The 456,084-nt window shown below is 63.3% G+C and carries 405 protein-coding genes, 3 tRNA genes, 17 pseudogenes and 1 riboswitch (1 of these 426 only partly in view); of the genes and pseudogenes, 212 read left to right on the top strand and 213 right to left on the bottom strand.

The window, feature by feature from the left end; all coding sequences use genetic code 11:
- Together AB4Y34_RS04805 and AB4Y34_RS04800 are read left to right on the top strand one after the other, a co-directional pair.
- Positions 1–259, top strand: the 3' portion of a protein-coding gene (locus tag AB4Y34_RS04805) for a 2-hydroxychromene-2-carboxylate isomerase (RefSeq protein WP_368715385.1). It extends 401 nt beyond the left edge of the window; the window shows 259 of its 660 coding nt (coding positions 402–660); the start codon falls outside the window, past its left edge; its stop codon occupies positions 257–259.
- 201 nt (positions 260–460) lie between these two features.
- Positions 461–1,399, top strand: coding sequence for a LysR substrate-binding domain-containing protein (locus AB4Y34_RS04800; protein WP_368594627.1), 939 nt, complete (start codon positions 461–463; stop codon positions 1,397–1,399).
- A gap of 175 nt (positions 1,400–1,574) precedes the next feature.
- Here the strand turns inward: AB4Y34_RS04800 and AB4Y34_RS04795 are convergent, their stop codons facing one another.
- Both AB4Y34_RS04795 and AB4Y34_RS04790 read right to left on the bottom strand, forming a co-directional pair.
- The gene (locus AB4Y34_RS04795; RefSeq protein WP_368715384.1) at positions 1,575–2,015 is read right to left on the bottom strand and encodes a hypothetical protein; all 441 of its coding nucleotides are present in this window, start codon (positions 2,013–2,015) and stop codon (positions 1,575–1,577) included.
- 138 nt (positions 2,016–2,153) lie between these two features.
- Positions 2,154–2,405 (bottom strand): hypothetical protein, encoded by a 252-nt coding sequence (locus AB4Y34_RS04790; protein WP_368715383.1) that lies wholly within the window; start codon positions 2,403–2,405, stop codon positions 2,154–2,156.
- Between the two features lie 314 nt (positions 2,406–2,719).
- Here AB4Y34_RS04790 and AB4Y34_RS04785 point away from each other — a divergent pair.
- Positions 2,720–2,799, top strand: a tRNA-Thr gene (locus tag AB4Y34_RS04785).
- Positions 2,800–3,209: 410 nt separating this feature from the next.
- Here the strand turns inward: AB4Y34_RS04785 and AB4Y34_RS04780 are convergent.
- Both AB4Y34_RS04780 and AB4Y34_RS04775 read right to left on the bottom strand, forming a co-directional pair.
- Complete coding sequence (locus AB4Y34_RS04780; protein ID WP_368715382.1) at positions 3,210–3,659, bottom strand: Crp/Fnr family transcriptional regulator; 450 nt, start codon at positions 3,657–3,659, stop codon at positions 3,210–3,212.
- 348 nt (positions 3,660–4,007) lie between these two features.
- Positions 4,008–4,127 (bottom strand): annotated as a pseudogene (locus AB4Y34_RS04775) (winged helix-turn-helix domain-containing protein); the annotation flags it as partial.
- 338 nt (positions 4,128–4,465) lie between these two features.
- On the opposite strand from AB4Y34_RS04775, the gene AB4Y34_RS04770 reads away from it, so the two are divergent.
- Positions 4,466–4,861, top strand: a complete 396-nt coding sequence (locus tag AB4Y34_RS04770) for a hypothetical protein (protein ID WP_368715381.1) — start codon at positions 4,466–4,468, stop codon at positions 4,859–4,861.
- 70 nt (positions 4,862–4,931) lie between these two features.
- Here AB4Y34_RS04770 and AB4Y34_RS04765 read toward each other — a convergent pair whose 3' ends face one another.
- From AB4Y34_RS04765 to AB4Y34_RS04755, 3 genes are read right to left on the bottom strand one after another with little or no spacing between them, the layout of a single operon-like run.
- Complete coding sequence (locus tag AB4Y34_RS04765; protein WP_368715380.1) at positions 4,932–6,410, bottom strand: TolC family outer membrane protein; 1,479 nt, start codon at positions 6,408–6,410, stop codon at positions 4,932–4,934.
- 1 nt (position 6,411) lies between these two features.
- Positions 6,412–7,776 carry an HlyD family type I secretion periplasmic adaptor subunit gene (locus tag AB4Y34_RS04760; protein ID WP_368715379.1) on the bottom strand — a complete coding sequence of 455 codons (1,365 nt, stop codon included), beginning with the start codon at positions 7,774–7,776 and terminating at the stop codon, positions 6,412–6,414.
- A 13-nt stretch (positions 7,777–7,789) separates the two neighbouring features.
- Positions 7,790–9,553, bottom strand: a complete 1,764-nt coding sequence (locus AB4Y34_RS04755; protein WP_368715378.1) for a type I secretion system permease/ATPase — start codon at positions 9,551–9,553, stop codon at positions 7,790–7,792.
- A 732-nt stretch (positions 9,554–10,285) separates the two neighbouring features.
- Between AB4Y34_RS04755 and AB4Y34_RS04750 the strand changes: the two genes are divergently transcribed.
- The 10 genes from AB4Y34_RS04750 to AB4Y34_RS04705 all read left to right on the top strand — a co-directional run bounded on the left by AB4Y34_RS04750 (position 10,286) and on the right by AB4Y34_RS04705 (position 22,023).
- Entirely contained in the window at positions 10,286–11,080 is a 795-nt protein-coding gene (locus tag AB4Y34_RS04750; protein WP_368715377.1) for an ABC transporter permease, read from the top strand.
- 110 nt (positions 11,081–11,190) lie between these two features.
- On the top strand, positions 11,191–12,357 hold the full coding sequence (locus tag AB4Y34_RS04745) for an ABC transporter ATP-binding protein (RefSeq protein WP_368715376.1): 1,167 nt from the start codon (positions 11,191–11,193) through the stop codon (positions 12,355–12,357).
- A complete protein-coding gene (locus AB4Y34_RS04740; RefSeq protein ID WP_368715375.1) occupies positions 12,344–12,682 on the top strand; it encodes a hypothetical protein in 339 nt (112 codons plus the stop codon). Before AB4Y34_RS04745 ends, AB4Y34_RS04740 begins: the two co-directional genes overlap by 14 nt.
- Before the next feature lies 1 nt (position 12,683).
- Complete coding sequence (locus tag AB4Y34_RS04735) at positions 12,684–15,635, top strand: glycosyltransferase (RefSeq protein ID WP_368715374.1); 2,952 nt, start codon at positions 12,684–12,686, stop codon at positions 15,633–15,635.
- Between the two features lie 9 nt (positions 15,636–15,644).
- On the top strand, positions 15,645–16,664 hold the full coding sequence (locus AB4Y34_RS04730) for a class I SAM-dependent methyltransferase (RefSeq protein WP_368715373.1): 1,020 nt from the start codon (positions 15,645–15,647) through the stop codon (positions 16,662–16,664).
- Positions 16,664–17,632, top strand: a complete 969-nt coding sequence (locus tag AB4Y34_RS04725; protein WP_368715372.1) for an acyltransferase family protein — start codon at positions 16,664–16,666, stop codon at positions 17,630–17,632. Before AB4Y34_RS04730 ends, AB4Y34_RS04725 begins: the two co-directional genes overlap by 1 nt.
- Before the next feature lie 241 nt (positions 17,633–17,873).
- On the top strand, positions 17,874–18,917 hold the full coding sequence (gene gmd / locus AB4Y34_RS04720; protein ID WP_368715371.1) for a GDP-mannose 4,6-dehydratase: 1,044 nt from the start codon (positions 17,874–17,876) through the stop codon (positions 18,915–18,917).
- Positions 18,918–19,524: 607 nt separating this feature from the next.
- On the top strand, positions 19,525–20,616 hold the full coding sequence (locus AB4Y34_RS04715) for a glycosyltransferase family 4 protein (protein WP_368715370.1): 1,092 nt from the start codon (positions 19,525–19,527) through the stop codon (positions 20,614–20,616).
- Positions 20,617–20,633: 17 nt separating this feature from the next.
- Positions 20,634–21,740, top strand: coding sequence for a glycosyltransferase family 4 protein (locus AB4Y34_RS04710; protein WP_368715369.1), 1,107 nt, complete (start codon positions 20,634–20,636; stop codon positions 21,738–21,740).
- 154 nt (positions 21,741–21,894) lie between these two features.
- Entirely contained in the window at positions 21,895–22,023 is a 129-nt protein-coding gene (locus AB4Y34_RS04705; protein ID WP_368715368.1) for a winged helix-turn-helix transcriptional regulator, read from the top strand.
- Positions 22,024–22,481: 458 nt separating this feature from the next.
- Here AB4Y34_RS04705 and AB4Y34_RS04700 read toward each other — a convergent pair whose 3' ends face one another.
- The 3 genes from AB4Y34_RS04700 to AB4Y34_RS04690 all read right to left on the bottom strand — a co-directional run bounded on the left by AB4Y34_RS04700 (position 22,482) and on the right by AB4Y34_RS04690 (position 26,933).
- Positions 22,482–22,727: a hypothetical protein gene (locus tag AB4Y34_RS04700; RefSeq protein WP_368715367.1), complete on the bottom strand. Its 246-nt coding sequence runs from the start codon at positions 22,725–22,727 to the stop codon at positions 22,482–22,484.
- Between the two features lie 47 nt (positions 22,728–22,774).
- The gene (locus AB4Y34_RS04695; protein ID WP_368715366.1) at positions 22,775–22,951 is read right to left on the bottom strand and encodes a hypothetical protein; all 177 of its coding nucleotides are present in this window, start codon (positions 22,949–22,951) and stop codon (positions 22,775–22,777) included.
- 160 nt (positions 22,952–23,111) lie between these two features.
- Entirely contained in the window at positions 23,112–26,933 is a 3,822-nt protein-coding gene (locus AB4Y34_RS04690; protein WP_368715365.1) for a beta strand repeat-containing protein, read from the bottom strand.
- Positions 26,934–27,336: 403 nt separating this feature from the next.
- Between AB4Y34_RS04690 and AB4Y34_RS04685 the strand changes: the two genes are divergently transcribed.
- The 5 genes and pseudogenes from AB4Y34_RS04685 to AB4Y34_RS04665 all read left to right on the top strand — a co-directional run bounded on the left by AB4Y34_RS04685 (position 27,337) and on the right by AB4Y34_RS04665 (position 31,327).
- Positions 27,337–28,116, top strand: a complete 780-nt coding sequence (locus tag AB4Y34_RS04685; RefSeq protein ID WP_368715364.1) for a Crp/Fnr family transcriptional regulator — start codon at positions 27,337–27,339, stop codon at positions 28,114–28,116.
- Between the two features lie 147 nt (positions 28,117–28,263).
- The gene (locus AB4Y34_RS04680; protein WP_368715363.1) at positions 28,264–28,497 is read left to right on the top strand and encodes a hypothetical protein; all 234 of its coding nucleotides are present in this window, start codon (positions 28,264–28,266) and stop codon (positions 28,495–28,497) included.
- A 357-nt stretch (positions 28,498–28,854) separates the two neighbouring features.
- A complete protein-coding gene (locus tag AB4Y34_RS04675; protein WP_368715362.1) occupies positions 28,855–29,295 on the top strand; it encodes a cyclic nucleotide-binding domain-containing protein in 441 nt (146 codons plus the stop codon).
- 72 nt (positions 29,296–29,367) lie between these two features.
- Entirely contained in the window at positions 29,368–29,634 is a 267-nt protein-coding gene (locus AB4Y34_RS04670) for a helix-turn-helix domain-containing protein (protein WP_368715361.1), read from the top strand.
- Positions 29,635–29,823: 189 nt separating this feature from the next.
- Positions 29,824–31,327 (top strand): annotated as a pseudogene (locus tag AB4Y34_RS04665) (mannose-1-phosphate guanylyltransferase/mannose-6-phosphate isomerase).
- 241 nt (positions 31,328–31,568) lie between these two features.
- Here AB4Y34_RS04665 and AB4Y34_RS04660 read toward each other — a convergent pair.
- Together AB4Y34_RS04660 and AB4Y34_RS04655 are read right to left on the bottom strand one after the other, a co-directional pair.
- Positions 31,569–31,769, bottom strand: coding sequence for a M35 family metallo-endopeptidase (locus AB4Y34_RS04660; protein ID WP_368715360.1), 201 nt, complete (start codon positions 31,767–31,769; stop codon positions 31,569–31,571).
- A gap of 570 nt (positions 31,770–32,339) precedes the next feature.
- On the bottom strand, positions 32,340–32,534 hold the full coding sequence (locus AB4Y34_RS04655) for a M35 family metallo-endopeptidase (RefSeq protein ID WP_368715359.1): 195 nt from the start codon (positions 32,532–32,534) through the stop codon (positions 32,340–32,342).
- Positions 32,535–32,625: 91 nt separating this feature from the next.
- On the opposite strand from AB4Y34_RS04655, the pseudogene AB4Y34_RS04650 reads away from it, so the two are divergent.
- A pseudogene (locus AB4Y34_RS04650) lies at positions 32,626–33,577 on the top strand (IS5 family transposase).
- 649 nt (positions 33,578–34,226) lie between these two features.
- Positions 34,227–34,685 carry a hypothetical protein gene (locus AB4Y34_RS04645; RefSeq protein ID WP_368715430.1) on the top strand — a complete coding sequence of 153 codons (459 nt, stop codon included), beginning with the start codon at positions 34,227–34,229 and terminating at the stop codon, positions 34,683–34,685.
- A gap of 787 nt (positions 34,686–35,472) precedes the next feature.
- Here the strand turns inward: AB4Y34_RS04645 and xdhC are convergent.
- The 3 genes and pseudogenes from xdhC to xdhA all read right to left on the bottom strand — a co-directional run bounded on the left by xdhC (position 35,473) and on the right by xdhA (position 40,034).
- Positions 35,473–36,084 (bottom strand): xanthine dehydrogenase accessory protein XdhC, encoded by a 612-nt coding sequence (gene xdhC / locus AB4Y34_RS04640; RefSeq protein WP_368715358.1) that lies wholly within the window; start codon positions 36,082–36,084, stop codon positions 35,473–35,475.
- A gap of 30 nt (positions 36,085–36,114) precedes the next feature.
- Positions 36,115–38,484: a xanthine dehydrogenase molybdopterin binding subunit gene (xdhB, locus tag AB4Y34_RS04635; protein WP_368715357.1), complete on the bottom strand. Its 2,370-nt coding sequence runs from the start codon at positions 38,482–38,484 to the stop codon at positions 36,115–36,117.
- Between the two features lie 33 nt (positions 38,485–38,517).
- Positions 38,518–40,034, bottom strand: a pseudogene (gene xdhA / locus AB4Y34_RS04630) (xanthine dehydrogenase small subunit).
- Positions 40,035–40,421: 387 nt separating this feature from the next.
- Here xdhA and AB4Y34_RS04625 point away from each other — a divergent pair.
- Complete coding sequence (locus tag AB4Y34_RS04625; RefSeq protein WP_368594632.1) at positions 40,422–41,633, top strand: MFS transporter; 1,212 nt, start codon at positions 40,422–40,424, stop codon at positions 41,631–41,633.
- Positions 41,634–41,652: 19 nt separating this feature from the next.
- Here the strand turns inward: AB4Y34_RS04625 and AB4Y34_RS04620 are convergent, their stop codons facing one another.
- From AB4Y34_RS04620 to AB4Y34_RS04595, 6 genes are all read right to left on the bottom strand, one after another.
- A complete protein-coding gene (locus AB4Y34_RS04620) occupies positions 41,653–42,942 on the bottom strand; it encodes an oligosaccharide flippase family protein (RefSeq protein WP_368715356.1) in 1,290 nt (429 codons plus the stop codon).
- Positions 42,943–42,966: 24 nt separating this feature from the next.
- On the bottom strand, positions 42,967–44,703 hold the full coding sequence (locus AB4Y34_RS04615; protein WP_368715355.1) for a hypothetical protein: 1,737 nt from the start codon (positions 44,701–44,703) through the stop codon (positions 42,967–42,969).
- Positions 44,704–44,760: 57 nt separating this feature from the next.
- Positions 44,761–45,678 carry a glycosyltransferase family 2 protein gene (locus tag AB4Y34_RS04610; protein WP_368594634.1) on the bottom strand — a complete coding sequence of 306 codons (918 nt, stop codon included), beginning with the start codon at positions 45,676–45,678 and terminating at the stop codon, positions 44,761–44,763.
- Between the two features lie 157 nt (positions 45,679–45,835).
- On the bottom strand, positions 45,836–47,041 hold the full coding sequence (locus AB4Y34_RS04605) for a hypothetical protein (RefSeq protein WP_368715354.1): 1,206 nt from the start codon (positions 47,039–47,041) through the stop codon (positions 45,836–45,838).
- A gap of 4 nt (positions 47,042–47,045) precedes the next feature.
- Positions 47,046–48,146: a glycosyltransferase gene (locus AB4Y34_RS04600; RefSeq protein ID WP_368715353.1), complete on the bottom strand. Its 1,101-nt coding sequence runs from the start codon at positions 48,144–48,146 to the stop codon at positions 47,046–47,048.
- A 142-nt stretch (positions 48,147–48,288) separates the two neighbouring features.
- Complete coding sequence (locus AB4Y34_RS04595) at positions 48,289–50,508, bottom strand: GNVR domain-containing protein (protein ID WP_368594637.1); 2,220 nt, start codon at positions 50,506–50,508, stop codon at positions 48,289–48,291.
- 221 nt (positions 50,509–50,729) lie between these two features.
- On the opposite strand from AB4Y34_RS04595, the gene AB4Y34_RS04590 reads away from it, so the two are divergent.
- Positions 50,730–51,113: a hypothetical protein gene (locus AB4Y34_RS04590; protein WP_368715352.1), complete on the top strand. Its 384-nt coding sequence runs from the start codon at positions 50,730–50,732 to the stop codon at positions 51,111–51,113.
- A gap of 396 nt (positions 51,114–51,509) precedes the next feature.
- Here AB4Y34_RS04590 and AB4Y34_RS04585 read toward each other — a convergent pair whose 3' ends face one another.
- The 8 genes from AB4Y34_RS04585 to aspT (AB4Y34_RS04550) form a co-directional block, all read right to left on the bottom strand.
- Entirely contained in the window at positions 51,510–52,754 is a 1,245-nt protein-coding gene (locus AB4Y34_RS04585) for a glycosyltransferase (protein WP_368594638.1), read from the bottom strand.
- A 92-nt stretch (positions 52,755–52,846) separates the two neighbouring features.
- Entirely contained in the window at positions 52,847–53,731 is an 885-nt protein-coding gene (locus tag AB4Y34_RS04580) for a polysaccharide deacetylase family protein (protein ID WP_368715429.1), read from the bottom strand.
- A 61-nt stretch (positions 53,732–53,792) separates the two neighbouring features.
- Positions 53,793–55,046, bottom strand: a complete 1,254-nt coding sequence (locus AB4Y34_RS04575; RefSeq protein ID WP_368715351.1) for an FAD-dependent oxidoreductase — start codon at positions 55,044–55,046, stop codon at positions 53,793–53,795.
- A 39-nt stretch (positions 55,047–55,085) separates the two neighbouring features.
- Positions 55,086–56,075 (bottom strand): carboxylate--amine ligase, encoded by a 990-nt coding sequence (locus AB4Y34_RS04570; protein ID WP_368715350.1) that lies wholly within the window; start codon positions 56,073–56,075, stop codon positions 55,086–55,088.
- A gap of 718 nt (positions 56,076–56,793) precedes the next feature.
- Positions 56,794–58,017: an alanine--glyoxylate aminotransferase family protein gene (locus AB4Y34_RS04565; protein WP_368594642.1), complete on the bottom strand. Its 1,224-nt coding sequence runs from the start codon at positions 58,015–58,017 to the stop codon at positions 56,794–56,796.
- A gap of 156 nt (positions 58,018–58,173) precedes the next feature.
- Positions 58,174–59,808, bottom strand: a complete 1,635-nt coding sequence (locus AB4Y34_RS04560) for a bifunctional aspartate transaminase/aspartate 4-decarboxylase (protein WP_368715349.1) — start codon at positions 59,806–59,808, stop codon at positions 58,174–58,176.
- Positions 59,809–59,929: 121 nt separating this feature from the next.
- Positions 59,930–61,612, bottom strand: a complete 1,683-nt coding sequence (aspT, locus tag AB4Y34_RS04555; RefSeq protein ID WP_368715348.1) for an aspartate-alanine antiporter — start codon at positions 61,610–61,612, stop codon at positions 59,930–59,932.
- Positions 61,613–61,746: 134 nt separating this feature from the next.
- Positions 61,747–63,429: an aspartate-alanine antiporter gene (gene aspT, locus AB4Y34_RS04550; RefSeq protein ID WP_368715347.1), complete on the bottom strand. Its 1,683-nt coding sequence runs from the start codon at positions 63,427–63,429 to the stop codon at positions 61,747–61,749.
- Between the two features lie 461 nt (positions 63,430–63,890).
- On the opposite strand from aspT (AB4Y34_RS04550), the gene AB4Y34_RS04545 reads away from it, so the two are divergent.
- The gene (locus AB4Y34_RS04545; protein ID WP_368594645.1) at positions 63,891–64,886 is read left to right on the top strand and encodes a 2-hydroxyacid dehydrogenase; all 996 of its coding nucleotides are present in this window, start codon (positions 63,891–63,893) and stop codon (positions 64,884–64,886) included.
- A gap of 44 nt (positions 64,887–64,930) precedes the next feature.
- Here the strand turns inward: AB4Y34_RS04545 and AB4Y34_RS04540 are convergent, their stop codons facing one another.
- Complete coding sequence (locus tag AB4Y34_RS04540; protein WP_368594991.1) at positions 64,931–65,509, bottom strand: hypothetical protein; 579 nt, start codon at positions 65,507–65,509, stop codon at positions 64,931–64,933.
- 142 nt (positions 65,510–65,651) lie between these two features.
- Here AB4Y34_RS04540 and AB4Y34_RS04535 point away from each other — a divergent pair, with 142 nt between their 5' ends.
- From AB4Y34_RS04535 to AB4Y34_RS04515, 5 genes are all read left to right on the top strand, one after another.
- Positions 65,652–66,485, top strand: coding sequence for a crotonase/enoyl-CoA hydratase family protein (locus tag AB4Y34_RS04535; protein WP_368715346.1), 834 nt, complete (start codon positions 65,652–65,654; stop codon positions 66,483–66,485).
- Positions 66,486–66,519: 34 nt separating this feature from the next.
- Positions 66,520–66,912 carry an SRPBCC family protein gene (locus AB4Y34_RS04530; protein ID WP_176379066.1) on the top strand — a complete coding sequence of 131 codons (393 nt, stop codon included), beginning with the start codon at positions 66,520–66,522 and terminating at the stop codon, positions 66,910–66,912.
- A 173-nt stretch (positions 66,913–67,085) separates the two neighbouring features.
- On the top strand, positions 67,086–68,243 hold the full coding sequence (locus AB4Y34_RS04525; protein ID WP_368715345.1) for an MFS transporter: 1,158 nt from the start codon (positions 67,086–67,088) through the stop codon (positions 68,241–68,243).
- 58 nt (positions 68,244–68,301) lie between these two features.
- Positions 68,302–69,462, top strand: a complete 1,161-nt coding sequence (locus AB4Y34_RS04520; protein ID WP_368715344.1) for an MFS transporter — start codon at positions 68,302–68,304, stop codon at positions 69,460–69,462.
- Between the two features lie 125 nt (positions 69,463–69,587).
- Positions 69,588–71,369 (top strand): PQQ-binding-like beta-propeller repeat protein, encoded by a 1,782-nt coding sequence (locus AB4Y34_RS04515; RefSeq protein ID WP_368715343.1) that lies wholly within the window; start codon positions 69,588–69,590, stop codon positions 71,367–71,369.
- A 107-nt stretch (positions 71,370–71,476) separates the two neighbouring features.
- Here the strand turns inward: AB4Y34_RS04515 and fahA are convergent, their stop codons facing one another.
- The 4 genes from fahA to AB4Y34_RS04495 form a co-directional block, all read right to left on the bottom strand.
- Complete coding sequence (gene fahA, locus AB4Y34_RS04510) at positions 71,477–72,775, bottom strand: fumarylacetoacetase (RefSeq protein WP_368715342.1); 1,299 nt, start codon at positions 72,773–72,775, stop codon at positions 71,477–71,479.
- Entirely contained in the window at positions 72,772–74,118 is a 1,347-nt protein-coding gene (gene hmgA / locus AB4Y34_RS04505) for a homogentisate 1,2-dioxygenase (RefSeq protein WP_368715341.1), read from the bottom strand. The genes fahA and hmgA overlap by 4 nt, the downstream gene beginning before the upstream one ends.
- A gap of 62 nt (positions 74,119–74,180) precedes the next feature.
- A complete protein-coding gene (locus AB4Y34_RS04500; RefSeq protein ID WP_368715340.1) occupies positions 74,181–75,536 on the bottom strand; it encodes an MFS transporter in 1,356 nt (451 codons plus the stop codon).
- Between the two features lie 135 nt (positions 75,537–75,671).
- Positions 75,672–75,794, bottom strand: a complete 123-nt coding sequence (locus tag AB4Y34_RS04495; RefSeq protein ID WP_368594653.1) for a hypothetical protein — start codon at positions 75,792–75,794, stop codon at positions 75,672–75,674.
- Between the two features lie 8 nt (positions 75,795–75,802).
- On the opposite strand from AB4Y34_RS04495, the gene AB4Y34_RS04490 reads away from it, so the two are divergent.
- Positions 75,803–76,636, top strand: coding sequence for a diguanylate phosphodiesterase (locus AB4Y34_RS04490; protein ID WP_368594654.1), 834 nt, complete (start codon positions 75,803–75,805; stop codon positions 76,634–76,636).
- Between the two features lie 40 nt (positions 76,637–76,676).
- Here the strand turns inward: AB4Y34_RS04490 and AB4Y34_RS04485 are convergent, their stop codons facing one another.
- Entirely contained in the window at positions 76,677–77,462 is a 786-nt protein-coding gene (locus tag AB4Y34_RS04485; protein WP_368594655.1) for an IclR family transcriptional regulator, read from the bottom strand.
- Between the two features lie 94 nt (positions 77,463–77,556).
- Between AB4Y34_RS04485 and AB4Y34_RS04480 the strand changes: the two genes are divergently transcribed.
- Complete coding sequence (locus AB4Y34_RS04480) at positions 77,557–78,747, top strand: acyl-CoA dehydrogenase (RefSeq protein ID WP_368715339.1); 1,191 nt, start codon at positions 77,557–77,559, stop codon at positions 78,745–78,747.
- Positions 78,748–78,823: 76 nt separating this feature from the next.
- On the opposite strand, the gene AB4Y34_RS04475 is transcribed toward AB4Y34_RS04480, so the two are convergent.
- Positions 78,824–79,462 (bottom strand): peroxiredoxin, encoded by a 639-nt coding sequence (locus AB4Y34_RS04475; protein WP_368715338.1) that lies wholly within the window; start codon positions 79,460–79,462, stop codon positions 78,824–78,826.
- Positions 79,463–79,802: 340 nt separating this feature from the next.
- Between AB4Y34_RS04475 and AB4Y34_RS04470 the strand changes: the two genes are divergently transcribed.
- The 3 genes from AB4Y34_RS04470 (at position 79,803) to AB4Y34_RS04460 (ending at position 81,201) form a co-directional block, all read left to right on the top strand.
- A complete protein-coding gene (locus tag AB4Y34_RS04470; protein ID WP_026227987.1) occupies positions 79,803–80,105 on the top strand; it encodes a YqjD family protein in 303 nt (100 codons plus the stop codon).
- 133 nt (positions 80,106–80,238) lie between these two features.
- Positions 80,239–80,628 (top strand): phage holin family protein, encoded by a 390-nt coding sequence (locus AB4Y34_RS04465; protein WP_176122523.1) that lies wholly within the window; start codon positions 80,239–80,241, stop codon positions 80,626–80,628.
- 57 nt (positions 80,629–80,685) lie between these two features.
- A complete protein-coding gene (locus tag AB4Y34_RS04460; RefSeq protein ID WP_176379057.1) occupies positions 80,686–81,201 on the top strand; it encodes a DUF3318 domain-containing protein in 516 nt (171 codons plus the stop codon).
- Between the two features lie 87 nt (positions 81,202–81,288).
- Here AB4Y34_RS04460 and AB4Y34_RS04455 read toward each other — a convergent pair whose 3' ends face one another.
- The 7 genes from AB4Y34_RS04455 to glyA all read right to left on the bottom strand — a co-directional run bounded on the left by AB4Y34_RS04455 (position 81,289) and on the right by glyA (position 86,107).
- Positions 81,289–81,720 (bottom strand): type IV pilin protein, encoded by a 432-nt coding sequence (locus AB4Y34_RS04455; protein WP_368594659.1) that lies wholly within the window; start codon positions 81,718–81,720, stop codon positions 81,289–81,291.
- A 22-nt stretch (positions 81,721–81,742) separates the two neighbouring features.
- Positions 81,743–82,183, bottom strand: a complete 441-nt coding sequence (locus tag AB4Y34_RS04450) for a hypothetical protein (protein ID WP_368715428.1) — start codon at positions 82,181–82,183, stop codon at positions 81,743–81,745.
- A 158-nt stretch (positions 82,184–82,341) separates the two neighbouring features.
- Positions 82,342–83,148, bottom strand: coding sequence for a PilW family protein (locus tag AB4Y34_RS04445; RefSeq protein WP_368715337.1), 807 nt, complete (start codon positions 83,146–83,148; stop codon positions 82,342–82,344).
- Entirely contained in the window at positions 83,145–83,594 is a 450-nt protein-coding gene (locus tag AB4Y34_RS04440) for a hypothetical protein (RefSeq protein ID WP_368715336.1), read from the bottom strand. The genes AB4Y34_RS04445 and AB4Y34_RS04440 overlap by 4 nt, the downstream gene beginning before the upstream one ends.
- The gene (locus AB4Y34_RS04435) at positions 83,591–84,157 is read right to left on the bottom strand and encodes a GspH/FimT family pseudopilin (protein ID WP_176122517.1); all 567 of its coding nucleotides are present in this window, start codon (positions 84,155–84,157) and stop codon (positions 83,591–83,593) included. The genes AB4Y34_RS04440 and AB4Y34_RS04435 overlap by 4 nt, the downstream gene beginning before the upstream one ends.
- A 213-nt stretch (positions 84,158–84,370) precedes the next feature.
- The gene (gene nrdR / locus AB4Y34_RS04430) at positions 84,371–84,853 is read right to left on the bottom strand and encodes a transcriptional regulator NrdR (protein WP_008919734.1); all 483 of its coding nucleotides are present in this window, start codon (positions 84,851–84,853) and stop codon (positions 84,371–84,373) included.
- Between the two features lie 6 nt (positions 84,854–84,859).
- The gene (gene glyA, locus AB4Y34_RS04425) at positions 84,860–86,107 is read right to left on the bottom strand and encodes a serine hydroxymethyltransferase (protein ID WP_176122516.1); all 1,248 of its coding nucleotides are present in this window, start codon (positions 86,105–86,107) and stop codon (positions 84,860–84,862) included.
- 178 nt (positions 86,108–86,285) lie between these two features.
- Positions 86,286–86,412, bottom strand: a riboswitch (ZMP/ZTP riboswitch).
- A gap of 247 nt (positions 86,413–86,659) precedes the next feature.
- Between glyA and ydfG the strand changes: the two genes are divergently transcribed.
- The 9 genes from ydfG to AB4Y34_RS04380 all read left to right on the top strand — a co-directional run bounded on the left by ydfG (position 86,660) and on the right by AB4Y34_RS04380 (position 93,432).
- A complete protein-coding gene (ydfG, locus tag AB4Y34_RS04420; protein ID WP_176122515.1) occupies positions 86,660–87,406 on the top strand; it encodes a bifunctional NADP-dependent 3-hydroxy acid dehydrogenase/3-hydroxypropionate dehydrogenase YdfG in 747 nt (248 codons plus the stop codon).
- 200 nt (positions 87,407–87,606) lie between these two features.
- Positions 87,607–88,071 carry a tol-pal system-associated acyl-CoA thioesterase gene (gene ybgC / locus AB4Y34_RS04415; protein WP_368715427.1) on the top strand — a complete coding sequence of 155 codons (465 nt, stop codon included), beginning with the start codon at positions 87,607–87,609 and terminating at the stop codon, positions 88,069–88,071.
- A gap of 187 nt (positions 88,072–88,258) precedes the next feature.
- Positions 88,259–88,936 carry a protein TolQ gene (gene tolQ / locus AB4Y34_RS04410; RefSeq protein ID WP_176109470.1) on the top strand — a complete coding sequence of 226 codons (678 nt, stop codon included), beginning with the start codon at positions 88,259–88,261 and terminating at the stop codon, positions 88,934–88,936.
- Between the two features lie 10 nt (positions 88,937–88,946).
- Complete coding sequence (gene tolR / locus AB4Y34_RS04405; protein WP_013088523.1) at positions 88,947–89,393, top strand: protein TolR; 447 nt, start codon at positions 88,947–88,949, stop codon at positions 89,391–89,393.
- The gene (tolA, locus tag AB4Y34_RS04400; RefSeq protein WP_368715335.1) at positions 89,390–90,430 is read left to right on the top strand and encodes a cell envelope integrity protein TolA; all 1,041 of its coding nucleotides are present in this window, start codon (positions 89,390–89,392) and stop codon (positions 90,428–90,430) included. Before tolR ends, tolA begins: the two co-directional genes overlap by 4 nt.
- 137 nt (positions 90,431–90,567) lie before the next feature.
- On the top strand, positions 90,568–91,860 hold the full coding sequence (tolB, locus tag AB4Y34_RS04395) for a Tol-Pal system beta propeller repeat protein TolB (RefSeq protein WP_176109472.1): 1,293 nt from the start codon (positions 90,568–90,570) through the stop codon (positions 91,858–91,860).
- A 32-nt stretch (positions 91,861–91,892) separates the two neighbouring features.
- Positions 91,893–92,399, top strand: coding sequence for a peptidoglycan-associated lipoprotein Pal (gene pal, locus AB4Y34_RS04390; protein WP_176379049.1), 507 nt, complete (start codon positions 91,893–91,895; stop codon positions 92,397–92,399).
- 20 nt (positions 92,400–92,419) lie between these two features.
- Positions 92,420–93,169, top strand: a complete 750-nt coding sequence (gene ybgF, locus AB4Y34_RS04385) for a tol-pal system protein YbgF (RefSeq protein ID WP_368715334.1) — start codon at positions 92,420–92,422, stop codon at positions 93,167–93,169.
- A 187-nt stretch (positions 93,170–93,356) separates the two neighbouring features.
- Positions 93,357–93,432, top strand: a tRNA-Lys gene (locus tag AB4Y34_RS04380).
- Positions 93,433–93,637: 205 nt separating this feature from the next.
- Here AB4Y34_RS04380 and AB4Y34_RS04375 read toward each other — a convergent pair.
- From AB4Y34_RS04375 to AB4Y34_RS04365, 3 genes are all read right to left on the bottom strand, one after another.
- A complete protein-coding gene (locus tag AB4Y34_RS04375; RefSeq protein ID WP_368715333.1) occupies positions 93,638–94,399 on the bottom strand; it encodes a hypothetical protein in 762 nt (253 codons plus the stop codon).
- Between the two features lie 75 nt (positions 94,400–94,474).
- Entirely contained in the window at positions 94,475–95,074 is a 600-nt protein-coding gene (locus tag AB4Y34_RS04370) for a hypothetical protein (RefSeq protein WP_368715332.1), read from the bottom strand.
- Positions 95,075–95,115: 41 nt separating this feature from the next.
- Positions 95,116–97,350 (bottom strand): LamG-like jellyroll fold domain-containing protein, encoded by a 2,235-nt coding sequence (locus tag AB4Y34_RS04365; RefSeq protein WP_176379046.1) that lies wholly within the window; start codon positions 97,348–97,350, stop codon positions 95,116–95,118.
- Positions 97,351–97,365: 15 nt separating this feature from the next.
- Here AB4Y34_RS04365 and AB4Y34_RS04360 point away from each other — a divergent pair, with 15 nt between their 5' ends.
- The gene (locus AB4Y34_RS04360; RefSeq protein WP_255208732.1) at positions 97,366–97,938 is read left to right on the top strand and encodes a TonB-dependent receptor; all 573 of its coding nucleotides are present in this window, start codon (positions 97,366–97,368) and stop codon (positions 97,936–97,938) included.
- Positions 97,939–98,189: 251 nt separating this feature from the next.
- Here the strand turns inward: AB4Y34_RS04360 and AB4Y34_RS04355 are convergent, their stop codons facing one another.
- Entirely contained in the window at positions 98,190–98,513 is a 324-nt protein-coding gene (locus AB4Y34_RS04355; RefSeq protein WP_176379044.1) for a hypothetical protein, read from the bottom strand.
- Positions 98,514–99,036: 523 nt separating this feature from the next.
- Here AB4Y34_RS04355 and AB4Y34_RS04350 point away from each other — a divergent pair.
- Positions 99,037–99,411, top strand: coding sequence for a hypothetical protein (locus tag AB4Y34_RS04350; protein ID WP_176379043.1), 375 nt, complete (start codon positions 99,037–99,039; stop codon positions 99,409–99,411).
- A gap of 192 nt (positions 99,412–99,603) precedes the next feature.
- Positions 99,604–100,422, top strand: a complete 819-nt coding sequence (locus tag AB4Y34_RS04345) for a mechanosensitive ion channel family protein (protein WP_176379042.1) — start codon at positions 99,604–99,606, stop codon at positions 100,420–100,422.
- A 122-nt stretch (positions 100,423–100,544) separates the two neighbouring features.
- Here AB4Y34_RS04345 and AB4Y34_RS04340 read toward each other — a convergent pair whose 3' ends face one another.
- On the bottom strand, positions 100,545–101,216 hold the full coding sequence (locus tag AB4Y34_RS04340) for a VTT domain-containing protein (protein WP_176379041.1): 672 nt from the start codon (positions 101,214–101,216) through the stop codon (positions 100,545–100,547).
- A gap of 194 nt (positions 101,217–101,410) precedes the next feature.
- Here AB4Y34_RS04340 and mutL point away from each other — a divergent pair, with 194 nt between their 5' ends.
- Both mutL and miaA read left to right on the top strand, forming a co-directional pair.
- Complete coding sequence (gene mutL / locus AB4Y34_RS04335) at positions 101,411–103,486, top strand: DNA mismatch repair endonuclease MutL (RefSeq protein WP_368715331.1); 2,076 nt, start codon at positions 101,411–101,413, stop codon at positions 103,484–103,486.
- A 46-nt stretch (positions 103,487–103,532) separates the two neighbouring features.
- A complete protein-coding gene (miaA, locus tag AB4Y34_RS04330; protein WP_368715330.1) occupies positions 103,533–104,513 on the top strand; it encodes a tRNA (adenosine(37)-N6)-dimethylallyltransferase MiaA in 981 nt (326 codons plus the stop codon).
- An 89-nt stretch (positions 104,514–104,602) separates the two neighbouring features.
- Here the strand turns inward: miaA and purM are convergent, their stop codons facing one another.
- Positions 104,603–105,670, bottom strand: a complete 1,068-nt coding sequence (gene purM / locus AB4Y34_RS04325) for a phosphoribosylformylglycinamidine cyclo-ligase (protein ID WP_176379038.1) — start codon at positions 105,668–105,670, stop codon at positions 104,603–104,605.
- Positions 105,671–105,947: 277 nt separating this feature from the next.
- Between purM and hda the strand changes: the two genes are divergently transcribed.
- The 6 genes from hda to panB are packed head-to-tail and all read left to right on the top strand — an operon-like array spanning position 105,948 to position 111,110.
- Entirely contained in the window at positions 105,948–106,700 is a 753-nt protein-coding gene (gene hda, locus AB4Y34_RS04320; RefSeq protein WP_176122499.1) for a DnaA regulatory inactivator Hda, read from the top strand.
- Complete coding sequence (locus AB4Y34_RS04315; RefSeq protein WP_013088509.1) at positions 106,693–107,379, top strand: HAD family phosphatase; 687 nt, start codon at positions 106,693–106,695, stop codon at positions 107,377–107,379. Before hda ends, AB4Y34_RS04315 begins: the two co-directional genes overlap by 8 nt.
- Positions 107,376–108,986, top strand: a complete 1,611-nt coding sequence (gene pcnB / locus AB4Y34_RS04310) for a polynucleotide adenylyltransferase PcnB (RefSeq protein WP_368715329.1) — start codon at positions 107,376–107,378, stop codon at positions 108,984–108,986. Before AB4Y34_RS04315 ends, pcnB begins: the two co-directional genes overlap by 4 nt.
- A gap of 51 nt (positions 108,987–109,037) precedes the next feature.
- Complete coding sequence (gene folK / locus AB4Y34_RS04305) at positions 109,038–109,580, top strand: 2-amino-4-hydroxy-6-hydroxymethyldihydropteridine diphosphokinase (protein WP_176379036.1); 543 nt, start codon at positions 109,038–109,040, stop codon at positions 109,578–109,580.
- The gene (locus AB4Y34_RS04300; RefSeq protein ID WP_368715328.1) at positions 109,577–110,257 is read left to right on the top strand and encodes a deoxynucleoside kinase; all 681 of its coding nucleotides are present in this window, start codon (positions 109,577–109,579) and stop codon (positions 110,255–110,257) included. Before folK ends, AB4Y34_RS04300 begins: the two co-directional genes overlap by 4 nt.
- 37 nt (positions 110,258–110,294) lie before the next feature.
- Positions 110,295–111,110, top strand: a complete 816-nt coding sequence (gene panB / locus AB4Y34_RS04295; RefSeq protein ID WP_368715327.1) for a 3-methyl-2-oxobutanoate hydroxymethyltransferase — start codon at positions 110,295–110,297, stop codon at positions 111,108–111,110.
- A gap of 48 nt (positions 111,111–111,158) precedes the next feature.
- Here the strand turns inward: panB and pabB are convergent, their stop codons facing one another.
- The 4 genes from pabB to grpE form a co-directional block, all read right to left on the bottom strand.
- Positions 111,159–113,045: an aminodeoxychorismate synthase component I gene (gene pabB, locus AB4Y34_RS04290; RefSeq protein ID WP_368715326.1), complete on the bottom strand. Its 1,887-nt coding sequence runs from the start codon at positions 113,043–113,045 to the stop codon at positions 111,159–111,161.
- Between the two features lie 18 nt (positions 113,046–113,063).
- Positions 113,064–114,203 carry a molecular chaperone DnaJ gene (dnaJ, locus tag AB4Y34_RS04285; protein WP_018431876.1) on the bottom strand — a complete coding sequence of 380 codons (1,140 nt, stop codon included), beginning with the start codon at positions 114,201–114,203 and terminating at the stop codon, positions 113,064–113,066.
- Between the two features lie 268 nt (positions 114,204–114,471).
- Positions 114,472–116,427 carry a molecular chaperone DnaK gene (gene dnaK / locus AB4Y34_RS04280; RefSeq protein WP_176379033.1) on the bottom strand — a complete coding sequence of 652 codons (1,956 nt, stop codon included), beginning with the start codon at positions 116,425–116,427 and terminating at the stop codon, positions 114,472–114,474.
- A 332-nt stretch (positions 116,428–116,759) separates the two neighbouring features.
- A complete protein-coding gene (gene grpE / locus AB4Y34_RS04275; RefSeq protein WP_176122491.1) occupies positions 116,760–117,347 on the bottom strand; it encodes a nucleotide exchange factor GrpE in 588 nt (195 codons plus the stop codon).
- Between the two features lie 363 nt (positions 117,348–117,710).
- Here grpE and AB4Y34_RS04270 point away from each other — a divergent pair, with 363 nt between their 5' ends.
- Positions 117,711–117,872: a hypothetical protein gene (locus tag AB4Y34_RS04270; protein ID WP_176109498.1), complete on the top strand. Its 162-nt coding sequence runs from the start codon at positions 117,711–117,713 to the stop codon at positions 117,870–117,872.
- Here AB4Y34_RS04270 and AB4Y34_RS04265 read toward each other — a convergent pair.
- The 3 genes from AB4Y34_RS04265 to hrcA all read right to left on the bottom strand — a co-directional run bounded on the left by AB4Y34_RS04265 (position 117,844) and on the right by hrcA (position 120,528).
- Positions 117,844–118,251: an RNA-binding S4 domain-containing protein gene (locus AB4Y34_RS04265; protein WP_368715426.1), complete on the bottom strand. Its 408-nt coding sequence runs from the start codon at positions 118,249–118,251 to the stop codon at positions 117,844–117,846. The two genes, AB4Y34_RS04270 and AB4Y34_RS04265, sit on opposite strands and share 29 nt — an antisense overlap.
- Positions 118,252–118,259: 8 nt before the next feature.
- Positions 118,260–119,330, bottom strand: a complete 1,071-nt coding sequence (hemH, locus tag AB4Y34_RS04260) for a ferrochelatase (RefSeq protein WP_176379031.1) — start codon at positions 119,328–119,330, stop codon at positions 118,260–118,262.
- Positions 119,331–119,508: 178 nt separating this feature from the next.
- The gene (gene hrcA, locus AB4Y34_RS04255) at positions 119,509–120,528 is read right to left on the bottom strand and encodes a heat-inducible transcriptional repressor HrcA (protein ID WP_026227992.1); all 1,020 of its coding nucleotides are present in this window, start codon (positions 120,526–120,528) and stop codon (positions 119,509–119,511) included.
- Between the two features lie 210 nt (positions 120,529–120,738).
- Here hrcA and AB4Y34_RS04250 point away from each other — a divergent pair, with 210 nt between their 5' ends.
- Entirely contained in the window at positions 120,739–121,641 is a 903-nt protein-coding gene (locus AB4Y34_RS04250; protein WP_176122489.1) for an NAD kinase, read from the top strand.
- 63 nt (positions 121,642–121,704) lie between these two features.
- The gene (recN, locus tag AB4Y34_RS04245; RefSeq protein WP_368715325.1) at positions 121,705–123,372 is read left to right on the top strand and encodes a DNA repair protein RecN; all 1,668 of its coding nucleotides are present in this window, start codon (positions 121,705–121,707) and stop codon (positions 123,370–123,372) included.
- A gap of 112 nt (positions 123,373–123,484) precedes the next feature.
- On the opposite strand, the gene glnE is transcribed toward recN, so the two are convergent.
- Entirely contained in the window at positions 123,485–126,283 is a 2,799-nt protein-coding gene (glnE, locus tag AB4Y34_RS04240; RefSeq protein WP_368715324.1) for a bifunctional [glutamate--ammonia ligase]-adenylyl-L-tyrosine phosphorylase/[glutamate--ammonia-ligase] adenylyltransferase, read from the bottom strand.
- 261 nt (positions 126,284–126,544) lie between these two features.
- Here glnE and AB4Y34_RS04235 point away from each other — a divergent pair, with 261 nt between their 5' ends.
- From AB4Y34_RS04235 to AB4Y34_RS04210, 6 genes are all read left to right on the top strand, one after another.
- Entirely contained in the window at positions 126,545–130,798 is a 4,254-nt protein-coding gene (locus AB4Y34_RS04235; protein ID WP_368715323.1) for a YhdP family protein, read from the top strand.
- 149 nt (positions 130,799–130,947) lie between these two features.
- On the top strand, positions 130,948–131,808 hold the full coding sequence (locus AB4Y34_RS04230; protein WP_368715322.1) for a carbon-nitrogen hydrolase family protein: 861 nt from the start codon (positions 130,948–130,950) through the stop codon (positions 131,806–131,808).
- An 87-nt stretch (positions 131,809–131,895) separates the two neighbouring features.
- Positions 131,896–133,362 (top strand): metalloprotease TldD, encoded by a 1,467-nt coding sequence (tldD, locus tag AB4Y34_RS04225; RefSeq protein ID WP_176379026.1) that lies wholly within the window; start codon positions 131,896–131,898, stop codon positions 133,360–133,362.
- A 340-nt stretch (positions 133,363–133,702) separates the two neighbouring features.
- A complete protein-coding gene (gene aroG / locus AB4Y34_RS04220; RefSeq protein ID WP_176109507.1) occupies positions 133,703–134,776 on the top strand; it encodes a 3-deoxy-7-phosphoheptulonate synthase AroG in 1,074 nt (357 codons plus the stop codon).
- A 201-nt stretch (positions 134,777–134,977) separates the two neighbouring features.
- Complete coding sequence (locus AB4Y34_RS04215; protein ID WP_368715321.1) at positions 134,978–135,322, top strand: type II toxin-antitoxin system RelE/ParE family toxin; 345 nt, start codon at positions 134,978–134,980, stop codon at positions 135,320–135,322.
- A complete protein-coding gene (locus tag AB4Y34_RS04210; RefSeq protein WP_176379024.1) occupies positions 135,319–135,651 on the top strand; it encodes a helix-turn-helix domain-containing protein in 333 nt (110 codons plus the stop codon). Before AB4Y34_RS04215 ends, AB4Y34_RS04210 begins: the two co-directional genes overlap by 4 nt.
- A gap of 62 nt (positions 135,652–135,713) precedes the next feature.
- Here AB4Y34_RS04210 and AB4Y34_RS04205 read toward each other — a convergent pair whose 3' ends face one another.
- Positions 135,714–136,268: a cob(I)yrinic acid a,c-diamide adenosyltransferase gene (locus tag AB4Y34_RS04205; protein WP_368715320.1), complete on the bottom strand. Its 555-nt coding sequence runs from the start codon at positions 136,266–136,268 to the stop codon at positions 135,714–135,716.
- Between the two features lie 221 nt (positions 136,269–136,489).
- Between AB4Y34_RS04205 and AB4Y34_RS04200 the strand changes: the two genes are divergently transcribed.
- The 6 genes from AB4Y34_RS04200 (at position 136,490) to proC (ending at position 143,687) form a co-directional block, all read left to right on the top strand.
- The gene (locus AB4Y34_RS04200) at positions 136,490–137,908 is read left to right on the top strand and encodes an FAD-linked oxidase C-terminal domain-containing protein (RefSeq protein WP_368715319.1); all 1,419 of its coding nucleotides are present in this window, start codon (positions 136,490–136,492) and stop codon (positions 137,906–137,908) included.
- 129 nt (positions 137,909–138,037) lie between these two features.
- On the top strand, positions 138,038–139,531 hold the full coding sequence (locus AB4Y34_RS04195) for an FAD-linked oxidase C-terminal domain-containing protein (RefSeq protein WP_368715318.1): 1,494 nt from the start codon (positions 138,038–138,040) through the stop codon (positions 139,529–139,531).
- 181 nt (positions 139,532–139,712) lie between these two features.
- On the top strand, positions 139,713–140,801 hold the full coding sequence (glcE, locus tag AB4Y34_RS04190) for a glycolate oxidase subunit GlcE (protein ID WP_018431890.1): 1,089 nt from the start codon (positions 139,713–139,715) through the stop codon (positions 140,799–140,801).
- Between the two features lie 8 nt (positions 140,802–140,809).
- The gene (gene glcF, locus AB4Y34_RS04185; protein WP_368715317.1) at positions 140,810–142,036 is read left to right on the top strand and encodes a glycolate oxidase subunit GlcF; all 1,227 of its coding nucleotides are present in this window, start codon (positions 140,810–140,812) and stop codon (positions 142,034–142,036) included.
- A 36-nt stretch (positions 142,037–142,072) separates the two neighbouring features.
- Positions 142,073–142,795: a YggS family pyridoxal phosphate-dependent enzyme gene (locus AB4Y34_RS04180; RefSeq protein WP_368715316.1), complete on the top strand. Its 723-nt coding sequence runs from the start codon at positions 142,073–142,075 to the stop codon at positions 142,793–142,795.
- 76 nt (positions 142,796–142,871) lie between these two features.
- Entirely contained in the window at positions 142,872–143,687 is an 816-nt protein-coding gene (proC, locus tag AB4Y34_RS04175) for a pyrroline-5-carboxylate reductase (RefSeq protein WP_368715315.1), read from the top strand.
- A 132-nt stretch (positions 143,688–143,819) separates the two neighbouring features.
- On the opposite strand, the gene ubiA is transcribed toward proC, so the two are convergent.
- The 6 genes from ubiA to recG all read right to left on the bottom strand — a co-directional run bounded on the left by ubiA (position 143,820) and on the right by recG (position 151,027).
- Positions 143,820–144,683, bottom strand: a complete 864-nt coding sequence (gene ubiA / locus AB4Y34_RS04170) for a 4-hydroxybenzoate octaprenyltransferase (RefSeq protein WP_368715314.1) — start codon at positions 144,681–144,683, stop codon at positions 143,820–143,822.
- Between the two features lie 234 nt (positions 144,684–144,917).
- Positions 144,918–145,415 carry a Dps family protein gene (locus tag AB4Y34_RS04165; RefSeq protein ID WP_018431894.1) on the bottom strand — a complete coding sequence of 166 codons (498 nt, stop codon included), beginning with the start codon at positions 145,413–145,415 and terminating at the stop codon, positions 144,918–144,920.
- A gap of 156 nt (positions 145,416–145,571) precedes the next feature.
- On the bottom strand, positions 145,572–145,736 hold the full coding sequence (locus AB4Y34_RS04160) for a hypothetical protein (RefSeq protein ID WP_368715313.1): 165 nt from the start codon (positions 145,734–145,736) through the stop codon (positions 145,572–145,574).
- A gap of 95 nt (positions 145,737–145,831) precedes the next feature.
- Complete coding sequence (locus AB4Y34_RS04155) at positions 145,832–147,256, bottom strand: catalase (protein WP_368715312.1); 1,425 nt, start codon at positions 147,254–147,256, stop codon at positions 145,832–145,834.
- 407 nt (positions 147,257–147,663) lie between these two features.
- Complete coding sequence (locus tag AB4Y34_RS04150; protein WP_368594694.1) at positions 147,664–148,623, bottom strand: LysR substrate-binding domain-containing protein; 960 nt, start codon at positions 148,621–148,623, stop codon at positions 147,664–147,666.
- A 103-nt stretch (positions 148,624–148,726) separates the two neighbouring features.
- Complete coding sequence (recG, locus tag AB4Y34_RS04145; RefSeq protein WP_176379018.1) at positions 148,727–151,027, bottom strand: ATP-dependent DNA helicase RecG; 2,301 nt, start codon at positions 151,025–151,027, stop codon at positions 148,727–148,729.
- Positions 151,028–151,216: 189 nt separating this feature from the next.
- Here recG and queA point away from each other — a divergent pair, with 189 nt between their 5' ends.
- From queA to secF, 5 genes are all read left to right on the top strand, one after another.
- On the top strand, positions 151,217–152,275 hold the full coding sequence (queA, locus tag AB4Y34_RS04140) for a tRNA preQ1(34) S-adenosylmethionine ribosyltransferase-isomerase QueA (RefSeq protein WP_368715311.1): 1,059 nt from the start codon (positions 151,217–151,219) through the stop codon (positions 152,273–152,275).
- A gap of 114 nt (positions 152,276–152,389) precedes the next feature.
- Complete coding sequence (gene tgt, locus AB4Y34_RS04135) at positions 152,390–153,580, top strand: tRNA guanosine(34) transglycosylase Tgt (RefSeq protein ID WP_368715310.1); 1,191 nt, start codon at positions 152,390–152,392, stop codon at positions 153,578–153,580.
- A gap of 211 nt (positions 153,581–153,791) precedes the next feature.
- Positions 153,792–154,121, top strand: a complete 330-nt coding sequence (yajC, locus tag AB4Y34_RS04130) for a preprotein translocase subunit YajC (protein ID WP_176109522.1) — start codon at positions 153,792–153,794, stop codon at positions 154,119–154,121.
- Between the two features lie 116 nt (positions 154,122–154,237).
- A complete protein-coding gene (gene secD, locus AB4Y34_RS04125; protein WP_368715309.1) occupies positions 154,238–156,328 on the top strand; it encodes a protein translocase subunit SecD in 2,091 nt (696 codons plus the stop codon).
- A gap of 18 nt (positions 156,329–156,346) precedes the next feature.
- Complete coding sequence (gene secF / locus AB4Y34_RS04120; RefSeq protein WP_176367908.1) at positions 156,347–157,297, top strand: protein translocase subunit SecF; 951 nt, start codon at positions 156,347–156,349, stop codon at positions 157,295–157,297.
- A gap of 99 nt (positions 157,298–157,396) precedes the next feature.
- Here the strand turns inward: secF and AB4Y34_RS04115 are convergent, their stop codons facing one another.
- The 4 genes and pseudogenes from AB4Y34_RS04115 to AB4Y34_RS04100 all read right to left on the bottom strand — a co-directional run bounded on the left by AB4Y34_RS04115 (position 157,397) and on the right by AB4Y34_RS04100 (position 160,765).
- Positions 157,397–158,674, bottom strand: coding sequence for an MFS transporter (locus AB4Y34_RS04115; protein WP_368715308.1), 1,278 nt, complete (start codon positions 158,672–158,674; stop codon positions 157,397–157,399).
- Positions 158,675–158,951: 277 nt separating this feature from the next.
- Positions 158,952–159,521: a YceI family protein gene (locus tag AB4Y34_RS04110; RefSeq protein ID WP_176122469.1), complete on the bottom strand. Its 570-nt coding sequence runs from the start codon at positions 159,519–159,521 to the stop codon at positions 158,952–158,954.
- 114 nt (positions 159,522–159,635) lie between these two features.
- Positions 159,636–160,196 (bottom strand): annotated as a pseudogene (locus AB4Y34_RS04105) (YceI family protein); the annotation flags it as partial.
- 8 nt (positions 160,197–160,204) lie between these two features.
- Positions 160,205–160,765, bottom strand: coding sequence for a cytochrome b (locus tag AB4Y34_RS04100; protein WP_368715307.1), 561 nt, complete (start codon positions 160,763–160,765; stop codon positions 160,205–160,207).
- Between the two features lie 345 nt (positions 160,766–161,110).
- Between AB4Y34_RS04100 and AB4Y34_RS04095 the strand changes: the two genes are divergently transcribed.
- The 7 genes from AB4Y34_RS04095 (at position 161,111) to AB4Y34_RS04065 (ending at position 167,819) form a co-directional block, all read left to right on the top strand.
- Positions 161,111–161,893 carry a paraquat-inducible protein A gene (locus tag AB4Y34_RS04095; RefSeq protein ID WP_176379011.1) on the top strand — a complete coding sequence of 261 codons (783 nt, stop codon included), beginning with the start codon at positions 161,111–161,113 and terminating at the stop codon, positions 161,891–161,893.
- Positions 161,894–161,900: 7 nt separating this feature from the next.
- Positions 161,901–162,551: a paraquat-inducible protein A gene (locus tag AB4Y34_RS04090; protein ID WP_176379010.1), complete on the top strand. Its 651-nt coding sequence runs from the start codon at positions 161,901–161,903 to the stop codon at positions 162,549–162,551.
- The gene (locus AB4Y34_RS04085) at positions 162,544–164,205 is read left to right on the top strand and encodes an intermembrane transport protein PqiB (protein ID WP_176379009.1); all 1,662 of its coding nucleotides are present in this window, start codon (positions 162,544–162,546) and stop codon (positions 164,203–164,205) included. The genes AB4Y34_RS04090 and AB4Y34_RS04085 overlap by 8 nt, the downstream gene beginning before the upstream one ends.
- Entirely contained in the window at positions 164,202–164,954 is a 753-nt protein-coding gene (locus AB4Y34_RS04080) for a PqiC family protein (protein ID WP_368715306.1), read from the top strand. Before AB4Y34_RS04085 ends, AB4Y34_RS04080 begins: the two co-directional genes overlap by 4 nt.
- Before the next feature lie 188 nt (positions 164,955–165,142).
- Complete coding sequence (locus AB4Y34_RS04075) at positions 165,143–166,429, top strand: class I SAM-dependent RNA methyltransferase (protein WP_176122462.1); 1,287 nt, start codon at positions 165,143–165,145, stop codon at positions 166,427–166,429.
- A gap of 224 nt (positions 166,430–166,653) precedes the next feature.
- Positions 166,654–167,037 (top strand): VOC family protein, encoded by a 384-nt coding sequence (locus AB4Y34_RS04070; RefSeq protein ID WP_018431914.1) that lies wholly within the window; start codon positions 166,654–166,656, stop codon positions 167,035–167,037.
- Between the two features lie 38 nt (positions 167,038–167,075).
- Positions 167,076–167,819, top strand: a complete 744-nt coding sequence (locus tag AB4Y34_RS04065) for a helix-turn-helix transcriptional regulator (RefSeq protein WP_368715305.1) — start codon at positions 167,076–167,078, stop codon at positions 167,817–167,819.
- Positions 167,820–167,871: 52 nt separating this feature from the next.
- Here the strand turns inward: AB4Y34_RS04065 and AB4Y34_RS04060 are convergent, their stop codons facing one another.
- From AB4Y34_RS04060 to AB4Y34_RS04050, 3 genes are read right to left on the bottom strand one after another with little or no spacing between them, the layout of a single operon-like run.
- Positions 167,872–169,323 (bottom strand): NAD(P)(+) transhydrogenase (Re/Si-specific) subunit beta, encoded by a 1,452-nt coding sequence (locus AB4Y34_RS04060; RefSeq protein ID WP_176122459.1) that lies wholly within the window; start codon positions 169,321–169,323, stop codon positions 167,872–167,874.
- Complete coding sequence (locus tag AB4Y34_RS04055) at positions 169,324–169,662, bottom strand: NAD(P) transhydrogenase subunit alpha (protein WP_176109536.1); 339 nt, start codon at positions 169,660–169,662, stop codon at positions 169,324–169,326.
- Positions 169,663–169,673: 11 nt separating this feature from the next.
- Positions 169,674–170,816, bottom strand: a complete 1,143-nt coding sequence (locus AB4Y34_RS04050) for a Re/Si-specific NAD(P)(+) transhydrogenase subunit alpha (RefSeq protein WP_176109537.1) — start codon at positions 170,814–170,816, stop codon at positions 169,674–169,676.
- Between the two features lie 282 nt (positions 170,817–171,098).
- Here AB4Y34_RS04050 and AB4Y34_RS04045 point away from each other — a divergent pair, with 282 nt between their 5' ends.
- The 8 genes from AB4Y34_RS04045 to AB4Y34_RS04010 all read left to right on the top strand — a co-directional run bounded on the left by AB4Y34_RS04045 (position 171,099) and on the right by AB4Y34_RS04010 (position 180,386).
- On the top strand, positions 171,099–171,578 hold the full coding sequence (locus AB4Y34_RS04045; protein WP_176367915.1) for an NUDIX hydrolase: 480 nt from the start codon (positions 171,099–171,101) through the stop codon (positions 171,576–171,578).
- A gap of 61 nt (positions 171,579–171,639) precedes the next feature.
- Positions 171,640–172,902 carry a tRNA 2-thiouridine(34) synthase MnmA gene (mnmA, locus tag AB4Y34_RS04040; RefSeq protein ID WP_368715304.1) on the top strand — a complete coding sequence of 421 codons (1,263 nt, stop codon included), beginning with the start codon at positions 171,640–171,642 and terminating at the stop codon, positions 172,900–172,902.
- Between the two features lie 263 nt (positions 172,903–173,165).
- Positions 173,166–174,776, top strand: a complete 1,611-nt coding sequence (locus AB4Y34_RS04035; RefSeq protein WP_368715303.1) for an FMN-binding glutamate synthase family protein — start codon at positions 173,166–173,168, stop codon at positions 174,774–174,776.
- A gap of 182 nt (positions 174,777–174,958) precedes the next feature.
- A complete protein-coding gene (gene glyQ, locus AB4Y34_RS04030) occupies positions 174,959–175,966 on the top strand; it encodes a glycine--tRNA ligase subunit alpha (protein WP_368715302.1) in 1,008 nt (335 codons plus the stop codon).
- 15 nt (positions 175,967–175,981) lie between these two features.
- A complete protein-coding gene (gene glyS, locus AB4Y34_RS04025; protein ID WP_368715301.1) occupies positions 175,982–178,081 on the top strand; it encodes a glycine--tRNA ligase subunit beta in 2,100 nt (699 codons plus the stop codon).
- Between the two features lie 10 nt (positions 178,082–178,091).
- The gene (gene gmhB, locus AB4Y34_RS04020; protein ID WP_176122454.1) at positions 178,092–178,646 is read left to right on the top strand and encodes a D-glycero-beta-D-manno-heptose 1,7-bisphosphate 7-phosphatase; all 555 of its coding nucleotides are present in this window, start codon (positions 178,092–178,094) and stop codon (positions 178,644–178,646) included.
- Positions 178,647–178,685: 39 nt separating this feature from the next.
- Positions 178,686–179,444 carry a 1-acyl-sn-glycerol-3-phosphate acyltransferase gene (locus tag AB4Y34_RS04015; RefSeq protein ID WP_176109543.1) on the top strand — a complete coding sequence of 253 codons (759 nt, stop codon included), beginning with the start codon at positions 178,686–178,688 and terminating at the stop codon, positions 179,442–179,444.
- A gap of 48 nt (positions 179,445–179,492) precedes the next feature.
- A complete protein-coding gene (locus AB4Y34_RS04010; RefSeq protein WP_368715300.1) occupies positions 179,493–180,386 on the top strand; it encodes a M48 family metallopeptidase in 894 nt (297 codons plus the stop codon).
- A 9-nt stretch (positions 180,387–180,395) separates the two neighbouring features.
- On the opposite strand, the gene AB4Y34_RS04005 is transcribed toward AB4Y34_RS04010, so the two are convergent.
- From AB4Y34_RS04005 to AB4Y34_RS03985, 5 genes are read right to left on the bottom strand one after another with little or no spacing between them, the layout of a single operon-like run.
- Positions 180,396–181,145 carry an IclR family transcriptional regulator gene (locus AB4Y34_RS04005; RefSeq protein ID WP_368715299.1) on the bottom strand — a complete coding sequence of 250 codons (750 nt, stop codon included), beginning with the start codon at positions 181,143–181,145 and terminating at the stop codon, positions 180,396–180,398.
- A 31-nt stretch (positions 181,146–181,176) separates the two neighbouring features.
- Positions 181,177–181,929 (bottom strand): amino acid ABC transporter ATP-binding protein, encoded by a 753-nt coding sequence (locus tag AB4Y34_RS04000; protein WP_368367190.1) that lies wholly within the window; start codon positions 181,927–181,929, stop codon positions 181,177–181,179.
- Entirely contained in the window at positions 181,926–182,570 is a 645-nt protein-coding gene (locus AB4Y34_RS03995; protein WP_176109546.1) for an amino acid ABC transporter permease, read from the bottom strand. Before AB4Y34_RS03995 ends, AB4Y34_RS04000 begins: the two co-directional genes overlap by 4 nt.
- Before the next feature lie 21 nt (positions 182,571–182,591).
- Positions 182,592–183,308: an amino acid ABC transporter permease gene (locus tag AB4Y34_RS03990; RefSeq protein WP_176379000.1), complete on the bottom strand. Its 717-nt coding sequence runs from the start codon at positions 183,306–183,308 to the stop codon at positions 182,592–182,594.
- 37 nt (positions 183,309–183,345) lie between these two features.
- Positions 183,346–184,182 carry a transporter substrate-binding domain-containing protein gene (locus AB4Y34_RS03985; protein WP_176378999.1) on the bottom strand — a complete coding sequence of 279 codons (837 nt, stop codon included), beginning with the start codon at positions 184,180–184,182 and terminating at the stop codon, positions 183,346–183,348.
- Between the two features lie 336 nt (positions 184,183–184,518).
- Between AB4Y34_RS03985 and gloA the strand changes: the two genes are divergently transcribed.
- Both gloA and AB4Y34_RS03975 read left to right on the top strand, forming a co-directional pair.
- The gene (gloA, locus tag AB4Y34_RS03980) at positions 184,519–184,914 is read left to right on the top strand and encodes a lactoylglutathione lyase (RefSeq protein WP_176122451.1); all 396 of its coding nucleotides are present in this window, start codon (positions 184,519–184,521) and stop codon (positions 184,912–184,914) included.
- A 186-nt stretch (positions 184,915–185,100) separates the two neighbouring features.
- Entirely contained in the window at positions 185,101–186,048 is a 948-nt protein-coding gene (locus AB4Y34_RS03975) for a DMT family transporter (RefSeq protein ID WP_176378998.1), read from the top strand.
- 44 nt (positions 186,049–186,092) lie between these two features.
- Here AB4Y34_RS03975 and rsmA read toward each other — a convergent pair whose 3' ends face one another.
- From rsmA to AB4Y34_RS03955, 4 genes are all read right to left on the bottom strand, one after another.
- A complete protein-coding gene (gene rsmA / locus AB4Y34_RS03970) occupies positions 186,093–186,935 on the bottom strand; it encodes a 16S rRNA (adenine(1518)-N(6)/adenine(1519)-N(6))-dimethyltransferase RsmA (protein WP_176367922.1) in 843 nt (280 codons plus the stop codon).
- A 108-nt stretch (positions 186,936–187,043) separates the two neighbouring features.
- Positions 187,044–188,054 carry a 4-hydroxythreonine-4-phosphate dehydrogenase PdxA gene (pdxA, locus tag AB4Y34_RS03965; RefSeq protein ID WP_368715298.1) on the bottom strand — a complete coding sequence of 337 codons (1,011 nt, stop codon included), beginning with the start codon at positions 188,052–188,054 and terminating at the stop codon, positions 187,044–187,046.
- A gap of 13 nt (positions 188,055–188,067) precedes the next feature.
- Positions 188,068–189,432: a peptidylprolyl isomerase gene (locus AB4Y34_RS03960; RefSeq protein ID WP_176122447.1), complete on the bottom strand. Its 1,365-nt coding sequence runs from the start codon at positions 189,430–189,432 to the stop codon at positions 188,068–188,070.
- 65 nt (positions 189,433–189,497) lie between these two features.
- Positions 189,498–191,870 carry an LPS-assembly protein LptD gene (locus AB4Y34_RS03955; protein WP_184226024.1) on the bottom strand — a complete coding sequence of 791 codons (2,373 nt, stop codon included), beginning with the start codon at positions 191,868–191,870 and terminating at the stop codon, positions 189,498–189,500.
- Positions 191,871–192,093: 223 nt separating this feature from the next.
- Here AB4Y34_RS03955 and AB4Y34_RS03950 point away from each other — a divergent pair, with 223 nt between their 5' ends.
- Both AB4Y34_RS03950 and murU read left to right on the top strand, forming a co-directional pair.
- Positions 192,094–193,161 carry an aminoglycoside phosphotransferase family protein gene (locus tag AB4Y34_RS03950; protein ID WP_368715297.1) on the top strand — a complete coding sequence of 356 codons (1,068 nt, stop codon included), beginning with the start codon at positions 192,094–192,096 and terminating at the stop codon, positions 193,159–193,161.
- A 3-nt stretch (positions 193,162–193,164) separates the two neighbouring features.
- Positions 193,165–193,878: an N-acetylmuramate alpha-1-phosphate uridylyltransferase MurU gene (gene murU / locus AB4Y34_RS03945; protein ID WP_368715296.1), complete on the top strand. Its 714-nt coding sequence runs from the start codon at positions 193,165–193,167 to the stop codon at positions 193,876–193,878.
- A gap of 3 nt (positions 193,879–193,881) precedes the next feature.
- On the opposite strand, the gene AB4Y34_RS03940 is transcribed toward murU, so the two are convergent.
- Positions 193,882–195,780 carry an ABC transporter ATP-binding protein/permease gene (locus AB4Y34_RS03940; protein WP_368715295.1) on the bottom strand — a complete coding sequence of 633 codons (1,899 nt, stop codon included), beginning with the start codon at positions 195,778–195,780 and terminating at the stop codon, positions 193,882–193,884.
- A 205-nt stretch (positions 195,781–195,985) separates the two neighbouring features.
- Between AB4Y34_RS03940 and AB4Y34_RS03935 the strand changes: the two genes are divergently transcribed.
- Together AB4Y34_RS03935 and AB4Y34_RS03930 are read left to right on the top strand one after the other, a co-directional pair.
- On the top strand, positions 195,986–196,381 hold the full coding sequence (locus AB4Y34_RS03935) for an acyl-CoA thioesterase (protein WP_176122442.1): 396 nt from the start codon (positions 195,986–195,988) through the stop codon (positions 196,379–196,381).
- A gap of 120 nt (positions 196,382–196,501) precedes the next feature.
- Positions 196,502–197,113, top strand: coding sequence for a glutathione S-transferase family protein (locus tag AB4Y34_RS03930; protein ID WP_368715294.1), 612 nt, complete (start codon positions 196,502–196,504; stop codon positions 197,111–197,113).
- A 64-nt stretch (positions 197,114–197,177) separates the two neighbouring features.
- Here the strand turns inward: AB4Y34_RS03930 and AB4Y34_RS03925 are convergent, their stop codons facing one another.
- The gene (locus AB4Y34_RS03925; protein ID WP_368715293.1) at positions 197,178–200,357 is read right to left on the bottom strand and encodes an EAL domain-containing protein; all 3,180 of its coding nucleotides are present in this window, start codon (positions 200,355–200,357) and stop codon (positions 197,178–197,180) included.
- 193 nt (positions 200,358–200,550) lie between these two features.
- Positions 200,551–201,027, bottom strand: a complete 477-nt coding sequence (locus AB4Y34_RS03920) for a nitrate reductase associated protein (RefSeq protein ID WP_013088389.1) — start codon at positions 201,025–201,027, stop codon at positions 200,551–200,553.
- A 158-nt stretch (positions 201,028–201,185) separates the two neighbouring features.
- On the opposite strand from AB4Y34_RS03920, the gene fdhD reads away from it, so the two are divergent.
- Entirely contained in the window at positions 201,186–202,070 is an 885-nt protein-coding gene (fdhD, locus tag AB4Y34_RS03915; protein WP_368715292.1) for a formate dehydrogenase accessory sulfurtransferase FdhD, read from the top strand.
- Positions 202,071–202,138: 68 nt separating this feature from the next.
- On the opposite strand, the gene AB4Y34_RS03910 is transcribed toward fdhD, so the two are convergent.
- From AB4Y34_RS03910 to AB4Y34_RS03825, 18 genes are all read right to left on the bottom strand, one after another.
- The gene (locus AB4Y34_RS03910; protein ID WP_368715291.1) at positions 202,139–202,909 is read right to left on the bottom strand and encodes an enoyl-CoA hydratase; all 771 of its coding nucleotides are present in this window, start codon (positions 202,907–202,909) and stop codon (positions 202,139–202,141) included.
- Positions 202,910–203,026: 117 nt separating this feature from the next.
- A complete protein-coding gene (locus AB4Y34_RS03905; RefSeq protein WP_368715290.1) occupies positions 203,027–204,226 on the bottom strand; it encodes an acetyl-CoA C-acyltransferase in 1,200 nt (399 codons plus the stop codon).
- Positions 204,227–204,251: 25 nt separating this feature from the next.
- A complete protein-coding gene (locus tag AB4Y34_RS03900; protein WP_368715289.1) occupies positions 204,252–206,687 on the bottom strand; it encodes a 3-hydroxyacyl-CoA dehydrogenase/enoyl-CoA hydratase family protein in 2,436 nt (811 codons plus the stop codon).
- Positions 206,688–206,810: 123 nt separating this feature from the next.
- Positions 206,811–208,598 carry an acyl-CoA dehydrogenase C-terminal domain-containing protein gene (locus AB4Y34_RS03895; RefSeq protein WP_368715288.1) on the bottom strand — a complete coding sequence of 596 codons (1,788 nt, stop codon included), beginning with the start codon at positions 208,596–208,598 and terminating at the stop codon, positions 206,811–206,813.
- Between the two features lie 97 nt (positions 208,599–208,695).
- Positions 208,696–209,295 (bottom strand): TetR/AcrR family transcriptional regulator, encoded by a 600-nt coding sequence (locus AB4Y34_RS03890; protein ID WP_368715287.1) that lies wholly within the window; start codon positions 209,293–209,295, stop codon positions 208,696–208,698.
- Positions 209,296–209,508: 213 nt separating this feature from the next.
- Positions 209,509–210,768 carry a cardiolipin synthase ClsB gene (gene clsB / locus AB4Y34_RS03885; RefSeq protein WP_368715286.1) on the bottom strand — a complete coding sequence of 420 codons (1,260 nt, stop codon included), beginning with the start codon at positions 210,766–210,768 and terminating at the stop codon, positions 209,509–209,511.
- A complete protein-coding gene (gene nudB, locus AB4Y34_RS03880; protein ID WP_176378982.1) occupies positions 210,765–211,280 on the bottom strand; it encodes a dihydroneopterin triphosphate diphosphatase in 516 nt (171 codons plus the stop codon). The genes clsB and nudB overlap by 4 nt, the downstream gene beginning before the upstream one ends.
- Positions 211,281–211,460: 180 nt before the next feature.
- A complete protein-coding gene (gene aspS, locus AB4Y34_RS03875; protein ID WP_176378981.1) occupies positions 211,461–213,260 on the bottom strand; it encodes an aspartate--tRNA ligase in 1,800 nt (599 codons plus the stop codon).
- A 75-nt stretch (positions 213,261–213,335) separates the two neighbouring features.
- Positions 213,336–213,992 (bottom strand): DUF502 domain-containing protein, encoded by a 657-nt coding sequence (locus tag AB4Y34_RS03870; protein WP_176122430.1) that lies wholly within the window; start codon positions 213,990–213,992, stop codon positions 213,336–213,338.
- A 75-nt stretch (positions 213,993–214,067) separates the two neighbouring features.
- Complete coding sequence (locus AB4Y34_RS03865) at positions 214,068–214,400, bottom strand: FmdB family zinc ribbon protein (RefSeq protein WP_368715285.1); 333 nt, start codon at positions 214,398–214,400, stop codon at positions 214,068–214,070.
- A 171-nt stretch (positions 214,401–214,571) separates the two neighbouring features.
- The gene (locus tag AB4Y34_RS03860) at positions 214,572–215,195 is read right to left on the bottom strand and encodes a methyltransferase domain-containing protein (RefSeq protein ID WP_176378978.1); all 624 of its coding nucleotides are present in this window, start codon (positions 215,193–215,195) and stop codon (positions 214,572–214,574) included.
- A 95-nt stretch (positions 215,196–215,290) separates the two neighbouring features.
- Positions 215,291–216,868 (bottom strand): ubiquinone biosynthesis regulatory protein kinase UbiB, encoded by a 1,578-nt coding sequence (gene ubiB / locus AB4Y34_RS03855; protein ID WP_176109573.1) that lies wholly within the window; start codon positions 216,866–216,868, stop codon positions 215,291–215,293.
- A 15-nt stretch (positions 216,869–216,883) separates the two neighbouring features.
- Positions 216,884–217,528, bottom strand: a complete 645-nt coding sequence (locus tag AB4Y34_RS03850) for an SCP2 domain-containing protein (protein WP_368715284.1) — start codon at positions 217,526–217,528, stop codon at positions 216,884–216,886.
- Between the two features lie 162 nt (positions 217,529–217,690).
- A complete protein-coding gene (locus AB4Y34_RS03845; protein WP_176122426.1) occupies positions 217,691–218,695 on the bottom strand; it encodes a Tim44 domain-containing protein in 1,005 nt (334 codons plus the stop codon).
- 37 nt (positions 218,696–218,732) lie between these two features.
- The gene (gene ubiE / locus AB4Y34_RS03840; protein ID WP_176122425.1) at positions 218,733–219,464 is read right to left on the bottom strand and encodes a bifunctional demethylmenaquinone methyltransferase/2-methoxy-6-polyprenyl-1,4-benzoquinol methylase UbiE; all 732 of its coding nucleotides are present in this window, start codon (positions 219,462–219,464) and stop codon (positions 218,733–218,735) included.
- A 66-nt stretch (positions 219,465–219,530) separates the two neighbouring features.
- Positions 219,531–219,944, bottom strand: coding sequence for a gamma-butyrobetaine hydroxylase-like domain-containing protein (locus tag AB4Y34_RS03835; RefSeq protein WP_013088372.1), 414 nt, complete (start codon positions 219,942–219,944; stop codon positions 219,531–219,533).
- Positions 219,945–220,042: 98 nt separating this feature from the next.
- The gene (locus tag AB4Y34_RS03830; protein ID WP_368715283.1) at positions 220,043–220,471 is read right to left on the bottom strand and encodes an HIT family protein; all 429 of its coding nucleotides are present in this window, start codon (positions 220,469–220,471) and stop codon (positions 220,043–220,045) included.
- A gap of 33 nt (positions 220,472–220,504) precedes the next feature.
- Complete coding sequence (locus tag AB4Y34_RS03825; protein WP_368715282.1) at positions 220,505–224,611, bottom strand: DUF3683 domain-containing protein; 4,107 nt, start codon at positions 224,609–224,611, stop codon at positions 220,505–220,507.
- A 523-nt stretch (positions 224,612–225,134) separates the two neighbouring features.
- On the opposite strand from AB4Y34_RS03825, the gene ilvA reads away from it, so the two are divergent.
- From ilvA to queF, 3 genes are read left to right on the top strand one after another with little or no spacing between them, the layout of a single operon-like run.
- Positions 225,135–226,679 carry a threonine ammonia-lyase, biosynthetic gene (gene ilvA, locus AB4Y34_RS03820; protein WP_368715425.1) on the top strand — a complete coding sequence of 515 codons (1,545 nt, stop codon included), beginning with the start codon at positions 225,135–225,137 and terminating at the stop codon, positions 226,677–226,679.
- Positions 226,680–226,702: 23 nt separating this feature from the next.
- Positions 226,703–227,605 carry a 5'-nucleotidase gene (locus tag AB4Y34_RS03815; protein ID WP_176382524.1) on the top strand — a complete coding sequence of 301 codons (903 nt, stop codon included), beginning with the start codon at positions 226,703–226,705 and terminating at the stop codon, positions 227,603–227,605.
- A complete protein-coding gene (gene queF, locus AB4Y34_RS03810) occupies positions 227,602–228,426 on the top strand; it encodes an NADPH-dependent 7-cyano-7-deazaguanine reductase QueF (protein ID WP_176382523.1) in 825 nt (274 codons plus the stop codon). Before AB4Y34_RS03815 ends, queF begins: the two co-directional genes overlap by 4 nt.
- 87 nt (positions 228,427–228,513) lie before the next feature.
- Here queF and AB4Y34_RS03805 read toward each other — a convergent pair whose 3' ends face one another.
- From AB4Y34_RS03805 to AB4Y34_RS03795, 3 genes are all read right to left on the bottom strand, one after another.
- The gene (locus tag AB4Y34_RS03805; RefSeq protein WP_008923846.1) at positions 228,514–228,900 is read right to left on the bottom strand and encodes a RidA family protein; all 387 of its coding nucleotides are present in this window, start codon (positions 228,898–228,900) and stop codon (positions 228,514–228,516) included.
- Between the two features lie 72 nt (positions 228,901–228,972).
- On the bottom strand, positions 228,973–230,454 hold the full coding sequence (locus tag AB4Y34_RS03800) for an amidohydrolase family protein (protein WP_176125030.1): 1,482 nt from the start codon (positions 230,452–230,454) through the stop codon (positions 228,973–228,975).
- A 3-nt stretch (positions 230,455–230,457) separates the two neighbouring features.
- Positions 230,458–231,348: a MurR/RpiR family transcriptional regulator gene (locus AB4Y34_RS03795; RefSeq protein WP_368715281.1), complete on the bottom strand. Its 891-nt coding sequence runs from the start codon at positions 231,346–231,348 to the stop codon at positions 230,458–230,460.
- Positions 231,349–231,503: 155 nt separating this feature from the next.
- Between AB4Y34_RS03795 and AB4Y34_RS03790 the strand changes: the two genes are divergently transcribed.
- Positions 231,504–232,781 (top strand): amino acid deaminase, encoded by a 1,278-nt coding sequence (locus AB4Y34_RS03790; protein WP_176382522.1) that lies wholly within the window; start codon positions 231,504–231,506, stop codon positions 232,779–232,781.
- A 110-nt stretch (positions 232,782–232,891) separates the two neighbouring features.
- Here AB4Y34_RS03790 and AB4Y34_RS03785 read toward each other — a convergent pair whose 3' ends face one another.
- Positions 232,892–233,395 carry a MarR family winged helix-turn-helix transcriptional regulator gene (locus tag AB4Y34_RS03785; protein WP_176109585.1) on the bottom strand — a complete coding sequence of 168 codons (504 nt, stop codon included), beginning with the start codon at positions 233,393–233,395 and terminating at the stop codon, positions 232,892–232,894.
- Between the two features lie 30 nt (positions 233,396–233,425).
- The gene (locus AB4Y34_RS03780) at positions 233,426–235,021 is read right to left on the bottom strand and encodes an MDR family MFS transporter (RefSeq protein WP_176382520.1); all 1,596 of its coding nucleotides are present in this window, start codon (positions 235,019–235,021) and stop codon (positions 233,426–233,428) included.
- Positions 235,022–235,158: 137 nt separating this feature from the next.
- Here AB4Y34_RS03780 and AB4Y34_RS03775 point away from each other — a divergent pair, with 137 nt between their 5' ends.
- Positions 235,159–235,998: an EcsC family protein gene (locus tag AB4Y34_RS03775; RefSeq protein WP_176109587.1), complete on the top strand. Its 840-nt coding sequence runs from the start codon at positions 235,159–235,161 to the stop codon at positions 235,996–235,998.
- Here the strand turns inward: AB4Y34_RS03775 and AB4Y34_RS03770 are convergent.
- The 3 genes from AB4Y34_RS03770 to AB4Y34_RS03760 all read right to left on the bottom strand — a co-directional run bounded on the left by AB4Y34_RS03770 (position 235,965) and on the right by AB4Y34_RS03760 (position 242,251).
- Positions 235,965–236,933: an alpha/beta hydrolase gene (locus tag AB4Y34_RS03770; protein WP_368715280.1), complete on the bottom strand. Its 969-nt coding sequence runs from the start codon at positions 236,931–236,933 to the stop codon at positions 235,965–235,967. The genes AB4Y34_RS03775 and AB4Y34_RS03770 overlap by 34 nt on opposite strands.
- Before the next feature lie 132 nt (positions 236,934–237,065).
- A complete protein-coding gene (locus AB4Y34_RS03765; protein ID WP_176109589.1) occupies positions 237,066–237,500 on the bottom strand; it encodes a CHRD domain-containing protein in 435 nt (144 codons plus the stop codon).
- A 338-nt stretch (positions 237,501–237,838) separates the two neighbouring features.
- Positions 237,839–242,251, bottom strand: coding sequence for a transporter substrate-binding domain-containing protein (locus AB4Y34_RS03760; RefSeq protein WP_368715279.1), 4,413 nt, complete (start codon positions 242,249–242,251; stop codon positions 237,839–237,841).
- On the opposite strand from AB4Y34_RS03760, the gene AB4Y34_RS03755 reads away from it, so the two are divergent.
- Positions 242,172–242,378, top strand: a complete 207-nt coding sequence (locus tag AB4Y34_RS03755; protein WP_176382518.1) for a hypothetical protein — start codon at positions 242,172–242,174, stop codon at positions 242,376–242,378. The genes AB4Y34_RS03760 and AB4Y34_RS03755 overlap by 80 nt on opposite strands.
- A gap of 40 nt (positions 242,379–242,418) precedes the next feature.
- Here the strand turns inward: AB4Y34_RS03755 and aqpZ are convergent, their stop codons facing one another.
- The 5 genes from aqpZ to AB4Y34_RS03730 all read right to left on the bottom strand — a co-directional run bounded on the left by aqpZ (position 242,419) and on the right by AB4Y34_RS03730 (position 247,255).
- Complete coding sequence (gene aqpZ / locus AB4Y34_RS03750) at positions 242,419–243,162, bottom strand: aquaporin Z (RefSeq protein ID WP_368715278.1); 744 nt, start codon at positions 243,160–243,162, stop codon at positions 242,419–242,421.
- 249 nt (positions 243,163–243,411) lie between these two features.
- A complete protein-coding gene (locus AB4Y34_RS03745; protein ID WP_368715277.1) occupies positions 243,412–244,056 on the bottom strand; it encodes a response regulator in 645 nt (214 codons plus the stop codon).
- A gap of 107 nt (positions 244,057–244,163) precedes the next feature.
- Complete coding sequence (locus tag AB4Y34_RS03740) at positions 244,164–244,853, bottom strand: response regulator (RefSeq protein WP_368715276.1); 690 nt, start codon at positions 244,851–244,853, stop codon at positions 244,164–244,166.
- Positions 244,854–244,989: 136 nt separating this feature from the next.
- Positions 244,990–245,658 (bottom strand): response regulator, encoded by a 669-nt coding sequence (locus tag AB4Y34_RS03735; RefSeq protein ID WP_368715275.1) that lies wholly within the window; start codon positions 245,656–245,658, stop codon positions 244,990–244,992.
- 265 nt (positions 245,659–245,923) lie between these two features.
- Positions 245,924–247,255, bottom strand: coding sequence for an MFS transporter (locus AB4Y34_RS03730; RefSeq protein WP_368715274.1), 1,332 nt, complete (start codon positions 247,253–247,255; stop codon positions 245,924–245,926).
- A 94-nt stretch (positions 247,256–247,349) separates the two neighbouring features.
- On the opposite strand from AB4Y34_RS03730, the gene AB4Y34_RS03725 reads away from it, so the two are divergent.
- The 7 genes from AB4Y34_RS03725 (at position 247,350) to AB4Y34_RS03695 (ending at position 254,083) form a co-directional block, all read left to right on the top strand.
- Positions 247,350–248,249, top strand: a complete 900-nt coding sequence (locus tag AB4Y34_RS03725) for a LysR family transcriptional regulator (RefSeq protein ID WP_368715273.1) — start codon at positions 247,350–247,352, stop codon at positions 248,247–248,249.
- A 552-nt stretch (positions 248,250–248,801) separates the two neighbouring features.
- Positions 248,802–249,527, top strand: coding sequence for a cytochrome c (locus AB4Y34_RS03720; RefSeq protein ID WP_368715272.1), 726 nt, complete (start codon positions 248,802–248,804; stop codon positions 249,525–249,527).
- Entirely contained in the window at positions 249,524–250,864 is a 1,341-nt protein-coding gene (locus AB4Y34_RS03715) for a cytochrome c (RefSeq protein ID WP_176382504.1), read from the top strand. The genes AB4Y34_RS03720 and AB4Y34_RS03715 overlap by 4 nt, the downstream gene beginning before the upstream one ends.
- 52 nt (positions 250,865–250,916) lie before the next feature.
- On the top strand, positions 250,917–251,093 hold the full coding sequence (locus AB4Y34_RS03710; RefSeq protein WP_176382503.1) for a hypothetical protein: 177 nt from the start codon (positions 250,917–250,919) through the stop codon (positions 251,091–251,093).
- 2 nt (positions 251,094–251,095) lie between these two features.
- Positions 251,096–251,668 (top strand): cytochrome C oxidase subunit II, encoded by a 573-nt coding sequence (locus tag AB4Y34_RS03705; protein WP_176382502.1) that lies wholly within the window; start codon positions 251,096–251,098, stop codon positions 251,666–251,668.
- The gene (locus AB4Y34_RS03700; RefSeq protein WP_368715271.1) at positions 251,655–253,280 is read left to right on the top strand and encodes a b(o/a)3-type cytochrome-c oxidase subunit 1; all 1,626 of its coding nucleotides are present in this window, start codon (positions 251,655–251,657) and stop codon (positions 253,278–253,280) included. Before AB4Y34_RS03705 ends, AB4Y34_RS03700 begins: the two co-directional genes overlap by 14 nt.
- Positions 253,277–254,083, top strand: a complete 807-nt coding sequence (locus AB4Y34_RS03695) for a cytochrome c (protein ID WP_176382500.1) — start codon at positions 253,277–253,279, stop codon at positions 254,081–254,083. Before AB4Y34_RS03700 ends, AB4Y34_RS03695 begins: the two co-directional genes overlap by 4 nt.
- A 37-nt stretch (positions 254,084–254,120) precedes the next feature.
- On the opposite strand, the gene AB4Y34_RS03690 is transcribed toward AB4Y34_RS03695, so the two are convergent.
- On the bottom strand, positions 254,121–255,767 hold the full coding sequence (locus AB4Y34_RS03690) for a methyl-accepting chemotaxis protein (protein ID WP_176382499.1): 1,647 nt from the start codon (positions 255,765–255,767) through the stop codon (positions 254,121–254,123).
- Positions 255,768–255,994: 227 nt separating this feature from the next.
- Here AB4Y34_RS03690 and AB4Y34_RS03685 point away from each other — a divergent pair, with 227 nt between their 5' ends.
- Positions 255,995–256,795 (top strand): hypothetical protein, encoded by an 801-nt coding sequence (locus AB4Y34_RS03685; protein ID WP_176109603.1) that lies wholly within the window; start codon positions 255,995–255,997, stop codon positions 256,793–256,795.
- A gap of 146 nt (positions 256,796–256,941) precedes the next feature.
- On the opposite strand, the gene AB4Y34_RS03680 is transcribed toward AB4Y34_RS03685, so the two are convergent.
- Both AB4Y34_RS03680 and AB4Y34_RS03675 read right to left on the bottom strand, forming a co-directional pair.
- Positions 256,942–257,472: a single-stranded DNA-binding protein gene (locus AB4Y34_RS03680; protein WP_176382497.1), complete on the bottom strand. Its 531-nt coding sequence runs from the start codon at positions 257,470–257,472 to the stop codon at positions 256,942–256,944.
- Between the two features lie 146 nt (positions 257,473–257,618).
- Positions 257,619–258,806, bottom strand: coding sequence for an MFS transporter (locus AB4Y34_RS03675; protein WP_368715270.1), 1,188 nt, complete (start codon positions 258,804–258,806; stop codon positions 257,619–257,621).
- Positions 258,807–259,114: 308 nt separating this feature from the next.
- Here AB4Y34_RS03675 and uvrA point away from each other — a divergent pair, with 308 nt between their 5' ends.
- The 3 genes and pseudogenes from uvrA to AB4Y34_RS03660 all read left to right on the top strand — a co-directional run.
- Positions 259,115–261,988 carry an excinuclease ABC subunit UvrA gene (uvrA, locus tag AB4Y34_RS03670; RefSeq protein ID WP_368715269.1) on the top strand — a complete coding sequence of 958 codons (2,874 nt, stop codon included), beginning with the start codon at positions 259,115–259,117 and terminating at the stop codon, positions 261,986–261,988.
- 35 nt (positions 261,989–262,023) lie between these two features.
- Complete coding sequence (locus AB4Y34_RS03665) at positions 262,024–263,109, top strand: AI-2E family transporter (RefSeq protein ID WP_176125054.1); 1,086 nt, start codon at positions 262,024–262,026, stop codon at positions 263,107–263,109.
- Between the two features lie 267 nt (positions 263,110–263,376).
- A pseudogene (locus AB4Y34_RS03660) lies at positions 263,377–263,905 on the top strand (PepSY-associated TM helix domain-containing protein); the annotation flags it as partial.
- 47 nt (positions 263,906–263,952) lie between these two features.
- Here the strand turns inward: AB4Y34_RS03660 and purU are convergent.
- The 5 genes from purU to AB4Y34_RS03635 all read right to left on the bottom strand — a co-directional run bounded on the left by purU (position 263,953) and on the right by AB4Y34_RS03635 (position 269,258).
- Positions 263,953–264,822 carry a formyltetrahydrofolate deformylase gene (gene purU / locus AB4Y34_RS03655; RefSeq protein WP_176125056.1) on the bottom strand — a complete coding sequence of 290 codons (870 nt, stop codon included), beginning with the start codon at positions 264,820–264,822 and terminating at the stop codon, positions 263,953–263,955.
- 81 nt (positions 264,823–264,903) lie between these two features.
- A complete protein-coding gene (locus AB4Y34_RS03650; protein ID WP_368715268.1) occupies positions 264,904–265,767 on the bottom strand; it encodes a DUF4743 domain-containing protein in 864 nt (287 codons plus the stop codon).
- 71 nt (positions 265,768–265,838) lie between these two features.
- A complete protein-coding gene (locus AB4Y34_RS03645) occupies positions 265,839–266,453 on the bottom strand; it encodes a LysE family translocator (RefSeq protein ID WP_368715267.1) in 615 nt (204 codons plus the stop codon).
- A gap of 159 nt (positions 266,454–266,612) precedes the next feature.
- Positions 266,613–267,179, bottom strand: coding sequence for an adenine phosphoribosyltransferase (locus tag AB4Y34_RS03640; RefSeq protein ID WP_368715266.1), 567 nt, complete (start codon positions 267,177–267,179; stop codon positions 266,613–266,615).
- 81 nt (positions 267,180–267,260) lie between these two features.
- Positions 267,261–269,258, bottom strand: coding sequence for a cation:proton antiporter (locus tag AB4Y34_RS03635; protein ID WP_368715424.1), 1,998 nt, complete (start codon positions 269,256–269,258; stop codon positions 267,261–267,263).
- Positions 269,259–269,463: 205 nt separating this feature from the next.
- Here AB4Y34_RS03635 and kdsD point away from each other — a divergent pair, with 205 nt between their 5' ends.
- The 11 genes from kdsD to AB4Y34_RS03580 all read left to right on the top strand — a co-directional run bounded on the left by kdsD (position 269,464) and on the right by AB4Y34_RS03580 (position 278,906).
- A complete protein-coding gene (kdsD, locus tag AB4Y34_RS03630; RefSeq protein ID WP_176382487.1) occupies positions 269,464–270,447 on the top strand; it encodes an arabinose 5-phosphate isomerase KdsD in 984 nt (327 codons plus the stop codon).
- Positions 270,447–271,007 carry an HAD family hydrolase gene (locus tag AB4Y34_RS03625; protein WP_176109614.1) on the top strand — a complete coding sequence of 187 codons (561 nt, stop codon included), beginning with the start codon at positions 270,447–270,449 and terminating at the stop codon, positions 271,005–271,007. The genes kdsD and AB4Y34_RS03625 overlap by 1 nt, the downstream gene beginning before the upstream one ends.
- The gene (gene lptC, locus AB4Y34_RS03620; RefSeq protein WP_176382485.1) at positions 271,004–271,591 is read left to right on the top strand and encodes an LPS export ABC transporter periplasmic protein LptC; all 588 of its coding nucleotides are present in this window, start codon (positions 271,004–271,006) and stop codon (positions 271,589–271,591) included. The genes AB4Y34_RS03625 and lptC overlap by 4 nt, the downstream gene beginning before the upstream one ends.
- Before the next feature lie 39 nt (positions 271,592–271,630).
- Positions 271,631–272,302: a lipopolysaccharide transport periplasmic protein LptA gene (gene lptA, locus AB4Y34_RS03615; protein WP_176109615.1), complete on the top strand. Its 672-nt coding sequence runs from the start codon at positions 271,631–271,633 to the stop codon at positions 272,300–272,302.
- A 17-nt stretch (positions 272,303–272,319) separates the two neighbouring features.
- On the top strand, positions 272,320–273,096 hold the full coding sequence (gene lptB, locus AB4Y34_RS03610) for an LPS export ABC transporter ATP-binding protein (RefSeq protein WP_176382530.1): 777 nt from the start codon (positions 272,320–272,322) through the stop codon (positions 273,094–273,096).
- 191 nt (positions 273,097–273,287) lie between these two features.
- Complete coding sequence (locus AB4Y34_RS03605; RefSeq protein ID WP_176110653.1) at positions 273,288–274,805, top strand: RNA polymerase factor sigma-54; 1,518 nt, start codon at positions 273,288–273,290, stop codon at positions 274,803–274,805.
- Positions 274,806–274,975: 170 nt separating this feature from the next.
- A complete protein-coding gene (gene raiA / locus AB4Y34_RS03600; protein ID WP_008921708.1) occupies positions 274,976–275,332 on the top strand; it encodes a ribosome-associated translation inhibitor RaiA in 357 nt (118 codons plus the stop codon).
- 342 nt (positions 275,333–275,674) lie between these two features.
- Positions 275,675–276,190, top strand: a complete 516-nt coding sequence (locus AB4Y34_RS03595) for a PTS sugar transporter subunit IIA (RefSeq protein WP_368715265.1) — start codon at positions 275,675–275,677, stop codon at positions 276,188–276,190.
- 80 nt (positions 276,191–276,270) lie between these two features.
- Positions 276,271–277,239, top strand: coding sequence for an HPr(Ser) kinase/phosphatase (hprK, locus tag AB4Y34_RS03590; protein ID WP_008921706.1), 969 nt, complete (start codon positions 276,271–276,273; stop codon positions 277,237–277,239).
- A gap of 98 nt (positions 277,240–277,337) precedes the next feature.
- A complete protein-coding gene (rapZ, locus tag AB4Y34_RS03585) occupies positions 277,338–278,231 on the top strand; it encodes an RNase adapter RapZ (RefSeq protein ID WP_368715264.1) in 894 nt (297 codons plus the stop codon).
- A gap of 39 nt (positions 278,232–278,270) precedes the next feature.
- Positions 278,271–278,906 carry an LON peptidase substrate-binding domain-containing protein gene (locus AB4Y34_RS03580; protein ID WP_013088324.1) on the top strand — a complete coding sequence of 212 codons (636 nt, stop codon included), beginning with the start codon at positions 278,271–278,273 and terminating at the stop codon, positions 278,904–278,906.
- 21 nt (positions 278,907–278,927) lie between these two features.
- Here the strand turns inward: AB4Y34_RS03580 and mutY are convergent, their stop codons facing one another.
- On the bottom strand, positions 278,928–280,061 hold the full coding sequence (mutY, locus tag AB4Y34_RS03575) for an A/G-specific adenine glycosylase (protein WP_368715263.1): 1,134 nt from the start codon (positions 280,059–280,061) through the stop codon (positions 278,928–278,930).
- Between the two features lie 7 nt (positions 280,062–280,068).
- Positions 280,069–280,899: a bifunctional DNA-formamidopyrimidine glycosylase/DNA-(apurinic or apyrimidinic site) lyase gene (gene mutM, locus AB4Y34_RS03570; protein WP_368715262.1), complete on the bottom strand. Its 831-nt coding sequence runs from the start codon at positions 280,897–280,899 to the stop codon at positions 280,069–280,071.
- An 87-nt stretch (positions 280,900–280,986) separates the two neighbouring features.
- On the opposite strand from mutM, the gene AB4Y34_RS03565 reads away from it, so the two are divergent.
- The 8 genes from AB4Y34_RS03565 (at position 280,987) to hisC (ending at position 288,255) form a co-directional block, all read left to right on the top strand.
- Complete coding sequence (locus AB4Y34_RS03565; RefSeq protein WP_368715261.1) at positions 280,987–282,828, top strand: tetratricopeptide repeat protein; 1,842 nt, start codon at positions 280,987–280,989, stop codon at positions 282,826–282,828.
- Positions 282,828–283,460 carry a lipoprotein insertase outer membrane protein LolB gene (lolB, locus tag AB4Y34_RS03560; protein ID WP_368715260.1) on the top strand — a complete coding sequence of 211 codons (633 nt, stop codon included), beginning with the start codon at positions 282,828–282,830 and terminating at the stop codon, positions 283,458–283,460. The genes AB4Y34_RS03565 and lolB overlap by 1 nt, the downstream gene beginning before the upstream one ends.
- An 87-nt stretch (positions 283,461–283,547) precedes the next feature.
- A complete protein-coding gene (gene ispE / locus AB4Y34_RS03555) occupies positions 283,548–284,429 on the top strand; it encodes a 4-(cytidine 5'-diphospho)-2-C-methyl-D-erythritol kinase (RefSeq protein ID WP_368715259.1) in 882 nt (293 codons plus the stop codon).
- A gap of 52 nt (positions 284,430–284,481) precedes the next feature.
- Positions 284,482–284,558 (top strand) — tRNA-Gln (locus AB4Y34_RS03550).
- Positions 284,559–284,632: 74 nt separating this feature from the next.
- Positions 284,633–285,589: a ribose-phosphate pyrophosphokinase gene (locus AB4Y34_RS03545; RefSeq protein WP_008921698.1), complete on the top strand. Its 957-nt coding sequence runs from the start codon at positions 284,633–284,635 to the stop codon at positions 285,587–285,589.
- 163 nt (positions 285,590–285,752) lie between these two features.
- Entirely contained in the window at positions 285,753–286,370 is a 618-nt protein-coding gene (locus tag AB4Y34_RS03540; RefSeq protein WP_013088318.1) for a 50S ribosomal protein L25/general stress protein Ctc, read from the top strand.
- A gap of 149 nt (positions 286,371–286,519) precedes the next feature.
- Positions 286,520–287,125 carry an aminoacyl-tRNA hydrolase gene (pth, locus tag AB4Y34_RS03535; RefSeq protein WP_176382470.1) on the top strand — a complete coding sequence of 202 codons (606 nt, stop codon included), beginning with the start codon at positions 286,520–286,522 and terminating at the stop codon, positions 287,123–287,125.
- A gap of 50 nt (positions 287,126–287,175) precedes the next feature.
- Positions 287,176–288,255: a histidinol-phosphate transaminase gene (gene hisC / locus AB4Y34_RS03530; RefSeq protein ID WP_368715258.1), complete on the top strand. Its 1,080-nt coding sequence runs from the start codon at positions 287,176–287,178 to the stop codon at positions 288,253–288,255.
- A 76-nt stretch (positions 288,256–288,331) separates the two neighbouring features.
- Here the strand turns inward: hisC and AB4Y34_RS03525 are convergent, their stop codons facing one another.
- Positions 288,332–288,589, bottom strand: coding sequence for a YfhL family 4Fe-4S dicluster ferredoxin (locus AB4Y34_RS03525; protein WP_176382466.1), 258 nt, complete (start codon positions 288,587–288,589; stop codon positions 288,332–288,334).
- A 242-nt stretch (positions 288,590–288,831) separates the two neighbouring features.
- Here AB4Y34_RS03525 and AB4Y34_RS03520 point away from each other — a divergent pair.
- Positions 288,832–289,101 (top strand): annotated as a pseudogene (locus AB4Y34_RS03520) (winged helix-turn-helix domain-containing protein); the annotation flags it as partial.
- Positions 289,102–289,158: 57 nt separating this feature from the next.
- Here AB4Y34_RS03520 and coaD read toward each other — a convergent pair.
- Both coaD and rsmD read right to left on the bottom strand, forming a co-directional pair.
- Positions 289,159–289,668, bottom strand: a complete 510-nt coding sequence (coaD, locus tag AB4Y34_RS03515) for a pantetheine-phosphate adenylyltransferase (protein ID WP_176109624.1) — start codon at positions 289,666–289,668, stop codon at positions 289,159–289,161.
- 100 nt (positions 289,669–289,768) lie between these two features.
- Positions 289,769–290,383 carry a 16S rRNA (guanine(966)-N(2))-methyltransferase RsmD gene (gene rsmD, locus AB4Y34_RS03510; protein WP_368715257.1) on the bottom strand — a complete coding sequence of 205 codons (615 nt, stop codon included), beginning with the start codon at positions 290,381–290,383 and terminating at the stop codon, positions 289,769–289,771.
- 250 nt (positions 290,384–290,633) lie between these two features.
- Between rsmD and ftsY the strand changes: the two genes are divergently transcribed.
- Positions 290,634–291,788 carry a signal recognition particle-docking protein FtsY gene (ftsY, locus tag AB4Y34_RS03505; protein WP_368715256.1) on the top strand — a complete coding sequence of 385 codons (1,155 nt, stop codon included), beginning with the start codon at positions 290,634–290,636 and terminating at the stop codon, positions 291,786–291,788.
- A gap of 121 nt (positions 291,789–291,909) precedes the next feature.
- Here ftsY and maiA read toward each other — a convergent pair whose 3' ends face one another.
- Positions 291,910–292,554 carry a maleylacetoacetate isomerase gene (gene maiA, locus AB4Y34_RS03500; RefSeq protein ID WP_176382460.1) on the bottom strand — a complete coding sequence of 215 codons (645 nt, stop codon included), beginning with the start codon at positions 292,552–292,554 and terminating at the stop codon, positions 291,910–291,912.
- A 34-nt stretch (positions 292,555–292,588) separates the two neighbouring features.
- Positions 292,589–293,287, bottom strand: a complete 699-nt coding sequence (locus AB4Y34_RS03495) for a fumarylacetoacetate hydrolase family protein (protein ID WP_368715255.1) — start codon at positions 293,285–293,287, stop codon at positions 292,589–292,591.
- A gap of 221 nt (positions 293,288–293,508) precedes the next feature.
- On the opposite strand from AB4Y34_RS03495, the gene ybiB reads away from it, so the two are divergent.
- Both ybiB and AB4Y34_RS03485 read left to right on the top strand, forming a co-directional pair.
- Positions 293,509–294,480: a DNA-binding protein YbiB gene (gene ybiB / locus AB4Y34_RS03490; protein WP_176382458.1), complete on the top strand. Its 972-nt coding sequence runs from the start codon at positions 293,509–293,511 to the stop codon at positions 294,478–294,480.
- A gap of 377 nt (positions 294,481–294,857) precedes the next feature.
- Positions 294,858–295,844, top strand: a pseudogene (locus AB4Y34_RS03485) (2-isopropylmalate synthase); the annotation flags it as partial.
- Between the two features lie 191 nt (positions 295,845–296,035).
- Here AB4Y34_RS03485 and AB4Y34_RS03480 read toward each other — a convergent pair.
- Entirely contained in the window at positions 296,036–296,419 is a 384-nt protein-coding gene (locus AB4Y34_RS03480; protein ID WP_008921685.1) for a nuclear transport factor 2 family protein, read from the bottom strand.
- A gap of 41 nt (positions 296,420–296,460) precedes the next feature.
- Positions 296,461–297,024 (bottom strand): acyloxyacyl hydrolase, encoded by a 564-nt coding sequence (locus AB4Y34_RS03475; protein ID WP_368715254.1) that lies wholly within the window; start codon positions 297,022–297,024, stop codon positions 296,461–296,463.
- A gap of 353 nt (positions 297,025–297,377) precedes the next feature.
- Here AB4Y34_RS03475 and rpoH point away from each other — a divergent pair, with 353 nt between their 5' ends.
- From rpoH to cydB, 4 genes are all read left to right on the top strand, one after another.
- Positions 297,378–298,313, top strand: a complete 936-nt coding sequence (gene rpoH, locus AB4Y34_RS03470; protein ID WP_176382453.1) for an RNA polymerase sigma factor RpoH — start codon at positions 297,378–297,380, stop codon at positions 298,311–298,313.
- 414 nt (positions 298,314–298,727) lie between these two features.
- Positions 298,728–298,988 (top strand): cytochrome oxidase putative small subunit CydP, encoded by a 261-nt coding sequence (gene cydP, locus AB4Y34_RS03465; protein WP_176382451.1) that lies wholly within the window; start codon positions 298,728–298,730, stop codon positions 298,986–298,988.
- Positions 298,978–300,570, top strand: a complete 1,593-nt coding sequence (locus tag AB4Y34_RS03460; protein ID WP_176382449.1) for a cytochrome ubiquinol oxidase subunit I — start codon at positions 298,978–298,980, stop codon at positions 300,568–300,570. Before cydP ends, AB4Y34_RS03460 begins: the two co-directional genes overlap by 11 nt.
- A gap of 34 nt (positions 300,571–300,604) precedes the next feature.
- Positions 300,605–301,741 (top strand): cytochrome d ubiquinol oxidase subunit II, encoded by a 1,137-nt coding sequence (gene cydB / locus AB4Y34_RS03455; RefSeq protein ID WP_368715253.1) that lies wholly within the window; start codon positions 300,605–300,607, stop codon positions 301,739–301,741.
- A 122-nt stretch (positions 301,742–301,863) separates the two neighbouring features.
- Here cydB and nagE read toward each other — a convergent pair whose 3' ends face one another.
- The 5 genes from nagE to AB4Y34_RS03430 all read right to left on the bottom strand — a co-directional run bounded on the left by nagE (position 301,864) and on the right by AB4Y34_RS03430 (position 309,314).
- Positions 301,864–303,663, bottom strand: a complete 1,800-nt coding sequence (gene nagE, locus AB4Y34_RS03450; protein ID WP_368715252.1) for an N-acetylglucosamine-specific PTS transporter subunit IIBC — start codon at positions 303,661–303,663, stop codon at positions 301,864–301,866.
- 131 nt (positions 303,664–303,794) lie between these two features.
- The gene (gene ptsP / locus AB4Y34_RS03445) at positions 303,795–306,362 is read right to left on the bottom strand and encodes a phosphoenolpyruvate--protein phosphotransferase (protein WP_368715251.1); all 2,568 of its coding nucleotides are present in this window, start codon (positions 306,360–306,362) and stop codon (positions 303,795–303,797) included.
- Positions 306,363–306,400: 38 nt separating this feature from the next.
- A complete protein-coding gene (locus AB4Y34_RS03440; RefSeq protein ID WP_176382441.1) occupies positions 306,401–307,417 on the bottom strand; it encodes an SIS domain-containing protein in 1,017 nt (338 codons plus the stop codon).
- Positions 307,401–308,504 carry an N-acetylglucosamine-6-phosphate deacetylase gene (gene nagA, locus AB4Y34_RS03435; protein ID WP_176382439.1) on the bottom strand — a complete coding sequence of 368 codons (1,104 nt, stop codon included), beginning with the start codon at positions 308,502–308,504 and terminating at the stop codon, positions 307,401–307,403. The genes AB4Y34_RS03440 and nagA overlap by 17 nt, the downstream gene beginning before the upstream one ends.
- Before the next feature lie 75 nt (positions 308,505–308,579).
- Positions 308,580–309,314, bottom strand: coding sequence for a GntR family transcriptional regulator (locus tag AB4Y34_RS03430; RefSeq protein ID WP_013088293.1), 735 nt, complete (start codon positions 309,312–309,314; stop codon positions 308,580–308,582).
- Between the two features lie 368 nt (positions 309,315–309,682).
- Between AB4Y34_RS03430 and AB4Y34_RS03425 the strand changes: the two genes are divergently transcribed.
- Positions 309,683–310,609 carry a GNAT family N-acetyltransferase gene (locus AB4Y34_RS03425; protein WP_368715250.1) on the top strand — a complete coding sequence of 309 codons (927 nt, stop codon included), beginning with the start codon at positions 309,683–309,685 and terminating at the stop codon, positions 310,607–310,609.
- A gap of 77 nt (positions 310,610–310,686) precedes the next feature.
- Here the strand turns inward: AB4Y34_RS03425 and AB4Y34_RS03420 are convergent, their stop codons facing one another.
- Complete coding sequence (locus AB4Y34_RS03420; protein WP_176382433.1) at positions 310,687–311,499, bottom strand: MetQ/NlpA family ABC transporter substrate-binding protein; 813 nt, start codon at positions 311,497–311,499, stop codon at positions 310,687–310,689.
- A gap of 271 nt (positions 311,500–311,770) precedes the next feature.
- Here AB4Y34_RS03420 and AB4Y34_RS03415 point away from each other — a divergent pair, with 271 nt between their 5' ends.
- On the top strand, positions 311,771–312,061 hold the full coding sequence (locus tag AB4Y34_RS03415; RefSeq protein WP_176109643.1) for a YciI family protein: 291 nt from the start codon (positions 311,771–311,773) through the stop codon (positions 312,059–312,061).
- A gap of 75 nt (positions 312,062–312,136) precedes the next feature.
- On the opposite strand, the gene AB4Y34_RS03410 is transcribed toward AB4Y34_RS03415, so the two are convergent.
- From AB4Y34_RS03410 to AB4Y34_RS03390, 5 genes are read right to left on the bottom strand one after another with little or no spacing between them, the layout of a single operon-like run.
- Positions 312,137–312,766: an SCO family protein gene (locus AB4Y34_RS03410; RefSeq protein WP_368715249.1), complete on the bottom strand. Its 630-nt coding sequence runs from the start codon at positions 312,764–312,766 to the stop codon at positions 312,137–312,139.
- 4 nt (positions 312,767–312,770) lie between these two features.
- Positions 312,771–313,676, bottom strand: coding sequence for a heme o synthase (cyoE, locus tag AB4Y34_RS03405; protein WP_176109645.1), 906 nt, complete (start codon positions 313,674–313,676; stop codon positions 312,771–312,773).
- 5 nt (positions 313,677–313,681) lie between these two features.
- Positions 313,682–314,791 (bottom strand): heme A synthase, encoded by a 1,110-nt coding sequence (locus tag AB4Y34_RS03400; protein ID WP_368715248.1) that lies wholly within the window; start codon positions 314,789–314,791, stop codon positions 313,682–313,684.
- A 22-nt stretch (positions 314,792–314,813) separates the two neighbouring features.
- The gene (locus AB4Y34_RS03395; RefSeq protein ID WP_368715247.1) at positions 314,814–315,500 is read right to left on the bottom strand and encodes an SCO family protein; all 687 of its coding nucleotides are present in this window, start codon (positions 315,498–315,500) and stop codon (positions 314,814–314,816) included.
- A gap of 51 nt (positions 315,501–315,551) precedes the next feature.
- Complete coding sequence (locus tag AB4Y34_RS03390) at positions 315,552–316,268, bottom strand: SURF1 family protein (RefSeq protein ID WP_368715246.1); 717 nt, start codon at positions 316,266–316,268, stop codon at positions 315,552–315,554.
- Positions 316,269–316,379: 111 nt separating this feature from the next.
- Between AB4Y34_RS03390 and AB4Y34_RS03385 the strand changes: the two genes are divergently transcribed.
- Positions 316,380–316,589 carry a twin transmembrane helix small protein gene (locus tag AB4Y34_RS03385; RefSeq protein ID WP_008921867.1) on the top strand — a complete coding sequence of 70 codons (210 nt, stop codon included), beginning with the start codon at positions 316,380–316,382 and terminating at the stop codon, positions 316,587–316,589.
- Positions 316,590–316,780: 191 nt separating this feature from the next.
- On the opposite strand, the gene AB4Y34_RS03380 is transcribed toward AB4Y34_RS03385, so the two are convergent.
- From AB4Y34_RS03380 to AB4Y34_RS03345, 8 genes are all read right to left on the bottom strand, one after another.
- Complete coding sequence (locus AB4Y34_RS03380; protein ID WP_176109649.1) at positions 316,781–317,638, bottom strand: cytochrome c oxidase subunit 3; 858 nt, start codon at positions 317,636–317,638, stop codon at positions 316,781–316,783.
- A gap of 125 nt (positions 317,639–317,763) precedes the next feature.
- On the bottom strand, positions 317,764–317,973 hold the full coding sequence (locus tag AB4Y34_RS03375; protein WP_368594793.1) for a DUF2970 domain-containing protein: 210 nt from the start codon (positions 317,971–317,973) through the stop codon (positions 317,764–317,766).
- A gap of 51 nt (positions 317,974–318,024) precedes the next feature.
- The gene (locus tag AB4Y34_RS03370; RefSeq protein WP_368715245.1) at positions 318,025–318,651 is read right to left on the bottom strand and encodes a cytochrome c oxidase assembly protein; all 627 of its coding nucleotides are present in this window, start codon (positions 318,649–318,651) and stop codon (positions 318,025–318,027) included.
- Between the two features lie 42 nt (positions 318,652–318,693).
- Entirely contained in the window at positions 318,694–318,828 is a 135-nt protein-coding gene (locus AB4Y34_RS03365) for a cytochrome oxidase small assembly protein (RefSeq protein ID WP_217709958.1), read from the bottom strand.
- Between the two features lie 125 nt (positions 318,829–318,953).
- Complete coding sequence (gene ctaD, locus AB4Y34_RS03360) at positions 318,954–320,567, bottom strand: cytochrome c oxidase subunit I (RefSeq protein ID WP_176382420.1); 1,614 nt, start codon at positions 320,565–320,567, stop codon at positions 318,954–318,956.
- A gap of 44 nt (positions 320,568–320,611) precedes the next feature.
- Complete coding sequence (coxB, locus tag AB4Y34_RS03355; protein ID WP_368715244.1) at positions 320,612–322,249, bottom strand: cytochrome c oxidase subunit II; 1,638 nt, start codon at positions 322,247–322,249, stop codon at positions 320,612–320,614.
- A 64-nt stretch (positions 322,250–322,313) separates the two neighbouring features.
- Positions 322,314–322,790 (bottom strand): DUF2244 domain-containing protein, encoded by a 477-nt coding sequence (locus AB4Y34_RS03350; RefSeq protein ID WP_176382416.1) that lies wholly within the window; start codon positions 322,788–322,790, stop codon positions 322,314–322,316.
- A gap of 395 nt (positions 322,791–323,185) precedes the next feature.
- Positions 323,186–324,151, bottom strand: coding sequence for a methyltransferase domain-containing protein (locus AB4Y34_RS03345; RefSeq protein WP_368715243.1), 966 nt, complete (start codon positions 324,149–324,151; stop codon positions 323,186–323,188).
- An 82-nt stretch (positions 324,152–324,233) separates the two neighbouring features.
- Here AB4Y34_RS03345 and AB4Y34_RS03340 point away from each other — a divergent pair, with 82 nt between their 5' ends.
- The gene (locus AB4Y34_RS03340; RefSeq protein WP_176109655.1) at positions 324,234–325,019 is read left to right on the top strand and encodes a ComF family protein; all 786 of its coding nucleotides are present in this window, start codon (positions 324,234–324,236) and stop codon (positions 325,017–325,019) included.
- Between the two features lie 18 nt (positions 325,020–325,037).
- Complete coding sequence (gene trmL, locus AB4Y34_RS03335; RefSeq protein WP_176382409.1) at positions 325,038–325,508, top strand: tRNA (uridine(34)/cytosine(34)/5-carboxymethylaminomethyluridine(34)-2'-O)-methyltransferase TrmL; 471 nt, start codon at positions 325,038–325,040, stop codon at positions 325,506–325,508.
- Here the strand turns inward: trmL and AB4Y34_RS03330 are convergent.
- The 5 genes from AB4Y34_RS03330 to AB4Y34_RS03310 form a co-directional block, all read right to left on the bottom strand.
- Positions 325,481–326,041, bottom strand: a complete 561-nt coding sequence (locus tag AB4Y34_RS03330) for an O-acetyl-ADP-ribose deacetylase (RefSeq protein ID WP_368715242.1) — start codon at positions 326,039–326,041, stop codon at positions 325,481–325,483. The two genes, trmL and AB4Y34_RS03330, sit on opposite strands and share 28 nt — an antisense overlap.
- 97 nt (positions 326,042–326,138) lie before the next feature.
- Positions 326,139–327,137 (bottom strand): NAD(P)H-dependent glycerol-3-phosphate dehydrogenase, encoded by a 999-nt coding sequence (locus AB4Y34_RS03325; protein WP_368715241.1) that lies wholly within the window; start codon positions 327,135–327,137, stop codon positions 326,139–326,141.
- 22 nt (positions 327,138–327,159) lie between these two features.
- Entirely contained in the window at positions 327,160–327,639 is a 480-nt protein-coding gene (gene secB, locus AB4Y34_RS03320) for a protein-export chaperone SecB (RefSeq protein WP_176109659.1), read from the bottom strand.
- Between the two features lie 149 nt (positions 327,640–327,788).
- The gene (gene grxC, locus AB4Y34_RS03315; RefSeq protein WP_062125843.1) at positions 327,789–328,049 is read right to left on the bottom strand and encodes a glutaredoxin 3; all 261 of its coding nucleotides are present in this window, start codon (positions 328,047–328,049) and stop codon (positions 327,789–327,791) included.
- A complete protein-coding gene (locus AB4Y34_RS03310; RefSeq protein WP_176382525.1) occupies positions 328,046–328,471 on the bottom strand; it encodes a rhodanese-like domain-containing protein in 426 nt (141 codons plus the stop codon). The genes grxC and AB4Y34_RS03310 overlap by 4 nt, the downstream gene beginning before the upstream one ends.
- Positions 328,472–328,608: 137 nt before the next feature.
- Between AB4Y34_RS03310 and gpmA the strand changes: the two genes are divergently transcribed.
- The 4 genes and pseudogenes from gpmA to AB4Y34_RS03290 all read left to right on the top strand — a co-directional run bounded on the left by gpmA (position 328,609) and on the right by AB4Y34_RS03290 (position 333,665).
- On the top strand, positions 328,609–329,355 hold the full coding sequence (gpmA, locus tag AB4Y34_RS03305) for a 2,3-diphosphoglycerate-dependent phosphoglycerate mutase (RefSeq protein ID WP_368715240.1): 747 nt from the start codon (positions 328,609–328,611) through the stop codon (positions 329,353–329,355).
- Between the two features lie 263 nt (positions 329,356–329,618).
- Entirely contained in the window at positions 329,619–331,196 is a 1,578-nt protein-coding gene (locus tag AB4Y34_RS03300) for a S41 family peptidase (RefSeq protein ID WP_176382401.1), read from the top strand.
- Between the two features lie 246 nt (positions 331,197–331,442).
- Positions 331,443–332,201 carry a molybdopterin-synthase adenylyltransferase MoeB gene (locus tag AB4Y34_RS03295; RefSeq protein WP_176382399.1) on the top strand — a complete coding sequence of 253 codons (759 nt, stop codon included), beginning with the start codon at positions 331,443–331,445 and terminating at the stop codon, positions 332,199–332,201.
- Between the two features lie 105 nt (positions 332,202–332,306).
- Positions 332,307–333,665 (top strand): annotated as a pseudogene (locus AB4Y34_RS03290) (IS3 family transposase).
- An 84-nt stretch (positions 333,666–333,749) separates the two neighbouring features.
- On the opposite strand, the gene ptsP (AB4Y34_RS03285) reads toward AB4Y34_RS03290, so the two are convergent.
- From ptsP (AB4Y34_RS03285) to AB4Y34_RS03255, 7 genes are all read right to left on the bottom strand, one after another.
- Positions 333,750–335,495 carry a phosphoenolpyruvate--protein phosphotransferase gene (gene ptsP / locus AB4Y34_RS03285; protein WP_368715239.1) on the bottom strand — a complete coding sequence of 582 codons (1,746 nt, stop codon included), beginning with the start codon at positions 335,493–335,495 and terminating at the stop codon, positions 333,750–333,752.
- A 386-nt stretch (positions 335,496–335,881) separates the two neighbouring features.
- Complete coding sequence (locus AB4Y34_RS03280) at positions 335,882–336,151, bottom strand: HPr family phosphocarrier protein (protein ID WP_013088266.1); 270 nt, start codon at positions 336,149–336,151, stop codon at positions 335,882–335,884.
- 127 nt (positions 336,152–336,278) lie between these two features.
- Positions 336,279–336,806, bottom strand: a complete 528-nt coding sequence (locus tag AB4Y34_RS03275; RefSeq protein ID WP_176382396.1) for a PTS sugar transporter subunit IIA — start codon at positions 336,804–336,806, stop codon at positions 336,279–336,281.
- A 227-nt stretch (positions 336,807–337,033) separates the two neighbouring features.
- Entirely contained in the window at positions 337,034–337,990 is a 957-nt protein-coding gene (gene gshB, locus AB4Y34_RS03270; protein WP_176382394.1) for a glutathione synthase, read from the bottom strand.
- 103 nt (positions 337,991–338,093) lie between these two features.
- A complete protein-coding gene (gene gshA, locus AB4Y34_RS03265) occupies positions 338,094–339,383 on the bottom strand; it encodes a glutamate--cysteine ligase (RefSeq protein ID WP_018434736.1) in 1,290 nt (429 codons plus the stop codon).
- A gap of 248 nt (positions 339,384–339,631) precedes the next feature.
- Positions 339,632–341,044, bottom strand: a complete 1,413-nt coding sequence (locus AB4Y34_RS03260; protein ID WP_368715238.1) for an ammonium transporter — start codon at positions 341,042–341,044, stop codon at positions 339,632–339,634.
- A 25-nt stretch (positions 341,045–341,069) separates the two neighbouring features.
- Positions 341,070–341,408 (bottom strand): P-II family nitrogen regulator, encoded by a 339-nt coding sequence (locus AB4Y34_RS03255; RefSeq protein WP_013094289.1) that lies wholly within the window; start codon positions 341,406–341,408, stop codon positions 341,070–341,072.
- Between the two features lie 442 nt (positions 341,409–341,850).
- Between AB4Y34_RS03255 and AB4Y34_RS03250 the strand changes: the two genes are divergently transcribed.
- Entirely contained in the window at positions 341,851–342,249 is a 399-nt protein-coding gene (locus AB4Y34_RS03250) for a VOC family protein (RefSeq protein ID WP_176383946.1), read from the top strand.
- Between the two features lie 79 nt (positions 342,250–342,328).
- On the opposite strand, the gene AB4Y34_RS03245 is transcribed toward AB4Y34_RS03250, so the two are convergent.
- Positions 342,329–343,456, bottom strand: a complete 1,128-nt coding sequence (locus AB4Y34_RS03245; RefSeq protein ID WP_368715237.1) for an alanine--glyoxylate aminotransferase family protein — start codon at positions 343,454–343,456, stop codon at positions 342,329–342,331.
- A gap of 130 nt (positions 343,457–343,586) precedes the next feature.
- Complete coding sequence (locus tag AB4Y34_RS03240; protein WP_368715236.1) at positions 343,587–344,096, bottom strand: DUF1269 domain-containing protein; 510 nt, start codon at positions 344,094–344,096, stop codon at positions 343,587–343,589.
- A gap of 236 nt (positions 344,097–344,332) precedes the next feature.
- On the opposite strand from AB4Y34_RS03240, the gene AB4Y34_RS03235 reads away from it, so the two are divergent.
- The 10 genes from AB4Y34_RS03235 to AB4Y34_RS03190 all read left to right on the top strand — a co-directional run bounded on the left by AB4Y34_RS03235 (position 344,333) and on the right by AB4Y34_RS03190 (position 350,611).
- A complete protein-coding gene (locus tag AB4Y34_RS03235) occupies positions 344,333–344,995 on the top strand; it encodes a dihydrofolate reductase family protein (RefSeq protein WP_368715235.1) in 663 nt (220 codons plus the stop codon).
- A 50-nt stretch (positions 344,996–345,045) separates the two neighbouring features.
- The gene (locus tag AB4Y34_RS03230; protein ID WP_368715234.1) at positions 345,046–345,993 is read left to right on the top strand and encodes a pseudouridine-5'-phosphate glycosidase; all 948 of its coding nucleotides are present in this window, start codon (positions 345,046–345,048) and stop codon (positions 345,991–345,993) included.
- 48 nt (positions 345,994–346,041) lie between these two features.
- Positions 346,042–346,302, top strand: coding sequence for a hypothetical protein (locus AB4Y34_RS03225; protein WP_368715233.1), 261 nt, complete (start codon positions 346,042–346,044; stop codon positions 346,300–346,302).
- Entirely contained in the window at positions 346,302–346,679 is a 378-nt protein-coding gene (locus AB4Y34_RS03220; protein WP_368715232.1) for a pyridoxal-dependent decarboxylase, read from the top strand. Before AB4Y34_RS03225 ends, AB4Y34_RS03220 begins: the two co-directional genes overlap by 1 nt.
- The gene (locus AB4Y34_RS03215; protein WP_176383936.1) at positions 346,676–347,086 is read left to right on the top strand and encodes a BON domain-containing protein; all 411 of its coding nucleotides are present in this window, start codon (positions 346,676–346,678) and stop codon (positions 347,084–347,086) included. Before AB4Y34_RS03220 ends, AB4Y34_RS03215 begins: the two co-directional genes overlap by 4 nt.
- Positions 347,087–347,542: 456 nt before the next feature.
- Positions 347,543–347,965, top strand: coding sequence for a hypothetical protein (locus tag AB4Y34_RS03210; protein WP_176383933.1), 423 nt, complete (start codon positions 347,543–347,545; stop codon positions 347,963–347,965).
- Positions 347,966–348,011: 46 nt separating this feature from the next.
- Entirely contained in the window at positions 348,012–348,716 is a 705-nt protein-coding gene (locus tag AB4Y34_RS03205) for a M35 family metallo-endopeptidase (RefSeq protein WP_368715231.1), read from the top strand.
- Positions 348,713–349,201: a hypothetical protein gene (locus tag AB4Y34_RS03200; RefSeq protein ID WP_255209006.1), complete on the top strand. Its 489-nt coding sequence runs from the start codon at positions 348,713–348,715 to the stop codon at positions 349,199–349,201. Before AB4Y34_RS03205 ends, AB4Y34_RS03200 begins: the two co-directional genes overlap by 4 nt.
- Before the next feature lie 205 nt (positions 349,202–349,406).
- Positions 349,407–350,120 (top strand): M35 family metallo-endopeptidase, encoded by a 714-nt coding sequence (locus tag AB4Y34_RS03195; RefSeq protein WP_368715230.1) that lies wholly within the window; start codon positions 349,407–349,409, stop codon positions 350,118–350,120.
- A complete protein-coding gene (locus tag AB4Y34_RS03190) occupies positions 350,117–350,611 on the top strand; it encodes a hypothetical protein (protein ID WP_176366758.1) in 495 nt (164 codons plus the stop codon). The genes AB4Y34_RS03195 and AB4Y34_RS03190 overlap by 4 nt, the downstream gene beginning before the upstream one ends.
- A gap of 137 nt (positions 350,612–350,748) precedes the next feature.
- Here AB4Y34_RS03190 and AB4Y34_RS03185 read toward each other — a convergent pair whose 3' ends face one another.
- Positions 350,749–351,027, bottom strand: coding sequence for a hypothetical protein (locus AB4Y34_RS03185; protein ID WP_368715229.1), 279 nt, complete (start codon positions 351,025–351,027; stop codon positions 350,749–350,751).
- A gap of 312 nt (positions 351,028–351,339) precedes the next feature.
- Between AB4Y34_RS03185 and AB4Y34_RS03180 the strand changes: the two genes are divergently transcribed.
- The 11 genes from AB4Y34_RS03180 to AB4Y34_RS03130 all read left to right on the top strand — a co-directional run bounded on the left by AB4Y34_RS03180 (position 351,340) and on the right by AB4Y34_RS03130 (position 363,289).
- Complete coding sequence (locus AB4Y34_RS03180) at positions 351,340–351,603, top strand: hypothetical protein (RefSeq protein ID WP_368715228.1); 264 nt, start codon at positions 351,340–351,342, stop codon at positions 351,601–351,603.
- Positions 351,593–352,414, top strand: a complete 822-nt coding sequence (locus tag AB4Y34_RS03175; RefSeq protein ID WP_368715227.1) for a DeoR/GlpR family DNA-binding transcription regulator — start codon at positions 351,593–351,595, stop codon at positions 352,412–352,414. Before AB4Y34_RS03180 ends, AB4Y34_RS03175 begins: the two co-directional genes overlap by 11 nt.
- A gap of 1 nt (position 352,415) precedes the next feature.
- Positions 352,416–353,267: an EamA family transporter gene (locus AB4Y34_RS03170; protein WP_368715226.1), complete on the top strand. Its 852-nt coding sequence runs from the start codon at positions 352,416–352,418 to the stop codon at positions 353,265–353,267.
- A 298-nt stretch (positions 353,268–353,565) separates the two neighbouring features.
- The gene (locus AB4Y34_RS03165; RefSeq protein WP_368715225.1) at positions 353,566–354,723 is read left to right on the top strand and encodes a 2-aminoethylphosphonate--pyruvate transaminase; all 1,158 of its coding nucleotides are present in this window, start codon (positions 353,566–353,568) and stop codon (positions 354,721–354,723) included.
- Positions 354,724–354,734: 11 nt separating this feature from the next.
- The gene (gene phnA / locus AB4Y34_RS03160) at positions 354,735–356,006 is read left to right on the top strand and encodes a phosphonoacetate hydrolase (protein WP_368715224.1); all 1,272 of its coding nucleotides are present in this window, start codon (positions 354,735–354,737) and stop codon (positions 356,004–356,006) included.
- An 80-nt stretch (positions 356,007–356,086) separates the two neighbouring features.
- On the top strand, positions 356,087–357,535 hold the full coding sequence (phnY, locus tag AB4Y34_RS03155; protein WP_368715223.1) for a phosphonoacetaldehyde dehydrogenase: 1,449 nt from the start codon (positions 356,087–356,089) through the stop codon (positions 357,533–357,535).
- Between the two features lie 61 nt (positions 357,536–357,596).
- On the top strand, positions 357,597–358,628 hold the full coding sequence (locus tag AB4Y34_RS03150; RefSeq protein WP_368715222.1) for a 2-aminoethylphosphonate ABC transporter substrate-binding protein: 1,032 nt from the start codon (positions 357,597–357,599) through the stop codon (positions 358,626–358,628).
- Positions 358,629–358,650: 22 nt separating this feature from the next.
- Positions 358,651–359,826 carry an ABC transporter ATP-binding protein gene (locus AB4Y34_RS03145; protein WP_368715221.1) on the top strand — a complete coding sequence of 392 codons (1,176 nt, stop codon included), beginning with the start codon at positions 358,651–358,653 and terminating at the stop codon, positions 359,824–359,826.
- Positions 359,819–360,703 carry a 2-aminoethylphosphonate ABC transporter permease subunit gene (locus AB4Y34_RS03140; protein ID WP_368715220.1) on the top strand — a complete coding sequence of 295 codons (885 nt, stop codon included), beginning with the start codon at positions 359,819–359,821 and terminating at the stop codon, positions 360,701–360,703. The genes AB4Y34_RS03145 and AB4Y34_RS03140 overlap by 8 nt, the downstream gene beginning before the upstream one ends.
- The gene (locus tag AB4Y34_RS03135; RefSeq protein ID WP_176123549.1) at positions 360,687–361,487 is read left to right on the top strand and encodes an ABC transporter permease subunit; all 801 of its coding nucleotides are present in this window, start codon (positions 360,687–360,689) and stop codon (positions 361,485–361,487) included. Before AB4Y34_RS03140 ends, AB4Y34_RS03135 begins: the two co-directional genes overlap by 17 nt.
- Before the next feature lie 158 nt (positions 361,488–361,645).
- Positions 361,646–363,289, top strand: a complete 1,644-nt coding sequence (locus tag AB4Y34_RS03130; RefSeq protein ID WP_176383919.1) for a Na/Pi cotransporter family protein — start codon at positions 361,646–361,648, stop codon at positions 363,287–363,289.
- Positions 363,290–363,319: 30 nt separating this feature from the next.
- Here AB4Y34_RS03130 and AB4Y34_RS03125 read toward each other — a convergent pair whose 3' ends face one another.
- Complete coding sequence (locus tag AB4Y34_RS03125) at positions 363,320–364,237, bottom strand: AraC family transcriptional regulator (protein WP_368715219.1); 918 nt, start codon at positions 364,235–364,237, stop codon at positions 363,320–363,322.
- 99 nt (positions 364,238–364,336) lie between these two features.
- Between AB4Y34_RS03125 and AB4Y34_RS03120 the strand changes: the two genes are divergently transcribed.
- Positions 364,337–365,086, top strand: a complete 750-nt coding sequence (locus tag AB4Y34_RS03120) for an SDR family oxidoreductase (RefSeq protein ID WP_176366768.1) — start codon at positions 364,337–364,339, stop codon at positions 365,084–365,086.
- A 38-nt stretch (positions 365,087–365,124) separates the two neighbouring features.
- Here the strand turns inward: AB4Y34_RS03120 and AB4Y34_RS03115 are convergent, their stop codons facing one another.
- Positions 365,125–365,865 (bottom strand): SDR family NAD(P)-dependent oxidoreductase, encoded by a 741-nt coding sequence (locus AB4Y34_RS03115; RefSeq protein ID WP_176383958.1) that lies wholly within the window; start codon positions 365,863–365,865, stop codon positions 365,125–365,127.
- A 121-nt stretch (positions 365,866–365,986) separates the two neighbouring features.
- On the opposite strand from AB4Y34_RS03115, the gene AB4Y34_RS03110 reads away from it, so the two are divergent.
- Positions 365,987–366,877 carry a LysR family transcriptional regulator gene (locus tag AB4Y34_RS03110; RefSeq protein ID WP_176123553.1) on the top strand — a complete coding sequence of 297 codons (891 nt, stop codon included), beginning with the start codon at positions 365,987–365,989 and terminating at the stop codon, positions 366,875–366,877.
- A 33-nt stretch (positions 366,878–366,910) separates the two neighbouring features.
- Here AB4Y34_RS03110 and AB4Y34_RS03105 read toward each other — a convergent pair whose 3' ends face one another.
- Entirely contained in the window at positions 366,911–367,801 is an 891-nt protein-coding gene (locus AB4Y34_RS03105) for a LysR substrate-binding domain-containing protein (RefSeq protein WP_368715218.1), read from the bottom strand.
- Positions 367,802–367,902: 101 nt separating this feature from the next.
- Here AB4Y34_RS03105 and AB4Y34_RS03100 point away from each other — a divergent pair, with 101 nt between their 5' ends.
- Positions 367,903–368,493: a LysE family translocator gene (locus AB4Y34_RS03100; protein WP_176111831.1), complete on the top strand. Its 591-nt coding sequence runs from the start codon at positions 367,903–367,905 to the stop codon at positions 368,491–368,493.
- Positions 368,494–368,571: 78 nt separating this feature from the next.
- On the opposite strand, the gene AB4Y34_RS03095 is transcribed toward AB4Y34_RS03100, so the two are convergent.
- The 4 genes from AB4Y34_RS03095 to AB4Y34_RS03080 form a co-directional block, all read right to left on the bottom strand.
- The gene (locus AB4Y34_RS03095) at positions 368,572–369,672 is read right to left on the bottom strand and encodes an NADH:flavin oxidoreductase/NADH oxidase (protein ID WP_176383956.1); all 1,101 of its coding nucleotides are present in this window, start codon (positions 369,670–369,672) and stop codon (positions 368,572–368,574) included.
- 254 nt (positions 369,673–369,926) lie between these two features.
- Entirely contained in the window at positions 369,927–370,124 is a 198-nt protein-coding gene (locus tag AB4Y34_RS03090; protein WP_176111829.1) for a hypothetical protein, read from the bottom strand.
- A gap of 86 nt (positions 370,125–370,210) precedes the next feature.
- Positions 370,211–371,560, bottom strand: coding sequence for an NAD(P)/FAD-dependent oxidoreductase (locus tag AB4Y34_RS03085; protein ID WP_368715217.1), 1,350 nt, complete (start codon positions 371,558–371,560; stop codon positions 370,211–370,213).
- A gap of 379 nt (positions 371,561–371,939) precedes the next feature.
- Complete coding sequence (locus tag AB4Y34_RS03080; protein WP_368597623.1) at positions 371,940–372,410, bottom strand: ribonuclease; 471 nt, start codon at positions 372,408–372,410, stop codon at positions 371,940–371,942.
- A gap of 143 nt (positions 372,411–372,553) precedes the next feature.
- Here AB4Y34_RS03080 and AB4Y34_RS03075 point away from each other — a divergent pair, with 143 nt between their 5' ends.
- The 3 genes from AB4Y34_RS03075 (at position 372,554) to AB4Y34_RS03065 (ending at position 375,683) form a co-directional block, all read left to right on the top strand.
- Entirely contained in the window at positions 372,554–373,030 is a 477-nt protein-coding gene (locus AB4Y34_RS03075; protein WP_368715216.1) for an NnrS family protein, read from the top strand.
- Positions 373,031–373,818: 788 nt separating this feature from the next.
- Complete coding sequence (phbB, locus tag AB4Y34_RS03070) at positions 373,819–374,562, top strand: acetoacetyl-CoA reductase (protein ID WP_176383911.1); 744 nt, start codon at positions 373,819–373,821, stop codon at positions 374,560–374,562.
- 701 nt (positions 374,563–375,263) lie between these two features.
- On the top strand, positions 375,264–375,683 hold the full coding sequence (locus tag AB4Y34_RS03065; protein ID WP_368715215.1) for a DUF1810 domain-containing protein: 420 nt from the start codon (positions 375,264–375,266) through the stop codon (positions 375,681–375,683).
- A gap of 72 nt (positions 375,684–375,755) precedes the next feature.
- Here AB4Y34_RS03065 and AB4Y34_RS03060 read toward each other — a convergent pair whose 3' ends face one another.
- The gene (locus AB4Y34_RS03060; protein WP_368715214.1) at positions 375,756–376,802 is read right to left on the bottom strand and encodes a lyase; all 1,047 of its coding nucleotides are present in this window, start codon (positions 376,800–376,802) and stop codon (positions 375,756–375,758) included.
- Positions 376,803–377,172: 370 nt separating this feature from the next.
- On the opposite strand from AB4Y34_RS03060, the gene AB4Y34_RS03055 reads away from it, so the two are divergent.
- On the top strand, positions 377,173–377,532 hold the full coding sequence (locus tag AB4Y34_RS03055) for a hypothetical protein (protein WP_176123559.1): 360 nt from the start codon (positions 377,173–377,175) through the stop codon (positions 377,530–377,532).
- A 192-nt stretch (positions 377,533–377,724) separates the two neighbouring features.
- Here AB4Y34_RS03055 and AB4Y34_RS03050 read toward each other — a convergent pair whose 3' ends face one another.
- Complete coding sequence (locus tag AB4Y34_RS03050; RefSeq protein WP_176383908.1) at positions 377,725–377,943, bottom strand: hypothetical protein; 219 nt, start codon at positions 377,941–377,943, stop codon at positions 377,725–377,727.
- A gap of 170 nt (positions 377,944–378,113) precedes the next feature.
- On the opposite strand from AB4Y34_RS03050, the gene AB4Y34_RS03045 reads away from it, so the two are divergent.
- A complete protein-coding gene (locus AB4Y34_RS03045) occupies positions 378,114–379,799 on the top strand; it encodes an FAD-dependent oxidoreductase (RefSeq protein WP_368715213.1) in 1,686 nt (561 codons plus the stop codon).
- A gap of 5 nt (positions 379,800–379,804) precedes the next feature.
- Positions 379,805–379,996: a DUF2783 domain-containing protein gene (locus AB4Y34_RS03040; RefSeq protein WP_013094246.1), complete on the top strand. Its 192-nt coding sequence runs from the start codon at positions 379,805–379,807 to the stop codon at positions 379,994–379,996.
- 7 nt (positions 379,997–380,003) lie between these two features.
- Here AB4Y34_RS03040 and AB4Y34_RS03035 read toward each other — a convergent pair whose 3' ends face one another.
- Both AB4Y34_RS03035 and AB4Y34_RS03030 read right to left on the bottom strand, forming a co-directional pair.
- Entirely contained in the window at positions 380,004–380,858 is an 855-nt protein-coding gene (locus AB4Y34_RS03035) for an IclR family transcriptional regulator (RefSeq protein WP_176383904.1), read from the bottom strand.
- A 5-nt stretch (positions 380,859–380,863) separates the two neighbouring features.
- Positions 380,864–381,667: an IclR family transcriptional regulator gene (locus AB4Y34_RS03030; protein WP_368715212.1), complete on the bottom strand. Its 804-nt coding sequence runs from the start codon at positions 381,665–381,667 to the stop codon at positions 380,864–380,866.
- 204 nt (positions 381,668–381,871) lie between these two features.
- Here AB4Y34_RS03030 and AB4Y34_RS03025 point away from each other — a divergent pair, with 204 nt between their 5' ends.
- The 6 genes from AB4Y34_RS03025 (at position 381,872) to AB4Y34_RS03000 (ending at position 389,161) form a co-directional block, all read left to right on the top strand.
- Entirely contained in the window at positions 381,872–382,831 is a 960-nt protein-coding gene (locus AB4Y34_RS03025; RefSeq protein WP_176383900.1) for an MBL fold metallo-hydrolase, read from the top strand.
- A 125-nt stretch (positions 382,832–382,956) separates the two neighbouring features.
- The gene (locus tag AB4Y34_RS03020; RefSeq protein WP_368715211.1) at positions 382,957–384,282 is read left to right on the top strand and encodes an MFS transporter; all 1,326 of its coding nucleotides are present in this window, start codon (positions 382,957–382,959) and stop codon (positions 384,280–384,282) included.
- Between the two features lie 331 nt (positions 384,283–384,613).
- Positions 384,614–386,443, top strand: a complete 1,830-nt coding sequence (locus AB4Y34_RS03015; RefSeq protein ID WP_368715423.1) for an extracellular solute-binding protein — start codon at positions 384,614–384,616, stop codon at positions 386,441–386,443.
- Positions 386,444–386,462: 19 nt separating this feature from the next.
- Positions 386,463–386,669: a hypothetical protein gene (locus tag AB4Y34_RS03010; protein ID WP_368715210.1), complete on the top strand. Its 207-nt coding sequence runs from the start codon at positions 386,463–386,465 to the stop codon at positions 386,667–386,669.
- Between the two features lie 128 nt (positions 386,670–386,797).
- A complete protein-coding gene (locus tag AB4Y34_RS03005; RefSeq protein ID WP_176383893.1) occupies positions 386,798–388,693 on the top strand; it encodes an FAD-binding monooxygenase in 1,896 nt (631 codons plus the stop codon).
- A gap of 27 nt (positions 388,694–388,720) precedes the next feature.
- Complete coding sequence (locus AB4Y34_RS03000; RefSeq protein WP_176123576.1) at positions 388,721–389,161, top strand: MarR family winged helix-turn-helix transcriptional regulator; 441 nt, start codon at positions 388,721–388,723, stop codon at positions 389,159–389,161.
- A gap of 40 nt (positions 389,162–389,201) precedes the next feature.
- On the opposite strand, the gene AB4Y34_RS02995 is transcribed toward AB4Y34_RS03000, so the two are convergent.
- The 3 genes and pseudogenes from AB4Y34_RS02995 to AB4Y34_RS02985 form a co-directional block, all read right to left on the bottom strand.
- A complete protein-coding gene (locus tag AB4Y34_RS02995) occupies positions 389,202–389,825 on the bottom strand; it encodes a c-type cytochrome (RefSeq protein ID WP_176383891.1) in 624 nt (207 codons plus the stop codon).
- Positions 389,818–391,111, bottom strand: a pseudogene (gene soxC / locus AB4Y34_RS02990) (sulfite dehydrogenase). The gene AB4Y34_RS02995 and the pseudogene soxC overlap by 8 nt, the downstream one beginning before the upstream one ends.
- A gap of 152 nt (positions 391,112–391,263) precedes the next feature.
- Positions 391,264–391,464, bottom strand: a complete 201-nt coding sequence (locus AB4Y34_RS02985) for a hypothetical protein (RefSeq protein WP_176111807.1) — start codon at positions 391,462–391,464, stop codon at positions 391,264–391,266.
- A 233-nt stretch (positions 391,465–391,697) separates the two neighbouring features.
- On the opposite strand from AB4Y34_RS02985, the gene AB4Y34_RS02980 reads away from it, so the two are divergent.
- Together AB4Y34_RS02980 and AB4Y34_RS02975 are read left to right on the top strand one after the other, a co-directional pair.
- A complete protein-coding gene (locus tag AB4Y34_RS02980; RefSeq protein WP_368715209.1) occupies positions 391,698–392,525 on the top strand; it encodes a MetQ/NlpA family ABC transporter substrate-binding protein in 828 nt (275 codons plus the stop codon).
- 104 nt (positions 392,526–392,629) lie between these two features.
- A complete protein-coding gene (locus AB4Y34_RS02975) occupies positions 392,630–393,595 on the top strand; it encodes a sulfonate ABC transporter substrate-binding protein (protein ID WP_368715208.1) in 966 nt (321 codons plus the stop codon).
- Between the two features lie 33 nt (positions 393,596–393,628).
- Here AB4Y34_RS02975 and AB4Y34_RS02970 read toward each other — a convergent pair whose 3' ends face one another.
- The gene (locus AB4Y34_RS02970; protein ID WP_176383883.1) at positions 393,629–395,029 is read right to left on the bottom strand and encodes an MFS transporter; all 1,401 of its coding nucleotides are present in this window, start codon (positions 395,027–395,029) and stop codon (positions 393,629–393,631) included.
- Between the two features lie 240 nt (positions 395,030–395,269).
- Here AB4Y34_RS02970 and AB4Y34_RS02965 point away from each other — a divergent pair, with 240 nt between their 5' ends.
- The 7 genes and pseudogenes from AB4Y34_RS02965 (at position 395,270) to AB4Y34_RS02935 (ending at position 401,219) form a co-directional block, all read left to right on the top strand.
- Positions 395,270–395,818: a DUF488 family protein gene (locus AB4Y34_RS02965; protein WP_368715207.1), complete on the top strand. Its 549-nt coding sequence runs from the start codon at positions 395,270–395,272 to the stop codon at positions 395,816–395,818.
- Between the two features lie 45 nt (positions 395,819–395,863).
- Entirely contained in the window at positions 395,864–396,490 is a 627-nt protein-coding gene (locus AB4Y34_RS02960; RefSeq protein WP_368715206.1) for a uracil-DNA glycosylase family protein, read from the top strand.
- A 387-nt stretch (positions 396,491–396,877) separates the two neighbouring features.
- A complete protein-coding gene (locus tag AB4Y34_RS02955) occupies positions 396,878–397,987 on the top strand; it encodes a sugar ABC transporter substrate-binding protein (protein WP_368715205.1) in 1,110 nt (369 codons plus the stop codon).
- The gene (locus tag AB4Y34_RS02950) at positions 397,987–398,997 is read left to right on the top strand and encodes an ABC transporter permease (RefSeq protein ID WP_368715204.1); all 1,011 of its coding nucleotides are present in this window, start codon (positions 397,987–397,989) and stop codon (positions 398,995–398,997) included. The genes AB4Y34_RS02955 and AB4Y34_RS02950 overlap by 1 nt, the downstream gene beginning before the upstream one ends.
- A complete protein-coding gene (locus AB4Y34_RS02945; RefSeq protein WP_368715203.1) occupies positions 398,997–399,827 on the top strand; it encodes an ATP-binding cassette domain-containing protein in 831 nt (276 codons plus the stop codon). The genes AB4Y34_RS02950 and AB4Y34_RS02945 overlap by 1 nt, the downstream gene beginning before the upstream one ends.
- A 330-nt stretch (positions 399,828–400,157) precedes the next feature.
- Positions 400,158–400,271, top strand: a pseudogene (locus tag AB4Y34_RS02940) (helix-turn-helix domain-containing protein); the annotation flags it as partial.
- A 214-nt stretch (positions 400,272–400,485) separates the two neighbouring features.
- Positions 400,486–401,219, top strand: a pseudogene (locus AB4Y34_RS02935) (IS30 family transposase).
- Between the two features lie 724 nt (positions 401,220–401,943).
- Here AB4Y34_RS02935 and AB4Y34_RS02930 read toward each other — a convergent pair.
- From AB4Y34_RS02930 to AB4Y34_RS02910, 5 genes are all read right to left on the bottom strand, one after another.
- Entirely contained in the window at positions 401,944–403,374 is a 1,431-nt protein-coding gene (locus AB4Y34_RS02930) for a mannose-1-phosphate guanylyltransferase/mannose-6-phosphate isomerase (protein WP_176383875.1), read from the bottom strand.
- 179 nt (positions 403,375–403,553) lie between these two features.
- The gene (locus AB4Y34_RS02925) at positions 403,554–405,404 is read right to left on the bottom strand and encodes an alpha/beta fold hydrolase (protein WP_368715202.1); all 1,851 of its coding nucleotides are present in this window, start codon (positions 405,402–405,404) and stop codon (positions 403,554–403,556) included.
- A gap of 577 nt (positions 405,405–405,981) precedes the next feature.
- Positions 405,982–406,986, bottom strand: coding sequence for a glycosyl hydrolase (locus tag AB4Y34_RS02920; protein WP_176383871.1), 1,005 nt, complete (start codon positions 406,984–406,986; stop codon positions 405,982–405,984).
- Positions 406,987–408,177 carry a hypothetical protein gene (locus tag AB4Y34_RS02915; protein ID WP_368715201.1) on the bottom strand — a complete coding sequence of 397 codons (1,191 nt, stop codon included), beginning with the start codon at positions 408,175–408,177 and terminating at the stop codon, positions 406,987–406,989. It abuts the gene before it with no gap.
- A 128-nt stretch (positions 408,178–408,305) separates the two neighbouring features.
- Positions 408,306–408,572 (bottom strand): hypothetical protein, encoded by a 267-nt coding sequence (locus tag AB4Y34_RS02910; protein WP_368715200.1) that lies wholly within the window; start codon positions 408,570–408,572, stop codon positions 408,306–408,308.
- A 107-nt stretch (positions 408,573–408,679) separates the two neighbouring features.
- On the opposite strand from AB4Y34_RS02910, the gene AB4Y34_RS02905 reads away from it, so the two are divergent.
- Positions 408,680–409,945 (top strand): glycosyltransferase, encoded by a 1,266-nt coding sequence (locus AB4Y34_RS02905; RefSeq protein ID WP_368715199.1) that lies wholly within the window; start codon positions 408,680–408,682, stop codon positions 409,943–409,945.
- Between the two features lie 150 nt (positions 409,946–410,095).
- On the opposite strand, the gene AB4Y34_RS02900 is transcribed toward AB4Y34_RS02905, so the two are convergent.
- The 3 genes from AB4Y34_RS02900 to AB4Y34_RS02890 form a co-directional block, all read right to left on the bottom strand.
- Positions 410,096–410,539, bottom strand: a complete 444-nt coding sequence (locus tag AB4Y34_RS02900) for a hypothetical protein (RefSeq protein WP_368715198.1) — start codon at positions 410,537–410,539, stop codon at positions 410,096–410,098.
- Positions 410,539–412,446, bottom strand: coding sequence for an RICIN domain-containing protein (locus tag AB4Y34_RS02895; RefSeq protein ID WP_368715422.1), 1,908 nt, complete (start codon positions 412,444–412,446; stop codon positions 410,539–410,541). Before AB4Y34_RS02895 ends, AB4Y34_RS02900 begins: the two co-directional genes overlap by 1 nt.
- Positions 412,447–412,522: 76 nt before the next feature.
- The gene (locus AB4Y34_RS02890) at positions 412,523–413,161 is read right to left on the bottom strand and encodes an SCO family protein (RefSeq protein WP_176383861.1); all 639 of its coding nucleotides are present in this window, start codon (positions 413,159–413,161) and stop codon (positions 412,523–412,525) included.
- A gap of 373 nt (positions 413,162–413,534) precedes the next feature.
- Here AB4Y34_RS02890 and AB4Y34_RS02885 point away from each other — a divergent pair, with 373 nt between their 5' ends.
- The 3 genes and pseudogenes from AB4Y34_RS02885 to AB4Y34_RS02875 form a co-directional block, all read left to right on the top strand.
- Entirely contained in the window at positions 413,535–413,810 is a 276-nt protein-coding gene (locus AB4Y34_RS02885; RefSeq protein WP_368715197.1) for a DUF6788 family protein, read from the top strand.
- Between the two features lie 136 nt (positions 413,811–413,946).
- Positions 413,947–414,348 carry a recombinase family protein gene (locus tag AB4Y34_RS02880; RefSeq protein ID WP_368715196.1) on the top strand — a complete coding sequence of 134 codons (402 nt, stop codon included), beginning with the start codon at positions 413,947–413,949 and terminating at the stop codon, positions 414,346–414,348.
- Positions 414,349–414,524: 176 nt separating this feature from the next.
- A pseudogene (locus AB4Y34_RS02875) lies at positions 414,525–415,293 on the top strand (transposase); the annotation flags it as partial.
- Between the two features lie 943 nt (positions 415,294–416,236).
- Here the strand turns inward: AB4Y34_RS02875 and AB4Y34_RS02870 are convergent.
- The 4 genes from AB4Y34_RS02870 to AB4Y34_RS02855 form a co-directional block, all read right to left on the bottom strand.
- The gene (locus tag AB4Y34_RS02870; RefSeq protein WP_176383856.1) at positions 416,237–418,435 is read right to left on the bottom strand and encodes a polysaccharide biosynthesis tyrosine autokinase; all 2,199 of its coding nucleotides are present in this window, start codon (positions 418,433–418,435) and stop codon (positions 416,237–416,239) included.
- A 509-nt stretch (positions 418,436–418,944) separates the two neighbouring features.
- Positions 418,945–420,405: an oligosaccharide flippase family protein gene (locus AB4Y34_RS02865; protein WP_368715195.1), complete on the bottom strand. Its 1,461-nt coding sequence runs from the start codon at positions 420,403–420,405 to the stop codon at positions 418,945–418,947.
- The gene (locus AB4Y34_RS02860) at positions 420,402–421,697 is read right to left on the bottom strand and encodes a glycosyltransferase family 4 protein (RefSeq protein WP_176383852.1); all 1,296 of its coding nucleotides are present in this window, start codon (positions 421,695–421,697) and stop codon (positions 420,402–420,404) included. Before AB4Y34_RS02860 ends, AB4Y34_RS02865 begins: the two co-directional genes overlap by 4 nt.
- Complete coding sequence (locus AB4Y34_RS02855; protein ID WP_368715194.1) at positions 421,694–422,806, bottom strand: glycosyltransferase family 4 protein; 1,113 nt, start codon at positions 422,804–422,806, stop codon at positions 421,694–421,696. Before AB4Y34_RS02855 ends, AB4Y34_RS02860 begins: the two co-directional genes overlap by 4 nt.
- 1,133 nt (positions 422,807–423,939) lie before the next feature.
- On the opposite strand from AB4Y34_RS02855, the gene AB4Y34_RS02850 reads away from it, so the two are divergent.
- Both AB4Y34_RS02850 and AB4Y34_RS02845 read left to right on the top strand, forming a co-directional pair.
- The gene (locus AB4Y34_RS02850) at positions 423,940–424,605 is read left to right on the top strand and encodes a transposase (RefSeq protein WP_368715421.1); all 666 of its coding nucleotides are present in this window, start codon (positions 423,940–423,942) and stop codon (positions 424,603–424,605) included.
- A 389-nt stretch (positions 424,606–424,994) separates the two neighbouring features.
- Positions 424,995–425,132, top strand: coding sequence for a hypothetical protein (locus AB4Y34_RS02845; protein ID WP_368597719.1), 138 nt, complete (start codon positions 424,995–424,997; stop codon positions 425,130–425,132).
- Between the two features lie 110 nt (positions 425,133–425,242).
- Here AB4Y34_RS02845 and AB4Y34_RS02840 read toward each other — a convergent pair.
- A pseudogene (locus AB4Y34_RS02840) lies at positions 425,243–425,390 on the bottom strand (IS5/IS1182 family transposase); the annotation flags it as partial.
- A gap of 42 nt (positions 425,391–425,432) precedes the next feature.
- Entirely contained in the window at positions 425,433–426,659 is a 1,227-nt protein-coding gene (locus AB4Y34_RS02835) for a glycoside hydrolase family 26 protein (protein ID WP_368715193.1), read from the bottom strand.
- A 633-nt stretch (positions 426,660–427,292) separates the two neighbouring features.
- Between AB4Y34_RS02835 and AB4Y34_RS02830 the strand changes: the two are divergent.
- Positions 427,293–428,091, top strand: a pseudogene (locus AB4Y34_RS02830) (IS5 family transposase).
- Between the two features lie 782 nt (positions 428,092–428,873).
- Here the strand turns inward: AB4Y34_RS02830 and AB4Y34_RS02825 are convergent.
- The 10 genes and pseudogenes from AB4Y34_RS02825 to AB4Y34_RS02780 form a co-directional block, all read right to left on the bottom strand.
- Positions 428,874–429,146: pseudogene (locus AB4Y34_RS02825) on the bottom strand (IS110 family transposase); the annotation flags it as partial.
- Positions 429,147–429,184: 38 nt separating this feature from the next.
- On the bottom strand, positions 429,185–430,750 hold the full coding sequence (locus AB4Y34_RS02820) for a transposase family protein (protein WP_368715192.1): 1,566 nt from the start codon (positions 430,748–430,750) through the stop codon (positions 429,185–429,187).
- Between the two features lie 596 nt (positions 430,751–431,346).
- A complete protein-coding gene (locus AB4Y34_RS02815) occupies positions 431,347–432,012 on the bottom strand; it encodes a transposase (RefSeq protein ID WP_368715420.1) in 666 nt (221 codons plus the stop codon).
- A gap of 24 nt (positions 432,013–432,036) precedes the next feature.
- A complete protein-coding gene (locus tag AB4Y34_RS02810; RefSeq protein ID WP_368715191.1) occupies positions 432,037–432,300 on the bottom strand; it encodes a hypothetical protein in 264 nt (87 codons plus the stop codon).
- Positions 432,300–432,443: a galactose oxidase-like domain-containing protein gene (locus tag AB4Y34_RS02805; protein ID WP_368367252.1), complete on the bottom strand. Its 144-nt coding sequence runs from the start codon at positions 432,441–432,443 to the stop codon at positions 432,300–432,302. The genes AB4Y34_RS02810 and AB4Y34_RS02805 overlap by 1 nt, the downstream gene beginning before the upstream one ends.
- Positions 432,440–432,790, bottom strand: a complete 351-nt coding sequence (locus AB4Y34_RS02800; RefSeq protein ID WP_368715190.1) for a hypothetical protein — start codon at positions 432,788–432,790, stop codon at positions 432,440–432,442. Before AB4Y34_RS02800 ends, AB4Y34_RS02805 begins: the two co-directional genes overlap by 4 nt.
- A 56-nt stretch (positions 432,791–432,846) precedes the next feature.
- Entirely contained in the window at positions 432,847–433,125 is a 279-nt protein-coding gene (locus AB4Y34_RS02795) for a hypothetical protein (RefSeq protein WP_368715189.1), read from the bottom strand.
- A gap of 283 nt (positions 433,126–433,408) precedes the next feature.
- A complete protein-coding gene (locus AB4Y34_RS02790) occupies positions 433,409–433,819 on the bottom strand; it encodes an RICIN domain-containing protein (RefSeq protein WP_368715188.1) in 411 nt (136 codons plus the stop codon).
- 68 nt (positions 433,820–433,887) lie between these two features.
- A complete protein-coding gene (locus AB4Y34_RS02785; RefSeq protein ID WP_368715187.1) occupies positions 433,888–434,532 on the bottom strand; it encodes an SCO family protein in 645 nt (214 codons plus the stop codon).
- Between the two features lie 611 nt (positions 434,533–435,143).
- A pseudogene (locus AB4Y34_RS02780) lies at positions 435,144–435,838 on the bottom strand (IS110 family transposase); the annotation flags it as partial.
- Between AB4Y34_RS02780 and AB4Y34_RS02775 the strand changes: the two are divergent.
- A complete protein-coding gene (locus AB4Y34_RS02775) occupies positions 435,797–436,672 on the top strand; it encodes a glycosyl hydrolase (protein ID WP_368715186.1) in 876 nt (291 codons plus the stop codon). The pseudogene AB4Y34_RS02780 and the gene AB4Y34_RS02775 overlap by 42 nt on opposite strands.
- 105 nt (positions 436,673–436,777) lie before the next feature.
- Here AB4Y34_RS02775 and AB4Y34_RS02770 read toward each other — a convergent pair whose 3' ends face one another.
- From AB4Y34_RS02770 to AB4Y34_RS02760, 3 genes are all read right to left on the bottom strand, one after another.
- Entirely contained in the window at positions 436,778–436,951 is a 174-nt protein-coding gene (locus tag AB4Y34_RS02770; protein ID WP_176380577.1) for a hypothetical protein, read from the bottom strand.
- A gap of 38 nt (positions 436,952–436,989) precedes the next feature.
- Positions 436,990–437,775 (bottom strand): hypothetical protein, encoded by a 786-nt coding sequence (locus tag AB4Y34_RS02765; RefSeq protein WP_368715185.1) that lies wholly within the window; start codon positions 437,773–437,775, stop codon positions 436,990–436,992.
- Between the two features lie 90 nt (positions 437,776–437,865).
- Positions 437,866–438,738, bottom strand: a complete 873-nt coding sequence (locus AB4Y34_RS02760; protein ID WP_176380575.1) for an endonuclease/exonuclease/phosphatase family protein — start codon at positions 438,736–438,738, stop codon at positions 437,866–437,868.
- 247 nt (positions 438,739–438,985) lie between these two features.
- On the opposite strand from AB4Y34_RS02760, the gene AB4Y34_RS02755 reads away from it, so the two are divergent.
- On the top strand, positions 438,986–439,678 hold the full coding sequence (locus tag AB4Y34_RS02755) for a phosphatase PAP2 family protein (RefSeq protein WP_176380594.1): 693 nt from the start codon (positions 438,986–438,988) through the stop codon (positions 439,676–439,678).
- On the opposite strand, the gene AB4Y34_RS02750 is transcribed toward AB4Y34_RS02755, so the two are convergent.
- Positions 439,673–440,566 (bottom strand): SDR family oxidoreductase, encoded by an 894-nt coding sequence (locus AB4Y34_RS02750; protein ID WP_176380574.1) that lies wholly within the window; start codon positions 440,564–440,566, stop codon positions 439,673–439,675. The two genes, AB4Y34_RS02755 and AB4Y34_RS02750, sit on opposite strands and share 6 nt — an antisense overlap.
- Positions 440,567–440,669: 103 nt before the next feature.
- On the opposite strand from AB4Y34_RS02750, the gene AB4Y34_RS02745 reads away from it, so the two are divergent.
- Complete coding sequence (locus tag AB4Y34_RS02745; RefSeq protein ID WP_368715184.1) at positions 440,670–441,527, top strand: helix-turn-helix transcriptional regulator; 858 nt, start codon at positions 440,670–440,672, stop codon at positions 441,525–441,527.
- Between the two features lie 87 nt (positions 441,528–441,614).
- Positions 441,615–443,531, top strand: a complete 1,917-nt coding sequence (locus AB4Y34_RS02740) for a potassium transporter Kup (protein ID WP_368715183.1) — start codon at positions 441,615–441,617, stop codon at positions 443,529–443,531.
- A 20-nt stretch (positions 443,532–443,551) separates the two neighbouring features.
- Here the strand turns inward: AB4Y34_RS02740 and AB4Y34_RS02735 are convergent, their stop codons facing one another.
- Positions 443,552–445,138, bottom strand: coding sequence for an alpha-amylase family glycosyl hydrolase (locus tag AB4Y34_RS02735; RefSeq protein WP_176380571.1), 1,587 nt, complete (start codon positions 445,136–445,138; stop codon positions 443,552–443,554).
- Positions 445,139–445,187: 49 nt separating this feature from the next.
- Between AB4Y34_RS02735 and AB4Y34_RS02730 the strand changes: the two genes are divergently transcribed.
- Positions 445,188–446,852, top strand: a complete 1,665-nt coding sequence (locus tag AB4Y34_RS02730) for an alpha-amylase family protein (protein WP_176380570.1) — start codon at positions 445,188–445,190, stop codon at positions 446,850–446,852.
- Positions 446,853–446,984: 132 nt separating this feature from the next.
- On the top strand, positions 446,985–447,998 hold the full coding sequence (locus AB4Y34_RS02725) for a Gfo/Idh/MocA family protein (protein WP_368715182.1): 1,014 nt from the start codon (positions 446,985–446,987) through the stop codon (positions 447,996–447,998).
- Positions 447,999–448,059: 61 nt separating this feature from the next.
- Here the strand turns inward: AB4Y34_RS02725 and AB4Y34_RS02720 are convergent, their stop codons facing one another.
- The 3 genes from AB4Y34_RS02720 to AB4Y34_RS02710 form a co-directional block, all read right to left on the bottom strand.
- On the bottom strand, positions 448,060–448,407 hold the full coding sequence (locus tag AB4Y34_RS02720) for a hypothetical protein (protein WP_368715419.1): 348 nt from the start codon (positions 448,405–448,407) through the stop codon (positions 448,060–448,062).
- A gap of 133 nt (positions 448,408–448,540) precedes the next feature.
- Positions 448,541–448,798 (bottom strand): hypothetical protein, encoded by a 258-nt coding sequence (locus AB4Y34_RS02715; protein WP_255208872.1) that lies wholly within the window; start codon positions 448,796–448,798, stop codon positions 448,541–448,543.
- Between the two features lie 125 nt (positions 448,799–448,923).
- Positions 448,924–449,697, bottom strand: coding sequence for a helix-turn-helix transcriptional regulator (locus tag AB4Y34_RS02710; RefSeq protein ID WP_368715181.1), 774 nt, complete (start codon positions 449,695–449,697; stop codon positions 448,924–448,926).
- 111 nt (positions 449,698–449,808) lie between these two features.
- Between AB4Y34_RS02710 and AB4Y34_RS02705 the strand changes: the two genes are divergently transcribed.
- Positions 449,809–450,888 carry a zinc-binding dehydrogenase gene (locus AB4Y34_RS02705; protein ID WP_368715180.1) on the top strand — a complete coding sequence of 360 codons (1,080 nt, stop codon included), beginning with the start codon at positions 449,809–449,811 and terminating at the stop codon, positions 450,886–450,888.
- 19 nt (positions 450,889–450,907) lie between these two features.
- Here the strand turns inward: AB4Y34_RS02705 and AB4Y34_RS02700 are convergent, their stop codons facing one another.
- The gene (locus AB4Y34_RS02700) at positions 450,908–451,612 is read right to left on the bottom strand and encodes a GntR family transcriptional regulator (protein WP_176123614.1); all 705 of its coding nucleotides are present in this window, start codon (positions 451,610–451,612) and stop codon (positions 450,908–450,910) included.
- A gap of 203 nt (positions 451,613–451,815) precedes the next feature.
- On the opposite strand from AB4Y34_RS02700, the gene AB4Y34_RS02695 reads away from it, so the two are divergent.
- The 3 genes from AB4Y34_RS02695 to AB4Y34_RS02685 all read left to right on the top strand — a co-directional run bounded on the left by AB4Y34_RS02695 (position 451,816) and on the right by AB4Y34_RS02685 (position 455,832).
- Entirely contained in the window at positions 451,816–453,090 is a 1,275-nt protein-coding gene (locus AB4Y34_RS02695) for a glucarate dehydratase family protein (protein ID WP_368715179.1), read from the top strand.
- A 72-nt stretch (positions 453,091–453,162) separates the two neighbouring features.
- Positions 453,163–454,491 carry an MFS transporter gene (locus AB4Y34_RS02690; protein ID WP_368715178.1) on the top strand — a complete coding sequence of 443 codons (1,329 nt, stop codon included), beginning with the start codon at positions 453,163–453,165 and terminating at the stop codon, positions 454,489–454,491.
- Between the two features lie 51 nt (positions 454,492–454,542).
- Positions 454,543–455,832: an MFS transporter gene (locus AB4Y34_RS02685; protein WP_176380562.1), complete on the top strand. Its 1,290-nt coding sequence runs from the start codon at positions 454,543–454,545 to the stop codon at positions 455,830–455,832.
- Positions 455,833–456,084: the final 252 nt, after the last annotated feature.

Here is a 456,084-nt window from a genome sequence, read left to right as displayed (position 1 = left end):
CGGCAAGCCGGACGGCCCCGAGCTGATCCAGGACGAAGCGGTGAAGGCGCAACTGCGGCGCAACACCGCCGATGCGATCGACCTCGGCGTCTATGGCGTGCCGACGTTTCGTCTGAACGACCAGCTTTTCTGGGGCGAGGACGCGTTGCCGATGGTGCTGTACTGCGCGCGCACGCCGAACTGGCTCGAATCGCGCGAAGTGAAGCGGATCAGTTCGTTGCCGTGGGGCCTCGCGGACGAGCCGGCACCGGCGCCATAACACGGCGGCGGCAGCGCGCCGCGCCGCGGCTGCGGCTTCCGCCCGAACGAAGCGCCGCCGGCACGCGCCGCGCTGATGCCGGCCATACCGCGCCCGCTATGCCGCCGACGCGCAAACGGGCCTAAGTTATAAGCTTTCGCACCCCACGCGCTCGCCGCGCGGCGAGCCGATCGGCTGCGCCCGCGTCACCACGCTTCGACCATGGACGACACCGCCGCCTCACTCGATATCTGGCTCGTGCGCGTGCTGCGCACGCTTCTCGTCGAGCGCAGTGTCACGCAGACCGCGATGCGGCTGAACCAGACCCAGCCCGCGATCAGCACCGCACTGCGCAAGCTGCGCGAAACGCTCGGTGATCCGATTCTGGTGCGCGGCAAGTCGGGCATGGTGCCGACCGAATACGGCGAGTCGCTGCTCGCGGCCGCCCAGCGCGTGCTGCGCGATGTCGATTTCGTCGCGACGCCGCACGGCGATTTCGACCCGGGCCGCTCACGCCGCACGTTTCGCGTCGCCGCGCCCGACTATCTGAACGACTTCTTCATGCCGACCGTGATCGCGCGATTTCGCGAAGCGGCGCCGCATGCGCGGCTGGAAATCGAATCGCTGGGGCCGCTGCTCGATCATTCGGCCGCGCTCGACGCCGGCGAACTCGATCTCGTGATCGGCAACTGGCCGAAGCCCGATCCGCGCTTCGAGCGCAGCGACCTGTTCGCCGATACCGTCGTGTGCATGATGCGCGCGGACCATCCGCTCGCGCGCGAGCCGCTCACGCGCGACGCCTATCTGGCCGCGCCGCATCTGGCGCCGACACCGTACAGCGGCACGCGCGGCGGCGCGATCGATACCGGCTTCGCGCGCGCGAAGGCGAGCCGGCGCATCGTCGCTACGCTGCCCTACTTCGGGCTCGTCGCGCAGACGCTTCTGCAATCTGATCTGATCTTCACGACCACGCGGCGCTTCGCGATGCACTACGCGAGCATGCTGCCGCTCGCGGTCGTCGATGTGCCGATCGCGTTTCCGCGCATCCGCTGCTATCAGTTGTGGCATCCGCAGCCGGATCGGCCGAGCGATATCGGCTGGCTGAGGACGTTGATGTCCGAGGTGTCGGATGAGTTGGTGGCGCGCAAGCGCCGCGCGTGAAGGGGCAATGGCGGACGCGTGACCGCTGCCGCCGCTGCGCGATGTAGAACTGAGGCGGACGGCTTCGTGCCGACCGGCGTCGGGTCCATCGGCGACGTGGCCTATGCCCAGTCGTGGTGGTGCTGATTGACTGCGTGAGCCGGCGTTGCATAGCCTCGCCGAAGCGGAGCCCCGTTCATGTGCCTACCATCTCATCTGTGAAAGTATGCCTCTCGATCAGAATGTTTTCACTGCTGATGCCGAGCTGCTGCAAATGCGCTTTCACGTTCCTGGCACGGCCTTCTTTCAACCGGTCTATATTGCGCTCGACAGTATATGCGCCAGACATTATGACAGCCTGAATCTGGACGTCGGGCCATTTTTTTGCCTCAATCACGGCATCCGCAACTGCGAGCCTGTTTGCATTAGTAAGCTCAGTCTTATTAAATGGCAACTCTATCTCCGCTTCTTCTCCGATGGTGCATGCGCCAGCAATTCCATAAAGACAAGCCGACATGGCAAGCGCTGCGACTATGAGCACCTTGACTGCCATTTCAAAACTGATCCAAAGACCGTGGACCTCGTCCTCTAATGCATCCCGAAGCACGAGTATGCGCGGATCGTTTTCAAGATTCATAAGCCCGGATTCCCTGATCGGATGTGTGTTTGCGAGAGGTCACTGCGGAGCAAACTGTGCCTTGTCGGCCTCGCCGCGAAACCGACTGGCTCTACGTAGCGTCTCAACGCGTTGGAGAAGATCACTGGGATCGACTGTTTATTCATCATGTCGCTGAAGGTCCAGTGCCAGCACCGCCGCACTCAGGTCACGAATCATCTGGCGTGCCTGCTCCGCCTCAAGCACGAAGCCATGCCGATCGGATGCGCCAGCGCTGGCCGAAATCCCGTTTGCGTTGAGACGGATGGTCACGTTCAGGCTCGTCGAATCGATGCGCCAGTGCTGTACCGTAGCGAGCGCCATATCTCCTGCATCTGCATCGTGTAACGTACTATTCTTGAGCTGCGACATACCACGGACTCCTTGAACCGTGCGTGCTCGTATTTACCATGATGCCGGTCCTGCCTCCTGCGGCAACCGTGCGTAAATCGGAATTTCTGCGAGCTCGATGTGAGCGGGGAAAAGCGCCGTTTTGAAGCCAGCGCTTCTGAAATGTACTGGCTTACGTCACTGGACTTCGGACAGGATGAACCTGCAACCCTCGTCGTGCTGGCGGCTTTCGCTAGTGCAACGCTCGGCACTGTCCAGGAAATCCAAGCGGTTCACCGACAGCGAAAGAACCGATCTGCCTGTCCGGAATTAGTTGACCACTGCAAAATGCGGGAGTAGCGCAGCTGGTAGAGCGCGGTAGAGCACTCCCTTGGTAAGGGAGAGGTCGGCAGTTCGATCCTGCCCATGGGCACCATCATTCATTTGCAACTGCGAATCAATCCGTCGGCTTCTTCACGATCAATCCCCACCCGCGTTTGTCGATGACTAAACACGTGGCTTGAGCGGCCATGGTTTTCAATCATCGACTTCCATCGACGCCTATGTCGCCGGCGCCATCGCAGTCTATCCCTATTGGCCAATGAAGATTTGATTGTGTTTGCAGTCACTGTCTCTGTTCAACAAGTGGCGCAAATACTATTTAGGCCGAAGGCTCATAAAGACCGAACACTAACGCTCGGCACTGTCCAGGAAATCCAAGCGGTTCAAAATTCGGTCAGGCGTAACCATCTAACCGTCCAACTTCTGGGGGTCAGTCCATCGAAACTGTGGACACACATCCTGCCCTTGCGACGCTTAATAATCTATGTGCGCCTAATTTCGCGCTTACTCTTTAACAACTGCTCCGCGCTGCATAAGCGATTTCATTGCACGCGAGACGGTTTCGCGACTGACGTTCGCCGCGATGGCTATGGCGGTCTGGTTCGGAAGCTCGATCAACGCCTGCGCAATGTCCGTATTTTCAGTGAGGACTGCGTTTATTACCGCGTAGACGCGCGAGTACGCGCCCGGTGGTGACAAGGTCGACTGACCGTGGACGGCTCGGTGTAATTTGGCGGAAAGAATCGCCAGAAGTGCATCCGCGACGCTCGGGTCGAGAAATAGCTCGCGTGTCCGAGCACGGCTTATTACGCCGACGACGCCGGTGGTCAAAGCAGCGAGTGATGCGAGCAGGGGCGTGTTCAGAACGATTGCGCTTTCGCCGAATGACTGCCCGGCCTTTACGTGACTGAAATAGGTCTCGTGCCCAGTTTCCGACGCGCCTGAGACTCGCAACTGCCCCGAAAATCACGAGCAACAGGTGCGAATGTGAATCGCCGTGATGCACAACGACGTCACGGGCCTTGACGCCACGATAGCGGACGTGCCGCGCGGCGCGAGCGAGAACATCATCGCCGGCCTTCTGGAAAAAGCTGTTGATCTCTTAGCTTGCTGATGAAAATTGAGGCATAACCCGCTCCGGCGAAGGCGGAGCTGAGTTTATATCATCTCGTCACATATTGCTTTCAGCATCTTCTACGGTAAATATTGCCTGTCAATGGGAGCACGGTCTGAGTGTAGCACCTGCCAATGAGCGGGAAGCACATACGGTGGCGACATGGCGAGCCTCAGTCAGTTCAATTGTTCAATCTGCTTGCGCCTCGTATCGTCGGTAGCCGAGAGCCAGAGCCAGCCTTTATTCTGCATCGATTTCAGGCGGATGTGCAGTCTCGGTGGCGAACTAAGTTCGCGCTGCGCCATCATAGGCGCAGCGCAATTCGTGCTACAGCGAAATGGAGCACGCATCGCGGCGCGCGTGACATCATCGATCCCCAGCTTGAACACGCGATTGATATTGTGACCTACGTCACATCATTTTTCCCTCTGTTCGCGGGTGATTGCCTTCCCCGCCGCCGCATTCTGCCTGTCAAAGATCGTCCTGATACGCTGAAAATGCGGCATTCACTGCAAAGCAGCGCAGGAGTGTGCCCTTCCGCACAACGTGGAGCTTCCACATGGGTTAGATTACGTCGGAGCGGTAGCGGTTGCCAAATCGCTCAGGACTGCCGCGCGCGCCGTTCCCATCTGATTGAAGGAATTCCATGACATCCGGGTCAAACGCCAAGAAAAAATCAGTACGTGGCAATAGAACTGACCCCAAGCTTCTGATTACGGAGTGGGTCATCAAGCCGGCGGCAACGCCACGTCATGTGAACGTATCCTTCGTTGTCCAGCAGGAATCGGGGGAGGGTGCCAATCGCACCTCTACGCGGCACTTCCGGCTGCAATGCGAAAACGCGGCCGCGCTGCTCAATGAACTGAGGGATTTCCTCGAGAATGCGTCCGCGACGCAATGCCTGAAAGAAGGCAGCACGTCGAAGGTAGTGGCGTTCAACGCGCCGCCGGAGCGACCATCCGCCCGCCAGAACGCTCAGGACGCCGAGTCGCTGTCTGCGCCCTTCGCGCTGGGCGCGGCGTACGGCCTTCTCGGAAACTAGCGGCAACGGCCGTCGGCCAGTGTCCACAGTCCACGGCGTGGTCGTGATGAAGCCCCACATCGCGACTTGTCTAGTGCAACGCTGGCGCCAGCGCAGCGGCTCTGGCAACGACCGGTGTGGCCTGTCCCGGAGCCACGAACCATCTGGCCGTCTCGTAAAGATCCTGCGCAGTCAGTATGCCCGCCGCGTGCCTGAGAGCCAGATTTGCAATCATGTACTGGTAGCGCGCACGTGCCAGGTCACGCTTCGCCTGATACAGCTGCTGTGTGGCGCTCAGCACGTCCAGGTTGGTCCGCGTGCCAGCCTCCACGCTTTTGTGCGTCGCTGTAATCAGCAGCGTGGCGGAATCGACCGCGCTTTGGAGGGCGCGGATCCTGCCAAGACTGCTCACGCACAGGTTGTACTGTTTGCGTAACTCGATCAGCACCTTGTTCGTCGTGTCCTGAAGTTCGAACTGCGTTCTCTGGTAGTTTGCGCTGGCCTGCTCGGAACTTGCCCTGACGAGTCCGCCCGAGTACAGCGGGATGGTGACTTCAACGCCCACTGCCTTGGTCAGGTAGCGCTGCCCGATCGTGTCAACCGTGTTTGACTGGTTTTTGCCGATGCTGGCCACGAGGTCGACGCGGGGATAAAAGCCTGCGTGCGCGACTTCGAGCTGCTGCCTGGCCGCCTCAACCGTGTGTCGTTTGGCAATCAGTTCGGCGTTGCTGTCCAGGGCGATATCGCGCCACTGCTCAAAACCAGCCGGAGAGGGCATCGAAGGCTGATACGCGTCGCTCAGCCGGTCGAGCTTTGCAACGTCGGCTGACAGGGACATACCGGTCACTGCATCGAGCGCGTGCGCAGCATTGTCAAGCGAGTCCTGCGCATCGGCAACATCGGCGTTGGCCAGTTCAAGCTTCGCGCTTGTCTCAAGGATGTCCGTGCGCGTGCCTTCTCCATTCCTGAACATCGCCTTGTTGCTCGCGAGCTGCTCGTCCAGCGTCGTTTTCTGGGCAAACGCTAGCGCAAGCTGATCGAAGGCGAACACGGTGTCCGTGTAGGCGCTCAGTACGCGCACTAGCAGATCCTCGCGTCGATCGTCAAAGATCGCGTCGCTGGCGAGCGCCTGCGCCTTGCCGTAACGATAGCGGGCGAGTCCTTCGTAGTTGATCAGCGGCTGGCGCAGCGATACCCCTTCGGAATAGGCATGGTAGACCTGATTGATTGACTGGTTTCCGTATTGCGATCCCAAATAGGTCGTGCCGGTCCAGTTACGATAGTTCGCATAGTTGGCCGACAGACTCGGCAGGAGATAGGATCGACCTATCGCGCGGTTTGCGTCGCCGGCCGCCTTTTCCTGCGCGGCTGCGGCGTAGATGGGGTCATGTCCGAGCGCGGCTTCATACGCATCGGCAAGCCCAACTGCATGCGAGGCGTGAACGGGGCCCAGCGTAAAAGCAATCAGTACGCCGATGCGAATGGCAACGCCGGGTGATCGGGACCACCCCGAGAGGGCATGGTCGAGCTCGCGCAACCTGTCGCACGCGCGTGTCATCGGAGTTTGCACGTCAATCCTCCGTGAGTGCCGTATGCGCGCGATCCATGACCGGCTTCAGGAGGTAGCTGAGCAGCGAGCGCTGCCCGGCGTTGACGAACACCTCGACCGGCATGCCCGCTTTGATGTTCAGGGGCTTTAACAGACCCATGCCATGCGGCGTAGCCATGGCGCGTACCCGGTAGTAAGGCGCACCCGTGTGGTCATTGACCAGCCGGTCGGCGGAGATGAACGTCAGGGTGCCAGGAATCCTGGGCGTGCTGTTCTCGTTGAAGGCGGTGAACATCATGTCGACCGGCATGCCCTGCCTGACCCTGTCGACCAGATTGACAGGCAGCTCGCCTTCGACTTCCAGCGGTTCCCCGCTCGGCACCACCTCCATCAGTTTCGCACCGGCTGCAACGACTCCGCCCTCGGTAAACACGTTCACGCCCACCACCGTGCCATCGACCGGCGAGCGAACCTCAGTGTTGGCGAGTTCGAAGTCACTGGCGTCGAGCCGGCTGCGCAGTGCTTCGGTATCGCGCTCAACTTCCGTGAGTTGCGTGCGCACCTCTTTCATATATTCTTCCTGCTGCTGCGCAGCGTGCAGGCGTGCTTCGGCCATCTGGCTCGCCAGCTGTCCGGTCGCGCCCGACTGCGCGGAGAGCTCGCTGTTGAGCTGCGCGTCTTCACGCTCCAGATTCTGCAGTTTCGAGCGGGGCGCATAGCCTTCTCCTACGAGCTGCCGCATCCCGTCCAACTGGCTGTTGAGCGTCTTTTGCTCGGCCATCTTGTAGGCGCGGGACTGATTCGTCGCGGCAAGTTGAGCGCCATAGCCAGAAACGGTTTCGCGCAGCGCACCAAGCGAGGCTTGCAACGCAAGCCGGCGCGTGGCCAGCAGCTGCTCCTGCAGACGCAGGTCGTCTGCGACCTGCTGGTTATGTGCCGCGGCAGCGGCCACGAGCTCCGGCGCAAAGGTAATCGCTTTCGCGTTGGTCGCTTCAGCCACGAGGCGTGCCTTCAGCGCGAGTTCCGACAGGTACTGCGCGCGCACCGTTGCTGCCTGCGCACGCGCCTGTACGTCGTTCATCCGCACGAGAACCTGGCCAGCCTTTACCTCGTCGCCCTCGCTGACCAAGATGTCCTGGATTATGCCGCCCGTAGGATGCTGGATTGCCTTGCGATTGCCGGTGACGACAACCGTCCCCTCCACCGGGACACCTTTGCTCAGTGGAGCAAATGTCGCCCAAAGCAGTGAGCCGACCACGCCCACTAGAACAATGGTCCAACCAACCTTGACGTAACGGGACTCGTCGGTGTCGGGAGCCGGCGGCAGCGAGGCACCGAGTACCTCGATAGCGGGTGTCCCCGCCTTCTTGCTAACAGGATTGAACATGGGAATCTTCGGGTCAGGCCGGCACTTCTGCGGTCTCAGGGGTGGATTCGTTTCTGCCCGCGGGTTCTGTCCTGCCGGCTGCAGCCTGCTGTGCAGGCGCGTTCTGGATTGCGGCAAGCACCTGCGCGGTCGGACCAAACAGCCTGAGCTGGCCTTCCACCAGCAGCAGCAGCTTGGTGGTTGCCGCGATGATGCTAGTCCGGTGAGTGATCAGCACTACGGTCCTGTTAGCGGCACGCAGGCTGTCGATCGCCTGTTTCAACGCGGCTTCGCCCGTCTCGTCGAGGTTGGAGTTGGGTTCGTCAAGCACGATCAGCGCTGGATTGCCATACAGTGCGCGGGCAAGACCGATACGCTGCTTCTGGCCCCCGGAGAGCCCGGCCCCACGATCACCTACCAGGGTGTCGTAGCCTTGCGGCAAACGAAGAATCATGTCGTGAACACCCGCAAGGCGGGCGGCCTCGACGATCCTCCCTGAATCGATCTGTCCAAAGCGCGCAATATTCTCGGCGATCGAACCGCCGAACAGTTCGATGTCCTGCGGCAGATAGCCGATGTGGGGCCCAAGCTGATCCTTATGCCATTGATAGATGTCCGCGCCATCCAGGCGCACGGTGCCGATCGCGGCAGGCCATACGCCAACCATCAGCCGTGCGAGCGTCGACTTGCCCGAGGCGCTCGGTCCAATCACGCCGACGATATCGCCTGGCTCGATGGCGAAGGAGAGGCCCTGCAGAACCGGGACCCGGGCGCCTGGCGGGGCAGCGCTGACCGCTTCGAGCGTCAGTCGACCCGCCGGCGCTGGCAAACTCATGCCGATGCGGCGGGGCGGATTGCCTTCGAGTAGCTCGACAAGCCGCTCATATGCGCTTTTCGCGCTGCTCCACTGTCGCCAGACTGAAATCACCATTTCGAGGGGACCGAGTGCGCGGCCCATCAGGATCGAGCCCGCGATCATCATGCCCGGCGAGATCTTGCCGTCGATGGCAAGCAACGCGCCGAGGCCAAGTACAAGAGACTGCTGCGTGAGCCGGACGAACTTGGTGATATTGCCCACCAGGGCGGCCTTTTCGCTTGCCTCTGCCTGCCGCGCGAGAAAGCCCGTGTTCAGTGTCGCCCAGCGCGACATCAGGCTCGGCAACATGCCCATCGCCTCGATGACCTCCGCATTGCGCAGATTGCTGGTGGCCAGCGAACTCGAGCGGATCGACAGTGCGGTCGCTTCGGACAGGGGGCGCCGCGAGACACGCTCGTTCACGATCGCGAGCGCGACCAGCAGCGCCGAGCCGGCCAGTGCAAAGACGCCGAGCCAGACGTTGAAAAGGAAAATAACGATCAGGTAGATCGGGAACCACGGCGCATCAAAAAACGCGAACAGTGCATTGCCCGTCACGAACTGGCGAATCGTGGTCAGGTCGTTAAGCGACTGGCCTGCATTGACGCCCTGCTGCCTGAGGTTCGTTTCAAAGGCTGCCGTATAGACGCGCGTATTCAGATGCTTGTCGAGCTTCGCGCCGACGCGGATGACGATGAAGCTGCGCACATATTCAAGCGCCGCTATCAGTGCGTACATGCCCAGCATCATCAGTGTGAGCATGCCTAGCGTGACACCATTGCGGCTTGGCAGTACCCGATCATAAACCTGCAGCATGTACAGCGATGGCACAAGCATCAACAGGTTGATGAGCATACTGAACACGCCGATCGTGCGGAACACCCGACGGTAGCCGAGCAGCGCCTGAACGATTTCGTTCGACGGGAGTTTGGTCTTTTTCATGTTTTTCAACTCGGACGCGCTTGCACATGTGCCCGCGACTCGCGACTTTCCTTCAGCAGGTCTCTTGGTGATCCGTCATAGGCTGCCGGCACCAGTTCGGTAGCGAAGGCGCCATTCTGAGGGATCTGTGCGTAACGAAATGTGACGGCCGTCACATGCATTTGATTAAAGACGGGGGATACTAGCGCCGCCTGCCGGGTGACCCGTGAAAAGACAGTCAATGATCGTTTATGCTTTCCCCGTTTTTCTGCTTATCTTCCGGCCGTGCGTCTGGTTGGTCCGGCGTTTTCGTCGTGATGTCGACGGGCCTGACACAGTGGTTTGCATGGCGGGAGCCGGACGGAACATTGTCTGGCACGGTATTGCGCATCAACGCTAGAGAGCCACGCAATCGCTGATGAGGTCAGCTCGTGGCGGCGGACCTTGAGTCATGACGATATCGCCTGTGCAAGTCCCCACACGGATGAACAGGCTGGCGCACGGCGGAACAATGGCGCGAGCCTTAACTCGCGTCGGTATCCGGACATCAGCGCACGGCAATCGAGAATGAAAAATGAAGATGACTTTCCCGTATAGGACTTTCCTCCGTATCTGTGATGCCATGTCTAGCAAGGGCCACGAAGCTGCCGGATCGCCGGTCACAGCACGGTCATGCGTGCCAGCGGTCATGACAGGTGCGGTTGACGGTCCTTTCCGCTTATCTCGGCCATTTACTGGAGCGTCCGTCGGTCAATGATCCAGAGATTGCGTTTCGCCTGGGCGTATCGCGACTTCGTCATGTCCTCGATTCTTAACGAGCAGCGTATCCGGTTTGCCGGCAGCAAGCTCGGTGGCGTGTGGATGTTATTGCATCCGTTGCTTGAGGTCTCGATGTATGCGCTCATTCTTTCATCCCTCATGGCAAGTCGCCTGAAGGGACTGAGTGGCCCTTTTTCCTATGCGATCTATCTGACTGCCGGGAGCATGGCGTGGTCCCTCTTTTCGGAAATCATCAACCGGTGTTTGAGCGTGTTCACTGCCAATGCACATCTCCTGAAAAAGATTTCCTTTCCGGCCATGTGCCTGCCCCTGATCATCTCCGGGTCTGCGTTGGTCAGCAATCTGCTTCTGCTTGCCGCTGTCACCGCGATCTTCGGACTCGTCGGGCACCTACCGAGCCTGCAGATGCTGTTCGTGCCGCTGCTGATCGTGGCGACCCTCACACTCGCATTAGGTATCGGGCTGATTCTTGGCACGCTAAACGTTTTCATGCGCGATATCGGACAGATCATGCCCGTCGTCCTGCAGTTTGCGTTCTGGTTCACGCCGATCGTGTACCCGATTGATGTCATACCGCAACCTTATCGCTGGATCTACCAGTTCAATCCGATGTTCCAGATCGTCAGTGCTTATCAGGACGTGCTGGTCTTTCATCGCATGCCTGCGCTTTCAGGCGTGCTTGTCGTCCTGCTGGTGGGAATCGTTCTGATCACGCTGGCAGTGCTCCTGTACAGCCGGGCCAAACCCGAAATCGTTGACATGCTATGAGTGTTATCCGCATCTCAAACCTCGGGAAGTCATTCCGGACATATCGCTCGGAGTTCCAGCGCGTTCGCTCGTGGTTCAATAAACGTATCCAACCGCACAGCGAGCACTGGGTGTTGCGCAACGTCGAGTTCGAAGTCGCGCGTGGCGTGTCCGTTGGCATTGTCGGGCAGAACGGCGCGGGCAAAAGTACATTGCTCAAGCTCATTACGGGAACGCTTGTCCCCAATGAAGGGCGGATTGATATTGCAGGGACAGTCGGTTCCATTCTGGAGCTTGGGATGGGATTTAATCCTGAGCTGACTGGCCGGCAGAATGCGCGGCATAGCCTGTCCCTGATGGGCCGTACTGCGAATGAAATCGACAGCGTCATTGACGATGTCGAAGCGTTTGCGGAAATCGGCGAGTATTTTGACCAGCCTGTCAGAATCTATTCAAGCGGCATGCAGATGCGGGTTGGTTTTGCCGCGGTCACCGCATTTCGCCCCGATATCCTCATCGTTGATGAGGCGTTATCAGTCGGTGATGCCTACTTTCAGCACAAGAGCTTCGACCGGATCGCCGGGTTTCGTGAGCTTGGAACCAGTCTGCTGATCGTCTCGCATGACCGCGCGGCGATCATGTGCCTGTGTGATCGCGCACTGGTTCTGCACGGGGGCAAAATCGTCAAGGACGCCGAGCCAGCCGATGCAATGGACTTTTACAATGCCATTATTGGCCATCAGGGACTGGAAACGGTGCGCTCGGAGCCTCATCAAAACGGACAGGCCCAGACCGTTTCTGGAACCGGCGAGGCTACAGTGGTCGCCCTCGAACTGCGCGATGCTCACGGCAACGCAGTTGAAATCGTCGAGGTGGGCGCCTGCGTCTGTCTGTATGCGCGCGTCGTCCTCAGGCGTCCTGTCGAACAGCTTGTACTGGGTTACCTGCTGCGAGACCGACTTGGCCAGTCCATTTACGGCACCAATACCTATCACCAGCAGCGAATCCTGCACAACCTGCAGGCGGGTGAAACGATCGAATTCCAGTTCCAGTTTGAAGCACGCCTGGGCCCGGGGTCCTATTCCCTATCCACTGCGTTGACAAGCCGGCAAGATCACCACGAAAAGAATTATGAATGGCGCGATCTCGCACTCGTATTTGAGGTGGTCAATCGCACGCATCGGCTCTTTGCCGGGTGTAACTGGCTCGAACCCAGTCTCACCATGCAGCGTGGCCAGGATGGCGCGCAGATCACTGACGTCACGCAGGAAGTAGTAGCCAGCCATGCTCATCACTAGAATCCGTAGCCATTTTCGCGCCTCAGTGCGCCATAGCCTGGTGGCGTTCAGGTTTTTTGTACTGGAGCGCCCGGGGTTGTACCGGCTTGCCCAGCACACAAGTGCGAGATTTCCCGCCCTCAAGCGCTGGGCGGTCCGTCGCATCCTGGAAGCGCAGACGATAGCCGTCATGCCGGTCGCCCCGATCGTGCAGGCCGCCCCGGTTGTGCCGCAAGCACCGGCCACGCCCGGCGGCACGCCGACAGTGCCTCACATTACCGCGGCCGAAGTGGACCACCTCAGATATCTTTTTCAGCGTGCCATGAACGCACGCCGTCGTGACTAACATGCACCTTCTCATTGATCTACTGGCCTGCCAGACGACCGGCAGTCGCGACCGCGGTATCGGTCGTTACTCTCTGGCGCTGGCCCGCGCAGTGGCCACCCAGGGGGGGCAAGCACATCGCATCAGTCTGCTTCTGAGTGACCGTTTCCCGGAAACCGTTGCGGGACTGCGACAGATGTTCACCCCGCTGGTGGGAAGCGGGAACATACATGTGATCTCCCTGCCTGCAGCCTGCAGGGAGCTCGATCCGACGCATTTTGCCCGGCGGCTTGCTGCCGAGCGCATCCGTAATCACGTCATCCGCCAACTGCAGCCGGATTGCGTTCACGTTACGAGCCTGTTCGAAGGCCTGGACGACGATTCAGTCTGTTCTGTCGAGCCGGTAACGGGCAGCGCACAGACGGTTGCCATTACTCTTTACGATCTGATTCCCTACCTGCACGCACCCGTCTATCTGGCCGACCCTAACGTCCGGCGCTGGTACCACCGTCGCCTGCAGTTCGCAAAAAACGCGCATCTTCAACTGGCCATTTCGGAAAGCTCGCGGCAGGAAGCCCTCACCGTGCTCGGCTCCGCGCCGGACCGTGTCGTGAACATCTCGTCTGCCATCGATGATCACTTCCGCCCGCTGGAATTAACGCCGGAACAACGCGCCGCCTTGCAGCAACGTTATGGTATCAGGGGTGAGTTTGTCCTCTATACCGGGGGCATTGACTATCGCAAGAATATCGAGGGCCTCATCCAGGCCTATGCGATGCTGCCTGCCGTCACCCGCGCGGCCCTGCAGCTTGTCATCGTCTGCCGCGTCCAGCCTCTGGAGCGTCAGCGGTTGCAGGCTGCCGTCCGCCGATACGGGCTCGCGGATCATGAGCTGGTTCTGACCGGCTTTGTGCCCGAAGACGAGCTGGTGCAGTTGTATAACCTTGCCAGACTGTTTGTGTTTCCTTCGCTACACGAAGGATTCGGGCTGCCCGTGCTGGAGGCGATGGCCTGCGGTACACCGGCGATTGGCTCCAGTCGGAGCAGCATCCCCGAGGTGCTGGGGCGCGAAGACGCCCTGTTCGATCCTGCGCGGCCTGCTGATATCGCAAAGGCGATGGCGCGCGCGCTGCAGGACGAGGCGTTCCTTCAAAGTCTGCGCGAACACGGACTCGCGAGGTCAAAACAGTTCTCGTGGCAGACCAGCGCCAAACGGGCCCTTGCCGCCCTCGAAGCCTCGGTGCCAGCTGCCCGGGTACACGCTGTGCCGGTGCCCGCGCCACTGCGGCGACCGCGGCTTGCCTACCTTTCGCCGCTTCCTGCACTGCGAAGCGGTATCGCCGACTACAGTGCCGGGCTCATTCCCGAACTGGCGCGACATTACGACATTGAACTGGTCACGCAGGCTGCGCAGGTCGAGCATGACTGGCTGCGCTCGAGCTTTCCGGTTCGCACCATCAGCTGGTTCCAGCAGCACGCCAGTCGCTACGACCGGGTGTTGTACCACGTCGGTAACAGCGAATTTCACACGCACATGCTGCCGCTGATCAGAACCATACCCGGCGTCGTCATGCTGCATGACTACTTCCTGAGCGGCATGCTCAACTTTGCCGAGTCCCGCGGCCAGGAGCCGCTGGCATTCCAGGCGGGGCTGCTGCGCTCGCACGGTTATGCTGCCCTGCAGCTTCTGGCACGTGGCGATACCACAGGAGCCGTGATGTCCTACCCGGCCAATCGGGCAGTACTGGACTTCGCCATGGGCGCCCTTGTGCATTCGCAGTACGCGGTCGATCTCGCGTCCAGCACCTACGGGCAAGCTTATGCTAGCCGCCTTGCGCGTGTGCCGTTTGCTCATCGCCCCGTGTTGAACGTATCGCGTGCCGATGCACGATCCAGGCTGGGATTGCCCGCCGATGCGTTCGTGGTGTGTTCTTTCGGGTTCATGGGCAACACCAAGCTTAACCTGCAACTGATCGAGGCCTGGCAGGCCTGCGCGCTCGCCACGCATCCCGATGCCTGTCTCGTATTCGTCGGCGAGGAAACTGGCGGGGAATATCGCCACAAGGTCAAGGCCGCACTTAAACGCAGTCGCAACATTTCGATTACGGGATATGCAAAGGCGGCTGACTACGCCGACTGGCTGGCCGCTGCGGATGTGGGTGTGCAACTGCGCACCCTGTCACGTGGGGAAACCTCCGCCGCGGTCTTTGACTGCCTGACCCACGGTCTTGCACTGGTATTCAACGCGCACGGGACCGCCGCAGAGTTGCCCGCTGAAGTGGGCGTGCGACTGTCCGACAGGTTCGAAACGCAGGAACTGGCATCGACACTGGAGCGACTGTTCCTGGATCCGGTCTGGCGCGCGAACGTAGCGCAACAGGGACGCGACTACGTGCGCCGCGATCATGCGCCGGAGCGAGTAGCGCGCCGCTACTTTGACGCCATCGAAGCGTTTTATCACGATTCGCCGCTCGCCCAGGAACTGCGTCTGTTTGACGACATCGCCGCGATCGACCCTGGCTCGATGCTCGCCGACACCGATATCGCGACCCTGTCAGCCTGCATGACCCGCAACCGGCGGATGAGTCGTCCTCCCTCGCTGATCGTCGACCTCACCGCTCAGAGCGCCGACCGGTTGTCCACGTGGTTGCCACAACTTGTCGAAGCGTTGCCCAGGCCGTGGCAGCTCGAGTGCGTGCGCCAGGTGGACGGTCACTGGACAACGGCACGGGCTGCCGTCTGTGAACTGCTGAGTATTCCTGCCACGCTGCCGGAAGAATCCGTGCTGTCGGGGCACGACGATGCCTGGCTCGGTTCGGGCGCAGAGGTGGCGGATACACCCGGCCTCTATGCATGGCGCACGGCCTGTCTGCCGCCGTCATCCGTTTCGTCGGGTGAGGACATTGTCCCGGCGATCGTGGCGTGGCTGAAAGACTCGGGCCAGCTGCCGGCCCCTCTTATTCCCTGCGCGTAAGGAGCTGGCATGCGTCGCATCACGACCTGGTTGAATCAGAGTTACCGGTCATTGAAGGCTTTGCCATTTCTGGCACACCGGCTGGCGCGGCTGGAGTCGGCCGCTATCGAACATGACGGTCACGTCGACCGGCTGGCGTGGCTGGAATCCGCCGTCATCGAACATAACGGGCGTTTTGACCGCATTGAGGCATTGCTTGCACTCATCGAGCGACGGCTGGACCACCTGGAAGCCGCAAGCGATGAGGCGCACCGCCAGCTGGCGAAACTCACGCCCCTTCAGCGCCTTATCCATGACGAGCCGTTGGCGTTTGCCTGGATGGCTCCTCCACCCAATTGGATTGAGCGTGCCGAGGAGCGCATCGGCCGCCCCCTCGCGACGCTGTCGCCCGAAGAACGCGAACAGGCGTTCTACTCCTATTACGCCGAGATGGGGGGAGACCATAGCCCCATCCTGCGCCAGCAGTATCAGGCTTACCTGCCCCTATTGCACAAGGCGGCTGGTGCGGGCAGCAGGGTGCTCGACATCGGCTGTGGTGCAGGAGAATTCCTCTCTTTCCTGCGCGAGGCGCAGATACCCGCTGTCGGGGTGGATCTGTCCGCGTCCGAGGTGCACCGTGCCGTCGCTGCCGGGCTCAATGCCGTGCACGCGAGCGCCGAGGACTTCCTGCGCGACACGGACGAGCAGTTTGCCGGTATCACGATGTTCCAGGTCATTGAACACCTCGCGCCCGCGCAGGTCCTGCCAACGCTCGAGGCCTGCGTGAAACGCCTGATGCCCGGCGGAGTGCTGCTGGTGGAAACCATCAACATGCGCCACCCGCAGTCCATCAACGGGTTCTACACCGACCCCACCCACCAGAAGCCGCTCTCTGACAACTATCTGGGGTTTGTCCTGCAATGGCTGGGGCTACGCGATGTGGGTGTGATCTACACGCTGCCCGAGCCTCTTGCGGGCGTGGGCACGGATGAACCGCAGCGGCTGTACGCGAACTACACAGTGTTCGGTTTTGCACCTCAGGCGCTCTGATGGGTACCCTGCGCTATCTGCTCGCGAGCCTCGTCCTGCTGAGCCATCTTGGCTACAGCGTGGCTGGCCTGAACCCCGGCGTGGTAGCCGTTGTCATCTTCTACCTGCTCGCTGGTCATGTCGTGGCAGGACTGTGGCAAAAATGGCAGTCCCACCCTGCCGCGGCGGGTCGCTTTTACGCAGACCGCCTGTGGCGCATCCTGCCTCAATATTTTTGCGCACTGCTCGCCGCCACGGTGCTGTGGCGGGCCGGCGCCCAGTCGCCCTTCCTGCTGCGCAGTCCCGGTCTTTTCGAGTGGCTGGCCAACCTCCTCGTCATCCCGTTGGGCTACTTCATGTACACCGGGTTTGACAGCTTCGTGCTCGTGCCACCAGCCTGGTCGCTGGCCGTCGAACTGCAGTTCTATCTGCTGGCCCCGTGGCTGCTGCGCCTTTCACCACGGCGTTGGGGGCTGACCATGCTGGCCAGCCTGACCGTCTTTGCTGCGGCCCAGCTACAGTGGCTTGATACGGATCATTTCGGCTATCGGCTGTTGCCAGGGGTGCTCTTTATCTTTCTGGCCGGTGGCGCAATTCGGCAGACCCGCCTGCAGTCCATCCTGCTCGCATTGTGGCTGCTGATGGCGGCTTACCTGCTGGTGCTGCTGTTACATGGACCGGCCGTCCCCTATAACCGTGAAGTGGCGCTCGGGCTTGTGCTGGGACTGCCCCTGCTGAAGATCCTGCGCGGCGTGCGCCCGACAGGCGTCTGCGAGAGCGTTGACCGGCTGCTGGCGAACCTGTCGTACGGCGTGTTTGTGTGGCATTTTCCCGTCCTGTGGTCGCTCCATGTGCAGCCTGGCGCAGTGCGTCCAGTTCAGGCTGCAGCCGTCCTTGCGCTGAGTTCCCTGCTCGCACTCGTGACCCATTACGGGCTGGAGCGGGCCGTCTGGACAAAGGTCCGGCGTTTTGAACGGCTATCAGCATGACGAGGCGAGAAGAAAATCACCCACCTGACGAGACAGTCTTTTGTCGCGAGATTGTCGTCCGTAGTGAGAAGCAGATTGCATGATCTCAAACCCGTGAAACTGGCTGCAGGTCGTGACAGTGCTGGGGTGCTTCGGTCACATCGTACCGTTGCGTCGTCCCGATATGGCAGCCGCAGATCCCCTTTGATACTACCCACCATGAAATCGTAAAGGACTGGATGCAGCGCATCCAGGAACAACCATGACAACCAAACACGCATTGATTACTGGTATCACCGGACAGGACGGCGCCTATCTCGCGCAGTTGCTGCTGCAAAAAGGCTATGAAGTGTCGGGGCTTGTGGCTCGTCGCTCCACGGACACACTGTGGCGGCTACGCGAGCTCGGCATTGACGCCGATGTCAGGCTCATCGATGGAGATCTGGTCGATTTATCCTCGCTCATCCGCAGCATGGAGACTTCCCTGGCTGATGAAGTCTATAACCTCGCCGCCCAGAGCTTTGTCGGTGCCTCGTGGAACCAGCCGCTGCTGACCGCCCAGGTGACAGGCGTAGGGGCAGCCAACCTGCTGGAAGCCGTGCGCATTGTCAATCCGCGGGCACGCTTTTATCAGGCATCGACCAGTGAAATGTTTGGCCTGATCCAGGCGGAAAGACAAAGTGAAACGACGCCTTTTTACCCGCGAAGCCCATATGGCGTTGCCAAGCTGTACGCGCACTGGCTGACCGTCAATTACCGTGAAAGCTTCGGCCTGCACGCGAGCAGCGGCATCCTTTTCAACCATGAATCGCCGTTGCGCGGAATCGAATTCGTTACCCGCAAGGTGACCGATGCCGTCGCCCGCATCAAGCTCGGCCTGGCGAGCGAGCTTCGCCTTGGCAATATCGATGCGAAGCGCGACTGGGGATTTGCCGGGGACTATGTTGAGGCAATGTGGCTGATGCTTCAGCAGGACACGCCGGACGATTATGTCATTGCGACGGGACACACCACCACGGTACGTGAAATGTGCCGGATTGCCTTCAGCCATGTGGGCCTGAACATGGAGGATCACGTCGTGATCGATCCGGCCTTCTTCCGCCCTGCCGAAGTGGACGTCCTTCTTGGGGACCCTGGGAAGGCCCGTGCGCAGATGGGCTGGGCGCCTAAAACCTCGCTCGAACAGCTGATCGCAATGATGGTCGAAGCCGATCTGCGTCGCGTCTCATATGCGCAGTCCAATACCAAAGCAGGACTGGCGCATGGGTACACCGTCCAGCGGGAAAGGCCAGAAGCCTTTGCTTGACGCCTGTATGCACCGCATGCCCGCGCTCCCGTTCGGGGCAGTCGCCGCGAGATCGGTGCGCAAAACGCCCGAGCGCGCTCCGAGAGCTCACGACGAAACGTGAGGGCTGCATGCCACGCCTTCCCGGCAAAACGGTGGTACAGACAAGCATGAGCAGATCAATGCAACCCATATTTTCCTGCGAGTTTCATCGCATGATGCGCACGCGCAAGCATCTGTCGCGTCCACTTTTGCTGCCCGGAAAGCAGGTCCCGCTTTCTACTTCCACGCGGATGGAGCCAGCTGGGCACGCGTGGGCTGTCATTCAGGACGACCAGAAATTGGTTGCCGCTGCGGAAGACTTCTATCCCCGCGACAGCCTTGTGGCGATCGGTAATGCGCGAAACAGCACATCGCAGTGGCCCCCCGCCCCCCAGTCGGATCGTTCGACTGGCCGTTTTGCGACCCTCGCCCGGGGGTGTCTGGGTCATCAATCCTCGCCACTCCTGCTGTCAGTCACGTATGCCTCGTGGGCCGGATCAATAAAACCATTCTCGCGAAAGCCGGCAGGCAGCCGGTACGTTCGGATCATGTCCAGTAACGTCCGTATCGGCCGACTGGAGCGCAGATGCTGATCGGTATTGATGGCAGGTCATTTACGGGGCATGCAGCAGGCACCGCACGGTACATAGCCGGCCTGTGCCGGGTGCTAGATGACGCGCTGCCGAAGGCGCATTTTGCCGTCTTCAGTAATGTGCCCATTACGTTGCCGGTAGACGGTCCACGATGGTCCGTCGTGGAGGACCCCAAGGGCTGGGGAGCAAAACTGTCGCCGTTCGAATGGTACATGCTGCGGGCCGGCGCGCTCGCCGGCCAGTACGGCGTGGACGTTTTCTGGGGTGGTGCAAATTTTCTTCCACTGCGGCTGCCGCGTCAGGTGCGCGCCGTGATCACCGTGCACGACGTTGTGCACCGAATCTTTCCTCGCAGCATGACGCGCAAGCACCGGCTCGCCTATCAGACATTGTTCCGCCCGTCATTGCGGCGCGCCGATGTCGTGCTCTCCAATTCGGCCGGCACATCGATGCGCCTGCGGGAATTCGGTTACCGGCCTGCGGACATGGTGGTACGGCCCGCGGCATCTGGACTATTCGTGCCGCCGGCAATGCAGGACATTGTCCGCATGCGTGAACAGCTCGGCATACCCGGCGCGTATCTCGTGTCGGTATCGACGCTCGAACCGCGCAAGAATCTGGACGGGCTGGTTGAGGCGTATCGGCAGATGTGCGAGTCCGGCGAACTTGTGGGTATTTCACTGGTCCTCGTCGGGCAGAGCGGATGGAAAAACGGGCGCCTGAACACCGCGATTGCAGCACCCAAGGATAGCGTTGCCTCCATTCACCTGACCGGGTATGTGCCTGAAGAACTGCTGCCTTCCCTGTACGCGGCAGCGGAGGCAGTCGTCATGCCGTCGATCTACGAAGGCTTCGGCATGCCGGTACTGGAGGCACGCCTGTGCGGCGCCCGTATTGTCGCGACCGATCTACCCGAAACGCGGGAAGCCGGCGGCGATCAGGTGATCTACGTGCCGCCAACGGTCGAAGGCATTCAGGCCGGCATTCGTGCGGCACGCACTGGCGCGCGCTGCAATCCACGTTGTGCGGACGTTCCGCGCTGGGAGCAGGAAGGACTCAAGCTGGCACGGGTGCTGGCCGGATAACAACTGACCGAAGAATAATGAGAATTTGTATTGATGCGACCGGCCTGGGCAGTGTCAAGACAGGGACTGCCGTTTATGTGACGGAGATCCTCAAGTGCTGGAACGCAGACTCGAGCCTGGACCACGAATTCGTGATTTTCGCCAGTCCCAAGACCGTTCCATACCTGCGCAATATTGGGCTGGACCGGCGCTTTCACTTCATCGACGCCCCGGATCGGAGGGCCATCCGCGTCTTTTGGCAACAGCTGGCGCTGCCCCGACTGCTGCGCAGGCTGCGTGCGGACGTGCATTGGGGAAGCGGCTTCATCCTGCCACTTCTCGCGAACGTGCCAACGGTTGTCACGGTCCACGATCTGAGCGCCAAGCTTTTCGCGGGCGTTCACGAGCCCGTCAAGCGCTGGTATTTTCCGAAGATGACGGGCGCGGCCGTACGCAAGGCAAAGCAGGTCATAGCAATCTCTGCATCGACCGAGCGTGATCTGCACACGCACTTTCCGGTCAGCCATGGCAAGACGGCCATCACGCTTCTGGCGGCACGCGAGCTTAGCGATGCCGGTTCCAGCGACGCCGTGCCGCCAGGCTTTGCGCCTGCACGTTATCTCGTTTGTCTCGGCACCGTTGAACCACGCAAAAACATCGCTCGCCTGCTTGAGGCGTGGCTGGGTATCGATGAGCGTCACCGGCAAGGCATCAAGCTTGCCGTCGTGGGCGTGCGTGGCTGGATGATGGATGATCTTCTCGCCCGATACCAGGGCGACACCGGGTCGATCACTTTTACCGGATTCATTGACGATTCTGCACTGAAACGCCTGATGCAGGGCGCTATCGCACTCGCGTACCCTTCCCTCTATGAAGGTTTTGGTCTGCCCGTGCTCGAGGCCATGGCTCAGGGTGTGCCGGTGCTGACCAGCGATGTGGGTGCGACGAAGGAAATTTCGGCCGATGCGGCGCTGCTTGTCAATCCGATGGACGTCAGTGATATCCGCGGTGGACTGTTGCGTCTGCTCAGTGACACGAGGCTGCGACAGCAATTGGCAGAACGTGGCAGGCAGCAGGCAGCGAAGTTTTCATGGGACCAGACCGCGCGCGAGACGCTCCGCGTGATTGAAGCCGCGGCAGCCTGAGCACGGTGAGCGCAAAAGGCCACGATCTTGGCATGACAAGCCACGGCTCTTCCCGTTGCGTCAGCACTCCGAGTTGCAGGGACGGCAACGCGGGATAAACATGGCATGCTCGACGACTTTGCCGGGAGTGCGAATGTCGAATAGAAGGTCACCCATGCGTCAAATCACGGAAATGCTGCGCCCGCGCTTTGTGAGCGAGCGCAGCCAACGCGAAATCGCGACGACGATCGGTTTGTCGAGTGCGACGGTCTGGGACTATCTGGATCGTGCCCGGCGCGCGTAATTGGACTTCGGGAAGGCGATCGCGTTGGACGAGGCGGCGCCTGCGGCACTTCAGTTCGATGCGGCGAGCACTGCGGACACTGATGCCAGCCCACCGACCACTTTTTTTTGCGTGAAAGCTGCTCTATAGCGTCAGCCAAGTGACCGGGCTGCTTCTACCGGGCGCGGGGCGCTGAGGCGATAACCCTATGCCGTCGTCACGACTGTCCCGTGGCGATATGGCAACCTCGGCAACATGGAGACACAACCGGATTGTCGCCGCTGCCAGCCTGACTAGCGCCTTCCGGTGATCCTTCTGCGTCCAGTCGCATCGCGATGTACTGGCTCGTCGAGTCAATCTGCCAGACGTGGACCGGGTACGAGCCAAGGAGCGTTCACGTCTATTTCGTTTGGCGGACAGTTCTTTGGCGCGGCATTGTGGAGATTCTCAAACCGGGTGGTCCGCAGACGAACGCCAGCTTATCCCGCACCTTCGGCGGCTCGGGCCAGGTCGGTGGTCCGCTGCAGTTCGAGCTCCCGCAGCGCCATATTCAGCTCGACGACCAGTTCCTGAGCCTGGTCGCGCGTCAGAAGGACGGTCTGTATGCTCTGTCCCATGTTACTTGCGTCCGAGAGCGCCCGGCCAATCAGGCGAATGGCGGTCTGCTCGTTCGTTGATTCGGCGTGAACCTTCCAGCGCCCCGTAGGGATGAGTACCTGCGGCATTATGCGTTCCCCGGCATGTTAGGGCCTTGGTGCTTGTAGCGTCTGATTCATATTCGTTCGAGCGCCTTCTCAATGCGGTCGAAGATGGCACGCTGCTGCAGGTCGTCCGTTGACAGACTCCCCTGAATGGTTTTCAGCGTGTCGATGAGAACCCAGTTTGTCTTCCATAGCGCCACCATGCGCGCGTCGTAGCCAAGTAACTGCCCCCGGTTGAAGCCGTGCATATCGAGGTGCAATAGGAAAAGACGACAGCGGTCGTCGCGGAAAACTTTTCTTAGTTATCCAAGCGATTCAAACGAAAAAACCCCAACCCGGGTGAGGGGCGGGGTTTGAACACCCTCGGGCGCTAGCCCGAGGGTAGTCCGAGGTCTACTTATCGGCTGATTACGAAGCCAGCACGACGTGGCCTGCGGTAACTGCACCAGCGGTGAGCGTGTGCGTACCGACCAGCTCAATCAGCGAGTCAGCTGCGACTTGCGCGCCTGCAGCCGTGTGCTCGAGCACGTACGTATTGCCACCGTACTGGAAAGAAGCCACGTTGCCTGCAACGTTGGCATCAGCGAAGGCAAGCGCAGCAGCAGCCGACAGCGTCGACGCAGCCGTAATTGCGGTTTGCTGAGCTGCCGTCAACGTCACAACCGTCTCGCCCACGATGGCACCGAAGTTGATTTGGTCGCCTGCAACTGCACCCGTGATAACCGTGTTAGCAGCTCCAGCGGCGGTCGTACCCGATGCCGAAACCACGATTGCGTCAGGACCCGTAGCAGCGGTGTGAGCGCCCAACGTGATGTTGTACGTGCCAGCACCCGTGCCGGTATGCACATCAATCAGGTTGGAACCCGTACCCACGGTGATGTTGACATTGCCGACCGTGGTCTTGTCGGTGATGAGGTTGTTGCCGTTACCGAGCGTGATGCTGTCGGTGACACCAGCAAGAGCACCACCCGTCAGCGTGAGGTTGACGTGTGCATTGTCGGTTGCACCCGACACCGTGACGCCGGTCGTTGCGCCCGTGGCAGCTGCCGCTGCAGGAGCCGGACCGCCAGGAGCGTCCGCGTTCAACGCGACATTGCCATTCAGGTTCAACGTCGTCAGGCTCGTATCGGCGTTAAACGTGCCAACAGACGCCGTACCCGTGCCAGTGTTCGCAATCGTCAGGATATGGCCCGTAACGCCTGCGAGCGTACCCACGCTGGAGTTGCCCGTACCGCTGAACGTCAGCGAACCGAGATTAGCGTCCGTGAAAGTGCCCACGGTCACTGCACCACCGCTGGTGTTGTTGATGGCAAACGAAGTCGCCTGGGTGGTTTGCTCGTTCAGCGCCGTAATCGTCAACCCATGAGCGCCGCTCACGTTGAGGTTCGCCAAGCCATTGTCGATAAGAACCGGGATTGTGTTGACAGTCGTGCCCGTAGCCGTACCGTTGCTCACCACATTCAGGGTACCAATACCGACCGCGTTAGCATCTTCCAACATCAGACCGCCTGCAGCGCCGCCAACCGAAATGCCGTTGGTTTGCGATGTACCCAAGGTCAAGTTCAGCGAGTCGGAGGCACCCGTTGCATTTGCGACTTGATAAAGAACCGCCGCAGCCGTCGCACCTTCAACTGCCGCAACCGTGCCGCCGGTGGATGCCGACGTTGCCTCGATGGTCAGCGTGGTACCACTCGCCACATTGGTGAACGAATCGCTACCGGTACCGGCCGCAATGGCCTTCAAATCAATCGCGTTGAAGCCTTTCAGCACCGCCATGTTATAGACTTCAGCGGTGGCTGCCGTGTTGCCAGACACGCCCAGCGTCGTGAAGCCCGTCACGTTCGTGACCGTCTTCGCGCCGGCACCCGTGAAGGTCGCCGCATCGCCATTCAGGACGATTTCGTTGTTGGTCGCCGAACCGCCCGTGATGGCCTTAGCAGCGTCAGCAGAAATCGTGATGATATCCTGGCCCGTCGAACCCGTGAACGACTGGGTCGCACCGTTCAGCGTGGCAGTGATGGCGCCGCTCGAGGTCGGGGCAAACGACGTGATTTGCGTACCCGAGATATCGCCGCTGAAGCCAGCGCCGCCCGTGACCGTCAGCGCCTTGACGCTGTTACCAAGCGCCGTCGTCACGTTAAGAGTCTGCGTGCCCGATACATTCAGCGTCGTCAGTGCCGTGTCGGTGATTGCGCCCAGCGTCGAAGCCGTCGCGCCACCGGTGGTCACGTTCAGCGTCTTGACATCGCCCGTGGTGTCGGTCGAAGCGATGGTCAGGCCCGTCGTATCCGTGAACCCGTTTAGATTGACGCCGAGCGTCGTGAACGGCGTGGCGCCCAGATTTTCGATGGTCAGGCCGCCCGTGCCCGAACCGGCCAGCGTGACGCTGTTCAGCACCGTGCTGTTGATGAACGAATTCGCACCGTAGTTATCGAGCGACACCGACGTGATAGTGTTCGAAGCGTTGCTAACCAATGCCCCTGCGAGGTTGGTCGTACCGACGCCACCAACTGCCACCGTGTTCGCGGTCACGGCGACGACGCCAGGCACTCCCGCCGTTGCAGGCGTTGCCGGAGTGGCAGCACCGGCCGAGAAGCCGGGGCCACCTGCCGCACCCGGCGTACCCGCCGAAGCCAATTGCGCGGCCTTCGCAGCAACAGCAGCCGTCACCGTTTGGTTAACCACCACGGACGTTGCCGTACCGCCATCAATAACCGTCACCGCACCATCTTGCGCCGACGCCAGAGCCGTTGCGTCAGCCGCCGCGCTTGCGGTCACCGTATCGTTAACGACGATGGAGGAGCCGCCCGTTGCAACAACAGCAGCACCAACGATGGTGTGCGCAGCCGCATCGGTAACATTGGTCGTGTTGTTGACCGTGACCACGCCGGTTGCACCGCCGGTCGCATTGATGGTCCCAGCTTCCACTGCCGTGGTAGCGAAGCCGGCATTTTCGGTAGCGTTGACGGTAACCGCGGCCGCGCCGGTAGCGGCGACATTGCCAAACGTGGTGCCCGTAACACCGCTCGTCTGCGCAACAGTCACGTTCACAGCGCCAGTCGGAGGCGTCGTGCCGCCGACGATGACATTTCCAATGACCACGTTGGCACCGGAGCTAGCGCCCGTCGCATTAACCGTAACGGTGGAACCACCATCAACCGTGGTATTGAGGCTGGGCGCTGCGGCTGCGCCGGTTGCCAGCGTATTGGTGACGTTCACGGCAGTCGTGCCGGCCGCCTTGATGACGTCCGCGCCGGTCGAAGCGCTGACGTTGAGGTTGTTCAGGCCAGTCCAATTGGACGTGTTGACCGATGCGGCGGTGGCAGATTGAATATTTGCCGTCTGAACACCGCTGACGTTGATAGTCGGAATAAGACCCGAGCCCGAAAGGCCTTGGTCAATAATATTCAGCGTGTTGCCAGTACCTTTAGCCGCGATACTGTCAAGGTTGTGCAGAGTGTCATTCGTACCGCCGGTCGTGCCAACCACGGCATTGATAACGGAATTGCCACCGGTTGCCTGAACGTTATTCGGACCCGTAGTGAGCGTGTACGTCGAGCCAACGAAATTGCCGCCAAACGTTGCGATAACGGCCGTGGTGGTCGGCGAACCCGACAGGAAAGTCTTTGCAGCAGTAACCGATGCGGGATCGGCCGTGACGCCGTTCAAGATAGCCTGCGATGCCACGTATGCCGGGTCCTTGGCGAGCGACGCCAGGTCATTCTGGTTCGTGGACGTCGCCATGTTCGAACCGGCACCGAGAGCCTGCGTGTAGCTCAGTGCAACGTTCGAACGGTTGGTCAGATATGCTTGACGTTGAAGTGCAGCGGTCGCCTCAGCTTGAGTGATTGTACCGGCAGTCACTTCCGCGTTGATGGCGTCGACCGACATGTTCAGCACGCCATGCACAAAATCTGCGACGACCTGCGCGCGCGATTCGCCATTGTTCAACAGGTTCGTCCAGTAAGCCAAACCTGCTGCATCGGGCGCAGTGCCACCGATATTCTGGTAAATCGCAGTGACGAACGCGGAATTGCCGTACGTGCCGTAAGTGGCAGCGAAGCTCGGATTATTAGCAAAACCCGCGGCAATATTCTCGGTCAGCGCGATGCCGGACAAGTTGGAATTCTGTGCTGCCGCTTTCCAGAACTGCAGGCCCTGCTGATCGGGGCTTCGCCCGAAGAATGCAACGTAGCATGCTGCAATGGTTTGATCGACCGAAACCGTCATGTGAATTCACCTCTAGATTTAGATAACAACGTTTTTCTTTAACCAAAAACTTTTCAGCATTGAGCAACACATCTGAGCTGTTACGGTTACAGAAGGCACACATACAGGGACGAAATTCTCAGCCATCCTTCTGTCGTGTGCAATAGATGATCAATGAGGATACGTCATATTGTTGTGATGACGATCACACGTTTTTGATTAAATATGACGCCGCTATGGTGCCGTCGTCGTTTTTGGTTTCGGCATCAGGACCAGTGCGTAAGGCACTGAACAAATTGAGCTGCAAAAAGAGTGACAACCGTCACATCTATGATTTTGTCGTTTAATGTGATCGTCATCACAACGTTTCTCGTCGGCGAAGTTTATTGTTCCGCGTGCCACAGACCAGAGCATAATCCGAGAGATGTTAAAAGAAGATAGAAACGGCAGCACGGATCAGACAAAAGCTGTCGATCTCCTTAAAAAGCAGACGCTGCTACGTAACGTCTCCGACGATGTGATAGAAGAAATCAGCCGGTCCATCCGGTATCGACGCTTTGGCAAGCGCGATACTGTTGTTCACAAAGGTGACGCCGGCTCCTCGTTGCTCATGCTGATGTCCGGGCGACTACAGGTGATTGCGCTTTCGGAAGACGGCCGGGAAGTCGGACTCAATTTTGTCGAGCCGGGCGACTATTTCGGCGAACTATCGATCATTGATGATGGTCCGCGTTCGGCGTCGATCATCGCGACGACTGAGTCGGTGGTCGGCTTTCTGGCCAAGGCGCAAGCGCAGGCGCTGTTCTACCGGAATCCGGCCGTGGTGGAAGCGCTCATGCAGCGGCTATGCCGCACGATCCGGCAGGCATCGAGCTATCGCTCGATGCTTGGTCTCTCACGAGCCTATGCCAGAGTATATTCAGTGCTCGAAGCATCGATGAAGAAGGACGCCGATTCTGGCCTCGTGACGATCGAGAACCTGCCGAGTCAGCAGGCGATTGCAATCATGGCCAACGTCAGCCGCGAAACGGTGTCGCGTGCGATCGGTTCGCTCTTGACAAACCAGGTCGTCGAGCGTGAGCGCCGACGTCTGGTCGTTCTTGATACTGCAATGCTCGCAAAGCTCGCCAAAGGTGAGGCGGAACTTCAGTTACGCGATAGGGCCGGCTCGGAGTCAAACGAGATCGTCCGGAAATTCGGCTGACAAAGTGCGCGCAGGCACCCCCGCCCCTCAAACGCCCCGATCCCGCGCTTTACCGCGACCATCATCGTCGCTGCAGCAGGTAGTGAGCAGACAAGTGCATGACCTCGCGTTAAAATTGCTCACTTCATTCGTCAGGAGTGTACTCTCATGCACCAGCCCGCCGATATTGCGGAGCATCACGCCGAATCGGACCCGCAAGACCAATCGATCTGCCCTGAAGCTCATGGGTTCCTGAACCAGTCGTACGATTCGCTCGACAGCCTGCTGCGTGACATCACGCATTCCACTCGGGAGCAACAAGTGAATCACGCCGGTTCCGCAGACGTGAGCTTGATTGGACAGCCTGAGGGCCTCACATTTTTTGGCCATCTGTTCCTCTAAAAGTGCCCCGCACTCGCGACACGAGTCCCATGAAACTTCTGGTACCTCGGTAACAGCGCTAGCAATCGTCCGCAAGCCTTCCTACCGGTATCGCACTCTCTGACGCCATCCGCTTCGGCGGCCGATCAACTCGACGCCATGCGTGTTCGCTGTATGATGATCGCCGCGGTCGGCTCAGGGTGGTGGAACGGAGGCACCGGTGCAACGGCGCTATCCGACAACCTGACAATGCCAATCCGGCAACGATTAGTCAAATTTCGTAATTGAGATGTGACGGCGGTCACAGATTCCGGCGCTCGATGCGCATATTGTCATGCGTGCCTGAATCAGCAAATTACGATTGAGATAGATGTCTAGATGTCCACCGAGGAAGAAAGGATCAATTGCAGCCCCTTAATGGCCATCGATCTCTTGAAACGACAAAAGCTGCTATGCAACGTTGACGAAGAGGTTATTGACGAGATCAGTCGCCATATTCGCTATCGCCGCTTCTCAAAGCGGGAGTTCGTCGTTTACAAGGGCGACACCGATTCGTCTCTGCTGCTGTTGATGTCCGGCCGCCTGCAGATGATCGCGCTGTCGGAAGACGGCCGCGAGGTGGGACTCGATTTCGTCGAGCCGGGCGACTATTTGGGCGAGCTGTCGATATCGACGGTGGTCCTCGCTCGGCTTCGATCATTGCGATCACGGAATCAGTGGTCGGCTTTTTGCCGAGGATTCAGGCCCAAGCGCTGTTTTTACAGCAATCCCTCAGTGAAGGAGGCGCTATTGCAACGACTTTGGCGCACGATTCACTAGGCTTCGAATTGCCGGTCGATGCTGGGTCTGACTCGCGCATACGCAAGGGTCTATTCAGTGCTCGATGCGTCCATGAAAAAGAACGCAGGCGGCCTGGTGACGATCGAGAATCTATCCAACCAACAGGCCATTGCGATTATGGCAAACGTGAGCCGCGAAACGGTGTCGCGTGCAATACGCTCGCTAATCGACAGAATGGTGATCGAACATGACTATCGACGCCTGATCGTTCGCAATGCCGCCATGCTCACCAAGCTTGCAAGAGGCGAGGCGGAGCTGCAGCTACGCGCGAAAGCCGTGGGCGAAAGCGCCACCGCCGAACAACCGCCCCTCTCCTGAAACCAAGAAGACTGTTCCTTCACCGTGCCGTGGCACCGTCTGCTTCACACGGACGGCTTTCTTTCCGACAGTAACTGATCCAACCCGGGTCCGGCACACGCATGGAGGCGCCTACAGGAGCGTCGCTTATCCGGCGTATTGCGTCGGCACTTACACCTACCGCCTCCGGGTGGTACTGAAGAAGCAATAATGGAAATGACGTCCGCCGATCTCAGCGAGACCCGACAGCGCGCCGTTGGCGATGACCGCGCCAAAGCTCATGACCAGGCGCCCGTGATTCTCCCGGTGATCCTCGCGGGCGGCTCCGGGACTCGGCTCTGGCCGCTGTCGCGCGAAGGCTTCTCGCCAACTCCGCGATGCGGCTCGATAGCCTTGCCCCCTGCCGCCAATCGAGGGCTCGTGGTCTGCGCAGAGGAACACCGCTTCCTTGTCGTCGACGAGCTGAAGTCGAGTGCGCGAGACTGGCAGCTAATAGTCGAGCCGGTTAGCTGCAATACCGCGCCCGCCCTGACTCTCGCAGCACTAAAAGCCTGCTTTGACGGCCGCGATCCAGTGCTTATCGTAACCCCCGCCGATCACGCAATTTCCGATGTGCCAGCGTTCGAGCGGGCGATCCGTGCAGCAGTGCGGCTGGCTGCAGCCGGCTAGATCGTTACATTAGGTGTTGTACCGGACCGTGCGGAATGCGGATACGGCTATATTGAGCTGGGCGAGCCCATCGCCATTGATGCGGCAAGCGGCGCGCGTGCCCTGCAGCGCTTTGTTGAAAAGCCTCATCGCGACGTGGCGGCGACCTTCGTGGAAGGCAAGCGGCACTGGTGGAACAGCGGCATTTTTGTGATGCGAGCATCGATGTGGTTACGCGCAGTCGAGTTGTTGCGGCCCGACATCGCGCGAGCCTGCAACGCTGCGTTCGGCCGCGCAAGCGCCGATCTCGAAACTGTGCGCATTCCGACAGATGCATTTGTCTCGCGTCCATCGGAGTCCATCGACTATGCGGTCATGGAACGCCTTGGCGACATTGGCGTGGGCGCTGCTGTAGTGCCGCTGAATGCAGGCTGGTCCGATGTCGGTTCGTGGGACGCAGTATGGAGCGCATTACCCCCAGGACGAATCGGGGAATGTCTTGCGCGGTGATGTGGCGCTGAAAAATTGCTCTGGCACTTACGTCCATTCCGAAGGCCGGCTGGTCGCCTGCGTTGGTGCGAGCGACCTGATTGTCGTGGAAACAGCCGACGCAGTGCTCGTTGCTGACAGGCACCACGCCTAGGATGTCAAGGCCGTCGTAGGGCAGCTCAAGGAGCGTGGCAGCAGAGAGGCAAAGCATCACATGAAGGTTCATCGGCCGTGGGGCCATTATGAATCGGTCGAACAGGGCCCACGGTTCCAGGTCAAGCGCATCGTGGTCACGCCGGGGGCTGCGCTCTCGCTGTAGCTTCACTATTACCGTGCGGAGCACTGGATCGTGGTCAGCGGCACCGCACGCGTAACCCGCGGCGAAGAGTCATTTCTGCTCGCGGAAAATGAATCGACCTTTGTGCCGATAGGCGTCAAGCATCGGCTCGAAAACGTCGGACGCCTGCCGCTCGAGATGATCGAGGTTCAGTGCGGCAGCTATCTCGGCGAGGACGACATTGTACGCTTCGACGATCACTACGGCCGCGACTACCGGGATGATAGGACAAGCCAATGAGACGATCTTGATCGCAGCGCGGCGGAGTTGTTAGAGCTTTGTCGCGGAGAATCAAAGATCGAGCGAGATCGATATGAACGGGGAGTCCGACACCGCGATACCGACAAGCCGCACAGGAATTCGACCGTGTTGCCTGCCTTCTCGAATCCGCGGCATAAATATTTCCACTGCGCGCAAATCAGATTCGCGAACAAGGTAGAACTTGTTCGCCGGCACTAACCCCTCGCTTTCAGTTTCTTGCTCATTTGATATTTCGCCCATCGAACGTTGCAACATAGCCGGTTATGTTGTCTGCATTCCTGATCGCGAGAGCCGGGTTATGCTTCGCAAAGAACATCGCTCCCGATTCGGTATCCGTATACGCCTCATCGATGGAATTGAAAGTATCCGTGAAATGGGTGCATTCGTGAATCAACGTCTTGATCTTGCACTCATGAAACAATTCGCCATGTGAAATACTGCAAAACTTCGAATAGATAGCGATAACGCCCTGTTGGAATCGGGCTTACCCATTCCGTGTCGCGCATGAAAATGCCCCGCCGAAGCGGGGCAAACCTCACGCGGACAGAATCGACTCAATCACGACATGTCGCAGGTTTAACGTAGTGTCTACTGCCCCCTACAGCACTTGTTGGGACAATCAGGCTCAAACGACATTTCGACACGCCGACCGTTTTCGACATCGTTCTTCGAGTAGACACGTGAACTTGTTTTTACCGCTCCAGCGCAAGAAATCAAATTGCTCCAACACCGCTTCACCCGCCATTAGGCGAGCTCGAGCCAATTCGGTTGGATTCTGCTCGCTTTCCTCTGCATGCCCGCTTACTAGCGTTGTCTCTTTAGATTTGTGGTGCGCGTAGGTAATCTTTTGGTCAGCTACCCAGTTGGCGAGTCGCAAGACCTCATCAACGGGGATAGCTGCACTATTTGGTGGAAAGTAGATGTCGAAATTCTCTCCAGGCATACATGCGAAAACATGTCTTGATATCAGAAGCGAAACGATGGCATAGAACTACGCATTGTAGATGACGTATCCGGCGATGCTATCAGCGTTATCGATTGCCTGTTCAGGGTTCGTCTTGCCCAACGACAGGCACTCGTCCATAAAGTATTTCCAGTCTTTGGTTCCCATGGTGTCCTGAAAGTGACTTGCCTCATGAATGAGCGTGGAAACGATCGAATCCTTGTCCCATGAGAAATCACGCATTGAACAGAAATCTAAGGACGGTCTGCAAAAGTCCTGGCGTTGAAGTCTGGTTGTCCTATCCTGGAAGAACGCGAATGAAAGGAGTTCCTCGATGACACAGCTCGGTCTTGGCCTGGATCTTTCAACGAAACGCACGCGCAAGCGGGAATTTCTCGATGAGATGAGGCGCGTTGTGCCATGGTCGAGGTTGATTGCGTTGATCGAACCGCAGTATCCGAAGGGTAAGACTGGAAGGCCGCCGTTTCCGGTTGCGACGATGCTGCAGATTCACTTCATGCAGCAGTGGTTTGGGCTTTCTTACCCGGCGATGGAAGAGGCGCTTTATGACGTGCCGCTGTACCGTGAGTTTCCGGGGCTGGACGAAGGTTGACGCGTTTGCCGGACGAAAGCACGATTCTGCGGTCCCGCCACCTTCTCGAAACGCACGGACTGGCCGCGCGGATGCTCGCCCTGGTCAATGAGATCCTGAGTGAAAAAGGCTTGATGTTGAAGGCGGGGTCAGCGGTCGATGCGACCTTGATTAGCGCACCGAGTTCGACAAGGAACGGCTCTGGCAAACGGGACCCGGAGATGCATCAGACGAAGAAAGGAAATCAATGGTACTTCGGTATGAAAGCGCACATCGGCGTGGACGCAGAGTCGGGTCTGGTCCACACCGTCGTTGGTACGGCGGCCAACGAGCACGACATCAATGCGGCCGAAGCGTTGTTGTACGGCCAGGAAAAGGATGTGTATGCTGACGCCGGATATCAGGGTATTGAAAAGCGATGTCAGGCTAACCCGGTACGCTGGCATGTCGCGATGCGACCGGGCAAGCGTCGACAACTGGACCTGACCAATCGTCTGGACGCGATATACAACCAGATTGAGCGCCTGAAGGCTGGCGTGCACGCCAAGGTTGAACATCCGTTTCGCGTGCTCAAGCAGCAGTTTGGTTACACGAAGACCCGCTACCGAGGATGGTGAAGAATACCGCGCAGATCACGACACCGTTTGCGCTGGGCAACCTCTGGATGGCGCGCAAGGCTTTAAGCAAAGCGTGAAACGCCCGGCGCATCAGGCCGTGAGTCTCGGCACACGAAGGTAATCATGGTCCAAAAGCTGGACGACCAACCTGCTAGCAGACTCTGCGGCCGATACGCTCAACGTGAAAAAGATCGGCGCTCTGAAAACATGTTGTGCAGATTCCCTAAGTGAATAGCGATCGTGTGCGTTTTGGTGTCCGGCACGCATACTTCGGCGACCACGCCGGATCTTACGGGGTTGGGTACGCATCCCAGCTATCTTGTCGTACCAGGTTCCCATCGGACGAAATTGTCACCGGTCAGCCCTCCCAACACGCGACTAATTGATGTTAAGCCACTCGCGAGCAGGCTTCTTACCGACTCGTCGCAATAGCCAAACCATGCTAGTACCCGTTCCTGATCTGACGCAGACCAGCGTGCCACATCCTTTAAGCGTGTCTCTACGAATCCTACGGCACGATCCCTGCACTTCCAAACCATCTCGCGAAAGTCTTTGTTTGACATGTTCGGGCATATCTTGTCGGTGTTGATTACGACATCTTCCATTGACGCCGGGTTTGTATTAGTGACTGCGCCAGAATGAACCAAGAACCACTCTTCATTTTCCTTTACCTGAAAACTGTATGGCCTTATCTCGATTTAAAGCGGTTGACCGTGGTCCGTGTTGATGGTCAATTATCGTGGTATTGCCAAACAACTCTTGAGTTCAATGGAACAGCAGAGGCAGGAAAACAAAGGGACGGACTGGACAGTTGAGGAAGTGTGCGCACTTTGCCGCATTACCTATTCGATTTATTCCAAGTTCCCGCCGTTGCCGTCGGCACCAGCCTTGAATGCCGAAACCGGCGAGTTTTTTCCGTTTGAGAGGGTTCGTAAGCTGAAATCCGGTTATGCCATGGCCGAAACCTTGGGCTACGAATGGGCGTGCAACTGTCGCGGACGCCCGCAGAAGCGTTTCGATGAAAAATTCAGGCTGAAGGACCGCAACGGGCGCGCGCTCGCAAACGTCCGTTACCGGATCGACACACGCGGAGGCAAGTTTATTACCGGCACAACCGACGCGGTAGGAAGGACTCTGCGTGTACGGAGCTACGTTGCATCGGATCTGAAAATTTACACTTCATGAGCAATCGGAAATGAATGATTTTGGCGAAAAGAATAAATACCGTTTTGACAAAACATGACGATGATGTCGCACATCTCAATTTCTATTGCATATTCTTGCTGGCGCTGGATGAAAGAAATGGCAATGACCCGCCGGGATTTATTGTGGAAACTGATGTCGGTTAGTGGCTGTGCCTATTCGATGTACGTTTGCACTGAACAACAGGACGACTTAACTTCGTACTGCTCGGCTTTGGCACGGTCACGGCCTATTCAGGCCAGATGTGGGGAGCGACAATCCAACGGCACCGGCGATCCCGGATATTCGCTCGCATAAGGCTGGCTTGCCGGTCCCGGGTTCCGCGTTGCGCGCCTATCGAACGGTGGACGTTCGATGAAAGGACGACTTCGGCGCATTGCTTGCATGCTCGCGTATATCGCTGCATCGCTTATCGGCGGTTGGTTCCTCGGGGCGTGTATCTCTCACACGTCGCTTTGGATTCGAGAATGGCTATGGAACGCGATGCGCGCCGCCGTTCGGGCAAGTGGCATCGTCGCTATCTACAACGAAGACGACGCTGAAACGCATGGTCTCTTGCTCTAACAATCGCGTCCTGAGTGCTGGTCGCGCTTGCGTTGGACGTCGCATGGTTTGCTGTTACCCGTATCCTTCGAAAGCGGCTGGCATAACAACGCGTTGAGCGAGACAAGGCCGTGCAGAGATGTGAACTGCCTCTTCTAAAAGAGAGGGGCCGGCGCATGAGCCCCGCGCCCTCGAACACTCGCGCAAGCCCTTCGCGCCGTGCGGCCTAAACCGTGATCTGCTCCGTTGCGCGGGCAAGGCTCGCGGCCTGCCGCGTCCTCACCCGCAGCAGTTGCGCGCACACCGCGATCGCGATCGCCGCGGGCGCCTTGTCGACGATGCCTTCGACGCCGATCGGACAGGTCATCTCCGCGAGCCGCTCCAGCTCCACGCCTCGTACGAGCAAACGCCGCTCGAACTTCACGCGCTTCGTCTTCGAGCCGATCATGCCGAAGTAGCTGAAATCGCGCCGTCGCATGATGCGCGCGGCGAGCGAAAAATCGAGCGCATGGTTGTGCGTCATCACCAGAAACCACGCGCCGGGCGGCGCCGCGTCGACGATCGCATCGGGTGTGTCGGTCGCTTCAACCTGCACGTTGGGCGGCGTTTCGTCAGGGAACAGCTCGTCGCGTTCGTCGACCCACTGGACCACGCACGGCAGGCCGCCGAGCAAATGCACGAGCGCATGGCCGACATGCCCCGCGCCGAACAGCACGATATGCATCGGCGCGGGCCGCGCTGCCAGTTCGGACGCGACGCTACGCCGGCCGATCCGCACCGGTGCGGCATCGTCTATGGCGCCGGTGCCGTTCAGATAATTGTTCAGGCGTGTTTCCATATCGCGCTCCCGCTCGTCCGCCATTCGCCATCACGCCTGCCGAGCGGCCGCGGTCGCGGCGCGCACCGCTCCGACCGCCTTGAGGATTTCCTCGCTGGTCGCGGGCGCATTGAGCGGCGGATTGACCCGGTGGCCGCCCACCGCCGACACCGCGTCGCGCACCGCGAAGAACACCGAGAACGGCAGCAGCAGCGGCGGCTCGCCGGTCGCCTTCGAACGATGGATGCTGTCCTCCACGTTGCGGTTCTTGAACAGCTTCACGTTGAAGACCGGCGGCACGTCGTTGACGGTCGGGATCTTGTACGTCGACGGCGCGTGCGTCATCAGCTTGCCGCCCGCGTTCCACCACAGTTCCTCGGTGGTGAGCCAGCCCATGCCCTGAATGAACGCGCCTTCCACCTGGCCGACGTCGAGCGCCGGATTCAGCGAGGCGCCCACGTCGTGCAGCGCATCGGCGCGCAGCACGCGCATTTCGCCGGTCAGCGTGTCGATCACGACTTCCGACACCGCCGCGCCGTACGAGTAGTAATAGAACGGCCGGCCTTGCAGCTTCGACTGATCCCAGTAGAGCTTCGGTGTCGCGTAGAAACCGTCGGACCATAGCTGGATACGCGCGAGATAAGCCTTCGCGATCACTTCCTCGAACGGCACGGCGAGCTCGCCGACCACCACGCGATCATGCGCGAAGCGCACGTCGCGCGCGGTCACGCTGCCCGCGCCGTAGCGCTCGGCCGCGAAAGCGGCGAGCCGCTCGCGCAACTGGCGCGCCGCGTCCTGCGCGGCTTTGCCGTTCAGATCGGAGCCGGTCGAAGCAGCCGTCGCGGACGTATTGGCGACCTTGCTCGTATCGGTCGCGGTCACGCGAATGCGCTTGAAGCCGACGCCGAGTTCATGCGCGACGACCTGCGCGACCTTCGTGTTCAGCCCCTGGCCCATTTCGGTGCCGCCGTGATTCACGAGCACCGAGCCGTCGGTGTAGATATGGACGAGCGCGCCGGCCTGGTTGAAGTGCGTGACGTTGAACGCGATGCCGAACTTGACCGGCGTCAGCGCGAGGCCCTTCTTGAGGATCTCGTTGTTCGCGTTGAATGCGTCGATCTCCTTGCGGCGCGCGCGATAGTCGCTGGTCGCTTCCAGTTCGTCGATCAGCTCGTGAATCACGTTGTCGTCGACCACCTGGCCGTACGGCGTTTCGTTGCGCTCGGTCTTGCCGTACAGATTGCGGCGCCGCACGTCGAGCGCATCGATGCCGCACGAGCGCGCGACGTTGTCGAGGATGTACTCGATCGCGAATGCGCCTTGCGGACCGCCGAAGCCGCGAAACGCCGTGTTCGACTGCGTGTTGGTCTTGCCGCAGAAGCCGTCGATCGATACATCCGACAGCCAGTACGCGTTGTCGAAGTGGCACAGCGCGCGCGTCATCACTGGGCCCGACAGGTCCGCGGAAAAGCCGCAGCGCGAGGTCATGTCGACCGCGACGCCTTCGATCACGCCGTCTTCGTCGTAACCGACTTCGTACGTGTAGTGGAAATCGTGGCGCTTGCCGGTCACCATCATGTCGTCGTCGCGATTGGGGCGCAGCTTGACCGGGCACAGCAGCTTCCATGCGGCGAGCGCGGCGCAGCAGGCGAACAGCGCCGACTGCGATTCCTTGCCGCCGAACCCGCCGCCCATGCGCCGGCATGCGATCAACACGTTATGCGATGCAACGCCCAACGTGTGCGCGACGAGGTGCTGCATTTCGCTCGGATGCTGGGTCGAGCAGTAGACGTGCATGCCGTCGTCATCCTTCGGCACCGCGTACGAGATCTGCCCTTCCAGATAGAACTGCTCCTGGCCGCCGAGCAGCATCTCGCCGGCCTCGCGATGCGCGGCGCGCGCGATCTTAGTGCCGGCATCGCCGCGCGCGAGCTTCATCGGCGGCAGCACGAACTGGTTCGCGGCGCGCGCCTGCTGCGCGGTCAGTACCGCCGGCAGTTCCTCGTAGACCACCTCGGCGCGTCGCGCGCCGAGCCGCGCGGCCTCATGCGAGCTGGCGACCACGATGAACATCGGCTGGCCGACGTATTGCACGACGCCGTCGGCGAGGATCGGATCGTCGCCATGAACGATCGGGCCGACGTCGTTGGCGCCGGGGATGTCGTCGGCGGTGAAGACCGCGACCACGCCGGGCGTCGCGCGCACTCGGTCGAATGCGATCGACACGATCTTCGCGTGCGCCTTCGCCGACAGCCCCAGCGCCGCGTGTAGCGTGCCGGCCACTTCGGGGATGTCGTCGGTGTAGGTCGCGCGGCCGCTCACGTGCAGATGCGCGGACTCGTGCGGACGCGACACGTGCACCTGGGTGAACTCGTCGAGATCCTGAAGCTCTTTCAGGAACGGTTCGGCTTGCTGGTTCATTGTTGGGTCTCCGTATCCGTGGACGCGCGGCGCTCAAACGCTCGCGCCGGCCGGCGCGACCGCGCGCACATCGAGCGCGCTCTTCGGCAGCGGCTCCCGCGCGCGCGTTTCGAGCCAGAAGCGGTACAGCGTGTTCTTCGCCGCTTCGAGGCGGTAGTCGCTGGTCGCGCGCACGTCGGTGAGCGGCGCGTAGTCGTTGCCGAGCGCGAGCATTGCGGCCTGCGCGGTCGCCTCGTGCCAAGCGGCGTCGCGCAGCACGGCTTCGGCATTGAGCGCGCGCTTCGGCGTCGCGGCCATACCGCCGAACGCGATGCGCGGCTCGCGGATCACGTCGCCGTCGGCGATGAACGAAAACGCCGCGCACACGGCCGAGATATCCGAATCGAAGCGCTTCGACAGCTTGTAGGTGCGAAAGCGCAGATTCTTGCGCGCGCCGCCGCGCGCGGGCACCTTCAGGCCGACGACGAACTCGTGCTCGGCCATGTCCTTCTTCTGATATGCGAGGTACAGGTCTTCGAGCGGCATCTCGCGCTCGATGTCGCCGCCGCGCACGATCACGCGCGCGCCGAGCGCGATCAGCCCCGGCATCGAATCGCCGATCGGCGAGCCGTTCGCGATGTTGCCGCCGAGCGTGCCGGCGTTGCGGATCGGCAGCGACGCGAAGCGCTGCCACATTTCGGTCAGCTCCGGATACTGCTTCGCGATCTCGGCATACGCTCTTTCGACGCTGACGCCGGCGCCGATTTCGATCCAGTCGTCATTGGTTTCGAGCTTTTGCAGCTCGGCGATCTGCCCGACGTAGACGAGGTTGCCGAGTTCGCGCATCTGCTTGGTGACCCACAGGCCGATATCGGTGCTGCCCGCGAGGATGCGCGCGGCCGGTTCCCGCTCCTTGAGCTGCGCGAGCGCCGCGACCGTGCGCGGCGCGGCGAAGCGCTGGCCCGCGTGCTGGTACTGGAACGTGTCGTCGCGTTCGAGCGTCGCGAGCGTGTCGGCGAGCGCCTTCACGTCGAGCGGCGCTTGCGGGGCGGGCGCGTCGAACATGCGCTCGGCCGCATCGACGATTGGCCGGTAGCCGGTGCAGCGGCACAGGTTGCCGGTCAGCGCGTGCCGATCGCCTCGCGCGACGGCACCGTGCGATTCGCGCAGCCATGCTCGTGGCCGTGCTTCTCGTAGAGCGCCCACATTGACATGATGAAGCCCGGCGTGCAGAAGCCGCACTGCGAGCCGTGGCAATCGACCATCGCCTGCTGCACCGGATGGAGCGATCCGTCCGGCTGGCGCAGGTCTTCGACCGTGAAGAGCGCGCGGCCGTCGAGCGTCGGCACGAACTGGATGCAGGCGTTGACCGCCTTGAAGTCGACGCCGCCCGCCGCATTGCGCTCGCCGATCACGACGGTGCAGGCGCCGCAGTCGCCTTCGGCGCAGCCTTCCTTGGTGCCGGTGCAATGCGCGTCTTCGCGCAGATACTGCAGCACCGTACGGGTGACGGGCGCGTCCTGGATTTCGCGGATCGCGTTGCGGTGATAGAAGCGAATCGGCTCGGTCATGTCTCGGTGCTCTCGTGTGTTCGGTGTTCGCGCGGACGCGCCGCGTCGATGGTTTGAAAGCTATCACCGTCAATAAACGCAACCCATAGCCTGAATCACATGGGGGACATATTCGTGGCGCGATATAGAACTGGATTTGCGCGCGGCAACGCTTATGTTGCTCTTGTGATTTTTCCGTATTTTTATAGTTTTTGCGGACGAAATGACATGCTCTAGCGCGGTAAGCCAGCCGTCTCGCCAGAAAATCACGCGGCCAACGCGCGAAAACGGACCTTTACCGAGTCGCGACCCGCCATTCGCTCGTCCCGTTTTTAGGCAAGCCCTGCAAAGGAATCGGTTCCATGGGACAATCACGCCTCCTCGCCGATTTCAAGTCTCGTTTTCCCGATGTCCACCGACTCCGCGCCCGCCCGCAGCGAATTTGCGACGACCCTACAAATCATTCCAGTCGTCTTTTTCACCTTTCTTTGCTACCTCGCGATCGGAATCCCGCTCGCGGTGCTGCCCGGCTACGTGCACGGCGACCTCGGCTACAGCGCGGTGCTGGCCGGCGCGGCGATCAGCGTGCAGTACCTCGCGACGCTCGCGTCTCGGCCGCTCGCGGGCCGCTCCGCCGATACGCTCGGGCCGAAGCGCACGGTATCGATCGGTCTGCTCGGCTGCGGCGCGAGTGGCGTGCTGCTGCTGCTCGCCGCGCTGGCCGGTTCCTGGCCGGTGCTGAGCCTCGCGCTGCTGGTGTGCAGCCGCCTCGTGCTCGGTTTCGGCGAGAGTCTGTGCGGCACCGGCGCGATCCTGTGGGGGATCGGCCGGGTCGGCACGTCGAACAACGCCCGGGTCATTTCGTGGAACGGCATCGCAACCTACGGCGCGCTCGCAATCGGCGCGCCGCTCGGCGTGATGATCTCGCGCTCGATCGGCTTCACCGCGCTCGGCATCCTGGTGATCGCGCTGGCAGGGCTCGGCTATTACCTCGCGCGTCTGATCGCGCCGGTGCCGGTCGTGCACGGCGAGCGGATGTCGTATCGCAGCGTGTTGACGCGCGTGCTGCCGCACGGCATGGGTCTCGCGCTCGGCTCGGCCGGCTTCGGCTCGATCGCGACCTTCATCACGCTGTTCTATGCGGCGAAGCACTGGCCGAACGCGGCGCTGTCGCTGACGCTGTTCGGCACGCTGTTCATCGGCGCGCGCCTGCTGTTCGCGAACACGATCAAGACCTACGGCGGCTTTCGCGTCGCGATCGCATCGTTCTCGTTCGAATGCGCGGGTCTGTTGATGCTGTGGCTCGCGCCCGAGCCGCATATCGCGCTCGCGGGCGCCGCGCTGACCGGCTTCGGCTTCGCGCTGGTATTTCCGGCGCTCGGCGTCGAGGCGGTCGGGCTGGTGCCGCCGGCGAGCCGCGGCGCGGCACTGTCCGCGTACTCGGTGTTTCTCGATCTGTCGCTCGGCATCACCGGGCCGCTGGCGGGGTATATCGCCGGGGAGTTCGGTTATGGCTCCGTGTTCCTGTTCGCCGCGCTCGCGGCTGCCGCGGCGGTCGTGCTGTCGACGGTGCTGTATCTGCGCAACGCGAAAGTGACCAATCTGTCCACCGCGCAGTGAACACCGTCCGTCTCGGCGGCTAATCCCTCTCCGCGGCCATCTCCTGCTTGATCGCCGTCTGCGAGCGCACCGCGATCTGGCCGTGATTGATCCGGCTCGACAAGTTGTACACGCCGATCAGCATGAACAGCTCGGTCGCGGCCACCGAGCACGCGGTGCCGACGCCGCCCCAGAAGTAGATGCTGATCGGCGCCTGCACCAGATGGAACAGCGCGCCGTAGAGATAGATCCGCTTCAGCAACGACTGATTGCCCGACGCGATCACCGTCAACATGACCTGGGTCGTCGTCATGCCGACGATTGCCGGCACGAACACGAGGACGCGCAAAATGCGGAACGTCTCGCCGAACGCCTCGCCGAGAAAACGTCCGACGAACCATTCGCCGAGCACCGTAAAGCCGACCAGGATCAGCACCGCCGACGCCGCGAACGCGAGCATGAAGCCGCGGTTGACCTTGTGGATATAGCCGAAGTCGTTGCGCTCGTACGCGACGCAGATCTTCGGAAAGAACGCCTGGATGGCCGGCGCCGTGCACGCGCGCAGCGCGTTGGTGAGTCGCTCGGCCGCCACGTAATAGCCGACCGCACCCGGGCCGCTGATCATGCGCAGCATGATCACGTTCGCGTACATGTACACGGACGTCAGCGCCGAGCCGAGAAAGATGTGATACGCCTCTTTCGCCTCGGCCATCACGTCGGCCCAACCGACCCGCACGGTCAGCAGGATCTCGCGCTTCCAGATCAGCGCGCCCATCAGGATCAAGCCGCACACGAAGGTCGGCGCATATTGCAGCGCGGCCGCGAGCATCACGTCGTCGCGAGTCTTCACGAACAGAAACAGCGGAATCAGCAGACCCACGCGTGTGGCGAGCAGCGTGCCCGCGAGCACCGGCAGGCGCTGCGTGCCTTCGTAGAAGCAGCCGGGCGTCAGCACGCCGCCCCAGATCACGAGCGAGCCGAGCAGCGTCGCACCGCGCTCCTGCGGCGACATGTGAGCGGCGAATGCCCAGATGACCAGCACCAGCGAGCACAGCAACGCGAGAATCGCGCGGCCGATCGTAGTCGACCAGTAGATGCGGTTCACGACTTGCGGATTGCCAATGTGCACCGCCACCTTGCGTGCGCTCGACAGACCGAAGCCGAAGTCGACGATGACGAGAAGAATCTGCGAAATCGATTGCGCGTAACCGATCACACCCAACCCGGCCGGCCCAAGTACGTGCGACAGATACGGCAACGTAACGAGCGGCAGCACGTAGTTCAGCGCATACACCGAATACAGCGCGATGATGACGTTTCTCGTCGACACAATCGTCCTGTTTGCAGTTAAATCTCAAGTCGAAAAAACAGAATACGACACGAAAGCAGGTTCACTTAGTGCGACATCGATCTTGTTGTAGCGATCGTCTTCACTATTTGCGTTCAATACCGCGCTCTTCACCGCATTGCCGATCAGATTGCTCACGACGGTCTTGTAGTTGGCGTCGCTTGCGTCGGTTGCGAACAGGATTTCGGCGAGTAGAGCATGGCCGCGTGTGGCCGCACGCAGCACCACGCGGCCCGAGGTCGAGCGCAGCACGTTGATCGAGATGCGCGTCGTCTCCTGCGAGACCGTCTGGTTGCCGCAATGCAGTGCTGCCGCGACGCCGCCGCGTTCGTAGCCGACGCCGAGATTCAGCGCATGCACGAGGCTCGCGTCCTTGCCGCCCGCGATCGCGCCGCCGCCCGGATACGCCTTCGCGTAACCGACGATCGAATCGCCGGCGCGATCGCCGAAATTGCCCTGAATCGTGATGCCGTCGAGCGGCGTGCTGCCCGGCGCGGTCGAACTGCCGTACACGAACTGCGGGCCGTCGCAGCCGGCGTTCTCGTCGTCCTGGCCGGCACGATAGCGATTGCCGACGATCGTCGCGCCCTGCTGGTAGTCGATCTGGATGTGGCAGCTCTGACCGGGCGGCACATCGAGGTACGACGGATGGCCGCGCGTCGAGAACTTCCAGCGGCCGATCTTGCCGTCGCCGCCGCAACCGTTGCGCGAGAAGTAGTTGCCGTTCACCACCTTGCCCCAGTTGCCGCTCTTCATATAGACGCCGGCAAAGCCATTGCGATCGAACACCGCGCCGACGATCAGCGACTCCGCGCCGAGAATCACGCCGTGACGCGCATTCCATTCCCAGCGTCCGCCGATCACCTGCCAGAAGTTGTCGACGATATCCGCGCCGGCCGTATGGCAGAACATGCCGATGCAGTTGATCAGCGAGCCGTCGGTGTGCTCGGTCGCGTAGAAGCCGCGCTCGCACATGTACGCATAGCAGCGCTCGAGCGTCGACGTGACGCCAAGCTCGTAGCCCGCGCGCGAAAAACCGATCGCGGTGCAACGACTCGCTCCGGCCGACGTGCCGAAGTGAATGCCGATCGCCGTGTTGCCGGTGTGCGCCGGATAGTTGGCGAGGTAGTAGATGACCTTGTCGTAATGCGCGGGCCGCACCTGCACATGCTCGACGAACGCCGAGTCGCCGAGCTTCAGCGCCGCCGACGTCGGGCCGCCCGCGTCCTGTCTCTCCAGCACGGTCGCCCCCATCGCGATGTCGGTGATCACCACGTATTCGCCGCCGCCGTCGCCGCGCAGTCTCGAACCGTTCGCGGTGGTCAAGTCGCCCGTGTAACGCCAGATGCCGCGCGGCAGATACAGCCCGCGCGCGCCGCTTGCGAACGCCTCCCGGAGTTCGGCGCCGACATCGTAGCCGGACGCGCCGCGCTGGATCGCCGCCAGCCTGCGCGGATCGACGAAGCGCGCGACGCTGACCTCGAGTCCCGCGACGATGTCGCTGACCGTCTTCAAGTAGCTCGGCGCGACCGGTTCCGATGCGGCACGCTCGGGCACGGACGCGGCGACGCGCAGGATGCCGCCTGCGCCGTCGGCCGCGCCGTTCCCCGCGGTCGCGAACGCGACGGGCGCGCGCGGCGCGTGCCCGGTCGCGCGCGCGATGCCCAGATCGGCTGCGCTTGCACTGGCCCCGGCCAGGCCGCCGAGCAGGAACGTCTTGAGCGCCTGTCGCCGGGTTTTCATCTACCCCTCCCCCATTGCGTTACTCCTGCTTTTTTCACGTCGATACGGCGCGAGGCGTCACTCGACCGTGATGCTTTGCGCCTGCTCGGCGGCCGCCGCACGCGCGCTCACGGCGGCCATCGGGACCGGCAGCGCACGCGCCTTCGCGCCGCGCATCAGGCCCTGCACGCCTGGCGGCCTGAACAGCGGCACACGATACTTGCGGCTGAAGCGCCACAAGCTGTTCATATGCCGGCGTCCCGCCTTGCTGAGGAAGCCCGCTGCCGACGCGCGCTGATGCTCGTGCGTGAGCCGCGCGCCCGGCACGCACAGCACGCGGTAGCCCGCCTGCCAGATGCGCGCGCAAAAATCGACATCCTCCATATAGAGGAAGAAGTGCTCGTCCATGCCGCCTAGTTCGCCGAACAATGCGCGCCGCACGATAAAGCCCGTGCCCAGCACCCACTCGGCTTCGAACGGCGTGCCCGCGGCCCACGCTTCGCGCATCATGTGGATGTCGATGCGGCGCTTGAACACGCCGAGCCGCCCGAGCGGCGAGCGCCGGCCGAGTATGTCGAGCACCGAATAGAAGCGCCGCGCGGAAAACTGCCGCTCGCCATCCGGATAGACCAGATCGAGACCGACGAGGCCGACATCCTTCTCCGTCTCGAACAACTGCACCGCGTTTTCGAGCGATGTATCGACGAAATAGGTGTCCGGGTTCAGCACGAGCACGAGTTCGCGCAGACAACCGACCATGCCGAAATTGACGCCGGCTCCGAAGCCGCGATTGATCGACGTTTTGACGAGTCTCACTCCTGTCGGAAGCGTCTCCCTCAGATAGGAAAACGAATTGTCAGGTGAAGCGTTGTCCACTACGACGATGTCCTCCTTATCCGCAATCGAAAGTTCCAGCACGGAGCGCACGCAATTTCCGACCAGTTTCGGCGTGTTGTAATTGACGATCACCACACTGATCATTCCCTTCAGGTTCATCCCCACCTCCTGCTTTGCATCAGGTGTTCGTGGAATTACCCCCAAACACGGCTTTCCAGTTCGTTCACCATGCTTCGCGCTCGTCGCGCGCACTATCGACTACCCACTGCTCGTCCGCGCGATGCGGACGATCTGGCATGCACTGCCTTGCGGTTCGCTACGCGCTGTTTCGACGCGGTCCGTCCACGTAATCGAACACCGGCAATGTCATCAGGATGAAGACAAACGGAATCACTTCGATCGATTGATAGAAGAGCGTTTGAAATAAAGCGGCCCATACACACAACGCAATCCGGCTTGCGCTGCTCACGAGTTTCGTCACCGATATCAGCACGCCGTAATAGAAGATCGCGCCCATCAGGCCGATATTCAGAATCTGCTGCAGCACGCTCGATTCGACGACGCCGTACTCCTGTTTCACCGGTTCTGGCGCCGAGTTCGTGACGAGCCCGAAGTACGTGCCAGCGATCGCGTTGACCGGCAATCCGAGCGACTTGGCCTTTTCCCATGCTTCGGTGCGGCCGTCGTTGCCGTCCGATTGCAGGTCGGTCGCGCCGATCATCCGTTCGGTGCCGACGTTGACGACACTATCGTTCTGACTGCTCACCGCGACGCCGAAGATCATGATCGCCATCGTCGCAAACACGGTGGCGACGATCAGCTTCGCGTTTCTCGTGATGAACTCGATCGGTCCTTGCACGAACGCGAGCCCGAATGTGCCGAGAACGATCAGCATGCCGCTGCGCGACAGTGCCGAGAAAATCGCGAAACTTAGCACCACGCATGCGATGCCCGACAGCACGTTCTTGCGCACCAGATAGTCGACGCCGCACAGCGACGCGGCAATCGCGACGAATAGCGGGTAATGCAGATAGCTGCCGGTCAGCGACGGCGCGCGCAGATTGTCGAAACCGTAAGTCGCGCCGGGCAGATCGATAGGGAACACGTTCTGCTGCTGCGCGAGCGCGACGCCCGCCTCGATCAGCGCGATCAGCACGAGCCCGACATAGGCGACGCGGGGCCGCACGAAGCGCCTTTGATAGTTCGAGATCGCGTAGAAATAGATGAACAGCGTGAAGATGAAGACGAACAGATAGGACAGCCCGAGCTGATCGGTGAGCGCGAGGGTCGCGACGATCGACAGCCCGATCGAGAACAGCATGCCCACGAGCAAGCCGAACGAGAGGCGTCCCTGGTCGCGGAAGTAAGCGGCGATCGCCGTCGGCGAGATGTACCACACGAGCAGCCCGACGATGCCGCCGACCTGGATCAGATAGGCGGCGTCCTTGCCGATCAGATACTCGAGCACGCCGCGCGATGCGCACAGCACGACGGCCAGCAGATAGGCAATGGTGGCGATCATGGCGTCACGCCTGATACGCCACGGAGGCGTTGAGGTTGACCGGTTCCCCGCGGTAGATGCGCTCGATCACGTGCTGGAACTCATCGATCTCGCAGACGTTGAGCAAGGTGCCGTCATGCTCGACGCCTTCCGCGCCGAGCGGCGTCGACACGACCGGCAGTTTCGCCGCGAGCATTTCGAGCGTCTTGAGCTTGACGCCGGCGCCCGAGAGCAGCGGCACCACGCCAATAGCGGCGGCCTCGAAGTACTTGCCCGGATTTTCGACGAAGCCGGTCACGCAGATATCGTCGCTATTGAGGCGCTTCACGCGCTCGCTCGGATCGGAACCGACCACGAACAGCTTCAGTTGCAGACCGCGCCGGCGCAGCGGCAGAAAAATCGTGTCGATGAAATTGAGCAGCGCCTCTTCGTTTTCGCGGCGTTGCATCGCGCCCCAGAACAGGATGTTGCCTTTCTCGACCGTGTCTTTCGAGCGCCGCACTTCCTTCAGAAACGCCGGCAGCGAGATCGGCACGACCTGCACCGTGCCGACCCCGGGGTACAGGCCGTTGATCAGCTGCGCGTCCTTGCTCGACAGCACGAGCACCTTGTCGGCCAGCTTCAGCAGACGCTGTTCGAGCATGAAGGTCTGCCGTGTAAACAGCCATCCTTCGATGGACTTGATGCGCAGCATGACCTGGATCTGCACGTCATGCGCGCACATCACGATCTTCACGCCGTCGTGGAAACGCTTGCGCAGATTCTGCGCATACGTGAAGCATTGCGAGAATTCGAGCCGCACCGTGTCGTAACGGTGCCTGTCGACGAGCTCGCAAAGGAACTTGCCGATCGCGGGCTTATAGCGCGAGAACAGGCGCGGTGAAAACGCCAGCGGGTTCGCGAGGAACGACGGAATCAGGTCGAACCGGCTCACGTACTGAATGTAGACGTTGCGCACGTTCGCGCGAAACTCGATGTCTTTTTCGTCGACCGGCACGCGCGACACGATCAGCACGTCGAGCTCCGATTCCGCGCTCAGTTTGATCAGGTAGTCGTAGGCCAACCGGTGGCCAGCTTGCGGCGCGTTTTTCTGAGGCAGAAAAGGCGTGACAAATAGCTGTTTCATCCGAGTAGTCCCTTGCCTGTACGGTGTGCGCTCGGCAAGCGCGGCCGTAAGATCCCTTCGCATTGCTATGTTGGTTTTCTGATCGGTCCATTCGGGCGCTACGCCCCGCACCGCGGGAGCGTCACGAACCACGCGCCCGGGTTTATCGGTCGTACGGTTTGTAGATGTAGGCCGCGTAGCGATAGCGTCCGTAACCGTAGCTGTAGCGTCCCGGCCGCATCTTCAGTCCGTTCATGATCACGCCGCGCACCGGCAGGCCGACCTTCTGCATCTGGCGGACCGACTCACGCAGCTCGCCGATACCCGTCACTCCCTGACGCGCGACGAAGAACGTCGTACCTGCCACGCACGCGAGCCGCACCGCATCCGCGGCGAGCAGCACCGGCGGTCCGTCGAGCAGCACGACGTCGTAGCCGGTCGCGACCTGGCGCAGCACCGACTCGAGCCGGGTGTTCGACAGCACGTCGCTCGGGCTCGCCACCTGGCGGCCGCTCGCGATGAAATCGACACCTTGGAAACGGGTCGCGCGAATCAGCTCTTCGGGGCGGTACGCGCCCTGGATCAGATCGGACAGGCCGGGACCGCGATCGCCGCCGAGATGCCGATGCAGGAAGCCGCGGCGCAGGTCACCGTCGACCAGCAGCACGCGCTTGCCGGTCGCACCGATGACCGCGGCGAGATTCAGCGACACGAACGACTTGCCGATGCCCGGCGTCGGGCCCGTGATCAGCACGATATGGTTGCGCGCCTTGGTCATCGTGAATTCGAGCGCGGTGCGAAAGCCACGCAGACTTTCGATCGCCGGATCGATCACCGCTTCACCCGCGAGCACGAGCGCCTTCGATTCCGGACGGCGACGGCTATGCGCGAAGCGCTCTTCCTGACGGCTGAACGGCACGCTCGCGTAGACCGGCAGCCCAGTGCGCAGCTCGACTTCGTACGGATCGTCGATCGCATCGAACAGACGCTGACGCACCAGCGCGATCACCGAGCCGACGAACACGCCGATCATCATCGCGCCGATGATGATCAGGAGCGGCTTGGGCCGGACCGGCGTATCGGGCGCGACGGCGCCGTCGACGATGCGCACGTTGCCGGCCTTGCCCGCCTTGATCAGCTTCAGTTGTTCGAGCGTATTGCGCAACGACGTGTCGAGTTCGGTGCCGACCTGCACGTCGCGCTGCAGGCGCAGCACGTTCTGTTCGAGCGGCGGCAGCGACTGCGTCCGGCTCGCGAGATCTTTCGCTTCCTGTTGCGCCGCGCGCAACTGCGCGTTGACCGACTGCACGGCCGGATGCTGGTCGGTGAAGCGCGACAGCAGTTCATTGCGCTTCTGCTGGAGTTCCGCGAGCCGCGTCTGCGCCTGAACCGACAGCTGCAGCAGGTTGGTCGCTTCCTCGCCGAGATCGACGGTGCCATGCTTCGCGCGGAAGTCGTTGAAGCGCGTTTCCGAATCGGAAAGCTGCTGGCGCATCTCCGGAAGCTGCATTTCGAGGAAACGGATCGAACGCTCCGCTTCCTCGGATTTGCGCTTCAGGTTCTGGCTCACGTATTCGCCCGCGATGGTCCCGAGAATCGCGCTGATCTTATTCGGATCGCTGCCTTCGAGCGACACGCCGAGGATGTCGGACTCCTTGCCTTTTTCGGAGATCGTCAATTCCTTGCGCAGCTTTTCGGTCGTCGTCAGCGCGGACTGGCGCCGCACCTCGAAGGTCGCACCGGGCTTCGCGTCGATCCGGTCGACGACGAGCGTAAGCGGCCCGTAGTTGGTCGTCGCGTTCAGCGCCTGGCCGACCGTGCCTTCGAGCTTCAGCTTGCCGTATTGCAGTTCGTAGCTCGATCCCTCGCCCATCCTCAGCACGAACGGACGATCGAACAGCTCTTCCGGCACATCGAATTTCGACACTTTGATGCGCTCGTTGCCGTACACGTAGCCGTGCGGTCCCGGCGTCGACAGATGATCGGAATGACGGGCGAGCCAGCGGCCGAACAGCGGGAAGTAGCGCGGTGCCGCTTCGATGTCGAGATTGAGCTTGTCGACCGCGCGGCCCACCACCATGCGCGAGCCGATCACCTGGGCCTCGCCGGACGTCGCGGTCTTCACGTCGAACATCGCGGACACGTCGCCGATCACGCTCTTGGACGAGGTACCTGCGTTCTCCTCGACCTGCACCAGGATGTCAGCGCGATAGACGGGTTCGGAGAACACCGAATAACCGATGCCGAGCGCGACCGCGATGGCCGTCGTGAGGGCAATCAGCTTGCGGTTGTCATACAGCGCATCCAGATAGTTCGCGAAGCCTGCCGGCGGATGTTCGCTGTTGTTGTTCCGGCTATCGAATGGTGCACTGCTTTGGTTCATGCGAGTTCTCCCAAAGTCCCGACGGTTTCCCACTTCTTCCCGGCGCCCGAACCGGCACGTCGCCGCATCCAGTCACGCCCGTGTCCGATCGAGCCGACCGCCTCGATCGGACGGGGGTAGCCGATTTACGCCACATCGGCTACCTTTGTGTGTAACAGCACCTATGCGAGCTCGGCTCTTTTCCCTAACATCGCACCACTCGCGTTCTTACGGAGACCGAAATGAAAAAACTTCTTGCCGCCGTATTACCGGTATTACTGACTGCCCAGGTGGGCTACGCCCAGAGCATCGTGTCCGCCTCCTCTTCCGCTTATGCCCCGCGTTATGTCGCCAAGCACTCGCAACTCGACGCGATGACGCCTCATGCGGCCAGTTCACCGACGCTCTACGGCTCTCCGTCGGATCTCGCGTACGCAAAAAAGAACCGCTATGTCGCGCCCAACGTGTACACCCAAACTAAAAACAGCCTTCCGAAGCAGAAACGTACAAGCGTTGCACAGCCTGTCCGCGGCAAGAACTCAGCGGACCCCTACGGCAGCGATTTGTGGAATTCAGACCAGACCTACGCGTCTCCCGAGACCTCCGAGCCCTACAGCGTGCGCTGAGCTGTAGCGCATCACCGTCTGGATCCCCCGTATCGCCGATGTGGCCGCTTGCGGCCACATTCCTGTTTGGGTTGAGCTGACTGCCGGGCCCGGTAGAGATGTATCCCCGATTAGCCGCGTCTCGTCCGCCGTCTTTCCACGCAAACGCTCACGACATGCACATGCTCTTGTTTTGATGAGTCGGCCGTTTCGTCGGCGCGCTACAACGCTCGATAAAAAGCCTTTCTTGGCAATCATAATATTCAGAGAGCCCGTCCTTACAACGTTCGGCAGCGCACACAAAGCCGATTGCTACAGGATTGCTTCAGACAAATCACGCAATAAAAAACGCATGTTTAAAGCGACGATAACCGTGTGGATATACACGCCGTTCGCCACAATCAGCGCCGACTATTTTCAGGGCGCCGGACGCGGATTATCTGCATAACGCGCGCGCCGGCGCGACGGCGCGTTGGGCGCCGAGCTTTCGCCGATGTGCATGATTTCGGCCAGACGCCGCGCGTAATGCTCGGGCAGATATTCTCCGACGTCGTACTTTCTGTGCTCATCGGCCAGATGAACGGCCAACTCGCCGAGCGCCTGTTTCAGACTGCCCGGATCGAACTTGAACTTGATCTTGTTGCCGACCGATTCCGCGGTCACCGCCATGCTGCCGCCATCGCGAATCAGCACCGGCAGGCCGAGCATCGCCGCCTCGACGACGACGAGGGGCGCGTTCTCCGCGCCCACCGACGGCACGACCACCGCATCGGCGAACTCGCGCATCGCGGGAAACAACTGCTGCTGCGGCATCGTGCCGAACAGGATCAGCTTGCGCTCGGCGATCAGCGACGCGTAGCGTTCTTCGATCGCCGCGCGATCCGGCCCGTCGCCATACACGCCGATGCTATTGATGCGTTCGAAGCCCGCCGCCTCGCAGAGCGTCAGAAATTGCATCAGGCCTTTCTCGGGCGAGATCCGTCCGACGAACGCGATGTTGAAGCGTTCCTTGCCACGCACCGTGACGATCGGCATCGCGCTCGGTACCGCCGACGGATTGTGCACGATCACCGTGTTCTCGATGCCCACGCGATGCAGCGCCTGCTGCATGAACAGGCTCGGGCACAAGATCCTGTCGAACACGCGCGCGGGCTGATAGGCCGCGCGTACCGCATGCCACCATGCCTTCGTCATCAGATCGTGCATGAGGCCCTTCGGCGTCGGCCGCAACGTGAGGACCGCGCGGGTGCGCAGCACGTCGAGCGGCAGAATGATCGGCCGCTTGTCCTTGTCGAAGTACTGCAGCGACGGGTTGTAGTAGACGAGGTGATAGTCGTGGCAGGTGTGATACGCGCGGTAACCGAACTGACGCTGGTTGTGCGCGATCACGCTGAGAATCGAAGGCGACAGCACGTTGTGGTAGTTGTGCACCATCAGCCGATGCGGCCGGAAACGGTGCAGCGTCTTTTCGAGCGCGCGCGCGGCGGTCGTGTTCCAGGAGCGCGTCAGCATCGTCGAGCGGCCGGAAAACTGGCTATCGTCGAAACGCTCGACCTCGACGCCGCGCAGCGTGCCCAATAGCTCGGCCGATTGTTGATAGACCACTTCCGCGCCGCCCATGTGCGCGTAATCGTTGATCACCAGTACCCTGCAGCGCTGCATGTTCCCCTCCTGTTGTCTGCCTCTCGTGCCGTCTCGCGAAGAACCCGGACGGCTTGCCCGGACCAATCGCCTGGTCCGGGCGCTCCCCCTGTTCAAAACTGCGGAAACTTGCCGCGCCAGCTGCCCCCCTCGCGCAGATAGCGCAGAAACAGCGCAATGCCACTCAATTGCGCCGCGAAGCGCAGCGTCGACGCCGCATCGTCGATGATGATCGTGCGCAATCGGTACGGATCGGTGTGCTGATCGTTCCAGCCGATGTCGCAAGTCCGCGCGGTTTTGAAGCCCGCCGCGCGCACGAACTCCACTTCGCGCTCGCCATAATTGCCGTTCGGATACGCGAAGTGCTCGCACGGCCGTTGCAGCAGCGCCGCGATTTCACGGCGGCTGTCGCTGATTTCGGCCTCGCTTTCAGCGTCGCTGCAATGCGTGAGGATCGGATGGAAGCGCGTATGCGCCTGGAAGTCGACGTGCTCGCGCATCGCCTGCATCTGTTCGATCGACAGGCCGGTCGGCCGGTCGTCGCCGTCCTGCTGGTAGCCTTGAGCCGCGAGCGCGGCGAGGCGCTCTTCGTTCGTCATGCGCTTCAGACGTTCATGGCCGACGCGCAGCGAACCCGGATGCAGCCACCAGTGACTGCGCGGCCGTCCGACGATGCGGCTGCACAGAAAGATCGTCGGGCGCACCTTGTGCTTGATGAACACCGGCAATAGCTTCGCGTTGCCCACGTGGCCGTCGTCGAGCGTGATCGCCACGCGCGGCCGGCCGCGGCCGGGCGCGCTGACGTCGGTCAATGGCACGAACTCGCACAGCTTGCTCAGATAAGTCAGATGACGGTCGAGCGTGTGCGGATCGGGATCGTGATAAAGCAGCACGGCTACGCGATCGCGCCACAGCAGCTTGCGCGTGCACCACGCGAGCCCTGACATCAACACGAAGCCCGCGAGCATCTCCTTCACGAGCGCTTTGTAGCGCTTCATGCGGGGCCCGCGGTAGTGATCGGACAGGCGCGAGCGCACAGACGCGCCCGTTGTTTGGGTCTTATTCACCTGAGCGCTCCGGCATGGGTGCATGGGCGACGGGCCACGCGCGTTGCCGCGAGCCCGCTTTCAACGAGCCGACAAGATGCCGCGCCACGGTCGGCGACGCGTGCTTGGTTCCATAGACGAAGCGCATCACGGGCCCGAAGCTATGCGCGGATGCGGGTCCGATCACATAGAGGCCGCGCACGCGCGTTTCGTAGTGCGAGTTCAGGTCGGGCATGCCGCCTTCATTCGAAATCGCGTCGGCCAGATCTTTCGACAGGAACGCGTGCTGGCGCATGTCGGTTTTGAAGCCGGTCGCGGCGATCACGTGATCGGCGCTCACGCGTGCTTCCTTGCCGTCGGTCAGCACGTTCAGAACGACGCGGTCGTTTTCGATCGCCGCGGAGCGCACCACGGTGCGATGCGATATCTGTACCTTGCCGACCACGCGATCGTGCAGCCACCACGCGCCAGACGCGCCATACGTGTGCTCCATGATCAGCTTGCGGCGTCGCGGGTCGAGCATGTGGAACACGCCGGGAAACTCGGACAGGAACAGCGACCGCCAGCCGCGCCCGAGCCCCGCGTCGGGCCCCTTGATGCGCGACAGGATGTTGCGCCCGCCGTGCGGCCGCTCGTGCCACACCACGCTGCTCTCGCGCATCAGCACGTGCGCGCGTGCGCCGAGCTCATTGAGCAACGCGGACAGCCCGAGCGCCGACTGCCCGCCGCCGACGATCGCAATGTCCTTGCCGCGCGCCCATTCGAGGTTGCCGTACAGCTCCGAATGCGACGCATACTGCGGCGGCAAGCCCTGCAGCGCCGGCGGAGTTTGCGCGAAGCCCTTCAGGCCGAGCGCGATCACGACCCGGCGTGCGGCGACCGAGCGGCCGTCGCTCAGCGATAGCTGGAACTGATCGCCGACGCGGCGCAATGCGAGCACATCGACCGGCTGGATTTCGCCGACCAGATTCGACTGGAACCACAGCCCGTACTCGACGAAGGTCTCGAGCGGCAGCGCCATGCCGAGCGGCCGGTAAGGCAGGCCTTTCAGGCGGCAGAAGTCTTCGACGGTAAAGCCGCTGCGCGGCGCATGCATGCTCGACGCGAAAGCTTCGGAGCGCAGCAGCATGCCGGGCGGCATGTAGTTTCGCCACGCTCCCATCGGTTCCCCGAGGATCTGGTGATCCACGCCGGCGGCCTTCAGATGCGCGGCAAGAGATGACCCGTACGGCCCCGCGCCAATGATGATGGTATCGGTCCAAGACATTGCTGGTCTCCAGGGGGAACGGCTTTTTTGTCGTTAGCGTCAGGCTTTCGCCTGACGCGACTCGGGCGCCCTGATCGCTTTTTTCCAGCTGCGCTTCATGCGTCGGAGCGGATTCATCACGACATAGTGCTGCAGCGCTGGCAACGGATCGTTCCAGCGGAAATAGCCATCGAAGATTTTGGTGCGTTCGCTCAGCAGTTCGGGCGGCGGCCGGTCGGAAAACGTCGCGCGCCACGCAACCGGTAGCCGGCTCAGGCGCTCGGCTGGCAACGGCAGGCCGAGTTCATGGCGGTACGCGGCAAGCGGAATGTTGACGCCGCACAGCGTCGCGATCTCCTCCTGCCAGTCCGTGCGGCCGACCGTCGGCTCGACCATCACGAACTCGTTGTAGTTATCGTCCCACTTGTACTCGATGCTGCCCATGCCGTCGAAACCGGCCGCCTCGGCGAAGCGCCGCGTCAGCGGTTCGAGCGTCCCGCGCGCTTCGGGCGCGGCCACGCAGATCGCGGTGTTGCCGATGCCCGGCGGCGAGCTCAACACCTTGCGGCCGGTGAACATGCTGACCATGTTGCCGTCCGCGCCGCGATAGAACAGCGTGAAGTGGATGTTGCTGTCGGGACCTTCGATCCACTCCTGCGCGATGATTCCGCCTGGCGTCGCCAGCATCGCGATCGCGCGACCGCGTGCATGCTGCAGCGTGTCGACGCGCACCGCGCGTTCTTTCTCGCCACGCAGCACATTGCGCTTGTCGTCTGGTTTCAGCACGCACGGGTAGCGCAATTCGGCCAGCCGTTCGATGTCGGCAAGCTTTTCGAGCACGACCGAGCGCGGCACCGGAAAGCCGTGGCTCTGTGCGAATTCGTGAAAGCGCGCCTTGCTCGACAACATCTTGACGGTGTCGTCGGCGGGCAAACGGAATCGATACCAGTGCGACAAAGCCAGCCGATTTTCCGACACCGCATGCACCGCGTCTTCGTCGGTCAGAATCAGAACCGGCAGACGATCGAACCGCTTGCCGAGTTCGATCATTTCGTCGACGAATATTTTCCCAACAAAACTTTTTATCTGATGCGCATGAACGTGTCGGCACCACGTCGCCGCGTGGCTCCTCGTATCGACTGCGACAACCGGAACGCGGGCCTGCGCGAGCGATCGCGCCACCCCCAGTCCGTTCAACTCTGCTCCAACAATAACCCCTGCCGATTGACCTGAGTCGTATGCGCTCGCCATAGTGTCGATTTCCTTGCTTCGTACGTGCATGGTCCCTCGAAGACATGCTTCGAGCTCCACGCGATCGAACAATCGAATCGGATAGAAATCCTTTTTTATCGCCCCGCGGGGGCGCCCGGGCGTTAAAGCCATGTTTCGGCGGAAAGCATGCATGAGCGCGGCAGGCGCGTCCTGGCACGCGCCGTGTGTCGAATCATGGTCTTGCGATTTACCGCAGCGAGCGCATTGCGCTGCTCTCGCCGTGACCTACTTTACGTTTCCGCCTGATCTCGATACGTGCGCCGGCGCACAGAGGACACTAGAAAGTAAGAACAGAAAAAAGCCCTTTCGAAAGGCGCAGAGCCTTATTCCGTAAGGCTTTCAGCGATGCTGCAATTGTTATGTAAAAAGGTTGCGAAGCATTAATTTATTGCAACGCGATAACGGCGGAAAAAAGCTTTCTAATGGGACTATAAAGTGCTGGATCGCACAAAAAATATGCGCTACGAATGCTATTCGTAGCGCGTCGTCAAATGCCTTATTTACCTTCGCTCAATCCGCGCTCGAGCGCCGCGACACCCGCCGGCAGATCGACCTTGACGCCGAGATCGACCATCGTGCGGCCGAGCGCGTGCACGGTGCGAAACAGGTTGTGCTCGCGGCACTGCTCGCCCATCTGGCCGATCCGCACGATCGGCAAACCGAACGAGCCAGCGATTTCCACCTGATGCTGTCGCGAGATATGCGCGCAGACGTCGGCGGGACTCAGGCCGTCAGGCACCTCGATGCCGATCACCGAGTTGAGCCGGCAATTCTCCGGCGCATACAGTTGCAGGCCCATCGCGGTGACGCCCTGCTGCAACGCGAGCGAGCATTTCAGATGGCGCGCGAAGCGCTTCTCCAGCGTTTCAGCGCAGACGAGCCGCAGCGCCTCATGCAAAGCGAGTACGCCCGACACCGGTGCCGTGTAGTGATAGCCGGCGTTGTGCCAGAAGTTTTCCGCCAGCGACGCATCCAGGCACCAGTGCGTGTTGGGCACCGTGCGGCCTTTGACGCGCGCCCACGCCGCGTCTGAGAACGCGATCAGCGACACACCCGGGATCGACGACAAGCCCTTCTGGCCGCCGGTAATCACCGCGTCGATGCCCCAGTTGTCCATTTCGAGCGGCATCGTGCTCAGCGTGCAGACGGCGTCAACGATCACGAGCGCGCCGGCTTCCTTCGCGAGCGCGACGATGTCTTTCAGATGATGGTTCCACACGGTGTTCGAAGTCTCGCCCTGCACGACCGTGACGACCTCGGGACGCTCGCGGCGCAGCGCGTCGGCGACCAGATCGAGACTCGCGACCGTGCGGTCCGCGACTTCGAGCGTGGTCACCTTCGCGCCGACGCGCCGGCCCATTTCGCCCATGCGGTCGCTGAAGAAGCCGTTCTTGATGCACAGCATGCGCGTGCCTTCCCACGCGAGATTGCAGATCGCCATCTCCATCGCGCCCGATCCCGGTCCTGCCACGCCGAGCACCCACTTCGACTGCGTCTGGAACACGTAGCGCGCCATCGTCTTCACCTGGTTCACCACCTTCGCCATCGTGCCGCCCAGATGGTTGATCACGATCGCATTGGCCTTCGCGACCGCGGCGGGAATCGGCACCGGGCCGGCGCCCATCATCAGCAGCGGTTCTTCGGGAAGGATGGCGTCGAGCGATTCGACAACCGGACAGGGGACGGACGAAGCAACGGTAGTAGAGGTTGAAGTCGGCATGATCGGTGTGTGAATGTGAAGCGCAAAGGAACGAACGGCCTCGCCGCAGATACGCTGCTCGAGGCCGTTCGTCCGATCATTCACCGAACCGCGCGATTGCGCAAGTTTTTTGGCCAGGGTCGCGGGCCGCAGGCGCGACCGATACACCCTCGCCAATCACTTCATCACCTTGCTCTTGTCGAGCTTGCTGCCGGTCGCCGCGTTGTAGCGCTCGACATACTCCTCGATCAGCCTGCGCATCGCCCGACCGATCTTGCGATAGTCGGACTCGTTCAGATTGGCGAGCGACACGCGCCCCGACGGGTGCTGGGTGCCGAAGCCGCGGCCTGGCAGCAGCACCACGCGCGCCTCGCGCGCGAGCCGGAACAGCAGCTCGGACGGCTCGGTGTTCTTCAGCAGCCAGTCGACGAACTCGCGCCCGTAGGCTCTTTCACCGAGGACCTGGTTCGGGTCGTCGTCCTCGAATGCGATGCCCACTTCCTCGTACAGCGCCTGCTTGCGCTTGCGGATCAGGCGCTTCAGCGCGTTCTTGTACGCGTCGGGCGTGTCCATCAAGGAGAACAGCGAGAACAGCACCATCTGCACCTGCTGCGGCGTCGACAACCCGGCCGTGTGATTGAGCGCGACGGTGCGGCTGTCGGCCACGAGCCGGTCGATGAACTTCAGCTTGTCGGGCTCGGTCGTGATCGACTCGTAGCGACGATGCAGCTCCTTCTTCACGTCGGCCGGCAGTTTGCCGATCAGCTTGTCGAGCACGTTGTCGCGATGCGTGGCCACCGCGCCGAGACGCCAGCCGGTCGCGCCGAAATACTTCGAGTACGAGTAGACGAGGATCGTGTTCTTCGGCGCGAGCGCGAACAGCGACACGAAGTTGTCGGCGAACGTGCCGTATACGTCGTCGGTCAGCAGGATCAGATCGGGCCGTTCCTTGACGATGTCCGCGACGTGCTCGAGGCTCGCGTCGTCGATCTTCACCGACGGCGGATTGCTCGGATTGACGAGGAAGAACGCCTTCACTTTCGGATCGCGCAGCTTGTCGAGCTCCTGCTTCGAGTACTGCCAGCCGTGCGCGACGTCGGCATTGATATGCACGACTTTCAGCTGATAGTCGTTCAGCGCCGGGATCTCGATGTAGGGCGTAAAGATCGGCATGCCGAGCGCGATCGAGTCGCCCGCCTTGATCAGATGGTTCTCGCGCATCGTGTTGAAGATGTAGGTCATCGCCGCGGTGCCGCCTTCTACAGCGAAGATGTCGAACTCGCCGATGAACGGATGCTTGCCGATCATCTCGCGGCGCAGATACTGGCCGACGATGATTTCCGACAGCTTCAGCATGCGGTCGGGCACCGGGTAGTTCGACGCGAGAATGCCCTCGCACATCTCATACAGAAAGTCGGTCCCGGACAGCCCGAGCTGATCGCGCACGTACGACACCGCGCCGCGCAGAAAGTCGATGCCGGGCACGCCGCGGTTCTCGCGTATGAACAGGTCGAAGCGCTCCGCGAGTCCGTCGCGGCGCGGAAAACCGCCGACGCCTTCGGGCATGTACGCGAACGAGCGCTCGGACTCGCGCATCGCGAACAGGCCGAGCTGCCAGAAGCCGTGGCGAGGGATCGTCGCGAGAAAGTTCGGATTGCCACGGCCGGCGTTGAGCATCGCGATGTTGGCGGCCCGCTCGACCGCGCCGCCGCCGGCGGCCTTGATCAGTTCGTCCTTCAGTTCGAACGGGCTCAGCGCGGCAAGACCCGCGTCGACGCCCGAGCGTTTCTTATCGCCCTTCTCTTTAGCCATGATGCGTTCTCCGGTGAAGAGGTGAAACACGCCGGCGTGGCGAGGGGTCCCGGTTGCGGCCGGCTACAGGGATCGATACGCAACGGCTTTCGATAACCGTGCGATCAACGACGGGTGAGCGCTACACGAGCCCGACCACCAGCGGCCCGAGCAGTGTCAGCGCGACGTTCGCGATCGCATAGGTGATCGCGAACGGCACGGTCGGCACCGCGCTTTCGGCCTTATCGAGCACGCCGCCGAACGCCGGGTTGGCGCTGCGCGAACCGGACAGCGCGCCGGCCAGAATCGCCGCGTTGTTGTAGCGCAGCACGTAACGGCCGAACAGCATCGTCAGCAGCAGCGGAAACAGCGTGACGAACACGCCGAGCAGGAAGATGGTCACGCCGCTTTGCTTGACCGTGACGACCGCCTGCAGGCCCGAGTTCAGACCGACCACCGCGACGAACGCGGCGAGCCCGAAGTCCTTCAGCAATTGCGAGGCGGCCGATGGCATCACGCCGTACATCGGATGCTTGCCGCGCATCCAGCCGAACAGCAGGCCCGCCAGCAGGCAGCCGCCGCCCGAGCCGAGCGTGAGCGGCACGCCGCCCACGTTGACGACGATCAGCCCGATCAGCAGACCGATCACGAGGCCGACGCCCATGTAGATGAAATCGGTCTTGTTGCTGTACGGCAGCTCGTAGCCGGCAGCTTCGACCGCGCGCTTGGTATCTTTTGGCGAGCCGTAGAAGGTGATCACGTCGCCGTGCTGCAGCTCGGTTTCGGGCAACACCGGCAGCGGCTGCCCGACGCGCGTGATGCCCTGAACGTAGACGCCGTGCCGCATGTCGCGATCGATCATCTGGCGCGCGGCCGCGATCGTCGTGTGATTCATGCCCTTGCGCGTGAACACGCCTTCGCGCGTCTGCATCACGACGCCGATGTCCTCGGCGTCGCCGACCTCGTTGCCTTTCGCGCCGAACGCGACGACCGCCTCCCGGCGGCCCACGACGAGCACGATGTCGTCCGGTTGCAGCACGAAGTCGGGCTTCGGCTCGATCTGCTGGTTACCGCGCTTGACGCGCTCGATCGTCAGACCTTCGCCGTGCAGCGACTCGACCGCCTGCACGCTCTTGCCGGCGCTGAAGTCGATCCGGTATGCGCGCCCGACCAGTTCAGGCAGCGCCGCCACCTGCCCCGGTCCGCGCGTCGGCGCGCCCGACGACAGTTCGCGCTCCGCCTCGATCGACGCTTCGCGCAAGCCCTGGCCCATGAACTTCGGCAGGATGTTCACGCACACGATGATCGCGCCGAGCGAACCGAACACGTAGGTGACCGCGTACGCGATCGCGACGTCCGATTGCAGTGATCTAACCTGATCGGCGGGCAGGCCGAGCCGCGCGATCGCGTCGCCCGCGGTGCCGATGATCGCCGACTGCGTGAGCGCGCCGCCCGCGAGTCCGGCCGCGAGCCCCTTGTTCAGATGGAACAGCTTCGCGCACACGACCACCGTGATCAGCGCGGTGACCGCGAGAAACACGGCCATCGCGATCTCGCGCAGCGTCTTGCGGTTCAGCGAGTTGAAGAAGCCGGGCCCGGAGTCGTAGCCGACCGCGTAGATGAACACCGCGAACATCACCGCCTTCACGCCGTTGTCGACCGTCACGCCCGCCTGGCTGATCGCGACCGCCGCGAGCAGCGAGCCGCCCACGCCGCCGAGCTGGAACTTGCCGAAGTTGATCTGCCCGATGAAATAGCCGACCGCGAGTGACAGGAACAGCGCCATCTCCGGTGACTTGTGAAAGATGTTGTGTAGCCAGTCCATCGCGCCCTCGCTGAGTAGTTGTCGGGTTCGTTGGCGATACCCGGCACGGGTACGGCGCGCACCTGTGCGGCGCGAGCGCCTGATTTGCCGCGAACTGCGAAACGCCGCGCGGCATGCGGCTTCGGCAAGTCCGGCTAGCCGAGCTTGCCGGCGAGGCCCACCACCACGGGCCCCATCAAAGGCAACAGGATGTTGGAGAGCGCATAGGTGATCGTGTAGCCGATCACCGGCGTCGAATTGCCGGCCACGCCGACGAGCGCGCTGATGGCCGGCGTACTGCACTGCTGGCCCGCGATCGCGCCGAGCAGCATCGGCGCTTCGAGCTTCAACAGCGCATGGCCGACCCATAGCGACAGCACGCCCGGCACCAACACCATCAGGATGCCGGCGAGCGGCAGCGCGAGCCCGTACTCGCGCACGAGCTTGATCGCGTCGGGACCGGCCGACAGCCCGACCGCGGCGATGAACGTCGCGAGTCCGAAGTCCTTGAGGATCTGCGCGGCCGCCGACGGCAGCGAGCCGACCAGCGGATGGCGCGAGCGGACCCAGCCGAACAGCAGCCCCGACAGCAGACAGCCGCCGCCTGTGCCGAGCGCGAGCGTCACGCCGCCGATCGTGCCGCGGAGCCGCCCGATCGCCATACCGACCAGCACGCCGAGGCCGAGATAGACGAAGTCGGTCTTTTCGGTCGGCGGCAATACATAGCCGAGCCGCTTCGCGCCGCGTTCGACGTCGGCTTTCGCGCCGACCAGCGTCAGCACGTCGCCGCGATGCAGATCGGTGCCGGGCAGCGCGGGAATCGTCGATTCGAGCCGCGTGATCGCGGCGATATAAACGCCGCGCGCGTTTTCCGGCTTGGCCTGCGCGCGCAGTTGCGCGACCGTCATCCCATCGACGTCGGGCCGCGTCAGCACCACGTTGAGCCGTTGCGCGAACACCTGGCCGAAATCGGCGCCCAGCACCTCTTCACCGAGGCCAGCCGACGCCGCGACGACCGCCGCGCGCCGTCCGGCGACGAGCACGACATCGCCGGCCGCGAGCCGCGTCTCCATGGCGACCGGCAGGTCCCCGCCGTGGCGCTCGATCTGCTCGACGGTCAGGTTGTAGCCGTATTGCTCCTCGAGCGCGCGCACCGTGATGCCGGCGGCTTTGCCGATTCGAAACGCGCGGCCGACGAGCGCCGGCGCGGCCGCGCTCTGTCCTTCGCTGAACGCGCCCTCGCCGCCGAGCTTGCGCCACACGCGCTCGGCTTCTTCGCGCAGATTGACGCGCAGCAGCAGCGGCGCGAACTGACTCGTAAACAACACGATCGTGACCAGGCCGAACAGGTAGCTGACGCTGTAAGCGGTCACGATATTGGCCTGCAGACGCTGGGTTGCCGCGTCGCCGAGACCGAGCTTCGCGATCGCCTCGGACGCGGTGCCGATCACCGCCGACTCGGTCGCCGCGCCCGCGAGCAGTCCAGACGCGGTGCCGACGTCGAGCCGCAGCACGCTGACCGCGATCATGATCAGCACCAGCACCGAGACGATTTCGATCAGCGACAGCAGCCCATAGCGCCAGCCGCGCCCGATGTTCGCGAAGAACTGCGGCCCGCCGGTGAAGCCGAGCGCGAAGATGAACAGCGCAAACGCGATGTTCTTCAGGTCGGGCGCGATGCGCGCACCGCTCTGCCCGAGCACGAGCGCGACGATCAGCGTGCCGCACACGCCGCCGAGCTGAATCGGTCCGATATGAAACGAGCCAATGAAATAGCCAATGGCGAGACATGCGAATAGTGCGATTTCGGGTTGCGATCTCAGCAATTCACCGATCATGTTGGCTCGCCGATTTACAGTTGATTAACGAAAAACGGAACACCAACCGTTTGAAAACCGAATCAAACCGTCTGACAAAGGTGACGCGATGGTGACGTCGCGCGGGCAACGGGCGCGATGCACGACACCTCAAAGAACGCTGCGACGACAGGAGAACCACGCAATGGATGCCGCAAGCGCCGCACAGCGGGCACCGGCGCGCCTGGACGAACGCACCGCCTGGCAATGCCGGCGGTGAAACGATTTCCCGAACGCCCGACAGTTACTCTTTCATCGCGAAGTCGCCTAACATCGTGAAAAGATAATCTGCTGTTTGGCCAGTTTCTTGCCGCATGTTTGTACATGCTTTGTTCGGAATGCTGGTTATTTGATATTGCAGTTCGCCAGCCCTGTCAACGTTATTTTTTACGAATAACCGACTTCGCAAATCACGTCTAAAGCACGCTTCTTCGGAGCCTCATATGCGCACGATCCTGTTCAGCAGTCGTCAATACGACGTCGATACTTTCACCGAAGCCAATGCCGCGCATGGCTATGAACTGCATTTCCAGGAATCCCCACTCGACAGCGAGACCGCGATCCTCGCGCATGGCTACGACGTGGTCTGCCCGTTCGTCAACGACAACGTCGACGCCGCCACGCTCGAACGGCTTCATGCGGGCGGCACGCGCATGATCGCGCTGCGCTCGGCGGGCTTCAATCACGTCGACCTCGCGGCGGCCGAGCGGCTCGGCCTGCCGGTCGCGCGCGTGCCGGCCTATTCGCCGTATGCGGTCGCCGAGCACGCGGTCGGGCTGATTCTCGCGCTGAACCGGCGCCTGCCACGCGCTGTCGCGCGCACGCGCGAAGGCGACTTCTCGCTGCATGGGCTGCTCGGCTTCGACCTGCACGGCAAGACGGTCGGCGTGATCGGCACCGGCATCATCGGCCGGGTATTCGGGCGCATCATGGCGGGTTTCGGCATGCAGGTGCTCGCCTACGACCCGGGGCCGCACGCCGACGAACTGATCGCGCTCGGCGCGCGCTACGTGCCGCTCGATACCTTGCTCGCCGAATCGGACATCGTCAGTCTGCATTGCCCGCTGCTGCCCGACACCTATCATCTGATCAACCGCGCCGCGCTCGCGAAGATGAAACGCGGCGCGATGCTGATCAACACCGGGCGCGGCGGGCTCGTCGAGGCGAACGCCCTGATCGGCGCGTTGAAGGACGGCCAGCTAGGCCATCTCGGGCTCGATGTGTACGAGGAAGAAGGCGGCATCTTCTTCGAGGATCATTCGAATCTGCCGCTGCAAGATGACGTGCTCGCGCGTCTGTTGATGTTCCCGAACGTGATCGTCACCGCGCATCAGGCGTTCTTCACGCGCGAGGCGATGACCGAGATCGCGCAGACCACGCTCGCGAACATCGCGGCGTGGCAGGCGGGCACGCCGCGCAACGTCGTGCAGGCGGGGTAGCGGTGATAACCGGGGCCTATGCGAGTTGCCGAGGACCGCGAAAGTCAGACGTCGCTGTCGCCCAGTTGGGTCGCGCGAATCTCGGTGCGGGCATCATCGGCCGCGCCGCACAGCTCACGCAGCAATGCCGCCTCGCGCTCGTGCACTTCGACCGGACACCAGCGCGCGCCCGCCTCGGCCAGATAGCGCGCGCGATGCTGGCCGTTGCGAAACGCCACCACCCCCTCGCGCTCGATGCCGATCCAGCCGAGCAGTCCCGGCGCGCGTCGGGTGGAGATCGTCACGTAAGGCATCTGCGGAATGCGCGCGCTGTCGGGATCGAGAAACTCACGAATGCCGCGGACCTTGCCCGCGTGCCATTCGGCGACCGGCTTCAGCACGTAATCGGTGTTGTCGCGATTCGCACACACGAGCAGCTTGCGCAGATCGACGAGCACCACCTGATGACGCGTGCCGTCAGTCACGAAGACGCGCTTCAGACGCACATGGTCGTACCACGAATGCTCGCGCAACGGCACGATCCAGACCGTTTCGGCGCTGGTCGGTGCGGAGGCCGGGGATGAATTGGGCAAAGGCAGGGACAAAGGCACACTCGGCAAGCTGGCGGCAGGACGCCAGCGCATTAATAGAGCGCTCACGCTACGAGCCGGATGTGACGAAAACATGACGGCCTACCGGATTAATTGCGCTGCATGAGCGGTTGGCAACACCGCCCGATCAGGAGGCGAATACGGCGCTTCAGATACCCTTCAGGTACACATAACGATGATAGCCACCGAACATTTCAATAGCCACGTGCGAATCGAGTCGCATGACGTCAACGGCGTCGCGACGATCGTGCTGGACAGGCCCGCGCGGCGCAACGCGGTCGACCGGCAGGTGGCCGACGCATTGAGCGCCGCGTTCAGCCGCTTCGAGGCCGCGCCCGCATGGCGCGCGGCCGTGCTGTTCGGGGCGGGCGGCACGTTTTGCGCGGGCGCCGACCTGAGCGCGCTCACCGACGACACGCGCCGCAACGAACTGCACGCCGACGGCAGCGGCCCGGGTCCGATGGGACCGACACGCACACGCTTCAGCAAGCCGGTGATCGCCGCGATCGCCGGCTACGCGGTCGCGGGTGGACTCGAGCTTGCCGCGATGTGCGATCTGCGCGTCGTCGAGGAAGACGCGGTGCTTGGGGTGTTCTGCCGGCGCGTCGGCATTCCGCTGATCGACGGCGGCACGATCCGGCTGCCGCGGCTGATCGGTTTGTCGCGCGCGCTCGATCTGATCCTGACCGGCCGCGCGGTCGATGCGCGCGAGGCCCTCGCGTTCGGGCTCGCCAATCGCGTGGTGCCGAAGGGCCAAGCGCGCGCGGCCGCCGAGCAACTGGCCGCGGAGCTCGCGGCGTTTCCGCAGGCGGCGCTGCTCGCCGATCGCCGCTCCGTGCTCGAGAACAGCACGCTTGAAGATCTCGCCGAGGCGTTGCGGCGCGAAGGCGCGGGCGGCTACGCGGCGGTCTTCGCCGAGGGCGTGGCGGGCGCGGCGCGCTTTGCGTCGGGCGCGGGCCGTCATGGCGACAGGTTCGACGCGGATCAGCCGGCGCCGCCCAATCGTTGAGACATGCTTACCTGAATCGAAGAGAGGAACTGCGATGGCTACGATCTACCGGGAAATCGCCGTGGAAACCGCCGCGGCCGATGCATGGGCCGCGCTGCGCGATCCCGCCGACGTCGCCCGCGCGTTCGCGGGCGTGCTGACCGAGGCGCGCATGGAAGGCGAGCTGCGCTGGGTCACGTTCGCCGACGGCACCGTGGTCGAGGAACGCGTGATCGCCGTCGACGATGCGCACCTGCGGCTCGCCTACTCGGTGGGCGGCGGACGCTTCGAGCATCATCACTCGACGTTGCAGGTCGTCGCCGAGACGCCCACGCGTTGCCGCGTGATCTGGATCAGCGACTTCAAGCCCGACGAGCGCGCAACCGTGGTCGAAATGCTGGTAGATGCGGGCTGCGCGGCGCTGCAGCGCAACCTGGCGCGACACTGAGCGCCGCTTTCCATAAAAACAACAGCCGCCCTGACGGCCTGCAAGGCAGATTTGACTTAGGTAGAATCCCCTACTGTTTTCCCCTATCCGGCGACAGCGTTTCCGCCTTCCGAAACGCCCGCCCGGCGCCTGTTTTTCGCGCCGCTTCGCGCGCCACACCCCCCATCATCGCCATGCCTTTGCCTCTGCTTGCCCTTGCCGTTGCCGCGTTTGGAATCGGTACCACCGAGTTCGTCATCATGGGGCTGTTGCCCGACGTCGCGCGCGATCTGTCCGTGTCGATTCCGGCGGCAGGCATGCTGGTGTCCGCGTATGCGCTCGGCGTGACGATCGGCGCGCCGATCGTCGCGATCGCGGTCGCCAACATGCCGCGCAAGAAGGCGCTGATGAGCCTGATCGGGGTGTTCATCGTCGGCAATCTGCTGTGCGCGATCGCGCCGGGTTACGCGGTGTTGATGGCCGCGCGCATCGTCACCGCGTTCTGCCACGGCGCGTTTTTCGGCATCGGCTCGGTGGTCGCGGCCGGCCTCGTCGCGCCGAATCGCCGCGCGCAGGCGATCGCGCTGATGTTCACCGGCCTCACGCTCGCCAATGTGCTCGGCGTGCCGCTCGGCACCGCGCTCGGCCAGGCGGTCGGCTGGCGCGCCACATTCTGGGCCGTGACCGGCATCGGCGTGCTGGCGGCGGCCGCGCTCGCGGTGTGCCTGCCCGCGAAGATCGAGATGCACAAGGCGAGCCTCGTGCGCGAGTTCAGCGTGCTGAAGAACCCACAGGTGCTGATGGTGCTCGGCATCAGCGTGCTTGCGTCGGCGAGCCTGTTTTCGACCTTTACCTACATCACGCCGATTCTCGAGGACGTGACCGGCTTCACGCCGCACGCGGTCACGCTGGTGCTGCTGCTGTTCGGCCTCGGTCTGACGGTCGGCAGCACGCTCGGCGGCAAGCTCGCGGACTGGCGGCTGATGCCGTCGCTGGTCGCGTTCCTGATGGGGATCGTCGTGATTCTGTGCGTGTTCGCGGGCACGATGCACGCGCGCATTCCGGCGATGCTGACCGTATTCGTGTGGGGTGTGCTCGCATTCGCGATCGTGCCGCCGCTGCAGATGCTGATCGTCGATCGCGCGAGTCATGCGCCGAATCTTGCATCGACGCTGAATCAGGGCGCGTTCAACCTCGGCAACGCGACCGGCGCGTGGCTCGGCGGCATGGCGATCGGCGCGGGCGCGCCACTGACGACGCTGCCGTGGGTCGGTGTCGCGACCGCGCTGGGTGCGCTGTTGCTGACGTTGTGGTCGGTGTCGATCGAGCGGCGGGTGGCGGTGGCGGGGTAATGCCGGTTCAGGCGCCGCGAGGTGCCTAACGTTCCCGCCCGTAGTAGCATCCCCGCCGATGAAAGTCATCCTCACCCGCGATTTCCTCGCGCTCATCCTGAGCGTCGCCGTCGTCGGACTCGGCAGCGGCGCCACCCTTCCCCTCACCGCCCTCGCGCTCGCTCAAGCCGGTTACGGCACCGACGTGGTCGGCCTGTTGACCGCCGCGCAGGCGGGCGGCGGTCTCGCCGTGGTGCCGCTCGCCGGCTGGATCGCGGCGCGCTTCGGCGGCCGTCAGGTGATCGTCGGCGCGGTGCTGGTGGTGGCCTGCGCGACCGCGCTGATGCAGCTCACCGCGAACCTGTGGCTATGGGCGCTGCTGCGCGTGCTGTGCGGCGCGGCGCTGATGCTGCTGTTCACGATCGGCGAAGCGTGGGTCAACCAGCTCGCCGACGATGCGTCGCGCGGCCGCGTGATCGCGATCTACGCGACCAACTTCACGCTGTTCCAGATGTCGGGGCCGGTGCTGGTGAGCCAGATCGCGGGCTTCACGCAGGGACGCTTTCTGCTGTGCGGCGCGATCTTCCTGCTCGCGCTGCCGCTGCTCGCGGCGATCCGCGCCACGCCGCATGCATCGAGCGAAGAACACGCCGAGCATGGCGGCTGGCGTCGCGTACTGCCGCGCATGCCCGCGCTCGTGATCGGCACCGGCTTCTTCGCTATGTTCGACACGATCGCGCTATCGCTGCTGCCGCTGTTCGCGATGTCGCATGGCATTTCGAGCGAAGTGGCCGTGCTGTTCGCGTCCGCGCTGCTGCTCGGGGACACGACGATGCAGTTTCCGATCGGCTGGCTCGCCGACCGGCTCGGTCGCGAACGGGTGCATATCGGCTGCGGCATCGTGGTCGTCGCGTTGTTGCCGCTGCTGCCGTGGGCAGTCGGCTCGCCGTGGCTGCGCTGGCCGCTGTTGTACGTGCTCGGCGCGGCCGCGGGCGCGATCTACACGCTGTCGCTGGTGGCCTGCGGCGAACGCTTTCGCGGTGTCGCGCTGGTGTCGGCGAGTTCGCTGGTCGGCGCGTCGTGGAGCGCGGCGAGCTTCGGCGGCCCGCTCGTCGCCGGCGCGTTGATGAAAACGGTCGGCCACGATGCGGTGATCGGCGTGCTGTTGTGCGCGGCGCTCGCGTTTCTGGTGACGGCGTGGTGGGAGCGTCGGCGGATCACGCTGCGGGCGGCGAGTTGACGATTAGACGCTAGTTGCTGGCTTTTACGATCTATACGCCGGGTGATAATCTTCAACCCACGTTGCGCGGGCACTCGACACGGCCCATATTTGGTGGTGCCACCGCAAGCAACGGGGAGTCCGCCATGGTCTCGATGCGCTTGTTGCTCCGTGCCAGCCTGTTGGGCACGGCGATCGCGGTAGCCGCGATCGTCGCCACAAACTGTGGAGGCGGCGGAGGCGGAAACAGCACTGCCCCGACGGGCACGAGCGCCGGCGGCAGCGCCTCATCCGGCGCATCGACCCCAGCCGCGGCAAGCGGCGGCAGCAGCACCACCACCGGTGGCACCACGAGCGGCGGCACCGGCACCTCGGGCAGCGGCTCGGGCACGTCGATGGGCGGTACATCGACGGCAGCCGTGCAGGACGTGCTCACATATCACAACGACATTGCGCGCACCGGCCAGAACCTCGGCGAAACCACGCTGACACCCGCCAACGTGACGGCCGCGAAGTTCGGCAAGGTCGGCTTCTTTAGTGTCGACGGCAAGGTCGACGCGCAGCCGCTATTCGTCGCTTCGCTGGCGATCGCAGGCGGCACGCACAACGTGCTGTACGTCGCGACCGAGAACGACACCGTGTACGCATTCGATGCCGACACCGGCGCGACCCTGTGGCAGGTGCGCACACTCGGCAGCGGCGAAACTCCGAGCGACGATCTCGGCTGCGGCCAGATCGTGAACACGATCGGCATCACCTCGACACCGGTGATCGACCGTTCGCGCGGCACGCACGGCACGATCTATGTCGTCGCGATGTCGAAGGGCGCGGCCGGCGGCTACCATCATCGCATTCACGCGCTCGACCTCGCGACCGGCGCCGAACTGCTGAACGGTCCCACCGAAGTCGCCGTCGCCTCTTACCCGGGCACTGGCGCGGGCAATACGAACGGCGTCCTGCCGTTCACCACGTCGTTGTACGCGGAGCGCGCGGGGCTGCTATTGCTCGGCAGCACGCTTTACACGTCATGGACCTCGCACTGCGACCACGGCGGCTATACCGGCTGGATCATGGGCTACGGCGCCGACACGTTGCAGCAGACCACCGTGCTCAACGTGACGCCTAACGGCATCGGCGGCGCGATCTGGATGAGTGGCGCGGGACCGGCGTCGGACGGCTCGTCGATCTATCTGCTCGATGCGAACGGCACCTTCGAAACGACGATGACCTCGAGCGGCTTTCCGGCCAACAACGACTTCGGCAATACGTTCCTGAAGCTAGGCACGTCGGGCGGCCTGTCGGTCGCGGACTACTTCGCGATGACGAACCTCGTGCAGGAGTCCAACGACGACATCGACCTCGGCTCCGGCGGCGCACTGGTGCTGCCGGACCTGACCGACGCGAACGGCGTCGTGCAGCATCTGACGCTCGGCGCGGGCAAGGACAGCACCATCTACGTGCTGAATCGCGATTCGATGGGCAAGTTCAACCCGACGACCGACAACATCTATCAGGAGATTCCCGCGCAACTGGCCGGAGGCGAGTTCGGCATGCCCGCCTATTTCAACGGGCGCGTGTATTTCGGCTCGGTCGGCGATCATCTGAAGGCATTCACCGTGACCAATGCGAAGCTGTCGATCACCCCAACCGCGCAAAGCGCGATGACGTTCGCCTATCCCGGCACGACGCCGAGCATCTCGGCGAATGGCACGACGAATGGCATCGTATGGGCCGCCGAAAACGGCAACGTCGCGGCACTGCATGCGTTCGACCCGGTCACGCTCAACGAGCTTTACAACAGCAACCAGATGGGCACGCGCGATCAATTCGGCACCGGCAACAAGTTCATCACACCGATGATCGCGAACGGCAAGGTGTATGTCGGCACGACGAACGGCGTGGCCGTGTTCGGCTTGCTGGGTGGGTGAAGCGGACGACGCGCCGAGTCATTGCGACATGGCGCGCCCACGGTCTCGCACAAACGACGAGGGCCGGCATTCGTTGCCGGCCCTCGTTCTTCGTGACTGCCGCGCGCTCACTCTCGCGCCGGCAGAATCTCTCCGGCACACGCGCCGAACCCGACGCGATACCCGTCGCCCTGGCACCAGCCGACCAGCGTCAATTCATCGCCGTCCTCGATGAACGTGCGCGTACCGCCCTCCTGCAGCTCCAGCGGCTTCTTGCCGTTCCACGTCAGTTCGAGCAGGCTGCCGTACGAATCCTCGGTCGGCCCGCTGATCGTCCCCGAGCCCATCAGGTCGCCCACCCGCGTATTGCAGCCTGCCACCGTGTGATGCGCGAGCTGCTGCGCCATCGTCCAGTACATGAATTTGAAGTTGGTCCGCGCGATCGTGCTCGCTTGCCGCGCGCGTGGCGCGCGCAAGCTCACTTCGAGGTGAATGTCGAACGCATGCTTTCCTCGATGCCGCAGGTACGCGAGCGGCTCCGGCTCCTGCACCGGCTGCGCGACGCGGAATGGTTCGAGCGCATCGAGCGTGACGACCCACGGCGAAATCGTCGTCGCGAAGGTCTTCGCGTTGAACGGACCGAGCGGCACGTATTCCCATTGCTGGATGTCGCGCGCGCTCCAGTCGTTGAGCAGCACCATGCCGAAGATGTGCGCTTCCGCGTCCTCGCACGCGATCGGCTCGCCCAGCGCATTGCCGCCGCCGATAATGAAACCCGTCTCCAGTTCGATATCGAGTTTGCGGCACGCGCCGAACACCGGCCGCTCCTGATCCGGCAGCTTGAGCTGACCATTCGGACGACGCACCGGCGTGCCGCTCACGACCACCGACGACGCCCGTCCGTTGTAGCCGATCGGCATCTCCGACCAGTTCGGCAGCAGCGCATTCTTCGGATCGCGGAACATCGAGCCGACATTGGTCGCGTGTTCCTTCGATGAATAGAAATCCGTGTAGCCCGGAATCTGCACCGGCAGATGCAGACGCGCATCGGCCTGACTCACCAGCACCTTCGCGCGCAACGCGGTATCGTCGCGCAGCGTCGCGGTGTCGCGCGCGAGCAGTTGGCTCAGCTGGATTCGAACGCTGCGCCATGCGTCGCGGCCAAGCGCGATGAAATCGTTCAGCGCATCGCGCGCGAACACGTTCTGCGCCGGCACGCTCAGCAGACCCGCTGCCTGCAGCGCGCCGAGATCGACGATCTGATCGCCGATCGCGACGCCCACGCGCCGCGCGTCGTTGCCACGATCGCTGAAAATGCCGAACGGCAGATTCTGGATCGGGAAGTCGCTAGCCGGATCGTTGGCCGACTCGATCCAGCTCTTGCGCGACGCATCGAGCGTCGCCTTGAGATCGTTCACCGCGTTCATCGTTGCTCCGGATTGAAGTGTTTCTCGAGGCCTTGCCAGCACTCGTAGTAATGCGCCTGCAGTTGCGCGGTTTCGAGCGCGAAGCGCGTCGGCTTGATCAGCGTACGTGTCTCGAACATGAAGGCCATCGTGTCGTCGACCTTCTTCGGCACCGAGGTATCGATATGCGACGCCTTCTCGAACGTGTCCGCGTCCGGGCCGTGGCCCGTCATGCAGTTGTGCAGGCTCGCGCCGCCGGGCAAGAAGCCCTCGGCCTTCGCGTCGTAGACGCCATGCACGAGCCCCATGAACTCGCTCGCGACGTTGCGATGGAACCAGGGTGGGCGGAACGTATCTTCGGCGGCAAGCCAACGCGGCGGGAAGATCACGAAGTCGATCGTATCGACGCCCGGCGTGTCGCTTTGCGATTGCAGCACGAGGAAGATCGACGGGTCCGGATGGTCGAAGCTGATCGAGCCGATCGTGTTGAAGCGGCGCAGGTCGTATTTGTACGGCGCGTAGTTGCCGTGCCAGGCCACGACGTCGAGCGGCGAATGGCCGATGTCCGCGCGCCACAGATTGCCGTTCATCTTCGCGACGAGTTCGAACGCGCCTTCGCGGTCTTCGTACGCGGCGTGCGGCGTCAGGAAATCGCGCGGATTCGCGAGACCGTTGGAGCCGATCGGCCCCAGTTCCGGCAGACGCAGCAGCGCGCCGAAGTTCTCGCAGATATAGCCGCGCGCGCTGCCATCCGGCAGGCTTACCGCGAAGCGCACGCCGCGCGGAATCACCGCGATCTCGAACGGTTCGACAGCGACGCGGCCCATTTCGGTCGCGATATGCAGGCGGCCTTGTTGCGGCACGATCAGCAGTTCGCCGTCGGCGTCGTAGAAGAAACGGTCGTGCATCGAACGGTTGGCTGCGTATAGATGGATCGCGCAACCGTTCATCGCTTCGGCCGAGCCGTTGCCCGCCATCGTCACCCAGCCGTCGATGAAATCGGTCGGCTCGCCCGGCATCGGCAACGGGTCCCAGCGCAGCTGGTTCGGCGGCGTCGGCGGCACCTCAGCGAAGTTCGCGACGAGCCGCTCCGACGGCATCATCGTGAACGGCTTGTGCATCGCCGCCGGGCGAATCCGGTACAGCCACGAACGACGGTTGTGACCGCGTGGCGCCGTAAACGCCGTGCCCGACATCTGCTCGGCATACAAACCATAGGCCGCGCGCTGCGGCGAGTTGCGGCCGGTCGGCAGCGCGCCCGGCAACGCCTCGGTCGCGAATTCGTTGGCGAAACCGGTCTGATAGCCGGGCTCGATTTCAGGTCGCAGGCGTTGGTCGGCCGGCGTACGTGTCGAGGTATCCATACAAGGTTCTCCGCGAGTTGCTCGATTCTTTCCCGGGTGCTACGTGATCTTTGCAGTCAGGCTCAGGCGGGCTCCGCTTCGGACGCGCGCCTGGGTTGCCGCGTTGCGCCCGCGAGCACGACCACCAGCAGCGCCGAGCACAGCACCGGCACCGCCGCCGCATGAAACAGCGCGGCATTCGACCAGTTCAGCGCGATCAGCTGTCCGCCGACGAGCGGCCCGATCACCGAACCGATCCGGCCGATGCCGAGACTCCAGCCGATGCCGGTCGAGCGCAGCGCGGTCGGATAGAAATGCCCGGCGAGCGCATTGACCGCCGGCTGTCCGCCGACCACGCAAAAGCCGCCCGCGAACACGACGACGAGCAGCCACGGCAGCAGATGCGCGACCGCGCCGATCGTGCCGACCGCGACCGTGGCAACCGCGAAGCACGCGAACAGCACGCGCACGAAACCCATGCGCTCGATGAACCAGCCGAGCAGCAGCGTGCCGATCACGCCACCCGTCTGCAGCACCGTGCCGACGATCACCGCCGTGCCCGGCGTGTAGCCGGCTTCGCGCATCACGGTGGGCAGCCAGTTGGACAGGAAGTACAGCACGATCAGGTTCATGAAGCTGATCGCCCACAGGATCAGCGTGACCGGACCGCGTCCCGCGCGGAACAGCTCCGCGACCGGCGCGCCGTCGTTGCGCTTTTCGCTGACGACGAGGCGCGTGTTCGCGTTGATCGGCAAGGCCGGGTCGAACTTCGCCAGCCAGCTCGCTGCGCGCGCACCGCGCCCTTTCAGCACCAGAAACTGCAGCGACTCCGGCAGCCTCGTCAGCATCGCGAACCCGAGCAGCAACGGCACCGCGCCGCCGACCCAGAACACCGCGCGCCAGCCGTAGGCCGGAATCAGCGCGGCGCTGACGAAGCCGCCGAGCGCCGCGCCGAGCGTGAAGCCGCACGACACCAACATCATGCGCTTGACCCGATGCGCGGGCGTCGAGAATTCGCCGACCAGCGCCATCGCGTTCGGCATGATGCAGCCGAGCCCGAGACCGGTGATGAAGCGCAGCGTGATCAGCGCGGGAATCGTCGCGACGAACGGCGTGGCGAGCATCGACAGCGAGAAGAAGAACGTCGCGCCGATCAGCACCGGCCGGCGGCCGATGTGGTCGGCCAGTACCGACAGGCCGAGCGCGCCCAGCAGCATGCCGAACAGGCTCGCGCTAAAGACGGGGCCGAGCGCGGTTTTCGCGACGTGCCATTCGGCGATCACGCTGGGCCCGACATAGCCCATCGCCTGCGCGTCGAAGCCGTCGATTAGCAGACACAGCCCGCACAGCGCGAGCAGCATCGCCTGAAAAGTCGGGCGATGCGTTCCGGCAAGCCCGCGCTCGACTTCGATCATATTGGCGGCGGGTTGGTCAATCATTGGGGCATCCCTCGGACTGGGTGAAATTGCGCTTTACGCATAGTAAAACTAATTACGAATAGTGAAACTAACGTATACCCTTGGAAACGTGCGTGCCAATCTTGTGATTGCGCGCTGAGGCCCGGCCAATAAGCCTTAGGCCAATAACGTTATGAGCATTTTGTTAATCTGCGCAGGGCGCGTACTGCTACCATCAATGGATGCGGCCATCGCGTCGCGCAGCCACGCGCCCGGTGCGCGTTCATCGTCGCCTTTCATTCGCCTTCATGATTTCGCCGACCATCCCCGATCTGATCGCCCGCGCCGCTCATCACCCGTTTCTCGGCGAGCATCTGGCGATGGGACAAGGCGCGCACGCCGGCATCGCGCTCGCGCATTTCGACGGCATCGAGCTCACGAGCGCCTACGAGCCGATCTTCGACATCAGCGTGCACGGGCTCGCGCAGTCGCTGTCATGCGGCGCGGAAGGGGTCGACCGCTTCGGTGACGAGCTCGGCTTTCAGGCGGTCACGCACCGGCTTGGCGCACCGCCGTTCGACGTGTTCGATCCGTTCGACAACATCGCCGACGATCAGCAGCTGGTCGCGCTGGATCGCATGTCGCGCGCGCTGCACGCAATCAACTTCTTCGGGCCGCAGCGGCATGGGCTGCTGTTTCTACGCGTGCACGAGAGGCTGTTGAAGAGCGTGAAGTACGACCACGGCCGGCATTTTTCGAGCGTGCTGACGTCGTTCGATCTGAGTCCGACGCGCATCGTCATCGAGCTGCCGGCGGCGGCGGTCGCACACAAGACGTTTCTGGGCTATCTGACGCGCAGCTATCAGCACTACGGCTTCAAGGTGGCGGGCAATCTGTCGAACGCGGGGCAGATCCTGTCGGTATCGGAAACCGCGCGGCTCGATTTCATCAAGATGGATGCGACGGCCGCATTGCGCGACGCGACCGTGAAGCCGCTCGTCGGCTACGCAGGCCGGCTGCGGGTGCCGCTGATTTTCAATCGCGTGATGGACGAGACGCAGTTCTCCGCGCTACAACAGTACGACGTGCGGTTCGTGCAAGGGCCATTGTTCAACGCGCATTATCACGACCGGGCGGCGTGACACGGCGTGGGCCGGTTGACCCGGGCGCCCCGGCCTTCCCTCAGCCCGGCTCCCCTAGCCGCGCCGCGAGCGCCTTCAGGCGCGGCGCGACGTTCTCGCGAAACACCTCCTCCCCCATCGATGATGCCGGCCCGCTGCAGCTGAGCACGAGCCAGCGGTTTTCGCGCGGCTCGCGAAACGGCACCGCGACCGCGTTCACGTCGTCATGCCACGCGCGAAACGAGTAGCAGCAGCGCTCCGTCGCGAACGCGGCGATCTCCTGTTCGGCTTCGGCGACCAGCATCGCCCCTGCCCTGCCTGCCGCTTTTTTCAGTTCCGCGAGTAACGCGGTACGCGCGTCGAGCGGCTGCACGGCGAGATACGCGCGGCCCATCGAACTCGTCAGCATCGACAGTTTCGAGCCGGATGCGAGGCCGAGCGTCAACGCGGTCTCGCTGCGAATCGTCTCCAGATACACCATGTCGAGCCCATCCCGGCAGCCGAGCGAAACCGCCGCGCCGACCTCGCGCGCGAGGCTGCGCAGGTGCGGGCGCGCGAGTTCGAGCATGTCGCTGCCCGATAGCAGCGCGAAGCCGAGCGACAGCACGCCCGCGTCGAGCGCATATTTGCCGTGTCTTTCGTCGAGCCGCAGATAGCCGAGCACGGTCAGGGTGTAGGCGAGCCGGTTCACGGTTGCCTTCGGCAAACCCGTACGTTCGACGAAATCACGGTTGCCGAGCAACGTATCGCCCGGCTGGAACGCGCGCAACAGGTCCAGCCCGCGGGCGAGGGCGACGACGAATTTGCGTTCGTCGAGCGGAGCGGAGAAAGTGGATGGCAGCGTCATAGGGTGCTACACTCGGGCGTCGTTTGCAAAACATTGTTTCGCAACGCGGAACCCAAGTCAAGCTTGTTCTGAGCGTCAAATCAGGAGATACGTCATGGCCGTAGCCGCGCAGTTTCACTGGGAAGATCCGTTGCTGCTGGATCAGCAGTTGACCGAAGACGAACGCATGGTGCGCGACGCCGCCGCGGCCTACTCGCAGGACAAGCTGCTGCCGCGCGTGCTCGAAGCGTTCCGCCATGAAAAGACCGATGTCGGGATCTTTCGCGAAATGGGCGAACTCGGCCTGCTCGGCCCGACGATTCCCGAACAGTACGGCGGCCCCGGTCTGAACTATGTCGCGTATGGGCTGATCGCGCGTGAAGTCGAACGTGTCGACTCCGGCTATCGCTCGATGATGTCGGTGCAGTCGTCGCTGGTGATGGTGCCGATTTACGAGTTCGGCTCGGACGCGCAGAAGGAAAAATATCTGCCGAAGCTCGCGCGCGGCGAGTGGATCGGCTGCTTCGGCCTGACCGAGCCGAACCACGGCTCCGATCCGGGCAGCATGGTCACGCGCGCGAAGAAGGTCAATGGCGGCTATTCGCTGTCGGGCTCGAAGATGTGGATCACCAATTCGCCGATCGCCGACGTGTTCGTCGTGTGGGCGAAGCTCGAGGAAAACGGCAAGGACCACATCCGCGGCTTTATTCTCGAGAAGGGCTGGAAGGGTCTGTCGGCGCCGGCGATCCACGGCAAGATCGGGCTGCGCGCGTCGATCACCGGTGAAATCGTGCTCGACGATGTGTTCGTGCCGGAAGAGAACATCATGCCGGGCGTCAGCGGCCTGCGCGGTCCGTTCACGTGTCTGAACTCGGCGCGCTACGGCATCGCTTGGGGCGCGCTCGGCGCGGCGGAAGCATGCTGGCACATCGCGCGGCAGTACGTGCTCGATCGCAAGCAGTTCGGCCGGCCGCTTGCCGCGAACCAGTTGATCCAGAAGAAGCTCGCCGATATGCAAACCGAAATCACGCTCGGGCTGCAAGGCGTGCTGCGCCTCGGCCGCATGAAGGACGAAGGCACGGCCGCCACCGAAATCACGTCGATCATGAAGCGCAATTCGTGCGGCAAAGCGCTCGACATCGCCCGCCTCGCGCGCGACATGCTCGGTGGCAACGGTATTTCGGACGAGTTCGGCGTTGCCCGCCATCTGGTGAACCTCGAGGTCGTCAACACCTACGAAGGCACCCACGACGTTCATGCGCTGATCCTCGGCCGTGCGCAGACAGGTATTCAGGCGTTCTTCTGATGCCGATGCTGGCGTTCCGATGGTGCAAAAAAAGCCGGTTCATTCGATCCGGCTTTTCTGTTCGATGCTGCGCACCTTACTGGTTCGGCTGCGGCGTCATGCGCAGGTACGGACGCAGTGCCTTGTAGCCCTTCGGGAATTTCTGCTTGATCAGTTCTTCGTCCTTCAGCGACGGCACGATCACGACGTCATCGCCCTGCTTCCAGTTGCCCGGCGTCGCGACCGAGTGGCTGTCGGTCAGTTGCAGCGAATCGATCACGCGCAGCACTTCGTCGAAATTGCGGCCGGTACTCGCCGGATACGTGATGATCAAACGCACCTTCTTATTCGGATCGGTGACGAACAGCGAACGCACGGTGAACGTTTCGTTCGCGTTCGGATGAATCATGTCGTAAAGCTGGGAGACCTTGCGATCGCCGTCCGCGAGAATCGGAAAACCGACGTTGGCGGCCTGCGTCTCGTTGATGTCCTTGATCCACTCCTTGTGCGACTCCGCGCTGTCTACCGACAACGCGATCGTCTTCACGTTGCGCTTTTCGAACTCGCTTGCAAGCTTCGCGGTCAGGCCCAGCTCGGTCGTGCAGACCGGCGTGAAGTCGGCAGGATGCGAGAACAGCACGCCCCAGCTATTGCCGAGCCAGTCATGAAAACTGATACGGCCAATGCTCGACTCCTGTTCGAAATCCGGCGCAATGTCGCCAAGACGTAGACTCATAGTGCATCTCCTGTGGGTATTCGGAACGTATCCAGATAAGGTCGCGGGCGTGTGCGCGCGACGGCCCGTCAAGATAAAGCATAAGGCCGCGGCGGTACATGGCGAACCAAGATCGCGTCAGTACTTTATGCGTTTTTGTAATTTTCTCCCGTTTGATGGAAACTTTGCGGGACAGATCAACTCAATCCGATACTGGTCTGGAGCAAAGTGCCGTACCTGGTGTCGCCACGCGCTGCCGGGAACGGATCGTGCGTCGGCGGCCTGCAACCGGCACTAGGCTCGCCAGCGACCGTTTCTTTGGTTACGATTTACGCGTAGCGTGAGACAAAGGGAGCTGTCAATGTCGGAAGTCAACAAGGAGAGATTGATGTCGGATATCAAAACCGTCCTCGCGGACGCTGAAGACCTGCTGAAACAGGCCGCGAGCGCTACCGGCGAACGCGCATCCGAACTGCGCGAGACCGCGCTGACGCGCCTGAAGCAGGCGAAAGAAAAAGCAGCCGACGTTCAGGTCGTGGTCGTCGAAAAAGGGAAGAAGGCTGCCCGCGCTACCGACGACTACGTGCACGAACATCCGTGGGCGTCCATCGGCATCGCCGCCGGCATCGGCATGGTGGTCGGTCTGCTGATCAATCGCAAGTAAAGGCCGGTGAGTCCGCCGGAGCAGGCATATCCGGCGCACCGGCGATACGGGCGGACCGGCGCGAGCCTCGCCGGTCCCCTTCTGCTGGCGCGCGTGCGCGCTGGCCAGGCCCTCACGCGCAACGCCCACAGCCATGACGACCGAAACACACTCGCAGCGTGCAGAACACAGCCCGTTGCGCCGTATTCTCAGTTCCGTGTTTGCGATTCTGCAGACGCGGCTCGAACTGGTGGGCATCGAACTCGCCGAGGAAAAAGACCGCCTGCTCGGCGTGCTGTTTCTCGGCCTTGCCGCGATGATGCTCGCCACGATGGCCTTGATCGCGTTGACCGCACTCGTCGCCATTGCCTTCTGGGACACCTACCGATGGCAGGCGCTTGCCGGCATCACCGCGGTCTACGCGATTGCTGGGCTCGCCTGTGCGCTGAAGGCGCGCAGCGGTTTGCGCAATGCGCCGCTGGTATTCGAAGCGACCCTCGCCGAGTTCGAAAAGGATCGCGAAGCGTTTCGCAGCCGCAACTGATGGGCAAGTTTGTCTGCATCCGATCCATCGCCTCACCTCCACTCCCGCCGACACGCCATGAGCCCATCCCGTCCCGATACAGCCTTTCGTAACAAGCGCCATCCGTCGAAGGATCTGAGCGCCCCGCATCTGCGGGCGCTGCGCAAGGAATTGCTGCTCGTGCGCGCGGATGTCGAACGCGTCGAGCTCGCGCAGGCCACCTTCGAACTGCGCCAGGCCGTCACGCATTTCAGCTGGCTCAGGTTCGTGATCCCCGGCTTCGGCGGCGTGCGTGTCGGCAAAGGGGCCAAGGCAAGCGTGCTCAACGCGGGGACGATCGGCGCATTGCTCAAGCAGTACCCGTTCATCAGTTCGGTCGTTTCGCTGCTGCTCGCCAAACCGCTGCGCGCGACGGTCGTCAGGAGCGCGAGGCCCGCGCTCAAGTGGGGCAGCCTTGCGCTCGGCGCGTGGGAAGCGTTCCGGATCTGGCAACAGATGAAGAACGAGTCGGCGGCGGCGCGGGCTGCCGCGGCGGCTTCCGCTACGGCGCAGTCGGCGGCAGAGCAGGCCGATTCGACGAGAAGCGGCTATTGAGGTCCTGGCCGCGGCGAGTGGCTGCGATCTGCGAACTATCGGATGTCTCGCTCGCAAGGCTGCGCGCGTCGGTTTTCAATTCACCCGCTAACCCGTATTCCAGCATTCGCTGCTCGTGGGCGTCGCGCCGCTCGTGTCGTTTCTATTGCCTCGCTGACCTGTCGCGTCCAGCGTGAACGTGCCGCACGGGTCATCGCGCATCGGGCCCGCTTCCGCTGGACCCGCTTCGATCGAATAGCCGCCGTTCGTATCGTCGGCGGGCAGCACGCGCACGCGATACACCGGCGCGCCGAACTGCGGCGCCTGATCGATGCCCGGTGGCAAGGCCGGCACGCCATCGCTCGCCGCGGCCTCGACGAATTGCGCCGCCCGATATAACGCCGACGCCGCGTCGATGCGATGGGTGCGCGCGATGTGGCTTCGATACGAAGGGATCGCAAACGCGGCGAGCGTGGCGGCAATCGCGAGCGCGATCACTAGTTCGAGCAGCGTGAATGCGGATGTGTTGGGCCTTTTCATACGTGTCCAGTGGGTGCGTTCCTCAGAATAGTCTCGCGGCAACGCGCCGCCAATGACGCTCGATCGCGCCATCCTCGGTCACCAGCTCCATCTGCAACCAGACCTGTGACTCGCCGCTCTGCCCGAAGCCGCGCGCGGTGAGCAGATAAGCGCTCGCGTTCGGTCGAGTCGAGAGACGCCAAGGCTCGATCAGGCATTGCGGCGCACGCGATGATCCCGGCCATTGCGGCACAGGCGTGATGGCGCCTGCGTCGAACGCGGCTTCAAGCCTCCATTGAGCCGGCTCGCCGGATGAGAGCGGCCCATTGGGCGCGTCGCCAGGTGCCGATTGCATGTTGCGCGCGCACAAGCTCAGCGCCGAATCGGCCGCGTGGAAAGCCTGCAGATAGTCGCGCGTATTGGTCGCCGCGCGAGCGGCCGCGAGCGATGTTTCGAACCAGATCGCGGACGTGGCGAGCATCATGGCCGAGATCAACAGCACGATAGCTAGCACGACACCGCGTTGATGTGTGCGTCGGACACCGTCCCGACAACTTAGCCTACCTAAGCGTTTCGCTTTTCCACTTGCCCCGCCGCATATGTCGTAGGCGCGGCAGCGTTGCGTTGCTGAGTCACGGTTTGTCACGACGACACCTCCGCGCGATTGCGCAGCGCCACCCTGCGCGAAAACGCCTGTCGAGGCCGCAAGTCGCTGCCGAGCGTACTCACGCCATCGCAGTCGACGTACTTAGAGCGCCGTCCTTGCGGCGCGCCGCGCACCAGCACGCAGACATCCACCGCGACGACGTTCGTCCATTGATCCGCCGCGACGGCCGACGCATTCACAGCATTGGCCGCCCCGCCCAGCCAGTAACGCAACCGCACGCGCTCGACGCCTTCGACCAGCGGCTGCGCGGACCCCGCATTGCCGCTGCCGACGCAGTAAAGCTCCGGCTCGCCGGTCGAGCCGCTGAGGTTGGCGAAGTACCGATTGACCACCGGCGCGCCCTGATCGCCAAGGACTGCATCGCTGCTCTTGACGGCCTGGCCGACACAGTCGGTGATCTGCCCGCTCGACGATGGCCACGTCGATACGACGTCTGCGACGTAACGGATCGCGACGCCATCGGAGCCGGTACTCAACGTGGTGCAAGCGAGGTTGTCGTCGGCGCCGGTCGGGCGACCGCCCGAGCAGCCGAACAGCGCAGGCGCCGCGTTATAGCCAACGACGTCGGCAGGGACGAAGCCGGCCATCTGCAATTGCTGGCCGATCAGCGTCAGCGCGGTCAAGCCGGCTTCGCGAATCCGGGTCGCGTCGCTCGCCTGCACGAACGCGTTGCGCTGCGCCGTGTAAAGAGACACGGCGCCCGCGGTCACGATCAGCCCGAGCGCCATCGCGATCAGGAATTCGACCAGCGTGTGACCGCGTGGGCGATGCGGCCGCTTCATTTCGCGAACGCCAACGCGACACACGACGATCCGGCCGGTGCATCGATGTCGCCGCAAGGCTCCGCCGGCGGCCCGATCCCATCGCCCGCAATGGGCCGATCCCGCACGGACGCCCACGTCACGCGCGCCGACGCGACCGCGCCGCTCTCGCCGATCGATGCGTCGCCTTGCGGCAGTAGAACACTCGCCCACCCGCTTGATTGATCGAGTGCGGCATTGCCCACGGAAGGCGTGCGCGTCGCTTCGGCGATCGAGTCGGCTATCCACGTGGCGCTCTCGCGCAGCGACATCGCGTGCGCTTCACGTGCGGTCCACACCTGAGCCGCGATCAACCCCAGCGCGCTCACCGCGACCAACGCGACCGCCAGCATCACCTCGATCAACGAACTGCCGCCACATGCCGACGCTTGCGCACGCAAACGGATGTGGAATGTGGGCCGTCTCATGACGTCGCTCCGCAAGCGCCTTCTGAGATCCGCGCGCGACCTCCTGCCGCGACACTGATGCAGCGCCGCCACGGGTTTCCCTGCATCGACTTCGATGGGCTGCGCGGCGCGATATCGAAACTTCGAAACGCGCCGATCAGTTGCCCTGCAGGCGGCGTGAACGTCATATCCGTCTGCACGCCGGCGATGCTCACCGCCGCGAGCGCCGGCTGCGCGCGCAACAACGCCGGCTTGCCGCCGCGTTCGGCGAATACGGCCCAACCACAGGCCCAGTCGGCGACGCCGTCGGCGCAGGGTTGGCCCGACGCAAGACAGACGCGCGCGGCATCGACGCGACACACCGTGATGCGCGCGCCGCGCCGCAGCGCCTCGCTGCGCGCGTAGGCGAAGGTGGACAGCAGCGCCTTCGAGCGCGCGTCGACCTGATCTCGCATATGCCATGCGGCGAACGACGGCATCGCCATCACCGCCATCAGCATCACCAGCGCTATCACCGCCAGCGTCTCGACGAGCGTGAAACCGGCGCGCGATGGCCGGCGAGTTCCCTTGATTTTCATCTGCATCCCTGAGCGTTTCGAACGGATGCAGCCAATCTAGCGATTTGCGAGCGCGCCGACCATCGTCCGAATGGCCAGGTGGCATTCAGACGTCAGCGCACGCAACAATGCACGTGACGATCGATCACGAAGGCGGGAGAAGCGATGCGTGAAGAAAAGCGCGAAATGCGCGAGGCGATGGATGCGAATGACCGCAGCTCAGCTGCGGCACGCGCGCGCTCAGCGCTTGCGGGAAGGCTTGGGCGGGGAAGAGGCGCGGCGAAATTCCTCGATCACGTCCTCGAATTCGGAGACGTCTTCGAAGCGCCGGTATACGGAGGCGAAGCGGACGTAAGCGATTGTGTCGAGCGCGCGCAACTCGTTCATCACGAGTTCGCCGAGGCGCTCGCTACGCACCTCGCGCTCGCCGCTGCCGAGCAGCTGATACTCGATGCGGGCGACCGCCGCTTCAATCGCATCCACCGCAACTGGGCGCTTGCGCAGCGCCAGTTGCATGCTCGCGACGATCTTGCGGCGATCGAATTCCGTGCGCGTGCCATCCTTCTTGACGACCGACGGCAACGCCAGCTCGACCCGCTCATACGTCGTGAAACGCTTGTCGCAGGCCGGGCAGCGGCGGCGCCGGCGAATCGTCGCGCCGTCTTCGGATACGCGCGAGTCGACGACCTGCGTATCGGCGTGGCGGCAGAAGGGGCAATGCATGACGGCTTAGCCGTAAACCGGGAAGCGCTGGGTCAGCTCGGCGACTTGCGCGCGCACGCGCTCGATCGTCGCGGCGTCTTCCGGGTTGTCCAGCACGTCGGCGATCAGGTTGCCGACCTGCTCGGCTTCCTTCACGCCGAAGCCGCGCGTGGTCATCGCCGGCGAACCGAGGCGGATGCCCGAGGTCACGAAGGGCTTTTCCGGATCGTTCGGGATCGCGTTCTTGTTGACCGTGATGTGCGCCGCGCCGAGTGCCGCTTCCGCAGCCTTGCCGGTGATCTTCTTCGCACGCAGGTCGACCAGCATCACGTGGCTCTCCGTGCGGCCCGACACGATGCGCAGACCGCGCTTGACCAGCGTTTCAGCGAGCACGCGCGCGTTCTCGACGACCTGCTGCTGATAAGCCTTGAATTCCGGCGACAGCGCTTCCTTGAACGCGACGGCCTTCGCGGCGATCACGTGCATCAGCGGACCGCCCTGTATGCCTGGGAAAATCGCCGAGTTGATCGGCTTCTCGAACTCGGCCTTCATCAGGATCACGCCGCCGCGCGGGCCGCGCAGGCTCTTGTGCGTGGTGGTGGTAACGAAGTCGGCGTGCGGCACGGGGTTCGGATAAACGCCCGCGGCGACGAGACCGGCGTAGTGCGCCATGTCGACCATGAAGTAGGCGCCAACCGACTTCGCGATCTTCGACATGCGTTCGAAATCGATGCGCAGCGCAAACGCGGATGCGCCCGCCACGATCAGCTTCGGCTTGTGTTCCTGGGCGAGCTTTTCAGCAGCGTCGTAGTCGATGTCTTCGGCTTCATTCAGACCGTAGCTGACCACGTTGAACCACTTGCCCGACATGTTGACCGGCGAGCCGTGCGTGAGGTGGCCGCCGTGCGCGAGGCTCATGCCCATGATCGTGTCGCCCGGCTTGAGCATTGCGAAGAACACGCCCTGGTTGGCCTGCGAGCCCGAGTTCGGCTGCACGTTCGCGGCTTCGGCGCCGAACAGCTGCTTCACGCGGTCGATCGCCAGCTGCTCGGCGACGTCGACGTACTCGCAGCCGCCGTAGTAGCGCTTGCCGGGATAGCCTTCGGCGTACTTGTTCGTGAGTTGCGAGCCTTGCGCGGCCATCACGGCCGGGCTCGTGTAGTTTTCCGACGCGATCAGTTCGATGTGCTCTTCCTGACGGCGGTTTTCCTGCTCGATGACCTTCCAGAGTTCAGGATCGACGTTGGCGATGGTGCTTTGGGCTCTGTCAAACATACGGGTTCCGTTGAGTGTTTTCAGGTTGACCGGATCGTGCGCCGAATCCTGCGTAGAGGGTACACAGCGGGGTACGCAGCGCTGTGGGCGGCGAGGCTTGCCCTGACTTGGCGAGTGGAGAGTCGCCGCATACGCGAGGCAGGCCAGCCACCGTCAGCGCAGATTAATGCGCGCGGTTCACGGCTGCCCAGGCGAACGGCAAAACGGCACCCTGCGCTTCACGGTGGGTTGTTCCACCTTGAACCCGATTGGTTGAATCGGCTGAGTCGGACGACTCGGTTCTATCGCCAGTCACGCAGGGTCGAGCGCGTTAGTGTATTGGAAGAGGCCCGAATAGGCAACCGACTTGCGGGCGCTCCGGCGGCTGCTGGCGGGCCCTGCGGACGGTCTGGCGACCCCGCTGCGCAACCATCTGACGAAAGCACCCCGACCGCGCCGCGCACCCGCTGCGCGCCGCCACGGCAGCCGCCGATCCGGCTCGTGCATCCTTGCCGCAGCGCGGCATTGGAAGTAGGCTTGGGGCCTTTGTCTCTTACCGACCAGGGAACTGCAATGATCGTGTTTGTCACAGGAGCGTCGGCCGGCTTCGGCGCTGCCATCGCCCGCTCGTTCGTCAAGGGCGGCCATCGTGTCGTCGCCACTGCACGCCGCAAGGACCGTCTCCAGGCACTCGCCGACGAACTCGGCGACGCGCTGCTGCCGTACGAGCTCGACGTGCGCGACCGCGCCGCCGTCGAAGCCGTGCCGGCCTCGTTGCCGGCCGACTTCGCCGCAATCGACGTGCTCGTCAACAACGCCGGCCTCGCCCTCGGCACCGAGCCGGCGCACAAGGCGAGCCTCGACGAATGGAACACCATGATCGAGACCAATTGCACGGGCCTCGTGCAGGTCACGCATGCGCTGCTGCCCGGCATGGTCGAGCGCAATCGCGGACATATCTTCAATCTTGGTTCGGTGGCGGGCCGCTGGCCGTACGCAGGCGGCAACGTGTATGGCGCGACCAAGGCGTTCGTGCGCCAGTTCAGCCTGAACCTGCGCGCCGACCTCGCCGGCACCGCGCTGCGCGTGACCGACATCGAGCCGGGTCTGTGCGGCGGCACCGAATTCTCGAACGTGCGCTATCGCGGCGACGACGACAAGGCCGCCAAGGTCTACGAAAACGTGCAGCCGCTGACGGCCGAAGACATCGCCGATTCAATCTACTGGATCGCCACGCGCCCGGCTCACGTCAACATCAACACGATCGAGCTGATGCCGGTCGCACAGTCGTTCGCGGGTCTGTCCGTGCATCGTGGCTGAGTTTGAAGGCGGGCGGCGACAGCCGCCCCTTCCATTGGTCGCGCCGCCGCCCGTCACCGTGCTGGCTTTTTCTCGCGGCGCGCCGATATCCCGCTCCCCCAGTCCCGGCGCGGCCGGCCAAGCCGGCCCCCATCGCCGCCGACACCCGCCACGCGCAACTCACACTTCGAAACAGACCCCGGAGTTTGCGTTCCGGTAGAATGCGCCGCATGAATATGTCGACCAGCCAGCCAGGCACGGAAATCGGCTATACGTGGTCCATCCGCGTGTATTACGAGGATACCGACGCCGGCGGCATCGTGTTTTACGCCAATTACCTGAAATTTTTCGAACGGGCTCGCACCGAATGGCTGCGCGCGTGCGGCGTCGACCAGCATCGGCTTGCGGAAGAAAACGACGCGATTTTCATCGTGCGCAGTACCGCGGTCGATTACCGGGCTCCGGCCCGGCTCGACGATCTCGTGAAAATTATCAGCCGTATCGAGCGTCTTGGCCGAGCTTCGGTAGACTTCGTGCAGGAAGCTTGGCGCGAAGGCACGTTGCTTGCCAGCGGGTCGGTCCGGATTGGCTGTGTGGACCGCGCGACGCTGCGGCCAGCCGCGATCCCGCCTTCGGTTCTTGCCGCGCTGCGGCACGGACCGGGCGTCGGCGAGGGCGCGGACTGAACCACGGCGGCATGTCAACGGACGATACCTGCGCCTCGTTGTTACGGGGCCAGTGAACTCATACCGGTCAGGTTGCACAAAGCATGGTTCGGCTTCGATATCGCCGAAGCTTCCGTTTTGCTCACGGCAAGCTTGAAGCGGCTTTGCAGCCGGACGCCCCCTTCCCGGGACGTTAAAACGAACCTTTATGAACACTACACAAGATCTGTCGATCGTTTCACTCGTACTCAACGCGAGCCTGCTGGCCCAGGCCGTCATGGCTCTGCTGCTGTTGCTGTCGCTACTCTCCTGGACTTTCATCTTCCGCAAGTGGTTTGCGATTCGCCGGGCGCGCGCGCAAACTGAACGCTTCGAGCGTGATTTCTGGTCGGGCGGCGACCTGCAGGCGCTGTATCAGAGTGCCGCGAACAACCGCCACAGGATCGGCGCGCTCGAGCGGATTTTCGAGTCCGGCATGCGCGAATTCCTGAAAGGCAAAGAGAAACGCCTGAACGATGCCGGCGCGATCCTCGACGGCGCCCGGCGCGCGATGCGCGCATCGTTCCAGCGCGAAATGGACGTGCTCGAAGCGAACCTCGCGTTCCTCGCGTCGGTCGGTTCGGTCAGCCCGTATATCGGTCTGTTCGGCACGGTGTGGGGGATCATGAATGCGTTCCGCGGCCTCGCCAACGTGCAGCAGGCCACGCTCGCGAACGTCGCGCCGGGCATCGCCGAGGCGCTGACCGCCACCGCGATCGGCCTGTTCGCGGCGATTCCGGCAGTGGTCGCCTACAACCGCTACGCGCACGACATCGACCGTCTGGCGATCCGTTTCGAAACCTTCATCGAAGAGTTCTCGAACATCCTGCAGCGTCAGGCACACTAAGGAGGCCCCGATGGCAGGCTCCCGCTCCTCCAGCATGCGCGGCTCGCGCTCGCGTCGCGCGATGGCCGACATCAACGTCGTGCCGTACATCGACGTGATGCTCGTGCTGCTCGTGATCTTCATGGTCACGGCGCCGCTCGTCGCACCGTCGATCGTCAATCTGCCGACCGTCGGCGGCGCCGCGCCACAGCAGCAGACGCCGCCCGTGATCGTCAACATCCGCGCGGACGGCAACATGAGCGTCAAGTACAAGGACGACTCCGGCACGCAGCAGCAGGAAGACATGACGAAAGCTGGCCTCAAAGGTTTCATCGCCGATCGGGCACAATCGCACCCGGATCAGCCCGTCGTGATCGCCGCCGACAAAACAGTGAAGTACGAAGTCGTGATGAATGTGATGTCCGAGTTGAAGGCTCAGGGCGTCAAGCGCGTTGGATTGCTTGTCAAATCGCAATGATCCGCAAGAACACCGAATATCCGCTTCAGCCACCGCGTGAACGCGGTACCGGGCGAGCTTTTCTGTTCGCGCTGGTGATGCATGCGCTGCTCGGATTCTTTCTTTATCACGGCATCCAGTGGCAAAACAGCACGCCCGAGGGCGAGCAGGCGGAACTGTGGACCGAGGTGCCGGATTCCGCGATCCCGCATCCCGTCGTCACGCCGCCGCCCGCGCCGGTCGCCCCTGCCCCGCCCGTGCGCGACGAGCAGGCCGACATCGCGCTGCAGGAAAAGAAGCGTCAGCAGCAGGAAGCGGCTCGCGCCGCGCAATTGGCCGAACAGCAGCGCCAGTTGAAGCTGAAAGAGCAGCAGGAAGCGGAAGCGAAGCGTCAGCAGCAATTGGCGGCCGAACAGGTGGCCCAACTCGCGGCGCAGAAAGCCGCCAAGCTCAAGCAGCAACAGGCGCAACAGCAACAACAGCAACAGCAGCAGGCCGAGAAGCTCAAGCAGCAGCTCGCCGAGCAGCAGAAGCAGCAGCAACTGAAGGAACAGCAGGAGCAGCAGCAAAAGCAGGCTCAGGCGGAAGCGCAAAAGAAGGCTGAGGCCGAGAAGGCGGCGAAGGCGAAGGCGCAAGCCGAAGCGGCGGCACAAGCGAAGAAGCAGCTCGATGCGGACCGTCGCGCGCGGCTGGCGCAAATGCAGGGTCTGGCTGGCGGCGTCGGCGGCAGCAGTTCGAGCAGCAACGGACTGGGCAAGAGCGGAACGGGTAGCGGCTCCGGGGGCACGGCGGCATCGCCGGGTTACGCGGACAAGGTGCGCCGGCTGGTGCTTCAGCATGTGAACTGGGGTGGCGAAACGGAAGGTCTGGAGACCGTGATCGCCGTGCGCTGTTCGCCGGACGGCAATCAGCTGAGCGCAAACATTACCCACAGCAGCGGCAACGCCGCGTGGGACGCCGCCGCGTTGCGGGCGGTGAAAGCCTCGGATCCGATGCCGCGGGACGTGAATGGCAAGACGCCGGACTACTTCACTATCACGCTGCGGCCGGCGGCTTGATGTGCAGGCTGACAGCCGACTGACATCCAACGCCGCGCCCCACCAGGCCGGCGTTGCGCGGGAACGAAATAGCCGTTTACCGGTCTGTCTGCTGTCTTCGAGTATTAAGTAAAACCGTTTTGAGGAACCCATACAGCATGAGTTTGATGACCAAGCTAGGCCTGCGAACACTCGTGGCAACGTGCCTGATCGCCGTCGGCGGCGCCGCCAACGCACAACTCAACGTCCTCGTGACGGGCGTCGGATCCACCCAGTTTCCGATCGCAACGGCGAATTTCGCCAATGAAGCGAACTCCCCGCAGCAGGTCAGCACGATCGTGCGTCAGGACCTGCAACGCAGCGGCAAATTCACGAATATCGACGCAGGCTCGACGCCGGTGTCAGAGACCGATTCCGTCGACCTCGGCGCATGGAAGGCGAAGGGCGCCAACGCGTTCGTCGCGGGCAGCGTGAACCGCCTGCCGAACGGCCAGTACGAAGTGCGCTTCAAGCTCTACGACACGGTCAAGGGCGAAAGCCTCGGCGGCCTCGTGCTGGTGAGCCCGGAGAGCGGTCTGCGCATGAGCGCGCACAAGGTCGCGGACTACATTTACGCCAAGCTGATGGGCAACCGCGGCGTGTTCGCGACGCGCCTGTCGTATGTGATCAAGTCGGGCAACCGCTACCAGCTGCAGATCTCGGATTCGGACGGCCAGGACGCGCATATCGCGCTGTCGAGCCCCGAGCCGATCATTTCGCCGGCCTGGTCGCCGGACGGCACCAAGGTCGCGTACGTGTCGTTCGAGAAGAAAAAGCCGATCGTCTACATCCACGACCTGCCCACCGGCCGGCGCATCGTCGTATCGGACCAGAAGGGCAACAACAGCGCGCCGGCGTGGTCGCCGGATGGCCGCACGCTCGCCGTCGCGCTGTCGCGTACCGGCAATACGCAGATTTTCGCGGTCAACGCGGACGGCAGCGGACTGCGTCGTCTGACGCAGGGCAGCTCGATCGACACCGAGCCGACCTACTCTCCTGACGGTCAGTGGATCTATTTCACGAGCGACCGCGGCGGCGCTCCGCAGATCTACAAGATGCCGGCGCAAGGTGAAAGCGCGGGCAACGCGCAACGCGTCACGTTTACGGGCAGCTACAACACCAGCCCGCGTGTGAGTCCTGACGGCAAGGAGCTTGCCTACATCTCGCGCGTCGGCGGTGCATTCAAGCTGTACATCCAGGACCTGCAAGGCGGAACTGCCACGGGCCTGACGGACACCTCACATGACGAATCGCCGAGCTTCGCGGCGAATGGTCAGTACATTCTTTACGCCACTCAGGTGAACGGCCGTGGCGTGTTGGCCGCAGTATCGACCGATGGTCGCACTCGGCAGGTCCTGTCCGTTCAGGGGGGCAGCGTACGCGAGCCATCCTGGGGCCCGTTTATGCAATAACGTTGATGCAATAACACAAGGAGAGTAATCAAATGATGTCCAAACTTCGTTTCGCATTCGCCGTCGTGATGGTCGGTGCATTGGCCGCATGTCACTCTGGCGTCAAGCTCGACGAAAACGCCGGCAAGGGCGCAGGCTCGGCTCAACCGAATCCGAACGACGTCGCGACGGTCAACGTCGACCCGCTGAACGATCCGAACAGCCCGCTCGCAAAGCGCAGCATCTACTTCGACTTCGACAGCTACTCGGTGAAGGACGACTATCAAGCGCTGCTGCAACAACACGCGCAATATCTGAAGGGTCACCCGCAGCGTCACGTGCTGATCCAGGGCAACACCGACGAGCGCGGTACGAGCGAATACAACCTCGCGCTCGGCCAGAAGCGTGCTGAAGCCGTGCGTCGTTCGCTGTCGCTGATGGGCGTGTCGGATTCGCAAATGGAAGCCGTGAGCCTCGGTAAGGAAAAGCCGCTGGCAACGGGTCATGACGAAGCGTCGTGGGCACAGAACCGCCGCGCCGACCTCGTGTATCAACAGTAAGTCAACGGGTGATAAGCCGAATGACGCATCGTTTCTCCTGGCTGCGGGTTGCCGCAGCGGCCTGCGTCGCAGGCACGGCCCTCGCGGCCGTGCCCGCCCATGCGGGCATGTTCGACGACGATCAGGCCCGCCAGGCCATTCTCGATCTGCGCTCGAAGACCGATAGTCTGTCGAGCCAGCTGTCGGCGGCGCAGCGCACGATCCTCGATCAGTCCAACCGTCTCGACCAGCTGAACCAGCAGGTCGCGACTCTGCGCGGACAGAACGAGGACATGGCGAACCAGCTCACGACGCTGCAAAAGCAGCAGAAGGACTACTACACCGATCTCGACACGCGCCTGAAGAAATTCGAGCCGCAGCGGCAGACGGTTGATGGTGTCCAGGGCGAGGTCCAGCCGGGTGAAACCGATGCGTTCAACACGGCTTCACAGCAGTTCCGCAGCGGAGACTTCAAGACCGCCGCAGCATCGTTCCGCAGCTTCATCTCCAAATATCCGACCAGCCCCTATCAGCCGACCGCGCAATACTGGCTCGGCAACGCGCTGTATGCACTGCGCGACTACAAGGGTTCGACGGCGGTCTGGCAAGGTATCGTGGCAAAGTACCCGCAGCATCCGCGCGCGCCGGAAGCGCTGCTCGCGATCGCGAACAATCAGCTCGAACAAGGCCAGAAGGCCGCGGCGAAAAAGACGCTCGAGCAGATCGTCGCGCAATACGCCGGCTCGGACGTCGCGCAGTCGGCGCAGAGCAAGCTGTCGCAGATCAAGTAGTTCGTGGTGGCGGATTGATCACGTTTTGAAGTAGTTGTCGGCAGTAACGCGCAGTGTCCGAAGTGATAGCCACGCGCGCCTCTCGCTGGAAAGCCCGGGTAGTGATGCCCGGGCTTTTCACATTGGCCTGATGGCCTCGTAGTGTTGACAGGTCATCGGTTCGCCGATATAATTTCGCTTCTCTTTTGGGTCGTTAGCTCAGCTGGTAGAGCAGCGGACTTTTAATCCGTTGGTCACAGGTTCGAATCCCGTACGGCCTACCAAAAGATTCGAGGGCTTACATACATTCGTATGTAAGCCCTTTTCTTTTTGCTGAACCGAGTAGGCGTTTCGGAGCAAATTGAATCCATTTCGATCCTCGCGCCTATCGGCAAAACGCTGGCAAAACGCTGGCAAAGTGCTGTCACCCGCACGGCAGCATAAAAGTGCGTCCGCCGGGAAGCGTCACTCGCTTACCCGCACCGCGCGTCAAAGTCTCGAGTCGCGACTCAACGCCTCGAAGCTCGTCATAGCGTGATCGATTACACGCAGCATGTACTGGCGATGGCGCTCTTCGCCGCTCTTGTTGCGCCAGTGAGGAACCGGATATCGCGGCTGCTGTGCGGACAATTCCGGCGCCTGATCATCCTCGGCGCGCTGCCTCCATTCCTGAAGTACCTGATCGAGTTGCGCGTCATCGTTCTGGTACCACGCCTGCACGACGGTATCGCCCAGTATGCTTCGCCGCAAGCGGTCGCGCTGCTGACACCAGACCGCAACGCGTTCTATGTCAACCGCCGATGCATGCGTCGCGCCGGCGAGATGTTGAGCGGCGAGCAACTCGTCGTGCGCTCTCATGTACGCCTGGTAACGTTCGACGATCCTCTCCGCTTCGCCGTACGCCGGCGACGGCAGTTCGCTTTTCAGATAGATCCGCAACTGATCGGCCCGATCGTCGTCCGTCTTCCGCAGCAGGAAAGAATTGATCAGGTCGAGCAGCGCGGCATTCACGATCAGCTCGTGGTTTTCCGCGACGATAAGCCCGGGATCGTCACGCCCGACGCTCGGCTCGGAGCCGGACGAGCTAGACGAGCCGGCCGGGCGCGCCTCGCTCGTCGGACTCGCGACGGCAGGTTCCGGATCGGCCTGCAGAATCCGCAGCACGCCCACCGTCACGCAGACCACCGCGACCGCAATGATGCACAGGTGCCGCATGTAACGGCGTTGTTCGATGTGGCTATCAATCTGCATGGATATCCCGTTTCCCCCATGCGCACGGACCGCTGACGGCTTCCGTCGGATGGGGCGCGCAGCGGATTGGCGGTTTCAGAAAGCGCAGTTCGGCAGGCTTCCCGTCGTCGTGAAGCTCGATGTGGTCACGCCGGTTCCGGACGGTGTGACGTTCGAGTTATACAAGCCGACATTCGCATACTGGTCGCCGCTTTGCGCGGTCGCATCCAGGCTGACGTTGGCCAGCCAGGCGTGGACCGGATAGCTCGCATTGCGCCCGTCGATCTTCGTGTAGGCGCCCGACAGCGATTGGGTCGCATACGCGCCGTTCACGACGATGTTCGACAGCGACGGGCTGCCGCCTGCCGTGGATACGCCCGACGCGGTGAAGCCGTTGCCGCCTTCCACGTACAGATTCGGATGCGCATCGTTGGAGCCCGATGGCGCAAGCACCACGCTTCGGCCGGTTCCCGCACACTGATTCAGTGCATCCTGAAGGCGGCTCGTGTCGTCGGTGGCCGGAGGCGACGAGCGCTGCGAACTGGAGAAATTCGCGTACAGCGTCTGGCAGACGCCGGGATAGGCCGGTTCGCTGACCGACCGGCTATCGCCGGTCGCCAGCGATTGCGCGCCCACTGAGCCCGCGCTCAGGAAGATGGCGGCGATGAAGAGGCTGGCGTTGTGGTTCATTTTCATTGAAACGGTCATCCTTTTGACGAACAAGTTCACGCTGACAATCAACCCTGCGCGAGCGTCGCGATCCGATCCGGCGGTAACGCGCCGCGATAGATGCGAAACTCGTCGATCGCTCCGTTGAAGTACGGGTCCGCCGCGTACTGAGAACGTCCGATCCAGTTCTGCGCGCTCGGACCGAGATGCCACGGCGCGAACGCCACGCCCGTCGTCTGGCCGGTCTGGCTGCCGTTGACGTACAGCGTGAGCGTCGTGCCCGAGAGCGTCACGGCCACATGGGTCCATTGGCCGCTCGGCAGCGGCGCGTTGCCATTGACCTGACGCTCGTTGTGAGACCCGTTGAGCGTGATCGAAAAGCGCACCGTGCCACCACTGCTGTCGGGGGTGAGCATCATGTAACGGCCGGTGCCCGTGCCGAAATCGAACACGCGCTCCCATTGCTTCGTGCTGTTTGAATTGCGGAACACCCACGTCGCGATCGTGAAATCCGAGACGTCCCCGACGATGTCGTTGGGCAGGCTGACGTAGCCGCTCGAGCCGTCGAGCAGCACCGCGTTGCCGGACTTGCCAGCGGTGCGCGACGCGCCGCCGACTAGCGTGCCCGTATGGCCGTTGCCGGTCGCGTCGGCGGCGGTTGTGCCGCTCGACTCGTCGAAGCTCAGCCAGGTATGTAACTGCACGGCCGTCACCGCGGCGACCTCGTTCGAGTTCGCGCTCTCGCCCGCTGCCGTCGTCGCGCTGACGACGTAGTACCACACGCCGGCCTGCGGGCTGTCGGTATAGGTCAGCACGTCGGTGATGCCGCTCGCGACGGTCGTGTACGGGCCGCCCGAATTCGCGGCGCGCTTGACGTTGTAGCTCGTGCCATTCGCCACGCCCCACCACGACAGCACCACCTGCCCGGCCGCCGGCCAGGCGGTCACGCCGCTCGGCGCGGCGGCCGGCGTCACCGGATCGCGCGTGTAGGCGAGCGTGCCGTAGCCGAGCTGGTCGTAGCCGCCGCTGGTCGTACCGTAGTTGCCGCCGCCGCCTTCCGGCTGGATCGCGAGCGCGAACTTCTCGGACCACGGCGCGGCCAGCCCCTTGCGATTGACATAGTGGTTGTAGACGAGCGCCCAGATTGGACGGATATTGCCTTGCGAGGCCGTCGAAAACCCGGGCTGCACTACGTCGACATTCGCATAGCTCTCGTACGGCACCGTGAGGTAGGTTCCGTCGGCTTGAATGAGATTCGCCTTCGCCACGTACTCCGCGCCGGCGAGGAAGCGGTTGTTGTCGTAGCCGTAGAGATCGATGCCCTGGTTCCAGGCCATCTCGCAGATGGCGCCGCACAGCCCGATGCCGAGGTTGTTGTGCCCCTGGTCGCGCCCGCTCTCCTGCCACTGTCCGAGGTAGCCCGGGTGCAGGTAGTAGACCGCCTGCGCGATCGCACCGTTGCCAAGCCCGCTCAGGTAGTAGTTGACCGCTTCGTCGAACATCGCGCGGTCGTCACAGAGCACGCCGATCGCCATGATCGACGCCATGCTGCACAGGTCCCAGTTGGCCCAGTAGTGCGTGTAGTCGGTGTTGTTGTGGCGGTTCAGGAAGTCGATGTTGATCGGATAGAAGATGTTGGACATCATCGACTGGAACGCCATGAGGTCCGCTGCGGCGAGGCCAGGGTAGCTGCGCATGATCTCGCCGACGATCGCGAACTCGTAGCCATAGATGCCGGCGGCCAGATCGACGTTGCTGTCGCCGCCGAGACTCTGCAGCGTCGAGGACCACGCGTTCATGATCTGCACCGCCTTGTCGGCGTATGCCGTGTCGCCAGTGACTTTCCAGTACAGCGCGCAAGCGTAGGCGGCGGCGATGTCGCCATAGAGCTGCGGATAGTTCTGCGGACCGGTGCCGCCACGATTGATCTGCGCGGCCGGCCGGGGCGACCAGGACAGTCGCGTGTGGCCGTTGGCGGTCAGCACCTGAAAGCCGGCGTACCAGGGCTGCGCCTGCGCGGCGACCTTCTGCGCCATGCGGTCGAAGTCGGTCTGCGTGTGCAGGAGCCCCGGATGCACGAACGCGCCGCTCGTCGCAACGGCGGCCTCGCCGGTTGCCGCTCGTGCGAGCACCAGGCTGGCCGTGTTGATGCTCGCCGCGCTGGCAACGGCCGAACGGCTCACGGCCGCTTCGCCGACGCTGCCGCCCCCGCCGCATCCGCTCAGCGCCAACGCGCCGAGGCTGTGCAAAAAGGTGCGGCGCGACACTGCCAAGGTGAAACTGTTTGTTTTGGTTCGATCCATATCGCGATTCCGTTTATGAGGCCGTGGCTGGAAAAACTGATCCGATGGGGGTGCCCTGCTAGCAAACGTTTGCGTCGGTGGACGGCGAACTGGTGCAGCAGAGACACATCCTTCCGTGTTATCGACACAAACTGCTGTTTGCTGACCGTGGAATCGTGTAGGGATTGCCTGAAACCTGGCGCGGGAAAATCCTATGGACCGAGCAGGAACGCCCGCGACAACTCCAATGCCGATGCGTCGCTGAACTTCGCGTTCATTTCGCAGAACTTCACGATGAACGACACGATGCTGACATTCCAGCCGTATCTGCAATGCGCCTGGCAACTGCAGAACGGTTCGACGATTACGCCGGGACTCAAGTACGTGTCGTTCCACCGCAGCATCGATACGCCGATGAACCAGAAGACCGGTGAGCCGCTCGATTTCCGCCACACGTGGGACAAGATTCTGCCGTCATTGATTCTGCATCAGCAGATCACGCCGCAATGGAGCGCGTATGCGCAGTACGCGCAGGGCTTTCTCGCGCCGAGCCTGCCATCGATCCGGCCAGCGAGCGTCTGTTTTCGGTTTGCGCCAATCACCGCATGATGATCGTCGATGCGACGTCGGGCCGTCGCGTGGCCGAGGTGTTGATAAGGGGCCGCCGTGATGCTGCGGCTTCCGATCCGTCCTTGAAGTTCGCGCCCAGTTCGAACGGCGCGGACCGCGCGCTAACGATCGTGCATGAAGACGATGCGGACCACTACACGGTTGCGCAGAACATGCCAACGCGGGAAGGCGCAAAAACGATGGCGCTCGATGAGGGCAGCCTCGCCGCCGCGTGTGAAACACCGGCCCGCCTACATGAGGCCGTGCGCGATGCCGCTCGGCCTCTCCCGACGCTCCCGGTCGTTCGACACACCGAAATCGGTGGCCTGCAGTGAAACAGTGGCCGAACTGGCCAGCGAACGCTTGGCGCTGGCACGCGCGAGGATGCGCTGCTCGTGCACATAGAACAATTCGAGTTGGCGCGCGTCGGACGCTTTTCGTTCGAGCCCGAATACGTCTTCGAGCACCCGCCGCGACACGTGAAAACGCTGAAGCCCGCGGCCAAGCTGGATCTGAAAGACAACACCGTCGCTGTTATGCGGCACCGCTGCCCAGATAAGCGGAATGCTACTCATGGAGCCCCCGTGAGTCTGGATCTTCGTATCAGGAATACGATGATCTGATCCTCGCACGTATAAACGCACGGCGCGACGTTTCAAAATACAAACAAGTTCGATTTGGCATTTTCACCACAGTGGCGGAGTGTTGCGACGCAACGCGTCATTCATTGACGACGCACCGTCGCCGGCCTTTCCCGGCGAGCGCGATGACCTGCCTCGGCATCGGCTATGGCTTGAGGTCTCGCCTTTTCGATGGTATCCGACGCTGCAACTCGGCATTTCTTGTCGCTTCTGACGCGCAGCAATCGGAGTCCGTCGCAGTACTATAAATTTGCAAAGAACTTTTCACATTCCGATTGCGCATAAAAACGCTCGAAAGAAAGCGCGAGACGGCTATCGCTTTTTCTGGTTATTTATCGAGATGAAAAGATATGCAATGATCGCCGCCGAATCAGCGGAGCATGTCTGAACCTCGCGTGAGCATCCGTTCCGGCAACCCCACAACCCCACGGCGCATTGCTTTTTCATTGAACCGATAATGACCGACTTTCTGTTCGATCTGCTATCGAACCTCGCCTTGCTCGCCATCGTATCGATGGCCTGCCGACTGTATAACCGGTTCGGGTCGGGTGCCGCGTTGAGCGGCCCGGCGATTTTCATCGTGCTCGCGCTGCTCGCGTGCGTGCTCGACGGCTTGTTGACTTTTGTCGTGTTCGCCGACGCGCAGAGTCGCTATGGACAATTCGTCCGGCCGACTCTATTTCTTCGGCGTGCTGGCGCATATGCGCTCGCAATCGTGATCGCGTTCTCATGGCATCGCGTGTCGAAGCGCAGGCGAGCCGTGAAAAGCGACCAGGACAACGCGGTTGTCATCTGCACGTCACCGTATTCCGAATCGCGATTGCGCATGTAGGGGCGGCGCGCTCGAGCGGCTTCTCACATACGCCCCGCCATTTTTCGTCTCTCAATTGCCGCCCGCGAGCAGGCCAGGAACGGTCCTTGCGCATGCGGGCGCCGTCGGCTATAACTCCCGAAGACCGCGCGTTGTGGGTCATGGCACCACCGTCGTTCAATCCGTTGATGGCAACTTATAACGAGGAACATCTTGGATATCGAAACCGCACGTGCATTCATCATGACCCGGGGCATCGACATCGGCACCAAGGTGCTCGGCGCCATCGTGCTGTGGATCGTCGGCCGCTGGGTCATCGGGCTGATCTCCAACCTGTTGCGCAAGGTGCTCGCTCGCAACGGCAAGGTCGATCCGACGCTCGCCCACTACCTCGCGTCGATTCTCGGCGCGTTGCTGAACCTGCTGCTCATCCTCGCAATCCTGCAAATCTTCGGTGTGCAGACAACGTCGTTCGCCGCATTGCTCGCCGGTCTTGGCCTCGCGATCGGTACTGCGTGGGGCGGCCTGCTCGCGCACTTCGCGGCCGGCGTGTTCATGCAGGTGCTGCGACCGTTCAAGGTCGGCGATTTCGTTACGGCCGCGGGCGTCACCGGCACCGTCACCGAGTTGGGCCTGTTCGGCACGACGATCGTCACGCCGGACAACGTGATGACCATCGTCGGCAACAACAAGATCTTTTCCGACACGATCTCGAACTACAGCGTGTTGCCGTTCCGGCGCGTCGAGCTGACCGCGAAGATCGCCAACGGCGTCGATCCAACCGATGCGATCGCGCGTCTGAAAGCCGCCGTCGCAAAGATTCCGAACGTGTCCGAAAACCCCGCGCCGGACATCGAGGTCTTGAGCTTCACGCCGGAAGGACCGCTGCTGTGCGTGCGTCCTTATTCGTCGAACCAGAACTACTGGCAGGTCTACTTCGACACCAATCGCGCGATCGTGCAGACCTTCAAGGAAGCCGGCTATCCGACGCCGGAAACGCCGCTCGCGCCGCGCGCGATCACGCGCGATTGATGTGACCTAACGTGCGCGCGAAGCCGGCACGGGTCGCCGGCACCGGGGCATGAAAAAAGGCGTCGCGAGATTCGCGACGCCTTCTGATCATCAAGGTCCGAACTACAGCCGGCTACAGCTCGTCAACGCGTACTCGCGTTCGCGCCATTCTTGCGCAGCATCTTCCACAACGCGGCGAGCACGACCGGCACAATTGCCGCGCCGATACCGACCAGCACGATCACGTTCAGATACTGACGGATGAACGGAATGTTGCCGAAGAAATAGCCGAGCAGCACGAGCAGGAGCACCCACGACAGCGCGCCGACGACGTTGAACATCTGGAAGCGGCTCCAGGTCATCGACGACGCACCGGCGACGAACGGCGCAAAGGTCCGCACGACCGGGATGAAACGCGCGAGCACGATCGTCTTGCCGCCGTGTTTCTCATAGAAATCGTGAGTCCTCTGCAGCGCGGCACGATCGAGAAAGCGCTCGAGCACCGGAATATGCGTATTGAACACACGCGGTCCGATCGCACGGCCGATCAGATAGTTGGTCGTATTGCCGCCGATCGCCGCCACCAGCAGCAACAGGATCAGCAGCCCGAGATGCATCTGCCCGGCCGCGCAGAACGCGCCGCCGATGAACAGCAGCGAGTCGCCCGGCAGAAACGGCAGAACCACGAGTCCGGTTTCTGCGAACACGATTGCGAATAGCACCGCGTAAACCCAGGTGCCATACACCTGGATGAAGTCCCCGAGGAACTTGTCGATGTGTAGGACAAGGTTGGCGAAATGGAGCAACGTATCCAAGGAATGTCCTTATAAACCGATGATTGCGTAGAGGAAAAACGGCCGTCGCGCGACCCGATAACAGGGGCAGCAAGCGGCGGGCCGACCGCTGCGAATTGACCGCGACATGATACAGAAAGTGCCTCGGGTCGATTAAAAAACTGCGGGTCGGGCAGCGGCACGGGCGACGTACGCCGAGTCGCTATAATTTCGCCATGTCCGAATTCTCCGAAACGCCTGCGGGCACCGCGGCCGCGGCCGCACCCTCCGACGGCTCCCGCGCGGCGCCCGCGCCGCGTCCGCTGCGCGCGATCCAGCCGCTCCCCGATCAACTGATCAGCCAGATCGCCGCCGGCGAAGTGGTCGAGCGGCCGGCGTCGGTGGTCAAGGAACTGCTCGAGAATGCGCTCGACGCGGGCGCGCAGACGCTGCGCATCCTGCTCGACGAAGGCGGCGTCAAACGCATCTCGATCACCGACGACGGCTGTGGCATCCCCGAGAACGAACTCGTACTCGCACTGACGCGCCATGCGACCAGCAAGATCCGCTCGCTTGCCGAGCTCGAGGCGGTCGCGACGCTCGGGTTCCGCGGCGAAGCGCTGGCGTCGATTGCGTCGGTCGCGCAGATGAGCATCACGAGCCGCACCGCCGACGTGCCGCACGCGGTGCGCATCGATGCGGAAACCGGCGTGCTGAGTCCCGCCGCCGGCACGCAAGGCACGACGATCGAAGTCCGCGAGCTGTACTTCAACACGCCCGCGCGCCGCAAATTCCTGAAAAGCGAACAGACCGAACTCGGCCACTGTCTCGAACAGATCCGCCGCGCCGCCCTCGCGCGGCCGGACGTGGCGATCTCGGTGCTGCACAACGGCAAGGCCGTCGAACACTGGAACGCGAGCGAGCCGCCCGCGCGCGTCGCGAAGATTCTCGGCGACACGTTCGCGACCGCCCATCTGCCGCTCGACGAATCCGCCGGTCCGCTCGCAATCTACGGCTGCGCCGGTCTGCCGACCGCAAGCCGCGGCCGCGCCGATCAACAGTATTTCTTCGTCAACGGCCGCTTCGTGCGGGACAAGCTGCTCACGCACGCAGTGCGCGCCGCGTATGAAGACGTGCTGCACGGTGAGCGTTATCCGTCGTACGTGCTGTTCCTCGATCTGCCGCCCGAGGGCGTCGACGTGAACGTGCATCCGTCGAAAATCGAGGTGCGTTTCCGCGATTCGCGCTCGATTCACCAGTTCGTGTTCCATGCGGTGCAGCGCGCGCTCGCGCGGCACGCGGGCGCGTCGCCGGAAACGACGGCTGGCGGGCATGCGGCGCACCTGGAACCGTCGGCCGGTGAACCGGCTTCGTTTGGTTCGACGCCGCTGGGCGGCGCAAGCGGCGCGGGCGCCGGTGTTTCGAGCGCCGCGGGCTTCGCCGCCGGAAGCCGTGGCAGCTTTGGCGGCGGAGGCTTCGGCAGCTTCGGGGCCTCGCAGCCCGGCAACACGTGGATGCGCCAGGCGCGCATGACGCAAGGCACGCTGCCGGTCGCGCAACCGCTCGCCGGTTACGACGCGCTGTTCGGCCGCAAGGATCCGCTCGCGGGCCGGGTCGAAGGCGCGTCGCTGTTCGAAGCGCGCGACTCGGCGAGCGAAACGACGTCGCCATACGACGCGGCACCGTTCGCGTCGCGCCCGGCTGCCCCCGCATTCGACGCCACCGACGATCAGCCGCTCGGCTTCGCGCTCGGCCAGATCCACGGCATCTACGTGCTTGCGCAAAACCGCCACGGGCTCGTGATCGTCGACATGCATGCGGCGCACGAGCGCATCCTGTACGAGCAGTTCAAGAACGCGCTCGCCGACCGAGCAATCGCCGTACAGCCGCTGCTGATTCCGCAGACGATGCAGGCCGATCCGGTCGAAATCGGCACGGTCGAGGAAGAACGCGATACGCTCGATGCGCTCGGCTTCGACCTCGCGGTGCTGTCGCCGACCACGCTCGCGATCCGCGCGGTCCCCGCGCTGTTAAAGGACGCCGATCTGCAAGCGCTCGCGCGCGCGGTGCTGTCCGACCTGCACGCGTTCGGCGGCTCGCGCGTGCTGACCGAGCGTCAGCACGAACTGCTTGGCACGCTCGCGTGCCATCACGCGGTGCGCGCGAACCGGCGTCTGACGCTCGACGAAATGAACGCGCTGTTGCGCCAGATGGAAGCGACCGAGCGCGCTGACCAGTGCAACCACGGGCGTCCGACCTGGTATCAGCTGACGCTGGCCGATCTCGATCGGCTGTTCATGCGCGGCCAGTAACGCGCCGCGTTCGATCACACCGCCCGCGCCTCACGCCCGCTTGCCCATGACGTCACGCCCTACCCTGATCCCGTGCCTGCTCGGCCCGACCGCGTCCGGCAAGACCGCCGCGGCGCTCGCGCTCGCCGCGCGGCGGCCGGTCGAAATCATCAGCGTCGACTCGGCGCTCGTCTATCGCGAGATGGACATCGGCACCGCGAAGCCGACTGCGGAAGAACGCGCGGTCGCGCCGCATCATCTGATCGATATCGTCGATCCGGCCGACTCGTACTCGGCTGCGCAGTTTCGCGCCGACACGCTGCGGCTCGTCGGTGAAATTCATGCGCGCGGTCGGCTGCCGCTGCTGGTCGGCGGCACGATGCTGTACTACAAGGCGCTCACGCAGGGGCTCAACGACCTGCCCGGCGCCGATGCCGAACTACGCGCGACGCTCGACGCCGACGCCGCCCGCGACGGCTGGCCGGCGCTTCACGCACGCCTCGCCGCGCTCGATCCGGTCATGGCCGCGCGTCTCGCACCGAACGATTCGCAGCGCATCCAGCGCGCGCTGGAAGTGTTCATGCTGACCGGCCAGCCGATGTCGGCGCTGCTCGCCGCGCCCGCGCGCACGGACGACGCCGCGTCGGCATGGCGCTTCGTGCCGGTCGCGCTGGAGCCGTCCGAGCGTGGCTTGCTGCACGCGCGCATCGAGCAGCGCTTCGATGCGATGCTCGCGCACGGTTTCGTCGATGAAGTGGTCAAGCTGCGCGCGCGCGGCGACCTGCTGCCGGAGATGTCGTCGATGCGCTGCGTCGGCTATCGGCAGGTGTGGGAATACCTCGATGGCGCGGTCGATTATCGGACCATGCGCGACAAGGGCATCTTCGCGACGCGGCAACTCTGCAAGCGGCAGCTCACGTGGCTGCGCAGCATGCCGGAGAGACAGGTGGTGGATTGCTGCGATCCGCACGCGACGGCGCGGGTGGTGGAGCTGATCGAGACGCTCGTTGGAGACGCCGATCGAAGTGAGGGAATTAGAGGGACCTAAAGCGGGGACCTAAAGCGGGGATTCGAAGCGGGGATTTGAAGCCCGCGCGGCGCGCCGTTGCGGCACGCCACGCGAACCCTCGTCAATCGTTAGACCACGACCGTCTGCGCTTCACCCGCCGCGCTTTCGCGGACCGTGCCGATCTTCCAGACCTGCTCGCCCGCCGCGGACAGCAGACCGATCGCCGCCTGAGCATCCGCGGCCGACACGATCACCGCCATACCGATACCGCAGTTGAACACGCGGTGCATTTCCGCATCGGCGACGCCGCCGTGCTTCTGCAGCCACGAGAACAGCGGCGGCAGCGGCCACGCGCGATGATCTAGCTCGGCCGTGAGACCCTCGCGCAGCACGCGCGGAATGTTCTCGACCAATCCGCCGCCGGTGATGTGCGCCATGCCCTTCACCTCGAGCTGCTGCATTAACGCGAGCAGCGGCTTCACGTAGATGCGCGTCGGCGCCATCAGCGCGACGGCGAGCGGGCGGCCGTCGAAGTCCGCGTTCAGATCGGGATTGGCGCGCTCGATGATCTTGCGCACCAGCGAAAAGCCGTTCGAATGGATGCCGCTCGACGCGAGCCCGAGCACCACGTCGCCAGGAGCGATCTTGCTGCCGTCGATGATCTTGCTCTTTTCCACCGCGCCGACTGCGAAACCGGCCAGATCGTATTCGCCGTCCGGATACATGCCCGGCATTTCCGCGGTTTCACCGCCGATCAGTGCGCAGCCCGACAGCTCGCAGCCCTGCGCGATGCCCTTCACGACGGTCGCCGCCGTGCCGACGTCGAGCTTGCCGCAGGCGAAATAGTCGAGGAAGAACAGCGGCTCGGCGCCCTGCACGAGGATGTCGTTGACGCTCATCGCGACCAGATCCTGGCCGACCGTGTCGTGCTTGTTCAGCTGGAACGCGAGACGCAGCTTGGTGCCGACGCCGTCGGTGCCGGACACGAGCACCGGTTCCTTGTACTTCTTCGGCACTTCGAACAGCGCGCCGAATCCACCGATGCCGCCCAGCACGCCGTCGCGCAGGGTCTTCTTGGCAAAGGGCTTGATCGCGTCGACGAGGGCATCGCCCGCATCGATGTCCACGCCGGCGTCGCGATACGACAAACCTTGGGCCGAATCGGGTGAAGGCTGGGCGGATTTCGGTTGATTCATGGGGAAGAGCAAGAAGGTCGGTAAAATGCGATTTTACCCGATGCTGGCCGCGTGGCTGGAATTCGCGCGTTCCGACGAGATCCTGGAAACGACCTTTGCAACACGATACCCCGATTCCGGCGCCGCCGCCCCGCGCATTTCCGTCCGTCGCGCTTCGCGATCTGCGGCCTCACGACCCGGCGAGCACGCTTCACGACAACTGAGCGCCTGGCAACGTTCCAGGCCCCGCGGTCCGGGCCACTCGCGGCCCGAGCCTCATTTTCGGCATTAACCTACTGTGCTTCGTCAACTGACGCTCGATCTCGGCACCCCGCCGCCATCGACATTCGACAATTTCTTCGCCGGCGCGAACGCCGAGCTGGTCACGCGCCTGCGTGAGCTCGACGACGCGCTCGCCTCCGGACCGGTCGCCGATCGCACCTTCTACATCTGGGGCGAAGCCGGCAGCGGCCGCACGCATCTGCTGCAGGCGCTCGTGCACGAAGCGCCGCCCGGACACGCGCGCTTCGCCGGTCCGCAAAGCAGCCTCGCCGCCTTCGGCTTCGATCCGCGCGTCGCGCTCTATGCGATCGACGACTGCGACGCACTGTCGGCCGCGCAGCAGATCGCCGTGTTCAACCTGTTCAACGAAGTGCGGGCGCATCCGACCAGCGCGCTCGTCGCCGCGGGCAACGCGGCGCCGATCGGCATGACGGTGCGCGAGGATTTGCGCACGCGCCTCGGCTGGGGTCTCGTGTTTCACCTCGCGCCGCTGCCCGACGACGCGAAGGCCGCGGTGTTGAAACGCGCGGCGCGCGAGCGCGGCATCATGCTCGCCGACGACGTGCCGGCCTATCTGCTCACGCACTTTCGCCGCGACATGCCGAGCCTGATGGCGCTGCTCGACGCGCTCGACCGCTTCTCGCTCGAACAGAAACGCGCGGTCACGCTGCCGCTGTTGCGCACGATGCTGGCGTCGCCCGATCCCGCCACCGCGCCGGGTTCACACGCCGTTCTTCCGGCTTCAAGTAAAATGGGCCCCCATGGCTAACCTTGCACTCTTCGATCTCGATCACACGCTCATTCCCACCGACAGCGACCACGAATGGGGCCGCTTCATGGTGAAAAAAGGCATGGTCGACGCCGAAAATTTCGCCCGTGAAAACGACCGCTTCTACGCCGACTACAAGGCCGGCAAGCTCGACATTCACGCTTATCTGATCGCCATGCTGACGCCGCTCGCGAAGTACACGCGCGCGCAGCTCGCGGACTTTCACGCGCAGTACATGCACGAGGTCATCACGCCGGCCATCCAGCCGGTGGCGATCGAGCTCGTGAAGCAGCATCGCGAAGCGGGCGACCTGTGCTGCGTCGTCACCGCGACCAACGAATTCATCACGCGTCCCATCGCCCAGGCGTTCGGCGTCGACACGCTGATCGCGTGCGAGGCGGAGACCGTCGGCGGCGATCCGCACGGCGCCTACACCGGCCGCCCGACCGGCACGCCGAGCTACAAGGAAGGCAAGATCGTGCGCACCGAAATGTGGCTCGCGTCGCTCGGCAAGACGTGGAGCGACTTCGAGCACAGCTATTTCTATAGCGATTCGCACAACGACATCCCGCTGCTCGAAAAAGTCACCGATCCCATCGCGACCAATCCGGACGACACGTTGCGCGCCCATGCGCAGGCCAAAGGCTGGCGCATCCTCGAACTCTTCCAACCCTCGTGATCAAGAAACTCATCCGCAAGCTATTCGGCCAGGACGCGGCGAGCGCTGACGACACGCTCTCCGCCGCCAGCGTCGACGGCAACGCCAATGACAAGCCGCCGGCGCGCGGCAAGTCCGCTTCCGGCACGACCGTATCCGGCGCGGCCGCGCGGCCGCGTCGCAAATCCACCGCCGCTGCCGCCGCACAAGCGCCGCGCGAACCGGACGTCCCCGTCATCATTCCGCACGACGTGCATGGCATCGACCCCACGCTGATCTCGCGCAACGCAATCCGCGTGACCGAGGGCCTGCAACAGGCGGGCTTTCGCGCGTTCATCGTCGGCGGCGCGGTGCGCGACCTGCTGCTCGGCGTGAAGCCGAAAGACTTCGACGTCGCGACCGACGCGACGCCCGAACAGGTGCAGAAGCTGTTCCGCCGCGCGCGCATCATCGGCCGGCGCTTCCAGATCGTGCACGTCCAGTTCGGCCAGGAAATCATCGAGACCTCGACGTTCCGCGCGCTGGTCGATCCGCCCGCGGCCGACGCGCCGCCGCCGAAGCGTCTGAAGCGCGACGAGCTCGACCGCCGCACCCACGCGGTCGACGCGAGCGGCCGCGTGCTGCGCGACAACGTGTGGGGCGAGCAGCACGAGGACGCCACGCGCCGCGACTTCACGATCAACGCGATGTACTACGATCCGGCCACGCAAACCGTGCTGGATTACCATAACGGCATGGCCGACATGCGCACGCGCCTGCTGCGCATGATCGGCGACCCGGCCACGCGCTATCGCGAGGACCCGGTGCGCATGCTGCGCGTCGTGCGCTTCGCCGCCAAGCTCGACTTCGACATCGACGACGCCACGCGCGCGCCGATCGAAAAGATGGCCGATCTGATCAACAACGTGCCCGCCGCGCGTCTGTTCGACGAAATGCTGAAGCTGATGCTGTCGGGTCACGCGCTCGCGTGCCTGAAGCGGCTGCGCCAGGAAGGCCTGCATCACGGGCTGCTGCCGCTGCTCGACGTGGTGCTCGAGCAGCCGACCGGCGAGAAATTCATTTCTCTGGCACTCTCTAATACAGATGCACGCGTGCTCGCGGGCAAACCGGTGTCGCCGGGCTTCCTGTTCGCGACGCTGTTGTGGCACGACGTGCAGCAGCGCTGGCAGAAGTTCGAGGCCGAAGGCGAGTATCCGGTGCCCGCGCTGCATCGCGCGATGGACGAAGTGCTCGACATGCAGACCGAAAAGCTCGCGATCCACAAGCGCTTCTCGGCCGACATGCGCGAGATCTGGGGTCTGCAGCTGCGCCTCGAAAAGCGCTCGGGCCGCAGCGCGCTGAAGCTGCTGGAACACCAAAGATTTAGAGCGGGGTATGATTTCCTCCTGTTGCGCTGCGCATCGGGCGAACTCGACGAGTCGGTCGGTACGTGGTGGACGGAGTTCATCGAAGGAGACGCCGCCGCGCGCGAGGCATTGCTCACGCAAGGCGGGAAGGACCGGAGCCCCAGAAAACGACGGCGGCGCGGTGGCGCCAGAAACCGCAAATCAGGTGACGGGGTGGAGGACGGCTCGTCCGCCGAACGCACGGACAACGACGCGAGCCGCGAAGGCTCGCACGAAGACTGACGCGGCGTTCGCGGAAGAGCCGTCGAAACGATAGCTGCAGGAAGTTATGCCATGACGGTTGCTTATCTTGGCCTCGGCGCGAATCTCGGGGACGCGCGCCAGACCCTGAAAGACGCGGTGGTGTGCCTCGCACAACAGCACACCATCACCGTGCTCGCCAAATCGAGCCTATATCGCACCGCCCCGATCGACGCGGGCGGCGACGACTATTTCAATTGCGTCGTGAAGCTGGAGACGACGCTCCCCGTGCGGCATCTGCTCGCGCTGTGTCACAAGATCGAGCATCATTTCGGCCGTGAGCGGCCGTTCCGCAATGCGCCGCGCACGCTCGATCTCGACATCCTGCTGTACGGCGATCAATCGATCGACGAAGCCGATCTGATCGTGCCGCATCCACGCCTCGTCGAGCGCGCGTTTGCGCTGGTGCCGCTGGTCGAGATCGACGCGGCGATCGTGATTCCGCAACATGGCCGGGCCGCCGCGCTGCTCGATAGCGTCAGCGATCAGCGCATCGAGAAGGTGAAGGGCCCCTGCCAGTGTCCGATGCTCAATGCACTCACCGGTAATTCCGCCGAGAAGGGCCGCTGCGAATGAGTTCGCCGCCGCTCACGGTCACCGCGCCGCAGCTGCGCCCGCCGTTCGGCTATATCGCGATCGAGGGGCCGATCGGCGTCGGCAAGACCTCACTCGCGCGGCGCCTCGCGCAACGCTGGTCGATGCACGAACTGTTCGAGCGCCCGCAGGACAATCCGTTTCTTGAACGCTTCTATCGCGACACCGCGCGCTATGCGCTGCCTGTGCAGTTGCACTTCGCGCTGCAACGCGCGCAGCAGGCGCAGGAAGTGGGCGCCGCGCGGGCGAGCGGAACACCGCTGATCGCCGACTTCATCACGCAGCGAAACGACATCTTCGCGCGTCTGACCTTGCAGGAAGACGAGTGGCAGCTGTACCGCGCGCTTGCCGCGCGGCTCGACGTCAGCGCGCCGGAGCCGGACTTCGTCGTTTATCTGCAGGCGAGTCCCGAGGTGCTGTTCGCGCGCATCCAGAAGCGCGCGGTGCCGATGGAGCTGCAGATTTCCGATGCGTATCTGCGCGCGCTATGCGACGCGTACAACGAATTCTTCTACCACTACGACCGCACGCCCGTGCTGACGGTCAACGCCGAACACCTGAATCCGCTCGACTCCGACGCGGACCTTGCGCTGCTCGCCGAACGCATCGAGACGATGCGCGGCCGCAAGGAATTCTTTGTCAAAGCCACGTCGCTGTGAGCGGCGCGGCTAGTTCATTTTTCTCACTGGATTGACCATGACTTATTTGCAGGAAGCGAGCCGGAGCGCGATCACCGTGCCGAAACTGCAGGCAATGCGCGACGCCGGCGAAAAGATCGCGATGCTCACCTGCTACGACGCGAGCTTCGCCGCGCTGCTCGATCGCGCGGGCGTCGACGTGCTGCTGATCGGCGACTCGCTCGGCAACGTACTGCAAGGCCAGGCGACCACGCTGCCCGTGACGCTGGCGGACATCGCGTATCACACGGCGAGCGTCTCGCGCGCGCGGCCGTCGGCGCTGATCATGGCGGACCTGCCGTTCGGCACGTACGGCACGCGCGAAGACGCGTTCAGGAGTTCGGTCGAACTGATGCGCGCGGGCGCGCAGATGGTCAAGCTCGAAGGCGGAGAATGGCTCGCGGATACGGTGCGGTTTCTGGTCGAGCGCTCGATTCCGGTGTGCGCGCACGTGGGTCTGACGCCGCAGTCGGTGCATGCATTCGGCGGCTTCAAGGTGCAGGGCAAGACCGAAGCGGGCGCGAGCCAGCTGCTGCGCGATTCACTCGCGATGCAGGCCGCCGGCGCGCAATCACTGTTGATGGAAGCGATCCCGGCTCAACTCGCGGGCGAGGTCACGAGGCAACTGCGCGTTCCGACGATCGGCATCGGCGCGGGTCTCGACTGCTCGGGTCAGGTGCTCGTGCTGCACGACATGCTCGGGATTTTCCCCGGCAAGCGGCCGCGCTTCGTGAAAGATTTCATGCAGGGACAGCCGAACATTCAGGCGGCCGTCGAGGCGTATGTGCGGACGGTGAAGGACGGCACGTTCCCAGGCGCCGAGCACACGTTCTGATGTATGTTTGCCGCGCGGGCGCGCGGCATTCCGGTTTGTCTCAGCGCTCTATGCAACAACCCGTGCGGGTATCGCGCCGCGCAACGCGTTGCACACGAGCAGCGCTTCGGCGTTCAGCACGTCCTGCTGCGTCAGCACTTTTTCACCCGCCTGCAGGTCCGAGGCCCCGTCGAGCAATACGCTTCGCATCACGCCAGGCAGCACGCCCGACGCGAGCGGCGGAGTCCACCATCGTCCTGCGAGCTTCACGAACACGTTCGATCTGCCGCCTTCGGTCAGTTCGCCCCGTTCGTTGAAGAACAGCGTATCGAAGGCGCCCTTCGCCTCGGCTTCGCGCCAGCCGCGGTCGTAGTCGGCGCGGCGCGTGGTCTTGTGGCGCAGCAGCGGATCGGCGGCCTGGGTCGGCGCGAACTGCGCTTCGGGGCCGAGCAGAACCCCAACGACCGCATCCGCCAACGGCGTAAGTATCGCGGCGGTGATCTGCGTCACACCGCTTTTGCTCAACGCGAGCCGCATACGATGCGGCGTCTGCGCCGGCAGCGTGGCGCACCGCGCTGAAATCTCCTCGCGAATGCGCGCTTCGTCGAACCCGAAGCCAAGGGTCGCGGCGCTCGACGACAAGCGCCGCAAATGCCGCTCGACATGCCGCACGCCGTCTTCCCGCGTTGCGTACATCGTTTCGAACAGTTCGAAGCCGGGCTCGGCGCCGGTCAGAAAACGTGCTTTCAATCGACACTCCTCGTGCTCGTCGGCGGCCACGCTGTCGAGCACGATGCCCGCGCCGATGCCCATGCTGCCGCGCAGACTGTCCGTGCCGCTCGCTTGCGCCGTCGACGCGGTCAATGTCAGCGTGCGGATCGCGACCGACATGCAGAACTCGCCACAATCCTGATCATCGTCCGGCGCATCGAGCCAGCCGATCGCGCCGGTATAAAGTCCGCGCGGCGTGCTTTCCAGTTCGTCGATCAGCTGCATCGTGCGATGCTTCGGCGCACCGGTAATCGAACCGCAGGGAAAGAGCGCGCGCAGGATCGTCGCGAACGAGGTGCCGTCGAGCAACGTCGCCTCCACTGTCGACGTCATCTGCCACACCGACGCGTACGGCTCGACCGAAAACAGCGCCGGCACATTGACCGAACCGATCCGCGCAACCCGCGACAGATCGTTGCGCAGTAGATCGACGATCATCACGTTCTCGGCGCGGTTCTTCAGATCGGTGGCGAGGAACTCGGCGTTGCCGCGGTCGATGGCGGGATCTTGCGAGCGCGGCGCCGTGCCCTTCATCGGCCGCGCGCGCAACGTCGGGCCGTGCTTCTCGACGAACAATTCGGGCGAACACGACAGCACCCACGCATCGTCGGGCAACGCGATCAGCGCGCCGAACGACACCGGCTGGCGCGCGCGCAAACGCCGATAGAACGCAAGCGGCGAGCCGAACACGTCGAAGCCGAGGCGGTACGTGTAGTTGACCTGATAGGAATCGCCCGCGCGCAGCGCAGCGTGAATCGCGTCGATCGACGCATCGAATTCGGCGCGATCGACGCTCTCGCGCACGTTCGCCGTGCCCGCGACCGACGGCTCCGGAGCACCGTTGTCACGCGTCATCAGCCACGCGTCGACCTCGTCGCGCGCAAGCTTCGCACAGCGTTCGAACAATAAAAAACGCAGCGTGGCATTGCCACGCTGCGTTTCAGTGGACCGAAGCTTGTCGATACCGACGAGCCCACGACCAAATTCATAGTCGGCCAGCACGACGGCGTGCAGGCCATTGCGGGTATCGGCCGCGACGCTGTCGCACACCGCTTCGAGCTGCGCCGCCGCGGTGCAGACCCGCTCGCGCACGAAGCCCGTGTACAAGCGGCTCGACGGACGCGCCGCCGTTGCACCGCAATCGTCAAGCAGCGCGAACACCGCGCCGCGCCTGTCCACCGTCATGCTGACCGCCAAATCAGATCAATCGAAAAAGCTCTTCACCCGATCGAACCAGCTCTTGCTCTGCGGACTATGCCGCGCACCGCCTTCCACGAGCGCCTTTTCGAACTGCTTGAGCAGGTCGCGCTGCGCTTCGGTGAGCTTGACCGGCGTTTCGACCTGCACATGCACGTAGAGATCACCGGCGATGCTCGAACGCAGCCCCTTGATGCCCTTGCCGCGCAAACGGAACGTCTTGCCCGACTGCGTGCCTTCCGGCACGGTGAAGGTCGCGCGACCGGCCAGCGTCGGCACTTCGATATCGCCGCCAAGCGCCGCGGTGGTGAACGGGATCGGCATCTGGCAATGCAGATCGTCGCCGTCGCGCTCGAACACCGAGTGCTGCTTGATATGAATTTCGACGTAGAGATCGCCCGACGGACCGCCGTTGATGCCCGGCTCGCCGTTGCCGGCCGAGCGGATGCGCATGCCGTCGTCGATACCGGCCGGAATCTTCACTTCGAGCGTCTTGGTTTCCTTCACCTTGCCCGCGCCGTGGCAGTGATTGCACGGGTCGGGGATGTAGGTGCCGCTGCCGTGGCACTTCGGGCAAGTCTGCTGGATGCTGAAGAAGCCCTGCGACATGCGCACCGAACCCGAGCCGCTACAGGTCGGGCAGGTTTCCGGTTTGGTGCCCGGCTTCGCGCCCGAGCCATGACAGACTTCGCACGAAACCCAGCTCGGCACGCGGATCTGCGTGTCGTAGCCGTGTGCGGCCTGCTCGAGCGTGATTTCCATGCTGTAGCGCAGATCCGCGCCGCGATACACCTGCGGACCCGCGCGGCCGCCTCCGCGTGCGCCGGCGCCGGCCGCCTGGCCGAAGATGTCGCCGAAGATGTCGCCGAATGCATCGGCAAAGCCGCCGAAACCTTGCGCACCGGCCCCACCCATGTTCGGATCGACGCCCGCGTGACCGTACTGATCGTACGCGGCGCGCTTTTGCGAATCCGACAGCATTTCATAGGCTTCCTTCACCTCCTTGAAATGCTCTTCCGCATCCTTGTTGCCCGGATTGCGGTCGGGGTGGTGCTTCATCGCGAGCTTGCGATAAGCCTTCTTGATTTCGTCGTCGCTCGCGTTCTTTGCGACGCCCAGAACCTCGTAGTAATCCCGTTTCGCCATATCGGTTCAACGCCGCCGCGCAAAGCGACGCGGTAGCTCCTTGTGAATGCTGTGGAGTCTCACGACTCGTCCGGCCGCTGTCTGCGCCGCGTCTCGACACGGTTCAAAACAACGCCCTCCATAAAACGAACGTGCCCGGAGAGCCCAAAAGGCTCGCCAGGCGCGAAAAACCGCTCTTGCACTCAAGGCGCCCAAAGGGCGCCGATCTCGTGCAGCCGGGCCGCGCACATCGCTGTGCACGGCTTTACGGTCGGATGCCGACCTGGCTTTAGTCCTTCTTCACTTCCTTGAACTCAGCGTCGACCACGTCGTCGGCCTGCTGGCTCGCGCCCGCCGATGCACCGGCACCCGCACCGCCCGCCGCGCCCGCTGCCGCTTCGGCACCTTGCGCAGCCTGCATGTCGGCGTACATCTTCTCGCCCATCTTCTGCGAGGCCGTGGCCACCGCTTCGATCTTCGCTTCGATCGCGGCCTTGTCGCTCGAGCTGCTCTTCAGCGTGTCTTCGAGTTCCTTCAACGCGGCTTCGATCTTGTCCTTCTCACCCGCTTCGAGCTTGTCGCCGTACTCGGTCAGCGCCTTCTTCGTGCTATGGACGAGTGCGTCACCCTGGTTGCGGGCGTCGGCCAGCTCACGCAGCTTGTGATCTTCTTCAGCGTTCGCTTCGGCATCCTTCACCATCTTCTCGATTTCGGCTTCGGACAGACCCGAGTTCGCCTTGATCGTGATGCGGTTTTCCTTGCCGGTCGCCTTGTCCTTCGCGCCGACGTGCAGAATGCCGTTCGCGTCGATGTCGAAGCTCACTTCGATCTGCGGCACGCCGCGCGGTGCCGGCGGAATGCCTTCGAGGTTGAACTCGCCGAGCAGCTTGTTGCCCGCTGCCATTTCGCGTTCACCCTGGAACACCTTGATCGTCACGGCGCTCTGGTTGTCGTCAGCCGTCGAGTAGACCTGTGCGTGCTTGGTCGGGATCGTGGTGTTCTTGTTGATCATCTTCGTCATCACGCCGCCGAGCGTTTCGATGCCGAGCGACAGCGGGGTCACGTCGAGCAGCAGCACGTCCTTGCGGTCGCCCGACAGCACCTGGCCCTGGATCGCGGCACCAACGGCCACGGCTTCGTCCGGGTTCACGTCACGGCGCGGGTCCTTGCCGAAGAACTCCTTCACCTTTTCCTGCACCTTCGGCATACGGGTCATACCGCCGACCAGGATCACGTCGTCAATCTCGCCGACCTTCACGCCCGCGTCCTTGATGGCCACGCGGCACGGCTCGATGGTGCGCTCGATCAGTTCTTCAACCAGCGCTTCCAACTTCGCACGCGTAATTTTCAGGTTCAAGTGCTTCGGACCCGACGCGTCGGCCGTGATGTACGGCAGGTTGATTTCGGTCTGCTGGCTCGACGACAGCTCGATCTTGGCCTTTTCAGCCGATTCCTTCAGGCGCTGCAGCGCGAGCACGTCTTTCGACAGATCGACGCCCTGTTCCTTCTTGAACTCGCCGATGATGTAGTCGATGATGCGCTGGTCGAAGTCTTCACCGCCGAGGAACGTATCGCCGTTCGTGGACAGCACTTCGAACTGCATTTCACCGTCGACGTCTGCGATTTCGATGATCGAGATGTCGAACGTGCCGCCGCCGAGGTCGAACACGGCGATCTTGCGGTCGCCCTTTTCAGCCTTGTCCAGACCGAATGCCAATGCGGCTGCGGTCGGTTCGTTGATGATCCGCTTCACTTCCAGACCGGCGATGCGGCCTGCATCTTTGGTCGCCTGACGCTGGCTGTCGTTGAAGTACGCCGGCACCGTGATCACGGCTTCCGTGACGGTCTCGCCGAGGTAGTCCTCAGCGGTCTTCTTCATCTTGCGCAGCACTTCGGCCGAGATTTGCGGCGGCGCGAGCTTCTGGTCGCGCACTTCGATCCATGCGTCACCGTTGTCGGCCTTGATGATCTTGTAGGGCATCAGGCCGATGTCCTTCTGCACTTCCTTCTCTTCGAAGCGGCGGCCGATCAGGCGCTTGACCGCGAACAGTGTGTTCTTTGGGTTCGTGACCGACTGACGCTTGGCCGGCGCGCCGACCAGGATCTCGCTGTCTTCCATGTAAGCGATGATCGACGGCGTGGTGCGCGCGCCTTCCGAGTTCTCGATGACCTTGACCGAGTTGCCTTCCATGATCGCCACGCACGAGTTGGTCGTGCCGAGGTCGATGCCGATGATTTTGCCCATTTTTACAAATCTCCTGACTTTGATCGCTGCGGAAAGCGCCCGGTTGGCCCATCTGGCGGCGGGACGATCCGCTCTCAATTCCTACCTGCACTCAAAATAAGTGCGGCCACATCGTTTTCAAGACCTCTATTGCGATGCGGTCTTTAATTTTTTTCAATCAAGGGGCGGGCTCGTGAATCCTTGCTGCGAGCCCGCTCCGCCAGCCTGCACGGCGCCCCCGGCGGGGTTCGCCGGAAGTGCCTGAATCGACTGGATGTTTTGCGGCGCGCGGCGATGCGAAGCGACGAGGCAGACGCCGCCGGCGCAGACGCCCGGGATGCGCGTCGACGTGCTTACTTCGGCGCCGCGACGGTCACGAGCGCGGGACGCAGCACGCGATCCGCGATCACGAAGCCCTTCTGCAGCACCGCGACGACGGTGTTCGGCTCCTGGTCGGCCGGCACCATCGAAATGGCCTGATGGCGATGCGGATCGAACTTCTCGCCGACCGGATTGATGGCCACGACGCGGCCCTTCTCGAGCGCGCCGCTCAACTGGCGCAGCGTGAGCTCGACGCCTTCGCGGACCTTCTGCAGGTCGTCGGACGAATGGGCGACGGCCGCCTCGAGGCTGTCGACGACCGGCAGCAGATGCTCGGCGAAGTTCTCGATCGCGAACTTGTGCGCCTTGGCGACGTCTTCCTGAGCGCGACGGCGCACGTTTTCGGTTTCGGCCTTCGCGCGCAGGAAGTCTTCCTGCAACTCGGCGATCTTCGCCTGAGCGTCGGCCAGCGCCTGCTCGGCGGCAGCCTGGGCGGATTCAGTGGTGGCGCCGGTGTCCTGCTGTTGAGTGGCGGCCTCAGCCGCCTCGGCGGCCTGGCGCGCGGCTTCGTCGGCGGGCGTGGGATTCTGGCTCGTCGGGTTCTCTTGCGTGTTTTCCATGTCGCTGAAAGTCGTTAAAAAGTAAAAGCAAAGACGGAAAAAGCCGTTCCGACACAGTACGATTCGTGCTTTGCAAAATCGCGACAGGTGTCTTCGCGCCGATCCGCCAGACCGGACCCCAGATGGGGCCTGAAATAGCCGTTTCAAGCGGCTCCGAGGTTTTTTCGCACCACCGTCGTGCAGGCGAAATGCGCCGTAACAGGCATTCACGTGGCGCAATCAGATAGGGATTGAGTGCGGCCCGCAACTGACCTATTCTCCAGTCATGGAGCGGCAACGCACGTTAACCCTAATTTGACGTAAGCCTTACCGACACCTGACAGTCGTTCCGATAGCCCGTTTCAGCCCATCGAGGGGAGTACCGTGAAACTGACCGTTGCAATCGGGGTGGTCGCACTGGTACTGATCGCGGGCACCACGACCATCTGCATGTCCGGCGCGGTTAACGACCACACCACCGAGTACGGTGGCGCACACGCCACGGTCGAGCAGTTTTTTAGTTCCCACCCGAAAATCTGTCGATAGTGCGCCGGTCGCGTTTCGTCGGTCGCCTGTGCAGCGCGGCGGCCGGCTCGTGATACACCTTGCGCCGTTCCTGCTCGACCTGCCGCTTCTCCTTGCTCTGCGCGGTTTCAACGTAAAGCGTCTGCGCCACGCTCGCCGGGCCGCGCACGTCGCACACGCCCAGCACCTCGACCTGCCACACGTAGCGCTCGATCTCGATTTCGACCAGATCGCCGACACGCACGTCCTTGGCCGGCTTCACGGCCGCGCCGCCGATGCGCACCCGCCCCTTGTCGACCGCATCCGCGGCCAGCGAACGCGTCTTGAAGAAGCGCGCGGCCCACAGCCATTTGTCGATGCGCAGTTTCGCGCCCGGTTCGGTTGAAATGCGGTAGTTCATCTGCGTATTCAAGCCCCTGTCGTGTGCGGCACCGGCACCGCCTGCACCGGCCAGCCCTGCAGGTGCTGCGCGACGATTTCGCCGAGCGCGGCAACCCACGGCTGAGACGCATTCAGACAGGGGATCCGGTGAAACTCCTTGCCACCCGCCTGCAGAAATTCGTCGCGCACTTCCATGCCGATTTCCTCGATCGTTTCGAGGCAGTCGGCGGTGAAACCCGGACAAAACACGTCAGCACGCCGCACGCCTGCCGCACCGAGTTCCTTCAACGTCGGCGCCGTGTAGGGCTGCAGCCATTCGGCCTTGCCAAAGCGCGACTGGAACGTGATGCGGCATTCGACCGGCGTCAATTCGAGCGCCTGCATCAGCAGCGCGCCGGTCTGCTGGCATTGCTCGTGATAGGGGTCGCCGAGGTCGAGTGTGCGCTTGGGCACGCCGTGGAAACTCAGCACGAGCTTGTCGCCCGCCGCGAAATCGGGGCGGCCGTGCAGATGCCAGTGATGACGCACCTGCGCAGCGAGCGCCGCGATATACGCCGGGTGATCGGCGTACTGGCGAACCGTGCGGATTTCCGGCTGGTTGCGCATGCGCTTGAGCGCGGAAAAGGCTTCGTCGAACGCGGTCGCGGTGGTCGACGCCGAATACTGCGGATACATCGGCATCAGCAGCACGCGCTCGGTGCCGGCGAGCTTCAGCTGGTTCAGCATTGCCGGAATGCCGGGCGTGCCGTAGCGCATCGCGTAGTCGACCAGCACCGTGTAGTCGTTGACTTGCAGCAGATGGCGCAAACCCTCGACCTGCTTTTCGGTGTGCACGCGCAGCGGCGAGCCCTCAGGCATCCACACCGCCGCGTACTTCCTGGCGGAGCTGCGGCCGCGAAACGGCAAGATCAGCAGACGCAGAATCAGCTGCCACAGCAGCGCGGGAATTTCGACCACGCGAGGATCGGACAAAAACTGCGCGAGATAGCGGCGCACCGCGCGCGGCGTCGGCGCGTCGGGCGTACCGAGATTGATCAGCAACACGGCGACGCGATGCGACGTGGCGTTCTGTGATGGCCGCTCGAGGTCGAAGCGCATAGGCAGCAGAAGTCACCGCTTCACGCGGCGAGTCGATTCAATGGAGATTCATTATAGCGGCGCGGGTTCGGCCGGGCGTCGCCGGACCCTGGCCATTCGGACGATTGGCAGAGGCCGCCCGTTCGCGCATCATGGCCGGCACGGGCTGCGATGACGGCGGCGCCGCGGAGCGCGATGACTACTGCTGGCTGAGCGTCATGGACAACAGCCGCGCGGTGATGTCCACGATCGGAATCACGCGGTTGTAGGCCATGCGGGTCGGACCGATAACACCGAGCGTGCCGACGATCTTGCCGTTGACCTCGTACGGCGCGGTGACGACGCTCATTTCCTCGATCGGCACCAGTGTCGATTCGCCGCCAATGAAAATTTGCACACCCGCCGCGTGACTCGACACGTCGAGCAACTGAAGGAGGCTGGTCTTCTGGTCGAACACATCGAACAGCTTGCGCAGGCGCGCCATGTCCGACGAAAGATCGGCGACTTCGAGCAGATTGCGCTCGCCGGAGATAAGCACAGTCTCGCCGGTATCGGATTCGTCGGTGCTCGCGGTGACGGCCGCATGCATCAACGAGGTCATGTCGCCGCGCAGCTCGTCGATTTCCTCGCGCAGGCGGCGGCGCACTTCGTCAAACGAGAGGCCCGCGAAGTGCGCGTTGATGTAATTGGAGGCTTCCACCAGCTGCGAAGGCGAAAAGTCGCGCTGGGTGGCGAGAATGCGGTTCTGCACGTCGCCTTCGGGCGTCACGATGATCAGCAGAATGCGCTTGTCGGACAGGCGCATGAATTCGATCTGCTTGAATACGTGGCTGCGGCGCGGTGTGAGCACCACACCGGCGAACTGCGACAGGTTGGACAGCACGCTCGCCGCCGCGGCGACGATCTTCTGCGGCTCGCCCACCTGCAGCGTGGTTTTGACCGCGCGCATCACCGCTTCTTCGTCGGCGGCGGACTCGACCGTCAACATTGTATCGACGAACAGACGGTAGCCGCGTGGCGTCGGAATGCGCCCCGCCGACGTGTGCGGACTGATCACGAGCCCCAGATCCTCGAGGTCCGACATCACGTTGCGGATCGTGGCCGGGCTCAGCTCGAGGCCCGAGTAACGTGACAGCGTGCGCGAGCCGACCGGCTGACCTTCGGCGATGTAGCGCTCGATCAGCGTTTTGAGGAGGGTTTGTGCGCGAGGATCTAGCATGACGAAAAATTTTAGCTCAATGGCATCGCAGCCGCGAGCGCCCGCGGCGCCCGCTCCCGGCCAATGCGGCGCCGTCAGCGGGCGCGCATGTCATCGGGTCTTCACCATTCTAACGATAATCGCGACATGCGCAGACGCCCCGCGTGCGCCGGCCCGCTACCGGGTTGGCCTGCGGTTCTTTTCAGGCCCTACCTATGGTGTAATGCCGGCATGCAAGTGACCAGCCAGTTCAAGACCGTCGCGCTCGTCGGGCGCAGCAATACGCCAGGCATCGGCGAGCCGCTGACCGCGCTCGCCGCGTGCATCGCGAAGCTCGGCCTCGAAGTCGTGTTCGAAGCCGACACCGCCGCCGAAATCGGCGTAACCGACTATCCGGCGCTGCGTCCCGCCGAGATCGGCGCGCGCGCCGACGTCGCCGTGGTGCTCGGCGGCGACGGCACGATGCTCGGCATCGGTCGCCAGCTCGCGCCATATCGCACGCCCTTGATCGGCATCAACCACGGACGGCTCGGCTTCATCACCGACATTCCGATCTCCGACATGCGCGAGATCGTGCCGCAAATGCTGTCCGGCAATTTCGAGCGCGAGGAGCGCGTGCTGCTCGAAGCGCGCATCGTGCGCGACGGCACGTCGATCTATCACGCGCTCGCGTTCAACGACGTGGTGGTCAACCGTAGCGGTTTTTCGGGCATGGCGGAGCTGCGCGTGTCGGTCGACGGCCGCTTCATGTACAACCAGCGCTCGGACGGCCTGATCGTCGCGACGCCGACCGGCTCGACCGCGTACGCGCTGTCGTCGCAGGGGCCGATCCTGCATCCGCAATTGCAGGGCTTCGTGCTCGTGCCGATCGCGCCGCACGCGCTGTCGAACCGGCCAATCGTGCTGCCGGACGACTCGAAGGTCAGCATCCAGATCGTTTCCGGGCGCGAAGTGAACGTCAATTTCGACATGCAGTCGTTCACGTCGCTGGAGCTCGGCGACACGATCGAGGTGCGCCGTTCGCGTCACACGGTGCCAATGCTGCATCCGGTCGGCTACAGCTATTACGCGACGCTGCGCAAGAAGCTGCACTGGCACGAGTACCCGTCGCACGAAGAAGACCCGAGGCCGTAAGCGGCGCTTTCTAGCCCACGCCGCCGCGGCCGCCACCCGAATCCAAGCTACCCGACGACCTCCATGCTTCGCCACCTCTCGATACGCGACTTCGTCATCGTCGCCGCGCTCGACCTCGAATTCGACAGCGGCTTTACCGTTTTCTCGGGCGAAACCGGCGCCGGCAAATCGATCCTGATCGACGCGCTCGCGCTCGCGCTAGGCGCGCGCGCCGAGGCGAGCGTCGTGCGCACCGGCGAGAGCCGCGCCGATATCACCGCGGAGTTCGAAACGCACGCGCAGGTCGATCAATGGCTCGACGCGCAGGCGCTCGGCGCGGCCGACGACGGCCAGCACGGCGGCACCGTGATGCTGCGGCGGGTGGTCGACGCGAACGGCCGCTCACGCGCGTTCATCAATGGCACGGCCGCGACGCTCGCGCAGCTGCGCGAGGTCGGCGAAATGCTCGTCGATATTCACGGCCAGCATGCGCACCAGTTGCTGATGCGCCCGGACGCGCAGCGCGAGCTGTTCGACACGCACGCGGGCCTGTCGGACTTGGCCGCCGCGGTGACACGCGCGTGGCGCACGTGGCGCGACAAGGCGCAGGCGGTCGAGCACGCGCAAACGCGCGATCGCGAGCTGCAACTCGAACGCGAGCGACTCGCGTGGCAACTCACCGAACTCGATAAGCTCGCGCCGCAGCCGGGCGAATGGGAAGAGGTCAACACCGAGCATCGGCGGCTGTCGCATTCCGCGAATCTGATCGACGGCGTGCAGGGTGCGCTCGGCGCGCTGTCCGAATCGGACGACGCGATGATCACGCATCTCGGCTCGATCGTGTCGAAGGTGCGCGACCTCGCGGAGATCGACCCGGCGCTGAACGACGTGCTCGCCGCGCTCGAACCCGCCGAGATCCAGTTGCAGGAAGCCGCGTATTCGCTGAGCCACTACGCGCAGAAGCTCGAGCTCGATCCGGAGCGCCTCGCGCAGGTCGAAAAGCGCCTCGACGCGCTGCACTCGGCTGCGCGCAAATTCCGCCTGCAACCCGAGACGCTGCCGGAAGAACACGAAGCGCGCCGCAAGCAATTGGCCGCGCTCGACGCCGCCGCCGACCTCGACGGCCTGCGCGCCGCCGAGGCGCAAGCGAAGGACGCGTTCGTCGCCGAGGCTAAAAAACTGTCGAAGGCACGGGCCAAAGCAGGCAAGGCGCTCGGCGAGGCGGTCACGACCGGCATGCAGGAACTGTCGATGAAAGGCGGCAGCTTCGAAGTCGCGCTGGTGCCGTTGCCCGAAGGCGGTGGGCATGGGCTCGAGCAGATCGAGTTCCGGGTGGCGGGTCACGCCGGCGTGCGGCTGCGGCCGCTCGCGAAAGTCGCGTCGGGCGGCGAACTCGCGCGTATCAGTCTCGCGCTCGCAGTGATCGCGAGCGCGGCCAGCCCGACACCGACGCTGATCTTCGACGAAGTGGATACGGGCATCGGCGGCGGCGTGGCCGAAGTGGTCGGGCGGCTATTGCATCAACTCGGCGAGGCGCGCCAGGTGTTGTGCGTGACCCATCTGCCGCAGGTCGCGGCGCGCGGCGATCATCATTTCCAGGTCGCAAAGATGAGCAACGGCACCGGCGGCACGCTCAGCAGCGTGACCTCGCTCGACAAGGCGAGCCGCATCGAGGAAGTCGCGCGCATGCTCGGCGGCCTCGAAATCACGGCGACCACGCGCAAGCACGCGAAGGAAATGCTGGCCGCCTGAGATTGCGCCGTGCGCGGCTCACCGCACACGGCCTGAGTCGGGTTGGCCGGGACGTCACACCGATCCCGGCCGCGCATGATGCGCTGGCGCTACGCGAAATGCGCAAGCGCCTTTACCCAAACACCCTCTTCCACAACGCCAGCACCGCCTCGCGCTCGGCCGCGACCAGCGCCGGATCGACCCGCGCCTTCTCCATCCCATCGAGCCGCAGCGTGTGCTGCAGCTTGCGATAGCGCCGATAGGCAGCGCCGACCGTCTCGGCTTCCGCTTCGCTCATTAGCCCGAAACGCGACACTTCACGCAGCAGCGCGATATTGCCGGTATTGCGGATCAGCTCGGGATCGCGCGCCGCATGCAGCAGCACCCAGTACTGCACGGTGAACTCGATATCGACCATGCCGCCGCGGTCGTGCTTCAGGTCGAATAGAGTCGGCGTCTGGTTCGGGTGACCCGCTTCGACGCGCGCGCGCATCTCGACGATCTCTTTCGCGAGCGGCGGCGCTTCGCGCGGTGTCGTCAGCACCTGTTCGCGGATCGCCTCGAACTTCGCGCCGATCTCCGGATCGCCCGCACAGAAGCGTGCCCGCGTCAGCGCCTGATGCTCCCACACCCAGGCGGTGTTCGCCGCGTCGCCCTCGCGCAGCTGATAGCGGCGGAACGCGTCGAGATCGGTGACGAGCAGGCCTGACTCGCCATTGGGCCGCAGCCGCAGATCGATGTCGAACAAGGTGCCGGCGCCGGTCGCGGTGGTCAGCCACGTGATCAGGCGCCGCGTGAAGGTGGCGTAGACGTCGGCCGCGGCATCGTCGGGATCGTCATACAGGAAGATCAGGTCGAGGTCCGACGCGTAGCCGAGCTCCTTGCCGCCGAGCTTGCCATAGGCGATCACCGCGAAGCGCGGCGCGTCGCGGTGACGTTTGGGCAACTGATTCCACACGGCTTCGATCGTCACGTCGAGCACCGCGTCGGCGAGCTCGGACAGCCGATCGCTGACGTGCTCGACGGACAGCTTGCCGGCAAGATCGATCAGCAGAATGCGAAACACCTCGGCCTGATGCGCGTGGCGCAGCAGATCCATCTGCTGCTCGACGCCGTCGGCGGCGGCGAGCCGCAAACGCAACGTACGCTTGAATTCGGGCCAGTCGAACGGGCTGTTGATCGCCTCGCCGTCGAGCAGTTCGTCGAGCAGCTGCGGATGGCGGATCAGATAGCCGGCCGCCCAGCGCGAGCCGCCCAGCACCGACAGCACCTGGTGCAGCGCCTGCGGATACTCGGTCAAGAGCGCCAGATACGCGCCGCGCCGGCTCACCGCTTCGAGCAGATCGAACAGGCGCGCGACCGTATCGCCGCGCCGGCCGGCCGGCTCCAGCGTGCGCGCGGCTTCGAGCGCGCGCTGCGCGACGATGTCGAAGCGCTGCCGGCTGCGCTCGTTCAGGCCCGTGTAGCGCGACGAGCGCCACACCGCCTGCAGCCGCGCGAGCAACTCGCCGGGTTCGGCCACACCGAGTTCGATGAGGCGCGCGCGCAGCGCGTCGTCGGCGCTATCGTCGGCGAGCGCACTGCTCCACACCCACGCGGCCGCGCCGTCCTCGGGCGCGCCGCAGCCGTCGCGGCCGCCCACCTTGTCGGCGAAAATCTGGTCGAACTGCTGTTCGACGAACTCGCGATGCGCGTTGAGCTTAGTCATCAATTCCGGGTAGTCGTCGCAGCCCATCGCGCGCGCGAGCGCCGCGCGGTCTTCGGCATCGACGGGCATCGCGTGAGTCTGCGCGTCGTTGCGATATTGCAAGCGATGTTCGAGCTCGCGCAGAAAGCGATAAGCCTGCGACAGCTTCAGGCACACCGACGGGTCCATCAACCCATGCGTGGCCGCATGGCGCAGCACGGCGAGCGTCGGCCGCACGCGAAAGCCGGCGTCCTGGCCGCCGCGGATCAGCTGAAACACCTGCGCGCTAAACTCGATTTCACGGATGCCGCCTCGGCCGAGCTTGATGTCGTCGGCCTTGTCGGGGCGCATCGACGCGCGGCGCTGCGCCTCCTGGCGGATCTGCAGATGCAGCGCGCGGATCGCGCTGATCACGCCGAAATCCAGATAGCGTCGATAGACGAACGGCGTGACGATCGCATCGAGCTGCTTCTGCAGCCGCTGCGCCGCGGCGCTTGCGCCCTCGGACACGAGCCGGCCCTTGATCCACGCGTAGCGCTCCCACTCGCGGCCCTGCACGTAGAAATACTCTTCGAGCATGCCGAGGCTGCACACGAGCGGGCCCGAATCGCCGTTCGGCCGCAGACGCATATCGACACGAAACACGTAGCCGTCGGCGGTGACTTCCGCGAGCGCGCCGATCAGCCGCTTGCCGAGCCGCGTGAAGAACTCCTGGGTCGCGAGCGGCGAGCGCTGGCCGCCGGTCGTCTCGCCATCGTCCTCGTAGACGAAGATCAGATCGATATCCGACGACACGTTCAGCTCGCGCCCGCCGAGCTTGCCCATGCCGACCACGCCGAGCGTGAGCCGCTCGCCCTGCTGGTCGCGCGGCTCGCCATACAGCGCTTCCAGTTCGGCGCTCAGCACCGTCAGCGCGCGCTGGATCGTCGTTTCCGCGAGATCGGTCATCGCGCCGGTGACTTCGGCGATATCGGCTTCGCCGGCCAGGTCGCGCTCCATCACCGCGCAGAATACTTCGGTGCGCAACTGGCGCAGCGCGCGTTTCAGCGCATCTTCGTTGACCGGCGCACCGGCGGGGCCAGCCGCCTCGGCGCACAGTGCGTCGAGACGCGCGTCGATGCGCTCGCGCGTCAGCGGCTCGTCGGCCAGCGCGCTGACATGCGCGACCAGTTGCGGGCGGGCCGCGGCGGCGCGCGCGGCATAGTGCGAATAGCTGGAACTCAGGAGGGTTGCATCAGTCATCAAAAATCTGGCTCGCTCGTTGCTTGATCGAATTTGTCCGGCGGTATTCTGACGATGTAGGGGTGTCGTTTCGGGGTCGCTGTCATATCGTTCTATTGTGCAACCGGCACGCGGCGGCAAGCATGCCGAAGCCCGTGCCGAACGGCCTCGCGAATCCCCGTCACGGGCTTTCGGACAGGGTTTGCAGGAAGTCCGCCGACACTTTCCCGTGTGTTACATTTCGTCGTTAACACGCAAAACTACCATACGCCCAGCCGCCGCAGCATGTCCGAGCGAAACGAATCCGCCGACCCGCAAGCCCCATCGCAGGTCCGGCATGTGAGCGGAAGCGACCACATCGTGTTGCGTCGGACGTTGCGCGTGCTCGCCACGCTCGCACTCGTCCTCTATTTCATCGCGGGCGGAGTGTTTCTGGGTTTGCGCTACGTGGTGCTGCCGCGAGTCGACACGTTCCGGCCGCGCATCGAAGCCGCAGTCTCCGACAAGCTGCACACCCAATTCACGATCGGCCGGCTCGCGCCGCACTGGAGCGGCTTCCAGCCTGGGCTCGACGTCACCAACCTCGTCATCCGCGATCACGACGGCGAACCCGCGCTGACGATTCCGCACGCCACCGCGACGGTATCCTGGCGCTCGCTATGGGAGTTTCATCCGGCGCTGTCGAGCCTGATCGTCGATCAGCCGGACGTGCTGGTGTCGCGCAGCGACGACGGCGTGCTGTCGGTCGCGGGCGTGCCGGTACCGACGCGCCACAGCGGCAACGACGCGCTGTCCACCTGGTTGTTGCGTCAGCAGGCGATCGTCGTGCGCGGCGGCGTGCTGCGCTGGCGCGACGCGACCCGCCACGAGCCCGAGCTGGCGCTGCGCGATATCCGCATCGCGATCCTCAATGACGGCCGCGACCACCGCATGGCGCTGCAGGCGCCGCCCGACGGCAGCGTGCTGAAAGGCCCGCTCGACTTCCGCACGCACTTTCGCCACGCGCCACTCTCCGCGATCGGCAAGCCGATCAACTGGAGCGGCCAGGTGTATATGTCGACGGGCCCGGTCGATCTGCCGACCCTCGCGCGCTACGTCGAATTCCCGATCGAGACGTTCGCCGGCCGCATCGACAATGCCATCTGGATCGACTTCAGCGAAGGCCGCATGAACCAGGCGACCGGCCAGCTGAACGGCAACGACGTCGCGATGCGGGTGCGCCCGACCCAGCCAAAGCTGCTCGTGCCGATTGCCCACTTTCTGTGGCGCGTCGAGGCAGGCGACGGCGAGTACCGGCTGCAGTTGTCGGACCTGCGTGCCGAGCTCGGCCAGCCGCCGCTCGAAGACGGCACGCCGCTCACGCGCATCCTGCGCTTCCGGACCCTCGACAGCCGCTACCGGACCGCGTCGCAGCAGCACGGGCAGCTTTTGAGCATCAGCGGCGATCGCGTCGATCTCGGCATCCTCGCCGAATTCAGCCGCGCGCTGCCGTTGCCGCGGCACTTTCTGAACGAACTCGTGCGCATCAATCCGCGCGGGCTGGTCGCGAACTACGTGATCGAGGTCGAGCGCGACAAACCGGAATCCGGAGAAGTGGGCAGCGACCATCGGCCGACGGGTGCGGAGCCGATCGAGCGTTATCGCTTCAAGGGCGATCTGCAGGGCATCAGCTTCGCCGCCCAGGAGCCGGGGCCGGGCCTGACGCCGCGCGGCCATCCGCGCGCCGGCATTCCCGGCATCGAGAACCTGTGGGGCACCGTCGACGCCGACGAAAAAGGCGGCCGCGCAAACCTCGATACGTCCAACGTGGCGATCACGCTGCCGGGCGTGTTCGACGATCCGCGTCTGACGCTCGCGCGTCTGCGCGGCCGCGCCGAGTGGACGATGGGCAAGAAGGCACCGGGCGACACGCGTCCCGCGTTCGCGGTCAAGCTCAACGATTTCAGCGTATCGAACCCCGACGTCGAGGCAAGCGCGACCGCGAGCTACAGCAATCCCGGCCACGGCCGCGGCTCGCTCGACCTCAAAGCCGACTTCCAGCGCGCGCAGGTGACCCGTATCGCCCGCTATCTGCCGACCGCGGTCAGCGAAAAGCTGCGTATTTACCTGGACCACGGCCTGCAGGCTGGCGTGTCGCGCGGCGGCACGATCGAAGTGCACGGCGACCTGACCAAGTTCCCCTACGCACGCGACCCCGACGCCGGCCTCTTCCACATCGTCGCGCCGTTCACCGGCGGCAAGTTCGATCCGACGCCGTTCCCGCCGCGCAACATGCGCAACGGCACGCCAAACGTTTGGCCCCCGCTCGACGGCATCGACGGCGTGTTCGAGCTCAAGCAGAACGTGCTGCGCTTCGACATCGACCGCGGCCGTTACAAGCGCGTCGCGCTGACCGGCGTGAACGGCCGCATCGACGACCTCGGCACCAAAGGCTCGAACCTCACCATCCAGGGCAACGGCCGGGGCCCGCTCGCCGACATGCTCGACTATGTGAACCGCAGCTCACTCGGCATCATGGCGCGGCATCAGACCGAAAAGATTCGCGCGGAAGGGCCTGCGTCCCTCGCGCTGAAGCTGACGATCCCGCGTACGCCGAAGCCGCATGTCGGCGTCGAAGGCGCGCTAGGCTTCCTGAACAATCGCCTGAGCGTGAGCAATGCGCCGCCGCTGTCGCGGCTGAACGGCCGGGTGCGCTTCACCGAACGAACGGCCGAGGTCGAGCGGCTCTCCGGACAGTTCCTTGGCGGCGACGTGCATGCGAACGGCGGCTTGCGGCAAGACGGCACATACGCGCTCGCGCTCAACGGCCACATCGCCGTCGATGCCGCGCGCGAGCTGCATCCGCCTGGCGCGGCCGCGCAGGTGCTAACGCATATGAGCGGCAGCGCGCCTTATGCGTTGCGCGTCGCCGGCGCGAGGGGCCGCCTGCCGCAGGTCAGCGCCAACTCGGATCTGAGCGGCCTCGCGCTCGATTTTCCAGCGCCGTTCGAGAAGCAGGCCGGCACACCGATGCCGCTGCATTTCGCGGTCAATCCGTCGACGGTGCCGGGCGAAGCCGGCCTCGAACGCGCCGACCTGACGCTGGGGCCGGTCGCCGCCGCGTATCTGCTGCGTTATCGGCCGAGCGCGCAGCCGCGTACGCCACCGACCGTCGTGCGCGGCGCGATCGGCGTGAACCGGGCGGTCGAGCTGCCGTCCGAGGGCGTGGTCGCCGCGGTGGACATCAAGGAGTTCAACGCGGATGCCTGGCGCGCGCTCGCCGCGCAGTTGCGCGCGGGCGCGGCCGGCGCGAATGGCGTGAACGGCGGCGCGAACGGCGGCAATAGCGCAACCAACGCCAGCAGCGCGACCACCCCCGCCGCCGCGCCGAATCCGATGCTCACGCAGTTCCTGCCGAACCGCTTCGCGCTGCACATCGACACGCTGACGCTTCTCAAGCGTCACTGGGACAACGTGATCGTCGGCGCGTCGCATATGGATCGCACGTGGCAAGCGAACATCGCGTCGAATCAGGTGTCCGGCCACGTGTCGTGGCTGCCGGGCGTGACCCGCGAATCGCCGGGAGAACTGCAGGCGCGCTTCGCACGCGTCGTGATTCCATCGGTCGCGGACAAGGACCTGCTCGGCCCGGCGATGTCGGCGCCCGCGCTGAACATGCCGTCGATCGATCTGGTCGTGAACGAGCTGATCGTGCACGACCGCAACGTCGGCCGGCTCGAGGTCGACGCGCACAACTACGACGAGAACGGCGTGCCGGTGTGGCAGCTCGACAAGCTCGACGTGACGAACCCTACCGCGACGCTCACCGCGACCGCGAACTGGCGCACCTCGACCGAACTGCCCATCTCGGCCGACGAAGCCACGCCGCGGCGCACCGTGTTCGATTTCAAGCTCGACATCAAGGACGCTGGCGCGATGCTCGAGCGCTTCGGTCTGCCGAGAACGCTCAAGGGCGGCATCGGCTCTATCCAGGGCAAGGCCGTGTGGCAGGGCGGCCCGACCACGATCGACTATTCGACGCTGAACGGCAACCTCGCGCTCGATCTGCGCCACGGCCAGATCCTGAAGGTCGATCCAGGCGTCGCAACGCTGCTCGGCGTGCTGAGCCTGCAAAGCCTCGCGCGTATCGCCACGCTCGATTTCCGCGACGTGCTCGGCGAGGGCCTGCCGTTCTCGAGCGTGACCGGTACCGCGCAGATTCATGACGGCATCGCCCGCACCGACAACTTCAGGATGGTGACCGCGCCGGCCCGCGCCGAAATGGTGGGCTCCGTCGACATCGCGCAGAGAACCCAGAACCTGCACCTGCACGTGATACCGACCGTCAGCGCCGGCTCCGCGGTGATCGCCGCGACGATCATCAATCCGCTGATCGGCCTCGGCGCGCTGGTCGCCGATATCGCCTTCACACATGGGGTGTCGCACGTGTTCGCGCGCGACTACGCGATCACCGGTTCGTGGTCCAAACCGCAGGTTCAGCGGGTGACGGGCGAACGGGGTAAGATTGACGCTCCGGCTTCGACCGTGGAAGCGCACTGAGCTTCGGTTTCCCTGGCGCCGCTGTCTCGTTCCACGCGGCCGCTCGTGCCGCTCTGCCGACTCGATGCGCCAACGGGGCCGAGCCAGCCCAGAACCATGCGGTGCCCGCGCTTCATACCGCCGCCCGCCGGGAGTCTTTCGACACGCTCATGAGCGAAACACACGTCACATCATCCGCATCCGCCGCAACGTCCGGCTCTGTCGCCAGCCCCTTTCGGGTCGCCGCGCTGCAGATGGTCAGCACGCCGGATCGCGATCGCAATCTCGCCGAAGCAGAGCGCCTGATCACCGAAGCCGCCGCCGACGGCGCGCAGCTCGTGCTGCTCCCCGAGTATTTCTGTTTCATGGGCTTCAAGGACACCGACAAGCTCGCCGTGCGCGAGCCGCATCGGGATGGCCCGATCCAGCGCTTTCTGGCCGACGCCGCGCGCCGCCACCGGCTCTGGGTGATCGGCGGCACCCTGCCGCTGAACGCGCCGGAGGCGTCGCGCGTGCTGAACACGACGCTGGTGTTCGACCCGCTCGGCAACGAAGCCGCGCGCTACGACAAGATCCATCTGTTCAACTTCGAAAAAGGCGATGAATCGTTCGACGAAGCTCGCACGATCCGGCCCGGCACCTCGGTGCAAAGCTTCGAGGCGCCATTCGGCCGGGTCGGCCTGTCGGTCTGCTACGATCTGCGCTTTCCCGAGCTGTACCGGCGCATGGGCGACTGCGCGCTGATCGTGGTGCCGTCCGCGTTTACCTACACGACCGGCCGCGCGCATTGGGAGCTGCTGCTGCGCACCCGCGCGATCGAAAACCAGTGCTACGTGCTCGCCGCGGCGCAGGGCGGCAAACATGAAAACGGCCGCCGCACCTGGGGCCACAGCATGCTGATCGACCCGTGGGGCGAGATCGTCGCGGTGCGCGACGAGGGCGCCGGCGTGGTCGCGGGCAACCTCGAACGCGCGCGCATCGACGAAGTGCGGCAGAGCCTGCCGGCATGGCGTCATCGCGTGCTGACCTGAAACCGACATTGAAACTGCCGCGCCTGCCACGCATATACCGACGCAGGCGCTCCCCGACCCCTTCGTATCGAGCAGAACATACTTCGCATGAACATCATCGAACCCGGTATCCGTAATCTCGCCGCCGCCAAGGACATCCTTCTCACGCCCTATGGCCTCGACGAGTCGCTGCTTACGCGCACGCTCGCCGAAATCTTCACGCACCGCGTCGACTACGCGGACCTGTACTTCCAGACCACCCGCAGCGAAGCGTGGAGTCTCGAGGAAGGCATCGTGAAATCGGGCAGCTTCAGCATCGACCAGGGCGTCGGCGTGCGCGCCGTGTCGGGCGACCGTACCGCGTTCGCCTACTCGGACGACCTGTCGCCCGAAGCGATCCGCCAGGCGGCCATCGCCACGCGCGCAATCGCCAAGTCGGGCGGCGGCAAGCAGAAGATCAAGGTGGCGTCGTCGCTGACCGGCATCGCCGGACGCGATCTGTACCTGCCGTCCGACCCGCTACATTCGCTCGACGCCACCGCGAAGGTCAAGCTGCTCGAGCGCATCGAACAGATGGCGCGCGGCCGCGATCCGCGCATCCAGCAGGTGATGGCGGGCTTGGCCGGCGAATACGACGTGGTGCTGGTCGCACGCAGCGACGGCGGCTTCGCGGCCGACATCCGGCCGCTCGTGCGCGTGTCGGTCACCGTGATCGCCGAGCAGAACGGCCGCCGCGAAATCGGCAGCGGCGGCGGCGGCGGACGTTTCGACTACGGCTATTTCACCGATGAAGTGCTGTCGCGCTATGTCGACGATGCGGTGCACGCGGCCCTCGTCAATCTCGACGCGCGTCCGGCGCCGGCCGGCGCAATGACCGTCGTGCTCGGCCCGGGCTGGCCCGGCGTGCTGCTGCACGAAGCGATCGGTCACGGGCTCGAGGGCGACTTCAACCGCAAGGGCTCGTCGGCGTTCGCCGGACGCATCGGCGAGCAGGTCGCCGCGAAGGGCGTCACCGTAGTCGACGACGGCACGCTGCCGAACCGCCGCGGCTCGCTCAATATCGACGACGAAGGCAATCCGACCCAGTGCACGACGCTGATCGAGGACGGCATCCTGAAGGGTTACATCCAGGACACGTTGAACGCGCGCCTGATGAAGATGCCGGTCACCGGCAACGCGCGGCGCGAATCGTACGCGGCGCTGCCAATGCCCCGCATGACCAACACGTACATGCTCAACGGCGACAAGGACCCGCAGGAAATCCTCGCGTCCGTGAAGAACGGCCTGTATGCGGTGAACTTCGGCGGCGGTCAGGTGGACATCACGAACGGCAAGTTCGTGTTCTCGGCCTCCGAGGCGTACATGATCGAGAACGGCAAGATCACGTATCCGGTCAAGGGCGCGACGCTGATCGGCAGCGGCCCGGAATCGCTGAAGTACATCACGATGATCGGCAACGACATGAAGCTCGATTCGGGCGTCGGCGTGTGCGGCAAGGAAGGCCAGAGCGTGCCGGTGGGCGTCGGTCAGCCGACGCTGCGCATCGAGAAGATGACGGTCGGCGGTACGGCCTGATTACTCGGTGGATGCACGCTTCGCGCACGCAAAACGCGAAGCGTGCGGCTTTTCCGCATTTTTCGACGTCCCGGCTTGTCAGCCGAGCCTGTACCGGGTTATAAAGTCACTCACCCTTTTTTGACCAGCGACGCATTCACTTCGCCATGTCCGCCAAGTTTTATTTTTACTTTTTTTGGTATCTCAGACCGCTGGCGGATCGAGAGGGGTGTTAGTACACGCAGGACACCGAGAATTCCCGAAAAACCGCCAGCTAGCCTGGCGGTTTTTTTTCGCCTCACGCTTTTCGATACCTATTTGACCTACGCGAACACGCTGCGAACCGATTCAGGAGAACCACATGCCCCCGCACAATACCGACGATGTCCGCATCCGCGAATTGAAGGAACTCACGCCGCCCGCTCACCTGATCCGCGAGTTTGCTTGCGACGAGACGGTGTCCAACGTGATCTACGAATCGCGCACCGCGATGCATCGCATTCTGCACGGCATGGACGACCGTCTGATCGTCGTGATCGGCCCGTGCTCGATTCACGATCCGAAGGCCGCCATCGAATACGCGGGACGTCTGATCGAGCAGCGCAAGCGCTTTGCCGGCGAGCTCGAAGTCGTGATGCGCGTGTACTTCGAAAAGCCGCGCACGACGGTGGGCTGGAAGGGTCTCATCAACGACCCGCACATGGACAACAGCTTCAAGATCAACGAAGGTCTGCGCACCGCGCGCGAGCTGCTGCTGCGGATCAACGAACTCGGTCTGCCCGCCGGCACCGAGTACCTCGACATGATCAGCCCGCAGTACATCGCGGATCTGATCTCGTGGGGGGCGATCGGCGCGCGCACGACCGAATCGCAGGTGCATCGCGAGCTGGCTTCGGGACTGTCGTGCCCGGTCGGCTTCAAGAACGGCACGGACGGCAACGTGAAGATCGCCGTCGACGCAATCAAGGCCGCCTCGCAGCCGCACCACTTCCTGTCGGTCACCAAGGGCGGACACTCGGCGATCGTATCGACCGCGGGCAATGAGGACTGCCACGTCATTCTGCGCGGCGGCAAAACGCCGAACTACGACGCCGACAGCGTCAATGCGGCCTGCGCGGATATCGGCAAGGCGGGTCTCGCCGCGCGTCTGATGATCGATGCGAGCCATGCGAACAGCTCGAAAAAGCACGAAAACCAGATTCCGGTGTGCGCGGACGTCGGCCGTCAGATCGCCGCGGGTGACGAGCGCATCGTTGGCGTGATGGTGGAGTCGCACCTCGTCGCGGGTCGCCAGGATCTGAAGGAAGGCTGCCAGCTCACGTACGGCCAGAGCATTACCGATGCATGCATCGGCTGGGACGAAAGCGTCGCCGTGCTCGAAGGCCTTGCCGAAGCGGTCAAGCAACGCCGCGTCGCGCGCGGCAGCGGCAACTGAAGGCCTGCCCCGCCGCCATCGCGGGGGCTTGTCGGTAGTCCGTAGAAAACCCGGTTCAATTTCGAACCGGGTTTTTTATTGGCCATTCGGACGAATGGTACTGAGCCGGCCGCCTCGCTATCGTCATAGCTCGTTGCCTGGTTGCTTGCACGACTTGACTGGGCTGGAGAGTGCGTATAAGATTTTGTACATGAGGTGGCGATGGAGCAGGAAAAAGAAATTCGCTGGTTAGGCTCCAGCTACCGTGATTTGCTTGCTTTTCCCAACGAAGCGCGTCGTCTCGCCGGGTTTCAGCTTCACAAGATTCAGTCAGGACTCGACCCTGACGACTGGAAACCGTTCGAGTCTATCGGCGCGGGAACTCGCGAAATTCGCATCAGAGACGAGGACGGTATTTTTCGCGTGATGTACGTGACCAAATATGCCGAAGCGCTGTACGTGCTGCATTGCTTTCAGAAGAAAACGCAGAAGCTCGGACCGCGCGACAGAAAAATTGCCGAAACGCGCTATCGCGCCATCACTCATTACAGGACCACCCAGCCATGACGATCGACACCCACATTCGTCACGTAACGCGAGCCGGCGCGAACGTGTTCCTCGAACTCGGTTTTTCCGCCGAGGAAGCGAAGCGCCTTCACGCGGCGTCGCAAAAGCAGATCAACGATACGCGGCTGCTCAAGGAACAATTGATGACGGAGCTGTCCACGTGGATCGAACAGCATCATCTGAAGCAGGCCGAGGCGGCCGAAATTCTGATGGTGTCGCGTCCGCGCGTGTCAGACGTCGTCAACAAGAAAACCACCAAGTTCACGATCGACACGCTCGTTGAAATGCTGAGCCGCATCGGCAAGCCGGTTACGCTCGCCGTCGGTTGAGCGGTTGAGCGTCGGCTCGTGCGAAGCTCAGTACCTATCTATATGCGCATGGGCGTCGCCGCTCAAGGCGTGCCGCGATCGTGCTGCCATAGCACGTCGGTGCCGCCGTCCGCGCGATTGAGCACGCGCGCCAGCACGAACAGCAGATCGGACAGCCGGTTCACGTACTGACGCGGCGCCGCGTTCAGCGTCTCGTGTTCGCCAAGCGCGACGATCGCGCGCTCCGCTCGGCGGCAAACGGTACGGCACACATGCGCAAGCGCAGCCGCGCGCGAACCTCCCGGCAGAATGAATTCCTTCAGTGGCGGCAGCGTGGCGTTGTAGTCGGCGAGCCAGCCGTCGAGCTGCGCGAGATGCCGCTCGGTGATCATCGTGTGACCGGGAATGCACAGCTCGCCGCCCAGATCGAACAGATCGTGCTGGATTTCGACCAGCGCCGCGCGTACGTTCTCGGGCAGGTTCTCGCACAACAGCACGCCGAGGTTCGAATTGAGTTCGTCGACATCACCGATCGCGGCGATTCGCGCGCTGTCCTTGCGCACACGGCGGCCGTCGCCGAGACCGGTGGTGCCGTCGTCGCCGGTGCGAGTGGCGATCTTGCTGAGCCGATTGCCCATGATGCTCCCCTGTATTCAGTGACGATGCGGCCACCACGTTTGTCCATATTGCACGCATCGCGAAATCGCCGCCATTATATGAGCGGAAGCCGGCGCAGCGCCGTCCGGCGGGCGAACGGCGTAAAATGAAACGGCTGCTGCAAACAGGCTGTTATCTAAAGAAACTTTCATCGGACCGGAGTAAGCGTTGAAGCGCCAACTCCGCTCGACAGGAGACATGCGTGAACCATCCCGTACCGCCGGCGCCGCTTCGCCGGCCGTTTCCGGCCGAATTGCTGAACCAGCTCAAAGCCGCTTTCGGCGATCGGGTCTCCGTTGCCGAAGCCGTGCGTGCGCACCACGGCCGCGACGAATCGCCGTTCGATCCGCAATTGCCTGACGCTGTCGTCTTCGCGCGCACAAGCGAAGACGTGCAAACCGCCGTCAAGCTGTGCGGCCAGTTCGACGTGCCGATCATTCCGTACGGCAATGGCTCGTCGCTCGAAGGACATCTGCTTGCCGTGCAAGGCGGCGTGTCGATCGATCTGTCGGAGATGAACCGGGTGTTGTCGATCAACGCCGAAGACCTGACCGTCACCGTCGAGCCCGGCATCTCGCGCAAGCAGCTGAACGAAGCGCTGCGCGACACGGGCCTGTTCTTCCCGATCGACCCGGGCGCGGACGCGAGCATCGGCGGCATGTCGGCGACCCGCGCGTCCGGTACCAACGCCGTGCGCTACGGCACGATGCGCGAGAACGTGCTCGGCCTGACGGTCGTGCTCGCCGATGGCCGCGTGATCAAGACCGGCTCGCGCGCGCGCAAATCGTCGGCGGGGTACGACCTCACGCGCCTGTTCGTCGGCTCGGAAGGCACGCTCGGCGTGATTACCGAAATCACGCTGCGCCTCTATCCGCAGCCGGAGGCGGTGTCGGCCGCGGTGTGCACGTTCCCGTCGATGGGCGATGCGGTGCGCGCGGTCATCGAGACGATCCAGATCGGCGTGCCGATCGCGCGTGTCGAGTTCGTCGATTCGCTGGCGATCCGCTCGATCAATCGCCACTCGAATCTGTCGCTGCGCGAAGCGCCCACCTTGTTCTTCGAATTTCACGGCACCGAGGCCGGCGTCAAGGAACAGGCCGAACTCGTGCAGGAAATCGCCGCGCAAAATGCCGGCGAAGGCTTCGAATGGGCGACGCGCCCCGAAGACCGCAGCCGCCTGTGGAACGCGCGTCACAACGCCTATTTCGCGATGCTGCAACTGAAACCCGGCTCACGCGCGGTGACTACCGACGTCTGCGTACCGATCTCGCGTCTGGCGGAGTGTGTGGTCGAAACGGAGCAGGATCTGTTGGCGTCGCCGCTGCCCTGCCCGATCGTCGGCCATGTCGGCGACGGCAATTTCCACGTCGCAATCCTGATCGATCCGGACAAGCCCGAAGAGCTCGAAGAAGCCGAACGCCTGAACCATCGCATCGTGCAGCGCGCGCTGCGCATGGACGGCACCTGCACCGGCGAGCATGGCGTCGGTCTGCACAAAATGGGTTTTCTGCTCGAGGAGCACGGCGACGTCGCGGTCGACACGATGCGCTCCATCAAGTACGCGCTCGACCCGCGCAATCTGATGAACCCGGGCAAGATTTTCGCCTGGGCGGCGGCCTGATCTACGTTGCGAAGGCCGGCCGCGATAAGCCGCCGGCCGGAACACGCAAGTGACGCGAAGCAGGCCGCCCGAAACAGCCGGCTCGAACCTGGAAGCCGGACCGGCGCAAGCCACGAGGAGACAACTCACATGAACGCACCCGCTGAACTGTCGGCCGAAGTCCTCGCGCAGCGTCAGCGCGAAGTCGTGCAGGCGCTGATGGCCGTGTTGCCGAGCCACTGTCTGCTCTATCGCGAGGAAGATACCGTCGCGTACGACTGCGACGGCCTCGCCGCGTACCGGCGTCTGCCGCTCGCGGTCGCGTTGCCGGAAACCGAATCGCAAGTGCAACGCATCGTGCAGATCTGTCATCGTCTCGATGTGCCCATCGTGCCGCGCGGCGCGGGCACCGGGCTGTCCGGTGGCGCAATGCCGATTCGGCATGGCGTCGTGGTGTCGCTCGCGCGCTTTCGCAAGATCGTCGAGGTCGACCCGTATGCGCGCATCGCGACCGTGCAGCCGGGCGTGCGCAACCTCGCGATCTCCGAAGCCGCGGCACCGTATGGCCTCTACTACGCGCCGGATCCGTCGTCGCAAATTGCCTGCACGATTGGCGGCAACGTGTCCGAGAATTCGGGCGGCGTGCATTGCCTGAAGTACGGCCTCACCGTGCACAACGTGCTGCGCGTGCGCGCGGTGACGATGGACGGCGAGATCGTCGAATTCGGCTCGCTCGCGCCTGACGCGCCGGGGCTCGATCTGCTCGCGGTGCTGATCGGCAGCGAGGGCATGTTCGCGATCGTCACCGAGGTCACCGTCAAGCTGATCCCGAAGCCGCAAACGGCGCAGGTCATCATGGCGAGCTTCGACGATGTCGTCAAAGGCGGCGACGCCGTTGCCGGCATCATTGCGGCGGGCATCATCCCGGCCGGCCTCGAGATGATGGACAAGCCCGCCACGCGCGCGGTCGAGGAGTTCGTCAACGCGGGCTACGACCTCGACGCGGCGGCGATCCTGCTGTGCGAATCGGACGGCACGCCCGAGGAAGTCGCGGCCGAGATCGTGCGCATGACCGCGGTGCTGCGCGAGCACGGCGCGACCCGTATCCAGATTTCGCGCACGGAGGCCGAGCGCCTGCGCTTCTGGTCCGGGCGCAAGAACGCGTTTCCGGCCGCCGGCCGCATCTCGCCGGACTACTACTGCATGGACGGCACCGTGCCGCGCCGAAGTATCGGGCCGCTGCTCGCGCGCATCGAGGAGATGGAGAAAACCTACCAGCTGCGCTGCATCAACGTGTTCCATGCCGGCGACGGCAATATGCATCCGCTGATCCTGTTCAACGGCAACGACCAGGACGAGTGGCATCGCGCCGAGTTGTTCGGTTCCGACATCCTCGAAGCTTGCGTCGAGCTGGGCGGCACGGTGACGGGCGAGCATGGCGTCGGCATCGAGAAGATCAATTCGATGTGCGTGCAGTTCTCGCCCGAGGAGCGCGACACGTTCCACGCGGTCAAGCGAGCATTCGACGCGCCCGGTCTGTTGAATCCCGACAAGGGCATTCCGACGCGGGCGCGCTGTGCCGAATACGGCAAGATGCACGTGCGCGGCGGACTGCTGCCACATCCCGATCTGCCGCGCTTCTAGCGGCTGGCGTCCGCATCGCGCAGCCACCGTTTGCCGCGCCCGCGCCGATGCGGGCGCGGCCTGCACGGCGATTTGCGCCGCCCCTTCAGACCGATGCCGCGCCCCGTCATGCGGGTGCGCTCCGGCTTGCCAGCGAGCCGCCGCCCGGTACAATCAAACGAAACACAACGAGCAGGACACCATGGAAGAGGACGACATCGTCGCCGTATGGTCCGAACGCGTGCGCTCGGCCAGCGCCGAGGGACGCGCGGTGCGCATCCGTGGCGGCGGCACCAAGGACTGGTATGGCCAGACGCTGGAAGGTGAGATCCTCGACACGCGCGCTTATCGCGGCATCATAGCGTACGATCCGGCCGAGCTCGTGATCACCGCCCGCGCGGGAACACCGCTGCTGGAAATCGAAGCCGCGCTCGCCGAGCACGACCAGATGCTGGCGTTCGAGCCGCCGCACTTCGGTCCGCAGGCCACCTTCGGCGGCTGCATCGCCGCGGGCATTTCCGGGCCGCGCCGGCCGGCCGTCGGCGCCGCGCGCGACTTCGTGCTCGGCGCCGTCGTGATGAATGGCCAGGGCCAGGTGCTGCACTTCGGCGGCCAGGTCGTCAAGAACGTCGCGGGTTATGACGTGTCGCGGCTGCTCGCGGGCTCGCTCGGCACGCTCGGGCTGATCCTCGAGCTGTCGGTCAAAGTGCTGCCGCGCCCGCAGGCCGAAGCCACGCTGAAATTCGACATGAATGGCACCGACGCGGTACGCAAGCTCAACGAATGGGGCGGCCGGCCGCTGCCCATCACCGCGAGCGCATGGCGCAACGGCACGCTCGCGGTGCGCCTGGGCGGCGCGGAGGCCGCGGTCAAGGCCGCGCGCACCGGGCTCGGCGGCGAAGTCGTCGATGCGGTCGAAGCCGAGCGCTTCTGGGGCGGCCTGCGCGAACAGACCGACTCGTTCTTTGCAAGCATTCCGCCGAAGGCCGCGCTGTGGCGTCTCGCGTTGCCGTCGATCACCGAGCCGCTGCAGCTGCCCGGCGCGCAACTGATGGAATGGGGCGGCGGCCAGCGCTGGTGGATCACCGACACCGACGCGCAAACCGTGCGCATCAGCGCGAAGCAGGCCGGCGGCCACGCAACCATTTTCCGCAGCGGCCACGGCTACGACCGCAGCGCCGGCGTATTCACACCGCTGCCCGCGCCGTTGATGAAAATCCATCGCGGCCTCAAACATGCATTCGACCCGGCCCGCATCTTCAACCGCGGCCGTCTCTACCCCGACTTCTGAGCGACGCGATGCAAACCAACCTCGCGGACTTCATTCGCAATACCCCCGATGGCAACGAAGCGGACGCCATCCTGCGCAAATGCGTGCATTGCGGTTTCTGCACGGCCACCTGTCCGACCTATCAACTGCTCGGCGACGAGCTCGACGGTCCGCGCGGGCGCATCTATCTGATCAAGCAGATGGTCGAAGGCGCGCCGGTCACGCGCAGCACCCAGGTACACCTGGACCGCTGCCTGACCTGCCGCAACTGCGAAACGACGTGCCCGTCCGGCGTGCAATACGGGCGGCTCGTCGAAATCGGCCGCAAGCTCACCGAAGAGAAGGTCACGCGTCCGCTCAGTCAGCGGCTGATGCGACGGCTGCTCGCGAGCGTGCTGCCGAACAGCGCGATCTTCACGCCCGCGATGCGGCTGGGCCAGCATGTGCGCGGCCTGCTGCCGAAGAAGCTGCGCGACAAGGTCCCTGCGCGTCAACGCCCGCTCGAATGGCCGAGCGGGACACACGAACGCAAGGTGCTGATGCTCGCGGGCTGCGTGCAACCGTCGATGATGCCGAACGTCAACATCGCGACCGCGCGCGTGTTCGACGCGCTCGGTATCGAAACGCTGATCGCGCCTGAAGCCGGCTGCTGCGGCGCGATCCGCCTGCACCTCGGCTACAACGAAGAAGCACTCGACGACGTGCGCGCGAACATCGACGCATGGTGGCCCTACGTCGAACAGGGCGTTGAAGCGATCGTAATGAACGCGTCGGGCTGCGGTGCGACGGTCAAGGAATACGCGCACCTGCTGCGCCTCGATCCCGAGTATGCGGAGAAGGCGCGCCGCATCGTCGAGTTGACGCGCGACGTCTCCGAAATCCTGCCCGAGTTCGAAGAACGGCTCGTCGCGATCACGCGCCGCCGCTCGGTGCACACGGTCGCGTTTCATCCGCCCTGCACGCTGCAGCATGGCCAGCAGATCCACGGCAAAGTCGAGCAACTGCTCAGCGCGCTCGGCCTCGAAGTGCGCCTCCCCACCGACAGCCATCTGTGCTGCGGCTCGGCCGGCACCTACTCGCTGCTGCAGCCGCGCCTGTCGTACGCGCTGCGCGACCAGAAACTCGAGCGTTTGCAGGCGCAGGAGCCGCAGGTGATCGTGTCGGCGAACGTCGGTTGCATCGCGCATCTGCAAAGCGGCACGTCGACGCCGGTCGCGCACTGGATCGAATTGGTCGAGCACATGCTGTCCGTATAATCGGGGCATCGTCTTCGCTGAACACCGATTCGTTCCATGTCCGATCTGCCTCACCGTTTCGCCGACTACTTCGCTCAGAGTCTCGCCGACGTGCACGAGCGCATCGCCCGCGCCGCGCAAGCGGCCGGCCGCGATGCGCAGTCCGTGATGCTGCTCGCGGTCTCCAAGACGTTTCCCGCCGATGCCGTGCGCGCCGCTCATGCGGCCGGTCAGCACGCATTCGGCGAGAACTACGTGCAGGAAGCGCTCGACAAGATCCAGACGCTCGCCGATCTGCGCGCATCGCTCGAATGGCATTTCATCGGGCCGCTGCAATCGAACAAGACGCGCCCCGTTGCCGAGCATTTCGACTGGGTGCATTCGGTCGATCGGCTGAAGATCGCACAGCGGCTGTCGGAGCAGCGCCCCGACAACCTGCCGCCGCTCAACGTCTGCGTCCAGGTCAACGTCAGCGGCGAGGCGTCGAAGAGCGGCGTTGCGCCCGACGAGGCGGCCGCCATCGCGCACCAGATCGCCGCACTGCCAAAGCTGAAGCTGCGCGGACTGATGTCGATTCCGGACCCGGGCGGCGATCTTGAAGAACAGCGCGCGCCGCATCGCAAATTGCGCGAGCTGTTCGAGCGCTTGTGTAACGACGGGCTCGAGCTCGATACGTTGTCGATGGGCATGTCGGCCGATCTCGAAGCAGCCGTGCTCGAAGGCGCAACGATCGTGCGCGTCGGCACCGCGATCTTCGGCGCGCGCGATTACTCGCACTGAGCTTTTCCACGGGCCTTGCGCGGACCTGGCTGCGCGAAGCCCTCACCGCATCTCATCTGAAGCTATCCGGACCATCATGAAAATTGCGTTTATCGGCGGCGGCAACATGGCCGCGGCGTTGATCGGCGGCCTCATCAAGCGGGGCGCCGCCCCCGCTGACCTATATGCGATCGATCCGAACGAAGGCGCGCGCAAGCGCAACGAGGAGCAATTCGGCATCCGCACCGGCGCGGCCGCCGACGGCACGCTCGCCGACTACGACGCGGTCGTGCTCGCGGTGAAGCCGCAGATCCTGAAGAGCGTCGCCGAGACGCTGGCGGTGCATCTGCGCGCGTCGCAACTGATCGTCAGCATCGTCGCGGGCATTCGCATCGGCGACATGTCGCGCTGGCTGAATGGCCATAGCCGCATCGTGCGCGTGATGCCGAATACGCCGGCGCTGATCGGCATGGGCGTGACGGGTCTCGTCGCGAGCGGCAGCGTCGACGAAGCAGGCCGCGTGCTCGCGTCGCAGGTGCTCGGCGCGGTCGGCGAAACCGTCTGGTTCGACGACGAAGCGAAGATCGACGCGGTCACCGCGATCTCGGGCAGCGGGCCGGCCTACGTGTTCTATTTCATCGAAGCGCTGCAGGAAGCAGCGCGCCAGCTCGGTATGGACGAAGCGCAGGGCCGCGCGCTCGCGGTCGCGACGTTCACGGGCGCCGCGCAACTCGCGGCCAATTCCGACGAACCGCCGAGCGTGCTGCGCGAGCGCGTGACCTCGAAGGGCGGCACGACCGCGGCAGCGCTCGCCTCGTTCGACGCGAGCGGCATCAAGGACGCGATCGTGCGGGGCGCACTGGCCGCCGATGCACGGGCGCGCGAGATGGGCGACGAGTTCGGCAAGCAGTGACGCGAACCGGCGTCGAAAAGAATCAGCGGAAACTAACACGCCGTAGCACGCCTGCCTTTTCTAATTAAGGGCACGCGCGCTACGGCGTGTAGAAACACCAGCGTTTTGAAGCCAGAAAAGCGCGGACGCGAATTAAAACGAGGTCACCGCGTAATGCGCGGCAATCCCCGCGAACAACGCGCCGCCGAGCCAGTTGTTGTGACGGAACGCGGCAAAGCACGGCATGCGCTCGCGATTGCGGATCAGCGTGTAGTGATAGATCGCGCAACCCACCGCGACCGCCCAGCCGAGCCAGTACAGCAGACCAAACCCGAGCGTCAGGCCGATGCCGACGTAAATCCCCAGCGTCACCGCGTAACACATCATGACCGCAGCCACGTCGAAGCGACCAAAAGTCAGCGCCGACGTTCGGATGCCGATCTTGATGTCGTCGTCGCGATCCACCATCGCGTATTCGGTGTCGTACGCAACGGCCCAGAAGATGTTCGCGACCAGCATCACCCATGCGAGCAGCGGCACGTGATCCAGCACCGCGGCGAACGCCATCGGAATGCCGAAGCCGAACGCGATGCCCAGATACGCCTGCGGAATCGCGAAGAAGCGCTTCATGAACGGATACGTGCCGGCGACGAACAGCGCGACCACCGACAACTCCTTGGTCAACGCATTGAGCGGCTGGATCAGCAGAAAAGCGATCAGCGACAGCACGGTGGCCAGCACGACCGCCTCCCACGCATTGATCTTGCCGGACGTGATCGGCCGGTTCTCGGTGCGCTTCACGTGGCGGTCGAAATCGCGGTCCGCGTAGTCGTTGATCGCGCAGCCGGCTGAGCGCATCAGCACCGTGCCGAGCGTGAAGATCACCAGCAATTGCCACGACGGATGACCGCCGGAAGCGATCCACAGTGCGTTGAGCGTCGGCCACAGCAGCAGCAGGCTGCCGATCGGCTTGTCCATGCGCACGAGGCGCAGATACAGGGGAAGTCGGGCGAACATGGGACGAATTCGGTGAAGTGCGAACACGGTGCGCCTATTTTACGGGAAGCGCACGGCGGCTCTGAATTCATCTGGCCGCGTATCGAAGTGCCTCGCGCTCGCGCCCCTGCATCACGCGGCGGCGGCGCAAAAAACAAAGCCTCCCGTGCAGGGAGGCTTGTGCGTTTCTGGCACGGCGCGGGTGTTGCCCGCACCTGCATTCGAACGTGACTCCGCCGGCTTAGCCGCGTCGAATCACGCGAGCAGCGAGCGCAGCATCCACGCGGTCTTTTCGTGCGTCTGCATGCGTTGCGTGAGCAGGTCGGCGGTCGGCTCGTCGTTGGCGGCTTCCGTCGCCGGGAAGATCGCGCGCGCGGTGCGCACCACCGCTTCCTGGCCTTCGACCAGTTGGCGGATCATGTCTTCCGCGGCCGGCACGCCGTCCGCTTCGGGGATCGACGACAGCTTCGCGAAATCCTTGTAGGTGCCCGGCGCATGCACGCCCAATGCGCGGATGCGTTCGGCGATCGAGTCGACCGCGAGCGCCAGTTCGTTGTACTGCGTTTCGAACATCAGGTGCAGCGTGTTGAACATCGGACCCGTGACGTTCCAGTGGAAGTTGTGGGTCTTCAGGTACAGCGTGTAGGTGTCGGCGAGCAAACGCGACAACCCTTCGGCGATCTTCTTGCGATCCTTGTCGCTGATCCCGATGTTGACGTGCTGTACGGCTGCTGCGGCTTCTTTCTTGGCCATGATGACTCCTTCGAAGAGTGATACGAACCGGTCGGCAGATGACGGTCTGCGGAAACACGAATAAAACTGTTCGACAGTGTAGCGTGAAATGCCGCAAGCTTCGCTCAAGACGTGCTCCGGAGGCCTTGCTGCGCCGCCATCCCGGCGCTACTGCGCTTAGCCGCCCAGCGCGTGCTGCAACGCCTGCGCGGCGATTACCGCAAAGCCGCTCGCGACGATCGCAGCGCCCATCGCCTTGCGCAGCATCAACACCTGCCGTTGCACCTGCATGCCCGGCATGGCGGTCGAACCGCCGATGCTTGCCATCATCATCTGAATCATGATCGTACTCCCGGTTCGTCTCGTGACGGCCGCAGCAACGCGCTGCGCCGTCGATTACTGTGCTACTGCGTTGCCATGCGCCGCGTACTGGACGCCTAGCGGTTTCTGCGTTCCTGCAACGCGGCGAGCGCCGCGATCACACCTTCCGCGTAAGCCGGATCGGCGCGGCGGAAATGCTCGATCTGACGCGCGACGATGTCCTGCGGCACACCGTCGATATGTCGCGCGATATTGCCGAACAGACGCTGACGCTGCGCGTCGTCGAACAGCGCGAACAGCATGCGCGGCTGCGTGTAGTAGTCGTCGTCCTCGCGATGTTCGTAACGCGCGACCGCGCCCGCTGCGAGCGGTCGCTCCGATGCGTTCGCGTCCTGCGCGAAGTCGCTGAAGCGATTCGGCTCGTAATTCACGTTGCCGCCGAGATTGCCGTCGGTGCGCATCGCGCCGTCGCGATGGAACGAATGCGGGTTCGGCACGCGCGGCGCATTCACCGGAATCTGGTGATGATTGATGCCGAGCCGGTAACGCTGCGTATCGCCGTACGAGAACAGACGCCCCTGCAACAGACGGTCCGGCGAAAAGCCGATGCCCGGAATCACGTTGGCCGGCGTGAACGCCGCCTGCTCGACGTCCGCGAAATAGTTCGCCGCGTTGCGGTTCAGCTCGATCGTGCCGACATCGATCAACGGATAGTCCTTCTGCGACCACACCTTCGTGATGTCGAACGGGTTGAAGCGGTAGTTCGCCGCATCCGCTTCGGGCATCACCTGAATCGCGAAGCGCCACTTCGGGAAGTTGCCCGCGTCGATGCTGTTCACCAGATCGCGCTGCGCGGCTTCGGCGTCGGTGAAGTTCTCGATGCCCTGCTGCGACTTGAAGTGGAACTTGACCCAGAAACGCTCGTCGTTCGCGTTGATGAACGAGTACGTGTGCGAGCCGAAGCCGTGCATCTGCCGGTAGTTCTTCGGAATCCCTCGATCGCTCATCAGAATCGTCACCTGATGCAGCGACTCCGGATGACGCGACCAGAAATCCCACGCCGCGACGTTGTTACGCAGGTTCGTGTACGGATCACGCTTCTGCGTATGAATGAAGTCCGGAAACTTCAGCGGATCGCGGATGAAGAACACCGGTGTGTTGTTGCCGACCACGTCCCAGTTGCCTTCTTCGGTGTAGAACTTGATCGAGAAGCCGCGCACGTCTCGCTCGGCATCGGCCGCGCCACGCTCGCCGGCCACCGTCGAAAAGCGCATGAAAAGCGGTGTTTCCTTGCCGACCTGCGCGAACACCTTCGCCTTCGTGTAGCGCGAGATGTCGTGCGTGACCGTCAGCGTGCCGAACGCACCCGAACCCTTCGCGTGAACGCGACGCTCGGGAATCACTTCGCGATCGAAGTGCGCGAGCTTTTCGAGCAGCCAGACATCCTGCAGCACCACCGGGCCGCGCGGGCCGGCGGTCATCGAGTTCTGGTTATCGGCGACGGGCGCGCCGGCGGCATTGGTGAGCCTACGTTCGGACATGAGCACTCCTGCGTGGTTTTGTTGGATCAGAGGAAATCGCGCGGCATCCGTGCGGGACGGACGCCGTCATGGGTAGGCGCGTCAGGCGGCCAGCACCCGGTCGACCAGCAACGACATCGCGACCGCGCGGATACTCGGCGCGGCGGCCGTCATGGTCGGTTGGGCGGGAAAAGCGTGGATGGGCTGTGAAACTGCTTGCATGATGTTTTCCTCCTGGCTTGTCTGACGCCCCGAATGGGAAGTCGGGGGAGCCTTATCGAATCAGGGGATCGGGCGATCCATGGAGGAAACTATAGCAATTGCTATCGAACATTCGTATTTGATTAATTTAATCTATTCGATAGGGCTCGCGCCCTTTTTGGCGGCAGGCCGCGCCGTGATCCGGCGCGGCTGGGGGTGATGGCGCGTCAGTTGACGGCAGCGGGCAGATCGAGTTTTTTGACGCCCGGCAGATCGCAGGCGGCGATTGCCTCGCAGATCGCATCGATCGCGGGCATGCGCGTGAAGCTCTTGCGCCACGCCAGCACGACGCGGCGATCGGGCACCGGCTCGTCGAACGCGACGTAGCTGAGCAGGCCCGCGTCGATACCGCCCGCATGCGGCTTGACCTCGTGCACCGACATGCGCGGCAGCACCGTAATGCCGACGCCGCTCGCGACCATATGACGAATCGTTTCGAGCGACGAACCTTCGAAGGTCTTCTGGATCCCGTCCGCATTCTGCGAAAAGCGCATCAGCTCGGGGCATACGCCGAGCACATGATCGCGGAAGCAGTGGCCGCTGCCGAGCAGCAGCATGGTTTCCTGCTTCAGATCGTCAGGGTCGATCTTCGAGCGGCCTTCCCACGCGTGCCCGGACGGCAGCGCGACGACGAACGGCTCGTCGTACAGTGGGCGCAGCATCAAACCGGTTTCGGGAAACGGCAGCGCCATGATCGCGACGTCGATTTCCCCCTGCTTGAGCAGTTCGATCAGCTTCAGCGTGTAATTTTCCTGCAGCATCAGCGGCATCTGCGGCACGCGCTGGATCATCTGCTTGACGAGGGTGGGCAGCAGGTACGGCCCGATCGTGTAGATCACGCCGAGGCGGAGAGGACCGACCAGCGGGTCCTTGCCCTGCTTGGCGATTTCCTTGATCGCGAGCGTCTGCTCGAGCACGCGTTGCGCCTGCGTGACGATCTGTTCGCCGATCGGCGTGACGCTGACCTCGCTGGTGCCGCGCTCGAAAATCTGCACGTTCAGCTCGTCTTCGAGCTTCTTGATGGCGACGGACAGCGTGGGCTGGCTGACGAAACACGCTTCGGCGGCCCGGCCGAAGTGCCGCTCGCGGGCCACCGCCACGATGTATTTCAATTCGGTGAGCGTCATTCGGGGATCAATCAGTGCGATAGATTCGATAGGTTCTAGTTATACACCTATAGGGTCGGTTCGCCAACCTTTTAGCCGTTCCGTTCGTGGCGAAGGGTTGCACTCAGGCTTTCAGATATTGCTCGCGCGCGCCGAGCCAGCGCGCCAGATGCTGGATGACCACGTCCGGATACTGGTCCAGCAGTGTGGCGGCGGCTTCGCGCGCTGGCTCGATCAGGTGCTGATCGTTTTGCAGGTCGGCGAAACGCAGCATCGCCGCGCCCGACTGCCGCGCGCCGAGGAACTCGCCGGGTCCGCGGATTTCGAGGTCGCGGCGGGCGATCTCGAAGCCGTCGGTGGTTTCGCGCATCGTTTGCAGGCGCGCGCGGGCGGTCATCGACAGCGGTCCGGTGTACAGCAGCACGCAGACCGACGCGGCGCTGCCGCGCCCCACCCGTCCGCGCAGCTGATGCAGCTGCGCGAGACCGAAGCGCTCCGCGTGCTCGATCACCATCAACGACGCGTTCGGCACGTCGACGCCCACCTCGATCACCGTGGTCGCGACCAGCAGCTGGATCTCGTTGCGCGTGAACGCGTCCATCACCGTAGCCTTTTCGGCGGGCGCGAGGCGCCCGTGCACGAGCCCGACCTTCAGCTCGGGCAGCGCGGCCACGAGCGTCTCGTAAGTCTCGACCGCGGTTTGCAGTTGCAGCGTCTCGCTTTCCTCGATCAGCGGACACACCCAGTACACCTGGCGCCCCGTCAGCGCCGCCTCGCGCACGCGGCCGATCACCTCTTCGCGGCGCGCGTCGGACACGAGCTTCGTGAGGATCGGGGTGCGGCCCGGCGGCAGTTCGTCGATCGTGGAGACGTCGAGGTCCGCGTAGTAGGTCATCGCGAGCGTGCGCGGAATCGGCGTCGCGGACATCATCAATTGATGCGGCTGGAAGTCGGACGCGCCGTCGGCGGCGCCCCGCGCCTTTGCGCGCAACGCGAGCCGTTGCGCGACGCCGAAGCGATGCTGCTCATCGACGATCACGAGCCCGAGGCGCGCGAAGTCGACCGCGTCCTGGATGATCGCGTGCGTGCCGATCACCAGCTGCGCGGTGCCGAGCGCGGCCGCTTCGATCGCGGCGCGCTTCTCCTTCGTCTTCAGACTGCCCGCGAGCCACGCGACATTCACGCCGAGCGGCTCGAGCCAGCCGCGCAACTTGCGCGCGTGCTGCTCGGCGAGGATTTCGGTCGGCGCCATGAGCGCGGCCTGGTAGCCGGCGTCGATCGCCTGCGCGGCGGCGAGCGCCGCGACGATCGTCTTGCCACTGCCGACGTCGCCCTGCAACAGGCGCTGCATCGGATGCGGCTGCGTCAGATCGAGCGCGATCTCGCCGCCGACGCGCTGCTGCGCAGCCGTCAGCGAAAACGGCAGCGCCTTCAACAGACGCGCGACCAGCGCGGATTCGTCACCGAGCTTGCGGCGCGGCATCGCCGGCGCGGCGCGGTTGCGCCGCTCGTCGTGCGCGCGCTTGAGCGACATCTGCTGCGCGAGCAGCTCCTCGAACTTGATGCGCACCCACGCTGGATGCGTGCCGTCGATCAACGCCGTTTCGTCCGACTGCGCGCCCGGATGATGCAGCGTGCGCACCGCGTCCATCAGCGCCGGCACGCCGAGCGGTTCGAGAAACGCGCGTGCGACCGGCGCGGGCAGCAGCTCCGGCAGCGACGTGCGCGCGAGCGCGTTGTCGATCGCCTTGCGCAGATACGCCTGCGACACGCCCGCGGTGCTCGGATAGACCGGCGTCAGCGCCTGCGGCAGCGGCGTGTCTTCATCGACGACGCGGACGGTCGGATGCACCATCTCCATGCCGAAGAAGCCGCCGCGCACGTCGCCACGCACGCGCAGGCGCGCGCCGAGCGCCATCTGCTTGACCTGCGAGCCATAGAAATTCAGAAAGCGCAGCACCAGCTCGTCGCCGTCGGCGTCGCGCAGCTTCACGAGCAGCTGCCGGCGCGGGCGATAGGCGATCTCGTTGTCGAACACCACGCCTTCGGTCTGCGCGACGCCGCCGGGCAGCAGGTGACCGATCGGCGTCAGCGAGGTTTCGTCTTCGTAGCGCATCGGCAGATGCAGCACGAGGTCGATGTCGCGTGTGAGGCCGAGTTTGGCGAGCTTGTCGGCGGTTTTGACAGGGGCTTTGGCTGCGGGTTTGGCGGCGGACTTCGCCGTGGCTTTGGTTTTGGCGGCGGGCTTGTCACCGTTCGCGGGGTCGCCGTCGCGCCCGGCATCCTGGCCCGCGGCGATCATGCCGCCTTGCGCGCCAGCTTCTGCCGCGTCCCGTTCGCTCGCCTCCGCTCGCGCACCGCGGCGCCGCGGCTCGGCGCCCGCTTCGAGGGTGGCAACGGACGATCGGCGGTCGGACAAAGGCATGGGCTGCTTCGCAAGTACAATATCGGCTGCTGTCGAAAAAAACGTGCCGCTCTGCGCGCATCCAGCGTGGGCAAGCTGCGGCTCAACGCGCACGCGGGCCGCTTCGGCGTCCCGCCATCATAGCCGCCCGGCTCCGGCTTCGGCTCAATTCAGTCCCAAATCAGTACCAATCCGCTTCCAGTCGTTCGCATGTTTACGCTTTCCGATTTCGATTTCGATCTGCCGCCCGAGCTGATCGCGCAAGTCGCGCTGCCCGAGCGCAGCGCAAGCCGTCTACTCGACGTGGACGCCGCGGGCGCCGCCGACGGCGCCGCGCGCCTGATCGATCGCCGCTTTACCGAATTGCCCGAGTGCCTCGCGCCGGGCGATCTGCTGGTCTTCAACGATACCAAAGTGCTGAAGGCGCGCTTCTTCGGCCAGAAGGCGAGCGGCGGCAAGATCGAAGTGCTGGTCGAGCGCCTGACCGGCGAGCGCAGCGCGCTTGCGCAGATCCGCGCGAGCAAGAGCCCGCAGGCGGGCACGACGATCCGTCTCGCCGATGCGTTCGACGTCACCGTCGGCGAGCGCGTCGATCAGTTCTACACACTGCACTTCCCCGACGACTGCCTGACGCTGATCGAGCAATACGGCCGTCTGCCGCTGCCGCCGTACATCGAGCACGATCCCGACGCGACCGACGAAACCCGCTATCAGACCGTGTACGCGCAGAACCCGGGCGCGGTCGCCGCGCCGACCGCCGGCCTGCACTTCGACGACGCGCTGCTCGCGAGGCTCGACGCCCTCGGCATCGAACGCGCGACGCTGACGCTGCACGTCGGCGCGGGCACGTTCCAGCCCGTGCGGGTCGAGAACATCGCTGAGCACAAGATGCACAGCGAGTGGTATCACCTGCCGCAAGCGCTGGCGGACAAGATCGCTGCGACCAAAGCGCGCGGCAACCGCGTGATCGCAGTCGGCACGACCTCGATGCGCGCGCTCGAAGCCGCCGCGCGCGACGCCGAAGCGGCCGGCCATCCGCTCGCCGCGGCGAGCGCCGAAACCGACATCTTCATCACGCCGGGCTACCGCTTCCGCGTGGTCGACCGGCTGGTCACGAACTTCCATTTGCCGAAGTCGACGCTGCTGATGCTGGTGTCGGCGTTCGCCGGTGTCGAGACGATTCGCGCCGCGTATCGTCACGCGATCGACGAGCGTTATCGCTTTTTCAGCTACGGTGACGCGATGCTGCTGACGCGGCGCGATGCCTAAAACGGTTCGAGCACTGCTTCAGCGTATTGGCAGTTTTCCTAGCCGCCGCGATCCTTCGTGGCGGTTTTCATTGATTGCGCCGGACTGTTTTCCGGTAGCCCAGGAGTGATCCCCATGACCCTTGGTCATCCCTCGCAGCATCCTGCCCACGAGCGTTCGGAGAATGGCCTCAAATTCGAACTGCTCGGCACCGACGGCCTCGCGCGCCGCGGCCGCGTCACGCTCAACCACGGCGTGGTCGAGACGCCGATCTTCATGCCGGTCGGCACCTACGGCACGGTGAAGGCAGTCCAGCCGCGCGAGCTCGACGAAATGCACGCGCAGATCATCCTCGGCAATACGTTTCATCTGTGGCTGCGCCCCGGCCTCGAAACGATCGAGGCGCACGGCGGCCTGCACGGCTTCATGGGGTGGAAGAAGCCGATCCTGACCGACTCGGGCGGCTTCCAGGTGTTCTCGCTCGGCGATCTTCGCAAGATCACCGAGGACGGCGTCACGTTCGCGTCGCCGATCAACGGCGACCGGCTGTTCCTGTCGCCGGAAGTGTCGATGCAGATCCAGAAGGTGCTGAACTCGGACATCGTGATGCAGTTCGACGAATGCACGCCGTACGCGACCAACAACATCCCGACCTCGCACAAGGAAGCCGCTGAATCGATGCGCATGTCGATGCGCTGGGCCCAGCGCTCGATCGACGAATTCCAGCGCCTCGGCAATCCGAATGCGCTGTTCGGCATCGTGCAGGGCGGCATGTTCGAGGACTTGCGCGACGAGTCGCTCGCCGGTCTCGCCGAGAAGAACTTCCACGGCCTCGCGATCGGCGGTCTGTCGGTCGGCGAGCCGAAGGAAGACATGATGCGGATCCTGAACCATATCGGCCCGAAGCTGCCGGCCAACAAGCCGCACTACCTGATGGGCGTCGGCACGCCGGAAGACCTGGTGGCCGGCGTCGCTGCCGGCGTCGATATGTTCGACTGCGTGATGCCGACGCGCAACGCGCGCAACGGCTGGCTGTTCACGCGCTTCGGCGACATCAAGATCCGCAACGCGACGCACCGGAACTCGCTGCGCCCGCTCGACGAGCAATGCGGCTGCTACACCTGCCGCAACTTCACGCGCGGCTATCTGCACCACCTGCATCGCGTCGGCGAAATCCTTGGCGCGCAGCTGAACACGATCCACAACCTGCACTACTACCTCGAACTGATGCAGGAAATGCGCGATGCGATCGAGGCGAAGCTGTTCGACGCGTTCCGCAAGCGCTTCCACGAAGACCGGGCGCGCGGCGTCGAACCGTCATCCTGACGGCCCGGTAGGCGAATGCCACTGAAGACTGCCCATGCCGCACGCGGACAACTTACAATTTTCTTTCGCCGACCGCTGAATTTGCCCCGCATCGGACCTTTAAACGGTTGATCGCAAAGCCGATTCGCCCGTGCCGGCGTGCGTGTGGCCGGTGGTAGAATAATCGGCTGATTTTTTGTTCGTTTGTTTGACCAATAACGGAGAGACCAACGTGTCGTTCATTTCCAATGCCTTCGCCCAAGGCGCTGCAGCAGGTGGTGTCGAATCGAACCTGATGAGCTTCCTGCCGCTGATCCTGATGTTCGGCGTGCTGTACTTCATCATGATTCGCCCGCAAATGAAGCGTCAGAAGGAACATCGCAACATGCTCGCAGCGATGGCCAAGGGCGATGAAGTCGTGACGAACGGCGGTATCGTCGGCAAGGTGACGAAGGTGGGCGAAGCCTACGTCGGCATCGAAATCTCGGAAGGCACGGAAATCACCGTGCAGAAGGCGTCGGTCACGACAATTCTCCCGAAGGGCACGATCAAGTCGCTGTAAGGCCTGCACTCCTCGCGTCCGGCGCGGCCTCGCCGGCGGTTCAGGCACTTCGCTGAACGGCCCGCGCTCATCGCCGGACGCATCGCATCCAAGCCAACCTTCCCGTTGGACCACTCATGAATCGCTACCCCCTCTGGAAATACGCCGTGATGCTGGTGGCTCTGGTCATCGGCCTCGTGTACACGCTGCCCAATCTGTACGGCGAAGCGCCGGCGGTGCAGGTGTCGAGCGGCAAGGCCACGGTCAGGCTCGACGCCACCACGCTCGCGGCGGTCGAAGCCGCGCTCGCGGGCAATCAGATCAAGCCGACCGCGGTCACGTTCGACAACTCGCAGACCAACGCCAACATCCGCGTGCGCCTGACGGACACGGACACGCAGCTGCGCGTGAAAGACCTGCTGCAGAAGTCGCTCAATAGCGATCCGAACGATCCGCAATACATCGTCGCACTGAACCTGCAAAGCGCATCGCCGACCTGGATGACCGCGCTGCGCGCACTGCCGATGTATCTCGGTCTGGACCTGCGCGGCGGCGTGCACTTCCTGCTGCAGGTCGACATGGCCGGCGCACTGAACAAGAAGCTCGATTCTGACGCCTCGGACGTGCGCACGCTGCTGCGCGACAACAACGTCCGCGACGGCGGCGTGAATCGCGTGAACCAGTCGGTGGTGGTGAATCTGGCCGATCAGGCCACGGCGGACGCGGCGCTCAAGCTGCTCGGCCGCGGCGTCAGCGAACTCCAGTGGACCTCGCAGCCGAACGCCGGCGCGGACGGCGGCGTGCAGCTGGTCGGCACTTTCACGCCGGCCGTGCAGCGCGCGGTGCAGGACGCTGCGCTCAAGCAGAACATCACGACGCTGCATAACCGCGTGAACGAACTCGGCGTGGCCGAGCCGGTGATCCAGCAGCAGGGCGCGGACCGCATCGTGGTCGAGTTGCCGGGCGTGCAGGACACCGCTAAGGCGAAGGACATCATCGGCCGCACGGCGACGCTCGAAGCGCGCCTCGCCGACCCGGTCAACACGCATCCGAATCCGAACGACCCGGTGCCGCCGGGCGACGAACTCTTCACGCAAGGCAACCAGGTGCCGGTGCTGCTGCGCAAGCAGGTGATCTTCACCGGCGACCGCATCATCGACGCATCGGCGGGCTTCGACGAGCATCAGCGCCCGTCGGTCAACATCCGTCTCGACTCGGCCGGCGGCCGCGCGGTGCGCGCGGTGTCGCGCGACAACATCGGCAAGCCGATGGCGATGGTGCTGTTCGAGCGCGGCAAGGGCGAAGTGCTGACGGTCGCGACCATCCAGTCGGAACTGGGCGACCGCTTCCAGATCACCGGCCAGCCGACCCCGCAAGCGGCCGCCGACCTCGCGCTGCTGCTGCGCGCCGGTTCGCTCGCCGCGCCAATGGAAATCATCGAGGAACGCACGATCGGCCCGAGCCTCGGCGCCGACAACATCAAGAAGGGCTTCCACTCGGTCGTGTGGGGCTTCGCGGCGATCGCCGTGTTCATGATCGCGTACTACATGCTGTTCGGCGTGATCTCGATGATCGGCCTGTCCGTGAACCTGCTGTTGCTGGTGGCGGTGCTGTCGATGCTGCAGGCCACGCTCACGCTGCCGGGTATCGCCGCTATCGCGCTCGCGCTCGGTATGGCGATCGACGCGAACGTGCTGATCAACGAGCGCGTGCGTGAAGAACTGCGCCACGGCGCGCCGCCGCAACTGGCCATCCAGAACGGCTACGCGCACGCATGGGCGACGATTCTCGACTCGAACGTCACCACGCTGATCGCCGGCCTCGCGCTGCTCGCGTTCGGCTCGGGTCCGGTGCGCGGTTTCGCGATCGTCCACTGTATCGGCATTCTGACGTCGATGTTCTCGGCGGTCTTCTTCTCGCGCGGCCTCGTCAACTTCTGGTACGGCGGCAAGAAGAAGCTGAAGTCGCTGTCGATCGGCCAGGTGTGGCGTCCGCAAGCGGCAGCCGCCGGCTCGGCTGCTTACGCCGGCGGCCTCGGCAGCAGCGACGCCGCGACCGACACCGCGCAGGCCATCGCCACGGCGAAGGCGAGCGCGAAGGCAAGCTCGAAGGCACCGGCCGCAGCCGGCGCGCAGGGTCGCACGAAGCCGACCGTTCGCCGCCGCAATGCGCCGGGCACGCCGACGTCGAATGGCTCGACGCCGCAGAAACCGGGTTCATCCCGCTGAGTCCCGGAGAACAAGACCATGGAATTTTTCCGTTTCCGCAAAGACATCCCGTTCATGCAGCGCGCGTTGATCTTCAACGCGATCTCGCTGATCACTTTCCTCGCCGCGGTGTTCTTCCTCGTGCATCGCGGGCTGCATCTGTCGGTGGAATTCACCGGCGGTACGGTGATCGAGGTTCAGTATCCGGGCGCGGTGCCGCTCGACCCGGTGCGTGCCACGCTCGGCAAGCTCGGCTATGCCGACGCGCAGGTGCAGAACTTCGGCACCGCGCGCGACGTGCTGATCCGTCTGCCGCTGAAGCCGGGCCTCACGTCCGCACAGCAGAGCGAGCAGGTGATGAGCGCGCTGAAGGCCGACACGCCCGAGGTGCAGTTGCAGCGCGTCGAGTTCGTCGGTCCGCAGGTCGGCAAGGAACTCGCTACCGACGGTCTGCTCGCGCTCGCGTGCGTGGTGGTCGGTATCGTCATCTATCTATCGTTCCGCTTCGAATGGAAGTACGCGGTCGCCGGCGTGATCGCAAACTTGCACGACGTCGTGATCATTCTCGGCTTCTTCGCGTTCTTCCAGTGGGAGTTCTCGCTGTCGGTGCTGGCCGCGGTGCTCGCGGTGCTCGGCTATTCGGTCAACGAGTCGGTGGTTATCTTCGACCGGATTCGCGAAACCTTCCGCCGCGAACGCAAGATGAGCGTGATCGAAGTGATCAACCACGCAATCACCAGCACGATGTCGCGTACCATCATCACGCACGGCTGCACGCAGATGATGGTGCTGTCGATGTTCCTGTTCGGCGGGCCGACTCTGCACTACTTCGCGCTCGCGCTGACGGTGGGTATTCTGTTTGGTATCTACTCGTCGGTATTCGTCGCCGCGGCGCTCGCGATGTGGCTCGGCGTCAAGCGCGAAGACCTGATCAAGGAAAAGAAAGAAAGCCACAATCCGGACGATCCGAACGCTGGCGCGCAGGTTTGATGCACACGTAGTCGCTGAGGATTGCGCGAATAAAAAAGGCCGGTTCTGTCGAATCGGCCTTTTGCGTTTACGCCGTGCGCGGTCGCCACCGCCTCGAACTTAGCGGAACCCCAGCTTGCGCCGCGCGCCAATCAGCGCCGCGATGCTCAGCAGCGCGGCGAACATCATGTAGTAGCTCGGCGCTGCCTTCGATCCGGTCACGCTGATCAGCCACGCGATGATGAACGGCCCGAAGCCGCCGAAAATCGTCACCGCGATGTTATACGCGAGCGACATGCCGGTCGTGCGCGTCTGCACCGGGAAGATCTCCGACAACAGGCCCGGCGTCGCGCCGAAGTAGCCGCTGACGAGAAAGCCGAACACGATCTGCCACACGATCAGCGTGCCGAAGCTCGGATGCGCGATCAGGAACGCGAACGCCGGATAGACGAGCACGAACAGCAGCACGGCCGCGCCGAGCATGATGCGCGTGCGTCCGTGCAGATCCGACCAATGCCCGGCCACCGGCGAGAACACCATCTGGATCAGACCCGTCACCGCGATCGCCGCGAACGCGACCGACGGCGCGAGCCCCAGTTGCCGCACGCCATAAGTCGGCATGAACAGCATCAGATAGGAGGACACCGTCCCGAGGATCACCACGCCCATCGCGATCACGAGCCGCAGCTTCTGCGTCGCGAGGGTGTCGCGTAGCGGCGTCTGTGTCGTTTCGGCGGCGAGGAATTCGGGCGTCTCGTCGAGCCTCGCGCGGATGTAGAACGCGACCGGCCCGATCAGCAGACCGAAGAAGAACGGCACGCGCCAGCCCCACGACGTCAACTGCTCCGGCGACAACCCGCCCGTCAGCAACGCGCCGAAGCCGGCCGCAAGCAGCGTCGTCAGGCCCTGGCTCGCCATCTGCCAGCTCGCGTAGAAGCCGCGCCGCCCCGGCACGTGCTCGGCGAGAAACGCGGTTGCGCTGCCGAACTCGCCGCCGGCCGAGAAACCTTGCATCAGCCGCGCGAGCACGAGGATCAGCGGCGCGGCGAGACCGATGCTCTGATAGGTCGGCAGAATCGCGATGATCAGCGTGCCGCTCATCATCAGCAGGATGGAAAGCGTGAGCGCCGCCTTGCGCCCGGCGCGGTCCGAGTACGCGCCGATCACGATCGCGCCAAGCGGTCGCATGAAGAACGACACGCCGAACGTGCCGAGCGTCAGTAGCAGCGACACGGTGTCGTTGCCGGCCGGAAAAAACAGTTTGGAGATGGTCACGGCGAAAAAGCCGTAGACCACGAGGTCGAACCATTCGAGCGCGTTGCCGATCGAGGCGGCCGCCACCGCGCGCCACGAATTCTGCCGGCTTCCCGCGACGCTTGCTGCTGTCGTTGCATTCATCCAGATCTCCTGTGCTGCGCGAAATATTTATTCGAAGCAACGCGTGACGTCCGCGCTGGCCATCCCGGCAACGCGCACCACCGGCATGACTGCGTGCGCTCTATTTAACTGAAAAAATAAAGGTGAAGCGAGCGACAAATGCCCGATGCGGGTGGATGCGGGCCGATACGCGCCACGCAGGGCCGCGTCGTTCGCTGCGGGCGATAAAAAACCGCTTCGTCGGAGAACGACCGAAGCGGTTTTCGTGTTGCGGTGCAGCGCGAAGATGCCGTCGCGCTTACTGCTGCTTGATGCCTTCCGACTGGATATGCAGGCGCGTCTGCATGCTGAAGCCGTACTTCGCGCCGAAATCCATGCCGTAATCGGCGCGATTGAATTCGGTGCTCGCCTCGACGCCGCACACTTCGCGCTTGAGCACCGGATGCTGCATGCACTTGAACGAATCGACCTTCAGATTCACCGGCTTCGTAATGCCGCGAATCGTCAGATTGCCGATCACCTCGACCGGCTTATCGCCGTCGAACTTGATCTCGGTGCCCTTGTAGGTCACGGTCGGATACTTCGCGACGTCGAAGAACTCGTCGGATTTCAGGTGATCGTCGAGTTTCGGGTTGCCGGTCTGCACCGAAGCGGGATCGACGCTCACGTCGAGAGTGCCGGTCTTCGCCGCGCGATCGAGCGTGACCGTGCCCGTGGTCTTCGTGAATTTGCCGCGCCAGATCGACAGACCGCCGAAGTGGTCGGCCTCGAAGCTCGGAAATGTATGCATCGGATCAAGCATATAGGTATCGGCGGCGAAGGCGCCGAGCGACAGCGACGAAGCCAGCGCGCCAACAGCGATCAACATGGACGTTTTCAATTCGTGCTCCTGTTTTGCGTTGAAAATCGCGGTGCAACCTGCGGTGGGAAAAGGGCCGCGCCGCACGTGGCGCGGCGCACATCGCGAACGCCGCGCGCGGTACTTGTGCGCGGCGACGATATGAAACTTGATCACGACCTCGTCGGCGACGACCGACGTATCCTTCCATTCGCCGGTGCCGACGTCGAACTGCGAGCGCTTGATCGGCAGCGCGCCGTCGAAGGTCTGCGTCGCGCCCTGCTGGCTCACCGTGGCCGGCACCACGACCGTCTGCGACTTGCCCTTGATGGTCAGCTTGCCGGTCACCTTGAACTGATTGCCGCCGGCCGGCGCGATCTCGCTCGACACGAACGTCGCGCGCGGAAAAGTCTTCGCATCGAACCATTCCTTGCCCCGCACCTGCTCGTTATAGCTCTCGTCGCCGAGATCGAAGCTGGCGACGTCGATGTCGATCTGCGCGCTGCCGGCCGTCGGCTTCGCCGGATCGAAGCTGACCTGCGCGGTGAACTTGTTGAACTTGCCTTCGACCGGCACGTTCATCTGCTTCGAGGTGGCCGTCACCGAGCTCTTCGCGACGTCGACCTGCGCGAGCGCCGCGCCCGCGGCGCTCAGCGACGCCGCCGCGAATGCGGCCAGCATGTAGCGATAAAACGAAACCTTCATGGTTATCCTTATTTGAGGAAGGGGATCATGCGCGACAGCAGGCCGTCGCGATCGAGCCATTGATGCTTGAGCGCCGCCGCGACGTGCAGCGCGACCAGCACGAGCAACGTGTAATTCAATGCGATATGCAGGTTCTTCAGCAGTTCTTTCAGGTGCGGGTCGGGCGCGATGATTCGCGGCAGCGCAATCAGCCCGAGGTAGACGACCGGCACGTTCGCCGCCGAGCTATACAGATAGCCGGACAGCGGGATCACGATCATCAGCGCGTACAGCAGCAGATGCGTCAGATGCGCGGCGGCGCGCTGCCAGCTCGGCATGCGGCGCGGCATCGGCGGTCCGGCATGGGTCGCGCGCCACAGGATGCGCACGATCGCGAGCGCGAACACGGTCACGCCGATCCATTTGTGCCACGAGAAATAGCGCAGCTTGGTGGGCGTGAAGCCCGGGATGTCGGTCATCACCCAGCCGAGCGCAAAGCCGCAGACGATCAGCAATGCGATCAGCCAGTGAAACGCGATGGCGGTCCGCGTGTACGACTCCCGGGTACCGAACGATGGATTGAGTGTCATGACAGATCAACGCAGGCGGTTAGAAGTTAACGGCGCGCCGCGGCCGGCTATTCCGCGATCCCTGCCGCGCACCGGCACGGCGCGCGCCGCCGATGCGGCCGGCATCATCGCCAGAGAAGGCCGCTGGGGATGCCACGGGCGCCATGCTACCCCAAGCGCGCAAAGCTGGCTGCAACCCGTCGGCTGAACGGGCCCGAATTTTGCAATGCAGCACGCCGGAGCCGCCGCGCGCGCTTCGCATCGGTCGCAAGGCCGCGTTTGGTACTATTGCTGCTCACTGCCGCCCCTTCCCTCGTAAAGAGCAGGCCTTGCACGCCGCCACTACGTCGTTAGCCCATCTACCGCATGGAACATGACAATCTGATCGCGTGCCATGAATGCGATACGCTGTTCCGCAAGCCGCGGCTTGTCGGGCGCGTGGCCGCGCGTTGTCCGCGCTGCCGCGCGACGCTCTTTCGCGGCGTATCGCGCAAGCTCGACGCGATCTGCGCACTGACGCTCGCCGCGCTGATCACGTTCGTGATCGCGCAGGGCTTTCCGATTGTCGAACTCGAAACCAACGGCATCACCTCTCAGACTACGCTGTTCGGCGCGCTCGTCGCGCTGTGGGGCGAGGACATGGAGATCGTCGCCGTGATGGTGTTCTGCTCGACGATCCTCTTTCCGCTCACCGAACTCGTCGCGCTGCTGTACGTGCTGGTGCCGCTGCGCTCCGGCTACGTGCCCCCGCATTTCAATCGCGTGCTGCGCGCGATCCAGTTCGTGCGGCCGTGGGGCATGATCGAAGTGTTCATGCTCGGCGTGCTGATCACGATCGTGAAGATGGTCAGTCTCGCGCGCGTGATCCCCGAGGCGGCGCTGTTCGCGTTCGGCGCGCTGACGCTGATGTTCGCGGTCGTCGTGACGTTCGATCCGCGTGTGCTGTGGGATGTCGCCGACGAGATCGACGCGAGCGGCGATCGGCCGTTGCCGCGCACGTCGGCCGACAGCGCGGCCCTCGCGCTCGGCTCGCTCGCCGGTCCGCCGGCGCCGTCCGCGCACGTCGCGGGCTCGACCCGTGGCAGCGCTGACGGTGCCGCCGGCAGCGCCCCTCCGCCCGGCTTGCCGCCGGCGCCGCGCGAAGGATAAGCCCGCGATGAAATACGTCACCGCGAAACGCGCGGGCCTCGTGTCCTGTCACGCGTGCGGGCGCGTCGAACCGCGCATCCGTTCGATCACGCCGCAGCACTGCAGCCGCTGCGGCGCGCATCTGCATTCGCGCAACCCCGACAGCCTGATGCGCACGTGGGCGCTGCTGATCGCCGCGGCGCTGCTGTATATTCCGGCGAATCTGCTGCCGGTGATGCACACGTCATCGCTGCTCGGCTCCGAGGACGACACCATCATGAGCGGCGTCGTCTATTTCTGGACTTCGGGCGACTGGCCGCTCGCGGTGATCGTGTTCATCGCCAGCATCATGGTGCCGATGCTGAAGCTCTCGGTGCTCGTGCTGCTGACCATCACCGCGCAGCGCCGCTCGCGCTGGCGTCCGCAACAACGCGCGACGCTGTACCGGATGGTCGAGCGCATCGGCCGCTGGTCGATGCTCGACGTGTTCGTCGTCACGCTGACCGTGGCGCTCGTGCGTTTCAAATCGCTGGCCGTGATCACGGCCGGGCCCGGCGCGATTGCGTTCGGCTCGGTCGTGATCCTGACGATGCTGGCTTCCATGCAATTCGATCCACGCCTCATCTGGGACCCCGTGGAAAGCAGTACCCCAACACCTCAGGATCTCGACCATGACTAGCCCGCAAGGACCGACGCCCGCTTCAGGTGACGCGCCGCGCAACGATTCGAACGGACCAGGACTGCCACCCCAACTGCCCGACCCCGACATCGAACCACGCAGCCGCTGGCTGCCATCGCTCGTCTGGGTGATTCCGCTGATCGCCGCGCTGATCGGCATCGCGCTCGTGGTCAGGTCGGTGACCGAGCGCGGGCCCGTGATCACGATCAGCTTCATCAGCGCGGAAGGGCTCGAGCCGGGCAAGACCCAGGTCAAGTACAAGGACGTCGCCATCGGTTCAGTGAAGACCATCACGCTGGCGCCCGATCTGTCGCACGTGCTCGTGCAGGTGCAGCTCACTAAGGAAGGCGGCAAGTTCGCGGTCAAGGACTCGCGTTTCTGGGTGGTGCGTCCGCGCGTCGGCGCGAGCGGCGTGTCGGGTCTGACCACGCTGCTGTCGGGCGCGTATATCGGCGCCGACGCGGGCCGCTCGAGCGACAGCGAGAGCGACTTTGTCGGCCTCGAAACGCCGCCGCCCATCACCGGCGACCAGAAAGGCCATCAGTACACGCTGCATGGCGAGTCGCTCGGCTCGATCGACATCGGCTCGCCGATCTTCTACCGGCGCGTGCAGGTCGGCCAGGTGGTGGGCTTCTCGCTCGACAAGAGCGGCACCGGCGTGACGATGCAGGTATTCGTGTCGGCGCCGTTCGACCAGTACGTTGGCACCAACACCCGCTGGTGGCATGCGAGCGGCGTCGATCTGCGGCTCGATTCGAGCGGTTTCAAGCTGAACACGCAGTCGCTCGCGACGGTGATCGTCGGCGGTCTGTCGTTCCAGTCGCCGCCCGGCCAGAACATGGGCCCGCAGGCGCCGAACAACCAGACGTTCCGCCTCGCTTCGGACGAAGCGGACGCGATGCGGGAACCGGACGGCGTCCCGCTGCGTGTCGTGATGAACTTCAACCAGTCGCTGCGCGGGCTGTCGATCGGCGCGCCGGTCGACTTCCGCGGCATTGTGCTCGGCCAGGTGACCAATATCGGCATCGACTACGATCCGAAAACGCAGAGCTTCACGATGCCGGTCACGATGAACCTGTACCCGGACCGACTCGGCAAGCGCTTCCGCGAGAGCGCGCCGCAGCCGGGCACGCTCGCTGGCGAGAACATGCTGCAGGAGCTCGTCGGGCACGGCCTGCGCGGCCAGCTGCGCACCGGCAACCTGATCACGAGCCAGCTATATGTGGCGCTCGATATCTTCCCGAAAGCGGCGCCGGCCAAGGTCGACGTGACGAAGGATCCGCTCGAGCTGCCGACCATTCCGAACACGCTCGACGAATTGCAGCTGCAGGTCGCCGACATCGCGAAGAAGCTCGACAAGGTGCCGTTCGACCAGATCGGCGCGAACCTGAACACCGCGCTGAAGAACGCCGATCAGCTGTTCTCGCGTCTCGACAAGGAAGTCGTGCCGCAGGCGCGCGATACGCTGAGCGCCGCGAAGCAGACTTTCAATTCGGCCCAGGCAACCTTGCAGCAGGATTCGCCGATGCAGTCCGACGTTCATCAGGCGTTGCAGGAACTGACGCGCACCTTGCAGTCGCTGAATGCGCTGTCGGATTACCTCGAGCGTCATCCCGAATCGTTGTTGCGCGGTAAATCAGGAGATAAACCATGATGTTTGCCCGGCTCCCCCGTCCGCGGCGCGCGCTCGTGCGCGGTGCCGTACGCGGCGTCGTCGTGTATGGCGCCGCACTGGCCGCGGCGCTCGCGATCGCGGCGTGCTCGTCGCCGTCGAGCCGTTTCTATACGCTGGGCGGCGCGGATAGCGCGGGCGCCGCCGCGCGCACGGGCGCCGCGCCCGCGTGGCTGATCGAAGTCGCGCCGGTCAACGTGCCGCCGCAGGTGGCGAGAAACCAGCTGGTCGTGCAGACCGGGCCGACTCAGGTGCAGCTGCTCGAACAGGAACGCTGGGCCTCGCTGCCCGGCGATGAGATCCGCCGCGCGCTGTCGACGAATCTGACGCAGCAGCTCGGCACCATCGATACGTTCGGCACCGCGCACCCCGATGACGCGGCCGTCTACCGGATCGCGATGAACGTGCAGCGCTTCGAGTCGTGGCCCGGCTCGCATGCGTTGATCGATGCGGTGTGGAGCGTGCGGGCCGTGCGCAGCAATGCGGTGATGACGTGTCGCAGCGTGGTCAGCGAGACGGTCGGAGGCGGGTACGACGCGCTCGTCGACGGACATCGGCGCGCGCTCGCGCAAGTGTCGACGCAGATCGCGACGGGCGTGCGCGCGATGGCGGCAGCGGCCGCCACTACCACGAGCACGACGGGCCGGACTTCGTCTTCGTCCAGGGCGGCCGCGGCGCCGGTCGTGCCGCCCTGCCCTTCCGCGCGAACGGCCGCGGAAGCCGGCGCCTGACAGGCCCGGCGGCGCAACCAGCTCAACGGCGTCCGCATGCCTGTGGGCATCGCCGGGTCGGGCGGTCCGCGAGGCGAGATCACGCAACGACAAGCGACACAAACGACGGCCCGGCGCGCCAATCGCGCCGGCCCGCCGAGCCCGACCGCGTACAATAGCGCCTTATCCAACGCCTTGCGGCAACCTCAATGTCCTTCGATTTCTTCCTTCCTTGCCCGCGCGGGCTCGAAGCTCCGCTCGCGGCCGAACTCGCCGAAATTGCCGCCAAACATCTAAACGGCGCCCCGTTCACGGCCGGCGCCCAGGTGCCGGGCGGCGTGCATTTTCGCGGCGGCTGGGCCGCCGGCATGGCTGCCAATCTGCACTCGCGTCTGGCGAGCCGCGTGCTGCTGAAAATCGCGCAGCGGCCCTATCGCAGCGAGCAGGATATCTACGCGCTCGCGCTCGAGCAGCGCTGGGAGCAGTGGTTCTCCGCGCACGAGACGCTGCGCGTCGACGTCACCGCGATCAAGTCGCCGCTGCGCAGTCTCGAGTTCACCACGCTGCGCGTGAAGGACGCGATCTGCGATCGTCTGCGCGAAAAAAGTGGCGCGCGACCGAGCATCGATACCGCGATGCCCGACGTGCGCGTGTTCGCATTCCTGACCGCGACCGACTGCACGCTGTACCTCGACACGTCCGGCGATCCGCTGTTCAAGCGCGGCTGGCGTCTCGACAAGGGCGCGGCGCCGCTGCGCGAGAACCTTGCGGCGGGCATTCTGCGTCTGACCGGCTGGCAGGCCGGCACGCCGCTCTACGATCCGATGTGCGGCAGCGGCACGTTCCTCGCGGAAGCGGCGCAGGTCGCGCTGGACATCGCGCCGGGCGTGCAGCGGCGCTTCGGCTTCGAAAAGCTCATCCAGTTCGATACGCGGACCTGGCAAACGCTGCGGGGCGCCGCGCTCGAAGCGAAGAACGCGGCGCGCGGCTCGCGCGGCGCGGATCTGCAGATCTTCGGCAGCGACATCTCCGGCGACATGCTCGAAAAAGCGCGCGCGAACTTCGAGCGCGCCGGCTTGCCGGCCATTGCGCTCAAGCAGCTCGACGCGCGCGACATGACGCCGCCTACCTCGGCGCCGGGCATCCTCGTCGCGAATCCGCCGTATGGCGAGCGGATCGAAGTGCGCGGCCGCAATGCGCGCGGCGAGCTTCGCGAAGGCCGCGGCAATCGCGACGACGACGGCTTCCGCCGCATTCAGGAAGAAGCGCCGGACAGTGAGTTTTTCCAGTTGCTCGGCAATGCGTTGAAGCAGCGCTTTGCCGGATGGCACGCGTTCATCCTGACGTCGGATCGCAAGCTGCCGGGGCAACTGCGGCTGCGCGAATCGACGAAGACGCCGCTCTTCAATGGCGCACTCGAATGCCGGCTGTTCCGCTTCGACCTGATCGCCGGCAGCGTGCGGCAGCGCCCGCAGGGCGATACGCAGGCGGGTTGAGACTGCGTCGGTCGGGCAAGTCGACATCGAAACCGCGGACCTCGTGCCGCGGTTTTTTTTTTGCGCCACGTCACGCTGCTTCCCTTCCTCCGCAAGCGCGCGCCCGAAGAGCAGGCTACCCGTTCCCCACCCTACTGCCACCACGCTGTCAGCAGCACCCCCGCACACTCCTTCTCACGCCATCCGGCGCTTGAACGGCCTACTGCCAATCGAAGGAGAGTGTCATGTCCGCATTGCCCAAAGTGGTTGCCTGGTTCGAAATCCCGTCCGTCGATTTCGATCGCGCGGTGCGCTTTTACGAAGCCGCGCTCGACGCCCCGCTGAACCGTCAGGAGATCGGCGGCCAGCCGATTGCCGTGTTCAGCTACGAGGAGCCCGCGACCGGCGGCGCGATCGTCCATAGTCCGTCGATGACGCCGGCCGCCGACGGCGTCACCGTCTACCTGAACGCGCAGCCCACCGTCGACGCCGCGCTCGAGCGCATCGAACGGGCGGGCGGCAAGACCGACGGCCCGGTAATCAAGTTGCCGCAGGACATCGGCTATATCGCGTTCTTCACCGATACCGAAGGCAACCGCCTCGGGCTGCATTCGCGCACCAACGGCTAAGCGCATCCGCAGCCACCGCGCCCCAACCGAAGGCCGCCATGCGGCGCTATCATCGCGGGACCGTCCCCTTCCTCCTCTACCCGACGCCCACGATGACGCGCCGCGCCGACCGCCTGTTCCAGATCGCCGAACTGCTGCGCGGCCGGCGCCTGACCACCGCGCAGCAACTGGCCGACTGGCTGAACATCTCGCTGCGCACCGTCTATCGCGACGTGCGCGATCTGCAATTGTCGGGGGTGCCGATCGAAGGCGAAGCAGGCATCGGTTATCGGCTGTCGCGCTCGGCGAGTCTGCCGCCGCTCACCTTCACCGCCGACGAACTCGCCGCGTTAGCCGCCGGCGCGCGCATGCTCGAATCGTGGGGCGGCGCGGGCTTCGCGAGCGGCGCGCGCGGCGCGCTAGCCAAGATCGCATCGGCGATGCCCGCCGACAAGCGCGCAGCGCTCGAACGGCTCGCGATCTTCGCGCCGTCGTTTCACATCAAGGGGGACTTTTCGACACAGCTCGACACGCTGCATCGCGCGATCGACACGCGCCAAGTGGTGCGCTTCGCGTACACCGACGCGAACGGCGCCGACACCGAGCGTCGCGTGTGGCCGCTCGCGCTCGCGTACTGGGGCGCGCGCTGGACGCTCGGCGCATGGTGCGAGCTGCGCAGCGATTTCCGCAACTTCGGACTGGAGAAGATGCGCGATCTCACCGTGCTCGAGACGTATCCGGATCAGGAAGGCAGGCGGCTCGCGGATTTGCTGCGGCATGTGAACGCGAGGCCGAACAGATGAAAAGGATCGCGGCGATGCACCGCAATCCTGACGGCTGCTCACCACAGACGATCTAGTCGACCGCCTTCACCATATCCTCGATCACCTTCTTCGCGTCGCCGAACACCATCATCGTCTTGTCCATGTAGAACAGGTCGTTGTCGAGCCCGGCGTAGCCCGCCGCCATCGAGCGCTTGTTCACGATCACGGTGCGCGCCTTGTACGCCTCGATGATCGGCATGCCCGCGATCGGCGACTTCGGATCGTTCTTCGCGGCCGGATTCACCACGTCGTTCGCGCCGAGCACGAGCACCACGTCGACCTGGCCGAACTCGCCGTTGATATCGTCCATCTCGTAGACCATGTCGTACGGCACTTCAGCTTCGGCGAGCAGCACGTTCATGTGACCCGGCATGCGGCCGGCCACCGGGTGAATCGCATACTTCACTTCGATGCCCTTCTCGACCAGCTTGTCGGTCAGCTCCTTCAGCGCATGCTGTGCGCGCGCCACGGCGAGCCCGTAGCCCGGCACGATCACGACGGTCTCGGCATTGCCCATCATGAACGACGCGTCATCGGCCGAACCCGATTTCACCGGACGCTGCTCCGCCGCGCCGCCCGCGGCCGCGCCCGGCTCGTTGCCGAAGCCGCCGAGGATCACGTTGAAGAACGAGCGGTTCATCGCGCGGCACATGATGTACGACAGGATCGCACCCGACGAGCCGACCAGCGAGCCGGCGATGATCAGCATCGGATTGTTCAGCGAAAAGCCGATGCCCGCCGCCGCCCAGCCCGAGTACGAGTTCAGCATCGACACCACCACCGGCATGTCCGCGCCGCCGATCGGAATGATGATCAGCACGCCGAGCACGAACGCGATGATCGTCATGATGATGAACGGTAGCCACGACTGCGTGAGGAAGAACAGCACGCCGAAGCCGAGCATGGCGAGCGCGAGCATCAGGTTGATCAGATGCTGGCCGCCGTAGACGACCGGCGCACCCTGAAACAGCCGGAACTTGTACTTGCCCGACAGCTTGCCGAAGGCGATTACCGAGCCGCTAAACGTAATCGCGCCGACGAAGGTGCCGATGAACAGCTCGATGCGGTTGCCGTACGGCAGGAAGCCCTCGATCGGCACCTCGGGATCGACGAGCCCGAACGCGGCCGGCTCCGACACGACCCCGTACGCGATGCACACGGCCGCGAGACCGATCAGCGAGTGCATCGCCGCGACCAGTTCGGGCATCTTGGTCATCTCGACGCGCGCGGCGACGAACGCGCCGATCGCGCCGCCGATCACGAGCCCGAACAGCAGCAGGCCGAGCCCGAGACCGAGATTGGAGCCGAGTACTTCGGCCTGCCGCGAGATCAGCGCAATGGTGGTCAGAATCGCGATCGCCATACCGACCATGCCGAAGGTATTGCCAGCGCGCGCGCTCTTCGGATTCGACAGCCCCTTGAGCGCCTGGATGAAGCAGACCGACGCGACCAGATACAGCAATGTGACGACGTTCAGGCTCATTTACGCACCCTCCCTGCCACCAGCCTGGTGTTTGGATTCCAGCTTCTTCGGCTCTTTTTTCTTGAACATCTCCAGCATTCGCCGCGTGACCAGAAAGCCGCCGAACACGTTGACGGCCGCGAGCGCCACCGCGATCGTGCCGAAGAACTTGCCCGCACTGCCCACCGTGAGACCCGCCGCGAGCATCGCGCCGACGATCACGATCGCCGAGATCGCGTTGGTCACCGCCATCAGAGGCGTATGCAGCGCGGGCGTGACGTTCCAGACCACGTGGTAGCCGACGTAGATCGCCAGCACGAAGATGATCAGGTTGATCACCGTGTGATTGAGGACTTCCATCTTCGGTCTCCCTATGCTTTGCGTGTGACCTGGCCATCGCGGGCCAGCAGCGTGGCCGCGACGATATCGTCCGCGAGATCGATGTTTAGCAGGCCTTCCTTCGTGACGATCAGCTTCAGGAAGTCGAGCAGGTTGCGCGCGTATAGCGACGATGCGTCGGCGGGCACCATCGCGGCGAGATTCGTATAGCCGACGATCTGCACGCCATAGCGCACCACCACCTGGTCCGTTTCGGTCAGCGGACAATTGCCGCCGCGCCGGCCGTCGATTTCGGGGCCGCGTCCTGCCGCGAGGTCGACGAGCACGGAGCCCGGTTTCATCGCCTGCACGGTTTCGACCGACAGCAGCGTCGGCGCGGGGCGGCCCGGAATCAGCGCGGTGGAGATCACCACGTCGGCCTGCTTCGCGCGCTCGTGGACCAAAGCCGACTGGCGCGCGAGCCACGACGGCGGCATCGGTCTCGCATAGCCGCCGACACCCTGTGCGGCCTCGCGCTCCTCGTCGGTTTCGTAGGGCACGTCGAGAAATTTCGCGCCGAGCGATTCGATCTGCTCCTTGACGGCCGGGCGCACGTCGGAAGCTTCGATCACCGCGCCAAGGCGCTTCGCGGTCGCGATCGCCTGCAGGCCGGCCACGCCCGCGCCGAGAATCAGCACGCGCGCCGCCTTCACGGTGCCGGCCGCGGTCATCAGCATCGGCATGAAGCGCGGATACAGCGTCGCCGCGAGCAGTACCGCCTTGTAACCGGCGATATTCGCCTGCGACGACAGCACGTCGAGGCTCTGCGCGCGCGTGGTGCGCGGCGCGGCTTCGAGCGCGAACGCGGTGACGCCGGCCGCGGCGAGTTTGCCCGCGTTCTCGGCGTTGAACGGGTCGAGCATGCCGACGAGCGTCGCGCCGCGCTTGAGCAGCGGTAGTTCGGAATCGGTGGGGGACTGGACTTTGAGGACGAGATCGGCGCCGAACGCGGTGGCGGCATCGACGATTTCCGCGCCCACTGCCGTATAGGCGTCATCGGGAAAGCTCGCGCCGGCACCGGCGCCGCTTTGAAGCGTGACCCGGTGGCCTTGCGCCACGTATTTCTTGACCGTTTCGGGCGTCGCGGCAACGCGGGTTTCATGCGCGCGCGTTTCGGCTGGCACTCCGATGTGCATCGTTGTTCCTCCTCGACTTCCTGTTTGACGACAGATCTGCCGACGAGGCTCGCCGGCTTGCACATGCAACGGCTAACGCAGGCCCCACTTTAACCGAAACCGTCACGCCGCCAAAATCGGGGTCGATGCGAATGCGCGGCAGACCGCCAAACTGTTGCGAATCGGTCGCGAACGTGCTGCGAACCCGCCGCGAACCGGCCGTCAGCTTACGCCGGCCGTTGCCCGGCAGGGGTCGGTGCGGCGCCCGGCAGCCGGCGCGCATAACCGGTAAAATGCGCACCCATGAAACCGGAAACCTGGCTGCCGCACGTGACCGTCGCGGCGATCGTCGAGCGTGACGGGCGCTTCCTGCTGGTCGAGGAACACACCGCCGCCGGCCTGCGCCTGAACCAGCCCGCCGGCCATCTCGAGGCGGGCGAAACGCTGCTGGAAGCGGTGGTCCGCGAAACGTTCGAGGAAACCGCCCATCCGTTTGCACCCGAGGCGCTCGTCGGCATGTACATGACCCACTTCGAGCGGCCGGACCGGGCGGGCACCACGTACCTGCGTTTCACCTATTGCGGCGCGGGCGGCGAGCCGGACCCGGCGAGTTCGCTCGATCCCGACATCGTCCGCACGCTGTGGATGAGCGCCGATGAGTTGCGCGAATGCCCCGAGCGGCATCGCACCCCGCTCGTGATGCGGTGCATCGACGATTACCTGGCCGGCCGGCGTTTCCCGCTCGACTTCGTCCATACCCATTCGGTCGGGCCGAAGCGATAAGGCCGTCACGAGCGGCCCCCCAAAAGATCCATGCAGTCATGCAGCACCCAGTGAGTACCTTATGAGCAAGCGGAAAGTCGTAGTAGGCATGTCGGGCGGCGTCGATTCGTCGGTTACCGCGTGGCTGCTGAAGGAACAGGGCTACGACGTGGTCGGCCTGTTCATGAAGAACTGGGAAGACGACGACGACAGCGAATACTGCTCGACGCGCCAGGACTGGATCGACGTGGTGTCGGTCGCGGACCTGATCGGCATCGACGTCGAGGCGGTCAACTTCGCGGCCGAATATAAAGACCGTGTGTTCGCCGAATTCCTGCGCGAATATTCGGCCGGCCGCACGCCGAACCCGGACGTGCTGTGCAACGCCGAAATCAAGTTCAAGGCCTTTCTCGATCACGCGATGTCGCTCGGCGCGGAAACCATCGCGACCGGCCACTATGCGCGCGTGCGCCAGAACCACGAGCGCGACGGCCGCTTCGAGCTGCTGAAGGCGCTCGATCATACGAAGGACCAGTCGTACTTCCTGCATCGGCTGAACCAGGCGCAGTTGTCGAAGACGCTGTTCCCGCTCGGCGAAATTCCCAAGACCAAAGTGCGCGAGATCGCCGCGCAGATCGGCTTGCCGAATGCGAAAAAGAAAGATTCGACCGGCATCTGCTTCATCGGCGAGCGGCCGTTCCGCGACTTCCTGAACCGCTATCTGCCGACCAGGCCGGGTCCGATGAAGACCACCGACGGCAAGCTCGTCGGCGAGCACATCGGCCTCGCGTTCTACACGTTCGGCCAGCGCAAGGGCATCGGTCTCGGCGGCAGCAAGGACGGCAGCGGCGAGCCGTGGTTCGCCGCGGGCAAGGATATTCCGAGCAATACGCTGTACGTCGCGCAGGGGCACGATCATCCGTGGCTGCTGTGCCATACGCTCTCGGCGGGCAACACGAGCTGGGTCGCGGGCGAGCCGCCGGCCGACGGCTTCGCGTGCGGCGCGAAGACGCGCTACCGGCAGGCCGATGCGGCATGCACGTTCAACGCCGCGGCGGCAGGCGGTTCGAGCGAAGGCCTGTTCGAGCTGACCTTCGACGCCGCGCAATGGGCCGTCACGCCGGGACAATCGGCGGTGCTGTACGACGGCGACGTGTGCCTCGGCGGCGGCATCATCGAACGCGCGATGACCGGGCAACCGGCCGAGCTGCCGCCGGATCAGACGCCGAAGCAAACTCGCGCGCAGCGTCGCAAGCAGGCGCATAAGCCGAAGCAGCCGCAACGCGCATCGCAGGACGAGCCGCAGACCCCGCGGCAAAAAGCGGCGTTGCTCGGCGCGCGTTGAGCGATGTATAACGGCGCGCGCGGTGGGTCACACCACTCCGACACACTCGCGCCGTTCATCTTGTTCCCCCCGCCTGGCGCGGTCACACTCGCTTCACCTTCGCGTGCGACGCCTGGCTTCCATTCGCAGGCCTCATCTTCGGGCTTCGACCGTCCACGCCGCGCCGTGACCCGCAGCCGCCAGTTTTCCTTCGCGGCGGGTACCGCCCGCGCCCCTCGCGCGGACGATCCCGCCGCAATGATCTTCACTGCACTGGAGTCCCCATGTTTTCTCGACGCTATCTGGCCATCTGGTGCGCAATCGCGCTCGCCGCGGTATGTGCCGCGCTCGCCACGACGCATCGCCTGTCGTGGTTCTGGATCATCGTGCCGGCCGCGCTCGTCGCGCTCGGCGTGTTCGACCTGACGCAACAGCGCCACGCGATCCTCCGCAACTACCCGCTGTGGGGCCACCTGCGCTTCATTTTCGAATTCATCCGGCCGGAGATCCGCCAGTATTTCGTCGAAGACGATACCGACGAAAAGCCGTTCTCGCGCGCGCAACGCAGCATCGTCTACCAGCGCGCGAAGAACGATGTGGATAGCCGCCCGTACGGCACCGAGCTCGACGTGAAGGCGGTCGCGCACGAATGGATCAGCCACTCGCTCGCGCCGACCAGGCTCGATGGTCACGACTTTCGCATCGTCGTCGGCCCCGATCGCGCGCAGCCGTATTCGATGTCGATCTTCAACGTATCGGCGATGAGCTTCGGCTCACTGTCGGCCAACGCGATCATGGCGCTGAACCTCGGCGCGAAGAAAGGCAACTTCGCGCACGACACCGGCGAAGGCTCGATGTCGAAATATCACCGCGAACATGGCGGCGACATCATCTGGGAAATCGCATCCGGTTATTTTGGGTGTCGTAACGACGACGGCACCTTCAACGCCGAAAAATTCGCGAAGCAGGCCGCCGAGCCGCAGGTGAAGATGATCGAAGTGAAGCTGTCGCAAGGCGCGAAGCCGGGTCACGGCGGCGTGCTGCCGGCCGCGAAGATCACGCCCGAAATCGCCGAGACGCGCGGCGTGCCGATGGGCCGCGACTGCATCTCGCCGGCGACGCACTCCGAGTTCTCGACGCCGCGCGAGCTGCTCGAATTCGTCGAGCGCCTGCGCACGCTGTCGGGCGGCAAGCCGACCGGCTTCAAGCTGTGCATCGGGCATCCGTGGGAATTCTTCGGGATCGCGAAGGCGATGCTGGAAACGGGCATCCTGCCGGACTTCATCGTCGTCGATGGCGCGGAAGGCGGCACCGGCGCGGCGCCGCTCGAATTCACCGATCACGTCGGCGTGCCGTTGCAGGAAGGGCTGCTGCTCGTGCACAACACGCTGGTCGGCATCGGCCTGCGGCAGCGCATCCGCATCGGCGCGAGCGGCAAGATGATCACCGCGTTCGATATCGCGAAGACGCTCGCGATCGGCGCCGACTGGGTCAACGCGGCGCGCGGCTTCATGTTCGCGGTCGGCTGCATCCAGGCGCAGACCTGCCATACCGGCCGCTGCCCGACCGGCGTCGCGACCCAGGACCCGGTGCGCCAGCGCGCGTTGGTGGTGCCGGACAAGGCCGATCGCGTGTTCAACTTCCACCACAACACGCTACATGCGTTGCGGGAAATCATCCAGGCCGCCGGGCTGCGGCATCCGGCGGAGCTGCGCGCGCATCACATCGTGCGGCGCGTGTCGTCGCATGAGGTGCGGTTGATGTCGGAGCTCCTCAAGTACCTCGAACCGAATGACCTGCTGAATGGCAACTTTCGCTATACGCTGTTCGAGAAGTACTGGCCGATCGCGCAAAGCGATTCGTTCTCGCCGAAGGCGGAGCTGGCGGCTTGCTGAGTGCGCGCGGACCCTTGCCACGCCGCCTGTCGCCCAAAAGCCGCATCGCGGCCCGTCCGCCCTCGTAAAACGGGCCGCCCCCCTTCCTTTCCGTTAAAATCTCGGGTTTAGCACTTTGCTCCACGGCCCGCTCGCGCGCTTAGGCGCACGCGGCACGGCCCCCCATGCCCGAAAGGCACTTCATGCTCACGTTTCAGCAAATCATCCTGACCTTGCAGTCCTACTGGGACAAGCAGGGCTGCGCGTTGCTCCAGCCGATCGACATGGAAGTCGGCGCGGGCACGTCCCACGTCCATACGTTTCTGCGCGCGATCGGCCCCGAGCCGTGGCGCGCCGCCTACGTGCAACCGTCGCGCCGCCCGAAAGACGGCCGCTACGGCGAGAACCCGAACCGTCTGCAGCACTACTACCAGTACCAGGTGGTGCTCAAGCCCGCGCCGGAAAACATTCTCGACCTGTACCTCGGCTCGCTCGAAGCGCTCGGCTTCGACCTGAAGCAGAACGACGTGCGTTTCGTCGAGGACGACTGGGAAAATCCGACGCTCGGCGCGTGGGGTCTCGGCTGGGAAGTGTGGCTGAACGGCATGGAAGTGACGCAGTTCACGTACTTCCAGCAGGTCGGCGGTCTCGACTGCAAGCCGGTGCTCGGCGAAATCACCTACGGTCTCGAACGCCTCGCGATGTATCTGCAGAAGGTCGAGAACGTCTACGACCTCGTCTGGACCGAGTGGGAAGAGCAAGGCCCGAACGGCCCCGAACTGCGCCGCCTGACCTATGGCGACGTGTATCACCAGAACGAGGTCGAGCAGTCCACCTACAACTTCGAGCACGCGAACGTCGATCTGCTGTTCACGTTCTTCAACAGCTACGAAGCGGAAGCGAAGCGCATGATCGATGCGCAGATCGCGCTGCCCGCCTATGAACTCGTGCTGAAGGCCGGCCACACGTTCAACCTGCTCGACGCGCGCGGCGCGATTTCGGTCACGGAGCGCGCGGCGTACATCGGCAGGATTCGCGCGCTGTCGCGTCTGGTCGCGCAGGCCTACTACGACTCGCGCGAAAAGCTGGGCTTCCCGATGCTCGGCAATCCGGTGCATGGCGTGCCCGGCCTCACCACCGACGAGCAGGACGCCGCGATGCCCGCGTGGGTGCCGCCGCTGAAAGTCGAACGCAAGATCGACCAGGACTGACGAGAACTTCAACCAATGACTCAATCTCAACACGCTACCCTGCTCGTCGAGCTGCTTACCGAAGAACTGCCGCCGAAGGCGCTCGCGCGTCTCGGCGACGCCTTCGCCGAGGGCATTGCGCAGCGCCTCGCGGCGCGCGACCTGATCGAAGGCGAACCGTCGTTCGAACGCTTTGCCACGCCGCGCCGTCTCGCGGTGACGATTCACAACGTGCGCGCGGTCGCGCCGGAAAAACACGTGCGCGAAAAAGTGCTGCCGGTTTCCGTCGCGCTCGATAAAGACGGCCAGCCCACCGCGCCGCTCGCGAAGAAGCTCGCCGCGCTCGGCTTCCCCGACTTCACGGTGAACGACCTCGAACGCGCACAGGACGGTAAAGCCGAAGCGTTCTTCCTGCGCTACGCCGCGCCGGGCGCGACGCTCGCCGACGGCCTGCAAGCCGCGCTCGACGAAACGCTCGGCAAGCTGCCGATTCCGAAGGTGATGACCTATCAGCGCCCGGACGGGTCGAGCGTGCAGTTCGTGCGCCCGGTGCATCGTCTAACCGTGCTGCATGGCGAAGAAATCGTGCCGATCAGCGCGCTCGGCATCGACGCCGACGACACCACCCTCGGCCACCGCTTCCTGTCCGAAGGCTTCGTGCAGATCCAGCACGCGCAGGCCTATGCCGAAACGCTCGAACACCGGGGCCGCGTAATCGCGAGCTTCGCCAGGCGCAAGGAAGCGATCCGCTCGCAACTGCTCGCGCATGCCGGCGAAGACAAGGTCGTGATGCCCGAGGCGCTGCTCGACGAAGTGACGTCGCTGGTCGAATGGCCGGTCGTCTATGAGTGCCGCTTCGAGGACGAATTCCTGCAGGTACCGCAGGAATGCCTGATCCTGACGATGCAGACCAACCAGAAATACTTCGCCCTGACCGATGCGAACGGCAAGCTGCGCTCGCGCTTCCTGATCGTGTCGAACATCGAGACGGCGACGCCGGTCGAGATCGTCGAAGGCAATGAGCGCGTGGTGCGTCCGCGTCTCGCCGACGCGAAGTTCTTCTTCACGCAGGACATGAAGAAGCCGCTCGTGGATCGCGTGCCGCTGCTCGCGAACGTCGTTTATCACAACAAGCTCGGCTCGGCGCTGCAACGCGTGGAGCGGCTCGAAGGGCTGGCCGGCGCGATCGCCGCAATGACCGGCGCCGACGTCGCGCGCGCGACCCGCGCCGCGCGCCTCGCGAAGGCCGACTTGATCACCGACATGGTCGGTGAATTCCCCGAGCTGCAAGGCACGATGGGCACGTACTACGCGCGCCACGATGGCGAGGCGGAAGAAGTCGCGCTCGCATGCTCGGAACACTATCAGCCGCGCTTCTCGGGCGACGCGTTGCCAAGCACCGCGACCGGCACCGTCGTCGCGCTCGCCGACAAGCTCGAAACGCTGGTCGGCATCTGGGGCATCGGCTTGCAGCCCACCGGCGAGAAAGACCCGTTCGCGCTGCGCCGTCATGCGCTCGGCGTGCTGCGCATCCTGATCGAGAAGCAGTTGAACGTCGACTTCGGCGATCTGCTGCGCATCACTTATGCGCAATTCGCCGGCATGCCGAACGTCGCCGATTCCACCGAAGCGATCTACGAGTTCAGCATGGACCGCCTGCGCGGGCTGCTGCGCGAACGCGGCTACGCGGCCGGCGAAATCGACGCGGTGCTCGCGCTGAACCCGACGCGGCTCGACGACGTCGTCGCGCGCCTCGACGCGGTGCGCGAATTCGCGTCGCTGGCCGAAGCGGCGTCGCTGGCGGCGGCCAACAAGCGGATCTCGAACATCCTGAAGAAGTCGGAAGGCGTGACGAACGGCGGCGTGCAGCCCGGCTTGCTCACCGAAGCAGCGGAGAAGGCGCTCAACGAGCAGCTCGAACAGGTGACGCCGCGCGTGCAATCGCAACTGGCCGTGCGCGACTACACCGGCGCGCTGACGGCACTGGCCGCGCTGCGCGAGCCGGTCGACACGTTCTTCAACGACGTGATGGTCAACGCGGAAGACCCGGCGTTGCGCGCGAACCGTCTGGCTCTGCTCGGCGCGCTGCATCAGCAGATGAACTGCGTCGCCGATATTTCCCGACTCGCCGCCTGAGCACCGCGCCATGCCGATCAAGAAAGTGGTGATCCTCGACCGCGACGGCGTGATCAACGTAGACTCCGACGCGTTCATCAAGTCGCCGGACGAATGGGTTGCGCTGCCCGGCGCGCTGGAAGCGATCGCACGTCTGAACCAGGCGGGCTATCGCGTCGCGATCGCGACGAACCAGTCGGGCATCGGCCGCGGTCTGTTCGACATGGACGCGTTGAACGCGATGCATCTGAAGATGCACCGCATGGCGGCAGCGGTCGGCGCCCGCATCGAAGCGGTGTTCTTCTGCCCGCATACGGCGGAAGATCACTGCGAATGCCGCAAGCCGAAGCCCGGCATGCTGAAGATGATCGCCGAGCGTTTCGAGGTCGATCCGGCGCATACGCCGACGGTCGGCGATTCGCTGCGCGATCTGCAAGCGGGCGCGGCGCTCGGTCACCCGATCCACCTCGTGCTGACCGGCAAGGGCCGCAAGACCCTCGCCGCGGGCGGCTTGCCCGAAGGCACGATCGTGCACGACGACCTGCGCGCGTTCGCGCTCGACTTTCTCGCCGACGCGCAGGAATAAACGCGCACCGCGCGCTCCCAACCCTCACCGACCACGCCGATGCGCTTTATCCGTTCCCTGCTGCTGCTGATTTATTTCGTTGTGGTCACGGTGCCGTACGCGACCGCGTGCATCATCGCGTTTCCGTTCCTGCGCGCGGAAAACCGCTACTGGATGGCGGCCGGCTGGTGTCGCCTGACGCTGTGGGCGGTGCGCTACCTGAACGGCATTCGCTACCGCATCGAAGGCTTCGAGAACCTGCCCAACGGCCCGGCCGTGCTGCTGTCCAAGCATCAGTCGGCGTGGGAAACAATCGCGTTTCCGGCGATCATGCCGCGACCGCTGTGCTACGTGTTCAAGCGCGAGCTGTTGTATGTGCCGTTCTTCGGCTGGGCGCTCGGCATGCTGAAGATGGTTCACATCAACCGCAAGGAAGGCAAGTACGCGTTCGAATCGGTCACGAACCAAGGCAAGGCGCGCATGGCCGAAGGCGCATGGGTCATCATGTTTCCGGAAGGCACGCGCACGCCGACCGGCAAGCAGGGCAAGTACAAGACCGGCGGCGCGCGCTTCGCAATCGCGACCGGCGCGCCGGTCGTACCGATCGCGCACAATGCGGGTCGCGTGTGGCCGCGCAACTCGTTTACGAAATATCCGGGTATAGTCACGGTGTCGATCGGCAAGCCGATCGAAACGACGGGGCTCACGCCCGACGAAGTGAACACGCGCGTCGAACAGTGGATCGAAGCCGAAATGCGCCGCATCGATCCGACTGCCTACAGCGCGGCGGCTAACGACTCCGCCGCCGCTCCCATCTGACGCGCCACGCCCTCGAAGCCCGCGGGCGTATTGCGCGAAGCGAAGCCGATGCAGAAGTCTCCCACGCCGCAGCCCGCCGCGGCGCTCGAAAACCGGCAGCTCGATCTCCCGCTCTTCGCCGAGCCGGGGTCGACGTCGTCGACCCCTTCACCTTCCACGCCGGGTTCATCCGGCACAGCGCCGGCCAGGCCGCCCGTCGCGCCGCTCGCGCCGGATGGCAGCAAGCTGCGCAGCCTCACCATCGGTTCACGCACGCTGCATTACGCGCTCAAGCGTTCCGCGCGCCGCTCGATCGGCTTTGCGATCGACGGCACCGGCCTCACGATCACCGCGCCGCGTTGGGTCACGCTCGCCGATATCGAAACCGCGATCACCGAAAAGCAGCGCTGGATTTTTACGAAGCTGATCGAATGGCAAACGCGCGTCGAACAGCGTGCGCTGCCGAAGATCGATTGGAAAGATGGCGCCGAGGTGCCCTACCTCGGTCAGCCGGTGCGGGTGACGCTCGGCGCGCCGCAAGGCATGCTCGGGTTCAGCGCCGAGCACGGCGCGCTGCAATTGCCGCTGCCGTTGCAAGCCGATCCGCAGCAGATCAAGGATCGCGTGCAGGGCTGGCTGCAAGGCGAAGCGAAGCGGCTGTTCGGCGAACGTCTCGAGATCTACGCGCAGATGCTCGGCGTCAACTATCGCTCGTATGCGCTGTCTTCGGCGGCGACGCGCTGGGGCAGTTGTTCGAGCGACGGCAAGATCCGCCTGAACTGGCGGCTCATCCACTTTCCGCTGTCCATCATCGATTACGTCGTCGCCCATGAGTTGGCGCATCTGCGCGAGATGAATCACAGTCCGCGCTTCTGGCAGACGGTCGAATCGATTTTTCCGGAATTCCGCGAGGCGCGGCAGACACTGAAGTCGCATCCGCCGGAGTTGTTGCCGACGCTCTGAGGCCGGGCGCTATCTCTGCGACAGCGCTTTCGCGGACTGCAACAGATCGTCGAGCATCACGCCGCGCCTGTCCGGGCTCGTGTCGCGGCCAGTCATGAAACACAGCGCTGCAATCGGCAGTCCCGCACGATCGCGAATCGGCGCTGCCATACACAGCCTGAACGCGTTCGAAAGTCCTTCGGTGCAGCAGTAGCCTCGTTCTTTTGCGGCCTGCACGTCCTTCAGGAATGCGTCGAAATCGATGCTCGCCCCATTGTCGAGGATGAAATCTTCCGCCGGAATCAGCGCGCGAATCTCGTCGGCGCTCAGGTGACCCAGCAGCAGACGTCCCGTAGCGGTCCAAGGTATCGGCACTCTCACGCCGATGTCCGAACTGATGTTGAAGGGCCGCGCACTGTGCTCGGACAACACGACCGTGTACTTGTTGCCTTCCAGCATGCACAGCTGCGTGGTCTCGTCGTACTTCCTCACCAGTCCCAGGATGGATTGATGCGCACGGCTGATCAGATCGTTGTGCGTGGCATAGTCGGACCCGTAGTAGTGCATCTCGCGCCCAAAGAACACGCTGCCATCCGCGGCCGTCTCGAGCCAGCCCACTTCCGTGAGAATCGCGACCAGCTCGTAAATGCTCGAACGCGGCGCACCGGTTGCATCGATCAGTTCGCGCATCGTCAGCGGGCGTTGGGCGATATGCAATTGCCGGAAGATCGCGATCACGCGGTCCACGCCTCTCGCCCGAGACGATTCTGTAACAGCCATGCGTTCACTCCGTAATGCGTTGATCCGACCGTCAATGGTCGAGAATTCGATGCAGGAACTGCCGGGTGCGTTCGTTCGAGGGATTGACGAAGATCTGCTCCGGATCGCCCTGCTCGGCGATGACGCCCTTGTCCATGAAGACGACGCGGTCAGCGGTCTTGCGAGCGAAGCCCATTTCATGCGTGACGACGACCATCGTCATGCCGTCGCGCGCGAGCCCGCGCATCACCTCGGTGACCTCGCCGACCAGCTCCGGGTCGAGCGCGGACGTCGCCTCGTCGAAAAACATGATGCCGGGCTCGACCGCGAGCGCGCGCGCAATCGCCACGCGTTGCTGCTGACCGCCCGAAAGCTGGCTGGGATAGTGTTCCGCGCGGTCCGCGAGCCCGACGCGATCGAGTGTCTCCATCGCGCGCTTGCGCGCGTCGGCCGGACTCATGCGGCGCGCCTTGATCAGCGCGAGCGTGACATTGCCGAGCGCGGTCTTGTGAGGAAACAGATTGAACTGCTGGAAGACCATGCCGACGTGGCCACGAATCTCCCGTGCTCGACGCGGATCATGCAAGGGCACCTCGTTGACCCAGACCTCGCCGGAATCGGTGGTCTCCAATCCGGCCATGATTCGCAGGACCGTGCTCTTGCCCGAGCCGGACGCGCCGATCAGCACCAGCACTTCACCCGAGCGGACCTCGAGATTGATTTCGTTCAACACTCTCGTCGAACCGAATGCTTTGCTGACGCCCGTCAGTGAAATGATCGGCCTGGTTTGGCTTTGGTTACTCACGACAATCTCCTGCGGTCATGGTGGCGCACCCATTGCGAAAGCGGGAAGCACACGGCGAAGTAAATGAGTGCGACGAGTCCATAGATTTCCACCGGCTTGCCGATCCGGTCGACGATCGCCTGGCCACCGTGCATCAACTCGGACATGCCGATCATGCTGACGATCGACGTGTCCTTGATGAGCGACAGATACTGTCCGACGAGAGGCGGCAACACGATCTTTCCGGTCTGAGGCAGCACGACGAACGAGAACGCCTGAGCCCGCGTGAGGCCGAGGATCTGCGATACCTCCCATTGACCTTTGGGTACTGCCTCGATCCCTGAGCGGAAAATTTCGGCGATATAGGCGCCCTGATAGACGCTCAAGCCAATGACGCCGGCTGCGAACACGTCGATCGCATAACCGAAGTACGACACGCCGAAATAGATCAACATCAGCGTGATGAGCACCGGCGTGCCGCGAAACAGCTCCGTATAGAGTCTGGCGATGCGGTCGGTGCCCCACGGGCCGAACGATCGCAAGACCGCGGCGAACAGGCCGATCAACGTGCTGCCCACAATGGACGCGATGGAGAGCAACAGCGTCGTCACCAGACCCTGCAGCAGGATCGATAGACTGGTTTTCAGCAATTCGACTGACATGATCCAACTCCAATCCGGGAATCAGGCCCGCTTCGTCCGGCGCATAAAGCCTGTCCCGAAACCGCTGCGCGCCGGCATGGCGAGGGGAGGATGAAAGATCCGCGCGCCGAGCTGGCCCGCAAGCCAGGACAGTACGTTACTGAGCACGAGATACGCGACGAGCGTCACGCTGAACGTCTGAAGGTAGAGAAGCGTTCGCGAGTTGATCACGGTCGCCGTGCCGGTCAACTCCGGCAATGCAATGGCGGACAGCAGCGACGTGCCGAGCAGCAACTGGATCAGGTAGTTGACGATGGCCGGATAGACCGCGCGCGTCGCCTGCGGCAAGACGACCTCGACGAAGATCTGCGCGCGTTCGAGGCCGAGAATGCCGGCAGCCTCGAGTTGGCCGCGCGGCACCGACTGTATGCCGGCGCGGAACACTTCCGACAGGTAAGCACCGACGTTGAGGCCGAGCGCAATGACGCCCGCCCAGTATGCGTCGAGCGAAATACCCGCCGACGGCAGACCGAAGAACACGATGAAAATCTGCAGGAGGACAGGCGTATTGCGGATGACTTCAACGTAGCCACGGGCGATCCACCGAAGCAGCGCGAGCGGAGAAGCGCCGGCCAGCGCGGTCAACAACCCCAGGACTAGCGCCAGTACGAAGGCCAGCACGGTCACCTGCAACGTCAGCCAGCTCGCGCTCAAAAACTCGGGCACGTAGCCCCACAAAGTCAGCCACTCGTAACTCATCTCATGCTCCCCATAGTGCGGGTTTCACTGCCGCGCTTCAAAACTGCGGATTGAGCGGATAGCGCGGATCGGTGCCGAACCACTTGTTGTAGAGCTGCGCGTTGAGCTTCGACGCATTGACGTTGAAGAGGAACAGATTCAGATAGTTGAGCCATTCCTGATCACCGGCCTTGACGCCGAACGCGTTGTATTCGAGCGGCACCAGCGCTTCGTTCGTGACGGCAAGTTCAGGATCGAGCTTGGCCTGATACGCGAGGAAGTTGTTGTCCTCGATCATCGCGTCGGCCTGCCCCTGCTTGACGGCAAGTATCGCGGCCTGCGAGCTGTCGTATTCCTGGATCTTCACCGGGATATTCAGCGAGCGCACTTCATCGCCATTGGTCGAGCCCTTGACCGTCGCGATCGTGCGACCGCCCATGTCCTTGATCGACTGAATACCGCTGTTTTTTCTGACCAGCAGCGCTTCGCTGGCAACCACGTAAGGGGCCGTGAATTCGATCACTTTTGCGCGCTCCAGATTGCGCGTGAAGTTGCAGAACACGACGTCCACCTTGCTGGTCTGCAGATTCGGAATCCGGTTCGCGCTCGTCGTATTCACGACCTCGAGCTTCACGCCCATCTGCTTCGCGAGTTCCTTCGCGAGGTCCACGTCATAGCCGTCCGGTTGGCCGTCTTTGTTGTAGAACCCGAATGGCGCGAACGTCAGGCAGTCCCCGACGCGCAGCGTGCCCCGCTGCAACACGCCCTGAAGCGTCGACGGAGCTGCCGCCGCGCCCTGCTCCGGCGTGGCCACCTTGGTGCAGCCAGTGATGGCGAGCAATCCAGCAACAGCGAACAGAAAGGCGGCTCTGGCGCCTCGATTGGCAAGCTTCATGGGCAGGGTCCTATGCGGAGAAGAGGGTTCCGGGGCAGACGTACCGGCTTCGGCGCCTTTCGGCATGCATGAATATTCGCCGGCTCACGCATCGATTGTCCGATATATCAGACTGCTATCTGAGGAACCGGATTGATACTGAGTGTTGGGCACTAATATCGAACCCGCAACCGGACACAAACCCTGATTGCCCACACTTTTTTGTTGGAATAAGTCCGAGCGGATTCCATGAGGCGCATCCAGTCCGGGCTGGCCACGCCGCTTCGCCCTACCAGGCAATCATTTACAATTCCCGCAGGTCAATGCATTTATCGACAAACTGTCAAAGGAGGACTCATGCGAATCCTGCATACCATGCTTCGAGTCGGTGATCTGGACGCCTCGATCCGTTTCTACACCGAAGTTCTCGGCATGCGCCTGCTTCGAAAGAACGACTACCCGGACGGGAAGTTCACCCTCGCATTCGTCGGTTACGAAGACGAATCCGAAGGCGCAGCAATCGAACTCACCTACAACTGGGACACGAGCAAGTACGACCTCGGAACCGGCTACGGTCACATCGCCCTCGAAGTCGACGACGCCTATGCGGCGTGCGAACAGGTGAAGAAACGCGGCGGCGTCGTTACGCGCGAAGCGGGACCCATGAAACACGGCACGACGGTCATCGCCTTCGTCGCCGATCCGGACGGCTACAAAATCGAGCTGATACAGAAGAAGGGACGAGTCGACTGACTCGAGTTCAACCGTTCACGCTGGACACTTCCCGAAACGCATGCGCCCGCTGCCCAGATTCGGGCGAGGCGCCAGAATGACCATAAAGCCCGGCTTCACGTTGTACCCGGGGATGTGCTGCCGGGCGTATTCGCCCGGCAATCCTGTCTCGCGCCGGCACTATCAAAAAAAAGCCGACTATTCACGATGAGCACGACCACCGCCCTGCCCGCGCGCCGCGCCCCGGATAGCTTCGCGATCCTGTTGATGATCGGCCTATGCGCAATCTGGGGGCTACAGCAAGTCGCGATCAAGACCACCAATGCGGCTGTGCCGCCGGTCTTTCAAGCGGGGCTGCGCTCGACGATCGCGGCACTGCTCGTGTGGGCATGGGCGCGCTCGCGCGGCACGCCGCTCTTTCGTGACGACGGCACGCTCGGTGCGGGTCTGCTCGCAGGGGTGCTGTTCGCGGCCGAGTTCGTTTGCATCTTTTTCGGCCTGACGCTGACGAGTGCGTCGCGCATGGCGGTCTTTCTGTACACGGCGCCGTGTTTCACGGCACTCGGCCTGCACTGGTTCGTCGATGGGGAACGCATGCGGCGCATCCAGTGGCTAGGCATCGGCGTCGCGTTCGCGGGGATAGCGCTCGCGTTCGCCGATGGCTTCCTGCACCCGAACGCCGGCGCGGCTGCAAGCGTAGCCCACGGCTCGACGCTCGTGGGCGCGGCCGGCGATGCGCTCGGCGTGCTCGCCGGCATCGCATGGGCCGCGACCACGGTGGTCGTGCGCGGCTCGCGGCTCGCGCAGACGAGCGCAAGCAAGACGCTGTTCTATCAGTTGACGGTGTCGGCGGCGGTGCTGCTCGCGCTGGCGCTCACGCTCGGTGAAGTGCGCGTGGAAAGCGTGACGCCGCTCGCGTTCGCGAGTCTCGCCTATCAGGCCGTGATCGTCGCGTTCGTCAGCTATCTGTTGTGGTTCTGGCTGTTGACGCGTTACATCGCATCGCGGCTGTCGGTGTTTTCGTTTCTGACGCCGATGTTCGGCGTGACCTTCGGCGTGCTGCTGCTCGGCGAGTCGTTCAGCGCGCGCTTTCTGATCGCCGCGCTGCTGGTGCTGACCGGCATCGCGCTCGTCAACGCGCCGGCGAAACGATAAGCGGCTCGACGGCGGCGCGCCGTCGTCGTCGTCAAACGTTGAGACTACTCCGGCGCAGCGGCCGAGCGCGCCGCCACCGCCTGCGCCACGCTCACGTATTCGGCGACCGGCACGTCCTCCGCGCGGCGTTGCAGATCGAAGCCGAGCGCGTCGAAATCGACGGTATCGCGCAGCGCGGCAAGCGTGTTGCGCAGCATCTTGCGACGCTGCGAGAACGCCGCCGTCACCACCTCGCCCAGCACGTTTTCATCGACTACCGGCATTTCGTGCCGCTCGTACGGGATCATCCGCACGATCGCCGAATCGACCTTCGGCGGCGGCTGGAACGACTCGGGCGGCACGTCGAGCTGCTTGTCGATCACGTAGCGGTATTGCAGCATCACCGACAGGCGACTGAACGCCTTCGTACCCGGTTCCGCGACCATCCGCTCGACCACCTCGTTCTGCAGCATGAAGTGCTGATCGATCACGCGGTCCGCGAAGGTTGCCAGATGAAACAGCAGCGGGCTCGAAATGTTGTACGGCAGATTACCGACGATGCGCAGCGACGCCTTGTCGCCCGGTGCCGCGAGCGAGCCGAAGTCGAACTCGAGCGCGTCGCCCGAATGGAGTTCGAGCAGATCGCCGAACTTCGTCTTCAGACGGCCGATCAGATCGCGGTCGAGTTCGACCGCGTGCAGCGGCGACTCGGGCGTCGCGAGCCGCTCGATCAGCGGTTCGGTCAGCGCGCCGAGGCCCGGACCGATCTCGACCATGCGCTCGCCGCGCTGCGGCCGGATCACGTCGACGATCGAATCGATCACGCCCATGTCGACCAGAAAGTTCTGACCGAAACGCTTGCGCGCGAGATGGCCCTGGTGCCGGCCTTGCTGTCTGCTGGTGGACATCGGAGAAACGCTAGAAAGAAAACTGCTTGAGAATGAAAGACGTCACGGTGGAAATACGACGCCACGCGGCGCGTCACGCGCACCGCAACCGCTCAGGTCACCTGTGCGTCAGCCCGCGCGACGATGCTGCGCCATCGAAACAGCCGTGTCGATCGCGGCCATCAGGCTGCCCGCGTCGGCGCGTCCGGTGCCGGCCAGATCGAGCGCGGTGCCGTGATCGACCGAGGTGCGGATGATCGGCAGGCCGAGCGTCACGTTGATCCCTTCGCCGAACGTCGCGAATTTCAGCACCGGCAGGCCCTGGTCGTGGAACATCGCGAGCACGCAGTCGGCTTCGTCGAGATAACGCGGCTGGAACAGCGTGTCGGCCGGATACGGACCGCGCGCGTCGATGCCCTCGCCGTTCACCTGCTGCAACGCCGGCGTGATCACGTCGATTTCCTCGCGGCCCAGGTAGCCGTTTTCGCCCGCGTGCGGATTGAGCCCCGTCACGAGAATGCGCGGCGCGGGCAAACCGAAGTGATGACGCAGGTCGTGATCGATGATGCGCAGCGTCGCGACGAGGCTTTCGATCGTCAAGGCCGCCGACACGTCCTTCAACGGCAGATGCGTGGTCGCGAGCGCGACGCGCAGCGGCCGCTTGCCGGTGCCCGCGAGCATCATCACGACGCGCGGCGTATGGGTGCGCTCGGCCAGATATTCGGTGTGGCCGGTGAACGGCACACCGGCGTCGTTGACCGTGCTTTTTTGCAGCGGCGCGGTGACGATCGCGTCGAACCTGCCCGCCACCGCACCGTCGATCGCCGCATCGAGCAGATCGAGCACGTAGCGGCCGTTCGCGGCGTCGAGCTTGCCTGCCTGCGCGGGCGCGCCGAGCGGGTGAGGTTCGAGCCGCACGCGCGGGCCCTGCGCGAGCAGCGCGGCCCAATCGACACCGACCGCGCGCGCCCGCTCAGCGAGCAATTGCGCATCGCCGAGCACGGTGAACTGCGCGTGAGGCCAGTGCGCCGCCGCACCCGCCAGCGCCTGCGCGGTCAGCTCGGGACCGACGCCGGCGGGCTCGCCGGTCGTGATCGCGATCTGCAGCGGGCGGTGGGTGGGCTGAGCAGCGCTCGTCATGGCATGGGCTCCGTTACTGCACGTTCGCCGTGGTCGGCTTCACTTCGACGTACGCGGTATCGCGCAACTCGCGCAGCCAGTCGGCGTACGCCTGTTCCGCCTTGCGCTGGCCGATGGCCTGACGCGCGAGATCCATCTGCTGCGCAATCGAGCCTTCCGCATCGCGGCGGCCGAGCACCTGAATCAGGTGGTAGCCGTATTCGCTGCGCACCGGCTCGCTGATCTGGCCGTCCTGCAGCGCGTTCATCGCGCGCTCGAACTCGGGCACCGTCTCGCCCGGGCTGATCCAGCCGAGGTCGCCGCCTTGCGACGACGAGCCGTCCTGCGAGTAGGTGTGCGCGAACTTCGCGAAGTCGCCGCCCGCGGCGATCTGATTGCGGATGTCGATCAGCTTCTGGCGTGCCTGCGGTTCGGACTGGCCGTCGCCGACGCGCAGCAGAATGTGGCGCACGTGCGTCTGCACGAGCTTCGGCGCATCCGCGCTGCTGCCTTGGCCGGCACGGCGCTCGACCAGACGCACGATTTCGAAGCCGTCGTTGGTGCGGATCAGATCCGGATTGATCTCACCCGGACGCAGTGCCGACGCGGCCTTTACGAACTCGGGCGGCAGCTTCGACGGTGCGAGGAAGCCGAGATCGCCGCTGTTCTGCGACGCGTCGGGCGCTTGCGAATTAGCCTTCGCGAGCTTTCCGAAATCCGCCCCGCCCTTCGCTTCGGCGAGCAGCCCCTGGGCCTTCTTCTGCGCCGCCTCGATGTCGGTCTCCGGCGCGTTCAGCGGCGCACTCACGAAAATGTGCTGCATGTGCAGGTCGCTCGTCTGGCCGGCGCCCGGGCCGCGCTGGCTGGCGATGTAGTTCGCGACCTCGGCGTCCGTCACCGTGATCTTGCTGTCCACTTCCTTCTCGCGCAGACGCGACAGCGTCAGCTCGGTGCGCGCGTCGTTCGAGAAGGTGGCCCAGGGCACGCCTTGCGCCTCGATGCGCGCGCGGTACATTGCGAGCGGCATGTTGTTCGCCTGCGCGAGACGCTCGAGCGTGCGCTGCACGGCTGCGTCGTCGATGTTGATGCCGTCTTCCTTGGCCTTCTGCAGCTGGATGCGCTCGAGCACCATCTGCGTGAGCACCTGCTGGCGCAACTGGTCCGTCGGCGGCACCGGAGCGTTCTGCTGGTTCAGCCGGTGCGCGATCAGACCGACCCGCTCGTCGAGCTCGCGCTGCGTGATGACACCGTTGTTGACCACCGCGGCGATGGTGTCGACCGTCTGGCCGCTATTGCCGCCCAATGCCTGCGCCTGTACCGACGCGACTGGAACGAAGGACGCCGCGGCGACGAGACCCGCCGCGAGTATTGCCAAGCGAAGCTGTTTCATGATTGCCACAGATACTCCAATGATGTCGGGCGCTTCGCCCGTCTTTTCGCAAGCCGTGAATGACCGGGCGACCGTCATTCGTAGTTGGTGAACCGCGACTCCGGCGGCGGCGGCGGCGGCAACGGCGTGTAGCCGGCCACACTGGTGCGGAACGCGGTCATCAGCCCATTGTCGACGCTCGACAAGCCCTTGAACGTCAACTGCGCCAGAAACCGCGTGCTCGACTGATTCTGTCCCGACGAGTTCAGGCCGTTCGCGTAGCGCTGGATGCCGGCGCCGAGCGTCCAGCAATCCGCGTCGTATTGCAGGCCGACGAGGCCGTCGACGATACGGTGGCCACCAAGGTCGTAGTTGAACCGGCCGACACCGTACATCCGATGCGACAGCGGCCATTGGCCCGAAATCAGCACCTGATTGATCGGCTGGTTGTCGAGCGTGGTGTTGGCGCGGGTGTAGCGGTACGCCACGTTGAGGACCTTGCCGGTCTCCGGACTGAACCCGAAACCGACGCTCGTCTTCGTGAGCTGGTTATTGTCGGCATTATATTGGAACGCCGTTTCCGAAGCGAAACCGGCACCCAGCTTGATCGACGCGCCCGCGATCAGGTCCGAATGCGTGGCCTGCGCGCTCGTCTGCGAAGGCTGCAACGTGACACGCTGATCCCGGAAATAGTACTGCTGCGCGATCACGAAGCGCGCGCGTTCGTCGCCGGTGGCCGGGTTGATGAAGCGCGTGGTGAGACCCGCGGTCAGGCGGTTCGCGTCGGCGATCCGGTCGTTACCGACGAACGTGTTCGGCGTGAAGATTTCCGCGAGGCCGAAATCGGACTCGGCGGTATCGAACAGCGGCGCGTTGTTCTGGTTGCGGTACGGCGTGTAGACGTAGTACAGCCTCGGCTCCAGCGTCTGGATGAAATCCTGGCCGAACAGGCGCACCGAGCGCTCGAACGTCAGCCCCGTATCGAACGTGAAGGTCGGGATCGACTCGGTGAAATTCTTCTGCGCGTTCGGCACCCCGTTCAGATCGGTGCCAATGTTGTTCAGGTTGTACGACGCGAAGTGCCACTGCACCTTCGGCGTGACGAAGTAGCCCGGCCCCACCACCGAATAGGACACGTACGGGTTGAACAGCACCCGCTGGCCTTCGGTCAGGTCCGCGGTGGTGATGCGGAAGTTCGTGTAGTCGGCTTCGGCGCCGAAGTCGAAGCCGCCGACGTTGTACTTCGCGTACTTCACGTTCAACTGCGGCTCGCGGCCGTACGGCGCGACCGACTCCTGCAGCGTCTGCCAGTGCTGCTCGCGCGCGAGCACGGACCACGGCCCGTTGTTGTAGGTCACCCCGGCTTCCTGCTGATACAGGAGCTGGAGGCCGTTCATGAACTGGTTGACCGACGACGACAGGTCTTGCGGATAGGTGTTGTCCGAGACCTTGTTGTAGTAGATGTACCCGCCGAAGCCGTTACCGAAATTCTGGTTATGCTGGATGTACAGCGCGTAGCGGTTGGTCTTCGTCAGGCGATCGTCAGGCAGAAATTCACCGGTGATCGAACCGGAATACGTCGGCGACAGATAGCGGAACGTGCTCTGCAACTGCACACCGCGCTTCGAGATCACACGCGGCGTGACCGTCAGATCGCGATTCGGCGCGATGTTGAAGTAATACGGCACCGACAGCTCGAAGCCGTTCGACGAGCTGAGCGAGAACGTGGGCGGCAACAGGCCGCTGCGCCGCTCGCCCGACAACGGGAACGACAGCCACGGCGACGCGAACACCGGCACGCCCTGGAAGAACAGCACGCTGTTGTAGGCGACGCCTTCGTCGGCGCCGGTGTCGAAATCGAACTCGCTGCCCTTGATGTACCAGGCCGGATCGTCCGTGCACGCGCACGCGGTGTAGGTGGCCTTCGTGAACACCGAGCGCTCGGCGTCGAGCAGGTCGACGCGCTGCGCGCTGCCCGAGCCGCCCGTCAACGTGAAGTGATACTTCGGCGCGGTCATGAAGCCTTCGGTCGAATCGACGCGCAGATGCGCTTCGGGCCCGATGAAGGTATTGCCGGTATTGATCACGTGGACATTGCCGTACGCATCGGCCATGTCCGTGTCCTGGTCGTAGTGCAGGCCGTCGGCCTTGATCACGGACGTGTTGTGGCGCACTTCGGCCGAGCCCTTCGCGGCCAGGTCCTGGTCGATCGTGCCGCTCGCGTGGTCGCCGAGCACGAAGGTGGCCGGCCGCTGGCCCGTTTGCAACGGGTGCTCCTCGAGCTGCGGCGCGAGCTGCATGCCCCACGGCGGGTAGACCGCTTGCGGTTGCGCAGCTTCCCCCACCAGCTGGGCGTGCGCAAGCGCGGGCATCAGGCCCGGAACGGCGACGAGCGCCGCGACGAGCCGCCTTTTGCGCGGCACTACTGCACAGGAAGGAGTGGTATCGGAAAGCTGTCTGGGCGGCATGTATCGTTTGGCGAGTCGACCCGTGTGCAAGCTTCCGCCGTCACGATCCACCGCCTGCACACCGCGACCGTGAGAGTCGGCTGCACGTCTGGATTCCCAATTGCCGAGTGATAAGGCGGGCGGTAAAACGGAGCACGCGAAAGCTGGCGTGTGAGTCGCGTCAAAAAAGTCGTGGGGTATTATATGGCAAGACGTTGTCCCCAAGAATTTGCCGCCGCTTTTCATGACGCTGCCTTCCACCCAAGACTTCACCGACACCCGCCTCTCCCTGCTCAAGGCCTGGCTGCAAGGCCACGCGGCGCGTCATGCGCTGGAGCTCGACACGATCGTTCCGGCCTCGTCCGACGCCAGTTTCCGTCGTTATTTCCGGCTCGCCGGTAAGGCGCCGCAAGGCAACGGCGCGGCCACGCTGATCGCCGTCGACGCGCCGCCGCCCGAAAAATGCCGCGAATTCGCGCAGGTCGCGCAATTGCTCGACGCCGCCGGCGTGCACGTGCCGCGCGTGCTTGAGGTCGACTTCGACTCGGGCTTCATGCTCGTCACCGATCTCGGCACCGCGTCCTACCTCGGCGCGCTGACCGACGCGCAGGCCGCGGGGGACACCCGCGCGGCCCGCACGCTGATGCGCGACGCGCTCGACGCGCTGATCCGCTGGCAGCTCGGCTCGCGCGAAGACGTGCTACCGCCGTTCGACGAAGCGTTCCTGCATCGCGAAATGGAGCTGATGCCCGAGTGGTTCATCGGCCGGCACCTTTGCCGTGAAGTCGATGCCGCAACGCGCGCGCAGCTCGATCGCACGTTCGCGCTGCTGATCGCGAGCGCGCGCGCTCAGCCGCAAAGCTTCATGCTGCGCGATTTCATGCCGCGCAATCTGATGATCGCCGAGCCGAACCCCGGCGTACTCGACTTCCAGGACGCGGTGTACGGGCCGATCACGTACGACGTCGTGTCGCTGCTGCGCGATGCGTTCCTCAGCTGGGACGAGGAGTTCGAGCTCGACTGCTTCGTGTACTACTGGGAGCGCGCGAAAAAAGCCGGCCTGCCGGTCGATGCCGATTTCGGCGAGTTCTACCGCCAGCTCGAATGGATGGGGCTGCAGCGGCACATCAAGGTGCTGGGCCTCTTCTGCCGCATCAACTACCGCGACGGCAAGGCGCATTACATGAAAGACCTGCCGCGCTTCATCGGCTATGCGCGCAAGGTGGCCGAGCGTTACGCGCCGCTGCGCGGGTTCGCGAAGCTGCTCGACGACCTCGAAGGCCGCGCGCAGGAAATCGGCTACACCTTCTGACCGATGACGATGTCCGTGAAGAAAGCGATGATTTTTGCCGCGGGTCGCGGCGAGCGCATGCGTCCGCTGACCGACGCGTGCCCGAAGCCTTTGCTCGAAGCGGGCGGCAAGCCGCTGATCGTGTGGCAGATCGAACGGCTCGCGCGGGCCGGCATCCGTAGCATCGTGATCAATCATGCGTGGCTCGGCGCGCAGCTCGAAGCCGCGCTCGGCGACGGTTCGCGCTGGCAGGTCGAACTGCGCTACTCGCCCGAGCAAGAGGCGCTGGAGACCGCGGGCGGCATCGCGCAGGCGCTGCCGCTTCTGACCGACGACGGCGCGGATCACGTGTTCGTCGCGGTGGCCGGCGACGTGTACACCGATTACGACTACGCCGGACTGCACGTGCACGCCGGCGCTCTGCAGGCGCTGCCCGAGCCCGGCATGCATCTGGTGATGGTGCCGAATCCGCCGTTTCACCCGAACGGCGACTTTGGTCTCGTCGACGGCGTGCTGTCGCTCGACACGCAGCCGCGCCTCACGTTCGCCAGTTTCGGGCTGTACGACACGCGCATGTTCCGCGATCTGCCGCGCGGCACGCGGCGCGCGCTGAGCCCGTATTACCGCGCGACGATCGCGCGTGGGCTCGCGAGCGGCGAGCTGTACGAAGGCGTGTGGGAGAACGTCGGCACGCAGGCGCAGCTGGAAGCGCTCGACCGGCTGCTGCGCACGCGCTGAGCTCTATTTCGCCGCGCCCTCGCCGGCCCCGACCGCTTCCGCCCTTTCCACCGCGTCCGTGGTCTGCGCGGCGCGCTGCTGCAGCGCCCACATCTGCGCGAACAGGCCGTTCGCGCGCAATAGCTCGGCGTGCGTGCCGCGCTCGACGATGCGCCCCTTGTCCATCACGATGATCTGCTGCGCGTGCACGACCGTCGATAGCCGGTGCGCGATGATCAGCGTCGTGCGTTCGCGCGCGATCAGGTCGAGCTCGTGCTGGATCGCGCGCTCGGAGCGCGAATCGAGCGCAGACGTCGCTTCGTCGAACAGCAGAATCGGCGGATTCTTCAGGATGGTCCGCGCGATCGCCACGCGCTGCTTTTCGCCGCCGGACAGCTTGAGCCCGCGCTCGCCGACCGGCGTGTCATAGCCCTTCGGCAGACTCTCGATGAACTCGTGGATATGCGCGGCGCGCGCCGCCGCGATCACTTCATCGCGCGTCGCCGACGGCCTCCCGTACGCGATGTTGTAGTAGATCGAGTCGTTGAACAGCACCGTGTCCTGCGGCACGATGCCGATCGACGCGCGCAGCGAATCCTGCGTGACATCGCGAATATCCTGCCCGTCGATCCGGATCGCGCCGCCCGTCGCGCGGTCGAGATCGTAGAAGCGGAACAGGAGCCGCGCGAGCGTCGACTTGCCCGAGCCGCTGTGGCCGACCACCGCGGTCGTCGTGCCGGCCGCGATCGTGAAGCTCACGTCGTGCAGAATCGGTCGCGAAGACTCGTACGCGAAGCTCACGTTGTCGAAACGAACCTGCGCACCGCTCACCCGCAAGGCCACCGCATTGGGCGCATCGGGCACCTCCTGCGGCGCGCCGAGCAGCGTGAACATGCGGTCCATGTCGGTCAGGCTTTGCTTCAGCTCACGATAGACCACGCCGAGAAAATTCAGCGGGATATACAGCTGCAGCATGAACGTGTTGATCAGCACCAGGTCGCCGAGCGTCAGGCGCCCGGCCATCACGCCCTGGGTCGCGCGCCACAGGATGAACACGAGCCCCGTGCCGATGATCGCCTGTTGCCCGAAGTTCAGCGCCGACAGCGAACGCTGCGACTTGATCGCCGCCGCGCGATAGCGCTTCAGGTTCTCGTCGTAACGGCTCGCCTCCCACTCCTCGTTGCCGAAGTACTTGACGGTCTCGTAGTTGAGCAGCGAGTCGATCGCGCGCGAATTCGCCTTCGAATCGAGCTCGTTCATCGTGCGGCGAAAGTGCGTGCGCCACTCGGTGACCTTCACCGTGAACGCGATGTACGCCGCGAGCGCGATGAACGTGACGATCGCGTAATAGGCCTCGTATTTGACGACGAAAAAGCCGAGCACGAGACCGACTTCGACGAGCGTCGGCAGGATGCTGTACAGCGAATAGGAAATCAGCTGCGTGATGCCGCGCGTGCCGCGTTCGATATCGCGCGACATGCCGCCCGTCTGCCGCTCCAGATGAAAGCGCAGCGACAGCCCGTGCAGATGACGAAACACTTTCAGCGCAAGCTGGCGCACCGCGCTTTCCGTCACTTTCGAAAACAGTATTTCCCGCAGCTCGGTGAAGAACGACGTGGACAGCCGCACCACTGCATACGCGACCACCAGCAAGCCGACGCCGCCGAGCAGCACGATGCCGGGCGCGTCCTGCGCGCGGCCGAGCGCGGTCAGATGGCGGATCGACGCGAGACTGTCGACGATGTGCTTCATCACGATCGGCACGCCGAGGTTCGCGACCTTCGCGCCGATCAGGCAGCCGAGCGCGATGCCGACTCGCCATTTGTAGGTTGCAAGGTATGGCAGCAGCGACAGGATGGTTTGCCAGTCGTTGCGGGGTCCGGTGGAAATCGGCGAGGGTTCTGACGAAGGAGCGCGGCGCATAAATCGTGGGGAGAGTGTGGAACTGCCGGAGTTCGCAGCGGCGCGGCTCGCGCGCCTGGCTGGGCGCTTTCCCGTACAATTCCTGATCCCCGTATTGTCGCAGAAGCCAGCTGGCGGCGCTTTCCGCGGCCTGTGGCCGGGCTGGCCCCAGCCGTTCGGGCCGTGCGCGTCAATACACTCGAACACGTTTCCCAAGGATGTCCCGATGACCGATCTTCTTCAACTTCCTTCCAAGCCTTGCGCGCTGCGCGTGATGCCGCAGCCGTCGGACGCGAACATTCACGGCGACGTGTTCGGCGGCTGGATCATGGCGCAGGTCGACATCGCCGGCTCGATTCCGGCAAGCCGTCGCGCGAATGGACGGGTCGCGACGATCGCGGTCAATTCGTTCCTGTTCAAGCAGCCGGTGTTCGTCGGCGACCTGCTGAGCTTTTACGCGGATATCGTGAAGACCGGCAATACGTCGGTGACGGTGTCGGTCGAGGTCTACGCGCAGCGGATGCGCCTGTCGCAGGAAGTCGTCAAGGTCACGGAAGCGATCCTCACCTACGTCGCCACCGACAGCGACCGCCGTCCGCGCGCGCTGCCCGCGCTGGACTGAGCCAGCAAGGATGCTTAAGCTAGCGGTTCCATGCGTCACGCGCCGCGCCACCCGCTAGCCGTTTCAGCCGATCAGCGCACGAGGCCGGGCGCCCGATAGTCGCTCTCTAATGGATACGTGATGAAACTGATCGGAATGCTCGACTCGCCGTACGTGCGGCGCGTCGCCATCTGCATGAAGCTGCTCGCGCTCGACTTCGAACACGAGTCGATTTCGGTATTCCGCACCTACGAGCAGTTCGCGAAGATCAATCCGGTCGTCAAGGCGCCGACGCTCGTCGCCGACAACGGCGCGGTCGTGATGGATTCGACGGTGATCCTGCAGTATCTGGCGACGCTCGCCGGCCCCACCCCGCTGTTCCCGACGCAAGCCGACGCGGCGTTGCGCGCCGCGCGTCTGACGGGTCTCGCGCTCGCCGCGTGCGAAAAGAGCGTGCAGATCGTCTACGAGCGCAATCTGCGGCCGCAGGAGAAGCAGCATGAAGCGTGGGTGGAGCGCGTGCGAGCGCAACTGCTCGCCGCCTATGCCGAACTCGAACGCGAGTTGGGCGAAGGGCCGCTGCCGGACACGCAGCAGCAGTTCAGCGCGGCGGACGTGGCCGTCGCCGTCGCGTGGCAGTTCACGCACATGATGCTGCCGGAGGCGGTCAGCAAGGCAGATCATCCGCGGCTCGAGAAATTTTCCGCGTTCGCGGAAAGCCTGCCGGTATTCAAAGACACGCCAGCGGAGTGACCGGCGTTTGACGCGACACGCGGTGACACGCGGCGACCCCTGGGCGCCGCGCGTCACGCTCCCTTCACGCCGGCTCCGGCTCCGGCACCAACCCGCCGTGCAGCAGTTCGGAGATCCCTTCCGTCGATAGCGGCTTCGCGAAATAGAAGCCCTGCATCTCGTCGCACGCGCGTTCCCTCAGGAAGTCGAGTTGCGCGGACGTTTCCACGCCCTCGGCGATCACCTGCAGCTTCAGCGAATGCGCGAGCGCGATGATCGCCGACGTGATCGTCTCGTCGTCGCCCGACACGCCGATATCCGACACGAACGAGCGGTCGATCTTCAGGCGGTCCACCGGAAAGCGCTTCAGATAGCTGAGGCTCGAATAGCCGGTGCCGAAGTCGTCGATCGCGAGACCGATGCCGAGCGCGTGCAGCTCGTTGAGCATCAACACCGCTTCTTCCGCATTGCGCATGATCGTGCTTTCGGTCAGCTCGAGTTCGAGATACTTCGGTTCGAGCCCGGTCTCGGCGAGCACCTGCATCACGAGCTTCGCGATGTCGCGCTGCTGGAACACCCGCGCCGACAGATTCACCGACACGCGCGCCGGCGGCAAGCCCTGATCCTGCCACGCCTTGTTCTGGCGGCACGCCTCGCGCAGCACCCACTCCGACAGCGGCCCGATCAGCCCGCTTTCCTCGGCAAGCGGAATGAACGACGACGGCGGCACGAGGCCGGCCTCCGGATCGCGCCAGCGCACCAGCGCCTCGATGCCGACGATCTGGCCGCTGACGATATCGACCTGCGGCTGATAGTGCAGCAGGAACTCGTTGTCGCGCAGCGCGCGGCGCAGGCGTCGTTCGAGATTCAGGCGCGCGCCCGCGCTCGCGTTCATCTCCGGCTGATAGAACTGGAACGTGTTGCGGCCCATGTCCTTCGCGCGGTACATCGCGACGTCGGCCTTCTTCATCAGCGTTTCGGCGTCCTCGCCGTCCTGCGGGAACAGGCTCGCGCCCATGCTGCAGCCGACGTACAGCTCGGTGCCGTCGAGCCACACCGGCTCGGCGATCGACGCGCGCACGCGCTCCATCCACGTGATCAGCGATTGCTCGTCGACGGTGTCGGTCATCACGATCACGAACTCGTCGCCGCCGTGGCGCGCAACCGTGTCGCTGGTGCGCGAGCAGCGCGCGAGCCGTTCGGCGACCACGCTGAGCAGCCGGTCACCGACGCTGTGGCCGAGGCTGTCGTTGACGTTCTTGAAGCCGTCGAGATCGAGGAACACGACTGCCACGCCCGTGTGATGCCGCTGCGCGACGACGAGCGCATGTTCGAGCCTGTCGCGCAGCAGGTTGCGGTTCGGCAGCCGCGTGAGGCCGTCGTAGTTGGCCTGGTATTCGAGCTGCTCCTGGTAGCGGATCAGCTCGGTCACGTCGTTGATGACGCCGATATGATGGGTGATCACGCCTTCCGCGTTCGGCACCGGCGCGATGAACAGCTGATTCCAGAACAGCGCACCGTCCTTGCGATAGTTGCGCACCACGGCGCTGACCTCCCGATTCGCCGCGAGCGCCTCGCGAATCAATGCGACGCCCTCCTGGTCACGGTCGTCGCGTTGCAGCACGCGGCAGTCGTGACCGATCACCTCATCGAGATCGTAGCCGGTGATACGCATGAACGCCGGATTCACGTATTCGATCAGATTGCCCGACGGCGACGGCGCGGTGATCAGGATCGCGTTGACACTCGCGTCTAGCGCACGGCTTTGCAGACGCAGCGCGAGATCGGCGCGCTTTTGCTCGGTGATGTCGGTGTACGAGCCGAGCACGCCGATCACCTGGCCGTCGCCGTCGGTGAACGGCAGCTTGCTCGTGACCCTCGTGCGATGCACGCCGTCGATCACGAAGTCGACCTCGAAGTTCATCTTCGGCACGCCGGTGCTCGCGACTTCGCGATCGTGCTCGTTCAGCAGATCGGCGAACGCGCGCCACGGCAAATCGGTGTCGCTCTTGCCGATCACCTGCTCGGGATACGCGAGCCCCGCGTCGCGCGCGAACGCCATGTTGCAGCCCAGATAGCGCGAGTTCAGATCCTTCCAGAAAATCCGCTGCGGAATGTTGTCGATCACCGCTTCGAGCATCTGATTCGAGCGCAGCGCTTCGGCTTCGGCGTTGATCTGATCGGTCACGTCGTCCGCCAGCACGAACGACGCGTCGCGGCCCATGAAGCTGAGCGCGTGATACGACACGTTGACGCTGATGATCGAGCCGTCGTTGCGCCGATGCCGCCAGATGCCCGCCATCGTGTGGCTCTGGCGCAAGTCCGCGCTGCGCGCCAGATGCTTCTCGAGGCGCGCAACTTCGGAATCAGGGTGAATCGCGCGGATCGTCATGCCCAGAAACTTGCTTTCCGTGTAGCCGTATTGCTCGATCGCGGCAGCGTTGACGGCGAGAAAGCGCAGCGTATCGCGATCGAAGATGTACATCGGCACTCTGTGGTCGTCGAACAGGCTGCGAAAACGCTCGTCGTTGCGCGCCAGCGCGCGGGCGCTGCGCAGCTTTTCACGCGCGCTGTTCTCGCGCACGCCGAACGTGAGCATCAGCAGCACGCTGCCGCAGAGCATCGTCACGAGCAGTACGAACATCGCGCGCTGGCTGTCGCTCGCCGATGCCGCGAGCGCGATCTGCAACGAACGGTTTTCGTCGCTGCGCAACGAGGCGAGCGCGGCTTCGACTCGCTCTAGCGAGGGGGCAAGCTGCGGGTCGGACGGCGCGGAGTCGACGGATGCGTCGAATCGCGCGTCGTCGTGGGCCGAGATCGGTGCTTCGGTCGATGCCGCGCCAGACGTCGCGCTGGCCGCGCCGGGTAAGTCGCTCGCGTGCTTGCGCAGCGTGTCCTCGAGATCGTGCTGCAGCGCGTGCCGCGCCGCGCTCAGGCTGGCGAGCGCCGCCGACATGGACGGTTCGCTCGCGAGTTCGTCGCGCAGTGCATCCTCGCGGCTCGCGAGTGTGTTCGTCATCGAAGCGGCCGCGTCCGGCGGGACCGGATCGCCCGACTCCTTCAGGCGGTGCACCGCGGCGAGCGCTTTACCGAGCGCGGCGTGATAGGCATCGAGGTTCTGGCGCACGCTGGTCGAGCGCGCGAGGCGCGCATCGGCGTCTCGCTGCCCGCGAATCTGCGTGTACGCGACGAACGCGTTTGCACCGACCGCGACGACCACGACCGCAATATTGATAAGCAGTCGCTTCGACAAAAAAGGATTCATGGGTTCCGAACGTCAATCGTTCCGAGGGCGGGAAAGCGCGCTCGCTACCGGTGCGTCGGGCCGCATCGATGCAAATCTTTTACGCGCCAACCTTTGGATATCGGCAGCGATCGGAAGCGGGTTGAGGGTCGGCGTGAAAAAAAATCTGAGGATTGGGGGAGTTGCGGAGCCGGCCGCGTCTAGCCGGCCGCGCCTAGCCGGCCGCGCCAAATTCCTTCATCGCCGGGACGAAATCGTGGTTCGCCTCGGGCTTGCGCGACAGCTTCGCGAGCACGTAACGTTTGAATGGATCGAGCTCCGCCCAGCGCGCGACGCTCGGCGCGGCGAGTCCGGCGAGCCCCGCCTGATGCGCGACGCCGTCGGGCACGCTGTCGGTTTGTCGCCAGGCCGGCGACTCCTCCGGCGTGAACCACTCCGGTTCGATGTTCGCGTGCGTGCGCAGCATCTCGAACAGCGCGTGATCGAAATTCGGTTCGATCTGCGTGTCTTCTTCGACCGGGAAACGCGCGAGCAGCTTGCGGTCTTCGAGCGGCAGTTGCTGCCACTGCGCGAGCGTGATGCGCAGCCCGAACCGGTCGAGATTGAAGCGCACCGACATCGGGATATAAGTGAAATTCTCCGAAGACGCGACTTCGAAGTCGAACAGAAGCGGTGCTTCGTTGAGTCCCATGTCAGTGCTCCTTGTCGGTGGCGGACAGCGTACGGGCGTCGCTTGAGGTATTTTAGAACCTTATTCGCGCGACGGCGGCCCGCGCGGCGGCGGCCGCGAAGCATACGGCGAGCCGGGCGGGCACTTGAATGCGCGGCATGCTACAGGAGTGAAGCAGCTTGAACGGACAGGAAAACGGACGTGCAACCGAGGCGGCAAACGGCCAGCCCCACGACCTCGACAGCGACGAACAACCCGGCGCGGTGCAACTCGAGGTGCGCCGCCATCGGGGCACGGCGATCGAAACCGCGACCGATCACGTCGGCCAGGAGTGGCCGGTCGCGCTGGTGTTCAACGGCATCTCGCACGCGGTGATGATGTGCACACCGCGCGATCTCGAAGCGTTCGCGGTCGGCTTCGCGATTTCCGAGGGGATCGTCGAGCGCGGCAGCGATATTCAGGACATCGAGGTCGAACTGCACGGGCACGGCGAACTTCCGCATGCCGAGGTGCAATTGCAGGTCGTGCAGCAGGCGTTCGCCGGTTTGAAGGAAAAGCGCCGCGCGCTCGCCGGGCGCACCGGCTGCGGCGTATGCGGCATCGAAAGCATCGATCTGCTCGATCTGAAACCGCAGCGTGTAGCAGATACCGGCTTTCTGCAGCGGCTCGCGCCCGATGCGATCGCGCGCGCCGCGCGCGCGCTGCCCGAGCACCAGGCGCTCACGCGTTTGACGGGCGGCCTGCACGCGGCCGCGTGGTGTGATGCGCAAGGCGCGATCCGCTATGCGTTCGAGGATGTCGGCCGCCACAACGCACTCGACAAGCTGATCGGCCAGCTCGTGCTCGATCGCACTGATACGCGCGACGGTTTCGTGTTTCTGTCGAGCCGCGCGAGCTACGAACTGGTGCGCAAGGCTGCGCGCGTCGACGTGCCGATGGTCGCGACGATCTCGGCGCCGTCGTCGCTCGCGATTGCGATTGCGCGCGAGGCGGGCGTGCGGCTCGTGAGCTTCTGCCGCGAAGGCAGCTACGTCGATTACGACACGTGGCAGCCGCGGGTTTGAGCGATTGGAGCGCCGCAGCGGCGACTCACGGCTAACCCGCCCCGAAGCACGGCTGCGCCGTACGTCCGTCAGTCGAACTGCCGGAAATCCGGCCTGCGCTTCTCGAAGAACGCCTTGAAAGCCTCGCGCGCCTCGGGCGCGAGCAGCATCTTGCCGAAGTGCACGAACTCCTCGGTCATCTGCGTCTGCACTTCCTGTTGGCTCGCGCGTTTCATCAGGCTCTTCGTCACGCGCAGCGACGACGCCGGCAGCGCCGCCAGCTTCGCAGCCTGCGACGCCGCGAACGCGTCGACTTCGCCCGCCGGCAGCACGCGATTCACCAGGCCCATCCGGAGCGCTTCCGCCGCGTCGAACGCCTCGCCGAGCAGCAGTTTTTCCGCCGCCGCCTGATAGCCGGCTACGCGTTGCAGCAGCAAGCTCGACGCCGCCTCCGGGCACAGCCCGAGTTGCGTGAACGGCAGCGAAAAGCTCGCGGTGTCGGCCGCGTAGACCAGATCGCAATGCAGCAGCAGCGTCGTGCCGACGCCCACCGCCGGCCCCGCGACCGCCGCCACGAGCGGCTTCTCCGCCGCGCTGATTGCGCGCAGGAACTGGATCACCGGGGGGTTGCCGCCGACCTGCGGCGTCTTCATGAAGTCTTCGAGGTCGTTGCCCGCGCTGAAAATGCCCGCGCTGCCGCGAATCAGGATCGCGCGCACCGACGCGTCGCCCTGCGCTTCTACGAGCGTGTCGGCCATCGTCTGATACATCGCGGCCGTGATCGCATTTTTCCTGCCGGGCCGGTTGAAGCTGATGGTCAGCACCGCATCGGCGCGCTCGATCAGAATATCCGTCGTCATCCCGCTCATCTCCTTGTGCTCCTGCTGAATGTAAAAACGGTTCGCAAGCCGGGCGGCCTGCGAACCGTTGCGCGGTCCTCACTGGATCACCGAAGGATCCCCGGTGAGATCAGCGGCTCACAGACGCTCGATGATGCCCGCCGCGCCCATGCCGGTACCGACGCACATCGTCACCATGCCGTACTTGTAGTTGCGGCGGCGCAGGCCGTGCACCACGGTCGCTGCACGAATCGCGCCCGTCGCGCCGAGCGGATGGCCCAGTGCGATCGCGCCGCCGAGCGGGTTGATCTTCGATGCATCGAGGCCGAGGTCCTGGATCACCGCGAGCGACTGCGCGGCGAACGCCTCGTTCAGCTCGATCCAGTCGAGGTCGTCCTGCTTCAGCCCCGCAGCCTTCAGCGCGGCCGGAATCGCTTCCTTCGGGCCGATGCCCATGATTTCCGGCGGCACGCCGCGCACCGCGAAGCTGACGAAACGCGCGAGCGGCGTCAGGTTGAACTGCTTGAGGATCTTTTCAGACACGACGATCAACGCGCCCGCGCCGTCCGAGGTCTGCGAGCTGTTGCCGGCCGTGACCGAGCCCTTGTTCGCGAACACCGCGCGCAGCTTCGCCAGGCCCTCCATCGACGTGTCCGCGCGCGGGCCTTCGTCGAGCTTCACCTCGCGCGTTTTCACGTTGATCTCGCCGGTCGCGAGATCGGGCACGCGGTCGATGATCGTGTACGCGGCGATTTCGTCGTTGAATTCGCCGGCTTGCTGTGCGGCGATCGCGCGGCGGTGCGATTCGACCGAAAACGCGTCCTGAGCTTCGCGGCTGATCTTCCAGCGCTCGGCGACTTTCTCCGCGGTCAAGCCCATGCCGTACGCGATGCCAACGTCTTCGTTGCGATCGAAGATATGCGGCGACAGCGACGGCTTGTTGCCCATCATCGGCACCATGCTCATTGATTCGCAGCCGCCCGCGATCATCGCGTCGGCCTCGCCGACGCGGATGCGGTCCGCGGCCATCGCGAGCGCGGTCAGCCCCGACGCGCAGAAGCGGTTCACCGTGACACCGCCGACCGTGTTCGGCAGACCGGCGAGCAGCGCGCCGATCCGCGCGACGTTCAGGCCCTGCTCCGCTTCCGGAATCGCGCAGCCGACGATCGCGTCTTCGATCACGCCGGTGTCGAGGCCGGGCACCTGAGCGACGGCCGACTTGATCGCGTGCACCAGCAGTTCATCCGGGCGCGTGTTCCTGAACATGCCGCGCGGCGCCTTGCCGATCGGCGTGCGGCTCGCGGCGACGATATATGCGTCTTGCAATTGCTTGGTCATTTCGAGTTCCTCTTCAGTCGCCCGCTTAGTTGCGCACCGGCTTGCCGGTCTGCAGCATGCCCATGATCCGTTCCTGCGTCTTCTGCGTGCCGAGCAGCTCGACGAACGCACGACGCTCGAGTTGCAGCAGCCATTCTTCGTCGACGAGGCTGCCCGCTTCGACGTCGCCGCCGCACACCGCTTCCGCGATGCGGCTCGCGATGAGGAAATCGTGATCGCTGATGAAGCGGCCGTCGCGCATGTTGACGAGCGACGCCTTGATCGTCGAGATCGCCGAGCGGCCCGCGACCGGCACCTGCGTCGCGCGCAGCGGCGCACGATAGCCCGCAGCAGCAAGCGCGCGCGCTTCCTTCTTCGCGACGTCGAGCAGTTCGAACACGTTGAAGACGATCGTGTCGGACGGCTTCAGGTAGCCCATCGCGCGAGCATCGAGCGCGGAGGACGACACCTTGGCCATCGCCGCGTTCTCGAACGACTTCTGCAGGAACTTCAGCAGATCGTTGGTCGCACCGACCTGGCTTGCCGCTTCGGCCGCACGCAGCGCCGCTTCCTTCAGACCGCCGCCCGCCGGCACCAGACCCACGCCGACTTCGACGAGACCCAGATAGCTCTCGATGTGCGCGACGCGCTTCGCGCTATGCAGCGCGAGCTCGCAGCCGCCGCCGAGCGCGATGCCCGAGATCGCCGCAACCACCGGCACGTTCGCGTACTTCACGCGCAGCATGCCCTGCTGGAAACTCTTCACGAACGGCTCGATGCCCTTCGCGCCGCCCATCATGAACGCGGGCATCGCTTCTTCGAGGTTCGCGCCCGCCGAGAACGGACCGCCCGGCGTGCCCAGCTTCAGCGACGTGGGCTGCCACACGACGAGGCCCTTGTAGTCCTTCTCGGCCAGTTCGATCGCCTGCGTCAGACCCTCGATCACCGCCGGTCCGATCGTGTTCATCTTGCTCTTGAACGACACGATCAGCACGTCGTCCTCGCCCGCGCGATCGTCGACCCATGCGCGCACCGCATCGGTCTCGAACAGCGTCTTGCCGTAGGTCTTCGGATCGGCGCCGGTTTCGCCGACGAGCGGCGCGCGGAACACCTGCTTCTTGTACACGTCGAGCGACGAGCGCGGCACGAAGCTCTGCGTAGCCGGCGACCAGGAACCTTCGGCCGTGTGCACGCCGCCCTTGTCGGCGACCGCGCCTTCGAGCACCCACGACGGCAGCGGCACGTCGGCGAGCGCCTTGCCCGCCGCGATGTCTTGCTGCACCCACTCGGCGACCTGCTTCCAGCCGGCCGTCTGCCAGCCTTCGAACGGGCCTTCGTTCCAGCCGAAGCCCCAGCGGATCGCGAGATCGACGTCGCGCGCGTTGTCGGCGATCGACTCCAGATGCACGGCGATGTAGTGATAGACATCGCGGAAGATCGACCACAGGAACTGCGCCTGTGGATGCTGCGTTTCGCGCAACAGCTTCAGGCGTTCGGCAGCCGGACGCTTCAGGATGCGGCCGACGATTTCGTCCGCCTTGCCGCCGCCGTCGACGTAGTTGCCGGTCTTCGGATCGAGCACCTTGATCGCCTTGCCTTCCTTGCGGTAGAAGCCGGCACCGCTCTTCTGGCCGAGCGCGCCCTTCTTCACCAGTTCAGCTAGCACGGCCGGCGTTTCGTAGACCGGCAAGAACGGATCGTCCGGCAGTGTGTCCTGCATCGTCTTGATCACATGCGCCATCGTGTCGAGACCGACCACGTCGGCGGTGCGGAACGTCGCCGACTTCGCGCGGCCGAGGCGCGCGCCGGTCAGGTCGTCCACCTCGTCGAAACGCAGGCCGAACTTCTCGGCTTCGGCGACAACCGCGAGGATCGAGAAAACGCCGACGCGATTCGCGATGAAGTTCGGCGTGTCCTTCGCGCGCACGACGCCTTTGCCGACCACGCTGGTCAGGAAGGTTTCGAGCTGATCGAGAATTTCCGGACGCGTCGTCGCGGTCGGGATCAGTTCGACCAGATGCATGTAGCGCGGCGGATTGAAGAAGTGCACCCCGCAGAAGCGCGCCTTCAGTTCGTCCGAGAAACCTTCGGACAATGCGGTGATCGACAGCCCCGACGTATTGGTCGCGAAGATCGCGTTCGGACCGATGTGCGGCGCGACCTTCTTGTACAGGTCGTGCTTCCAGTCCATGCGTTCGGCGATCGCTTCGATCACGAGGTCGCACTCGGCGAGCTTTTCGATGTCGTCGTCGTAGTTCGCGGGCTGGATGTATTGCGCGTCGTCCTTCACGCCGAACGGCGCCGGCGACAGCTTCTTCAGATTCTCGATCGCCTTCAGCGCGATGCCGTTTTTCGGGCCTTCCTTGGCGGGCAAATCGAACAGCAGCACGGGCACCTTGGCGTTGATCAGGTGCGCGGCGATCTGCGCGCCCATCACGCCGGCGCCGAGCACGGCTACCTTGCGAATGATCAGATTGCTCACGTCGTTTCTCCGGAGAGTTGTGCGGTGGCGCGAAGCGTCAGCCATGCTTCGCGCGAGGTGTGTGGTCTGGAGCGAGGCAGCGCGGGTTCGCTGCGCGCGGGCGCCTCGCTCTATCTGTGAGCGTTAGAACAACGCTTCTTCGATGTCCATCATCGGCTTGGAACCGGCCCGCGCCTGGCGGATCGTCATCGCCGTCTCGGGCAGGAGCTTCGCGAAGTAGAACCGCGCGGTCGCGAGCTTCGCCTTGTAGAACGGATCGCCCGATGCCTCTTTGTCCAGCGCGATACGTGCCATGCGCGCCCAGAAGTACGAGAACACCAGATGGCCGACCGTGCGCAGATACGGCACGGCCGCGGCGCCGACTTCGTCCGGGTTCTGCATCGCCTTCATGCCGATTTCCATCGTCAGCTTCTGCACCTTTTCACCGATGTCGGCGAGCGGGTTCACGAACTCCTGCATTTCCGGCTTGATGCCTTCGGCTTCGACGAACTCGGCGACGAGCTTGCCGAACTTCTTCAGCTTCGCGCCCATGTCGCCGAGTACCTTGCGGCCGAGCAGATCGAGCGACTGGATGCCGTTGGTGCCTTCGTAGATCATATTGATGCGCGCGTCGCGCACGTACTGCTCCATGCCCCATTCGGCGATGAAGCCGTGGCCGCCGTAGATCTGCATCGCGTGATTGGTGCCTTCGAACGCGTTGTCCGACAAGAACGCCTTCAGGATCGGCGTGAGCAATGCGACGAGGTCGGCGGCTTCCTTGCGCTCGGCTTCGTCGGCGTGCGACAGCTCCTTGTCGATCTGCAGCGCCGACCAGTACGAGAACGCGCGGCCGGCTTCGGCGTAGGCCTTTTGCGTGAGCAGCATGCGGCGCACGTCCGGATGCACGATGATCGGATCGGCGGCCTTCTCCGGCGCCTTCGGACCGGTCAGCGAACGCATTTGCAGACGCTCTTTCGCATACGTGAGCGAGTTCTGATAGGCGACTTCGGTGAGGCCGAGGCTCTGCATGCCGACGCCGAGACGCGCGGCATTCATCATCACGAACATCGCATTCAGGCCTTTGTTCGGCTCGCCGACCATCCAGCCCTTCGCGTTGTCGAGATTGATCACGCAGGTCGCGTTGCCGTGAATGCCCATCTTGTGCTCGATCGAGCCGCACTTGACGCCATTGCGCTCGCCGGGCTCGCCCGCTTCGTTCGGCACGAACTTCGGCAAGATGAAGAGCGATATGCCCTTGGTGCCCTTCGGCGCATCCGGCAGACGCGCGAGCACGAGGTGAACGATGTTCTCCGCCAGATCGTGTTCACCGCTCGAGATGAAGATCTTCGTGCCGCTGATCGAGTACGAGCCGTCGCCATTCGGCTCCGCCTTGGTGCGCAGAATGCCGAGGTCGGTGCCGCAATGCGGCTCGGTCAGACACATCGTGCCGGTCCAGACGCCTGCGACGAGCTTCGGCAGATAGCGCTGCTGCAGTTCCGGCGTGCCATGCGCGTGCAGGCATTCGTACGCGCCGTGCGACAGGCCCGGATACATCGTCCACGCCTGATTCGCCGAGTTCAGCATTTCATAGAGCGCGTTGTTGACGAACGCGGGCAACCCCTGACCGCCGAATTCCGGGTCGCAGCCAAGCGCCGGCCAGCCGGCTTCGACGTATTGCTGATAGGCTTCCTTGAAGCCCTTCGGCGTGGTCACGACGCCGTCGCCGGCATACGTGCAGCCTTCCTGATCGCCGCTGTGGTTGAGCGGGAACAGCACTTCGGAGCAGAACTTGCCGGCTTCCTCGAGCACCGCGTTGATCGTGTCGGCATCGAGATCGGCGTGCTTCGGCATGTGCCGAAGTTCGGCTTCGACGTTGAGCAGTTCGTGCAACACGAATTGCATGTCGCGCAGCGGCGCGGCGTACTGTCCCATGACTTCCTCTCCCTGGATTGACAAAAAGCCAGGCCGTTGGCCGGGTCCGTGTAGGACCTTGTGCGCCGCGCGTTTCCGGTAAGTTCCGGCGACGCAGCTAACGGCTTTCGCTCTGATACGAATTAATCAGTTTTTCCAGCGCGGCCCACGTAAGGCGCACCGCATCCGGCAAATGCAGGAAGCGCGCGTCGTGATGCAGGCCGAGCGTGACGCTATACAGTTCGAACAGCATCAGCTGCGGGTCGGTATCGGCGCGCAGATGCCCTTCTTCCATCGCTTGCGAAATCGCGCGCGTGAGCGCCGCACGCCACGTCGTCACGCTCGCCACCAGTTGCTCGCGCACCTGGCTGTCCGCGCGATCGTCGTATTCGACGGCGCCGCTGATGTAGATGCATCCGGTCGTGACTTCCTGAATGCGCTTCTCGAACCAGCGGGAAATCATCGCGCGCAAGCGCGGCAGACCACGCGGCTCGCGCAGGCTCGGGAAAAACACCTCGTCTTCGAAACGGCGGTGATACTCGCGCACGACCTCGACCTGCAGATCCTCGCGCGACCCAAAATGCGCGAACACGCCGCTCTTGCTCATCTGCATGCGCTCGGCGAGCAGGCCAATCGTCAGACCTTCCAGTCCGTCTCGGCCTGCCAGATCGAGTGCTGCGTCGAGAATCGCGGCTCGGGTTTGTTCGCCTTTTCGCATAGCTGTTCTACCGTTCTAACGTGACCGAATCAAAAATCGAACGGCCGTACTATTATTGAGTGCTTGCCGTCCTAGAAACAAGGACTTTATTAGAAACCGGTTTCTAACCGGCCTCTAATTTTGCGGCTTTCGACCATCAGATCAATCAGATTTTTTAGAGGCGTTTGCCTTGTATTGACGGTTGCCGACGAGTGCGCGCGTGTTCTCTTGGTGTCAATCGTAGCCGCCCACCGTCAGCAGTTTCATCGCGACCCGGTAGCTCGTGTACGCGATCCAGCTCAGCGCGCGCAAGCGCGCCGGTCGCGATTCGTAGTGCGCTTCATCGATCCGGCGTGCGTCCGTAAACGCATCGAGAATCGCCTCGCGAAGTTTCGCGATCGACGGATCGTTGACGAGCACGACGTTCGCTTCGTTGTTGAGCATCAGGCTGAGCGCATCGAGATTCGACGAACCGACCGTGCCCCAGTTCGAATCGACCACCGCGACCTTGCCGTGCAGCAGCGTCTTCTCGTATTCGGCGACCTGCACGCCCGCGCGCAGCAGTGCGTGGTACAGGAACGGCACCGCGTAATCGAGCGCCTTGAACTCCTTGCGCCCGATGATCAGCTTCACGACCACGCCGCGCCGCGCCGCGAACACCAGCGCGCGGCGCAGCTTGCGCCCCGGCATGAAGTACGGATTCGCCAGCAGAATTTCATGGCGTGCCTGGCCGATCGCGGCCAGATAGGCCTTTTCGATCGCACGGCGGTTGATCAGGTTATCGCGCGCGACGAACGCGACGCACGGCTCGCCGCCGGCCCACAGCTCCTCGTTGCGGCGCCGCCGGCGCCGGCGCAGACTGCCGAGCGAGTTGGCGTCCTGCGACGACACGTCTGGCCCGATCGAATCGAGCGGCCGATGGCCGAGGCGAATCCGCCGCCACTGCACCTCGATCGCGTCGCGCACGTCAGCGACCACCGGCCCGCGCAGTTCGACCGCGAAGTCCCAGCGGTGGTAGGGCAGCTTCTCGCCGTTGTTCTCGTAGTCATCGACGATATTGATGCCGCCGCAATACGCGATCCGATCGTCGATCACCGCCAGTTTGCGGTGCGTGCGCGAAAAGCCGAAGCGGCCGAACAGATGCGGGTTGTAGATGCGATGCTCGATGCCGCCCGCCGGCCATTGCTCGAACATTTTCAGGCGCGCGGTGCCGATTCCGTCGGTGATGACGCGCACCCTGACGCCGCGCGCGGCCGCGCGCAGCAACGCCTCGCTGACCGCGTGGCCGGCTTCGTCGTCGCAGAAGATGTAGGTTTCGAGCGCGACGCTGTGCTCTGCAGCATCGATGCGCTCAATCAGCGCGTCGAAGAAGTCGTCGCCGGAGCGCAGGAGCTCGACCTGGTTGTTGCCGGTGAAGCGGTAGCGCTGAAAGTAACGACGGCCGAGCAACGTATGCCGCAGACGCGCGAGACGGCCCGAACCGCCTGCGCTCACTGGCCACGCTCCCCGGCCAGCTGGCCGGATTGGGGGTCGATCGGGCGCGCGGCGAGGCGGTGCGGCAACTGCAGGATCGCATCGGCATTCGACGACGAAAAGCAGCGCGATGCGGCCTCTTCATACGGCAGCCACATATAGGCGGTGTGTTCACGCGGCGCGAGCGACACGTCGATACGCTCGGGTACCTGCAGGCTGAACCAGTGCTCGGTGTTGTAGAGCACGCCCGCTTCGTAGCGGTAACGAAATTCCGGGTAGATCTCGTAGTCGATCGAGTACTGCCAGTCGAACAACGCGCTGCGCGGCACCAGCGCGCCGCCGATCATGATGCCGGTTTCCTCGCCGACTTCACGCACCGCCGTGTCGGCGAGCGGTTCGTCGAGCCGGTCTTTCGAACCCGTTACCGACTGCCAGAACGCGGCATGGTCGGCGCGTTCGAGCAGCAGCACGTCGAGCGCGGGCGTATGAATGATGACGAGGACGGACTGCGGAATTTTCGGCGGTTTCGGCATGGCTCAAAACTGGGCGCGACGCGACGCGCGGTACATGTCGGATGACGGTCGAAAGGGTCGGGAAAGCGGTGGCTTCACTGTAACGCAAAAAATGAAAAAGGCGCTGAGGTGGAGAACACCTCAGCGCCTTTTCGTTTCGCTCGTGTGGCTTTTTCGCGGCCGCGCGAAGCGGCCACGGTTTTACACCTTCGGTTCCGGCGAACGCAGACGGATGTGTAGCTCGCGCAGCTGGCGCTCGTCGACTTCGCTCGGCGCCTGCGTGAGCAGATCCTGCGCGCGTTGCGTCTTCGGGAACGCGATCACGTCGCGGATCGAGTCGGCGCCGGCCATCATCGTGACGATGCGGTCCAGACCGAACGCGATACCGCCGTGCGGCGGCGCGCCGTATTGCAGCGCGTCGAGCAGGAAGCCGAACTTGGCCTGCGCTTCTTCCGCGTTGATCTTCAGCGCGCGGAACACCTTGCTCTGCACTTCCTCACGATAGATACGCACCGAGCCGCCGCCGATTTCCCAGCCGTTCAGCACCATGTCGTAGGCCTTCGCGAGGCAGCGCGCCGGGTCTGTTTCGAGGTACTCGAGGTGCTCGTCCTTCGGGCTCGTGAACGGGTGATGCGCGGCGACGTAGCGGTTGTCTTCCTCGTCGTATTCGAACATCGGGAAGTCGACGACCCACAGCGGCTTCCAGCCGGACTCGACTAGACCGTTGGCCTTGCCGAACTCCGAATGACCGATCTTCAGGCGCAGTGCGCCGAGGCTGTCGTTGACGACCTTTGCGCGATCAGCCGCGAAGAAAATGATGTCGCCGTCTTGCGCGCCGGTGCGCTCGATGATCGCCTTCAGCGCTTCGTCGTGCAGGTTCTTGACGATCGGGCTTTGCAGACCGTCACGGCCCTTCGCCGCTTCGTTGACCTTGATCCACGCGAGGCCCTTCGCGCCGTAGATGCGCACGAATTCCGTGTAGCTGTCGATGTCGCCACGCGACAGCTCGCCGCCCTTCGGCACGCGCAGCGCCGCGACGCGGCCGTCCTTCGTGTTGGCCGGCGTGCTGAACACCTTGAAGTCGACGTCGCGCATCGCGTCGGTCAGCTCGGTGAACTCGAGCTTCACGCGCAGGTCCGGCTTGTCCGAACCGAAGCGGCGCATCGCTTCCGCGTATTCCATGACCGGGAATTTCTCGTCGAGCGCAACGCCGATCGTCGTCTTGAACACGTGACGGATCATCGCCTCGAACAGATCGCGAATTTCCTGCTCCGACAGGAACGAGGTTTCGCAGTCGATCTGCGTGAATTCCGGCTGACGGTCGGCGCGCAGGTCTTCGTCGCGGAAGCACTTGGTGATCTGGTAGTAACGGTCGAAGTTCGCGACCATCAGCAACTGCTTGAACAGCTGCGGCGACTGCGGCAGCGCGAAGAACTGGCCCGGGTTCGTACGCGACGGCACGAGGTAGTCGCGCGCGCCTTCCGGCGTGCTCTTCGTCAGCATCGGCGTTTCGATGTCGATGAAGCCTTGCTCGTCGAGGTACTTGCGCACTTCGATCGCGACGCGATAGCGCAGACGCAGGTTGTGCTGCATCTGCGGACGGCGCAGGTCGAGCACGCGATGCGTGAGACGCGTGGTTTCCGACAGGTTGTCGTCGTCGAGCTGGAACGGCGGTGTGACCGACGCGTTCAGCACGATCAGCTCGTGGCACAGCACTTCGATCTTGCCGCTCTTCAGCGACGCGTTGGTCGTGCCTTCCGGACGACCGCGCACGACGCCCTTGATCTGCACGCAGAACTCGTTGCGCACGCCTTCGGCAATCTTGAACATGTCCGCGCGATCCGGATCGCAGACGACCTGAACGAGCCCTTCGCGATCGCGCAGGTCGATGAAGATGACGCCGCCATGGTCGCGGCGGCGGCTTACCCAGCCGCACAGCGAGACGGATTGGCCCAGCAGTTCTTCGGTCACCAGACCGCAGTATTCAGATCTCATCGACATGATGTTTGTCTTTCGTTTTGCATTGGTTGAACGGCGCGCCGCAGACGATCCTGCATGAAGCGTTGCGCGCCGGCATTACAGCGGAGGCTCGACGGTGGTGCGGCGCACCGGCGCCGGCGGTGGCGCGGACGGCGCCACGACGCCCATCGAGACGATGTACTTGAGCGCAGCGTCGACCGTCATGTCGAGCTCGATCACTTCGCTTTTCGGCACCATCAGGAAGAAGCCGGACGTCGGGTTCGGCGTGGTCGGCACGTACACGCTGACGTAATCTTCCTTCAGATGGTTGGCCACGTCGCCGCCCGGGATGCCGGTCAGAAACGCGATCGTATAGGAACCGCGGCGCGGGTACTCGATCAGCAGCGCCTTGCGGAATGCATTGCCGCTGCTCGACAGCAGCGTGTCGGACACCTGCTTGACGCTGGTATAGAGCGGGCCGACCACCGGAATGTGCGCGACCAGCAGTTCCCACCACTGCACGAGCTTCTGCCCAATAAAGTTCTGCGTCAACAGCCCGACGACGAAGATGAACGCGAGCGTGAGCACCGCGCCGAGGCCCGGCAAGCGATAGCCGATCGCGCGTTCCGGCTGCCACGAAGTAGGCAGCAGCAACAGCGTCTGGTCCATCGTGCCGATGATCAGACCGAGCACCCACAGTGTGATAGCCAGAGGCACCAGCACCAGCAGGCCGGTCAGAAACACCGATTTGAGCGTGAATTTCTTCGTCGTCATGTGTACCGCCAAAAAGCTGCGCAGGCCGAAGCCCATGCGCGGTAGATACGCCGCCCGCGCGGGGCGGCGGTCCCACTAGGCGCTGCCGGAACCGCTCGCGCTCGCGGCGGCGGGCGCTGCGGCGGGGGCCGCGGGCGCGGCCGGGGCAGCCTGTTCAGCCGAGGCAGCGGCCGCGGACGGCTCGGACTTCGCTTCCGACGCGGCCGGCGCGCTCGTCCCGCCGCTGCCACCGCGAAAATCGGTCACGTACCATCCGGAGCCTTTCAACTGGAAGCCGGCGGCGGTGAGTTGCTTGCTAAAGGTGTCTTTTCCGCACTCGGGGCACTGCGTCAACTGGGGGTCGCTCATCTTCTGGAGCACGTCCTTCCCAAAGCCGCATGACCCGCAACGATAAGCGTAGATCGGCATGATCCTTTCCTACTCCAAATCCCTACTGAAATCTTGTAAACGCTTGCAAAGCCTTGAATTATAGCCGCAAACGATGTCCGTTCCCCGGATTTCGGGAAGCGGACGCGTGACGCGCCCGCCACCGCGCCAGATGGGGGCATCCCGCGGATCTCTTAAGAGCGGCGCGTGGCGTTAGCCGCGACGCCGCCAGGTGAGCCAGCGCTCGTGTCCGGCAAAAACGGCGATCGAGTCGTCGACCGCTTCGTCTTCGATAAGCTCGAAGTGTGGCGTGAACAGCGCGTCGAGCTCATCGCGTTCGATGCCGAACGGCGGCCCCTTCGGCGTCGCGCCGATAAAAAAGTACCCCGCGAGTAACCCGCCGGACGGCAGCAGTTCGACCATGCGTTGCGCATAGTCGGCGCGGCGCGTCGGCGGCAGCGCGCAGAAGAACGCGCGCTCATAGATCCATGCCGGCGTGAACGGCGGCGCATAGCTGAAAAAGTCCGCCTGCTCGACCAGCGATGCGTGCTGCGCGCCGAGTTGCTCGCGTGCCGCCGCGACGGCGGCGGCGGAGAAGTCAATCGCGCGCACCGGGTTGCCCCGACGCGCGAGCCATGCCGCTTCGTGGGCACTGCCGCAGCCTGGAATCAGCACGGCGGCGTCGCGGTGCCGGTCAGCGAATGCGCGAAACGCGGACGGCACGCCCGCCTGGTCCCACGGCGTGTAACGGCGCTCGAAACGTTCGTCCCAGAATTCGGGCGAGTTGGGGTCGCGGTTCGCGAAATCGGGCATGGGGGGTTGGGTCGGATCGCTCATCGGATGCCTCGTTCAGGTTTGCCCCTGTCGTCACCGCAAGCCGCGGCTGACACCGCCGCTGAAACACAGCGCGGCCAATGGGCCGTCAGCCGCACTCAACCGCCATATGCGAGCGCCAGGAACGCCCGCGCCAGCATCGCGCCGACGCCGACCGCCACGCCGAACAGCAGCAGGCCTTGCAGCAGACGGTTGGTGCGCTTCTGCTCGAGCAGGATCTGGCGGATCACGTCGTCGTTCGCGCCGCCCACTGGATGATGGCGCTCGGCCAGCATGTTGTGGACGAGACGCGGCAACTGCGGCAGCGTCTTGCTCCACTGCGGCGCCTCGATCTTCAAACGCTCGTACCAGCCGCGCAAGCCGATCTGCTCGTTCATCCAGCGCTCGAGGTAAGGCTTCGCGGTCTTCCAGAGATCCAGTTCGGGATCGAGCGAACGGCCGAGGCCTTCCACGTTCAGCATCGTCTTTTGCAGCAACACGAGCTGCGGCTGGATCTCGACGTTAAAGCGGCGCGACGTCGAGAACAGACGCATCAGCACCTGGCCGAGCGAAATGTCCTTCAGCGCGCGATCGAAGTACGGTTCGCAGACCGCGCGGATCGCGCTTTCGAGCTCCTCGACACGCGTGGTCGGCGGCACCCAGCCCGACTCCAGATGCAGCGTCGCGACGCGATGGTAGTCGCGCTTGAAGAACGCGAGGAAGTTTTGCGCGAGGTAGTTTTTATCGAAGTCCGACAGCGCGCCGATGATGCCGAAGTCGAGCGCGATATAGCGGCCGAAGTGCGCGGGATCGAGGCTCACCTGGATGTTGCCGGGGTGCATGTCGGCGTGGAAAAAGCCGTCGCGGAACACCTGCGTGAAGAAAATCTCGACGCCCTCGCGCGCGAGCTTCGGGATATCGACGCCCGCCGCGCGCAATGTGTCGACCTGGCTGATCGGCACACCGACCATGCGCTCCATCACGAGCACCGTGGGCGTGCAGAATTCCCAGTACATCTCGGGTACGAGCAGCAGGTCGAGCCCCTGGAAATTGCGCCGCAACTGGCTACCGTTGGCAGCCTCGCGCATCAGGTCGAGTTCGTCGTGCAGATACTTGTCGAATTCGGCGACCACTTCGCGCGGCTTCAGGCGTTTGCCGTCGGCCCACAGACGCTCGGCCCACACGGCGATGTCGCGCAACAGCGCGAGGTCGGAATCGATCACCGGCAGCATGTTGGGGCGCAGCACCTTCACCGCGACCGCCTTGCCTGCGTGCTGGCCGGCCTTCACCGTCGCGAAGTGAACCTGCGCGATCGACGCGCTCGCGACCGGCACCCGCTCGAAATCGTCGAACAACACGTCGACCGGCGCGCCGAGCGACTTCTCGACGAGCGCGATCGCGACCGCGGAATCGAACGGGGGCACCTGGTCCTGCAGCTTCGCGAGTTCGTTGGCGATGTCGACCGGCAGCAGATCGCGACGGGTCGACAGCACCTGGCCGAACTTGACGAAGATAGGCCCTAGGCTTTCGAGTGCGAGCCGCAGACGCACACCTGGAGGCGCATCGAACTTGCGGCCGAGCGTCGTGATACGCAACAGCAGACGCACGCGCCGATCATTGATGCGGCTCAACATCATTTCGTCGAGGCCGAAGCGGATGACCGTGAAAAATATCTTGAGAAAACGCAGAAAACGCATGGCTGGGCCCGTTGACTAGCGCGTGCCGCGCGACGTGGCGGCGCCGCCCGACGCTTGCGCGCCGCGGGCTTCGACCTTCTGTTCGAGACGCTCGATGCGCTTTTCGACGCGCGCGAGCGAATCACGCGCGCGCGCCAGTTCGACGTTGAAGTCCGCGAGCGCGGTGCGGCGCACCAGTTGCGGATTCTCGTCGAGCAGATACTCGGCTGCCGTGTCGAGCAGGTTGCGGCCGGTGCGTTGCACATGCTCGCCGACCGAACGCACGAGCGACGTGATGCGCCACGCGGGCCCATCACCGATCAGCTTCGCGAGATCTTCCTCCGGCTCCCAGCGCAGATGCTCGGCGAGCTTCGCAATCACGGTCGCGAACTCGGCGTCGCCCTCGATCTTCACGTGCTTCATCACTGCGGCCTGGCCACCTTGCAGGAAGGCCGGCAGTGCGTCGGACGGCACCGAGACGGTTACGTCGAACTGATGCGCATCGGCTTCGTCGAGCGTGCCGAGATAGCCGTCGGGCTGCACGAGCAGTGCAAGCACAACCGGTGGACATGACAGGCGTGCGGTCTTGCCCGCGTACGGGGCGAGGCGCTCGCGGGCCCACGATTCGCGGGCGAGCAGATGATTGACAGCAGCAGCGAAGGGCTTGGCGGCGAGGGTCATCGAAGGTGGCAAGAAAAAACCCGCGCGAGCGAGGTGCTTGCGCGGGCTCCCATTGTAACGTCCGTTCGCTTCGCGGCCTGCTATGCCGAACGGCCTAAGCGATGCGCGAGGCGAGGAATCGCCGTGCCGTGGCCGGCTTTTTTCGATCGATGCTTCGGCATCTCAGTGTTGCTCGACCTGCTGGATGCCGGCAAGCAGCCATCCTTCGCCAGGGCGGTTCGCCTTCGTCAGATTCCAGACTTCGACGAACGGCTCGGCCGCCGCGCCCGGCGCCTCGCGGATCAAACCGGAGAAGCGCACGCTCGCGAAGTATTCGGTCGCGCGCTCCTCGACGCCGAGCAGCTCGGCGTTCAACTGCACGACGTCGGTCTGGTTCGGCTGCGTGCCGCGCGCGGTGAGATCGACGCGCACTTCGGCGAACATTTCCGGCGTCGTGAATTCGCGGATGTCATCGACATTGCCGACGTCCCACGCGGCCTGCAGGCGCACGAAGTACACCTTCGCGTTACGCAGAAACGCTTCCGAATCGAACCCGGCCGGCACCGACGGCGTCGCGCCGAGCGATGGCGTCGTCAACGGGTTGCCTTGCGGTTCGAGATACGAGCCGGTCGGCGGCGCGGTGTAACGCGGCTCCTGAATATAGTCGGTGCCTTTGGTGTTCAGCGACGGCGCCGTGCCCGCATAAGCCGGTTGCGCCGCATCGCGCTTGCGGCCGGTAAAGCGGCGGATGAGCCAGATCACGACCATCGCGATCAGCGCAATCACGATCACGTTGGCGAACATGCCGGCGAACGCCTCGCCGAGCCCGAAATGTGACAGCAACGCGGCGATGCCCAGACCGGCCGCGAGACCGGCGATCGGCCCGAGCCAGCGATTGCGGTTCGGCGCGGCGGGCGGCGTGGGCTTGGTTGCAGGAGCCGCCGGTTGCGCGCTCTGCTGCGTGGCCTGATTGTTCTGCGCCGGCTGGGACGGCGGCGGCGTCTGACGCTGCTGCTGCAGACTGTTCGATTGACGGCCGAAGCTACGGCCTCCGCCCATGCGGCGTGCTTCGGCGTCGAGAGAGGCAAGTGTGCCGGCCGTCAGCAGACCGACCATCGCGATCAGTCCGATTCTTCTCGCCAGCGACCCCTTAACCTTACGAGCAGATAACAAATTCGAATCGGACATTTCGCACTTTCCTTTAAAAATCGATGGGTTAGGGACCCTAGTATTTGGTCCCCACATGCAACGCTACCACGCCAGCTGACAAATTGTAATATTTGACGCCGTCGAGACCAGCTTGTTCCATCATAGTTTTCAAAGTTTCCTGGTCAGGATGCATGCGGATCGATTCCGCTAGGTACTGGTAGCTTTCCGCGTCCTTGGCGAAGCGCTCGCCGAGCCACGGCAACACCTTGAACGAATACAGATCGTAGACCTTCTTCAGCGGGTCCCATACCTTCGAGAACTCGAGCACGAGCAGCCGCCCGGCCGGTTTCAGCACACGGCGCATCTCGGCGAGCGCGATGTCTTTATGCGTCATGTTGCGCAAGCCGAATGCGACCGTCACGACGTCGAAATAGTTATCCGGAAACGGGATTTTTTCGGCATCGCAAAGCAGCGTCGGCGTAATGATGCCCTTGTCGAGCAGCCGGTCGCGGCCGACGCGCAGCATCGATTCATTGATGTCGGTATGCCAGACCTCGCCCGTCTCGCCCGCCTGTTTGGCGAACGCCTTCGACAGATCGCCCGTGCCGCCCGCGATGTCGAGCACCTTGTAGCCCGGCCGCACGTTCGCCTGGGCGATCGTGAACACCTTCCACGCCCGGTGCAATCCGCCCGACATCAGGTCGTTCATCAGGTCGTAGTTGGCGGCCACCGAGTGGAACACCCCCGCCACTTTCTGCGCCTTGTCCTGTTCGTCGACCGATTGAAAGCCGAAGTGGGTTTTGCTCATCGCGCTCGTCCTTTCGCGTGTTCTTGAATGTTGCGCCGCTCGAGCGGCGTTCGGGGGCGAATCGTATCAGTGACAGTGCCCGTGCGCAGCAGCGGCGGGCACCATCGGCGTGTCGCGATCGATGCCGGCCGCTGCCAGTTTGGCGAGATACGCGCGCCAGAGTTCATCCTGACGTACGGCCATGTCGTACAGCAGGTCCCACGAATAGATACCGGTGGAGTGGCCATCGGAGAAAGTCGGCTGCAGCGCGTAATTGCCGACGCCTTCGATCATCGTGATCGTCACGTCGCGCTTGCCCGTCTGCAGCGTTTCCTGGCCGGGCCCGTGGCCCTGCACTTCCGCCGACGGCGAATACACGCGCAGCAGCTCGAACGGCAGCCGGTACGCTTCGCCGTTCGCGTACTGCAGTTCGAGCACGCGCGACTTCGAATGCACGACCACGCCGGTCGGCACCGGCGTCTCGGGAGTCAATCCGCTCATGTTGGCCTCATCAGATAACGGCGGGGTGATAACGACGGCTCGGCCGCCCCGCGCACCGACCGGAGCCCGGCGGTGCGCGGCGGCGGACTCAGCGATGCTCAGCCCAGCGCCTGTTCGATTTCCTGCCGCACGGCTTCGCGCAGCAACGTGGCGTGCGCGCGACGCGACGACAGCATCGCTTCGGACACCGTGCGCTGGCGCGGCGCCCAGATCGGCAGGGGAAAATGCGCGTCGTTCGAGAAACGCGGAATCACGTGCCAGTGCACGTGCGGCACCTGGTTGCCGAGGCTCGCGAGATTGACCTTCGCGGGCTGCATCACGCGCCGCTGCGCACGCTCGATCGCGTAGACGGCCTTCATCACGTGATCGCGGTCGTCGGCGGAAAGATCCGAAAACTCGGCTACGTGAGCGTTCCAGATGACCCGGCAAAAGCCCGGGTAGTCGTGTTCGTCGGCGAGGACGACTCGCAACGCGTCGTCCTGCCATAGCACATCGCCGCCGTCTTCACGGCAAAAAACGCAGTCCATCGTCGTCCTCGGCAAATATCGTCGGTCGTGCCATTAAACCAGCACGCGCTCGATTCCGCCATTGTTCGCCCGCTGTACGTAGTCCGCCATCCAGTTTTCGCCGAGCACGTGACGTGCCATCTCGACCACGATGTAATCCGCCTCGGTACCCGCGTCTTCGTTGTAGCGCGACAGCCCTTGCAGGCACGACGGGCAGCTCGTGAGGATCTTGACGTCGGTCGAACCCGCGTTGCCGTTACCCGGCTGCGGACCGTCGCCGGCCTTCAGCACGGAACCGTTCGGCGCACCGGCGGATCCGGCCGATGCATTGGCCGGATTGATCGCGTTCGCGCCCGCTTCGGCGACGAGCGGTATCCCGCGCAACTTCGCCGCACCCTTGCGAATTTCTTCTTCCTTGCGGAAGCGCACCTGGGTCGAGATGTCGGGACGCGTGACCGCGAGCGTGCCCGATTCGCCGCAGCAGCGGTCGTTCTTCTCGATCTTGTAGCCGTCCTGCTCCGAACCCATCAGCTGGTTGACGAGCTTGACCGGGTCCATCGTCTTGATCGGCGAATGGCACGGGTCGTGGTACATGTAGCGCACGCCGTTCACGCCATCGAGCTTGATGCCTTTTTCCAGCAGGTACTCGTGGATGTCGATGATCCGGCAACCCGGGAAGATCTTTTCGAATTCGTAACCGGCGAGCTGGTCGTAGCACGTGCCGCACGACACCACCACCGTCTTGATGTCAAGGTAGTTCAGCGTATTGGCGACGCGGTGGAACAGCACGCGGTTGTCGGTGACGATCTGCTCGGCCTTGTCGTACTGGCCCGAGCCGCGCTGCGGATAGCCGCAGCACAGGTAGCCCGGCGGCAGCACGGTCTGCACGCCCGCCTCCCACAGCATTGCCTGGGTCGCGAGCCCCACCTGCGAGAACAGCCGCTCGGAGCCGCAGCCCGGGAAGTAGAACACCGCTTCGGTATCGGCGGTGGTCGTCTTCGGATTGCGGATGATCGGGACGATCTTGTTGTCCTCGATATCGAGCAAAGCACGCGCGGTCTTCTTCGGCAGGTTGCCAGGCATCTTCTTGTTCATGAAGTGGATCACCTGCTGCGTGATCACCGGCTTGCCGACCGTGGCGGGCGGATGCGCGGTCTGCTTCTTCGTGAACTTCTTCAGCACCTCGTTGCCGAGACGTTGCGCCTTGTAGCCGACGCCCATCATCGCGGTGCGCGCGAGGTTGATGGTCTGCGGATTCGTCGCGTTCAGGAAGAACATGCCCGCCGCGTTGCCCGGATTGAACTTCTTCTTGCCCATCTTGCGCAACAGGTTGCGCATGTTCATCGACACGTCGCCGAAGTCGATCTTCACCGGGCACGGCGTCACGCACTTGTGGCAGACGGTGCAGTGATCGGCGACGTCGTTGAACTCGTCCCAGTGCTTGATCGACACGCCGCGGCGCGTCTGCTCTTCGTACAGGAATGCCTCGACCAGCAGGGAGGTGGCGAGAATCTTGTTGCGCGGGCTGTACAGCAGGTTCGCGCGCGGCACGTGCGTCGCGCAGACCGGCTTGCACTTGCCGCAGCGCAGACAGTCCTTGATCGACTCGGAAATCGCGCCGATATCGGACTGCTGCATGATCAGCGATTCGTAGCCCATCAGCCCGAAGCTCGGCGTGTACGCGTTGCGCAGGTCCGCGCCTTCGAGCAGCTTGCCCGCGTTGAAGCGGCCATGCGGATCGACGCGCTGCTTGTACTTGCGGAATTCGCCGATCTCGTCGTCGGTCAGGAACTCGAGCTTCGTGATGCCGATGCCGTGCTCGCCGGAGATCACACCGTCGAGCGAACGCGCGAGCTTCATGATGCGCGCGACCGCCGTATGCGCGTCCTGCAGCATCTCGTAGTTGTCGGAGTTGACCGGGATGTTGGTGTGCACGTTGCCGTCGCCCGCGTGCATGTGCAGCGCGACGAACACGCGGCCGCGCAGCACCTGCTTGTGGATCGCCTGGGCTTCGTCGAGGATCGGCTTGAACTCGCCGCCATTGAAAATCTGCCGCAATTCGGCACGGATTTCCTGCTTCCACGACACGCGGATCGTGCGGTCTTGGGCGAGGTGGAATACGGTTGCTTCCGGTTGCGCGTCGACGCGATCGGCAAACTTCTCCGCGAGCGATTCATAGCCGAGGCCGACCAGATAGTGCTGCGCCTCGCGCAGCGACAGATCGAGCTTGTCGCGCACGAACTCCCAGCGCGTGCGCACCCGCGCGAGCAGATCGAGCGCCTGCTGCACGCGGTCTTCGAGCAGCTCGGCGCTCGGGATTTCGTTCGCGTCGTCGCTCTTGCCGAGCGGCAGCTTGCCGCCCTTGAAGAACGCTTCGAGCGCGTCGACCAGTTGCAGCTTGTTCTTCAGCGACAGCTCGATGTTGATGCGCTCGATGCCGTCCGTGTACTCGCCCATGCGGTCGAGCGGAATCACGACGTCTTCGTTGATCTTGAACGCGTTGGTGTGCTTCGCGATCGCGGCGGTGCGGCTGCGGTCGAGCCAGAAACGCTTGCGGGCCTCGGCGCTGACCGCGACGAAACCTTCGCCGCTCTTGCCGTTAGCCATGCGCACGACTTCCGAGGTGGCCTGCGCGACCGCGTCCGCATCGTTGCCGACGATATCGCCGATCAGCACCATCTTCGGAAACGCGTTGCGCTTGCTCTTGGTGGCATAGCCGACCGCGCGCAGATAGCGCTCGTCGAGATGCTCGAGGCCCGCGAGAATCGCGCCGCCCTGGCGCGACGTCTCGAACAGGTAGTCCTTGATTTCGACGATGCTCGGAATAGCCTCGCGCGCCTGGCCGAAGAACTCGAGACAGACGGTACGCGTATGCGCGGGCATCTTGTGGAGCACCCAGCGCGCGGACGTGATGAGGCCGTCGCAGCCTTCCTTCTGCACGCCCGGCAGACCGGCGAGGAATTTGTCGGTGACGTCCTTGCCGAGGCCTTCCTTGCGGAACACGCGACCCTTGATGTCCAACGCTTCGGTGCGAAGCAGCTTCTCGCCCGGCGCGCAGTTGCCGTCGAACCACTTGAGCTCGAAACGCGCGACTTCGATGTCGTGGATCTTGCCCATGTTGTGCTCGAGACGCGTGACTTCGAGCCAGTTCCCTTCCGGGTCGACCATGCGCCACCACGCGAGGTTATCGAGCGCCGTGCCCCATAGCACCGCCTTCTTGCCGCCCGCGTTCATCGCGACGTTGCCGCCGACGCAGGACGCGTCGAGCGAGGTCGGGTCGACCGCGAACACGAAGCCGGCCTGCTCGGCCGCTTCGGTCACGCGGCGCGTGACGACGCCCGCACCCGAGAAGATCGTCGCGACCTTGCGATCGACGCCCGGCAGTTGGGTCATTTCGACCGGGCCGAGCTGTTCGAGCTTTTCGGTGTTGATGACGGCCGAGAACGGCGTGAGCGGCACCGCGCCGCCCGTGTAGCCGGTGCCGCCGCCGCGCGGAATCACGGTCAGGCCGAGTTCGAAGCAGGCCTTGATCATGCCGGCGATTTCGGCTTCCGAGTCCGGCGTCAGCACGACGAATGGGTATTCGACGCGCCAGTCGGTCGCGTCGGTCACGTGCGAGACGCGCGACAGGCCGTCGAACTTGATGTTGTCCTTCTGCGTGACCTTGCCGAGCACGCGGGTGGTGCGGCGGCGCAGGTCGTAGGTCTGCTGGAATTCGCTGGCGAATTGGTCGATCGCGCGGCGCGCGGCCTGCACCAGCTTTTCGACGCGCGCGGCGCGATCGACGCCGGCTTCGTCGCCGTGTTGGCTCAGATCGGCGCGGCGGCGCTTCTCGATTTCGGCGAGGCGGTGATTGAGCGCCTCGATCAGCAGCGCGCGGCGCTTCGGATTGTCGAGCAGGTCATCCTGCAGATACGGATTGCGGCGCACGACCCAGATATCGCCGAGCACTTCATACAGCATGCGCGCCGAGCGGCCAGTGCGGCGTTCGGCGCGAAGTTCGGCGAGCGCGTCCCAGGCGTCGTTGCCGAGCAGGCGGATGACGATTTCGCGGTCGGAGAACGACGTGTAGTTGTAGGGAATTTCGCGCAGACGCGCTTCGGGATCGGCGGCCACCGCAGCGGCGGCGCCGTGCGGATCGAAAACTTGAGGTGCGTTCATGTTTGGACGACTCGGTAGGTCGGCCTGGCGCGCTCGTCACGAGGCGTCGGCCGACAATGCGCGTGGGGCGCAATGCTTGAAATCTTCTAGGGCTTCCAGGGGAGCGAACGCGACCGGCGGCCAACTCACGGCGGTCGCTTCGCGGCACTCAGGGACAGCTACACGATCGCGCGTGGCGGGCATGCCGCTCCGCCGCGGGGCAGGATTCGCGCGGAACGGGCATCAAATGGGCGATCCGAGGCTGCCAGTGCATCTTCCGGTCCTTATTCCAAAATGGAATTCTACCGCATCATCCCGCCACGCGTTGACGGCAGGAACCTGGGCGGTGACGGCGCTTCGGGGGATTTGGCGGCAAGTCCAGCGGCGTTTCGCGTGCGCCCCCATTGACCGGCCGGACGGTTTGGCAAACTTCGCTCCACGGTGCCGAAACGGCCCGGCCAGCGGCGTGCCACCCTTCTCCGCCGCGCGCGGAACGGCCAGAGCAGGCACCGTTGGCGCTATCATTGACGTTTTCCCGTCTCACATAGCGCACCGCGCGACCCGCATGGCTTCCCACGACTACCTGAAAAAGACCCTGACCGCGCGCGTCTACGACGTGGCGCGCGAGACCGAACTCGAACGCGCGCCGAACCTGTCGGCGCGGCTGCGCAATCCGGTCTATCTGAAGCGCGAGGACAACCAGCCGGTGTTCTCGTTCAAGCTGCGCGGCGCGTACAACAAGATGGCGCATATTCCGGCCGAAGCGCTCAGTCGCGGCGTGATCACCGCGTCGGCCGGCAATCATGCGCAGGGCGTCGCGTTGTCGGCCGCACGCATGGGCGTGAAGGCGATCATCGTCGTGCCGGTGACGACCCCGCAGGTCAAGGTCGACGCGATCCGCACGCACGGCGGGCCGACCGTCGAGGTCGTGCAGTTCGGCGAATCGTATAGCGATGCCTACGGTCACGCGGTCAAGCTGCAGGAAGAACGCGGCCTGACCTTCGTGCATCCGTTCGATGATCCGTATGTGATCGCCGGCCAGGGCACGGTGGCGATGGAAATCCTCAGCCAGCACCAGGGGCCGATTCACGCGATCTTCGTGCCGATCGGCGGCGGCGGTCTCGCGGCCGGTGTCGCCGCATACGTGAAATCGGTGCGCCCGGAGATCAAGGTGATCGGCGTGCAGACCGATGATTCTTGCGCGATGGCCGCGTCGCTGAAGGCGGGCGAGCGCGTGACGCTGAACGAAGTGGGGCTGTTCTCGGACGGCACCGCGGTGAAGCTCGTCGGCGAGGAAACCTTCCGCCTGTGCAGCGAATATCTCGACGAAGTGCTGCTCGTGAACACCGATGCTTTGTGCGCGGCGATCAAGGACGTGTTCCAGGACACGCGCAGCGTGCTCGAACCGGCGGGCTCGCTCGCGGTGGCGGGCGCCAAGCAGTACGCCGAACGGGAAGGCATCGAGAACCAGACGCTGATCGCGATCACGTCGGGCGCGAACATGAACTTTGACCGCATGCGCTTCGTCGCCGAACGCGCCGAAGTGGGCGAAGCCCGCGAGGCGGTTTTCGCGGTGACGATCCCCGAAGAGCGCGGCAGCTTCAGGCGCTTCTGCGAACTGGTCGGCACGCGCAGCGTCACCGAATTCAACTACCGGATCGCCGACGCGAACTCGGCGCATATCTTCGTCGGCGTGCAGATCCGCAACCGCAGCGAACCGGCGCAGATCGCCGGCGCATTCGAAGCGCACGGCTTCGCGACCGTCGATCTGACCTTCGACGAACTGTCAAAGCAGCACATCCGCTACATGGTCGGTGGCCGCTCGCCGCTCGCGCGCGACGAACGACTGTTCCGCTTCGAGTTTCCCGAGCGTCCGGGCGCGCTGATGAAATTCCTGTCGTCGATGGCGCCGAACTGGAACATCAGCCTGTTCCACTATCGCAACCAGGGCGCGGACTACAGTTCGATTCTGGTCGGCATTCAGGTGCCTGAAAGCGACCACGCGGCGTTCGAGCGCTTCATCGAAACGCTCGGCTATCCGTGCTGGGAAGAAACGAAAAACCCGGTCTACTGCCTCTTCCTCGCCTGATCTCTTCGGACCGGAACTCACCGATGGCGCTTTCGCTTGTCGACAAACTGGTGGTCGCAATCTCGTCGCGCGCGCTGTTCGACTTCGAGGAAGAGAACCGCGTTTACGAGGCCGGCGACCTGAAGGCTTACGAAGCGTTGCAGCGCGAGCGCCTGAACGTGCCCGCGAAACCGGGCGTCGCGTTTCCGCTGATCCGCAAATTGCTTGCGCTGAACGCCGTCGGTCATCGCGTCGAAGTGGTGATCCTGTCGCGCAGCGATCCGATCAGCGGCCTGCGCGCGTTTCATTCGTGCCGCGAACACGGACTCGCGATCGAGCGCGGGGTGTTTACGCGCGGCCGCGCGCCGTTCTGTTATCTGAAGCCGCTGAACGCGTCGCTGTTTCTGTCGGCGAATCAGCAGGACGTGCGCGATGCGCTCGCGGCTGGCTTCCCTGCCGCACGCGTGTTGCCGGAATCGGCGAAAATGGCGAGCAAGTACCCGGACGAAATCCGCATTGCGTTCGACGGCGACGCGGTCTTGTTTTCCGACGAAGCGGAACGCATCTTCCAGAAAGACGGCCTGCGCGCGTTCGTCGGTCACGAGATCGACAACAAGCATCTGCCGCTCGCGGACGGTCCGCTCAAGCCGCTGCTCGAAGCGCTGCACCGGCTCCAAAAACTGGCGGACGAGGCCGCGCCGATGCGCATTCGCACGGCACTGGTAACAGCACGCTCCGCCCCCGCGCATGAGCGTGCGATCCGCACCCTGATGGCGTGGAACATCGAAATCGACGAAGCGATGTTCCTCGGCGGCCTCGACAAGAGCGCATTTTTGCGCGAGTTCGAGCCCGACTTTTTCTTCGACGACCAGATCGGCCACTGCGAATCGGCCCGCGTCGTAACGGCGACCGGGCACGTGCTGAGTGGCATCGTGAACGCATCATGACACCCGAACAATCCCCGCTCGGCAAGTCCTCGACTTACACCGAACAATACGATCCGACGCTACTGTTTCCGATTGCGCGCAGCCATGCGCGCGAGGCGATCGGCATTACCGCGCGACTGCCGTTTTTCGGCACCGATATCTGGAACGCCTACGAGCTGTCGTGGCTGAATACACGCGGCAAACCGCAGATCGCGGTCGCGACGTTCTTCGTGCCGGCCGATTCGCCGAACATCGTCGAATCTAAGTCGTTCAAGCTGTATCTCGGCTCGTTCGCGCAGACCGCCTTCGAATCGGCCGAGAGCGTGCGCGACACGATCAAGCGCGACGTGTCCGCGTCGTGCGGCGCGACGGTGTCGGTGCATCTGCACACGCCGCACGAATTCGGCAAGCTGAAAATGGAAGAATTCGACGGCTTGTCGCTCGATCGGCTCGAACTGGAGGCGAGCGTGTATCAGCCGGACGCATCGCTCCTGAGCGCGGCGCACGACGAGGCACCGGTCGAGGAAACGCTGTTCTCGAACCTGCTGAAGTCGAACTGCCCGGTGACCGGCCAGCCGGACTGGGGCAGCGTGCAGATCCACTATGCCGGGCCACAAATCGATCACGCGGGCCTGTTGCGCTACATCATCTCCTACCGCAATCACACCGGCTTTCACGAGCAATGCGTCGAGCGGATCTTCGTCGACATCATGAAGATGTGCAAACCGCTGAAGCTCGCGGTGTATGCGCGCTACACGCGCCGCGGCGGGCTCGACATCAACCCGTTCCGCACCAACTACAACCTGCCAATGCCGGACAACATGCGGCTCGCGCGGCAGTAACGGTAAAGCACGGCGGCAAACACGACGAGGGCGCCGCAGGCCATCACAGCCTGCGGCGCCCTCGTCACATGAAAGTCGTCAAAGCGCTCAGGCCGCCGGCTTCTTATAAGCGACGCAATCCACCTCGACCTTGCAGTCGATCACCATCGACGACACCACGCACGCGCGCGCCGGCGGATTCTCGCCAAAATACTCGCGAAACACTTTATTGAACGATGCGAAGTCGCGCGGATCGTCGAGCCACACACCGCAACGCACGACGTGCTCGGCGCCGTAGCCCGCTTCCTTCAGGATCGCGAACACGTTCTGGATCGCCTTGTGCGATTGCTCGACGATGCCGCCGTTGATCACTTCGCCGTTTTCCATCGGCGTCTGGCCCGACACGAACAGCCAGCCGTCCGCTTCGACCGCGCGCGCGAACGGCATCACCTGACCGCCCGTTCCCTTTCCGCCTTCCACGCCATATCGCTTCATCGTCACACTCCTTAAAAAGTCGGGCACGTGCGCGGCGCCCTCGCCGCGCGTGCCGCCATCAATCGATAAAAATCAGAACGCGCCCTGCGCATCGCCCTTCGACGGTGCGCCGCGCGTGACGAACCGGCCAGCCCTCTCGCCCGTCACCGCGCCGTCGCGATACGACAGCACGCCGTTGACCCACACCGCGTCGATGCCGGCAGCGGGCTGCTGCGGCTTGTCGAAAGTCGCCAGGTCGAGCACTTTCGACGGATCGAACAGCACCAGGTCGGCGTGATAGCCGATGTGCACTTCGCCGCGCTGCGCGAGACCGAAGCGGCGCGCGGACAGGCTCGTCATTTTGCGCACCGCCTCTTCAAGCGGCAGCAGCGCGGCATCACGCGCATAGTGGCCGAGCACGCGCGGAAACGCGCCCCACAGTCGCGGATGCGGCAGCGGATCGTTCGGCAGGCCGTCCGAGCCGACCATCGTCGCCGGATGCGACAGGATGCGCCGCACGTCGTCTTCGGACATGTTGTGATAGACCGCGCCCGCCGGCTGCAGGCGCTTGCCCGCTTCCTGCTGCGAGACACCCCACTCCGCCGCGACTTCGCTGATCAGCTTGCCGGCCATCTCCGGATGCGGTTCGGACCACGTGATCGTGATGTCGATGTCGCCCGTCACCTGCTTCAGATCGAGCGTCGACGAGCTGCGGTTGTACGGATAGCAGTCGCAACCGACCGGCTGCCCGCCGCGCGCGCCTTCGAGCGACTTCAGCACTTCGACGCTGCGTCCCCAGTTCGACGGCCCTGCGCACTTCAGATGCGAGATCACGACCGGCACGCGCGCATGCCGGCCGACGCGGTAAGCCTCGTCCATCGCGTCGAGAATCGCGTCGAACTCGGTGCGCATGTGGGTCGTATAGAGCGCGCCCGCGGCGGCGAGCGGCTCGGCGAGCGCCATCACTTCCTCGGTCGGCGCGGCGAACGCCGAACCGTACGCGAGCCCCGAGCTCAAGCCCAGTGCGCCGTGCGCGAGCGCTTCCTCGAGCTGCGCGCACATGCGCTCGATTTCCTCGCCAGTCGCCGCGCGATCGAGCCGGTCCATCTGGTTATTGCGCAACGCCGTGTGGCCGATCAGCGCGCCGACGTTCACCGCCGGCCGCGCGGCGTTTACCGCGCTCACGTAGTCGGCGAAGGTCGGGTACTGGAACGCATCGCGCTCGCCGAGCAGATTCATCGGATCGGGCGGATCGCCCTTCAGCGACACCGGCGACGCGCTGATGCCGCAATTGCCGACGATCACCGTCGTCACGCCCTGGGTGATCTTCGGCAGCATCTGCGGCGAGCGGATCACGTGCGTGTCGTCGTGCGTGTGCACGTCGATGAAGCCCGGCGCGAGCGCGCGCCCCTCGGCCTCGATCACCTCTTCGGCAAGCCAGTTCGACAGATTGCCGATCGCGGCGATGCGCCCGTCGCGGATCGCCACATCGCGCTCGACGGGCGGTGCACCGGTGCCGTCATACAGTTGCGCGCCGACGATCAGCGTGTCGGCGGCTTCGGGATGCGAATGCATGGATCAATCTCCTAACGGTTGTCGATCGCCGCCGCCGCGGTGCGCGTCGAGCGCGTGCTTCATGCGGCGCAGCAATTCGCGGCTCTCGTCGCCCTGGCTGACGGCAAGTTCGGTGACGAGCACATCGAGCGCCATCATCATCGCGTAACGGGAAGACGACGGCTTGTAAATGAAATCGGTTTCGAACGCGACGATCGGGATCAGCCAGTCGGCGAGCTTCGCCAGTGGCGACGTGGGCGCGGTCACCGCGATCACGGTCGCGCCGTAGCTGCGCGCGATCTTGCAGTTCTCGAGCATCTCGGGCACGCGGCCCGTGGTGGACAGCGCGATCACCACGCAGTCGCGCGACACCGTGCTCGCCACCATGCGCTGCAACAGTCCGTCCTGATAGGTCGCGACCGGGCGGCCGAGGCGCACGAGCCTGAAACGCATTTCGTCGGCGAGCGCAGTGGAGCCGCCGCCCATGCCGAACACGTAGATCATGCGCGCATTGCGCAGCGCGGCCGCCGCTTCGGCGAGCGGCGCCTGGCGCAGCAGTTGATGATTGTGCGCGAGCGCGGTTTGCAGTTCGTCGAACACGCGCGTGGCGATCGGCTCCGGTGCGTCGCTTGCTGCGTCGCGCTCGAGAAAACGCTGACCGACCGCGGCCGCCTGCGCGAGCCGCAGCTTCAGCTCGCGCACGTCGCGGCAGCCAACCGCCTTCGCGAAGCGCGTGACGGTCGCGATGCTGACCTCGGCCTGCTGCGCGAGCGCGCCGATGCTCGCGCGCGACGCGCCGGTCAGATCGTCGAGGATCAGCGCGGCGACCTTGCGTTCGGCCGAGCGCAATTCCGGCGCGCATTCGGCGATGCGCGCGACGATGTCGAAAGCGAGCGGTTCGGCGCTACTGTTCATGGCGGGCGGCGGGGTTCGCGGCACGGCTTTCGCGACCCTTTCCGGCGGCCGTCGAAACCCGTGGTACTAAATAACATTTTTCCGGACATCGTACTTTCGGTAACATGATAAAGTCAAATCTGATTCAATTTAACCGGACGATGGAGCACGGAGACATGAAAGTTACAAACTATCAGGGCGCGACGATTGATCCTTATAGCAAGGGCTTGGGCATGGTTCCGGGCACGAGCGTCCAGCTGAAGGACGCCGCGCGCCTCGAGTGGAACCTGCTTGCCGAGGACGTGAGCCTGCCGGCCGCCGTGCTGTACGAGGACCGCGTCGAGCACAACCTGAAGTGGATGCAGGCGTTCGTCGCCGAATACGGCGTCAAGCTCGCGCCGCACGGTAAGACCACGATGGCGCCGCAACTGTTTCGCCGTCAGCTCGAAACCGGCGCGTGGGGTATTACGCTAGCCACCGCCCATCAGGTGCGCGCGGCGTATCACGGCGGCGTGTCGCGCGTCCTGATGGCGAATCAGCTGGTCGGCCGCCACAACATGATGATGATCGCCGAGTTGCTCACCGATCCAGATTTCGAATTCTTCTGCCTCGTCGATTCGGCCGAAGGGGTCGAGCAACTCGGCGAATTCTTCACCTCGGTGAAGAAGCCGCTGCAGGTACTGCTCGAACTCGGCGTGCCGGGCGGGCGCACCGGCGTGCGCGATGAAGCGCAGCGCAATGCGGTGCTGGACGCGATCGCGCGCTATCCGGATGTGCTGAAGCTCGCGGGCGTCGAACTGTACGAAGGCGTGCTGAAGGAAGAAGCCGAAGTGCGCGCGTTCCTGCAAGGTGCGGTTGCAGTTACGCGCGAGCTAGTCGAGCAAGGACGTTTCGCGCGTTCGCCGGCGGTGTTATCCGGCGCAGGATCGGCGTGGTACGACGTGGTCGCCGAAGAATTCGCGCAGGCGACAAAAACCGGCAAGGTCGAGGTCGTGCTGCGACCCGGCTGCTACCTGACGCATGACGTCGGCATCTATCGCAAGGCGCAGACCGACATCTTCAAGCGCAATCCGGTCGCGAAGAAAATGGGCGAAGGCTTGCTGCCGGCGCTGCAATTGTGGGCGTACGTGCAGTCGATTCCCGAGCCGGATCGCGCGATCATCGGCCTCGGCAAACGCGACTCCGCGTTCGACGCGGGCATGCCGGAGCCGGCGCGCCACTATCGTCCGGGCAACGAGGCGCCGCGCGACATCGCCGCGAGCGAAGGCTGGGAAATCTTCGGTCTGATGGATCAGCACGCGTATCTGCGCATTCCCGCCGGCGCCGATCTGAAAGTGGGTGACATGATCGCGTTCGACATCTCGCATCCGTGCCTGACGTTCGACAAGTGGAAGCAGGTGCTGGTCCTCGATCCGCAGTATCGCGTGAAGGAAGTGATCGAGACGTTTTTCTGATTGGATTGGAGTGGATTGCGCCGCGCTGAAGCGCGGGCTTTCCGACGATAGAAAAAAGGCTGTGAGCCCAAGAGCGCACAGCCTTTTTGTCGTCGCAAGCGGAAAAAAGATCACACGCGTTGGGCCGCCTCGTCGCCGGCGGTTTCCTGGGCTGCTCCAGCGGCGCCGGCCGCTGCGCCCGCATTGGCCGCCACTTCGCCGATGCGCGTCTCCAGCATTTTCAGCGCGCTCGACAACGCCGCGAGCGCCTCATCCGGCAACCCGGCCATCGTGTCGTGCAAGAACGCCTGGCGACGCGGCAGGCTCGCTTCGGTCGCGTCGCGACCTGCTTCGGTCAGGCGCACGTTGGTCACGCGGTTATCGCGCGCATCCATGCTGCGGGCGATCCAGCCCAGGCTTTCGAGCGCCTTCAACTGCCGCGTCAGCGCGCCCGGATCGACGCGCAGCCGCTCGACGAGCCGCTTCTGCGACGACTCGCCGGCCTGCTCGTGCAGCGCGAGCAGAATGCGCCAGCGTGGCAGCGGATGACCCACCTGGGTCTCGAATGCCGACATGAATGCCCGATACGTGCGACCAAATTGCTGCATGACGGCGACGCGGTCCTGTTCTTCCATAATCTGCCTGTCCAACACCAAGTCAAAAAATCAGTCTGCGTGAATCACCGGCTCGAGCTTGCGCTGCAGCTTGACCGGCGGCACGCGGCGGCTTTGCCACACCGACACGACGGCGATCAGCGCGGCCATCGCGAGACCCAGATGAATCGCGCCAACCAGCGACTCGCGCGCGCTTTCGAGCAGCATCGCGCCGTTGTGGCCCGCGTGCGTCAGCTGGTAGACGAGCGTAGTCTGCGCATCGCGGTTGATCAGGATCTGGGGATCGCCCAAATCGCCGAACCAGTGCGACGCGCCCGCGCCTTCGAGCGCGCTGCGCACGCCGCTCTTGTACATATGGGTCACGAGCGTGCCGGTCAGCGCGGTGCCGATCATGCCGCCGATCATCCGCAGCGACTGCAGCAGCGCGGTCGCGATGCCGAGGTGTTCGCGGCCCGCGGTCTGCTGCGCGAAGATCGTCAGGTTCGGCATCACGAAACCGAGCCCGAGGCCGCCGACGACCATGAACGACATCAGCACCCATTGCTGCATCGATCGGGTCGCGACGACGATGCCAAGGCATGACAGCGCGACCATCGCAAAGCCGATGTACAGCATCAGGTTCGGATTCCGGATCCGCGACACGACGCGCCCGTTCGTGATGCTGCCGATCGTGATGAACACGACGAGCGGCGTGATCACTAGGCCCGCCTCTTTCGGCGACATGCCGAAGCCACCCTGGAACAGCAGCGGTGCGTAAAACAGCAGCGAGAACATCGTGAAGCCGCCGAGCACGGCCAGCGTGAACAGCGCGGCAAGACTACGGTTGCGGAACATGTCGACGGGCAGAATCGCGGTGGGGCAACGCTTTTCCCATTTCCACAGCGTGATGGCCGACACGACGCTCAGCCCGAGCAGTGCGAACGCGCTCAGCGTGATGCCGTGCTTGGGCAGCAACTCGACGAACAGTTGCAGGGAGCCGAGCGCGATCGCGATCAACAGCGCGCCGGGCCAGTCGAGCCGCATCTTGCCTTCATGCTCGACGTGCCGCAGATGCGGCAGGAAACGCCAGACGAAAAACAGCGACAGGAGGCCAACCGGCAGATTCACGTAGAACACCGAACGCCAGCCGTAGTACTGCGTCAGAAAACCGCCGAGCGACGGCCCGACTGCATTGGCAATGCCGAACGCCGAGCTCATCAGCACCTGCCAGCGCAAGCGCACGACGGAATCGGGGAACAGATCGGGAATGCACGCGAACGCGGTGCCGACCAGCATGCCGCCGCCAATGCCCTGCAAGCCGCGCGCGAGCACGAGAAACAGCATGTCGTTGGCCGCGCCGCACAGCACCGAGGCGCCGGTAAACACGACGATCGACGCGATCACGAACGGCTTGCGCCCGTAGTAATCGCCGAGCCGGCCGAAGATCGGCACGGTGATCACCGAGCTCAGCAGATACGAGGTGGCGACCCACGCGTACAGCTCGAAGCCTCGGAGCTCGGACACGATGGTGGGCAGCGCGGTGCCGACCACGGTCTGGTCGAGCGCGACCAGCATCGTGACGAAGGAGATGCCGAGCATGGCCAGCAGGGATTCGCGGAATGGTAAGACTTGCCCACTCGAATGGTGGGCGGCGGTATGGACAGCCATTTTTGATGCAGCAAAAGTTGACGTGTCAAAAGATTGCAAATCATATCACGCTGCAACGCTCCACGCGGGACGGAACACGTCTTGCAACGCGGTAGACTCACTTGCAGTACCCACGCCATGACATGCCAGGGAGGCTCATGCAGCCGAGTTCGCTCGCAGCACCATCCTTATCGGAGCAGGACCTCGCCGCGCTGCGGCGCGCCAAACATCAGCTCGAAAGCCCCGCGCTCGCAATGAAACTCGCAAGCGTCGTCGGCGCGCCGATCGAAAAGCTGCTGTCGCGCATTCCGGCGTTCGCCAACGAAAAAGTGTCCGATGCGACGCAGGCCGCGTTGCGCAAATGTCTGTCGATCGCGCTGCGCACGCTCGGCCGGCGCGACGACGCCAGGCTGCTCGCACCCGACAAGCCGAACAACCTGCTGCACAAGTTCGCGGTCGCGACGACCGGTGCGGCCGGCGGCGCGTTTGGATTGCTCGCGCTGCCGGTCGAGCTGCCCGTCACGACCACGCTGATGTTTCGCTCCATCTGCGACATCGCGCGCAGCGAGGGCGAGGACCTGACCTCGGTCGACACGCAGCTGCAATGCCTGACCGTGCTCGGCATGGGCGGCACCTCGAGCGAGGACGACGACGCCGACCTCGGCTACTTCTTCATGCGCGGCGCGCTCGCGCAGGCGGTGTCGAAGGCGTCGTCCGAGGTGGCCAGCAAGGGCTTCACGGCCCACGGCTCGGCGGCTCTGTTGCGGCTCATCAACGCGATCGCCGCGCGCTTTTCGGTGCAGGTCAGCGAGCAGATCGCGGCCAAATCGATTCCGGCGATCGGCGCGGTGCTCGGCGCGATGGTCAATACCGTGTTTATCGATCATTTCCAGCAGGTCGCGCACGGACACTTCACCGTGCGGCGGCTCGAGCGGCAATACGGCCAGCAAACGATCGAAGCCGTCTATCGGACGCTCGACATCACGCTCGACGCCTGAGCCCTGTTCGCGGCGCGGCTCGTCGCGCGTCGCACGAAGGCGGCCGCGCGATCGAGCGCTCGGTTCGCCTCCGGCATGAACGGCGCGAACAGCGGCCACACGTGCGGCAGGTTTTTCCACACCTCGCATTCGCAATCGACGCCTGCCGCGTGCGCGTTGTCGGCGACGCGGCGCGTGTCGTCGAGCAACACCTCGGTGCTGCCCGCCTGCAGGAATAGCGGCGGCAGACCGTGCAGGTCCGCATAGACCGGCGACGCGTACGGATGGGTGGGCGACGCGTCGCCCAGATAGACCTTGGCCGCGCGCTCGATCGAGGCGCCGCAGAACATCGGATCGACGCTGTCGTTGGTGCGCAGGCTAGCGCCGGTGGTCGCCAGATCGGTCCACGGCGAGAACAGCAGACCGCCCGCGGGCATCGGCGCGCCCGCGTCGCGCAGCGCGACCAGCGTGGCGAGCGCGAGACCGCCGCCGGCCGAGTCGCCGGCGATCACGATCGAGCTGGGTGCGATGCCCATCGCGAGCAACTGGCGATAGGCGGCGGTGGCGTCGTCGAGCGCGGCCGGAAAGCGATGCTCAGGCGCGAGACGGTAGTCGAGGGAGAAGAGCCGCGCATCCGCGCGGGTCGCGAGAGCGAACGTTAGCGACCGGTGCGTGCGCGGCGAGCAGAAGTAGTAGCCGCCGCCATGGCAATACAGCACCGTAGGCTCCGCGCCGCCGGCCGTGCCGCCGTCCACGCGCTCCAGCCATTCGCCGACGAGCGGCGCGTCGCCTGCGCGATAGGTTTCGCGCAGATGCCAGCCGCGCGGCACGCGTGGCGACCACACGCGCTTCGAGGTCAGCGCGCGCGCCCGTTCGACGTTGATAAACGGTTTGAGGGTTTCGGGCCGGAACTGCCGGCGCAAATACCAGCACGCGAGCGCGCTTTGCCAGCTCATCGGGACATGCTCCTTCGTTTGAAGTCCCGTCAGGGTACGTGGGTTGGCAGGGAACCGTGGTTTGGCGGGTTCCAGGCGCGTCACGGTGATCGTGGCCGCGGCACGCGCGCCCAGCCGCCGCGAGTCCCACGCCTAGTTCGCCGGCAACACCTGCCCGCGAATTTCGCCCGTCGGATTCTGCGCAGTATGAACGTTGAAGTACCACTGCCCCGCCATCAGATCCGTGACCTGCTGCTCGGTCAGCTTCGCCGTGCCTTTGATCGGACTCGCGAGCCCATTCTTCTCGATCGGCACCTGGACCTTCGCATTCTGGCCGACCGGCGCGGGACCGTGGAAATGCGCGGCGGTGACCGGACCGCTCAAGCCCTCGTAAGTAACAGTCCACTGCAGCGATTGGGTGGACGTGTCGAAAGTCGCATTCAGCATGCCGTGCCCGTGACTCACGCGCGGCGGCACTTCGCTCGACGGCTGGAGATTCGCCTTCAGCGCAACCGTATCCGCAAATGCAGCGCTCGATGCAAGCGCCCACAACACTACGGCCAGATTAAATTTTCGCTGCGAAATCATGGTCTTCTCCGGACATTGACGCGCCGCCGCGGCGCCGTGTCGGCCGTGCGGAGTTTCCACATACTAGTGCAAATCATATGGAGTCGACCGGAATGATGGCCTGCAAAGACGTAGTGCGAAATGGCTTTAGTCGATTTAATCGAAAATATAATTGCGCGTTTTGTAATAAATAAACGATGTCAATCCTGGTATGCTTCGACTCGCGAGAAGTGACTCCTTCATCGAAGGACGTCTCCAAACCTTTAACGCGGCTTCGGCCGCGTTTTTTTTCGTCCTGATTTGGGTTGCCGCCGATTGAATCGCCCGTGCATTTGCGCGAGGTTACGGCGCGCCGCTCGCTACACGAGCAATCCGGCCTGCCGTTCGATCCCATCGAGCATCGCCTCGCATTGTCGAATTAGCGCATACCCCTCTTCACGCACCTGCTGCGGCGACTTCGCGGCAATGACGCGGCGATAGGCTTCGAGCGCCTGTACGAGCGGCGGATACTGCAGCACGCTCGCCGCCCCCATCACCCGGTGCTGCCACTCGTGCACCCGCTCCATGTCCGCGCGTTCGAGTAACGTCGCCAGCGCGTTGATGTCGTCGCGCATCGACAAGACGAATGAATCTAGCAACGCCTTGACCGTCGACTCGCTTCCCCATAACTGCGTCATGCGTGCGAGGTCGACGGGCACGAACGGTTCAGCACCGACAGGTTGTGTGGCCTGCCGCTCGCCGGCCGACGCAGTCGAGACGCGATCGGAAGTTTCCGCCGGCGCGGGGGGCCACTCGGCGTGAGTGCCAAACCAGCGGCTCAGGTGGTCGCGCAGCGTGGCGAGCCGGGTCGGCTTGATCAGACTGTCGTCCATGCCGGCTTCGCGGCACAGACTCAGGTCATCGGGCGCGGTATTGGCCGTGATGCCGAGTATCGGCAGATGCTGCGCGCCGCCGTGCAGTGCCTCCGCTTCGCGGATGCGACGGGTCAGTTCATAGCCGGACAGGTTTGGCATGTGGCAGTCCGTGATCAGGCAGCCATAGCTCGTGCATTCCAGCGCGGCGAGCGCTTCGGCGCCGTCGTTGGTGACGTCGCACGCGAACCCCAGCAGGGTGAGCTGATGACGGATCAACTCCTGATTGACTGGATGATCTTCCGCGACAAGAATCAGCCGCCCATTCGCGAGCGCGCGTTCGCGATCAGGCGGCGGCGCGATGCCATCGGTCGTGAACGGCGCGCCCACCACGCGCGACGGCATCGGGGCCATCGACGGCAGCCCCGTCGTCGCGGCCGCACATGCGGCGCCGAGGCCGCGCCACGAAATCGGATTGATGCTGACGTGCACCTTGTCGTCGAGGATGCGGTAACCGCTCGGTTTCGGTTTTTCGGTCAGCGTGACGATGCGCGCATTCATGCCGATATGTGCCGGCAACGTGACGTCCTCGGCGACGAACAGCAGATCCGCGCGGCTCAGCACGTCGCTTTTGCCCAACGTCGCTGCATCGGCCGAGAGGCTGCGCAGTTCGAGCCCGAGCGCCTTGGCGAAGTGTGCGAGGGCCCGGCCGATGCGTCGATCTCGCGTGACCACTACGCCGAGTTTGCCGCGCAGACCGTTGATCGGATAGCACTGTTCGACGATCGGCATCGTCAGCCGCACGATCATGCTCGTGCCGTGGCCGGGTTCGCTGTGCAGCGTGAACGTGCCGTTCATCAGGTCAATCAGCTTGCGGCAGATCGTCAGCCCCAGGCCCGTGCCGCCGAAGCGCCGCGTGGTGGACGACTCAGCCTGCACGAACGGCTCGAATAGCCCCGCCTGCACATCGGGTGCGATGCCGATGCCGGTGTCCCGAACGGTCAGCTCCAACGTCTGCGAATCCGCGCAATCTTCGACGACCGCTACGCTGACATCCACCTCGCCCTTCGGCGTGAACTTGATTGCATTGCCGAGCAGGTTGAACAGGATCTGGCGCAGACGCACGCTGTCGCCACGGAGCGTCGCAGCGGCGTCGCTCGCGATGTCGACGCGCACTTTCAGCCCTTTTTCGTGAGCGCGCCCGGCGAGCAGGCCCACCGCGTTATCGACGAGCTCGCGGAGATCGATCGGCTCGGCTTCGAGCGTGAGCCGACCCGCCTCGATCTTCGAATAGTCGAGCAAATCATCGAGAATCTGCAGCAGCGCACCCGCCGACTCGTGGATCATGCCGAGCATTTCGCTCTGGTCGGTACTGAGCGGCGTGCGTTCGAGCACTTCGACGAGACCGAGCACGCCGTTCATCGGGGTGCGGATTTCGTGGCTCATCATCGCGAAGAAGTTGTCCTTCGCGCGCGAGGCCGCCTCGGCCAGATCGCGAGCTCGCGCGAGTTCCTCCGAACGCGCGCGCTCGACGCTCGCGTCGACCCAATAGCCGCTCCACAGGACACCGCCATCGGCATCGCGCCGCGGCACCAGCTCGGCCCGCACCCACTTGAGTTGACCGGCGCTTTCGACGCGGAACTCCATACGCACCGGAGCGGTACAGATCGCAGAACGCTCGAGCTCGGCGAGAACGAGCGGCCGATCCAGCTCCGATATGCGCTGGAAGTCGACTCGTGCCCCGCCCTGCGAATCGCTGTCGCCGAGCAGATGTCGCGCGTCCCCGCCGATGTACGGGAAGGAATAGGCACCGGCCGGCGAGCGCCGCATCTGGAACACGACGGCCGGCAACGAGCGCGTGACGTCGAACAGGCGCCGTTCGGTTTCGCGCGCGCGCATTTCGGCGCGCCGGATGTCCGTGATATCGACCATCGTGCCGAGCACGTACGCCGGCTGCCCATCGTCGCCTTCACAGACGCTCGTCCAGAAAATCCCATGCCGCGCCTCGCCAGCACGGTCCTCGAACTGCAGTTCGACTTTAGCGATGCCGCCGCCGCGCAGGACCTCGCGCGTCATGTCGTCGAGCACGCGGCTATTGGCGTCGCCCCATGTGCCGACCTCGGCCGTCGTACGCCCGAGCACGTCCTTCCGCTCCAGCCCACACGCTTTCTCATAAGCCTCGTTGATCGCGATGTACCGTCCGTCCAGGCCTTTCGCGATGAGCGGATACGGCACCGTCTTCATCATCGTTTCCTGGAAGTTCAATTGCAGTGCGAGTTCGCGCTCGGTCTGCTTGCGCAGGCGGACTTCGCGTTGCAGCAGCACATACGCGCGCAACGTGACCAGCAGCACGACGCCGATGCCGATCAGCACCGGCAGCAACCGCACCGCAGTCACACTCCACATCGCGTTGTCCGGCGCGGCGGGGCCCACCCACTTGCGCCGGATGCGTTGCTTTTCGGCTGCCGGCATGGCCTGCAACGCGCGATCGATCAGCTTGACGAGCGGACTCAGATCCTCGCGCACGGCAAAATACAACGAGTCGGATTGACCGAGCGAGTCGAGCACTCTGAGAGCGCCGGCGAAGTGCTGCCGGAGTTGCACGTTGATCGCGGCAGCGTTGCCGACCAGCACGTCGGCCTCGCCACTCGCGACCATGCGCATCGCCTCGCCCAGGCTCGCCGCGACGACGATGTGATCGACCGGCACCGCCTCCAACGCGAGCGGCACCGATCCGGCCACGTGCGGCGACATTACGACGCGGCACGACGTGATTTCGCTGAACCAGCATGAAGTGGGCACGCCGCTGCGTCCGACGATCACCAGCGGATCGCTCTCGTACACGCGGCTATGGTCGGCGCCCACGAGAAGCGCACCGCGACTCGATGTGGAGGACAGCATCGCGAGCTCGCCGCGCTGGAACGCGTCGACGGTAGCGGCCCAGTCGGCCGTGCGCGCGCGGTTGAACACGACACCGAGCGTGCCGCTCAGGTACGCGAGGTAATCGGCGGTCAGACCGACGGGGCGACCGGCGGCGTCAACATAGCTGAACGGGGCCCAGTCGTCGTCGAAGCCGATCTGCAGCGGCGGCAGCGAACTCAGCCAGTTCTCTTCTTCCGGCGTTAGCGCGAAGCGTGCTGCACCCGTCGCGGGCGCCGCGTTGAAGTTGCCGGACAGCCAGAGCGCGCGTATCGCGGCAGCCTCGGCGGGATTCATCGACACGAGCGCGCGGTTCAGTTGATCGCGCAAGGCAAGCTGGCGGGGCGATACCGCAAAGCGCAGGTCGAGCGCTTTGCCGCCTTGCTCGAACGCTACGCGCAGATTGCGATACGCGTCGGTCGCCAGTTCGTATTGCACGACCGGCGTGAAGCCGAAATAGGCGTCGGCATCGCCATGCAGTACCGCGTTCAGTGCTTCGTGCGTGCTCGAGAACGAGACGATCTTCGCGCGAGGAAAACCGGCGCGCAACAAACGCTCACGCGCAAAACCGCGCTCGATCGCAATACGCGCGCCGGCGAGGTCGGTGGGTTTCATATGCCGGGCATCGTCGCGACGCACGACAGCCGACGCGAACGAGTGGAAGTAGGGAGCCGTAAAGCCGAGGCAGCGCTCGCGCTGCGGCGTGCGCGCTATGCTCGTCAGCAGGTCGACCTCGCCGGCGCAAGCCGCGGCGACCAGTTTGGCCATGTCGGGAAAGCTCTTCGTCTCGATGACGACGTTCGGCCCCACGAGCGCGCGCAACAGGTCGCCGCTGACGCCAGCGAGCTGACCACCCCGCGGGATGTCGAACGGCGGCCAGCCACCTTCGAGTATGCCCACGGTCAGTTTGGAAGGAAATGCAATGGGTGACGAAGCGGAAGCATCGGCTCGTACTGTGGAGATGACGGGTGACTCTGACGCAGCGCCGGCAGGCGCGGCCATGCAGACCGCATGCGAAGCCGCCAACAGACATAACGCCAGCCAACGCATCATTGAGTGGCGCGGCGAGCGCTGCCACAGACACCGCAACAAACGCCGCAGCCCCAACGTCAGCGTCACCTCGCCTTGAGAACTCGCATCGATCGGAAGTGGTGAGTAGCGTCCCCCGCTCACGAAACGTCACCCTGTCCGTCCAATGACACCGCGGACGAATCAACTCGACCGTCCAGAAACGAAAACAGCACGCCAGCCGCGATTGCGCCGGCCAACGGCGCGGCCCAGAACAGCCACAACTGGTCCAGCGCCCAGTTGCCGACGAACACTGCCTGCGCTGTCGAACGGGCGGGATTGACCGCTCCATTGGTGACCGGAATGGACACCAGGTAGACGAGCATCAGACATGAGCCGGTGATCAACGGCGCAACCGTTGCCAACTCTTTTCGAACGACGACCAGCAGGCAGGTCCCGACAAACGCGAACGACAGCACGACTTCCACGACGAGCGCCGAATGCAATGGATAGTCAGCGGGCGAATGAGCGCCGAAGCCGTTCGCCGCGAATTCACTCGCGGCGAGTTCGAAACCTGGCCGGCCACTGACGAGGTAGGCGAGAAGCGCCGCGGCGACTATCGCGCCGCCGATTTGCGCCGCGATATAGGGCAACAGGTCACGCACCGGAAAGCGCTGCGCGACGGTCAGACCGATGGTGACGGCAGGATTGAAATGCGCGCCGGAGATCTTGCCGAAAGCATAGCTGCCAGTAGCGAGTGCAAGCCCGAACGCCAACGACATCTGCAGCGCGCCACTAGCCTGCGATATGCCCGTGGTGTCCAACACCGTACTGCCGCAGCCGACGAACACGAGCCATGCCGTACCCACTCCCTCGCTCCACAATCGCTTGCCTAGCGCAACCATCTCTACCCCATCCGTCAAGTACGAGGCACAGACTCCGAACGATCGCGCGAAGATGTCTGCACCGGATTTCCTTGATCCATTGCTAATCGGATCACGAACTAGCCATAGCGGCAGTTGCGGCGCAAGGCGCGCAATGACCGGCGGCGGCCAGGATTATTAGGGGCTCCCGCAAGCCATGCCAATCAGATAAGTCTGATAAGGACTACATCAAAGCCGTCGCAAGCAAGAAAATGTGACCATCGCGCCGCCTCATATCAGCCCAATCTGAGTGGCGTAGTTGATCAGGTCAGCTTCTGTTTCCAGTCCGAGCTTGCGCATCGCGCTGCGTTTTTGCGTGCTGATGGTTTTGTCGCTACGTCGCAGACGTGTGGCGATCTCGTGCACCGCGAGGCCTCGCACATAAAGTTGAAACACCTCCCACTCGCGTGCGCTCATCGCACCGCCGCGCCGCGGCGAAGTAGGCTCCGCGGCCGCGAGTGCGGCACGAACCTGTTCCGATAGATGGGTGCCTCCGGCGGCAACGGCTTCGATCGCGTCGGTCAATGCGTCCACGGCGTCGCGCTTGTCGACGATTCCCGTCACACCGATATTGCGCAACCCGGCCAACACATGCGCGCGCCCAATCATGGTCAGCACGACCACATGAGGATGCGGCGTGCGCCGAAGCAGCCGACGCAATAGCGGCACCGCGCTGGTATCTCCGTCGAGTCCCGGCATGCCGATGTCCGACACGACGACGTCGCACGCGCAGGCTTCGAGCAGCTTCGCGAGACCACGGGTGTCGGCAGCTTCGCCGACAATCTCGATATTCGGCTTGTCGCGCAGCAGCGATCGGACGCCCGCGCGAATGGAGTCGTGATCGTCCGCCACGACGACGTGAATCTTGTTTGTCATTCTGTTCCGTGACTTTTTATGGTGTCGATCGGCATACCGCACGAAATGTGTCTCCCCGGTTATGCCGATCTATTCGCCGCGCCCATGCGCGGCAGGTTGCCGCCCGGTTAGCGGACCTGACCAAGCCGGTCTGGCACTACTCCGTACTCGACTGCGAAGCGAAACAGTTCGGCGTCGCTATTCAGCGACAGCTTGCGCATGGCCATGCACTTCTGCGCGCTGATCGTCTTCACACTACGTCCCAACCGCAGGGCGATTTCAGTGACGCAGAGCCCTGACGCGTACTGCGCAAATACCTCGAACTCGCGGCGAGACAGGGTGGCGCGCACGAAGTCGAGACGTTGCGTCAGGGTTACGTCGGCCAGCATGGCGCGCACCGCCGGACCGACATAACATTCGCGCGCCAGCGCCATGACCAGCGCCACATGGATCAGATCGATACGATCACGCTTGCTCAGCAGCCCATCCACGCCCAGCGACATCACCTTGCGCAGCGTCGCCGCTTCCGTTTCCATTGTCAGGATGACGAGCGCCACGTTGGGATAGCGCGCCTTCAACTGCCTGACGATGTCGAACCGGTTTTCGTTGTTCCCTCCTGGCATGTAAAGATCCATCAGCACGAGATCGCAAGGACAGCGATCGACTTCGATCAATAGTTCGGCGACATCCGCCGCACGGCCAACCACCTTCAGGTTGGGATAGTTGCCAATCAGATTTTCTATAGCCAATAGAACCAGCGGATGATCGTCCGCAATGATCGTTCGAACAGGCGTGCCTGATGCAGCCATGAGGTTCATCTTCTGGCGCTCCTCGATACTTTCATTTCTCGACACCCTGTTATGTGTGACCGGCGCTCACGCAATGGTCGAGCATTTCTTTTGCGACAAACATCAGAGCGCTCTGAAATGGACCGAACGACGGCGTGCCCGATGCTTAGTTTTCTGGTTCGAGGAGGAGCGAGCCGCAGGCGCGCACACAGGAAAAGAGCGCGGGGTCGTCGGTCACGCCCAATCGCGCCATCGCTTCACGTTTTTGCCGACTCACCGTGCGGCGATGGCAGCCGAGCGCCGCCGCGATCTGCACGATGGACTCGCCGCTCACGAGCCTGCGCACGATGTCGGTCTGCCGCTTCGACAACAGCAGGGCCGACACGAACCGACCGTTGTCCGGCTGCGAACGCTCGAGCGTTTCGACCACCGAGCGGCCCAGGCAGCGCGCGCCGCGCACACTGTCGCAGACGGCTCGCGGCAGTTCCTCGAGCGAATCGGCTTTGCCGACCACGCTGACTGCGGCATCGGCGGCGACGACGCGCAACATCGCGGCATTCGTCTGCCCGGTCACGACGACGACGCGCAATGACGGCCACTCGCCACGAATGCGCTGGATCAGGCCGAGTCCGTCGCCAATCTCGCCGGCGGGCTCCGGCATGGAAAGATCGACGACGAGCACCTCGCACGGTGTGCGTTGCAGCAACGCGATCAACGCGGTGGGCGTCTGCGCCTGACCGACGACAGTCAGACCTTCGTGCGCCTCCAGCGTCGATTTCAGGCCAAGCAGGACGAACGGATGATCGTCCGCCAGAATGATTCGAAGATTTGTCACGATTAGTCTCGCTCGTTATCGGAATGGTCGGAATGCGTGTGGGGGTGGCTGTGCAGGCGTCAGGCGTCGACCTTCGCCGCGTCAATCAAGCGACGTGCCGGAAAAGCCATCTCATCACCCTCGCAAATTCACGACAATCGGAGCGTTCCTAATCCGGTTAAATGATCGGGATAATTTATAGCTCCACCGAGCAAAATGCGCACCGTTATTCGAATCGAATCAAATCCAATTCGGAAACGCAAAGCCCGCGCTGTTCACATGTGTCTCACGCCGCATCACAGGCACGCGTCGCGCGCATCGCACGCGTCGGCGCGGCGCGCGGAAACACCGGCAACGCCAGCAACGCGCACGCGCTCGCCACGCTCCATACCAGCGGCCATGCTCCGATGGACAGCAGCGCCGGAATCGCGAGCGGCGTCACGAACAGCGTGAGGAACACGCAGGTGTTGCCCATCGCGAGCGCGGTGCCCGCTCGGCGCGTACCGGCGAGCGACGCGAGTTCGGTGAACGCGACGCCGTGCCACGCCGACGCGCTAACTCCGCCGAACACGATCATCAGCGCGAACAGCGCGACCGTCCCGGCGCGATGCATGCCGACGAGCCCGGTCGCGAGCGCGAGCAGCACGAACAGCACGGCGGTCAGCAGACTGCAGGCCCGCATATACGCGCGACGGTTGCCGCGCCGGTCGGTCCACGCGCCGCTCCAGACCCGCGCGACCGCGGCGCCGGTCTGCACCGCGGCCATCGTCACGCTGATCGCGAACACGCCGGCACGCCCGAAGTCGTGCAGGAACACCGTGCCGAACGTGATCACGGCAATCTGCGGCACGCACAGCGCGCCCGCGCCGAGCGCGACGCGCCAGATTGCGAAGTCGCGCAGTGGCGAACGCATCGCCAGCGGCGCGCCGACGTTCGAAGCGTCTACGCCGTGCCCGCTGGCCGCCGCTGCGCCGGCCGTCGCAGTCGCCTGCGCGGGCTCGTGAAGCCAGCGCCACGCGAACCACGCGGTGATCGCGCACGCCAACGCCAGCACCGCATAAGCGCTCGCAAAACCGAAGTGCGAGGCGAGCACCGGCAGCACCAACGCACCGAGTCCACCGCCCGCCGGCACGGCGGTTTGCCGGATGCTCATCGCGAGACCGCGCTCGCCTTCGCGAAACCACGCCATCACGGCTCGGCCGCTCGATCCGTTGACGCTGCCGCCCAGCAGTCCGACCAGCAGCAGCCCGAGCGCGAGCGCAACGATGCCGGGCACCTGCGCGTCGCCCGGCGCCACGAACAGCGCGAGACCGGCGAGCGCGGCCGCGGTCGACAGCAAGCCGAGCAGCAGCACGCGACGATCGCCCCAACGGTCGGTCAGCAGTCCCCACGGCAATTCGCTGACCGCAATGCCGAGCCCGAGCATGCCGAGCACGAGGCCGAGCCCGTGGTTGCCGAGGTGGTAGTCCGAGCGCAGGAACACTGCCGTGGTCGGAATTCCCGAAAATGCCGCCGAAAAGCTCGCATTCGCGGCAAAGCCCACGCCCAGCACCTTCCAGCGATGCCGCGCGCCGCGCTCGCCGGTGCCGCGCGACGCTGTCATAGATCCGTTTTCCATCACACCCTCCGCATGTATTCGCGGGTATGCTACGGCTGGGCATTCCATCGGAAAAGCCGGAAATTCAGATCATTGCCATCGGAAAAACCGAATCATGAGCCAGCGTGGTTTCGACCTTGCGCAGTTGCGGACCTTCGTCGCCGTCGCCGAATCGGGCGGAGTGTCGGCGGGCGCCGAGCGCGTGTTCCTGTCACAGTCGTCGGTAAGCGAGCAGCTGAAAAAGCTCGAGGAGCGCGCCGGCCAGCCGCTCCTCGTGCGCGGCCGCCAGGGTGTGAATCCGACGCCCGCTGGCGGGCGTCTGCTCGAGCACGCGCGCCGCATCATCGCGATGAGCGAAGCGGCCTTCGACGACCTGCAAGGCCGCTCGCTTGACGGCGAGCTGCGCATCGCAATCACCGATTACTACCGCCCGCACCACATCGCGCGCATCCTCAAGACGTTTTCGGAACAGCATCCGCGGCTGAAGCTGCACGTGACGGTGCTGCCGAGCGCGGTGATCGACAGCGGCGCGGACGATCACGCGTCGTTCGACATCGGTTTGTCGGCGCGGCTCGTCGTCGGTCAGCCGCGCGCACGCGGTGCCGGTGCCGGTGCCGGTGCCGGTGCCGCGAGCATCGTCGTGCGGCGCGAAAAGCTGCTATGGGCCAGTTGCGCCGATGCCCCCACCCGCCCCGCCACACCGTATCAACTAGTGCTGCTGCCGACGACCTGTCAGCTGCAGCGCTTCGTCGTCAAGCTGCTCGACGAACACAAGGTAGCGTATGTGGTGTCGCATTCGGCGTCGGGCGTCGCGGGGCTGCAGCTCGCTTTGAAGGCGGGGCTGGGGATTTCCTGTCTGAACGAGTCGTCGCTAGGAGGCGGCGTGGTCGCGTGCGCCGCGAACATCGGCTTGCCGCCGCTGCCCGCCATCGAGTTTCATCTGTTGCCGCGGCGTCCGGGCGAAAGCGAACTGGTCGGCAATGCACGTGATGCGCTCGTGCGACTCTTCGCATGAAGCCACGGCCGTTTGCGCAAAACGTGAAACCACACAAACGAGACTAGACCCCGGCACAAATAAAATTCACAGCAACATTTATGGATCGACATCAGCTAATCACATTAACCTGATGCATTGACATCGATAAGCCGAGGCGCAACAAAATCCACCGCGCCAAGCCGTACATCCAAGCCGGTCCGCATTATCGGAACGCCTGTTTACCTTTGTATTCTCTATTGACGCATCCAACAAATTGTTGCACGCTGCTACTGGATATCACACGCTTTTCAGCGCCTCATGCGTCGCTCATTGGAGCCCGAAAGCCGCCGTCCCAGGCGCATCCAGCGCAGATCATTGTCGCAGATCAAAGTTTTTGCCGGACAATTGCATCATCATTGCGCTTCTGTAGTTCGCGTTCCCGAACAAGCCCGTTCCGAATAGCGGTTAATAGCAAGTCAATTAAAAGCAGCTAGTCCCGAGATGCGCCGTTTCCGGATTCATGAGTCAATCCGCACACCCGCGCCGGGTATATAAATCGAGCGATAAGAACGTTCCAAAACGAGGCCCGGTGTGTATCGCAAAACTATCGGCTCTGCGGTCCTGTTCGTGCTGTGCGCGCTTCAAGCGCTATGGAGCGGCGCGGCGTTAGCGGCCACCGACGCGGCCGGCGCGATGCCGCCATCGATGGACCAGCGCATACGCGCTTGCACGTCGTGTCACGGCGAGCAGGGCCAGGGACGCAAAAACGACTACTTCCCGCGCATCGCCGGCAAGCCGGCCGAGTACCTGTTCAACCAGCTGATCGCGTTTCGCGACGGCGGCCGCACCTATCCGCCGATGGGCTATCTGCTCGCGTTCCTGCCCGACGACTACCTGCGTCAGATCAGCGAGTACTTCGCGGCCCTGCAGCCGCCCTATCCCGAATCCGAGCGCGCCGCCCTGTCGCCGAAGCTGCTTGCCGCCGGTGAAAAGCTCGTGACGCATGGCGACCCGGCGCGCGGCATCCCGGCGTGCATCGCCTGTCACGGCGCCCGCATGACCGGCACGCAGCCGGGCATTCCGGGCCTGCTCGGCTTGCACGCGAGCTATATCGCCGGACAGATGGGCACATGGCGCTCGGGCACCCGCCACGCGCTCGCCCCGGACTGCATGCGCACGATCGCGCTCAAGCTGAACGACAACGACATCGCCGCGGTATCGAACTGGCTCGCGCGCCAGCCGCGTCCCCCCGATCCCCGGCCCGCACCGGCATCCGCCGAGCGGCTGCCCCTCGCTTGCGGGAGCCAACCGCAATGAAGCCGACACTCCGCCCGTCCGGTTGGCTGCGCCCGGCAAGCATGGCTAGCGTCCTTGCAACCGGCAGCTTCGCGCTCGCGTTAATGGTCCATGGACCACTCGCGACGCCGGCGCATGCCGCGACCGCCGCGCCCCAAGGCGCGGAAGCAACTGCCACGGCTGGAACCAGTTCCGACACTCGCCCCGAGATCGTCAGACGCGGCGAATACCTTGCGCGCGCGGGCGACTGCATCGCGTGCCACACCGCGCCGCGCGGCCGGCTGTTCGCCGGCGGGCTCGCGATGGAAACGCCGTTCGGCACGCTGTACTCGCCGAACATCACGCCGGACCCGCAGTACGGCATCGGCACGTGGAGCGAGGAAGCGTTCTTCAAGATGATGCGCACCGGCCGCAAGCCGGACGGCGCGCCGATCTATCCGGCAATGCCGGTCGCCCAGTACACGAAGGTCACGCGCGAGGACTCGGACGCGATCTTCGCGTTCCTGAAGACCGTCGAGCCGGTGCGTCAGCCGAATCACCCGCACACGCTACGCTTCCCGTTCAATCAGCGCGATCTGCTGTACGGCTGGCGCACGCTGTATTTCCACGAGGGTGAGTTCAAGCCCGACCCGACCAAATCGGTCGAATGGAATCGTGGCGCGTATCTGGTCGAGGGGCTCGGGCACTGCACGATGTGCCACACGCGCATCAACATGCTGGGCGGTTCGTCGCCGCGCGAGCAGTTCGCGGGCGGGCTGATTCCGGTGCAGAACTGGTACGCGCCGTCGCTCACTTCGGACAAGGACGGCGGCCTCGGCGACTGGAGCATCCAGGACATCGTCGATCTGCTGCAGGCGGGCATCTCCAATCGCGGCGCAGTCTACGGCCCGATGGCCGAGGTCACCTATCACAGCCTGCAGCATCTGAGCGAGGAAGACATCCGCGCGATGGCCGTCTATCTGAAGTCGCTGCCCGACCAGGGCGGCCGCAAGACCGGTCCGAGCGCGACGCCGAACCCGAAGGTGTTCGCGCTCGGCAAGCAGATCTATGCTGACAAGTGCGCGATCTGCCACGGCGACAACGGCGAAGGACAGCTGCCGCACTACCCGCCGCTCGCGGGCAACCAGTCGATCGAAATGGACTCAGCGGTCAATCCGATCCGCATCGTGCTGAACGGCGGGTTCCCGCCGGGCACCAAACGCAATCCGCAGCCGTTCGGCATGCCGCCGTTCGGCCAGGAGCTGAACGACGCCGAAGCGGCCGCCGTCGTCACGTTCATCCGCACCGCGTGGGGCAATCACGGGCTGCCGGTGACGGCCCGCGAGGTCAACGAGCTGCGCAAGGCACCGCTGCATTGAGTTGCCGTCCCGAAAGGGCCACACCGAAGCGCCGCATAGGAGAACCATCGACATGAAAGCGAACGCTCCCCCCAGCGCCGCTCCCCCGACCGACGACGAAGTCGAACACGTCGTCGCGTCCGGTCCGCGCGGCGCGATCGCGCTGGCCGGCGTCGCCGCCGTCATCGTGATGCTGATCTGGTTCGCCTTCTACTTTTTCGCGTTTCTGCCGCGCGGCATCATCCACTGACCATGTCGACCGACTCCTCTCATCAACCCGGTAGCGGCCATGCGGTCGCATTGCGCGCCGAGCGGCGCTGGGCGATCTTCGCGGTCGCGCTGATCGTGCTGATGCTCGCCGTGATCGTGTTCGTGGGCGTGCATTGGTCGATGATGCCGCCGTCGCGCGTCGAGACGATCGATCCGTCGCGCCTGCAGCTATCCGGCGAATTCGCCGAAGACAACCTCGGCAGCGCGGTGCAGCCGGACGGCTCGGTGATCGTGCGCTTCGTCGCGCAGCAGTACTCGTTCACGCCGCAATGTCTGCTGGTGCCCGCCGATACGCCGATCACGATCCGCACCACCAGCGCCGACGTCGTGCACGGCCTGCTCGTCACCGACACCAACATCAACACGATGGTCGTGCCCGGCTACGTCGCGACGCTGAACACGCAGTTCGACCATCCCGCCGATCACGCGATGCCGTGCCACGAGTTCTGCGGCTTCGGCCATCAGACCATGTGGGCGCACGTGAAGGTGATCGACAAAGCCGCCTTCTTGGAGCAGGCACGACAATCACGGAGACTGAGCTGTGTTCCACGCTAAGCGACTCGTACTCGCGCATTTCTGGCTCGCCTTCATCACGTTCGCGATCGCGCTATGTCTCGGCGCATGGCAGATGCTGGTGCGCAGTCCCCTGTTGCCGTGGATCGGCGATCCTGAGCTGTACTACCGTTCGGTCACCGCGCACGGCACCGTGATGGCCTACGTGATGCCGACGCTGGTCGCGATGGCCTTCGGCTACGCGATCGTCGAACTCTCGCTCGGGCAGCGCCTCGTCGGCCTCAAATGGGCGTGGGCCGCGCTCATCATGCTGCTGGTCGGCGCGGTGATGGCGATGGTGCCGGTCGCGCTCGGCCGCGCCTCGGTGCTCTACACGTTCTATCCGCCGATGGTCGGCAGTCCGTTCTACTACCTCGGCGTCGTGCTCGTAGTGGTCGGCTCGTGGATCTGGGTCGCGCTGATGCACGTGAACCTGCGCATCTGGAAGCGTGCGAACCCAGGCAAGCCCGTGCCGCTCGCGATGTTCGCGAACGTCGCGGGCGCGTACCTGTGGGCCTGGACCGCGGTCGGCGCGGCGCTCGAGATCCTGTTCCAGATCCTGCCGGTCGCGCTAGGCTTCGCCCATACGATCGACGCCGGCCTCGCCCGCGTGCTGTTCTCGTGGACGCTGCACGCGATCGTGTACTTCTGGCTGTTTCCGGCTTACATCGCGTTCTACACGCTGGTGCCACGCTCGATCGGCGGACGGCTCTACAGCGACTCGATGGCGCGGGTGTCGTTCATCCTGTTCCTCGTGTTCGCGATGCCGATCGGCATCCATCACCTGTTCGTCGATCCGCAAGTCGGCGCTGGCTTCAAGTTCGTGCATGCGGTGTTCACCGGCATGGTGTCGGTGCCGACGCTGCTGACCGTGTTCACGATCTGCGCGTCGGTGGAAATCGCCGGCCGGCTGCGCGGCGGCAAGGGCGCGCTCGGCTGGCTGACCGCGTTGCCGTGGAGCAACCCGATCATGCTGGCAGTCGCGTTCTCGTTCGTGATGCTCGGCTTCGGCGGCGCGGGCGGCCTCATCAACATGAGCTATCAGCTGAACTCGACCGTGCACAACACGCAGTGGGTGACCGGCCACTTCCACCTGATTTTCGGCGGCGCGATCGTCATCATGTACTTCGTGATCGCGTACGAACTGTGGCCGCAACTGACCGGCCGCGCGATCGTGTCGGTGAAACTGATGCGTACGCAATTGTGGCTGTGGTTCATCGGCATGATGGTGGTCACGATACCGTGGCATTGGGTCGGCCTGCTCGGCGCGCCGCGCCGCATGGCCTATTACGACTACGCGATGCCCGGCGTGCAGGGACAGGGCGTGTGGGTCGTCATGTCGGCGGTGGGCGGCCTGATCCTGCTGGTGTCCGGCCTGCAGTTCGTTTATATCCTCGCGAAATCGCAGCTCGGCCCCGTGGAAGAACCGCCGGCGTTCCGCTTCGCGGTCGCGGCGCACCCGGTCGAGCGCGTGCCGGTCGCGCTCAACGGCTTCGGCCTGTGGGTCGCGCTGATGATCGGGCTCACGGCCGTCAACTACAGCTTCCCGATCGTCCAGTTGCTCAGACTGCCGCAGACTTCGGTGCCGGCAGTCGTCGTCGGAGCGCCGCGATGAATGAAGAACGCCTGTTCACCCTGCGCAATCCGTGGTTCGTGTGGAGCGTCGGCGGCACGGTTGCGATCGCGATCGTCGCGATCCTGATCGGCTTCGTATGGCTGCCGTCGGCTAGCAGCGCATTCGGCGACCTAAGCCTGTGGGCGAGGATTTGCGGCGCCGCCGGCGTGCCGTCGAGCTGGTACAGCGGCAACGAGAAGAGCCAAGTGCCGAGCGACGTCGTCGTATTGCCGCCTTCAGGCGCGAACCACCCGTTGGCGGATTCGATCGGCCGCGGCGCGACGCTTGCTAATCAGCACTGCTCGATGTGCCACGGCGTGCTCGCTACCGTGCAGGTCACCGCGCCGCCGCTAGCCGGACAGTACGCCGACGCGATCTACAAGGAACTGCGCGACTTTCAGAGCGGCCAGCGGCCAAGCGCGGTGATGCAGGAGATCATCGCGGGACGCAGCGACCAGGATCTGCACGATCTGGCCGCCTACTACGCGTCGCTCCCGCTCGCTCCGGCGGCCGAGAAAACCCGGGCCGGCGAAGGACCCGATCCGATTGCTGTCAGGCTCGTGATGCAGGGCGATCCGCAACGCAATATCGCGCCGTGCGCGGCGTGTCATGGACAGCTAGACCGCAAAGGCGCGGCACCGTGGCTCGGCGGACTGTCGGCGGCCTATCTGACCGCGCAGTTGCAAGCGTTCGCTTCGGGCGCTCGGCACAACGACATCAACGAGCAGATGCGCCATGTCGCGCGGCAGATGACGCCCGAGGAAATGGACGCCGTGTCGAGGTATTACGCGGCCATGCAGTAGTGGGAAGGTGCGCGGTGACGCAGCGCAACGGCTCGCGTCACGCCGCCACAAACTCGCTATCCAGGCTCCGCGCGCCGACACCGCCCGCGCGCTTCGTGCCCGGCGCCGCAACACCGCCGCGCGACTCGCTGCCGGTCCGGAACACCGCCACTGCCGCCGACAGGCGCCGTGCCTGATCTTCCAGCGAACTCGCCGCCGCGGCCGCCTGCTCGACGAGCGCCGCGTTCTGCTGGGTGACCTCGTCCATCTGACCGACCGCGCGATTGACCTGATCGATGCCGGTGCTCTGTTCGAGCGCTGCCGCCGCGATCTCGTTCATGATCGAACTGACGCGCGCGATCGCGCCGACGATGTCGTTCATCGTCGTGCCCGAGCGTTCGACGAGCTGCGAGCCCTGCTCCACGCGCGCGGTCGACGCATCGATCAAGCCCTTGATCTCCTTGGCCGCCGCCGCGCTGCGCTGGGCGAGCGAGCGCACTTCGCTCGCGACGACCGCGAAGCCGCGTCCCTGCTCGCCGGCGCGCGCCGCCTCGACCGCGGCGTTCAGCGCGAGGATGTTGGTCTGGAACGCGATCCCCTCGATCACACCGACGATATCGGCAATCCGCCGCGAATCGTCGACGATGCCGTGCATCGTGCCGACCACCTGCTCGGTCAACTCGCCGCCCTGCGCGGCCAGCGTCGAGGCGCCCTGCGCGAGCGTGCTCGCCTGCTTCGCGTTGTCGGCCGTCTGCTTGACCGTCGAGGTCAGCTCTTCGATGCTGGCGGCCGTTTCCTCGAGCGCCGCGGCCTGCTCCTCGGTACGTTGCGACAGATCGGCGTTGCCCGCTGCGATCTCGCTGACGCCGGTATCGATCGATTCGGTGCCTTGACGAACCGCGTTGACGGTCGCGATCAGCGACTCCTGCATCTTGCGCAGCGCGGCCGCGAGACGACCCATTTCGTTGCCGCCGAGCACTTCGACGCGGCCGCTCAGGTCGCCGTTGGCGATGCGCTGGAACTGCGCGATCGTCGCATCGACCGGCGCGACGATCGCGCGCACGAGCACGAAGCGGGCGAGCAAGCCGCCGACCAGCGACAGCGCAATGCCGATCGCCACCGCGGTGCAGATCGCGTAGAACAGCTCCTGCGCATCCTTATAGCGCTGTGCGCCATGATCGAGCTGCAACTGCTCGAGTGCGAGCATGGCCTTCTCGTACGCGCTGTACAGCGACGGCAGCTTATGCGCCTGCAATTGCTGGAAGGCGTTGGTGTCGGCCGACTTCAGCGCGGCGAGCGTCGGATCGACGCCATCGCGCAGAAACGCGTCGCGCTTTTGCTGCATGTCGGCGATCAGATGCTGCTCATCGGCATCCGTGCCCGCATGGCTCAAATAGTGGGCAAGCCGCTCGTCGGAGGCTTTGCGGTACTGATCGAAGCGCTTGAGCACCGCGCTCGCGCCGTCCTGGTCGTTGAGCGCGACGAGCGACGCGTAGGTCGCAAGCGCCAGACGCAGGCGCAGCAGCTGGCCGGAGCTGCCTTCGAGGTCCGCGACGGCGGGCGTGTCGACCGTGTACATCTGCTGCAGCGACGCGTTCGACGAGCGCAGCGACAACAATCCCGCAGCCGCGCCGAGCAGCAGCACGATGCCGAAGAACACGATCATCAGAGTGAGGCTGGTGCGAATCGACAGCTTTTTCAACATCGGACTGGTCTCCTTGGGCTGCCCGGCCGATGGTTCCGTATCGTTGACGATAGCTGCATGGCCACGCAGGCTGCGCCCACGCCGTTCGGCCCGGTCCGCAACTTGTCTGAAAATTAAGCAAACAGCACATTGAGGACAACGGCGTATCGGTCGAAAACTTTATGGTTGATCGCTCGCCCCGCTTGCGTTACATCAATGAAGTCTCGAAGCCCGTCCGGAGCGCGCCCATGTCGGAAATCGGTTCGGCCGTACTCGTGTTCGCGCTGCTGCTGATCGCCACCGGCCTCGGCGTCGGGGTGCGGCCGCTGCTGCCGGAGGAGCACAAGGCGCACGAGACCGTACAGCTCGTGCAGCTCGTGATCGGCATGCTGGTGACGTTCGCCGCGCTGGTGCTGGGTTTGATGACGGCATCGGCGAAATCGAGCTTCGATACGGCGTCGAACGATATGCGCACCTATGCGGCCGAGCTGATCGAATTCGACACGACGCTGCGTGAGCTCGGCAGCGCGGCCGACGAGTCGCGGCGCCTGTTGCGCCAGTACACAGCGGCGGCGATCGCGTCGACGTGGCCGCGCGAGCCCGCGCCGAGCGGCGACTACCCGCGCGATCTCGGTTCACCCGACAATTCGCAGCAACTCGAAAACGTCCGTCTGGGCGACATGCTGACCACGGTGGGGAGGCAATTGCGACAACTGCGCACGCAGGATGCGTTGCAGCAACGCGCGCTCGATGACGCGTTGATTCAGTACCGGCGCGTCATCGACGCGCGCTGGAAGATCATCGAGGAAGCGCACAGCTCGATTTCGCAGCCGTTCTTCTGGACGCTGACGTTCTGGCTAGGCGTGATTTTTCTGAGCTTCGGGTTGATCGCGCCGCGCAATGCGTTGGCGCTGGTGACGATCACGCTGGGAGCGGTGTCGATTGCTTCGGCGGTTTATGTGATCGTGGATCTGGATACGCCGTTCACCGGGCCGATCGTGATTTCGAGTCTGCCGTTGCGGGACACGTTGGAGCATTTGAGCAGGTGACTTTCGGCGGGCAGGCAGGCTCCGTGCGCGCGTGTAACGTAAAAAATGCCGGCAAACAGAAGGCCCCCTTTCTTAACAGAAAGCGGGCCTTTCTCGTTGTGTCGATCAGCGGGGACGCTGGTCGGGTCGGCATTGAGCCGGAACGATCAGAACGGGATATCGTCGTCCATCTCGTCGAAGCCGCCGCCAGCCGGCGCGCTCGGACGGCTCGCGCCGCCACCGCCACTGCCGCCACGCGAGCCGCCGCCCGACGACATGCCGCGACCACCACCGCCGCCGCTACGCTCCGACGACTCGCCACGGCTATAACCGCCTTCGTCGCCGCCACCCATCGAAGCGCCGCCTCGGCCGCCGAGCATTTGCATTTGTTCCGCGACGATCTCGGTCGAGTAACGATCGGTGCCGTCCTGGGCTTGCCACTTGCGCGTGCGGATGCGCCCTTCAAGGTACACCGACGAGCCCTTCTTCAGATATTCCGCCACGATTTCCGCCAGGCGGCCGAAGAACGCGACGCGGTGCCACTCGGTGGCTTCCTTCATCTCGCCCGACGCTTTGTCCTTGTAGCGGTCCGTCGTCGCAAGGCGGATGTTCGCCACTGCGTCGCCGCTCGGAAGATAGCGGACCTCCGGATCGGCGCCGAGGTTGCCGACCAGAATGACCTTGTTCACGGATGCCATGAATTTCTCCTGTTGATTCCTGTTGCAGGCGGCGCGGCACTACGCGGTTCACGTCTCATGGCCGGCGGGCCCGAGACCAGAAGAGCGCCTCTGCCCGCCGCCGGGTGAGTTCTGGATGATTCGGGAAGTGCCCCGAGTACGCTGCGTTATGCCTTGCGCGGCGGCTGTTTCATCTTTGCGGCGATTATAAGCCAGCAAAATACCAGCCCGGAGCAGGCGAAGAAAACCGCGCTCTGGCCGTTCATCTTCAGCAGCCAGCCGCCGACCATCCCGCCCAGCGCAAGACCGATCGACTGCGTGGTGTTGTACACGCCGGCCGCGGCTCCCTTGCGGGTACCGGGCGCTAGCTTCGACACCAGCGAAGGCTGCGACGCTTCGAGAATATTGAAGCCGAGAAAGTACACGAACAGGATCGCCGCCACACTCAGAATCGTATGCGGAGCAACGCCCAATAACAACTGGCCGATCAGGATAAGGGCGATCGCCGACAACAGTACGATCTTCATCTTGCCGCGCTTCTCGGCGGCGATGATCGCCGGCACCATCATCACGAACGACAGCCCCATTACCGGCAGATACACCTTCCAGTGCGACGCGACCGGCAGCCCGCCCGCTTCGAGAATGCGCGGCACGACGAGGAACAGCGCGGTTTGCGTCGCGTGCAGCACGAGCACGCCGAAATTCAAGCGCAGCAGCTCGACGTTGTGCAGCACTTCGGCGAACGGCGCGCGCACGTGCACCGGCTTCGGCGCATCGGGCACGACCCACACCACCACACCGATCGCGAGGATCGCGAACACGCCGACCAGCGTGAAGAGCCCGCTCATGCCGAGCCAGTGGAACACGATCGGTGCGCCCACGATCGCGACCGCGAACGACACGCCGATGCTGCCGCCGACCATCGCCATCGCCTTCGTGCGATGCTCCTCCGCGGTCAGATCGGCGATGAACGCGATCACCGCCGACGACACCGCCCCCATCCCCTGAATCACCCGGCCGACGATGATCCACGTCATGTCGTGCGCGCCCGCCGCGACGAAGCTGCCGATCGCGAAGATCAGCAGGCCCGTTGCGATCACCGGCTTGCGGCCGACCTTGTCGGAGATCCAGCCGTAGAAAATGTAGAGCATCGACTGCGTGACGCCGTACGCGCCGAGCGCGATGCCGACGAGCAGCACGTTCTCGCCACCGGGGATAGTCTTCGCGTAGATCGAGAACACCGGCATGATCATGAAGAGACCCAGCATGCGCAGCGCGAAGATGGCGGCAAGCGACACGGTCGCGCGCAATTCGGGCGCGCTCATGCGTGTGGAGATGGCGGACGGATTGGACATCGAAGCGTTGTTTGAATGAACCGGGCGGCGAGCCCGTGGGGACAGCCTTGAGCGCCGGCACAGTGGAGCAGGACGAACAGGCGGGCGGCTAGCCCCGGCATATCGGCAGGTCCGCGCCGAAGAGACATCGCAATGCGCAAAGCCCGTGCCCTACCGTCCCGCCGACGCTCGCGGCATCTTGTACTCACGGAAAACGGCCCCAGCTACGCCTCTTTCCCGCTGTCAGCACGCCGTAACGGCGGTCTGGAAAAGTCGTTATAGTAGCAGGTTTGGCCTCTTTCCCTTTCCGCAGTTCATGGAATAAATCCGTGGAACAAATCCGTATTCGTGGGGCTCGCACCCACAACCTGAAGAACGTCAATCTCGACCTACCGCGTCACAAGCTCGTCGTTATCACGGGGCTTTCGGGCTCCGGGAAATCGTCGCTGGCGTTCGATACGCTGTATGCGGAAGGACAGCGGCGCTACGTCGAAAGTCTGTCCGCCTATGCACGGCAGTTCCTGCAACTGATGGAAAAGCCCGACGTCGACCTGATCGAAGGGTTGTCGCCGGCTATCTCGATCGAACAGAAGGCGACCTCGCACAATCCGCGTTCGACGGTCGGCACCGTCACCGAAATCCACGATTATCTGCGTCTGCTGTTCGCCCGCGTCGGCACGCCCTACTGCCCCGATCACGAGATTCCGCTCGAAGCGCAAAGCGTGTCTCAGATGGTCGACGCGGCGCTCGCGCTGCCTGAAGAAACGCGCGTGATGATCCTCGCGCCAGTCGTCAGCGATCGCAAGGGCGAGCACACGGATCTGTTCGAGGACATGCAGGCGCAAGGCTTCGTGCGCTTTCGCGTGCGCTCGGGAGGCGGCACCGCCAACGAAGGCACCGCGAAAATCTACGAAGTCGACTCGCTGCCGAAGCTGAAGAAAAACGACAAGCACACAATCGACGTCGTGATCGACCGTCTGCGCGTGCGTCCCGACATGAAGCAGCGTCTCGCCGAATCGTTCGAAACGGCACTGCGTCTCGCCGACGGCCGCGCGATCGCGCTCGAAATGGATACGGACAAGGAGCATCTGTTCAGCTCGAAGTTCGCCTGCCCGATCTGCTCGTATTCGCTGCAGGAACTCGAGCCGCGCCTGTTCTCGTTCAACAACCCGATGGGTGCGTGCCCCGAATGCGACGGCCTCGGCCAGATCACGTTCTTCGATCCGAAACGGGTGGTCGCGCATCCGTCGCTGTCCCTCGCGGCGGGCGCGGTGAAGGGCTGGGACCGCCGCAACCAGTTCTACTTCCAGATGCTGCAGAGCCTCGCGGCGTTCTACGACTTCGACATCGACACCGCGTTCGAGGACCTGCCGGAGAAAGTCCGCAAGATCCTGCTGTACGGTTCGGGCAAGCAGGAGATTCCGTTCTCGTACATCAACGAGCGCGGCCGCACGTCGGTGCGCGAGCACGTGTTCGAAGGGATCATCCCGAATCTGGAGCGGCGCTACCGCGAAACCGATTCGTCCGCGGTACGCGAAGAGCTCGCCAAGTATCAGAACAACCAGCCGTGCCCGGCGTGCGCGGGCACGCGGTTGCGCCGCGAGGCGCGCTTCGTGCGCATCGGCGCCGACAGCGACGCGCGCGGCATCTTCGAGATCAGCGGCTGGCCGTTGCGCGATGCGCTCGGCTACTTCCAGACGCTGCGCCTCGAGGGCTCGAAGCGCGAGATCGCCGACAAGGTCGTGAAGGAAATCGTCGCGCGTCTGATGTTCCTGAACAACGTCGGGCTCGATTATCTGTCGCTCGAACGCAGCGCGGAAACGCTGTCGGGCGGCGAAGCGCAGCGTATTCGCCTCGCCTCGCAAATCGGCTCGGGGCTGACCGGCGTAATGTACGTGCTCGATGAACCGTCGATCGGCCTGCATCAGCGCGACAACGACCGCCTGATCTCGACGCTCAAGCATCTGCGCGATCTCGGCAACTCGGTGATCGTCGTCGAGCACGACGAGGACATGATCCGCATGGCCGACTACGTGGTCGACATGGGCCCGGGCGCCGGCGAACACGGCGGCATGGTTATCGCGGAGGGCACGCCCAAAGAGATACAGAAGAACGCGGCGTCGCTGACGGGCCAGTACATGTCGGGCGCGCGCACGATCGAGTACCCGGACGAGCGCAAGGAACCCGACGAACGGCATCTGCGCATCGTCGAGGCGCGCGGCAACAATCTGCACAACGTGACGCTCGATCTGCCGGTAGGTCTGCTGACTTGCGTGACCGGCGTGTCCGGCTCGGGCAAGTCGACGCTGATCAACGACACGCTGTACCAGGCGGTCGCGCATCATCTGTACGGTTCGGCCACGGAGCCGGCGCCGTACGAGTCGATCGAGGGCCTCGAACATTTCGACAAGGTGATCAACGTCGATCAGTCGCCGATCGGCCGCACGCCGCGCTCGAACCCGGCCACCTACACAGGCCTTTTCACGCCGATCCGCGAGTTGTTCGCGGGTGTGCCGGCCGCCAAGGAGCGCGGCTACGATCCGGGCCGCTTCTCGTTCAACGTCAAGGGCGGGCGCTGCGAATCGTGCCAGGGCGACGGTGTGCTGAAGGTCGAAATGCACTTCCTGCCCGATGTGTACGTGCCGTGCGACGTGTGCCACGGCAAGCGCTACAACCGCGAAACACTCGACATCCAGTACAAAGGCAGCAACATCAGCGAAGTGCTCGACATGACGGTCGAGCACGCGTATGAGTTCTTCAAGGCCGTGCCGGTCGTCGCGCGCAAGCTGAAAACCTTGCTGGACGTGGGTCTAGGCTATATCCGCCTGGGTCAGTCGGCGACCACGCTATCGGGCGGCGAGGCGCAGCGTGTGAAACTATCGCTGGAACTGAGCAAGCGCGATACCGGTCGCACGCTATACATTCTTGACGAACCAACCACCGGCCTGCACTTTCACGATATCGCGCTGTTGCTGGAAGTCATACACCGGTTACGTGACCAGGGTAATACCGTCGTGATCATCGAACATAATCTCGATGTAATCAAAACCGCGGACTGGGTCATCGATCTTGGCCCCGAAGGCGGCGCCGGCGGCGGGCAGATCATCGCCCAGGGCACGCCTGAGCAGATCGCGAAGTCGAAGGCCAGTTTTACCGGACAATATCTGGCGCCGCTGCTCAAGCGCGCCGCCAGCACAAAATAACGCTGCACTATCGAGGTTTGGAGACGGGATAAGCCATGACCAAGCGTAATCAGGCGCGCGAAGAAGATCGGGTGCAGGACCTGCGCCCGCGCCCGGTCAGGCTGACCAGCGACATGAGTCTGCCGAAGCTGTCGGCGGTCGAGATTGGCAGCTACGTCGTGATGCTGTTCGGCATGTGGGCGGTCATCGAACTGAAGCTGCTCGGCGCGCTGCTCGCCGGGCTGCTGGTGTTTCAGCTCGTGCAAATGATCGCGCCGCGCATCGAGCGCCACATGTCGAGCAGGCGGGCACGCTGGCTCGCGGTGGTGCTCCTGTCGACGGTGATCGTCGGCGCGCTGACGGGGCTCACGCTCGGCATCATCTCGCATTTCGAGAACGACGTGCCCAGCGTGCAGACGCTGCTCGATCAGGCCATGCAACTGATCGACCAGGCGCGCGGCAGGATTCCGCAGTTCGTCGCGAACTATCTGCCGGTCGACACCGAACAAATGAAGACCAAGGCCGCGGAACTGATGCACACGCACGCGAACATGCTGCAGCAAGGCGGCACGACCGCCGCGCGCGCGTTCACTCACGTGCTGATCGGCATGATCATCGGCGCGATCATCGCGGTCGGCGCGCAGAAGCATATGCAGCGGCTGCCGCTGTCCACGGCGTTTGTCACGCGCGTCACGCGTTTTGCCGAAGCGTTTCGCCGCATCGTGTTCGCGCAGGTGAAGATTTCCGCGCTCAATGCGGTATTCACGGCGATCTTCCTGCTCGTGATCCTGCCGACCTTCCACGACCGGCTGCCGCTGTCGAAGACGCTCGTCCTCGTCACGTTCATCGTGGGTCTGCTGCCGGTGATCGGCAATCTGATCTCGAACACGATCATCGTCGCGGTCGCGCTGTCGGTCAGTTTTCCGGCGGCGATCATGTCGCTCGTATTCCTGATCCTGATTCACAAGCTCGAGTACTTCCTGAACGCGCGGATCGTCGGCGGTCAAATCGAGGCGCGCGCGTGGGAACTGCTGATCGCGATGCTGGTGATGGAAGCAGCGTTCGGTATCGCGGGGGTCATTGCGGCGCCGATTTTTTATGCGTACATCAAGCGTGAGCTGATTTATTTGCGGTTGGTGTGAGCGGGGCTGGGTTGGGCTTCAAAGTCAGCGCTCACTAGCGCTCATCGGCCTGCACGCCCGGCAGTCCACGCAGGCGACGGAAGCGAAAGCGGCAGTTCGGCGCCGCTTTTTTTATGCTTCCCGCGACGCGGCACCGTCGTCGGCTGCTGACAGGAAACTTGCGGCCGAACGCGCCAACCCCAAAGATGCGAGCAATTCCTATTTACGCCCAGTCCGCATCGTGAGGTTTCAGCCGATTCGCCGCCCGCGATTCCGTCTGGCTCGCGCATGAGACGCCAGCTTGTCCGCCTGCACCGCTGGTTCGGGGTCGCGACTGCACTGTTTCTGTTCGTCGCTTACCGGTGCGATCATCGCGTGGGACCACGCGCAGGATGCCGCGCTGAATCCGTCGTTCTACCCGGCTCGCACGGCTGGGCCGACGCTGCCCGGCCTCGAACTGGCGAATCGCGTCGAAGCCGCCGATCCGCGTCTTCGGGTGACCTATCTGCCGCTCGAGGTCGAACCGGGTCACGCGCTGCAAATGATGGTGCAGCCGCGCACCGACTCGGCAACGAAGCAGCCCCTATCCGCTCGACTTCAACCAGATTGCCGTCGATCCCGTCACCGGCGAGATCCAGGGACGCCGCGAATGGGGCGCCGTGTCGCTCGCGCGGCTGAACCTGATTCCCTTCATCTACAAGCTGCACTACACGCTGCAACTGCCGCTCACCGGCGGCGTTGACATCGGCACGTGGTTGATGGGGATCGTCGGCATGGTGTGGCTTTCGATAGCGTGATTGCACTGTGCCTGTCGTTTTCGAGACCGCGCCGGCCTCGACCGGCGCGGTGTTAGCGGTGCAATTTTTAGCGGAACACCACCGTCTTGCTGCCGTTCAGCACGACACGATGCTCGACGTGCCACTTCACCGCACGCGCGAGCGTCACGCACTCGACGTCGCGACCGATCGCCGTCAGTTGTTCCGGCGTCATGCTGTGGTCCACACGCTCGACTTCCTGCTCGATGATCGGACCTTCGTCGAGATCAGTCGTCACATAGTGAGCCGTCGCGCCGATCAGCTTCACGCCGCGGTCGAACGCCTGGTAGTACGGCTTCGCGCCCTTGAAGCTCGGCAGGAACGAGTGATGGATGTTGATCGCGCGTCCGGCGAGCGCCTCGCACAGGTTCGGCGACAGGATCTGCATGTAGCGCGCGAGCACCACGAGGTCAGCCTGATGCTCGCTGATCACTTCGAGCACGCGCGCTTCCTGCGCGTTTTTCGCTTCGGGCGTGCCGCCGAGCAGCGGGAAGTGATGGAACGGGATGTCGTAACTCGCGGCGAGCTGGTAGAACTCCTTGTGGTTCGAGATGATCGCCGGGATGTCGATATTCAGCTGACCGGTGCGGTAGCGAAACAGCAGATCGTTCAGGCAGTGGCCGATCTTCGACACCATGATCACGACGCGCGGCTTCACGTTCGCGTCGTGCAGCTCCCAGCTCATGCCGAACTGCTCGGCAAGCGCCACGAACGACGCGCGCAGCGCGTCGAGCCCCGGATCGCCGCCCACCTGTTGAAAATGCACGCGCATGAAGAACTCGCCGGTGCGGCTGTCGCCGAACTGCGCGGAGTCGAGAATATTGCTGCCGCGCTCGAACAAAAAGCCCGACACGGCGTGAACGATGCCGGGCCGGTCGGCGCACGACAGTTTGAGGATAAAGCTGTGATCGGTCGACATGACCTCGGTGACTCCCTTCTTCAATGCGTGGTTTGTTTCAGTGGTACTGGCTGCGGGGCGGGCCCGACCGATGAGCCTCGGTTAGCCCAGCGGCGGCGGCGCGAACAGCGCGTCGATGCCCTCGCACGCGTCCTCGTCGATCCAGCGGCGGCGCAGCAGGCAATCGAGCGTCGCGAGGCTGGCGTCGACGGTTAGCGCGCCTTCCTCGATCCAGCGTGCGACTTCGTCGACGCGCGCGAGCCGGTGTTCGCCCACTTCGCCGTCCTCGTTGCGCGGCGCGAAGTCGGCGGGCAGCGCGAGGTCGTAGATGAAGATCTGCTCGGCCTGCGTGCCTTCCGGCAGCGATTGCAGCACGTGCGCGGTGCGGCCCGCGACCGCGCTCGCCGCGATCTCCGCTGGGATGCCCGCTTCTTCCCAGCACTCCTTGACGATCGTTTCGGCGATACCGAAGCCCCAGCCGATCCCGCCCGCGACGACATTGTCGAGCATGCCGGGGTCGGTGGCCTTCGTGTCGCTGCGGCGCGCGATCCACAATTGCGGCGCGCCACGGGGCGCGCCGCCATCCGCATATTCTACGACGCCGTTCAGATGCACCGCGTACGTCATTGTGCCGAAGAAGCGCGATGCCGCGCGCTCGATATACGCGAGCGGCGGCGCGTCGAACGCATTGCGGATCGCGTAGGTCTCGTTGCGCCAGCCGGGGATGCGGCCATCGGCGGCGAGCGCGCCGATCACGGAAGCGAGCGCTACGCTGCGCAGATGGACGCTATCGAAGGTGGCGGAGAGCGTCACGCCGTCGTTCGCGATCTCGAACACGTCGGGCCAGCGCGCGAGCAGCGGCACGTCGCGCTCGCGAATCCAGCCGACCTGTTCGGCGCCGATCAGAAACGGCCGATGCGCGTTCGCGTCGAAGCGGCGCGCGGCGGTGATGCAAGGCAAAGTCATCGAAAACTCCAAAACGTCCGCCGTCGTGGCGAACCTGGCAAAGCGGAAGCGGACGGGTTGCGTGACGCGCGTCAGTCGCGCAGTGCGACGCGAATCCCGATCGCGATGAACGTCGCGCCGGCCACGCGATCGAGCCACAGGCCGACACGCGGCCGCCGTCTGAGCCAGCTGCCGATGATCCCCGCGCACACGCCGAACAGCGAAAACACCACGACGGTCTGCAGCATGAACAGCGCGCCGAGCTCGAGCATCTGCCCGGTCACGCTCTGCGCGCCGCCGGGCTGCACGAACTGCGGCAGAAACACGACGAAGAACAGCGTGACCTTCGGATTCATCAGATTGCCGAGCACGCTCTGGCGAAAGACAGCCGAAAGCGGCTGCGGCGCACGCTCGTGCGCGGTCGCGAGCCCCTGACTGCGCAGCGCCTTAATGCCGATCCACACCAGATACGCGGCGCCGGCGAGCTTGATCGCTTCGAACGCGAGCGGCGACGAACGCAGCAGCGCGGCGACGCCGAGCGCCGCAAGCGTCGTATGAAACGTGATGCCGGCGGCAAAGCCGAGCGCGGCGACGAGGCCGGCCGCGCGGCCCTGCGAGATGCCGCGCGCGAGCACCTGCAGATTGTCCGGGCCGGGCGCCACGGTGATCGCAATCGAAGTGGCGAGAAACAGCAGGAAATTGGGCATCGTGGTGGCCTTCTGGGTTGGGCGGCTGGTGAGCCCTGGCGGCAAGCCATGTCGTTGAACCCGGTTGGCCTTGTGCGGCCAACGGAGCCTGTGCGACTTTAACTGCTGGTACGGCGAGAAACCCGACCGTCACGGCGCACGCGGTAACGGCCTCCGGGTTCAGTGACCGCCGAAACTCGTCACTGTATAGAGCGCAAGACCGCCCTCGCACAGCAGCTTCGAACCGCCCAGGTCCGGCAGATCGACGATCGCCGCACCTTCCACGACGACCGCGCCGAGCCGCTCGAGCAGCAGCTTGCCGGCCATCATCGTGCCGCCGGTCGCGATCAGGTCGTCGATGATCACGACGCGATCGCCCGGCTCGCACGCATCCTCGTGAATCTCGACAGTCGCGGTGCCGTATTCCAGTTCATACGATTGCGAGATCCGCTTGTACGGCAGCTTGCCCGCCTTGCGAATCGGGATGAAGCCGATGCTCAGCTCGTGCGCGACGATCGGCCCGATGATGAAGCCGCGCGCATCGAGCCCGGCGATGTAATCGAGCTTCGCATCGATATAGCGCTGCACGAACAGGTCGATCAGCACGCGCAGCGACTTCGGCTCGCGCAGGAGCGGCGTGATGTCGCGGAACTGCACGCCCGGCTGCGGCCAGTCGGGCACCGTGCGAATGTGACTTCTGAGGTACTCGGCCGCATCGAGCGGCGCGCTCGCGAGCGCGTTGGACATGATGTCTCCGGATGGACCTCGACAGGTCCGGTGAAATGCTTGAATCAGGGCCGCCCGCCAGAACGGGCCAGGTTCACGGGTTCAGGCCGCGGCGGCGCGGCGGTGCTTCGACAGCCGCTCCTCGGCCTGCGCCAGTTGCTCGGGCAGACCGCGCAGCACCACGATGTCGCTCGCGCGCAGTTTCGTCGACGGGTCCGGTTCGACGCCGCGGATGCCGTGCCGGCGGATCGCGGTCACTTCGACACCGAGTTCGTACAGGCCCACCTCGGCGAGCGTACGGCCCACCGCGTCGGAGCTCTCGTCGACCGGCACCGATTGTAGCCGCACCTGCTCGTGACCGTCGTCGTCGTCGATGTCGTCGGCGCCGTGGAAATAGCCGCGCAACAGCGAGTAGCGTTCGTCGCGCATCTCCTCGACGCGCCGCACCACGCGCCGCATCGGCACGCCCATCACGACGAGCGTGTGCGACGCGAGCATCAGGCTGCCCTCGACGATCTCCGGAATCACCTCGGTCGCCCCGGCGGCGAGCAGTTTCTCCAGATCGGCGTCGTCGACGGTACGCACGATGACCGGCAGCGTCGGCTCCATCTCGTGAATGTTGTGCAGCACGCGCAGTGCCGACGGCGTGTTCGCGTAGGTGATCGCGATCGCGGCCGCGCGATGCAGGCCCGCGGCCAGCAGCGACTCGCGCCGCCCCGCGTCGCCGAACACGACCGATTCACCGGCCGCCGCGGCCGCCGCGACACGGTCGGGATCGAGGTCGAGCGCGACATACGAGAGCCCTTCATGCTCGAGCATGCGCGCGAGGTTCTGCCCGGCGCGCCCATAGCCGCAGATGATCACGTGGCCGCTCTGCTTCAGGCTCTGGGTCGCGATGCGTGTCATCTGCAACGACTGCATCATCCATTCGGTCGAAGACAGCCGCAGCACGACGCGGTCCGCGTTCTGGATCATGAACGGCGCGGCGAGCATCGACAGCAGCATCGCGGCGAGAATCGTCTGCAACAGCGTCGCGTCGACCAGATGCCGGTCGAGGATCAGGTTCAGCAGCACGAAGCCGAACTCGCCCGCCTGCGCGAGACCGATACCGGTGCGCATCGCGACGCCCGGCGTCGCGCCGAAAAGCCGCGCAAGGCCGGTAATCATGACCATCTTCAGCAGCACCGGGCCGATGAAAAACGCCAGCACGACGAGCGGATGCTCCCAGATCACGCGCGGATTGAGCAGCATGCCGGTAGTCACGAAGAAGAGCCCGAGCAGCACGTCGCGAAACGGCTTGATGTCCTCTTCCACCTGATGCCGGTACGGCGTCTCGGCGATCAGCATGCCGGCAATGAATGCGCCGAGCGCGAGCGACAGCCCGAATTTGTCGGTGATGAACGCGGCGCCGAGCGTCACCAGCAGCAGATTGAGGATGAACAGCTCCTGCGAGCGGCGCCGCGCGACCACGTTGAACCAGCGCGTCATGAAGCGCTGGCCGACGATCAGCAGCAGCGCGAGGGCCACGATGATCTTGATCGCCGCGATGCCGAGCGCGCTGGCCAGATTCTCCGAGCGGCCACCGAGCGCCGAAATGATGATCAAAAGCGGCACCACCGCGAGATCCTGGAACAGCAGCACGCCGAAGATATTGCGGCCGTGCTCGGTTTCGATCTCGAGCCGCTCCGCCAGCATCTTGCTGACGATCGCGGTCGACGACATCGCCAGCGCGCCGCCCAGCGCGACGCACGCCTGCCACGTGATATGCACCCAGCGCTCCAGCACGAAGCCGAGCGACACCGCCACCCCGACCGTGCCGATCACCTGCAGCAAGCCGAGTCCGAACACGAGCCGGCGCATCGTGCGCAACTTGGCCAGCGAAAACTCCAGCCCGATCGAGAACATCAGGAACACGACGCCGAATTCCGCGAGGTTCTGCGCACCCGCCGAATCGGGAATCAGCCCGAACGCATGCGGGCCGACGACGATGCCGACCGTCAGATAGCCGAGCATCGGCGGCAGATTCAGGAAACGAAAGACCACCACGCCCGCCACCGATGCCAGCAGCAGAAACAGCGTCATCTCGAGCGGGGAAATCATCGGCAAAAACGCATGGGTGAAGCGTCCTCGTTCGTCAGCGGAACCGCGCACGAGAACGCCGTGCGACATGATGGATAGGGCCGGCAAAAAGCTGCTAAAGAGCGGCAAAGCAGCTGCAAATGAGACTATCGACAGGCCGACGAAGACAGCGGCCCGGCACAGCAGGCCCGGCGCGGCGAACAGGCGCCTTTGCTATACTCCGCGCATGATAGCGAAAATCAATGGCGACAGGGCACTCACGCTTGCTCGCGACGTACTCGACATCGAAGCGGACGCCGTGCGCGCGCTTCGCGACCAGCTCGACGGCAGTTTTGTCGGCGCGGTCGATTTCATCCTGGGTTGCCGTGGGCGCGTGGTCGTCTCCGGCATCGGCAAATCAGGCCACATAGCCCGCAAGCTGGCGGCCACGCTGGCAAGCACCGGCACACCCGCGTTCTTCGTGCATCCGGCGGAAGCCAGTCACGGCGACCTCGGCATGGTCACCGCCGACGACGTCTTCCTCGCGCTGTCCAATTCTGGCGAAACCGAAGAGTTGATGGCAATCCTGCCGCTCATCAAGCGGATCGGCGCGAAGCTGATCGCGATGACGGGCCGCCCCGGCTCCAGCCTCGCGCAGCTCGCGGACGTGCATCTGAATTCCGGCGTCGCGAAGGAAGCCTGTCCGATGAATCTCGCGCCCACCGCCAGTACCACCGCCGCGCTCGCGCTCGGCGACGCGCTGGCGGTCGCGGTGCTCGACGCGCGCGGCTTCGGCCGCGACGACTTTGCGCGCTCGCATCCGGGCGGCGCGCTCGGCCGACGCTTGCTCACCTACGTGCGCGACGTCATGCGCACCGGCGACCAGTTGCCGCAGGTCACACCCGAGGCCACCGTCAGCGATGCCCTCTTCCAGCTGACCGCGAAACGCATGGGCATGACCTCGGTTGTCGACCATGAAGGCCGTGTGACGGGCATCTTCACGGATGGCGACCTGCGCCGCGTGCTCGAACGCGACGGCGATTTTCGCCAGTTGCCGATCGGTTCGGTGATGACCGCGAGCCCGCGCACGATCGGGCCGGATCAACTCGCGGTCGAAGCCGTGGAACTGATGGAGCGCTATCGCATCAATCAGATGCTGGTCGTCGACGAATCGGGCAAGCTAATCGGCGCGCTCAACATGCACGACCTGTTTTCGAAGAAGGTGATCTGATGGCAGTTGCTCCCCCTACCGCTACCGAACGCGCAAGCCGCGTGAAGCTGATGATTTTCGACGTCGACGGCGTACTGACCGACGGCGGCCTGCTGTTCACGGCGGAAGGCGACACGATGAAAGGCTTCAACTCGATGGACGGTCACGGCATGAAGCTGCTGCGCCAGGCCGGCATCGAAACGGCCATCATCACCGGGCGCCAGTCCGGCATCGTGGCGGCGCGGGTGAAAGAATTGAACATCACGCACGTCTACCAGGGCGTGCAGGACAAGCCGCAGGCGTTCGCCGACCTGCTGCGGCAAACCGGCCTCACCGCCGAGGAATGCGGCTACATGGGCGACGACTGGGTCGATCTCGCGGTAATGCTGCGCGTCGGCTTCGCGGCTGCGCCGGCCAATTCGCATCCCGAAGTGATCGCGCGTGCGCACTGGGTCAGCGAGGCGCGCGGCGGCCACGGCGCGGCACGCGAAGTGGTCGATACGCTGCTGCGCGCGCAGCACAAATATGAAGCACTGCTTGCGGCGGCGTGCAGCGGCGAGCAACGGGGCCTCGTGGGATGAACCAGTTTCGCCTGACTTCGCTGATCCCGCTCATCGCGATGGCGGCGCTCGCCGGCATCACGTGGTGGCTGCTGCAAGCCACGTTGCCGAGCAAGACCGACAACGAGGTGCGCCCGAAAGAGCACACGCCGGACTACTTCGCGGACAACTTCTCGGTGTCCGAGCTCGACCAGTCTGGCGCGACGCAGTACCGGCTGACCGCGCAGTCGCTGGTCCATTACGAGGACGACGAAATGAGCGACCTCGTCAAACCGGCGATGCGCGCGTTCCAGCCCGGCAAACCGATCGTCACCGCGACCGGCGATACCGGCACGGTCAACGCGGATGCGTCGATCGTCAATCTGTACCAGAACGCCCGCATCCTGCGCGCGCCCGGCGGCGGCGATCCGCAGATGCAGGCTGATTCCGAGCATTTCAGGGTCCTCGTCAACGACGATGTGATCGAGACTGAAAAGCCAGTTAAACTTCAGCGCGGCATGTCGGTGATGACTGCCAGCGGCATGAAATACAACAATGTCACCCGGTTTATGCAATTGTTCGGCAATGTAAGAGGCGCAATCGCCGCGTCCGATTCCGGCCACTAAGCCAACGCATACCGGGTAATCCATTCCAGGCGTGACTGCATGAACGAATCGCTCCCCCGTTTTGATACCGGCCGTTCGCGCGCGCTGTCCGCGTGCCGCGCCGCACTCGCTGCGCTCGTCGTCGCGTTGCCGCTCGTCGGCTTCGCGCCGCTCGCGCACGCGGACCGCGCCGACAAGGACAAGCCGCTGAACATCGAAGCTGACAACATGACTTACGACGACCTGCGGCAGGTCAGCATCTTTACCGGCCACGTGGTGGCGACCAAAGGGACGATCCTGATCAAGGCCGATCGCGTCGAAGTGTCGCAAGATCCGCAGGGCTACCAGTTCGCGACCGGCACCTCGAGCGGCAACAATCTGTCGTATTTCCGCCAGAAGCGCGAAGGGCTCGATGAATACATCGAGGGTACGGCCATCCGTATCGATTACGACGGCAAGCAGGATCTGACCACGCTGACCACCAACGCGACGGTGCGCCGCCTGCAGAGCATGACGACGCTGCTCGACCAGGTGCACGGCAGCGTGATCACCTACGACGGCCAGAACGACTTCTACACCGCCAAGGCGGGCAAGGACGTCGCCGGTCCGGGCAATCCCACCGGCCGCGTGCGCGCGATGCTGTCGCCGCGCAATGCGGGCGCCGCGCCGCTGACCGGCGCGTCGGCCACGCTCACGCCGTCCAACTCGATCCAGGGAGCGCCGAACCAGTGAGCACCATCAGCAGCACCATCGCGCCCCTCCCCCATCGCAAGCCGGCCGGCACCAGTAGTTCGCTGGCCGTGCGCAATCTGAAGAAGCGCTATGGCTCGCGCACGGTCGTCAAGGACGTGTCGCTCGACGTGAAAAGCGGCGAAGTGGTCGGCCTGCTCGGCCCCAACGGTGCCGGCAAGACCACGTCGTTCTACATGATCGTCGGCCTCGTGCCGCTCGACGCCGGCGAAATCGATCTGGATGGCAAGTCGATCAGCCTTCTGCCCATTCACAAGCGCGCTTCGCTCGGCCTGTCGTATCTGCCGCAGGAAGCGTCGGTGTTCCGCAAGTTGACCGTCGAGCAGAATATTCGCGCGGTGCTGGAACTGCAGCATGACGAAAACGGCAAGCGCCTCGGCAAAGACGCGATCACGTCGCGCACCGAAGCGCTGCTCGACGAGCTTCAGATCGCGCATCTGCGTGAAAATCCGGCGCTGTCGCTGTCGGGCGGCGAGCGTCGTCGGGTTGAAATTGCGCGCGCGCTGGCAACCAATCCGAGCTTCATCCTGCTCGACGAACCGTTCGCCGGCGTCGACCCGATCGCGGTGCTGGAAATCCAGAAAATCGTCAAGTTCTTGAAGCAGCGCAATATCGGCGTCCTGATTACCGACCACAACGTACGCGAAACGCTAGGTATCTGCGATCACGCGTACATCATCAGCGACGGCAGCGTGCTGGCCGCCGGCGCGCCTAGCGACATCATCGAAAACGAAAGCGTGCGGCGCGTCTATCTGGGCGAGCACTTCCGCATGTAAGCACACACGGCGTCCCCGGCCACGCGAGCGCGCGCGGCCGGCCGCGGCGCCAATTTTGCGGCACCGCACATTCGTTGTCAGACGGCGCAGGCTGGCGCCGGGCGGCGCGCCATTTCGGCGTACCCAAAAATTGCGTGTGCCGCAAGGTATCGCGGTCGTGGCAAACTCTCTACAATGAATCTCAACTTGCCATGAAAGCCAGCCTCCAACTCCGCCTATCGCAGCATCTTGCGCTGACGCCGCAACTGCAACAGTCCATCCGGTTGCTGCAGTTGTCGACGCTCGAATTGCAGCAGGAAGTCGCCATGGCGATCTCGCAGAATCCACTCCTCGAAAACGAAGACGAGTGGATTGCGAGCCCGTTGCGGGTTGCGGCCGACGGTTCCGTGATCGCCCAGACACCGGGCTCCTCAGCGCCGGCCGACCCGATGGCCGGAAACGGTTCGGCATCGTCCGAGGGCAGCGGCGAGCGAGCCGAAAGCGGCGAACCGCAGGGTGTCGATGAATACAACGGCCTTTCGGGCGACGGCGGCGGCGACACGTCACAGTGGAACCTCGACGACTACGGCCGCTCCGGCAACGCGTCGGACGACGACGACCTGCCTCCGCTGCAAATCCACGAATCGAGCACATCGCTGCGCGACCACCTGATGGCGCAACTACGTGTCACCCAGGCGAGCCAGCGCGACCGCGCGCTCATCACGTTCCTGATCGAATCGCTCGACGACGACGGCTATCTCGCCGCCACGCTCGAAGAAGTGCTGGCCGACCTGCCCGAAGAACTCGAAGTCGATGTCGACGAACTGAACGCCGCGCTTGCGCTGCTGCATAGCTTCGACCCTCCCGGCGTCGGCGCGCGGTCCGCGTCCGAATGTCTGAAGCTGCAGTTGCTGCGGCTCGAGCCATCGCCCACGCGCACGCTTGCGCTAGACATTGTCGGCCACTACCTGGAGTTGCTCGCCGCGCGCGATTTCACGCGGCTGCGCAAGCACCTGAAGGCCAGCGACGACGATCTGCGCGACGCGCATGTGCTGATCCGCTCGCTCGAACCATTTCCGGGCGCCGCCTACGGCAAGGCCGAAGCGGACTACGTTGTGCCCGACATCATGGTGCGCAAAACGGCACAGGGCTGGCAGGCGGAGCTGAATCCCGAGGTGGTGCCGAAGCTGCGGATTAACCATCTGTACGCCAATATTCTGCGCAATAACCGCGGCGATCCGGGCAGCGGTTCGTTGCGCCAGCAACTGCAGGAAGCACGCTGGCTGATCAAAAATATCCAGCAGCGTTTCGAGACGATCCTGCGAGTCGCGCAGGCAATTGTCGAGCGTCAAAAGAGCTTTTTTGTGCACGGCGAAATCGCCATGCGCCCCTTGGTTTTGCGGGAAATAGCTGATACGCTGGGCCTACACGAGTCGACTGTCTCGCGTGTGACAACCGGTAAATACATGCTTACCCCTTTCGGGACGCTGGAATTCAAGTACTTTTTCGGCTCGCACGTTTCGACGGACACCGGCGGCGCGGCCTCCTCCACGGCCATTCGCGCGCTGATCAAACAACTGATAGGAGCGGAAAACCCGAAATCGCCACTTTCAGACAGTCGCATAGCCGAACTGCTGGCGGAACAGGGCTTCGTGGTCGCACGTCGTACCGTTGCGAAATACCGTGAGGCGCTCAAAATCCCGGCAGTCAACCTGCGCAAGTCTCTGTAGCTCGCCGCGTTTTGCAGCGGGCATTTACCGGCCGCTCCGCACCTGGCGGACAGGCCGGCCGCTGCGACCTGCCAGATGTCCGTCACCGGGGGGCGACATAGGCAAGCCGTCAGATCGACCGGACCTTTGTCATTGTGCGGACCAAGCGGCCATTAGCTTGGAGAAGCACTATGAATCTCAAGATCAGTGGACACCACCTCGAAGTAACGCCTGCGTTGCGCGAATACGTGATCACCAAACTGGACAGGGTGCTAAGACATTTCGATCAGGTCATCGACGGCAGTGTGGTCCTCTCGGTCGACAACCATAAGGAAAAGGAGAAGCGTCAAAAGGTGGAAATCAACCTCCACCTGAAGGGCAAGGATATTTTCGTCGAGAGTTGTGACAGTGATTTGTACGCTGCGATCGATCTGATGATCGACAAGCTCGACAGACAGGTGATACGCCACAAGGATCGTCTGCAAGGCCATCAGCACGAAGCGATCAAGTATCAGCCGGCGCCGCAACTGGACGTGCCGCCGCAATAGGACAAACTCGAGGGAATTGCTGATTTCTCTGGGACTCGTCAAGCCGCCCGCAACTGGGCGGTTTTTCGTTTCAGCGCCCGGCGCGCGCTCTGCGCCGGTGCGCCCTCGCCGAGGCCAAGCTCAATCATTCGCGCAGACGTTTGCGCAGCGCGACATATTCCGCGCCGCAAGCGGTGAAAAACCTGATATGCATAGATGGCGCGCCGCACCATCGGCTGTCACCCTGTTCTATAATGTTCCGGTTACCATCGGGGTCGAGCCAGTTCTGATGAAGTACGGCCGGTCGAAATCTCACGCTTTCCCGATCGACTCTCACCGTCCGTCTTCGCCAGCATCGAACGAATGGAACGTCACTCAACCGCCCCGGTGGGGAGAACTCAGGCCACGTTTTCGCCTGTCAACATGAATCGTTTAGCCAAATTTCTTCCCCTCGAGAACGTCGTCATCGGACTATCGGTCACCAGCAAGAAACGCGTGTTCGAGCAAGCGGGCCTGATCTTCGAGAACCAGAACGGCATCGCCCGCAGTACCGTCACAGACAATCTTTTTGCGCGAGAACGACTCGGCTCGACCGGGCTCGGCGAAGGCGTCGCGATTCCGCATGGGCGGATCAAGGGCCTCAAGCAGCCGCTCGCCGCATTCGTCAGACTCGCGGAACCCATCCCCTTCGAAGCGCCGGACGGCCAGCCGGTCTCGCTGCTGATCTTCCTGCTCGTCCCCGAGCAGGCCACTCAACAGCACCTCGAAATTCTTTCCGAGAACGCGCAATTGCTGTCCGATCGCGACGCCCGCGAGCGGCTGCACACTGAAGAAGACCGCGAATCGTTGCATCGCCTGCTTACTCAGTGGCAACCTTGAGGCAATGGCGGCGGTAGTACATACGCGCGCGCACACGCAGGTAAGGCCCGGCAAGCGGCTAACACTGGAGTCACTGACTCATGGATACGTCCAGCATCAACGCCCAGAGCATTTTCGACGACAACGCCGCCATGCTGAAGCTCAGCTGGCTCACGGGGCATGAAGGCTGGGAGCGCGGCTTCTCTTCGGAATCGGTCGCCAATGCCACGTCGAGCGCCGACCTCGTCGGCCACCTGAACCTGATCCACCCGAACCGGATCCAGGTGCTCGGCGATGCGGAAATCGACTACTACAAACGTCAGACCGATGAAGACCGCTCGCGCCACATGGCCGAACTGATCGCGCTCGAGCCACCGTTTCTCGTCGTGGCGGGCGGCGTCGCGGCGCCGCCTGAGCTCGTGCTGCGCTGCACGCGCTCGTCGACGCCGCTGTTCACGACGCCGACCTCGGCGGCGGCGGTGATCGATAGTCTGCGTCTTTACATGTCGCGGATTCTCGCGCCGCGCGCGACGCTGCACGGCGTTTTTCTCGACATCCTCGGCATGGGTGTGCTGCTGACCGGCGACTCGGGTCTCGGCAAGAGCGAGCTCGGCCTCGAACTGATCAGCCGCGGCCATGGTCTCGTCGCCGACGACGCGGTCGACTTCGTGCGCCTCGGCCCCGACTTCGTCGAAGGACGCTGCCCGCCGCTGCTGCAGAACCTGCTGGAAGTGCGCGGCCTCGGTCTGCTCGACATCAAGACGATCTTCGGCGAAACGGCGGTGCGCCGGAAAATGAAACTGAAGCTGATCGTGCAACTGGTGCGCCGCCCCGACGGCGAATTCCAGCGACTGCCACTGGAAAGCCAGACCGTCGACGTGCTCGGCCTGCCGATCAGCAAGGTGACGATCCAGGTGGCCGCGGGCCGCAACCTCGCGGTGCTGGTCGAAGCGGCCGTGCGCAATACGATCCTGCAGTTGCGCGGTATCGACACGCTGCGCGATTTCATGGATCGGCAACGTCTCGCCATGCAGGATCCCGATAGCCAGTTTCCCGGCAAGCTGATCTGAAGCCGATCACAGCGCCATGAAGCGCCCACAGAAGGCAGGACGCGGGCACGGGCATCGAGGCCAGATGCTATGATGAAATCTACGCTTTCGACGACTCCATGCGCATAATCCTGATCACCGGTATCTCCGGCTCCGGCAAATCGGTTGCCCTGAACGCGCTCGAAGACGCGGGTTATTACTGCGTCGACAATCTGCCGCCGCGTTTTCTGCAGCAACTCGCCACCTACCTCGCCGCTGACGGCCAGGACCGTCTCGCGGTCGCGATCGACGCGCGCTCCGGTTCGTCGCTCGACGAAATGCCCGCGATGATCCGCGACCTCAAGCGCTCGCACGACGTGCGCGTGCTGTTCCTGAGCGCGAGCACGCAGTCGCTGATTCAACGCTTTTCCGAAACGCGCCGCCGCCATCCATTGTCTGGCTCGCCCGCGCACGACGCGGACGTTGGCCTGCTCACGTCGCTCGCCGAAGCGATCGAACGCGAGCGCGAACTGGTCGCGGGACTTGCCGAATTCGGCCATCAGATCGACACGAGCAATCTGCGCGCGAACGTGCTGCGCGCATGGGTCAAACGCTTCATCGAGCAAGAGGACGCGGGGCTCGTGCTGATGTTCGAGTCGTTCGGTTTCAAGCGCGGCGTACCGCTCGACGCGGATTTCGTATTCGACGTACGCACGCTGCCGAACCCATACTACGATCATGAATTGAGGCCGCTCACCGGGCTCGATAAACCGGTGATGGATTTTCTCGATGCGCAGCCGGTCGTCCACGAGATGATCAACGACATCGAGAAGTATCTGTCCAAGTGGCTGCCGCATTTCCGCGACGACAATCGCAGTTATCTGACCGTCGCAATCGGTTGCACGGGCGGCCAGCACCGCTCGGTATTCATCGCGGAGACGCTTGCCGCGCGTCTCGCGACATCGGCGAATGTGATCGTGCGGCACCGTGATGCGCCGGTCGACGTCGGCGAATCATCGAAGCTGGTGGCTTAACCGGCCGCATCGCGCGGCCTTAACCCGAAGCGTTGCGCCATGTCCTCTACGCCTACTGTGTACGCCGATTTGCCGCTGTTTCCGCTGCATACGGTGCTATTTCCCGATGGCTTGCTGCCGCTAAAAATCTTCGAAGCGCGCTACCTCGACATGGCGCGTGACTGCCTGCGGGAAAAAACACCGTTCGGCGTGTGCATGCTGAAAAGCGGCGCCGAAGTCGCGCGTGAGGAAGAACCTTCGGTGCCCGAAACGATCGGCTGTCTCGCCGAAATCGACGAGTGCGACGTCGAGGCATTCGGCATGTTGCTGATTCGCGCACGCGGCACGAAGCGCTTTCGTCTGTTGTCGCATCGCGTCGAAGCGAGCGGCCTGCTGGTTGGCATGGCCGAGCCGCTCGCCGACGACCTGCCGCTCGAAGGCAACGAGCTATTGGCCAAATTCGGCGCGTGCGCGGAAGTGCTCGAACGGATCATCGCGACGATCCGCGAACGCGATCCGGACAGCCTGCCGTTCGCGGAGCCTTTCCGGCTCGACGATCCGTCGTGGGTGTCCAACCGTCTCGCCGAGGTGCTGCCAATCGCGTTGCGCGCGCGGCAAAAGCTTATGGAACTGACCGATGCCGGCGCGCGCATCGACGTCGTGCATCACTACATGCAGCAGCATCAGTTGCTGTGAAATCCTGAAGTCGTCCTTCCGCTAGATCAACGAACCATGCAGGCTGGCGAGCAGCTTGCGCACCGGGGCCGGCACGCCGAACGAATCCAGATCTCTGAGCGCAACCCAGGCGGTGTCCGCATCGTTGAGCGCGGCCAGAGCACCGACACCGCGATCGAGTTCGGCAAGCCGCGGTTCGATGTCGAGCTTGAAATGCGTGAACACGTGGGAGAACGACGCAAGCGCCGACACCTCACCGTCGCTGCCGAACGCGCGTGCCCGCTCGGCGAGCTTCGCTTCGTCGGCGGCTTCGGGCAGACTCCACAGACCGCCCCAGATGCCCGACGGCGGACGCCGCTCGAGCATCACCGCGTTGCCGTCGCGCAGCACCAGCATCCACGTGCGGCGCGTCGGCACCGCTTTTTTCGGGCGCGCGGTCGGCAATTCGCGCTGACGTCCGGTGACGTTGGCGACGCAGTCCGGCGCGAACGGACAGCGCGTGCAGTCGGGTTTGCCGCGCACGCACAAGGTCGCGCCGAGATCCATCAAGCCCTGCGTGTAGGCGCTGACCTCCGCCTTCGACGCATTCGACGGCAATAGTGATTCCGCGAGCGTCCACATTGCGTTCTCGACTTTCTTCTCGCCCGGAAAACCTTCGACGCCGAACACGCGCGCGAGCACGCGCTTTACGTTGCCATCGAGAATCGTCGCGCGCGCACCGAACGCGAACGACGCGATCGCCGCGGCCGTCGAGCGGCCAATGCCGGGCAACTCGGCGAGTTCATCAACCGACGCGGGAAACGCGCCGCCATGCTGCTCGACGACGACCTGCGCGCAGCGATGCAGATTGCGCGCGCGCGTGTAGTAGCCGAGGCCGGCCCACAGTGCCATCACGTCATCGGATGTCGCCGCGCCGAGCGCGGCGACATCCGGGAAACGCGCGAGGAATTTCGCGTAGTACGGAATCACCGTCGAGACCTGGGTCTGCTGCAGCATGATTTCGGACAGCCAGATTCGATACGGGTCCCGCGTGTTCTGCCACGGCAGATCGTGGCGGCCATGCTGACGCTGCCAGGCGATGAGGCGCGCGGAAAAATCGGGCATCGGCGTGAATGCGGGCGTGGTGTCGGACGCGCTGGAGCGCGCGGCGGTCGTTGGAGTCAGGCGGGAAGGCATTAAGAATCTAGCGCTGGCAAGTGGGACAGAAGTACGTGGAGCGTTGTCCCTGCACGATCTGTTTGATTGGCGTTGCACACACACGGCATGGCAGGCCCGCGCGATCATAGACGAAGTAGTCGAACTGGAAATAGCCGCTTTCGCCGTTGCTGCCGACGAAATCGCGCAGCGTGCTGCCGCCCTTGTCGATCGCGGCGGCGAGCGTCACGCGCACGGCATCGGCCAGCAGTTCATAACGCACGAGCGACACGCGGCCGGCCGCGGTGGTCGGCCGGATACCCGCGCGAAAGAGACTTTCCGACGCGTAGATGTTGCCCACGCCGACCACGATGTCGCCTGCCAGCAAAGCCTGCTTCACCGACACCTTGCGCCCGCGCGTCAACCGATGCATCAGCGCGCCCGAAAACGCCGGCGAGAAAGGCTCGACGCCAAGGCTCGCGAGCAGCGGATGCCCGAGGATGTCGCCTTCCTCGCGCGGATGCCACAGCACCGCGCCGAAGCGGCGCGGATCGCGATAGCGCAGGATGAAGTCGTCGAAGATCCAGTCGACATGATCATGCTTCGCCGCGGCAGGCGGATGCGGCACATGACGCAAAACGCGCAACGTGCCCGTCATGCCGAGGTGCACGATGAACCACCCTGCGTCGATTTCGAACAGCAGATACTTGCCGCGTCGCTCGACTTTGCGCACCACATGGCCACGCAAGGTTTTCGCAAGGTCGGCCGGAATCGGCCAGCGCAGCGCGGCCGTCCGCACGTCGACGCGCTCAACCTTGCGCCCGGACACATACGGTTCGATCCCTCGTCGGGTAACCTCGACTTCTGGCAACTCTGGCATGGCTGATTGGTCTGCTACTTGCGTGAGTGGTTGTGCGCGTATTGTAGCGAGCGCGTTACAATCGACTGAAACATTGAACGGATTTCCATGAACGTGTCCTTCGTGAAGCTGCTTTCAAAGCGCCGCGCGCGTGTGTCCAACGTGCCGCTCGCCGTGTCCGCTCGCCGGATGCTTGGTGCGGGTGCGCTCGCATTGTGGGCGCTCGCCGCCGTGCCCGCGCATGCGCAGGACCCGTCGCCAGATTCCGACGACACGTCGGTCACGATGCCGGACCCGCTGGGTCCGTCAACCCCTCAAGACGAAAAGTCTTTGCCCGGGGTGCCTCTGTCGAGCCAGATCGTCTTCCAGGTGCTGGCCGCCGAGATCGCGCTGCAGCGCGATCAGCCAGCACCGGCCTATCAGACCTACCTCGCGCTCGCGCGCGACACGCACGACCCGCGCATGGCGCAACGCGCCACCGAAATCGCGCTCGCCGCGCAGAGCCCATCAGACGCGCTCGCCGCCGCGCAATTGTGGCAACAGTACGCGCCCGGTTCGGAACGCGCCGCGCAACTCGATGCGTCGCTGCTCGTGCTGTCCGGCAAGCCCGACGACGCGTCGCCGATCCTGTCGCAGGAACTCGCGAAGGTACCTGAGGAAAATCGCGGCAGCGCAATCCTCGCGCTGCAATTGCTGTTGTCGCGCGGCCCGAACCGCGTCGGTGGCCTGCACGTGTTGCAGGACCTGCTGAAGAACGACATGAACCGACCGGAAGCGCAACTGGCCGTCGCACGCCAGCAGTTGCTGGCCGACGACGCGCCGGGTGCGCGCAAGTCGCTCGAGCAGGCGCTCACGATCAAGCCCGACTATCTGCCCGCGGCGTTGGTGCTGTCGCAGATGGGCCCAGAGGAGCGCAAGGAAGGCATCGCGTCGCTCCAAAAGTACGTGCAGCAGAATCCGAAATCGCATGACGCGCGGCTCGCACTCGCGCAGATGTATCTCGCGAGCGACCGTCTCGACGACGCGCAGAAGCAGTTCGAGATCATGCGCAAGGCAAACGCCAACGACCTGACGCCGTTGATGGCGCTCGCGCTGATCAAGATCCAGCAGAAGAAACTCCCCGAAGCGCAGACCTATCTGATTCAATACGCGCAGCAGGCCGAGAAGACGCCGGGCGCCGATGCGGGCCAGGCCTACATCTATCTCGCGCAGCTAGCGCTCGAACAGAAGAATGAGGCGGCCGCGAGCGACTGGCTGAACAAGATCTCGCCGGCGAGTCAGCAATACCTGGCCGCGCAGATCACGCGCGCGCAACTGCTCGCGAAGCAGGGCAAGACCGAGGAGGCGCGCCAGTTGCTCGCCAACTTGCAGACCTCGGATCCGCGTGACGTGGCGCTGATCGCGCGCACCGATGCAGCGGTCCTATTCGACGCGAAGCGCTACCCGGAGGCCGAAGCGCGTCTGCAGCAAGCCACGGCGAACTTTCCCGACGACCCCGACCTCACCTACGACTACGCGATGGCCGCCGAGAAAACCGGCCATTACGACGTCATGGAAGCGCAGTTGCGCAAGCTGATCGAGACGCAGCCGGACAATCCGCAGGCGTATAACGCGCTCGGCTATTCGCTCGCCGATCGCAATCAGCGCCTGCCGGAAGCGGACAAGCTGGTCGAGAAGGCCTCAGCCCTTGCACCGAACGATGCGTTCATCATGGACAGCGTCGGCTGGGTCAAGTACCGGATGGGTAACACGGCCGATGCGATCAAGCTGCTGCGCAAGGCATACAGCCTCCAGCCGAACGCCGAGATCGGCGCGCACCTCGGCGAGGTGCTGTGGAAGGCCGGCGAACAGGAACAGGCGCGCGCCGCGTTCCGCGAGGCGCGCAAGCTCGAACCCAACAACGAGACTCTCGTCAAAACGTTGCAACGTCTTCAGGTAAACGATCTTTGATGCGTCTTTTCCGTTTGATTTCTTTTTCCATGGCACCGCGCGGCATCGCGCTTGGTTGCGCGGCGGCAGCGGTTGTCGCGTTGGCCGGCTGCGCATCGGTGAAGCCGCAGGGGCCGTCCACGTCGAACGCCGCGACCGAGGTTACCGCGCAAACCAGCCGCTCGTATCAGGGCCGCTTCGCGATCCAGTACAACGATCAGAACGGCCAGCAGCGCAACGCCTACGGCAATTTCTCGTGGCAGGAAACGGGCGACACTGTCACGCTGCAATTGCGCAATCCGCTCGGCCAGACGCTGGCCATCGTGACCTCGTCACCGGCTTCGGCGACGCTCGAGTTGCCGAACCGCCAGCCGCTCACCGCTGATAATGTGTCGACGCTGATGCAAAACGCGCTCGGCTTCACGCTGCCGGTCGAAGGGTTACGCTACTGGCTGCAGCCATCGCCGGCGCCGACCTCGCGCGCGCAGACCGAGAAGGATCCGGAGCAACCGTCGCGCCTGAAGCAGATCACCCAGGATGGCTGGACGATCGACTATGTCGCCTATGCCGATGCGCCGGCCACCGGCGTGAAGCGCGTCAATCTGAGTCGCTCGGAGCCGCCGCTCGACATCAAGCTCGTGCTCGATCAGTGAATCGTCGTTGCTGCTGTTTGTCCCGGCATCCGCTCACGTAACCTTGCCACCCGTATGGCGCCACCGTGGCGCATGTAGTCTTCACTCATGATCGAAACAACCGATTCGCTGCGCGACTGTCTCGCGCCAGCGAAACTCAATCTCTTCCTGCACATCACCGGCCGTCGGCCGGATGGTTATCACACGCTGCAAACGGTCTTCCAGTTGCTCGACTGGGGCGACACGCTGCACTTCACGCGACGCGATGACGGTCTCATCACGCGCCGCACCGAAATCGCCGACGTGCCGCCCGAGCATGACCTGACCGTACGGGCCGCGACTTTGCTGAAGTCGCATACGGGCTGTCGCGAAGGCGTCGATATCGAAATCGACAAGCGCCTGCCGATGGGCGCGGGCCTCGGCGGCGGCAGCTCCGACGCCGCGACGACGCTGCTCGCGCTCAATCGCCTGTGGAAGCTCGATCTGCCGCGTCAGGAGTTGCAGGACCTTGCGTTGAAGCTCGGCGCGGACGTGCCTTTCTTTGTATTTGGAAAAAATGCGTTTGCAGAGGGTGTCGGAGAATCATTAGACGTTGTACAATTGCCGCCGCGTCACTTTCTGGTAGTGACGCCGAGGGTCCAGGTTCCAACTGCAGCGATTTTTTCCGAAAAAGCGTTGACAAGAGATACAAAGCCCCTCATAATTACGGACTTTCCTGCAGAACATAGCTGCAACACTGAATGGCCAGAAAGCTTCGGCCGGAATGACATGCAGGAGGTTGTAGTAGGAAAGTACGCGGAAGTAGCGCAAGTGTTGCGATGGTTTGAGAGCATCGCACCAGCGCGGATGTCCGGATCGGGTGCCAGTGTTTTTGCAGCGTTCCGTAGCAAAGCTGAAGCAGAAGCGGCGCAAGCCAAGCTGCCCGGCGAATGGAGCAGCGCAGTAGCCGCGGGCTTGGATCAGCATCCACTCTTTGCTTTCGCGTCATAAGTTTTGCATCGTCGAACGAAACTCCACGTTCGGCGGAGCTCAAAGTTAGTGTAGGGGAGTCGCCAAGCTGGTTAAGGCACCGGATTTTGATTCCGGCATGCAAAGGTTCGAATCCTTTCTCCCCTGCCAAAAATTCTCGTAGTTCGCTGTAGTTCGCCGCAGTAATTCACATTCTCCCGCCCCCAGCCTGAAGTAGGTGCATGATGAGCAGCCATGACGGCCTGATGGTTTTTACTGGCAACGCAAATCCCGCGCTTGCACAGGAAGTCGTCAAAAACCTCGGTATTCCCCTCGGCAAAGCAATGGTTAGCCGTTTCTCGGACGGTGAAATCCAGGTCGAGATTCAGGAAAATGTGCGCGGCAAGGATGTCTTCGTCCTGCAATCCACGTGCGCGCCGACTAACGACAATCTGATGGAACTGATGATCATGGTCGATGCGCTCAAGCGCGCATCCGCTGGCCGGATCACCGCAGCCATCCCTTACTTCGGTTATGCCCGTCAGGATCGTCGCCCGCGTTCGGCGCGTGTCGCCATCTCGGCGAAGGTCGTGGCGAACATGCTGGAAATCGCCGGCGTCGAGCGGATCATCACGATGGATCTGCACGCCGACCAGATTCAAGGCTTCTTCGACATCCCGGTCGACAACATCTACGCAACACCCGTGCTGCTCGGCGATCTGCGCAAGCAGAACTACGACAACCTGATGGTTGTTTCGCCGGACGTCGGCGGTGTGGTCCGCGCCCGTGCATTGGCGAAGCAACTCAATTGCGACCTCGCGATCATCGACAAGCGTCGTCCGAAGGCGAACGTCGCCGAAGTGATGAACATCATCGGTGAAGTCGAAGGCCGCACCTGCGTGATCATGGACGACATGGTCGACACCGCAGGCACGCTGTGCAAGGCCGCGCAAGTTCTGAAGGAACGCGGCGCGAAGCAGGTATTCGCGTACGCCACCCACCCGGTTCTGTCGGGCGGCGCGGGCGAGCGTATCGCCGCCTCCGCACTCGACGAACTCGTAGTCACGGACACGATTCCGCTCGGCGAAGAAGCCCGTTCGTGTGCGAAGATCCGTTCGCTGACGAGCGCCGGCTTGCTGGCCGAAACGTTCTCGCGTATCCGCCGCGGCGATTCGGTGATGTCGCTGTTCGCTGAAAGTTGAGCATTTGCGAAGACGCCGCGTACCGCTTGATGCGACACGCGGCGTTTTTGCACAATCGGCATGAACGAACGAAGGTTCTTGCCGCGATCCCGGGCCTCAGCCATTACGGCTTCGAGGCCCTATTTTTACTGCCTGGTCGCGGGCAGTGCATTGGAGATTCAACATGAAAGTAGTCGCTTTCGAGCGTTCCCAGCAAGGTACGGGTGCGAGCCGCCGCCTGCGTAACTCGGGCAAGACCCCGGGTATCGTTTATGGCGCTGGTGCTGACACGCAATTGATCGAACTCGATCACAACGCCCTGTGGCACGCGCTGAAGAAAGAAGTTTTCCACTCGTCGATCCTCGATCTGGAAGTGGCAGGCAAGTCGCAACAGGTTCTGCTGCGCGACGTGCAATACCACCCGTTCCGTCAGCTCGTGCTGCACGTGGACTTCCAGCGCGTCGACGCGTCGAAGAAGCTGCACACCAAGGTGCCGCTGCACTTCCTGAACCAGGAAACCAACCCGGCAGTGAAGCTGTCGAGCGCGGTGATCTCGCACGTCATCAACGAAATCGAAATCGAGTGCCTGCCGTCGGCACTGCCGGAATTCATCGAAGTTGACCTCGCGAAGATCGAAGCTGGTCAATCGGTTCACGCGAAGGACATCCCTCTGCCGGCAGGTGTGGCGCTCGTCGCCCACGTCGACGCGGAGAACCCGGTGGTCGCTGCTGCAACGATCCCGGCTGGCGCAATCGCTGAAGACGCTGCTGCTGCTGAAGGCGGCGAAACGCCGGCTGCTTAAGAGCCTTCCGGTTCGAAGCAAGCAATCCTCTCGATCCGTTTCCGATGAAACGGTCGATGTGACCCGCCGAGGTTCGCCCTGGCGGGTTTTTTTTCGGCTTTTTTTAGTCCGGTTCATTTCACTTCCGGACCTGGTGGACTCACGCAATCATGATCAAGCTGATCGTCGGGCTCGGCAATCCGGGCGCCGAATACACCGCGACGCGTCACAACGCCGGCTGCTGGCTGGTCGATCAACTCGCACGCGAGGCTGGCACGACGCTGCGCGACGAGCGGCGCTTTCACGGCTTTTACGCGAAGGCGCGGTTGCATGGCGAGGAAGTGCATCTGCTCGAGCCGCAGACCTACATGAACCGTTCTGGTCAGTCGGTCGTCGCGCTTGCGCAATTCTTCAAGATTCTTCCCGACGAGATCCTCGTCGCGCACGACGAGCTCGACATGCCGCCCGGCAGCGTCAAGCTGAAGCTCGGCGGCGGCAGCGGCGGGCATAATGGCCTGAAGGACATCAGCGGGCATTTGTCGTCGCAGCAATACTGGCGGCTGCGGATCGGCATCGGTCATCCGCGTGATCTGATTCCCGAAAGCGCGCGCGCTGGCGCGAAACCGGACGTCGCGAACTATGTGCTGAAGCCGCCGCGGCGAGAAGAGCAAGAGGTCATCGACGCGTCGATCGAGCGCGCGCTCGCGGTGATGCCGCAGATCATCAAGGGCGAGCTCGAACGCGCAATGATGCAACTGCATCGCAATAACAGCTGACGCGCGCCACATCCTTCGAAACCCGCAATCGACCCCGCGAGGAGAATCGCTTGAGCCGCTACTGGAGCGACATCGTTCACCGTCTGACGCCGTACGTGCCGGGCGAGCAGCCCGCGCTCGCGCATCCGGTGAAGCTGAACACCAATGAGAATCCGTATCCGCCGTCGCCGCGCGTGCTCGACGCGATCCGCCGCGAGCTCGGCGACACGGCCGACGCACTGCGCCGCTATCCCGATCCGAGCGCACGCAAGCTGCGCGAAACGGTCGCCGCGTATCACGGCATCCGCGCCGACCAGGTATTCGCGGGCAACGGCTCGGACGAAGTGCTCGCGCTGACATTCCAGGCCTTGCTGAAGCACGACAAGCCGCTGCTGTTTCCCGATATCACGTACAGCTTCTATCCGACCTACGCGAAGCTGTTCGAGGTCGACTACCGCACCGTCCGGCTCGACGGGGGTTTCGCGATCAACGTCGACGACTACGCGGTGCCCAATGGCGCCATCCTGTTTCCGAATCCGAACGCGCCGACCGGCCGGCCGCTGGCGCTGGCGGAAATCGAACGCCTCGTCGCCAGCCATCCTGATTCGGTCGTGGTGATCGACGAAGCCTATGTCGACTTCGGCGCCGAGTCGGCGATTGCGTTGATCGACCGCTATCCGAATCTGCTCGTCGTGCAGACCGTGTCGAAGTCACGTTCGCTCGCCGGCATGCGCGTCGGCTTCGCGTTCGGCGATGCGGCGCTGATCGATGCGCTCAATCGCGTGAAGGACAGCTTCAATTCGTACCCGCTCGACCGTCTAGCGCAAGCCGCTGCCACCGCCGCGTACGAAGACGACGCGTGGTTTCGCGAATGCTGCGCGAAGGTGATCGCGAGCCGTGAACGGCTCGCGGCGGAATTGACGGCGCTCGGCTTCGAGGTGGTGCCGTCGGCCGCGAATCTGCTGTTCGCGCGGCATCCAGGGTACGACGCGGCGACGCTCGCGTCGCGGCTGCGGGAAAAGGAAATTTTCGTGCGGCACTTCAATGCACCGCGGATTGACCAGCATCTGCGGATCTCGGTCGGCACCGACGCCGAGTGCGACATCCTGCTCGACGCGTTGCGGGGTATTTTCAGCGCTTACGTCGGATAACGGAAACGCCGCCGCAAAAAAAACGGCGAAGGCCCGCTGGCCTTCGCCTTTTTCTTTTGCGCGTCACCCGCGCACGTCAGGTGCCTTTGGCGGCCTGCAACGCGTGATATTTCGCGATCAAACCCTCAGGCGTTTCGAGGTAGTTCGGGTCACGCGGAATGCACTCGACCGGGCACACCTGGATGCACTGCGGCTCGTCGAAATGACCGACGCACTCGGTGCACTTCTTCGGATCGATCACATAGATTTCCGGGCCCATCGAAATCGCGTCGTTCGGGCACTCAGGCTCGCAGACGTCGCAGTTGATGCACTCGTCGGTAATCATCAGGGCCATGCTGCCACCAACTTTGCTAGATAAAACAACACATTATAGCTTTTTCGCCCCCGCGCGGTCGTGCAATCCCGCGCCGGCACCGTGGACGACTGCGCTTCCTGGTTAGGTAGATTTCGTTGCGAACTGGTTGGCGTATGCGCTGTTCAACGCCAACTGAATGCTCAACATGCCATTCGACATGCGGGAATTGCCGGGCTGTTTCGGTGACAAGGCCTTTGTGCCGGGCTCGACAAGAATGTAGAGTCGATCCGCTCGAAGAAAAGATCCTGGAGTTCGTTGCTCGCATGAGGCAAAAAAACGAACGCCTGTCGGTTCGGGACATGATCGCCCAAAGTGCGCTCGGGTCTCCGGCCACCTTGCATGCCCGGATCACGTCAATGCGCGAAAAAGGCTGGCTCCTGCTCCACAACACCGAAGATGCTCGCCGCAAACAGGTCGAGCTAACGCCCGCCGCCCTCCGACACTTCGACAAACTTGCCGAGGCATTCGCCAAGGCCGCGAAGGGTAGCTGACATTGCACTGCGTCGCATAAATGATCCGTCAAAACCGGCCATTCGCGCGACTCAGGCTCACGTCCCCTGGGCACCGCCCTGCGGATCCAGCGAAGCGACCTTCTCCTTCAGCCATTTTTCGACTGACGGGAACACGAACTTGCTGACGTCGCCGCCCAACTGCGCGATCTCCCGCACGATCGTACCTGAGATGAACTGGTACTGATCGGACGGCGTCATGAACATCGTCTCGACGTCGGGAAGCAGATAGCGGTTCATGCCCGCCATCTGGAACTCGTACTCGAAGTCCGACACCGCGCGCAGACCCCTGACGATCACCCGCGCGTTGTTGCTCCGCACGAAGTCCTTCAGCAGTCCCTTGAAGCTCATCACCTGGACGTTCGGATAGTGGCCGAGCACCTCGTGCGCAATCGCGAGGCGCTCCTGGAGAGTGAAAAACGGCTTCTTGGCACGGCTGTCGGCCACACCGACCACCAGCGTGTCGAAAATGCTCGACGCGCGCCGAACGAGGTCTTCGTGACCGCGCGTCAGCGGATCGAACGTGCCCGGGTACACGGCGACTACCATGAGACTTCTCCTCTTTTCAGACAAAAGGGCACGTCCAAGCGACGCATTTCGCACCGGCGCGGATGACGATAAACCGCCCGGCCCTTTTTTGGAACGCGCATTATTCCTTATTTTCGCGCTGCAGCAAATGAAAGTGCACTGCGCCCGCCTTGCCGTGCCGCACGACCTCCCAGTCCGCAAGCGACTGATGAGCGGTCGGTTCGAGCGCTTCGCCGGCCTCGACATAAAGATAGCCGTCGGGGCGCACGAGCGGCACGGCCACCGCGAGCGCCTTGCCGAGCAAGTCGGCATCGAACGGTGGATCGAGGAACACTACGTCGAACGAGCCCGGGGCGAGGCTCGCCGCAAGACGCAAGCCGTCCGCCTCGGCGATTTCGATCATGCGTGCATCGAGCCGCTGCTGGTTCGCGCGCAACTGGCCGGCGGCGCGCGCATGACGTTCCACCATCAGCACGCGCGCCGCGCCGCGCGACGCAGCTTCGAAGCCGAGCGCGCCGCTACCTGCGAACAGATCGAGACAGTGCTGGCCGTCCAGACGCTGGCCGAGCCAGTTGAACAGCGTTTCGCGGACGCGGTCGGGCGTCGGGCGCAGGCCGTCCAGATCGAGCACGGGCAGCGGCGAGCGTTTCCAGTCGCCGCCGATGATGCGAATGGCATGCGGCTTGCCGCCTTTGGACGAAGCGCCAGCGGCGCGTGAAGGTGCTAAACGAGGCATGCAGTATCGTGCAGTTTCAGCTAGGTGTTGAATACGCCCGCAACGCCGGTGCGCGCGGGCCCGAGCGCCCACGTTACCACAGGGGCGGCGCGCGTCCAGCTTGCCCGGGCGGCCAATACGACGCACCGCGGCACGCCTGATAAAATGTGCGGCTGCCAGCGCCCCGCCTTTTCGCATCCCGGCGCTGCCCACCGCTTCGCCGGTCCCGTGCCGGCTGCGCGCATCGGCGCGCTCTCCCATACGTCAGATCATGTTCAGCTTTTTCAAACGATTCAAGGGTTCGAAAGAGTCCGATACCGCCACAGACGAATCGCTGGCGGCGCAAGACGGCGCGACGCCCGAGGCCGAGGCCGTCGAGCCGGTTCCGCCCGCCAAATCCGTCGAGCCCACGCCGGCCGCCGTTCCGCCTGTGGTCACGACCATCATCGAGCCGCAGCCCGAGCCGCAAGACGCCGCGCTCGACAGCGTGGAAATCGTCCCGCCGCCCTTGCAGGACGCCGGCGAAAAACGCTCGTGGCTCACGCGCCTGAAGAGCGGCCTCGCGAAAACCAGTTCGAACCTGACCGGCATCTTCGTCGGCACGAAGATCGACGAGGACCTGTACGAGGAACTCGAAACCGCGCTGCTGATGTCGGACGCCGGCGTCGAGGCGACCGAATTCCTGCTCGAATCGCTGCGCGAGAAAGTGCGCACCGAGCGCCTGACGGACCCGCAGCAGGTCAAAACCGCATTGCGCACGCTGCTCGTCGAGTTGCTGAAGCCGCTCGAAAAATCGCTGATGCTCGGCCGCGCGCAGCCGCTCGTAATGATGATCGCCGGCGTCAACGGCGCGGGCAAAACCACCAGCATCGGCAAGCTCGCGAAGCATCTGCAGAGCTTTCACCAGTCGGTGCTGCTCGCTGCCGGCGACACGTTCCGCGCCGCCGCGCGCGAACAGCTTGCCGTCTGGGGCCAGCGCAACAACGTGACCGTGGTCGCGCAGGAAAGCGGCGATCCGGCTGCGGTGATCTTCGACGCGGTCGGCGCCGCGCGCGCGCGAAAGATCGACGTGATGATGGCCGACACGGCTGGCCGCCTGCCCACGCAGTTGCATTTGATGGAAGAACTGCGCAAGGTGAAGCGCGTGATCGGCAAGGCGCAAGACGGCGCGCCGCACGAAGTGCTGCTCGTGATCGACGCTAACACCGGCCAGAACGCGCTCACGCAGGTCAAGGCGTTCGACGACGCGCTCGGCCTCACCGGCCTGATCGTCACCAAGCTCGACGGCACCGCGAAGGGCGGCATCCTCGCGGCGATCGCGCGGCAGCGGCCGATTCCGGTGTACTTCATCGGCGTCGGCGAAAGGGTCGAGGATCTGCAGCCGTTCAGCGCGGAGGAGTTTTCGGACGCGCTGCTGGGCGGCTGATCCCGCAATCGCTTGACCGCCGCGGCGCTCGCCGCTCGCGGCGCGCAAAAAGGAAAAGGGCACTCCGCGGGGTGCCCTTCTTCGTTTCGAGCCGCCGTCAACGCTTCAAGCGATCCCGCGATCACTCCGCGTCCGGCTGTGCGCCCGGCGCAGCGCGGGCGAACGCATCGAGTTGCATCGCGTGGTCGTAGATGCGCTGGATCGTCGGAAACTTTGCGGTGTCGACCTTGAAGCGCTGTGCGTTGAAAACCTGCGGAATCAGGCACGCGTCGGCAAGTGTCGGTGTGTCGCCGAAACACAGTTTGCCGGTGCGCGCGTCGCCGGCGAGACGCGCTTCCAGCGTCGCGAAGCCCGCGTCGATCCAGTGCCGGTACCACGCGTCCTTCGCGTCGTCGTCGACTCGCAGCGTGTGCTTTAGATAGCGCAGCACGCGCAGATTGTTCAGCGGATGAATCTCGCACGCGACCTGCAGCGCAACCGAGCGCACGTAGGCGCGATCGAGCGGCGCCTTCGGCAGCAGCGGCGGCTCCGGATGCGTCTCCTCGAGATACTCGATGATCGCGAGCGACTGCGGCAGCAAATGATTGCCGTCGGCGAGCGTCGGCACGATGCAGTCCGCGTTGATCTTGCGATACTCGGGCTTTAGTTGCTCGCCGCCTTCGCGCACCAGGTGCACAGGCACGTACTCGTACGTCAGGTTCTTCACGTTCAGCGCGATGCGCACGCGATACGACGCCGAGCTACGAAAATAGCTGTAGAGCTTCATGTTCTCTGCCTCCTCCACCTGCCCGCAAGCCGTCTCAAACGACGCGTACGCTGAATTCGCCGAGTCCGTCCACGCCGCCCCTCATCAGGTCACCCTTCATGACCGCGCCGACGCCTTCCGGCGTGCCGGTGAAAATCAGGTCGCCGGGCTGCAGTTCGAACAGCGTCGACAGATACGCGATCGTCTCCGCCACCGACCAGATCAGCTGCGACACGTCCGCGCGCTGCTTGTCCTCGCCGTTCACCGACAGCCAGATCGCGCCCTTGCCGATGTGACCAACTGCCGAAGCCGGGTGGATCGGGCCGAGCGGCGCCGAGTGATCGAAGCCCTTGGCGGTGTCCCACGGACGACCCATCTTCTTCGCTTCGCCTTGCAGGTCGCGGCGCGTCATGTCGAGACCGAGCGCGTAGCCGTAGACGTGGTCGAGCGCGCGCTCGACGGGGATGTCTTTGCCGCCCTCGCCGATCGCCGCGACCATTTCCATTTCGAAATGGACGTTCTTCGTCTGCGACGGATATGGGAATTCGCCGGTGGTGCCCGGCGCGACGTAGACGACCGCATCGGCCGGCTTCGAGAAGAAGAACGGCGGTTCGCGGTCCGGGTCGTGGCCCATTTCGCGCGCATGCGCTTCGTAGTTGCGCCCCACGCAGTAGATGCGGCGCACCGCGAACTGCTCGCTCGACCCCACGACCGGCACCGCGACCTGCGGTGCGGGTGCAAACACGTAACTCATCCCGTTCTCCGTTTTTCGATGGGCGCCGCCGAGGCGGCGAGAAACATCGAGTGTAACGCGCGGCACGGCGCGGGTGCATGTCAGGCGGGCCGTCGCGCGTCACCGCGTGCCCGCTTCGCCGCTGTTCGCCCGTTCGCCATAGATGCGATACTCACACCGAATAGCTTCCCGAATGCCGTAGCCGACGCCCAAGCGCGGCACGCCACCGCCTCTTGCGCACGATGACCGACTCGACCAATACGACTTCTCCCTTCCCCTGCGCCCGCTTCATCAAGGAAATCGGCCGCGGTCCGAACGGCGCCCGCGCGCTGACCGCCGACGACACCCGCGCGCTCTACACCGCGATGCTCGACGGCCGCGTCGACGATCTCGAGCTCGGCGCGGTGCTGCTCGCGTATCGCGTGAAAGGCGAAACCGCCGACGAACTCGCCGCGATGCTGGCCGCCGCGCATACGTCGTTCGAGCCGGTGCGGCTGCCCCACGGCGCGTTTCGGCCCGTTTCGATTCCGTCGTACAACGGCGCACGCAAGCAGCCGAACCTCGTGCCGCTGCTCGCACTGCTGCTCGCGCGCGAAGGCGTGCCGGTGCTCGTGCACGGCGTCACCGAAGATCCGGGTCGCGTGACGAGCGCGGAAATTTTCACGCAGCTGCGCATCGCCCAGGCGCAGTCGCACGCGCAGATCGAAGCGGGTCTCGCCGAGCGTCGCGTCGCGTTCGCGTCGATCGACGTACTCGCGCCCAAGCTCGCGCGCCTGCTCGCGCTGCGCCGGCGCATGGGCGTGCGCAACTCGACGCATACGCTCGTGAAGCTGCTGCAGCCATTCGCGCCCGCGGGGCTGCGGCTCGTGAATTACACGCATCCGCCGTATCGCGACAGTCTCACGCAACTGTTCATCACGCATCCCGATGCGGCCGTCGGCGGTGCGCTGCTCGCGCGCGGCACCGAAGGCGAGGCGGTCGCCGATACGCGCCGCCAGGTGCAAGTCGACTGGCTGCATGACGGCATCTGCGAGACGCGGCTGCCGCACGAGCGCTCTTCGCCCGATGCGCCCGAAGTCGAGCTGCCCGAAGCGCGCGACGCGGCGACCACGGCCGCCTGGATCGACGCCGTGCTGCGCGGCGAAGCACCGGTGCCGGGCGCGATCGAACGGCAGGTCGAGCTGATCGTCGATATCGCGAAGACGGCGGCCTGACGGTCGCGGCTTGACAGGCCAGCGCACGCCGTCATACATTTGGCCCCATGCGTTCCCTCCCGAACACCCTCCGAATTATCTCCGGCCGCCTAGCGCGGCCCCTATCGCTACGCCTGGCGTAAGTCACGCGTAGTGCCGCGCGCTGGCAGTTCCGGTTGCCGTCGGCGGTCCTCCCGGTAGTTCCCGCAGTCTCGCTTCACCCCCGTCGTAGTTCTCCACAATCTGTCGTCGTTTGCATTCGTCCGTTTACCGCGCGGGCGAAGCGAGAGGATCAAATGCACGTTGCCTCGGGCATCCGCATCGTGCATGCGTGACAGTCGGCCAACCGCTCGACGTCCCACCCTCCGCCGACGACACCACGAATGAGGCACCTCACCATGTTGCGCAATCCCGCTGAAAAGTACCGCCCCTTTCCCGCCGTGCGGCTGACCGGCCGCAAATGGCCGAGTCGGACGATCGACGCCGCGCCCGTCTGGATGAGCACCGACCTGCGCGACGGCAACCAGGCGCTGATCGAACCGATGGACACCGCGCAAAAGCTCGAGTACTTCGAGATGCTGGTCGCGATCGGTTTCAGGGAAATCGAAGTGGGCTTTCCGTCGGCCTCGCAGACCGATTTCGACTTCGTGCGCAAGCTGATCGACGAGCGGCGCATTCCCGACGACGTCACGGTCGAAGTCTTCGTACCGTCGCGCGCGGAGTTGATCGCACGCACGTTCGAAGCGCTCGAAGGCGCGCCGCGCGCGATCGTGCATCTGTATAACGCGATCTGCCCGTCGTTCCGCCGCATCGTGTTCCAGCAATCGAAGGACGAGATCAAGGCGCTCGCAGTCGAAGGCACGCGTGTCATCAAGGAACATGCGCAGGCGCGGCCGGGAACGCACTGGACCTTCCAGTACTCACCCGAGACCTTCAACACGACCGAGCTGCCGTTCGCGCGCGAGGTATGCGACGCGGTCGCGCAAACGTGGCGGCCGACGCGCAATCACAAGATGATCGTCAACCTGCCGGCGAGCGTCGAAGCGGCCACGCCGAACGTATTCGCCGACCAGATCGAATGGATGCACCGCAACCTCGGCTACCGCGACAGCATCGTGCTGTCGGTGCATCCGCACAACGATCGCGGCACCGCCACGGCCGCGGCGCAGCTCGCGCTGCTGGCGGGCGCGGATCGCATCGAAGGCTGTCTGTTCGGCAATGGCGAGCGCACCGGCAACGTCGATCTCGTCACGCTCGCGATGGACCTCGACGCGATGGGTATCGACAGCGGTCTGGATTTCTCGGATCTCGCGGCGATCCGGCGCGTGGCGGAGCGCTGCACGCGGCTTCCAGTGGCCGCGCGGCATCCGTATGCGGGAGAAGTGGCGATGCGCGGCTCACGCGCGGCGCGCGACGCGGATGCCGAGCGCGATGAATACGGCGCAAACAGCCGCGATAAAGCTGAGGATTGCGCAACCGCGTAAATCGGACTTGAGCTTGCGGCGGCGGAGTGCGCACCCCGCATTCGGCTGCCGGGACGGGCGCGCTCACGAGGCGCGCCCGCGCGATGAAAATCTCACTCCAGCGCGCAACGCGTCGCCTGCCATGCGATCAGCCGCCACTGGCCGTCTTCGTGTGTGTGAATCGCGGTGTAGGCAATCGGGAACAGCAGCGCGCCGTTGTTCGCTTCCATCTCGATCAGCGCGCGGCCCGTGACCACGTAGGTCTCGCGCCCGGCCGGCAGGACGTCTTGCGACTGCACCTCGATTTGCCGATAACGACGGCGCCCCGCGGTGATCCCGTCGATGAACTGTCGCTTCGTCTCGCGCTTGCCGTTCGTATGAACGTAGCTCACGTTGTCAGCGAGCAGCGTGTCGAGCGACTGCCCATCGCCGTCGACCATCGCGCGAAATCGCTCTCGCTCGAGCCCGCGAATCGCTTCGATCATCTTTGCCGCCATTGCAGAGCCCCTCGAACACCGCGAGCCGCAAGGGGCCACGGTCAGAAGTGATATTGCAAATATAGCTGGCTGAAATTTATACCAGGATTCGGCTCTTTGATACCGCCATTGGAAACATGCTGGAAGCGGTAGCCGGCGACATACTGCCGATGAGCGCCGAACTGCAGCCCGACGCCCGCCATCTCGGAGAACTGGAACGCGGTGCCCAACGTGAAGTCGGAAGAAATGCGCGGGCTGGTCAGCAACCCGACACCGGCACCCACCTCGATGAATGGCCGCACCAAGCCCGACGACTTGGCGAAGCGGATCACCGGCGTCACACCGATCTCGCCGATGTTGTCGTGAACGTTTCCTTCATTGGTGTGCCACCACGCGACGTGCGCCTCGCCGATCAGCGCGAAATTCCAGTCGCCGATCTGCCACCAGGTGAGGTTCGGGTCCCAGACCACGCCGAGATCGAGCCTCTTGACGTGACGATCACCGACGCCGGCGGCCACCAGCACGCCGAACTGGTCGGCCCGGGACGCGCCCGCCGCACCCAGCAGCAGAACGGCCAACGCACTTTTTAGAGTAAGTCCACGGACCACAAGATTCTTGTCGTTCATTCAGCCCCCATTCTGGTGACTATTAAGCGAGCGCCCCCTTTGTTCCAAGCACGATTTAGGGGCAAGTATCTTCCAGATAATGCGCCCAAACAGCAATTATTCACTTTAGAACAGAATGATGTCAGTCGATCATGAGGCTGCAGCCGCCTCGAACGGTAATTTGTACAGGTTCAACGCACAATGCAAATAGAGCGTATGATAACTATCAGAAATCAACGCTCAATAGGATTTTCCGGAACTTGGATACCCCTGCGACATCTAAGTATTAGCACTCGGCAGATCTGAGTGCTAACATCCATCGCTGGAGTCGTTTACTGAGTACGCAATTGTCTGATTCCAAAGGAGCTTCACACGTGAGCCATGCAATGACCCTTCCGAGTACTTTGAGCCCGTCGTCGGCTAAGGCCGCTCCGGCAGGTGCACTGGCGCTCTCGCATTCCTCGCTGCTGTCCGGTCAACTGGGCAACATCGACGCCTATATTCAGGCGGTCAACCGGATTCCGATGCTGACGCCGGCGGAAGAACGCCAGTTCGCCATTGAATTGCGCGAACATGACAATCTGGAGGCGGCGCGCCGCCTCGTGCTGTCGCACCTGCGACTCGTCGTGTCGATCGCGCGTAACTATCTCGGTTACGGGTTGCCGCACGCCGACCTGATCCAGGAAGGCAACATCGGCTTGATGAAAGCGGTCAAGCGCTTCGATCCCGAGCAAAACGTGCGCCTCGTGTCGTACGCGATGCACTGGATCAAGGCCGAGATCCACGAATACATCCTGCGCAACTGGCGCATGGTGAAGGTCGCCACCACGAAGGCGCAGCGCAAGTTGTTCTTCAACCTGCGCAGCCACAAGCAGGGCCTCGGCGCGTTCACGCCGGACGAGATCGATGGTCTCGCGAAGGAACTGAACGTGAAGCGCGAAGAGGTCGCGGAGATGGAAACGCGTCTGTCGGGCGGCGATATCGCGCTGGAAGGTCAGGTCGAAGACGGTGAAGAGTCGTACGCGCCGATCGCCTATCTGGCCGACTCGCATAGCGAGCCGACCGCCGTGCTGGCTTCGCGTCAGCGCGACCGGCTGCAAAGCGACGGCATCGCAAGCGCGCTCGACGCGCTCGATCCGCGCAGCCGCCGCATCATCGAAGCGCGCTGGCTGAAGGTGGCCGACGACGGCTCGGGCGGCTCCACGTTGCACGAGCTGGCCGACGAGTTCGGCGTGTCGGCCGAACGTATCCGCCAGATCGAAGCCAGCGCGATGAAGAAGATGCGCGGCGCACTGACCGAGTACGCGTAAGCGTCGAAGCCATGCGCGCGTCAATTGTGTCCCGCCCACGACGTGGGTAACAGCGACACACGGTAACCGGTCGCGTACTATTTAGCGACCATCGCGCTCAAGCCCCGCCCTCGCAAGACGGCGGGGCTTTTTCATTCCTTTCGTCCATTCGTGCGTCTCCCGGCCGCAGCGCATTCGCGTAGGCCTGTCCCCAAGCCGGCCTGTCGAGCCCGGTAAGCCTTTCTTGACGTATCGCGAGTCCGGTAGCAATACTGGACAGACGCGGCAAGTTTCGCGACGTGATGCCGCATGGCTAACCCTCAGAGCACGAGGTTTCCCCTCCTACAATCGGCATGCATTCGCCAGACTGCCTGACGGCAAGGGCGGTCTGGATCCGGCCGGACTCTCCGGCGTGAAGTCGTCTTTCGACCGATCATGACCCTAGCCCTCAATCGCAGCAGCACTGTCCGGTCGCGCTTGCGCGGCGGGTTCAGCAGGTGGGTGCGCGGTCCAACGCTGGCGCGCGATATCGCCATCATTCTCGCCATCAAGTTCGCCCTACTGATGGCGCTCAAGTTCACATTCTTCAATCATCCGCAGGCGGAGCACATGATGCTGCCGCCTCAGCAGGTCGCGCAGGCGCTACTGTCGGTGCCCGCCCCGCATCCGTCCGGAGGTGATCAACATGCCCGTTAGCGAAGTCGTAGAACTGTCGCGGTTCCAGTTCGCCATCACGGCGCTTTATCACTTTCTGTTCGTGCCGCTCACGCTCGGCCTCGCCTGGTTGCTCGTCATCATGGAGTCGGTCTACGTGATGACCGGCAAGCAGATCTACAAGGACATGACGCAGTTCTGGGGCAAGCTGTTCGGCATCAACTTCGCAATGGGCGTCGCGACCGGCCTCACGCTCGAGTTTCAGTTCGGCACCAACTGGGCCTATTACTCCCATTACGTCGGCGACATATTCGGCGTGCCGCTCGCCGTCGAAGGACTGATGGCGTTCTTCCTCGAATCGACGTTCGTCGGTCTGTTCTTCTTCGGCTGGAACAGATTGTCAAAGGTCCAGCATCTGATCGTCACGTTCTGTGTCGCGCTCGGATCGAACCTGTCGGCGCTGTGGATTCTGATCGCCAACGGTTGGATGAACAATCCGGTCGGCGCGACGTTCAACTACCAGACGATGCGCATGGAGCTCGACAACATCGGCTCGGTGATCTTCAACCCGGTCGCACAGGTGAAGTTCGTGCACACGGTGTCGGCCGGTTACGTGACCGCGGCGATGTTCGTGCTCGGGGTGTCGTCGTGGTACCTGTTAAAGCGCCGCGACACCGAATTCGCGCTGCGCTCGTTCGCGATCGCCGCCGGTTTCGGCCTCGCGTCGGCGCTGTGCGTAATCGTGCTTGGCGACGAATCCGGCTATCGGACCGGTGAAGTCCAGCAGGTCAAGCTCGCCGCGATCGAATCCGAATGGGAGACCGCGCCCGCGCCCGCGCCGTTCACGGTATTCGGTATTCCCAATCAAAAAGAGCAGCGCACCGACTACGCGATCCGCGTGCCGTACGCGCTCGGCATCATTGCGACCCGCTCGCTGAGCGAACCCGTGGTCGGCCTGCGCGACCTGATCGCTGAAAACGAGGGGCGCATCAAGAACGGCATGCTCGCCTTCGCGGCGCTGCAAAAGTTGAAAGGCGGCGACTCGAGCGACGAAGCGCACGCCGCGTTCGACAAGTACAAGGACGATCTCGGCTACGGCCTGCTGCTCAAGCGGTTCGCGCCGAACGTCACCGATGCGACGCCAGAGCAGATCGCGGCCGCGGCAAAAAGCACGATTCCGCCAGTGCTGCCGCTGTTCTTCTCGTTCCGCATGATGGTCGGCCTCGGCCTGCTGTTCCTCGCGACCTTCGTGCTCGCGTTCTGGTTCTGCGCGCAGCGCACGCTGCTGCTCGAAAAGCGTCGCTGGTTTCTGCGCTGGGCGGTCCTCGCGATTCCGCTGCCGTGGATCGCCGCCGAGCTAGGCTGGATCGTCGCCGAAATGGGCCGCCAGCCGTGGAGCATCGCGGGCATTCTGCCGACCAACCTGGCCGCATCGACACTGACGCCGCGCGATCTGTATCTGAGCATCGGCGGCTTCGTGCTGTTCTACACGGGGCTGTTCGTCATCGAGATCATGCTGATGCTCAAGTACGCACGGCTCGGCCCTTCGTCGCTGCATACCGGCCGCTATCATCACGAGAACGACCAGCAGGTGACTCAGCCGCTGTCGAACACGGCCGCGTGACGCGCCGCCACACCGCTTCAGAGGAATAAGCCATATGGACTACGCAGCTCTCAGACTGATCTGGTGGGTATTGATAGGTGTACTGCTGATCGGCTTCGCGCTCACCGACGGCTTCGACATGGGCGCGGCGATCCTGCTGCCGTTCATCGCCAGGACGGACTCCGAGCGCCGCATCGTCGTGAACACGGTCGGCGCGACGTGGGAAGGCAACCAGGTCTGGTTCGTGACCGCGGGCGGCGCGATGTTCGCGGCGTGGCCGCTCGCCTACGCGGCATCGTTCTCGGGCTTCTACTTCGCGATGCTGCTGGTGCTGTTCGCGCTGTTCTTCCGTCCGGTCGGCTTCGACTATCGCGGCAAGCGCGAGGATCCGCGTTGGCGCAACGCGTGGGACTGGGGTCTTTTCATCGGCGGCTTCGTACCGGCGCTGGTGTTCGGCATCGCGTTCGGCAATCTGCTGCAAGGCGTGCCGTTCTCGTTCGATACCGACCTGCGCGTCACCTATCACGGCAGTTTCTTCGGCCTGCTCAATCCGTTCGCGCTTCTGACGGGTCTCGTCAGCGTGTCGATGCTGGCCGCGCACGGCGCGGCGTTCGTCAAGTGGAAGACCGATGGCGAGGTTCACGAGCGCGCGTCGAAGGCGCTGCAGCTCTCGGCGCTATGCGCGGTGGTGCTGTTTCTCATCGCGGGCGCGCTCGTCGCGACGATGATCGGCGGCTATCAGATCGTCGACATGCCACCGCTCGACGCGGTCTCCAATCCTTTGATGAAAACCGTGATCGGCGCGCCGGGTTTGTGGCTGAACAACTACGCGCTCTATCCGTGGACTGCGATCGCGCCGCTCGCGGGTTTGGTCGGCGGAGTGCTCGCGGTGCTGCTCGCACGCTCGCGCTTCGAGGCGACGGCATTTCTGTCGACGTCGCTGATGGTCGTCGGCGTGATCCTGACCGCGGGCTTCTCGATGTTCCCGTTCATCATGCCTTCGTCACTCGACGGCCGCAGCAGCCTGACCATGTGGGATTCGACGTCGAGCCAGATGACGCTCGAAATCATGCTGTTCGCGGTGATCCTGTTCCTGCCGATCATCCTCCTCTATACCGGCTGGGTTTATCGCGTGATGCGCGGCAAGGTGACCGCCGCTGCGATCAAGGAAAACCACCATTCGATGTATTGAGCGGGACCATAAGCGGGTGGCTCGCCAGGCGGCACGCTTTGGTCGTAGACGCGAAAGCGGCACCTTGGGATGGGACAAGGTGCCGCTTTTTCTCTCAACAGTGCCCGACAGCCATCAGCCGATCAAGCCGGCACCGGCGCCGCGCCCGCGCCACCGCCTTGCGACGACAGCCGCTCGGCCAGCTTCTGCGCATAGCGCTGCGCGGCCTCGCCGACGACGATATGGAACGTGTCGGTCGACACCCACGCGGTATCGAGCGACGCGAGGCGCTGACGATCGATCGCCGCCGCATCGCGCACGACCACGCGCAGACGCGTCGCCGCGACCGCATCGAGCGACACCACGTTGCCCGCGCCGCCGAACACGGCGAGCCAGCGCAGCGGATCGGGGTCGAGCGGGCCGCTTTGCGCGTCGTCGGCGTGCCCGGCGTTTCGCGCGGCCGGCGCGGCAGCGGTAGCCGGCGCCGACACGGCAGCACTCGCCACCTTCACTGCGTCGCCCTGACCCTGCGCGATCGCCGTACGCATCTCATCGGCAATGATGTCCGCTTCCGGTCCGATGATCACCTGCACGTTGTTCGCGCCGCGCTTGAGCACGCCACGCGCGCCGATCGACTTCAGTTCGCTTTCAGAGACCTTGTCCGCATCGACGACCGACAGGCGCAGACGCGTCGTGCATGCATCCACGACCGACAGGTTCGCTGCCCCACCGAGCGCCGCGATATAACGCTGCGCACGCGGCACGGCCGCACCGGCCGCCGGCGCAACGAAACCACCCGCCGCGAACGACTCGACCTGCTCTTCCGCAGCGGCCGGCTCACGGCCCGGCGTCGCCATGTTGAACTTGCGGATGAAGAAGCGGAACAGACCGTAGTACACGACCGAGTACACGATACCGAGCGGAATCGCCCACCAGCCCTTCGTCGACAGACCGAAGTTCAGCACATAGTCGATGAAGCCCGCCGAGAAGGTAAAGCCGAGGTGAATGCCGAGCGCCGAGCAGATCGCAAGCGACAGCCCCGTCAGCAGCGCGTGGATCGCATACAGCACCGGCGCAAGGAACATGAAGCTGAACTCGATCGGCTCGGTCACGCCGGTCAGGAACGACGTGAGCGCCATCGAGAACAGCAGGCCGCCGGCCACTGCGCGACGCTCCTTCGGCACCTCGTGGAACATCGCGAGACACGCGGCCGGCAGGCCGAACATCATCACCGGGAAGAAGCCGGTCATGAAAGTGCCCGCGGTCGGGTCGCCGGCGAAGAAGCGGTGCAGGTCGCCCGTGACCGCCGCGCCGCCGGCCGGCGTGAAGCTGCCGAACACGAACCACGTCAGCGAGTTCAGGATGTGATGCAGGCCCGTGACGAGCAGCAAGCGGTTCAGCACGCCGAACACGAATGCGCCGAGCGCGCCGGCCGTCGTGAGCCAGTGGCCGGCCAGATCGATCGCGCTCTGCACCGGCGCCCACACGTGGCCGAATATGATGCCTAGCACCACGCAGACCACGCCTGTCACGATCGGCACGAAGCGTTTGCCGCCGAAGAACGCCAGGTAGTCGGGCAGCTTGATGTCCTTGTAGCGGTTGTACAGCAGCCCCGCGACGATCCCCGCGATGATCCCCGACAGCACGCCCATGTTGAGCTTGTCGTTGATGTCCTTCATCACCGCGGTCTGCACCAGATAGCCGATCGCGCCAGCCAGACCCGCGACGCCGTTATTGTCTTTGGCGAAGCCGACCGCCACGCCGATCGCGAACAGCAACGGCAGGTTGTCGAAGATCGCGCCGCCCGCATCGGCGATCATCTTGATGTTGAACACGTCGGGCTGGCCGAGCCGCAGCAGCAGGCCGGCGACCGGTAGCACCGCGATCGGCAGCATCAGCGCGCGTCCCAGGCGCTGTATCTTCAGAAACGGATTTGCATCCATCGGTATCTCCAATTTTGTCTCGTGGGGTACGTCTTCGGTGAGTAGTGCAGCGATGCGGAGAATCGCGCCGCGCGTGAAGGCAGCCGTACTGCCGGACGCACGGCGTGCGAGTTCTCCATTTGATTAATCTTTCAATCGAGCGGCCACGTCGCGCGGCTTGCGGCTCGAACCGCCTGCGCCGAGTCGAGCGCGAGCGCCTCGCGAGCGCGCTGGCGGCACAACTGATAGTCGAGCGTGCGCACGCGTGCCTTGATGCCGGGCACCGAGACCGGATCGACCGATAGCTCGGTCACACCCAGGCCCACCAGCAGCGGCATCGCGAGCGGGTCGCCGGCGAGCGCGCCGCACACGCCGACCCATTTGCCATGCTTCGCGGCACCTTCGACGGTCGCCGCGATCAGCCGCAGCACCGCCGGATGCAGGCCGTCCGCCTGCGCCGCGAGATCGGGCTGGCAGCGGTCCATCGCGAGCGTGTATTGAGTCAGGTCGTTGGTGCCGATCGACAGGAAATCGGCGTGCTGGGCGAGCTGATCGGCGAGCAATGCGGCCGACGGCACCTCGATCATCACACCCACTTCGACCGGCTCGGTACTGCCCGCTTCGCGTGCGAGTTCGTCGATACGCTTGCGGATGCGGATCAGTTCGCCCGCATCGGTGACCATCGGCAGCAGGATGCGCACGGCGCCGATCGGACGCACCGCAAGCAGGCCACGCAGCTGGTCGTCGAGCAGATCGGGGCGCACCTGCGCGAGGCGCACGCCGCGCAGGCCGAGCGCGGGATTCGGCTCGGGCGGCAGCGTCAGATAGTCGACTTCCTTGTCCGCGCCGACGTCGAGCGTGCGGATGATCGCGCTGCGGCCGCGCAACGCATCGACGATCGCCTGATAGCTGTGGCGATGCTCGTCCGCGCTCGGCGCGGCCGGGCGGTGGATGAACAGCAGCTCGGTGCGCAACAGGCCGACCGAGTCGGCGCCGTTGTCGACGGCGGCCTTCGCATCGTCGAGCGTGGCGATGTTGGCGGCCACTTCGATCGCGCGGCCGTCGGAGGTCACCGCTGACTGCTGCGACGTGCGCCGATTCGCTTCGCGCACATCGGCGAGGCGGCCGCGTTCTTGTCGCGCGCGTTCGACGTCGAGTTCGGTCGGCGCGAATTCGAGCCGGCCGTTGCTCGCGTTCACCACCACCTGCGCGCCATCGGGAACCGCATGCAACGCGTCGCCGACCGCGACCAGCGCCGGGATGCCCGCCTGACGCGCGAGAATCGCCGCGTGCGAGGTCGCGCCGCCGCGTGCCATCACGAGCGCGGTCACACGCGTGCGGTCGAGCGACGACAGATCCGACGGCGTGAATTCGTCGGCCGCGAGCACCGCCTCGTCGGGCAGCGCGCGGGCCGCGCTGCTCGTGTAGCCGAGCGCGCGCTGCACGCGCTTTTCGATGTCGCGCAGATCGGCGGCCCGCTCGGCGAGCAGTGCGTCCTCCACATTACTCAGGATGTCTATTTGCGCGCGGATCGCCTCGCGCCACGCAAAACCCGCGCTCTTGCCGAGGCTGATCAGATCGCGCGCGGCGTCGAGCAGCGTCGGATCTTCGAGCAGCACGCGATGCACCGCGAAAATCCCCGCCTCGCCGACCGAGCCGCGTTGCGACGCATCGCGCACGATCGTGTCGAGATCCGCATCGACGGTCGCGATCGCCTTGTCCAGCAGACGGCTCTCCGCCGCCGACGTGCCGCTCGCCTGCTCGGGCGGATCGACATCCGCGTCGTCCCAGCGCACAAGCTTACCGACGGCGACGCCCGGCGCCGCGCATACACCCGCGAGCGTATTCGGCGCGAGCGGCTCGCCCGCGGCGGGCGTGGCAACCACGGTCGTCGGTGCTGTCGCCGGTCGCGCGGGCTTGTGTTCCACCTCACCGTGCGCTTCGCGCGTCAGTTCATCGGCGACAGCATCGACCGCCGCCTGCGCGTGCGGACCGACGCCGAGCAACTCGACGCTCGCGCCTTCGCCGGCACCGAGTCCCAGCAGACCCACCACGCTTTCGATCGGCGCCTTGCGTCCGTCGTAGCGCACCTCGACGCGCGCGTCGAAGCCGCGCGCCGCTTCGCGCGCTCGCGCCGCGGGCCGTGCATGCAGACCGCCCGCGTGCGTCAGCGTGATCTGCCGGCGCGCTTCGTCCATCACCTGCGCGGCGCACGCCTCGCGCGCCGCGTCATGGCTGACGCCTTCGCGCGCGCGCAGCACCAGCAGCGGCGTTGCGCCGGCCTTGACGTGACCGTCCGGCGCCCGCTCGATGATCTCGAACGCATCCGAATTCGCGATTGCGACCACCGACACGAGGCTCGGCGCGTTCAGCGCGACCTGATCCTGATCGAACTCGATCAGCACGTCACCGGCGCGCACCTTGGCGCCCTGCGCGACCATCGGCGCAAAACCCTTGCCGTTCAGCCCGACCGTGTCGATACCGATATGCAGCAGAATCTGCGCGCCTTCGGCGCTCTCGAGCGTCACCGCGTGGCCGGTGCGCGCGAGATGCGTGACGACGCCGTCGCACGGCGCGACGAGCCGCCCCTCGAGCGGATCGACGCCGATGCCGTCGCCGAACATGCCGCCCGAAAATACCGGGTCCGGCACCTTCGCGAGCGGCACCACCGGACCGGTCAGCGGTGCAAGCAAAACAATGTGATCTTCGGAATGGCTCATCAGGTTGGACTTCTCGACACGTCGCATCGTCGTTCTCGTCAGTGAGTTTCGGTGACTTTGTTCAGATGGCGTGGCGCGTCGGGATTGCGCCCGCGCGCGGCGGCAAGATCCGCGGCCATCACGTAAAAGGACAGGATGGCGGCGATCGGATCGAGCGCCGCGTGTGCGGTGGCGACGAGCGGCAGCGAAGCTTCCGCGACGTCATCGGGTGCCGCGAGCAGCACGCGCGCGCCGCGCGCGCGCATGTCTTGCGCGAGTTGCAGCAGACCCGCCTGCTCCGGCCCGCGCGGTGCGAACACGAGCAGCGGATAGTCGCGGTCTATCAGCTCCATCGGACCATGACGCACTTCCGCGCTCGAAAATGCTTCGGCCTGGATGCCGGAAGTTTCCTTCAGCTTGAGCGCGGCTTCCTGCGCGATCGCGAGGCCAAGGCCGCGGCCGATCACGATCATCCGCTCGATGCCGCGCAAGTCGTTGACGGCCATCGACCAGTCGAGGCGGCCCGCGCGTTCCAGCGCGTCGGGCAGCGTATTCAGTCCAGCGAGCAACTCGGCGTCGTTCTGCCAATGCGCAATCAGTTGCGCGGAGATCGACAGCATCGCGATGTAGCTCTTGGTCGCGGCAACGCTCAGCTCGGGACCGGCGACGAGCGGCAGATGCCACTCGCACGCGTCGGCGAGCGGTGAGCTCGGGGCGTTGACGGCGGCGACCGTCAGCGCGCCGGCTGCTCGCAACGCGTTCATCGTGCCGACGAGGTCGGGGCTCTTGCCCGATTGCGAAAACGCGAGCGCAAGCTGATCGCGCACCTGCAGCGGCGCCTGCTGCAGCGTCGCGACCGACATCGGCAGCGACGCGACCGGCACGCCCAGGCGGCTCATCGTCAGAGAGGCAAAGTAACTGGCGGCGTGGTCCGAGCTGCCGCGCGCGACGGTCAGCGCGACGTGGCGCGGCTGTTGCGCGAGCTTCGCGGCGAGCGTCGCGACGCGCGAGGAGTCCTTGAGCTGCTCGGCGACCGTTGCGGGGGACGCGAGCGCTTCTTTAAGCATATTCGACAATGGCTTCTCCTTCGACGTAGGTTGCGCTAAGCGCCAGCTCGCGGTCGAAGACGACCACGTCGGCCCACGCACCGCGCGCGATGCGGCCGCGGTCCTCGATGCCGAGATAGTCGGCGGCGTAGCGCGACAAACGGTGGGATACATCGGCGATCGGCAGGCCGATCGAGACAAGATTGCGCAGCGCCTGATCCATCGTCAGCGTGCTGCCCGCGAGCGTTCCGTCGGCCAACCGTACGCCGCCCAGACACTTGGTCACGTGCTGGCTGCCGAGGCGGTACTCGCCGTCGGGCATGCCGGTGGCCGACGTGCTGTCCGTCACCACGTACAGGCGCGGAATCGCGCGCAGCGCGGTGCGGATCGCACCCGGATGCACGTGCAGCAGGTCGGGAATGATTTCGGCGTATTCGGCGTGCGCGAGCGCCGCGCCGACGAGGCCAGGGTTGCGGTGATGCAGCGGCGACATCGCGTTGAACAGATGCGTGAAGCCGCACGCGCCGTGCTTGAGCGCGGCGACCGCGTCGTCGTAGGTGCCGAGCGAATGGCCGAGCTGCACGCGCACGCCACGCGCCGTCATCTCGGAGATGATCTCCATGTGGCCGGCGATCTCGGGCGCCAGCGTGACGACGCGGATCGGCGCGATCGACAGATACTTGAGCACCTCGTCCATCACCGCCGACACCGCCGCGTCGGGCTGCGCGCCGAGCTTGCCGGGGTTGATGTACGGCCCTTCCAGATGCACGCCGAGCACCCGCGCGCAGCCCGGCGTGCGCACCCGCGTGACGGTGCCGAGCCCGGCGACGACGTTCATCAGTTCGTCGCGCGGCGCGGTCATCGTCGTTGCGAGCAGGCTCGTGGTGCCGTAGCGCGCATGCGTGCGGGTGATCGTTTCGATCGCGTCGCCGGCTTCCATGACGTCGGCGCCGCCGCCGCCATGCACGTGCAGATCGATGAAGCCGGGCAGGATGTACGGTGCGTCGTTCGTCGACGGATCGACGCGCTCGCCTGACAGCGCCGTGATGCGGCCGTTTTCGTATTCGAGCGTGCCGTGGATCCACCCTTCGGTGGTGAGTATGTTTCCGGTCAGCATGGGTCTCTCTGGTGCGTGATACGTATGCGGCAAAAGTGCGTTCGCCGGACTTGCGGCCTATGCGGCCCGCGCAGTTCAGGTACGCAATTCAGCGACGAAGTCGTAGTAGTCGTCGCGGCAATAGGTGTCGGTCAGCTCGATCGCGCGCTGATCCGCGCTATAGCCGATACGGGTAATGACCAGCAGTGCGGTGCGCGGTTCGATGTCCATCAGCGCGGCGATTTCGCTCGACGCGTTGACCGCGCGGAAGTGCTGCAACGCGCGTACGACAGCCGCGCCGCGTTGCTCGAGATAGCTGTACAGCGAGTCACCGATCACGAGCGGATCGGGCACGATCGCGACCGGCAGCGCCGAATGCTCGACCGCCATCACGATGCCGTCCGCGCGCCGCAGCCGCCGCAGGCTCGCGACGGCCGCCCCCGGCGACAGGCCGAGGTGCAGAAGCTCGTCGCGATTGGCAGCGCGCACATCGCGTTCGAGCCATACCGAATCCGGGCGGAACCCGCGCTGCTGCATCTTCTTCGTGAAACCGGTGAGACGCGACAGCGGGTCTTCGACGCGCGGCGTGATGAAACTGCCGGCGCCGCGCGAGCGTCGGATCAGTCCCTGCTCGACCAGCAGCTCGATCGCCTTGCGCGCGGTGATGCGCGATACGCCGATCGCGTCGGACAGCGTGCGCTCGGAGGGCAGAGCCTCGCCGGCCGACCAGACGCCGCAATGGATCGCCGTCGCCAGGTTGCGCGCGAGCTGTAGGTAGAGCGGCGTGACGTTGCGCACGTCAGGCATCAATGCGGACCAGCGAGTTTCCATGGGACTCCAGGGACGCCGCGAGCAGCACGGCCTCGAAAAATGAGAGCCCATTATATAACCAACATAATACCAGTCAACGGACTGGTTCCATGTTGGTCAGGACGGCCAGAAAGCCTTACCAGGTAAGGTTAAGATGCGAATTTAAGCGCTGTTGCGAAAGGGATTCGCGGACCAGGACTTTCCCGAATCGGACCAATTGACGATACCAGCAAGCTGCGACCGGGCTTTAGTGGTATCAAAACACCCTCGATGATCAATACCTGTTTAATACCAATTGGCGCCAGGCTGCGATGGACCGGCTTTGTAAATAAGGGGCGTGCCGATATAGTGCGCTGTACCGACCACAAAAAGTTTCGGGGGAGCCGTCCTTGACTGATTCCGAGGCGCTGCGGCGCGCTCAGGCCGTCCGCCATTTCAATCGCTTCTATACCCAGTGCGTCGGCGCCCTGCACGAGCATCTGGCGCGAAGCGAGTTCTCGCTGACGGAAGTGCGCGTGCTGCACGAGCTATCGCGTGCCCGTGCGCAGACAGCATCGGTGCTCGGGCGCGCGCTCGGCCTCGATAGTGGCTATCTGAGCCGCTTGCTGACCAGTTTCGAGCGACGCAACCTGATCTCGCGCCGCCCGTCCGACACCGACGCGCGCCAGTCGCTGATCGCGCTCACCGAGCACGGCCACGCCACCTACGCACCGCTCGAGGCCGCCGCCATCCACGAAGCACTCGGCCTGCTCGATAAACTCAGCGCGCTATCGCAGGAGCATTTGATCGCCGCGATGAAGCTGATCGAGCGGCTGCTCGGCGACAAGCCGAAGCATGAGCTCGTGGTGCTGCGTCAGCCGCGCGCCGGCGAATGCGGCTGGCTCGTGCATCGGCAGGCGCAGTGGTTCGCCGCGCAATACGGTTGGGATCACACGTTCGAGGGCTTGCTCGCGCGCGTCGTCGCCGAGTACGCGCAGCGCAACGACCCAGTGCGCGAGAAGTGCTGGATCGCCGAACAGGAAGGTCTGGTGGTCGGCTCGGTTTGCCTCGTGGGGGTTTCGACGACGGTCGCGGGCATACGCCTGCTGTGGGTCGAACCGGACGTGCGGCGGCTCGGCATCGGCACGCAGCTGATCAGCGAATGTGTGCGCTTCGCGCGGCGCGCGGGCTACACGAAGCTGACGCTGACCACCGCGAGCGCATTGGCGGAGCCGCGGCGGCTTTGTGAGCGCGCTGGATTCAAGCTGGCCGACAGCGCGACGCAGCGCCGCTTCGGCCACGATCTGATGATCGAAAGATGGGAGTTGGAGCTATAAAAAAAGCACGCGCCTGTGCGGCGCGTGCTTTTTGCGATGCCATGCGGCTGCGCGTGTGATCGCGCTGAACGCGTCGCTTAGAACGACGGCACCATCGAACCCTTGAACTGCGTCTTGATGAACTGGCGCACGTCTTCCGACTGATACGCGGCGACCAGCTTCTTCACCCACGGCTGATCCTTGTCCTTCGTGCGCACGGCGATCAGGTTCGCGTACGGGCTGTGGATGTCTTCGAGCGCGATCGCGTCCTTGGTCGGCTGCAGGCCGGCGGCCAGCGCGAAGTTCGTGTTGATGACGGCAGCATCGACGTCGGCGAGCGAACGTGGCAGTTGCGCAGCGTCGAGCTCGACGAACTTGATCTTCTTCGGATTGTCGACGACGTCGAGCGGCGTCGCGTTGTTGCCGCCCGTGGCCGCGCCGTCCTTCAGCTTGATCAGGCCTTGCGCCTGCAGCAACAGCAGCGCGCGATTTTCGTTCGACGGATCGTTCGGCACCGCGACCTTCGCGCCTTGCGGCAGATCCTTCAGCGACTTCAGCTTCTTCGAGTACGCGCCTAGCGGCGAGATGTACGTGAGGCCCGCGTTGACGAGCTTGTAGCCGCGCTGCTTGGTCTGGCTATCAAGGTACGGCTGGTGCTGGAAGCTGTTGGCGTCGAGGTCGCCGGCATCGAGCGCGGCGTTCGGCTGGATGTAGTCGTTGAACTCGACGACCTTCACGTTCAAGCCTTCGCGCTTCGCAACCTTGGTGACGACTTCCCAGATCTGCGCGTCCGGGCCGCCGATCGTGCCGACCTTGATGACCTTGTCGTCGGCGTACGCGCCGAAGCTGGTCAGGATCGCCGCACCGGCGACGACTGCGGTGAGGGCTTTGAGGATATTTCTGCGCTGCATGTGTTTCTCGCTGTTGCGGTTCGACTTTTTGAGTCGATGGCTCCGATGGATGCCGGAGTCGGATGAAAATGGGCGGCGCTCCGGTTCGTGCTGGCGCGCCGTCGGCCAAGCCCTAAATTGTTTCATACGGGCGGCAAGTTGGAAAATACCCTTAGCGCATATGGATATGCAGAGCGCGAGCGTGCTGACTAGCGCGACGCAAAACCGCAGCTAACCGATAATTCGGAGCCGTGGCCTCGCAAGGCCCACTCAACCGCCACTGAGGACGACCATGTATGTGATCAACCTGATCTACACCGCCCCGCTCGATCGTATCGACGACGCGCTCGACGCGCATCGCGCGTTTCTCGCCAAGCAGTTCGACGCGGGCATCTTCGTCGCGGCCGGGCCGAAAGTGCCGCGCGACGGCGGCATCATCCTCGCGGTGCGTATCGAGCGCGACAGGCTGGATCGCATTCTCGCGAGCGATCCGTTCGCCGAGCAACAGCTCGCGCGCTACGAGGTGACGGAGTTCAAGACAACGCGTATCGCGCCGGGGCTGAATCTGCCGACCCCGGTTTGAGCGCGAGTTGCGAAGAGGAGATCGATGCGGGGACGCGTAAGCGGCGGCGCGACAAAAAGCCGCCTGCGATACGCGTCAATCGAGCAAAAGCTTGAAGTCGTGCACCCACGGCGTCGCGCCCTGACCATCGCGCGCGAACAGACGCAGCTTGCCGTCCGTGTCGAACACATAGCTCGCGGCCGTGTGGTCCATCGTGTAGCTGTCGGGCGTTTCGCCCGGCACCTTCGCGTAGTAGACGCGGAAGTCTTTCGCGAGCTTCGCGAGTTGCTCTTCGCTGGCAGGACGCAAGCCCACGAAGCTCGGATTGAACGCCGGCACGTATTGCGCGAGCAACTGCGGGGTGTCGCGCTCGGGGTCGAGTGTGACGAACAGCACCTGCACACGCTTCGCGTCTTCCGGGCCGAGTTGCTGCAATGCCTGTGACAGCTCGGCCATCGTCGTCGGGCAGACGTCCGGGCAATGCGTATAGCCGAAGAACAGCACGACGACCTTGCCTTTGTAGTCGGCAAGCGTGCGAATCTTGCCGGACGTGTCGGGCAACGAGAAATCGCTGGCGAATTGTGTATTGCCGGTGATGTCGAGATTCGTAAAAGCCGGCGGCTGCTTGCCGCAACCGGTCATCAGCAGTGTGCCGCCCAGCGCCGCGCCGAGCGCGCATGCGATCACAGCGGCGCGCGCGACGCGCGCAAAGCGGTTGTTGAGCATGGTGTTACGCGCCGATTACGACGCGCGCATAGTGGTCGATCAGCAGCGCGGCAAACAGCAGCGACAGATAGACGATCGAATAACGGAAGGTTTTGCGCGCGAGCTCGTCCGAATACTCCCGGTAGATCTTCCACGCATACGCGAGAAACACGGCGCCCAGTAGCACCGCCGCCGCGAGATACACGACGCCGCTCATGCCGGAGATGAAGGGCATCAGCGTGACCGCGAACAGAATGACCGTGTAGAGCAGGATATGCAGGCGCGTGTACTTTTCGCCGTGCGTGTTCGGCAGCATCGGCAGGCCGGCGTTTTCGTAGTCCTTGCGGCGATACAGAGCGAGCGCCCAGAAATGCGGCGGTGTCCATACGAAGATGATCAACACCAGGATCCATGCGTCGCCGGGCACGTGGCCGGTGACCGCTGCCCAGCCGAGCGCCGGCGGCATCGCGCCCGACGCGCCGCCGATCACGATGTTCTGCGGCGTGGCCGGCTTCAGCAGCAGCGTATAGATGACCGCATAGCCGACGAACGTGGCGAGCGTCAGCCACATGGTCAGCGGATTGGCGAACGTGTACAGCGTCCACATGCCGAGGCCGCCGAGCACGGCCGAGAACAGCAGGATTTGCCGGGTAGTAATTTCGCCGCGCGCCGACGGACGCCACGACGTGCGGCGCATTTTCGCGTCGATCTGCTGCTCGACGAGGCAATTGATCGCGAACGCAGCACCGGCCAACAGCCAGATGCCGACGGTGCCGCCGATCAGGACGGTCCACGGCACCATGCCCGGCGTCGACAGGAACATACCGATGACCGCGCAAAACACCGCGAGCTGCGTAACACGCGGCTTGGTCAGTGCGAGATATTGGGAGACCCGGCTGCCGGGCGATTGGGAGAGTGTTGTGCTGTCCATGTGAGTCACGCTGGCGCGGCTTCGCGCGCAGAGATCGCAGCGCGGCCGGGACGGCTATAAGCGATCCGAAAGTTTAACATAACGAGCAGTAGCAGCAGGATCGCGGCCCCGCCGTTATGGGCGACCGCGATCGGCAACGGCCATTGCAGCACGATGTTCGACAAGCCGGTGATGAACTGGATGAGCACCACCAGCAGCACGCCGTTGGCGGGTCGCCGCAGCGACTCGAAACGGCGCATCTTCACGGCGAACCACACCAGATAGGCGATCACGGCGAATGCGAACGTGCGATGCGTCCAGTGAATCGCGACCAGCGCATCCTGCGTGATCACGTCGCCGTCGCCGGTCATGCCGAGCGCGCGCCACAGGTGAAAGCCGTGCGCGAAGTCCATCGGCGGAATCCATTGGCCGTTGCAGGTCGGGAAGTCGGTGCACGCGAGCACCGCGTAGTTCGTGCTGACCCAGCCGCCGAGCGCGATCTGCAGTGCCAGCAGTCCTAGACCCGCGAGCGCCGCCGAACGCCAGCGCGCGGCTTCCGGCTCGTAGGCGGGCAGCGGCGTCAAGCGCGCCCCGAGCCAGCCGAGGGTGCCGAGCAGCGCGAGGCCGAGCAGCAGATGCGTGGTCACGATGATCGGCTGCAGCTTCATCGTCACGGTCCACGCGCCGAACGCGCCCTGCACGACGATCAGGAGCAGCAGCGAAGTCGGCCACCACGGTGACACGTGCAGCGGACGACGCTTGATGCGCGCCGTCCACGCAATGATCGTCTGCGCGATGATCAGCACGCCTATCGCCATCGCGAAGTAGCGGTGGATCATTTCGATCCACGCCTTCGTCATGCTGACGGGACCGCTCGGCATCGCCTGATAGGCGGCGGAGATCGCCGCGTGCGCGATGAACGGCGACGACGTGCCGTAGCAACCGGGCCAGTCCGGGCAGCCGAGGCCCGAATCGGTGAGGCGCGTGAAGCCGCCGAACATCACGAGATCGAGCGTGAGGAAGGTGGTGAGCCAGACCAGCTTGCGGAATTTGTTGTCGTCGGCCTTGACCCATACGTAGGACAGCGGCAGCAACGCGATACACAAGCCGATCAGGCCCAGTTGCAATACGAACATCTCATTTACCCAGGTTGCGGCATCAGCCGATGGTCGACCACTTGAGCAGCTTGGTCAGGTCGCCTTTGATCTTGCTCGGGTTCGCGTCTTTCGGAAAACGCATCATCAGATTGCCGTTCGGATCGACCAGGTAGATGTGGTCGGTGATCCGCGTGCCGGTGTCGGCGGGCAGCCACGCGGCAACCTGCGCCGGATCGGCGATCAGCATGTCGGTGTTGGGGTAGGCGCTTTGTATCACATCGGCGACCTTGTCCGCATCGGTGCGCAGCCACACCTCCATGACGCGCTCGCGTTCCGGGCCTTGCGCTGCGCGGATTTGTCGCATGAAGTACAGCTTTGTCACGCAGGCTTTGTCGCACGCGCTGTTGTCGACCGAGATCATCAGCCAGCGGCCGTGCAGCGACGCGAGCTTCAGCGGCTTACCGTCCTCGCCGGTGACCACGAGCGAGTCGGGGATCGGCCGTTGCGGGTCGATCAGCGCGCCGTAGTTCGTGCTGCCGCCGGTCGGCTTGATGACGTAGTACATGAAGTACGAGATCGCGATCGGCGCCGCACAGATCACCGCGAGCAGCAGCAGCACCCAGCGGCCGCGCCGCCACGAGCCCGGGCCGTTCGGTTGGCCGGGCATCGGCCTGGCCGCGGCGGGTTTGCCGGCGGCTTTGCCAGCGGCTTTGCCAACTTCCGGCGAACGGGGAGTATGAGTCGACACTACAGAACCTCTTTCAATGTTTGGACGGCGGCGAGCCGTGCCTTGCGTTCCTCACGCGCCCGGCGCGTGTTCTTTTTTGCCCGCGCGGCGCGCCGCATACAGACCGAACGCGAGCGCCGCGGCGGCCATGCCCCACCACTGCAGCATGTAGCCGTAGTTGCGCTCGACGCCGGTGGTCGGCGCGGGCCAGTCGCGCACCAGACCGTCGTGCGCGTCGCCGACCTGCTGGATCACGAACGATTGCAGCGGCAATCCGGTCTCCGCCGCGTACGCGGCGACATCGAGATTCTGCCGGATCAGGTGATGCGCGGCCGATCCGCCCTCGCCGAGCTCGAACGCGCGTGACGCGTCGGCTCGCGCAATCCCTTCGATCTCGACCTCGCCCGACGGCGTCGTGTACGGCGCGATGGTCTCGCGATTGCTCACGTTGCGCGGCAGCCAGCCGCGATTGACGAGCACGTAGCCGCCGTCGGCGAGTTTAAAAGGCATCACGACGTAAAAGCCCGGCTGATCGTTATACGGACGATTATCGAGGTACACGACCTTGTCCGCGACGAAACTTCCGCGCGCTTTCACCCGGTGAAACTCCACGTCTTTCAGGGCGAGCGGCGCCGCGCTGACCGGCAGCGCAGGCGCGTTTTCGAACTGCGTGATGCGCGCCTCGAGCGCTTCCTTCTGATGCGCACGATCGCGCTGCCAGAAACCGAGCCGCACCGTCACGACGACGACCAGCAGGATCAGCAGCACGGGAATCAGGCGAAACTTCATTGCAGGTACTCCGTCATCGCGAGCAGGGCCGCCGGGAACCTGCGGCAGACGCCCGCGCGCGGTGCGATAATGAGTGTCTTGCCACTGCGCTTTCCGGTTTCAGTTGGTTCCATGCACATTATCGTTCCCATCGCCTTTGCTCTGATCATCGCCAGCATGGTGTCGGCGCTGTATTTCATGATGCACGACAAAGGCAAGACCAAGCGGATGGTCTGGTCGCTCGCTACGCGCGTGGGCCTGTCGATCTCGCTGTTCCTGTTCATCCTGTTCGCACACTGGATGGGCTGGATTCAGTCGACCGGGATTCCGTACGGGCGCTGACGCTCGCGGATAGGTCGCCGGCGCAAAGCGTCGGCGGCAAAATTTTCACGCCACCAAACAAAACGCCGCCCTGACAGGTCGAGGGCGGCGCTGCATTCATCCTTGCATACTGCTCGTGCGCGCCGCCTGACAGGTGTTGCGCGCACGTCCCGCGCCTGCGCCGACGAGCGGCGCGCGCGGGTCTGACTGCATTACAGCCAGTATACGACGACGTACAGACCGAGCCACACGACGTCGACGAAGTGCCAGTACCAGGCCGCGCCTTCGAATGCGAAATGATGTTCCGGCGTGAAGTGGCCACGAATCAGGCGCGCCAGCACGACGGCGAGCATCGTGCCGCCGAGGAACACGTGAAAGCCGTGGAAGCCGGTCAGCAGGAAGAACGTCGAACCGTAGATGCCCGAAGCCAGCGTCAGGTTCAGCTCGTGGTATGCATGGAAGTATTCGAAACCCTGCAGGAACAGGAAGCACACGCCCAGCACGAGGGTCGCCGCGAGCCACGCGATCGCCTTCTTGCGATGGTTGTCGCGCAGCGCGTGGTGCGACACCGTCAGCGTCGCACCCGACGACAGCAGCAGCGCCGTGTTGATGGTCGGCACCGGCCACGGCTGCATCGACTTGTAGGTACCCACGAGCTCGGCCGGGCCGTTGTTCGGCCACACTGCCGTGAAGTCCGGCCAGATCAGCTTGTAGTCGAGGCTGCCCAATTGATGCATTGCGATTTCGCGAGCATAGAACAGCGCGCCGAAGAATGCGCCGAAGAACATCACTTCGGAGAAGATGAACCAGCTCATGCTCCAGCGGTACGAGCGGTCGACGTTCTTGCCGTACATGCCGCCTTCCGACTCGGCGATCGCGTCGCCGAACCAGTGCCACAGCGTAAAGAGCAGCCACAGCAGACCGATGAGCACGCCGAGCGGCGCCCACGTGTGGTCATTGATCCAGGCCGCAAGCGATCCGAGCATGACCAGCAACCCGGTAGCGGCGCTGATCGGATGCCGCGACGGATGCGGTACGAAATAGTACGGGCTCTCGTTTTGACCGCTCATTCTTGATTCTCCACTTCAGTCCAGTTGTTCCGGAATTTCCGGCTGTATCTTCGGCGGCGCGTCGATACCGCACCGCTTCTCTCTAATTCGTGGGCTCTTCTGTGCTGCTGTGCCCTGCTACTGCCTCAACCGACCACGAGGCGCACGACCAGAATCAGCACCCCGATCAGGACCGCCGCGCCGATCAGCGCCGCCACGATCACATGCAGCGGGTTCAGCTGCGTCGCGTCCGCCTCGAGATCGCGGCGCTTGCGCACGCCGAAAAACGACCAGAACACCGCGCGCATCGACTGAGCGAAACTGCTCTTGCGCGGACTGCCGCCGTTATCGTTCATCTCGCTTCGTCTTCCTTCGTTCGTCCGTGGCTCGCGCCGTCAAATCTGCTTTCAGGCCGGCTTCGCGGGAGTGGCTGTCGCGTCGTTCACTGCATTTGCCTTCGGCGTCGCGTCATCCGCGCTGGCCGCCGCCGGTGTGTTCAACTCGAAAAACGTGTACGACAGCGTGATCGTCTTCACGTCCTTCGGCAACTTCGGATCGACCACGAACACCACCGGCATCCGCTTCGTCTCGTTCGCGTTCAACGTCTGCTGCGTGAAACAGAAACACTCGATCTTCCTGAAGTACTCGGTCGCCTGCTTCGGCGCGTAGCTCGGGATCGCCTGCGCACGGATCGTGCGCGACTGCCCGTTGCTGACGTCGTACATGACGGTCGTCACTTCGCCCGGATGCACGTCGAGACTGCGCTGCTCCGGCTTGAAACCCAACAGGCCGCGCGCGTTCGCATCGAATTCAATCGAAATCGTGCGGCTCATGTCGACCTGCGTATTCTTCGCCTCGCGCGCCGAAACGTCGCGCTGCACGAGGTTGTTCACGCCGGTGATCTGGCAGATCGCGCGATACATCGGCACCAGCGCGAAACCGAAACCGAACATCATCAAAGCGACGACGAACAGCTTGATCAGCATCGAACGGTTGAAAGAGCGGTCGGCCTCGGCCGGCGGTTGCGTCGACATCTGAATCCTCAACAAACCTGCATACGGACTGCGACTGCGGCGTTAGCTGAACCAACACTGCTTCACAATGACGCTCGCGAAAAACACCGCGGCGATCGCGAACATCACCAACCCTATCCGCCTGTTGCCCGCGCGAATCTGCTCCGGCGTACGTCTTTCCTGTGGATTGCGCGTCATGCTCGACTTTGTGAATACGGTTCTTGACTGGTGAGACCGCCCGACTGCGGCCGCCTCGCAAAGCGCCCGGTTCCGGTAGCGGCATGTGTCGCGCCGCCGGAACCCGGCACTTCGCCGGGACAGGCTTACTCGACGGTAGGCGGATGCTCGAACGTGTGGAACGGAGCCGGGCTCGGCACGGTCCACTCGAGGCCCGTTGCGCCGTCCCACGGCTTGTCGCCCGCCTCTACGAGCTCACCGCCACCACGGTACGCCGGCAGCGCCACCGCGAACAGGAAGTAGACCTGTGACAGACCGAAGCCGAATGCGCCGATCGAGATGACCTGGTTCCAGTCGGTGAACTGTGCCGGGTAGTCCGCATAGCGACGCGGCATGCCCGCGAGACCGACGAAGTGCATCGGCAGGAACGCGAGGTTGAAGAAGAACATCGACGCCCAGAAGTGGATCTTGCCGCGGGTTTCGTTGTACATCCAGCCGGTCCACTTCGGTGCCCAGTAGTACCACCCGGAGAACAGCGCGAACAGTGACCCCGCCACCAGCACGTAGTGGAAATGCGCGACCACGAAATAAGTGCCGTGATACTGAATGTCGAGCGGCGCCATCGCGAGCATCAGACCCGACAGGCCGCCGAACGTGAACACGATCAGGAAGCCCACCGCGAACAGCATCGGCGTTTCGAACGACAGCGCGCCGCGCCACATCGTCGCGACCCAGTTGAACACCTTCACGCCGGTCGGCACGGCGATCAGCATCGTCGCGTACATGAAGAACAGCTGGCCAGTCACCGGCATGCCGGTCACGAACATGTGGTGCGCCCAGACCATGAACGACAGAATCGCAATCGACGCCGTTGCGTACACCATCGAGCTATAGCCGAACAGCGGCTTGCGCGAGAACGCCGGAATCACCTGCGAGACGATCCCGAACGCCGGCAAGATCATGATGTACACCTCGGGGTGCCCGAAGAACCAGAAGATGTGCTGGTACATGACCGGGTCGCCGCCGCCTGCCGCATTGAAGAACGACGTGCCGAAGTGACGGTCGAACAGCACCATCGTGATCGCGCCCGCGAGAACCGGCATCACGGCGATCAGCAGGTACGCGGTGATCAGCCACGTCCAGACGAACATCGGCATCTTCATCAGCGTGAGGCCGGGTGCGCGCATGTTCAGGATCGTTACGACGATGTTGATACCGCCCATGATCGACGACGCACCCATCAGGTGGACCGCGAAAATCGCGAAGTCCATGCCCGGGCCCATCTGCGTGGACAGCGGTGCGTACAGCGTCCAGCCCGCGGCGGTCGCGCCGCCCGGTGAGAAGAACGAGCCGACCAGCAGAACGGCCGCGACTGGCAGCAGCCAGAAGCTGAAGTTGTTCATCCGCGCGAAAGCCATGTCCGATGCACCGATCTGCAACGGCACCATCCAGTTTGCGAAGCCGACGAACGCCGGCATGATCGCGCCGAACACCATGATCAGCCCGTGCATGGTGGTCAACTGGTTGAAGAACTCCGGACGCATGATCTGCAGGCCCGGCTCGAACAGTTCGGCACGGATCATCAGCGCCATCACGCCCCCGGACAGGAACATGGTGAACGAGAAGATCAGGTACAGCGTCCCGATGTCCTTGTGGTTGGTGGCGAACAGCCAACGGCGCCAGCCTTGCGGCGTTTCGTGGGCATGGTCGCCGTGCACGTGCTCGTGGCCCGCGACTACATCGTGTCCGATGCTAGACATGAATATCTCCTAAAGCGAATTCTGCGGTGCTGACCATGAACACGTCAGGCTGCGGGGCTGATCTGAACGCGCCGGGCTTCCTTCGCGTCGGTGCCGCCGGTGATCGTTTCCGGCTTCTTCAAAATAATATGGTCTTCGGCAATGCCGGCTGCTTTCAGTGCGTCGCGAACGGCCTCGGCACGACTCTTCGCGAGCTTCGCGTTGACGTCGGCGGAGCCGGTTGCGTCGGTGAAGCCCGACAGCGTGAATTTCGCGTCCGGATGCGCTTTCGCGTAGGCCGCGGCCGCGTCGACCGCCGCTTTCGCGTCGGCCGGCAGCGTGCTCTTGCCGGTCTCGAAGTAGATGCTAGCCGGCAGCGTGGCCTCTGCGCTATTCGCAGCAGCCGCGCCAGCGTCATTGCCCGATGCAGCCGCCGGTGCGGAAGCCGATTCTGCACCCGATGCCGCAGCGGCGCCGCTTGCCGCGGCACCCGCTTCGGCCAGATGGTCGCCGCCTTCCGGCAGCTTACCGTTGCGCGCTTCGGTGACCTGCTTCGGCTGCAGGATGTCGCCCGTGTGGTTGCCCCACGAGTTACGTTCGTACGTAACCACCGAGGCGATTTCGACGTCGTTCAGCGTCGGCGCCCACGAAGGCATCGCATTCTTGCCCTTCAGCACGAGGCTCACGTGCTGACCGATCGGACCGTTGGCGATCTTGCTGCCGTCGAGCGCCGGGAATGCGCCCGCGCCCTTGCCGGTCGGCTGGTGGCAGACCGCGCAGTTCGCCGCGTAGACCTTGCCGCCGCGCTCCATCAGCTCGGCCATCGTGTAGGTCTTGTTCGGATCGTCCTGGCCGGCGGCCATTTTCTTCTTCTCCGTGTCGACCCACCTGGCGTAGTCGTCGTCGGACAGCACTTCGACGACGACCGGCATGAACGCGTGTTCCTTGCCGCACAGCTCGGTACAGAAGCCGCGGAACGTGCCGGTGCGGTTAGCCTTGAACCACGTGTCGCGCACGAAGCCGGGGATCGCGTCCTGCTTCACGCCGAAGGCCGGCACGTACCAGGAGTGGACCACGTCGTTGGCGGTGGTGATGATGCGGATTTTCTTGTTGACCGGCACCACGAGCGGGTTGTCGACCTCCTGCAGATACAGCGTGGAGATCGGCTCGCGGCCTTCGGTTTGCGCGCGCGGCGTGGCGAGTGTGGACAGGAAGCCGATGCCCTCGCCCGGACCCTTCACGTAGTCGTAGCCCCACTTCCACTGGTAGCCGGTGACCTTGATCGTGAGGTCGGCGTTCGAGGTGTCCTTCATCGCGACGACGGCCTTGGTAGCGGGCAGCGCCATCAACACGACGATGATGAACGGCACGATCGTCCAGATGATTTCGACGGTGGTGCTCTCGTGGAAATTGGCTGCCTGGTGACCCTTCGATTTGCGGTGCGCGAAGACCGAATAGAACATCACACCGAATACACCGACGAAGATCACGGTGCAAAGGAGCAGCATGAACATGTGGAGGTCGAACAGCTCCTGAGCGATTCGCGATGCAGGCGGCTGGAGATTGATCGCATTGACGGCAGGGCCGCCCGGAGCATCGCCCACTGCCAGGGCGGCACCGGCGAAAAGCAGTCCGCTAGTCGCCAGCACGCTCATGAGCGCTCGCTTGATTGTTTTCATAGCTTCCTTACCCAAATTTTCCATTCAAACCCCTCGACCCCGCTGGCAGCGTGCCGCGCCCCCTTGAACGCCGCGCGTCCGGCACCATCTAACAGCGTGCCAGCCACATACGCAGCTCGCCTGCGAACTGCGCGCGCCGATTTTGCGCGAGATGTTGCCCGATCATGATCGTCTGCCCGCGCGAGACCAGCTTGATCTGATCGCGCGGCGTTGCGCCCGGCTCTATCCGCACCCAGCGCGGATTGAATTCGAACTGCGTAATCTGCTCGGCGCTGACCTGCTCGATCACGAGCCGGTTCGGAAACAACCGGATGCGCTCGTAATCGACAGCATGACGCGCATATATTGCAAACGCGATACCTACCGCCAGCAATTCGATTGCGGTGAACGGCAACACCAGCCAGGCGCCGATCAGAACCAGCATGAATGCAATTGCCAACGAGAACAACGCAAGCGACGCGTAGAGACAGACGAACTGCCGCGGCGATATCGAACAGTTGCGCTTCATGGTCCAGTCCCTGAGGACCGGTTCTGAATCCGCCAGCAGATGATCTGATGCGCCCATCGCTGCCTCCTGCGAATCGTCGCGTCCGGCCTGCCTTCTTTTACTTCCGGATGCATCTCGCGGCCGCCGCTCGTATCACTGTGTACAGCATCACTCGCGACCGCGCCAACCCCTACCGCATCACTTCATTTTGCAGCCCTGCGCCTCAGGCTTGCCACCCCAAATGTGGGAACGTCGGGCGACAAACTGACGCATTATAGGCGCGATCCATAGCATCGACAAGCAAGCCCCGATCGGCCCACAAGCCCGGCGCGACAAGCCTTCGCGCCATTTTGCCCGGCATTTTGCGGCTCTTTCGGAGGGCAAATCCCAGGCATAACGGATGTCCTCTTTACCGCTTTTGCAACACGTCAACCGCACCGTCGGCAAGCAGTTGATGACCGCACCGCAATCTGCTACCCACCCTTGCCCGGACCTCGTCCGATGTCCTCGAGCCGCACGATGCCATGTCCTTCGGCCGTGGTGCGCGGCACGGCTTTCCATGCGTGTCCGTAGATCACCTCGAAGGTCAGCGCGATCGTGCCGTCGGCGCGCCGGCGCGCTTCGAGCGCGGCGAGCAGGGCTTTGTGCAACCGACGCGCAAGCGCGCCGTCATGCGCATCGCGCTCGAACGGGTATGCGCCCCAGCGGCGCACGTCCGCGAGCAGCGACTCGGGCGACTTGTAGGTGATCGTCAGCGTCTCCTGGTCCATCACCGGGATCTCGAAGCCGGCCTCGACGAGCATGTCGCCGAGATCATGCATGTCGACGAAGTCGATCACATGCTTGCGCGACGCGACGCCGTGCGCGGCCTCGATCTCGGCGTAGGCGCCGCGCAATTCCTTCAGCGTATCGGGGCCGAGCGTACTGAACATCAGCAGGCCGTTGACCTTCAACACCCGCTGCCATTCGGGAAAGACCAGATCGGGCCGCGAGTGCCAGTGCAGCGCAAGGTTGGACCAGATGAATTCGAATGCGCCGGCCGTGAATGGCAGCGCGGAGAAATCGGCTTGCGCGAAGCGCGGGCCACGCGCTCCGAGCGCCTTGCCGAGCGAGGCGGGAAGAAAGCGTCGCCAACTGGTGTCGCCGGCATCGTGACGCAGCGCGCGGCACAGCATGCCATGCGACAGATCGGCGCCGAACACCGGCGCCTCGGGAAAGCGCGCGCGCAATGCGGGGATGTCTTCGCCCGCACCGCATCCGGCGTCGAGCACGCTCGAGGGCGCCACCTTGATGTAATCGAGACGCTCGCGCATGCGCTGCGCAATCTCGCGCGGCAGGAATGCAACCTCGTCGAAGGTAGCGGCGCGACGGTCGAAAATACGCCTGAGGCGCCGTGAATCGTAGGCCGGACGGCCAGATTGAGCGGATGTTGGGGACATGTGTGTCGTGCTGGCGTGAGCTCGAAGTATACTCGTTCGTTCCCCTCCATTCAGCGTGAACGGCATTCAGCGGCAGTCACCCGTGCGATTCCAGTCATTTTCTTCGTCGTGTCGAAATCAGGCCGCGCGTTTTGTGCGTGGCCTGCATTCGGCATGGCCGCGGGCTTTGAACGTCGCGTTGCCGAACCTGTGCGCGTTGTGCGGCAATATGTCGCATAAGACGCTGTGCGACGGTTGCGACGCGGCCTACTGGAACGAGAGCCGCCTGCGCTGCACCGTTTGCGCGGTGCCGTTGCCGGCGTCACGCTGGGTCGCTCAGGCGCAATATCGCTGCGCGGATTGCGTGGCCGAGCCGCCGCCGTTCGACGCGAGCTTCGCGCTCGCCGACTATCGCGCGCCGCTGGATACCCTCGCGGTCGGCCTGAAATTCCGCGCCCGGCTGATGCTTGCGCGCGATTTCGCGCAACGTCTCGCGTGGCTTGCTCAGGACAACTGGCACGACGCGGCCGAGCGGCCCGACGTGATTGCGCCAGTGCCGCTCGCCGGTCGCCGTCTGGTCGAGCGCGGCTACAACCAGGCCTGGCAGATCGCGAGGCCGCTTGCCCGGGCGCTCGACGTGCGCAGCGACGCGACGCTGCTCGAACGAACGCAAAACACCGCGCCGCAATCGCGCCTCGATCTCGATGCGCGCCGGCACAACGTCGGCCGCGCGTTTCGCGTCGCGCGCCCGGTGCGCGGCCTGCACGTCGGCATCGTCGACGACGTAATGACGAGCGGCGCGACGCTCGAAGCGCTCGCGCATACGCTGAAGGCGGCCGGCGCGCGACGGGTCACGAACTTCGTCGCGTTGCGCACTCCGAAAAACTAGCTTTTACGTGGTCCCCTTATGTTCAACGTCGTTCTCGTAGAGCCGGAAATTCCGCCCAACACCGGCAACGTGATTCGCCTGTGCGCGAATACCGGCGCCCGGCTGCACCTGATCGAGCCGCTCGGCTTCCCTCTCGACGACACCAAGATGCGGCGCGCCGGTCTCGACTATCACGAGTACGCGGAAATGAACGTGCACGCCGATTGGGACGCGTTCATCGCGAAAGAAACGCCCGACCCGTCGCGCATGTTCGCGTTCACCACACGCGGCTCGGGGCGCTTTCACGATCACGCTTTTCGACCGGGCGACTGGTTCGTGTTCGGCGCCGAAACGCGCGGTCTGCCCGATACGGTGCTCGAGCGCTTTGCGAACGAACAGCGCGTGCGTCTGCCGATGCGTCCTGGCAATCGCAGTCTGAATCTGTCGAACACGGTGGCGGTCGTGGTGTTCGAAGCGTGGCGTCAGGCCGGCTTCGAGGGCGGCGCCTGACGGCGTTCGAGTTCGGCCTCGTAGCGCGCGAACATCGCGTCGTCGAAGCACGCGAACGTCACGTGCTTCATGTGGGGTGTGCGCGGCAACGTGTCGAGCACGGTTCCGACCGCGATGCTCACCGCATAGTCGGCGGGGAAGCGGTAGATGCCGCAACTGATTGCGGGAAACGCAATGCTCGTGCAATGAGTCTCGCGCGCGACTTCGAGCGAGCGCTGATAGCACGATGCGAGCAGGTCGGCTTCGCCGTGCGCGCCGCCGCGCCACACTGGACCGACAGCATGGATCACATGCTTCGCGGGCAGCCGATAACCGGCGGTGATCTTGGCGTCGCCGGTCGCGCAGCCGCCTAGCGTTTTGCATTCGCGCAGCAACTCCTTGCCGGCCGCGCGATGAATCGCGCCATCCACACCGCCGCCGCCGAGCAGCGAAGTATTCGCGGCATTGACGATCGCATCGACGGCGAGCGTCGTGATATCGACCACGCGCGCTTCGAGCGTGCACGTGCCGTGACTGAGATTGAAGGTGGGCATGAAAACCTCGCTGACCTGAGTCTCGCTCAAGAAGTGGACAGCCAGGTGAGGCAGCCGTTCAACGCGAATTTGCGCTAAACGGCTGAAAGAAAAGACTTTATTCGGCCTTCGAATCGCGCCGCAGCAGCGCGCTGACCGCATCGCGCGGCGCCACGCTGTCGAACAGCACCGCGCAGACCGCTTGGGTGATCGGCATTTCGATTGCATGGGCGCGTGCGATCGAAAGGACCGCCTTCGCGCAGCGCACGCCTTCGGCCACGTGACCGAGGCCGCCGAGGATGTCGTCGAGTGTGCGGCCGGTGGCGAGTTGCAAGCCCACGGTGCGGTTGCGCGATAGATCGCCGGTCGCGGTCAGGATCAGATCGCCGAGGCCGGTCAGCCCGGTAAAGGTTTCCGCGCGCCCACCGAGCGTGACGCCAAGACGCGACATTTCGGCGAGCCCGCGGGTGATCAGCGCCGCGCGTGCATTGAGGCCGAGGCCGAGGCCATCGGCGATGCCCGTCGCGATGGCGAGCACGTTTTTCACCGCGCCGCCCACTTCGACGCCGACGACGTCGTCGCCGGTATAGATGCGCATCGCACCGTGATGGAACGCCGCGACCGTGCGTTCGCGGCACACCGCCGACGAACTCGCGATCGTCAACGCAACCGGCAGTCCCTGTCCGACTTCGCGCGCGAAGCTCGGCCCGGACAACACGCCGTTGCTCGCATGCTCGGGCAATTCCGCCGCGACCGCCTGATGCGGCAACAACTGCGAATCCGCCTCGAAACCCTTGCACAGCCACACGATATGCGCGGGCACCCTGCCGGCATCGCGCATCGCTTGCAACAGACCGCGCAGGCCAGCCACTGGAGTCGCGACCACGCACAGCGCAGCGTCGGCGAGCGCGTGATCGAGCGCCGCGCCGAGATCCGCTTCGTAGCGAAGCGCAGGCGGCAATGCGACGCCCGCCAGATAGCGGGCGTTTTCGTGCGAAGTGGAAAGCTCGGTGATGAGCGCGGACTCGCGCGCCCACAACACCGTGTCGTGCCTGACGGCCAGATGGCCGGCGAGGGCGGTGCCCCACGCGCCAGCGCCGAGAACGGCGACCTTCATAGCCGGCACTGCCCGCGGCGCCTTAATGCGTGACGCCGCTTTGCGCCGCGCCGTCGCCCTGCTGGGCCGCGCTCATTTGCGCGAGTCGCTGCTCGTACAGCGCCTGGAAGTTGATCTCGGCGAGGTGGATCGGCGGGAAACCGGCGCGGGTGATCGCGTCGGCGATGTTCGAGCGCAGGTACGGGAACAGGATGGTCGGGCAGGCGATGCCAACGAGCGGGTCGATCTGCTCGGCAGGAATGTTGCGAATGTCAAAAATGCCGGCCTGTTTCGCTTCGATCAGGAACGCGACCTTGTCCGACACCTTGGCCGTCACCGTGCCCGTCACGAGGATTTCGAACACGGATTCTGCGAGGCGCTCGGCCTTCACGTCGACTTCGACTTCGACCGACGGCATTTCCTGCTCGAGGAAGATTGCCGGCGAATTCGGCTGCTCGAGCGACATGTCCTTCAGATAGATGCGCTGGATGTTGAAGAACGGCTGGTTATTCTCGTCGGACATGATGGTGATTCCTGATAGGTATGCGTGGCGGCGGCCGATGCATGCATGGGCCGCCAGATTATTGCGCCGGCACGCCGGCTCCACGAGGAGCGCGCACGCGCCGGCTTATCGAGTGGTCCGCCCGCTCGCGCGGCGCGAAACGCGCGAACTCAGGCTGCTTCGAGCAGCGGCGTCAGACCGCCCGCGCGATCGAGCGCGGAAAGGTCATCATAGCCGCCGACATGCGTCTCGCCGATGAACACCTGCGGCACCGTGCGACGCCCGGTCCGGGTCATCATCTCCTCACGACGGGCCGGGTCTTTATCGATCAGTACTTTTTCAACCTGCTCGACGCCGCGCGACTTTAAAAGACGTTCGGCCATCTGGCAATACGGGCACACCTGGGTGCTGTACATGATCACTTTGTTCACTTGGCTACTCCTTGTTTCACAACCGGCATACCGGCTTTCTGCCAGGCGTCGACGCCGCCCTCGAGAACATGGACTTCCGCGTATCCCGCTTCCTGCACGATACGCGCAGCCTTGTTCGACTGCTGGCCGGTCTGGCATACCAGCAGCACCGGGTTGCTCTTGTTCTTCGCGAGTTGCGCGACTTTCGCCTGCAACTCCGCGAATTCGAAATGCCGTGCCGAGGGCAGGTGCCCCTTGGCGTAATCGGCGGACGGCCGCAGATCGATGACCGCCGCGTTGCGCCGGTTGATCAGTTGGGTGGCTTCGGCGGCCGACAGGCCGCCACGTCCACGCCGACTGATGGTCGGCCACAGCAGCAACCCACCAGAGATAAGGACGATTGCGATCAGGACAAGGTTTGTGTATTCGGTGAAAAACTTCACGGAAGATCCGCCGGAAAGAGAGAAATCGAAAAGGTCAACCCGAGCATTATAAAATAACCGTTTGACGCGATGGCGATGCGCCGCCGAAGGCGCCGCACAGCGCGAGACCGCTTCCTCACTACCGACCGGCAACTCTTATGTACAAACTCGTTCTCATCCGCCACGGCGAATCGACGTGGAACAAGGAAAACCGCTTCACCGGCTGGATCGACGTCGACCTCACCGAGCAGGGCAGCATCGAGGCGCAGCAGGCGGGCGTGCTGCTCAAGGAGTCGGGCTATACGTTCGACATCGCCTATACGTCGGTGCTCAAGCGCGCGATCCGCACGCTGTGGCACGTGCAGGACAAGATGGATCTGATGTACCTGCCCGTCGTGCATTCATGGCGCCTGAACGAACGCCACTACGGCGCGCTGTCGGGTCTGAACAAGGCCGAAACGGCAGCCCAATTCGGCGACGAGCAGGTGCTGGTCTGGCGCCGCAGCTACGACACGCCGCCGCCCGCGCTCGAGCCGACCGACGAGCGCGCGCCGTACACCGATCCGCGCTACGCCAAGGTGCCGCGCGAGCAACTGCCGCTGACCGAGTGCCTGAAAGACACGGTCGCGCGCGTGCTGCCGCTGTGGAACGAGTCGATTGCGCCGGCCATCAAGTCTGGGCGCAGCATCCTGATCGCCGCGCACGGCAACTCGATCCGCGCGCTGGTCAAGTACCTCGACAACATCTCGGACAGCGACATCGTCGGCCTGAACATCCCGAACGGCGTGCCGCTCGTCTATGAACTCGACGAAGATCTGAAGCCGATCAAGCACTACTATCTCGGCGACCAGGACGCGATCGCAAAGGCGCAAGCCGCGGTCGCGAGCCAAGGCAAGGCGGGCTGATCGCGCGTTTCCGGCCGCGGCCCCTCGCCACGGGAAGGCCCGGGGCCGCACGGAGACAACCGGCCCGGCAGGAAAAACTGTATTGCGCCGCGCGACGTATCGCACGGACTGCCAGCCGCGGGCCGGTTCGCAAGAACCAGGACCTTCCCGTACTGTCGAAGCACGATTGCCTGCACCGCGCCCTGAGCAGGCGGGTGTGCAGTTATACTTGTCCGTCCAATCTTTATCGACGCTGCCACGCGCTTCCGACCGCAACAGACTCTATGCGAAAGAACCTGAAAAATATCGGCCTGATTGCCGCGGGCCTTGCTACCGGTGTCCTTGCCACCCTGCAATTTTCCGCCTCGGCCCAGCAACCCGCTAGCGCCGCGGTCGCCCCGCTGCCGCTAGACCAGCTCAGGCTCTTCGCCGAAGTGTTCGGGCAGATCAAGCACGAATACGTCGAACCGGTCGACGACAAGAAGCTTCTCACTTCCGCGATCAAGGGCATGGTGTCGAGCCTCGACCCGCACTCGTCGTACCTCGACAAGACCGATTACGAAGAGCTGCAGGAGCAGACCAAGGGCCGCTTCGCGGGCCTCGGCATCGAAATTTCGTCGGAAGACGGCCTGATCAAGGTGATTTCGCCTATCGAAGACACGCCCGCGTTCCGCGCCGGCATCCGTCCGGGCGACCTGATCACGCGCATCAACGACAAGCCCGTGCGCGGCATGACGCTCGACCAGGCGGTCAAGCAGATGCGCGGCGAGCCGGGCACCAAGGTCACGCTGACCATCTTCCGCAAGACCGACGACCGCACGTTCCCGCTGACCGTCACGCGCGCGATCATCAAGGTGCAGTCGGTGAAGGGCAAGATCGTTGCGCCGGGCTTCGCGTACGTGCGCATCACGAGCTTCCAGGAACGCACCACGCCTGACCTCGCGGCCAAGCTGCAGGATCTGGCGCGCCAGGAGCCGAACCTGAAGGGCCTCATCCTCGACCTGCGCAACAACGGCGGCGGTTTGCTGCAAAGCGCGGTCGGCGTCGCGGGCGCGTTCCTGCCGCCGAATTCGGTGGTGGTGTCGACCAACGGCCAGATTCCGGATTCGAAGCAGATCTATCGCGACACCTACGATAACTACCGTCTGCAATCGTTCGACAGCGATCCGCTGAAAGACGTCCCGGCCATCTTCAAGACCGTGCCGATGATCGTGCTGACCAACGCCTACTCGGCGTCGGCATCGGAAATCGTCGCGGGCGCGCTGCAGGATCAGCACCGCGCGCTGATTCTCGGCAAGACCACGTTCGGCAAGGGTTCGGTGCAAACCGTACGCCCCATGACGGCGGACACCGCGCTGCGCCTGACCACCGCGTATTACTACACGCCGAGCGGTCGTTCGATCCAGAACAAGGGCATCCGCCCCGACCTTCCGGTCGATCAATACGCGGACGGCGATCCGGACGACGCGCTCGTCACTCGCGAAGTCGACTACTCGAATCACCTTGCGAACACGCAGGACCCGAACGAGAAGAAGGAAGCCGAGCAGCGCGAGTCGGAGCGCATGGAGCAGTTGCGTCAGCTCGAAGAGCAGAACGACAAGAAGACGCCGGAGCAGCGCCAGAAGGAACGCGAACGCAAGCCGGTCGAGTTCGGTTCGAACGACGACTTCATGATGCAACAGGCGGTCGGCAAGCTCGAAGGCAAGCCGGTTCAGGAATCCAAGTCGCTGATGGAACGCCGTCTCGCGCAGAACAAGCCGGGCACGTCGGCCTCCGCGCCGGTCGCGGTGAAGCCGACGCAACCGGTGCCGGGCGCATCGGGACCGGCGCCGGCTTCGGCACCGGCTCCCGCTGGAAAGTAAGCCGGCAAATAAGCTGGCCAATAAGCAGCGAACCCGCGCGTGTCTTCGCAGCACGATAGTCTGCGAAGACACGCCGCAGCAGTTTCAGCACAGGCCGCCGCTTAACCGGCGGCATCTCACGGCAAGCCGCAGCAGCCACCCTCCCCGCGCGATTAAAATAACAGCCACGAATGCGCGCCGCGGCCCTTCGGCCTGCCTCTCCTTGCGCGACACCGCGACATAGCGACACACCCCACGCGCCCCGCCATGAATGACGATCAACTCCTTCGCTACTCCCGCCATATCCTCGTCGACGAAATCGGCATCGAGGCGCAGCAGCGTTTTATCGACGCCCACGCGATCGTCGTCGGCGTGGGCGGGCTCGGTTCGCCGGCCGCAATGTATCTCGCGGCGGCGGGCGTCGGCCGTCTGACGCTCGTCGATGCCGATACCGTCGACCTGACCAATCTGCAGCGCCAGATCCTGCACGTCACCGCGTCGGTTGGACGCAGCAAGGTCGAGTCCGGGCGCGACACGCTCGCGCAGATCAATCCCGAGGTCGTCGTCAGCGCGGTCGCCGAGCGCGTCGACGATGCATGGCTCGATCGCGAGGTGCCGCACGCGAGTGTCGTGCTCGATTGCACCGACAACTTCGCGACGCGTCACGCAATCAACCGCGCGTGCGTCAAGCATCGCGTGCCGCTCGTGTCGGGCGCGGCGCTGCGCTTCGACGGCCAGATCAGCACCTTCGATTTCCGCGACGAAGCGTCGCCATGCTACGCGTGCGTGTTTCCCGAAGACCAGCCGTTCGAGGAAGTCGCCTGCTCGACGATGGGTGTGTTCGCGCCGACGGTCGGCATCATCGGTTCGATGCAGGCTGCCGAAGCGCTGAAGGTGATCGGCGCAATCGGCACGCCGCTCGTGGGCCGCCTGACGATGCTCGATTCGCTGCGAATGGAATGGAACACGATGCGCATCGGACGCCAGCCGGATTGCCCGGTGTGCGGCCACGCGCACGGCTCTTGAGGCGGTTCCCCCACTACCCGTCCGAACGACGCCGAAATTGAAAAACGCCGCATCTGAACTGCACCCCAAAAGTTGGACACCGATCCAACCTTTGGGGTGTTTTTCATGACGAAGTACGATGAGCGGTTAAAGCTCAAGCTGGTTAAGCAATACTTGGATAACGTTGCCGGAACCAGGTCGCTTGCAAAGCAGCACGGTGTGAGCCGCACCGTATTGCGTCGCTGGGTGGCGGCCTATGAGCGGCATGGCCGTGAGGGATTACGCAAGAAGTGCAGTCACTACGATGAGCACTTCAAGATGTCGGTTTTGTCCCAAATGTGGAAGAAGGAGCTGTCGCGTCAGCAGGTGGCTGCTTTCTTCGACATCCGCAGCCCAGGATGTATAGGGAAGTGGGAACGCCAGTATCATGATGGCGGTATGGATGCTCTGGCGCCCCGTCCACGAGGGCGCCCCAATGCCCCGCCCAGAACACGAAAAACCAGCCGAAGAAAATGCGCCGGATGAGCGCACGCGTGAGCAGTTGCTCAAGGAAAACGAGTATCTGCGCGCGGAGGTAGCCTACCTAAAAAAGCTCGATGCCCTGCTTCAGGCGAAGAAGCAGGGTGCGCAAAAGAAAAAGCGCAAATAGTGCTGGAACTGCGGCATCAACACCGGCTGCCAGTGCTGCTCAAGGCAGCAGCACTGGCGCGCAGCACCTTCTACTATCAGGTGAAGGTGCTGGACGCTGGCGAGCGGCACGGGGAACTCAAAACCAGGATCAAGGCTGAGTATGAACGCCACAAGGGCCGCTATGGCTATCGGCGCATCACCGCAGCGATCCGGCAGGCAGGCCAGAGCGTGAACCACAAGACGGTACAGCGTCTGATGGCACAGCTGAAACTGAAGTCGCTGGTGCGCGTGAAGAAATACCGCTCATGGCGCGGCGAAGTCGGGCGTATCGCACCGAACCTGCTCAATCGTGAGTTCAGTGCGCCGCAGCCGCACCAGAAGTGGGTGACGGATGTGACCGAGTTCAACGTGCTGGGGCAGAAACTGTATCTCTCGCCTGTGCTCGATCTGTACAACGGTGAGATCGTGGCCTATCAGATGAACACGCGCCCTGTGTTTGAGCTGGTCAGCGGCATGCTGCGCAAGGCGCTGACCAGACTGGGCAACACGGATAGGCCGCTGCTGCATTCAGATCAGGGCTGGCAATACCAGATGCCCGCGTACCGGCATCTGTTGGCTCGACACGGCCTGACACAGAGCATGTCGCGCAGGGCAAACTGCTACGACAATGCAGCGATGGAAAGCTTCTTTGGAACGCTCAAGTCAGAGTTCTTCCGCCTGAATCGCTTCGAGAGCATCGACGCCCTGAAAGCCGGTATCAGACAATATATTCACTACTACAACCACAAACGCATCAAGCTGAAGTTAAACGGGCTGAGTCCTGTGATGTACAGAACCCAGTCCTCGCGGCCCTAGCCAAAAACTGTCCAACTTTCCGGGGTCGGTTCAATCATGTGCGGCGTTTTTTCGTTCAACGAGGCGCGATCGAGCGCGTCAGATTCACACCAGCGCGACCCGCTTGAGCGCCGCCTGCACCTCTTCCGGCTCGAACGAAGCCAGCACTTCGGCCACGGGCTTTTCGAGCGTTTTCAGATGCGAGCGCAGCACCTCCTGCTTGACCTCGAGCAGTTGGCTCGGATGCATCGAAAACTCGGTCAGGCCCATGCCGAGCAACAGACGCGTCAACGCCGGATCACCCGCCATCTCACCGCACACCGATACCGGCACGCCCGCACGCTTGGCCTCGCGCAGCGTGAACGCGATCAGATGGAGCACCGCCGGATGCAGCGGGTCGTACAGATGCGCGACCGAGTTATCCGCGCGATCGATCGCGAGCGTGTACTGGATCAGATCGTTGGTGCCGATCGACAGGAAATCGAGCCGCTTCAGAAACAGCGGCAACGCGATCGCGGCGGCCGGAATCTCGATCATCGCGCCGACCTGCACGTTCGGATCATAAGCAATGCCCGCGTCGTCGAGTTGGCGCTTGGCTTCGCGGATCAGATCGAGCGTCTGGTCGATTTCCTGCGCGTGCGCGAGCATCGGGATCAGGATCTTCACCTTGCCGAACGCCGACGCGCGCAGGATCGCGCGCAGCTGCGTGAGGAACATCTGCGGCTCGGACAGGCTCCAGCGAATTGCGCGCAAGCCGAGCGCCGGATTCACGGCGGTCTCGTAGCCGTCGCCGCCGGCCATCGAATCGAGCGGTTTGTCGGCGCCGACGTCGATCGTGCGGATCGTGACCGGCAAGCCGTTCATCAGTTCGACCGCGCGACGATACGCGCTGAACTGCTCCTCCTCTTCGGCCATCCGGTCCTTGTGATTCATGAACAGGAACTCGGTGCGAAACAGACCCACGCCGGTCGCGCCCGATTCGATCGCCGCGCGCGCGTCGTCCGGCAACTCGATGTTCGCGCACAGTTCGATGCGCGTGCCGCACAGCGTTTGCGTCGGCGAGAACTTGAGCCGTTGCAGCTTGCGCTGCTCGAGCTCCTTCTCGCTTTGCCGATACGAGTATTCCTCGAGCACGATCGGCGCGGGATCGACGATCACGATGCCGTGGTCGCCATCGACGATGATCAGATCGTCCTGGCGGATCAGCGCGCTCGCATGCTGCACGCCGACCGCGGCCGGAATGCCGAGGCTGCGCGCGACGATCGCGGTATGCGACGTGCGCCCGCCGAGATCGGTGACGAAGCCCTGGAACGTCTGCGTCTTGAACTGCATCATGTCGGCCGGCGCGATGTCGTGCGCGACGACGATCATTTCATCGCACGCGCCATGCACGTTGTCGACGATGCCCGGCGCACCCGCGAGCGCCTTCAGCACACGTTCGACGACCTGTTCGATGTCGGCTTTGCGTTCGCGCAGGTATTCGTCTTCGATATCGTCGAAATGGCGCGAGAGTCTTTCGAGCTGTTCGGTCAGCGCCCACTCGACGTTGTAGCGGCGCGTGCGGATCAGGTCGATGGTTTCCTGAACCAGCATCACGTCGTTCAGGATCATCGTGTGAACGTCGATGAACGCGCCCATTTCACTGGGGGCATCCGCGGCGAGATCGGCGCGCAGCACGTTGAGTTCTTCATGCACGCGTTGCTGAGCCGCGCGAAAGCGCCCGACCTCCCCTTCGATCTGGGCGGGTTCGATCAGATAGTGGTCTACGTCGAGTGCTGCCGGGGCGATCAGATAGGCCCGCCCGATGGCGATACCGCGTGACACGGGAATTCCATGCAGCGTGAATGACACGCGCACCTCCTCTAGTTGTGTAATGCCGCGGCAAACCGCTGCAATGCTCTCAGACTGTACCTGGCATTATAAATTCCGCGCCTTTTTGAAGTATGTCGGCGGTGTGTGCAGCGCAGCACGAGTTATCGCAATCAGGTGTCCTCGTACACCGCGAAGCTGCGCTTTATACGCGTCACACAAAATATATGGTTTAAACATTGAAAACGCGTGTCGCCCTACGCGCATGTCGCCTTACGCACTCTTCCCCGCGGCTTTCGCGCCGCTTCTATAAGCCTTAATGTCGATTCGCAGCGGGCCTCTTCTGATATTCAAATGTCGGCGGCGAAAAAAAAGCCGCGGACTGAGCCGCGGCATTTTCGGGTTTGTCGAACACAAAGCGCGCGGCGTTATTGACCTTCGCCAAATTTATCGGCGATCAGTTTCAACAGCGCGTCCATCGCTTCCTGTTCGTCGGTACCTTCCGTTTCGATCAGCACGGTACTGCCGATGCCCGCGGCCAGCATCATCACGCCCATGATGCTCTTTGCGTTGATACGACGGCCATTGCGGCTCATCCAGATTTCCGCCTGGTAGTTGCCCGCGAGTTGCGTCAACTTGGCCGACGCGCGCGCGTGCAGCCCCAGCTTGTTCACAATTGTCGTTTCTTGTTGCAGCATGTGATGGTCCGAAGCGCGGGTGAATGAAATGGTGAAAAGTCAAACTGCAAAGCGGCTGCAATGCGCTTGGCGCCGTTGCGAAACCGCTTGAATCCGTCGAAGCTGCCTGCCTGCGAACCAGCCCGATTTACAGGCCGGGCGCGTCCGGCTTCTGTGTCAGATCGGCATCGGCCGGCAACGCGGGAACACAGTCGGCGGGCGCCGCGTCAGCCGGCAGCGCCGGCAGGCCATCGGCCGGGCAGGCTGACGCCGCGACCGGTTCCGGCGTCGCCGGTCCGATCGCGTGCACGCCCTTGGTCGCGCCGGCGAGCGCCTTGTCGACGAGCGTGTCGAGCGGCGTCGCCCGATAGCAGACCGCACGCACCAGCATCGGCAGATTGACGCCGCACAGCACGCGCACATCCGGCTCGGTGGCGAGCCGGCCCGCGATGTTGGCCGGCGTCGCGCCGAACATATCGGTCAGCACGAGCGCGCCGTTCTCTTCCTTCAACCGCGCGACTTCCGAATTCGCGAACGCGACGACCTGCGCGGGATCACAATCCGGCGACACATCGATCACGCCGATACGCGCCGGCAAACCGCCATAGATGTGGGAAATGCAATCGCGCAACGCGGTGGCGAATGGAGCGTGCGCAATGATCAGAATGCCTGCCATGTCAGCCTTACTGCGATAGAACGGCCCCAAAACCGTGGACCGGGACTCGAGCCCGGTTCGCCATCGCCCCGGACCGGCCGTGGGTCGCGAGGGCGGAAATGCATCGTCGGACGAGCGGGCATTGTAGCAGCCTCATTTTCGCGCCAATCCCGACGGCGCGCCTGATGCGGATTTACTACACAGATTGGGGGTGCGGCCGGGCAATCAAGGCCGCTAGAGTCGGCGCGTCAGCCGACCGCGCGCTCAAGCGCGTCGACGAACATCGCGGCGACGTCGAAGCCGGTCTGATCCATGATCTCGCGGAAACACGTCGGGCTCGTGACGTTGACTTCGGTGAGCCAGTCGCCGATCGCATCAAGTCCGACCAGCAGCAAGCCGCGCGCCGCCAGCGCCGGCGCGAGCGTATCGGCGATCTTGCGGTCCTGCTCGCTGAGCGGCCGCGCGACACCCAGTCCACCGGCCGCCAGGTTGCCGCGCACCTCATTACCCTGAGGAATGCGCGCGAGCGAGTATGGCACCGCTTCGCCGCCGATCAGCAGGATGCGCTTGTCACCCTCCTTGATCTCGGGGATGAATTTCTGCGCCATCACCGAGCGTGCGCCGTCGTGGCTCAGCATTTCGACGATCGAGCCGAGGTTCATACCGTCCGCCTTCACGCGGAACACGCCCATGCCGCCCATGCCGTCGAGCGGCTTCAGGATCACGTCGCCATGCTGTTCGTGGAACGCGCGCAGACGCGCCGGGTCGCGCGTGACCAGCGTCGGCGCGACGAACTGCGCGAACTCGCCGATCGCGAGCTTCTCCGAATGATCGCGGATCGCCTGCGGCTTGTTGAAGACGCGCGCGCCGCCACGCTCGGCCAGTTCGAGCAGCCACGTCGACGTCACGTATTCCATGTCGAACGGCGGGTCTTTGCGCATCACAACCGCGCCGAAGCTCGCAAGCGCGCGCGGCGCGGCGGCATCGGCGACGAACCAGACGTCACGATGCAGATCGGCGGTATCGCCGGTGATCGCAATGCGCTGCACGTTCGCTTCGACATCGCCGCCCGTCCACGCCAGATGCTTCGGCTCGCAGGTGTACACCGTGTGGCCGCGGCGCGCCGCTTCGGCCATCATCGCGTAGGTCGAGTCTTTGTAAATCTTGAAATGGCTGAGCGGATCGGCGATGAAAAGAATGTCCATGAAAGTCCCGGTGCGCCCTGACGGGCGTGACATTGTTCGTCAATATAGTCTTTGAAGACGGCGATGGCGGCACGCATGCCGCCATCCTGCCGCGCGAGATGGCTTAGACCTGGATCGCTTCGGGATCGGTCTTTTCGAGTTCGACCGATGCGGCCAGCAACCCGAGCCGCGCCACGACGCCATACATATAGAAGCGGTTCGGCGGCGCCGCGCCGGGCTTCGCGTGCGCATCGGGCAGCGCCGTATGCTCGAAGCCGAGCGGCACGAAGTGCATGCCCGGCGCGTTCAGGTTCTGGTCGCGCTCGCGGCTGCCGTGCACGCGATAGAAGCCGCCCACCACATAGCGGTCGATCATGTAGACGACCGGCTCGGCGACTTCCTCGCCGATGCGCTCGAACGTGTACACGCCCTCCTGCACGATGACGTCGTGCACTTCGAGGCCGTCCTTGGTCGCCGCCATGCGCGTGCGTTCGCGCTTCGTCAGCGCGGCGACTTCCGACGCGTCGTGCACGGTCATCACGCCCATGCCGTAAGTACCCGCATCCGACTTGATCACGACATACGGTTTTTCGGAGATGCCGTACTCGCGATACTTGCGCGCGATCTTCTTCAGCACGCCGTCGATCGCATCGGCCAGCGCTTCCTCGCCGGTGCGCTGCTGAAAGTCGACGCCCTCGACGTGCGCGAAATACGGATTGATCATCCACGGATCGATCTCGACCATCTTCGCGAACTTCTTCGCGACGTCGTCATAACACGAGAAATGCGTCGACTTGCGGCGTACTGCCCAGCCCGCATGCAGCGGCGGCAGCAGGTACTGCTCGTGCAGATTTTCGAGCACAGGCGGAATGCCGCCGGACAGGTCGTTGTTCAGCAGAATCGAGCACGGGTCGAAGTTCTTCAGCCCCAAGCGCCGCTGCGAGCGCTCGAGCGGTTCGAGCACGAGCTTCTGGCCGTCGGACAGCGCGATCGTGACCGGGCCGTTGATGGTTTCGTCGAGCGTGCCGAAGCGTACGTTGAGGCCCGCCTGACGCATGATCGACGCAAGCCGGGCGACGTTTTCGAGGTAGAACGCGTTGCGCGTGTGGCGCTCCGGAATCACGAGGAGATTCTTCGCGTCCGGGCAGATCTTTTCGATCGACGCCATCGCGGCCTGCACCGCGAGCGGCAGCACTTCCTGCGGCAAATTGTTGAATGCGCCGGGAAACAGGTTGGTGTCGACCGGCGCGAGCTTGAAGCCCGCGTTGCGCAGATCGACGGAGCAATAGAACGGCGGCGTGTGCTCCTGCCATTCAAGCCGGAACCAGCGTTCGATAGCGGGCGTGGCGTCGAGGATCTTCCGCTCGAGGTCGAGCAGCGGGCCGTTTAACGCCGTAACTAGGTGCGGAACCATTGATCACTCGCAGACTGGAGAAAAAAGATTGTAGAGCAAATGCTTTGTCCATTTGGGGACGGTTTCTCCATTCGCAAGCAGACCCGAATGCATTCTCCCTATCTCGATGATAGGCGCGGAAAATTGCCGTTCGCAACCCGATCAGCAAGAAAAAAGCCCGCCATGAAGGCGGGCGAACTTTGCTGCGCTCAGCTTTTTCCTGACTGGCGGGCCCAGGAGCGCGGGCCCGCAGCACAACAGGTTCTTCGTTATTCGACTTTCTCGCCGTGCAGGCTCACGTCGAGGCCTTCGCGCTCCTGCTCTTCGGTTACGCGGATGCCGATCACCATGTCGATGATCTTCAGCAGCACGAAGCTCACCACGCCGCTGTAGATCAGCGTCGTCAGCACGCCCTTCGCCTGCAGGATCACGTTGCCGTCGAAGCCGCTGATGTCCTTGACCGCGAACACGCCTGTGAGGATCGCGCCGATGATCCCGCCGATGCAGTGCACGCCGAACGCGTCGAGCGAATCGTCGTAGCCGAGCTTGTGCTTGAGCCACGTGGCCGACCAGAAGCAGACCACGCCCGCGACGATGCCGATCACCAGCGCGCCTACCGTGCCGACGAAGCCCGACGCCGGCGTCACCGCCACCAGACCCGCGACCGCGCCCGACACGATACCGAGCACCGACGGCTTACCCTTGGCCGCCCATTCGGCGAACATCCACGCGAGCGCTGCCGCGGCGGTCGCCACCTGGGTCGCGAACATCGCGAAGCCGGCACGGCCGTCCGCCGCTACCGCCGAACCCGCGTTGAAGCCGAACCAGCCGACCCACAGCATCGCGCCACCGATCAGCGTCAGCGTCAGGTTGTGCGGCGCCATCGACTCCTTGCCGTAGCCGACGCGCTTGCCGAGCACCAGACAGCAGACCAGACCCGCGATACCCGCGTTGATGTGCACCACCGTGCCGCCCGCGAAGTCGAGGATGCCCGCGGTCGCCAGCCAGCCGCTCGGTTCCCACACCATGTGCGCGATCGGCGAGTAGACGAGGATCGACCACAGCGTCATGAACACCAGCATCGCCGAGAACTTCATGCGGTCCGCGAACGCACCGGTGATCAGCGCCGGCGTGATGATCGCGAAAGTCATCTGGTAGACGAAGTAGACCGTCTCGGGGATCGTCGGCGCGAGATGGCTGACGGTCAGCGTCGTGGCCTTGTCGCCCTTGATGTAGTTCATGCCCGTCATGAACACGCGCGAGAAGCCGCCGATGAACGAGTTGCCCGGCGTGAACGCGAGGCTGTAGCCGACCACGGTCCAGACGATCGTCACCAGACAGGTGATCGCGAAGCTTTGCATCAGCGTCGCGAGCACGTTCTTCTTGCGGACCATGCCGCCGTAGAACAGTGCGAGGCCCGGAATCGTCATGAACAGCACCAGCGCGGTGGAAGTCAACATCCACGCGGTGTCACCGGAGTTGATCTTCGACGAATCGACCGAGAACGGTGCGGTCGGCGCGGCCGGCGCCGATGCAGCGGCATCCGCCGCGGGAGCCGCGGACGCTTGCGCGACCGGCACGGAGGCGGCCGCGGGTGCCGACGCGTCCTGCGCGAATGCGGGGCTCAGCCCGCCCGCGAGCAACGAGCCCGCCATCAACAAAGTCATCAACAGTTTGCGCATCTCTCTTTCCTCTTGTCCTGTGTCTTTATAGGGCGTCGGCGCCGGTCTCGCCGGTGCGGATCCGGATCACCTGCTCGATCGGTGTCACGAAGATCTTGCCGTCACCAATCTTTCCAGTGCGCGCCGCACGCTCGATCGCTTCGATAGCCTGATCGACGATGTCATCCGGTACGGCGACTTCGATCTTCACTTTCGGCAGGAAATCGACGACGTACTCCGCGCCCCGATACATCTCCGTATGGCCCTTCTGACGCCCAAAGCCCTTGACCTCCGTTACCGTGATTCCAGAGACGCCAAGCGACGACAAGGCTTCACGAGCCTCATCTAGCTTGAATGGCTTGATGACCGCACTTATTAGTTTCAATTTGCCTCTCCGTTGATCGCCCATCCCGATACTGGCCGCCGTTGACGGTGGCTCAGCGCGCGGGGACGTTCAAAGCAACTGTCATGCCATTCGCACGAACGGTATTGGAGCGGGAGAGTGATCGGAGGAGCCGCGCGTTGGTTTTCGGCGATCAGATGGATGCAGTGAGAGACGGAGCGGGATTGAATGGCGGGACTGTCAGCAGGCTTCTTCGCGGTATGCGGCATGTACCTAGGCACCATGCGCGAGCGCGCTTTCCTGTTGTCCGTCCAACATGGGGCATGCGTGCACGGTTCTGTCGCTTGCTATTACAGATTCATTAATCGAAGCTTCCAGGTTTTCCACTCGCAGGCGCGGCACTCGCGGACGCCTGATTGGTCGAGCGCAACTGCGCGTGCTAACGTGAACAGACATCGCGACTCTCGAACAGGAACGTAGCAGGATGATTTCGCATGTATTCGTTGGGGTGAATGACTTTGACCGCGCGTTGAAGTTCTATTCGGCTGTCATGAGCGAGTTGGGACATCAACTGAAGTTTTGCGAGCCAGATAGACCGTGGGCTGGTTGGATGGCTGTGGGTATGCCGCGTCCGCTTTTCCTTATCGGCAGGCCATATGATGGCAACCCCGCAGAACACGGGAACGGCCAGATGGTGGCATTGCTTGCGCCTGATCGTCGTTCAGTCGACAACGCACACGCTACCGCGCTGGCAAATTCAGGTTCTTGCGAAGGCCCTCCCGGTTTGCGCGCGCACTATCACCCGAACTATTACGGGGCGTATTTTCGCGACCCAGAGGGAAACAAGATTTGCGTGTGTTGTCACGATCCAGAGTGCGCATAGCTATTCCGGCAGGCTCCGGAGTCCTCCCGCCGATGCGGCTGCGAATGCGAGCCATGCGCACATGCTTCGGAAAGACGCTCTAGACAATACGGTCCAGCGCCTTGGCGAACCTGGCGACCGAACCCTCGACGTCATGCAGTTTGTCCAGGCCGAATAATCCGACGCGGAAGGTTTTGAAATCTTCGGGCTCGTCGCATTGAAGAGGAACGCCGGCCGCGATCTGCAAACCGGCATCGGCGAATTTCTTGCCGGATCGTATGCCGTCATCGTCCGTATAGCAGACCACGACGCCCGGAGCCTGAAAACCTTCGGCCGCCACGCTTTTAAAGCCTTTGTCACTCAGCAGTGAGCGAATGCGCTTGCCGAGTTCAAGCTGCTCGGCTCTCACTTTGTCCAAGCCATATGCTTCGGTTTCCTTCATGACGTCGCGCAGCGTCGCGAGACTGTCCGTCGGCATCGTGGCGTGGTACGCGAACCCGCCGTTCTCGTAGGCTTCCATGATCTGCAGCCACTTGCGAAGATCACAGGCGAAGCTGGTGCTGGTCGTCGCGTCGATTCGTTCGCGGGCGAGCGGGCTGAGCATGACCATGGCGCAGCAAGGTGACGCGCTCCATCCTTTTTGCGGTGCGCTGATCAGCACGTCGATGCCACTGGCCTCCATGTCCACCCAGATCGTGCCGGAGGCGATGCAGTCGAGAACGAACATGCCGCCGACCGCATGCACGGCGTCGGACACCGCGCGCATATAGGCATCGGGCAGCATCATTCCGGATGCGGTTTCCACATGCGGCGCGAACACCAGATCCGGCTTGTGCTCCTTGATCGCGGCGACCACTTCTTCGATCGGAGCGGGTGCATAGGCGGCCTGCCTTTCCTGGCCGACCGGACGCGCCTTCAACACGATCGATTCGGACGGAATGCCGCCCATGTCGAAAATCTGCGACCAGCGGTAGCTGAACCAGCCATTGCGGATGACCAGACACTTGCTGTTCGTCGCGAACTGCCGGGCGACGGCTTCCATGCCGAACGTGCCGCTGCCCGGGACGATTACGGCCGACTTCGCGTTGTAGACTTTTTTCAGGGCGCCGGAAATATCGCGTACGACGCCTTGAAAGAGCTCCGACATGTGATTGATCGATCGGTCGGTGTACACGACCGAATATTCGAGGAGTCCCTCGGGGTCGACATCGGGAAGTAAACCTGGCACGTTCGCCTCCAGTAATTGACGAGTAAAAGAATCGAAAACAAATTCTAACGAAAGCTGCCCGCAGCGGCATCGCCGGAGACGCCTTCGTTACCCATCCGGCCGACGCCGATGGCCTCGTCTCAGCCGCTGCTCACGGGAAGATCGGTGTGGTGGGTTCCGCGCCCTCCAGATCGGCCTTCGGTACATGCTGCGCGACCATCTGCTCGATCTCCTCTTCTCGTGATCCAGGCACGTCGGCCATGATCAGGAACTGGCCGTCGCGTATGGCGCCGCGAAAACGCTCGAGTTGTGCGTTCGGTTCGCCGACGCCGATCATTGCGGCCGTCCAGGCCCCGAAGCCGGCTCCCGCCAACGTCAATGCGACGACGGCTCCGCCCGCAATGGCGAGCTCCGCGGGAGGAAACGCCAGCGCCACGAGGCCAACGAGCGCTCCAGTCGCACCGCCGAGCGCCACGCCGCGTTCGAGGGAGTGCACGACGTCGCTGCTTTGCAGCAAAGTTGCCTCGGGTAACTCTTCGAGTGCGACGCAGTGGTTCGCGAGAACATGGATATGCCGCCATGTGATCCGCGACCGCAGCAAGTCGTCTACGATCGCCTTCGCCGTCGTCGTGTCGGGTGCGAGGAAATAAAGGCGTCTCATCTCGATCCTCCATCAATCAAGCCGCCCGCCAACGGGACGATGCTGTTTATCGTACGCCTGCCGCAGGCAATACTGTGGGCGGACGATCACTGCTGTATGCCAGCTTGCAAATTCAGGAAATTCTCCTAAACACGTATGGTTAAGCATAAATCTGCTGCCCGAAAATTTCGCGTAGTTCCGGCAACCATGCAGATTTGCAGTCCACATTACGTTAGGCGTCCAATCGGAGGGAATCGATGACACGCGTTCGCGTTCAGGGCTTCACCATCTCGCTCGACGGATATGGTGCAGGCTCGAATCAGGACATTGACAATCCGCTCGGCGTTGGCGGGACGGAATTGCATCAGTGGCTAGTCCCAACCCGCACGTTCCAGCGGGCCTTGTTCGGCAACGACCGCGGTACGACCGGCGTTAACGATGATTTCGCCGCCCGTGGCTTTGAGAATGTCGGGGCCTGGATTCTTGGGAGGAACATGTTCGGCCCCATTCGTGGGGAGTGGCCGGACACCAACTGGAAAGGCTGGTGGGGAGACAGTCCGCCATATCACGTCCCGGTCTTCGTCCTGACCCATCATCCGCGTGCCCCGATCGAGATGAAAGGCGGCACGACGTTCCACTTCATCACAGGGGGCATTCGCGAGGCGCTCGACCGCGCCCGCGAGGCCGCTGCCGGAATGGACGTGCGGATCGGCGGTGGGCCGCAGACAATCCGGCAGTATCTCCGCGAGGGCCTCATCGACGAACTGCACATTGCCATCGCGCCGGTCCTGCTCGGCCGGGGAGAATCGCTGTTCGAAGGGATCGACTTGCGGGCTCTGGGGTACGAATGCGTTGAATTCGTAGCGTCGGACAAAGCCACGCATGTCGTTTTAAGGCGCCAGGGACACACGGACGCCTAACCCGGTCTCGTACCGCATACTTCGGTGAATCGCCCCCCGAAAGGATCGACATGGTTGCCAAGCTTGCACGCTCCTGGTTGACCTGGAGCGCGCCTGCGGCCGCTGCGCAAGCCGCCGGTCGCCCGCTCGTGGCGCTGGAATCGACCATCATCGCGCATGGCATGCCCTACCCGGAGAACGTTCGCACCGCGCGCGAAGTGGAGGCGTTGATCCGTGACGCGGGCGCCGAGCCGGCGACGATCGCGCTGATCGGCGGGCGAATCCACATCGGCCTTTCGGATGACGAACTGGAAATGATCGGCCGTTCCGACCACGTGCATAAGGTCAGCCGCCGCGACCTGCCGGCGGTGCTGGCCGGCGGCGGCCTGGGCGCCACGACCGTGGCTGGCACGATGATCTGCGCGGCGTTGGCCGGCATCGAGGTCTTCGTCACCGGCGGCATTGGCGGCGTACACCGAGGCGCCCAGCACAGCTTCGACATCTCGGCCGATCTGCAGGAACTGGCGAAGACCTCGGTCGCGGTGATCTGCGCCGGTGCGAAGTCCATCCTGGACATCGGGCTCACCCTGGAATACCTGGAAACCCACGGCGTGCCGGTGCTCAGTTGCGAACAGGACAATTTTGCGGCGTTCTACACGCGTGACAGCGGCTTTCGCGCGGACTTCAGGCTGGACGACGCGGCGGAGCAGGCACGCTTCATCCGCACCAAGTGGGACCTCGGCCTCGACGGCGGTGTGGTGTTGAGCACGCCAGTGCCGGAAGCGGCAGCGATGTCGGCCGAAGAGATCGACGCGCTGACTCGGCGGGCGCTCGACGAGGCCGCTGCGCAAGGAATCACCGGTAAGGCCGTCACGCCGTTCCTGCTGGCGCGCATCAAGGCGTTGACAGGCGGGCGCAGTCTGGCGACAAACATCGCGCTCGTAAAACACAATGCCGAGGTCGGCGCAAGGCTGGCGCTGGCGTTGGCACGCTCGAAGCGCGGGTCGGGCGCGGTGTAACCGCGTGCTATCTTTTACGGATTCGAAACCTTCCTGTCAGGACGGCTCGTGGACGTCGCCGTATGGCTGCACAGCCTCGGAATGGAGCGGTATGAACCGGTGTTTCGCGAAAACGCCATCTATCACGAGCTTGGCGACAATTCGATGCCCTATCCACTGGGCAACATACATCCTCGCTTCTGGTCCTGGTATATGGGCGCAAGCAACTTCACCGGGGCACTGGGAGACTTCCTGGCGGCCATTCAGGGTTCTAACCTGGGTGGCGGCAATCATGCGGCGGCTTTGATGGATCAGCAGGTCGTCGACTGATGCCAATCGCCCTCGATCCTCACAAGTGGTTGCACGCCCCGTTCGAGGTCGGCTGCGCGCTCGTTCGCGACGCCGCTGCGCATCGAGGCGCATTCGCGCTGACTCCGGAATATCTGCAACCGACACCGCGTGGAATCGCTTCGGCTCCCTGGTTATACGAGTATGGATTGCAGACGTCCAGAGGTTTCCGCGCGCTCAAAGTCTGGATGGCTCTGAAACAGCATGGCGTCGAGAAGTTCGGCCGTCTGATCGATCAAAACATCGCGCAGGATCGCTACCTCAGTGTTGGTATGCTTAACGCTACGAACGGCGGAGCCGCGCCCCATCTTTCTGTCTTGGACCGCAAGGTTGACGGAACCCAACGGAGGGCAGCATGAATAAAAGCAATGCGAGCAGAATAATCGGCGCAACGTTAGTCGCGGCCATCGCGAGTGGCTCGGCCTATGCGAACGGGCAACCCGGTCTTAGCGCGACGACCGACGTGATTGCACAAAAGGTGGCGGCCTCGAGCTCACCGCCTCGACCCAAGCCGGATACTTCGATAGTTCGCGACGTTCGCCGTGCCCTCAGGCGCGTACCCGATATGGATGATTCAAAGATTCATATCAGGGCGAGCCACGGCGTCGTTACGCTCACCGGGACGGTGCCGGAAAGCTGGCAGATCTCGCGCGCCGCCAATGCGGCGAGATCAGTGCTCGGTGTCAAGTCGGTGAGGAACAGATTGACCGTGCGAGAGAGCGACGAAGCAGCCATTGAGCACCGTCCCGCGACATCGGCCGGATAAGTAGTTGATGCTCGACAGATCGGACCGGATTGCACCTTTCGTGTGGGCCGGTCGCCAGCGTTTGCTGTCGCCCTACGTTGTACTCCACCCCAAACTGAATATCGAAGAGGTCAGGGTCGAAGGCCGCTCGACGCCAACGGACTCCCCCTAGCGTCAACTGAAACCGGAGGACGTGGCAGCGATTCTCGCTGACGCTATGGAAGGCGTGAACGCGAAGCTGGCGGCGATAGACGCCTCATGGACGCAGCACTAACCATTTCGATCCCTGACGATAAAGGCGGCTTAATGCCGCCTTTTTTAATCCTGCACTAGCAGGAATATGCAATAGAAATCGAGATGTCCGACACAATCGTAAATAGCTGTCAAAACGGGCTTATCCCGAATTAAAGCGATTGACCGTGTTCCGTTTCGATGATTAATTCGCGAGGTATCGCCTGAAAACTCTTGAGGAGTGTAATGGAGCAACTGAAACAGCGAAGCAGCGGGACGGATTGGACAGTCGAGGAAGAATGCGATCTTTGCCGTATCACCTATTCGATCTACTCAAACTTCCCGCCGATGCCTCACGCGCAGGCCCTGAACGCCGAAACCGGCGAGTTCTTTCCGTTTGACAGGGTTCGTGAGTTGAAATCCGGCTACGCGATGGCCGAAGCGCTGGGTTACGCATGGGCGTGCAATTGTCGCGGGCGTGCCCCCAAACGGTTCAATGAGCAGTTCGAGCTAAGAGACTCCACCGGCAAGCGACAGGCGGGGGTGCGTTACAGGATTCGCGTCGGTTCGAGGGTCATCGCGAAAGGTGTCACCGATTTCCAAGGGCGAACCCAGCGTGTTTCGACAGATAACGCAAAGCAGGTTTCCATCGAAGTTGCCGGGCAATAGGGGTGGAAAGCAGGTGAGTCTTCCATCACTGGTGAACACATGACGAATGAAATTTTTGAAAAAGAATAGCCAATATTTAAATACCGACGAGCATGAAGAATGGACCGAGGTCGGCACAGCCATTACCAATATCACTCCTGGGTCAATATCCAATGTCGTGATCAATACCACCCGTATCTGCCCCAACATGAGTAATAACGAGTTTAGAAAAGAGGTCATGCGGGCGCGCGATGCTGGTGCATCTTTAATCAAGGAGCGCATTGCTGCAGTAGCACGCTGGGACGCCAAAGAGCAGGACCGTGCCAAAATTTATTTCGCCCGCGCGGACGAAGAAATCCGAAGCACTCTGGCTGCTGGCCTGCCGCGCTTACTCGCCGCGATGCAAGAACTCGTGCCAGAAAAAATTGTGCGATGGGATAGCGAACTGAACAGGAGCCTTACATGCTCACCCAAACCGGACCACGGTGACAACGCGGCTGCTGTTTGCAAGCCCGACTCGCAGAACCGCGTTATTGCCATATATTCGAAGTTTTGTAGCTTCAAATTCGGCGCATTGTGGCGAGAATGTAAGATCAAAACGCTAATCCACGAATGTACTCACTTTACCGACACTTTTGACTCCCTTGACCGCGTGTATGCTGACACTGAAGCTGGACTCAAGACATATGCGAAGAATCATCCCGACGAAGCGATTCGCAACGCGGACAACATCACCGGTTATATCGCAACATTCGACAGGGAAGTGACATGAGTACTATGCCAGGTTTCAGCCGCCGTATTGCTGCCGTGTCCATCATATCCATGTGTCTTTATGGATCAGCTAGTGCATGCTCGATCTCAAAGGTAGCGGGACTCCAGTTACCATTCAGCACCACGGATCTTTCAAATGCAAATAGGCTGACGATTGCAGACGCAGTGATTACCGCAAGGCAATGGCCTGAAGTGCAAATTCAGGCAGTTGTAATTGCCGGTGCCTATATTAGCGAAGGCAATTTGGAACAGCTAAAAAAAGATCGTGCCGAGAACGTGAAAGCGTATTTGAAACAACTTGGTATCAGGAGTGAAAATATCATAATCGAGCCCAAGACTTTTACGGATCAAATGGTAGCAAAGCGCCCGGACGGCACATTGGACATTGAGCAGATCGTCGTGGAACTAACCCCGATCTGTAGCGGCGGCTGTGAACGACTATGCGACGATCCGCGCGTAGTGCCGACGAGCAAGGCTATCAGATAGAAATTCGCCCCGCTTAGGCGGGGGCTTTTACCTTGGGCGCTTCGGCGTTGCAGATCGCGCGTCGTGTCACGCAACGACCGAACATGTCACCGATTTCCAAGGGCGTACCCAGCGTGTTTCGACAGATAACGCAAAGCAGGTTTTCATCGAAGTTGCCGGTCAATAGCGATGGACAGCAGGTGAGTCTTCCATCACTGGTGAACACATGACGAATGAATTTTTGAAAAAGAATAGCCAATATTTCAAGACCGACGAGCATGAAGAATGGACCGAGGTCGGCACAGCCATTACCAATACAACTCCCGGGTCAATATCCAATGTCGTGATCAATACGACGCCTATCTGTCCAAACATGAGTAACAAGGAATTCAGACAGGAGGTCATGCGGGCACGTGATATCGGTGCGGAGTTAATCAAGAGACGCATTGAGGGTCTTGCGCGTTGGGACTTGAAAGAGCAGGACCGTGTGAAATTCTACTTTGCACGTGCGGATGAATCTACAAGAACCGTGCTCAGCCATGGTTTGCCGCGATTGCTCACAGCAATGCGGGAGTTAGTACCAGAAAAGATTGTGCGATTTGACAGCGAAACAAACAGGAAGCTGTCCTGTGCAGTCAGGCCAGATACGGGAGACAATCAGGCCGTAGTCTGCAAACCTGATTCGGAAAAGCGTGTCATCGCTGTCTATTCCAAATTTTGCAGCAGTCCATTTGGTCAGTTGTGGAGCACGTGTAAGATAAAAACAATAATTCACGAATGCACTCACTTCACCGACACTTTTAATTCAGAAGACTGGGTTTACACCGATAAGGCATCGGGCGCACGGATATTCGCCGAAAATCATCCGGATCAGGCTATCCGAAACGCAGACAACATAACCGGCTATATCGCAACATTTGACGGAGTAAATCTCACATGAGTAGAAGGCTGAATTACAGGGCTGGCGCCGTGGCCGCACTGCTCGCCATCTCGCTCTGCTTTTTTGGATCAGTTCGTGCATGCACGATAGGAGAGAACGTAGCGCTTGAGTTGCCCTTCAACGCTACCGCGCTTTCGACGGCGGATCGACGTGCGATTGCGGGAGCCGTAGGTGAGGCAAAGAAGTGGCCCAACGTGCAGATTCAGGCGATTGTTATGGCTGGCGCGTATATTGGTGAGCGCAATCTGGAAGAGTTGCAAGACCGCCGTGGTCAGGTTGTGAAAGCGTATTTGAGGAAGCTTGGCATCAGGAGCGAGTACATCATGATCGATCCCACAACTCTTACTGAGGGATATGTTGTGAAGCGCCGCGACGGTAGCCCGACTGTTCGTCAGATCGAAATCGAGTTGACTCCGATCTGTAAAGGTAGCTGCGCGTGGATGTGCGACGATCCCCGAGTCACGCCCCGTAGCAGAGTGATCAACCCGTAAGAACCCGAACAGGCTCCCGCTTCGGCGGGCTCCGCAAAGTCGTGAGTCTTGCAGGCAAGCGGCACCACTATGATTCGGCATAGCCCACGTTCGCGCGTAGTGCCGCGAGTGAGTATGGAAATTGCGCACGCGCTTCGTCATGCGAACGTGCGCCACCCAACGATATCCGGCGAAGCAGTCTTTCTCGCCGACGAGCAGCCCGTCGAACTGCCCATGCTGTCGCGATAGACGATCACCTCTGGAGCCGGCCCGTCCATCACTGCGAGTGCCGCCGCCACGACGCTCTCAGCCGCGTTGGTCACGCTGCGGCAACCGGGCGTGTCCAGGTGCTGAATGATCGGCACACCCGAGAAGAAGCCCACCAGCGCGAAGCCACATGGCTTTCCGTGGACATCGGGCGACCTCGCTTTTTGCAAGTGTGTGGCAATGTGTGGAAAATGCTGTGGCCATGGACTGCAACAAAAAAACGCAAAAAACGACATGAACCGGAAGTTGCCGGGAGGTTGCTGAGAGCGCGGACAGGTGAAGATTCGCCGCAAATCCTTGGGGTAATGGGGCTTTGAGGCATGTCCGGAATCCGCGAGACACTTACCCACCTCGCCTTTTTCGAGCGGAGGCCGCAGGCATCGAACCGCAATAAAAATCGCGAACGGCGAGGAAACATGTGTTATTTTGTGGCATTGTGACGGCCGAAACCCGACACGCCATGCGTAGCTCGCAGGTGCGCGATGAACGCCGACGAGATCGACGTGCTGGTCACCGATGCGCCGCTCGACGCGCACTATGCGCAGATCTTCGCCGCGGCACGCGTCGAGGTGCGTTATCCGGGCAGCGCGGCCGCGCCGATAACTGCTGCCCTCGCAGAAGAGACGGAAGGACCGGGCGAGGCAGCGCATCGATCGCCCCTGCGCGGTCTGCCCGACGCAACTTGCCAGGCAACCAGCGACGCCACCGCCGACGATACGCACGGAGAGCCACACCATGCTCGATAACCGCTCAGCGGGGCCCGTGCCCGCTTCATTGAACCCGAACCGCCGACTCGCGATCGAGCGCATCGACTACATCGTGCAAAGCCTCGAGGCGAGCGGCTCGGTCAGCGTCGTGAACCTGTCGGCGACGCTCGGCGTGTCGCGCGAAACGATCCGCCGCGACCTGAAGATTCTCGCGGAACAGGGCCGCGCGAATCTCGTGCACGGCGGCGCGGCGAAGCGGCCCGTCGCGGAACCGTCGCTGGCAAGCCGCGAGGCGGTCAACGCGCTGGGCAAGGCGGCCATTGGTGCCGCGGCCGCACGACTCGTCGCGGATCGCATGGTCGTGCTGATCGACTCGGGCTCGACTACGCTGGGCCTCGCCGAGGCGCTGCAGCATCATCGCGACCTGACCGTGATCACCAACAGCCTGCCGATCGCGCTGATGCTGTGCCGCGCGCCCGGCGTGAAGGTCGTCGTGCTCGGCGGCGACATCGACCCGAACGACGAAGCCGCTTTCGGCGTCGAGACGATGACCGCGCTCAGCCATTTCCGCGCCGATCTCGTGTTTGTCGGCGTGGGCGGCATCTCGCCCGAAGGCGAATTCACCGACTACTCGCGACTCGCCGCCGAGCAACGTCATCTGATGATGAAGTCGGGCAAAAAGGTTTACGTGCTCGCGGACCACAGCAAGTTTGAACAGCAGACGCCTGTGCTGATCGCGCCTGTGCCGCATATCGCCGGACTGATCGTCGACGCCGAGCCGCCCGCCGGCATCGTCCGCGCCTGCGCCGAACAGCGCTGGGAAATCATCATCGCCAATCGCCACAGCTAGCATGACGATGACGCTTCCCGTGTTTTTCGCCGTGCTGTCGGCCGCGCTTTTGCATGCGGGCTGGAACGCGGTGATCAAGGTGCGCCTCGATCCTTTTCTGGCGATGACCCTGCTGTGCATCGCGTGCGGTCTGATCGCGCTGCCGTCGCTCGCGTTCACCGGATTCGCTCGGCCTGCTGCGTGGCCCTGGGTGGCGGGATCGGTGGCGCTTCATTTCGGCTACTACGTGTGTCTGAGCGAGGCATACCGTCGTGCCGACATGAGCCAGATCTATCCGATCGCGCGCGGCTCCGCGCCGCTGATCACCGCGCTCGTCTCCGTCACGATCCTGCACGAGACGATGAGCGCGGGCGCCATCGCGGGAGTCGTGCTGCTCGGCAGCGGCGTGTTGCTGCTGTCGCTGCGCGGCCGCCATCACTCCGCATCTGAAAACCGTGTCGCGCTCGGCTTCGCGCTGCTCACGGCGGTGACGATCGCGGGCTACACGGTCGTCGACGGCGTAGGCGCACGCGTCGCCGGCAATCCGAACTCCTACGCGGCGACGCTATTCGTGTTCGATGCATTACCGATGCTGACGCTTTGCCTGTATCGCTACGGGCCGGCCGGCATGGCGCCGATGCGGCGATTCCTGCTGCCGGGGTTCGCGGGCGGCGCGATGTCGCTCGCGGCGTACTGGATCGTGATCTGGGCGATGACCGTCGCTCCCATCGCCCTCGTTGCGGCAGTGCGCGAGACGAGCGTGGTGTTCGCCGGCATCATCGCCGTGTATGTGCTCAAGGAGCCGTTCAGCCGCGTGCGTACCGCGGCCGCTACGTTGACGTTGGCTGGCCTCGCGCTGATGCGGCTGTTCTGATTCCGAGCGTGGGTTTCGGCGCTGACGGCAGGCCACTGGCCTTCTGACCGGTGCCGCAACCGGCCGCGCGATGCGCTCGATCAACCCCGGTCACCCCCTCCGGCCTCCCCATGCGGGTTTGTCCCGAGCGGAGGCCGTTTTCCCATATCCATCACGGACTTCGCCAACTTCCAGGCGGCGTTTCGCGTGTCCGAGCGGAATGTGGCATTTTTTGGCATCTTGACTGTTTTTGTTGCAGCCCCTAGAGTGGGTCTCACGCACCTGCGCAGTACCCAAATCGACCCACAAGGAGACATCGATGACCGGTTCCACGTATGCATCGCCGGCTTGTTCCGAAACTGGCGATCCGCTGTTGCTGACCCCCGGACCACTGACCACGTCACGCACCGTCAAGGCCGCGATGGTTCACGACTGGGGCTCGCGCGACGCCAACTTCATCGAGATCAACCGCTCGGTGCTCGCGCGCCTTGCCGCGATCGCCAATGGCGCGCGCGACTGGGTGACGGTGCCGATGCAGGGCTCGGGCACCTTCGCCGTCGAGGCGATGCTCACCACTTTCGTGCCGCCCGGCGGCGAGGTGCTGGTGCTGATCAACGGCGCGTATGGCAAGCGCGCGAAGCGCATCCTCGAAATCGCCGGCCGCAAAGCCGTCGTGCACGAAACGGCGGAGGACACGCCGCCCGATCTCGCCGAGATCGACAAGGTGCTGGCCGCCTCGCCGTCGATCACGCATGTGTTCGCGGTCCACTGCGAGACCACCGCGGGCATTCTCAATCCGATCGCGCAGATCGGCGCGCTCGCGGCCCGCTACGGCAAGGGCTATCTGGTCGATTCGATGAGCGCGTTCGGCGCGTTGCCGCTCGACGTGCAGACGATGCATATCGATGCGGTCGCCGCGTCGTCGAACAAGTGCATCGAGGGCGTGCCCGGTCTCGGCTTCGTGATCTGCCGACGTGAAGCGCTCTCCCGCACGCGGGGCAACGCGACCACGCTCGTGCTCGATCTGCACGAGCAGTGGACCAACCTCGAAAAGACCAGCCAGTACCGCTTCACGCCGCCCACGCACGTGATCGTCGCGTTCCATCAAGCGCTGGAGGAATTCGATGCCGAAGGCGGCGTCGCGGGGCGCGGCGCGCGTTATCGCAACAACTGCCGGATTCTCGTCGAGGGCATGCGCGCGCTCGGCTTCAAGCCGCTGCTGGCTGAAGCGCTGCAGGCTCCGATCATCGTGACTTTCCATATGCCCGAGGACCCGCGCTTCGAATTCCAGCGCTTCTACGACAGCCTGAAGGCGCGTGGCTATGTGATCTATCCGGGCAAGCTGACCGTCGCGGACTCGTTTCGCATCGGCTGCATCGGCCGGCTCGGCGAGCGCGAGATGCGCGCGGCGCTCGGTGCGATCAGTGAGGTGCTCGATGAAATGGGTATCAACGCGCCAGTCGCGAAAACGGCATGAAGGGGGACATCATGAGTACGCTGCAAGACACCGTGCTGAGCATCAATGGCCGCGACTATCGCTTTCCGGCGGAGCCGGTCGTCGTGATCTGCCTCGACGGTTCGGAGCCCGCCTATATAGAAGAAGCCGCGAAGGCCGGGCACGCGCCGCATCTCGCGAAGCTGCTGCGCACGGGCACGAGCCGCATCGCCCAATGCGTGATTCCGAGCTTCACGAATCCGAACAATCTGTCGATCGTGACGGGCCGTCCGCCGAAGGTGCACGGCATCGCGGGCAACTACTTCTACGACCGCGCGAGCGGCGAAGAAGTGATGATGAACGACGCCCGCTTCCTGCGCGCGCCGACGATCTTCGCCACGTTCCACGACGCCGGCGCGAAAGTCGCCGTGATCACCGCGAAGGACAAGCTGCGCACGCTGCTCGGCAAGGGACTCGACTACACGAGCGGCCGCGCAATCGCCTTTTCGGCTGAAAAGGCCAACGAGGCTACCCGCGCCCAGAACGGCCTCGGCGACGTGCTCGCCTACGTCGGCAAGCCGCTGCCGGATGTGTATTCGGCCGACCTGTCCGAGTTCGTGTTCGCGGCAGGCGTCAAGCTGCTCGACACGTTCCGGCCCGACCTGATGTACCTGTCGACGACCGACTACGTGCAGCACAAGGCGGCGCCGGGCTCGCCCAAGGCCAACGAGTTCTACGCGATGTTCGACCGCTACGTCGGCGCACTCGATGCGGCAGGCTGCGTGCTGGCGATCACCGCCGATCACGGCATGAACGGCAAGCATCGCGCGGATGGCGCGCCCGACGTGCTGTACCTGCAAGACCTGTTCGACGAATGGACCGGCGCAGGCCGCTCCCGCGTGATCCTGCCCATCACCGATCCGTACGTCGCGCATCACGGGGCGCTTGGCTCTTTCGCCACCGTCTATCTGCCCGAGGGGCTCGCAGCGGCTGAAGCAGCGGCGCTGCTCGAACGGCTGCGCCAGACCGAAGGCATCCAGCTCGCGCTGACGAGCGCCGAGGCCTGCGAACGCTTCGAGCTGCCGCCCGACCGTATCGGCGACGTCGTCGTGGTCGGCACACGCGCCAAGGTATTCGGCACCAGCGCCGCGCGTCACGACCTGTCGGGACTGACCGAGCCGTTGCGTTCGCATGGCGGGCTAACGGAGGAGAACGTGCCGCTGATCGTCAACCGCAAGACCGACTGGCCGGCGGACCGCGCGCTGCGCAACTTCGACATCTTCGATGTCGCGCTGAACCACGTATCGCAGTCCGCCGCGGCATAACGCGTCGATCACAACAACCCGCGCGTCCCGCATCTCGCGGCGGCCTGCGGGCTCCACCGGATCATTGAACGAGGTATTCGATGAACGTCATGACCAAACCCGCCTTCAGGCAGGAATCGATGCGCATCGCCGGCCAACACACGAGCACCGACGAGCTGATCGAAGTCTTCAACCCGTACACGAACGAGGTCGTCGGTACCGTGCCCGCGGGTCGTCCCGAACACGTGCAACAGGCGTTCGCAAAAGCGCACGCATTCAAGCCGCGGCTCACGCGCTTCGAGCGTCAGCGCATCCTGCAGCGCACGGCCGAGATCCTGAGCGAGCGCAAGGAAGACTTCGCGCGCCTGATCACCGCGGAGTCGGGGCTGTGCTGGAAGGATGGGCTTTACGAGGCGAGCCGCGCCTACGACGTGTGGTCGTTCGCGGCGCAGCTCACGATCAAGGACGACGGCGAGGTCTATTCCTGCGATATCAGCCCGAACGGCAAGAACCGCAAGATTTTCACCACGCGGCTGCCGCTGCTCGGCGTGATTTCGGCGATCACGCCGTTCAATCATCCGCTGAACATGGTGAGCCACAAGCTGGCGCCCGCGATCGCGACCAACAACCGCGTGGTGCTGAAGCCCACCGAGCTCACGCCGCTCACCGCGCTCGCGCTTGCCGACGTGCTCTATGAAGCGGGCCTGCCGCCCGAGATGCTGAGTGTCGTCACCGGCAATCCGCGCACGATGGGCGATGCGATGATCACCGATCCGCACTGTGATCTCGTCACGTTCACAGGCTCTGTGCGGGTCGGCAAATATATCGCGCAGCACGCCGGCTATCGCCGCACGGTGCTGGAACTTGGCGGCAACGATCCGCTGATCGTGATGGAGGACGCCGATCTCGACAAGGCCGCGCAGCTCGCGGTAACCGGTGCGACGAAAAATTCGGGGCAGCGCTGCACGGCGGTCAAGCGGATTCTTGTGGTGCAAAGCGTGGCCGACGCGTTCGTCGAGCGCGTGCTTGTGCATGCGAAAAAGCTCAAGTGCGGCGATCCGATGGACCCGTCCGTCGACGTGGGCACCGTCATCAACGAGGCCTCCGCGCAACTGTTCGAGCGACGCGTGGCAGACGCGCAGGCCCACGGTGCCCGGGTGCTTTACGGCGCGCCGCGCGAGGGCGCGCTGTTCCATCCGACCGTCGTCGATCACGTGCCGTACGACTGTGAGCTCGTGCGCGAAGAGACTTTCGGCCCGGTGATTCCGATCATCCGCGTGCCCGATGCGATCGAGGAAGTGATCCGGGTTTCGAACTCGACCGCGTATGGCCTTTCGTCGGGCGTCTGCACGAACCGGCTCGACTACATCACGCGCTTCGTCAGGGAGTTGGAAGTCGGCACCGTGAACGTCTGGGAGGTGCCCGGCTATCGCACGGAGATGTCGCCGTTCGGCGGCATCAAGGATTCAGGCAATGGTTACAAGGAGGGCATGGTCGAGGCAATGAAGAGCTACTCGAATGTGCGGACCTGGTCGCTGCCCTGGGAGTGACCGGCCGCGCGACCAAGTGAAATGCTGACCTCATCCGAACTCAACGCAAGGAAGGATGGATATGAAAACTCGTCTGATGGCTCTCGCCGTCTGCGCGCTCGCCATGGCAACGCCCCCCCTTTACGCACAGTCCGACGTCGTGACCATCTATGCCGCGGATGGTTTGCACGACGGTTCGCCGAGCTGGTTCGGCAATCAGTTCGAAGCCTTCACGAAGGCGACCGGCATCAAGGTGCAGTACATCGAGGCCGGCTCGAGCGGCGTGGTGGACCGGCTGAGCAAGGAGAAGTCGAACACCCAGGCGGACGTGCTCGTGACGCTGCCGCCCTTCATGCAGAAAGCCGCGGCTGACGGCCTGTTGCAGTCCTATTCGCCGGCGGGCGCCGACAAGATCGAGACGCGCGACAAGGACCCGAAAGGCCTGTACTACGCGATGGTCGGCAACTACCCGAGCTTCATCTACAACTCGGCGGTGCTGAAGAGCCCGCCCAAGACCTACGCGGACCTGCTCGCGCCGCAGTTCAAGCAGAAGATCCAGTACTCGACGCCGGGCCAGGCTGGCGACGGCACCGCGCTGATGCTGCAGACCTTCCACGCGTTCGGTGGCAAGCCGGCCGGCTTCGACTATTTGCGCAAGCTGCAGACCAACAACCTCGGGCCTTCCGCATCGACCGGCAAGCTCACGGCGCTCGTCAACAAAGGCGAGCTCTTCGTGGCCAACGGCGATATGCAGATGAACCTCGCGCAGATGCACGACAACCCGAACGTCGCGATGTTCTTCCCGGCCGGTCCCGACGGCCGCCGCACGACCTTTGCGTTGCCCTACTACGTCGGCCTCGTGGCGAACGCGCCGCATGCCGGCAACGGCAAAAAGCTGATCGATTTCCTGTTGAGCGCGCCGGCGCAGCAGGAGGTCAGCAAGGTCGCGTACGGCTTCCCGGTGCGCACCGATGTGCATCCGTCGGACAGCAACTTCCAGACGTTGAACACGTTGCTGAAGGGCGTCGACATCTGGCAACCCGATTGGAACCAGGTGCTCCAGGAGCTGCGTCCCGACGTGGCCGCCTACAACCAGGCGATTTCCATCGACTAACCCAGCTACCGACGAGCGACTAATGGCAAACACCATGACCATGGAACGGGGGCCGCAGCGGCGCGCCTCCGCTGCGCCGACCGTCATCGCGCACGGAGCGAGCGGTATCGGTTTCGAAGGCGTGTCGGTGGCTTACGGCAGCCAGACCATTCTGGAGGCTCTGACGCTGACCGTGAAGCCCGGCGAGATCGTCGCGCTGATCGGCCCGTCCGGCTCCGGCAAGACGACCGCATTGCGCGCCGTCGCCGGCTTCGTGCAGCCGAGCGCCGGGCGTATCACCATCGGCGATCGCGACGTGACCCGGCTGCCGCCGTACGCACGCAACATCGGCATGGTGGTGCAGAACTACGCGCTGTTTCCGCATATGCGCGTCGAGGACAACGTCGCCTTCGGGCTGCGCGCCCGCGGCGCGGATGCCGAGGTGATACGCGAACGGGTGCCCGAGTGCCTCGGGCTCGTCGGTATGGCGAAGTATGCGAAGCGCTATCCGCGCGAGCTGTCGGGCGGCCAGCAGCAGCGCGTGGCGATCGCCCGCGCGCTCGCGATCCGTCCGCAGGTGCTGCTGCTCGACGAGCCGCTGTCCGCGCTCGACGCGCAGATCCGCCGCTCGATGCTCGACGAACTCGCGAAGCTGCACCGCACGCTGCCGTCGCTCACTGTGCTATACGTGACGCACGATCAGACCGAAGCGCTGACCCTCGCGAACCACATCGGCATCATGCGCGACGGCCACCTGGTCGCTTACGGCGACGCGCAAGGGCTCTATCGTCATCCGCCGAACCGCTTCGCCGCCGAGTTCCTCGGCCGCGCGAACGTGCTGCCGGCGCAGCAGCTCGAACCGATGCCCGACGGGCGCGCCCGCGTGCGCTTTCATGGCCGGCCGCTCGAAGGCTGCAACCATCACGGACTCGCGGCCGGCTCCGCCTGCTTCGTGTGCGTGCGGCCGCATCATCTGCAGTCCGTTGCGGGTGGCAGCACGCCAGGCGCCGATGGGCAACGCATGAACCAGATGACGGGGGCCGTCGTCAGCGTGCAGTGGCTCGGCGAAATGCACAGCATCGTGCTCGACGTCGAAGGCGAGCTGCTGCGGCTCACCTGCGCGCCGCTCGCGGAACCGCCGGAGCCGGGCACTGCGCTCAGCGTACGTTTCGATCCCGCGGATGTCACGCTCGTACCGGAGGCTGAACGTCATGGCTGATATCGTCATCGCGCCGCCGGCCCCCGCGCGAGCGCCCGGCGCGGGGCTGGGCGGCCTGTGGATCGCGCCGCCGCTCGCGGTGCTCGCCGCGCTGTTCTTCTACCCGTTCGGGCTGATCGTCGTGCAGGCGTTGGGCGGCGACCAGCATGTGCTGTCGTTCGCGAACTTCGAGCACGTGCTGCGCTCACGCCAGTTCCTGAGCGGGCTGTATCACACGATCGCGATCGCGGTATCGGCCTCGTCGGGATGCCTCGTGCTCGGCTTCGTGTTCTCGCTCGTGATCGCGTTCGTGCCGTTCCCGGGTGCGCGTTTCGTGGGCCGGCTCATCGATACGTTCATCGCGCTGCCCACCTTCCTCGTCGCGCTCGCGTTCACGTTCGTGTACGGTTCGGCCGGACTGCTGAACCAGTCGCTGATGCAGATGTTCCATCTGCCGCTGCCGCCGCTCAACTTCCTGTACACGCAATGGGGTGTCGTGCTGTCGGAGATCACGGTCTATACGCCGTTCATCATGCGTCCGCTGCTCGCGTGCTTCTCGCAGATCGACAGTGCGCAGATCGAGATGGCGGGCAGCCTCGGCGCGCGGCCGCTGCGCATCATCCGGCAGCTCATCCTGCCCGCCGCGTTGCCGGCGCTGCTGGCGGGCGGCAGCCTGTGTCTGCTGTTGACCGTCAACGAGTTCGGCATCGTGCTTTTCATCGGCGCGAAAGACGTGATCACGTTGCCGCTGCTGATCTACGACAAAGCGATCCAGGAATTCGACTACACCACCGCGTGTGTGATCGCCGTCGTCAATATCGCGCTGTCGCTCGGGCTTTATGCCTGCTACCGGGCCGTCGTGTCACTTTGCGGAGGTCGCCGTGCTGCTCTGGGCTAAATGGGGTAAATGGCTGACGTGGGGCGGCACGGCGTTGCTGTTCTGCGCGGTCTACGGGCTGCCGGTCGCGATGATCGCGCTCGCCAGCATCAGCGGACAGTGGAACGGCATCCTGCCGAGCCACCTGACACTCGAACACTACGCGCGGGTGCTGCATACCGATTCGGCGAGCCAACTGCGAGTGAGCGTACTGACCGGCGTGGTCGCAAGCGTCGCGGCGCTCGTCAGCGGCACGTGGGCCGCGCTCGCGCTGCGCCGCATCAAAGGCCTGCCGCGCCGCGTGCTCGACGTGATCTTCTTCGTGCCGAGCGCGGTGCCGTCGGTTTCGATCGGGCTCGGGTTGCTGGTCGCGTTCAGCCGGCCGCCGGTGTTGCTCAACGGCACGGCGACGATCGTCTTCATCGCGCACTTCCTGCTGATCTCGGCGTTCACCTACGGCAACGTGGCGGCCGGGCTTGCGCGGGTCGCGCCCGAATACGGCGAGGTGGCCCAGAGTCTCGGCGCCCGGCCGCTTTACCAGCTCTCGCGCGTGACGCTGCCGCTCGTCGCGCCGTACCTGCTCGCATCGTTCAGCCTGAGCTTCGCGCTGTCGATGGGCGAGCTCGGTGCGACGCTGATGATCTATCCGCCGGGCTGGGTCACGCTGCCGGTGGGCATCTTCGCGCTGTCGGACCGTGGTGCGATCTTCGACGCCGCGACGCTCACGATGATCCTCGGTATCGGCACGCTCGCGGTGTTGATGGGGCTCTCGCGCATCTCGAACCGCGCAATGGTGCGTGGATGACGGTGTCGCTGACCCTCAGGGAAAGAGCCGCGAGCTGACGCTCACCGTCACAGCTGAGCAGATGCCGGAGGCGCCGCGCATTCTCGGGGAGGCAATCGCGGCGGGCGCTGAGCGGGCCTGAAAGATGCGCACGACAAAAACATAAAGGGAGGTGCCGGATGATCATGATCGTGCTTCATCTCGCGGGTGGGGTCGCGCTGCTGACGTGGGGCCTTCATATGGTCGAGTCCGGCCTGATGCGCGCGTTCGGCGCGTCGCTCAAGCGCTTCATGGCGAAGAGTCTCGGCAACCGGCTGAACGCGTTCTGCGCCGGGCTCGCGATCACCGGCGCGCTGCAGAGCAGCACGGCGACCGGCATGATCGCGTCGTCGTTCGCGGCGCGCGGTTTGATGCGGCCTGTTACCGGACTCGCGATCATGCTGGGCGCCAACGTGGGCTCGACGCTGATCGTGCAGGCGTTCTCGCTCGATCTGAGCTGGATCTCGCCGGTGTGTCTGCTGGTTGGCATGACGCTGTTCGAGAAGGGCAAAGGCTCGCGCAATCGTGATCTCGGCCGCGCGTCGATCGGGCTCGGCCTGATGTTGCTTGCGCTCACGCTACTCGTCTCGACCGTGCAGCCCGCCGAGACCGCCCCTGCCCTGCGCACGGTGCTCGGCGCGCTGGCAGGCGAGCCCGTGCTGAATGCGGCGCTCGCGTGCGTGCTCACTTGGGCCGCGCATTCGAGCATTCCGGTCGTACTGTTCGTGATGTCGCTCGCCAACCTGCATACCGTGCCGATGGACACGGCGATCGCGATGGTGCTCGGCGCGAACATCGGCAGCGCGCTCAACCCGTACTTCGAGGCAGCGAAAGGCGCCGACCGCAGCCGCCGGCGCCTGCCGGCCGGCAACCTCGTGCTGCGCGGCGGCGTGTGTCTGCTGTTGCTCGCCGCGTGCGCGCCGCTCGCAACGTTGCTCCAGCAGGTCTACGGCAGCCCCGCCCGTGCAATCGCCGACTTCCACACGGGCGTGAACGTGGCGATCGCCGTGTTCTTCATCGGGCTGCTCGCCCCTGTCGCGCGCCTTCTCGAACGGCTGCTGCCGGCGCCGGGCGCCCCCGACAACGGCGACGCGCCGCGCTACCTCGACGAAGCCGCGCTGCGGGTGCCCTCGCAGGCGCTCGCATGCGCGACCCGCGAATTGATTCGGATGGGCGATATCGTCGAAGCGATGCTGTGCGCGAGCGTGCCGGTGCTGATCGCAAACGACCGGCGCGCGGTGCACGAGATCGCGGCGCGCGACGATGCGGTGGATATGCTGCACGATGCGATCAAAAGCTACGTGACCGAGGTGACGCGCGAGTCGCTCGACGACGAAGACCGGCGCTGGGCCTCGGCGATCATGACCTCCGTGATAAACCTCGAACATATCGGCGATATCGTGGACAAGAATCTGATGGAGCTGGCGCAGAAAAAGATCAAGGCACAGGTGAGCTTTTCCGCTGAAGGCGCCGAGGACTTGCGCGCGCTGCACCAGTTGGTGATCGACAGTTTTCACCGGGCTCAGGCGCTGCTCGTGTCGGGAAGAACGCAGACCGCGGAGCAACTGCTCGAGGACAAACAGGCGCTGCGGCGCCTTGAACGCGCCGCGCGGGATGCTCATCTCGACCGCCTGCGCGAGGGCAAGCCCGACAGCATCGCGTCGAGCTCATTGCATCTCGACGTGCTGCGCGATCTCGTGCGGATTCAGTCGCACATCTGCGCGCTCGCTTATCCGCTGCTCGAGCGCGAGGCAGCTAACGATGGCGATGCGCAGGTTGCATGAGGCGAGACACGGCGCTTGCGCTACGAAGCTTCATCGAGCGACGACGACATTCGCCGCGTCTCGAGCATACTGCGTCGGCGGCAGTCCGACATGACGCGTGAACGCGACGCTGAATGCGCTTGCCGAGCTGTAGCCGACACGTTCCGCGACCGCCGCGATGCTGACTTCGTTCGAGCGCAGCAGATTCTTGGCGATAGCCATGCGCCACGACAGCAGATACTCCATCGGTGCGACGCCGACCGCGCGGCTGAATCGATCGAAGAAAGCGGACCTTGAAAGCGCGGCGGCTTTTGCGAGTTGCGCGATCGTCCAGGGCTGGTGTGGGCTTTCGTGCATATGACGGATCGCGAGCGCGAGACGGGGGTCGGCGAGGCCGCGGACGAGTCCGGGCGATGCCCCGGTTCCCGTGGCTCGCAACGCTTCGATGAACAGCACCTCGAGCAGTCGCGCCAGCACGACCTCGCGCGCGGGCCGCTGCGCGCGGGATTCCTCCCTCACGAGCTTGACGAGTGTCGCGAGCCTGCGTTCACCGCGCACGTGCACGAGCTTGGGCAACAGCGAGACCAGCAAGGCCGCGTCCGGCGAACCGAACGCGCAGAGGCCCGCAAGCCATTGGGCTTCTGGCGCGACCGATGCATCGCCGAAACGAAAACTGCCGTCGGGCAGCGCCGCGGGCGCGCTATTGGAGACGCCGTCGTCGTCTGGCGGATCGCTGCTCGTCAGCGTGAAGCTGAACACCTCGGGCACGAGCACGAAGTCATCGGCCTGAAGAATCAGCGGCTCGCAACCATTGACGGATAGACGCAGCGATCCTTCGAGCACCACGCAGTAGAACGGCTGGCCGACTTCCGTGCGGCTCGCGCGCCAGCGCCCGGCGCCGCTGAGCACTTTCGAGAACGTGGGTGTCGGCTTGAGCAGTGTGACGATTTCGGCGAGCGGGTCGATCATGATCGGACGATTTCGAATGAAACCTGGACGCTCGATTGTAGCGAGTCCTCGCGGTCAGGACTTATTGTGTCGGGACCGTCACCAACCACAGGATTCGACATGAAGACCGTCTTGATTACCGGTTGCTCGTCCGGCTTTGGCCTCGAAATCGCGCGTTATTTTCTGGATCGCGACTGGCGCGTGATCGCGACGATGCGCACGCCACGTGAAGACGTGTTGCCGCGCTCCGATCGTCTTTCGATTCTCGCCCTCGACGTGAAGGACCCGCAAAGCATTCGCGCGGTCATCGATGCGGCCGGGCGGATTGACGTGCTCGTCAACAATGCGGGTATCGGCTTTCTGAATGCGCTCGAAGGAACGCCGATGGACACCGTGCGCGATATCTTCGAGACCAATACGCTCGGCACCATCGCGATGGCGCAGGCCGTGTTGCCGCAGTTGCGCGAGCGCCGCGAAGGGGTGATCGTCAATGTGACGTCGACCGTCACGTGCAGACCGCTGCATCTGCTGTCGGTCTACACCGCGAGCAAGTCCGCGGTCAACGCGTTCAGCGAATCGCTCGCACTCGAACTGGAGCAGTTCAATGTGCGCGTGCGTGTCGTGCTGCCGGGACGCGCGCCTTCCACCCGCTTCGGCGAAAACGCTCGGGCGCGCATGAAAGACGGATTTCCCGAGCCGTACGACGCGCTCGCGCAGCAGGTTTTCGCAAGGTGGGAGAAAGAAACGGCCGTCACGCATGCATCGGATGTCGCCGAAGCGGTTTGGCTCGCCGCGACCGATTCATCGAGCCCATTCAACATCCCCGCCGGCGAGGACGCTGTCGAGTGGTACCACGCGCGCGTCAGATAGCACACGCCGGGCAAACATCGCCGCGGCTTTTTCGACCGTCACACCTGGCCGATGCCACCGTCATTCATCAAATCGGCACCCGTCATATAGGAACTCTGTTCTGAGGCGAGAAAGAGCGCCGCGCTGGCCATCTCCTCGGCGCGGGCGAGTCGGCCGATCGGAACCATGCTCTTGTACATGCTCACCAGATCCTCGCGTGTCGCCGACTGGGAATCGAGTATCGGGGTGTCGGTGACACCAGGGCTCAGCATGTTGACGCGAATGCCGCGATCCTTGAATTCGGCAGCCCACGTGCGGGCATAGGAACGCAACGCGGCCTTCGTCGCCGCGTAGGCGGTGTGTCCTGGGATGCCCATCACGTGCATGGCCGACGAAACCAGAATGATCGACCCACCACCCGTCATCATCGGCAGCAGCTTCTGCACCAGAAAGACCGGGCCGCGCGCCATCAGGTTGAATGCCTTGTCGAAATGCTCAGGCGTGATGGTGTCGATCGAAGCCTGCTCGGTATAACCCGCGTTCGACACGATGATATCGACGACACCCTTTTCTTCCCTGACAACCGCAGCAACACGATCGAGGTCATCGAGATTCGCGGCGTCGGCCTGAATCGCGGTAACGTTGCGTCCGATCAGTTTGACGGCCCCATCGAGCTGGCCTTGCCGACGGCCGAAGATAAAGACGTGAGCGCCTTCGGCGACGAACCGCTGGGCGATCGCCAAGCCGATACCGGTCGTTCCGCCGCTAATGACGGCGACCTTGCCTGCGAGAGTATTCATTGAAACTTCCGTCCGATGTTGAATGGAAGTCCCATCGTAATGGCGGCCCCCACGAATGATAATCGGCGGATTTATCATAAGATCCATTCACCGAAAGAATAGGTCCCACGAGAGGAATGCAATGGATCGGTTTCACGAATTGAACGCCTTCTTCGCCGTTGTCGAAGCGGGCGGCTTTTCCGCCGCGGCGCGCAGAACCGGCGAGTCACAGTCCTCTATCAGCAAGTCGATCGGCGCGCTGGAAAAGCGCCTCGGAGTACTGCTATTCAACCGCAGCACACGCAGCGTGACCTTGACCGATCAAGGGCAGAAATACTACGAGCGGACCAAGCCGTTGCTCGACGAGATCGAGGTGGCCGACAGCGAACTGACCAGCAGCACGCTGGATGTCTCGGGCCTCGTGCGGATCGCCTGCGCTTCTACATTCGGCCGCCTGCACGTTCTTCCGCTGATTCCCGAGCTGCTGTCGCGCCATCCCGGTCTTCGGGTCGATCTTGTGTTGTCGGATTTCGTGCGCGATATGGTGGAGGATCGAATCGATCTCGCGATTCGAGTGGGCTCCGTCAACGATCCGGATTCGGTTGTGAAGCGAATTGCCAGCACGCCGCTGGTCTGTGTCGGATCGCGTCGCTATTTCGAGCAACACGGAGTACCGAGGGAACCTGCGGAACTCGCCAATCACAATTGCCTGCTCTACGGTGGTCTGCTGGAATCGGCGAACTGGCCTTTTCATGGGCCACGAGGCCGGTTCAGCGTGCCGGTGCGAGGCAACCTGTCGTCGAATAGTGTCGAGACGATCCGATCGGCCGTGCTCGGGGGCGTGGGAATCGGCCTCTTCGCGAAGCTCTCGCTTGCCGATGAACTCAAGCATCCGGACATCGTGACCGTGCTCGACGATTTCATTCGGGACGCCCGTGATGTGAGCATCATCTGGCCGCGGCGCCGTTTCGTGCCTGCGCGCGTGCGCCGGGTCACTGATTTTTTCGCGGCGGCGCTGCCGCAGCGCTTGTAGAAATGCTCCAGAACGCACTTCAAACGCAGTACGTCACGCGATGTTCGCTAGCGGCGCGCGGCGCGTGCTTGCGTCGCTCGACATCGACTCGCGTACATGGCGCGCGAATTCCTGCGCCGCTGGCTGAACCGTCGCGGGCAAGCACAGACATATCGCGAATGGAGGCAGTGCAGGCAAGCCGCTTACGCGAGGCGTGAGCGTCTCCAGATCGGCCGGCACCGTGGAGGCGAGCCAACTCGTGACCGCGAGGCCCGCGCGCACCGTTGCGGCGGTCGCCTCGATGTTTCCGCTCTCGAACACCGTTCGCCACGCGATGCCCTCGTCCGCGAGCGCACCGAGCACCACTGAACGGAAAGCACAACGCTCGTCTACCATCGACAGCGGCAACGGCCGCTTCTGCCACACCTCACTGCCGCGCCCCTTGACCCACACCAACGGCTCGATGCAGACCACTTCACCTTCGGCTTCGCTCGCGACATATTCGACCAAGGACACGTCCACGCGACCGCTAGTCACCGCCTCGCTCAGTTCTGGCGACGCCGCGCACATCAAGGTTATTTCGACGTGCGGATGCGCGTCGGCGAATGCCTTCATCGCGGGCGCAAGCCGCGTCACGAGATCGGGAGGCACGCCCACACGCAAGGCGCCGCGCAACGGCTGCGCGGTCATGTCGGCCCAGATTTCATCGTTCAACTGAAGCAGCTTGCGCGCCTTCACGAGAAACTGCTCGCCCTGGCGCGACAGTTCCAGCCGGCGCGTCTTGCGAACGAACAGAAGGCAATCCAGCACATCTTCGAGGCGCTTAATCTGCTGGCTCACCGCACCTTGCGTCATGTGCAGCAAATTCGCAGCGATCGTCATGCTGCCGCTATCGGCGACGGCAACGAAGGTGCGGATCAGATCGAGGTCGAGATTTCGGCTCATCGATGCATTATGTCGCGTAATGTACCGCATCAATATTATTAGCTTTTACGATGCTTTGACGATCCGTACAGTGCAAATTCCTTGATTTCGGATCTGCACCGATGACCTCGATACTCCCGCTTCTGCTCTTCGTCGCCGTCGCGACCGCGACGCCCGGTGGCGCGACGACGCTCGCCACCGCCTCGGGCGCACGTTTCGGTTTCGTACGCTCGATACCGCTGATGCTCGGCATCGCTCTGGGCCTTGCGTTGCTCGCTGCGCTCGCCGCGCTCGGGCTGGGCGGTCTGCTTCTGGCGCTGCCGTCGCTGCAAACGGCGGTGAAAGCGCTCGGCTCCGCCTATCTGCTATGGCTCGCCTGGCGCATAGCGCGCAGCGGGCCGCCAAACGCGGGCAACGGCCCCGCGCGTCCGGTTACGCTCGTCAACGGTTTCCTGCTGCTCTGGCTCAATCCGAAAGGGTGGGCGATGACAGTCGGCGCGGCGGCGTCGTTCGCGCTGCTCGCAAACAACCCGAACCGCCTCGCGATGCTGCTCGGGGGAGCGTTCGGGGTGGCTGCCTGCGCTTCGCTCGCGCTATGGTGCGCGCTCGGCGTGCTACTCGCGCGGCTCTTTCGGACGCCACGCCACTGGCGCCTTCTCAATCTCGCGATGGGCGTGCTGCTCGCCGCATCCGTCATTCCGACCTGGCGATAAGCCTGAAGCCGCGTTCGTCGATGTGTCGGATAGTTTGGTCGCCGCCCTGGTCGCCGCCCCGTTATCGACGAGGCCGATTCAAACGAACACCTTACGCAGCCGACCAGGCTGAGAGCGAAGATACTGGTTCGGCGCCTTGACTTGAGTCCCAAAGTGACCGGCAGCGTGCCAGGGCCAGCGAGGGTCAAAGAGCACGGCCCGAGCGAGCGCGATCAGATCGGCGTCTCCGGTGCTGAGAATGGATTCGGCTTGTTCGAACTCGGTGATCATGCCGACGGCGATGACAGGGAGCGTCGTCGCCTGCTTCACTGCCCGCGCGAAGGGAACCTGATAGCCAGGCCCGATCGGAATTTGCGCGGCTGGGTTCGAACCGCCACTTGAGACATTGATTGCGGCGCAGCCTCTAGCCTCCAACGCGTGGACAAAAGCGATCGCATCCTGCACGGACCACCCGCCGTCCACCCAGTCGGTAGCGGATACCCGCATCGTCACGGGGCGATCATGCGAAAACGCTTCTCGCACGGCTTCGAAAACTTCAAGTGGAAAGCGCATCCGGTTTTCCAATGAACCGCCGTATTCGTCGTCCCTGTGATTTGACAGAGGCGACAGGAATTGATGCAGCAGATAGCCGTGCCCGCCAAGAATCTGAATGAAATCCAACCCGAGCCGGGAGGCGCGCTGCGCTGCGGCCGAGAACGCGTCGCGAATGGCGGCCAGGCCATCGCGGTCCAAGGCGGTGGGTGGTGTCTCTCCGGCGGCAAAAGCGACCGGAGACGGGCCGTAGGTGTGCCAACCATTCGCGTGATCATAGGGAATCTGTGCGCCGCCGTCCCATAGTTTCTGTCGAGACCCCTTTCGGCCAGCATGGTTGAGCTGGATTCCAATCGGCGTGTCAGACCATCGCCGAATGCCGCCCAGCACTCGTGCCATGGAGGCTTCGCACTCGTCCGAATAGAGCCCGACGTCACCGTAGCTGGTGCGTCCGTCGGGGGTGACCGCCGTCCCCTCGATCGTGAGTGCCGCCGCGCCTGAAAGCGCCAGGTGGCCGAGGTGAATCAGGTGCCAATCGTTCATCTGGCCGTGTTCGGCGGAGTACTGGGCCATCGGGGCGATCACGATCCGGTTGGCCAATTTAAGGTTGCCGACTTGTATCGGCGTGAATAGCGTTGGCTGATTCATATCGACTCCTCGACTCAACGCCACCGCAAACCAGGCTGACTCCGCGAATCTCGATGACCTCGACTATTGACGGCGATTTTGCCTGCGAGAGAGAGGCATGGAGATCTTCTGTCTGGTGATGGATGAAAGCCAGATCGTAGTTGCAAGATCGGGGAGTGATAATGCGCAGATTCTTCATAAGGCCAATTCCTGACGAGAATAGCCGTGAGCTCCGGCTCAATCGGTGAGTTGGCCGTTTGATGAGCCGAAGCGTGTCAGTTGTAGCCAAGAACAGCGGCAGAAGACACGTCCGGCCTCTCAGGCACATTCGAGGCGATCGTCGATACCGTCGATGCAAGAAACGATCGGTACACGGAGCGCGATCGGTTTTCAGAGCCATCCTTGCCGTTTCGAGCGCGTGTGGCGCCACTGCTCGAGTCGACGCTGAAAGGCGATTGGTCGAAGCTGTTCATGGTTTCTCTCCGTCTTGCTGGTGTTTGGAATCGGTTGATTTATTCGTCACGGCCAGACCCTTCGGCCATTTACAACGAACTGTTGCTCAGTGCAGTTTGACGTGCGGCGCCGTGCTTCGACGGAGCCGATGCGCGAGGGTATTGACGATCATGCGTGCATAGCCATGCAGCGCCGCAACGTGCATCCGATACAGCGACAGGTACATGAAGCGGGCAAGCAGTCCGTCCACGAGCATGCTGCCGCCGATAAGGCCTCCCATCAGACTCCCCACCGCATTTGCATGCCCGAGCGACACTAGCGAGCCGAGATCGCGATAGGCAAACTCCGGAAGCTTTTGTCCCTCGATGCGTCGCCCGAGTGCCTTGACTAAAAACGATGCCTGCTGATGAGCCGCCTGGGCGCGCGGTGGCACATTGCGCTCGAAGCCCAACCATGGACACGCCGCGCAATCGCCGAATGCGAAGACATGGTCGTCCAGCTCGGTTTGAAGCGTGCGACGCACACTGAGTTGCCCCAGATGATTGACTGTCAGGCCATCGAGAGTTGAAAGCACCGTGGGCGCCTTGATGCCGGCGGCCCACACAGTGAGATCCGCACGTATGGTCTTGCCGTTTTTCGTGCGGATAAGTCCGGGCGTGACCTCCGCGACCCGCTCGTCGACCATCAACTTGACATTGAGCTTGCCCAGCAATCTTGCAGCCGCGGTGGACACCCGCTCTTTCAACGCTGGCAGAATCCGCGGCCCTGCTTCAATCAGCACGATCCCGACGTCGTGTGTGGGGTCGAGCCGATGCAAGCCGTACGATGACAGTACCTTCGCGGTATTGCGCAATTCCGCGGACAATTCCACGCCCGTAGCGCCACCACCAACGATCGCGACCTGAACACGAGGCGCGCGTTCGCCAGGCACTCCGCCAGCATCCCGCTCACCTGCGTTTTGTGTTTGTTCGGCGCGAATGCAAGCTGCAATCAGGCGCTTTCTGAAGCGTTCCGCTTGAGCGACGTTGTCAAGCGCGAGCGAGTTCTCGGCCGCGCCCGGCACGCCGAAGTAGTGCGTTGTACTACCGATGGCCAGAATCAACGAGTCGTACTCGATTCGGCGCGGCGGAATCAGTTCGGTTCCGTCGTCGTCGAGCAGTGGCGAAAGCAGGACGTGTCTAGAGCCACGATCCAGTCCGACGAGTTCGCCCTGGATGAACTGGAAGCCGTGCCACTGTGCTTGCGCGGCATACGCCAGTTCCTGTGCGAATGGATCGAGACTTCCCGCTGCGACCTCGTGCAATAGGGGCTTCCAGATATGCGTCGGGTTGCGGTCGATCAACGTAATGGACGCACGTTGCGCCCCGCCTCTTCGTCGACCGCCATAACGATCGCCTAGCCTCGTTGCGAGTTCAATGCCACCCGCCCCTCCTCCCACGATCACAAAACGATGCATGAAGATTCTCCCTGGTCGACGACGCGCGGTACGGTAATCCAACACAACGGTTGAGAACCACTATCGCAGATGCCCGATGGCAGGAAAATCTCATAGTTTTGATGGTTGCCTTCAGCTTTTCTGATTGGCGGATCGCGCCGTCTGAAAACCGCTTGAGATCGTCTGCTGGGAGATAAGGATCGTTGTCAACGCAGACCCATGGGACAACTTCGGTCAGCGCCAATGGGATGCGGTCGCGGCGGCCATCGCGTTATCCATTGCTCGAACACGACGACGCCATCATCGCCGGCGCGATCGGCATCGATCGCTAGCGGATGGTCAGGAGCGCGGGATTGATACGGTCGTCAGCGGTGCAGCGCTCGCGCAGTTGATTCCGTCTTTATTCTGCAATGCGCTTAAAGCTGGCGTAGTAATCGTCAGTGTAATAGCACTCGCCGATATGCTTGCGCGGCCCGCCACAGACTATCCGGCGTTGCCCGCGATCCGTCGCGCCCGGTGTGCGAACCGTATAGGTGTGGTAGTAGCCGCGCGGATGTTTCGGCAGCAAGCCCGCGGTGTTACGAAACAGGACGCCGTCGTCGCTAAACGGGAAAGGGCCGCCTGCTTTGATCAGGCGCAGCGTTTCGGCAGCCTCCGCCGGCAACTGCGCCTTGGTGACAGTGACCAGCGCCACCGTGCCTTGCGCGCCCGAGGCGGCGGCCGCTTCGCTCGCGCTTTGTGCAGGTTGAACCGGCGCCGAGCTCGCAGATGCCCCCGATGCCTCAGTGGCGTTTTGCGGTCCCTGCTTGCCGCATCCGCCGAAGATCACGCTCAACGCGACGATGCAGGAGAAAGCTGACGCTCTCTTCACGAAACGGTTCTCCCTTCGTTGACCAGCGCCCGACGACCAGGATAGATGTAAAGGTATCGCTAATGACGGGGCGAATCAACGTTCGATCGGAGATTGGCACTTTTCCATGACAACCAGGCCGATGGGTTCCACCGCACCTGACGATGCGGTTAAGTGAGGCTTCGTCTGGGGAGCGCCATCGGGCGGCCAGATGGCTCCGCCGGCGCGAACATTCGTCGCATGTGGCGAAAAGGCATCTAGTCGCCGTTTGGAGCAGTCATGAAGCGGACCGTCAGGATCGCATCAGGTCAAGTCGACACACCACCCCGCATCGCTCTGTGGGCGCTCGGATTCATACCTTCACGGTGGGAGTCATTGGAACCGCGATGATCGCGATGATCACGCGGACCGCACGCGGACACACCGGACGCGAACTCGTGGCCGGTAAGGTCGAGGTCGCCAGCTGCGGGCTGTTCATTCTGGCGACCTTGGTTCGGGTGCTCGGCCCCTGGCTCGCGCCGCAGTTCACGATGACCTGGATATACGCATCCGGTCTATGCTGGGCGGCCGCGCTGGTTCTCTATTGCGTCCGATACGCAGCGTGGCTTGTCCTCGCCCGTGTCGATGGCAAGCCGGGTTGAAGAACGCGTCCTCCTCGAAGCGGCTAGCGAGCGAGATCCGTCGTAGCCGCTTCGAACGCCTTCACTTCGCCCCGACGCCCGCTCGCTCGCGGCATTGCCATCGAACCCGTCGAAACAGAGTCTCCTTCCCTGGCGGCAAGCATCGGCGCCGACGCTTCGGTGACTGAGTGCGGGCCCGCGCCGTCGATATAACCGATCCGCTTTTGTGGTCGGACGACCGGACGCGCGAACGATCGTTCGCACTGACTTCAGGAATGCGTGGGCAATAGTCAGTAGGCCAACAATGTACGAAAACTACATTTCTTTCGTTGCGAAGATGTAGTTTTTCTACTACTATCGCCTCGTCGGTCGAATTTCCGGCCGTTGCGATACCTAGCCGACACGGTGCGCCTATCGCAATCGAAGGACATCAGACGGCTTCTCTCCACCTTCGGTTGTTACCGGTAACATCAAGAGCAAGGTAAGCGCACGCGAGGCACGTCTACTTGTGCAATCAGGTCTTTGTCGCATCCCCTTCGCGGTTTCATCTGATTAATTAGTCCTGCCAATGACGTCATCAGAAGCGAAGTGCTCGCCCGACCTGGTCAGCAAACGAATGCGTGCGCAGCCCGCGAGGCAGGCCGTGCCATTTGTCCGCGACAGAGACAGAGGACCGATTCATTTTCGCCGGACGACCTGACGCAATTCAGGTCGCGGCAATACGTTGTGCCAAAGCAATGGCGGGTTGTGCGAGACGGCCATTGGGTTATTCACGTTCCTCGCAGATATGACGATCACGGATGGAAAGAATGACGAAACGAATTGCTGTAGTGACTGGCGGTATGGGCGGTCTGGGAGAAGCGATCAGTACGAAACTGCACGATGCAGGTTATGCAGTGGTAGTCACGTACTCGCCGAACAACACCGGCGCAGCGGCATGGCTCGCGAACATGGAAGCTCAAGGCAGGAACTTTCGCGCGTATCCGGTCGATGTGGCCGACTACGATTCATGCCAGCACTGCGCAGCCAAAATTCAGTTTGAAGTCGGCCCGGTCGACATTCTGGTGAACAACGCCGGAATCACCGAGGACATGACGCTCCGGAAGATGAACAAGGTCAACTGGGACGCAGTCATCCGCACCAACCTGGACTCGGTGTTCAACATGACGAAGCCGCTGTGCGAGGAGATGGTCGCGCGGGGTTGGGGACGCATCGTCAACGTTTCGTCCGTCAACGGCTCGAAAGGCTCGATCGGCCAGACCAACTACGCCGCGGCCAAGGCCGGCATGCACGGCTTCACGAAATCGCTGGCGTTGGAAGTGGCGCGTAAGGGCGTTACCGTCAACACGGTTTCGCCGGGATACCTGGCCACTAAGATGGTCACGGCGATCCCTCAGGAGATCCTCGATACGAAGATCCTGCCGCACGTTCCTGTGGGGCGTCTGGGCAAGCCCGAGGAAGTGGCGGCGCTCGTGCTTTACCTCTGCTCGGACGACGCCGGCTTCGTGACCGGCGCCAATGTTGCGATCAACGGCGGCCAGCACATGCAGTAACAGTCGCGCGACGCCCGCGCCAGCCGGTTCGTGCAGAGACACCGCACGAACCGGCCCGAACCGCTTACGCAACACACCTATGCTTTCCAGAGAGGAACGTGTGATGAGTGAAACCTGGATGGGCCTGGTGATCGGAGGCACTGCCCTTGGTATCGCAATGTTCATGGTCGTTAGCCACTATCGACGCGAGCGCATGCGGGCACGAATGCTGCGGGAACTGAATCGTCACGACTTGTGGCATCAAACGCGCGCACGAAAGTGATTGCACGCCGTACATGGATATCCACAAGCGCATATGTATTGCCTGAAAGAAGCAGGCTCACCTGACGCCTGACGTACAGACCGGATTCAGTCGGTCACCACATTGAGAGAAGTGGATGAAAACTACAAGCAGAAAACCGTCTGGAGACAGAGCGAGCCCCTATTCGCCTCAGACTGCCGAGGATGCGATTTCCCATCTCGAACGGGTCCTGTCGGCGGGTGCCGCGGAATCCCTGTTCACCGGCGTCTACTGGCGCGCGCGGGTTCAGCAACTGAGCGCTACGCGAGGGCTGACTCCGTTGCAGCGAGCAAGGCTCGTGAGACTACTCAAGTCTCTTCCATTGCCGGTACGGGGCGAAGACCGATCGTAGACCTGTACGATCATGCGCGCGAGAATCGTGATTCAACGATAGGTTTCCACGTTTGCAGCGGAGTACGAAATGGACGATCCCCACGACCTTCAACGCTTCCTCGATGCACAGGACCCGGTCTACGCCCAGGTATGCGATGAACTGAAGCATGGACGTAAGCGAAGCCACTGGATGTGGTTCGTGTTTCCTCAAATCGAGGGGCTCGGCACCAGCGCAATGGCTCAGCGATTCGCGCTTTCGTCGCTGGCCGAAGCGCAAGCGTACCTGCGCCACCCGATACTTGGCGCACGGCTGCGCGAAACCACGCAACTGGTCAACCTCGTCAGCGACCGCTCCATCGAAGAAATTTTCGGCTATCCGGATCACCTCAAGTTTCGCTCGTCGGTGACCCTGTTCGCACGTGCCACGAACGACAACGATGTATTTGTCGAAGCTTTGCGCAAATATTTCGGCGGCGAGGCCGATCCGCGAACCCTCCAACTGCTCTAGCCATTTTGGTAGCGGGCCCGCGCACGTGGGGCGCGGCGGACTGCGCAATTCCGTTCTCGGGGAAGTGTGGCGTCACTGCCGGCCCGCACCGGCTGCACGGGACCGGTAAAGCAGCAGATGATCGGTCGCGGATTCGGACAGCCAGACCTCGCCTGGACGGCCCATCATCTGACGCACGTTCGCGTGGTCACGCGGCAGTGGCAAGACGTCGAACCGCTCGGTACGCGGATCGAAGCGCACTAGCGCATTAGCGCTCCATTCACTGAGCCAGACGGTGTCCTGGTCGTCGACGAATATTGCGTACGCGTGCGGACCGTTGCCGGGCAGCCGCCATTCGCGCCATTGATGGGTCGCGGGATCGAATACGCCGACTTTGCCGGCGTTCCACTCGCTGATCCAGACGCGCCCGCTGGAATCGGCCCAGACGCGGCGCGCGCCCTGATTCGCCGTTGGCGGCTCGATGATCTGTGCCGTGCCCGTCGTCCGGTCGATGCGACCGAGGTAGCTTCCCGCCAGCGAAGCGAAATACAGATCCCCAGTGCGCGTCACGCAGATACCGTAGGGCCCCGCGCCGCGTGGAGCATCGAAAACCCGCATGCGTCCGCTTTGCGGATCGAGCTCGCCGTAGACACCACTTTGCCCGGTAAACCACAGATGCCCCTGTTTATCGAACACGGCGGTATTTAGATTGGCGTCTGACCGGTCCTTGGGCAGCGGAAAACGCGTGACGGCGAGCGTCTTCGGATCGACGCGCACGATTGCATTCTGGCCGCCGTCAGTGACCCACGCCGCACCATCGGGACCGACGATCACGCCATGTGGCGCCGATCCGGTGCCGAGCGCGATCGTGTCGATTTTGCCGCTGCGCGGGTCCAGCCGCCCGAGCGCTCCCCGCGCCTGGGCGGTGTACCACACGGTGCCGTCATGCGCCGGTGCGACGTCATGCGGTGCGCTGCCGGCCGGCACGACGAAGCTTTCGAACGACGATGGCCGCTGTGCTTGCGCCTGCGCGAGGCCAAGGTTGCCCGTGCTCACCGCGCAAGCGCTGGCGCAGATCGTCGAGGCAATCACAAACCGGGCGGTCGATCGCGGGGCACAGTTCATGAGATGAATCAGCATCTGCGGTCTCCGTCGCTGTCTGTGTCAGCTAACGTATCACGAATACCACTTGCCGAGCTCGACCCGACGCTTCAGTGCCTGGTAGCGCTTTACGCATCTGCTTTCAGCCGATCAGCGGCGACCCCGCCAGGTCGGGCACTAAATTCAGCCCCGCCAATAGAGGGTTTACCCTGGCAAATCTCACTGAAAGCCATTTGAAATGAATGTGACGTTCGTTAGAATGGGTCCTGTGCTGAGACAAATCCGAAAGAGTCCATCAGCGCCTCGCTGTACCGGAGGCAACCGCAGTCGGCTGACAACCTCACATCACTTATGACTAAGAAGGCAGTCGTCATTATTCAGTAGACCTCAATTGAACGGAGAGTAAATCATGAGCCGCCTTACCAACCGAATCGCCACAACGCTCGTCGTGCTCGGCCTGATGACTTCGGGCGCAGCTATCGCGCAGCAGCCAACCACGACGGCGCCCCCGGTCGCAGAGGTTGCTACCGTACCGGCGACTACCCACAATGACCCTATCGTTCAGAAGCGAAACGAGATTCGCGAGGCCAACCGCGAACAACGCGCCCGGACCGCGGAAGCCAGAAAGGCATTCAGGGCCGAAGCTCGCGATGCCCGGCAAGAACGCAACCGGGCGGCGAGCGAGTCCCGCGACCGCGCACGCGCGGCCTTGGCTGAATCGGCACAACCTGGCACGACTCAGGCCGGCGCGGCGCATACCACCCAATGAGTCATAAACGCTACGGGGTTTGTTCAGGAAGAGCGGGGGCCGGTCCTCAGCGGGGAAGAATCCAATCGAAGATGATCAGTCGGCACCCGACCCTTCCTAACAGCGGAGCCCTCGCATGTGCGAGCGGCTCCGCAATTTTTTGTATGGCAGTTTTTAGCAACTTCACCGTAGCAAGCCGGCCGGCCACCTCACTCAAAACCTGATCTGTGCAACGCAGTCAACGAGGTTTGCAGCCTGTTGCCTCAAGCTCTCCGCCGCCGAAGCCCTTTCGTCGACGCGCGCTACGTTTTGCTGCGTTGTTTCGTCCATCTGACTGACCGTTTCACCGACTTGCCCGACGCCGACGCTCTGCTGCGCACCAGCGTTGCTGATTTCCGCGACGAGAATACTTACTCGCTGAATCGTCTCCACGACCTGCGAGTCAGCGATTTCGTTGCAAGGTCAGCACATGCGGGAGCAAACCGCACCAGGGTAAATACAGATTCGATCGCTCGAAAAGCTTTATAAAATGAGCAGCATTAGCAAGGAGCAATAGTGCTTGCTATAGATTAATCTAAGATATCCGCAGAACCGGAGACGCCATGCAGATCGACTACCAAACGATGCGCTTCGACTACGAGCGAGCCGCCGACCACGATGCCGGTGCCCCGCTCGCCTATCCGGTCGTCGTGATCGGCGCTGGCCCGGTCGGGTTGTCCGCGGCCATCGATCTGGCCCAGCAGGGCGTTCGCACCGTGCTGCTCGACAACGACGACACGCTGTCGAGCGGTTCGCGCGCAATCTGTTTTGCGAAGCGCACGCTGGAAATTTTCGACCGTCTCGGCTGCGGCAAGCAGATGGTCGACAAAGGCGTGAGCTGGAACGTCGGCAAGGTGTTCCTGCAGGACGAACTGATCTATACCTTCAACCTGCTGCCCGAAACAGGCCACGCGCGACCTGCGTTCATCAACCTGCAGCAGTACTACGTCGAGGGCTATCTGGCGGACCAGGCGAAGCAGACCGCGAATCTGCAAATGCGCTGGAAAAGCAATGTGATCGGGGTGACGCAGCAAGACGACCATGTCGAGTTGCAGGTCGAAACGCCCGACGGCATTTATCCGATGCGCGCTCAATACGTGGTCGCCGCCGACGGCGCACGCAGCGCGGTGCGCAAGGCGCTCGGTCTCGACAGCCACGGTCGAACCTTCAAAGACCGCTTCCTGATCGCGGATGTGAAAATGAAGGCGCCGTTTCCGACTGAACGCTGGTTCTGGTTCGATCCGCCCTTCCATCGCAATCAATCGGTACTGCTGCACAGGCAACCCGACAACGTCTGGCGCATCGATTTCCAGCTCGGCTGGGACGCCGATCCGGTCGCGGAGAAACAGCCTGAAAAAGTGATACCGCGCGTCAAAGCGCTGCTCGGCGACGATGCCGAGTTCGAGCTCGAATGGGTCAGCGTCTACACGTTCTCGTGTTTGCGGATGGACAGCTTCCGGCATGGCCGCGTGCTGTTCGCGGGCGATTCGGCGCACGGTGTCTCGCCGTTCGGCGCGCGCGGCGCGAATAGCGGCGTGCAGGATGCCGACAATCTCGCCTGGAAGCTGCGGCTCGTCGTCAACGGCGACGCGCCGCCAGCGCTGCTCGATACCTATGCATCGGAGCGCGAATATGCGGCGGACGAAAACATTCTGAACTCATCGCGCGCCACCGACTTCATCACGCCGAAAAGCGCGGTCTCGCGGATGTTCCGCGACGCCACGCTGAAGCTCGCGAAGGAGTGTCCGTTCGCGCGGCGCATGGTCAACAGCGGCCGTCTGTCGGTGCCGGCGATTCTGCGCGACTCGCCGCTGAACACACCCGACGCCGACGTGTTCACCGGTGGGATGGTGCCCGGTGCCGCAAGCACCGACGCGCCCGTCAAGGTGGCTGGCGAAAACGCCTGGTTCCTGAATCAGACCGGACATGGCGGCTTCACGGGTGTGCACTTCTGCGGCCAGGGAGACGACCTGACGAAATGCGCCGAACAGCTTCGCGCGCTCGCAGGTCTCGCGGTGCCGGTCCACTCGTTGATCGTCGTGCCGCGCGGCGCGCCCGTGACCGCTTTGCCGGACATGCCTCACGTCACGGTGATCGAAGACGTAGAAGGCATCGTCACGCATCGCTTCGATGCGCGGCCCGGCACGTTTTATCTGCTGCGTCCGGACCAGCACGTCTGCGCGCGCTGGCGCGCTCTCGACACCGCATCGGTCACCAAGGCCGTGGATCGCGCAACCTGCAACGGATAACCATCATGACCAAGCTGAACATCGAAACGAACATGGCCGATCCCGATGCGTTCTATGAAAAACTCATCGACGCGCACAACGGACTGACCGACGAGCAAAGCCACTTCATGAACGCGAAGCTCGTGCTGCTGCTCGCCAACCACATCGGCGATGCCGACGTGCTGCTCGAAGCGCTTGCGCTGGCTCGCGCGGATTGAACCACGTTCAGCGCCCAATCCAGCCGAACCGCCACGACAGCCGTCGTGTCGTGGCGAGCAGCCTCTGCGCGGTCGCGCCGCCCAGGCTGAAGTCAGAGCCGCCCGACGGACCGATCACCGCGACCACCAGACTGACGCTGCCTGTGTGATCGAACACGGGCGCGGCCAACGCGCCGATGCCCGGCACCGGCGCATCGAGTGCGTCATCGATACCGTCGTTGCGGACTTTCGCGCGCCGTGCCAGATACGTCGGGACCAATGACGGCGCGCCCTTTTTCGACGACACGAACACCTCCGCGGCCGGCGCGCCAGCAAGTCTGATCGATTCCTGCGATAACAGCCCGACCAATACGTCGTCCGCGAGATGCGCGGCGAACACGCGCCCTATCGCCGTGTTGACGAGCGACATCACGGTGCCCACGCGCAGGCTCACGTGTTGCGGTCGCGCCGATTCCTCGAAGCGGATAACGGTAGGTCCCAAAGGACCAAGTATCGCCACTGCGACGCTCATGCCGGACTCCGCCGCGAGCGTGACGATCTCCGGTTCGGCATCGCGAATCGGCGACATGCGCTGCAACGCGATCAGGCCGAGCTCCATGCCGAGCGGTCCCGCGCTGAAAAGACCCGCGTCGTCGCGGCTCAGCAAGCCCACCTTGAGCAGACTCACCAGATGCGGAAACGCCTTGGCGGCGGGCATATCGGCGGCGGCGGCCAGATCGCGCAGCGACAGCGGGCGGCCGGCGGCAACGAGTGCCAGCAGGAGATCACCGGTGTTGTCGAGCGCGCTGATGCCGCGCTGAGCTTTCGTATCGCTGAGTGGGGGCGTGTTCGCGTCGGACGCGTCCGGGGTTTCGATCTGCATGATTCTCAGGTGGGTGTGACCAGCGCTTCGGTGATGCGTCGGGAAGTTTCGAGCAGCTGACGTGCGACCGCGCCATCCCACGCTACGTCGATCGAGCCCGACGAGCCGATCGCCGTCAACGCGAGCTGCATCCGTTGGTCGCCATCGAACACCGGCACGCTCAGACTGCTGATGCCAGGACTCGGCGCATCGATACCGCGCTCGATGCCGCGTGCGCGGATCTCATCGAAGCGCTTTCGCCATTCGGCGCTAGCCGACCCTTTGGCAGCGCGGCCGCGCGCCGGCGTCGGCTGCGCCGACTGCGCCTGGCTTCGCGCCATTTCCGCGACCTGCTCGGGTGGGCAAAACGCGCAGAAGACGCGGCCCGTCGATGTCGCTTCGAGCGACATCACCGTGCCGATGTGCAGATTGACATGCAGTGGCGCACCGCTGCGCTCGTACCGGACGATGGTCGGTCCCTGCACGCCCGCCACGCAGATCGCGACGCAAAGACTGATCCGCTCCGCGAGCGCAGCCGCATGGGGCGCCGCGATGCGATAGACGGTCTGCTGTTCGATATGCATGAGGCCAAGCCGCAACGATAGCGGCCCCGGCTCGTAGTTTCCGGTTAGCGCGTCGCGCTTGACGAGACCGAGGCGTGTCAGGCTCACCAGATACGTATGCGCCTGCGCCGACGACAACTGCGCCTCGCCGGCCAGTTCGGTCAGCCCGAGCGGCTCGCGCTGTCGCGCCAGCGCCTGCAGCAGCCGTCCGCCGACCTCGACGCTTTGAATGCCCCGCTGTTTCTTTTCGCTTGTCGTATCAGCCATCGTGTTGTCCGACCTTGCCTCGAAGGAGATTCGGCCCGTTCGGTGTCGCCCGTGGAAGGCCTAGATGGTACCCGATCGGACCGTGCCGACCAACCAACGGAGTTTACCCTAGCTTAGTTAATGACAAGGTATTTTGTCATTGACAAATATCCGTGCGACGACGACTATTAGTCATCCCCAACGAGTCGCGAGACGGAGACAGACATGGCGAAGGCTTTCGCATCCCAGGCCGACCTGGAAGAAAAGAAGATCACGTGGACCCAATTGTCGGAAAACGCGTATGCGTACACGGCCGAGGGCGACCCTAACTCGGGCGTGATCGTCGGCGACGACGGCGTGCTGATCGTCGACACCACCGCCACGCCGGCCATGGCGCAAGACCTGATCGCGAAGATTCGCAGCGTCACCGACAAGCCGATCAAATACGTCGTGCTGTCGCACTATCATGCGGTGCGCGTGCTGGGCGCGTCGGCGTACTTCAAGGAAGGCGCGCAGCAGGTGATCGCCAGCCGCGGCACTTACGAAATGATCGTCGAGCGCGGCGAAGCCGATATGAAGTCGGAGATCGAACGCTTCCCGCGCCTTTTTGCAGGCGTCGAAACGGTGCCCGGCCTGACGTGGCCGACGCTGGTGTTCGAAAAGGAAATGACGCTCTTTCTTGGCAAGCTCGAAGTGCGCATCGCGCATCTCGGCTCGGGCCACACGAAGGGCGACACGATCGTCTGGCTGCCATCGCAGAAGGTGTTGTTCTCCGGCGACCTGGTCGAGTACGACGCGGCCTGTTACTGCGGCGACGCGCAACTCGAACAATGGCCGGCAACGCTCGAAGCATTGCGCGCGCTGAATGCGGAGAAGCTGGTGCCGGGCCGCGGCCCCGCGCTGCTGTCGCCGGCGGAAGTGAACAAGGGCCTCGACTACACGAAAGACTTCGTGACCACGCTATTGCAGGCGGGCCGTGACGCATTCCGGGACAAGCTCGATCTGAAGGGTGCGATGGCGCTGACGCGCAAGGCGATGGACCCGAAGTTCGGCAACGTCTTCATCTATGAGCATTGCCTGCCGTTCGACGTCTCGCGAGCCTACGACGAAGCGAGCGGCATCAGCCATCCGCGCATCTGGACCGCGCAGCGCGACAAGGAGATGTGGGACGCGCTGCAAAGCTGATCGCCCCACGCACTCCGGGAAAGACCGTCCGGTCTTTCCTTTTCCCCGTTCAAACCGTGAAGGCGCGCTAGACGCCTCGGGCGCGCTCGTCTTCGCACAGGCGCGCTCCGCACCTGGAGCGAGACATGCAGCATTCCCTCGATGGCAACGCCATTGGCCACGCCGCGTCCGTCGCGAGCGACGATTCGATGTTCAGAAAGGTCGCGTGGCGCATCGTGCCGTTTCTGTTTCTTTGCTACGTCGTGTCGTTTCTGGACCGGATCAACATCGGCTTCGCGCAATTGCAGATGAAGCATGATCTCGGCTTCAGCGACGCGATGTATGGACTCGGCGCAGCCGTGTTCTATGTCGGCTATGTTTTGTGCGAGGTGCCGAGCAACATCCTGTTGGCCAAATATGGCGCGCGTAAAACCTTCATGCGGATCATGCTGCTGTGGGGCATCGCGTCGATGTGCATGATGTTCGTGTCGAAGCCTGCGCACTTTTACGTTCTGCGCTTCATGCTGGGCGTGTTCGAGGCGGGCTTTTTCCCGGGCATCGTGCTGTATCTGACATACTGGTTTCCGGCCAGCCGGCGCGCCGCCGTGATCTCGGTGTTTTTCGCGGGCGTGGCGGTCGCGGGCGTGCTCGGCGGACTTTTCTCCGGCTGGATCATGCGCGACATGGGCGGCGTGCTGAAGCTGTTCGGATGGCAGTGGATGTTTGCGATCGAAGGCGCACCGGCTGTAATTCTCGGACTCCTGTCGTGGCGCTTTCTGCTTGACAAGCCGCACGACGCGATCTGGCTCACGCAGGCTGAAAAGGATCGGCTCGTCACGCTGTGCGCGCAAGGCCAGGCGAAACACAGCGGGCATGACGGTCGCAGCTTCGCTGAGGCGTTGCTCAATCCGCGCGTCTATCTGTTCGCGTTCATCTATTTTTCGCTGACCTGTGCATCGCTGACGCTCAACTTCTGGATGCCGTTGATGATTCGTGATTTCGGCGTTCAGGATGTGGTCGCGGTGAGTCTTTATACGGTGGTGCCGAATGCGATCGGCGCAGTGGGTCTGATTTTGATTGCGCGCCGCTCGGACCGAACTGGGGAACGGCGCAGGCATTTTGCTTTCTGCACGGTGGGCGGGGGGCTCGCGCTTGCGGCGCTTACGCTGCACCTGAGCAGCTTTGCTGCGATGCTGGCAATTTTGTCGCTGGCCTCTGTGTTGATCTTCGCGGCGTTGCCGATCTTCTGGGCGGTTCCTACCAGCTATCTGTCTGGCAAAGCGGCTGCGTCTGGCATTGCGTTCATTAGCAGCATTGGCATCACCAGCGGCATCATCAGCCCGTGGGTGATCGGGCAGATACGCACGGCGACGGGCAGTATGGATCTCGCCGTTTATATTCTTGCTGGGCTGCTTGCGCTTAGCGGGGGCGCGTTGATGGCGGGCGTCAAAGGCGATGTGATGCGACGGTGACGCGTGATTGACTGGTTGCCGCTGGCGTCGCAGAGTCAGGTTGCGCGCCGCGAAACGAGTGTTCGCGGCGCAATCGCAATAGACGATCCATTCAGGCACGGCTAATGCAGATCACGATGGCACCGGCTCCAGCATCGAAAGGAAAAGCCATGTCCACCACGCCATCCGCCATCAGACATCCGGCCGGACATCCGTCGTATCGTGATGTCGTGACGGGCGCGAGCGGCTGATGCGCGCCGCTCGATCGTCTGCCGTGTGGATGCACCCGTGCGGATACCGGGACGCAGTTTTGACTGGTCCAACGAACCGCTCGTCCAACAGCTGGCGCTTGCTGGTCGCGCTCGTGCTGAGCGGATCGGCGCTATGGAGTGCCGATCCCGCTTGCGCGGTGTACGCGATCGCGCAATACGGCGAGCCCAAATATCCCGCCGATTTCAAGCACTTCGACTACGTCAATCCCGACGCCCCCCGCGACGGCGCGCTCGTGCTCGCGAATCCGAACCGGCTGACCAGCTTCGACAAATTCAACCCATTTACACTGCGAGGCAATCCCGCACCGGGACTCGGACTGATGTTCGAAAGCCTGACGACCGGCAGTGCCGACGAAGTGGCGAGCGCGTACTGCCTGCTCGCCGACGACATCGACGTCGCCAGGGACGGCCTGTCGACAACCTTCCACATCAATCCGAAAGCGCGCTTCTCGAACGGCGATCCGGTCACCGCAGCGGACGTGAAGTTCTCGTTCGACACGCTGAAAAGTCCGCAGGCGCTGCCGCAGTTCGCGGTGTACTTCGGGCAGATCGCGCGCGCGGTGGTCGTCGACCGGCTCACGATTCGCTTCGATTTCAAGGTCGCGACACGCGAAATGCCGCTGCTCGCGGGCGGAATTCCGGTGTTTTCGCACAAGTGGGGCATGCGGCCGGACGGCACGCGCATTCCTTTCGACCAACTCGCGTTCGAGAAGCCGATCGCAAGCGGCGACTATCTGATCGACCGATACGACAACGGCCGAACCATCAGCTACGAGCGCAACCCGAACTACTGGGGTGCGTCGCTGCCCGTCCGCGTGGGCACGCACAACTTCGCGCGCATCGACTACAAGCTGTATGCGGACGCGGTCGCGCAACTCGAAGCGTTCAAGGCGGGCGAGTACGACGTGCTAGTCGAACACACCGCACAGAGCTGGGTGCGGCGTGATGTCGGCAAACGTTTCGACAGTGGCGAGCTGATCAAGCGCGAGTTTCCTCATCACAACGGCGTGGGCATGCAGGGCTTTTTCATCAACCTGCGGCGGCCGCTCTTTCAGGACGTGCGCGTGCGCGAGGCGCTCGATCTCGCGTTCGACTTCGAGTGGCTCAACCGGCAGCTTTTCTACGATCAGTACAAGCGCACCGACAGCTTCTTCGTCAACACGGACCTGCAGGCCAAGGGCAAACCCAGCGAAGGCGAACTCTCGATTCTGGGGCCGTTGCGCAATAAACTCGATCCCGCCGTGTTCGGCGAGATGCCGCAACAGCCCAACACCGATCCACCGGGATCGCTGCGCGCCAACCTGATCAAGGCGCGCGAGCTGCTGGCCCAAGCGGGCTGGACGTATCGCGACGGCGCGCTGCGCAACGCGAACGGTCAGCCATTCGTCTTCGAGCTGCTCGGCGACACGGGCGGCGGCGTGTCGATGGAGCCGGTCGCCGCTGCGTTCGGCCGCAATCTGCAGAAGCTCGGCATCACAATGAACTTTCGCACCGCCGATTTCGCACTGATTCAAAAGCGCATCGACGCGTTCGACTTCGACATGACGACCGTGCGCCTGCCTGATGTGCAGGTGCCAGGCACCGAGCAGCTATCGCGTTTCGGCAGCCAGTATGCGGACGAGCCCGGCTCCGACAATCTCGCCGGCGTGAAGTCGCCGGCCATCGACGCGATCCTGCGCAAGGTGCTGGGCGCGCAAACGGATGAGCAGCTCGTCGATGCGACCCACGCGCTCGACCGGGTGTTGATGAACGGCTACTACGTGATCCCGCACTGGTATTCCGCGGTTCATCGCATCGCGTACCGAAACAGCCTCGCCTATCCGGCGAAGCTGCCGCTTTATTTCTCCGCCGACGAATGGGTTCTGTCGACGTGGTGGCAGAAGGCTGGACCGAATCTTGCACGCCCTTGATGATTGGAGGACAACGATCATGAGCAGACTACTCGTTGCAATCATCGTATCGGTCGGCCTCGCGGGCTGCGTCGTCGCACCGCCGCCCAGCTATGGCTATGGGTATGAGCCAGCACCCGCTTATGGCTATGCGCCCGGGTACTACGTCGCACCGCCGTCCGTGAGCCTCGGCATCGGCATTGGCGGCTACTGGGGTGGCCATGGAGGCCATTGGCACGGCCATTGAATCAGACGATCCGAGAGGGCTCTTCCAAACCAGGGTAAACATCCATCCTCGCACGAAGTACTTCAAAATGGTTTGGGTACGGAGTATATTCGAGTTCAGCAGATATTTACTGAACGGAGGAGGACGTTATGCAATTTCATCTCAACGGTTTCCGGGTCGGCGATCCGACAATCGAGCCAGCCATCGGCAACGCACATGCTGCGCAGATGCCGGAGAAGGTCGACGTGCTGATCGTCGGCAGCGGCCCTGCCGGAGTCGTGCTGGCGGCGCAACTGTCGCAATTCCCGTCGATCAACACGCGCATCGTCGAGCGTCGCGACGGACCGTTGCAGATGGGACAGGCCGATGGCGTAGCGTGCCGTACCGTCGAGATGTTCAATGCGTTCGGCCTCGCGGATCGCCTGCTGCAAGAAGCCTATTGGGTCAATGAAACGGTATTCTGGCGACCCGATGCAAATGACCGCGGCGCGATCAGTCGTACCGGCCGGGTTCAGGATACCGAAACGGGTCTTTCGGAATTTCCGCACGTCATCGTCAATCAGGCGCGTATCCAGGAGTATCTGCTCGACGTGATGCGTCGCTCCGCGCGCCGGATCGAACCCGACTACGGCCTCGAACTGGTCGACGTTCAGCGCGACGATACGAATGAATACCCGGTGCTGGTCACGCTGCGGCGCACCGATCCCGCACGGCTCGACGAGACCGTGACCGTGCGCGCGCGCTATGTCGTCGGTTGCGACGGCGCGCGTAGCCGGGTACGCACCGCCATCGGACAAACGCTGCGCGGTGACGCGGCCAACCATGCGTGGGGCGTGATGGACGCGCTGGCCGTTACCGACTTCCCGGACATCCGGCTGAAAGCGGCGATTCAATCCGCGAGCAAGGGCAACCTGCTGATCATTCCGCGTGAAGGCGGATATCTGGTCCGCTTCTATGTCGACCTCGGCGACGTCACCCCGGAGAATCGCGACAACCTCAAGCAGATCACGGTCGATCGCATCATCGAGACGGCGCAAAGCATCCTCCATCCCTATACGCTCGACGTCAAGGAAGTCGCGTGGTTCTCGGTCTATGAGGTCGGTCAGCGTCTCACCGACCGCTTCGACGACGCGATCGCCGCCGACGGCACTTCGCGCGAACCGCGCGTGTTCATCGCGGGCGACGCCTGCCATACGCATAGCGCCAAAGCGGGCCAAGGCATGAACGTGTCGATGCAGGACGGCTTCAATCTCGGCTGGAAGCTCGGCGCGGTGCTGGAAGGCCGCAGCGACGCCGATCTGCTGCGCACGTATTCAGACGAGCGCCAACCCATCGCGCAGGAGCTGATCGATTTCGACAAGGAATGGTCGGCAATGATGGCCGCTCCGCCGAAGGACCCCAACCGGCCCGAAGCAGGCGGTGTCGATCCTGCGGAGCTTCAGGCGTACTTCGTTCGCGCTGGCCGCTACACGGCAGGCGTCGCGACGCGTTACCGGCCGGCCACCCTGACCGGTGAAGCGACGCATCAGGCGCTCGCCAAAGGCTTTACGATCGGCACGCGTTTTCACTCGTCGCCTGTGGTTCGCCTCGCTGATGCAAAACCGTTCCATCTCGGGCATGCGGCGCAAGCCGACGGCCGTTGGCGTCTGTACGCTTTTGCGGACGCGTCGGGTCGTGCGCTGAATGCGTTGTGCGAGTATCTCGACAAATCGCCGGAATCCGTTTTGCGGCTCTTCACGCCGCAGGACGCCGACGTGGACAGCGTTCTCGATCTGCGCGCGGTCTTGCAACAGCCGCATCGCGAAGTCCGTCTCCAGGACATCCCTGCTCTGCTGCTGCCGCGCAAGGGTCGCCACGGTCTGATCGACTACGAAAAGGCATTTACGAGCGACGCGACGACTGATATCTTCGACGAGCGCGGCATCGATCGCGAACAAGGTGCACTCGTGGTGGTACGTCCCGACCAATACGTGGCCCATGTTCTCCCATTGAATGCGTACGCGGAGTTGAATGCCTTCTTCCGGCCCATCTTTCGCGTGCGTTAAGCCATAACTAAATCCTACACTCCGAAATTGCCGATCAAACCTGAAGACGCCGGCGCGCTCCCCAAATTTACTGGCAGTCTGGTGCGCCGTGCCCAACAGCGCCACGCAGCGGTCTGGCTGAGCGAGGTTTCCGCCGAGATCACGAGCGTGCAGTACGCGGCGCTCGAGGTCTTGCACGAGACACCAGGCGTCAGTCAGCGGCAACTCGGAGACAAGCTCGATGTGGATCGTTCGACGATCGCCGATCTCGTTGCACGCATGGTGCGCAATGGCCAGATCGAGCGCGCCGACGATCCTGTCGACAAGCGCAGTTATGTGCTGTATCTCACCGCTGCCGGTAAGAAGCAGCTTGCGGCCTTGCGTCCGCGCGTCGAGCAGGTCGAGCGCATTCTCACTGAACGGCTGACGGCAAGCGAATTGGCGCAGTTGCGCCGGCTGCTTGCGGCACTGTTGCCGCCGCAGGATTAATTCCTTTACTGCTCCAATAAGCCCGCCGGCCGAACGCCTGTCAAAGCTTGCCCGGTCGAGGGTCGGGCACGAAGCCATCCCGGTTCGGCATGCGGATAGCGGCGAGCGAATGCGCGTCGAGACGCGCATCGTCCGGCACGATGCCGTTGCGGTTCAAGATCCACGCGCTGAGCGCATACACCTCGTCCGCGCTCAGCGACTGCGGCGCGTTATACGGCATCGCCCGGTTTATATAGTCGAATAGCGTCGTCGCATACGGCCAGTAGCTGCCAACGGTGCGCTTCGGATTCGCGGTCGCGAGCGTGCCCGCTCCACCGATCAGCTGATCGCCGATCAGCCCCTCGCCTTTCGCGCCATGACAGGCCGCGCATTTCGCCGCGAAAATGCGGCCACCCGTGGCGACGTCGCCGCTGCCGTTCGGCAGGCCGTGGCCGTCCGGCGCGACATCGATATTCCATGCGCTCAAATCGGATTCGCTGACAGGCTTGCCGATCGCGTCGACGGAAGCGCGCCAGCGCGCCTGCGCAGCAGCGGCGGACTGCGCGCCGCGCGTTGCATCGAATGAAGAGGAGCAGCCAGCGAGCAGACTGCTAGCCGTGACCCATGCCAGCAGAGCGCGCATCGTTTTCGATTTCGAAGCACCGAACCGCACAGGCTCACGCATTTTTAACGCTCCCATCGGCTTCGATGCGCCACTGCTGAATGCCGTTGTAGTGATAGTTCGAGTTCAGACCACGCGCTGCGACGAGCGCCTCGCGCGTCGGTTGAACGTAGCCGGTAGAATCCGTCGCGCGCGACAGGATGGCGGTCGGCGCACCGTTCCACACGAAGCCGGCCTGGAAGCGGGTCAATGCGCGATCGCGCGCGGGCTCGTCGAGCACTGCGGCCTGCCATGTCGCGCCACCGTCGGTCGATACCTCGACCTTGCGGATCGCTCCGCGCCCTGACCACGCGAGTCCGACGATCGGATAGAAGCCCTGCACCGTGAGCCGCTGTCCCGCGGACGGCCGCGTGATCACCGACTTCGCGTCCATCTCGAACACGAATTGACGCGCGCGGCCGTCGGGCAGGATGCCCGCCCGTGTATTTCGACGTTTCTTCGCGCGTCTGCAGCGGCGCATCGACGACTTTCAGCCGCCGCAGCCATTTCACGTTCGTATTGCCCTCGAAGCCCGGCACGAACAGACGCAGCGGATAGCCGTTCTCCGGCCGCAGGCGCTCGCCGTTTTGCGCATAGACGACGAGCGCGCGGTCGAGAATGCGATCGAGCGGCAGGCTGCGCGTCATCGCCGCTGCGTCCCCGCCTTCGGCGAGCAGCCATTGCGGCGTCCCGCCGTCGCTCGCCGCCGTGCGTCCGCCGACGGCTTCGAGCAGCGTCGAGAGCCTGACGCCGGTCCACTCGCAGCACGACAGTAAGCCATGCGTGATCTGCACAGGCAGCCCGCTCGGTCCTTTCCATTCGCTCGCCGTGTTGCCCGAACACTCGAGAAAATGAATGCGCGACTCCGAAGGCAGGCGCAGCAGATCGTCCATCGTGAAGAGCTTCGGCTCGCGCACGAGACCATGAATCACGAGCCGGTGCGTGTCTGGATCGATATCGGGCACCCCGGCATGATGCCGCTCATAGACGAGCCCATTCGGCGTGATCGAGCCATGCAGATCCGCGAGCGGCGTCAGCGACGATGCGGCGCCCGGCATCGGCCACGCCCGCGCGGCACGACGAATCACGTTCGACTCGCGCGGCGACGGCAGCCCGTACGGATGCTCGAGAATCGGCGCGCCGGGAGTTTGTGTCCACGGATCGACGCCCAGCGGCTTCAGCAGCGTCGCCGCCTTCAGGTTCGGCGCGGCCAACGCGGACAGCGCGAGACCGCCCAACAGCCGCCGACGCGGCGACGTTGGTTTCGACGCATCATGCGCGTCGCTAGTGATACGTGGAGGTCGCGACATGCTCGTGCCGGCGAGGCGGCCTAGGTTGATCGACAAGCGCACGAGTATAGGTAGTGTGCGCGCGCCGATCAAAGCCAATTGCGACTAAGGTTATGACGGCCAGCGATATGCCGAGCGCGCACAAGCACGCGCACAACTCACCGATGACACCGTCAATCCGGTGCGATTTCCGCGATCACGCTAAACGATTCGAGCGTATAGCCCATATTGAAGTATCCCGCGCGCGCGTAAGTCGCAATGCGCTCGAGTCGCTCGGGATCGTCGCGCGGCTGGTCGCGATGGACCCGCTGCCGCACGGCTTCGAAGGCAGCGGACACGGCCCGGCGATAGAACGATGCGAGATTCAATGACATCGTGCGCCCTCCTGCTGATGGCATGCATCGAAATCTAGTCAGCAGCGCGTGCTTGTGCAAACAAGCATTTGTGCAATGCTTTGCGCCGCCGATGCAATGTCGGTCTGGCGGTGCCGACGAAACGGGTTGTCCGCTTACGCTCAACCGCGATAACGATAGCGCTCGATATTATTTGTGCGGTAACGAGCGCCTCTCTACGATCTCCGGACCTTCACTTCGATCGCATTCCAGACATGACCACGACCAAAGCACTCAGGGCCGCACTCCTCTCGGTTCTCGTTACATGCGGCATCGTCAGCGCGCAACCGGCGCTTGCGGCAGGACAAACCGTGCGAGTCGGCATCATGTCCGGCGAGGACGAAGACGTGTGGCGTGCGGTCGCCGCCAATGCGGCCAGGCAGGGCATCACCGTCAAGATCACGACCTTCTCCGACTATACGCAGCCGAATGAAGCGCTCGCCGAACACGACCTCGATGCGAACTCGTTCCAGCACAAGCCGTATCTCGATGCGCAGATCGCCGCGCGCCACTATCAGATCGTGCCCGTCGGCTACACCTACGTGCAGCCGATCGGTCTCTACTCGCGCAAGGTGAAATCGATCGCGGCGCTGCCGCAGAATGCGACGATCGGCGTGCCGAACGATCCGAGCAACGAAGGCCGCGCGCTGCTTCTGCTGCAGGCGAACGGGCTGATCAAGCTGCGCCCCGACGTCGGCCTGCTGCCGACCGCGCGCGACATCTCCGACAATCCGAAGCACATCCAGATCAAGGAGCTCGACGCGGGCATCGTCGGCCGTGCGATCGGCGACCTCGACGCCGCCGTCGTCAATACCGACTGGGCGATCAAGGCGGGCATCAAGATTCCGCAGGAACGCATCGCGCAGGAGAAGGTACCGGGCAATCCTTATCGCAACTTCATCGCGGTCAACGCGAAAGACGCGAACGCTGCGTGGGTGAAGACGATCGTCGACAGCTACCAGCAGGCCAACGTCGCCTCGGCGATCCTGACCGTCTATCACGGCGCCACGCTGCCCGCATGGGATGGCGCGCCCCAGCACTGATCCGACACGCGAATCACGCACGAATCACTCGCGACTCGAGCGGCGGCGCTTCGGCCTCCGCGCATCCTGCCTTCTTCATTGCCCTCTCGATCGTATTGCCCGTCATGTCAATTACCAGAACGCTTCACGACCGCCGCACCTTCCTGAAACTTTCGCTCGGCGCCGCGGCGGCCGCGGCAGCACCGCTTTCGTTCGCGCAAGGCAATGCGCGCACGCTGCGCGTCGGCAACCAGAAGGGTTATCTGAATCTGCTGAAGGGCCGGGGTACGCTCGAGAAACGGCTCGCGCCGCTGAACGTATCCGTCACATGGACCGAGTTCGCGGCGGGCCCCGTGCAACTGGAAGCACTGAACGTCGGCTCGATCGATTTCGGCGACGTCGGCGAGGCACCGCCGATCTTCGCGCAGGCCGCCGGCGCACCGTTGGCCTATGTCGCGGCGACCGACAAGCGACCGCAGTCGGAAGGGGTACTGGTGCCGCCGCAATCGACGATCCGCTCGGTCGCGGACCTGAAGGGCAAACGGATCGCGCTCAACAAAGGCAGCAATGTCCACTACTTTCTCGTCAAGCTGCTGCGTCAGCATGGCCTGCAATACGGCGACGTAAAGCTCGTGTTCCTCGCGCCCGCCGATGCGCGCGCGGCGTTCGAGCGCGCGTCGATCGACGCGTGGGTCATCTGGGATCCGTTCTTCGCCGCGGCGGAGCATTCGCTCGGCGCTCGCGTGATCGCCGATGCGAGCGGCGTAGTCGGCAATCGCGCGTTCTACTTCTCTTCGCAGAGTTATGCGGCGAACAATCCCGACGTGATCCGCATCGTGATCGAAGAGCTCGACAAGGTCGATGAGTGGGGCAAGCAGAACAAGGATCAGCTCGCGAGCGAACTCGCGCAGTTGTGGGGTCTGCCGAAGCAGGTCGTGGACGCTGCGGTGCAGCGTCAGCAGTTCGGCACGCAGCCGATTACCCGCGCGATTCTCGGCGAGCAGCAACAGATCGCCGATACGTTCCTCGATCTCGGCCTGATTCCGAAGCACGTCGACGTGCTGAAGGCGGCGCCTTCGAATCTCGCGTAAACGCACCCGCGGTGCAACGACGCCGCCCCCCCGTCAACGCTCGGAGACCGGCCGCGTTGGTGTAGCCTGTGATTCCTGCGGGGCGTCGCTGTACTCCGTCATGCGCCGCACCGAACTCACGCAGGCCGCGATCAACGCGAGCGCCGCACCAATGCCCGCAATCAGCGTCAGGTGCCGGCCGTGCACGAGCCCGAACACGATCGACACCGCCACCGCGCCGCTCGACTGGCCGAGCAGACGTCCCATCGCCTGCAGGCCGGAGGCGCCGCCGCTGCGATGCCGCGGCGCACTGCCGATGATTACGCGATTGTTCGGCGACTGAAAGATGCCGAAGCCGAGGCCGCAGACCGCGAGCCGCCACACGATGTCGAAACGCGTCGCCGTGTCGCCGAGCTGGCAGAGCATCGCGAGTCCGCAGCCGAACACGACGAGCCCGACGCTGCTGATGCGTCCCGGAGCCCACCGGTCGGACAGCCGGCCCGCAACCGGCGCGATCAACGCGGTCACGAGCGGCCACGGTGTCATCAGAAAGCCGGTTTGGGTTTCCGATAGCTTCAGCGTCTGCTCGAAATAGAACGGCAGCACGATGTACGCCATCGTCTGTGCCGCGAACGAGCAGATCGACGTCGCCATCGACAATGAAAACACCGGCATGCGCAGCAGGTCGATGGGCAGCATCGGCTTCGCGAGCCGGCTTTCGCGCCGCACGAACAGCACACCGGCCACCAGTGCGAGCGCGACCATCGCGGCGCCGCGCTGCGTCGCCCCCGGCTGCTTGAAAGCGGCGAGACCCGAGATCAGCAGGCCGAAGGTGAGCGCGTTGAGCAGGACGCTCAGGCCGCTCAGGCGAGCGCCCGATTCCGGTGTCACCGGCAAAGTGCGCGCGCCGATCGACAGCGCCAGCACGCCGAGCGGCACGTTGACGAGGAAAAGCCACTGCCAGTGCGCGACCGACAGAATCGCCGACGCGATGCTCGGCCCCGCCGCCGACGAAACGGCCACCACCAGCGACGATAAACCGACACCGACACCAAGCCGTGCCTTCGGAAAAACGAAGCGCACCAGCGCGATACTCACGCTCATGATGCCGCCCGCGCCGAAGCCCTGAAACACGCGCGCGACCGCCAGCACCAGCAGCGTGTGCGCATTCGCGCAGGCGAACGACGCCAGCGTGAAGAGCACGAGTCCGTAGCAGTAGACACGCTTGTAGCCGAGGCCGTCGCCGAGCACCGCGAGCGGCAGCAAGGACACCGTGATCGCCAGCTGATACGCGTTGACGACCCAGATCGCATTCGCCGGCGATACGGCCAGGTCGTTGCTGATGGTGGGCAGCGCGACGTTGACGATCGAGGTGTCGAGCACCGACATCGTCATCGCGATGGCGATCGCGAGGTACGCAAACGCGCGTTGGGGATTGGGCAGGCCGTCGGTCATGATGCAAGCGGGTCGAAAGAAAAGACGCGGGCGACGGCGTGCCGCGCGGCGGCCATCGCGGGTGCATTGTTGCAACTCCGACTCGCGGGAGCAAGATTGCACCGGATACCGGGATGATGGCCACCCGGCTCGTCAGGCATGGCACGTGCGGCGCCTGAATCGGGACGCAGTTGACCTTACTGCGCCAAAGGTTGTAACCGTGTAGGAATCGTCGCCGCGATCGACGTCGGCGAGGCACGCATGAAAACAAAACGCCCTTTTTACACGATCGGCCATTCGACGCGTCCGTTGCAGGAATTCGTCGACTTACTGAAAGGCGAGCAGATCGCGTTGCTGGTCGACGTGCGCAGCATCCCGCGCTCGCGGACCAACCCGCAGTTCAATCGCGACACGCTGCCCGCCTCGCTCGCAGCGGAGCATATCGACTACGTGCATCTCGCCGCACTCGGCGGGCGCCGCAGCAGGCGCAAGGACGACGCGCCTTCGCCGAATGCGTACTGGACGCATCCGGCCTTTCGCAACTATGCCGACTATGCAATGAGCGACGCGTTCCGCGAGGGACTGGCGCAACTGCTGACGCTCGGTCATCGGCAGCGCTGCGCGATCATGTGCTCGGAAGCGGTCTGGTGGCGTTGCCACCGGCGTATCATTACGGACTATCTGCTGATGCACGATGAAACCGTGCTGCACATCATGGACGCGCATCACACGAACGCCGCCACGATGACGCCTGGCGCCGAGCCCCAGGCCGACGGCACGCTGATCTATCCGGCTGAGGCGCAGAACTGAGCCGACTCACGACACGACTGCACGCCAGTCACCCCGCACCGCTTTATGGCCGTTACCACCAAACGCACGTCGAAACACGACACGTCGCTCGACACGCTGCTTCGCGATATCCGCGCCTGCACGCTGTGCGCGCCCATGCTGCCGCACGCGCCCCGACCCGTGCTTGCGGCGTCCGCGAGCGCGCGTATTCTGGTCATCGGGCAAGCGCCGGGCGCGCGCGTGCATGCGTCCGGGGTGCCTTGGAGCGACGCGAGCGGCGCACGCCTGCGCACGTGGCTCGGCGTCGACGACACGACGTTCTACGACACGTCCAGGTTCGCCATCGTGCCGATGGGCTTCTGTTTTCCGGGCCGCGGCGCGAGCGGCGACCTGCCGCCTCGTCCCGAGTGCGCGAGCCGCTGGCATGGCCAATTGCTCGCGCGGATGCGCTCGGTGAAATTGACGCTGCTGATCGGACAATACGCGCAGCGCTTTGGCCTCGGCGACGCGTTTGGCCCGACTTCGACCGATACGCTCGTCAGATGGGCCGAGTTTGGACCCCATGTGATGCCGCTGCCGCATCCGTCGCCGCGCAATGTCGCGTGGTTCAAGCGCAATCCGTGGTTCGAAGGCGAAGTGTTGCCGACGTTGCGTGCGCATGTGGCGACGGTGTTGGCGGGCGAAACGCTTTGAGCGCCGCGTACCACGAAGCGGCGGCCGCGGGCGCGTCCTGTGTGCTGCGGTGCGCCGCCCGGTGCCGCGCCGCGCTTTCGCCAGTCCGCCGACAGCGGCGCAGACCATCCATTGCACCCCGTCGGGCGCCACTATCCACAACTTCGTAACCCCGCCGTCCCACTCTTCGGAATGGTGCGGGTATACATGGATTAGGCGGTGCAACCGCACTGCACTAACATTTTTGCGGTACCGCACGGCGCGTATCGAGCGCCTCGAATCGGGGTTGCACGTCGCCACGCCAAAGTCTCGCGCTGCCCAGCGCACTCCCGGTGCCTTCCAGCATCTGCACACGATCGACGCAACGTCGAGCGCATCGACCAACGAAGAGAAGAATCGGAGGATGAGATGGCACAGCAACGGGATGACAACCAGCAACAAGGCAACAACTCTTTCAGTCCGACTCGGCGCGGGCTGATGCAGGGCGCCGGACTCGGCGCGGCGCTTTCGCTGATGGGTGCGCTAGGCGGCGCGGGCGGGCTGATCGGCAGCGCGCAAGCAGCGGAGTCGGCGTTTCCGTCGCACAAGAAGTGGAAGATCGTGTTCGTCAATCACGTCACCACCAACCCGTTCTTCGTGCCGACGCAATACGGCATTCAGGATGCCTGCTCGCTGCTCAACATGGATTATCAGTGGACCGGCTCGGCCACCTCCGACGCCGGCGAAATGGTCCGCGCCGTGAATTCGGCGATCGCCGCGAAGGCCGACGCCATCGCGGTGCCGATCGTCGATCCGAGCGCTTTCGACAAGCCAATCCAGGCCGCGCTCGACGCCGGCATTCCGGTGTTCGCCTATAACGCCGACGCGCCGCGCGGCAAGAAGAATCCGCGCCTCGCGTATATCGGCCAGGACTTGTATCTGTCCGGCTACCAGATGGGCGAGCGCATCGTGAGCCTGATCGACAGCGGCATGGTCGCGCTGTTCATTGCGACGCCGGGGCAGCTCAACATCCAGCCGCGCATGGACGGGGCGAGCGACGCGATCAAGAAGTCCGGCAAGAAGATCGACATCCAGACCGTGGCCACGGGCGCGACCGTCAACGAGGAACTGTCGAAGATCAAGGCGTTCTATCTGGGACACCAGGACCTGAAGGGCATGTTCGCCGTGGATGCGGGCAGCACGCAGGGCGTCGCGCAGGTGATGAAGGAATCGAACCTGCCCGCGAAGGGCGTGCACGGCGGCGGCTTCGACCTGCTGCCGACCACGATCCAGCTGATCCACGAAGGCTACCTCGACTTCACCATCGACCAGCAGCCGTACGTTCAAGGTTTCTATACGGTGATGCAGGCGTTCGTGTTCCTCAGCTCGGGCGGCCTCGTCGGACCGGCCGAAATCAACACCGGCCTGAAGTTCGTGACCAAGGAGAACGTCGAGCCGTACCTCAATACCTCGACCCGCTTCGAAGGCAAGACCGATAAGCAGCAAATCGTCCCGCGGTCCGGCGCAATCAAGTCCTGATGAATACAGTGAACGAAACCAGCAACACCGAAGCAGTCCGCGCGCCCCGGCGCGCGGGCGTTTCATTCGCGTCTCAATGGGCGGCCGAGCTGCGCATCCTGCTCGTGGCCGTGCTGCTGGCCGCCTACTTCGAATTCGCGAACCACGATTTCCTGCTCACCAACGCGAGCCTCGTCAACCTGTCGCAGTTCATCGCGCCGGTGGCGATCATCGCGTTCGGCGAAATCATGTTGATGATCGGCGGCGACATCGATCTGTCGGCGGGCATGGTGTTCGCGTTCGCGCCATTCATGATGGTGTTCGCGAATGACGCGGGCGCGCCGATGTGGCTCGCCGTGATCGCGGGGCTCGTGGTGGCGGGCGCGGTCGGCTTCGTGAACGGAGCGGTGACGGTGTGGCTGCGGCTGCCCTCGTTCGTCACGACGCTCGGTACGCTCTTTCTGATCAACGGCATCACGCTCACGATCTCGCGCGGCACGCCCGCCCCCACGCCCGGCTCGCCCGCGTTCGCCGCGGTCATGGGCGCGTGGGGCTACAGCGAGATCATCTGGACTCTCGTGATCGCGTTCGCGATGCACGTGCTGTTGCGGCATACACGCTGGGGCCTGCACACGCAGGCCGCGGGTGCGAATCCGCTCGGCGCGAGCGAGGCCGGCATTCATGTGAAGCGGCTGCGCCTCGGCAACTTCGTCCTCGCCGCGGTGCTGGCGGGCTTCACCGGCATGCTCGAAGCCTTTCGCATTACCTCGATCGACCCGCAGGCGGGCGGCAACCAGATCATGTTCCTTGCGGTGGCCGCCGCCGTGATCGGCGGCACCCCGCTGACGGGCGGCTCGGGCACCATCGTGGGCGGTCTCATCGGCGCGGCGGTGCTCGGCATTCTCAACGACGGCTTTACGCTGATCGGCATCAACGCGTTTACGTTCAACATCATTCTTGGCGCCGCGATTCTGGCGGCGATGATCTTCAACATCCACGTTGGGCGCATTCGCCGCAAGGGTGGACGCTGATGGACCAATCGCAAACCTCCTCGGCGGGCGCGAACGCCACCTCCGCTGCGCCCGGCGGCGCGAACACGCCGCTCGCGTTGCAAGGCGACAACCTCGTCAAACGCTTCGGCGCGGTGACGGCGCTCGACGGCGTCTCGCTCACGCTCGGCAAGGGCGAGATCCTCGGCATCCTCGGCGACAACGGCGCGGGCAAGTCCACGCTCGTGAAGATCCTCACGGGCTTTCATCAGCAAACGAGCGGCATGCTCCACATCGACGGCGAGGAGACGCTGTTGCGCTCGGTCGATCATGCGCGCTCTCTCGGCATCGAATGCGTGTATCAGGATCTCGCGCTCGCGAATTCGCTGAGCATCTACCACAACATGTTCCTGAATCGCGAAATCGTGCGGCGCGGACCGTTCAGGCTGCTCGATCACAAGCAGATGCGCGAGCGCGCGGCGCAATGTCTCGACGATATCGGCGTGCACGTGCCTTCGGTGGATTTGCCCGTGGAACGTCTGTCGGGCGGCCAGCGCCAGGCGATCGCCGTGGCGCGCGCGGTGCATTCGAACGCGAAGATCCTGTTACTCGACGAGCCGCTCGCCGCGATGGGCGCGCGCGAGGCGGGGCTTATCATCGACCTGCTGATGCGCTTGAAGGAAAAAGGCGGCCTGTCGATCATCATGATCATGCACAACTATGCGCAGACGCTCGATATCGCGGATCGCATCATGTTGATGCAGCGAGGCCGCGTGACCTACGAGCAACAGAGCGCGCTGACTTCGGTGGCGGAACTGATGGACATCGTGCAGCGGGAATACCGGGCCATGCGCGCCGGCGGCGCGCAGTGAGCCCGTTGCTCGTAATCAGAAATCGATCTTCGCGTTCACGCTGACCATGCGCGGATCGCCCGGCGCGATGTAGTCCGTGTACTGGAACAGGCGGATTCAACCGGTCGATGCAACACAATGAACGTCGCATGAGCGGCGGGAGTGTTGCAAATGAAACAGAGGCGCCGGATCTATTACAGCGAAAGCCAGAAGGCGTTGATGTGGGAACGCTGGCGTAAAGGCGAGTCGCTGTAGCACATCGCCCAGCTATTTAACCGCAATCATTCGTCGGTACAGAGAATTCTGGCGCAAACTGGAGGAATCCAGCCTGCACCACGCCGGCGATCGAAGTTGGCGCTGACGCTTGCCGAGCGCGAGGAGATTTCCCGAGGCCTCGTCGCGGGCGATTCGATTCAGTCAATCGCCCGGCGACTGTCGCGATCACCGTCCACGATCTGTCGCGAGATCAAGCGTAATAGTGGGCAGGCCGGCTATCGGGCCAGCCAGGTCGACCAGCTTGCATGGGATCGGTCGCTGCGCCCCAAGGTCTGCAAACTGATCGAGCATCGGATGCTGGCTCATATCGTGGCCAACAAGCTCCAGTTGCAGTGGTCGCCTCAGCAGATCGCTGGATGGCTCAAACGCGCCTGGCCGGGCAACGAGGACTATCACGTGTCGCATGGGACCAATCTACCGCAGTCTATTCATTCAGGCACGGGGCGCCCTGAAGAAAGAGTTGCTGGAGAATTTACGGCGCACCCGTGCCATGCGTCGGTCGCGCCATCACACGCAGAAAACGGACGATCATGGCCGGATCCGCGACGCGGTATCTATCAGTGAGCGTCCCGCCACAGTGGAAGACCGTGCGGTGCCGGGACACTGGGAGGGAGATCTCCTGTGTGGCAGTGCCGGCAGCCAGATCGCAACATTGGTCGAGCGCCAGACACGCTATGTCATGCTGGTGAAGATCGCGAGCAGGACAGCGAGTCGGTTGTCAACGCACTCATCAAACACGCTGGCAAGCTGCCGCAGGAACTCTATAAATCACTGACCTGGGATCGGGGAACAGAGATGGCCGACCATAAACGGTTCACCATCGCCACCGACATTGCCGTGTATTTCTGCGATCCGAAACACCCGTGGCAACGCGGCTCGAACGAAAATACCAACGGCCTGTTGAGACAGTACTTCCCGAAAGGCATCGACCTGTCGGTCTACTCAAAGGCCAGGCTTAACGCCGTGGCACGAAGGCTGAACGAGCGCCCGAGGAAGACGCTGGACTTCGCGGTGATTTGTGATGCCCGATGCACGGTTGACACAATCCGGAACCCCGCAATTTGTCCGGGCCCGTTCTGCGAACGCAGCGGGAATGCACACATCGAGGGGCAAGGAATGCGGAGTTTCGCGACATGATGATGGTGCGACGACGGCAAAGCACGAGTCGGTTCGCGTTGGCCGCATGGAACGACCAACGTGCTGCGGGCCTCTGCTGATGCAGCTCAGTGTCCATCGCCGGGATTAGATGCTATGTGGGAGGGCAGCGGCAGGATGCCAGGCACACCGCCTTCAATACGGAGCAAGTGGCCTTCCCTCACACGTGGCAATCGCGCGGTGACCTGCCGGTGAGCCGCTGGTAGCGGTCGCGGTAGTCTTCCGCGACGGCGGGTGATGCAGCGGCGGGCGCAATACCATTAAGTTGAGCGATGCGAACGTTGCGCGGGTAAGATGGCGGGCTTTTGGCAAGTGCAGGCAAGCGCAGTGGAAGGGCTGTTGACGGGGCTGCGGGAGTTGGTGGAATCTGTCGAGGACGTCGAGCGTAAGATCGGGACTTTTCCGTTCAAGGTGGCGCTCAGTCTTGAGGAACGTGGGCAGCCAAAGCCTCCAACCGCGTTGGGGCACTCCGCGGTTTCTTCCATCGGGCCTATTCGACGCCTGCCGACACGCGCAAAGGCATGCACATTCCTGCGGCCGATGGCAGGCATCGAATAAAACTTAACGCTCTCGGTCGGATGCTCGCCGGGCAACGGTGGCCATCTCTACCCGACCCTTAGCCTCGACTTTTCCGCCTTTAACCCACATGCTCGGTAAGCCGCATTACCCATTCGATTTTCGAAATAGCCGCTAAACGCCCGACCCCTTAAACCTTCGCCACACGCCCATACGTATCCTCGAACCGCACGATGTCGTCCTCGCCGAGATACGCGCCCGACTGCACCTCGATCAACTCGAGCGGAATCTTGCCGGGGTTCAGCAGCCGGTGCGTGATGCCGAGCGGAATATAGGTCGACTCGTTCTCGGTCAGCATGATTTCCTTGTCGCCGTTCGTCACGAGCGCGGTGCCCTTCACGACGATCCAGTGCTCCGCGCGATGATGATGCATCTGCAGGCTCAGCTGCGCGCCCGGATTGACGACGATGCGTTTGACCTGGAAGCGCTCGCCGCTATCGATGCCTTCATACGAACCCCACGGCCGCACCACGCGACGATGCGTGACCGACTCGTGACGTCCCATCGCATTGAGCTGCGCGACGATCTTCTTCACGTCCTGCGCCTGATCCCGATGCGCGACCAGCACCGCGTCCGCGGTCTCGACGATCACGACGTTCTCGAGCCCGATCGCCGCCACGAGCCGATGCTCGGCGCGAATGTACGAGTCGCTGACCGCGTCGGTCAGCACGTCACCGATCAGCGCGTTGTTCTGCGCATCGCGCTCCGCGATGTCAGCGAGCGCAGTCCACGAACCGATATCGTTCCAGCCGAGATCGGCCACCGCGACCACGGCCGCGCTCTGGGTCTTCTCCATCACCGCGTGGTCGACGGAAATGTTCGGGCAGGCGGCGAACGCGTCGGCATCGAGCCACACAAAATCGAAATTCCGTTGCGCGCTTTGCAGCGACAGCTCGGCCTGACGCGCGATCTCCGGTTCGTAGCGGCGCAGCTCGTCCATATACGTCGACGCCTTCAGCATGAACATGCCGCTATTCCAGTAGTAGCGGCCTTCGTCGATGAAGCGCTGAGCGGTCGCGGCATCCGGCTTTTCGACGAACGAATCGACGGCGAAGCTCTGCGTGCCGTCGATCAGCGGCGCGCCCGCGCAAATGTAACCGTAGCCGGTATGCGGCTCGGTCGGTGTGATGCCGAATGTGACCAGACGCCCATCCTTCGCGATCTGCGCCGCCGCTTCGACTGCCTTGACGAAGGCGGCCTCGCCCGCGATCACATGATCGGACGGCAGCACGAGCAGCAACGCGTCGGGCGTGTCGCGCAATGCGAGCAGCGCGGCCACCGCGATGGCCGGCGCCGTGTTGCGGCTTGCCGGTTCCAGCACGATGCTTGCCGACCCGACGTCGACCTGGCGCAGTTGCTCGGCAACGAGAAAACGCTGCTCGTTGTTCGTGACGACGATCGGCGCGGTCACACCATCGATGCCACGCAGGCGCAACGCGGTTTGCTGGACCAGCGTATGTTCGCCGGTTAGTGCCAGGTACTGCTTCGGGTAGCCGCCGCGCGACATCGGCCACAGTCGCGTGCCGCTGCCGCCGCAAAGAACTACGGGATGAATGTGCATTTTTTCAGGTCCTCGCTCGTGTGTATCTGTTCTGCACTTGTTTGCACGCCGACGGCTGTTCGCGCGTCGGCGTGCAACGCTCAACCGATCGTCGTGCCAGGCAACTGCATGACGGTCCCGGATGGCTCGCGTTCGCACCGCAGACGAGGCCGCCCTTCCCTTGAGACGTCCCGCCAGCCTTATTCGCGAGCGAATGCCTGATTGAAAAACGTCTCGCACAATGCCGCAATCCGCTGCCGCGCCGCAGGATTCAACACTTCGTGGTCCATGTTCGGGATGACCATCGCGCTCGCGTGCAACAGCTTGTTGAGCCGCCGACCACCCCGGCCGAAGTGCATCCGCAGCTCATCCAGCCCGCGATCCAACGGGCTGAATAATAGCCGGACATGCACTCCCCGCGCATCGAGATCTTTCATCCGCTGACGGGCGCGAGTGCCTTTATTCATCGCACTGCGGTTCGAATCGCCGGCCCACGCGGCGGCGTTACTCACGACGGCGTCAACGGCATAGCGAGACAGCGTCCGCAATACAGGCCGCAGGCCCACCTCGCCACGCAGAACTTGGGACCATTTCTTTGTGAGAAACATCGCCCGAAAAATGGCGCGCGTCGAGCGCGCATCGACCTTGGTCGCATCGCACATCCTGAAGTCCGCCGGAAAGTCGAATTTCTGAAGATTGACCAGCAGTAGCGCCGTTACGGAAGGATTTTTCGTGGCTGCGTGAAGCGCGAGATACGCACCCGAGCAGATGCCAAACACGGCAACCCGCGGATGCCCTCTGGCGAGGGCCCAATCGACCGCCAGCGACGTATCGGCAGCAAGTTGCTCGTAACTGAGCAAGGAAGGGTCTTCGACCATCCAGGCACCGCGGCTATCGCCAATGCCGTGCGCGTCGACTCGCAAGGACGCGATGCCCGCTCGTGCCAGCGAGCGGGCGAGCTCCACATTGAATCGACCGTCGCCGACATGGTGTGTCGCCGCCGTGTTGGCGATGACTACGAGCGGCGCACGCTCCGGACAGTCTTCCGGTTCGCATAGGATGCCGAACAAACGTCCATTAGCCAGATCCACCGGCGTCTCGACAGCGCCGCTCCAACCGCCTGACCGTCGGGGCGCAACGGGGGCCGCCGCGTCGGATACTGCGGACCGAAGCGGTGCGGATGACGGTGCAAACTCGCGCGCGAACCATCCTTCGACGGAACCTAGTGTCGCCTGAGGCAACGTTGCCACCCACGACGGCTGCATCGCCTCCGGGTATTCGGGAAACGGCAGCGAATCGACCTGTGCGCCCAGCGCACTATACGAGTCCGCGAGCTCGTGGCTGGGTCCCTGATTGCTGGGGTGAACGATCAACAGCTTGCTTGCCGGTGGCGACGTCATCAGGCGCAGATCACATTGCGTTATTGCGTCGATGGCGGCGCGGCTGAAGCGATGCCCGAGCACGTCGAACGCGCCGGTTGGCGCTGCATCATTGCGAATGTGGTGGCTGGCCTGGTCCAGCCACGTCCGCTGTAGCGCGTTCATTTCCCGCACGAACTGCCGGCCAGCGACGACCGGCGCGACAAGCGCCACGGTATCGACCCGCGCCGCACGTGCAGCCTGCGCGGCAACCATTGCGCCAAAGCGGAATCCGATCAGCGCGACACGTTCGACACCAGTCGTGCGCCTCATAAAATCCACGGCCTCGGCGGCCTCGTCGACCCATCTGCCTGGTTCGACAAGCTCACCCAGATCGATTGAGTCGCCGGTGCCGGCATAGTCGAATCTCAGTGCAGCGAATCCCCGGCCCGCGAGGCGGTCGGTGAGCGACCGCATGGTCTGATGCAGCCATAAAGCCTCATGTCCGAGGGGACCGCAAAGCACAATGCCTGCTTTGCCATTTTCGTTAGATTGCGGCCGCGGCTCATAAAGCCAACCAAAATGCCCGCCGAAATAGACGGGATGCATTTTGAAGTCCACTTTATTCGTCTCGCTATCGTCGCGGTCAATATCGATAGTGGCCGCGGAAAGCTCTTCCAATACCTTGGTCATAGCAAGTTTTTCAGAGGCGGAGTTTGTGTGGAGTTTGGCTGTATTACGCAATATGACCATTTCGGGTGTCTGTGCGCTTGCGCACATGATGGATTGGTGAAGCTCGCCCGCGGCACCATGAGTTTAGCCCCAACTTGAGCACGCGGCGCGCGCAAGTCTTCGATTTGGCGCGGTTACGCGTGCCGGGGGGAGTCAGTTACTGGGTACAGGCGGGGTAAATGTTTAACAGGCGGAAGGCCTTTTCCTGAACGGGTGTGGGCCGCGTAGTCATCACGATCTTTGAGCTTGCCCCCGAAAATCGAACCCCTTGCTGAGCAGGTAAACTCAAGCAAGGAGAAGAACGATGACAAGCAAGGCAAAGCGAGCGCGGTGCTAACCAGGCACACACAATACCCTGCCGCGCGCCTTGTGGTCCCGGACTGATTTGCCTTTAAGCTGACACCGCAGATCCCGCCGGCCATCAAATCGGCGCCTTCTCCGCAAACGCAGTTGTTGGTATCACCGAGAATATTGATCGTCGGGATGCGGCGAGTTCGCCCATCGGTTGCAAACGATTCTCCATTCGGTATGCTAAAAACTATCGCTTACCGCCAAAAAGCTCCCGATATTTGTTGGCCGCTAGTGGAACGCGGCCCGATTGATCGCCGTAAATCACAGCGTTGGGACCGCCCAAGTGTGTGTTCCAGTATGATTGATACAGCACGTTCGGGGCACCGCTTTCGATCCAGCCATGGAAGTGTTCGATGAATTCCGGGTCGTCGCCATAGCCCTCAGGCCTCGTCGAGCAACCCCACTCCGGATAAGCCTCCGGTTTGCCGTGCGCCCGAGCAAACGCCCGAAACGATCTCAGTCCGGTCCGGGCGTTCAGCATATCGCCCCAGCCCTCGTGATACTCGTCGTAGACGTCCATCGACATGATGTCTACGACGTCATCCCCTGGGTAGGCGCTCTGCCAGTTGAAGTTGCTGTGGCTCTGGAAGTCGGTGGTCCAGTCGAAGCGCAAGCCAGGGGCGATCTTTCGCATCACGTGTACAACGTGGCGATAAGCAGCCCTGTACCCTTCGGGATCCTTGATCGCGCTCCATCGGTACCAGTTACCGTTGTGCTCCCATCCAAGCCGGATGATGACCTGCTCAGGACGGCCAATCGCCTTAATGTTCCGCGCAAGACTTGCGAATGCGTAGTCGACTTTGCCACTCGTCACCGTCGCGAAGCCATGATCCGAAGCAAGAAGCAACGGGACGGACATCACCTCGACACGACGCGGGTCGCTATTGATCCAGCGTTGCGTTGTTGCGAGGTAATACGGCTCGGCGACATCTTGCCACTTTTCACGCGCGGTGAAGACGATGCGGTACTGCACCGGCTCGCCAAGCCATGCGCCGAACGAATCGTATTGGGCCGTGTACATGTCGCCTTCAGAATGCAGGCCTATCGCCGCGACTCCCGGTGATGCCGTCGAGTCGGACGCCGCATGCGTGATGACTGGCAACGCAGCTCCGAGCATCGCTAACGCGATGAGCGCGCGTTTAAGCCGAGGACGTCCGATCACCGCCGGTCTGGAGCGCACGGAAAGCACCACTTAGCCGCCCGCCAGGTCGACGTGTCCGGCCTCTGACGTCGTTTGGGGCAGACCGCCGCTCGATTGCACGGCAAAGAAGTAGAAAAGCGTGAAGACGGAGATCGGCTGCAGGAGGGCGCCCGAGAGGAAGAACTGCATACAGAAGAGCCCGACCGCAATCGGCAGGCTTTCAATGCCCGTGAAGATTCGAACCATGATCAACAGCAGCAGCGGAATGCCCCCGATCAGACCGTACTCGATGATCGCCTTCGGGATCGCTGGGAAGTTCGCGACTCTGTCGTCTACTCTGATGCGGTCCGCATTACCCGCACCATAGCCTATGAGCATGCTGGATGCGTCTTCAAACGCCAGTTCGCGCATGCGCTCATAAGGCGTGGAGAAGCGAATAGAAGCGCTGCTGCCCTGATCGTTGATTTCGCCCGAACGCTTGAGCACGGCCGGGTTCGACGCGACGGTGCCAACGATAGCCACCACCGCAAGTCCCGCCAGGATTGCGGCCCGCCGATTGTGCAGGTTCGCGATGATGGCGAACGGGAGCGTAATTGCGATGAACAGCAGACCCGTTCCAGAAAAGGTCGTGGCGAGCGCGACAATCTGCATAGCAATCGCCGTGACGCGCCGGAACATCATGACCTCGATCAGCAGTGCGAGTGCCAGGAACTGTGAGAGAAACGACGGTTCGAGGAACACGTACGCGTTCGACTTGTAGATCTCCGATCCGTACTGGATCGGATAGCTCACTTCATAGTTGGACATCGTGAACTCTTTCGGCAAGCCGCCGAGAGGGTCGCTATATGGGATATGCAGGAACGCCTGACTGCCGTATTGATACAGCGCGACGGCTGCAAAGACGCACATCATGTTGGAGAACCACCGGTAGCCGTCGGCTGTGGTGGAATGCAAGGGCGCCCCGTCCGGTGCGACGAAGGAGAAAGGCAGGTAGAGCACAAGCAGGTAAATCAGCGAATTCGCCGAAAACTCCCTGCCCGTGCAGATAGACGTGCCGATCAGTATGCACCCCACGCAGAGGACGCTCAGCAAGAGGCCCCGCCGGACGACCACTTCTCTGCGCACACAGACCAGCAGCGCGGCGCCAGCATAGATTGCCAACGCAACGGGAACAGGGTTCGTGCCAGGGATGAGCGACAGGCGTTGCGTGACGATGGCTAGAAAGAAGAGCCAAAAAGTCATCTTTTGTGGTCGCGGAGTATGCATTGCGGTCTCGGCTCGTATATGGCGCGCTGGGTTGCACGCCCCCGACGGTCATCGGACTGTAGCGGGCGCACCTATTGCGGTCGATGCTTCCCGCCTATCCGGGTTCAAAGCTGCGGTTTGCGTCCGGCGAACCCACCACCCTGGCGCAGATATCGAAGATAGTAAGCGAAATGATGGCGGGTGCGACCGAGCATCTCCTCGATCTCCTTTTTCGATCCGAGTAGTTCTTCCCTGCACTCAGCGTCGTCGCAACGCGTCGGAATCGGATGAAAGCGGATATGCGATTCGAAATCGACGTAATGGCGCATCGCCTGAACCTGCTCCGCGCTCAGTCCGCTGGCCCGGCTTTCTTCAGCAGCGGCGTGCTGCATGAAGCCAGCCGATTGCAGTCTGTGATGTATTGGGTTTATACCAGTCGCTGCCGCAGTGCACCGTACGGTTTCGCACAGAGGTCGATTTTCACTCGGATTACGCTGCGTTGGCGACAGGCCGGTTTTATAAGTTCGCGCCATATTCAAGCTGGACATCGTTCGGGGCGACGTGTCTCGACGGAACATCGAGGAACAAAATGCAGCGCTCAAGAATCCTGGTCATTAACGATTACCATGAGCTCGGTGGCGCGGAAATCATCTATCAGCTTTCCGTGGACGTTCTCAAGGCGACGCCGTGTGTCGACGTCGAATGCTTCGACCTGCAGAAAGCGTCCTTGCGCGGATCTGTTTTGACTAAGACGTGGAATTTCCCCGCCGCCGTGGCGCTTGCGAAAACGATCGAGGCGTTCCGGCCTGACCGCGTGCTGGTTCACAACTATCACAACGCGCTCTCTTCGTCCGTGCTGTGGGTGCTTCGCCGCTACAAGCGGAAATACGGCTTCCTCGCGTACATGACGTGTCATGACTTCTATCTCGTCTATTACAATGCCGCGCTTATGCACTACGTCGACGGCAAGAGCAAGCCGCTCGATCTCAACATCCTGCGAACACGACGCGCGCTGCTTGCGCGCAGCAGTGCGAGCGGGCCCGTGTACGACACGTTCAAGAAGATGCACTGGCACGTCGCCCGAATGCTCGGCAACCCGACGCGTCTGTTCGACATGTTCCTGTGCCCGAGTCCTTTTATGCAGGAAGCGTTGCACAAGGCCGGAATTCCGAATACCGCAACTCTTTTTAATCCTTCGGTCATGAGCGAGCCACTGTCACAGCCGAAGGTTTGCTCACGCGACAAGATCGTCCTCGCATTCGTCGGCCGCGTGGCGCCGGAGAAAGGTCTCAGCCAGCTCATCGGGCTCGCGCGGGCGACGAGTTTTGCCTACATCGATCACATCGCGGTCTACGGAGACGGACCGGGCCTGCCCTCGATAAGAGAATCGCATACGGACCTCATCGAGTCCGGGCAACTGGTCATGCATGGGGCGCTTCCGCGCGACAAACTCTTTGCCGAACTGCGGCGTTCGGCCGACGCGCTGATCCTGCCGTCGGTAGGTGCGGAAAACGCACCGCTCGTCGTCGTTGAAGCGGCTCAGATGGGCCTGCCCATGCTGGTCCACGATATCGGCAGCCTGTCGACTTTCGGCGAAGAGATCGGCAACAAGATTAAGTACTCGTTCCATCCGACGAGCTTTGTCAAGGCACTCGGAGAGGTCGTTGCGCACCTCTCCGATAAAAACCGGAAATACGATGTGAGTGCGTATTCGCTGCCCGCCTATGCGGTGCGGCTGGCGTCGCTGATGGACGTTGGTGAGTGAGTTCGTAGCGATAAGCGACCGAGGATAGGCGGCAGCTCAAAGTCCGGACAAGCGATGACATCATTCGCTTGCCGACACCGTCTTGGCGTGGCTCGTTTGAAGTTGCGCCGCGCCGGCATGCAATGGTCGACGCGCGGTATGCAAACACCGCTAACGATTCGTTAGATACTCCCAAAGCGCCTCGCATTCACTATCGGATAGCTGATACTGAGGCATCGCCTTGCGCAGCAACACGTTGGCTGGGTCGATCCCATGCCTGACCGCGCGACAGAAGCCCCCCGGCTGGTAGCTGCTGGCTGGGCCGCCTCGACGACTCTTTGCGTCGAGCAGAAGCGCCGCAGTCAGCGGCGGCGCGAAGGTGCCGGATTTATCGGTTCCAGCGTGGCAGTTCACGCACCGCGTCGTCCACGGCGGCAGCGGACGATCGTCGTCGCGCAGGTGCGCTGCGACCGCATGTTGGCCGTTGTAGATCGCACACCCCAAATCACCCGATTTACACAGCTGCTGCTCGGCATGCGCCAGGCGCACAACGGCGGCCAGCCCCAGGCAGACCGCTACGCGCGCCGCCGGGCGCCGGAATGGTAATGCCGCCATCAGTGAAGGCGCAGCGTGCGCGACACGCTCGGCACACCGTTCGCGTTCAGTGCGAAAAGCATGTAGTAGCCCGGTACCGCGACGCCAGGATCGGCCGGAATGTTCAGCAGGTACTCGCCGCCCGTGCCCACCGAGAACGTTACCGGCACGCGTCGCTGCTCATTATTGACCGTATGCGTTGCTGACGACAGGCGCATCAGTGCGAACGACTTAACACCGCTACTCGCTGCAACGGCGATGACCGTGCCTAGCGTGGCGTCGGTCGGTGCCGAACTCATGGTCGGACGCGTTGCTGCCGTTCCATCCGCGTTGAGCAGATAGGGCGGTGTCAGTATTTCGACGTCCGGGTGGTTGGTCGCGCAGCCGCCGCACAGCCCGCCGCCGCTGCTCAGGACGCGGCCGTCTGGAAGCAGCAGCGCAACGCTGTGGTAGACGCGCGGCACGGCTTGGGGAGCGAGTTGCCTGAAGACCTTCGTCGTCGGATCCCACAGTTCCGGCGTCAGCACGGCGGTATCGTCCGAAAACGGTTGCGCGAAGGCTTGACCGCCCACCACGACAACCTGCCCGTTCGGCAATACGACGCTGTTGCTGAATGCCCGCGCATAGCTCATCGGCGGTAGTGCGGTCGCGGTCGCAGTGCCGGTGCTGATATCGATGAGCGTGGCATTGGAAGTAGCGTTGGCTTGCTCGTAACTCGGCGCGCCGCCGACGGCAAGAATCTTGCCGATGTCGTACATGACGGCGTTGCCGTTCATCGCATCGGTGTCGTTTGCTCTATTGCCAGCATCAGTTACAGTGCCGTTGCCGGCCGTGTCAAACCAGTGCATCGCCACGCTTGGCCCAGCATGGAAAACCCGGCCGTTGGACACTGCAAACATCCACGCATGGTTATCGGCGCGATAGATGCCCGCCGCGTCATTGGTGAGGATATAGTCGGCGAGCAGCGACCAGTTCACCATCCAGCCAGAACCGGACGTCCAGGTTTCACCGGTCTTGTTGCCCCAGCCTCCATTCCACGAGCCACCGATCACAAACACGCTGCCATTGCTCAACGTGACGCTGCTGTGATAGGCACGCCCGATGTTCATCTGGGCGCCGGACGACCACGCGCCGCTCGACTGCGAATAGAGGCTGGTCATGGCGCTGTCGGACCCCCCGGTCACAAACACACTACCGTCAGGGAGATTGGCGATGCCCGGGCAAAACATATCGTGTCCAGTATTGCTGACTAGCGCCTGTTTACTGGTCAAGGTCTTCGGATTAAAGATTGCCGTGTACGTCCTGCCTGGCGTTACTTCGCCAGAGCTGAAGGAATTCGTGTAATCAGCCGACCAGAGCAATATGTTCCCGTTGGGCAAATTGGACGCCGCTGCCGGAACGATAGGAAGCGCGATCGGCGCAGTCCACTTCGAAGGCAGCGCTGTCACATTGATGCCGCTTACCGCCCAAGTCTGCGTGGCGTCGCCCCCGCAGCTCTGCTGCAGGATCTGCGGGCCCTGTGCGGTCGTGTTCTCCGCGGCCAGGCACAATCCGCTGTGCGACGGGACGATCGCGTAACCGCTGCCTTGCGGCGTCAAATTGAAAGTCTGGTTCGCTTGGCCGTTGCAGGTCCACTGAATCACGGGCGCGCCGGCTGTCACGCTTGCGCCCGACACGTCCATGCAAAGACCGCTGTGCTGATTGACGAATACGTACCCGGCGCCGGAAGGCGTGGCCTTCCAAGTCTGATTCGTTTCGTTGTTGCAGCTCCACGTGATCACCGCGGTGCCTGGCGTGACCTCGTCGTTGAAATCGTCAGCACATAGAGTCGTGCCGCTCAGGGTTATTGTGCCCGTCGTCTGTGCCTGAGCGAGTCCAGGATGCGCGAAGAAGGACGACGCGAATGCCAACCCAATCAACGCATTCATACATCTTGCAAGCGATTGAGAGAACATCATGGCGAAACGGATTCGTGGCATGGTCTTATTCTCCGTTGAGGTCGAATTACACACGTCCCAGCGCAGCAAGCACATCACAGACATCTTCCAAGCGCGGAAGCTCGGCACTACGCCAGCGCAGCTTTGCGCTCGCATCGAAGCAATAGATTTGCGTCGAATGACCGGCGAGATTGCCAAGGGCAAGCGGACTACCGGATAGCGCGATTCGCATCCGGTCGACGTTTTCCAAAGAGGGCGTAGCGGCATTCCATGCGGGGCCTGCATCAAAACGCAAAAGCCAGTCGCGTAAAGCGGATGGCGAATCTGAAAGCGGGTCAATTCCGATTGAGAGCAACTGAACAGGGTAGCGGGCGCGGATTTTTGGCAAATGTTCCTGAACAGCGCTGAACAGCGCTCCCTGTAAAGGGCATACCGAACTACATCCGGTATAGATCGTCTGCACCGCTGTGACGCCTTGAAGAAGAACAGCGTTAAGACGTCGCCTTTTAGCTGTCTGGTCGATCACCCAGAAATCGTCGAGACGAGCCGGCGGGCTGACAAGCCCCAGGTTTCCATGCTGAGCATATGAAGGACGGCAGATAGCGGCCATCGCAGCCAAGGCCATATTGGATAGCAAGGCGCGTCGACTCAGCTTTCGAGCCAGAAAATCGTGCTCGCGGCGCGCGCGAGTTATTTGATGGAGCATTGGCACCTTTCTCCGCAAATGTCTGATGAACAGCCGACTACACGCGGTTAGTAATGCTTCCGGCGCGACAGTCGTCGAACAAGGCGCGCAACCCTTCGCAACGGCTGCTTCTTCTCACTCTCGTACCAATGATTCAACCACCCCGACAAGCGTAGCACGAGGGCTCCGGGTCGAGGTCGATTCTTAGGTGCACTATTTACTTTGGTTTGTGCGGTTGACCATACTCGGATATTCTGGGTTCCCTTAGCGATGGCTACTGGAAAGCAGTTTGAAAACTTTATTGTTTGTTATCTTTGATAAGAGTCAAGTAAGGACGCATTGATCAACAAGCTCCTCGCGCGTGTTCTCATCGCAGTCACAATTGCTGAAATAAATGCCAGCGTTAGAGACGCTCTTGCGCGGCTCGCTCATCGAGCGCTACAAGCGCTGCGGCAAACCGGGCTGCCGGTGCGCAGACGGCCCCGGCCATGGTCCCAAGTACTACCTGTCCGTGAGCTTTCCCGGCCGCCGTCCGCAAATGGACTACGTGCCGCAAGCCGATTACACCGACGTCGCCGAGCACCTGGCGAACTATCACCGCGTTCGCGAGATCATCGAGGAGATCTGCCAGATCAACCGCGAACTATTGCGCCGCCGGGAGGCGCACTGAGGGGCGCCGGTGAGCCAGTCGTCGCTGTCGCTCGCCAACTTCATCGATCCGCAATCGGCCGGCGTACTCGTCGCCAACATGCTCGAGGCTTGGCTCACTGCTGAGCCTGCGCTGGAGCTGACCGAAGAGGCCTTCGATGAACACCAGGATCACCCCCCAACATCAAAGCAAGCCGGCGTACATAGACATCCGCCAGTCGACGCTGGCCCAGGTGCGACACCATCAGGAGAGCACAGAGCGTCAATACGCGTTACGCGACAAAGCGCTGGCACTGGGTTGGCCGGAGACGGCGATCCGGGTCCTGGACCGCGACCTTGGTCAATCGGGGGCCCAGATGACGGGGCGCGCAGACTTCAAGACCCTCGTAGCGGACGTCTCGATGGGGAACTTGGGTGCCGTATTCGCACTGGAGGTTTCCCGCCTGGCACGCTCGAATCGGGGACTGGCATCGCCCGCTCGAGTTGTGCGCGCTCACCCATACGCTCGTGATCGACGCCGATGGCTGCTACAACGCGGGGGGACTTCAACGACGGCCTGATACCTGGTCTCAAAGGTACGATGGCACAGGCCGAACTGCACTTCTTGCGCCGCCGCCTCCGGGGCGGCAAACTCAACAAGGCGAAGAAGGGTGAGTTGCGCTTTCCACTGCCAGTCGGCTTGTGCTGCGGCGACGACGGCCGCATCGTTCTGATCCCGATGACGAGGTACGCGGTGCCGATTCCGGTGAAGGTGCCGAAGGTTCGCGATCGCTCAGGCTCAGGGTGAAGTTCAATTCATCGATCGTGCCGCCGTATGTGCGAAAATCGCCGCGCGTGAGTGCGGCGCTGCCGTGGCTGTATCTGAAAGGTATTTCGACCGGCGACATGAGCGATGCGCTGAGTGTGCTGCTGGGCGAGGACGCCAAAGGCCTGTCGGCGAACATGGTAAGTCGTTTGAAGGCGCAATGGGCCGATGAGCATGTCAACTGGAGCCGACGTGATCTGTCGAAGTCGCGCTACGTGTACTGGTGGGTCGATGGCATTCACACCGGGCTGCGCAGCGAGAACTCGGATGGTCAATGCCTGCCGGTGATAATCGGCGTGAGGCCGGATGGGCGCAAGGCGCGTGTGGCGATCGGCGACGGGTATTGCGAGTCGAAGGCGTCGTGGCGGGAGCTGCTGCTCGATCTGAAATCGCGTGTCCCGCAGGCCGGTCCGTTGCTCGCAGTCGGCGACGGAGCAATGGGTTTCTGGGCCGCACCGGAGGAGGTGTTTCCCGCCACGCGCGGCCAGCGCTGCTAGTTCCACAAGATGGGCAACGTCCTGAACGCGCTGCCGAAGTCACTGCAAGGCAAAGCCAAAGCAGATCTGCAGGCGAGGCGGAGAAGACCTGGCGCCGCATCAACGGCCCGGAAAAGATCACGCTGTTGCTCGAAGGTATCCCCTTCAAGGACGGCGAACCGGTGCAAGACGATCGACCGGTTCATCAGAGACTCGCCGCTTGAAATCGACCGTCACAATGCTGCCCATAAGTGGGTAGCTACGTTCCCTCCCGGAAACGCGGCCCCCGAAGAACGCAACATGCGACTTTCACCGCACTGCGCTCGAGCACAGCATTAAGCGTCGCGCTGACGCCGGTCTCGCCACTTGCACGAGCCCTTCGCAAGCGTCACATTGTTGATTCGCCTCATCGCTGAGGTGAAGGGTGCTGAACCGCAGTGATACCGGTCTCTCACAAGCTTCCCCTCAAAGAATCTCAAACGTGGACCTGCGACAACTGCACCACGCGGAAGTCTGCGCCCTTTCAGGCCGAGGCAAATCTTGAACCCTATGCGAGCCATTACCGCCCGCCATTCGCTTTATCCGCGTTCTCATATCCACCTGCCCAACAGCTTCCCTCGCGGGTCACCTGCCATAGCCTGACTTTCGGCGTGGGCGGACAATTGGACTTACCACGTTCCCGTCCTTGCCGACCCAAATCTTCCCGGGCCTATCCGTTTAGCGCCTGCCTTTCCCCCGACGGCTCTTGTGACGACGTGCTTCCAATAGTGACGGAAACAACCGGCTGCATACCTTTTGGTCTGGGCCTTTCAGCCGCTTTGGTCCAATCGTCATAACGAGGGTTACAACAGTTCACTTATGTTGCGCATGCGGAACTTGCCCTGCACCTCACACCGCACGGCGGCTGGCAGTGTCGGTCCCTTCCCTGTCACCGGGGTGAACCGTCAATCGAGAGGCACGTTGTCTCCAGAGCTTCACACCCACCCGTTACCGGGTACGCATGTCCAGATAGGCAACTACTGGTCGTACAGCAGGTCACGGCACCGCGACCAATCTTACTATCGCCGCGCGTGACAAGGCAAAAACGAGCTTTACCGCCTACTACATGCCGGATGACGCGCGGCTGACGGCGACACGTGTCGCATCACCACTCTTGACGTTAGCTCCTTACGCGATACCATGCAGTCCAGCATAGCCATACTCGCCGAGATGCAGCTTGGCACCATTAAGGATCACGCCGGTAATACGCACGCCGCTACGATCCATGCGCTTCGCACACTCTTCAAGTTCAGCCAGCTTCGTGACTTCCGACATCGCGACCACAAATACAGTCCCTGCGTTCTGCGCAAGCACCGCCGCATCCGACACCGTTAGAATCGGCGGAGCATCGACGATGACGAGATCGTACTCCTGCGCGCAATCATCGAGCATCTGATTGAGGCGCGGCGAAAGCAGAAGTTCGCCAGGTTCCGCTGGCTGCAGTCCGGTCGCAACGAAGTCCAAATTCGACGCCGCGTCATGCTGAATGACCGCGCTAAGGCCTGCGCGCCCTTCGAGAAAATCGACGAGGCCCTGCTTATGCCCAGCGGTGAAGTACTTGCGCAGATGGCCATTTCTCAAATCTGCATCGATCAGCAGCACGCGCTTGCCCGAGGAGGCCACCACACGAGCGAAGTTGGCCGACACGAACGATTTGCCCACGCCTGGCGTCGCCCCGGTAACCAACACGATCTTGTTGGAAATGCCGTCCTTGCCGTGATTCAGCGTCATGCGAAGCGCGCGAAGGCCTTCAACTGCCGGATCTGCCTTGGATGCTTCCGCCAGCAAGGTCGCGTTCCCCTCCTTGCGCTCCGACTTCAGCATCACTCGCTGACGCCTGCTGTAAGGAATCGTCGCATAGACGTTAATGCCGAGCGCACGCTCGATTTCGCTGGGGGTCTTTACACCGCACAGGACCGTACTGCGTACGAACGCATATGCGAGGCCGCTCAGCAAGCCGAACAGCGAAAACAGCACGACGACGATCGACTTTTTCGGAAACACAGGATCTTCGGGAACCGCAGGCGTATCGATCAGGCGCACGGTCCCGACCTTCCCCGCCTTCACCAGTTCCAGCTGCTGCGCATTGTTAAGCAGCGCGGTGTACAAAGCGGAATCCACTTTGACCTGCATTTCCGAGCGAGCAACCTCCTGTTGCAAGTCAGGAAAGCGCGCCATTTGCTGCGCATAGAGGCTGATTTGCTCTTCAAGCCCTTTAATTTGCCTGTCGACCGACACGACAGACAGATAACTCGGCGCGAAGCGTGTGGCCAGGTCCCGGCGCTGCTGTTGCAGTGCAAGAAGCTGTGCCTTGGCCGCGCTCATTTGCGCGATCGCCTGCTTCGCCTCTTCCGGCAAGTCGACGACACCCGCCCTACGATGCAACTCCGTGTCGGCCTGCTGTGACTTCTCCAGTTGCGTCTTCAAAACGGGCAGTTGCCGTTTCAGAAAATCGAGCGAATTTGACGCTTCTAGCGACTTCCTCTCCATGTTCTGCAAGATGAACTGCCTGGCAATCTCCTTCAGCGTATCGCTGACGATCACCGGATCCTTTCCGCGCAGTTTCGCAACCAAAATGCCCGAATCCTTTACCTTTTCCTGAATGCTGAGCTGGCTCTGGATACGTTCGATCGTCTTCAGGCGCGAATTGCGATACAGGTCGAACGTGACTCCTGGCTGCCCGCTAGCGCCAGTCACCAGGAGTTGGATCGGGCCACGCGTTGTCGAGAACGACTGAAGCTTTCCAATTTCGCCTATGACGGGCGCATCAAGTGCGGGTCCGGACAGCGTGAAGCGGTGATTGGGCTCCAGAGTAAGCCGGAATTGCTTTCCCTCCAACTTCGCGGGCACGTCGAACTTGTCGATCGAAAGCGACTCCCTGCCCCACGCAAACCCCCCGACACCGAAGATGCCCGGCGTCATGTCGCTTTCGAGGTATCGTGCGACCAGCGAGCCGATGACCGGAAATCGCCGGGGCTTCGCGTCGATGAAGAGCGCTTGCTTGTCGACCGCGCGGGTGACGATTGCGCGCGACGAAAGGATCTGACTTTCGGCTGCGGTCGTCGACTTGTTATCGTTGATGCTCGACACCGCATCCAGCATGCTTCGGTCAGACGTCGGGTCCGCACGAGTGTCGACCTGAATCATAATGTCGCTTTCATACACGGGCGGTGCAACCATCGCATAGACTGCGCCGAGCAGGGCGAAGGCAGCGGTACATGCCGCAATGCGCCAGCGGTTTTGTCGCAGCACGACAAGTATGCCGGGGAGGTCCATATCAGTGTTTGTGATGTGGACATCCTTAAAAGAAAGTTGCGCAGGATTCATGGTTGCCTTTTCTCGCCAAATAAAGCTGGTGGTCCCATTTGCATGTTGAATGACTAGTGGTCCGACGATACAGCCGGACTTCGACCGATGCCCGATGGAGGCGAAACCGATGATCCCAAAGCCGCAACATCGAACCCTCCGGTCCCAAGCGATGCAGTCTCCTCGCTGCAACGCTTCGGCCAAGATAAAATCAACGTGCAACGCGCCGCGTTGGAGTCGAGGTATGACGATTGACACCCCTGAACCATCTTTCCAGCGCCTCAGCCAACACTCGAAGAATACAAGCACTGGGAATCAATGATGTGCGTTAGCTCACCTTTCCAGGCCTTAAAGACGGATAAAATGCGTGACGCGCAAAATTTGCAGACACCGATAGTCGCGAGGTTCACGAGGACGCCCGTTGACTCGTCGTCAGGCATTCGCCGCGCAGGGCCGATCTGCGCGCATGGTCAACGTCGCAGGTCATATGAAAACCTCGGTTCTATACGACGCTGTTGCATTGCCCCTTGTCAACGCTGCCTCAGTCCACTGCCCGATGCGCCGTGCACAATCATCAGAGCAGAATTCCGCTCGCGGAGCGAAAAGACCGCGACGGCTCCAACAAAAATTGCCGCGCCCACGATTTCAAAGACGTTAGGAAGTAAAAGACTTCGCAACGCCCATATGATAGCGGCTGCGAGCGCGTAATAGAAAAGCACAGGAGACAAAATTCGCCGGAACACTTGCGCGGTCGTGAGCCCCGCCTCCTCGCGAAAAAACCACAAATGGTAGGACAATGCCATCGCCGCGTATGAAACCGACGCCCAAGAGAGCATCTTCTCCAGGCCGAGCGAAATCGTCGCCCACATCACCGCGAGCTGGACGATGACCTGAATCGACATCCAAGCAAGTGCCTTGAACGGCGAGCCGGTACTTTGCTGATAAGCGGACATCGTCGCGCCGGCAAAGGTCTGGAACGACCAAAGCACCGCGAACTGGATCAGCATGTCCGCATGCACCAGGAAACGCGGGCCGAGAACAGATTGTGTGACAAGTCGCGAGCCAATCGCCAGCGTGAGGAAGAAGGTGATATAGGCGGCGTTAGACCACACGAATACCGAAATTGTCTTATCCGCGCGGGGGCGATCGGACAGGCGGTCGCGCGAAAAATATGGCATCGTGAACCGGCGAATGAGCAACGAAGCGAACGACGTCCCTTGAACGACGAGTTGTTTGATCGAGGCGTAAATGCCAAATATCTCAAGCGACATCGTGGAAGCCACAATCAATTCGTCTGCCTTGCCGCCGAGAATGTTAAACAACTGCCCCGTCAGCTGGGTTCCCATATAGTAGTAAAGCCGCGTGGCACGCGCCCGTCGCGTCACGCTCACGAGGATCACCTTCAGCGTGTCCAACTGAAACGATGACATCAAGACAAATTTCGCTCCAATGGTGCAAATGAACCCTATCACCACGCAATTGAGCGAATCGAAATACCACGCGGTTCCGACCGTCACGGCGACGCCGACCAGCTTGCTAAAGACTTCCGAAATGGCAAGCCGTTCGATATCCAGCGCGCGCACGGCGAAGCCTTGCAGAGCTCCGACCAGAACGACGAACGGCAGCGCGGGCGCGACCAATAGCAGGGTCACCCACGCAGCTTCTGCAACACCCAGTTTTCTAAGGGCGAGCGCGATCAGGAGATCGACCACCGCCGCGAAACAAATCATTCTCGGCAACGCCGAGCCGAGAATGAGAGCGACACGCCGGCGAGTTCCGCGCTCCTGGATGATGAACCCTTCCCATCCGAAGTCGCAGAACGTCGTGAAAATCGATACGACGAGAAGCTGAGTGGAGACGATACCCAACTGCCGATAGCCAAAATGGCGCGACAAAAAAGCGATTTGCGCCAAGGTCAAGACGCCCATCATTCCTGCCGCCAGTAACTGTACTACGCCCTTGCGGGCCAACTGCAAAACGCCAAAATTCACTGTGCGCCTCCTAATACTGGAGCCGTCTTGGCGACCGGTGCAGCCAGGCAAGTTCTCAAGATATCCAGATACCGGTTTCGGTTGATGTCGAAATTGAACTGTTCAGACGCAAATCTAGCCGAGGCCTTGCTCAGGAGCCTGTACAGATTTGCATCACGCGCGAGGTCCACGCATCGTAGCGCGATCTCGTTGGCATCGGCGCAGATGAACAGTTCGCGGCCCGACTCGACGGACATCCCGATCACGCCATCCGCGGTTGTGATCGTCGGAATGCCCCTGGCAAGCGATTCGAGGATCTTCGTCTTTATTCCAGTGCCGCCAAACATCGGTGCAATATGGATGTGCATGCTGTCGAAAAGATCATCGGGATTGTCGAGGAAACCGGTGAAAAAAACGTCGGGGCGCTGGTAGCGCGCAATGAGCTCCGGCGGGCAACGACCGATCGCATGGAAGCGATAGTCGACGCCAAGATGAGTCAATGCGGGCAACACGCTTTCGAGCACGTAGCGCAGCGACTGTCGGTTCGCCGTCGTATGCATGTTCCCGAAGAACATCAAATTGATCCTGTCAGTTGGACTGGGAAGCAGGCGATCCGGTGCCTTCCGAATCTTGGTCGTCGGCGGAACTGCATAGACGTTATCCGCACCCGTCATCTGTTTGAAGAGAGCTGCTTCCGCGTGCGATACGAACACCACGGCGTTGTGCCTGGTCGCGCTGTTGCGCTCCATCCGGCTGATAGCCCACCGCTCGTATCTCAAAACGGTTCTAGAGAACCGGTTCGCGATCTTGGCGGCGAAGGCAGGCATGCGGTCCTCGTACGTACCGAGCAAACGATTGCCGACACTCGCGCGGATATTGTGGAGATAGCGCACCGAAAGCAGATCGTCCAGTTCCACGACTGAAATGCAGTCCTTGGTCTGGAATAGCATCGAAGTCCGCAGCATATCCGCAATAACCAGCTTGCATTTCTGATCGTCGATGATGGAACGAATAAGTCGCTTCCCACTGCGAGACAGATACATTGCTACCTGCAAAGGCAGCGGGCGTGCGGTAATGATCCATTCAAGGATCCAATTGGGGGCCGTCGGCAAGTCAAGCAGATGAAATCTAAATTTAGGAAAGCGCGCATAATACCGCTGCAGGTCAACCAACTCGTTCTTCCCTTTGAAAATGACAACGCTTACTTTATGCTGGTTCTCGAGGAATTGGAGAGACTGGAAGATCATGTTTTCTCGTCCGCCAGCGGCCGGAATAAACGGTCGCGAAGCGATATACAAAATGGGAACACTCATTTACATTTCTCCAAAAATGATTTGAATTTGTCAAATGAAGAGTTCCGATCGAATATGTCCGAGTTTTCGGCAAGCACTGCCTTCCGGTCCAGTTGTGCCAGACGGTTTCGGTCATTCAAAAGCGCAATCCATTCGCTTGCCGAGTCGCTGACGATCACTGACGGGTCCTTGACCAACGGTATCCCCCGGACACCTTTGGACGTGCTGATTACCGATCTCCTGTTGTAAATTGATTCGGCGACTTTCACGTTCATTCCCGCGCCCGACACAATGGGCGAGAGAAAGACATTGGATTTTTTCCAAATCTCGGAAGACTGATCGACGAATCCATGTCCGATGACGTTTTTGCGTTGATAACGATCAGCTTCGGAGCCGGCACCCATCAAATGGAAAATAACTTTATTTTCGTCGATGTGTGGAATGATTCTGGAAAGTAGCCATTCGACAGCATCCCTATTCGGCCACCACTCCATGTTGCCAAGAAACGCGAGATGAATTGGCTTATCGGTTGCCGACGGCGCTATTCTTTCCGCTGGCATGTAATCGAAGGCCGGCAACATGCAAAAGCGATTGCCAAACGGCTCAAGGGCCGCGCCTTTGGCCAACTCGTCCGGGGAGATAAATACATGATTGCGGATCAGCGCGTTTGCGCGCTCCTGAAAGCGCCGCAATTTGAGGCACTCGAACTTCAGCATGGCTGAGGTGATCGGGTTGCTAATCTTCTTCAAGCGATCTTCATAAAGCGTCGCCTCATCGTTATGCTGTATCAGAATCGAATTCGCGCCGATCTGGTTGCGAAGATACACGACTGTTTCCAAATGGTCGAAAACGACTATGTCCGGTGTTACGCTTGCCGTTAGCCTCGACAACGCGCGGTGAGCGCTCGGTCGATCGAAATATAAAACCTTCGCCGGCAATGGACCGAACAACGACCGCAAAAACGAAAACGCGATTCTGAGTTTTCTCCACTTCGGCAAATCGTCGTACACGTAGAGGACATCAACTCGAGCGCATACTCTCCGCAATTGCGAAAGAATCTGATTCGAGTAGACCATACCGCCATTCGATGACTTCGCATCACGCACATGCGACAAGAACAAGGCATTCATCTGTAGAATCCTATAATATGTCCAGATCGCACAACCATTGCAGAGGAAATACGCGGTCCCGGCACCCTTACGTCACATAGCAACGACCACCGTATTAACCGAAAAATCTGAGTCACCGTTTGCAGTTACTTTGGATTCCTATTTGTATACCGCATGACATGTCGCGTTAGTGTATTTCAGCAATGATCGCCGTTTATAGTCACTTCAGATTTTACGCCTTGGTCTTAAATGGCAGGCGATGTCATATGCGCAAGAGCATGCAATCGGAAGCCAATTCGCCTCTGTTAGCAAGCGCACATATCATATGTGAATCCAGACCACTTAAAACGCAAGGTGCGAAGTATTCCTCACAATTTACGGCAACGAAAACGGTACTGAATTCTCACCTAGGAAATCGCTTTGTTTTAACCGACCAAATATCACTGCCGGACCCCGAAAAAAACGCAATGAAAAGTCTGACATAATGTTACTGAAAAAATCTCGCCTCGCGAATCAAGCGCGAATTGAGCAGTTCTGGCTCGTGCTCGTCGAAGCGGAGCGCTAGCACAGCTTCGCCGTGCAAAAGAAAGTTCGCGTAACGAGATCCCTTAAATAAAATATCTTTTCGATAATTGTTTCATGGCACCGAGAGGGAATGCGAACGACCTGGCATGACGATAAGATCCTAAAATTGAACGCTCTGTGCGAAATAACACATTGCACGGCAGCTTTTGACGGCAATGGAAAATGACAGGCTTAGTTAATATTATTACCTGACCAGACACATTCCAATTTAAGTGTCCCGGCAAATCTTTTCGGATTTCGCTAACCTGCCGCCGTAATGATGCTAGGGTAGCGGATGATGTGTGGTAGAGCTGAGTGAAGCCGAGGAAATGACGTTGCAGCAGCTGTCAATCGATCACATACATGGGGACACGCGCACGCGAGCGGCGGTCCTTTTGCTGCTTGGGCGGGGGTGGGGGGGGGGCCCTATGTCGTTCGTCAAGCATTAGGGGCGGATTTTGGTTGATAGAAGGTGCCGTCGCGCAGCATTGCGAACAACATGTCGCAGCGTCGTCTGGCAAGGGCAATGAGCGCTTGATTGTGGCGCTTGGGCAATGTCAACTTGAAGGCGGGCTGGATAGAATGGCGAAATTAAAAAGAGCACCTCGCCGTATCACGGTTTCCGTTTCCCATCCGCGGTCATCAGCTGCGCGGTACGCTGGTACCATCGCTTCAATCTGAGCCTGCGCGACATCGAGGAATTGCTGCCCGAACGTGGTGTGGTGGTCACATATGAGTCGATGCGCAACCGGTGCGACCGGTTTGGTGCGACGTTCGCCTGCCGGGCCAAAGCAGTCCGGCCGCGATCGGGCACGACGTGGCATTTGGATGAGGTGTTCGTGAAACTGCGCGGGGAGCCATACGTGCTGTGGCGCGCGGTGGACGAACATGGGACCGAACTGGACCACCCGGTGCCCCGGAAGGTCGTCACCGACCAGTTGCGCAGCTACCCGGCGGCAAAGGCCGAGGTGCCACAGCTGGCGAATGTGAAACACGTGTTCGTGAAGGCTTCGGCCCGGGTGAACGACCGGGCGGAAAACAGCCACCAGCCGACGCGCCGGCGTGAGCGCCAGATGCAGGGTTTCCGTGATCCACGACGCACGCAGCGCTTTCTGCCGAGCTTCGGACCGATCCGGCAACACTTCGCCTTACCCCGTCAACGCATGGACGCTGCTACTCACCGTGCCCATCTGAAGCAACGTGTCGACGGCTGGTATGGCTGGAGCGCAGCCGACCTGGTCAAGCACACCCGGTAATCAGAAGGAATCCTCCGGACTGCCAATTCGTACGGTCATCTTCCTTCAATTTGACAAAGCCTCCAGCACGGCACGACGGAGAGGTTCGCGACGCCCACGACCGGACGTCCTGCTTGACGCTCTCCACACACTGCCCACAAAGGCCCCCTCGCTGGCTCAGGTAGTGTTATGGAGTGCCAGCCTCGGCGGCTATCTCGAATCGCAAGCATGATCGTCCCTCTCGACCAACGTCATATGGTGTGGCTTCCTTTCGCTGCGCGAGATTACTGAGATGTACCGGATATTTCGGCAAAACGAATGAACCTCGCAACGCTAAAGAAGTGGCTAACCCTCAGCTTGTGGGGCGAGAGTGACCATCTTTCTTCCGGACACCTCCGATACCCGAGAACTTGTCGCGCGAACATGCGCTCGCCGTCGTTGAAGTCATTGAGGCTCTGCGCGCGCGCATCGCACTGCATGACCTGCTGCACGAGCGGCATGCGCCTACCGACGATCCTCGCCTCAACCACAGCGGCGATCGCATTTGACGGGGAGTGGCTATCCCGACCGTCAACGGCGCTACTTCGTTGACGGTCCAGGTCAACCATGTGCCAATGACTTTCCACTTTGGGAACTGGTCTACCAGACGGTGCACCCGCCGCACGATCCAGCGCAGCGTGTTGAACATCTCGCGCAGTTCGTAGCGGCGCTGCGGTGCGGTCCTAGTTCATCAAGGTCAGGTACGAAGCAGCGAAGTATCACTCTTCATCCGATACATCCGTTGGGTATGGCCTGCGCTTTTTCATCGTGACAGGATACTTGGTCCGACAAAGGGCGCCTAACACCTTCTAGCGAGAGAACAAGGCTTTATATTGTGTTGCCGCCAACGGTACGTTCCCAGAGAGAGGCCCTTGAATAGCAGCATTGGGCCCACCCAGGTTCGTGTTCCAGTACGAATGGTAAAGGACATTGCTACCACCTGCCATCAACCAGTTGTACATGTTTGTGATGAAGGTGGGATTATCACCATGGCCACTCGCGTCGATTGAACAGGACCATTCAGGATAGGCTTCCTTCTTGCCGTGGGCAGCAGCAAAGGCGCGAAGCTGTGTGATATTTGCTGCTCCGCTAGTGATGTCGCTCCAGCCATTGGGATTCCACTCGTCGTAGACATCCATCGACACGATATCCACACTGGCGTCGCCAGGATAGGCCGTCTGCCAGTTGAAAGTGTCGTAGGCCTGGAAGTCGGTACACCAGTCGAATCGGAGACCGGGCGCGATGGCCTTCATCAGCTGCGCGACGTGCGCGAAAGCCGCCGCGTAGCCATTAGGATCACTACGGGAATTCCATGCATACCAGTTGCCGTTATGTTCCCAGCCAAGCCGGATAATCACCTGGGCCGGATTCCCAATGGACTTGATGTTGTTGGCCAGTGCCTGCCATGTCGCATCCTGTGCCCCCCCTGCGATGCTTGCAAATGTATCCGATCCCAGCAGCAGCGGAACGGACATAACTTCATAGCGACCAGGCTGTGCAATCCATGTCTGTGTGGCAGACAGGAAATACGGTGTGGCTACGTCTGACCATGAATCGCGGGCGGTGAACGTCAGCCGATACAGGTCCGGCTTGCCAAGCCATGCACTGAATGCGGCATAAAGCGAAACATCGTTGTCGCCTTCACAATGTACGCCGATCGCAGGTCCCGTGGATGATGCGACGCGGGGGTCCGAGGAAGTGTTCCACGTACTGCCCGACCACACCCACCAGCTTCCATAGGCAGATTGGTAGATGTTGCCGCCGTACAGCAGCAGTAGGGTGACGTTCTGTGAGAACCCCGCCTTCGCGCTTCCCTTGTATATCACGCCGTTCTTTACCGTCCACGTATTGCCGGAGGCGTCGATGATCGACGAGGCGGGCGGAATGGTCGTGCCATCGGGTGACGGTCGCTGTGCGGCATTGGCTAATGCTTCTGGCGAAGCGGCTCCAGAGTCGGTTCCGCCCCCGCATGCCGTCAAGATATAGCTACCAACAACTGCTGTGGCACCAGTAAGAAATTGGCGACGTTTTAGCATATGAATAATCCTTTATGTAAATGCCATTAGTAGTCCAAATTACAAGCAAGATAAATTCGCCTGAGGCATCGGACCGGTCCGATGGCGCGATTGTCTAAAATTTCAGGGGGAGAAGCGCAGGCAACCGGCGCAGTGAAAACGTTCGCACCAAGATGAGTACTTGACCTCGGGACAAGCCTTCGCGGCGCGCGCTGCGGTCAGGGAAAAGAGAGCTGGTGCTCTTGTGCGGCATTGGCTAATACTTCTGCGAAGCGGCTCCAGAGTCGGTCCCGCCCCCGCAACGACGACGTTTTAGCATATGGATAATCCTTTTATGTAAGTTCCGTTAGTAGTCCAAATTAGGACCCGCCAGAACAGTAGATTCAAAATAAGTCCGACTACGTTTGACTTCACCGCCGCTGGATCGAAATCACTAAGCCCATGGAACCAGAATAGGCGAGCAACCCCGCGAAAACTATTTTACGAAAGTTGGCTGCGTCCCTACCCGAACATAAATGCGCTTACACGCTCGATAATCGGGAAATCCAGAAGGCTCGTTGACCGGGTACCTGCGAAGAAATCGCGACGTCATACAGCGGAAGTCGGTTCTAGACGGTGTTATGACCTTTCGGCCAGACCTGGTATCCTGGCCGGATGAAAAAATGCAGACCCTACCCAACGGATATGTCGGATGAAGAATGGTACTTCGCTGCTCCGTACCTGGCCGTTGATGAGCAAGGACGCGCCACAGCGCAGATACGAATTGCGCGAAATGTTCAACGCTTTGCGCTGGATTGTCCGCGCGGGTGCGCCGTGGCGTCTGCTGCCCAATGCCTTTCCGACTTGGAAGACGGTCTACCAGCAGACGCAACGCTGGATTCAGGCGGACTGTTTTGAAGCCATGGTCCATGACCTGCGCTCGATCATCCGGGTGGCGCAGGATCGTCGAGGTCAGCCCAGTGCAGTGATCCTTGATGGCCGGACGCTGCAATCGAGCGGACCGCGTGCAGGCTATGACGGGTACAAACGCAAGAAAGGCAGCAAGGTGCACATCGCGGTTGATACCTTGGGGCAACTGCTCGCAGTGCATGTGACGCCGGCCAACGAACAGGAGCGTGCACAGGTTGGAGAACTGGCGCGGCAGGTCCAGCAGGTTACGGGTCAGACTGTCAAGGTAGCATTCGCGGATCAGGCGTACACCAGCGAAGCGCCCGCGCAGGCGGCACTCGACGAGGGCATTGAGCTTCAGGTCATCAAGCTGTCCGAGGCGAAAAAGGGCTTTGTACTGTTGCCACGTCGCTGGGTGGTTGAGCGCAGCTTTGGCTGGCTTAACCGCTTCCGCCGATTGGCCAGGGATTACGAGCGATTGCCGGAAACCCTGGCTGGCTTGCACTTTGTCGTGTTTTCCGTGCTTATTCTTGGTCACTTTGCATCCCTTACCAAAAGTGCATAACACCGTCTAGACAGCGGTGATCCGTCTATTCCAAAGGAGTCGCCAACTAGGGGCCGTCGTCTTTCTGGGCTGCGCTTTGGAGTCCGCCTTACCGGCACGAACGGTAGGTAGATATCAAAGACCCGAGGCGACGCCAATACGTTAGGCGGAAGTACAAGGTTATTTTGCTTGCATTACGGAGTGCAAAATGAACTCCGTGTTGTCCCAAAAAAACCTTGCGCCGCTCAGCAAGCTACTCGCCTTGACTTCGCGATTTAGGGGTAAATCCTACCTTCAACATCGGCGCAGGGAAAGACTGCAACAGTCTTTTTCGGCCAAAAAGCAGAATTTCTCTCTAATCTCCCGGTCCGATCGCAAAACATTTGGACTTTTTGTGGCGTTATGCGGGTGGGACGCCCCATCTCCAGGGCTTCGACTCAAGTAGGCCTCGTTTACGCGACGCTATCAACTGAAGATTCGGCGATGAAATAGTGATATCCGTATCTAGAGCGCAGTCTTCGTAATTGAAGCGTGCCGCACCTTCCGACGCCAGCAGGCGATTCGCAACGCGCGCAAGTGAATCTACTCGGGGCGGCGCAGCTGTAGTGTCGACGGTAGATCCGGCTGATATCCGTGGGTTGGTTACCACATTACAGGGTTCCGTCTTGTGAACGTGCCGCGCTCTATGATCGAGAGTCTGCCCCGTGGGGTGTCTCGTAGAATCTTCGCGGATTGTTCACGGACCGTGCTGCGCCGTCCTCAGCAGACTCTTCTTCCTCCGTTGAATGCGCAATGTGCTGCGATCAGTGCGTGTACGGTTGCGGCTCAGGCGCGGGTGGGGTCATTCGCGCGAATGCGGCCAGCTCCCGGGCGATGGCGATTACGGCAACGTTGCGATGCTTGCCACGCGCAACCAGTCTTCGATATCGCTTGCACAGCCGCAGTTGTGCGTCCCGCGCGCGATCGATGATCGCCTTGGGTAAACCGTCGTGGCGTTGCTGGATGGCGGGGCTCACCTTGGCGAGGTGACGGTATGACCAGGCTGCTGCGACCAGCAGGTGACGCGTGTGGCGTGACAATCTGGATGAGAGACGTGTTGCCTCACGGGATGATGTTACTCCCGGGTAATTGTCGCTCTCCGATTGTTTTGCGATGAAGGCTGGTGCTGCGTAGCAGCGCCAGCCTTCATCGCGTCGGCGTCGCCGAGTATCCTGATCACCAGTTCCCTCGCGCGATTCGATCTCCATGCCTTTACGCGGCGCTGCAGTGTACGCAGTTGGGCACCAGAATACATTGCCGGTGCCATGGCGACTAGACGCTCATGTAGCTTCTTCGCCGGGATGCCGGGCTCTCCTTCAAGCCATTGCTGTACTGTCGGCCAAGTGTGCTCGAACGGATCTTCCCGGCTGCGCCAGTCATGTGGCACCCGCGCTTTTCGATGATGCGTCGGTCTTACCTCGCCGTCCTGCCACGCTGTCCCAAGACTCGCCAGGAAATCCGTGAGGGAAACGCGTCCAGGTTTTTTTGCCTCCTTCGGCGCAGTGCCTAATTCGCTGCATTGCGCGACATGCTGCTGCGCTTCGCGCATTCGGCTCAGGAGGTCCAGCGGGTCGAGTGCCCGAAACTGAGCACGTAGTTTGCGTTTGGTTGCTTTGGGCACCGATGCCGAGCGCAGGACGCGCTCAAGTGGCGTCAAGGGCGCTTCATATCGCTTCGTGAACCTCGCGCCATGACGTGTCTTGGATTTCAGCTTGAATGAAGGCTGGAAGAAGTTAATGTACAGACGCGACACCTGGTAAAGGGATGCAAGGGTTTCCGTGGCTGCAAGTCCACGCAACCTGCCATACCCGACGAGGCGGCGCACGACTGATCCATTCTTTTGCTCGACCCACGCCTGGTCATTTTTCTTGTAGGCACGTGAGCGTGTCAGCTCGATACCAGTCGCCTTGCAGAAGTCGAACATGGCCTCGTTCATGAAGGCTGTATCGTTATCGCAATCCAGACCGCGAAGCGGAAACAAGACTCGGCTAACCCGTTCGATATGCTCGAGAACGAGCGCACCGCTTCGATAGGGCATTGCCAGGGATTCGGTCCAGCCGGTCGCGATATCGGTCATCACGAGACTGTGCACGAAGTCGCCGTCGATCTTGGTGCCACCGCAATGCTCGACGAAATCAACCTCAAGATAGCCGGGTAGCGGATTATTCCAGTCAGAGAAGGTCCGGATAGGCACCGCACGGCGTATCGCATTGCCGATTCCGCCAGCGCGCCGGCGTTGACCCGCGAAAGCCTGTTCGCGCACGTCACGCAGCAGCCGGTCAATGGTGGCGGCGCTGATCTGGTTCAGCCGCAGGCGAACCTCCTTCGAGAGCGACAGGTGACCATGCCTTGTCATCGCGTCGATCACCGTTGGGATGAGCGCCTTGAGCCGTTTGCCGCAGATCCTGTCGGCAGCCTCCCACAGCGTGATCAGCGCGGCCCGCACCTCATCGTCATAGCGTCGCTGGGGGCCGGGCTTCTTCCTCGAAGCCGCAGGCTCGCGACACAGCACACGGATAGCGTGCTTGCGGTGATACCCAGTCACCTGAACAAACTCGTCCAGTATCTCGCGCTTATCGTTCCGGTCAGAACGGCGGTACCGCTCACCGACTGCCTCAGTCAATTCCCGTCGTGTTGTCATGCTGAGCCGCCTCGTCATAAGTCGTCCCCGCCAGCATTCTGACGGGTAGCAAAATGGAAAGGACGCCTCCCCCCCCGCAAGGGCCGACGGATATATGGGCGATGAGGCGGCGAGGTGGGCGGTTTTCGCAGCCGACGACACCAAATGTGTGAAAGTGCCAGTTCTGAAACCACCACTCAAGCTCAGGAGAACACGAATGGAATTTACCGCTGTCGGCGTCGACGTTGCTAAACGAGTGTTCCAGTTGCACTAGGTCGAGCCGAAGACCGCGGAGATACGCTCGACGCCTCGCAGGCCTGCAAGGGCGCTCCCTGGGTCATCAAGGCTGCCGATCTGCAGCACCCTGAGGTACAGAGGGGTTCGTTCGGGACGTCGCGGCGCCCGCTACCAGAAGACCCGCAGCAAATTCCCCTTGAACTTCAGTAACGTGGTGAGCTGAGCACTATGTCGCGTACTCGGTTGGCCCCATGAGAATCAGGTTGGCGCCGTTGCGCAGCCAGCCGTCGCCAGCGCAAAGTGCCGAGACGTGCTCGCGGGCTTTGTCAAATTGAAGGAAGATGACCGTACGAATTGGCAGTCCGGAGGATTCCTTCTGATTACCGGGTGTGCTTGACCAGGTCGGCTGCGCTCCAGCCATACCAGCCGTCGAGACGTTGCTTCAGATGGGCACGGTGAGTAGCAGCTTCCATGCGGTGACGGGGTAAGGCGAAGTGTTGTCGGATCGGTCCGAAGCTCGACAGAAAGCGCTGCGTGCGTCGTGGATCACGGAAACCCTGCATCTGGCGCTCACGCCGGCGCGTCGGCTGGTGGCTGTTTTCCGCCCGGTCGTTCACCCGGGCCGAAGCCTTCACGAACACGTGTTTCACATTCGCCAGCTGTGGCACCTCGGCCTTTGCCGCCGGGTAGCTGCGCAACTGGTCGGTGACGACCTTCCGGGGCACCGGGTGGTCCAGTTCAGTCCCATGTTCGTCCATCGCGCGCCACAGCACGTATGGCTCCCCGCGCAGTTTCACGAACACCTCATCCAAATGCCACGTCGTGCCCGATCGCGGCCGGACTGCTTTGGCCCGGCAGGCGAACGTCGCACCAAACCGGTCGCACCGGTTGCGCATCGACTCATATGTGACCACCACACCACGTTCGGGCAGCAATTCCTCGATGTCGCGCAGGCTCAGATTGAAGCGATGGTACCAGCGTACCGCGCAGCTGATGACCGCGGATGGGAAACGGAAACCGTGATACGGCGAGGTGCTCTTTTTAATTTCGCCATTCTACCCAGCCCGCCTTCAAGTTGACATTGCCGTCAACGGTGGTGCGAATGCGTCGGCCGCGCCGGTTTGCGAATGGCAGTTCGCGCAACGGGTAGTCGAGCCGGGCAGCAAATGATCGTCGTCGCGCAATTGCGCCGCGATCGAATGCTGCGCGTTGAAGATCGCGCACCCGAGATCCTTTGGCCCGCAAAGCGGCGCGGCGTGCGCAACATACATGATGCTCGCCAACCCGAGCATTAGCGCCACACGCGCCGCGGTCCGCCCTGACAGTATCGCCATCACTGGATCTGCACCGTACGCGAAACGCTCGGCACGCCTTTCGCGTTCAGGCCAAACAGCATGTAGTAGCCGGGCACGACTATTCCCGGATCGGAAGGAATATTGATCAGATATTCACCCGCCGTTCCTACCGTGAAAGTCACGGGTACCCGCCGCGCTCGTTGTTGACCGCGTGGGTCGACGAAGACAAGCGCATCAACGCAAAGGCCGTGATGCCACTGCTGCCCGTCACGGCGATCGATGTCCCGAGCTGTGCTGTGGTCGGCGCGGCTGTGAGGGTCGGTCGGGTTGCCGGCGAGCCGTCCGCGTTCAGCAGGTACGGCGGCGTCAGTATTTCGAGGTTCGTATGATTTGTCGAGCAACTTCCGCACAGTCCACCGCCGCCGCTCAATACGCGACCGTCCGGCAACAGCAGTCCGATGCTGTGATAGTTACGCGGCACGGCTTGCGGCGGGAGCACCGAAAAAGTCTTCGTGGTAGGGTCCCACAACTCTGGCGCCAGCACGGCGGTGTCGTCCGAAAACGTTATCGGGTACGCCTCTCCACCTAAGACCACCACCTGGCCGTCGGCAAGACCACGCTGGTGTGAAAGGCGCGGCGGTAATTCATCGGCGTAAGCGCTCGCGTCACCGCGGTGCCGCTACTGATGTCGATTAGCGTGGCGTCCGCAGTCGCGTTGGCATACTCGTAGTTCGTCGCACCGCATGCAGCCAGGATCTTGCCGATATCGTACATAACGGCGTTGCCGTTCATCGCATCGGTATCGCTGCCCCGGTTGCCGGCAGGCGTCACGTTGCCCCCGCCGGCGGTATCGAACCAGTGCATGGCAACGCTCGGACCGGCGTGGAAGACTCGCCCATTTGCCACCGCAAACAGCCATGCATGATTGTCGGAGCGGAAAATGCCAGCGCGTCATTCGTGAGGATGTAGTCGGCGAGAATCGCGCTGTTGACCTGCCAACCCGTACTCGGTGACCAGGTCTCGCAGGTCTTGCCGCCTTCGCCTCCGTTCCACGAACCACCCACCAGGAATACGTTGCCATTGCTCAGCGTTACGCTGATGTCTGCAGCGCGCCGCCGCTGCAAGGCTGCTGCGTGATCTGCGCGCCCTATGCCGTGAGACTCGCAACCGCCAGACACAAGTTGCTCTGCGACGCGACGATCGCAAAGCCGCCACCTTGCGGTATGAGCTGAAAGCTTTGATTCGCCTGGCCATTGCAGGTCCACTGGTCCGCTCCAGCGCCGGCGTCCGTGCTTACACCGTAGATGTCGAGGCAAAGATTGCTGTTTACGTTGACGAACTGATAAACCCCGTTGTTCTGGGTCAGTGTCCAAAGCTCGTTATTCTGCCCATGGAAGGTCCACTGGATGACCGCGGCGCCAGGCGTTGTCGATTGGGCGTCCACATCGGCGCACAAGCTGGTGCCGTTAACGGTGATCGTGCTCGATGTCTGCGCTTGCGCAGTCGTGGAGTACATTGAAAGCACCGGCAAGAATGCAATTAACAGCAATGCTCTCACGCACCTGTCGAATCACTGCGACATGAACCTAAGCGATTTTTTTCGTGACATGTTCTCAGTCCAATAGGTTACACACGCCCTAATGCGCCCAGTACCTCGCAAACTTGATTCGCGCGGGGCAGGTCATCGCTTCGCCAGCGCAACATTGCGTTAGCGTCGAAGCAGTAGATTTGGGTCGAGTGATCGGCAATGTTGCCGAGCGGCAAGGTGCTGCCCGAAAGCGCTGTGCGCATCCGGTCGACGTCCTGCAACGTCGGCGTGGCCGCCCACCATTCGGGTCCGGCCTGGAAGCGCTTGAGCCATGCGTGCAACGCAGGCGGCGAGTCGGAAAGCGGATCGATTCCGATCGACACCAACTGAACGGGATAGCGATGCTGCAACTGCGATATCCGTTGCTGAACGGTGCTGAACAGCGCACCTTGCAAAGGACAAACTGAACTGCATCCTGTGTAAATCGTCTGCAACGCAGTCACTTTTCGATGCAACAGGTCGGTTAGAAGCTGCTTCTGGCCGCTTTGATCGATCACCCAGTAGTCGTCGAGACGAATAGGCGGCGTGACGAGTCCCACGCTTGCGTGCTGCGCATATAGCGGAAAGGAAATGCCGGCTAACGCCGCCGCCGATACTCCACGCAACAGCGCACGGCGACTCGGGCTTCGTACCGGCGCGCGCGCGCGCAACGCCGCGCGACCCGGCGCGTGTTGATGAAACATGAATGTAATCTCCCGCAAGGTGTAACGATCTTCAGAACTATTCGTCGCCATCTCTCACTGCTGTTACCCGCGCGCCAAATGTGCAGACGTCGCGCGACGGCTAACGGTCGCTCTCTCACTGGTGAGCGTAACAGGGAACCTTCCGGAAAATGACAGCGTCTGGCCCGCGACTTGCTGCGTTTTGTGAGGTCGGCCACATAACCGTGAACCTCCAGGAACTGGCCGTTTCGAAGGCCCGACCAAAGCTCTTTTTTGACTTGCAGCTCTCGAGTTGCGCACTGAATTAGTGAATGCGGGGAGTGGAGAAGCGTTTCGCGCCGATCTTTTATTTTCAAAAGTACTAAATCGAAGCGTCGCGAGATCCGCATTTCGCGATTTATTTATTTCGAAGTGGGGCAGTCCCACCGAAGGCCTCGACGGATGCCTCTCTTACTGAAAATCATACTAACGAATTCAACCAAGTTTTCAGCCATCCCTTACCGACACGCCTCCATCTCACAGATTTCGTTGTTACGCTTGGTTACGACCAGCGGGGTAACTTTGCAATTTTCAACGAATCACCGAATCGTGCTTTTTGAATGCTTCAACGTGTTTTCGGTGCATCGCATTTAGCCCGTCTGCTTCGGCACGATACCAACCCATGCGGCGAACTCCCGGCCGGACCTGAATGCCTTCGGGTCGCCCATCGTCGCCACCGATGCCGTAGCCGTCAGCAACCCGACGCCGGGAATCTCACTGACCTTCTTCACGGACGGATCCTCCTTCCACTCGCGCATGCGACGCTCGATCTGCGCGACCTGTTGATCCAGCTCCGCCAACCCGTTCCATTGCTCGCGCAACGTGTCGATTACCACTGCGGGCAGACGTTGAGCGATCCGCTCGAGCACCGCCGGTATCTCCTTGTCCAGCTTGGCCCGCCCTTTGCCCATCACTTCACCGTATTCCGCGAGCAGTCCGCGCAGACCGTTAACCTGCATGGTGCGAAACTTCACCAACTGCTCGCGCATTCGATGTAGTGCTAGCATCGCCTGCTGCATTTCCGTCTTCACCGCCACCGGCTTGCTGGGTTGCTGGACCGCAAACCAGATTGCGCGTGCGTCGCCAGGATCTTTCTTGTTTCCGATGTTGAATGCCTTCACGGACTCGCCCGGCAAGAGCTTCACCTCGTGCCCCATTTTTGCGAGTTGCCTCGCCAATAGTGCGCGCCACCGCATGCCTCCATTCCGATCAAACAAGGTCCACGGTTATTCTTTTCCAGGTGGGCATGTATGCACCGTCTAGCGCATACCAATGCTCGGCCGCCCAGAATCCGCCGAGCGGATCGTCGCCGCGACTCGACTTCTGCGACGCGACGTTCACGAAGTATCTCGGCTCGCTGATGGACGTCGTTCTGCCCTTCACGGCTGACATCGAATTGTTCAATGAGACCAACTGGTCGTTCTCCGCTTCGGACCCGTCTTACGGCGATCCGAACGGTATTTCCGGCTACATTCTGAATCGCAGCAAGACGCTCTATTCGGAAGCCAGGCAGGTCCTGAACACGAAGAGCCAGTCGGGCTACAAAACGGTTCTGCACACTCAGGACATCTCGTGCTTCTACAACTCGGCGTATCCGAATAACGGCTGGCTACCGCCCGCAGGCAGCCAACTGATCCAGGCGACCGACTACATCAATGCCATGGGCAACAACACGAAGAGTGCTTCCAGCCCGTTGAACAACACGATCGACGTCGTTGACGTTCACCCGTACTTCGGCAGCGCCGAGTACAGCACGCTGGTGCAGGCATTCATGACTACAGTATCGAACCTCGTCAGCAGCGGTACGAAGCCGATCTGGCTGACCGAGACCAACAATGGCACCAACGGTACGGACGCCGGACAAACGGCCTCGTTCAATCAGTTGAAGATTCTGATGAACAACGGTTCGGTGGCAAAGGCGTTCTGGTATGTCGTGCGTAACGGCGATCCGAGCAATGGCGAGGGTGACGGCTACTCGATCTACGACTACAACCGTAACCTGATTCCCCCGCAGCTTGCAGCCGCGATTCAGGCCTACACGGCAACCATTCCCAGTTCGGAACGTTTCCTGTCGGGTTCTTATCTGACTCCGATCAGTAAGCCTTCCCGCTGTAACCCATGAACGAAGGGAGCGCCGACTATGGCGCTCCCTTCTTTTTTGCCGTTTGGATACACCCTGCGTGCGATCGCTCACGCAAGGCGGCAAACTCGTCCGACAGCGGACGAGTCAACTCAGCGCCGTGCCTTTCTTCTTTTCTTCGGCTTCGGTGGCGTGAGTGCGGCGCTCCAGAACGCGGAGGCCGCGCGTTTGGCCGCCGCCGTCGTTCGTACTCGCGCCGAGTTGGCGACGGTATTGGCGCCGCTTAACCACATGCTCAGGAACGGGTTCTTCCTGGTCCATGGATTTTTCATGTCGGCCTCGATTGAACGGATTGTCAACTACCGCATCGCTCGCCCAGCAGGACGCTGCGGCAAAAAAATCACGCACAGGGCCATGAACGAAACCAGAATCACCGATGCATAGAGTCGGCTGATCTCGAGCCCACCTTGAGATACGGGTTTGTCGAGCAGATCCCCTAAGGTCGCGCCGAGCGGACGCGTCAGAATGAACGCCGCCCAGAAAATGGCGGTCCGCGACAGCCGCGACCAGTAATACAGCGCGCCGACGATCAGCAGACCCGCACCGAAGATCAAAGCGCCGTTCTCATAGCCGAGCCCCAATCCGCCTTCGTCCGATCCCGCCACCCAATCGCCCAACGCCGTACCCAGTGTCTGCGAAAAGAGGATCGTCACCCAATAGAACCACTCGGCTCTCGGCGTGGTTACGCTCTGCACTGACACCGTACCTTCCGATTTGTACCAGATCCCCAGGCTCGCAAGCAGAAGCGCGAAGACGATCATGACACCGCCAGGATAGCCAACTCCCACGGATCGATCGAAGAAGTCGGCCAGCGTGGTACCGAGCGTGGTCGTTGCGACGATGGTCGCCCAATAAAGTGTGGCATTGAACCGCTCCGCCCTGATCTGCCCTGCGACCAGCGCAATAAAAATAACTGCAAAGATCCCGGTGCCGATCAGATAACCCAATTTGAGCGACATGGTCACCCAATCGCCGCCCGTTTCACCAAGTGTCGTGGCAGCGATTTTGATGATCCAGAAGCCCAGCGTGATCTGAGGGACTTTGCTGACTGCATGCGCGCGAATCTCCGATCGGCTGCTATTCATGTGAGGTGCTCACTATTCTGGTAGCTTGAACATAGGCTCAACCATCGCAGAACAACTCTTAACAGAGCCTTAAGCATTCCCGCAGAAGTTTCAACGCAGTTCCAGCCACATCGGCTGATGATCGGACGAGCGGCTGTGCGGATCGACATCGCATGACGCAATGCGTGTGCCCAGGTCTTGCGTGACGAAAACGAAATCGCATGCGAATGGCCCGTCGGGCCATTGCTCGTGATCGTATAGGCCGACCGTCGCAGCCCGCGGCTCGCCGGGGTGCGCGCGGGCCCACGCATCGACGAAGGTCGGCGCGTCGGCGATCGGTTCGAGCATCCGGCAAAACGCGGTGTCTTCGAACGCGCTGTTGAAGTCCCCGCAGACAACCGCGCTGAGCGGACGCGTCGTATCGGCAAACGGGCTGTCCGGCTTTTCACCACGCGCGGGAAAGTGCGCGTGGTTGCATGCTTCCTGATGCAACTCGCGCAGTCTCGCCACTTGCGCGAGCCGCTGTTTCTCCGAATAGAACTCGAGGTGCGTGCTGATGACACGAATCGGACCGACGTCGGCTTCGAGCACCGCTTCGAGCGCGACGCGCAGCATCGACGGCTTGGCGGGATCGGCAGGCCACGGCAGCGAATGGCGCAGCACCTGACGAACCGGTAAGCGGGTCACGATGGCATTACCGAACTGCCGCCGATGACGGCTCGCGCCCAGCGAAGGCAGGTCGGAGCCGATCGCATCGAGCACGGTCATTTCCGGAAGCAGAGCGGCAAGTTCGGCGAACTGATCGGACGACGGCGCGCCTTTCAATCCGCCTGCAGCCGGTGCTTCATTGAAGCCGCGCGTGACTTCCTGCAGACACAGCACGTCGAAGTCGCACAACGCGCGTGCTTCCCGCACGATCCGGCCGAGGTCGACGCGGCCGTCGACACCGCAGCCCCACTGAATATTCCAGTCGACCAGTTTCATGATGGCCTCCTTGAAAGATCCGACTATCGGTCATCGCTGCGCCTGGCGCTGTTACGGAAAACAACTTCCGACAGAGCGAATTCAACCCGTATTTCGCATTGTGATGAGCGATCGCGGGGTCACCGAAAGTTAGCAATGAAATTGCCCAGTAAAAATTGTCAGTGAAAGTAAGCGCCAAAAAATCCCCCTGCGCGCGATGAATTATGCTGATACTCATCCGGCGACCGGCTCAATTTCTTTAGAAAATATGAATAGCTTCGATTTATCCATCGAAACATATCTATCCAACGTACATTTCAGTCATTTCGCGACGCTATCCATACAAGCCATCGACAACCTGTACACCTTCAAAGGTCTCGTGCTCGTTCCCGTGCTGTGGTGGATGTGGTTTCAGCAAGACGAATGCCGCGAATGGCGGCGAGAAATGGTTCTCGCGACGGTTGTCAGCGGCCTCGCGGCGCTCTTCGTCGGAAGAGTGCTGACTCACTGGTTGCCGTTCAGGGTGCGCCCCGTCTATGACCCCGAACTGCATCTGAGCTTCGCCAGCGGCGATATCAAGGACGCAGTGCTGACCAACTGGAGTTCATTCCCGAGCGATCACGCGATGCTATGGATGGCGGTCGCCACCGGGATTTTCCTCGTGTGGCGGGGCATCGGTGTGCTGGCGCTTCTCTATACCGCGCTGTTCATTTGTCTTCCGCGCGCCTATCTCGGCTTTCACTATCCGACCGATTTGCTGGTGGGCGCCGCGGTGGGGATCACGATCACCTTGATCATGACGCGCGACGCGATCCGCACGCGCTACGCGACGCCGGTGCTGCGATGGATGGACCGCCACCCGGGGCCCGCTGCGACGCTAGCCTTTATTCTGTGCCTCCAACTCGTCACACAGTTCGACGAACTGCGCAGACTCGCGAGCGGCATATTGAAACATCTATGATGGAACGTAGCGCGCTTCGTTCAGATCCGACAGTAGCGTGGGACCGGTCGGTCGCCAGCCCAAACGCGCCTGCGTCTGCGCGCTCGATGCCGGCATATCGAGCGCGGCGAAAATCGCCATCCATCCGAAGTACGCCTGCGCTTCGCCGCGCGCGATCGAGACGACCGGCAACTTCAGGCCGCGCCCCAGCGCTTCGGCGATCTCTCGTGCACTAACACCCTCTTCGCCGACCGCGTGATAGCGCGCACCGCGTTCGCCCTTCTCGATCGCAAGCCGGTACAGCCGCACCACATCCGAAAGATGCCCGGCCGGCCAGCGATTAAGTCCTTCCTCCACATATGCGCACACGCCTTTGTCCCGAGCGATCTGGATGAGCGGCGTGATGAGGCCTTGCCTGTATGGGTTATGCACTTGCGGCAAGCGCATCACCGACACGTTGACGCCGTCCTCCAGTAGCGCGTTGCCGGCCATCTCGGAGCCGATGCGCGGGTTCGGGTGGCTGGTGTTGAACACGTCCTCGGCGGCCGGCTGCCCGTTATCCCGGCTGCCGACGCCCGTGCCTGATGTGATCAGAAGCGGCCGATCCGAGCCCACCAGCGCCGAGCCAAGTGCTGCGATCGCACGTTTGTCCTTCTCGCAGTTCTCCACGAAGTGCGAGAAGTCGTGATCGAAAGCAAGGTGTATGACGGCGTCGGCCTTCGCGGCGCCGCTGCGCAGGCTGTCGGTATCTTCGAGCGTGCCCCGATGCACCTCCGCGCCCGCTGCGACGAGCGCCTGCGCGCCCTGATCGGAGCGGGTCATGCCGATCACGTGATGTCTGGCTTCGATAAGTTCGGCCACCAAAGCCGAGCCGATAAACCCGGTTGCGCCTGTCAGAAAGATTCGCATGCTCAAGTCTCCAGAATAGCCACCGACGCACTATGCGATCATTCGCTATGCTATTGAAGTAGTGAGCTTATCCCGGTAAAGCGACTAACAGGTTAATCGTCCAGTGAACACCGCCCAATCCCTCGGAGACTTTCTGCGCAGCCGCCGCACGCGGCTCGACCCGGCCAGCTTCGGCTTCTCGGGCCGCAGGCGTACGCCCGGCTTGCGCCGGGAAGAAGTCGCGCAGCGCGCGAATATCAGTTCGACCTGGTACACCTGGCTCGAGCAGGGCCGCGGCGGCGCGCCGTCCGCCGCGGTGCTGGAGCGCATCTGCGCGGCGCTGATGCTGACCAACGCGGAACGCGAACATCTGTTCATGCTGGGCCTCGGGCGCCCCCCGGAAGTGCGTTACCGCTCCACCGACGCAGTGGACCCGCGCTTGCAGCGCGTGCTCAATTCGCTCGAGGCGAGCCCGTCGATCATCAAGACCGCGACGTGGGACGTGGTCGCATGGAATCGCGCGGCAGCCGTCGTGCTGACCGACTACAGCGCGCTGCCGCCGGGCCAGCGCAACATCCTGCGCTTCCTGTTCGGCGATCCCGACGCCCGCGCAAAACAGCATGACTGGGAGAGCGTCGCCCGCTCCGTCGTAGGGACGTTCCGCGCGGACGTTGCACGCGCGGGGATCGCTTCGGAGGTGGGCGATCTGGTCGACGATCTGTGTCGCGCGAGCCCCGACTTCGAACGCATGTGGCGCGAAAACCAGGTATTCGGCCACGGCGAAGCCCAGCACGTTAAGCGCCTGCTGCATCCTGCGTTCGGAACCGTCGAAATGGAATATTCGCTGTTCGCCGTCGATGGCCGGCCAGAGCTGAGCATGCTCGTCTACACCCCGCTCGACGCGCGAATTGCCGCGCGCATCCGTAGCGCCGTTTCGGCGATGGACGAGACTGACAGCGCCGCGCCCCTGAGCACTGCGTGATCGGCTTCGACGGTCGAGCGCGGCCGACGGATCGCGCTTCGGCCCACAAATTGCTCGTACGGCATCGCACAACCTTCGTGTAAAAAAATGCCTGAGCAAAAGAGGGAGCAAAGCGACGATTCGTCGTCTCGCCGCCAGCGCGGCGGCGGCACGCTCGTGCTAGGCGCACTGGGTGTCGTATTCGGCGACATCGGCACGAGTCCCATCTACGCATTGCGCCAAGCCGCCATCGAAACCGGTTCGATCGACGTGCAGGTCGTGATGGGCACGCTGTCGATGATCGTGTGGGCCGTCGTCATCGTCGTCATACTCAAGTACGCGTGGTACGTGATGGCCGCCGACAATGAAGGCGAAGGCGGCATCATCGCACTGACGGCGCTGGTCCGATCGGGCTATGAGGACGAAGGGCGCGGGGTGCCGCGTGCGCTGCTGCTCGCGGGACTCTTCGGCGCCGCGATGTTCTATGGCGATTCGATGGTAACGCCGGCCGTATCCGTGCTGTCGGCCGTCGAGGGACTGAGCGAGATCAGTCCATCTTTCGATCCATGGGTCGTGCCGATCGCGGCAGCCATCCTGATCGCGCTCTTTTCGTTTCAGCGACGTGGCAGCTCGGTGGTCGGGCGCGCATTCGGTCCCGTGATGGCCGTGTGGTTTCTGTATCTTGCCTCGGTCGGGCTGTATCGGGTCGCGCAACATCCCGTCGTGTTGCATGCGCTATCGCCGCGATGGGCCGTATCGCTGATGGTCGGCCATCCCCGCATCGCATTCACGATTCTCGCCGCCGTGATTCTCGCGCTGACCGGAGCGGAGGCCCTGTATGCCGACATCGGTCACTTCGGACGCCGCGCGATCCGTATTGCGCTCTTCGCCATCGTGTTTCCGTCGATCATCATCGGCTACTTCGGGCAGGCAGCAACCCTGTTGTTCGTGCCCGGCTCTTTTCACCAGCCGTTCTTCCACGCTGCGCCGTCGTGGGCGCTCGTGCCGAGCGTCATCATCGCGATGCTCGCGACGATCATCGCTTCGCAAGCGGTGATTTCAGGCGCATTTTCAATGACGAGTCAGGCGATCGAACTGGGCTTTCTGCCGCGCCTGCGGGTCGTCGAAACGTCAACAGCGCAGCGCGGACAGGTCTATTCGCCCGCCGTCAACCTGATCCTGTTCGTGGCGGTGCTGTTTCTCGTGCTGGCGTTTCGAAGCTCGTCGAACCTGACTTCGGCGTACGGCATCGCAGTCGCGCTGACGATGCTGATCACCACGATCCAGATGATCAGCGTGTCGCGCAACGTCTGGCATTGGCCCCGCTACGGCGTGGCGCTCGTGAGCACGCCGTTGCTCGTCGTCGACGTGACGCTGGTATCCGCGAACGTGCCGAAAATCGCTTCCGGCGGCTGGTTTCCTGTCGCCGTCGGGCTGATTCTTTTCGTGCTGATGTCGACCTGGAATCGCGGACGCGAGATTGCCGCAACCCATGCGAACGAAGCCGATGCGCTCGACGCGTTCCTGCGCGACGCGCTAGCCGGTCCCGAACCTCCGGCTCGCGTGCCGGGCACGGCGGTTTATCCGGGCAACGCATCGGGCAAGACACCGGCGACATTCAAGAGCAACATCCGCCACAACCGCGTGCTGCACGAGACGACGATTTTCTTTGCCAACATATCGGAGTCGGCGCCGCGTATCGATGACGAAACGCGCATCGACGTGCGAGACCTCGGCAACGGATGCTTCGAGATCATTGCGCATCATGGGTTCGTCGAGCGCCCCAACCTGCCGCGACTGCTTGAATCGCTGGCGGGTCGGTTCGATGGCTGGCACTACGATCCCAGGCACACCACGTTTTTCCTGCCGCGCGATGAAGTCATCAAGGGACGTTCGCACGGCAGCATGACGCGCTGGCGCGAGGCGCTGTTCGGACAGATGGCATTTCATTCCATGCCCAGCGCGGAATACTATGGGCTTCGAGCGGAAGACGTCGTTGAACTTGGCATTCAGGTGGCGCTTTGAACCGGTGAGTCATCTACCGTTCATGATGGAGAGTCAACGATCACGATGACCGCCTCGCTGGCGGCAAGCAAATTGGCGCCCTGGATGAAGGCGTCACCGATGCGCGTGGTCACCGTCGATAGCAGCACCATGCCCGCGCGCGATTGCACGGTGGCAGCTTCGGCACCCATGTTCAGCGCGATGAACAGACATTGATTGCCGGAGCGCCGCTCATAGGTCAGGACGTCGCCGTCGGCAACGACATTTTCTATCGTGCCCCGCACGAGCGCGGCACTACTGCGGCGCAGGCTCAGCAAACGCCGATACAGCGACAACATGCTCGACATGTCGCCGTCCTGTTCGCGCACGCTCGTCGCGGTCGCAATTGGCAACCACGGTCTGCCGTCCGTGAAGCCCGCATTCGGCAGCGAGCCATCCCATTGCATAGGCGTGCGCTCGGGATCGCGTCCCTGGCAAATGCCCGGTTGCCGGAGCTCCGCCGGGTCCTGAATCTGATCGGACGCGATATAGCCGTCCGTCATGCCGATTTCATCGCCGTAGTAAAGCGTCGGCGTGCCTCGTAGTGTCAACAGCAGCACAGCGGCCACACGTGCCTGTGCCGCGCCGACGCGCGACGCAATGCGCGGATTGTCGTGGTTTCCCAGCACCCAGTTCGGCCACGCGTATTCGGGCAACGCAACGTCGTAATCCCGGATCATGCTGGCGATGTTCTCCGCATTCCATCGCGCGCTGAGCAACTGAAAATTGAACGGCATATGCGCTCCTTCGCCTTTCACGCCGTAATACTTCACCAGTTGCGCAACAGTCAGATAGATTTCGCCGATCAGCACGCGCTCGCCGTATTCGTCCAGCGTGGCTCGCATCGAGCGGACGAGTTCATGTACTTCCGGCTGATCCTCGGTGTAAGTTTGCAACAGTCGATGATGGTCCGGCTCGCCGGGCAAATAGCCGGGATTGGGCGGATTGTCGCGAAACTGCGCGTCCTTGATCAACAGCCACAGCACGTCCACGCGGAAGCCGTCCACGCCGAGATCGAGCCAGAACCGCAGTACCTGGTCCATCGCGCGGCGCACTTCGGGGTTGCGCCAGTTCAGGTCAGGCTGCTCGCGCAGAAACGCGTGATAGTAGTACTGCCCCGTCACCTCGTCCCACTCCCACGCCGAGCCGCCCATGCGGCTCAACCAGTTGTTCGGCGGTCCGCCATCGGGCGCGGGATCGCGCCACAGATACCAGTCCCGTTTCGGATTGTCTCGCGACGAGCGGCTTTGCTCGAACCACGGATGCCGGTTCGACGAATGATTCGGCACGAAATCGAGCAGCACCTTGAGCCCGAGCCGATGCGCGTGGCCCATCAATTGCTTGAACCCGTCCAGAGTGCCGAACATCGGATCGATGTTGCAGTAGTCCGCGACGTCATAGCCAAAGTCGGCCATCGGCGACGGGTAGATTGGGGAGATCCACACCGCATCGACGCCTAGCGCCGCGACGTATTCAAGGCGCGCGCTGATGCCGGACAGATCGCCGATGCCATCGCCGTTACTGTCCTGAAACGAGCGCGGATAGATCTGATAGATCACACCGCGTTGCCACCACGCCAGCTCCGACATTGCAATTCCTCTTCACGATCGATAGTTTAGGCGCCCCCGCGCGGAACCTATGCTTAATGACCTCTGGTACAAGAACACGATCATTTACTGCCTTTCGGTAGGCACCTTCATGGACGCGAATGGCGACGGCGTCGGCGACTTCGAGGGGCTGATGCGCAGGCTCGATTACCTGCAAGGGCTCGGCATGACGACGATCTGGCTGATGCCCTTCCACCCGTCGCCAGGACGCGATAACGGTTACGACGTTTGCGACTATTACAACGTCGATCCGAAGTACGGCACGCTCGGCGATTTCGCCGAGTTCACGCATGCGTGCGCCCAGCGGGGCTTGCGAGTGATCATCGATCTCGTCGTCAATCACACGTCCGACCAGCATCCGTGGTTCCTGGAAGCACGCAGCGATCCCAAGTCGAAATATCGCGACTGGTATGTCTGGTCGGACGACAAACCGCCCGATGCGCAACGCGGCGTGGCGTTTCCGGGCGTGCAGAAGTCGACCTGGAGTTTCGACAAGCGTGCAAAACGCTGGTACTTCCATCGCTTCTACGATTTTCAACCGGACCTGAATACTTCCAATCCGCATGTGCAGGCCGAGTTACTGAAGATCATGGGCTTCTGGATTCAGCTCGGCGTGTCCGGATTCCGCATGGACGCGGTGCCCTTCGTCATCGCGACGAAGGGCCCGAAGGTGCGCCGCCCCGTCGAGCAGTACGACTTGTTGCGAACGTTTCGCGAGTTTCTGCAGTGGCGCGAAGGCGACGCGATCATCCTGGCCGAAGCCAACGTTCTGCCCAAATCGGATCTCCAGTATTTCGGCGACGAGGGCGAGCGCTTGCCGATGATGTTCAACTTTCGCGTCAATCAAAACACCTTCTACACGCTCGCGACGGGCAACACGAAGCCGTTGAAGGACGCGCTGCTTGCGACGAAACCACGGCCGCCGACTGCGCAATGGGGGGTGTTTCTGCGCAATCACGACGAACTCGATCTCGGCCGGCTGACGCCCGCTCAGCGCGAGGCAGTGTTCGCCGCCTTCGCCCCGGACCCCGACATGCAGCTGTATGGACGCGGCATCCGCCGCAGACTTGCGCCGATGCTGTCCGGCGACAGACGCCGTCTCGAGCTCGCCTACAGCCTGATGCTGAGTTTGCCGGGCACGCCCGTGTTCCGGTATGGCGATGAAATCGGCATGGGCGACGATCTGCATCGGCCCGAACGCCAATGTGCGCGCACGCCGATGCAATGGTCGGGCGAGCCGCAAGGCGGCTTCACGAGCCATTCGAACCCGCCTGTGCCGGCGATCTCCGGCGGGGCTTATGGGTTCGAGCGGGTCAACGTGGCAAAGCAGCGGCGCGATCCCGATTCGTTTCTCAACTGGACCGAGCGGATGATTCGCATGCGCCGGGAAGTGCCGGAAGTCAGCTGGGGGGACTTCGAAGTGCTGCCCACCTCGCGAAACGATGTGCTCGCGCTCGGTTATCACTGGCGCAACAACTCGGTGCTGTTTCTGCATAACTTCCGCGCCGAGGCGTGCACCGTCGAATTCCGCCTCAGCTCCAACGAACCCGGGCGGGATTCGCTGATCAATCTACTGTCCGACGACCACAGCGGCGCTGACGATGACGGCCGTCACACGGTGATGCTCGAGCCGTTCGGATACCGATGGTATCGGGTGGGCGGCCTCGACTATCTGCTCAAGCGGACCGAGGTCTAGCGACGACGAGCCACGGTTAAACTGATACGATCGCATGCTCCTGGTCGTTCGCGGACTCACGCGACTTGACGCGACTCACGCGAATGCTCAGCCTGCTCGACTCATCGGATACGCAATCGGAAAAGGGATGTCATGGCAAAGGATCAAGTAGTCTGGGGAATTTTGGGCGCCGCAAAGATCAACGACAAAGTGGTCGTGCCCATGCACAACGCGCCGAAGTGCCGGGTGAAAGGCATCGCGTCGCGCTCTCTGGAGAAGGCGCGGGAAGCCGCGGCCAAATATGGTCTGGCTGTCGCATACGACGGTTACGAGGCGCTGCTCGCGGACCCGGAAATCGACGCGGTCTATATTCCATTGCCCAATCATCTCCACGTGGAATGGACGATCAAAGCGGTCGAGGCGGGCAAGCACGTGCTGTGTGAGAAGCCGATCAGCCTGGACGCGCAACAGGTCGAACGGCTGATCGCCGCGCGCGACAAGAGCGGCCGATACATCCAGGAAGCCTTCATGGTTCGCACGCATCCGCAATGGTTGAAGGTGCGGACCCTGATCGACGAAGGCGCGATCGGCGAATTGCGGGCAGTGACCGGCGGTTTCACCTATCACAACACGAACGAAGACAATATCCGCAATAAGAGCGAGCTAGGCGGCGGCGGTCTGCTCGATATTGGTTGCTATCCGATCACGACGTCGCGCTTCACGATCGGGCGCGAGCCACGGCGCGTAGTAGCGCTGGTGGAACAGGATCCTGCCTTCAAGGTAGACCGGCTCGGCTCCGTGCTGATGGACTTCGATGGCGTGCAGGCGAGTTTCTTTTACTCGACTCAGACCTATCCGTACCAGCGGATGCAATTTCACGGCACCAAGGGGAGAATCGAAGTCGAAATTCCGTTCAATGCGCCACACGATCGACCGACGCGTCTGCTAATCAGTGAGCACAATAGCGACGGTGTCGCGACTGAGCGCTGGCTGGAAGTTCCGGTGTGCGATCAATACGGCGTAGCCGCCACCACGTTCGCGGAGGCGATCCTGAGTGGAGGCCCGCAAGCTATTCCGCTGGAAGATGCGCGCGCAAATATGCGGGTGATCGATGCCGTGTTCCGCTCGGCTCAGTCGGGCGCGTGGGAGAGCATCGCCCAAGGTTGAAGTGCAATGCTGGGGCGAGCTGTGCGGGTCAATGCGGCGAAGTGCCCCAGCTGTCTGACCTCTACTTGACTGGCGCAGTCACATCGCAATCGCCGCCATGGGTGCCGCTGCCAGTGTTTTTCAGCGTCAGCACGAGTCTGCTGCCCCGGTTTGCCGTCATGATCTGACCGTAGCTAACGGTCGGAATGAACTGGATATCCGGCGCGACCGCCACTGGCGGATTTCTCGCACCGTCGACGGTCAGGTCGAGCTCCACGGTGATCGAGTCGATTGCGGCGCCCAAGTCCTGCTTGCGGCCAGCCTGATCTTTGCGGAAATTGCACAGGCCCTGGAGAACCTGCTCGAGGGCAGTCGGGATATCGACCGGCTTGCCCGGTGCGATCGGAGGCGTGTTACAGCCGACGATCATGAACGGCAAGGTGCAAAGCGCTACATATCGCCAGGCTCGCATCGGCTCCCCCGCTTGATGTGGTGGACGTGGTGTCTGCCTTCCCATGCTGTCGCTGGTTCAGTGCCCAGCCGGCGCACGCGAACTCAAACGCTCAATACTTGATATTCCTGGCCGCCTGACGGCCGCCCTGCTTGGTTTGCCGCTTGTCCTGCCGGCATTGCGAATTGCTCTTCTGATCCGCGGCTCTGCACTCCTGCTTCGTATGACGGGCACCCTGGCGTGTCTCCTGGCGCACGTCGCGTCCAGCACGACGTTGCTGAGCCTGTTCAGTTGCCCAGGCGCTTCCCGCGCAAGCCATCGCGGACACGGCGATGACCGCGAGCGCGAACTGCCGGCTCCATGAAAACATGGCGGCCTCCCTGACAGGTTGCATGTGAGTATTCCGGCTTTGTACAAGGGTGCCACGCGTGGGAGTCGCGTCAATCGGACCAAGGTCCTAGGGCCGTCGCGATGGCTTTGTCAGGCGGGCGAAGCTCAAACGGGTGTGTAGATCGAGAGTTTCAGCGACGGGTCGTCGTTCGCCTGAAACGTAGCGTATTGGTAACGTTGGATACCACGCTGAGGATGCGCGAGTACTTTCTCGCCGGACGCGCCGCCACGGACGTCATGCGCGATCCACCAGCTAGCGAACTCCGCACTCGACGAACGCAGGCGCTCCACTAGCTGGACGAACGATGGATCGGTGGCGAAGAGATCATGCGTTGCGCGAAAGAGCGCGATCATGCGGCGCGCTTCGTCTTCCCACGCGGGTCCGAATAGCCGTCGCGCTTCCGGGTCGATGAACATGAAAACGAGGATATTGCGGTCCGCCTCGGTCAGCCGATCGAATCCGAGTAGTTCGGCGGCCGCCCGGTTCCACGCCAGGATGTCCCACCGCCTGCCGGTCACGTATGCCGGCAGGCCGAGGTCTGAAACGATGCGCGCGATTGCCGGCGGCACTTTCTCGGCAGCAAACGTCCGCTGATCGTTGCTGCGCGCGAGCGCCCGCAGATGCGCGGCTTCTGCTTTGCCAAGCCGCAGGGCGCGAGCAAGCGCGTCGAGGGTGGCATCGGAGGGGCTGACCGTTCGCCCCTGCTCCAGCCGCACATACCAGTCCACACCGATGCCGGCCAGTTCGGCAACTTCTTCCCGCCGCAGACCCGGCGTACGACGGCGCCGGCCGCTCCCGAGCCGCCCCGATGCCGGGCTCAGCTTCTCCCGGCGCGAACGCAGAAAATCGCCAAACTCACTCCGTCTCGATGCCGGCATGTTCGTCCTCGCAAGGAGGTATCGATGAATCCTGGGATAGTACCAGGCCTTGTTGCCTATTCTAGGTTCGCCAGAATGACCTCGTCAGACCACCCTTGACGGAGAACGACGATGAAAGCTGCAATCCTGAATTCGCTTGAGCGACCGCTCGCGATTACGCAAATGCCCGATCCGGAAATCGGCACGGGCGAGGTGATCGTGGATGTCGCCGCCGCGCCGGTGCTGTCATACACGAATGAAGTGTTCAACGGGCAGCGCCGCTATCCGCTCGAGCTGCCGATCGTGCCCGGTTGCGGCGCGATCGGTCGTGTAAGAGCGAGCGGTCCCGATGCGACTCGTCTGAAGGTGGGCGACTGGGTGTTCTGCGATCCGACCGTACGCTCGCGCGACGACGCGTTGATGCCCGATGTAGCGCTGCAGGGCTGGAGTTCGCGTGGAGACGGGGGCTTGCGACTGCAACGGTACTTTCACGACGGCCCGTTCGCCGAACAGGTGCGTGTGCCGACCGAGAACGCGGTTCGTATCGGCGACATCGATCCTGACGAGGCGGCGCGCTGGTGTGCGCTCAACGTGATGCTCGTGCCTTATGGCGGGCTGCTTGCGGCCGCGCTGCGGGCTGGCGAAACGCTGCTCGTCAGCGGGGCCACCGGCAACTTCGGCAGCGCCTGCGTGGCTGTCGCCCTCGCGATGGGAGCGCGCTGCGTGGTCGCGCCGGGACGCAATGCGGAAGCACTCGACGATCTGAAACAGCGCTTCGGCGCGCGTGTGCGCCCGGTCAGACTTTCAGGCGATGAACAGGCGGATCGCGAACGGATGCAACAGGCGGCTCCTTGTCCGATCGATTGTGTCATCGATCTACTGCCACCCTCGGCGCCCGTCACAGCCGTGCGTGCCGCGATGAGGGCCGTGGGGCCGTACGGCCGCGTCATTTTGATGGGTGGCGTGGGCATGCTGGACGATGCTGGGCTCGATCTGCCATATCCGTGGCTCATGCGCCACGACATCACCGTGCGCGGCAAATGGATGTATCCGACGGAAGCCGTGACGCTGATGACGGGCCTGATTCGCTCGGGGCTGCTCGATCTCCGCCATTTCGACGTCAAGACATTCCCGCTCGATCGCGCCAATGAAGCGGTGTCCCACGCGGCCGCAAACGGCGGTCCATTCAGAATGACCGTGATCCAGCCGTAGCCAGCGATTCAGCGAACGCTCACTCGTCCGCCAAAAAGTTCGGATGACTCGTGCGAATCTGATCGATCTGACTCAGCGTCCCCGACAGATGCTTGCGTAGCGCAGCCTGCGCGGCCTCGACATCGCCTTTGTCGATCGCGTCGACGATCTCCGTATGATCGCGCACGACCGCCATCGTCTTGCCCTCCGCCGGCAGATTCAGGCGCCGCAGCCGGTCGATATGCCCGCTCAGCCTGCGCACCAGGTCCCACAGCTGCGGCACGCCCGCCGCCTCGTACATCTGCCGATGAAACGCCTGATCGAGCAGCGAGAACTCCTCGTAGTTCTTCAGGTCGAGCAATTCTGTTTGCCGGGCGATCGTGACGCGCAGTTCCGCGATCAGCGTGGCGTTGCGCTGCTCCGCGAGCGTGCGCACTACTTCGAGTTCGATCGAGCGGCGCAGGAAATGCGCCTGCAGCGCGGAGGTCACTTTGATCTGACTAACGACCGTCGCGTGCTGCGGATAGATATCGACGAGTCCTTCCTCGCCGAGCTTCATCAGCGCGTCGCGCACCGGCGTCTGGCTGAGCCCGTAGCGGTTCGCGAGCTCGGTGCGCGACAGCACCGTGCCCGGCGTCAATTCGAGAGAAAGGATCATTTCGCGCAGTCGTTCGAAGACTTGCGGCGCGGCGTGGCGGGAGCGGTCGAGCCGGGTGACCGTCGACGAGTGAGCGTGGTTTTTCATGGTTGAAATTGAAGCTTGGAAGCAGGCGGACCGACGGGGCGCTCCGCTGAGGCACTAGTACTATAGCCGACGCTCGCCGCTTCGAGCGGGCTTGCAAGCGGAATTCGCCGCGCAGTAGGCATGAGAGTTTACCCCACTAACGCACTAATATATTAGTGCTTTACTATCCGGCCCATCAAGCTCAACTTATGCCGATTGACATCATGACTCGCGACATCACCATCACCCAGGTGCGCATCACCCCGATCGCCTTCCGCGACGGCCCGCTACTCAACGCCGCCGGAATCCACGAACCCTGGGCGCTGCGCGCCATCGTCGAACTGGAGACGAGCGACGGCCGCGTCGGCATCTCCGAGACCTATGGCGACGAACCGATGCTGCGTGTGCTGGAACAGGCGAAGTCGCTGGTGATCGGGCTGTCGCCGTTCGACCTCAATCGCATGGAAGAACGCGTGCGGGGCACGATCAAGGCGACCCCGGGCGCGGTCGAATTCGAACTTGCGCCCGGCTCGCACGCGGCGAAGAACGCGCCGAAAGTCATCAGCACGCTCGAAGTCGCGATGCTCGACCTGCAAGGGCAAATCGTCGGCGCGCCGATCGTCGATCTGCTTGGCGGCAAGGTGCGCGACGCCGTGCCGTACAGCGCCTATCTGTTCTTCAAGTACGCGGAGCACATCGACAAGCCCTATGCGCCCGATGCCTGGGGCGAAGGCCTGAGCCCCGAGCAGATCGTCGCGCAGGCGCGTCGGATGATCGAGCTGTATGGTTTCCAGAGCATCAAGCTGAAGGGCGGCGTGTTCGAGCCGGCACACGAAATCGCGTGCATGCGCGCGCTGCATCAGGCGTTCCCCGGCGTGCCGCTGCGCCTCGACCCGAACGCGAACTGGACGCTGGAAACGAGCATCGCCGCCGCCCCTGAACTCGACGAACTGCTCGAGTACTACGAAGACCCGTGCCCGAGTCTCGAAGGCATGGCCGAACTGGCGAAGCACACGCGCCTGCCGCTCGCGACCAACATGGTCATCACGACGATGGAAGATTTCCGCCGCGGCGCCGAGATGGGTTCGGTCAAGGTCCTGCTGTCGGATCACCATTACTGGGGCGGCCTGCGCGCGACCCAGACGCTCGCGCGCATGTGCAAGCTGTGGGATCTCGGCATGTCGATGCACTCGAACTCGCACCTCGGCATCAGCTTGATGGCGATGACGCACGTCGCGGCCAGCATCCCCAACCTGACCTATGCGTGCGACACGCACTACCCGTGGCAGGAGGAAGAAGTCATCAAGGGCGGCCGTGTCACGTTCGACAACGGCGCGGTGCGTGTGCCCACCACGCCGGGCCTCGGCGTCGAGCTCGACCGCGAGCGGCTCGCCGAACTGCATGCGCAGTATCTGTCGTGCGGCGTGCGCAATCGCGATGACCTCTCGCAGATGCGCAAGTACGAACCGGGCTTCACCGGCAAGAATCCGCGCTTTTAATTCTCGCTTCCAAATCCGCGCCTACGAGGCCCGCGACGCGCAATGCGCGTCGCCATCGAAGGAGACAACCCCATGAGTAGCCCGATTGCCGACACGTCGCGGCCCGAGCGCGCCGGCGCGCTGGCGAGCGCGGTGCACAAGATCAAGTGGCGCGTGCTGCCGCTGTTCGTCGTGATGTTCATCGTCAACTACATCGACCGCGTGAACATCGGCTTCGTGCGCCAGCATCTGAGCGCCGATCTGGGCATCGGCGCGGCGGCCTACGGGCTCGGCGCGGGGCTCTTCTTCATCAGCTACGCAATCTTCGAAGTGCCGTCGAACATCCTGCTGCAGCGCTACGGCGCGAAGCTGTGGCTCGCGCGCATCATGCTCACGTGGGGGCTGGCCGCGGCCGGCATGGCATTCGTGCGCGGCGAAACGTCGTTCTACGCGATGCGGCTGCTGCTCGGCGCGGCCGAAGCGGGCTTCTTTCCCGGCGTCATCTACTACTTCACGCAATGGCTGCCGAGCAACGAGCGCGGCAAGGCGATGGCGATCTTCCTGAGCGGCTCGGCGCTCGCGTCGGTGCTGTCCGGGCCGATCTCCGGCGGGCTGATGCTGATCGAAGGCGCGGGGCTGCGTGGCTGGCAGTGGATGTTCATCATCGAAGGCATGTTCTCGGTCGTGCTCGCGGGCTTCATCCTGCTGTGGCTCGACTCGAAGCCGCGCGACGCCGCTTGGCTCACCCGCGCCGAGCAGGACGCGGTGCTGGATGCGATCGACGAAGAGCAACGCCAGCGCGCCGCCGCGCACCCGGTCAAGCCGTCGCTCGGAACCCTGCTGCGCGATCCGCAAATCCTGATCTTTTGCCTGATCTACTTCGCGGTATCGCTGACCATCTACGGTGCGACTTTCTGGCTGCCCAGCATCATCCACAAGATGGGCCATTTCAACGACTTCCAGGTCGGCCTGTTCAACTCGATTCCGTGGCTGATCTCGATCGCGGCGATGTATCTGTTCGCGATGCTCGCGGCGCGCTTCAAGTTCCAGCAGGCGTGGGTCGCGTGTGTGCTGCTGATCGCCGCGCTCGGCATGTATGCGGCTGGCCAGGGCGGCCCGGTGTTCTCGTTCGTCGCGATCTGCTTTGCTGCGATCGGCTTCAAGGCGGCCTCGTCGCTGTTCTGGGTGATCCCGCAGGGCTATCTCGACGCGCGGATTTCCGCCGCGGTGCTTGCGCTGATCAACTCGATCGGCAATCTCGGCGGCTTCGTGGCGCCGGCGACCTTCGGCTTCCTCGAACAGAAGACCGGCTCGATCGAGGGCGGCCTCACTGGACTCGCGGTGATGTCGGTGATTGCCGCCGGGGTCGTGTTCTTCTCGCGCATGAGCCCGCGCGAAGGATTGCCGGCCTCAGCGCATTGACCGTATCGAACCACCATATAGACACATTTTCAGAAACCTTCAGGAGACTCGATGAAAACACTAGAAGCTACGACGGCCGCCGCACGGACGGCCGTCGGACGATACCGATGGACCATCTGCGCGATGATCTTCGCGGCGACGACGATCAACTACATGGATCGTCAGATGCTCGGGCTGCTCGCGCCGCTGCTGCAAAAAGATATCGGTTGGAACCAGGTGCAGTATGCGCAGACCGTGATGGTGTTTACGGTCGCCTATGCGGTGGGTCTCGCGATCTTCGGCCGCATCGCCGATCGCGTCAGCACGAAGAAGGTCTACGGCAGCGCGATGGCGCTGTGGAGTCTCGCGGCGATGCTGCACGCGGTTGCATCGACCGTGCCGGGTTTCGCGGCCGTACGCGGTCTGCTCGGCTTCGGCGAAGCGGCCAATTTTCCGGTTGCGATCCGCACTACCGCCACGTGGTTTCCCAAGAAGGAACGCGCGCTTGCGACGGGCTTCTGGAACATGGGCGCGACGATCGGAGGCATCGTGGCGCCGGCCTTCGTGCCGATCGCCGCGGTGATGTGGGGCTGGCGCGCGACGTTCATCGCGGGCGGTGCGACCGGGTTCGTCTGGCTGGCGGTGTGGTGGCTGGTTTATCGGCAGCCTTCGGAGCATCCGTCGGTGTCGAAGGAAGAACTCGCCTACATCAATGCGGACCGCGAAGAAGTCGTCGAGCAGAAAGTCAGCTGGTTGTCGGTGCTCAAGTACCGCGAAACGTGGGCGTTCGTCTTCGGCAAGCTGCTGACCGATCCGGTGTGGTGGTTCTATCTGTTCTGGCTGCCCAAGTGGCTCAATGAGTCGCGCCATATCGACATCGCCCACATGGGTCTGCCGCTGATCGCAATCTACACGATGTCATCGATCGGCAGCGTGGCGGGTGGCTGGCTGTCGTCGCGTTTGATGGCGCGCACCAACCGGCCGAATTTCGCGCGCAAGCTCACGATGCTCATCTGTGCATTGTGCGTGGTGCCGATCGCAACGTTGTCGGCATTCCAGAGCCTGTGGTGGGCGGTGCTCGCCGTTGGTCTCGCGGCAGCGGCGCACCAGGGCTGGTCGGCGAATCTCGTCACGACGGTCGGCGACGTGTTTCCGAAGCGGGTGGTCGGCACGGTGGTCGGTATCGGCGGCGTGGCGGGGATGGTCGGTTCGTTCTTCTTCTCCGGCGTGATCGGCGAGACCTTGCAGCGCACTGGGAATTATTGGGCGCTGTTTACGGTCGGCGCATCGGCGTATCTGGTTGCACTGGGCATCATTCATCTGTTGATGCCGCGGATGACGGCGGTGATGTTGCGCGATTGATGTAGCGTTTGTCGGTGACACAACCGGAGGGCGGGGGACGCATGATTGGTGTCCCCCGCTTTTTTTGTCACGACGGGGATGCAGCGGAGTTGACCCAGTGAGTGATTAGCACTCAGGCTTACTGAGTCGAACCTGAACAATCCGGAGAGCCTTTTGCAGCAAGGGTTTGAAGCGGAAAGTTGTTGATGCATTTGCAGGAACCTGGCAGATTATGGGTAGTTTCCTGCAAATTCTGTCGAGGTCTGGATGGGT

The sequence above is a fragment of the Paraburkholderia sp. BR10954 genome, from assembly GCF_040965775.1.
Classification (GTDB): domain Bacteria; phylum Pseudomonadota; class Gammaproteobacteria; order Burkholderiales; family Burkholderiaceae; genus Paraburkholderia; species Paraburkholderia youngii.
Note: the sequence above shows the minus strand (reverse complement) of the source record. Positions and strands in the feature narration are given on the sequence as shown.

Bases quoted from the DNA above. Each gene is read 5' to 3' on its own strand.
- AB4Y34_RS04800 (WP_368594627.1), top strand. From the start codon at position 461: ATGGACGACACCGCCGCCTCACTCGATATCTGGCTCGTGCGCGTGCTG.
- AB4Y34_RS04795 (WP_368715384.1), bottom strand. From the start codon at position 2,015: ATGAATCTTGAAAACGATCCGCGCATACTCGTGCTTCGGGATGCATTA.
- AB4Y34_RS04790 (WP_368715383.1), bottom strand. From the start codon at position 2,405: ATGTCGCAGCTCAAGAATAGTACGTTACACGATGCAGATGCAGGAGAT.
- AB4Y34_RS04770 (WP_368715381.1), top strand. From the start codon at position 4,466: ATGACATCCGGGTCAAACGCCAAGAAAAAATCAGTACGTGGCAATAGA.
- AB4Y34_RS04760 (WP_368715379.1), bottom strand. From the start codon at position 7,776: ATGTTCAATCCTGTTAGCAAGAAGGCGGGGACACCCGCTATCGAGGTA.
- AB4Y34_RS04755 (WP_368715378.1), bottom strand. From the start codon at position 9,553: ATGAAAAAGACCAAACTCCCGTCGAACGAAATCGTTCAGGCGCTGCTC.
- AB4Y34_RS04750 (WP_368715377.1), top strand. From the start codon at position 10,286: ATGATCCAGAGATTGCGTTTCGCCTGGGCGTATCGCGACTTCGTCATG.
- AB4Y34_RS04740 (WP_368715375.1), top strand. From the start codon at position 12,344: ATGCTCATCACTAGAATCCGTAGCCATTTTCGCGCCTCAGTGCGCCAT.
- AB4Y34_RS04735 (WP_368715374.1), top strand. From the start codon at position 12,684: ATGCACCTTCTCATTGATCTACTGGCCTGCCAGACGACCGGCAGTCGC.
- AB4Y34_RS04730 (WP_368715373.1), top strand. From the start codon at position 15,645: ATGCGTCGCATCACGACCTGGTTGAATCAGAGTTACCGGTCATTGAAG.
- AB4Y34_RS04725 (WP_368715372.1), top strand. From the start codon at position 16,664: ATGGGTACCCTGCGCTATCTGCTCGCGAGCCTCGTCCTGCTGAGCCAT.
- gmd (WP_368715371.1), top strand. From the start codon at position 17,874: ATGACAACCAAACACGCATTGATTACTGGTATCACCGGACAGGACGGC.
- AB4Y34_RS04715 (WP_368715370.1), top strand. From the start codon at position 19,525: ATGCTGATCGGTATTGATGGCAGGTCATTTACGGGGCATGCAGCAGGC.
- AB4Y34_RS04710 (WP_368715369.1), top strand. From the start codon at position 20,634: ATGAGAATTTGTATTGATGCGACCGGCCTGGGCAGTGTCAAGACAGGG.
- AB4Y34_RS04705 (WP_368715368.1), top strand. From the start codon at position 21,895: ATGCGTCAAATCACGGAAATGCTGCGCCCGCGCTTTGTGAGCGAGCGC.
- AB4Y34_RS04700 (WP_368715367.1), bottom strand. From the start codon at position 22,727: ATGCCGCAGGTACTCATCCCTACGGGGCGCTGGAAGGTTCACGCCGAA.
- AB4Y34_RS04695 (WP_368715366.1), bottom strand. From the start codon at position 22,951: ATGCACGGCTTCAACCGGGGGCAGTTACTTGGCTACGACGCGCGCATG.
- AB4Y34_RS04690 (WP_368715365.1), bottom strand. From the start codon at position 26,933: ATGACGGTTTCGGTCGATCAAACCATTGCAGCATGCTACGTTGCATTC.
- AB4Y34_RS04685 (WP_368715364.1), top strand. From the start codon at position 27,337: ATGTTAAAAGAAGATAGAAACGGCAGCACGGATCAGACAAAAGCTGTC.
- AB4Y34_RS04680 (WP_368715363.1), top strand. From the start codon at position 28,264: ATGCACCAGCCCGCCGATATTGCGGAGCATCACGCCGAATCGGACCCG.
- AB4Y34_RS04675 (WP_368715362.1), top strand. From the start codon at position 28,855: ATGTCCACCGAGGAAGAAAGGATCAATTGCAGCCCCTTAATGGCCATC.
- AB4Y34_RS04670 (WP_368715361.1), top strand. From the start codon at position 29,368: ATGAAAAAGAACGCAGGCGGCCTGGTGACGATCGAGAATCTATCCAAC.
- AB4Y34_RS04655 (WP_368715359.1), bottom strand. From the start codon at position 32,534: ATGCGTGATTTCTCATGGGACAAGGATTCGATCGTTTCCACGCTCATT.
- AB4Y34_RS04645 (WP_368715430.1), top strand. From the start codon at position 34,227: ATGGTCAATTATCGTGGTATTGCCAAACAACTCTTGAGTTCAATGGAA.
- xdhC (WP_368715358.1), bottom strand. From the start codon at position 36,084: ATGGAAACACGCCTGAACAATTATCTGAACGGCACCGGCGCCATAGAC.
- xdhB (WP_368715357.1), bottom strand. From the start codon at position 38,484: ATGAACCAGCAAGCCGAACCGTTCCTGAAAGAGCTTCAGGATCTCGAC.
- AB4Y34_RS04625 (WP_368594632.1), top strand. From the start codon at position 40,422: ATGTCCACCGACTCCGCGCCCGCCCGCAGCGAATTTGCGACGACCCTA.
- AB4Y34_RS04615 (WP_368715355.1), bottom strand. From the start codon at position 44,703: ATGAAAACCCGGCGACAGGCGCTCAAGACGTTCCTGCTCGGCGGCCTG.
- AB4Y34_RS04610 (WP_368594634.1), bottom strand. From the start codon at position 45,678: ATGAACCTGAAGGGAATGATCAGTGTGGTGATCGTCAATTACAACACG.
- AB4Y34_RS04605 (WP_368715354.1), bottom strand. From the start codon at position 47,041: ATGATCGCCACCATTGCCTATCTGCTGGCCGTCGTGCTGTGCGCATCG.
- AB4Y34_RS04600 (WP_368715353.1), bottom strand. From the start codon at position 48,146: ATGAAACAGCTATTTGTCACGCCTTTTCTGCCTCAGAAAAACGCGCCG.
- AB4Y34_RS04595 (WP_368594637.1), bottom strand. From the start codon at position 50,508: ATGAACCAAAGCAGTGCACCATTCGATAGCCGGAACAACAACAGCGAA.
- AB4Y34_RS04590 (WP_368715352.1), top strand. From the start codon at position 50,730: ATGAAAAAACTTCTTGCCGCCGTATTACCGGTATTACTGACTGCCCAG.
- AB4Y34_RS04585 (WP_368594638.1), bottom strand. From the start codon at position 52,754: ATGCAGCGCTGCAGGGTACTGGTGATCAACGATTACGCGCACATGGGC.
- AB4Y34_RS04580 (WP_368715429.1), bottom strand. From the start codon at position 53,731: ATGAAGCGCTACAAAGCGCTCGTGAAGGAGATGCTCGCGGGCTTCGTG.
- AB4Y34_RS04575 (WP_368715351.1), bottom strand. From the start codon at position 55,046: ATGTCTTGGACCGATACCATCATCATTGGCGCGGGGCCGTACGGGTCA.
- AB4Y34_RS04570 (WP_368715350.1), bottom strand. From the start codon at position 56,075: ATGATCGAACTCGGCAAGCGGTTCGATCGTCTGCCGGTTCTGATTCTG.
- AB4Y34_RS04565 (WP_368594642.1), bottom strand. From the start codon at position 58,017: ATGCCGACTTCAACCTCTACTACCGTTGCTTCGTCCGTCCCCTGTCCG.
- AB4Y34_RS04560 (WP_368715349.1), bottom strand. From the start codon at position 59,808: ATGGCTAAAGAGAAGGGCGATAAGAAACGCTCGGGCGTCGACGCGGGT.
- aspT (WP_368715348.1), bottom strand. From the start codon at position 61,612: ATGGACTGGCTACACAACATCTTTCACAAGTCACCGGAGATGGCGCTG.
- aspT (WP_368715347.1), bottom strand. From the start codon at position 63,429: ATGATCGGTGAATTGCTGAGATCGCAACCCGAAATCGCACTATTCGCA.
- AB4Y34_RS04545 (WP_368594645.1), top strand. From the start codon at position 63,891: ATGCGCACGATCCTGTTCAGCAGTCGTCAATACGACGTCGATACTTTC.
- AB4Y34_RS04540 (WP_368594991.1), bottom strand. From the start codon at position 65,509: ATGCGCTGGCGTCCTGCCGCCAGCTTGCCGAGTGTGCCTTTGTCCCTG.
- AB4Y34_RS04535 (WP_368715346.1), top strand. From the start codon at position 65,652: ATGATAGCCACCGAACATTTCAATAGCCACGTGCGAATCGAGTCGCAT.
- AB4Y34_RS04530 (WP_176379066.1), top strand. From the start codon at position 66,520: ATGGCTACGATCTACCGGGAAATCGCCGTGGAAACCGCCGCGGCCGAT.
- AB4Y34_RS04525 (WP_368715345.1), top strand. From the start codon at position 67,086: ATGCCTTTGCCTCTGCTTGCCCTTGCCGTTGCCGCGTTTGGAATCGGT.
- AB4Y34_RS04520 (WP_368715344.1), top strand. From the start codon at position 68,302: ATGAAAGTCATCCTCACCCGCGATTTCCTCGCGCTCATCCTGAGCGTC.
- AB4Y34_RS04515 (WP_368715343.1), top strand. From the start codon at position 69,588: ATGGTCTCGATGCGCTTGTTGCTCCGTGCCAGCCTGTTGGGCACGGCG.
- fahA (WP_368715342.1), bottom strand. From the start codon at position 72,775: ATGAACGCGGTGAACGATCTCAAGGCGACGCTCGATGCGTCGCGCAAG.
- hmgA (WP_368715341.1), bottom strand. From the start codon at position 74,118: ATGGATACCTCGACACGTACGCCGGCCGACCAACGCCTGCGACCTGAA.
- AB4Y34_RS04500 (WP_368715340.1), bottom strand. From the start codon at position 75,536: ATGATTGACCAACCCGCCGCCAATATGATCGAAGTCGAGCGCGGGCTT.
- AB4Y34_RS04495 (WP_368594653.1), bottom strand. From the start codon at position 75,794: ATGAAAGGCGACGATGAACGCGCACCGGGCGCGTGGCTGCGCGACGCG.
- AB4Y34_RS04490 (WP_368594654.1), top strand. From the start codon at position 75,803: ATGATTTCGCCGACCATCCCCGATCTGATCGCCCGCGCCGCTCATCAC.
- AB4Y34_RS04485 (WP_368594655.1), bottom strand. From the start codon at position 77,462: ATGACGCTGCCATCCACTTTCTCCGCTCCGCTCGACGAACGCAAATTC.
- AB4Y34_RS04480 (WP_368715339.1), top strand. From the start codon at position 77,557: ATGGCCGTAGCCGCGCAGTTTCACTGGGAAGATCCGTTGCTGCTGGAT.
- AB4Y34_RS04475 (WP_368715338.1), bottom strand. From the start codon at position 79,462: ATGAGTCTACGTCTTGGCGACATTGCGCCGGATTTCGAACAGGAGTCG.
- AB4Y34_RS04470 (WP_026227987.1), top strand. From the start codon at position 79,803: ATGTCGGAAGTCAACAAGGAGAGATTGATGTCGGATATCAAAACCGTC.
- AB4Y34_RS04465 (WP_176122523.1), top strand. From the start codon at position 80,239: ATGACGACCGAAACACACTCGCAGCGTGCAGAACACAGCCCGTTGCGC.
- AB4Y34_RS04460 (WP_176379057.1), top strand. From the start codon at position 80,686: ATGAGCCCATCCCGTCCCGATACAGCCTTTCGTAACAAGCGCCATCCG.
- AB4Y34_RS04455 (WP_368594659.1), bottom strand. From the start codon at position 81,720: ATGAAAAGGCCCAACACATCCGCATTCACGCTGCTCGAACTAGTGATC.
- AB4Y34_RS04450 (WP_368715428.1), bottom strand. From the start codon at position 82,183: ATGATGCTCGCCACGTCCGCGATCTGGTTCGAAACATCGCTCGCGGCC.
- AB4Y34_RS04445 (WP_368715337.1), bottom strand. From the start codon at position 83,148: ATGAAGCGGCCGCATCGCCCACGCGGTCACACGCTGGTCGAATTCCTG.
- AB4Y34_RS04440 (WP_368715336.1), bottom strand. From the start codon at position 83,594: ATGAGACGGCCCACATTCCACATCCGTTTGCGTGCGCAAGCGTCGGCA.
- AB4Y34_RS04435 (WP_176122517.1), bottom strand. From the start codon at position 84,157: ATGCAGATGAAAATCAAGGGAACTCGCCGGCCATCGCGCGCCGGTTTC.
- nrdR (WP_008919734.1), bottom strand. From the start codon at position 84,853: ATGCATTGCCCCTTCTGCCGCCACGCCGATACGCAGGTCGTCGACTCG.
- glyA (WP_176122516.1), bottom strand. From the start codon at position 86,107: ATGTTTGACAGAGCCCAAAGCACCATCGCCAACGTCGATCCTGAACTC.
- ydfG (WP_176122515.1), top strand. From the start codon at position 86,660: ATGATCGTGTTTGTCACAGGAGCGTCGGCCGGCTTCGGCGCTGCCATC.
- ybgC (WP_368715427.1), top strand. From the start codon at position 87,607: ATGCGCCGCATGAATATGTCGACCAGCCAGCCAGGCACGGAAATCGGC.
- tolQ (WP_176109470.1), top strand. From the start codon at position 88,259: ATGAACACTACACAAGATCTGTCGATCGTTTCACTCGTACTCAACGCG.
- tolR (WP_013088523.1), top strand. From the start codon at position 88,947: ATGGCAGGCTCCCGCTCCTCCAGCATGCGCGGCTCGCGCTCGCGTCGC.
- tolA (WP_368715335.1), top strand. From the start codon at position 89,390: ATGATCCGCAAGAACACCGAATATCCGCTTCAGCCACCGCGTGAACGC.
- tolB (WP_176109472.1), top strand. From the start codon at position 90,568: ATGAGTTTGATGACCAAGCTAGGCCTGCGAACACTCGTGGCAACGTGC.
- pal (WP_176379049.1), top strand. From the start codon at position 91,893: ATGATGTCCAAACTTCGTTTCGCATTCGCCGTCGTGATGGTCGGTGCA.
- ybgF (WP_368715334.1), top strand. From the start codon at position 92,420: ATGACGCATCGTTTCTCCTGGCTGCGGGTTGCCGCAGCGGCCTGCGTC.
- AB4Y34_RS04375 (WP_368715333.1), bottom strand. From the start codon at position 94,399: ATGCAGATTGATAGCCACATCGAACAACGCCGTTACATGCGGCACCTG.
- AB4Y34_RS04370 (WP_368715332.1), bottom strand. From the start codon at position 95,074: ATGAAAATGAACCACAACGCCAGCCTCTTCATCGCCGCCATCTTCCTG.
- AB4Y34_RS04365 (WP_176379046.1), bottom strand. From the start codon at position 97,350: ATGGATCGAACCAAAACAAACAGTTTCACCTTGGCAGTGTCGCGCCGC.
- AB4Y34_RS04360 (WP_255208732.1), top strand. From the start codon at position 97,366: ATGAGGCCGTGGCTGGAAAAACTGATCCGATGGGGGTGCCCTGCTAGC.
- AB4Y34_RS04355 (WP_176379044.1), bottom strand. From the start codon at position 98,513: ATGAGTAGCATTCCGCTTATCTGGGCAGCGGTGCCGCATAACAGCGAC.
- AB4Y34_RS04350 (WP_176379043.1), top strand. From the start codon at position 99,037: ATGACCGACTTTCTGTTCGATCTGCTATCGAACCTCGCCTTGCTCGCC.
- mutL (WP_368715331.1), top strand. From the start codon at position 101,411: ATGTCCGAATTCTCCGAAACGCCTGCGGGCACCGCGGCCGCGGCCGCA.
- miaA (WP_368715330.1), top strand. From the start codon at position 103,533: ATGACGTCACGCCCTACCCTGATCCCGTGCCTGCTCGGCCCGACCGCG.
- purM (WP_176379038.1), bottom strand. From the start codon at position 105,670: ATGAATCAACCGAAATCCGCCCAGCCTTCACCCGATTCGGCCCAAGGT.
- AB4Y34_RS04315 (WP_013088509.1), top strand. From the start codon at position 106,693: ATGGCTAACCTTGCACTCTTCGATCTCGATCACACGCTCATTCCCACC.
- folK (WP_176379036.1), top strand. From the start codon at position 109,038: ATGACGGTTGCTTATCTTGGCCTCGGCGCGAATCTCGGGGACGCGCGC.
- AB4Y34_RS04300 (WP_368715328.1), top strand. From the start codon at position 109,577: ATGAGTTCGCCGCCGCTCACGGTCACCGCGCCGCAGCTGCGCCCGCCG.
- panB (WP_368715327.1), top strand. From the start codon at position 110,295: ATGACTTATTTGCAGGAAGCGAGCCGGAGCGCGATCACCGTGCCGAAA.
- pabB (WP_368715326.1), bottom strand. From the start codon at position 113,045: ATGACGGTGGACAGGCGCGGCGCGGTGTTCGCGCTGCTTGACGATTGC.
- dnaJ (WP_018431876.1), bottom strand. From the start codon at position 114,203: ATGGCGAAACGGGATTACTACGAGGTTCTGGGCGTCGCAAAGAACGCG.
- dnaK (WP_176379033.1), bottom strand. From the start codon at position 116,427: ATGGGCAAAATCATCGGCATCGACCTCGGCACGACCAACTCGTGCGTG.
- grpE (WP_176122491.1), bottom strand. From the start codon at position 117,347: ATGGAAAACACGCAAGAGAACCCGACGAGCCAGAATCCCACGCCCGCC.
- AB4Y34_RS04265 (WP_368715426.1), bottom strand. From the start codon at position 118,251: ATGAACTACCGCATTTCAACCGAACCGGGCGCGAAACTGCGCATCGAC.
- hemH (WP_176379031.1), bottom strand. From the start codon at position 119,330: ATGCGCTTCGACCTCGAGCGGCCATCACAGAACGCCACGTCGCATCGC.
- hrcA (WP_026227992.1), bottom strand. From the start codon at position 120,528: ATGCTAGATCCTCGCGCACAAACCCTCCTCAAAACGCTGATCGAGCGC.
- AB4Y34_RS04250 (WP_176122489.1), top strand. From the start codon at position 120,739: ATGCAAGTGACCAGCCAGTTCAAGACCGTCGCGCTCGTCGGGCGCAGC.
- recN (WP_368715325.1), top strand. From the start codon at position 121,705: ATGCTTCGCCACCTCTCGATACGCGACTTCGTCATCGTCGCCGCGCTC.
- AB4Y34_RS04235 (WP_368715323.1), top strand. From the start codon at position 126,545: ATGTCCGAGCGAAACGAATCCGCCGACCCGCAAGCCCCATCGCAGGTC.
- AB4Y34_RS04230 (WP_368715322.1), top strand. From the start codon at position 130,948: ATGAGCGAAACACACGTCACATCATCCGCATCCGCCGCAACGTCCGGC.
- tldD (WP_176379026.1), top strand. From the start codon at position 131,896: ATGAACATCATCGAACCCGGTATCCGTAATCTCGCCGCCGCCAAGGAC.
- aroG (WP_176109507.1), top strand. From the start codon at position 133,703: ATGCCCCCGCACAATACCGACGATGTCCGCATCCGCGAATTGAAGGAA.
- AB4Y34_RS04215 (WP_368715321.1), top strand. From the start codon at position 134,978: ATGGAGCAGGAAAAAGAAATTCGCTGGTTAGGCTCCAGCTACCGTGAT.
- AB4Y34_RS04210 (WP_176379024.1), top strand. From the start codon at position 135,319: ATGACGATCGACACCCACATTCGTCACGTAACGCGAGCCGGCGCGAAC.
- AB4Y34_RS04205 (WP_368715320.1), bottom strand. From the start codon at position 136,268: ATGGGCAATCGGCTCAGCAAGATCGCCACTCGCACCGGCGACGACGGC.
- AB4Y34_RS04195 (WP_368715318.1), top strand. From the start codon at position 138,038: ATGAACGCACCCGCTGAACTGTCGGCCGAAGTCCTCGCGCAGCGTCAG.
- glcE (WP_018431890.1), top strand. From the start codon at position 139,713: ATGGAAGAGGACGACATCGTCGCCGTATGGTCCGAACGCGTGCGCTCG.
- glcF (WP_368715317.1), top strand. From the start codon at position 140,810: ATGCAAACCAACCTCGCGGACTTCATTCGCAATACCCCCGATGGCAAC.
- AB4Y34_RS04180 (WP_368715316.1), top strand. From the start codon at position 142,073: ATGTCCGATCTGCCTCACCGTTTCGCCGACTACTTCGCTCAGAGTCTC.
- proC (WP_368715315.1), top strand. From the start codon at position 142,872: ATGAAAATTGCGTTTATCGGCGGCGGCAACATGGCCGCGGCGTTGATC.
- ubiA (WP_368715314.1), bottom strand. From the start codon at position 144,683: ATGTTCGCCCGACTTCCCCTGTATCTGCGCCTCGTGCGCATGGACAAG.
- AB4Y34_RS04165 (WP_018431894.1), bottom strand. From the start codon at position 145,415: ATGGCCAAGAAAGAAGCCGCAGCAGCCGTACAGCACGTCAACATCGGG.
- AB4Y34_RS04160 (WP_368715313.1), bottom strand. From the start codon at position 145,736: ATGATTCAGATGATGATGGCAAGCATCGGCGGTTCGACCGCCATGCCG.
- AB4Y34_RS04155 (WP_368715312.1), bottom strand. From the start codon at position 147,256: ATGTCCGAACGTAGGCTCACCAATGCCGCCGGCGCGCCCGTCGCCGAT.
- AB4Y34_RS04150 (WP_368594694.1), bottom strand. From the start codon at position 148,623: ATGACGCTCACCGAATTGAAATACATCGTGGCGGTGGCCCGCGAGCGG.
- recG (WP_176379018.1), bottom strand. From the start codon at position 151,027: ATGCCTTTGTCCGACCGCCGATCGTCCGTTGCCACCCTCGAAGCGGGC.
- queA (WP_368715311.1), top strand. From the start codon at position 151,217: ATGTTTACGCTTTCCGATTTCGATTTCGATCTGCCGCCCGAGCTGATC.
- tgt (WP_368715310.1), top strand. From the start codon at position 152,390: ATGACCCTTGGTCATCCCTCGCAGCATCCTGCCCACGAGCGTTCGGAG.
- secD (WP_368715309.1), top strand. From the start codon at position 154,238: ATGAATCGCTACCCCCTCTGGAAATACGCCGTGATGCTGGTGGCTCTG.
- secF (WP_176367908.1), top strand. From the start codon at position 156,347: ATGGAATTTTTCCGTTTCCGCAAAGACATCCCGTTCATGCAGCGCGCG.
- AB4Y34_RS04115 (WP_368715308.1), bottom strand. From the start codon at position 158,674: ATGAATGCAACGACAGCAGCAAGCGTCGCGGGAAGCCGGCAGAATTCG.
- AB4Y34_RS04110 (WP_176122469.1), bottom strand. From the start codon at position 159,521: ATGTTGATCGCTGTTGGCGCGCTGGCTTCGTCGCTGTCGCTCGGCGCC.
- AB4Y34_RS04100 (WP_368715307.1), bottom strand. From the start codon at position 160,765: ATGACACTCAATCCATCGTTCGGTACCCGGGAGTCGTACACGCGGACC.
- AB4Y34_RS04095 (WP_176379011.1), top strand. From the start codon at position 161,111: ATGGAACATGACAATCTGATCGCGTGCCATGAATGCGATACGCTGTTC.
- AB4Y34_RS04090 (WP_176379010.1), top strand. From the start codon at position 161,901: ATGAAATACGTCACCGCGAAACGCGCGGGCCTCGTGTCCTGTCACGCG.
- AB4Y34_RS04085 (WP_176379009.1), top strand. From the start codon at position 162,544: ATGACTAGCCCGCAAGGACCGACGCCCGCTTCAGGTGACGCGCCGCGC.
- AB4Y34_RS04080 (WP_368715306.1), top strand. From the start codon at position 164,202: ATGATGTTTGCCCGGCTCCCCCGTCCGCGGCGCGCGCTCGTGCGCGGT.
- AB4Y34_RS04075 (WP_176122462.1), top strand. From the start codon at position 165,143: ATGTCCTTCGATTTCTTCCTTCCTTGCCCGCGCGGGCTCGAAGCTCCG.
- AB4Y34_RS04070 (WP_018431914.1), top strand. From the start codon at position 166,654: ATGTCCGCATTGCCCAAAGTGGTTGCCTGGTTCGAAATCCCGTCCGTC.
- AB4Y34_RS04065 (WP_368715305.1), top strand. From the start codon at position 167,076: ATGCGGCGCTATCATCGCGGGACCGTCCCCTTCCTCCTCTACCCGACG.
- AB4Y34_RS04060 (WP_176122459.1), bottom strand. From the start codon at position 169,323: ATGAGCCTGAACGTCGTCACATTGCTGTATCTGGTCGCGTCGGTCTGC.
- AB4Y34_RS04055 (WP_176109536.1), bottom strand. From the start codon at position 169,662: ATGGAAGTCCTCAATCACACGGTGATCAACCTGATCATCTTCGTGCTG.
- AB4Y34_RS04050 (WP_176109537.1), bottom strand. From the start codon at position 170,816: ATGCACATCGGAGTGCCAGCCGAAACGCGCGCGCATGAAACCCGCGTT.
- AB4Y34_RS04045 (WP_176367915.1), top strand. From the start codon at position 171,099: ATGAAACCGGAAACCTGGCTGCCGCACGTGACCGTCGCGGCGATCGTC.
- mnmA (WP_368715304.1), top strand. From the start codon at position 171,640: ATGAGCAAGCGGAAAGTCGTAGTAGGCATGTCGGGCGGCGTCGATTCG.
- AB4Y34_RS04035 (WP_368715303.1), top strand. From the start codon at position 173,166: ATGTTTTCTCGACGCTATCTGGCCATCTGGTGCGCAATCGCGCTCGCC.
- glyQ (WP_368715302.1), top strand. From the start codon at position 174,959: ATGCTCACGTTTCAGCAAATCATCCTGACCTTGCAGTCCTACTGGGAC.
- glyS (WP_368715301.1), top strand. From the start codon at position 175,982: ATGACTCAATCTCAACACGCTACCCTGCTCGTCGAGCTGCTTACCGAA.
- gmhB (WP_176122454.1), top strand. From the start codon at position 178,092: ATGCCGATCAAGAAAGTGGTGATCCTCGACCGCGACGGCGTGATCAAC.
- AB4Y34_RS04015 (WP_176109543.1), top strand. From the start codon at position 178,686: ATGCGCTTTATCCGTTCCCTGCTGCTGCTGATTTATTTCGTTGTGGTC.
- AB4Y34_RS04010 (WP_368715300.1), top strand. From the start codon at position 179,493: ATGCAGAAGTCTCCCACGCCGCAGCCCGCCGCGGCGCTCGAAAACCGG.
- AB4Y34_RS04005 (WP_368715299.1), bottom strand. From the start codon at position 181,145: ATGGCTGTTACAGAATCGTCTCGGGCGAGAGGCGTGGACCGCGTGATC.
- AB4Y34_RS03995 (WP_176109546.1), bottom strand. From the start codon at position 182,570: ATGTCAGTCGAATTGCTGAAAACCAGTCTATCGATCCTGCTGCAGGGT.
- AB4Y34_RS03990 (WP_176379000.1), bottom strand. From the start codon at position 183,308: ATGAGTTACGAGTGGCTGACTTTGTGGGGCTACGTGCCCGAGTTTTTG.
- AB4Y34_RS03985 (WP_176378999.1), bottom strand. From the start codon at position 184,182: ATGAAGCTTGCCAATCGAGGCGCCAGAGCCGCCTTTCTGTTCGCTGTT.
- gloA (WP_176122451.1), top strand. From the start codon at position 184,519: ATGCGAATCCTGCATACCATGCTTCGAGTCGGTGATCTGGACGCCTCG.
- AB4Y34_RS03975 (WP_176378998.1), top strand. From the start codon at position 185,101: ATGAGCACGACCACCGCCCTGCCCGCGCGCCGCGCCCCGGATAGCTTC.
- rsmA (WP_176367922.1), bottom strand. From the start codon at position 186,935: ATGTCCACCAGCAGACAGCAAGGCCGGCACCAGGGCCATCTCGCGCGC.
- pdxA (WP_368715298.1), bottom strand. From the start codon at position 188,054: ATGACGAGCGCTGCTCAGCCCACCCACCGCCCGCTGCAGATCGCGATC.
- AB4Y34_RS03955 (WP_184226024.1), bottom strand. From the start codon at position 191,870: ATGCCGCCCAGACAGCTTTCCGATACCACTCCTTCCTGTGCAGTAGTG.
- AB4Y34_RS03950 (WP_368715297.1), top strand. From the start codon at position 192,094: ATGACGCTGCCTTCCACCCAAGACTTCACCGACACCCGCCTCTCCCTG.
- murU (WP_368715296.1), top strand. From the start codon at position 193,165: ATGACGATGTCCGTGAAGAAAGCGATGATTTTTGCCGCGGGTCGCGGC.
- AB4Y34_RS03940 (WP_368715295.1), bottom strand. From the start codon at position 195,780: ATGCGCCGCGCTCCTTCGTCAGAACCCTCGCCGATTTCCACCGGACCC.
- AB4Y34_RS03935 (WP_176122442.1), top strand. From the start codon at position 195,986: ATGACCGATCTTCTTCAACTTCCTTCCAAGCCTTGCGCGCTGCGCGTG.
- AB4Y34_RS03930 (WP_368715294.1), top strand. From the start codon at position 196,502: ATGAAACTGATCGGAATGCTCGACTCGCCGTACGTGCGGCGCGTCGCC.
- AB4Y34_RS03925 (WP_368715293.1), bottom strand. From the start codon at position 200,357: ATGAATCCTTTTTTGTCGAAGCGACTGCTTATCAATATTGCGGTCGTG.
- AB4Y34_RS03920 (WP_013088389.1), bottom strand. From the start codon at position 201,027: ATGGGACTCAACGAAGCACCGCTTCTGTTCGACTTCGAAGTCGCGTCT.
- AB4Y34_RS03910 (WP_368715291.1), bottom strand. From the start codon at position 202,909: ATGACGACGGATATTCTGATCGAGCGCGCCGATGCGGTGCTGACCATC.
- AB4Y34_RS03905 (WP_368715290.1), bottom strand. From the start codon at position 204,226: ATGACCAAGCAATTGCAAGACGCATATATCGTCGCCGCGAGCCGCACG.
- AB4Y34_RS03895 (WP_368715288.1), bottom strand. From the start codon at position 208,598: ATGGGACAGTACGCCGCGCCGCTGCGCGACATGCAATTCGTGTTGCAC.
- AB4Y34_RS03890 (WP_368715287.1), bottom strand. From the start codon at position 209,295: ATGCGAAAAGGCGAACAAACCCGAGCCGCGATTCTCGACGCAGCACTC.
- nudB (WP_176378982.1), bottom strand. From the start codon at position 211,280: ATGCCGAAACCGCCGAAAATTCCGCAGTCCGTCCTCGTCATCATTCAT.
- aspS (WP_176378981.1), bottom strand. From the start codon at position 213,260: ATGTCGATGAGATCTGAATACTGCGGTCTGGTGACCGAAGAACTGCTG.
- AB4Y34_RS03870 (WP_176122430.1), bottom strand. From the start codon at position 213,992: ATGACGACGAAGAAATTCACGCTCAAATCGGTGTTTCTGACCGGCCTG.
- AB4Y34_RS03865 (WP_368715285.1), bottom strand. From the start codon at position 214,400: ATGCCGATCTACGCTTATCGTTGCGGGTCATGCGGCTTTGGGAAGGAC.
- AB4Y34_RS03860 (WP_176378978.1), bottom strand. From the start codon at position 215,195: ATGAGCGATCCGACCCAACCCCCCATGCCCGATTTCGCGAACCGCGAC.
- ubiB (WP_176109573.1), bottom strand. From the start codon at position 216,868: ATGCGTTTTCTGCGTTTTCTCAAGATATTTTTCACGGTCATCCGCTTC.
- AB4Y34_RS03850 (WP_368715284.1), bottom strand. From the start codon at position 217,528: ATGACCCTCGCCGCCAAGCCCTTCGCTGCTGCTGTCAATCATCTGCTC.
- AB4Y34_RS03845 (WP_176122426.1), bottom strand. From the start codon at position 218,695: ATGTCCGATTCGAATTTGTTATCTGCTCGTAAGGTTAAGGGGTCGCTG.
- ubiE (WP_176122425.1), bottom strand. From the start codon at position 219,464: ATGAGCAAAACCCACTTCGGCTTTCAATCGGTCGACGAACAGGACAAG.
- AB4Y34_RS03835 (WP_013088372.1), bottom strand. From the start codon at position 219,944: ATGAGCGGATTGACTCCCGAGACGCCGGTGCCGACCGGCGTGGTCGTG.
- AB4Y34_RS03830 (WP_368715283.1), bottom strand. From the start codon at position 220,471: ATGGACTGCGTTTTTTGCCGTGAAGACGGCGGCGATGTGCTATGGCAG.
- AB4Y34_RS03825 (WP_368715282.1), bottom strand. From the start codon at position 224,611: ATGAACGCACCTCAAGTTTTCGATCCGCACGGCGCCGCCGCTGCGGTG.
- AB4Y34_RS03815 (WP_176382524.1), top strand. From the start codon at position 226,703: ATGGCGCTTTCGCTTGTCGACAAACTGGTGGTCGCAATCTCGTCGCGC.
- queF (WP_176382523.1), top strand. From the start codon at position 227,602: ATGACACCCGAACAATCCCCGCTCGGCAAGTCCTCGACTTACACCGAA.
- AB4Y34_RS03805 (WP_008923846.1), bottom strand. From the start codon at position 228,900: ATGAAGCGATATGGCGTGGAAGGCGGAAAGGGAACGGGCGGTCAGGTG.
- AB4Y34_RS03800 (WP_176125030.1), bottom strand. From the start codon at position 230,454: ATGCATTCGCATCCCGAAGCCGCCGACACGCTGATCGTCGGCGCGCAA.
- AB4Y34_RS03795 (WP_368715281.1), bottom strand. From the start codon at position 231,348: ATGAACAGTAGCGCCGAACCGCTCGCTTTCGACATCGTCGCGCGCATC.
- AB4Y34_RS03790 (WP_176382522.1), top strand. From the start codon at position 231,504: ATGAAAGTTACAAACTATCAGGGCGCGACGATTGATCCTTATAGCAAG.
- AB4Y34_RS03785 (WP_176109585.1), bottom strand. From the start codon at position 233,395: ATGGAAGAACAGGACCGCGTCGCCGTCATGCAGCAATTTGGTCGCACG.
- AB4Y34_RS03780 (WP_176382520.1), bottom strand. From the start codon at position 235,021: ATGGCTGTCCATACCGCCGCCCACCATTCGAGTGGGCAAGTCTTACCA.
- AB4Y34_RS03775 (WP_176109587.1), top strand. From the start codon at position 235,159: ATGCAGCCGAGTTCGCTCGCAGCACCATCCTTATCGGAGCAGGACCTC.
- AB4Y34_RS03770 (WP_368715280.1), bottom strand. From the start codon at position 236,933: ATGAGCTGGCAAAGCGCGCTCGCGTGCTGGTATTTGCGCCGGCAGTTC.
- AB4Y34_RS03765 (WP_176109589.1), bottom strand. From the start codon at position 237,500: ATGATTTCGCAGCGAAAATTTAATCTGGCCGTAGTGTTGTGGGCGCTT.
- AB4Y34_RS03755 (WP_176382518.1), top strand. From the start codon at position 242,172: ATGGGTGACGAAGCGGAAGCATCGGCTCGTACTGTGGAGATGACGGGT.
- AB4Y34_RS03760 (WP_368715279.1), bottom strand. From the start codon at position 242,251: ATGGCCGCGCCTGCCGGCGCTGCGTCAGAGTCACCCGTCATCTCCACA.
- aqpZ (WP_368715278.1), bottom strand. From the start codon at position 243,162: ATGGTTGCGCTAGGCAAGCGATTGTGGAGCGAGGGAGTGGGTACGGCA.
- AB4Y34_RS03745 (WP_368715277.1), bottom strand. From the start codon at position 244,056: ATGACAAACAAGATTCACGTCGTCGTGGCGGACGATCACGACTCCATT.
- AB4Y34_RS03740 (WP_368715276.1), bottom strand. From the start codon at position 244,853: ATGAACCTCATGGCTGCATCAGGCACGCCTGTTCGAACGATCATTGCG.
- AB4Y34_RS03730 (WP_368715274.1), bottom strand. From the start codon at position 247,255: ATGGAAAACGGATCTATGACAGCGTCGCGCGGCACCGGCGAGCGCGGC.
- AB4Y34_RS03725 (WP_368715273.1), top strand. From the start codon at position 247,350: ATGAGCCAGCGTGGTTTCGACCTTGCGCAGTTGCGGACCTTCGTCGCC.
- AB4Y34_RS03715 (WP_176382504.1), top strand. From the start codon at position 249,524: ATGAAGCCGACACTCCGCCCGTCCGGTTGGCTGCGCCCGGCAAGCATG.
- AB4Y34_RS03710 (WP_176382503.1), top strand. From the start codon at position 250,917: ATGAAAGCGAACGCTCCCCCCAGCGCCGCTCCCCCGACCGACGACGAA.
- AB4Y34_RS03705 (WP_176382502.1), top strand. From the start codon at position 251,096: ATGTCGACCGACTCCTCTCATCAACCCGGTAGCGGCCATGCGGTCGCA.
- AB4Y34_RS03695 (WP_176382500.1), top strand. From the start codon at position 253,277: ATGAATGAAGAACGCCTGTTCACCCTGCGCAATCCGTGGTTCGTGTGG.
- AB4Y34_RS03690 (WP_176382499.1), bottom strand. From the start codon at position 255,767: ATGTTGAAAAAGCTGTCGATTCGCACCAGCCTCACTCTGATGATCGTG.
- AB4Y34_RS03685 (WP_176109603.1), top strand. From the start codon at position 255,995: ATGTCGGAAATCGGTTCGGCCGTACTCGTGTTCGCGCTGCTGCTGATC.
- AB4Y34_RS03680 (WP_176382497.1), bottom strand. From the start codon at position 257,472: ATGGCATCCGTGAACAAGGTCATTCTGGTCGGCAACCTCGGCGCCGAT.
- AB4Y34_RS03675 (WP_368715270.1), bottom strand. From the start codon at position 258,806: ATGTCCAATCCGTCCGCCATCTCCACACGCATGAGCGCGCCCGAATTG.
- AB4Y34_RS03665 (WP_176125054.1), top strand. From the start codon at position 262,024: ATGACCAAGCGTAATCAGGCGCGCGAAGAAGATCGGGTGCAGGACCTG.
- purU (WP_176125056.1), bottom strand. From the start codon at position 264,822: ATGTCGACCGATCACAGCTTTATCCTCAAACTGTCGTGCGCCGACCGG.
- AB4Y34_RS03650 (WP_368715268.1), bottom strand. From the start codon at position 265,767: ATGACTTTGCCTTGCATCACCGCCGCGCGCCGCTTCGACGCGAACGCG.
- AB4Y34_RS03645 (WP_368715267.1), bottom strand. From the start codon at position 266,453: ATGCCCAATTTCCTGCTGTTTCTCGCCACTTCGATTGCGATCACCGTG.
- AB4Y34_RS03640 (WP_368715266.1), bottom strand. From the start codon at position 267,179: ATGTCCAACGCGCTCGCGAGCGCGCCGCTCGATGCGGCCGAGTACCTC.
- AB4Y34_RS03635 (WP_368715424.1), bottom strand. From the start codon at position 269,258: ATGATTTCCCCGCTCGAGATGACGCTGTTTCTGCTGCTGGCATCGGTG.
- kdsD (WP_176382487.1), top strand. From the start codon at position 269,464: ATGATAGCGAAAATCAATGGCGACAGGGCACTCACGCTTGCTCGCGAC.
- AB4Y34_RS03625 (WP_176109614.1), top strand. From the start codon at position 270,447: ATGGCAGTTGCTCCCCCTACCGCTACCGAACGCGCAAGCCGCGTGAAG.
- lptC (WP_176382485.1), top strand. From the start codon at position 271,004: ATGAACCAGTTTCGCCTGACTTCGCTGATCCCGCTCATCGCGATGGCG.
- lptA (WP_176109615.1), top strand. From the start codon at position 271,631: ATGAACGAATCGCTCCCCCGTTTTGATACCGGCCGTTCGCGCGCGCTG.
- AB4Y34_RS03605 (WP_176110653.1), top strand. From the start codon at position 273,288: ATGAAAGCCAGCCTCCAACTCCGCCTATCGCAGCATCTTGCGCTGACG.
- raiA (WP_008921708.1), top strand. From the start codon at position 274,976: ATGAATCTCAAGATCAGTGGACACCACCTCGAAGTAACGCCTGCGTTG.
- AB4Y34_RS03595 (WP_368715265.1), top strand. From the start codon at position 275,675: ATGGAACGTCACTCAACCGCCCCGGTGGGGAGAACTCAGGCCACGTTT.
- hprK (WP_008921706.1), top strand. From the start codon at position 276,271: ATGGATACGTCCAGCATCAACGCCCAGAGCATTTTCGACGACAACGCC.
- rapZ (WP_368715264.1), top strand. From the start codon at position 277,338: ATGCGCATAATCCTGATCACCGGTATCTCCGGCTCCGGCAAATCGGTT.
- AB4Y34_RS03580 (WP_013088324.1), top strand. From the start codon at position 278,271: ATGTCCTCTACGCCTACTGTGTACGCCGATTTGCCGCTGTTTCCGCTG.
- mutY (WP_368715263.1), bottom strand. From the start codon at position 280,061: ATGCCTTCCCGCCTGACTCCAACGACCGCCGCGCGCTCCAGCGCGTCC.
- mutM (WP_368715262.1), bottom strand. From the start codon at position 280,899: ATGCCAGAGTTGCCAGAAGTCGAGGTTACCCGACGAGGGATCGAACCG.
- AB4Y34_RS03565 (WP_368715261.1), top strand. From the start codon at position 280,987: ATGAACGTGTCCTTCGTGAAGCTGCTTTCAAAGCGCCGCGCGCGTGTG.
- lolB (WP_368715260.1), top strand. From the start codon at position 282,828: ATGCGTCTTTTCCGTTTGATTTCTTTTTCCATGGCACCGCGCGGCATC.
- ispE (WP_368715259.1), top strand. From the start codon at position 283,548: ATGATCGAAACAACCGATTCGCTGCGCGACTGTCTCGCGCCAGCGAAA.
- AB4Y34_RS03545 (WP_008921698.1), top strand. From the start codon at position 284,633: ATGAGCAGCCATGACGGCCTGATGGTTTTTACTGGCAACGCAAATCCC.
- AB4Y34_RS03540 (WP_013088318.1), top strand. From the start codon at position 285,753: ATGAAAGTAGTCGCTTTCGAGCGTTCCCAGCAAGGTACGGGTGCGAGC.
- pth (WP_176382470.1), top strand. From the start codon at position 286,520: ATGATCAAGCTGATCGTCGGGCTCGGCAATCCGGGCGCCGAATACACC.
- AB4Y34_RS03525 (WP_176382466.1), bottom strand. From the start codon at position 288,589: ATGGCCCTGATGATTACCGACGAGTGCATCAACTGCGACGTCTGCGAG.
- coaD (WP_176109624.1), bottom strand. From the start codon at position 289,668: ATGGTAGTCGCCGTGTACCCGGGCACGTTCGATCCGCTGACGCGCGGT.
- rsmD (WP_368715257.1), bottom strand. From the start codon at position 290,383: ATGCCTCGTTTAGCACCTTCACGCGCCGCTGGCGCTTCGTCCAAAGGC.
- ftsY (WP_368715256.1), top strand. From the start codon at position 290,634: ATGTTCAGCTTTTTCAAACGATTCAAGGGTTCGAAAGAGTCCGATACC.
- maiA (WP_176382460.1), bottom strand. From the start codon at position 292,554: ATGAAGCTCTACAGCTATTTTCGTAGCTCGGCGTCGTATCGCGTGCGC.
- AB4Y34_RS03495 (WP_368715255.1), bottom strand. From the start codon at position 293,287: ATGAGTTACGTGTTTGCACCCGCACCGCAGGTCGCGGTGCCGGTCGTG.
- ybiB (WP_176382458.1), top strand. From the start codon at position 293,509: ATGACCGACTCGACCAATACGACTTCTCCCTTCCCCTGCGCCCGCTTC.
- AB4Y34_RS03480 (WP_008921685.1), bottom strand. From the start codon at position 296,419: ATGGCGGCAAAGATGATCGAAGCGATTCGCGGGCTCGAGCGAGAGCGA.
- AB4Y34_RS03475 (WP_368715254.1), bottom strand. From the start codon at position 297,024: ATGAACGACAAGAATCTTGTGGTCCGTGGACTTACTCTAAAAAGTGCG.
- cydP (WP_176382451.1), top strand. From the start codon at position 298,728: ATGACCCTAGCCCTCAATCGCAGCAGCACTGTCCGGTCGCGCTTGCGC.
- AB4Y34_RS03460 (WP_176382449.1), top strand. From the start codon at position 298,978: ATGCCCGTTAGCGAAGTCGTAGAACTGTCGCGGTTCCAGTTCGCCATC.
- cydB (WP_368715253.1), top strand. From the start codon at position 300,605: ATGGACTACGCAGCTCTCAGACTGATCTGGTGGGTATTGATAGGTGTA.
- nagE (WP_368715252.1), bottom strand. From the start codon at position 303,663: ATGGATGCAAATCCGTTTCTGAAGATACAGCGCCTGGGACGCGCGCTG.
- ptsP (WP_368715251.1), bottom strand. From the start codon at position 306,362: ATGAGCCATTCCGAAGATCACATTGTTTTGCTTGCACCGCTGACCGGT.
- nagA (WP_176382439.1), bottom strand. From the start codon at position 308,504: ATGCTGACCGGAAACATACTCACCACCGAAGGGTGGATCCACGGCACG.
- AB4Y34_RS03430 (WP_013088293.1), bottom strand. From the start codon at position 309,314: ATGGAAACTCGCTGGTCCGCATTGATGCCTGACGTGCGCAACGTCACG.
- AB4Y34_RS03420 (WP_176382433.1), bottom strand. From the start codon at position 311,499: ATGCAGCGCAGAAATATCCTCAAAGCCCTCACCGCAGTCGTCGCCGGT.
- AB4Y34_RS03415 (WP_176109643.1), top strand. From the start codon at position 311,771: ATGTATGTGATCAACCTGATCTACACCGCCCCGCTCGATCGTATCGAC.
- AB4Y34_RS03410 (WP_368715249.1), bottom strand. From the start codon at position 312,766: ATGCTCAACAACCGCTTTGCGCGCGTCGCGCGCGCCGCTGTGATCGCA.
- cyoE (WP_176109645.1), bottom strand. From the start codon at position 313,676: ATGGACAGCACAACACTCTCCCAATCGCCCGGCAGCCGGGTCTCCCAA.
- AB4Y34_RS03400 (WP_368715248.1), bottom strand. From the start codon at position 314,791: ATGTTCGTATTGCAACTGGGCCTGATCGGCTTGTGTATCGCGTTGCTG.
- AB4Y34_RS03390 (WP_368715246.1), bottom strand. From the start codon at position 316,268: ATGAAGTTTCGCCTGATTCCCGTGCTGCTGATCCTGCTGGTCGTCGTC.
- AB4Y34_RS03385 (WP_008921867.1), top strand. From the start codon at position 316,380: ATGCACATTATCGTTCCCATCGCCTTTGCTCTGATCATCGCCAGCATG.
- AB4Y34_RS03380 (WP_176109649.1), bottom strand. From the start codon at position 317,638: ATGAGCGGTCAAAACGAGAGCCCGTACTATTTCGTACCGCATCCGTCG.
- AB4Y34_RS03375 (WP_368594793.1), bottom strand. From the start codon at position 317,973: ATGAACGATAACGGCGGCAGTCCGCGCAAGAGCAGTTTCGCTCAGTCG.
- AB4Y34_RS03370 (WP_368715245.1), bottom strand. From the start codon at position 318,651: ATGTCGACGCAACCGCCGGCCGAGGCCGACCGCTCTTTCAACCGTTCG.
- AB4Y34_RS03365 (WP_217709958.1), bottom strand. From the start codon at position 318,828: ATGACGCGCAATCCACAGGAAAGACGTACGCCGGAGCAGATTCGCGCG.
- ctaD (WP_176382420.1), bottom strand. From the start codon at position 320,567: ATGTCTAGCATCGGACACGATGTAGTCGCGGGCCACGAGCACGTGCAC.
- coxB (WP_368715244.1), bottom strand. From the start codon at position 322,249: ATGGAAAATTTGGGTAAGGAAGCTATGAAAACAATCAAGCGAGCGCTC.
- AB4Y34_RS03350 (WP_176382416.1), bottom strand. From the start codon at position 322,790: ATGGGCGCATCAGATCATCTGCTGGCGGATTCAGAACCGGTCCTCAGG.
- AB4Y34_RS03345 (WP_368715243.1), bottom strand. From the start codon at position 324,151: ATGTCCCCAACATCCGCTCAATCTGGCCGTCCGGCCTACGATTCACGG.
- trmL (WP_176382409.1), top strand. From the start codon at position 325,038: ATGTTCAACGTCGTTCTCGTAGAGCCGGAAATTCCGCCCAACACCGGC.
- AB4Y34_RS03330 (WP_368715242.1), bottom strand. From the start codon at position 326,041: ATGCCCACCTTCAATCTCAGTCACGGCACGTGCACGCTCGAAGCGCGC.
- AB4Y34_RS03325 (WP_368715241.1), bottom strand. From the start codon at position 327,137: ATGAAGGTCGCCGTTCTCGGCGCTGGCGCGTGGGGCACCGCCCTCGCC.
- secB (WP_176109659.1), bottom strand. From the start codon at position 327,639: ATGTCCGACGAGAATAACCAGCCGTTCTTCAACATCCAGCGCATCTAT.
- gpmA (WP_368715240.1), top strand. From the start codon at position 328,609: ATGTACAAACTCGTTCTCATCCGCCACGGCGAATCGACGTGGAACAAG.
- AB4Y34_RS03300 (WP_176382401.1), top strand. From the start codon at position 329,619: ATGCGAAAGAACCTGAAAAATATCGGCCTGATTGCCGCGGGCCTTGCT.
- AB4Y34_RS03295 (WP_176382399.1), top strand. From the start codon at position 331,443: ATGAATGACGATCAACTCCTTCGCTACTCCCGCCATATCCTCGTCGAC.
- AB4Y34_RS03280 (WP_013088266.1), bottom strand. From the start codon at position 336,151: ATGCTGCAACAAGAAACGACAATTGTGAACAAGCTGGGGCTGCACGCG.
- AB4Y34_RS03275 (WP_176382396.1), bottom strand. From the start codon at position 336,806: ATGGCAGGCATTCTGATCATTGCGCACGCTCCATTCGCCACCGCGTTG.
- gshB (WP_176382394.1), bottom strand. From the start codon at position 337,990: ATGGACATTCTTTTCATCGCCGATCCGCTCAGCCATTTCAAGATTTAC.
- gshA (WP_018434736.1), bottom strand. From the start codon at position 339,383: ATGGTTCCGCACCTAGTTACGGCGTTAAACGGCCCGCTGCTCGACCTC.
- AB4Y34_RS03260 (WP_368715238.1), bottom strand. From the start codon at position 341,044: ATGCGCAAACTGTTGATGACTTTGTTGATGGCGGGCTCGTTGCTCGCG.
- AB4Y34_RS03250 (WP_176383946.1), top strand. From the start codon at position 341,851: ATGATTTCGCATGTATTCGTTGGGGTGAATGACTTTGACCGCGCGTTG.
- AB4Y34_RS03240 (WP_368715236.1), bottom strand. From the start codon at position 344,096: ATGAGACGCCTTTATTTCCTCGCACCCGACACGACGACGGCGAAGGCG.
- AB4Y34_RS03235 (WP_368715235.1), top strand. From the start codon at position 344,333: ATGACACGCGTTCGCGTTCAGGGCTTCACCATCTCGCTCGACGGATAT.
- AB4Y34_RS03230 (WP_368715234.1), top strand. From the start codon at position 345,046: ATGGTTGCCAAGCTTGCACGCTCCTGGTTGACCTGGAGCGCGCCTGCG.
- AB4Y34_RS03220 (WP_368715232.1), top strand. From the start codon at position 346,302: ATGCCAATCGCCCTCGATCCTCACAAGTGGTTGCACGCCCCGTTCGAG.
- AB4Y34_RS03215 (WP_176383936.1), top strand. From the start codon at position 346,676: ATGAATAAAAGCAATGCGAGCAGAATAATCGGCGCAACGTTAGTCGCG.
- AB4Y34_RS03210 (WP_176383933.1), top strand. From the start codon at position 347,543: ATGGAGCAACTGAAACAGCGAAGCAGCGGGACGGATTGGACAGTCGAG.
- AB4Y34_RS03205 (WP_368715231.1), top strand. From the start codon at position 348,012: ATGAAATTTTTGAAAAAGAATAGCCAATATTTAAATACCGACGAGCAT.
- AB4Y34_RS03200 (WP_255209006.1), top strand. From the start codon at position 348,713: ATGAGTACTATGCCAGGTTTCAGCCGCCGTATTGCTGCCGTGTCCATC.
- AB4Y34_RS03195 (WP_368715230.1), top strand. From the start codon at position 349,407: ATGACGAATGAATTTTTGAAAAAGAATAGCCAATATTTCAAGACCGAC.
- AB4Y34_RS03190 (WP_176366758.1), top strand. From the start codon at position 350,117: ATGAGTAGAAGGCTGAATTACAGGGCTGGCGCCGTGGCCGCACTGCTC.
- AB4Y34_RS03180 (WP_368715228.1), top strand. From the start codon at position 351,340: ATGAACGCCGACGAGATCGACGTGCTGGTCACCGATGCGCCGCTCGAC.
- AB4Y34_RS03175 (WP_368715227.1), top strand. From the start codon at position 351,593: ATGCTCGATAACCGCTCAGCGGGGCCCGTGCCCGCTTCATTGAACCCG.
- AB4Y34_RS03170 (WP_368715226.1), top strand. From the start codon at position 352,416: ATGACGATGACGCTTCCCGTGTTTTTCGCCGTGCTGTCGGCCGCGCTT.
- AB4Y34_RS03165 (WP_368715225.1), top strand. From the start codon at position 353,566: ATGACCGGTTCCACGTATGCATCGCCGGCTTGTTCCGAAACTGGCGAT.
- phnA (WP_368715224.1), top strand. From the start codon at position 354,735: ATGAGTACGCTGCAAGACACCGTGCTGAGCATCAATGGCCGCGACTAT.
- phnY (WP_368715223.1), top strand. From the start codon at position 356,087: ATGAACGTCATGACCAAACCCGCCTTCAGGCAGGAATCGATGCGCATC.
- AB4Y34_RS03150 (WP_368715222.1), top strand. From the start codon at position 357,597: ATGAAAACTCGTCTGATGGCTCTCGCCGTCTGCGCGCTCGCCATGGCA.
- AB4Y34_RS03145 (WP_368715221.1), top strand. From the start codon at position 358,651: ATGGCAAACACCATGACCATGGAACGGGGGCCGCAGCGGCGCGCCTCC.
- AB4Y34_RS03140 (WP_368715220.1), top strand. From the start codon at position 359,819: ATGGCTGATATCGTCATCGCGCCGCCGGCCCCCGCGCGAGCGCCCGGC.
- AB4Y34_RS03130 (WP_176383919.1), top strand. From the start codon at position 361,646: ATGATCATGATCGTGCTTCATCTCGCGGGTGGGGTCGCGCTGCTGACG.
- AB4Y34_RS03125 (WP_368715219.1), bottom strand. From the start codon at position 364,237: ATGATCGACCCGCTCGCCGAAATCGTCACACTGCTCAAGCCGACACCC.
- AB4Y34_RS03120 (WP_176366768.1), top strand. From the start codon at position 364,337: ATGAAGACCGTCTTGATTACCGGTTGCTCGTCCGGCTTTGGCCTCGAA.
- AB4Y34_RS03115 (WP_176383958.1), bottom strand. From the start codon at position 365,865: ATGAATACTCTCGCAGGCAAGGTCGCCGTCATTAGCGGCGGAACGACC.
- AB4Y34_RS03110 (WP_176123553.1), top strand. From the start codon at position 365,987: ATGGATCGGTTTCACGAATTGAACGCCTTCTTCGCCGTTGTCGAAGCG.
- AB4Y34_RS03105 (WP_368715218.1), bottom strand. From the start codon at position 367,801: ATGAGCCGAAATCTCGACCTCGATCTGATCCGCACCTTCGTTGCCGTC.
- AB4Y34_RS03100 (WP_176111831.1), top strand. From the start codon at position 367,903: ATGACCTCGATACTCCCGCTTCTGCTCTTCGTCGCCGTCGCGACCGCG.
- AB4Y34_RS03095 (WP_176383956.1), bottom strand. From the start codon at position 369,672: ATGAATCAGCCAACGCTATTCACGCCGATACAAGTCGGCAACCTTAAA.
- AB4Y34_RS03090 (WP_176111829.1), bottom strand. From the start codon at position 370,124: ATGAACAGCTTCGACCAATCGCCTTTCAGCGTCGACTCGAGCAGTGGC.
- AB4Y34_RS03085 (WP_368715217.1), bottom strand. From the start codon at position 371,560: ATGCATCGTTTTGTGATCGTGGGAGGAGGGGCGGGTGGCATTGAACTC.
- AB4Y34_RS03075 (WP_368715216.1), top strand. From the start codon at position 372,554: ATGCGGTTAAGTGAGGCTTCGTCTGGGGAGCGCCATCGGGCGGCCAGA.
- phbB (WP_176383911.1), top strand. From the start codon at position 373,819: ATGACGAAACGAATTGCTGTAGTGACTGGCGGTATGGGCGGTCTGGGA.
- AB4Y34_RS03065 (WP_368715215.1), top strand. From the start codon at position 375,264: ATGGACGATCCCCACGACCTTCAACGCTTCCTCGATGCACAGGACCCG.
- AB4Y34_RS03060 (WP_368715214.1), bottom strand. From the start codon at position 376,802: ATGCTGATTCATCTCATGAACTGTGCCCCGCGATCGACCGCCCGGTTT.
- AB4Y34_RS03055 (WP_176123559.1), top strand. From the start codon at position 377,173: ATGAGCCGCCTTACCAACCGAATCGCCACAACGCTCGTCGTGCTCGGC.
- AB4Y34_RS03045 (WP_368715213.1), top strand. From the start codon at position 378,114: ATGCAGATCGACTACCAAACGATGCGCTTCGACTACGAGCGAGCCGCC.
- AB4Y34_RS03040 (WP_013094246.1), top strand. From the start codon at position 379,805: ATGACCAAGCTGAACATCGAAACGAACATGGCCGATCCCGATGCGTTC.
- AB4Y34_RS03035 (WP_176383904.1), bottom strand. From the start codon at position 380,858: ATGCAGATCGAAACCCCGGACGCGTCCGACGCGAACACGCCCCCACTC.
- AB4Y34_RS03030 (WP_368715212.1), bottom strand. From the start codon at position 381,667: ATGGCTGATACGACAAGCGAAAAGAAACAGCGGGGCATTCAAAGCGTC.
- AB4Y34_RS03025 (WP_176383900.1), top strand. From the start codon at position 381,872: ATGGCGAAGGCTTTCGCATCCCAGGCCGACCTGGAAGAAAAGAAGATC.
- AB4Y34_RS03020 (WP_368715211.1), top strand. From the start codon at position 382,957: ATGCAGCATTCCCTCGATGGCAACGCCATTGGCCACGCCGCGTCCGTC.
- AB4Y34_RS03010 (WP_368715210.1), top strand. From the start codon at position 386,463: ATGAGCAGACTACTCGTTGCAATCATCGTATCGGTCGGCCTCGCGGGC.
- AB4Y34_RS03005 (WP_176383893.1), top strand. From the start codon at position 386,798: ATGCAATTTCATCTCAACGGTTTCCGGGTCGGCGATCCGACAATCGAG.
- AB4Y34_RS02995 (WP_176383891.1), bottom strand. From the start codon at position 389,825: ATGCGTGAGCCTGTGCGGTTCGGTGCTTCGAAATCGAAAACGATGCGC.
- AB4Y34_RS02985 (WP_176111807.1), bottom strand. From the start codon at position 391,464: ATGTCATTGAATCTCGCATCGTTCTATCGCCGGGCCGTGTCCGCTGCC.
- AB4Y34_RS02980 (WP_368715209.1), top strand. From the start codon at position 391,698: ATGACCACGACCAAAGCACTCAGGGCCGCACTCCTCTCGGTTCTCGTT.
- AB4Y34_RS02975 (WP_368715208.1), top strand. From the start codon at position 392,630: ATGTCAATTACCAGAACGCTTCACGACCGCCGCACCTTCCTGAAACTT.
- AB4Y34_RS02970 (WP_176383883.1), bottom strand. From the start codon at position 395,029: ATGACCGACGGCCTGCCCAATCCCCAACGCGCGTTTGCGTACCTCGCG.
- AB4Y34_RS02965 (WP_368715207.1), top strand. From the start codon at position 395,270: ATGAAAACAAAACGCCCTTTTTACACGATCGGCCATTCGACGCGTCCG.
- AB4Y34_RS02960 (WP_368715206.1), top strand. From the start codon at position 395,864: ATGGCCGTTACCACCAAACGCACGTCGAAACACGACACGTCGCTCGAC.
- AB4Y34_RS02955 (WP_368715205.1), top strand. From the start codon at position 396,878: ATGGCACAGCAACGGGATGACAACCAGCAACAAGGCAACAACTCTTTC.
- AB4Y34_RS02950 (WP_368715204.1), top strand. From the start codon at position 397,987: ATGAATACAGTGAACGAAACCAGCAACACCGAAGCAGTCCGCGCGCCC.
- AB4Y34_RS02945 (WP_368715203.1), top strand. From the start codon at position 398,997: ATGGACCAATCGCAAACCTCCTCGGCGGGCGCGAACGCCACCTCCGCT.
- AB4Y34_RS02930 (WP_176383875.1), bottom strand. From the start codon at position 403,374: ATGCACATTCATCCCGTAGTTCTTTGCGGCGGCAGCGGCACGCGACTG.
- AB4Y34_RS02925 (WP_368715202.1), bottom strand. From the start codon at position 405,404: ATGACCAAGGTATTGGAAGAGCTTTCCGCGGCCACTATCGATATTGAC.
- AB4Y34_RS02915 (WP_368715201.1), bottom strand. From the start codon at position 408,177: ATGACTTTTTGGCTCTTCTTTCTAGCCATCGTCACGCAACGCCTGTCG.
- AB4Y34_RS02910 (WP_368715200.1), bottom strand. From the start codon at position 408,572: ATGCAGCACGCCGCTGCTGAAGAAAGCCGGGCCAGCGGACTGAGCGCG.
- AB4Y34_RS02900 (WP_368715198.1), bottom strand. From the start codon at position 410,539: ATGGCGGCATTACCATTCCGGCGCCCGGCGGCGCGCGTAGCGGTCTGC.
- AB4Y34_RS02895 (WP_368715422.1), bottom strand. From the start codon at position 412,446: ATGAATGCGTTGATTGGGTTGGCATTCGCGTCGTCCTTCTTCGCGCAT.
- AB4Y34_RS02890 (WP_176383861.1), bottom strand. From the start codon at position 413,161: ATGCTCCATCAAATAACTCGCGCGCGCCGCGAGCACGATTTTCTGGCT.
- AB4Y34_RS02885 (WP_368715197.1), top strand. From the start codon at position 413,535: ATGCCAGCGTTAGAGACGCTCTTGCGCGGCTCGCTCATCGAGCGCTAC.
- AB4Y34_RS02880 (WP_368715196.1), top strand. From the start codon at position 413,947: ATGAACACCAGGATCACCCCCCAACATCAAAGCAAGCCGGCGTACATA.
- AB4Y34_RS02870 (WP_176383856.1), bottom strand. From the start codon at position 418,435: ATGAATCCTGCGCAACTTTCTTTTAAGGATGTCCACATCACAAACACT.
- AB4Y34_RS02860 (WP_176383852.1), bottom strand. From the start codon at position 421,697: ATGAGTGTTCCCATTTTGTATATCGCTTCGCGACCGTTTATTCCGGCC.
- AB4Y34_RS02855 (WP_368715194.1), bottom strand. From the start codon at position 422,806: ATGAATGCCTTGTTCTTGTCGCATGTGCGTGATGCGAAGTCATCGAAT.
- AB4Y34_RS02835 (WP_368715193.1), bottom strand. From the start codon at position 426,659: ATGCTAAAACGTCGCCAATTTCTTACTGGTGCCACAGCAGTTGTTGGT.
- AB4Y34_RS02820 (WP_368715192.1), bottom strand. From the start codon at position 430,750: ATGACAACACGACGGGAATTGACTGAGGCAGTCGGTGAGCGGTACCGC.
- AB4Y34_RS02810 (WP_368715191.1), bottom strand. From the start codon at position 432,300: ATGGCGATACTGTCAGGGCGGACCGCGGCGCGTGTGGCGCTAATGCTC.
- AB4Y34_RS02795 (WP_368715189.1), bottom strand. From the start codon at position 433,125: ATGCACTGGTTCGATACCGCCGGCGGGGGCAACGTGACGCCTGCCGGC.
- AB4Y34_RS02785 (WP_368715187.1), bottom strand. From the start codon at position 434,532: ATGTTTCATCAACACGCGCCGGGTCGCGCGGCGTTGCGCGCGCGCGCG.
- AB4Y34_RS02775 (WP_368715186.1), top strand. From the start codon at position 435,797: ATGTATGCACCGTCTAGCGCATACCAATGCTCGGCCGCCCAGAATCCG.
- AB4Y34_RS02770 (WP_176380577.1), bottom strand. From the start codon at position 436,951: ATGGACCAGGAAGAACCCGTTCCTGAGCATGTGGTTAAGCGGCGCCAA.
- AB4Y34_RS02765 (WP_368715185.1), bottom strand. From the start codon at position 437,775: ATGAATAGCAGCCGATCGGAGATTCGCGCGCATGCAGTCAGCAAAGTC.
- AB4Y34_RS02760 (WP_176380575.1), bottom strand. From the start codon at position 438,738: ATGAAACTGGTCGACTGGAATATTCAGTGGGGCTGCGGTGTCGACGGC.
- AB4Y34_RS02755 (WP_176380594.1), top strand. From the start codon at position 438,986: ATGAATAGCTTCGATTTATCCATCGAAACATATCTATCCAACGTACAT.
- AB4Y34_RS02750 (WP_176380574.1), bottom strand. From the start codon at position 440,566: ATGCGAATCTTTCTGACAGGCGCAACCGGGTTTATCGGCTCGGCTTTG.
- AB4Y34_RS02740 (WP_368715183.1), top strand. From the start codon at position 441,615: ATGCCTGAGCAAAAGAGGGAGCAAAGCGACGATTCGTCGTCTCGCCGC.
- AB4Y34_RS02735 (WP_176380571.1), bottom strand. From the start codon at position 445,138: ATGTCGGAGCTGGCGTGGTGGCAACGCGGTGTGATCTATCAGATCTAT.
- AB4Y34_RS02730 (WP_176380570.1), top strand. From the start codon at position 445,188: ATGCTTAATGACCTCTGGTACAAGAACACGATCATTTACTGCCTTTCG.
- AB4Y34_RS02725 (WP_368715182.1), top strand. From the start codon at position 446,985: ATGGCAAAGGATCAAGTAGTCTGGGGAATTTTGGGCGCCGCAAAGATC.
- AB4Y34_RS02720 (WP_368715419.1), bottom strand. From the start codon at position 448,407: ATGATCGTCGGCTGTAACACGCCTCCGATCGCACCGGGCAAGCCGGTC.
- AB4Y34_RS02715 (WP_255208872.1), bottom strand. From the start codon at position 448,798: ATGTTTTCATGGAGCCGGCAGTTCGCGCTCGCGGTCATCGCCGTGTCC.
- AB4Y34_RS02710 (WP_368715181.1), bottom strand. From the start codon at position 449,697: ATGCCGGCATCGAGACGGAGTGAGTTTGGCGATTTTCTGCGTTCGCGC.
- AB4Y34_RS02705 (WP_368715180.1), top strand. From the start codon at position 449,809: ATGAAAGCTGCAATCCTGAATTCGCTTGAGCGACCGCTCGCGATTACG.
- AB4Y34_RS02700 (WP_176123614.1), bottom strand. From the start codon at position 451,612: ATGAAAAACCACGCTCACTCGTCGACGGTCACCCGGCTCGACCGCTCC.
- AB4Y34_RS02695 (WP_368715179.1), top strand. From the start codon at position 451,816: ATGACTCGCGACATCACCATCACCCAGGTGCGCATCACCCCGATCGCC.
- AB4Y34_RS02690 (WP_368715178.1), top strand. From the start codon at position 453,163: ATGAGTAGCCCGATTGCCGACACGTCGCGGCCCGAGCGCGCCGGCGCG.
- AB4Y34_RS02685 (WP_176380562.1), top strand. From the start codon at position 454,543: ATGAAAACACTAGAAGCTACGACGGCCGCCGCACGGACGGCCGTCGGA.